Here is a 444,287-nt window from a genome sequence, read left to right as displayed (position 1 = left end):
GCGCGGCCCGCTTGCATCGGGCAGTCTGGTCGAGGTTCTGGCCGACAGCGCCCTTTCCGAAGAGGACGAGATCCACGCGGTGTTTCGCGGTTCGGCGCATATGCCGGCCCGCCTTCGGGCCTTTCTCGACTTCTTCGTGCCGCGTCTGCAGCAGTTTCTGCACAGCTGACGCAACCGCCCCCGCAGCGGTCTGCTGGGACGGAAAGGCTTAAGCACAAGGGCTTAGCGGTCGATCGGCAGGGGCGCGTCGGCATTGACCAACCCGGCCTGCCGCAGGTCGTGCCAGAAGGCATCCGGGATGGCCTCGTCAAAGGCGGCCTGATCCTCGGCGATCCGCTCGGGCTTGCTGGCACCGGGGATGACCGCCACCACCGCAGGATGCGCCAGCGCGAATTGCTGACCCGCCGCCTTCATCGACACACCATGCCGGTCGGCGATGGACTTGATCCATTGCACCTTGCCGCGAATGGCCGGGGTGATCGGCGCATATTCGAAGTTCGGCCCGCCGACCAGCGCGCCAGAACTGTAGGGCCCGCCCACCACGATCCCGAGGCCCGCCTCGGCGACCTGCGGCATGACGCGCTGCAAGGCGCGGTCGTGGTCCAGAAGCGTATAGCGCCCTGCCAGAAGGAACAGATCCGGACGCGGCTCCTGCAGATCCAGCAGCAGTTCGATCGGCTCGACCCGGTTCACGCCAAGTCCCCAGGCCTTGATCACACCCTCGTCCCTCAGCCGGTCCAGCGCCCGGAACGCACCTTTGCGGGCCGTCTCGAAGACCGAAAGCCAGTCGTCACCGTAAAAGTCCTGCGCCACGTCATGGACGAAGGCGATGTCGATATGGTCGGTGTTCAACCGCTTCAGACTGTCCTCGATCGACCGCAGGGTCGCGTCGTGGGAATAGTCGTTCACGATCCGGTTCGGGCGGCCGTATTTGAAAACCTCGCCCTTCTCGCCCAGATCGCGCGCCGAGACATCCTCGACCTCGTCAAGGATCAGCCGGCCGACCTTGGTGCTGATCGCATAGTCCTTGCGGTTGTGGCCGGCCAGGGCCTGGCCCAGACGGATTTCTGCCAGACCCGCGCCGTAGAAGGGGGCGGTGTCGTAGTAGCGGATGCCGCTTTGCCAGGCGGCGGCGACAGTGGCCTGCGCCTCGGCCTCGGGAATGTCGCGGAACATGTTGCCGAGCGGGGCCGAGCCAAAGCCGATGCGGCCGGGGATGACGTCTTGAACTGCCATGATGGTCTCCTGTGATCTGATGCCGGCCGGTCTGGCCGTGGCGACTGCGCCCAGATAGACCCGAAGCGCGCCGCCGATTAGCCGGGCAGCGGTCGCACCAGTTTGGAAGCAAATTCACAGGGGCGGGTGGGTCAGCTGTTTTGGAGGAAGGGCGGGCACCGCGGGTCCTCCGCCGGGGCCTGGGTCAGCCAGCCCTCATATCGCACGATCAAGGCGCCGGTCAGCGGCGCAAAGAGCGCGACGTCGAAGTGAAAGCGCCCCTCCACGACGCCTTCGCTGGCGAGGGAGCGGGGCAGCAGCCAGGAGGGCAGCGGCACCGGGCCGATCCGGGCGCTGCGGACCGGAAACCAGAGCGCGCCTTCCGCCAGGTGCAGGTCCAGAAGGAAGGTGAAAGGGCCGAAGCGTTCGGTCAGGCCTTGCGGCGTTGCGGCCAGGTGCGAGCGAAAGCTGCGCTGCCCAAAGCGGCGCATCCAGGTCTCGCCCCGGTCCGTCGCCACCTTGGTCACGGTGACGGGGACCGCCTCGGCGGCCGGGGGGAAGCCGAACAGCGCCGCGATCAGCCGGGGCCAGAGCCCGCGCCCCCGCGTGACCCGTGCCGCACCCTGCCAGCGGCTGCAATCGGCGGTGTCATGCGTCGTGCGAACCTCGGGCGGCAGATCGTGGAAGGCGGGGCCAAGCACCTTTGCAAAGATCGGGACATGCGCCTCGGTCTGGCGGGTGCAGCGCACCTTGAGGTCGGCCATCGCCGCCTCGGCCTCGGCCAGGGTGATCACGCCCAAGGCCGCGCTTGCGCCGGGTGGCAGCGTCGGGCGGCGCAACAGGGCGCGGGCGGCGACGGCCGGGATGAAGGGCCCGTCGCCCGCCTCGGCCAGAAGGCGCCACCAGCGCCGCTCGCCCCCGGCGATGACGAGGACCGACATGCCGCCGCGGTCGGTGCCGAAGGGCGCCAGCGCCTTGGCCGCCGCTTGGAACAGCCGCACCAGCCGCGGGGTGACGGGCAGATGCAGCCCGCGCTGCAAAAGGCCAAACACCGCAAGGCCATAGCGCATCAGGCCCAGCTCCAGCCCGGCGCTGAAGCGCACCGTCTCGGCCCCGAAACGGGCGGGGAAGAGGCGGCTGTCGGGCACCTCGATCCGCCAGCCCTGACGGGTCAGCCCGCCGGGAAGCGCGTAGGGCCGGGGGTCCGACCAGCCCGTGAAATGCTCCCACCTTTCGCCGCGCCAGACCGGCATCTGCTGCCCGGCCTGCGCCAGAATCGACTGCATCACCGAAAAGCCGCGCGGGCTGCGGTTGCCGGGCAGGATGGCGGTGTCGATGAGGCGTGGCCTGTCACCCGCCGCCAGCGCCACCACGGCCGCCGAAGACAGGGCGGGCACCGAGGACAGGCCGGAAATGACGCAGACCCCCGCCGTCCGCGCCGCCCCATCCAGCGCCGCAATGCCCTGGCAGAAGGCGGCATTGTCGGAGAGGTCCAGGTAATGCACCCCCGCCGCGATGGCCTGCCGCGCCAGCCGGTAGGGGTCGGCGCCATAGGCGTGAAACGGGCCCGCCGCATCCACCACCGCGTCAAAGCCGCCAAGGGCATCCAAGTCCCCGGTCCGGTCGAGCTGCAGGGCAGCGGCGCCGATCTCGTCCGCAAGGCGGCGCGCGGCCTCGCCGTCGCGGCCGGCCACGCAGACGGCGTGGCCATCGCGGACCAGAAGCCGGGCCAGGCGCGCGCCGAAGACGCCGTAGCCGCCCAGCACCAGCACCCTCATCGCAGAAGGCGGCGCTGAAAGGCCGGGTCCGGCAGGGCGCAAAGGTCGGCCCGCCCGAAGAGCGCATAGCGGTTGCGCGCCAGCCGCCGATAAAGCCAATCCCGCAGCGGCTTGGGCAAGATCCACAGCACGGCGGTCAGCCTGCCCCAGCCGCCGAAGCGCTGGCCGGCATGGATCACCGCGTCGAAATCGACATGGGCATGGCCTTCGTCGATGAAGAGCCAGGTCGAGGGGTCTTCCGCCTTCAGCTCATAGTGGCGCAGCAAGGCCGCCCCGAGCGGCGACTGGATCGGGCAGATCCGCACCCGGCCAGAGCGGTCCAGCCGATGGATCATCCGCGCGCCCCAGCTGCAAATGGCGCATTCCGCGTCCATCACCGCCACGGGGGCGGCATCATCGAACCTCGGAACGCTCGGATCGTCGCGAAAGGAATAGGGCGCAGCCATGGCGCCGATACTGCGGGCCGCCCTTGCGGAGTGCAAGAGGCCAGCGGCTAGAGGGGCGGGAAGCGGATCAGAAAGGCGGTGCGGCAGCCCTCCTCCAGCGCGATCTCGGCGCCATTGACCCGCAGAAGGCTGGCCACGATGGTCAGGCCCATGCCGGTGCCGCCCTCGGTCCTGCGCGTGGTGAAGAACGGGTCGAAGATGCGGGCGCGGTTGCCCTCGGTGATGCCGGCGCCATTGTCGGCCACCCGCAGCAGCGTGGCCCCCGGCGCATCGGAGGCCGCCAGAAGCACCTCGGTCGCGCCATGGGCGGCGGCATTGCCCAGAAGATGGCCAAGAACCACCCGCAGCCCCGCCGCCGAAAGCGGCAGGGGCAGCGCGCCACCCTCGATCCGGATCGCCAGCCCGAAGCTGTCGAGTTCGGCCGCGAGCTCCTCCAGCCGTGTCACCCCGCGGTGGTCGCTTTCCCGCGCCCGGGCCACGCGCTGCAAGGCCTCCAGCTGGACCTGCATCTGGGCCGCGGCAGAGGCGATCTGCCCCAGCAGGTGGCGGTCTTCGGCGCCAAGGGCGGGGCTGTCCTCCAGAAGCTCGGTCGCGGCACGCAGGGTGGAGACCGGGGTCTTCAGCTCATGCGTGACATGGTCGATGAAGGTCAGGGTCGCCGCCTCGCGCCGCTGCAGGCTGGCGGCCATCGCCACCACGCTGCCCGCCATGTCGAAAAGCTCCACAGTGCCGAAACGAGCGGGCGGCGGGCCGGGGTCCTTCGGGCTGAGGCGCACGCGGTGGGCGTAATCGGCCAGGGCCGCGACCGGGCGCAGCAAAAGCCGCAAAAGCAGGACCCCCAGCGCCAAAGTCACAAAGCCAATGGCGGCGGCGATCAGCGTCGCGGCCCGGGCATAGCCGAGCGTCGGCCCGACCCATCGGAACACGATCAGGCCCGCCACCGAAAGCGCCAGCGTCCCGGCCAGCGCGCCGCCCAGAACCAGCCAGAGCGAGGGGCGCCATTTCCGCATCATGCCGTGCAGGCGCCCAACCGCAGACCGATGCCATGCACCGTCTCCACCGCGTCGCGGCATCCGGCCTGCCCGAGCTTCTGGCGCAGGTTGCGCAGATGGCTGTCGAGGGTGCGGTCGGCCACCGCACTCCCCGCCCCCCAGATCGCATCGACGATCTGGCGCCGGGTCAGGATCCGCCCGCCGCCCTGCATCAGCCTGTCGAGGAGGGCAAGCTCGGTCGCGGTCAGCGCCACCTCGGCCCCGGCAAAGCGGCAGGCATGGCCGTCCGGGTCCAGCTCAAGCCCGCCATGGCTGAGCCCCGCCCTGCCCTTGGCGGGCTGGGCGCGTTTCAGGATAGCGCGGATGCGGGCGACCAGTTCGCGCGGGCTGAAAGGCTTGGTCACATAGTCATCCGCCCCGAGTTCCAGCCCGACGATGCGGTCCACCTCGTCATCCTGCGCGGTCAGAAACAGGATCGGCACCTCCGAGCTTCGGCGCAGCCTGCGGCAGACCTCGAACCCGTCCAGCTCGGGCAGGCCCACGTCCAGCACGACGAGGTCGGGCGCCTCGCGCGCGGCATGGGTCAGCGCCTGCTGGCCGTCCGAGGCCGCAACCACGGCAAAGCCCGCCCGCTCCAGCGCCAGGGTGACCAGACCGCGCAGGCCGGGGTCGTCGTCCACGACAAGGATCTTCATTCCAACGCTCCGCCCGGGCCCGCCTCCAGATAACGGCGCACCAGCCAGTTGCGAAAGCCCCAATCGCGCCAGCCCTCGATTTGCGGCCAGATCGGCGTGCAGGGCAGATCGGGCCTTTGTGCCCGCTGCAGGGGAACCGCGGCCGAGGGGCCGAGGGCGCAGAGATAGTCCAGGTCGGTGCCCTGCGGGCGAGAGAGGTTGTAGCTGGCAATCAGGCTGGCAAAATTGACGAAGGCGCAGAGGTAAAGCATGCCAAGACCCAGCGCCGCGCTGCGCAGCAAAAGCCAGCGGTTGGGCAGGGCCCGCAGGATCTGCCAGCCGGTCAGCGCCAGCCCCAAAGCGACCAGCGCCATCCAGATCCCGGCATGGACCCGCAGATAGGTCAGCCCATAGGCCGCGACATAAAGCTTCAGCCGCAGCGCCGCCGACAGGGTCAGCGCGACATTCTGCCCAAGCCAGAGCAGGACCAGCCCCCGCAGGGACCGGCTTTCGGCGACGAAGGGCCTTGTGGCCAGGGCAAAGGCCCCCGCCAGCAGCGCGGTGATCAGCAGGGGATAGGCGCCGCGCTGCGCATAGGTGCCAAAGCTCATGCCCTGCGGCAAGGAAGCCCCGGTCCAGAGATAGACGGCATCCATCAGGGTCTGCAGGCCCAGCATCAAGTTGAACAGCACCAGCGCATTGGCCACCGAGGCCGGGTTGAGGCCAAGCCGCACGCCGCCCGCCTGCGCTTTGCCCTGCGCTTTGGCCTGACCCGCAGCAGGGGGCGCCACTGTCCCAGCCGCCTCCAGAAAAGGCCAGACCAGGAGCCCGAGGCCGCACCACAAGGCGAGCCGGCGGACCACCAGCGCCAGGTCAAGGTTGAAGCGCAGCAGACCGTCAAGCCAGCCGCTGAACACCGGGTTGGCATCGGTCAGAAGGGCCGCCAGCACCAAGGCACCGCCAAGCGGAAAGCCCCAGTTGTGCAAGGACTGGCGCGGGCTGGCCCGGCCCCGCAGCGCGGAGGGCGCCCGCGCCAGGGTGGCAAACAGCGCCTGCACCCCGGCGACCGGCAGGCGGCGCAGGATGCCCCTCGACGCAAGCCAAAGATGCGCCTTGTCCGCCCGCAGATCCGGCGCCCGCAACCAGGCCACCGAAGCGACCAGCCCGGCCAGCAGAAACCCCACCGACAGAAGTTGCAGATCGTCGACCACCGGCAGGGCCGCCAGACCGAACAGCAGCGCCGGCCGCACCACCTGCCGGCTTTCATGCACCAGCACGCAGCCGCCAAAGACCGCCGCCGCAAAAAGGCCGAGCGACAGTCCCGGCGCATGGCCGAAAAACAGGAAATCCCCAAGGACCAGAAGGGCCAGAAGGACCAGGCCCAGCCTGCGCCGCGCCGCATCCCATCCGCGCGGCGCGCCGCCAAGGCCCGCCGCCCCTCCCCCGCCGGGCAGCCCGGCATCGCTGTCCATCCACCAGGCATCCTTTGCCAAAGACCCCGGCACGCCCCGAATGATCCACTCCTGCTCCACGTCCATCTCCTGGTTGTTGTTTGCGATGGAATGCCACGGCCCCGTGCACCCCTTGCGCATCAGTTGTGCAGATCCTGTGCAGAGCGATCCCGCCGAGGGCGCCCTTTGCCCGCAGGCGCGGGTCCGCGATCTTGAACTGGATTGTGGCGACCCGCGCCGTTAGGGAGGGGTGTGCCCGCGAAAGGTCTGCGCCGATGCTGTCCAACCTGCTTGTCGTCCTGCCGATCTTTGCCCTGGTCCTGACCGGATGGGTGGCAAGACGCTCCGGCGCGCTCGGGCCACATGCGACGCGCGAGGTCAACCGCCTCGTCGTCTACCTGGCCCTGCCGGCCCTGCTGTTCGAGATCATGGCCAAGGCCGACCCGGCAGAGATCTGGCAACCCGGCTTCATCGCAGCCTTCAGCGCCGGGTCGGCTGCGGTCTTCGCGCTGACGCTCTGGCTGCGGCGGCGGCAGGGGCGGCCTCTCGCCGATGCCGCGATCGACGGGCTGAACGCGGGCTATGCCAATACCGGCTTCATGGGCTTTCCGCTGATGATGGCGGCGGTCGGCCCCGCGGCGATGGGCGCCACGCTCTGTGCGACGATCCTCACCGTCTGCGTCCTTTTCGCCGGAGCCATCGTGCTGATCGAAAGCAGCCTGCAGACGGCGGCGCGGCGGCGCGACATCGCCCGCAAGACCGCCCTGTCGCTGTCGCGCAACCCCTTGCTGGTGGCGCCCCAGCTGGGCTTTGCCTTCATGCTGTCCGGCCTGCCGCTGCCCGCCGTGGCGGATACGTACCTGAGGCTTCTGGGGGCCGCGGCCTCGCCCTGCGCCCTGATTGCGCTGGGTTTGTTCCTGGCAGAAAGCGCCGGGCGCAGCCCCTCGGCCACGGCGGGGGTGCAGATCACCCTCGTGGCCCTGAAACTGATCGCGCAACCCGCCGTGACCTGGATCGTCGCCGTGCCGATCCTGGGGCTGAGCCCGAGCCTCGCCCATACCGCCGTGCTTCTGGCAGCACTTCCCACAGGGACCGGCCCCTTCATGCTGGCCGAGTTCTACCAGCGCGAAGCCCTCCTGACCGCCCGCATCGTCCTGATCACCACGATCCTGTCGGTCGGCACCCTGTCCGCCTACCTCGCCCTCGCCCACTGAACAGACCAGCCGGGAGGCGCCGCTTTCCCTGCCCCCGGTGGCGGCTGCACCGCTTTCCTCTCAATCTCGGCCCGATTCCGCCGCAAAACGCCGAAATGCGGGCCTCGCATCGGCCCGATTGACAGATCGCGACTCGTCGTTCTAATCTGTAAAAACGTGTTTTGCAGAGTGAAACACGATGGGAGGAGAAACCATGAAGACGTTCAGGATGGCAGCGCTCGTCGCTGCGCTGGCAGCTGGGTTGTTGCCTATTGCCGGGCAAGCGCAGGAGATGGTGATCAAGATGGGGCATGCCGCCTCGTCCAAGCACGTCTTCCAGCGCGGGCTCGAGATCTTCGCCAGGAAGGTCGCCGAAAAGACCGACGGCAAGGTGAAGATCGAAGTCTACGGCGACCGCCAGCTTGGCGATGACAAACAACTGCTGGAGGGGTTGCAGATCGGTCTTGTCGATGGCGCGCTGGTGTCGTCGCCGACCGTGCCGCTGGCGATCGGCCTCAAGGGTTTTGACGCGCTGCAGCTGCCCTTCGCGGTCCAGAGCTATCAGCAACTGTCCGATGTGCTGACCTCGGATCTGGGCGATCAGCTGCTGGCGACCCTGGATACCAAGTCGATCAAGGGCCTGGGCTATATCGAGGCCGGGCAACGGAACTTCCTGTCGGCCAAGAAGGTCGTCGCCACGACCGCCGACTTTGCCGGTCTGAAGACGCGGATCGTGCCGATTCCCTTGCACAAGGCGATCTGGGAGGCGATCGGCGTCAACCCGGTCGGCATGGCTTACGGCGAGGTCTATTCGGCGCTCGAGACCGGCACCATCGACGCGGTCGAGATCAATCTGTCCTCCATTCGCAGCGAAAGCCTCTATGACGCGGCCAAGAACGTCACGATGACCGGCCACTATTTCTGGCCCGGGGTGATCATGCTTTCCGACACGGTCTGGAACAAGCTGAGCGATGTCGAAAAGGCCGCGCTCGTCGAAGCGGGCAGGGAGACGACCAAGGAGGCCTATGCCCTGGCCGCGACCGAACAGAACAGCGACCGCGCCTTCCTCGAGGCCAATGGCGTGACGTTCCATGACCTGCAGGACCTCGACGCGCTGAAGGCCCGGACCGCGCCCGTCGTTGCCGAATGGGCCGCGAAGGACCCGCTGATCGCCGCCTTCGCCAAGCGCTTTTCAGAGGGAAACTGAACGATGACGACGAGGGTCTATCGCTGGACGGACCTGCCACGCGAGACGGTGCGCGACGGGGTTTCGCGCACCGCCTTCCGGGGCGAGGGCGCTTTGATGGTGATGAACTGGCTTGAACCGGGGATGGAGAAGAGGCCGCATTCCCACCCCTTCGAACAGCTGGCCTACATCCTGTCCGGCCGTGTCCGCTTCGAGATCGGCGACGAGGTGGTCGAGGTCGGCGCGGGAGAGGTCGTGCGCATCCCCCCCGATGTCGTGCATTGTGGCGAGGCGCTGGGGGAGGAGACCGCCGTCAACCTCGATGTCTTCGCCCCGCCCCGCGCCGATTACAGCCATCTGACAGCCTATCAGGAGGGCGATTTCGCCTGACGACCGCGCCTTGTCCCGCAGGGCATGAGGGCAAAGGCCCGCGCGCCCGGATTTCCCCTTCACCATCCGCCCCTTCGCCGCCGTGCAAGAGGGTCGCCGGCGCCGCACTCGCGCCCGGAAAGGAGACCAGTGCCATGAAACCAGAATCGCTAGCGCGATGGACACGCAACGGCCTGCGTTGGACGCTCGTCACCTGCGTCGCCGCGCTCTTGCTGCTGATGACGGTGCAGATCGTGCTGCGCTACGGGTTCAACATGTCCCTGCTCTGGGCAGCGGAGACCTGCAGCTATCTGCTGATCTGGATGACCTTCCTCGGCGTCGTGCTCGCCTTCGAGCGGGGAGAGGTGGCCTCGCTGTCCTTTCTCAGCCAGCTGCTGCCACGGGTGGCGGGGCTGATTGCCGCGGCATCTGCCGCACTTCTGTCGGCGATCCTGTGCCTGTTGCTGGTCTATTACGGCTATCTCTATGCCGGAATGGCGGGCAAGGAGCCGATCCCGGCCATGCAGTTCCTGCTGCAGGACATGTTCGGGGAGGCTGCGCCCGCCGCGCCCGCCATGTTCTGGATCTATCTTTCGGTGCCCGTCGGGATGGCGCTGCTCGCCCTGCGGCTGCTGGCCGATGCCATCCTTTACCTGCGGGCCATCCCGACCCGGAAGGGTGTTTTCGAGGTGATCAACCGGACCGGTGTGGAGTTGAGCCAATGACCCTCTATCTCGTCGTTTTCGTGCTCTGCATCATCCTGGGCATCCCGATCGCCTTCGCCCTTGGCCTGTCGTCGGTCGCCTATCTTCTGGTCTTCGACAATTGGCGGCTGATGATCGGCTTTCCGCAGAAGATGCTGTCCGGGGTGGACAATTTCGTCCTGCTGACGATCCCCTTCTTCATCCTGGCCGGCAACCTGATGAATTCGGCCCAGCTGACCAAGGAAATCGTGCGCTTTGCCCAGATGCTGGTCGGGCGGGTGCGGGGCGGGCTGGCGGTGGTCAATGTCATCGCCTCGATGATGTTCTCGGGCGTTTCCGGGGCCGCCACGGCCGAGGCTTCGGCCATCGGCTCGGTGATGATCCCGTCGATGGAGCGCGACGGCTACCATCCGGCCTATGCCGCGGCGCTGACGGCGACCGGTTCCATCCTCGGGCCGATGGTGCCGCCCTCGCTGTCGCTGATCCTTTACGGCGTGCTGACCAGCACCTCGATCGGCGATCTGTTCCTTGCCGGCATCCTGCCCGCCTTCGTGCTTTGCGCGCTTCTGGTCTGCTATGCGCTCTGGAAGGCGCGGGTGGAGGACCATCCCCTGCCCGACCGCGTGCTGCCGCAAGAGCGTCTGGGCCTGACCATCAAGGCCGCGCCGGCCCTGTTTTTGCCGCTGATCATCGTGGGCGGCATCAGGGCGGGCATTTTCACCCCGACCGAGGCCGCCGCCGTCGCAGCGCTTTATGCCCTGCTGATCGGCGGGGTCCTTTACCGCACCCTGTCGCCCGCCAAGATCTTCACCGCTTTCTACGAGACCGCGACCATGACCGCCGGGGTGATGATGATCGTGGCGGTGGCTTCGATGACCGCGTTCATCCTCGGCATCGAGAACATCCCGCAGAGCGTGGCGCAGCATCTGCGCGACCTGACCGAAGTGCCCTGGGTCATGACCGTGCTTCTGAACATCGTGCTTCTGGTGCTGGGGCTGTTCCTCGAGCCGCTGGCGGCGCTGATCCTCGTCATGCCGATCCTGAACGAGATCGCGCCGATCATCGGCATGGACCCTGTGCAATTCGGGATCATGGTCGTGCTGAACCTGATGATCGGCATGATCACCCCCCCGGTGGGCCTGTGCCTCTTCATCGTCTCCACCATCGCACGCCAACCTCTCGAACGGGTGGCGCTGGCCGTACTGCCGATGATCGGCCTGTGCCTCGTGGTGCTGACGCTGACCGCCGCGGTACCGGCCCTGACCCTGACCCTTCCCAAATTGTTTGGAGGCTGAGATGACCACATCCGAACGTTCTAACCTGAGCAATCAGTCCACGATTGCCGCCTTCACCATCCTCGAACACATGGCGACACTCAGCGAGCCGGCCCGGCTGACCGATATCGCGACCGAGGTGGGCATGCCGCGTTCGCGGGTCTACCGCTATCTGCAGACCCTGCAATTCCTCGGCTATGTCGTGCAGGACCCCACCACCGAGCGGTATCGCCTGACGCTCAAGATGTTCCACCTTGGCCAGGCCATTGCCGATGGCACCCAGTTGATGACGGTGGCCCGCCCGGTCATGGTGGCACTGCGCAACGAGGTCCGGCAGACCGTCACCCTGTCGATCCCGGAAGATGCCGGCATGCGGGTGATCGACATCGTACGGGTCGAGACACCGGTGCAGATCGTCACCAAGCCGGGCGCGGTGCTGTCGCTGCACAATTCGGCACAGGGCAAGATTGCCCTGGCCTTCGGCCCGGCCAGCTACCGCGCGGCAATCGAAAAAGCCCGGGCCGGGGCCGATCCCGCCTTCGCCGGCGTGGATTTCGACCGGCTGGAGGCGCAGATCGCCCATGCCCGCAAGACCTGCTGGGCCGTGGCCCCCGAGGAAATCCTTCCCGGCGTCAATGCCGTCTCTTCCCCGATCTTCGACAACGAAAACCGCTTCGTGGCGACCATCAACGTGGTCGGCTCGGTGCACGACATCAAACCCGAACCGGCGGAGCTTTACGTCACCGCCGTCGTCCGCACGGCCCGCATGATCTCGGCCGAGCTGGGCTGCAAGGAGTACCCCGTATGACAAGATATTCCCTCGCCATCGACATCGGTGGCACCTTCACCGATGCCGTCCTGCTGGATTCCACCGGAGGCGCCTTTGTCGACAAGACGCTGACCACCCATAACGACCTGCTGGAAGGATTCTTCCGCGGCGTCGACCTGGTGACGGCCCGGGCCGGCATCGCGCCGGCTCAGATCGACGATGTCGTCGTCCACGCCACCACCGTCGTCACCAATGCGCTGATCGAACGCAAGGGGCCGCCGGTCGCGCTGATCCTGACCGAGGGCTTCCGCGACATCCTCTATATCCGGGACGAGCACCGCTACGACATGTACGACCCGCAGATCGAGTTCGCCGAGCCGCTGATCCCCTCCGAGCGGACCTTCACCCTGCGCGAACGCACCTTCGCCGATGGCAGCCTCGGCACCCCCGTCGATGCCGAGGAGGTGCGCGACGTGATCCGGCAATGCCGCGCGAAGGGCGTCGTCTCGGTCGCCGTCTGCCTGTTGAATTCCTACCGCAACGGCGCGAACGAGGCCGAGGTGCGCCGGGTCTTCAGCGAAGAGGCGCCGGAGATCTATGTCTCGCTGTCCTCTGTCATCGCGCCGCAGATGCGCGAATACCTGCGCGCCTCCACGGTGGCGATCAATGCCTATACGGTGCCGATCACCCGGCCCTACCTGACCGCCCTGATCCAGGAGCTCAAGGCACGCGGCTTTGACCAGCAGCCACTCATCATGCTGTCGAACGGCGGCGTCATCGGCGCCGAGCGGGCCTCGACCATGCCGGTCCGGATGATCGAAAGCGGGCCGGCGGCGGGGGCTCTTGTGGCCTGCTACTTCAGCCGCATCTTCGGGATTCCCGACCTGATCTCCTTCGACATGGGCGGCACGACGGCCAAGGCCTGCATGGTGCAGAACCACGAACCGCTGGTGACCGGCAATTTCGAGGTCGACCGCCGTTATCGGTTCAAGCCGGGATCGGGCATGCCGATCACCGTGCCTTCGATCGACATGATCGAGATCGGCGCCGGCGGTGGATCGATCGCCTGGGTCGATGATCTGGGGCTGCTGCGGGTCGGGCCGGAATCGGCCGGCTCGATGCCCGGCCCGGTCTGCTATGGCCGTGGCGGGGCCAATCCCTGCGTCACCGACGCCGACCTCGTGCTTGGCATCCTGTCGGCCGAGCGTTTTCTGGGCGGCGACATGAAGCTTGACCTTGCCGGGGCGCAGGGCGCGCTGGAAAGGCTTGGCACCACGCTCGGCCTGTCGCGCGAACGCGCCGCCTGGGGGGTGTTCGAGGTGGTCTGCGAACAGATGGCGGCCGCCACCCGGACCCATGCCACCGAACGCGGGATCGACTATCGCGGATTGCCGATGCTGGCCTTCGGCGGGGCCGGACCGGTCCATGCCTGCATGGTCGCCGAACTGACCGAAAGCAGCAAGGTGATCTACCCACCCCTGGCCTCGGTCCTCTCGGCCTTCGGCACCCTCGTCACCCCGGCGCAGATCGACCTGGTCCGCAGCCACGTCTCCAGCCTCGACACGCTGGACTGGGCCGGGGTCGAAACCGTGCTGGAGGCGATGATCGCCGAAGGCACCACCGCCCTGGGCGAGGCGGGCATCCGCCCCGAAGATCACGGGTTCAGCTTCGCGCTCGAGATGCGCTATGTCGGCCAGCAATCCGAGATCCGCATCCACCTCAAGGAAGACCCCCGCCTGACCCGCGACACCGAAGCGATCCGGGCGGCGTTCGCGGCCGAGTACCAGCATCAATACGGGCTCAAGCTCGACGGGATGCGGATCGAAGTGGTCAACTGGCTGGTCACCGCCTCGGGGCGCACGCCCGACCGCGGCGCCTTCGTCGCCAAGTCCGGCTCCGGGCGCGGCGAAGAGACCCGGCCCGTCCATATCCGCGGCGAAGCGACCGAAGTGCCGGTCTGGCAGCGCAACGCGATCTGCCGGGGGGACCGCATCGCGGGGCCGGTGATCATCGAGGAACGGGAAACCACGATCTTCGTCCTGCGGGACTGGGTTGTCACTTGGGATGAGAGCGGCAGCCTCATCGCCGAACGCAGGGGAGCGCAATGATGGACGGCGTCGAACTTCAGATCCTTTGGAGCAACCTGATCGGGATCGTCAGCGAACAGGCCCGCGCCTTGCAACGCATCGCCTTCAGCCCGATCGTGCGCGAGGCGGGCGACCTGGCCAACGGCCTTTTCGATGAAAAGGCGCGGATGGTGGCCCAGGCCGTGACCGGCACGCCCGGCCACATCAACTCGCTCGCCGCGGCGGCGCGCAACCTTCTGGACCATTGCGACAGCGCCACCCTGCGACCCGGCGACGTGCTGATCACCAATGATCCCTGGATGTCGGCGGGGCATTTCTTCGACATCACCGTGCTGTCGCCGATCTTCCGCGGTTCGCGCATCATCGGCTATGCCGGTTCGACCATCCACCATTCCGACATCGGCGGCTATGGCATCGGCTCGGGCGCGCGCGACATCCATGAAGAGGGCCTGTGGATCCCGGTAATGAAGCTGTACGAAGCCGGCAAGCCCAACGAAACCCTGTTCCAGATCATCCGGCGCAACGTGCGCACGCCCGACGCGCTTCTCGGCGATCTGGGCGCGCAGGTCTCGTCCGGGATCATCGCGACCGAAAGGCTGAACGCGCTTTGTGACCGCTACGGGCTCGACGATATTTCCGAACTGTCGGAGGAAATTATCACAAGGTCCGAAAGTGCGACACGGGAAGCGATCCGCAAGCTGCCGGGCGGCACCTATCATGGCGCTTCGACCTTCGACGTGCCCGGCGGTCAGGAGATCACGCTGAAGACCGCCGTCATCATCGACAGCGAAAAGGGCGAGATCCTGGTTGATTTCGAGGGCTCTTCCGGCCCGTCGAACATGGGGATCAACGTGGTGCCCGCCTATACCCATGCCTATGCGACCTTTGCCGTCCGATCGACCCTCAATCCCGACCTGCCCAACAACGCGGGTTCGCTGGCGCCGATCCGTCTGAAGCTGCCGGAAAGCTGCGTGGTGAATGCGAAATACCCCTCTCCGGTCAACGCCCGCCACGTCGTGGGCATGTATGTGCCCTTCCCGATCCTGAAGGCCCTGGCGCAGGTGGTGCCCGATCAGGTGATCGCGGAAGGCTCGGGGGCGGTCTGGACCATCCAGGTCCAGGGAACCGACAAGGACGGGCGCCCCTTCACCTCGTCGATGTTCAACTATTCTGGCGGCATGGGGGCGCGGGCCACCAAACCCGGCATCTCGGCGGTCTGTTATCCGACCGGCGTCTCGGCGGTGCCGGTCGAGGTGCTGGAAGCCTCCTATCCCATCGCCTTCACCTGCAAGGAGCTGGCGCATGGCACCGGCGGGGCCGGCAGACAGGCCGGAGGCGATGGCCAGCGCATCGGATACCGGATGCGCACCACGCGGCCCTGGCTTCTCAACACCATTCCCTCGCGGCTGAAGCACGGCCCCGAGGGCCTTGCGGGGGGGCAGGACGGGGCGGCCGGGCTGTTCCAGATCAACGGGGTTTCGGTCGAGGATACCCGCAAGCGCGAGATGCAGCCGGACGACGAGGTCTTCATGATCACCCCGGGTGGTGGCGGTTACGGCGCGCCATGACCGACTTGCGCGGCGCCTTTGCCCGCCGGCTGCGCGCCGGGGAAGAACTGGCGGGGGTTTTCGTCAAGTCGCAGGATCCGGCGGTGGTCGAGATCCTGGCCCTTGCCGGCTTCGATTTCGTGGTGATCGATGCCGAACACGCCGCCTTCGACCGCGCCGGGATTGCCGCGTTCTGCAGGGCGGCGCGGGCGGGCGGGATTGCCGCCCTCGTGCGGGTGCCGCCCGATGCGCCCGATTGGATCGGCAGCAGCCTCGATGCCGGGGCTGCGGGCATCGTGGCGCCCCAGGTTCCCGATGCGGCGACCGCCGCGGGCATCCTCCGCCAGATGCGCTATGGCCCGGGAGGAGCCGGGTTCTCGCCCTCCACCCCCGGCGCGCTTTACGGCCAGCGCAGCATCGCGGCGCATCTGGCGGCGCGCCCGGCGGAAACCGTGCTGATCTGCCAGATCGAGACCCCGGAAGCCGTCGACGCCTGCGCAGAGATCGCGGCACTCGACGGGGTCGATGCCCTTCTGGTCGGGCCGGTGGACCTTGCCGTCTCGGCCGGGCTTGCCGATCCGAAGGCAGAGGTCGTGGTGGCGATGACCCGCCGCGTTCTGCAGGCGGCGCGGCAGGCGCGGGCCGCGGGCGGGCTTTTCCTGGCGGACCCCGCACTGGCGCCGGATTGGCGCGCTGCCGGGGCGCGGTTGTTCGTGATCGGAACCGATCAGGGATTTCTCGCCGCGGCCGCCGCTAGGGCGCTTGCGGCTTTCGCACCCTGATCCCGCCCCGTGGCGCGCGGGGCGGCTGCGCCTACAAGGGCAGGCCGGTCAGCCGCGCGACCAGTTCCGCCGTGTTGCGCGCGCCCAGTTTGGCGAGCAGGCGGGCGCGGTGGGCCTCGGCGGTGCGGGGTGAGAGGCCGAGCAGGCGGGCGATTTCCTTGTTGGTCCGGCCCTCGGCCAGATGGGCGGCCACCTGGCGTTCGCGCGCGGTCAGGTCGGTGACGGGCCTGGTGTCCGAGATATCGGCAAAGCTCCAGACCGCCCGGGCGAAAGGGTCGTCCGGCGTCAGCGACTGGCCGCGCACCCGGCACCAGAACATCGTCCCGTCGCGGCGCTGCATGATCCGCTCGTCCGCATAGCGCCCGGTCTGGCGCATCCGTTCCAGCCAGATCTCGCCAATGCGGCGGAATTCTTCGGTCGAGGGATAAAGCTGCGCGAGGGACTGCCCCTCCAGCGCGCCGGGCGGATAATCGAAGGTCTCGCGCATCCGGGCATTGCAGCCGACAACGACGCGGTGGCGGGTCAGGGCCAGCCCCACCGGCGCATGTTCGAAGGCCTCCGTCTCGTCCATCCCCGTCCCCCTCCATAGCGTAGTTCTACGAATAGAGGAGCCGTGGCGCGACTGCTAGACTGGGCCGGCAAGGGGGAGGCGATCATGGATGCACGTATTGTCGGTTGGGGTCACACCCGTTTCGGGCGCCACGAGGGCCGCACGCTCGAGGATCTGATCCTCGAGGCGGCGGCGGGGGCGCTGGCGCATGCCGGCATCGAAGCCGGTGCGGTCGATGCCGTCTGGCTGGGTCATTTCAACGCGGGCCTGGTGCCGGATGGCTTTGCCGCGTCGCTGGTCCTGGGCCTTGACCCGGCGATGCGCTTCATTCCGGCCACGAGGGTCGAGAATGCCTGCGCCTCCGGTTCGGCCGCGGTCTATGCCGCGCGCGATGCGATCCGCGCGGGCCGGGTGCGCACCGCGCTGGTGATCGGGGCCGAGAAGATGACCGCGAAGGACACCGCCGGCGTCACCGCCGCGCTGTCGGGCGCCTCCTATCAGGCGGAAGAGGGCGGCCAGTCCTTCCCGCAGATCTTCGCGCACTTTGCCAAGGCCTATTTCCAGGCCCATGGCGACCAGTCGGCCGCCCTCGCCCGGATCGCGGCCAAGAACCACCACAATGCGCTGGCCAATCCCCTGGCGCAGATCCGCAAGGACGTCGGCTTCGACTTCTGCAACACGGTGAGCGAGAAGAACCCCCTGATCGCCGCGCCCCTGCGGATGACCGACTGCTCGCTGATCTCGGACGGGGCGGCGGCGCTGATCCTGGTGGCCGAGGACATGGCCGCCGACTTCCCGCGCGCCGTGGGTTTCCGGGCGGCGGTGCAGGTGAACGATGTCCTGCCGATGTCGCGCCGCGACCTTCTGGCCTTCGAGGGCCCGGCCACGGCCTTCGCCCGTGCCTATGCCGAGGCGGGGATCGGCGTGGCCGATCTGTCCTTCGCCGAGGTCCATGACTGTTTCACCATCGCCGAACTGCTGGTCTACGAGGCGATGGGCCTCGTGCCGCGCGGCGCCGGGGCGCGGGCGATCGACGAGGGCCTGGTGACGCGGGAGGGAATGCTGCCGGTGAACCTGTCAGGCGGGCTCAAGGCCAAGGGCCATCCGGTCGGCGCGACCGGCGTGTCGATGCATGCGCTTGCGGCGGCCCAGGTGACGGGCGAGGCCGGCGAGATGCAGCTGCCGGGGGCCACGCTTGGCTGCGTCTTCAACATGGGCGGCTCGGGGGTCGCCAACTACTGCTCGATCCTTCAGGCGGAGCGTGCGGCATGAACCCCGCCGAGTGGCTGATCCGCAGCGCGCAGCGCAATCCCGGCGCGCCGGCCCTTCTGCAGGGTGAGGTGCTGGTGGCCGATTACGCCCGCTTCGCCGAACGGGCAGCGCGCCTTGGCGCCGGGCTGACCCGGCGGTTCGGGGTGGGCCCGGGCGACCGCGTCGCGATCTTCATGAAGAATCGCACCGAATATCTCGAGGCGCTTTATGGCGCCTGGTTTGCCGGGGCCGCGGTGGTGCCGATCAACATGAAGCTGCACCCGCGCGAGGCCGAATGGATCATCGCCGATGCCGGCGCGCGGGTGACCCTCGTCTCGGGCGACCCCGGCAGCGGGCTTGACCCCTTGGCCTGCGGCGGGCCGGTGCTGGACGTGGACGGCGCCGCCTATGCCGCCCTCCTGGCCGAGGACCCGATGCCCGCGCCCGCGGCGCTGGGGGCCAGCGACATGGTCTGGCTTTTCTACACCTCGGGCACCACCGGGCAGCCCAAGGGGGTGATGCTGACCTCGGTCAATATCCAGGCGATGTGCCTGGGTTATTTCACCGATGTCGATCCTGTCGCCGCAACGGACGCGGTCCTTTACGCGGCCCCGATGTCGCATGGCGCCGGGCTTTACAATTTCATGCATGTGATGCGCGGGGCGCGCCATGTCGTGCCCCCCTCCGGCGGGTTCGACGCGGAAGAGATCCTGACGCTTGCGCCGCGCCTGCAGAACGTCTCGATCTTTGCCGCGCCGACCATGGTGCGGCGCCTGGTCGACCGCGCCAAGGCCACCGGTCGCAGTGGCGATGGGCTGCGCACCATCGTCTATGGTGGCGGGCCGATGTATCTGGCCGACATCATCGAGGCGGTGGCGGTGATGGGTCCGCGCTTCGTACAGATCTACGGCCAGGGCGAAAGCCCGATGGCGATCACCGCGCTGCCGCGCGATCTGGTCGCAGACCGTGCGCATCCGCGCTGGCGCGACAGGCTCGCCTCGGTCGGGCAGGCCCAGTCGCCGGTGCGGGTCCGCATCGCCGATGCCGAGGGGCGCGACCTGCCGCAGGGGACGACGGGCGAGATCCTCGTCGCGGGCACGCCGGTGATGGCCGGCTACTGGAAGAACCCCGCAGCCAGCGCCAGGACGCTGCGTGACGGCTGGCTCTGGACCGGGGACCTCGGGGCGATGGATGCGGAGGGGTTTGTCACCCTGCAGGACCGGTCGAAGGATGTGATCATCTCGGGCGGCACCAACATCTACCCGCGCGAGGTCGAGGAGGCCCTGCTGCTGCACGAAACGGTACACGAGGCCGCCGTCATCGGCCGGCCCGATCCGGAATGGGGCGAAAGCGTCGTGGCCTTCGTGACCCCGGTGCCCGGCGGCCAGATCGAAGCGGAAGTGCTCGATCGCCATTGCCTCGACCGGATCGCGCGCTTCAAACGGCCCAAGGAGTACCGCATCGTCGCCGCGCTGCCGAAGAACAACTACGGCAAGGTCCTGAAAACCGACCTGCGCCGGATGCTGGCAGAGGAGACGCCCTGACCCGCCGCCCCTGTCCCGCCGCCAACGCGCCGCAGGCAGGACATGCGGCCCTGGCGGCGCGCGGGCCATGCCGTTCAGACGCCGCACAGGATGACAGGCTGACCCGCCCCCGCATGTCGCCGACGGGTGTCCTGCCATCAATGGCCTGACCCGTCAGAGCCGCCCTTCCCCGACCAGCGCCCGCGTGCGTTTCAGCGTCGACAAAAGCGCCGCCCGGTAGCCCTGCTCACTGTCGAAGATCGCCTGCTCGGCCTGTTCTTCCGGGCCGCCCGGCACCGCATCGCGCAGACCGAGATAGCAGTAGAACCGCAGTTGCAGCGCGCCAGTCGCGTCCGTGACGATCTCGTTGACGATGGCGCCTTCACGCGGGCCCGTGGCCTGAAAGAAGGTCACCTTGCGCTGCGGTTCCAGCACGATGATCTCGCGCAGCTCCTTGCCGCCGATGGTGGAGTCGCGCAGGAAATGGGTCGCGCTGTTCTCTGTCACCTCGCAGCGGGTGCAAAGCCCGGCCGGCAGGAAGGCCCGCGCATCGCGCGCCTTCAGCTCCAGCCCCGCCCAAAGCTGGTCACGGGTCAGCGGCGTTTCGCCCTCGGGGTTCACGGGCAGGGTGGCGGTCGAGTAGATCATGATCTTGTCCTTTGGTCGGGGGCCTTTGCCCCGGGTTGAGGGGAAGGCGGATGTCATCCGGCGATCTGCGCGACAAAGGCGTCGCGACGGCCGCTTTGTGCGGCAACTGGGAATGTATCGATCCAGCAGAATGCGAACAGCCGCCAGATCTGGACAGATCGTCTCATGGATGAGACAGTCGCCCCGATCCGCACCCCGACGGAAGAAGAAAGATGGACCTGCTCGCCCTTGCCGATTTCACCCTCGTCTCCCGCCATGAAGGCTTTGGCCGCGCGGCGCGAGCCTCGGGGCGGCCCAAGGCCACGCTGTCGCGCCGGGTTGCCGAACTGGAAGCCGCCCTTGACCTGCGGCTGTTCGAACGGGGCGGCCGGCTCTTGAAACTGACGGAGGGGGGGCGCGCGCTTTACGCCCGCACCAGCCGCCTGCTGCAAGAGATGGAGGAGGCGACCCTTGCCATCGCCTCGGGGGGCGAGACGCCGCGCGGCACCTTGCGCCTCAGCGCGCCGCTGCTGTTTTCGCAGACCGCCATGGGCAAGATCGCCGCCGATTTCGCGCTGTCCTGTCCCGAGGTGCGGCTGGAGGTGACGACCGAGGATCGCCCGGTCGACATGATCGAGGAAGGCTTCGACCTGGTGATCCGCGTCGACCCGGCCCCGGATGAAAGCCTGGTCGGGCGCGCCTTCCTGCATGACCATCTGGTCGTCGTGGCCCGCCCCGACCTGCCCCGCCCCGGGCCGGGTGGGCGCGCTCCGGCGGTGGTGCGCTCGGCCGCCGAGCGGTCCGGCTGGACGCTGCGGACCAGCGACGGGCCGGCCAAGGTCGAGATCGACCCGATCCTGAGCCTGTCCTCGATGATCATGGTGCGGGATGCCGTGCGCGCCGGTGTCGGTGCCGGGCGGCTGCCGATCTCGCTGGTCAGCCGGGATCTGGCGGACGGCACGCTGGCGCTTTGGGGAGAGGTCGATGCGCCCGCCATCGCGCTCTGGGCGCTTTACCCCTCGCGCCGCCTGCTCAGCGCCCGGGTCTCGGCCTTTCTCGACACGCTGAAACGCGCCTTCCCGAAAGGCACGGCGGACGAACTCGCAGCCTTTCTCGGGCGATAGCCTGCCGCATCACCCGCCGGACAAAGGCGCCCCCTGCACCTAGCCTGCCAGATAGGTCCATGCCGCGGCGCAAGCCATGCCAGCGCCCATCGCCCAGATCGACCGTCGCGCCAGCGCCATGACCGCGACGGCCACCGCGACCGATGCCGCCTCGCGCAGGCCGCCGCGCACCAGCATCGAGGCGACCAGCGCGGCCAGAACCGCCAGCGAGAGGTTCTGCAAGAACCGTTCGACCCGCGGGGACATCGGTAGGAAGGTCATCACGATGGGCCCGGCCAGGCGCGTGGCCAGGGTCAGGGCCGCGGCGAGCAGGATGGCCGCCCAGGCGGTGAAGGCGTCAGGCATCGCAAAAGCTCCCCGCGATGGCCCCGGCGAAGGCGCCCGCGATCACATTCCAACCCGGCGGCAGGTGGTGCAGGCCCAGCACCGCCACCGCCGCCCCGACCAGAACCGGCACCAGCTTTAGCGGCCGCTTCACCATCCCGGTGACCATCGCCGTCAGGAAACACAGCATCACCACATCGAAGCCAAGCGCCGCCGGGCTGCCGAAGGCGGGCCCCGCCACGGCGCCGATCGCCGCACCAAGACCCCAGGCCAGCCAAAGCACCAGCCCGCTGCCCAGAAGCAGCCCCATATCCCGCGACCCGCCCCGGAAAGCCGCCTGGCAGACTGCGAAATTGGCATCGTTGAGCAAAGCCATGGTCGGCAGCCGCTGGCCCAGTGACATCCGGTTGACCCAGGGCGCCAGCGCCGCCCCCATCACCACATTGCGCGCATTGATCGCCAGAACCGCAAAGGCCAGCGACCCCCAGGCCACCCGCGCGTGCCAGAACTCCAGCGTCGAGAACTGGGCGGAACTGGAAAAGGCCAGCATGCTGAAGCCGATGGACTGCAACGCGGTCAGGCCCCGGGTTGCGGCCACCACGCCGAAGGCGATGCCAAAGGGGATGAAGAACACCGCGACCGGCAGCAACAGCACGGCCCCCTGACGGATGCCGTCAAGGGTCAGGAGGATCGGAGGGGGAGGCTGTCTAACCATATCTCCGGTTAGAGCCATTCGCTACTTGCCTGTCAACCCCTGTTCTGGTTAGAATGGCGCATGACCTACAGCACCGGCACCCCATTGAAAGCTGTCGCAGGCCGATTGGCGCTGGATTTCGTCAACACCGCCGATTGGACTGGCCTCGACACGGTCCTGAAGGACCGCATCGCCGACCTCGCCGATCTGTCGGCCTGGACGGCGCAGATGGGCCTCGCCGGGGCGGCGTGGGACGGAACGCTCGAAACCCTGCGCGACTTTCGCGCCGGGCTGCGCCGGGCGATCCTGGGGCAAGGCCTCCTCGACCTAGGCCTGCCCCTGCCCCCGCCCGAGGCGCCCTTCGTCGCCTGGCTGCGCCGGCAACCGCTGCGCGATCTCTTCACGGCCTCGGCGTTGGCGATCCTCGCCGACCCGCGCGAGTTGGACAGGGTCAAGCTTTGCCCCGGCCAGGGCTGCGGCTGGCTGTTCCTTGACGAGACGAAGAACGCCCGGCGCAAATGGTGCCTGATGGAGGTCTGCGGCAACCGTGCCAAATCCAGCCGCCACTATGCGCGCAGCCTCGGCCTGCCGGAGGGCGGCGCAGGCTGATCCCGCCCAAGGGCGCGCGAAGACAAGGTTTTCACCGGGGGCTGAACCTGTGTAGAGTTGCCCTCGCAGCGCAGCAAGCGGAAGGGCGATGGCAGTAACCCTGAGAGAGGTGGCGATCAAGGCCGGGGTATCGCGGTCGGCGGTGTCGCGGGCCTTCACCGATGGCGCCTCGGTCTCGGCCAAGACCCGCGCCAAGGTCGAGGCGGCGGCGCAGGAACTGGGCTATGCGCCCAACGCCCTGGCCTCGAGCCTGACGACGGGGCGGACCAAGCTGATCGGGCTGATCGCGAACAACTTCCACAACCCGCTGATCCTGGAGGTTTTCGACCTGTTCACCAAGGGGTTGCAGGAGCGCGGGCTGCGGCCTCTTCTGGTCAATCTTGGCGGGGCCAGCGACACCGGCGCCGCGCTGCGCATGTTGCGGCAATATTCGGTGGATGGGGTGATCGTGGCCTCCTCCACCCTGCCGCCGAGCTTTGCACTCGCCTGCAAGGCGGCGCAGCTGCCGGTGGTCCATGCCTTCGGACGCGCCTCCGCCGTGCCGCAGGTCCATGTGGTGGGGATCGACAACGTGGCCTGCGGGCGCATGGCGGCAGAGGCGCTGTTGTCGCGCGGGTACCGCAGCCTCGGCTTCCTCGGCGGGCCGGAAAGCGCCACCTCGACCCAGGATCGCGCCGCGGGCTTCCTTCAGGGCTTGCAGGGGTGGCCGGTGACCCTGTCCTATGCCAGCGATTACACCTTCGACGCGGGCCGCGCGGCGATGCAAGCCCTGCTGGATTCGCCGGCCGAGGCCTATTTCTGCGGCGACGACCTTCTGGCGGTCGGCGCGCTCAGTGCCATTCAGGAGGCCGGGCTGAAGGTGCCCGGCGACATCGGCCTGATCGGGTTGAACGACATGGAAATGTCGCGCTGGCAGAACATCGGCCTGACGACGATCCGCCAGCCGATCGCCCGGATCATCGATGCGGCGATCGAACTGGTTGTGGCGACGATAGAAGCGCCCGACATGGCACCTGAAACCCGGCTCTTCCCCTGCGAGGTGATTGCGCGCCAGAGCCTGCGCGAGGTGTGACCTCTCGGGACGGTCCGCGATGGCCGACGAAGCTGGCTTGGCCCTGCGTCAAAAGGGAAGAACCCCCCGCGCGAACTTAACCCCGGCCGCGGGACAGGAATGCCTGTGCGGCGGCCAGACCCTCGGCGGTGATCGTATGGGGCACGCCTTGCAGCACCACGACCTCGGCCGCGACACCGGCGGCCTGCAGTCGGTCAGCGGCCTCCAGACTCAGGGCGTGTGGCATCACCGCGTCTGCCGTACCGCCCACCAGAAGCGCGCGCGCCCCGGCTTGCGGGGTGGGCACGCCGTCGAAGGCCAGACGCCCGGCAAAGGCCACGACCTTGGCCACCTTACCCCGCGCCACGGCATCCAGCGCCATGATGGCACCTTGCGAAAAGCCCAGCAGGATCACCCGGTCCGCCCCGCTGTCTTCCACCGCCCTGTCAATCAGCGCATCCAGCGCCGGGCGCGCCGCCACGACCCGTGCCGGACGGTTCGCCTCGGTCACGCCCGCGATAGAAAACCACTGCCGCGCGCGACCGCCGCCAACGAAGGGCTCGGTCCCGTCGGGCGACAGGAAGGTGGCCCCCGGCAGGCTCGCCGCGAGATGCGGTGCCAGCGGGGCCAGATCGGCCCCGGTGGAACCGACCCCATGTAGCATCAGGACCAGCGTGCTCATGCCAGCGCCCGCGCCCAGGGCAGATCCGGGCCCAGCGGCACGATCCCGTTGGGATTCAAGGTCTTGATCGAGTAATAGCCCTGCTTGATATGGTCGATGCTGACCGTCTCCGCCACACCGGGCAGCGCCAGAATGCGCTCCAGATAGGCCTGCAGGCCCGGGTAATCCTTGATCCGGCGCAGGTTGCATTTGAAGATGCCGTGATAGGCCGCGTCAAAGCGGACAAGGGTCACGAAGGCGCGGATATCGGTCTCGGTCAGGCGGGACCCGTGCAGGAAGGGGCGGCCATCGGCCAGGCGCGCCTCCAGGTCATCCAGCGTCGCAAAGACGGTGGCAAAGGCCTCGTCATAGGCCACTTGCGTGGTGGCAAAGCCGGTCCGGTAGACGCCGTTGTTCAGGCCCGGATAGATCACGTCGTTCAGCGCGTCGATCTCGGCCGCCAGATCGGCGGGGTAAAGATCGGGGCCGGAGGCCAGGGCACCGAAGCCCGCATTGAACATCCGCAGGATATCGGCGGATTCGTTCGACACCATCGTGTCCCGCTCCTTGTCCCACAGGACCGGCACCGTCGCCCGCCCCGTGTAATGCGGGTCGGCCTTCGTGTAGATCTGGTGCATGTAGGTCGCCCCGTTCAGCGTATCGAGGTTCGAACCGGGGTAGTTTCCAAAACGCCAGCCCTCGTCGGTCAGCACGGGTTCGACGACCGAAACGGAGATGACCTCCTCCAGCCCCTTGAGCTTGCGGGCGATCAGGGTGCGGCTGGCCCAGGGGCAGATGAGCGCGACGTAAAGGTGATAGCGCCCGGCCTCGGCCTTGAACCCTCCGCTGCCGGTGGGGCCTGCGGAGCCATCCACCGTCACCCAGTTGCGGAAGCTGGAGATCTGGCGGACGAAGCCGCCCTTTTCATCCTTGGCCTGGACCGGTTGCCAGGCCTCCTGCCATTTGCCGTCTACCAGCATCTTACGCGGCCTTCTTCTGAAGGGTGATGGGCGTGCCCCAGGGATCGGTCAGCTGATCCGAACCGCCGCGCGCCACGATGGCGGCATGTTCGGCGGCATCGGCCATCAGGACCACTTCGGCCAGCCCGGTCGAGGGGAAGCTGCGCGCCTTGGCGCCGCGGCTGTTCCAGATATTGGTGGCGATGTGGTGGTGATAGCCACCCGAGCCATAAAAGGCCGCGCCGGGGTAATGCGAGGTCACCGGCATCCCGATGATGTCACGGTAGAATTTCTCGGCCTCGGGCACATTGCCGACCTGCAGGTGGACGTGGCCCACCACCAGCCCCTCGGGCGCGCCGGCATAGGAAGCCTTGGCCGAACGGGCCACGTCGTTCAGATCCAGCCCCTCGGTCGCCATCTTGATGCTGCCATCGGCATTGTACCAGGCCGGGCGCGGCCGGTCGGCATAGACCTCGATCCCGTTGCCCTCCGGGTCGGCCAGATAGATCGCTTCGGAGACGAGGTGATCGGAGGCGCCCTGCAGGGGCACCCGTGTCTCGGCGGAATGGATCAGCCAGGCCCCCAGCGCCGCCCGCGAGGGCATCAGGAACGCGGTGTGAAACAGCCCCGCCTCGCGCGGCGAGCCGTGGCGGGCGGCTTTGTCGCCGCGCAGTTCCACCAGCACCTTCTGCCCCGCGCCCAGCCGCACCGTGGCGCCGTCGCTCGACAGACGGTTCAGGCCCAGAAGCCCCTCGTAAAAGGCGGCCATCCCGGGCAGGTCGTTCACGGTCAGCGCGACCGAGCCGATTTCAACAGGGGCAGAGGCGGTGGACATGGGCTTCTCCTGAAAAGGTCAGACAAGAAAAAGGGGTGGCCGAAGCCACCCCGTCACGGATCAACGCTTGTCGGCGGAATAGGCACCGCCACCGATCAGCGCCTGGGCAGCCATCGCGACGGCCCAGAACACCGGGTATTCCCAACCGCCATTCGGGTTGGAGAAGGTGAAGCCATTGCCGCCATGGCCGAAGTAAGCCGCACCCAGCAGCACCGGGATCATGATGAGCGAGACGATCCGGGTCTTGAAGCCGGCGATCAAAAGCAGGCCGCCCCCGATTTCGATGAGGATGGTCAGATAGGCGAGGAAGCTCGGCAGCCCGATCGAGTTGAAATAGCCCACGGTGCCAGCGGGGGTGAAGATGAACAGCTTGATGGCGCCATGGATGAAGAAATAGAGGCCGCTGGTGGCACGGAGCAGCGCAATGCCAAGATCAGCGGAACGGTCAGAGGCGAAGGGAACAGACGCGGTGGTCATGATGGAGATCCTTGTGGGGTTCTTGATGGACCAGAGATGCACCCTTCCAGCCTTACTAACAATCCCACCCAACGGAAGGTCATTACTTCCAAAACGGAAGGGATAGCCACAGCGCCGCCTTCAGCGCAATGCCTTGGCCATGAAATCCACCATGACCCGCAGCTTCGCCGGCAGATGCCGCCCCGAGGGGTAAAGCGCATGCACGCCCAGCGGCGGCAGTTCATGGTCCTGCAACAGCGGCACCACGCGTCCGGTGGCCACGGCGGTTTCGGCGATGAAATCGGGGATGCGGGCGATGCCGAGCCCCGCCTCGGTCGCGGCAAGGCAGGCGGTGGCGTTGGAAAAGGCCAGCCGTCCGCTGACCGTGACCTTGCCGCCGCGGAAGGGCCAGCGGTAGGGCTCGCGCAGGTTGAGGTCGATGATGCAGCTGTGCTGGACCAGATCCTCGGGCACCTTCGGCCAGGGATGGGCGGCCAGATAGGCCGGCGAGGCCACGACCAGCAGCTGCGCCGAACCCAGCTTGCGCCCGGTCAGGGTCGCATCGGTCGGGTTGCCGACGCGGATCGCGGCATCGTAGCCCTCTTCCACCAGGTTGACGATGCGGTCGGCGAAATGCACCTCCAGCGCGATCTCGGGATATTCGACGGCAAAGCGCGCCAGAAGCGGCGCCAGCCGTGTCGTCCCGAAACTGAGCGGCACCGCCAGGCGGATCAGGCCGCGCGGGCTGATCGCGGCGTTCTGCACCTCGGTCTGCAGGTCATCCAGCCCCTCGACCAGCATTCGCAGCCGTTCGGCATAGGCCTGCCCGGCCTCGGTCAGCGAAAGCGCCCGCGTGGTGCGGTTCAGAAGCTTGACCCCCAGATCCGCCTCCAGCCGGGCCACCAGTTTCGAGGCCTGCCCCGACCCCGTGCCCAGCCGTGTGGCGGCGGCGGCAAAGCTGCCGGTCTCCACCACCGTCAAAAACATGCGTTCCGGGCCGAGCCTGTCCATCCGGACCTCCGTTTTGGCCAGTATCGCGATTTTCGGGCGCAGCGGAAGGCTTGCGGGCAGAGGCGCGCTCTGCTTCTGTAAGACATGGAACAGACATATCGCATCGCCCTGTGGCAGGGCCAATCTCCCGCAGGCGCGATGGAGGCGGCCTTTGCCAGCCTCGACCAGGCCCTGCGTGCCGCCGCCGCGGTGGGGGCCCGGGTGCTGGTGGCGCCCGAGCTTTACCTGCCGGGCTATAATCAGGACACCCTGCCCGCGATTGCGCAGGAACGTGGCGGCGCTTGGCACCAGCGCCTTGCCGCGATGGCCAGGGCGGCGGGCTGCGGCGTTGTCGTGGGCTATGCCGAGCGTGAAGGGGAGCGGCTCTTCAACTCCGCCGTGGCCTTCGGGCCGCGGGGGGAGGAACTCGCCCATTACCGCAAGGTGCAGCTTTACGGGCCGCGCGAACAGGCGCTGTTCACCCCGGGCGAGGCCTATGCGACCTTCGACCTTGGCGGCGTGAAGGCGGCCCTGCTCATCTGCTATGACATCGAATTTGCGCCCCATATCGCGGCGCTGGCGGCGAAGGGGGTCGAGGTGATCCTCTGCCCTACCGCCAATATGGCGCCCTTCACCCATGTGGCGAAGGCGACCGTGCCGGCGATGGCCGCCAACCACGGGCTGACCATCGCCTATGCCAATTATTGCGGCAGCGAGGGCGATCTGGACTATGTCGGCCTGTCGCTGATCGCCGATCCCTATGGCGAGGCTCTGGCGCAAGCCGGCATGGGCCCGGCGCTGCTGGTCGCCGATGTGCCCAAAAGCTTCGAGGCCACACGCCTGTCGACCCAGGCGCGTGACCTCAGGCTGATCTGATCAACTCTGGAAGGCGGGCTTGCGGCTCCACACCAGGGCATCGCCGATCATCTGGGTCAGGGTCGACCGGCTCGGCGTCCAGCCCAGTTCGTTGACCGCCCGGGTCGATCCGCAGACCAGCGAGGTCGCATCGCCGGCCCGGCGGCTGCCCTCGATGATCGGCACTTCGCGGTTGGTCACGACGCGGGAGGCCTCGATCACCTCGCGCACCGAGAAGCCCTTGCCGGAGCCGAGGCAGAAGACCCGGCTGCCCTTGCCATCCATCAGCCAGCGCAGCCCGAGGATATGGGCATCGACCAGATCCATCACATGGACGTAATCGCGGATGCAGGTGCCGTCGGGCGTGTTGTAATCCGACCCGAAGACCGTCAGCGCCGGGCGCTTGCCCTCGATCGCGTCCAGCATCAGCGGGATCAGGTGGGTTTCCGGGATATGCTGTTCGCCGATCTCACCCTCAGGGTCCGCACCCGCCACGTTGAAATAGCGGTAGATCACCGAATTGAGGCCGGAGCTTTTCTCGAAATCGCGCAGCATCATCTCGATGGCGCGCTTTGACCCGCCATAGGCGTTGATCGGGGTCTGGGGCGTTTCCTCGTCCAAAGCCACGCCGTCGAGCTCGCCATAGGTCGCGCAGGTCGAGGAGAAGACGAAATTCTTCACCCCGGCAGCCAAAGTCGCCTCGATCAGGTTGAGCGAGCCGTTGACGTTGGTGCGCCAGTATTTGCCGGGGTTGGTCATGGATTCACCCACCAGCGACAGGGCGGCGAAGTGCATCACGGCCACCGGCTTGTACTGGGCAAAGCAGGCGTCGAGGGCGGCGCGGTCCATCAGGTCGCCCTTGTAGAGCGGGCCGAACTTGACCGCCTCGCCCCAGCCGGTCGAAAGGTTGTCAAATGTCACCGGGATGAAGCCCGCCCGCTTCAGCGCCTTGCAGGCATGTGCCCCGATATAACCCGCACCACCGGTTACGATTACATGCATTTTCTCACCTCATTCCTGCCCGTCAAAAGTCATTGCGCGTGGTAGTGCCGCAGCCTTTCGGGGTTGTCGAGTCCTCGGGCCGGACTAGCGGGCCGGAGCGGGCTATTGCGCCAAAGCCGTGGAGTTTTGCCCACAGATTGATCGCCGGATCGGCGCCGCTTGGGGCTGCGGCGGGCTGCGGTGCTATTCCAGCAGCTCGTCCGACAGGCTGTGCACCCCATCGCTCAGCATGTTGCGCGCATGCACTTCCAGCGCCTCTTCGATGTCTTCGTAGAAGGTCAGGACGCCATGTTCCAGAACCGCGCCGGATTTGCACAGCGACCGCATCAGCCCGTTGGAATGCGAGACCATCACCAGGCCCGCATCGGCCAGCCGGTCGTCGAAGACCTTCTTGCTCTTGGCCTTGAAATTGGAATCGCCGACGGCATGGACCTCGTCGATCAGGAAGGTGTCAAAGCGGATTCCCATCGACATGCCGAAGTTCAGCTTGGCGCGCATCCCCGAGGAATAGGTCCTCACCGGCTCGTAGAAGTTCATCCCCAGTTCGGCGAACTCGGCCACGAATTCGGTCAGCTCGTCGGTGTCCACGCCATAGACCCGGGCGATGAACTTGACGTTCTGCGCCCCGGTCAGCTCGCCCTGGATGCAGCCGACCAGACCAATCGGCCAGGACAGCGAGCCGGTCACCCGCACCCTTCCCCGGTCGGGGTTGAGGCTGCCCGCGATCATGCTGAGCAGGGTCGACTTGCCCGCGCCATTGCGCCCCATCAGCGCCACCTTCACCCCGCTCGGGATGACGGCGTTGATGTTGCGCGCCACATATTTCGGATGGCCGCGGTACCAATAGGCCTTGGTCAGGTTTTCCAGCTGGATCATGATGCCAGCGCCTTCAGCGACGATCACGCAGCGCGTAGTAGATCATGGTCAGGGTCGCCCAGGCGAGGAAGCCGGCCAGCGCCATCAGGAAGATCCGCAGGGGACGGTTCGGCGCGGTGGAGGATTCGGCCAGCGTCGGCGCAAGATAGGTCGCCAGATACCGCGTGTTGTGCTGGGCATCGTTGACCGCCTGGTCATAGGCGCCAAGCGCCTGCAGATAGGCTTTGGACGCGAAATCCTGTTCCATCTGCAGGTTCTGGTAGTCCGAGACCAGCGAGGCATAGCCCGCCGCATTCGGGTCCGACAGGCCGCCGACTTTGGAGGTTTCCTCGGTGATCCGGTTCTGGATCACCTCGATGCGGCGGTTGAGCTGGCCGATCCGCGGGTCGGAATTGGGAACCGTGCCCAGAAGCATGTCGAGATCGATCTCGGCCGCGCCCAGTTGCTGGACCAGCGTGGTGATGACCTGGGTCGCCCCGGCAAGCTGGGTCGAGGGGTCCACGATGTGGTTCTTGATCCGGAACTCGGTGAGGGCCTTTTGCGCCTCCGTCATCTGCTTTTGCGCCTTTTCCAGCGCTTCCTTGCTGTAGCGGGTCGAATCTTCCTGCGCGGTCTTGGACAGCTCGTTGATGATCGAGGTCGACTCGTTCAGCACTTCGCGCGCGATGTTCTGGGCGTCCTGCGGGTCGAAGGCGAAGACCTGGATGTTCATCAGGCCGGTGGAGCCGTCAAAGCTCGGCACGACCATGCTTTTCCAGTATTCGACCAGATCCTCGATCTTGCCGTCCGCCGGGAAGGAGAACAGCGGGTCGTTCTTCGGCTTGGAGAAGAGCTTACGCAGGTCCAGCTTGGCATCGACCCGCGAAACCAGTTCCTGGCTGACGATGAATTGGTTGAGGATATCCATGTCCGAGGAGGAGGAGGCCCCGACCCCGCCGAGGGCGCCAAGGAAGTCGAAGGTCGACGGCGCGCTTTCGGTCCGGCTGCCAAAGCCGATGTCGCTTTCGTATTGGTCGGCGGCGCGGGCATAGAGATACCAGCTGTAACCCGCCGTCGGCAGGATCACCAGCAGGGCGAAGAGGATGACAAGGCCCCAATGCCGGCGCTGCATCGTCGCCCCCTGCACGGCAGGCGCGACCACATAGGTGGAGCGGACGGCCTCGCGGCCCTGTCTGCCGGGCCGGCCGAGCGGTTTGCCGCCGGGGCGGCGCGCCGGAACCGGCAGGTCGTCCTCGTCATCCTCGTCATCCAGCGCGACCGCAGTCCGCTGCGGCGTGGCAACCTGCGAGGCGGCGGCGGCGGCGGTCAGCTGACCTGCCGGCGCGGCATGGGGGACTTGCGCGGCGGCCACATCCTCTTCGACCTCGGTCAGATCGTCGCTGTCATGGGCCTCGTCATGTTCGGCCGCATGATCCTGTGCAAAGCGGTTTTCCGCCGCAGCCCGGCGGTTGCGCGACGCCATGCCGGGACGCCCGCCGCCCAGACCACCGCCGCCACCGCCCGCAAGTCCCCGGCCACGACCGCGCAGGCCGACCGGCTCTTCGCCCTCGGCCCCGGCCTCGGCCAGACCCCGGCGCACACCGCCGCGCAGGCCCAGACCCGCGCCCTTGCGCCCGCCACCGGGGCGCAGACGGGTGACGCCGGCGCCAATCTCTTCGGCTTCGACCTCGCTCTCGTCCGGGGCTCCGGCCTCGGCGGAATCCTGCGCGAAGGCCTCTTCGGACTCGGGGGTCTGCGCCCCGCCAGGACCCGCAGGATCGCTGGAAGATGCAGAAGAAGGCGCCACGTCTTCGGAGGCCGAATCTTTGGGCAGATCGCTGTCAGGCTTTGCTGAAGGGGGGGTCACGGGCTTTCTTCCATATTTGCGCAAGGGTTTGCGCCGGCCACCTGTTGCGGCTAATGTTACCGCAAATCGGCGATATGCCACAAGCGCCGACTGTCACTTCGGGGGTTCCCCGCCGGGCGGATTCAGAAAAAGCAGCCAAAATGCAGCAAATGACGACGAATTTCGATGATTCCGCGCTGGACAGGCCCCCGCAGGAGCCGCGCACTCGCCGCTTCCGCACCCTGCGTGTCGTGGCCGCCCTGATCCTGCGCGAGACCGGCTCGCGTGAGACGCGGACCTCGCTGGGCTTTCTCTGGCAGCTGATCGACCCGATCGCCACGGTGGCGCTTTTGTCGCTCGCCTTCGGCATCATCAGCCGGACCCCGCGGCTGGGCACCAACTTTCCGCTCTATTACATCACCGGCGTGGCGCCGTTTCAGCTTTACACCCAGATCTCCGGCAAGGTCTCCAGCTCGCCCCGGTTTTCCCGGGCGCTGCTGGGCTTTCCCTCGGTCACCGTGCTGGATTCGCTGATCGCGCGCTTCGTGCTGAACGCCTTCACCAATGTGGTGGTCTTCGTCGTGCTGGTCGTCGCGATCATCCTGTACTACGGGTTGCGGCTGACGCCCGACCCCGAGGCGGTGATGCTGAGCCTGACCATGGCCGCGGCCCTCGGCCTCGGGATCGGCACGCTCAATTCGGTGCTGTTCCTCGCCTCGCCGACCTATGAAAGCCTGTTCAGCATCCTGAACCGGCCCCTGTTCCTGATGTCGGGGGTCATGTTTCTGATCAACGACCTGCCGGAATACATGTTCAAATATCTGAAATGGAACCCGATCGCCCAGGTCGTGGGCGAGATGCGTCACGCCTTCTATCCCGGCTATGACGCCTCCTATGTGGTGCCGGCCTATGTCTTCATGATCTCGGCCGTGTCCTTCATGCTGGGGCTGATCGGCCTGCAGCGCTATGTCTTCGACGCGCTGGACCGCTAAGCGCAGCGACGCCGGGCGAAGGGGGGCTCAGCGCCCCACGCCGACATATTTCTCGAAGCCCGCTTCCAGCACCTCGGCCGCGGCGTAGATGTTGCGCAGGTCGGCCATGCGGGGCGAGGCCATCTTGCGGGCGATCTTCTGCAGGTCCAGCGCGCGGAACTCGTTCCATTCGGTCAGGATCACCACGACATCGGCGCCCTGGGTCGCCTGGTAGGCGTTTTCGACCCAGCGCACGCCGGGCAGCAGGGCCTCGCCCTCGCGCTTGCCCTGCGGGTCCGAGACGCGGATCTTGGCCCCCGCCCCCACCAGCGCGGGCACGATGGTCAGGCTCGGCGCCTCGCGCATGTCGTCGGTGTTGGGCTTGAAGGTCACGCCCAGCACGGCGACCGTCTTGCCATTCACCACGCCGTCGCAGAGGTCGATGATCTTGTCGAGCATCCGGCGCTTGATCTCTTCATTGACCTTGATCACCGTTTCGGTGATCTGCATCGGCATCGCATGGTCCTGCCCGATCCGGGCCAGCGCCATGGTGTCCTTGGGGAAGCAGCTGCCGCCATAGCCCGGCCCGGCGTGGAGGAACTTGTTGCCGATCCGCCCGTCCAGCCCCATGCCCTTGGCAACATCCTTGATATCGGCGCCGACGCGTTCGCAGAGGCCCGCGATCTCGTTGATGAAGGTGATCTTGGTGGCCAGGAACGCATTGGCCGCGTATTTAATCATCTCGGCGCTTTCGAGGCCGGTGAAGACGACCGGGAATTCGCGCAGGAACAAGGGGCGGTAGACATCCGCCATCACCTTGCGCGCCTTGCCCGATTCCACGCCAACGACCACGCGGTCGGGCCGCATGAAATCGTCGATCGCGGCGCCCTCGCGCAGGAATTCCGGGTTGGAGGCCACGTCGAACTGCGCGTCCGGATTGGCCTGGCGCACGGCCCTGGCCACCTTGCGGTTGGTGCCGACCGGCACCGTGGATTTGGTCACCACCACGGTATAGCCGGTCAGGGCCGCGCCGATCTCCTCCGCGGCGGCCATCACATAGGTCAGGTCGGCATGGCCGTCGCCGCGCCGGGTCGGCGTGCCCACCGCGATGAAGACCGCATCGGCCCCGGCCACCGCCGCGGCCAGGTCCAGCGTGAAGGACAGACGCCCCGCCGCCACGTTCTTGGCCATCAAGGTCTCGAGGCCCGGTTCGAAGATCGGCACTTCGCCCGCCTGCAGGAGGGCGATCTTTTCGGGGTTCTTGTCGACGCACACGACCTCGTGACCGAAGTCCGAGAAACACACGCCAGAGACAAGGCCCACATAGCCCGTCCCGATCATTGCAATCTTCATGATACCGCCCGCTTCAGGTCACAGCCTGCTTGGTTGCCTTGCCGCCTGTCTAGGAAGCGCGGGCCGGGCTGTCAAATGCGAAAGGGCGGCCCAAAGCCGCCCCCCGCGCCGGTTCTCGCCCGTGCTCCGCCTGCGGTCAGAGTTTCAGCGCCATCGCCCGGCGGAAGAGATCGTCCATCGCCGCAGCATCGAGGTCGACCGCATAGGCCAGAAGATCGGCCAGCTCGGAACACCGGGTGACCCGGTCGAAACCGGCCACCGCCTGCTGCATGGCCCAGGTGCCCTGGCTGCCGGCGCAGAAGTCCTGCAGGCTCTGCCAGCCCTCCGGCCCAAGCGCCACGATCATCTGCCAGCGCGCGCATTCCATGGCCTGCCGCGCCTCGGCCAGCGCCAGGGCCTCCGTGTCAGGGCCGGGCGCGCCGCCCTCGGGTACGGGGTCCGGCCTGCACTTTTGATCCTCGGGCACCGGGATGATGCGCAGATCATGCGCCTCGCCGATCTGCCGCGTCGCCAGCGCGCCATCCCGGGCATAGGAGAGGTAGACAACCCCCTCCTCCAGCCGCACCGGGCCATAGCCGGGAAGGTGGTCCAGGTCATAGCATGTGCCGTTGAGCACCATCTCCTGCCCCTCGATCTGCAGCAGGGTCGGCGCGGTTCCGGCTTCGGGTATCATCACGATCTGCATGTCATTTGCCCGTTTCAAGATAAAGCTGCAGGAAAGCAAAGGTCACGGCCAGGGCCGTCGCGTTGTTGCCGCGCCAGAGTTGCGGCGCAATCGTCGTGCCAGAGGCGGGAAGGACGGCAGAACTGCCCGACAGGGTTCCCGTCGCCACATGCCCGGTGTTCAGGCGCTCCACCTGGTAATGCACCGTCCCGGAGGCATCCGAGGGCGCATGAAGGGTCAGGGCATAGCTGTCGGTCGACAGGGTATTGGCCGGGAAATTCGCGCCCAGGTCGATCGGCGTCTGCGCCGTCGAGCCGCCGTAGTAAAGCTTGAGGTTGGTATCCGCCGCGCCATGTCCCACCCCGATCGAGTTGGTCAGCGTCGCAGGCTCGACCCCCGCCGCGACGGAATTGGTGCTGCCAAGCCCCACGAACATCTGCGCGCCCGCGACCGTGGCCGCATCGGCGATGCCGAAACGGACGCTGTAAAGGAAGCCGCCCAGCCCCGCCCCGTCCGAGGTCGAGACGATGCCATTCGCCCGGAACCCGGCCATCGACCCCGCCGCCGCCGCCGAATTCGAGTTGACGCGCCTCTGGCGGGAAAAATGGTTGGTCGTGGCAAAGCTCGCCGCCGCGACCGTGCCATAGTTCGCCATGCCGTTCAGACCGACATAGTTGATGGAGGTGCCGGGGAAGGACGGCGAGGCGAGGTAGACCTGCGCATCCCACAGCGCGGCCTGCATCGTCCGCGCCAGACCATTGGGCCCGCGAAAGGCCGGAACCGCGGCCTCCGCCACCTTCTTGGAATAAAGCCGCAGGTTCCCGGCCGCGGCCACCGCCGGGTCAGAGGCCTGCAGCGCCAGCTGGGCCGGGGCGGTAAAGCTCTTGACCCCGGCCAGGCTTTGATCCGAGGTCAGATCGACCCCCATCACCGCATTGCCCGTGCCGCCGGTGATCAGGGGCGTGCCGCCGATCTGGGTGTTGTTGGCAACCACGTTGTCGGTGCAACCCGCATCGATCCAGACCGCGCCGAACTGGGCAATGCCGGTGCCGGCGGCCGTGCCCATGTTCTCGAAGACATTGGCGTCGATCACATGCCGGAAGTTGCCCCCCGCCGCCCCCGACCCGGTGCCCTTCAGCCAGACGCCGGCCTTGGCATCGGCGATGTAGTTGCCCTCGATCTGGCAGCCGCTCGCCGCCTGGATGTTGTTGACGAAATTGATCGCGGCACGCGAGCGGTTGTTGCGGGTGGCCGTGTTGGACTGCACGCCGATGATCGTGTTCTTGACCACCCGCGCCGCATTGGACCCGTCGATCCCGATGCCGCCCACCCCGCCACCGCCCGCCGACAGAAAACCGGTGCCGGCGTCGAGGTCGGGAAACTGCGACGTGTCGATGAGCGAGATGTTGAGGAGCGTGTTGCTCATCACCACCGAATAATCGCAGCGGTCGACGGTGATGCCCTCGGAATAGCTGTTCTGCGCCGTGCAACGCTGGATCCGCGAATGCGGCATCTGCTTCTGGCTGAAGGCGGTGTTGCCCGAACGGTTGGTGCGGCAGTTCTCGATATAGCAGCCGATCGGGAAGATCGTGGCGGTGGTGAAGCCGGAATCGTCCGAGGTCCGCCCCGCGCTGTCCAGACCATAGGTCGTGTTGCCGCCGCCCTGCAGGCCAAAGGGCCGGTCGGGGCAGTTGTTGCACTCCACGTCCTCGATGCCCGAGAACTGGTCCTGCAGATGGATGCCGCGCCCGGCATAGCCCGCACATTCGATGAACAGCTTGCGGATGCGGTTGTTGGCCCCGCCCCAGAAGCGGAAGATCGGCGCGGTCCGGTTGCCCGAGCGCAGGATCTTGGTCACATTGCCCTCGCCCTCGAGGCAGACCTTGTTGAGGCCCTGCCGCACCAGCGATCCCGGCCAGAGATAGGTGCCCGCCGGCATCAGGGCGACGCCGCCGCCGATGCTGTTGACATAGTCGATCATCGCCCCGACCGGCGTGATGGCCGAGGTGGCGCCGGTGATGTCGGCCCCCCAATGCAGCGCCGTGGCGATCCCGAAGGGCACCCAGCCCGGCAGATCGGAAATCGCCGTGCCGCTGCCGAGATAGCGATAGGCCCGCCCATCGGCCCGCATCACCAGCCCCACCGTCGGCGTGCGCCCGGTGGCCCAGGTGACGAAGGCCGCCCGCGTGGCGAAATCCTGCCGCTCCAGCGTGGTGCGCGCCGTATTGGCATCGGCATCGTCGATCAGGCTGCGGCCATAGCTCGTCAGCGTCGACAAGGCCGCCGCGGCCGAGGCGGTGAAATAGGGGATCGTGTCGGGGCTGGGCGACAGCGCGTCCAGCGCGTCGATCGCCGCCGGCACCCCGGTCAGCAGGGAATAGGCCGAACTGGCGCTGCCCCCCGGAGGCGCAGCCCAGGTGCCATCTGCGCGCAGGAAATTGGTCGAGCCGCCACCGCTCGCCGGAACCAGACCGGGCGCCAGCGCGCCAAAGGCGGTGTTGAGCGCCAGCGTGCCGCTGGCATTGGGCAGGGCCAGGCTGCGCGTGGTGCCGGTGCTGAGCGCCGTCAGGTCGAACTTGACCTGCTTGGTCGCATCCGCCGCCGCCTGCAGGGTCAGTGCCGCGTCGGGCATGGTGATCGCGGTGACCGAGCTGGCAAAGCTGACCGTCGGGCTCGCAATGGTCAGCGTGCCGAGGGCCCCGCTGACACCCGAGCCGAGCGCGATATTGGTCGTCGACCCCGCCAGACCCGCGGTGCCGATGTTGATGGCCTTGCTCTGCCCCGAGGCCGCCGCCGCCGTGGCGAGGTTGACCGTCACCGGGCTGCCGGTGACATTGCCGATCGTGGTGACCGGGGTCGCATCCACCACCACGTTGCCCGAGGCGTCTGGCAGGCCATAGCTCCGCGTCACCCCCGTGCTCAGCCCCGAAAGCTGGAAGCCCGCCCGCTTGGTCGCATCCGCGTCATCCTGCAGCGTCAGGCCGGAATCCACGATGACATGCGGCCCGGTGAAACTGACCGAACCGGTGAAGGTCTTGGCTCCGCTGATCGTCTGGCTGCCGGTCAGGTCCACCGCATCGGTGATGCCAAAGCCGGACAGGCTCGTCGGCCGGCCGGTCACATCGCTCCAGGCCGGGGCGGTGTTCGAGATCTCGACATAGGCCGAGCCGGACCAGCGCCAGGTCTTGTTGGTGTCGAGCGTGACATAGATCTTGCCGGTCTCGCCCGTGCCGGGCAGGCCGGCGAGATTGGCGAATTCCAAGACGTCATCGACGTAAGAGGGCAGCTGCCCCGCCGGCACCTTGCCCGTGCCGTCCAGCCCGGCATAGCCGTTCGCGACGCCCTTGTTGGCGGCGGCCTCCACCCCCAGCGCCGCACGCTGCGCCGTGGCATCCGCCGCCGTCAGCAGGGTCCGCCCCACAGCTGTGCTGTCCGAGATCTGCGCCGCGGCCACATTGCACAGATCGAGCGACACGCCACCCTGCCGCGCGCGCAGCCGGCCCGAGGTGGAGTTGTACCAGATGTCGCCGTCCTGCGGGCTGGCCGGGTCCGCGAGCCCCGGCACGACATTGATCCCATGCGAGGCGAGAACCCGCCCCGTCGCGGCCTCGATCGTCAGGCCGGTCAGGAAGGTCGTGCCATCCGGGCTGACCTTCAGGACGAAATTGTCGTTGCCGACATTGCCCATCTCGGCCCGGCCAGAGAAATTGGTCTGGAACAGCAGGCTCGCGGTGTCGCCGGTATGGGCCTTGTTGATCTTCAGCTGATGGCCGGCCCCGGCATTGGTCAGCAGCGTCGCCGCGGAAGAGACGGTCAGGCGGTTGAAATCATCCGCCGTGGCCGAAATGCCCAGCGCCGCCACCCGCTCCGGCCGGTCCGCCGAGGTGGTCCAGTCGCCGCCGTCATAGACCGCCTCAGTCTGCTCGGCATCGAGCCAAACCCGCCAGCCGGTCTTGGGCAGGTAGAAATCCCAGAAACCGCCGGTGAAGACCGCCACCGCCTGCTCTTGCCCCAGCCAGTCGCCCGTGGCGCCGCTGGCCACGATGTAACTGTCCCCCGCCACCGCACCCACCGGCGGCGCGGTCAGCGTGCGGCTGATCGCGGTGGTCTGGACCAGAACGTCCAGCACCGTCATGGCAGCATTCACCGTCACATGTTTTTGCGCCTGCGAGGGCTGGATCAGGGGCAAGAGCTGCAGGGCCGTTTTGTTCGTCATGAAAACCTCCGCGGGGATCGCTTTGACCCGCGAAGCTAGGGAAAGGGACTGAATTCCCGGTAACCCATGCGCGCGCTGCCCCCCGGCCGCGCGCAACACCTAAGGCCCAAGCGCCCGCGCCCGGCGGCGCAGGGGGGCCGTCTGCCCCCCTCACCCCCCGAGAGTATTGCGGCAAAGCGCAAGACAGGGCGGGGCAAGGGCTTTCATCCGTTGGGAAATATCCGCGCCGGGGTGGCGCGGGATCAGCCGAGCACCAGCGTCAGGGCGATGCACCACATGGTCAGACCGACGAGGATCTCCAGCACGACCCAGGCTTTCGGCGCGGCGAAAAGCGGCGCCACCAGCCGGGCGCCAAAGCCGAGTGCGGCGAAATAGCTTAACGACGCCAGCGCCGCCGCGGTCCCGAAGGCCACCTCATGCGGTATGTAATGCGTCGAGATCGAGCCGAGCAGCACCATCGTGTCGAGATAGACATGCGGATTGGCCCAGGTCAGCAGGGCGCAGGTCATCAGAACCTTTCCGAGCGGCGCTGGCGCATCCCGCGCCGGCATCAGCGCCTCGCCCCCCTTGCGGGCCGCCAGGAACCGCTGAGCACCGTACCAGACCAGAAACGCCGCCCCGAACCAGCGCATCACCGGCACGATCGTCGGCACCACCGCCGTCACCGCGCCGAACCCCGCCACCCCGGCGGCAATCAACAGCGCATCCGAAAAACCGCAAAGCAGCACCACCGCCGCCACATGCTCACGCCGGATGCCCTGCCGCAGCACGAAGGCGTTCTGCGCGCCTATGGCAAGGATCAGGCTCAGCGACGTGAAGTAACCATGTATAACCGCATTCAACATTCACACTCTCCCCAGTCAACGCACTGGTAGAGGGCAATTCGCGCCGGCTCAATCCCCGTTCAATCAGAAGGTGATACGATCTGGAAAGATGAAGACCTCGGACGCCTGCGGCCCGCCCGGCTCGGCCATGGCAAAACACCGTGCGCGCAGCCAGGCCACCACATCGCCTTTGCCCATGTCTGCACAGTCCACCGGCTCTGCCACCCGCACCGTCACGGGCCTGTGCAGCCTGCGCCGCGTCTCGAAGAAGATCAGCGCGACGCGCAGCGGATAGGACAGATGGCTGACCACCTGAAACAGCCGGGAGTTGCGCCCGGCCACATAAAGCGCCAGCGTCTTCACCCCCGACCGCCGCGCCAGCCGGGCCACGAAGGGATGCCATTCGAAATCCCCCGCTGTCGGCGCAAAGGGCGTGACCGAGGTCGCAACCCCGCCCGCCGGGAAGATGATCAGCACATGACCCTGGTCCAACCACTCCACCGCGCGCCGCCGCGTCTCTGCCGAGACCCGCCGCGCCTCGGGGCCGGGGCCGAAGTCGATCGGCAAGAGGATATCCTGCGCTTCCCTCGGCTGGCAGAGGAGCGAATGGCAGATCAGCTTCACATCCTGGCGCACCGTGGCGATCAGATGCCCGATGAACAGCCCGTCCACGATGCCGAACGGATGGTTGGAGACGACGAGCAAGGGCCCCTCGGCCGGGATCTTCGCCAGATCCTCCGCCGTCACATCGGCCTTCAGGCCCAGCGCGGTGATGGCCTGGGTGAAGACCGAAACCGCGGGGTCGCGCGGTTTCTTCTGCCAGTCGCGGTAGAGCCGCTCGAACCCGGCCCGCCCGCTCAAGCGTTCCACGGCGCGGATCAGCGTCCGGCGCGGCCAGGCCATGCCGGGCGTCGAATAGGTGAACATCGGTCCGGTTTGCGAGCCAGATTGGGGTCCGGATTGCGCCGCAGGTTCCGCGACATCGAACATCTCGGCAAAATCGACCCGGTCATCCGTCAGCATCTCGCAGCCCCGCGCTCAGAAGGCCCGAAGGCCGGGCAAGGGCCCGGCCTTCGGCGCAATTGCGTATCCATGCCGCAATTGCATGACAAAGCGGTGACAGATTTCAAAAGACCCGGCTCAGAGCTGGGCGGCCACATCCTCGGGGATGTCGAAGTTATGGGTGACCGACTGCACGTCGTCATCCTCTTCCAGCATGTCGACCAGGCGCATCAGCTTCTGCGCGGTCTCCAGATCCACCTCGGTCAGGGTCTGCGGCTTCCAGATCAGCTTGGATTCGGTCGATTCGCCCAGCGCCTTTTCCAAGGCATCCGAGACGGCCGACAGGTCTTCCATCTTGCAATAGACCCAGTGACCCTCTTCATCCGATTCCACGTCATCGGCGCCCGCATCCAGGGCCGCCATCAGCACGTCATCGGCCGAACCTGCGCTGGCCGGGTAGGAGATCTCGCCCACCCGGTCGAAGCTGTGGCTGACCGAGCCGGTCTGGCCAAGGTTGCCGCCGCATTTGGTGAAGTAGCTGCGCACGTTCGAGGCGGTGCGGTTCATGTTGTCGGTCAGGGCCTCGACGATGATCGCGATGCCGTTAACCCCATAGCCCTCATAGCGGATTTCGGTGTAATCCGCCGCGTCGCCCATCTGCGATTTCTTGATGGCGCGGTCGATCACGTCCTTGGGCATCGACTGCGCCTTGGCCGCCTTGACCGCCAGACGCAGACGCGGGTTCATGTCCGGGTCGGGCATGCCCATCTTGGCCGCAACGGTGATTTCCTTGCTCAGCTTGGAAAACATCTTGGAGCGGATCGCATCAGTCCTGCCCTTCTTGTGCTTGATGGTCGACCATTTGGAATGCCCTGACATGACCCGTAATCCTTGACCCTTTGGTGCTGGCGTCCTCTACACCAGTGCCCGACCCAACCGCAAGCCCGGCAGGGGATTGGGGGGAGGGGCGCAAGTTGACGGCTCTCTGTGCGGCTGGCACTCTCGCCCGCAGGACCCTGGAGGATTGCGCGTGAAAGAAACCGTCCTGCCCGCAGAGCCTGATGCCAAATCCCCGGCCGGGGCGGATATCCGTTTCATCATGGCGGGCACGACCGGCAACATGATCCATGCCACGGTGCCGCCCGGTCAGATCAACCGCGCCACCCTTCACGCGACGGTCAGCGAGTTCTGGCATGTGCTGGAAGGGAACGGGGAAATCTGGCGCAAGGACGCAAGCGAGGAACGCATCACATCCCTCGCGCCCGGGGTCTCCATCGACATCCCGGTCGGCACGGCCTTCCAATACCGCTGCCTCGGCGACCGGCCCTTGAAATTCATCTGCATCTCCATGCCGCCCTGGCCCGGAGATCACGAGGCGTCCCACCTCACAGGCGCATGGGACCCGACGGTCTGAAGCTGGCCCGCGCTTTTCCCCTTCATTGGTCTCCAAATATCCCGCAGGGGGCCCGGGGGACGCGAAGTCCCCCGGCGCTTTCAGCCCGCGCGCGCCTCACAAGCCATACAGCAACGGCACCGCGATCGTCGTCACCACGGCGGAGAGGATGTTCAGCGGCACGCCGAACCAGAAGAAGTCGCTGAACTTGTAGCCGCCCGGACCATAGACCAGCGTGTTGGTCTGATAGCCGATCGGCGTGGCAAAGGAGGCCGAGGCGCCGATCATCACCACCATGACCAGGGGCCTCGGGTCCACGCCCAGCGTGTTGGCCAGCGCAATGACGATCGGCGTGCAGATCACCGCCACCGCGTTGTTCGAGACGATCTCGGTCAGGAAAGAGGTCAGCGCATAGACGATGAAGACCAGAAGATAAGGCGACTGCCCCTGCAGGAATGGCGCGACCCAGCCCACGACCAGCTCGACCGCACCGGAATGCTCCAGCCCGGCGCCGACGCCCAGCATCCCGAACAACAGCGCCATCAGGCGCCCATCGACCGAGGCCAGCGCCTCGTCGCTGTCGATCGCCCGGGTCAAGAGCACGATGCCGACACCGATGAAGGCGAGGTACTGGATCGGCGGCGCGCCCGGTATGGCGGCACAGCCGATCACCGCCAGCAGGATCGCCACCACCAGCGGCGCATGGCCGCGCCGGTAGGGCCGTTCGGTCGGATGGGTCACATCGACCATGTCCATATCCACCGCCAGCCGCTGGATATCGGCCTGCGCGCCTTCCAGCAGCAGCGTGTCGCCGATCTGCACCTCAATCCCATCGAGGCTCATCCCGAGGTTTTTGTCGCGCCGGTGCACGGCCAAGGGATAGACGCCATAGCGCCGCCGCAACCGCATCTCGCCCAGGGTGCGCCCGATCATCCGGCAGCCCGGGGTGACCAGCACTTCCACCGTCGTGGTCTGGACCGAGGACAGCTTGTCGACGTCCTTCAGATCCTTGTGGTCCTTCAGCCCCAGCACCTCGGCCATGGGCGAGCGCAGCACCACCCGGTCGCCGGGCTCCAGCACCACATCCGCCATCTGGCGCCTGAGGCTGGCATCGCCGCGCAGCACGTCGATCACCCGCACCCCGCCGCGGGTGAAGAGATCGACCTCCCCCGGCTTCTTGCCGATCAGGGCGGAATCCTCGGGCACCGCCATCTCGGTGAAAAAGCGCATGCCCTTGCGGTCGGTCAAGAGGGTCGACATCGACTCCCGCGTCGGCAGAAGGCGCGGGCCGACGATGGCGATGTAGATGAGGCCGGTCACCGCGACCACGATGCCAAGGGGCGTGATCTCGAAAATGCCGAAAGGGGCCAACCCCGCCTTGCGCGCCACCCCGTCCACCACCAGGTTGGTCGAGGTGCCGACCAGCGTCATCGTCCCGCCCAAGATGGTGAAATAGCTTAGGGGAATCATAAGCTTGGACGGCGCCATCTTCAGCTGCTTGGCCAGCTGCATGAAGATCGGCAGCATGACCACGACCAGCGGCGTGTTGTTCACGAAGGCCGAAACCACGGTGACCCCGGCCGCAAGGGCGACCATCGTCCGCCCCGGATGGGTTGCGGCATTGCGCGCCGCCATCTGGCTGATCGCCTCCAGGGCGCCGGTCCGCACCAGGGCGCCCACGATCATGAACATCGCCGCAATCGTCCAGGGCGCGTTGTTGGACAGAACGTCCGGCACCGCCTTCATCGGCAGTATGCCCAGAACCAGCATCACCACCGCGCCGCCCACGGCCACCACCTCGACCGGATAGGTCTCGCGCACGAACATCACCAGCATCGTGGCGAGGATGGCCAGCGCCACCACCGCCTGCATGGATTGGCTCAGGTCCAGTCCGATCATGCATCACCCTCTGCTTTTTGGCGTAGTTAGGGGGGTAGCCGGGTCAGAGGCAAGGAATATCCGGCAAAAGCCTCAGTCCGGGGCCACAACCCGGGGCCTTGGCCGCACAAGTGCCATTCCCGTCAGCATCACCGCCATGGCGACGAAAACCAGCAGGGAAAACCGCTCGCCCAGCAAAAGCATGGCCCAGCACAGGCCCGCGGCGGTCACGATGTAAGAGGTCTGGCTGGCGAAAACCGCGCCCAACCGTGCCGCAATTGCCACATAGCCCGCATAAAGCAGCGCATGCAGCGCCGAGGACCCCAGCAGCGCCGCCTCGGGCGCACCCCAGGGCGGCATCGGGCTGACCCAAGCGCCGGTCAGCAGAACCAGCGGCACGCAAAGCACCAGCCCGGCCAGCGAGGCGCCGAACATCGCCTGCAAAGGGTCCATCCCCGCCATGCCATAACGGGCGACGAAAGTGCCCTCCATCGCGTAGAACAGGGGCCCGATCAGGGCCAGCGGCAGGTAAGCCACCATGCCGGGCGCAAGGCTCGCCCCCGGTGCCGCGATGATCGCCACGCCGGCCAGGCCGAGGAGAAGGCCGATCAGCCGCTTGACCTCGAACCGGTCTGTGCGCAGCAGCATCGACAGGGGAAAGGCCATCAGCGGCACGGTGGAGATCAGGATCGACATGATCCCCGCCGGCAAGCGGTGGACCGAGATATAGAAGGTCAGGTTCGGCACCAGCGTGCCCAGCACCGCCACCACGACATAGAACACCAGCGCCCGCCGCGTCAGCACCAGTCCCTTGCCCCGCGCCAGCGTCAGCGCGCCCAGTACCAGAACGCAGATCACCAGCTGCCAGAAGATCAGCCCGAAGGGCGGATGGCCCGAAGAGGCCGCGATCTTGCCCAGGGGCTGGGTCGAGCCCCAGCCGATCCCGAGGACCAGCAAGGCCGCGATCGACCGCCAGTCCTTCACGGCGCGGCCTGCTGCAAACGCCCGCCCTGGCGGATCATCGCAACCTTGGTGGCCTTGCCGGTCTTGTCATCGGTCTCGACATAGACGCCCGACAGCGTCGCCTCGCCGCTCGCCGGCTCGAACCGGCTGGAGGACATGCCGGTGATGAAGCGCCGCAAAGGCTCCAGCTTCTCCATCCCGATGACCGAGTCGTAGTCACCGCACATCCCGGCATCGGTGAGGTAAGCCGTGCCCTTGTTCAGGATCATCGCATCGCCGGTCGGCACATGGGTATGCGTGCCCACGACCAGGCTCGCCTGCCCGTCGCACCAATGGCCCATGGCCATCTTCTCGGATGTGGCCTCGGCATGGATATCCACCACCACCGCCTGCACCATCCCGCCCAAGGGATGCGTCTTCAACACCGCATCCAGCGCCGAGAAAGGGTCATCGAACGGCCGTTTCATGAAGACCTGGCCCAAAGCCTGCGTCACCAGAACCTTGCGCCCTTGGGTCGCCTCGAACACCTTCGCCCCGCGCCCGGGTGCTATCTTGGAGAAGTTGAGCGGCCGGATGATCCGCGGCTCCTGCTCGATGAAGGACAGCATGTCCTTCTGGTCAAAGGCATGGTCGCCCAGCGTCACACAATCCGCGCCCGCGTTCAGGATCAGCCTGGCATGTTCCGGGGTAAGCCCCGCCCCCGCACTCGCGTTCTCGCCATTGACGACAACGAAATCCAGGCCCCAGGCCGCACGCAGCCCGGGCAACCGTTCCGCAATCCCGGTCCGCCCGGTCTTGCCCATCACATCGCCAAGAAAGAGTATTTTCATGCAAGCGGGATAGCCGCGCCACCAAGGCCCCGCAACCTCAAAGGCGACACCTTTGGCGGTAGGATGGGCAATTTGCCCATCGTCCCGAAGATGGGCAGATTGCCCATCCTACCGGACAGGTGGCCGCGTGATGCCCGCCGCCCAGGTTTCCCAAACGGCCGCACCTGTGATAGGCTGGTGCCGTCCCCACCGAGGTGCGCCATGCAGATCCTGATCGTCTATGCGCATCCCGAACCGACCTCCTTCAACGCGGCCATGAAAGACCTTGCGGTCCAGACCCTCACCGCGCAGGGCCATGCGGTCGAAGTCTCCGACCTTTACGCGATGGGGTGGAACGCGGTCGCAGGCCCCGCCGATATCGTCGGCCCGCCTTCGGACCCCTCCCGGTTCAGCCTGGCGCGCGAGCAGACCCTCGCGATGGAGCACGGCACGATCGCCGCAGAGATCGCCGCCGAACAGGCCAAACTCACCCGGGCCGACATGCTGATCCTGCAGTTTCCGGTCTGGTGGTTCGGCATGCCCGCGATCCTGAAAGGCTGGGCCGACCGCGTCTTTGCCCGCGGTTACGCCTATCTTCCGGGCCGCAAATACGACACCGGCATGTTCAAGGGCAAGCTCGCCATGGTGGCGGCGACCACGGGTACCTCGGCGGACACTTACGCGCCCGACGGCATCGACGGCGACATCCTCACCGTCTTCTGGCCCATCCATAACGGGCTGCTCAGATACACCGGCTTCGACGTGCTGCCCCCCTATGTCGCCTATATGCCCGCCCGCGAGGATGACGCCACCCGCGCCCGGCAGCTAGAAGCCTATCGGCACAGGCTGCAAAGCATCGCGACCACCCCCCGCCTCTTCTTCCACCCCGCCGAGGATTACGGCCCGAACGAAAGACTGAAACCCGGAATCCTCGCCCGCTCCGGCCAACAGCGCAACACCTGAAACCCGATCGGGACTGCGCCCGGCCTTGGGGCGCAGCAGGCCCAAAGGCGAGACCTTTGGCAGTAGGATGGGCAATCTGCCCATCTTCGGGACGTTGGGCAGATTGCCCATCCTACCGCCCATCGGAACGCAAGCTTCTTATCGGCGCACTTCCTGCACGGCGAGGCTCGCAACGGGCCGTGGCACCGCCTATCTTCCCCCCCATGCAACTCCCCGCCCCCCTCATCGCATGGTTCCAATCTCAAGGCTGGACCCTGCACCCCCACCAGCTCGCCATGCTGGACCGGGCCGAAGACCCCTCCACCCTCCTCATCGCCCCCACCGGTGGCGGCAAGACCCTCGCAGGCTTCCTGCCCACGCTGGCCGAGCTGGCCCAAGGTTACGAGGGCCTCCATACCCTCTACATCTCCCCCCTCAAGGCCCTGACCGCCGACATCCGCCGCAACCTGCGCCGCCCGGTCGAGGGCGCGAACCTGCCGATCCGGATCGAGGACCGCACCGGTGACACGACCTATACCCAGCGCCGCCGCCAGCGCGCCGACCCGCCGCATATCCTGCTGACCACGCCGGAAAGCCTCGCCCTCCTGCTCACCTATGAAGATTCCCCGAAGATCTTCGCCAATCTGCAACGGGTGATCGTCGACGAAATCCACGCCTTGGCCGAATCCAAGCGTGGTGACCAGCTGATGCTGCAACTCGCCCGCCTCGAAACCCTCTCCCCCGGCCTGCGCCGCGTCGGCCTTTCCGCCACGGTCGAGGACCCGCCCGCCCTCGCCCGCTTCTTCGGGCCCGCGACCCGGGTCCTGCAAGCCGACCCCGGCCCCGACCCCGACATCAGGATGCTGACCACCGACACGAGCCCGCCGTGGAGCGGCGGCGGCGGCAAATATGCCATCCCGGCGATCCTCGAACAGGTCAAGCAACACAACATCACGCTGATCTTCCACAACACCCGCGCCCAGGCCGAAATCTTCTTTCATAACCTGTGGTTGGCCAACGAGGACAGCCTCCCCATCGGCATCCACCACGGCTCCCTCTCCCGCGAACAGCGCGAAAGGGTGGAGGCCGCGATGGTCGCAGGCAGCCTGCGCGCCGTGGTCTGCACCGGTTCGCTCGACCTTGGCATCGACTGGGGCGATGTCGACCTCGTCATCCAGGTCGGCGCGCCCAAGAACGTCAAGCGCCTGGTGCAACGCATCGGCCGCGCCAACCACCGCTACAACGCCCCCTCCAAGGCGCTGCTGGTGCCTGCCAACCGCTTTGAGGTGGTGGAATGCCAGGCAGCCCTCGAGGCCGTCAAAGCCCATACCCTCGACGGCGAGCCGCGCGGCCCCGGCCCCCGCGATGTCCTCTGCCAGCATATCCTCGCCACTGCCTGCGCCGGTCCCTTCGACGGCGACGCCCTCTACCGGGAGGTCATCACCGCCGGCCCCTATGCGCTTCTGACCAAAGCAGAATTTGACGCCTGCCTCGATTTCGTGGCCACCGGCGGGTATGCGCTGAAGGCCTATGACCGCTGGCAACGCCTGATGATCCGCGGCGACAAATGGACCCTGCGCGACCCCCGCGCCGCCGCCCTGATCCGCCAGAACCTCGGCACGATCATCGACATCGAGACGATGAAAGTCGCCCTCAAAGGCCGCGGCGCCCCCCTGGGCGAGATCGAGGAATACTTCGCAGCCTCCCTCTCCCCCGGCGACACTTTCCTGATCGGCGGCGAGGTCGTCCGCTTCTCCAACCTCCGCGAACTGACGGTCGAAGTCACCCGCGACCCCGGCCGCCCGCCCAAGGTCGCGGTATTTTCCGGCACCAAATTCGCCACCTCAACCCAGCTTTCCGACCGCATCCTGCAGATCTTCCAGCAGGACAGCTGGCCCGAGCTGCCCGCCCACACCGCCCAATGGCTCGCCCACCAGCGCGAGGTCTCCCGCCTGCCCGAACCCGACCGCCTGCTGCTCGAATCCTTCCCGCATGACGGGCGCGAACATCTCTGCATCTATGGTTTTGCCGGGAGAAACGCCCAGCAAACCCTCGGCCTCCTCGTCACGAAGGAGATGGAGGCGGCTGGCCTCGCCCCCCTTGGCTTTGTCGCCACCGACTACGCCACGCTGATCTGGGGCCTCGAACCCCTTGAAAACACGGACCTGTTCGACAAGACCCGCCTGCGCGACGGGCTGGAAACCTGGCTCGCCGGCAATGCCGTGATGAAACGCACCTTCCGCAACACCGCCATCATCGCCGGCCTGATCGAACGGTCGAACCAGGGCCGCCGCAAATCCGGACGGCAGGCCACCTTTTCCTCCGACATCCTCTACGACACCTTGCGGCGCTTCGACCCGCACCACCTCCTCCTCGACATCACCCGGGAAGAGGCGCTGCGCGGCCTCGTCGACTTCGGCCGGATCGAAGCCCTGCTCGACCGGGTCGGCCCTCGCATCGACCTGATCCGCCTGCCGCGCATCACCCCGCTCGCAGCCCCCCTGATGCTGGAACCCGGCGTGGTCCCGATTCATGGCGCCGGTCGCGACCGCCTCGCCTCCGACGCCGCCCGCGAACTTCTGCGCAATGCGGGTCTGGACTGACCGCCCCCGAACCCCCTAATTGCTCCTTGCCAAATACTCCCGCCGGAGGCGCCATGCCCTATGCCTTCCCCCTCGGCCCAGCCGCCCTGCACGCCCTCCCCTCCGGCGCCCTGTTCTGGCCGGATCAAGGCCTACTCACGGTGTCCGACCTGCATTTCGGCAAATCCGAGCGCCTGGCCCGGCGCGGCGGCAGCCTGCTTCCGCCCTACGAGACCCGCGCCACCCTGACCCGCCTCGACGCGGATCTGGAGGCGACCCAGGCCCGGCGCGTCATCTGCCTCGGCGACAGTTTCGATGATCTGATGGCCGCCGAGGAGATGGAGGAAAGCGACCGCCTCTGGCTCACCCGCCTGATGGCTGGGCGCGACTGGACCTGGATCGAGGGCAACCATGACGCGGGGCCGGTCAACCTCGGCGGCACCCACCGGGCGGAACTGCGCGTGGCAGGCCTGACCTTCCGCCACATCGCCACGGCGGAACGTTTCGAGGTTTCAGGCCATTACCACCCAAAAGCCCGCCTGCCCGGCCGCACCGCGCCTTGTTTCCTGATCGATGCGGCGCGGGTGATCCTGCCCGCCTATGGCGCCTATACCGGCGGGCTGTTCAGCGACCACCCCGACCTGCAAGCGCTGATGCAGCCGCGCGCGCTGGCGGTGCTGACCGGGGCCAGATGCCTGCCCCGGCCGATGCGATAGGCGCAGCAGGGATTGGTAGGATGGGCAATCTGCCCATCTTCCAGGGCTAGCCTAGGCGGTCAGACCCTTCGGCTCGGCCAGACCATTGGCGCGGCAGCAGGCGGTCAGGGTATTGGCCAGAAGGCAGGCAATCGTCATCGGCCCGACGCCACCCGGCACCGGGGTGATCGCCCCGGCCACGGCGGCAGCACTTTCGTAATGCACATCGCCCACCAGCTTGCCCTTGCCGTCACGCTCGATCCGGTTGATGCCGACATCGATCACGGTGGCACCCGGCTTGACGAAATCGCCGGTGATTATCTCGGGCCTTCCCACCGCCGCCACCAGGATATCCGCCCCGCGGCAGACCGCCGCCAGATCCTTGGTCCGCGAATGCGCAATCGTCACGGTGCAGCTGTCGCCGAGCAGCAGCTGCGCCATCGGCTTGCCCACGATGTTCGACCGCCCGACCACCACCGCATTCAACCCCGAAAGCGAGCCGAGGTGATCGCGCAGCATCATCAGGCAGCCGAGCGGCGTGCAGGGCACCATGCTCTTCTGCCCGGTGCCCAGAAGCCCGACGTTGGAGATGTGGAACCCGTCGACGTCCTTGGCCGGATCGATCGCATTGATCACGAGGTCGGAGTTCAGATGCCCCGGCAGCGGCAGTTGCACGAGGATGCCATGCACCGCAGGATCGGCATTCAGCTTGGCGATCAGCGCCAGAAGATCCGCCTCAGACGTTGCGGCATCCAGCCGATGCTCGAAGGAGTTCATCCCGACTTCGATCGTCGAGGCATGCTTGTTCTTCACATAGACCTTCGAGGCCGGGTCTTCCCCCACCAGCACAACGGCCAGACCCGGCGTGATGCCGTTCTGCTCTTTCAGCCGCGCCACCGCCTCGGCCACCTGGGCGCGCACGCCTGCCGCGAAAGCCTTGCCGTCGATCACCTTTGCCGTCATCTTCTTCTCCTCAAGCGACCGCAAAGGCGGCGCGGTAATGGTCCATTTGCATGCGGGTGGCGAGCACCGCGTTCTTCATCAGGATGGCGACCGTCACCGGGCCCACACCGCCCGGCACCGGGGTGATCCAGCCGGCCACCTCGGCGCAGCTGGCGAAATCGGCGTCGCCCACGGTCTTGCCCTCCACCCGGTTGATGCCGATGTCGATCAGCGCGGCCCCCGGCTTCAGCATGGCCCCGGTCACCAGGCCCGGCTTGCCCACCGCCACGAAGACCGCATCGGCGGCGCGCGAATGCACCGCGACCTGCCGCGTCATGTGGTGGCACACCGTCACCGTGGCGCCGAGGCCCATCATCAGGAAGGCAATCGGCTTGCCGACAATCTCGGAATGGCCGATCACGCAGACATCCAGACCCTCGACCTTCAAGGGCAGGGTCTTCAGGATCTCCACCGCCGCCACCGCCGTGCAGGGGCCCAGCGCCAGATCGTTGTAGACGATATTGCCGATCGAGGAGGGATGCATCCCCTCGACATCCTTCAGGGGATGTACGGCTTTCTGCAGGGTCTTCACCGGGATATGGCCGGGCAGGGGGCGCTGGATGATGATGCCATTGACCCTGGGATCGGCATTCAGCCCGGCCAGAACGCCGGTCAGCTGTTCCAGGCTGATCTCGGCGGGATAGTTGCGCGCCTCGAAGGCGACACCGGCGGCCTCGGCCTGGCGCTGCTGGTTGCGGACATAAAGCTCCGCCGCCGCCACATCGCCGACCGAGATCGAGATCAGGCGCGGCTGCCAGCCCGCCGCGGCCAGCTCCTGCGCTGCGACCCGGGTCTCAGCCGTCATGCGGGCGGCAATCGCCTTGCCGTCGATCAGGGTCGCGCTCATCTCATCCTTTCGTCGGGTCTGCGGGCGGGGTGTCCGGCCCGGACTCCTTGTTCAACACGTCTTCCTCGCGGGCAATCGACCAGTCGATCAGCTTGCGCCACAACTTCTCCAGCTTGTCGGGCGGCAGGCCGTGCAGCACCGCCTCGGCCCGGACATTGGCCACCACCTCTTCGACCCGCGAGCCGATGCGGGCCGGCCAGCCGATGCCGGTCTTGATCTCGGCCGCGCGGTCGATATAGGTCGTCCGCTCGGCAAACAGCGCCACCAGTTCGCGGTCCACCCGGTCGATCTCGACCCGGATATCCGTCATCGTCTTGCAGTCGGCAGCTTTCATCTCGGTCACCTCGATCCTTGCGCCGCCCTTCTAGCGAAAGGCGGCGCAGGGAACAACTTCACCTTGGCCAGAGTTCCGGACCAGAACTCCGGACCAGACCCTTAGAACAGGCCTTCGACGAAGCCCTGGTCGTTCAGCCGGATCACCTCGGCCGAGGGGACCTTGGGCAGGCCCGGCATGGTCATGATCTCACCGCAGATCACCACGATGAACCCCGCCCCTGCCGAGAGCCGCACTTCGCGCACCGGCACCGAATGGCCGGTGGGGGCGCCGCGCAGGTTCGGGTCGGTCGAGAAGGAGTATTGCGTCTTGGCCATGCAGATCGGCAGATGGCCATAGCCCGCCGCCTCCCAGGCCTTCAGCTGATCGCGGATCGACTTGTCGGCCAGCACCGCATCGGCATGGTAGATCCGCTTGGCGATGGTCTCGATCTTCTGGAACAGCGGCATGTCGTCGGGGTAGATCGGCGCGAAATTGGCCGAACCGCTTTCGGCAAGGCTGACGACCTTGTGCGCCAGATCCTCGATCCCGGCAGAGCCCTTGGCCCAGTGCTGGCAAAGGATCGCCTCGGCGCCCTGGGCTGCCACATAATCCTTCACCGCCTGAATCTCGGCATCGGTGTCAGAGTAGAAGTGGTTGATCGCGACCACGACCGGCACGCCAAAGCCCTTCACGTTGCCGATGTGGCGGCCGAGGTTCGGGCAGCCTTTCTTGACGGCTTCGACGTTCTCGGCCCCCAGATCGGCCTTGGCGACACCACCGTTCATCTTCATCGCGCGCACGGTGGCGACGATGACGGCAGCCGAAGGCTTCAGCCCCGCCTTGCGGCACTTGATGTCGAAGAACTTCTCCGCCCCGAGGTCGGCGCCAAAGCCCGCTTCGGTGACGACATATTCACCCAGACGCAGCGCCGTCTTGGTCGCGATGACCGAGTTGCAGCCGTGGGCGATATTGGCAAACGGGCCGCCATGCACGAAGGCCGGGTTGTTTTCCAGCGTCTGCACCAGGTTCGGCTGCATCGCGTCTTTCAACAGCACGGTCATCGCGCCATCGGCCTTGATGTCGCGGCAATAGACCGGCTTCTTCTCACGCGTATAGGCCACGACGATATCGCCGAGGCGCTTTTGCAGGTCTTCCAGATCGTTCGACAGGCACAGGATCGCCATGACTTCCGAGGCGACCGTGATATCGAACCCGGTCTGGCGCGGGAAGCCGTTGGAGACGCCGCCAAGGCTCACCACGATGTCGCGCAGCGCGCGGTCGTTCATGTCCATCACCCGGCGCCAGACGATGCGGCGCTGGTCGATGTCCAGGCTGTTGCCCCAGTAGATGTGGTTGTCGATCATCGCCGACAGCAGGTTGTGGGCCGAGGTGATCGCGTGGAAGTCGCCGGTGAAGTGCAGGTTCATCTCTTCCATCGGCACGACCTGGGAATAGCCGCCACCAGCCGCGCCCCCCTTCATGCCGAAGTTCGGGCCAAGCGAGGCTTCGCGGATGCAGACGATGGCCTTCTTGCCGATCCGGTTCAGACCGTCGCCCAGACCCACGGTGGTGGTGGTCTTGCCCTCGCCCGCGGGGGTCGGGTTGATCGCCGTCACCAGGATCAGCTTGCCCATGGGCTTGCTTTCCAGCGACTTGATGAAGGCCTGCCCGACCTTGGCCTTGTCATGGCCATAGGGCAGCAGATGTTCGGCAGGAATGCCAAGCTTCGCGCCGATGTCCATGATCGGTTTCTTCGTCGCTTCGCGTGCAATCTCGATATCGGTCTTGAAGGCCATGTCTCTCTCCCGGTCGGCAAATGGCAACTCGACCCCTGATAGCGAAGAAAGCGACGGTGACGAGTCGCTTTTCCGACCAAGCCCGCATCAAATTCGCCAGTGGCGGTTTCCGATCGGAAAGAAGCGGCGGGCCGAGGAAAGCCCTAGCCCGGCATGCCCAATTCGTCCGAGCGGCGGCGCTCCAGCTCCTGGGCATAGCGTTTCAGGCAATAGGCCTCGGTCAGGTAGCCCACCACCTTGCGGCTGGTCGGATTGTCCAGCACGGGAAGCACCTCGGACTGGCGGTCCGAGAAGGTCTTGAGGATCTCGGAAATGTCGGCCTCGGGGAAAAGCCGCCCCTCCGGCGCCTGGGCCAGGTCGGCGGCGACGACCAGATCGGCCAGCTCGCCCAGGTCTGGGTCATGCAGGGCCACCACGTCGATCAGCCCGACATAGGAACCGGCCTCGTCCACGACGAAGAGGTATTTCGCTGCGCCAATCGGCGCGCGGCGGCGCAGGGCCTCCAGCGACAGGCGCTGGTCCACCACCTTGGCATCGGCCCGCATCAGCCGCCCGGCGCGCAGCGTGGCGATCCAGCCGATGTCCTGCCCGCCGCGCAACCGCAGCCCGCGCAGATGGAAGCGCCAGGTCGAGAAGCTGTAGCCGAAGGTCAGCCGCACCACGGTGGAGGCGACGATCACCCCGATGGCCACGCCCATCGTCACCGGAAAGTCGCCGGTCGCCTCCAGCACCAGAAAGATCATCGTGAAAGGCGCGCCGATGATCGCCGCCCCCACCGCCCCCATGCCGACCAGCATGAAGACATGGCGCTGCACGAAGATCGCCGGCAACAGATGGCCGGTGGCATCGACGAAAGCCGCCCCCAGAAGCGCGCCCAGAAACAGCGAGGAGGAAAACAACCCGCCGCGAAACCCCGCGCCGAGCGAGACCGCCGAGGCCGCCACCTTCGCCGCCAGCAGGGCGAGGATCAGCACCAGCGAAAGGGGCTGCATCAGATGCCATTCGATCGCGCCATGCCCGGCGCCCAGAACCTGCGGCGACCAGAGCGCGATCAGCGACAAAAGCCCGCCCCCCACCGCCGGCCGCAGCCAGACCGGGATGCGAAGGGACCGCAAGGCGCGTTCCACCCAGGTCGCCGATTGCATGGTCAGGATGCCAAGCCCCGCCGCCAGAAGGCCGAGCAACGCGAAGAGGATGTAAAAGCTGTTCGGGATGGCGAAGAACTCGCTCACGCTGAACAGGGGCGCGTCATTGCCCAGCAGGCGGATCACCATGGCCCCGGCCAGCGCGGCACTGGTCACCGGGGCCAGCCCGCGGGTGGAGTAGCTGCCATGCACCAGCTCGAACCCATAGAAAGCCCCGGCCAAGGGCGCATTGAAGGCCGCCGCAATCGCCGCCGCCGCGCCCGCCGTCACCATCAGCCGCTGATCCTCGCGCCGCAGCTGATACTGCCCGCCCACCAGCGAGAAGAGGCCGGCGCCAAGCTGGCTGTACCCCGCCTCCATCCCCACCGAGGCGCCGCTGGCGTTGGAGATCAGGGTCAGCCCGGTCAGCCGGGCCGAATCGCGCAGGGACATCTGCCCGCCGTAAAGCGCATTGGCCTCGACCGGGTCGACGATCTCCACCGGGCGCAGGCGGTTGAGGGCCAATGTGACCAGCCCCAGCACCAGCCCGCCCGCCGCCGGGATCAGCGCCAGCCGCCAGGGGGTCAGCGTCACCTGCGCGCTCAGAAGCGCACCCACCGCCAGGCCGAAGTCGAGGCTGTGCAAGAGGGCCACCGCCTCGCGCAGGCCATAGGTGATCAGCCCGACCACGGCGCCCAGCACGATGGCGCAGCAGATCAGCCAGGTTTCATGGTTGCGCGCGGCACGCTGGAAGTCGGCCAGACGCTGGCGGAGCGCCTGGTACCGGTGGCTCAGGGTCTGAAACGGCGCGCTGAACATCGAAGGGCCTGTGCAGGGGTCCCCTCCGGCCTTACGGCGCAGCGGCGCCGCTGGCAACCGGCTGGCCCTTCAATTTTCCGATGGCCACCTGCCTGCGGGCGTGAGGTCAGCCCTTGCGCGCCTCTTCCGCGAAGTTCCAGGCCCGCTGATCGGGGATATGCAGGCGCAAGCTGTCGCCAATGGCAAAGCTGCCCTCGCGCTCCACCCAGGCCACCACGCCGCGCCGGCCGGCGGCGGCGGGCTTGAAGGCCTTGCCATAGCCCGGATGCGCCGCCTCGATCGCGCGCGAGGGCACGGTACAGGGCCGGTTGTTGAGGTTGACCACCAGCGTCGCCCCGGACGAACCCTGCAGCCGCGATCCCGGCGGGACATGGCTGAAATCGGGGATGCCCTCGATCACCATGGTCGCGCCCAGAAGCCGCGGGTCGAGCGCCGCCAGCCCCATCCGCTCGGCGATCTCGCCCAGTTCCTCGGCCGACAGGATCGAGACCTGGCGCGTGTTGGCGACCATCGTGCCCTCGGGATACTGCGCCGTCATCCGGCTGCACGAGGGGGCAAGCACACCTTCATGCGCCTCGCCCGCGATGCCGGCGAAGGTGGCTGTCAGCCTCTCGCAAGGCTCGGCGTCCAAAAGGTCATAGGTGCCGATCATCCGCCCCAGAAAGATGATGCGGCCGGTGAATTGCGTCGGTTTCAGGATCGGCATGGCTCAGACCTTCAGCGTGAAGAACACCCGGCGGAACGGCATGAGACACGATCCGTCCGGCAGAAGCGGATAGGCGGAATGTACCGCCTGATCATAGGCGGCGGTAAAGGCGCGGGCCTCGGCCTCGGTCATCTTCTCGACGAAGGGGCGCATGGCGGTGGACTGGGTGAAGGCATGGACCGGGTGGATGCCCTCGGTCGGGTCCAGCTTCTGCATATACTCCGTCTCCCAGGTCTGCACGGTGCCCAAGGGGGACAGAAGCTGCCAATAGGCCTGCGCGGTCATCACCGGGGCCTCGAAATGGCAGGCATCGAAGAGGCTCGGGTAAAGCGCCGCCGCGATGTCGCGCAGAAAGCGGTGCGAGGGGGCGAAATACTGGCGCGGCATCTGCACCGCCAGCGTGCCGCCGGGGGCGAGCATGGCGGCCAGGCGCGGCATCAGCCCCTCATGGTCGGGCAACCAGTGCAGCGCCGCGTTGGAGAAGATCAGCGCGGGCGGCGCATCGGCCTGCCAGAGGGCGGCATCGGCCTCGATCAGCCTGTCATAGCCCTCGGCCTTTGCCAGCATGGTCGGCGAGTTGTCCACCCCGATCAGCGGGTGATCGGGATAGCGTTGCCGCACCGGCCCCACCGCCGCGCCATCGCCACAGCCGAGGTCGATCACCGCCCCCTCGGGCAGTTCCCCCACCTGCATCAGCAGGTCCACCAGGGGGCGCAAACGCAAACCCCGAAACCTTGCGTAGGTTTCGGGGTTCCAGTCGGTTTTGGCCTTCACGCTCACGCGAGCGGCTCCGGTTCGATCCCCGGCTTGGTGATCGGCGCCCGGGTCTTCGGGATCGACAGGACCGAGGTCGAGCCACCGCCCGAAGAGGTCTTGTCGTCGTCGTTGCCCAGAGGCTCGCCCGCCAGAACCTTGCGGATCTCGTCGCCGGTCAGGGTTTCATATTCCAGCAGGCCCTGCGCCAGCCGTTCGAACTCTTCCGCCTTTTCCGAGATGATCTTGAAGGCCAGCTCATAGGCCTCGTCGATCAGGCGCTTCACCTCGGCCTCGATCAGGGTCTTGGTCTCGGGCGAGACCGAGAAGCCGCCGGTGGCCCCCTCATAGCCCTGATGCGCCTCGGAATAGTCGATGTTGCCGACCAGATCCGACATGCCCCAGCGCATCACCATGGCGCGCGCCACGGCCGAGACGTTCTGGATGTCGCCGCTGGCCCCCGAGGAGACCGAATCCGCGCCCCATTTGAAGATTTCGGCGGCCTTGCCGGCCATGCCCATCGCCATGCGGCTCTTCATCTGGTCCTTGTGCCACGAGTTGCGGTCCATCTCGGGCAGGCTCATCACCATGCCCAGGGCACCGCCGCGCGGGATGATCGTGGCCTTGTATACCGGGTCACATTTCGGCAGCGTGATGCCGACGATGGCATGGCCAGCCTCGTGATAGGCGGTCATTTCCTTGTCGGAATCGCTCAGGACCATCGACCGGCGCTCGGCGCCCATCATGACCTTGTCCTTGGCCTGTTCGAAATCTTCCATCGTCACGAACCGGCGGCCGAAGCGGGCGGCCATCAGGGCGGCTTCGTTCACCAGGTTGGCAAGGTCCGCACCCGAGAAGCCGGGGCAGCCGCGCGCGATGATGCGCAGATCGACATCCGGGCCGACCGGCACCTTGCGGGCGTGGACGGTGAGGATCTTTTCGCGGCCCTTGATATCGGGATTGGGCACATGGATCTGGCGGTCGAAGCGGCCCGGACGCAGCAGGGCGGGGTCCAGCACGTCCTTGCGGTTGGTGGCGGCGACGATGATCACGCCTTCATTGGCCTCGAACCCGTCCATCTCGACCAGAAGCTGGTTGAGGGTCTGTTCGCGTTCGTCATTGCCACCGCCGATGCCCACGCCACGGGCACGGCCCACGGCGTCGATTTCGTCGATGAAGACGATGCAGGGCGCGTTCTTCTTGGCCTGTTCGAACATGTCGCGCACGCGGGAGGCGCCGACGCCCACGAACATCTCCACGAAGTCGGAACCCGAGATCGTGAAGAAAGGCACGCCAGCTTCCCCGGCGATGGCCCGCGCGAGGAGGGTCTTACCGGTACCGGGCGGGCCGACCAGCAGCGCGCCTTTCGGGATCTTGCCGCCGAGGCGCGAGAATTTCTGCGGGTTGCGCAGGAATTCGACGATCTCTTCCAGCTCTTCCTTGGCCTCGTCGATGCCGGCCACGTCGTCAAAGGTCACCCGGCCCTGCTTTTCGGTCAGAAGCTTGGCGCGTGACTTGCCAAAGCCCATCGCACCGCCACGGCCGCCGCCCTGCATCCGGTTCATGAAATAGATCCAGACCCCGATCAGCAGCACGAAGGGCAGCCAGGCGGTGATCACCGTCATCAGGCTGGATTGCTCCTGCGGATCGGCGCGGACTTCCACGCCCTTGTCGAGCAGCTTGTCCGTCACCTGTTCGCCGGTCGGGCGGATCGCGATGTAATGGCTGCCGTCCTTGGCCGTGACACGGATCTGTTCGCCGTCCAGCGTCACCGACTTCACGTCACCCGAGTTCACCCGTCCGATGAACTCCGAATAGGAAACCGTCTGGGCCGTGAAGTTATTGGAGCTGTTGAAGAGGTTGAACAGTGCCAGCACCAGCACCAACAGTACCACCCAGAATGCAATATTGCGTGCGTTTCCCACCTGGAACTCCTTCTGACGCAGCGAGCCTGACACAGGCCCACCGCTTTGGCTTACAAGATAGACATTCGTTTGGCCGGTTCAATGCGATAAAAAGGCAGAGTTGCGCCCAAGCAGCGTTTGTAGCGGTATCGCGCTATAGGCCCCCGATCCAAGCCCGGCAAGGGGGGCGGCGATCAGCCGATCCTCCAGCCAAAGCGCGGGGGAGGCCAGAAGCGCCGCCCGCGGCAGGCCGGTGGCACGCCAGTCGGGGCATTGCAGCAGGCCCTCGGCGGTCAGCGCGCCAATCTCGGCGCCCTCGGGCCGCGGGCCGGTGATCCGCCAGCGCCCATCCCAGGTTGCACCCCGGGTGCGCGGGGCGGCGGCCTTCGCCTCCCGCAGGGCGCGCAGGCCTTGCGCCGTCACGATGAACCGGCACCCGGCCAGCGTCGCCGCCTGACCGGAGGCGAGCCTTTGCGCCAGCTGGCCGATCTGGCCGCCGCGCGGGGCATAGGCGGCCGGCGCGATCCACAGGAGGATGCGGGTCAGAAGCCGGCGCTGCGTCTCGGCCGGGGCCTGCCAGAGCTGCGGCTGGATCAGGACGGTGCCGGCCTCGGGCGTCAGGCAGCTTCTGGCCCAGTCATCGGCCAAGGCATCCAGCGCCAGCCGCGCCTCGGCCAGATGGGCTGCGACCTCGGCCAGCCGTGCGGACGTTAGGCCCAGCGGTTCCAGCACAGGCAGGGTCTGGCGCGCCTTGACGCGCTCAAAGCGCAGGTTCTGGTTGGAGGGGTCCTCCGCCCAGCTCAGGCCCCGCCCGACCAGCCAGGCACGCAGTTCGGCGCGGGACATGTCCAGCATCGGCCGGGCCCAGGTCACGCCACCCTCGGCCCAAAGTGCCGACATCGCGGCGAGGCCATCGACCCCCGCCCCCCGCGCCAGACGCATCAGGAAGGTTTCGGCGACATCATCTTGAGTATGGGCCAGCGCAACCGCGCCGATCCCCGCTTCGCGCGCCCAGTCCGCGATCAGACGGCGGCGCGCCTTGCGGGCCTGGTCCTGCAGGTTGCCGCTGCGGTCCCAGTCCTGCCAAAGCAGCGTCTGATGCGTCAGCCCCAGCGATTGCGCGACGCGGGCGACCATCGCCGCCTCCTCCGCAGCACCCTGCCGCAAGCCATGATCGACGGTCACCACGGCGGGCTTCAGCCCGGCCTCCACCGCCAGATGCAGCATTGCCATCGAATCCCCGCCGCCCGAGACGGCAAGTGCGAAAGGGCCGGCCTTGGTCAGGCCGACCCTTTCAAACCCCGCCAGCAGGCGAGCGGGCAGATCCGTCAAGGACAGCCCTGCGCCGCCATGGCGTTTCTGGCATTGGCCTCGTCGGCCGAACCCGGGAAGCGCTTGCCGACTTCGGCCAGCGTCACGCAGGCTTCGGACGCCTGCCCCAGCTTGCCGAGCGCCAGGCCCAGCTTGGTCAGCGCCTGCCCGGCCAAAGGCCCGGTCTGGCTGGCCGAGAAACTGTCGAGATAGGCGCGCGCCGCATTGGCGGTGTCGCCGGTCTGGCTCAGCGCGTCGCCGCGCAGAAGGTCAGCCTGCGGGACTAGGGGGCCCCCGGGGTAGGCCTGGGCATAGGTCTTAAAGAGATCCGCGGCGCCAGGAAAGTCACCGGAATCGAGCACCCCCTTGGCCCGGTCGAAGTCTGCTTTTTCGTTGACGGTCATCTCGACGCCGGTATCGGCGGGGGCCGTGGTGGTGTCAGCGCCGGCCGCAGGCGCGGTGGTCGCATCGCCGGCCCCGGCCGCAGGTTTCGGCTTGGGTTTCGTCGCGGCGGTGCCGGCGGCCGCGGCGGCCGGCGCACCCTTGGCCATGGCGCCCAGATCGGGCGTGGCCGGCAGGCTCGCCGGATCGCAGCCCTCGGTCTGCTCGCAAAGGCGGAATTCGATATCCCCGATCCGATTGGTGCCATCGGCGACCACGGCGTTCAGCTTCTGCTCGACCTCTTCGGTCTTGGCGGTCAGCTTGGTCAGCTCGGCCTCGATGGAATCCATCCGTTGCAGGGCATCACCGCCGGCGCTGCCATTGGTGGCAGCCCCGGTGGTGATCAGCTCTTTCTTCAGCGAGAGGAACTGTGCGGCCAGCTGCGCCAGCTCGGCCTTCACATCCGCAAGCGACTTCGCATCCTGCGCCATGGCAGGCAGCGGCAGAAGCAATGTAGCAGCCAGAAGCCAGCGCATCATGGCCTCAGGACCCCGAACCCATCGACAGCACGGTCACGGCGCGGCGGTTCTGCGCGTAGCAGCTTTCTTCCGAGCAGATCGCGATCGGGCGTTCCTTGCCATAGGACACTGTCTGCATCCGGCTGCCGGAGATCCCTTGCGAGATCAGGTAGTTCTTGACCGCATCGGCGCGACGGGCGCCCAGCGCGATGTTGTATTCGCGCGTGCCCTGTTCGTCGGCATGGCCTTCGACGATGATCGCGTAATCCGGGTTGGTCTTCAGCCACTGGGCCTGACCGTTCAGCGTGCTGCGGGCGGTGTCCGACAGGGTGGACTGGTCGACGAGGAACAGCACGCGGTCGCCGACGGTCTGGTTGAAATAGGCCACCGACTTGGGGTTCGACGGATCGCCGAGGCCCGAGGTCGTCACCCCGTTGCCACCCACGCCATTGGCGCCATTGGCCCCGTTGGCACCCAGATCCCCACCGGCACCGCCAAAGCGGTCGGGGTTACGGCACGCCGACAAGGCAAGGGCTGAGACGATCAGCAACACCTTGACGGGAATAGCAAAGCGAAACGACATGGGGGGTTTTCCTTGTTCTTGGCGGCTCGATGGCCGGGAATATAACAGCTTTGCCGCAGTCTGTTAACAGGTTGGCTGTTAACAGGCTGCGGCGGCATATCAGGGCAGGAGCGGCGACCACGAGGGGTCAGAGGCGGAACCGGGCGTCGGCACCTGGTGCAGGTTGCGCCCCGTCACATCGATCGAATAGAGCGTCGCCGACCCCGCCGCCCCCGGACTTTCGCGCGTGAACATGATCACCCGTCCGTTCGGCGCCCAGGTCGGACCCTCGTCCAGGAAGGAGGCGGTCAGCAGGCGCTCTTCGCTGCCATCGGTGCGGACCACGCCGATGTAGAAGCGGCCATCCGCGATCTTGGTGAAGGCGATCAGGTCACCGCGCGGGCTCCAGACCGGGGTGCCATAGCGCCCCTTGCCCGAGGACAGCCGCGTGGCCTCGCCGCCGCCCGCCGGCATGATGTAGATCTGCTGCTGGCCCGAACGGTCGCTTTCGAAGACGATCTGGCTGCCATCCGGGCTGAAGGAGGGCGCGGTTTCGATCGACGGCGCATTGGTCAGCTGCCTGAGCGCGCCGCTGTCGATGTTCAGCATGTAAAGGTCCGAGTTGCCGTCCTTTTCCAGACTGAAGACCACGTTGTGCCCATCGGGCGCAAAGCGCGGCGCGAAGGTCATCGAGCCGGGCTGTTCATCCAGAACCTTGGTCGCGAGGTTGCCGGTGTTCATCACATAGATGCGCGGGAAGCCCGAGGCATAGGAGGTGTAGAGGATGCGGTCGCCGCTGGGCGAGAAGCGCGGCGCCAGCACGATCGACTTGCTGTCGGTCAGGTACTGCACATTGGCGCCATCGTAATCCATCACCGCCAGCCGCTTCTGCCGCGCATCCTTGGGCCCGCTCTCCGAAACGAAGATCACCCGGCTGTCGAAATAGGGGCCTTCGCCGGTGATCCGGCTATAGGCGGCATCGGCCACCTTGTGCGCCATCCGCCGCCAGCTCTTGGCCGAGCCGGCAAATTGCAGCCCGTCCCCGAGGGGCTGGCCCGAGGCCACATCGTACAGGCGGAACTTCACCACCAGCTTGCCGCCCGAGGATTGCACCGCCCCGGTGATCAGCACCTGGGCATTGATCGCCTGCCAGTCGTTATAGGCGATCGGCGCATCGAAGCTCGAATAGCCGCTGATATAGGCCGAGGCGGGAATTTCGCGGAACAGCCCGGTGCCGGACAGATCGTCCGCCACCACCCGCGCCAGATCATGCGCCGCCTGGGTGGCCTCGCCGTTCAATGCCTGAAAGTCGGGCACCGCATAGGGCATCGGCTCGATGACGGGATCGTTGAAGGTGATGTGAGGCTCCTCGGCCTGCACGGCGGCCGCACTCAGAAGGCCGAGGCAAAGCGCAATCGGCCCAAGAAGGCGGGATAGGGAATGGCGTTGTGTCATTCGGTCCTCGTGGCGTAAGGGCGGGGCAAGAAGGGGGCGGGCGCGGCAAGGGTCGGCATCAGCGCAACCTCCCCTGGCTCGCGTCGAAGGTGAAGAGCATGGACTTCCAAGTGTCGTATTTGTCGGCGGGCAGGCCAAGCCCGAGGGTCGCCCCGCGGTAGACGGCGCGTTTGGCGGCCTCGAAGGCCTGTTTGGCTGCGGCCTGGCTGCCGCCGCTGAAATCCACCATCTCGACCGACAGGACCTTTTGTTCCGGGCTCAGCTTGACCCGCATGGTCACGATGGTCTGGCTGGCCTCGGTCGACAGCGAACCGATGTTCCACAGCGGGCCGATGACATGGCGAAGGTTGTCGACCTCGCCGGAATTGAGCGCGGCGCCCAGGGTCTGGTCGCCCGAACCGCCGGTGCCGGATTTCGACGGGGCCGGCGCATCGGCCGTGGTGGAGGAATTGGCATCCGCCAGCGCCGCATCGATCGCCGCCTGATCCGCCTTGGCCTTGGCATCTGCCGCCGCCTTGGCGTCTGCCGCGGCCTTCGCCTTGGCATCGGCCTTGGCCTTGGCATCCGCGGCGGCCTTGGCGTCCGCCTTTGCCTTGGCGTCGGCAGCAGCCTTGGCATCGGCCTTGGCTTTCGCATCCGCCTTGGCCTTGGCATCGGCGGCAGCCTTGGCGTCTGCCGCGGCCTTTGCATCGGCCGCGGACTTGGCATCGGCTGCCGCGGTATCTGCCGCCGTCGTATCCGGCACGGTCGGATCGGCTGCCGCGGTATCGGTGGCGGTCGGGTCCGGCGCGTCAGGCGCGGGGCGCGACGGCGGGCGCGGGCTGGAGGTCGGGGCAAGCTGCGGCGCGTTGTCCGTCGTGGGCTTGGCATCCGGCACCACCGCCGTCACCGTGTCCGGCGGCGCTGCGGCGGGCTTGTCGGGAACCGGGGTCGCATCGGGCGCGGGCGTGTCGCTCTTTTCCGGCACCGGCGTGTCGGCGACCTTGGGCTGGTCGGGCGTCTCCACCGGGGTCGAGGCGACACGGTCCGCCGGGCGCGGCGCGGGCTTCACATTCGACGGCGGCACCGGCAAGGGCTGCGGCGTGTCGGAAGGCGGCGTCACCGGATCGGGCGGCGTGTCCACGGCGGGGGCGGGATCAGGTTGCGGCGCGGGCTTGGGCGTGGGCTTCGGCTTGGCGGCCGGTTTCGGGGCGGCAGGTTTCGGCGTGGCCGCTGGCGGCACGGCATCGGGCTTGGGCGCGTCCGGCTCTGGCGCATCGGGCTTCGGGGCATCAGGCTTGGCCGCATCCGCCTTGGCCGGATCGGACTTGGCCGGGGCCGCGGCTTTCGGCTGAGCCGCCGCCGCATCCGCCGCGGCGCTCGCCTTCGGGGCCGAGGCGAACTGGGCGTCGAACTGTTCCGAAGTCAGGATCGAGACATTCGCCACCTGAATCTCCGGCGTCTCGGAGTTCCAATGCAGGAAACCCCCGAGCAAAGCCCAGAGGATCAGGCCCAGATGCCCGATGCCCGAGATGATGAGACCCTTCTTCATCAACAGGTCCTAGTTGCTGCCGTCGAACTTGGGGCCACCGGGATCGGTCACCAGCCCGATGTTGTTGAACCCGCCGGCATTGAGCGCGCCCATCACCTGCGCCACCCGCATGTAGGTGACCGTGCCGTCCGCCCGCACGAAGACCTTGTCGGACTTGCGCTCGGACGCGATGGCCCGCAGCTTGGGGATCAGCTCGGCATCGGCGATCTCGGTGGTCTGCAGCATGATCAGGCCATCCGCCGTCAGCGTGATGGTCAAGGGCTCTTCCTGTTCGGTCGGCATCGCATTGGCGGCGGTTTCCGGCAGCTTGACCGGAACGCCCACCGTCAGAAGCGGGGCGGCGACCATGAAGATGATCATCAGGACCAGCATCACGTCGACGAAGGGCGTGACGTTGATCTCGCTCATCGCGGCGGCGCGGCCACGGTGGCGGCGGCGCCTGCCCCCACCCCCGCCTGCGGATTTGATAACCCCTGCACCCATGGCTCAGGCGTCCAGCTGGCGCGAAAGGATCGTGGCGAATTCGTCGGCAAAGGCCTCGTAGCCGCCGAGGATATGTTCGCTGTCCGAGTTCAGCTTGTTGTAGAACACCACCGCCGGGATGGCGGCGATCAGGCCGATGCCGGTGGCCAGAAGCGCCTCGGCGATGCCGGGCGCCACGACGGCGAGGTTGGTGTTCTGGCTGATGGCGATCTCTTCAAAGGCGTGCTTGATGCCCCAGATCGTGCCGAAAAGCCCGATGAAGGGCGCGGTCGAACCGGTGGTGGCAAGGAAGCTCAAGCCCTTGTTCAGCCGTTCGGATTCGCGGCTGATCGCCACATCCATCGCCCGGTCGATGCGGGCCTGGGCGCCGGCGATCAAGCCTCCGTCCTGCCGGTGGCTGCGCCGCCATTCCAGCATGCCGGCGGAGAAGATCTTCTCCGACGAGCCCTCGGGCTGGCTGCCGATCTTTTCGAACAATTCATCCAGCGGCTCGCCCGACCAGAAGGCGCGGTCGAAGATCGAGGCTTCCTTGCGCGCGGCGCGGAACAGGATGTGCTTTTGAATGATCACCGCCCATGACCAGAAGGACATGAGCATCAACCCCGTCATGACGATCTTCACCGTCAGGGTTGCGCGAAGGAAGAGGGCAAGCAAAGAAAAATCAATCGCCGGCGCTGCCGCCGCTGCCGCAAGTGCTGTCTGGTCCATTACGCCTGCTCGTTGTCTTGGGGTCTTTTGCCCCGTGTTAGCGGCGATTCTATATGGATTTAAGGGGGAATGCCAATAGAACAGCGACAGGCGGCGCATTGTTGCCGCCACAGTAACAAAATTTGCGCTGCTTTGTCGGGCAAAGGGCGGGTTTTGCCCGCCGGACCGGCCTCAGGGGCCGAGGGCCGCGATCAATTCAGGCGGCAGACGGGCGGCGGCGCCTGCGGCGTTCAGGCAGACCAGGGTCACCCGGGCGCTGAAAAGCAGGGACTCACCGCAAAGCACGCTCTGGTCCAGCACCAGCCGCGCCCCGGTTCGCGCCTGCAGGGTGGTCTGCACCTCCAGCATATCGTCAAAGCGCGCCGGCTTCAGGTAATCGGCCTCGACCCGGCGGACGGCGAAGACAAGGCCCTGTTCGGCCTGCATCCTTCCCTGATCCAGCCCCAGCCCGCGCACCCATTCGCTGCGGGCGCGTTCGATGAACTTCAGGTAATTGGCGTAATAGACGATGCCGGCGAGGTCGGTATCCTCGTAATAGACGCGCAGGGAAAAGCGGTGGGGCTGCATGGGGCCGAGGTTAGGCCCTCAACCCGCCTTCAGCAAGTCCTGCAGCTGGCCGGTCACGGTGGCGATGCGTTCGGCGAGGATCGAGGTCTCCTCGGCCAGGCGCGAGACCTCATGCGCCACGAAGCCGAAACTTGCCCCCGAGGGCCCGGCGCGCCCCGCCTCCAGCCGGGCATTGATCGCCAGGATGCGCAGGGTGCGCAGAACCTCGACGATGGGGACGGTATTGCCGAGCAATAGCCGGGCCTTGTCGGAAATCGCCTCCAGCATCTGGACGTTGCGCAATTCGTCGCGGCGGGTGGCGTCGCTGTTCATCACCGCCCCTTCGAGGTACAAAAGCGCGTCACCGTCAAACACGCCACCCCCCACCTCGCGCACCCAAAGCGCGCTGCCATCGGGGCGCAGGATGCGGTAATCGACATTCCAGTTGGTCCGCGCCGCCAGGGCCGCATCGACGGCGGCATAGACCGGCTCCAGATCGTCGGGATGGGTCATCGCGGCATAGGAGCGTTGCTCCGGCCCGGTGAAGGCCCGCGCCTCGCAACCGGTCAGCGCCAGCACATCGCCCGCCATGAACAGCATGGAATAGGCCTTGTCGTTGCGACAGCGGTAGAGAAAGCCATCCATCCGATCGATGATGCTGCGGATGATCAGGCTTTCGCTATTTTGGTCATCCAACATGACACAGCCCTGCTTCGGAGTCCGGATAGCAAGGTCCTACCGCAGCGGGGTTAATCAGATCTGAATATTCTGCGTCATCAACCGGCCATAAAGCCGCAAGGCATGCGAAGGATCGCGGGCGCAGGCGGGCAGGACCGGGTCGTAGCCGGCGCGGATAAGGCCGGCGATCTCGGGCCGTAGGACGACCTGGCCGCCAAGGCTCGCCAGCGGCGACGTTCCGGCAAAGGCCTTTTCGGACCACAGAAGGATGACCTGCGCCATCTGCGCCAGCGCCAGATCCTCGGCCGGCAGGTCCGACAGGGCCGCATCCATCCGCAGAAAGACGAAGCTCGCCCGGATCGCGCCCTGCGGGTCAAAACGGAACAGCCGGTACTGGTTGGCATCGGCCGCAGCCAGCCGCGCGCAGAGCGGCCCCAGTTCCGGCACGATGCCGTCGAGCCCGGGCACCTGCGGCAGTTCCGCCCAGTCGCGCAGGAAGAAGACCATCAGGTTGGCGCCCAGCTCGGCATCGGTCTCGGCCATCTTGTGACCGGCGAGGGTGACGACCGCCTCGATAGCACCTTTCACGATCGCCAGTGTCGCGTCATCGACGCCAAAGACCACCGGCACGATGGGCCGCCCCCAGCGGGCAAAGAGGTAGGCCCCGTCGGCGCGGGTGAAAAGGGCGGCGATCTCGTCAGGGGTCATGGGCAAACTCGTCAGGAAGCGATCTCGGCCAGCACCGTAGCGCTGTCGCTGATGCGGGCAAAGGAGGTGAGGTTGGCCAGCGACATCTCCAGCACCATCTGCGGCGCGGCAAGGCTGCCATCGCGCAGGGGGCGGGCGAAATTCACCAGGGCATCGGCCACGACCGTGGTGCGAAAGCCAAGGTTGCCCGCCATCCGCGTCGTGCTTTCGACGCACATGTTGGCCTCGCCGCCGACCACGACCAGCGACCTGGCCCCGGACTTGCGGAGCAGATCCTCCAGCCCGGTGCCGATGAACCCCGAAGAACCATGCTTGATCACCACCGGCTCGCCATTCAGGGGCGCCACTTCCGCCATCGGGCGCGACAGTGGGTTTTCGGGATGAAAGCCATCCGCCGGATCGTCGCCGTGGTGATGGACATGGACCACGCCCAGCCCTGCCGCCCGAAAGGCCGCAAGAAGCGCGCCTGCGACCGCGGGCGCCTGCGGGTTGGCCCAGGGCCCGGCCACGGCGCATTCGGCGCGCATCGCCTCCTGCAGGTCGATCACCAGAAGGAACGTGTCTTGCATTGCCTCATCCACCCCAGGCTGGGGGCCCGCCGGAAGTTCCCCTCCGCCAGGCCCGGTTCAGGTCAGGACAGAGCCTCAGGCGCCCAGAAAATCGCCCTTGCCGATCTCGACCCCATTGCTGCGCAGGATGTTATAGCCCGTCGTCATATGGAAGAAGAAGTTCGGCAGCGCGTAGGTCGCGTAATATTGCGGCGCCGGGAAGGTGATCTCGCGCGGGCCTGCCTTGATGGTGATCATCCGCGCCTCGGCGCCTTCATAGGCGCTGTCGGGGATCGAGGTGATGAAGGCGATGGTCTTGGCGATCCGCTCTTTCAGCTCGGCCAGGGTGGTTTCGGTATCGGCGAAGGCAGGCACCTCCATCCCGGCCAGACGGGCGCTGGCGCCCTTGGCGTGGTCGGTGGCGATGGTGACCTGGCGCCAGAGCGGCAGCATATCCGCGATCAGCCGCAGCTGGGGGATCACCTCGGGCTTGATCTTCTTGGCTTCGGCGAAGGCCTCGGCCTTGTCGAGGATCTTGGACAGCGCGGTCAGCGAATGGACAAAGGCGGGAACCGGGGATTGCATGTTTTCCTCCTGGGAAGGTCTTGCGGAACGGTGCGCTGACTGATGGCACCAAATGCGGCGCGGGGAAAGGGGGCCGCCCTCACATCCGCGCCATGCTGCGGGGTTCAGTGGCCGCGGAAGAAGGCCCAGGCATCGGCGGCCAGCGCCGGGCCCGCGGCATAGAACCAGTGGCTGTGGCCGGGGATCACCTCCAGCGTCACCGGGCTGCCCGAGGCCGCGATCTTCTGCGCCGAGGCGCGGACAGCCTCCAGCGGAAAGGTCGCATCCCGGTCGCCGATCTGGATCAGATAGGGATGCGGGATCGGGCGACCGAAGCCCGCACAGGGCGGCAGCGCTCCGGCGTGAACGGCCACGGCCCGGACGGCAAAGCCCGTGCACTGGCCGAGGCGGAGCGCCATGTTCGCCCCCGCCGAATGGCCGTAAAGATAGACGCGCTGCCGGTCGAAGGGCGCGATCCGTGCCGCCTCTGTCAAAAGGGCGGCCATGAAGTCGGGACCATCCTCTGCCGCGCTCCAGCCTCGCGGGTCCAAGGCATCGGGCGCCAGAAGGACGGCGCCCTGCCCCGCGATGGCCTGCCACATGTCGAGCATCGCCCTGCCGTCACGCCCCGACCCATGCAGCAGCAGGACCAGGGGCGGCAAAGCCTGCCCCGCTGTCAAGGCCCCAGGGGCCAGAACGTAAAACCGCCGCGCCTTGCCCGCGAAGGTAAAGCTCCGCGGCACAAAGCGGTTGGCCGGGGGCGCGTAAACGGCGCCCACCTGCTCTGCCGGGCTGGCCAGATCGGGGCGCGCCACCTCGACCATCGGGCCGGGCGTCACGGGCCAGAGCATGGCCTCGAGCCTGGTGGCAAGGGCGGGGTCCTTCAGGACCAGCGCCATGGCCAGCACGGCCACAAGACCAAGCGCCAGACCCCGGATCACCGCCGCCCCGCGCCGTTACGCGCCAAGGCACCAGCGCATGATGGCCTTTTGCGCGTGCAGACGGTTTTCCGCCTCGTCGAAGACCACGGAATGCGGGCCGTCCATCACGGCGGAGGTGACCTCGTCGTTGCGATGGGCGGGCAGGCAATGCATGAACAGGGCGTCGGGCTTGGCATGGGCCATCAGCGCCTCGTTGACCTGATAGCCGCGCAGCTGGTTGTGGCGACGCTCCTTGGCCGATTCCGGGTCGTGCATCGACACCCAGGTATCGGTCACCACGAGGTCGGCCCCCATGACGGCGCGGGCCGGGTCACGCTCGATCTGGATATCCGAGCCGCGGGCGCGGGCGAAATCGACGAACTTCGCCTCGGGGTCGAGGGTCTCCGGCCCGGTGAAGGTCAGATCAAAGCCGAACTGGCCGGCGGCATGGATGAAGCTGGCGCAGACATTGTTGCCGTCGCCGGCCCAGACCACCTTGCGCCCGGCGATCGGGCCGCGGTGTTCCTCATAGGTCATGATATCCGCCATGATCTGGCAGGGATGGGTGCGGTTGGTCAGGCCGTTGATCACCGGCACCGTCGCATATTCGGCCATCTCCAGGAGGGTGGCCTCCTCGAAGGTGCGGATCATGATGAGGTCGACATAGCGGCTCAGCACACGCGCCGTGTCGGCGATGGTCTCGCCATGGCCCAGCTGCATTTCCTTGCCCGACAGGACCATGGTCTGCCCGCCCATCTGGCGCACGCCGACGTCAAAGGACACCCGGGTCCGGGTCGAGGGCTTCTCGAAGATCAGCGCCACCATGCGCCCGGCCAGCGGCTGCTCGTCATCCGGGGCGCCTTTCGGGCGGTCGCGGCGGGCGGTCTTCATCGCATGGGCCGCGTCGATCATGTGCCGCAGGTCTGCCGCGTCGGTCTTGTGCAGGTCGAGGAAGTTTTTCATCTCAGTCTTTCTTGCAGGCCGCCGGAAGGGTCCGCCCCCCGGGCCTCTTGGAGTATTTGCTCAGGCCTTGGGCCGGAAACCCGGCCGTAAAGCGCAAGGCTAACGCCGTCTTGCGGCCAGCGCCACACGCATTCCTGAGGTTTTACGGCGAAGTTCGCGCCCTTTCGGTGGTTTTTCGCCCTCGCCGCCCGGGCCAGCCCCCGCGACAGAGGGCATGGCACGGGCCAAGACGCAGGGCGCGGCACTTCAGGTCAGCGCATTCTCCAGCGCCTGCGCCAGCAGTTTGGCGACATCGCGGTGCAGCTTCGGGCCCGGCAACCGATGCGCCGCCTTGCGCTCCTCCGGGGCGAAGACCATGCCCCCCAGATCGCGGCCCGGCGCGGTTTCGTCATGCCGCACCACGACCTCGACATAGGCCCGCGCCAGAGGGCGCACCGCGGCCAGCATCTCGGCGTCGATCAGCAGCGGGTCCTGCGCCATCCGCGCCCGCCGCCCGACCTTCGGCGGCGGCTGATCAGCCACCCAGAGCAGGACCGAGCGCTGCGGCAGACGGGCCATCAGCTCGGCCATCCGGGCGAGCCAGGTGCTGCGCAGCTCGTCCGCCAGCACCTCGAACCGGTCGGGCGAGCGTTCCTGCAGCGTGAAGAGCAGATGCCGCGTGAAGGTGAATTCGGTGAAGTCCACATCGCGGAACAGGGTCTTCAGCAAGGGCGTCGGCCCGAGAAAGCGGTCGTTGCGGCGCGGATGCACCTTGTAATAGCGGTTGGTCAGATTGCCCGCGCCCAGAACCTGCAGGACCGCGGCCTCTGCCCCGGCGGCCACTTCGGTCAGGCCGGGGTCAGAGAGGTAGAGGTCCAGCCCCGCATTGCAGCAGCCCAGATTGACCGCGCCATAGCCGACCTCTTCCTCGACCAGATCGGGGAAAGGGTCCGGGATGAACCTGCCATAGGTCTCGTTGCCGCCCAGAAAGGCGACATAGGGCCGGTCAAGCGACCGGCGTGGCCCGCGCGCCAGCAGGCCGGACGTGCCATAGCGGCACGGAAAATAGTCTAAAGCGCCCTCGCTTGCCAAAGCATAGGCCATTGTACCCACCCGATTTTTTACACACCCATCGGCAAGACTGCCCGATTCCTCTTTCCAAACGGCTAAAGCGCGGGTTTGCCGCAAATTGTCCTCGCTTTCGCTGCGCTGCAGCGGGCTTGCCGAGGTCGCGGGGCAGACGTAAGGTGACAGGGGTAGTGACGGGGGAAGACATGGCCATTCAGCATGTGGGAATCGTGGGCGCGGGGCAGATGGGCAACGGGATCGCCCATGTCTTTGCCCTGGCGGGCTATGATGTCCTGATGAACGACATCAGCGCCGAGGGTCTGACCAAGGCCATCGCCACCATCGACCGCAACATCGAACGCCAGGTCGCGCGCGGCAAGGTCACGGCAGAGGCCAAGGCCACGGCCATGGCCCGCATCAAGACGACCATGGCGATTGCCGATCTTGGCCCCTGCGATCTGATCATCGAGGCCGCGACCGAGAAGGAAAGCGTCAAGCAGGCGATCTTCGACAGCCTCGCACCGCATCTGGCGCCGCATACCATCCTGACCTCGAACACCTCCTCCATCTCGATCACCCGGCTGGCCAGCCGGACCGACCGTCCGGAAAAGTTCATGGGGTTCCACTTCATGAACCCGGTGCCGGTGATGCAGCTGGTCGAGCTGATCCGCGGCATCGCCACCGATCAGGCCACCTGGGACACCCTGCACGAGGTGGTGGACAAGCTGGGCAAGACCGCGGCCAGCGCCGAGGATTTCCCCGCCTTCATCGTCAACCGCATCCTGATGCCGATGATCAACGAGGCGGTCTATACGCTTTACGAAGGTGTCGGCAACGTGAAGTCGATCGACGAGAGCATGAAGCTCGGCGCCAATCACCCGATGGGCCCGCTGGAGCTGGCCGATTTCATCGGTCTCGACACCTGCCTTGCCATCATGAACGTGCTGCACGACGGGCTGGCCGACACCAAGTACCGGCCCTGCCCGCTTTTGACCAAATATGTCGAGGCCGGCTGGCTGGGCCGCAAGACCCAGCGCGGCTTTTACGACTACCGCGGCGAAGTGCCGGTGCCGACCCGCTAGTCCGCTTGCCAGACTCCCCGCGATGGATTAATTTCGTCCTGCATTTTAACGGAATTCATCGCAATCAGGCATTCAGGCGGGGGGTCTTTCATGCCTATCGGTCAATATATCATCTCGCGCGTCGATGGCGGTCTGACCCATGAGCAGGCGGCCACCTTGGCCTCGGCCCATGGCGGCACCCTGGCGGTCGTCACCTCGGCCGAGGAAAACAGCCTCATTCTCGGGTTTCTGGCGCAGGATCAGCTGCTTTGGGGCGGCGAGCCGCGCGACAACGCCCGCAACGGCCCCTGGATCGGGCTGACCCAGGCCGCCGGCAGCGCCGAGCCGGGCGGCGGCTGGGGCTGGGCCACCGGCGAGACCTATTCCTACACCGCCTGGCACGCCGGGCAGCCCGACAATTTCATCAACGATTCCTATGCGATCTACTGGGACGACAACGGGTCGATCGGCTGGGCCGACCATGTCAACGATCCGATCGGCGCCGGCTACGGCCCGGTGATTTCGGCCGCCATCGAGGTGACCTCCTCTGTCGCGGCGCTGAACGGCACCGCGGGGCATGATTTCATCTGGGGCGGCGCCATCGGCAATGTGATCAAGGGCCTGACCGGCAACGACATCCTCGAAGGCAACGGCGGCCGGGACCGGCTTCTGGGCGGCAATGGCGCCGACGAGCTGGACGGAGGCGCGGGGAACGACACGCTCACCGGTGGCAATGGCGGCGATACCCTGACCGGCGGCATCGGCGCGGACCGCTTCGTCTTTCTCACCAGTGCGGAATCCCGCCTTGCCCTGGCCGCGCGCGACCATATCACCGATTTCGACCCGAGCCTCGGCGACCGCATCGTGCTTTCCGCCTTTGACGCGGTGCCGGGCGGGGCGCATGACCCGCTCACCTTCATGGGCAACCATGTCTTCACCGGCACCGGCCAGATCCGCGCCACGATCCACGGCAGCGAGACCTGGATCGACGTGAACCTGTCCGGCGACAACGTGCCGGAAATGCGCATCGTGCTGGACAGCGCGATGGTGCTGGATCAGACGGCCTTCATCCTTTAGGGCCGCGCCGGATCACCTGCAGACGGTCGGCGAGGATCACTTCGCCGTCCTCCTCGACCGCGCAAAGGATGCCGCGCAGCCGCAGCTCGGGATGGCCGGGCGCCTCGATGAAGGCGCGGGCATCGGCGCCGTAGCGGACCTTCCACTTCACGCAAGCCTCGTTGAACCGGTCCGAGACGCGCAGCACCGCGCTGCCGGCCCGGATCAGCGAGTCCACCGGCAAGTTGGCCAGCGAACAGTCCAGATCGGCGACGATCGGGTCACCGGGATGCGGCGTCGCCTCCCGGTCGCGCCAGACCAGGTCCATCACCCGTGTCGGCAGGATCGAGACCTGGATGCGCGGATCGGGCGAGCCATCCGCCAGCTTCAGCCAGGGCGCCGTGGCCCAACGCTCGCCCGGGATGCCCCCGGCGCGGGTCATGGTGATCCGGTCCGGAAAGCTGCGCTCGCCATAGCCGGGGCGCAGGCACAGCGAATGGATCGGCGCATCGGTCTTGGGCGCCGCCGCGATCCCGGGCAGGGCCGCCATCAGTTCCGCCATCGTCACCTGCATCAAAGCGCCCCCAGAAGGGCCGCCGTCGGCCAGCCATCGGCGGGCATGCCCAGACGCTCCTGCTCTTTCTGCACGGCGGCGCGGGTGGCGGCGCCCAGCACACCGTCGATCTTGCCGACATCATGGCCGCGCTGCGACAGCTTCTTCTGCAGGCTGGCCATCTGGTCGGGCGACAGCGCCGGATCGGGCGAACCGGCGCTATAGCCCGAGGCGCCCTCGATCCTTGTCGCGAAATAGGCGGCGGTCGTCACATAGACGAAGCTTTTGTTCCAGTTGAACAGGACCTTGTAGTTTGGATAGACCAGAAAGGCCGGCCCCTTGCGCCCCTGCGGCAACAGAAGCGAGGCTTGAAGATTGGCAAGCCGGCCCTCCTTGGCCTGCACCCCCATCGCGGCCCATTGGCTGGTGGGCAGCGAAGTATCCAGCCCCGATTGCGCCCAGTCGAGGTTCGCGGGCACCTTGACCTCCTGCAGCCAGGGTTGCCCCGCGGCCCAGCCGTAGAACTGCAGCATATGCGCCGCCGACAGGATCGAATCGGCTGCCGAGGTCTTCAGCGTGATCTTGCCATCGCCGTCGCCATCCTCGCCCCGCTCCAGAATGTCGCGCGGCAGCATCTGCACCATGCCGATCTCGCCCGCCCAGGCGCCCTTGGTCACGCCGGGCGAAAAATCGCCCTTCGCGGTCAGGGCGATGGCGGCCAGAACCTGCGGCTGGAAGATATCGGGGCGGCGGCAGTCATGCGCCAGGGTCACCAGGGCGTTGCGCGTGTCGAAATTGCCCTGCACCTGGCCAAAATCGGTCTCGAAAGCCCAGAAGGCCAGGATCACCCCGCGCGAGACGCCGAACTTCTTTTCCGCCGCGCGGAAAGCCGCGTCGTATTTCTTCGAATAGATCGCGGCATTCGAAATCCGGCTCTTGCTGATCAGGGCCTGGCTGAACTCCAGAAATGTCTTGCGGAAGAAGCTTTGCCCGCGGTCCGACTTGATCACGGCGGGGTCAAGCCGCGCCCCGTCCAGAAAGGCGTGAATGGCGCTGTCGGGCAGGCCCTGGGCCTTGGCCTCGGCGCCCATGGTGGTCAGAAATTCCTGAAAATTGCCGCCGCAGGGCGCGGCTTCGGCCTGCGAAAGGCCGAGGGCGGCGAGGCTCAAAAAGGCAAAGACGGGCAGACGCATGAAATATCCTCCGGTTACCCCCCGAAGGCTAGCGGATTGCCGGGGCAGAGGAAACCATCAAGGCTGCCCTTGCGCTGTTGCAGGCCCGCCACGCAATCATCGCAAAAATGATACGCCTTTTTGACACCTTGTTTTTAACACTCTGCGCGCCAGACTGTGGATGAGGGAGAAGATCATGTTGGAATATCTGTCAAAAGAGTTGAGTGACGGTCTGGATCTGGCCCGCAAATCGAAGGAGCGGCGCAAATCCCGCCTGCGGATTCAGGTGGGGGAAGCGGTTTTTCCGGTGCTGCGGTTCTGGCATGACGGCTTCGTGCTGGACGGCGCCCTGGCCCCGCATCTGCGCGGGCTGGTCGATGTCTATGACGGCGACCGCCACGCCTTTCAATGCCTCATCGTTGCCTCGATCAGCGAGGGCGATGAAATCACCTGCGAATTCAAACGCTTGACTCCGGTGACCGACAAGGCACCGCTGGATTTCTGGCTGGATCCCACGCTGCCTGTCGGTCTTTTGCCGAAGAACTGACCGGCCCTATTGCAGGTCTTTGAAGGCCTCGGTCAGGCGGGACACCGCCTCGACCACGTGATCATGCGGCATCGCCAGGTTGAAGCGCAGATGGCTCTCGCCGCCCGCACCGAAGGGCGCCCCGGCGTTGGTGGCGATTCGCGCGCCCTTGGCAACCCGGGCGCAATATTCCTCGGTCGTCATGCCGGTGCCCGAGAAATCGACCCAGGCGAGGTAGGTCGCCTGCAGCGGCGAGGATTTGAGCCCCGGAATCGCCGCAATCCCCGCATCGAAGGTCCGGCGGTTGCGGTCAAGATAGACATTCAGCGCATCGACCCAGGCCGCCCCTTCGGGCGAATAGGCGGCGGGCACCATGTGCATGCCGAAGGAATTGGGCGAGATGCCCATCTTCATCACCACATTGGCGAACCGCGCCCGCAAGGCCTCGTCCGCGATGATGACATTGCCGATATGGGCGCCCGCGATGTTGAAGGTCTTGGTCGTCGCCGTCATCATCACCAGGCGGTCGGAGACGCCGGGAATATTGGCCATTACGTGATGCTTGTGGCCCGGCATCACGATGTCATGGTGGATCTCGTCCGAGACGAGGATCAGGTCATGCCGCTTGCAGAAATCGGCAACGCCCTTCAGCTCCTCCAACGTCCAGACCCGGCCACCGGGGTTGTGGGGCGAGCAGAGGATCATCATCGTCTCTGCCCCGGTCATCTGCGCATCCCAGGCCGCGAAATCCGGCACCTGCAGCCCGTCTTCCAGCTTCAGCTTGCATTCCACCACCTTGCGGTCGGCGGCTTTGATCACGCGGGCGAAGGCGTGATAGACCGGCGTCATCAGCACCACGCCGTCGCCCGGCTTGGTGAAGGCGTCGATGCAAAGTGCTGTGCCGTTCACCAGGCCATGCGTGGTGAAGATGTGGCTCTTGTCCAGGCTCCAGCCGTGCCGCGTCTCCATCCACCAGCGGATCGATTCCAGATAGGCCGCGTCGTCGCCGAAATAGCCATAGACGCCATGCGCCACCATGTTCTCCAGCGCGCGCTGCACCGAGGCCGGCGGGCGGAAGTCCATGTCGGCCACCCACATGGCCAGACCATCCTCGGCGGGCACGCCATAAAGCTGCTCCATGCTGTCCCATTTGACAGAATGGGTGCCAAGGCGGTTGATGATCGTGTCAAAGTCGGGCGCGGCTTTCATTTCATGGTCCTTCTTGCGGTATTTTATTCCAAGTACATCATCGCAATCGGGAAGTCTTCCCGATATTTGATCACATTTTGGAACCTGTTTCCAATTCACGGTATAGGGCAGAATTTTCTTCCTGCCCGTCGAGCCTCTTGCGCCAAGCCCGGCCAAACCGTAAATCCAGCAGCATGATCCGCCCCATCCTGATCCACCCCGATCCGCGCCTCAAGAAGCTTTGCGACCCCGTGGCGCAAGTCACCGAGGATTTGGCGAAATTGGCCCGCGACATGCTCGATACCATGTATGACGCGCCCGGAATTGGCCTTGCGGCACCGCAGGTCGGCGTCAACAAGCGCCTGATCGTGATGGATTGCATGAAGCCGCCGGAAACCCCGCGCCCGCTGATCCTGTTCAACCCCGAGGTGACCTGGTCCTCCTCCGAGCTTTCCACCTACGAGGAAGGCTGCCTGTCGATCCCCGACCAATATGCCGATGTCGAACGGCCCAATGCGGTGACCGTGACCTGGATGGACGAAAAGGGCGCCGCCCAGGAAGAGACCTTCACCGGCCTCTGGGCGACCTGCGTCCAGCACGAGATCGACCATCTGAACGGCAAGCTCTTCATCGACTACCTCGGCCTGATGAAGCGGCAGATGATCACCCGCAAGATGGAAAAGCTGAAGCGCGAGATTGCGCGTGGCGAAGGCCGCGGCGACCACAAGGCCGATCATCGCGGCGACCATGGCGGCCCCGCGCGTGGCCCGCGATGATTCGTGCCATCCTGCGCTGGCCGGATGCGCGCCTTTCGACCGTGGCGGCCGTGGCCTCGGTCGATGACGCGACCCTGACGCTGGCCCGCGACATGCTGGAGACGATGTATGACGCCGAGGGTCGCGGCCTTGCCGCGCCGCAGGTGGGTGTGCTGTCGCGGGTCTTCGTGATGGATGCCAGCTGGAAATCCGGCGACACCGCGCCCGAGACCTTCATCAATCCGGAGATTCTCTGGCGCTCCGACGAACAGGTGCCGAGCACCGAGGGCTGCCTCTCGATCCCCGGCATTCTGGCCGAAGTCAGCCGCGCCAAAGAGATCATCCTGCGCTGGCTGACCCCGGAAGGCGCCATCGCCGCGCAGAAACTGACCGGCTTCCGCGCCATCTGCGCCCAGCACGAAATCGACCACCTCGACGGGATCGTGACCCTCGATCACCTCTCGCCCGAGGCCCGCGCCCGGGCCGAGGCGGTGCTGCAATGATCCGGCCCTGCGTGCCCTGGCCAGCGCAGATCCTGCGGACCCCGGCCGCCGATGTGACCGAGATCACCCCCGAGATCCGGGCGATCTGGGCCGACATGGTCGACACGATGGAGGCAATGCCGGGCTATGGCCTCGCCGCCGTGCAGATCGGGGTGCCCTTGCGCCTCGCCGTGGTCGACAGTTCCGAGGAACGCGGCAAGGCGGTGCTGATGGCCAACCCGATAGTCCTTCATGCCTCCGGCCAGATGCGGACGCATGAGGAGGCCAGCCCCAACCTGCCCGGCGTCTCCGCCGTGATCAGCCGTCCGCGTGCGGTGACCGTCCGCTTCCTCAACGCGGATGGCGCGATGGAGGACCGCGACTTCGTCCACCTCTGGGCGACCTCGGTCCAGCACCAGATCGACCATCTGGCCGGCAAGATGTATTTCGACCGCCTGTCGGGCCTGAAACGCGCCATGCTGATCTCCAAGGCCGAGAAATTGCGGAGGCGGGCATGAGGATCACCTTCATGGGCACGCCGGATTTCTCGGTGCCCGCGCTGAAGGCCCTCGCTGCGCAGCATGAAATTGCTGCGGTCTATACCCAGCCGCCCCGGCCCGCCGGACGCGGCAAGGCGGACCGGAAAAGCCCGGTACAGCTCTGCGCCGAAAGCCTTGGGATTCCGGTGCGTTACCCCGCTTCGCTGCGCAGCGAAGAGGCGCAGCAAGACTTCACGTCGCTGCGCAGCGAAATCGCCGTCGTCGTGGCCTATGGGCTGATCCTGCCGCCCGCCATTCTCGCTGCACCTGCGCTTGGTTGCCTCAACATCCACGCCTCCCTGCTGCCGCGCTGGCGCGGCGCGGCCCCCATCCACCGCGCCATCATGGCCGGCGATACCGAGACCGGCGTCTGCATCATGCAGATGGAGGCGGGCCTCGATACAGGCCCGGTCCTTAAGCGCGAGGCGACGCCGATCAGCGCGGAGGAGACCACCGCCGACCTGCACGACCGCCTCTCCGCCATGGGCGCGCGGCTGATCCTGCAAACCCTCGCCACCCTGCCGCTGCAAGCCGAGGTCCAACCCGCCGAAGGCGTCACCTACGCCGCCAAGATCGACAAGGCCGAGGCCCGCATCGACTGGACCCGCCCCGCGGTGGAGGTCGACCGCCAGATCCGCGGCCTCTCCCCCTTCCCCGGCGCCTGGTGCGAGGTGGCGGGCGAGCGCCTGAAACTCCTGCGCTCCCGCCTCGCCGCGGGTGAGGGCGCCCCCGGTCAGGTCCTCCACGGCCTGACCATAGCCTGCGGCAGTGGCTCGGTGGAGATCACCCTGGCCCAGCGCGAGGGCAAGAAGCCCAGCCCCGCCGCAGACCTCCTCCGCGGCCTGACCCTGCCCGCACTCCTCGGCTGACAAGCCCGCCGCCCCGTACCAAGGCCGGGGGTTTCACACCCCCGGACCCCCGTGGGATATTTGCCTCTGAATGAAGGAGCGCCGCAATTTCATCCAGATCCAAATATCCCCGCCGGAGGCTCTGAGGCCGGGCCGAGGCGCTACTTCCGGCGCTTGTGCTCTTCCAGCCGGGGCATGATCTCGACAAAGTTGCAGGGACGGTGGCGATAGTCGAGCTGGGCTTTCAGGATCTCGTCCCAGGCATCGCGGCAGGCCCCGGGCGAGCCCGGCAGCGCGAAGAGATATTTGCCCCCCGCCACCCCGCCCGTCGCCCGCGACTGCACCGCCGAGGTGCCGATCTTCTGCATCGAGACGATGGTGAAGACGGTGCCGAAGGCCTCGATCTCTTTTTCGTAGACGTCGCGGTGCGCCTCGACCGTCACGTCGCGCCCGGTCAGGCCAGTGCCGCCGGTGGACAGGATCACATCGACCTCCGGATCGGCGATCCAGGCGCGAAGCTGCGCCGCAATCGTGGCGCGGTCATCGGGCACGATCCCCCGCGCCGCAAGCAGATGCCCCGCCGCCGTCAGCCGTTCGACCAGCGTATCGCCCGAGCGATCCTCCGCCGCCGTCCGCGTGTCCGACACGGTCAGCACCGCGATACGGACCGGGATGAAATCCTTCGTCTCGTCAATCCGGCTCATCTCTCATCCCCTTTGCAGCAGCGCCAACCTCAGCGCCAACCCGGCGAAGATGGCAGCAGACAGCCGCGAGAGCCAGAGCGAGACCCTGCGGCTTTCCGCCATCCAGCGCCCGATCGACCCCGCCATCAGCCCAACCACCCCATTCACCCCCAGCCCGCCAAGCGTGAAAACCGCGCCCAGCGTCAGGAACTGCGGCAGAACCGGGCGTAGTGGGTCCACGAACTGCGGCAGGAAGGCGAGGATGAAGAGCACGACCTTGGGGTTCAGCAGGTTCACCATCAGGGCCTGGCGGAACACCTTGGCCGGCCGCGCCGGCGCGGCCTTGGCAACATGCGCCGGCCCCGCGCGCAGGGTCTGCACCGCCAGCACCAGAAGGTAAGCCACCCCGGCCCAACGGATCGCGTCAAAGGCCAGCGGATGGGCATGGACCAGCGCCCCAAGCCCAAGGCCTGCCAGCGTCACCTGCACCAGCCCGCCCGCCGCGATGCCAAGGTTCGCCGCCATCGCGGCCTTCGGCCCCGCGCGCAAACCTTGGCCCAAGCAGAACATCATGTCCGCCCCCGGCGTCAGGTTCAGCGCCAGGGCCGCGGGAATGAAGGAGAGAAGCGTCAGGGGCTCAACAGGGATCATCTCAACCGCGCCTTCAACGACAGCAAATCCGCCCAGGCCTCGCGCTTGGCCGCCGGGTTGCGCAGCAGATAGGCCGGGTGGGTCATCGGCAGCACGGGCTTGCCCAAAGCCTGAGCCCAGGTGCCGCGCAGGCGCAGGATGCCCTTCTGGTTCAAGAGGCAAAGGCAGGGCGTGTTGCCCATGGTCACGATCACATCCGGGTCGATCAGCGCGATATGGCGGGCGACGAAGGGGCGCATCATCGCGATCTCCTCCGGCTCGGGGTCGCGGTTCTGCGGCGGGCGCCAGGGCATGACATTGGTGATGTAAAGCGCCGCCCCCGGGTCGGGCGACTGCCGCGACAGGCCGATGGCCTCGAACATCCGGTCCAGAAGCTGGCCGGCGCGGCCGACGAAGGGCAGGCCCTCCTGATCCTCCTCGCGCCCCGGCGCCTCGCCCAGGATCAGCACCCGCGCCGCCGGGTTGCCATCGGCAAAGACGGTGTTGCGGGCGCCCTTCTTCAGCTCGCAATGCGGATAGGCGGTCAGGGCCGCGCGCAGATCCTCCAGCGTGTGCGCGCCACGGGCGGCGGCTTCGGCCTCGGCCACCGGGTCAAGCTTGGGCATCTCGACCGGCGGCGCGGCCTTGGCCGGCATCGCAACCGGACGCTCCAGCCGCTCGGGCAGGTCATAGCGGTTGACCGGGTCTTCCTGCACCCAATCGCCCACCCCCATCTCGGCCTGCCAGTCCAGCGCCGCCAGCGCCGCCTGCCAGTGCTCCGGCGCCATGATGTCGTGATTGATTCCCATGCCCGCAGGGTAGGCCGCGGCCCCGGCCAGAACAACCCGCCACGCGACGGGTTCGCTTGCCCCCTGCCCCCATGTTTGGCATAAGCCGGAAAACCGAAGGAGAGCCCCATGACCTTCCGCGCCCGCCATCTGCTTGGCATCGAGCAGCTTGACCCTTCCGAGATCATGGATGTGCTGGATCTGGCCGATCGCTATGTCGATCTGAACCGGCGCACGGTGAAATCTTCGGATGTGCTGGCGGGCCTGACCCAGATCAACATGTTCTTCGAGAACTCGACCCGGACCCAGGCGAGTTTCGAACTGGCGGGCAAGCGGCTCGGCGCCGATGTGATGAACATGTCGGTGGCGCAGTCGAGCGTGAAGAAGGGCGAGACGCTGATCGACACCGCCCTGACGCTGAACGCGATGCGGCCCGATCTTCTGGTGGTGCGGCATCCGTCCTCGGGAGCGGTCAACCTCTTGGCGTCGAAGGTCAATTGCGCCGTGCTGAACGCGGGCGACGGGCGGCATGAGCATCCGACGCAGGCGCTGCTCGATGCCCTGACGATCCGCCGCGCCAAGGGCCGCATCCAGCGGCTGACCGTCGCGATCTGCGGCGATATCGCCCATAGCCGCGTGGCGCGCAGCAACCTGATCCTGCTGGGGAAAATGGAAAACCGCCTGCGCCTGATCGCCCCGCCGACCCTGATGCCCCCCGGCGTGCTGGACTTCGGCTGCGAGCTTTACGACGACATGAAGAAGGGCCTCGAAGGCGCCGATGTGGTGATGATGCTGCGCCTGCAGAAGGAGCGGATGGACGGCGGCTTCATCCCCTCGGAACGCGAATACTACCACCGCTACGGTCTGGACGCCGAGAAGCTCTCCTACGCCAAACCCGACGCCATCGTGATGCACCCAGGTCCCATGAACCGCGGGGTCGAGATCGACGGCGAGATCGCCGACGACATCAACCGCAGCGTCATCCAGGAGCAGGTCGAGATGGGCGTCGCGGTACGGATGGCTTGCATGGATCTTCTGGCCCGCAACTTGCGGGCAGAGCGGGGCCGGGCGGCGGTCGGGGTGATGGTGTGAAAAAGCCGATGTCCGACGCAAGGATGAGCGGCATGGTCGCCACGGCGGCCTTGCTGGTGATCTTCGCGATCACCGGGCTGGTGGTCTGGTGGGGGAGCTGAGGGTGGGGACGGCAAAGTGACAGCGCTTGGAAAACTTACCCGAATTACCAACCTGAGAAGTGTCTGGACTGATGAGGCCCGCGACTTCACGCCTTGGCTCGCGCGGCGGGAAAATCTCGCAATCCTATCGGATCATCTGGGCCTCGGTGCAGAAGGTCTGGAGCTGGAAGCCGTCGAGAAATTTGTCGGTCCATATAAAGCTGACATTCTTTGTAGGGACACCACATCGAACAGCTGGGTCCTCATTGAAAACCAGCTCGAGAAAACCGATCATTCACATCTTGGACAGATCCTGGTTTATGCGGCGGGGCTGGATTGCAAGACAGTAATTTGGATTTCGAAATCAGTTACTCCGGAACACAAGATCGCTGTGGAATGGCTTAACCGTATGGCGTCCGATGGAACATCCTTTTACGCCTTGGAAATAGAACTGTGGCGCATTGATGAATCCCCGGTGGCGCCTAGTTTCAACACTGTCGTACGACCGAGCGATCCCGCCCGGCAAGCAGAATCAGCAAAAACTGGACTCGTCGAAGGCGAACTTACGGAAGCACGTCAAATGCTTTTCGAATATTGGCAGGGATTTGAATCCTTGCTGGCGAGGCGACATTCACCTGTTCGACCGGTCTCAGCTGCAACGCAAAACTGGCTGACACACAGTATCGGCAAATCAGGCGTGAATCTCAATACGCTGCTCAATAGAAAGCACAACTGGGTGCGAACGGGACTATACTTGCAGGGCGCAAAGGCGCACGGATTCTTTTTGCAATTGCAAGAACTGCGACCGCAAGTGGAAGCTTCGCTGGGCTATGCGCTGGAATGGAATGATGCTGCGAATATTGAGCGGCAGATTTTCATTACCAAGGAATATCCCGACGTAAGCGATCGTCAGAGCTGGCCGGATCAGCACGAATGGTTAGCCAAGCACATCGAAGATTTTCATCGTACTTTCCACGATGTTGTGCGTGGCTTGAAATAGGTGGGGCGGACAACAAATTGACCCTCCACATCTCCATTATCCGCCTGATCGACGCTGAGGCGGGCCGGGTTCTGTCGGGGCGACTGCACCTTTGCTGGCAAGGACACCCCGCATGACCCTCGCGCGACCGAACACCGACTGGAGCGGCCTTCTGGACCCGGGCGAGACCCTGCTTTGGCAGGGGCGGCCCGATGCCGGGCTGGCCTTCGGGCTTGGTCATCTGCTGCGAATCCTGCGCTCCCTCGTCATGCTGCGCCTGTTCCTCTATCTGCTGGCGCGCTTGCAGACCAGCATCGCCAGCTACTGGGATGTCCGGCTGATCGTGCTTTTCGTCTTCTTCCTGCCGGTGCCGCTGGATCTGGTGGCGTCGATGATCCGGCGGTCGCAGCAAAGCTATGCGCTGACCACATCGCGCGCGCTGATCCGCACCCGGCTTGGCCCCTTTGGCCAGAGCCTGCGGTCCTACCCGATGACGCCCGACATGCCCCTGACGCTGCTGCAGGGCCCGCGCCATGCCAGCCTGCTCTTCGCCCCTGCGCCGAAATGGTACAGCGGCCTGATCACCACGCCCGCCGCCCCGGGGTTCGAGCGCATCGGGGATGCGACCTCGGTCTACGCCCTGATGCGGCAGGTTCAGAAGGACACCAGATGACCCTCCACCTCACCAATGCCCGCCTGATCGACCCCGAGGCGGAGAGGCAGTCGTCAGGCGGAATGGTTGCAACAGCGGCCTTGCGGGTGACGTTCGCGATCACCGGGCGTGTGGTCTGGTGGGGGCATTGAGGGTGGCAGTCGAGGTGCTGAACTCTGATACGCATTCCCTCTGGGCGCCCTATCTTGAATCCGGCGAGAGCCTGCGCTGGACAAGCAGACCCAGTGCTGCGCCTGCGCTTCCGATTGGCAACGAGGTGATTGGGCTTGCGGGCGCTTTTGCTGCGACCGGCACCGGGATTTTGTTGTTAACTCTGGGCGTCAGGACGACCGGTGCAAGCGGGGAGCATCAGCCGCTGCCGTCGTGGTTTGGCTGGGCCTTCTTACTATACGGCCTGATGTATGGCATTGTTCCCGTGATCTGGTCCTCTTGGCGACGTTGGAACACGCGTTATGCCTTGACAGATACACGCGCCCTGATCCTTGAACGCAGCCTCGGCATTCTCTCCCTGAAGAGTTGGAAAATATCCGCCCTCCGCGCGATGGAGCTGAACTTGGGCTGGCGACGCTCGCTCTGGTTTGAAAGATCGAGAGGTGGAATCATGTCACGCAGCCAAGGCAGAAACATCGGCTTCGACATGATCCCCGACGCCGAAGCCGTTTACCGCCTGATCCTAAATATCCAAAGGGATGCCAAATGACCCTCCACCTCACCAATGCCCGCCTGATCGACCCCGAGGCGGGGACGGATACGATTGGCACCCTGACCCTGCAGGACGGGCTGATCGTGGCGCGCAATGGACCTGAGCCTGCGGGGGCGGAGGTGTTTGATTGTGGCGGCCTGTGTCTGGCGCCCGGCATCGTCGATTGGGGCGTTAAGATCGGCGAGCCGGGGGAGCGGCACAAGGAAAGCTTCCGCTCGGCAGGGATGGCGGCGGCGGCGGGCGGGGTGACGACGATCATCGCCCGGCCCGATACCGCCCCTGCGATCGACACGCCCGAAACGCTGGAATTCGTCACCCGGCGCGCGGCGGAATCTGTCGTGCGGATCAGGCATATGGCGGCGCTGACCAAAGGTCGCGGCGGCGATGAGATGACCGAGATCGGCTTTCTTCTGGATGCCGGGGCGGTGGCCTTCACGGATGTCTTCCATGTCTCGACCAACACCAAGGCGCTGGGCCGGGCGCTGACCTATGCGCGCGCGCTCGGCGCCCTCGTGGTGGGCCACCCGCAGGAGCCGGGGCTTTCGGCCGGGGCTGCCGCGACCAATTCGAAATTCGCCTCGCTGCGCGGCCTGCCCGGCGTGCATCCGATGGCGGAGCGGATCGGGCTGGACCGTGACCTCGGCCTCGTCGAGATGACCGGGGTCAGGTATCACGCCGATCAGATCACCACGGCGCGGGCGCTGCCCTCGCTTGCCCGGGCCAAGGCCAATGGGCTGGATGTGACGGCGGGTGTCTCGATCCACCACCTGACGCTGAACGATTATGACGTGGGCGATTACCGGACCTTCTTCAAGCTGACCCCGCCCTTGCGGAGCGAGGAGGACCGGCTTGCCATGGTGCAGGCGGTGGCCGAGGGGGCGATCGACGTCATCGCCTCGTTCCACACCCCCGCCGACGAAGAAAGCAAACGCCTGCCCTTCGAGGAGGCGGCTTCCGGCGCCGTGGGCCTGCAGACCCTGCTGCCTGCCGCGCTGCGCCTGGTGCATTCGGGCGACATGGACCTGCCGACGCTGTGGCGCGCCTTGTCGCTGAACCCGGCCAACCGGCTGGGCCTGCCGCAGGGCCGGCTGGCCGAGGGGGCGCCGGCGGATCTGGTGCTGTTCGACCCCGATGCGCCCTTCGTGCTGGACCGGGCGAAGCTGCTGTCCAAGTCAAAGAACACGCCCTTTGACCTGATGCGGATGGAAGGTAAAGTGCTGGCCACCTGGGTGGCGGGCGTTCAGGTTTTTGGGGGCTGAGGATGCCGTTATTCGTGACACCGCCGCTGGTTCTGGTTCTGGTGGCTTTGGGGGCCTATCTTCTGGGCTCGGTGCCCTTCGGCATCGTCATCACAAGAGCGCTGGGGCTTGGCGATCTGCGCAAGATCGGCTCGGGCAATATCGGTGCCACCAATGTGCTGCGCACCGGCAACAAGGGGGCGGCGCTCGCGACCCTGCTGCTGGACGCGGGCAAGGGCGGCATCGCGGTGGCGCTGGCCCGTCTGGTGGCGGGCGAGGATGCCGCACAGGTCGCGGCCCTTTGCAGCTTTCTCGGCCATCTGTTCCCGGTCTGGCTGGGCTTCAAGGGCGGCAAGGGGGTGGCGACCTTCCTTGGCACCATGATCGTGCTGGACTGGCGCGTGGGGCTTGCCGCCTGCGCGACCTGGGCGGTGACCGCCGCCATCTCGCGCATCTCCTCGCTGTCGGCCTTGGTCGCGGCGGCGCTGTCGACCCTGTGGCTGATGGTGTTCCGCGACGGGCAGATGCTGCTGCTGACCGTGGCGCTGACCGTGCTGATCTACTGGAAACACTGGCCCAACCTGGAGCGGATCAAGGCCGGGACAGAGCCGAAGATCGGCCAGAAGAAGTAAACCGGTCGCCTGTCGCCGCGGCGGGGGACTGTCTGCCCCCCGCGCCCCCCGAGGATATTTCCATCGGGTGAATGGAAAGAGACGGTCAGAGGCTGGAGGCGGCGTAGATCGGGGCGAGCGAGCCTTTCCAGTCGCCGTTGTAGAGGTCAAGCCAGCGGTCGGCCTGGGTCTTTTCGGTGGCAAGCGACTGCACCAGCGGGGCGAGGAAGCGTTCTTCGTCAAGCTTCCTTGCCGCGAGGCCGGCGTGGCTCAGCCCCACGGCGGCGCGGGCGAGGTCGAGGATCTTCACGCCGTTCGCCTCGCCCTGCAGGGCCGAGACCGAGGCCGCGACGCGCAGGCCCTCGCGGGTTTCAGCATCGAAGCCCTTGACCAGATCCCAGGCGGCATCCAGCGCCGCATCGTCATACATCAACCCGATCCAGAAGGCGGGCAGCGCGTTGATATGGGCCTGATCACCACAATCGGCGCCGCGCATCTCGATGTATTTCTTGACGCGGGCCTCGGGGAAGACGGTGGTCATATGGTCGGCCCAGTCCGACAGGGTCGGCTTTTCGCCGGGCAGCGCGGGAAGCTTCCCAGCGAGGAAATCGCGGAAGCTCTGGCCCAAGGCGTTGATATATTTGCCGTCGCGGTAGACGAAATACATCGGCACATCCAGAACCCAGTCGACATAGGCCTGAAAGCCGAAATCGCCCTCGAAGGCGAAGGGCAGCATGCCGGTGCGCGAATTGTCCAGACCGCGCCAGATGCGCGAGCGCCAGGATTTGTGGCCGTTCAGCTTGCCGTCAAAGAAGGGCGAGGAGGCGAAAAGCGCCGTCGCCACCGGCTGCAGGGCCAGCGCCACGCGCAGTTTCTTGACCATGTCGGCCTCGGAGGCGTAGTCGAGGTTCACCTGAACCGTGCAGGTCCGGTACATCATCTGGGTGCCATGGGTGCCGACGCGCCCCATGTAGTCGGTCATCAGCCGGTAGCGACCCTTGGGCATCACCGGCATCTCGGTGGCGCTCCACTCCGGTGCGGCGCCGATGCCCATGAAGCCCACGCCCATCGGCTCGGCCAGGGCGCGCACCTCGTCGAGGTGGTTCTGCAGCTCGGCCGCCGTCTCGTTCAGGTTGGCCACGGCCGCGCCCGACAGTTCGAACTGGCCGCCCGGCTCCAGCGATATATTGGCGCCATTGCGGGTCATGCCGATGATGTTGTCGGCCTCGCGCACCGGGGTCCAGCCGAAGCGCTGTTCCAGCCCGGCGAAGAGGGCCGAGATCGACCGATCACCTGCATAGGGCAGCGGCGCATGGCTGTCCTTGAGGTAGCCGAATTTCTCATGCTCGGTGCCAATGCGCCATTCCGCCTTGGGCTTGTTGCCCGAGGCGAGGAGTTCGGCCAGTTGATCGAAGCTTTCGATGGTCCCGCCACCGGATTGGGGTATCGACATCAGGCAGCACCTTTCGCAGCGGCATGTTCAGAGCGCCAAGACCTGTCGTGACTGGCGCGGCAAGTCAAGGGAGGGCAGAGTGGCAGGGCGCATCCATCATGAAACTTCATGGACAAATTTCAACGCGCAACGCGATCCGCCCCCGCTCTCACGGGCGCGTCAGTCTGGAGCCCGATTGTTTCCGCCATATGACACGGGTTTCCGCCGCCAGCGCCAGGGCGGTTTCCTGCAGGCCGGTCGGTTGCAAGGCCTCGACAAGGGCGGCGGTGTCCATGCCGGGCAGGCCGGCGAAGGCGTCGAAGAGCCGGTCCGAGCCTGCCGCATCGACCGGGATCAGCAGGGCCTGGCCATCGGCCTGCTTCAGCCGCCACATCCTCTTGCCGCGCAGGGCCAGAAGCCGAATCTCGACCAGTTCGTCAAGGCTGAGGTAGCCGCCCAGCTCGGGCCCAAGGTAGCCGACCTGCGCCTCGTCCAGCTCCACCAGCCCCGGCGCGCCGACCTTCTGGGCAAAGCGGGCCCGGCGCAGGGCGCCCACGGTCAGGGCCACGCCAAGCGCGGCGACGATCAGGCCCAGCGGCAGCAGAAGATAGCCGCCCAGCGCCGCGATCCACAGCCCCAGCGCCACGACGGCGGCCGCCGCCAGCGCCTCGCGGTAGCGGCGCAGAAGATCGGTGATTTCGGGGCGGATCAGCCAGCGGGGTTCAGACATGGATCACCTGTGGAGACTCCAGAAGCAAAAGCGCCCAGTCGCCGATCTGGCGAAAGCCCAGCGCCTGATAGGCGCGGCTGGCCGCCGGATTGGCCGCGAAGAGGATGGCGGCACTGGCCCCTGCGGCGCGGGCCTCCTGCAGGTGCAGGGCGAGGGCGCGGCGGGCATGGCCCCGCCCGCGCAGCGCCGGCGGGGTATAGACGCCGCCAACCTGCACCATGTCCGGCAGACGGGCGTTGAAGCCCGACATGGCCAGCGGCACATCGCCCTCGATCAGGCAGATATGGCTGTCGGCCTGCAGATAGCGGCGATAGCGTTCTTCCACCTCGACCTCGGCGCGGGCGGGCGGGGTGGCCAAAGCCTCGACCATGTAGTCGCGGATCCAGGTCCGGATCACCTCTGCCGGCGCCTGAGCGAGGGGCACGATCCGCCCCGGCCCCTCGGGCATGTGCAACGCGGCCAGATCGAGCCGGTAATGCGGCTCGTCGCGGTCCAGGGTGGCGGGGGCTTCGGCAAGGTTGGCCGCCTGCGACAGGCCGCGCACCCAGGCCCGCGGGCCGATGAGGCCGATCACCTTGCGCCCGGCCAGCGCCCCGGCGGCGGCGGCATAGTCCTGCGAGGGCAGGACCGGCATCACCATGCCGGCCTCGCTCTGGCAGAGCAGATCGCTGATCTGCCCGCCCTGCCGGGAAATCCAGAAGCGCACCGCCAGGTCATGCCCACCCGCCATGCCGTAATGCCGCAGGTTGCTGAGCGGGAACATCGCCACCGCGGCGCGGGGTGCCAGGAAGGCCTCGATCTCGGCACGGTCGGCGCTTGTGGCGGGGATCACAGCCAATCTCCCAGCGTGGTCTGCCAGATCGTCAGGGCCGCCACCGCCGCCGTATCGGCGCGCAGGATGCGCGGGCCGAGGCTGACCGGCGTCACGAAGGGCAAAGCGGCGAGTTTCGCCCGCTCTTCGGGGGAAAAGCCGCCCTCGGGGCCGATCAGGATGGCCCAGGGTCCGGGGTCCGCGCCGGATGCCGCCTGCAAAAGCGCGGCGCGTCCCGCCAGCCCCTCATCCGCCCAGAGGATGCGGCGGCTGGCATCCCAGCCCGCCAGAAGCTTGTCGAGCGGGATCAGATCCGCCACCGGCGGCACATAGGTCGCCTCGCATTGCTCGGCCGCCTCGATGGCATGGGCGCGGAGTTTATCCTCGCGCACCCTTTCGTTGGTGTAGCGGGTCTGCACCGGGATCACCCGGGCCGCCCCCATCTCCACCGCCTTTTCCACGATGAAATCGGTGCGCGCCTTCTTGATCGGGGCAAAGAGCAGCCAGAGGTCGGGGGGTGCCACCAAGGGCGCCGAGGGCGCGGTGCAGCGCAGGATGCCGTTCCGCTTGGCCGCATGTTCCACCGCCGCCAGCCATTCGCCATCGCGCCCGTTGAACAGCCGCACCCGCGACCCCACCGCCAGACGCATCACGTTGAACAGGTAATTGGCCTCAGCCTCGCCCAAGGCCACGGGTTGCCCTGAAGCCAGCGCCTGATCTACATAGAGCCTGATTTTTGCCTCTTCCATGAAAGCGAACCTATGTCCGCGATGCCGCAAATGCCAGAGGGCCAGAGGGTCGCCGATGCGCCCAAGGACAATTGGGTCGATCTTTATGCACCGCTCTGGACCAGGCCCTATCTGCGGCTCAGCCGGGCCGACCGGCCGATCGGCACCTGGCTTTTGCTGATCCCCTGCTACTGGGGGATCGCGCTGGCCGCGCTGGAGACCGGGTTTCGCGCCTGGGACATCTGGCTGGTGATCGGCTGCGCGCTCGGGGCGTTCCTGATGCGCGGGGCGGGCTGCACCTGGAACGACATCACCGACCGCCATATCGACGGCGCGGTGGCGCGGACCCGCAGCCGGCCCCTGCCCTCGGGTGCTGTGACGGTGAAGGGCGCGCTGGTCTGGATGGTGCTGCAGGCGCTGCTGGCGGCGCTGATCCTTTTGACCTTCAACGGGCTTGCAATCGGGCTCGGGGTCGCCTCGCTTGCGCTCGTTGCGATCTATCCCTTTGCCAAGCGCTTCACCTGGTGGCCGCAGGTCTTTCTGGGCCTGGCCTTCAACTGGGGCGCGATCCTGGTCTTTGCCGCCCATGCCGGCCGGGTCGATGCCGCCTCGGTGGCGCTTTACGCGGCGGGGATCGTCTGGACGCTCTATTACGACACGATCTATGCCCATCAGGACCGCGAGGATGATGCCCTGATCGGGGTCAAATCCACCGCGCGGCTCTTTGGCGAGAACAGCCGGGCCTGGCTCTGGGGCTTTGTCGTGGCCACCGTCGGCCTGATGACGCTGGCGGTGATCCTCGCCCTGCGGTCCGGGGGCAGCGTGATCAGCCTCGGTCTGGCGCTTCTCGGCCTCTGGGCCTTTGGCTGGCACATGACGCTGCAGATGCGGCGGCTCGACATCGACGATCCGGCCTCTTGCCTGAAAACCTTCCGCGCCAACCGCGACGCCGGCCTTCTGGTTGCGCTGTTTCTTGCCGTGGCGGCGGCTGTTTGATTGAACCACCCCGGCCAAGCGTCTAAGCATCGCGGACTGAGTTTGGAGTCGTTTATTGGCCGATCTTCCCTCCCCCGACCTGAAGCCTGCTGCCGCCAAGCCCCCGATTTCGGCCGGGCTTGTGGCGGCATTGGCCTTTGCGGGGGCCACGGCGCTGGCGCTTCTGGCGGGCTGGACCCTGGCGCAGGTGGTCGAGGACCGCACCGCCGAGGTGATCCGGACCAAGATGCTGACGGCGGGTTACGAATGGGCGCAGGTGCAGACCGATGGGCTGATCGTCTCCCTCTCCGGCACCGCCCCGACCGAAGCGCTGCGCTTTGCCGCGATGAATGTCGCGGGCAGCGTCGTCGATTCCGGCCGCCTGCAGGACGGGTTCGAGGTCGAGCCCGCCAAGGTCGTGGCCCCACCGCGCTTTTCGGTCGAGATGCTGCGCAATGACGATGGCGTGCAGCTGATCGGCCTTCTGCCCGACGGCTCCGACCGCGGCACCCTGACCGATGCGGCAGAGGCGCTCAAATCCGCCCATGCGCCGATGGACATGCTGGAAACCGCGAGCTACCCCGCCCCCGATGGCTGGGAGGAGGCCCTGGCCTTCGGCGTCACCGCGCTGGAGCTTTTGCCGCGGTCCAAGATCTCGGTCTCGGCCGAGGGGGTGACCATCGTCGCCATCGCCGCCTCGGACACCGAAAAGCGCCGGTTCGAGGCCGCCCTGTCGCGGGCCGCGCCGAAGGGGTTGAAGGTTACAACCGAAATCTCCGCGCCGCGCCCGGTGCTGACGCCCTTCACCCTGCGCTTCGTGATCGACGGGCGCGGCGCGCGGTTCGATGCCTGCTCGGCCGATACCGAGGCGGCGCAGGCCCGGATCATTGCCGCGGCAGAGGCGGCCGGTGCCAAGGGCACCCTGTCCTGCACCATCGGCATGGGCGTGCCCAGCCCCTCCTGGTCCGAGGCGACGACGCGGGCGATTGCGGCGGTGGCTGCGATGGGCACCGGCACGGTGACCTTTTCGGATGCCGATATCACCCTGCTCGCCGGGGATGAGGTGACCCAGGCCGCCTTCGACCGCGCGGTGGGCGAATTGCGCGCCGGCCTGCCGGATGTCTTCTCGCTGGATGCGCGGATGCCGGAAAAGGCCCAGGTCGCGGCGGGGCCGGTGGAATTCACCGCAAGCCTCGATGCCAAGACCCATAGGGCCGAACTGCGCGGGCGTCTGGGCGACGACCGGATGCAGGCCGCCGTGGCGAGCTTTGCCAAGGCGCGCTTCGGGGTGGACAAGGTCTATGTCGCCACGGTGCTGGACCCTGCCCTGCCCGATGGCTGGACCGAAAGGGTGCTGGCCGGGGTGCAGGCGCTGTCCAGCCTCGACAGCGGCAAGGTCCTGGTGCGCACCGACACGGTCGAGGTCTCGGGCGTCTCGGGGCAGAAGACCGCGACGGACACGATCTCGCAGCTCTTGGCCGACAAGCTGGGCCAAGGCCAGACCTACAAGGTCGATGTCAGCTACGACAAGGTGCTGGACCCGATGGCGGGCCTGCCGACGCCGCAGGAATGCCTGGAGCGGGTGCAGGCGGTGCAGGCCAGGCAGAAGATCGCCTTCGACCCCGGCTCGGCCGAGCTTGACGCCGCCTCGGGTGCGGTGATGGACGGGCTGGCGCTGGCCTTCAAGAACTGCGGCCCGATCCGGATCGAGATCGGCGGCCATACCGATGCGCAGGGTTCGGCCCAGGGCAACCTCGCGCTCAGCCAGGCGCGGGCCGAGGCGGTCCTCGTGGCCCTTCAGGGCCGCCAGGTCGATGTCTCGGGGATGCGGGCCGACGGCTATGGCGAGGGCGTGCCGATCGCCGACAATGGCACCGAAGCCGGGCGCGAGGCGAACCGGCGGATCGAATTTACCCTGATCGACCAGGCCAGTGGCGCCGCACCGGGGCAAGGCGCGGAAGAGGCCAAGGGCCTGGCCTCGCTCTTCCCGAAATCGACCCCGCCCGCCGGCCCCGTGGTGCAATTCCCCGGGATCAAGCCCGCCGATGCCGCAGGCAAGACCGGCGCCACGGCGGGGGATGCGGGGGGCGAAACCTCGGCCGATGGCAAGCCCCTCGCCCCCGACCAGCCGACCATTCACCCCAAGCCCCGACCCTCCAAATGAATCCGGTGCTTGACGCGGCAACCTGCTCTGCGCAGACGTGTTGAAACCTTCAGACAGGCCCAAGTCATGAACCGCATGCAACTGACCATCGCCACCGCCGTGATCCTGCTTCTGGCCTTTGCCTTCGGCTGGTTCGCCTATTGGCTGTTGCACCGCTTCACCCGCGTCGCCGGCGGTGACGTGGCCGAGATGGACCGCCTCGCCCAGGCCCTGCACGAGGCCGAAGAGGCCCGCGACCAAGCGATCATGTACCTGGAACAGCGCGAGGCCGAGCTGATGGGCCAGATCGCCCAGACCGAGGCGGAGCTGAAGGCGACGATGGAGGGCCTGCGCGAGGCCCGGGCCGAAACCGACGAGATGCGCAATTACATCGAGCGGATCCAGGCCAAGGGCTGAACCGCGCCTTGCGGCTTGTCAGCCCGTTGGCGGAAGCGGGGGCCAGCCCCCGCACCCCCGGGATATTTTTGCCAAAATGAAAGGGGCAGAAAGCGGGCTCAGCGCTTGTCGTGCTGACCCAGTTTCGGCGCGGTGTGGTCCAGCGCGAGGCTGGCGCCCGAGAAACTCATCGGGCTGCGCACGCCGGGGATGCCGCCGGGATTGATCTGCAGGCCGCGTGAGATGACCTGCGGATCGGCGAAGACCTCGTCGAGGCTGTTGATCGGGCCTGCGGGCACGCCCTCGGCCTCGCAGGCGGCGAGGAGGTCAGTCTTCTTGAAGCGCAGGGTGGCCTCGGTCAGGCGGCGGGTCATCTCTGCCCGGTTGGCGATGCGCATTGCATTGGTGGCGAACTCCGCCGCCTCGGCCATCTCGGGCAGGCCGAGGAGTCCGCAAAGCCTGCGGTACTGGCCGTCATTGCCGGTGGCGAGGATGATCCAGCCATCGGCGCAATCGAAGACCGCATAGGGCGCGAGGTTGGGATGGGCATTGCCCATCTTCTGCGGCGCCGTCCCCGTGGCAAGGTAGTTCATCGCCTGATTGGCCATGATCGAGGTCGCCACGTCCATCAGCGCCATGTCGATGTGCTGGCCCTGGCCGGTGCGCCCGCGCTGCACCAGCGCCGCGAGGATCGCCGTGGCGGCATAGACGCCGGTGAAGACATCCGTCACCGCGACGCCGACCTTCTGCGGCTGGCCCTCCGGCTCTCCTGTCACCGACATGAGGCCCGCCATGCCCTGGATGATGAAGTCATAGCCGGCGCGATGGGCATAGGGCCCGGTCTGGCCGAAACCGGTGATCGAGCAATAGATGAGCTTCGGGTTCACCTTGCGCAGGCTTTCATAGTCGAGCCCGTATTTCGCCAGGCCCCCGACCTTGAAATTCTCGATCAGCACATCGGCATCGGCCACCATCTCGCGGACCATCGCCTGGCCCTCCGCCGTGCGAAAATCGCAGGTGACCGAGGATTTGCCCCGGTTGGTGGCGTAGAAATAGGCCGCCGAGACATCCTCGCCCTGCGTGATGAAAGGCGGGCCCCAGCGGCGGGTGTCGTCGCCCTCCGGTGCCTCGACCTTCACCACCTCGGCCCCCAGATCGGCGAGGGTCTGGCCCGCCCAGGGGCCTGCCAGAATCCGCGCCAGTTCGACGACCTTCACCCCCTCCAGCGGCGTCATCATTTACTTGGCAAGCTCGGCGTCGATGATCTTCTTCAGATCCTCGTAAGACATGTTGGGGTGCGTCGCGCCGTTGATGATGAAGGAGGGCGTGCCCTGGAAGCTGTCATTGGGGAAGGCCGTGGCCACGCTGGACTGGTAATGCGCCACCAGCGCCTCGGCCACCTTCTGGTCATGCAGGCAGGCGTCCACCGCAGCGCCATCCATCCCGGCGGTCAGGGCGATCTTCTTCAGGGCGGCCACCGCCTCGTTGATGTCCGAAGTGCCGGCCCAGTCGCGCTGCTTGTCATAAAGCATGTCGACCACGCCGATATAGCGCATCTCGCCGCCGCAACGCGCGACCATGGCACCGAGCAGGCCGTATTGGTCGAAATAGACCTCGTGATAGGTCAGCCGCACCTTGCCGGTGTCGATGTATTCGGCCTTGAGCTTGGGATAGACCTCGGCATGGAAATGCTCGCAATGCGGGCAGGTGAAGGAGAGGTATTCGGCGATCTGCACCTTGGCGTTCACATCACCGATGCCGTAATCCTGGATGGCCGCCGGGTCAGCCGCAGGCGCGGGCGTGGCGGGGGTCGTCGCATCGGGAGCCGGTGTCGTGGCTGCGGGCGCGGTCGTGTCTGCCCAGGCGCCGGACGTGGCAAGGGCGGCCACGCAGGAGGTCAGGGTCAGCAGGCTGCGGCGGGTCAGGGTCATCGTTTTTGGCCTTCCGTGGATGTGCGGCGAGTTAAAATGTTCTGCCCCAGCGTTTCAAGGGCGCTGCGCAGGGTTTCGTCATGAATCGGTTTGGCAAGGGTGGCGGCCTTTTCGGTCAGGACCGGGTCGGGCGCCTTGGCGGCGGGGGCGGCGCTGAAGGGCGTCTGCCCCTCGGCAAAGCCGGTGGCCGCCGTCTGGGTCAGGGTGATGCGCGAGATGGCGGCATAGCCGTAGGCCGCATTCACCCGCTCGATCAAGCGCGGCAGGCTCATCTGAACCATCGGCGCCTGGGCGGAGGAGACGAGCAGCGTCAGCGTCGCGCCAAAGCCTTCGCGGCCGTATTGCACCTTGACCGGGCGGGTGGCGCTGGCCATCTCGGGCCCGGCGATCTCGTCCCAATGGGTCAGCAGGCGGGCAACCGCAAAGCCGCGCGATTCGCCGGCGGCGCGGATGCGCTGGGTCAGAAGCTGCGCAGCCGGTTCGAACCCGCGCATCCGGCGGGTCGGGGTCGCATCCGGCGTCTGGGTCGTCTTTCGGGCCATCTGGTCCTGCTTTGCTCTTGCATCCATCTAAGCCTTGGGGCGGGGTGGCTGCCAGCATATTGCGGCAAGCGCGGGGATAAAGATTGCGTGACGTGAGGGTGAATGGCGGGGCGAATGGGGGTGTGAGCGCGGCGGATCTTCTGGCCTGGTACGACGCCCATGGCCGCGATCTGCCCTGGCGCGTGCGCCCCGAGGCCGCCGCCAGGGGGGAGCGGGCCGATCCCTACCGCGTCTGGCTTTCCGAGGTGATGCTGCAGCAGACCACCGTGGCGGCGGTGAAGGCCTATTACGCCCGCTTCACCACGCTCTGGCCCGATGTGGCGTCCCTGGCCGCGGCCGAGGATGGCGCGGTCATGGCCGAATGGGCGGGGCTTGGCTATTACGCCCGGGCGCGCAACCTTCTGGCCTGTGCCCGGGCCGTGGTGGAACGCCACGGCGGGGCGTTTCCCGCCGACCTCGCCGCCTTGCGCGCCCTGCCCGGCGTGGGCCCCTATACGGCGGCGGCGGTGGCTTCGATCGCGCATGGCCTCTCCGAGGTCGTGGTCGATGGCAATGTCGAGCGTGTCATGGCGCGGGTCTTTGCGATCGAAACCCCGCTGCCCGCCGCCAAGCCCCTTCTGGTGGCGGCAGCGGCGCGGATGACGCCCGCGCTGCGCGCCGGGGACTATGCCCAGGCGGTGATGGACCTCGGAGCGACGATCTGCACCCCGCGCTCGCCCGCCTGCGGCATCTGCCCCTGGATGGCGGGCTGTCAGGCGCGCGCGCTTGGGATCGCCGCCGAACTGCCGCGCAAGACGCCCAAGGCCGCCAAGCCGACGCGGCAGGGCAAGGTCTGGGTCGGCCGCCGTGCCGATGGCGCGATCCTTTTGGAGCGGCGGGAGGGGCGCGGGCTTCTGGGCGGCACGCTCGGCTTTCCCGGCACCGGCTGGGACGGGTCCGAGGCCGGGGCCCCGGTGCCCGGCAACTGGGCCGAGGCGGGCGTCGTGCAGCACACTTTCACCCATTTCCATCTGGAACTGACCGTGATGCGCGCCGACCTGCCGCAGGACGCCTCCCCCACGCGCGGCGAATTCCTTGGTGCCAACGCATTTTCGCCGCAAGACCTGCCCAGTCTGATGCGCAAGGCCCATGCTGCGGCCTTCTGATCCTTGAGACCGCGCCGCAAGCCGCTACACTGCGGAAAACCGAGGTTGCCATGCCGCTGATCCCGCCCGAACAGGTCCGCAAGCTGGAAAGCGCCCTGCCCTTCTTCCTGTCGCTGGGCACGGTGCCGCTGGCGCTGATCGCCGTCGCCCATGGCGGCTGGACGGTGGTCCTGATGCCGCTTTACACATGGGGCCTCTACACCCTGCTCGACGCGATCCTCGGCCGCAACGAGGCCAATGCCGACCCCGAGACGCCCGAGGATGACCTCTTCTGGTACCGTCTGATCACCCTGGTCTGGTTCCCGGTGCAATTCGTGATGCTGCTGCTCCTGCTCTGGTATGTGCCGCAGGCGGGCAATCTGAACTGGGCCGAGAAGCTGGCGATCTTCTTCGGGCAAGGGGTGATGTCGGGCACCATCGGCATCGTCTATGCCCATGAGTTGATGCACCAATCCGACCGGCTGGAGCGTTGGCTGGCCGATCTTTTGCTGGCCTCGGTCCTCTACGGCCATTTCCGCTCCGAACATCTGAAGGTGCATCACCTCTACGTCGGCACCCCGCGCGACCCGGTGACGGCCCGCTATGGCGAGGGGTTTCACCACTATTTCTTCCGCGTGCTGCGGCAATGCCCGGTGTCGGCCTGGAAGGCCGAGGCCGCGATGCTGAAACGCCGCGGCAAGGCGCCGGTTTCGGCCGGCAACCCCTTCCTGCGCTACGCCCTGCTGCAGGCGCTGATGCTGGCGCTGGCCTTGGGCCTTGGCGGCTGGCAGGGGCTGGTGCTGTTCCTGTTTCAGGCCTTCATCGCCATCTGGCAGCTGGAGCTGACCAACTACGTCGAACACTATGGCCTGACCCGGCGCCATCTGGGCGAGGGCCGCTATGAACATGTCCGGCCCTGCCATTCGTGGAACGCAAGCCACAAGGCCTCGAACTGGCTGCTAATCAACCTGCAGCGCCATTCCGACCACCATTACAAACCCGACCGCCGCTTTCCCCTGCTGCAGACCCATGGCGAGGCCGAGGCGCCGCAGCTGCCCTATGGCTATCCGGTCATGGCCGGGCTGGCGCTGGCGCCGAAATACTGGCGCCGGGTGATGAACCGCCGGGTGCGCGCCTGGAGGAAGCAGTTCTACCCCGATATCGAGGACTGGACGCCCTATGTCACCGGCGAGACCCCGATGCCCAAGGGCGCCCCCTGAGGCCGAAGGGCGGGCGGGCTGCAAGGCCGGAGCCTCCGGCGGGGATATTTGGATCTGGATGAAGGACAAGGAAAAGCCCCGCCACGCGCAGGGCATGGCGGGGAAGTGGCTCTGCAGGCGGACCGCAGAGCAGGCGTTCGAATGCTGTTGAGGCGTGTAGGATGGGCAATCTGCCCATCTAACCGGAAGGGTCAGTGCTTGCGGGCATCGTCCGGCTGGGCGTCGGCTTCCATCTCGGCGCGGATCTGCTGGCGCAGGATGTCGATCGGGATCATCTTGCCGTCGCGCTTGAAGTGCCAATAGGTCCAGCCGTTGCAGGAGGGCGCGCCTTCGAGATGCGCCCCGACCTGGTGGATCGAGCCCTTGACGTCATTGCCGACCAGCGTGCCATCCGGGCGCACCTTGGCGATGTGGCGCGAGCCGACCGAGAACAGCTCTTCCCCCGGGCGCAGCATGCCGCGTTCGACGACCTGGCCGAAGGGCACCCGCGGCTCGGCGCGTTTCGATCCGGTGGTCTCCAGGCTTGAGGCATCCAGACGGCGCACCCGGTCGATGCGGTCCTGTGCTGCGCGGCGGTAGGCCTCTTCCCGCTCCAGCCCGATGAAATCGCGGCCGAGCATCTTGGCCACGGCGCCGGTGGTGCCGGTGCCGAAGAAGGGGTCGAGGATCACATCGCCCGGATTGGTCGTGGCCACGATGATCCGGTGCAGCAGGCTTTCCGGCTTCTGCGTCGGATGCGCCTTGTCGCCGTTTTCGTCCTTCAGCCTTTCGTGCCCGGTGCAGATCGGCAGCACCCAGTCCGACCGCATCTGCACGCCGTCGTTGAGGGCCTTCAGCGCCTCGTAATTGAAGGTGTATTTGCTGGCCTCATCCCGGCCGGCCCAGATCAGCGTCTCATGCGCATTGGTCAGGCGCTTGCCGCGGAAGTTCGGCATCGGGTTCGACTTGCGCCAGACCACGTCGTTCAGCATCCAGAAACCCTGGTTCTGCAACTCGGCGCCGACGCGGAAGATGTTGTGATAGGAGCCGATCACCCAGATCGCCCCGTTCGGCTTCAAAAGCCGGCGCGCGGCGGCCAGCCAGTCGCGGGTGAAGGCGTCATAGCTCGCAAAGCTGGAGAACTGGTCCCAATGGTCATCGACCGCATCCACCAGGCTGTTGTCGGGCCGGTGCAGATCGCCCTTCAGCTGCAGGTTATAAGGCGGGTCGGCAAAAATCAGGTCGATCGACCCGGCCGGAAGCGACCGCATCAGCTCGATGCAATCGCCAGCCAAAATCTGGTTGCGCGGAAGCGCCACCGTTTCCGGTGGTTTTGTCTTGGTCGCCATGTCTGCCCTCAATTCCTGCGGCGTTGATCACCGCTAGTTGATGACAGTGTGAGTCATCGGCGATTCGTCGTCAAACTCTTTTTGAATCAAGCACTTAGAGAAATATCTTGATACAAGATGTTGTGGACGGGCTTGAACGAACGCCTATGCCAAGGGGTGACCCCCAAATCTAGAAGCGCCTTTTTATGGGCCGGTGAAGGGTATCCGGCGTTGGTTTCCCAGCCATATCCGGGGTGCTGTTGCGCCAAATCCACCATGATCCGATCCCGCGCCACCTTGGCCACGATCGAGGCCGCCGCGATCGACAGCGACCGCGCATCGCCCTTCACGATCGCCTCCGCCCGGCCCTTCAGCCCGCGCGGAATCTTGTTGCCGTCGATCAGGCAATGGTCGGGCGCAAGGGCCAGTCCGGCCACCGCGCGCTCCATCGCCAGAAGGCTTGCCTGCAGGATGTTGAGGGAGTCGATCTCCTCCACCGTGGCATGGGCGATGGAAACCTCGGCCACCTCGGCCAGTTCCGCGGCGAGGGCCTCGCGCCGGGCCAGGCTGAGCGTCTTGCTGTCGCGCAGGCCCTGCGGGATGCGGTCGGGGTCCAGCACCACGGCCGCGGCGGTGACCGGGCCGGCAAGCGGGCCGCGGCCCACCTCGTCGATGCCGCAGATGCGGATCAGCCCGCGCGCCCGGGCTGCGGATTCGAAAGCGTCATCAGGCAGATACACCGGCACGGCAAACCCCAGATCCGGGCCCGGCGGTAGGGTTTCCCGGCCAAACCGGCCCCCATCCTGCCTTTCGGGCGTTGAAACCCCCGTTGGAGAGGCCATGTCACACGGCTGATATTGAATAGCAGCGCGCTTGCACGCAAGGTGATGCGAAGAAGCGGAGAACGCCAATGAGCAGATTTTATCCGAGTCGCGTCCTGATCGGGGCCATCCTGGCCCTTCTCCTTGCCTGTCCGGCAAGCGCGGAATGCTATGTCGACTACAAGGCCAAACAGGACAATCCCCTGCGCCTCGCCTATGGGGTCAGCCAAGTCAGCGACGGGGCCTGCGGCAAGCCGAGGGAGGCGCATAACGAACTGGCGCCGCGCCTGGCCGCCGATGGCTGGACTTTGCTGAAGATTCTGTCGAGTTTCGGCCCCGAGGGCCTGCAAGAAAGGAAAGCGAGTGCCGGAGACTTCTTCCTCCGTTACTGACAGCCTGCGCGCGGGAAACCGCGTCGTGGCCTTCGGAATCGCGGCGATTGTTCTGATCCTTCTGGCGGCGGCGGTCTTCCTGTTTGTCAGCCTGCCCGATGCCGATGCCTTCAACCGCCAGGTTGAACAGCTGTTCGTCGACAACAACGACCTGACCTCGGGCGCCGAGATCAAACTGCTGGAGATCCTGGCCCAGTCCGGCACCAGCTTTGCCGAGGTGCTGAAAAGCTACCGTTTCGTCATCTTCGTGCTTCTGGCCTTTTCCACCGCGCTGCTGATCGCGACGCTGGTGTTTCTGGTCACCATCATCAGCCTCAACCGCCGCATCTCGGCGATCCAGAAATCCGGCATCCAGGTCGCCACCATGACGATCAGCCGCGAGGCGCGGGCGGTCTATATCAACGATCTGGAGTTTCACCTGACCGAGGCGGCGCTGGAAACCCTGGCCGTCCTCGCCGAGGCGCGGCTGGATGACGAGGTGCTGACCGGCGCCCAGATCGAGGCGGTGATCTCCGGCCGCAACGAGGCCGATTGCGACGAGGCCGCCGGCGCCACCCGCATCAAGCGCCTGCGCGACACCCTGGGCAACCAGCTGGTCTCAGAGCTTCTGGTCAAGACCGTGGCCCGGCGCGGCTATATGCTGGCCGTGGGCAAGGACGTCATCAAGATGGTCTGAGGCCCGCCCGCACGCTGTGGCGGGATGAAAGGTGCTATGCTGGCCTCCGGCGGAAGGTGCGGCGCGCCGTTATCCCGATTCGGGCCGTCCCGGACCTGTCCGCCCAAACTCGGGGAGGAGTTCGGACATGGAAACACACAAGGGCACCTGCTTTTGCGGGGCGGTCGAGGTGACGGTCACCGGCGCGCCGGTCGGCATGGGCTATTGCCACTGCGCCTCGTGCCGGTCGTGGTCGGCGGGGCCGGTCAATGCCTTCACCCTCTGGCCCAAGGGCGCGGTCAGCGTGACCAAGGGGCAGGAGCTGCTCGGCAGCTTTGCCAAGTCGCCTAATTCGGTGCGGCAGTTCTGCACCCGATGCGGCGGGCACCTGATGACCGATCACCCGCAATGGGAGGTGACCGATGTCTATGCCGCGACCCTGCCCAGCCTGACCTTCGTGCCCGGGGTGCATGTGAACTATGCCGAGGCGGTCCTGCGCATCAAGGACGGCCTGCCCAAGATGCGCGACTTCCCCGCCGAGCTGGGCGGCAGCGGCGCGGTCATGGCGGAATAGGCCGCTCTTCAGGCCTTGTCGCGCACCTTCAGGGCCGAGCCGACCGAGAAGACCTCGAACCGGCTGATCTTGCGCAGAAGGTCGGACAGGCGCGAGGAGCCATAGGTGCGCGGGTCGAAATCGGGGTGCAGCTGGGTGATGGCCTGGCCCAGGTGGCCCAGCGAGTAATCGTCCTGATCGGGGTCGATCTTCTTCATCGCATCGAGGATGAAGGGGATCGCCTTGATCGGGGCCTCCTTGGTCGGGCTCGGCTCGGCGGCGGGTTCCGACCGGCCGGGGCGGCTCGGCTGCGGGGCGGCGTCCGAGCCGCTGACGATATTCTCGATCAGCACGAAGCGGTTGCAGACCTTGCGCAGGGATTCGGGCGTCTTGGCCTCGCCGATGCCAATGACCTGCAAGCCGTCCTCGCGGATGCGGGAGGCGAGCCGGGTGAAATCGCTGTCCGAGGAGACGAGGACAAAGCCATCGACCTTGCCGGCATGGAGGATATCCATGGCGTCGATGACAAGGCCGATGTCGGAGGCGTTCTTGCCCTTGGTATTGGCCGATTGCTGGTGCATGACCAGCCCGAGGTCGCGGGCCTGTTCCTTCCACTGGGTCAGGGCCTGTGACGACCAGTCGCCATAGACGCGCCGGACCGAGGGTTCGCCGAAGCTCGCGATCTCGTCCAGGATGGCGGAGGCATTGCGCGCAGTGACATTGTCCGCGTCGATCAGCACGGCCAGACGCGGCGCACGGCCCGCGATGGGGGAAAAGTCGCTCATGGGGAACTCCGGTTTTGTCCTTGATGCCTGAAAGAGGCTCCGGGGGAAAGGGAAGATGGGCAGATTGCCCATCCTACCGGCCAAGGGCGCGCCTGTGGCCGGCCTGCGCCTCCGGCGGGAGTATTTGGGCAAGGAGCAAATCGGTGGTTGGTAGGATGGGCAATCTGCCCATCTAACCGGCGATCAGCGCGGCCAGTCGGGCCTGAACTGCGCTCAGCGCCTGATCGGGCGCGATGCCCAGCAAGAGGCCGCGCTGACCGGCGTTGATCCAGACCTTCGCGGCCCCGGTCACCGAAGCCTCGATCGCGGTGGGCACCAGCTTTTTCTGGCCAAAGGGCGAGATGCCGCCGACCTTGTAGCCGGTCAGCTTCTCGGCCTTGGGCGGTGGCATCATCGCCGCCGCCTTGCCGCCGAAGGCCGCGGCCACCTTCTTCATCGACAGCTGGCGGTCCGAGGGGATGACGCAGCAGCAGGGCTTGCCATCGACCTCGACCATCAGGGTTTTCAGCGTCAGTCCGGGATCGAGGCCCAGCGCCTCGGCCGCGGCCAGCCCGACCGCCTCGGCGTTCGGGTCATAGTCATAAGGATGCAGCGTCACCGCCACGCCCGCCTGTTCAAGGGCCTTCAGCCCCGGTGTCGCAGCCATTGCCGCCTCGCCCGTTCAACCGGGGCCAGACTGGCGCGGCCCGGCGCGCGGCGCAAGGTCAGATCAGCTTGACCTGGGTTCCGACCTTGGCCATGCCGAAGAGCTCCTGGATATGTTCGTTGTAAAGCCCGATGCAGCCCGAAGAGGCCTGGCGCCCGATCTTGCGGGTGTCATGCGTGCCATGCACCCGGTAAGCCGGCCAGGAGAGATACAGCGCATGGGTGCCCAGGGGGTTGCCCGGCCCCGGCCCCACCACCGCCGGCAGGGTCGGGTCGCGGCGCAGCATGTCCTTGGTCGGCCGCCAGGTCGGGCCCACCACCTTCTCCACCACTTCCGTCATGCCGCGCCGGGTCAGATCCTCGGACAGGGGCACCGAGCAGGGGTAAAGCTTGTAGGTCACCCCATCCTCGCCCCAGTAATGCACCGCGCGCGAGGTCATGTCGGCCAGGATCACCCCATGCTGCAGGCTCGGGAAATGGTCCTGCCATTCCAGCGTCCGGAAGGAGGAGATATTGGCCCGCACATCCGCCTTCGCCCGCATCAGCCCCGGCGTGGCAAGGCCGGTGACGACGATCGCCCCCAGTCCGGTCAAGAGGCGGCGGCGATAGGGGTTTTGCGCGGTCATCGGTCTCTCCAGAAAAATCCGGGGATAAAAGACCCCGGATGGAGCGGCCCTGCAAATCACAATATTATGGGATATCCGGGGCTTGAAGATCGGCGCGGCAGGCCCCACGTCAGCAAATGCCCTCAGCGTTTGGCCCGCTTCGAGGCGCCGGGGTCCGGGATGCCGGGGCGGGTTAACGAACCCCTAACAGATTTTCCGAAACACATCGAAATCAATGGCATGCCGGGGCTTGCACGCGTGCAAACCCCGGCTTTTCACGCTTCAGTAGACCACGACGGCGCGGATGCTCTTGCCTTCATGCATCAGGTCGAAGCCCTTGTTGATGTCATCGAGCGACAGGATATGGGTGATCATCGGGTCGATCTCGATCTTGCCGTCCATGTACCAGTCGACGATCTTGGGCACATCGGTCCGGCCGCGGGCGCCGCCGAAGGCCGTGCCTTTCCAGACCCGGCCGGTGACCAGCTGGAAGGGACGGGTCTCGATCACGGCGCCGGCGGGCGCCACGCCGATGATGATCGACTGGCCCCAGCCGCGGTGGGTGCATTCCAAAGCGTCGCGCATCACCTTCACATTGCCGGTGCAATCGAAGGAGTAATCCGCCCCGCCGATCTTGTCGAAGGGGGTCTTGGTCAGATCGACGATGGCCTGGACGACCGAGGTCCCCTCGGGCAGTTTCCTGGGATTGACGAAATGGGTCATCCCGAAGCGGCGGCCCCATTCCTCCTTGTCGTCGTTCAGATCGACGCCGATGATCTTGTCGGCCCCGGCCATCCGCAGGCCCTGAATGACGTTGAGGCCGATGCCGCCCAGGCCGAAGACAACTGCCGTCGCCCCCGCCTCGACATTGGCGGTGTTCAGGACCGCGCCGACCCCGGTGGTGACCCCGCAGCCGATGTAGCAGATCTTGTCGAAGGGCGCGTCCTCGCGGACCTTGGCCAGCGCGATCTCCGGCATCACCGTATGGTTGGCGAAGGTCGAGCAGCCCATGTAGTGATAGATCGGCGTGCCATCCAGCATCGAGAAGCGGGTGGTGCCGTCGGGCATCAGGCCCTGGCCTTGCGTCGCACGGATCGCGGTGCAGAGGTTGGTCTTGCGCGACAGGCACGAGGGGCACTCGCGGCATTCGGGCGTGTAAAGCGGGATGACGTGGTCGCCGGGCTTGAGCGATTTCACCCCGGGGCCGACGGCGATGACGACGCCCGCGCCCTCATGGCCGAGGATGGCCGGGAACAGCCCCTCGGGATCGGCGCCCGAGAGGGTGAATTCATCGGTATGGCAGATGCCGGTGGCCTTGATCTCGACCAGGACCTCGCCCTCCTTGGGGTCGGCAAGGTTCACCTCCATGACCTGCAGGGGCTGGCCGGGGGCAAGGGCAACGGCGGCACGGGTGCGCATGGGAGATCCTTTCTGACTGGTTCGGCGCGCAAGCTGAGGCAGAGCGGCAAAAATTGCAACGCCGTTCGCGGCGGGTCATGTGGGTTTTCCGCCCATGGGTCCTGGGTTTATGGACGGACCGGGGCGCGGCTGCCAGATTGGACGGGACATCCCTTGTGAACGGAGATTGCCATGCGCCCCCTGATCCTCTTGCCCGCCCTCTGCCTCGCCCTCGCCGGATGCGTGCCGCAAGGCGGCCCCCTGCCACCCGAGCCCGGCCCGGTGGCGAGCCTTGCCACCTGCGGCGGCGATGTGCTGCAGACCCTGGTGGGCGAGCATGTCTCTGTCCTGCCGGCGCGCGGCGCCTATAGCACCCTGCGCATCATCCGGCCCGGCATGATGGTGACGATGGACTATTCCGCCACGCGGCTGAACGCGCGGGTGGATGGCGCGGGCCGGATCCTGTCGCTGTCCTGCGGCTGATCGCCCTGTCATGGCAAAAGCAAAGGCCCCGGACTTCTCCGGGGCCTTCGACATTCTGACCGAAGCCTTACGAGGCTTTGTAGGCCGTGTGGCAGGCCTTGCAGGCCGCGCCGACGGCCCCCATGCCGGCCTTGACGCCATCGAGGCTCGACGCGTCCATCGCCTCGGCCGCCTTGCCAAGGTCTTCGGCCTTGGCGGCGAAATCGTCCCAGCTGGTCCAGATATCCGGCTTGGCCTTGGAGGCGGGATCGGTGGCCTGGTTCTTGAAGACCTCCGGGATCTTCTTGGCATCGGCGATCAGAGCCTCCTTGGCGGCCTGTGCGGCGGCGGCGTCGAAGGCGACCTTGCCGCTGGCCATGCCGCCCAGCGTCTTGGCCGCGGCGCCATTGGCATCCATCACGTCCTGACGCGCTTTGACATCAGGATCGGTGGCCCCTTCGGCCAGGGCAACGCCACCCGCCATCAGCAGGCCAAGTACAAGGATCTTTGCGGTGAATTTCATTTTCCGGGCTCCGGTCAGGAATGATCAGGGCACTATGACCCGGCTTTGTGACGCAGGGATACGGACTTTGGTCTGAAAACGCGCGTTTCACGCGATTGTCATTGGGAAAATCAGCCACTTGCAGGCGGGACACCGCGCAAACCATCGCCACCCCCGCCCCGGCGGGGCTTGGAGGAGCGGGAACAATGTGCGAACATGGCACCCATGCCGAACCGCCGAATCCTCTCGCTCTGGTTTCCCCGCCTCGCCGCCGAACGCGCGCTGCGCCTGCGGCGCGATGCCTTGCCCCTGCCCTTCGCCATGGTCGGCGACGAGAAGGGCGCGCAGGTTCTGACCTCGCTCAACGCCGAGGCCGAGGCGGCGGGCCTGCGTCAGGGCCAGCCTTTGCGCGATGCCAGCGCCATGTGCCCCGGCCTTGTGACCCGGGCGGCGGACCCTTTGGGCGAGGCGGCCTTTCTGACCGTGCTGCGACGCTGGGCGGGCAAGTTCAGCCCCTGGGTGGCCGAGGAGCCGCCGGCGGCGCTGGTCATCGACCTGACCGGTTGCGCGCATCTCTTCGGCGGCGAGGCGGCCCTTCTGGCGCAGGTCGAGGAGGATTGCGCCGATCTGGGCCTGACCCTGCGCGCCGGGATCGCCGATACGCGGGGGGCGGCCTGGGCGCTCGCCCGCTATGCCGGGCGGCAGGCGCGGCCCCTGCGCAACGGCGATGCGATCGATCAGGAGGCGCGGGCCACCCGCTCGCGCGCGGTGAAACGCCCGGGCTGGGCGCGGGGCGGGGATATGGCCTCAGGTGGCGGCGCCAGCCTGCCGCAGGGCGTGATTGCCGCCCCCGGCCAGACGCGCCAGGCCCTGGACGATCTGCCGCTGCCGGCGCTGCGCCTGTCGGCGGATGCGGTGGCGGGGCTGAACCGCCTGGGGCTGAACCGGGTGCGCGACCTGCTGGACCTGCCGCGCGCCGGCCTTGCCCGCCGCTTTGGCGCCGACACGATGCGCCGCCTGGACCAGGCCCTGGGGATGGAGCCGGAACCCGTGGCCCCGGCCCGCGCGCCCCTGCATTTCGCCACCCGCCTGACCTTTCCCGACCCGATCGGCCTGACCGAGGATATCACCGCCGGCCTCGACCGCCTGCTGGACCCCCTGTGCGAGAAGCTGCGCGCCAATGCCCGGGGCGCCCGCCGGGTCAGGCTGGAGGCCTGGCGCAGCGATGGACGGGTGGAGCGGGTGGAGATCGGCCTCGCCCGCCCCGCCGACCGGCCCGAGGCGATCCGGCCGCTGATCCTGCTGAAGCTCGACAGCATCGACCCCGGCTTCGGCATCGATTGCCTGCGGCTGGCGGCGGTGGAGACCGAGCCCTTGCACGCCGTCCAGCACCGCGGCCACGGTGACGCCTCTGCCGCGGCGGCGGCGCGCCAGACCGCCGACCATGCGCTGGCCGATCTGATCGGCAAGCTTGGCGCGCGGCTGGGCTCCGAGGCGGTCACCCGCCTGCACCCCGGCGAAAGCCATATCCCGGAGAAGGCCGCGCAGACCCTGGCCGCGGCCTGGTCCGCCCCGCATCCCGCGCCCTGGCCGCAGCCGCGCGCGCCGCGGCCGCTGACGCTCTTCCGCCCCGAACCCGTCACCGCCCCGCAAGAGCCGACCCCGCCCGCCCGCTTCCGCTGGCGCCGGCGCGACCTTGCGACGCGGATGGCCTCCGGCCCGGAACGGATCACCCCGGAATGGTGGCTTGACGACCCCGACTGGCGCAGCGGTCCGCGCGACTACTGGCGGGTCGAGGTGGAGGGGGGCGAGCGGCTCTGGCTCTTCTACGCCCATGGCGGGGAGATGTCGGGCGGCTGGTTCTGCCAGGGGCTTTTCGCCTGAGACCTGCGCCGGTTGCGGCGTGGAAGCCTCCGGCGGGGATATTTGGGGACCGATGAAACGGCTGGGACGTGCTGCCCGGCCGTGGGGCAAAAGCCTAGGGCAGGCGGTTCAGCACGTCGAGGCTGGCATAGCCATCGGGCGTGATGCCGACCGAGGTTTGGAAGGCGCGGATGGCGGATTGGGTCAGGGGGCCGATGCGGCCATCCGCCCCGCCCGCGTCAAAGCCGGCGAGGGTCAGGCGGTGTTGCAGGGCGATCCGCTCCTCCAGCGTCAGGGCGCGCAGATCGCGGGGCCAGGGGGAAAGGATCGGCCCGCCGCCGATGATCCGGTCACCGAGGTGACCCACGGCGATGACATAGGCGTCGGCGGGGTTGTAATGTTCGATCACATGGAAGTTCGGGCAGATCAGGAAAGCCGCCCCGCGCGCGCCGCCGGGCAGAAGCACCGAAGCCGGGCCGCAGTCGGGCAAGGCGCCGCCACCGGCGCGCGCCACGCCCATGGCCTGCCATTCGGCGGCGGTGTGGTGGATCTTCTCTCCCGCCAGAAGCGTGTCGAAGCCATTGGGCAGCGTGACCTCCACCCCCCAAGGCTGGCCCTTCTGCCAGCCATAGCGCGCAAGGTAGGCCGCGGTGGAGGCCAGCGCATCGCCGGGGCTGTCGTCCCAGATGTCGCGCCGCCCGTCGCCGTCGAAATCCACCGCGAGGGCAAGGTAGCTTGAGGGCATGAACTGCGTATGCCCCATCGCCCCGGCCCAGCTGCCCAGCATCGCCGCACGCGTCACATCGCCCTCTTGCAGGATGCGCAGCGCCGCAAGAAGCTCGCGTTCGAAATAGGCGCCGCGCCGGGTGGACGAGGCCAGGGTCACCAGCGCCGCCACGGTCGGAATATCGCCACGGTTCACGCCATAGCTGCTTTCCAAGCCCCAGATCGCCAGCAGAACCTGCCGGTCCACCCCGTATTTCGCCTCGATCCTGTCCAGCAGGGCATTGCGCGTCTTCAGCGCCTTTTGCCCGGCGGCGATCCGGTCATCAGAGACCGCGCGGTCGAGGTAATCCCAGATGGTGCGGGTGAATTCGGTCTGGTTGCGGTCCTTCTCGACCACATCTTCGCGCAAGGTGACCCCGGTCAAAGCCATATCCAGCGTCGCCTCGGAAATCCCCGCCGCCAGCGCGCGGGGCCGGAAGGCCGCGATCCATGCCGTCACATCGCCTGTCGCCACCGAAATCTCCTGCCTTGCGTGCAACGCCGGGCGCGTCGGCGGTTCGGCCAGCGCCGGGCTGCCCATCAAGATGAGCCATCCCAGCGCCAGACCTTTCGCAAACCCTTGCCCCATGGGGCCTTTGTGGCAAAGGCCCGGGGCCTGCACAAGGCCGCGTCACGCCACCCGGCGCAGCTCTGCCGGGGTGTCGCGCAGCAGCGACAGGATTTCGGCATTCTGCCGCTCCAGCCGGTGCAGGTGGTCCTGCAGTTCCGAAATCGTCCGGTTGCCGGTGTTCTGCAGCAGGAACACCATCAGGAAGGTGGTGATCGTGGTGCCGGTGTTGATCACCAGCTGCCAGGTGTCGGAATAGCCGAAGAGCGGCCCGCTGATGGCCCAAAGCATCACGACCGCCAGCGCGCCCAGAAAGGCGGCGGGCCGGCCGAGTGCCACCGAAATCCACTCGGACAGCAGTTCGAAGCGGCTTTTGAAGAAAGCTTTCATTTCATCGTCTCCTTGCGACCGGCCACCAGAAGCGGCCAGGCAAGGATCACAAGCGAACCCTGTCTAGCGCCCTGACGGCACGGTCAATCGACTGAGGGTTGGCATGAGGATAAGATCCATGTGATACGGAATCAGGTTCCGCCCGGCTGAGATAATCCCCGCCGGCCGATCAGGCAAGTCACGATTTCATCAAGTCTCAGCGCGGCTTGCGGGTCACCTTGCGCTTGATCGCGTCGCGCTTGGCCTTGAAGCCGACCGGCTTGCGCGGGCTGTAGCGCCCGGGCCTGGCGCTCGCCGTCTTGATCGCCCCGCCCTCGATCGAGAGAAGCTCCAGCGTCAGGCCACCAGTGACCGGCGTCGCCTCGGTCAGCCGCACCAGCACGCGCTGGCCCAGGCCGATGACCTGGCCGGAATCCGACCCGGTCAGGGTCTGGCTCGTCTCGTCGTAATGGTAGAACTCGCGCCCGATGGAGCGGATCGGCACCAGACCATCGGCCTGGGTCTCGTCCAGCTTGACGAACAGGCCGAACTTCTGCACGCCGGAAATCCGCCCCGAAAACTCGGCCCCCACCCGGTCGGACAGATAGGCCGCAAGGTAGCGGTCGGTCGTATCCCGCTCTGCCGCCATCGACCGCCGCTCGGTGTCGGAGATCAGCTTGGCCGTCTCTTCCAGGTTCTCGATATCCCAGGGCGAAAGCCCGTCCTTGCCCCAGCCATGGGCCGAGATCAGCGCCCGATGCACGATCAGGTCGGAATAGCGCCGGATCGGCGAGGTGAAATGCGCGTAGTTGCGCAAGGCCAGGCCGAAGTGGCCGAAGTTGTCAGGTGAATAATAGGCCTGGGTCATCGACCGCAGGGTCGAGATGTTCATCAGCTCGTCAAACTCGGTATCCTCGGCCTGCGACAGCAGCCGGTTCAGATGTGCTGTCTTCAGGACCTGGCCCTTGGCCAGCGTGAAGCCCGAAGCCTCGGCCACCTCGCGCAGCGCGTCCAGTTTCTGCGGGCTGGGCTCCTCGTGAACGCGGAAGAGAAGCGGGCGCTTCAGGCGGATCAGCTCTTCGGCGGCGGCGACATTGGCCAGCACCATGAACTCCTCGATCAGCTTGTGGGCGTCGAAGCGTTCGGCGAAGGAGACGGAGGTGACCTTGCCATCCTCGCCCAGCACGATCTTGCGTTCGGGCAGGTCCAGCTCCAGCGGCTGGCGGGCGGCGCGGGCGCGCTTGAGCGCCTCGTAGGCGCCGTAGAGCGGATGGATCACATCCAGCAGGGCGGCGGTGGCTTCGTCAGGCTGGCCATCCTGCGCCGCCTGCACCTGGGCATAGGACAGGGCCCCCTTGGACCGCATCAACCCGCGGGTGAAGGCATGGCGCAGCTTGTGGCCCTCGGCGTCGATCACCATGCGGACGGCAAGGCAGGCACGGTCGACATGTTCGTGCAGCGAGCAGAGGTCGCCCGACAGCACGTCGGGTAGCATCGGCACCACCCGGTCGGGGAAGTAGCTGGAATTGCCACGCTTCCGCGCCTCGCGATCAAGCGCCGAATTGGGCGTGACGTAATGCGCCACGTCGGCAATCGCGACCCAAAGGACAAAGCCACCCGGATTGGCCGGGTCGGTGTCCGGCTCGGCACAGACCGCGTCGTCCCGGTCGCGGGCATCGGGCGGGTCGATGGTCAGAAGGTTCAGATCGCGCAGATCCTCGCGCGCACCCATGGGAGCTGCCACCATCGCATCGGCCTCGGCGATCACGGCATCGGGGAAGGCGTCGGGGATGCCGTGCTGGTGAATGGCGATCAGCGAGACGGCCCGCGGCCCGGAGGGATCGCCCAGCCTTGCGGTGATGCGGGCATGCGGCAGGCCGATCTGGCGCTTGCCGACCAGCTCCGCCTCGACCAGCTCGCCGTCGCGCGCCTCCAGCGTGGCGTCGCGCGCCACCCGCCATTCCTTGTCGGCGCCCTTGTCGATGGGAACGATGCGGCCGCCCTCGGCGCCTTGCCGGAAGATGCCCAGCACCCTGGCCGGATTGCCGCCCAAAGCGCGGATCAGCCGCGCCTCATAGCCGTGATCCTCGGCCGCGACCTTGGTCAGCCGCGCCAGGATCTTGTTGCCCGCCCCCAGCGCCGGATCGCCCTTCTGCGCCACGATCAGGATGCGCGGCCCATCGGTCGGCACCCCGGCCTCCAGCGGCCGCGCAAACAGATCGCCGTTGCTGTCAGGCGCCAGCACCTCCAGCACGGCCACCGGCGGCAGGGCATCCGCCTCGTGATAGCGCCTTGCGGTGCGGGTGACGGTGCCCTCCGCCTCCAGCTCCTTCAACAGGCGCTTGAGGTCGATGCGGGCATCGCCCTTGATCCCGAAGGCCTTGGCGATGTCGCGCTTGGCCACGAGGGTGGGGTTGTCGAGGATCCACTGGCGGATCTGGTCTTTGGTGGGAATGGGGTTCATGTCCCAGCCCCTAACACGATGCGCGCCGCGCGAAAAGCCGGAAGGCGGCGCGCGCCCCCACCCTGCGCCTCCGGCGGGAGTATTTGGCAAGGAGCAAGTGCAAGACCCGCGCCTCCCCCTGCCACCGTGCCCCCTTCCCCTTTGCCCCCTTTCACACTGGCACAAATATCCCACGGGAGGTCCGGAGGGTGTGAAACCCTCCGGGGCCGGGCCGGGGCACCACCGCCCCGAAGCGGCGCACCCAAAACGACTCATTGGCGGCACCGGCCCGGATGCTTTAGGATGTTCTCTTATTGTTCACGGTACCCCATGCCCTTCATCGAGCTCAGCGCCACCTCCAACTTCACCTTCCTCACCGGGGCCTCCCACCCCGAGGAATATATCCTGCGCGCCGCCGAACTGGGGTTTGCCGCCCTGGCGATCGCCGATCTGAACTCGGTCGCGGGGATCGTGCGGGCGCATACCAAGGCGCGCGAACTGGCGCGGGACGACGGGCCGCAGGTGCGGCTGATCCCGGCGGCGCGGATCGTGCTGCAGGACGGCTTCACCCTGACCGCCCTGCCCCGCGACCGCACCGGCTGGGGCCGGCTCTGCCGCCTCTTGACCGAGGGGCGCAGGCGGGCACCCAAGGGCGAATGCCACCTGACCCTGCAGGATATGCTGGACTGGGGCGAGGGCCTGGCGCTCCTCCTCCATCCCGAGACAGCACAATCTGAAACGGGGCAACCCGAGACGGCGAAACCCGAGACCCCGGTGCGGGGCGGCGCGGGCGCCTGGGTGACACAGGCGCAAAGGCTGACGCGCCGCTTTCCCGCGGCCTGTCACCTGATGCTGGCCCCCGGGTACGATGGTCAGGACGGTGCGCGCTTTGCCCGGCTGACCGCCCTGGCCCGGCGGCTGAAGATACCCACCGTCGCCTCGGCCCAGCCCCTCATGCACCACGGCGCGCGGCGCAAGCTGGCCGATGTGCTCTCGGCCATCCGCCTCGGCCGGCGGATCGACGCGCTCGGCCTCGACGCCGTCCCCCATGGCGAAAACCGCCTGCGCTCGGAGGCCGAGATGCTCCGCCTCTTCCGCGGCTTCGAGGATGCCGTCCACCGCGCCGGCGCCCTCGCCGCCAGCCTCACCTTCTCGCTGGACGAACTGCGCTACGAATACCCGTCCGAGGTGGCCAATGGCGAAAGCCCCGCCGCCCGCCTGACCCGCCTGGCCGAGGCGGGGCTGCGCTGGCGCTATCCGGCCGGGGTGCCCGACAGGGCCCGCGCCCAGATGTCGCATGAACTCGCCCTGATCGCCAAGCTGCGCTACGAGCCCTATTTCCTGACCGTCCACGACATCGTGGCCTTCGCCCGCAGCCGCGGCATCCTCTGCCAGGGCCGCGGCTCGGCGGCCAATTCGATCACCTGCTATGCCCTCGGCGTCACCTCGGTCTCGCCGGAAATCGGCACCATGGTCTTCGAACGCTTCGTCTCCGAGGCGCGCAACGAGCCGCCCGACATCGACGTCGATTTCGAACACGAACGGCGCGAAGAGGTGATCCAGCACATCTACCAGCGCTACGGCCGCCACCGCGCGGGCCTCTGCGCCACCGTCATCCACTACCGCGGCAAACGCGCCATCCGCGAGGTCGGCCGCGCCATGGGCCTGACCGAAGACACGCTGTCCGCCATGTCCTCCCAGATCTGGGGCTTCGGCTCGGCCAAGACCATGAACGACCAGCGCCTGGCCGAGATCGGGCTCGACCCCACCGACCGCCGCCTGCAACTGACCCTGCAGCTGATCGAGGAGATCCAGGGCTTCCCCCGTCACCTCTCCCAACATGTCGGCGGCTTCATCATCACCGAGGGCCGGCTGGACGAACTGGTCCCGATCGAGAATGCCACGATGGAGGACCGCACTGTCATTTGCTGGGACAAGGACGATATCGACACGCTCGGCATCCTGAAGGTGGATATCCTGGCGCTCGGCATGCTCAGCTGCATCCGCAAGGCCTTTGGTCTGTTGGAAAAACACCACGGCACCGCCTATAGCCTCGCCACCCTGCCGCCCGAGGATCCGGCGGTCTATGACATGCTCTGCAAGGCCGACAGCTTAGGCATCTTCCAGGTCGAAAGCCGGGCGCAGATGAACTTCCTGCCCCGGATGCGGCCGCGCAGCTTCTACGATCTGGTGATCCAGGTCGCCATCATACGCCCCGGGCCGATCCAGGGCGACATGGTCCATCCCTATCTGCGCCGCCGCAACGGGCAAGAGGTGGTGACCTTCCCCTCCGACGCCCTGGGCCGGGTGCTGGGCAAGACCCTCGGCGTGCCGCTGTTCCAGGAACAGGCGATGCAGATCGCGATCATCGGCGCGGGCTTCACCCCGACCGAGGCCGACCGGCTGCGCCGCTCGCTCGCCACCTTCAAGAAGCATGGATCGGTCAGCGAGTTCCACGACCGCTTCCTCTCCGGCATGGCGGCCAATGGCTATGACGCCGATTTCGCCAGCCGCTGCTTTGCCCAGATCGAGGGCTTCGGCTCTTACGGGTTTCCCGAAAGCCATGCGGCGAGCTTCGCCCTCCTCGTCTATGCCAGCGCCTGGGTCAAATATCACCACCCGGGCATCTTTGCCTGCGCGCTGCTGAACGCCCAGCCGATGGGGTTTTACGCCCCGGCGCAGATCGTGCGCGATGCCCGCGAACATGGGGTGCGGGTGCTGCCGCCCTCGATCAACGCCAGCCAATGGGACAATGTGATGGAGGAGACCGACGAGCCCAGCACCGGCGGCCTCGCCCTGCGGCTCGGCTTTCGCCAGATCAACGGGATGGGCGAGGAGGAATCGCTCTGGATCACCGCCGCCCGCGGCAATGGCTACCGCGCGGTCGAGGATGTCTGGCGCCGGGCGGGGGTCACGCCGGCCACCATCACCCGGCTGGCCGAGGCGGATGTCTTCGCCGAACTGGGCCTGCCGCGCCGCGACGCGCTCTGGGCCGCGCGGGCGCTGGCGGGCAACAGGCCCCTGCCGCTCTTTGCCGGCGACATGGATGGCGAAGGCATCGTCGAACCGGAGGTCCACTTTCGCACGATGGGCGAGGGCGAGGCCGTGGTGGAAGATTACCTCGCGATGCGCCTGACCCTGCGGCGTCACCCGATGGACCTGTTGCGCGCCTTCTTCTCCCCACAAGGTGCCGGCCCCGGGGCCATCGAGGCCCCGCGTCCGGCATTGCCATGGACGGCGGAGAAGACGGCGCAACCGGCCGAGGCCCGGACCCGCGACACGGTCGGCATGGATATTTAGATCTGGATGAAGCCGCTTTGCGCTTTGCCCAAATACTCCCGCCGGAGGCTTGCCCGAGCCGGTTGGCCGCAGGCCAGAGGCGAGATCAAGGCACTGCGCCGCAGGCGCGCCTTTGGATCACAGCCGGGGCAGGCGCGCCGGGCGGGAGGCTTCAGCCTTCGGTGCAGCTCCAGCCCGCCGCAGCGCGTTTCAGCTCGGTCAGGAAGCTTTGCACCTTCAAGGTGCGGTGCAGATCGACATGGGTGACGATCCACAGGGCCGAGCCCCAGTCGGGCGACGGCGGCAGGATCTCGACCAGATCGGCATCGCCCTGCGCCTCGCGCCAGGACAGGAACCCCATCCCGAGACCCGCCCGCACCGCAACGCCATTGGCCTCGGGCTCGCTGATCCGGTAGGTGATCGCCTCCGCCGGGACATTCTCACGCAGCCAGCGGTTGAAGGGGGCGCGGTTGTCGGGGTCCACCGGGCCGATGAAGCGGTGGCGGGCGAAATCCTGCGGGCCTTCCGGCCGGCCATGGGCCGCGACATAGGCCTGCGAGGCGTAAAGCGCCGTCTGGATCTGCACCAGCGGCTGGACGACATAATCGGGGTCCTCCGGCGCCGCCCCGGCGCGGATCGCCACATGCGCCTCGCCGTAATCCAGCCGGAACAGCCGCATGTCGGAATAGAACCGGATCGAGACGCCGGGGTAATCCTGCTGGAACCGGGCAAAGACCGGGGTCAGGATATGCGCGATGCCGGAGATCGAGGTGACGACCAGCTCGCCCGTCACCGTCTCGCCCTGGCCCTTGATCCGGCTGACCAGTTGGCCGAACTGTTCCTCGGTCCGCTGCGCCGTGGTCAGCAGATCACGCCCCGCCTCGGTCGCCGCATAGCCGCGCGCGTGACGCTGGAACAGCTTGGTGCCAAGCCGCTTTTCCAGCGCGTCGATATGGCGGATCACCGTGGCGTGGTGCACGCCCAGCACCTCTGCCGCCCCCGACACCGTGCCCAGACGGGCCACCTGATAGGCGGTGCGAATCTCATCCCAGGTATCAACCATCATTTCTGTGCATTCCTGAACAGCTGCCCTGCCATTTGGCCCAACAGCGCGCAGGGGAGCAAGGGGCTTTGTCCAGGCCACCCGCGCCTTGCAACCCGGTTCCGGCATTGCGAAACGCAGGGCCTCTGTCCTAGATGGCGGCAATCGGGAGGCTCAATGCGCAAAGTCGGAAGTTCAAGAGTGGTCCGGGTGGCAATGGCGCTGGTGATGCTTGCCGCCGGGCTTGCGGTGCTGACCGGCTTTGACCGGATGGGTCACCGCTTTGTCGTGCTGGGCGTCTCACCCTGGATGCGCTATCCGGCGGGACTTGTGCAGATCGCTGCCGCTGTCTTGCTGGTGGTGCCGGGGCGCATCGGCTACGGCGCGGCGCTGAGTCTGCTTGCCGGGCTTGCCGCCACGCTGGCCCATCTTTCGGTGCTGGGCTGGGACAGCGCCCCGCCTGCGATGGCCGTGGCAGGGCTGGCCGGGCTGATCCTGTGGCAGAACAAGGCCGATCTGACGCGCTGACCCCTTGCCTTCTTGACTCCGCGCCCGGCTGCGCCTATCAGCCGCTCTAATTCCCCGGAGGCCCATGCTTCCGGTCCCTTGGCTTTTGCCGGGATCGCCATCCGTCAGCGCGTTGCGCCCACGGGTGCCGTACCCTATTTTGCCAAAGGAACCCCGTCGCCGCCCCGTCAAGGGCATTGTCTTAGGAGAGCGCCATGTTTGAAAGCCTGTCAGAACGCCTTGGTGGCGTCTTCGACCGTCTGACCAAGGCGGGCGCCCTGACCGAGGCGGATGTCGACGCCGCCCTGCGCGAGGTGCGCACCGCCCTCCTGGAGGCCGACGTCTCGCTCGCCGTGGCGCGCGACTTCATCAAGGCCGTCCGCGTCCGTGCCACGGGCCAGGCCGTCACCAAGTCGGTCACCCCGGGCCAGCAGGTCGTCAAGATCGTCCATGACGAGCTGATCGCGGTTCTGGCCGGCGACGGTGCCGCCGATGCCCTGAAGATCGACAACCCGCCTTCGACCATCCTGATGGTCGGTCTGCAAGGCTCGGGGAAAACCACCACCACGGCGAAGCTCGCCAAGCGGCTGAAAGAGCGCAACAACAAGCGCATCCTGCTCGCCTCGCTCGACACCAACCGACCGGCGGCGATGGAGCAGCTGGCGATCCTGGCCGGACAGATCGGCGTCGACAGCCTGCCGATCGTGAAGGGCGAGGCCGCGGTGCAGATCGCCAAGCGCGCCAAGACGCAAGCCGCGATGGGCGGCTATGACGTGCTGTTCCTCGATACCGCCGGCCGTCTGCACATCGACGAAGTGCTGATGGACGAAATCCAGGCCGTCCGCGACATCGCCGACCCGCGCGAGACGCTGCTGGTCGTCGATGGTCTGACCGGGCAGGACGCGGTCAACGTGGCCACCGAGTTCAACGACAAGGTCGGGATCTCTGGCGTCGTTCTGACCCGGATGGACGGCGACGGGCGCGGCGGTGCGGCCTTGTCGATGCGGGCCGTCACCGGCAAGCCGATCCGCTTTGTCGGTCTGGGCGAGAAGATGGATGCGCTCGAAACCTTCGACCCCGAACGGGTCGCGGGCCGCATCCTCGGCATGGGCGACATCGTGGCCCTGGTCGAGAAAGCGCGCGAGACCTTCGAGGCCGAGCAATCCGAACGCATGGCCCGCCGCTTCCAGAAGGGTCTGTTCAACATGAACGACCTCAGGATGCAGCTGGAACAGATGCTGAAGATGGGCGGCATGCAGTCAATCATGGGGATGCTGCCTGGCATGGGCGGCATGGCCAAGGCGGCCGAGAAGGCCGGGTTCGACGACAAGATGCTCAAACGCCAGATCGCGCTGATCCAGTCGATGACGAAGAAAGAGCGCGCCAATCCCGACATGCTGCAGGCCAGCCGCAAGAAGCGCATCGCCGCGGGCGCCGGCCTCGAGGTTTCAGAGCTGAACAAGCTTCTGAAGCAGCACAAGCAGATGGCCGAGATGATGAAGAAGATGGGCAAGGGCGGCATGATGAAGCAGGCCATCGCCCAGATGATGGGCAAGGGTGGCGGCGCCGCTGCCGGCATGCCGGACCTCAAGAACATGGACCCCGCCCAGCTGGAAGCCGCCGCCAAGGCGATGAAATCCGGCATGGGTGGCCTCGGCGGCCTGCCGCGCGGGCTTGGCGGCATGTCCGGCCTGCCCTCTGGGCTTTCGGGGATGTTCAAGAAGAAATGATCACCCGCCCGCAGCATATTGCCTATGCCTCAGCGCCTGTCCTTCGGACAGAGCGTCTGACGCTGCGCATGCCGCGGTTCGAGGATTTCGCCTATCGTCTTGCCTTCTACGCCACCGCGCGGTCCGAGTTCGAGGATGGCCCCTTTGACGAAGCCACCGCCTGGCGCATCTTCGCCTCCGAGGTCGGGCAATGGCCGTTGATGGGCTTTGGCCCCTTCTCGATGGATGACACTGCCACCGGCGCCTATCTGGGCGAGGTCGGCATTTACCAGCCCGCAGGCTACCCCGAACCCGAGCTTGGCTGGTTTGTCACCGAGGCGGCCGAGGGCAAGGGCTTCGCTGCAGAAGGCGCGCGCGCCGTCATGGTCTGGGCGCAACGGACTTTCGGCTGGGACCACCTCGACAATTACATCGACCCGCGCAACACGCGCTCCATCGCCCTTGGCCTGCGTCTGGGCGGGGTGCAGGTTGACGCGCCGGGCGCGGACCCGACCGATGTGGTGATCCGCCACGACCTGAGGGTTCTGGCATGACCGGCGCCTCCCCCAGACTCGAGACCGAACGTCTGGTCCTGCGCCTGCCACAGGACAGCGACCGTGCCGCCTGCGCGCAGTTCTGGGCCTCGGATCGTTCGCACATGATGGGCGGGCCCCTGACGGCGGAACAAACCGCAGCCGAATTCGACGATCTGCTGGCGCAATGGCGCAAACATGGTTTCAGCCTGTTCGTCGTCACGCTGAAAGGCAGCGATGAGGCGGTAGGCCTCGTCGGCCCCTTCTTCCCCGACGATTATTTCGAACCCGAACTGGGCTGGAGCCTGTGGGACGCCAGCCTGGAAGGCAAGGGCATCGCTTACGAGGCCGCAGTGGCGGCGCGCGACTGGTTCTTCGCCAATTCGGGCTACAGAACGGCGGTCAGCTATACCGATGTCGCAAACCACCGCTCGCACCGCCTGTGCGAAAGGCTGGGCGCGGTCGTCGACCCCGAGGCCCGCTCGCCCTATCCGCCGCCCGAACGCATCTACCGCCACCATGCCGTGCAGGAGCAACCGATGACCGACGCCACACTCCGCGCCGCCGAGGTGCTGAAAGACCACCGCGCCTCGATCGACCGGCTCGATGCGATCCTGGTCTATACCCTGGCCGAAAGGTTCAAGCACACGCAAGCCGTGGGTCGGCTCAAGGCCGAACACGCGCTGCCGCCGTCCGACCCCAAGCGCGAGGCGCGCCAGATCGAACGGCTGGAGCGTCTGTCCGCCGAGGCCGACCTCGACCCCGAATTTGCCAAGAAATTCCTGACCTTCATCATTTCCGAAGTCATCAGGCATCACGAGAAGTTCCAGAAATAACCCAACCCGTAGGATGGGCAATCTGCCCATCTTCGCCCACGACATCCCAAGGAGAAACACGATGTCCATGAAAATCCGTCTCGCCCGTGGCGGTTCCAAGAAGCGCCCGCACTATTCGATCGTCGCCTCCGACTCGCGCATGCCGCGCGACGGTCGCTTCCTCGAAAAGCTCGGCACCTATGACCCGATGCTGGCGAAAGACAACGAAAACCGCATCAAGATGGACCTCGACAAGATCAAGGCCTGGCTCGCCAAGGGCGCCCAGCCGACCGACCGCGTCGCCCGCTTCCTCGAAGCTGCCGGCGTCCTGCCGAAGACCGTCCGCAATAACCCCAAGTCGGCCGTCCCCGGCAAGGCCATGGCCGAGCGCGCCAAGAAGAAGGCCGCTGCTGCCGAAGCTCCGGCTGCCGAGTAATCCTTGCGATGCAAGGCACATACACCGCCGAGTTTCGTGCGGAGTTGCAGGACCTGATGCTGTGGCGGCGCGACGTGCGCCGCTTCCGCACCGATCCGGTGGAGGCAGCGGTCCTGGATCGCTGCCTTCACGCCTTTTGTCTGGCCCCTTCGGTGGGCCTCTCCGAACCCTGGCGCATCCTGCGGGTCGAAAGCCCCGAGGCGCGCGCCGCGGCCACGATGAATTTCGCTGCAGCCAATGCTGCGGCCCTGTCCGGCTATGGCGGCGAAAAGGCCAGGCTTTACGCCGGGCTGAAACTGTCGGGCATGCGCGAGGCCCCGGTGCATCTGGCGGTCTTTTGCGATGACAGTTCCGACAAGGGCTCGGGCCTTGGCGCTGGAACCATGCCGGAAACCCGCGCCTATTCGGTGGTGGGGGCGATCACGCTGATGTGGCTCGCCGCCCGGGCCGAGGGGCTTGGCCTCGGCTGGGTCTCGATCCTCGATCCCGATCAGCTGGCGCGCGATCTTGCGGTGCCCAGGGGCTGGTCGCTGATCGGCTACCTCTGCCTCGGCTGGCCCGAGACCATTGACACGACGCCCGAACTGGAAAAGCTCGGCTGGGAAACCCGCGCCTCACATCTGATCATGGAAAGCCGTTGAGATGACCGAACCTGCCCCTGACCGCGTCTGTGTCGGTGCGATTGCCGGTGCTTTCGGTGTGCAAGGCGAGGTGCGGCTGAAAAGCTTCTGCACCGATCCCGAAGACATCGCGTCCTATGGCCCGCTCTGGTCCGAGGATGGCACCCGCCAGTTCAAGCTGAAGCTGACCCGCCCGGTGGCGGGCGGTCTGGGCGCGCGCCTGTCCGGCATCACCACCAAGGAAGAGGCCGATGCGCTAAAGGGCGTCACCCTCTATGTCGACCGCAAGCGCCTGCCGCGCCTGCCCGATGACGAGTTCTACCATGCCGACCTGATCGGGCTCGAGGTCCGCGACCCCGGCGGCAAGCTGCTGGGCAAGGTCCGCGCCGTCCACAACCACGGCGCCGGCGACCTGCTGGAGATTTCGGGCGCGGGCTCGGACCTGCTGTTGCCCTTCACCCTCGCCGTGATCCCGACCGTGGATCTTGCCGCCGGCCGCATCGTCGCCGACCCGCCGGAAGGGCTGGACTAAGCCCGGCCTCATGCCGCAGACTCCCAAGCGTGGCACAAGCCGCGTGGGAGGCGCCCCGTGACCGACCGTTTCCGCCTGTTCCAGGCCACGATGGCCCTTCTCTACCTTGGCCCCCTGCTGTCCGGCCTCTCGCTGCAGGGATGGGACAAGGTGCCGCTCTTCACCGCGATCTTCGTGCTGTGGAGCGTGATCCTGCGCCCGCATCTCTGGCCATCCCGGCCCGGCGACATCGCCCGCCCCGAGGCCGTGGTCGCGCTGCTGGCGCTGGTCGCCACGCAGATCCTGCTGGTGTCCTTGGGCTTCACGCTCGGCCGTGGCATCGGCCGCCTGCTGGGACTGGAGGGGCTGCTGCCCGAATACCTGCCCGCCGCCCTGTCCTTCCTCTCGGTGCCCCTGGCCCGCATGGTCTGGAACCCCGACCAGACCGAGACGGTGACCGGCCTTGAGGCGCAACCGCTGGGCCCCGCCGAAGCCCAGATCCCCGCCCCGCAGGATCCGGCGCAAAAGCGGCTGGCCCAGCTTCTCGCCCTGCCCGACGATGCGCGCGAGGCCGAGGTTCAGGCCCGGCTCGCCGCCATCGGGCAAGACCCCCTGACCCTCCGCCGCGCGCTGGAGGCGATCCCCCATCCCTCGCGCGCCGGGCTGATGGCGCTGATCCTCCATGCCACCGACCCCGATGTGGCCGAGCCCCTGTCGGGCAGCGCCTATCCCGCGCAGGTCTTTGCCCGGCTCGGCCAGGATGCCGGGCTTCTCGCCCTTTTCGCCGCCCGCTGCGCCCGCCTGCTGCAGGCGGCGCCACAGCTCGCCGCCGACTGTCCCCCTGCCGCAGCACTCACCGAGGCCGCCGCCACAGCACAGGAGGCTGGCGCTGCCCTGACCCAACTGGCCGCCCTCTTGCCCGAAACCGCGCCAGCCCCACAGGAGCCCGACGCCTGATCCACGCCCGGCGCTTGCCAATCCGCCCCCGATCGGCCAATCAGGTCGCAATCCATCGGAGGGTCTCATGCGCAAGGTTCTGGTCACCGGCACCGCAGGTTTCATCGGCTTCCACCTCGCCCGCCTGCTGCTGGCCGAAGGCTTCCAGGTCCACGGCTATGACGGTATGTCGGATTACTACGACGTCCGCCTGAAACAGCGCCGCCACCAGATCCTGCTGCAGAACCCCCACTTCTCCGCCACCGAGGCGCTGCTCGAGGACCGCGACACGCTCGATGCCGTCTCCGACGCCTTCCAGCCCCAGGTCATCGTCCACCTCGCCGCCCAGGCCGGGGTGCGCTACTCGCTCGACAACCCGCGCGCCTATCTCGATGCCAATGTGATCGGCACCTTCAACGTGATGGAGGTGGCGCGGCGGCTGAAGGTCGAACATCTGATGATGGCCTCGACCTCCTCGGTCTATGGCGCCAACGAGGCGATGCCGTTTTCCGAGAATGACAAGGCCGATACCCAGCTGACCATCTATGCCGCGACCAAGAAGGCGACGGAGTCGATGGGCCATGCCTATGCGCATCTCTGGCATATCCCGACCACGATGTTCCGTTTCTTCACCGTCTATGGCCCCTGGGGCCGCCCGGACATGGCGCTCTACAAGTTCGTCGACGCGATCCTGCACGACCGCCCGATCGACATCTACAACCACGGCGAGATGTACCGCGATTTCACCTATGTCACCGACCTCGTGCGCGGCATCCGCCTGCTGATCGACGCAGCCCCACCGATGCCCGGCACCGCTGAGCCGATCCAAGGCGACAGCCTTTCGCTCGCCGCCCCCTGGCGCGTGGTCAACATCGGCAATTCCGACAAGGTCAAGCTGCTGGATTTCGTCGATGCGATCGAGGAGGCCACCGGCCGCAAGGCCCAGCGCAATTACATGGACATGCAGAAAGGCGACGTCCACGCCACCTGGGCCGACGCGAGCCTCTTGCGCAGCCTCACAGGCTATGCCCCGCAAACCGACGTGAAAGACGGAATCGCCGCCTTCGTGGCCTGGTACCGCGAATACTACGGCGTCTGACCGCGTCACCCCGCGCTCCAGAGGGCCGCGCCCGACCTCGGAGGGCGCACCAAGGCCGCCCTGAATTGCCCTATACCCAACCGGCACACCAGAGGGCCGCACCCGACCCCGTGTGGGCACGCCAAGGCCACCCTGAAGTGCCCTTTACCCAACCAGCACAGCGGAGGGCCGCACCCGACCTCGGGTGGGCGCGCCAAGGCTGGTTCTAGGCACTTTATGGTTCAAACACTTCCCCCGAAGTTCTGCTGGCAACCGTTGCAAACGCGCCCTCCCGGGGGGAGGTCGGGCGCGGCCCGGCGGCGCTTCGCGCCTTGATTCCGGGCAAGGGGAAAATCACGGCAGTGGATTGGGTGGCTGGTGGTAACTGGGCACCGGTGCAACTCAGATACCCTGAAGCGAGGCATAAACCGTCTCCCGACTGGCAAAATCAGGCGACCGCCGTGCATCTCGCGATCATTGCGCGCCGTCGCTCGCAGCGGCGAATGGCGCATGTCCGCGCACCCGCCGTATGCCCTCCGAGGAAATCCGGCAAAGCCACCTGACATGGCCGCTCCAATCCGCGTAGAGATTGGGCTCCACCTTCCCCTCAGCAGTCAGAAACTCCGGTTCTCCCCCCGGCGAGGGATCGTCCATGAAAATCCGCACGCTCATGCCCTCACGGAACGTCACGACCTCCCCGTCCGAACTTTTGCGTTCGTCGGATTGGGATAGCAGGACCAAGTCCGCCTCAACCATTTCGTTGAAATCCACGTAAAAGGCGGGCGTCGCGTCCATATGTTTAGCATCTTCCAACGGCCCCCTACTCCTCCCGCCCCTCCCCCAACCGATCCCGCTCATACCCCTTCACCCCCGCAAACACCGGCAACCAGCCCTCGCGCCTTACGGTCCACAGCTCATAAGTCGGCTTGAACCGGTCCACCTCGTCCAGCGCCCCCAGATTCACCCCGATCTCGTCCCCGAACTGCCCATAGACCGGCGAGCCGCAGGTGGGGCAGAAGTAGCGGCCGTGGTACTCGCGCACCTCGCCCGTCACCGTCACCGCCGTCTCGGGAAAGATCGCCGAGGCGTGGAACAGGGCGCCGTGGTTCTTGCGGCAGTCCAGACAATGGCAGATCCCCACACGGTAGGGTCGCCCCTCCGCCACGAAGCGCACCCCGCCGCAGAGACAGCCTCCCGTCACCTGATCCGGCACCTGATCCATCGCCGCCTCCCTCACATCTTGCGGAACCGCCCGCCATAGCCGAGGCCCTTGACCCCTGACGGGAAGGCCCCCTCGTCCAGAAAGCGCTGATGGCAGCGCGCCAGCGCCCTGGGGTCCAGCGTCACCCCTAGGCCCGGCCCTTCCGGCACCCGCAGCATACCCGATTTCGGCACCATTGGCCCGCCTTCGATCACATCATCGGCGTACCAGCGCAGCAGGGTCTGGCTCGCCCCCCGCAAGGCCTCCACCGCGGCAGAGACCTGAAGATAGGCGGCCGAGGCCACCCCCGTCTCGCCCGAATGAAAGCGGAAACCGACGCCGAAGGCCTCCGCCGCCTTGATGAACGCCACGGTGGCAGCGATCCCGCCCAACTCGTTGAGGTTGGTGACAATCGCATCCGGGCTGCCGAGTTCCACCGCCTTGCGCAAATCGATCCGATGGCTGGAAAAGCTGATATCGGTCAGCGGGCGCAGCGCCGCCATTTCCTCATAGCTTTCGCAGGGCTCCTCGAACCAGCTGATCCCGAAGGGCGAAAAGGCGCGCAGGGCAAGGCGGGCGGTGGGCAGGGTATAGCCGCCATTGGCATCGATCCGGATCTCGCGCGCGCCGATCGCCGCGCGGATCTCGCGCAGCATCTCGACCTCTTCGGCCATGCCGACGGTGGCGACCTTGCCCTCGAAAATCTCGGCGCCATGCGCCTCGACCATCGCGGCGCAGTAGCGGGCGATCTCGACCGGGGTCGCCTCGCCAGGGTCGATCCCCGGCAGGCGGTAGCTGAAATATTCGGTCAGGGCGATGTCATCGCGCACCGCACCGCCCAGAAGCAGGCTGAGCGGCACGCCCTCGGTCTTGCCGCGGGCATCCCACATCGCCATCTCGATCCCGCCAAAGACCCGGCGGGCACCCGCGACATTGCCCCAGGGCGTATAGGCCATGCCCGGCACCAGCAGCCCCTCGGCGGTGGAGATGGCGCGGATATCCAGCCCGATCAGCCTTTCGCCCGCCGCCATCACTTCGGCGGCACGGTTGCCATCGGCGCATTCGCCAAGACCCACCACGCCATCCGAGGTTTCAAGCTCGATCACCGTCTTGGTGACCTGCGCGGTCGATCCATAGGAAAAGCGATAGGGCGCCCGGAACGGGATATTGACCGGCGTGGCCTTGATCGAACGGATCTTCACGGCGCCACCATGAAGTCCTGCAGCTTGGCCCGCATCTCCCCGGGCCAGGGTTGCGCGCCGAAGACGCCCGCCACCTCCTGCGCCCAGACCAGCGTCGCCGTGGCGGTCAACCGGTGCTGGCCCGCGCAAGCCGCCACAATCTCGACCGTCAGCGAGGAGGAGCCCAGCCGCAGCACCTCCAGCGTCACCTCCAGCACATCGCCGAGGCGTGAGGGCGCGCGGAAGTCGGTCTCGATCCGCACCGTCGGCACCCCGGCCTTTTCGGCCATCATCGCGGCATAGGGCCGGCCCACCACCTCGCGGAAGAAGTTTTCGCAGATGTGGTTGGTCATCTCGAAATAGCGCGGGTAAAAGACGATGCCCGCCGGGTCGCAATGGTTGAACTCGATCGGAAAGCGGCGATGGTACAGCATGGCGGAACTCCTTCGGACCAAGAAGAACGCCCGAAAGCGACAGACGCAAGGGGATTAAGGGGTTGAGGGCGCGGGCTGGCGGCGTTACCGATCGGCAAACGCAGGGGGGCGCCATGTCGGCCGAAAGCTATTTTCTCTACCACTCGATCGGTCAATACCCCGGCAAGGCCGCGGATCTGACGGCGGCGATGGCGGAGTTCGCCCAAAGCTGGGGCGCGCCGGACGACGGGCAATGGGCCTATGCCCTGGGCAAGCGGCAAAGGTTCATCGACCGCTGGCGCGCGATCATCGGCGCGGCGGAGGGCACGCTGACCACCTTCGAAAGCGTGACGCAAGCCTTTCACGCTCTCCTGACCGCCCTGCCGCCCGAACACCTCAAGGGCCGCAAGGTCCTGGTCGGCGCCGATTGCTTCCCCTCCAACCATTTCCTGTTGCAGGGCATGGCCGCCCGCTTCGGATTCGATCTCAAGACCGTTCCGCTGCGCCAGGGCGCCGCCCATGTCGAGGATGAGGATTTCCTGAAGGACTGGACGCCGGATGTCGGCCTCGCCCTGCTGACCTGGGTCTCTTCGACCACCTCGCACCGGATCGACCTTGCCACGATGGTGGCGCATGGTCGCCGGATGGGCAGCCTGATCGGGGTGGATATCACCCAGGGCGCGGGCCTTCTGCCCTTCGACGTGACGACGCCCGAGGTCGATTTCGCCGTCTCGACCTCGCTCAAATGGATGTGCGGCACGCCGGGCGCCGGAATCCTCTACCTTGCCCCGGGCCTGATCCCGCACTGCCAGCCCGAACTGCGCGGCTGGTTCTCTCAGGACAATCCCTTCAACTGGGACATCACCGCCTTCGCCTATGCCCCCGACATCCGCCGCTTCGACAATGGCACACCGGGCACCATGGCGGCGCTGGCCTCGCTCCCCGCGCTCGACTGGCACGCGGGCCAGGACCAGGCCGCGATCCTCGCCCACAACCGCCGGATCACCGCGCGCCTGATCGCAGCCGCCGACGAGATGGCGCTGCCCCTCCTCACCCCAAGGGCCGAAGACAAACGCGGCGGCTCGATCATGCTGCGCCTGCCCGACAGCCACCCCGCCCCGCAATTGGTCAGCGCCCTGCGCGCCATGGGCATCACCACCGACGCCCGCAGCCAGACCCTGCGCCTCTCGCCCGGCATCATGACCAGCGACGCCGGCACCGACCGCCTGATCGCCGCCCTGAGAACCCTGCTGCGCTGAACGATTTGCTCTTTGCCCAAATACTCCCGCCGGAGGCAGGCCTGAGCCGGTTGGCCGCAGGCCAGAGGCGAGAAAAAAGACGTGCGCCGCAGGCGCGCCTTTAACTCACCGCTTCCATTTGCCCGGACCCTTGCGCGCCCCGGCCGCCCGCTCGGCCGAGATCTGCATCGTGTCGCTGTTGCTCTGATCTTCCGCCAGTAGCTTCTGCCAGCGCTGCAGGCGGGCGGGGTCCAGATCGCCCGCCGCAATCGCGGCCTGGATGGCGCAGCCCGGCTCGCCCTCGTGCTTGCAGTTGCGGAACTTGCAGGTCAGCGCCAGTTCGGTCAGGTCATCGAAGAAGAGGCCGATCCCGTCGAAAGCATCGGTCAACTGCACCTCGCGCATGCCGGGCGTGTCGATCAGCCAGCCGCCGCCCGCCATCGCCACCAGATAGCGGCCCGTCGTGGTGTGGCGGCCCTTGGCGTCATCGTCGCGGATGTCCTGCACCGGGGCATTGCCGCCGGTCAGCGCATTGGCGATCGTCGTCTTGCCGACACCGGAGGAGCCGAGCAGCGCCAGCGTCTTGCCCGGCCCGCACCAGTCCGCCAAAGCCGCCCGCACGTCATCGCGCTTGGCATCCATCAGCACGACCTGCAGCCCGCGCTTGAGGCGGCGCGCCTCGGCGGCATAGCTTTCGGGGTCGGGTGCGGTATCGGCCTTGGTCAGCACCACGACCGGATCGACCCCGGCGCTGGCGGCCAGAACCAGAAACCGCTCCATCCGCGCCGCGTTGAAATCATTGTTGCAGGAGGAGACGATCAGGAGCGTGTCGAGATTGGCCGCGATCACCTGCCGCGCCACGCCACTCCCCGCCGCCTTGCGCGCGACAAGCGAATGACGGTCGAGCACCCGGAGCGCCACGCCCTCCCGCGCCAGAAGCCAGTCGCCCACCGCGACATTGGCGGTGGAAAGGCTGGTGGCGGGGATCAGGTCCAGCGCGCCAGCGGTCGTCAAAGCCTCGATCCGGGCGCGGTGGACGGCGGTGACACGGGCCGGTGTGGCATCGGCCTCTTCACCCGTCACCTGCGACTGGAACCTGTCGTTCCAGCCAAGTTCGGCCAGAAAATCAGAACTCACGGCTTTGCTTCCCGCCCTGCAACGCCCAAAGCGCGCGCGGCACCGCGGGTTCACCGCTGTCACATGTCGGGGGAGAGCGCCTGACGCTCAGATCCGTTCCGCCGCGAGGGATGCCACATCTGCCATGAGATAGATCCTCGAACAGGGGGAAGAGGGGTGAGAGGCTGACAACGACCCAAGTGGGGCTCGTTACGGCTGCTTCCTTCCGGACCTGACCGGGTTGGCGAGGCACCTGCCCGCGCCAACCTCTCATCCGGTGATATAGGGCAGATGCGGGCGGGGTGCAAGACGGCTGCGGGGGGTTCTTGTCGCGGGCCGGGGCCTCCGGCGGGGATATTTGCAGACCGATGAAGGGGGGTGCGGGGGGAGGAAAGGGAAGGCGGCGGCGCCTAGAACAGCCCGGCGAGGCGGGCGCCGCTCAGAAGATCGCCCGCGACATGATGCGCCCAGCGCCGGGTCGAGGGAATCACATCCGGCACCTGGACCACGACGCAGCCGGCGCGGTGGGCGGCCTCGGCCCCGGTCTCGCTGTCTTCGAAGACGAGGCAGCGGGCGGGGTCGACGCCCAGGAGGCGGGCGGCCAGAAGATAGGGCTCGGGGTCGGGCTTGGGGCGGGTCACGTCATCCACGGTGACCACGGTGGCGAAAGACGGGGTGAGACCCGCAATCTCGATCTTGCGCAGCGCCTCGCTGCGGCCGGAGGAGGTGACGACGGCGCGGTGCAGATGATCGGGCGCGGTGGCGAGCAGTTCCAGCGTGCCGGGCTTCAGGGGCAGGCCGTTTTCGACACCCGCGTTGAAGCCCGCGCCCCAGTGACGGTGCAGGGCGGGCAGGTCGATGTCGGGCAGGTGGCGGCGGATGATCTGCGCGGCGGTCGGCTGATCCACCCCGATCAGACGGTGCATGAAATCATCCTCGACCGGAAAGCCCACCGCGGCAAAGGCGGCAAGGCCCGAGGCCAGCGCGAGGCTTTCGGTGTCAATCAGCGTGCCGTCGAGGTCAAAAAGCAAGGCGTCGTACATCGGGGGCTCCCCTTGGGTCGCCAGAGCCATATCCCATTCCAGATGCAGACGAAAGCGGTGCCATCCCGTGGGCGCGACGGCAGGCGGATCGGCCGGCAGCGCGGCGCCCGCCCGCACACCGGATTTTGATGGCGATGCGGCCGTCTTGCCCGCCAAGGGGCCAAATCCCGCGCAAGCGCCATTTGCCCTTTGCCCCGGCGCATGGCATCAAGAGCCAAAATCGGGGGCGTCATGCAGCTTGCGGAGACGGTGACTTTCGGCGGTTCAGGGCTGGACCGGGCGGCGCATTTGCGTGGCGATGTGACGGCACAGGCCGAGCTTTGGCAGCGGGCCAAGGTCCTGGCGCTGTGGCGCGGCCGCCCGCTGATCGCGGCGGGCCAAAGGATCGTCTGGCTCGACCCCGACACGCCCCTCGCCGGGCACCGCGCCACGGCGATCTTCCTTGGCCTTTCCGACGGCGAGCCGGTCTTTGCGCAGGATGTCTCCGCCTGGGAGCCGAAGGCGGTGATCGACGGGGCGAAAAACTCATTCGACACCCAGGTCCAGCACCATCCCGACCTGCCACCCGACCAGGGCTTTCACGAATTGCGCGCCGTCATGGCGCAACTGTCGCCCCGCGATGCCGAGCTTTGCGCCACCGCCCGCGCGCTGATCGAATGGCACCTGAGCCACGGCTTCTGTTCCAACTGCGGCGCGCGGTCCGACATGAGCGAGGCCGGCTGGCAGCGCCGCTGTCCGACCTGCGGCCGCTCGCATTTCCCGCGCACCGACCCGGTGGTGATCATGCTGATCACCCATGGCAACCGCCTGCTTCTGGGCCGCAGCCCGGCCTGGCCCGAGGGGATGTATTCCCTCCTCGCCGGTTTCATCGAGCCGGGCGAGACGATCGAGGCCGCCGTCCGCCGCGAGGTCTTTGAAGAATCGGGCATCCGGGTCGGGCAGGTCGATTACCTTGCCAGCCAACCCTGGCCCTTCCCCGCCTCGCTGATGATGGGCTGCCGCGGCGTGGCGCTGAGCGAGGAGATCACGCTCGACCCCGTTGAATTGCAGGATGCCCGCTGGGTCAGCCGCGAGGAGCTTTTGACCGCTTTCGCCGGAAGCCATCCGCTGATCAAACCGGCGCGCAAGGGTTCGATCGCGCAGTTCATCATGTCGCACTGGCTGGCCGATACGCTGGCGTGACGCCCGCCGCCCCATGCCGGAAGCCGCCGCAGACTTCACCAGTTTGCCCACCACTCCGGCACAGGGTGGCGCCCGCGCAATTCCGGCTGCTTTTTCCGCAGCTTCCGTCTTGCGAAAGCCATTTTTTGCAGAGAAAGTCCCGGCCTGCGGCAGGTTGAGGGAGACGGCATGAAACTGGCGGCGAAATATGATGTCGATGCCCCGGTGGATTTTGTCTTCCGCGAGCTGATGGATTTCGACGCCTGGGAACGCATGGCCATTCGCCGCGGCGCCGAGGTGGTGCGCAGCGACACGCTGGCGACGCCCGGGGCCGGGATGGAATGGCTGGCCAATTTCACCTACCGCGGCAAACCGCGCAGCGCGAAGATCCGGCTGGAGACTTTGACCAAAGACTCGCTTCTGGGCCTGAAACTGCGCTCCAGCCTCGTCGATGTCGACATGGCGATCGAGCTTCTGGACCTTGCCGTCGCCCGCACCCGCATCACCGTGCGGTCGGAGGTCAAGCCCAAGACCATCGCGGCGCGAATCTATCTGCAGACCCTGCGGCTGGCCCGCAAGAAGGTCGATGCGGCCTATGCCCAGCGCATCGCCCAGCTGGCGGTCGAGATGGAAGACCGCTACCGCCGCCCGGCCCTGCGCTAGGCCTCAGTCGCGGCGGCGGTCGGCCGGGTAGACGCCCAGAATCTGCAGATGCGTGGTGAAATATTCCAACTCTTCCAGCGCGCGCTTCACCGGCGCGTCCTCGGGGTGGCCCTCGATATCGGCGTAGAACTCGGTCGCGGTGAAGCTGCCGCCGATCATGTAGCTTTCCAGCTTGGTCATGTTGATGCCATTGGTGGCAAAGCCGCCCATCGCCTTGTAGAGCGCCGCCGGAATGTTGCGGACCCGGAAGATGAAGGAGGTGATCATGTGATCGGCCCGGCGGCTTTGATCGGGCTCGCGCGCCATCAGAAGGAAGCGGGTCGTGTTGTTGGCATTGTCCTCGATATGGCGGGCCAGAACCTCCAGCCCGTAGATCTGCGCGGCAAGCTCGCTGGCCAGCGCGGCGCGGGTCTTGTCACCGGCCTCGGCCACCTCACGCGCGGCGCGGGCATTGTCGGAACTGACCTTGCCCTTGATCTTGTGGTTGCGCAGGAAAGTCGCGCATTGCGGCAGGATCACCACATGGCCATGCGCCTCGGTCACGTCTTCCACCTTTGCGCCCGGCACGCCCAGCAGGTTGACATGGACCCGCACGAAAGCCTCGTCCACGATATGCAGGCCCGAACGCGGCAGGAGCGAATGCACATCGGCCACCCGCCCATAGGTCGAGTTCTCGACCGCCAGCATGCCCATGTCGACCTCGCCATTGCGAGTCATCTCCACGACATCCTCGAAGGTGGTGCAGGGCACCGGAATGCAGCCGGGCCGGGCCTGCTCGCAGGCCTGGTGCGAATAGGCGCCAAGTTCGCCCTGAAAGGCGATCCGCGGGGGCATGCCCGAAGGGGTGCTCGCATACGCGCTCGGATTCTGGGGCATTTTGGGCAACTCCGGCAAAAAACGCGCCGCTCGCGGCACTTCGCGGCGCTACTACACCTTGCACCCTGCGGGGGGAAGCGGGTAGATAACGCGCAAAGCCAAGGGCCAGCGGAAGGTGCTGCATGTTCGACACGATGACCACGACCAAGATTGTTGGCGGCGTTTGCGGAACGCTGCTGTTCTTCCTGTTCGGGAATTGGGCGGCTGAATCGCTCTATGGCTTCGGCGAAGAGCCGCATGGCGAAGAGCGCACCTACGCCTATGCCATCGCGGTGGACGGTGCAGCGGAAGCGGCCACGACTGAAGCGGCGGCCGATCCGGCCTATGCCGATGTCGCCAAGACCGCCGATGCCGCCGCGGGCGAGAAGATCTTCGGCAAGTGCAAATCCTGCCACTCGGTCGAGGGCAAGAACATGACCGGCCCGCATCTGAACGGTGTGGTCGGCCGCAACCACGCCTCGGTGCCGGATTTCAAGTATTCCGACGCGATGGCCGCCAAATCGGCCGAGGTCTGGACCCCGGAACTGATCTACGAATTCATCAAGAACCCGAAGAACGCGATGCCCGGCACCAAGATGGGCTTTGCCGGCCTGCCCAGCCCGCAAGACCGCGCCAACGTGATCGCCTATCTTGAGACGATGAAGTAATCGGACCTTCAAGCTTTACGAAAAGGCCGCCCCTTCCGGGCGGCCTTTTTGTTTGCCGGGCTTTTTGCGACCTCACGCAAGCTTTTGGCGCCTCACGCAGAGCCTCACGCATTCGCAACTTGTGAAGCGGCGCTTTTCCGTTTTAGCTAAAGCCGGTAGTGGCCAGAGGGGTCGCAAAGCAGGAGGATCGCGCATGGTCAGAAGATCAGCCGTCGCAGCAAAGGCGCTGGACCGCACCACGGCAGACCGCAGCTTGCGGACCGCGGGTGCCCTGGGCCTCGCCATTCTGGCGCTGGCGGCCTTTTCCCATGTCGCGCGCGCCGAGGACCAGAAGGTCATCTCCAGCCACGGCATCTCGACCTTCGGCGATCTGAAATACGGGCCGAATTTCACGCCTGATTATGTCAACGTCAATGCGCCCAAGGGCGGCGAGATTTCGGAATGGGCCCCGGGCTCTTTCGATTCGATGAACCCCTATACCGTCAAGGGCAGCTCTGCCGCCGGGGCCTCGATGCTGTATGAAAGCATCCTGACCGGCACCGCGGACGAGATCGGCGCCGCTTACTGCCTGATGTGCACCACGATGGACTACCCCGAGGACCGCTCCTGGGTGACCTTCCATCTGCGCGATGACATCAAATTCTCGGACGGCACGCCGCTGACCGCCGATGATGTCGTCTTCAGCTATGACATCTTCTCGACCAAGGGCCTGTCCGACTTCCGCACCATCTTCAACACCGAGATCGAGAAGGTCGAGGCGCTGGCCCCCCATACCGTCAAATTCACCTTCAAGACCGGCATCACCACCCGCGACCTGCCCGCCAAGGTCGGCGGCTTGCCGATCTTCTCCAAGGCCGATTACGAGGCCAACAAGCGCGATCTGGAAGACAGCAGCCTGAAACCCTTTGTCGGCTCCGCCCCCTATGTGCTGGACCATTTCGTGGCGGGCCAGACCGTGGTCTACAAGCGCAACCCGGATTATTGGGGTGAAAAGCTGCCGATCAACCTTGGCCAGAACAATTTCGACAAGATCCGGATCGAGTATTTCGCCGATCCCAATGCGGCTTTTGAGGGCTTCAAAGGCGGAGCCTATACCTTCCGCTCCGAGAATTCCTCGAAATCCTGGGCCACCTCTTATGACTTCCCGCTGGTCAAAAACGGTCAGATCGTGAAGGTCGAATTGCCCAATGGCACCAAGGCCCCGGGGCAAGGTTTCATCTTCAACCTGCGCCGCGACAAGTTCCAAGACCCCCGCGTGCGCGAGGCGATTGGCCTGATGTTCAACTTTGAATGGTCGAACAAGACGCTGTTCTACGGGCTTTACACGCGGATCAACTCGATCTGGGAAAACTCTTACCTCGCAGCCTCTGGCCCGCCCTCGCCCGAAGAGGTGGCCCTGCTGCAGCCCCTCGTCGATGCCGGGTTGGAGCCCGCCTCGATCCTGACCGACCCGCCGATCGCGGCCCCGGTATCGGGTGACACGCAGCTGGACCGCAAGAACCTGCGCAAGGCCTCGAAGCTTCTGGACGACGCCGGCTGGAAGGTCGGCGACGACGGTATGCGCCGCAATGACAAGGGCGAGGTGCTGAAGGTCGAATTCCTTAACTCCGATCAGTCTTTTGACCGGGTGATCACGCCCTATGTCGAAAACCTGAAGGCGCTTGGCATCGACGCCTCGATGACCACGCCGGATTCCGCGCAATATGACCAGCGGATCAACCCGCCCAGTTTCGACTTTGACATCATCACCGGCCATGCCACCGCCGATATGGAACTGGGCGACGACCTCAAGCAGACCTATTCCTCGTCGACGGCTGACAATTCCAGCTACAACATCATGGGCCTGAAATCTCCCGCCGTGGACAAGCTTCTGGAGGTCGCCACCGCCTCCAAGACCAAGGCGCAGATGATCGTCGATGCCAAGGCCTTGGACCGGGTTCTTCTGGCCGAAAGGTTCTGGGTTCCGCAGTGGTACAAGAACACCTATACGCTGGCCTACTACGACATGTTCGGCCACCCGGACGCACTGCCGCCCTATGCTTTGGGCGAGACGAGTTTCTGGTGGTATGACGCGGACAAGGCGGCCAAGCTGAAGGCCGCAGGCGTCCTGCACTGAAAGGCGCGTGCCCCCGATGGGAGCCTATATCTTACGACGACTGTTGCTGGTGATCCCGACCCTTCTGGGGATCATGATCGTCAACTTCACCCTGACCCAATTCGTCCCCGGCGGCCCGATCGAACAGATCGCGGCCAAGGTGCAGGACGACCAGACCGCCACCGACAAGCTGGGCGGCACCGGCGCCGATGCCGGGCAAAGCAACGGCGGCAAGAAGATCGGCCAGTCCCAGGCGAGCGATGGCAGCTATATCGGCGCCCGCGGCCTGCCGCCCGAGTTCGTGGCCCAGCTGGAGGTCGAGTTCGGCTTTTCCCGCATCGTCTGCGATCCCGGCTTCACCGGCACGCCCAGCCTGAAAGACCCCGCCTGCCACAAGGAGAAGATCCCCGGCTGGCAGCGGTTCTTCATCATGATGGGCAAATACCTGCGCTTCGATTTCGGCGACAGCTACTTCCGCTCGACCTCGGTCGTGGGGCTGATCGCCGAAAAGCTGCCGGTCTCGATCACGCTCGGTCTGTGGAGCACGCTTCTGGCCTATCTGATCTCGATCCCGCTCGGCATCCGCAAGGCGGTGCGCGACGGGTCGAGCTTCGATGTCTGGACCTCCTCCGTCATCATCGGGGCCTATTCGATCCCGACGCTTCTGTTCGCGCTGCTGCTGCTTGAACTGTTCGCGGGCGGCAGTTTCCTCAGGATCTTTCCCTTGCGCGGCCTGCATTCCGACAATTGGGAAAGCTTGAGCCTCTGGGGCAAGACGGTGGATTACCTCTGGCACATCACCCTGCCGGTGACGGCGCAGCTTCTGTCCAGTTTCACCACGCTGACCCTGCTGACCAAGAACAGCTTCCTTGACGAGATCCGCAAGCAATATGTCATCACCGCCCGCGCCAAGGGCCTGTCGGAAACCCGGGTGCTTTACGGCCATGTCTTCCGCAACGCGATGCTGATCGTGATCTCGGGCTTTCCGGCCCTGCTGATCGGGATTTTCTTCGGGTCCTCGCTCTTCATCGAGCGGGTGTTTACACTGGACGGCCTCGGCCAGCTGATGTTCAACGCCGCGGTGGCGCGGGATTATCCGATCGTCTTCGGGACGCTTTACGCCTTTGGCCTGGTCGGGCTGGTCATCGGCATCATCTCGGACCTGACCTATATGCTGATCGACCCCCGGATCGACTTCTCGAGGCGCGACTAGCATGGAAACCACCGATAAACCGGTCAAAAAACCGGCCGAAATGCCGCGCGCCGCGCAGTCGCTGAACCGGCGGCGCTGGAACAATTTCCGCGCCAACAAGCGGGCCTATTGGTCGCTGGTGATCTTCGTCATCCTCTATGGCCTGTCGCTCGGGGCCGAGCTTCTGGCCAATGACCACCCGCTTCTGGTCCGCTACAAGGGCGAGATCCGCGCCCCCTTCCTGCATTTCTACTCCGAGGCCGATTTCGGCGGCGACTTCCGCACCGAGGCGAATTACCAGGACCCGACCGTGCAATGCCTGATCCGCAGCGGCGGGGTCGATACCTGTTTCGACACGCCCGAGGAGGTGCTGACCCAGATCGACGCCGGCACCTTCCAGGCGGAGGGGTTCGACAAGGGTTGGATCCTCTGGCCGCCGATCCCCTACAGCTACAACACGATCAACAATGTCGGCGGCACGGCGCCTTCCAAACCCGATGCCAAACACTGGCTTGGCACCGATGACACGGCGCGCGATGTGCTGGCGCGGGTGATCTACGGCTTCCGGCTTTCGGTCAGCTTCGGCCTCATCGTCTCGGCGCTCTCCTCCATCGTCGGCATCGCGGCGGGGGCGGTGCAGGGCTATTTCGGCGGCATGATCGACCTGATCTTCCAGCGCGTGATCGAGATCTGGTCGGCGATCCCGATGCTTTACGTCATCATCATCATCGGCGCGATGTTCAAGATGGACTTCATCCTGCTTCTGATCCTGATGGTGGCCTTCGGCTGGATGGGGCTGGTGGGTCTGGTCCGGGCCGAGTTCCTGCGCGTGCGCAATTTCGAATATGTCCGCGCCGCCAAGGCGCTTGGCGTGTCGGATGCGAAGATCATGGTCCGCCATCTTCTGCCCAATGCCACCATATCGACCACTACGATGATGCCCTTCGTCGTCACCGGCGCCATCGGCTCGCTCACCGGGCTCGACTACCTCGGCTTCGGCCTGCCGCCGTCCTACCCCTCGCTGGGCGAGATGGCCCGGCAGGCGCAGCAGAACCTCGATTCCTATCACCTGACCTTCACGGCCTTCTTCGCCTCGGCGCTGATGCTGTGTCTGTTGATCTTCATCTTCGAAGGCGTCCGCGATGCCTTCGACCCGCGAAAGACCTTCCGATGAGCCTTTTGCAGGTCAAGGACCTGAACATCCGCTTCCGACAGGACGGCAGCCTGCTTCATGCCGTCAAGAACGTCTCCTTCACGCTGGAAAAGGGCGAGACCTTGGCGCTGGTGGGCGAAAGCGGCTCGGGCAAGTCGGTGACGGCGCTGTCGACGGTGGGGCTTTTGGGCGACAACGCCGAGGTTTCGGGTTCGGTCCTGTACAAGGACGGCCAGATGATCGGCGCGTCGGATGCCGCCCTGCGCAAGGTGCGCGGCAACGACATCAGCTTCATCTTTCAGGAGCCGATGACCTCGCTCAACCCGCTCCACACGATCGAGGATCAAATCACCGAGAGCCTCTCTCTCCATCAGGGCCTGTCCGGCGCCCCGGCCCGCGCCCGGGTGCTGGAACTGCTGGAAAAGGTCGGCATCCGCGATGCGGCGACAAGGATGATCTCTTATCCGCACCAGCTCTCGGGCGGGCAGCGCCAGCGCGTGATGATCGCGATGGCGCTGGCCAATGGCCCCGACCTGCTGATCGCCGATGAACCGACAACCGCACTGGATGTGACCATTCAGGCCCAGATCCTCGACCTTCTGGCCGATCTGAAACGGACCGAAGGCCTCAGCCTTCTCTTCATCACTCACGACCTCAACATCGTGCGGCGCATCGCCGACCGGGTCTGCGTCATGCAGGGCGGCGCGATTGTCGAACAGGGCCGGACGGCCGAGATCTTCGCCAATCCGCAGCATCCCTATACCCAGAAACTGCTGGCCGCCCATGCCACGGGCCAGCCCGACCCGGTGCCGCAAGGCGCGGCCGAGGTGCTGCGGACGCAAGACCTGCGCGTCTGGTTCCCGATCACCAAGGGCCTGATGCGCCGCGTCGTGGGCCATGTGCAGGCGGTCAACGCCGCCAGCATCTCGGTCCGCGCCGGGGAGACGCTGGGCATCGTCGGCGAAAGCGGCTCCGGCAAGACCACGCTGGCGCTGGCGATCCTGCGGCTGATCGCCTCCAAGGGCAGCATCCAGCTCGACGGCAAGGAGATCTCGCACCTTTCCACCCACGCGATGCGGCCCCTGCGCCGTGACATGCAGGTGGTGTTCCAGGACCCTTTCGGCAGCCTGTCGCCCCGGATGACCGCCGAGGCGATCATCGCCGAGGGCCTGGGCGTCCACGGGCTGGAACCGGGCCGCAACCGCCGCGACATGGTGGGCGAGATCATGGCCGAAGTGGGCCTCGACCCGGCCACGATGCACCGCTATCCGCATGAATTCTCCGGCGGGCAGAAACAGCGCATCGCCATCGCCCGCGCGATGATCCTGCGGCCAAGGCTGGTGGTGCTGGACGAGCCGACCTCGGCCCTGGACATGACGGTGCAGGTGCAGATCGTCGATCTGTTGCGCGAGCTGCAGCGACGGCACGGGCTGGCCTATGTCTTCATCTCCCACGACCTGCGCGTCGTGCGCGCCCTGTCCCACAAGGTCATGGTGATGCGCGCCGGCGACGTGGTCGAGGCGGGACCCTCGGAAAGTCTCTTCGCAAACCCGCAGCAAGACTATACCAAGGCGCTGCTCGCAGCCGCTTTTGGTAGTTCCTGATGAAGATCCTGTTCGTCCACCAGAATTTCCCCGGCCAGTTCCTTTACCTCGCCCCCGAGCTGCGCAAGCGCGGCCATGATTGCCTGGCGCTGACCGATCTCGCCAATACCCGCGAAACCACGATCCCGGTGCTGAAATACAAGCACGAGGCGCAACCGATCGACCCGCCCGCCGCCCGGCTGGGCCGCAACTACATCCAGATGAGCGACCGTGGCGTCACCGTCGCCCGCGCCTGCCTGCAACTGCGCCAGCAGCGCGGCTATATCCCGGATGTGATCTTCGGCCATTCCGGCTGGGGCGAGACGCTGTTCCTCAAAGAGGTCTGGCCCGAGGCGAAACTGCTGACCTATGCCGAGTTCTACTACAAGGGCCGCGGCGCCGATGTCGGCTTTGACACCGAATTTGCCCAGCCCAACTTCGACCAGGTGATGATCGCGCAGGGCCGCGCCAGCCACCTGGGCCAGGCGCTTCTGCATTCCGATGCGGGCCTTTCCCCCACCGAATGGCAGGCCTCGACCTATCCGCCCGCGCTGCGCCGGATGATCGAGGTCATCCATGACGGCGTGAACACCGATGTCATGCGCCCCAACCCCGAGGCCCGCTTTGCCCTGCCCGATGGCCGCAGCCTCAAACCGGGGGACGAGGTGCTGACCTTCGTCAACCGCAACCTCGAACCCTATCGCGGCTACCACATCTTCATGCGCGCCCTGCCCGCGGTCCTGAAAGCCCGGCCCGAGGCGCAGGTCGTCATCGTCGGCGGCGATGAGGTCAGCTACGGCGCCGCCCCCAAGGATGCCAAGGGCTGGAAGGAAAAGATCCTGTCAGAGGTCCGCGACCAGCTCGACCTCTCCCGCGTGCATTTCATGGGCAAGGTGCCCTATGACCAGTTCGTGGCGCTGATGCAGGTCTCCCGCGCGCATGCCTACCTGACCTACCCTTTCGTCCTGTCCTGGTCGATGATCGAGGCGATGAGCGCCGGCGCCCATGTGATCGGCTCTGCCACCGCCCCGGTGCAGGACGTGCTGGTGGACGGCGTCAACGGCTCGCTGGTGGATTTCTTCGATGTGCCGGGGTGGAGCGCCAAGCTGACCGAGGCCTTGGCCCAGCCTGAAAAGTTCCTGCCCCATCGCGCCGCCGCCCGCCAGACCGCGCTCGACCGCTACGACCAGCGCATCCTCCTGCCGCGGATGATCGACTTTGTGGAGCGTCACGGCCCGAAAGCCTGACCTCGCCCTTGCCCTCTGCCCAAATACTCCCGCCGGAGGCCCCGGGCTGGCGTGGGCGTGCCGCTCAGATCGCCGCCGAATGCTGCGCCTTGCCCTGCGGGTCATAGGCGTCAAAACCGCGCGCGATCATCCGCGTCAGGGGCCGTCCCTGCGGCAGGATGGTCAGATGATCGGCATCCAGCGTCACCACCCCGTCGAAATCCTGCGCCACCCGTTCCAGCATCGCGGCCACGATGACGCTGTCGATGCCAAAGCCCGCCAGTTCCGCCCGGCTGACCCGGAAATCGCACATCAAGGCCTCGATGATCCGGGCGCGCAACCGGTCCTCGCCGGTGAAGACATGGCCGCGGTGGGTCGAGAAATGCCCGCCGCGGATCGCTTGCGTATGATCCGAGGTGCCCGAGGCATTCTGCGCATAGCCCTGCGGAAACCGCGAGATCGAGGAGGCGCCCAGCCCCACCAGCGTCGGCGCGGTGTCGTCGGTATAGCCCTGGAAATTCCGCCGCAGATGCCCGCTGCGCGCCGCGACCGCCAAGCCGTCCGCCGGCCGGGCGAAATGGTCGATGCCGATCTCGTCATAACCATCGGCCACGAACAATTCGCGCGCGACCTCGTAAAGGTCCAGCCGCTCTGCCGGGGTCGGCATCGCATCCGAGGGGATCATCTGCTGCCGCCGACTCATCCACGGCACATGGGCATAGCCGTACAAGGCCACCCGGTCGGGCGAGAAGCTGAGGAGCTTCTGCACCGAATCCGCAATCCGCGCCGCGTTCTGATGCGGCAGGCCGAAGAGGATGTCGGCGTTCAGGCTCTGGATGCCGCGGGCGCGGATCATCGCCACCACGTCGCGGGTCAGCTCGAAGCTTTGCTCGCGCCCGATGGTCTTCTGGATCAAGGGGTCAAAGTCCTGCACCCCGATAGAGGCGCGGTTCATCCCCGCCGCGGTCAGCGCGTCCAGCCGGGCCTCATCCACCTCGTTCGGGTCGATCTCGACCGAGAACTCCGCCCCCGGCGCCAGCGGCGCCACCGCCAGGATTGCATGCGCCAGATCGCGAATCATCTCTGGCGCGAGCAGGGTCGGCGTCCCGCCCCCCCAGTGCAGACGCGACAAAGTGACACCTTCGGGCAGATGCCGCGCCAGAAGCGCGATCTCGGCCCGCAACATTTTCGCATAGGCCACCACCGGCCCGTCCGAGGTGGTGCCCTGGGTGCGACAGGCGCAAAACCAGCACAATCTTCGGCAAAACGGCACATGGAGGTACAAGGAAATCGAAGAACCGGGCGCAATTGACGCGATCCACTGCGCGAAAAGCTCGGGCCCGACCCCTCCGGCGAACTGCGGCGCGGTGGGGTAGGACGTGTAGCGCGGCACACGTGCGTCGAAAAGCCCGAAGCGGGCGAGTTGCGAATGAGTGTTCATGGCGCTACGCTGCGGCATGGTTCCGACAATTTCCTTGATCAGGATCAAATGAAAGGCCCCGCATGTCGCTTCACGCTCTGAAACTTGCGCCGGAGGATTGCGGAGATTGCCCGATCCGCCACCGCGCCGTCTGCGCCCGTTGTGACGCGGAGGAACTGTCGAAGCTGGAAGAGATGAAGTACTACCGCAGCTTCGAGGCGGGGCAGAACGTGGTCTGGTCCGGCGACCGGATGGATTTCGTGGCCTCGGTCGTCTCTGGCATCGCCTCTCTGTCGCAGACGATGGAGGATGGCCGCCGTCAGATGGTGGGCCTGCTGCTGCCGTCCGATTTCGTCGGCCGCCCGGGCCGCGCCGTGGCCCCCTATGACGTGACCGCCACCACTGACCTCGTGATGTGCTGCTTCCGCCGCAAACCCTTTGAAGAGATGATGTCGCAGACCCCGCATGTCGCGCATCGCCTTCTGGAGATGACGCTGGACGAGCTCGACGCCGCCCGCGAATGGATGCTGCTTCTGGGCCGCAAGACCGCGCGGGAAAAGATCGCCTCGCTTTTGTCGATCATCGCCCGCCGCGACGCCGGGCTGAAGGCCAAATCGTCCAAGGGCCCGATCTCCTTCGACCTGCCCCTGACGCGCGAGGAGATGGCGGATTATCTCGGCCTGACGCTGGAAACCGTCTCGCGCCAGATGAACGCGCTGAAGCGGGATGGCGTGGTGGAACTGGGCGACAAGCGCCGCATCCTGGTGCCGAACTTCGACCGTCTGGCCGAGGAAACCGGCGACGATGCCGATGGCGGCTTCCTGTCCTGAGGCTTTGGCCTTAAGTTGCGCCCCGAAACGAGGGGCCAGATGCAAGACGAAGACGCCGAACCGAAAAGCCTGAAATCCCGCTCGCATGGCAGGCTGAGCGTGCAGGTCAGCGCCAAGCCCCGCGACCTGATGGAGGAAGTCCAGGTCAAGGGCGCCTTCACCGTCAAGATCGTCACCCTCTTCCCCGAGGCTTTTCCCGGCACGCTCGGCCTGTCGCTGACCGGCAAGGCGCTGGACCTCGGCCTCTGGCGCATCGTGCCGATCGCCCTGCGCCCCTTTGGCGAAGGCAAGCACCGCAATGTCGACGACACCCCCGCCGGCGGCGGCGCCGGCATGGTCTTGCGCGCCGATGTCCTCGACAAAGCCCTGACCGAGGCCGCCTCCGGCGCCAACCCCGACCGCCTGAAATGGCCGCTGATCTACCTGTCGCCGCGTGGCAAACCCTTCGACCAGGCGATGGCGCGCCGCTTCGCCGCCTGCGACGGCCTCACCATGATCTGCGGCCGCTTCGAAGGCATCGACCAGCGCATCATCGACCACCACCAGATCGAGGAAGTCTCCCTGGGCGATTTCGTCCTGACCGGGGGCGAGATCGCAGCGCAAGCCATGCTCGACGCCACGGTCCGCCTGCTGCCCCGCGTTCTGGGCAACCAGGCCTCGACCGAGGAGGAAAGCTTCTCCGACGGCCTGCTCGAACACCCGCAATACACCAAACCCGCCCAATGGCAGGGCATGCCGATCCCCGAGGTCCTGCAATCCGGCCACCACGGCGAAATCGCCAAATGGCGCAAGGCCCAGGCCGAGGAGTTGACGAAGGTCCGCAGGCCGGATTTGTGGCAGGCTTATGTGCGGCGCAAAGGGCCGGGGAAGTAGGACGGGTCGCGGCGTAGCAGCGTTTGTTTCGTGCGATGTACTGTCATTGCCATTCACGGTCGCGCATGGCAGTTTTGCAACTATGACTGAAGAAGAAGAAAACGCCAAAGCTCTGAATAATGTTGACACCTACGGCTGCCACGTTCTTGGGATCATGGCCGAAGGGGACTTACCACCCTTCACCTATTCAATCGGTATCGAGGCCACCTCGCACCAACCCGACTTGCTGATCATCGGACTGAATAACAAGCTCGGGCACTGGATTATCAACGAATACAATCGGTTGGTTCGTGACGGAGCGGTCTTCGTCCCAAACAAGCTTTACGAAGGATTTCTTGAGGGCTTCCCGGTCCTGTTCAGCCCAATGTTGAAAGAGCATTACCGCGAATATCTTGGCTGGGGCAGATGGTTCTATCAAGGCGACAACTTCCGGGTCTTTCAGCTTATCTATCCTGACACTACCGGAAAGTGGCCATGGAATCCGATTGCAGCCAGCGATTTTGGGCGATGGCAGCCGCTGGTGTCCGAATTGCCTTTGATTGCCACGCACTAAGCCGTTACAACCCTCCCTTGACCCATCCACCGCTTCCCCCTATACGCCCCCTGTCCGGGGCTATCCGCCCATCGGACGCGATTCCTTTTGGCCTTTGCGCTGGCCTTCTTCGATCAGCGTGGACAGAGGGAGCCGACAGATAAAGCAGGCCCCATCTCTGGCGGGCTCCGGCAACGGGGGACCCGGTTGAAGACCAAGAGCTCTGGTGCGGCATCACCTCTGCGGAACACCGCAGGTCAATCGGAGACAGGTATGAACCTGATCGCACAACTCGAAGCCGAGCAGATCGCTGCTCTCGGCAAGACGATCCCGGACTTCAAGGCCGGCGACACCGTCAAGGTCGGTTACAAGGTGACCGAAGGCACCCGTTCGCGCGTGCAGAACTACGAAGGCGTCGTGATCGGCCGCAAGGGCGGCGCCACGATCTCCGCCTCCTTCACCGTTCGCAAGATCTCGTTCGGCGAAGGCGTGGAACGCGTGTTCCCGCTCTATTCGACCAACATCGACTCGATCGAAGTGGTCCGCCGTGGCCGCGTCCGTCGCGCCAAGCTGTACTACCTGCGCGATCGTCGCGGCAAGTCGGCCCGGATCGTCGAAGACACCAATTACAAACCCAAGTCGGAATAAGGAGCGAAGGCATGAAAAAGGGCATTCACCCCGACTATCACACCATCACCGTCAAGATGACCGATGGCACGCTCTTCACCACCAAGTCGACCTGGGGCAAAGAGGGCGACCAGATGGCGCTCGACATCGACCCGCTGGCGCACCCGGCCTGGACCGGCCAGTCGGCCCGTCTGATGGACACCGGCGGCCGCGTGTCGAAGTTCAAGAACAAATACGCCGGCCTCACGCTCTGAACGAGGTCAAGGTTTGGAAAGGCGCTCCTTCGGGGGCGCCTTTTGTCTTTGGGGGGGCAAGATGGTTCGGTTCTGTCTTTTCATTCTGCTGCTTTTGCCCTCCGCCGCGCGGGCCGATATCTTCCCCCATCTGACCGGAAGCTTCGGCTACACCGAGGCACCTTGGGAGTCCTGCGCGACCAACCCGGCCTTCTTCGCCTTCAGCCCTGATCACAAGAAGCTGGTGGTGACCTGGGCCAGCCCGGTCCTCAGCTTCACGGGCGACAGGATCAGTTCTTTCACCGGGACCGTGACCGAGGTTCACGCCGACAGCGTCACCGTCCTGCGCGACGATGAAAGCCGGTTTGCACCCGATGGCAGCAAGGTTCTGTGGACCATGCTCGCCACACCGGTGGGCATGTGCTGGACCCGCGCGGATTTGCCGGCGGATGCCTGCCTCTTGCTTGAGCATTGCGATGAGGCGGAACCCAATGGCTGAGACCTCACGGCCTTGTGAGGGCTGGTTTCCCGCGTCCTCGGGCATCATGGCGCGATGATCCGCCTCTGCATCCTGTTTCATCTGGCCAGCCTGCACCCTGCCGCGGCGCAGGACATCTATGACGCTTTGCGCGGCGATTATGGCAGCGCGGCCGATCCTGCGACCTCCTGCGCCGCCAATCCCCACACCCTCGATTTCATGGCCCAGCCGCCGCATGCGCTGTTTGACTGGACCAAGCCCTGGACGGACAAGGACGGCTTGCCGGTCAGCCACCGGCGCTATGACATTCTGGACCAGTCGGACAGCACCCTGACCCTGCGGCGCGAGGGCGATACGTCGCGCACCGCCGACGGCGGGCGCCCGGTCTGGATCCTGCGGCGGACCATGACGCCCGAAGGCTATTGCTGGGGCCGCGCCGACTGGCCCGCGGTCCATTGCGAGGACCAGCAGCTGCGCTGCGACAAGCCCACCTCCTGAGCCCCGATTTTTCTGCGAAAAATCCCGCCCTGCCACAGTCGCGGGCCAAGGTGACGGCCGCCTGCTAAGCCGCCTTCCCTATCGGCCAAGCGCCGCTTATAGGATGGAAAAAGGCTTGGGAGTGCTGGCATGGCGCATATCATCGTGGTGGGCAACGAAAAGGGTGGTTCGGGCAAGTCGACGACGTCGATGCATGTCGCAACCGCCCTGTGCCGGATGGGGTTCAAGGTCGGCGCGCTGGATCTGGACCTGCGGCAGAAGAGCTTCGGCCGCTATGTCGAGAACCGTCTGGCCTATCTGGAGCGGGCCGGCCTCGACCTGCCCTCGCCCGATTACCGCGACCTGCCCGAGATCGACGCCGCCCTGCTGGCCCCCGGCGAGAATGCCTTTGACCGCCGCCTCTCGGAAGCGGTGGCCGAACTGGAGGCGACCTGCGATTTCATCGTCATCGACTGCCCCGGCAGCCATACCCGCCTGAGCCAGGTCGCCCATTCGCTGGCCGATACGCTGATCACGCCGATGAACGACAGTTTCGTCGATTTCGACCTTCTGGCCCATATCGACCCGGAGACCAGCAAGGTCACCGGCCCCTCGATCTATTCCGAAATGGTGTGGAACGCGCGCCAGCTGCGCGCTCAGGCTGGTCTCAGGCCGATCGACTGGATCGTGCTCCGCAACCGGCTTGGCGCGCAGCAGATGATCAACAAGAAGAAGGTGGGCGCGGCATTGGAGGAACTGTCACGGCGGATCGGCTTTCGCGTCGCCCCCGGTTTTTCCGAACGTGTGATCTTCCGCGAGCTTTTCCCGCGCGGCCTGACGGTCATGGACCTCAAGGACACCGGGGTCGATCAGCTGAACCTCTCCAACATCGCCGCTCGGCAGGAGGTCCGCGATCTGATCCGCGAGCTCAGGCTCCCAGCGATTGAACAAGGCTCCGAAACAAGGCTTGCCTGACCTGCCGGCGGCTTTCGCGCATGCTGATCCGGTCCAGTCGCAGGGCGAAAGGGTCGGGCAGTTCCGTCTTGGGGGCGAACAGCCCGAACTTGGCAAGAAGAGATCTCACGTTACGCATGGCCGTCTCCTTGTCGTGCATTGAGGTTAATGTCCCGCCCAACCACGGCAGGAAAGTGGCAGCGGCTTGGTCGAAATTCGTTTCTACCGCAGGTGGTGGAAACGCAGGGTTTCCTCAGGCGCAACATTGCGGCGGAGAAGCTTGAACCGCGCCGCAGCGCGTGGCACCTCTGGCGGCGGAGGTGCCCCATGCCAAACCCGCTTTACGACGCGCTCTTCGCGCCCCTTGCCGCGCGCGACAGCCGGCTGATCACCCTGGCCGATGGCCGCGAGATCACCGGGCGCGGCTTTCTCGCCATGATCGGCAAGGCGGCCAATGCCTTGCGCGTCGCCGGCGTGCGGCCGGGCGACCGGGTTGCGGTGCAGATCGCCAAGTCGCCCGAGGCCTTGGCGGTCTATGGGGCGACCGTCTCGATCGGGGCGATCTTCCTGCCCTTGAACACCGCCTATACCGCGCCCGAGGTCAGCTATTTCCTGACCAATGCGACGCCGAGCCTTTTTCTCTGCGATCCCTCCCGCGCCGAGGGTCTGGCCGAGGTGGCGCAGGCCACGCGGCTGATGACGCTGGACGGCCAGGGCGGCGGCAGTTTCGGTCAAGCGATGGCCGGGGCGGAGGCCGGTTTTGTGCCCGAACCGCGCGGTCCGGGCGATCTGGCGGCGATCCTCTACACCTCGGGCACCACGGGGCGGTCGAAGGGCGCGATGCTGAGCCATGACAACCTTCTGTCCAACGCCGCGACGCTGGCAAAGCTCTGGCGCTTCACCGATCGGGATGTGCTGCTGCATGCCCTGCCGATCTTTCACACCCATGGGCTTTTCGTCGCCTCAAACATCAGCCTTCTGACCGGCGGGGCGATGATCTTCCTGCCGGGGTTCGAGCTGGACACCATGCTGCGGCTTCTGCCGCAGGCCACCGCGCTGATGGGGGTGCCGACCTTCTACACGCGGCTTCTGGACGATGCGCGCTTCACCCGCGATCTGGTGGCGGGGATGCGGCTTTTCATCTCTGGCTCGGCCCCGCTTCTGGCCGAGACCCACCGCAGTTTCGAGGCGCGGACCGGCCACCGCATCCTGGAACGCTACGGGATGACCGAGACCAACATGAACACCTCCAACCCCTATGACGGCGAACGGCGGGCCGGGACGGTGGGCTTCCCCCTGCCCGATGTCGAGTTGCGCATCATGGCCGAGGGGCGCGAGGTGCCGCAAGGCGAGGTCGGCGTGATCGAGGTGCGCGGCCCCAATGTCTTTCAGGGCTATTGGCAGATGCCGGAAAAGACCCGGGAAGAGCTGCGCGCGGATGGCTGGTTCATCACCGGCGACCTCGGCCAGATCGACCCGGATGGCTATGTCCAGATCGTCGGCCGCGCCAAGGACTTGGTCATCTCGGGCGGGTTCAACATCTATCCGATCGAGGTCGAGATGCTGCTGGACGAAGCCCCCGGCGTTCTGGAAAGCGCGGTGATCGGCCTGCCGCATCCCGATTTCGGCGAGGTGGTCTTTGCGGTTCTGGTGCCGCAGAAGGGAGTGACGCTGGAGGCCGAGGCGGTTCTGGCCAGCCTGCAGGACAAGCTGGCGCGCTTCAAGCAGCCCAAGGCCGCGGTGGTGGTGGCGGAACTGCCGAGGAACACGATGGGCAAGGTGCAGAAGGCGGAATTGCGCAAGGCTTACGCCGGGTGGTTTCAGCCCTGAGCGCGGAGCGGGGGCCAGCCCCCGCACCCCCGGGATATTTATGGACCAATGAAAAAGGTCAGGCGGAGTCGTCTGAGGCGGGCGCGTCGTCCTTGAGTTCGTCTTCGAGGAAGCGTTCGAAAGCGTCGAGGTCGACCGGGTCGAACTGGCCGAAACCCTGCATCCAGACTGAGGCCTCGCGCAATGCGTCGGGTTCGAGCTTGCACCATTTCACCCGGCCGCGCTTTTCCTGGCTGATCAGGCCGGCGTCGGCGAGGATGGAAAGATGCTTGGAGATCGCGGCCAGCGACATCTGGAACGGTTCGGCGACATCGGTCACCGCCATGTCATCCTCGAGCAGCATGGCGAGGATGGCGCGGCGGGTCGGGTCGGCGAGGGCGGCGAAAGCCATGTCGAGCGGATCTGTCATGGCGACAGTATCGGGGGCCGCGCCGGCAAGGTCAACCGGATGGTTGAATATGGAATGCGGGCAAAACCGGGGTTGCGCGGGGTTGGGGGCGGAATCCGCACTTGGATAATTTCGTTTTATATCCGCACATTAAACCAATCCGTTCTCCCATTATCCTTGCTTGACTCAGGCGCCCCCACTCCCTAGGTTCCGCTCGAACGTGAAGAGGGCCTTATGGCAGAAGATCCGGACCCCGAACGGCTGCGTGCGCTGGAAGAAAAGCTCGCGAAGCTGAAGGGCAAGGGTCCGGCCAAGAGGGCTGACACGGGCAAGAGTTTATCGCAGGGCGAAGTGGCCTGGAGGATGGTGCTGGAGCTGGTGACGGGCATGATGCTCGGGCTGGCGATCGGCTACGGGTTAGATGTTCTCTTCGGAACCCGGCCCTTCCTTCTGGTGATCTTCGCGCTGCTGGGCTTTGCGGCCGGCATCAAGACGATGATGGGCACCGCGAAGCAAATGGCGAAAGATGCGGACAGATCCGCGACAGACGAGAGGGATTGAACGTGGCTCAAGAAGGCGGTCTTGTCATTGACCCGATGCACCAGTTCCAGATCGTTCCCTTGTTCGGGGAAGGTCCGCTGACCTGGTATACGCCCACCAACCAGACCCTGTGGCTGGGCCTGACCGTGCTGGTCGTGTCGCTGTTCCTGCTCCTGGGCTCGGCCCGGCGCGCGATCATCCCGGGCCGGCTGCAGTCGATGGGCGAAGTGTTCTACAGCTTCATCCATGATATGGTCGAAGACGTGACCGGCCATGAGGGGGCCAAGTTCTTCCCCTATATCATGGTGCTGTTCACCTTCATCGTGACCTCGAACCTCCTGGGCCTGATCCCCGGCTCCTTCGCTGCGACCTCGCATATCGCGGTGACGGCGTCGCTGGCGCTGGCGGTCTTCCTGACCGTGACGCTGGTCGGCCTCTACAAGAAGGGCATCGGCTTCCTCGGCATGTTCTGGGTCTCTTCGGCGCCGCTGGTGCTGCGCCCGGTTCTGGCCTTGATCGAGGTCATCTCCTACTTCGTGCGCCCGGTCAGCCACTCCATTCGTCTGGGCGGCAACATCATGGCCGGTCACGCCGTGATGAAAGTGTTTGCGGGCTTTGCCGGCGTCATGGGTGTGGCTTCGGTCGTGCCGATCGCCGCCATCGCCGCGATCTACGGCCTCGAAATGCTGGTGGCCGTCGTCCAAGCCTATGTTTTCGCTATCCTGACCTGTGTGTACCTGCGCGACGCCGTTGGCGAAGCCCACCACTAAGTCAGCATCCTTCACCCTAATCGCAATCCTCAAGAATCCAATCCAAGGAGAATACCAATGACTGGCGATCTCGTTCAATTCGCACTGATGGGCAAATATATCGGTGCTGGTCTGGCCACCATGGGTCTCGGCGGCGCTGGCGTCGGCGTGGGTATCGTGGCCGGCAACTTCCTGTCGGGCGCTCTGCGCAACCCCTCGGCCGCTCCGGGCCAGACCGCCAACCTCTTCGTCGGCATCGCCTTCGCCGAAGCTCTGGGGATCTTCTCGTTCCTCATCGCTCTGCTGCTGATGTTCGCAGTCTGATCCCTTACCGGATCCGATCAACGGCCGGATTGGGGTTTCCCTGTCCGGCCGGGTTCCTTCCAAGCCCGTTCCGTCATCGGAGGACGCCATGTCTACAACGGAAACCGTGGCCGGCGCTGCGGGTGAGGCTGCCGAAAAGGGCATGCCGCAACTGAATTTTGCGACCTGGCCGAACCAGATCTTCTGGCTTCTGGTCGCTCTGGTCATTCTCTACGTCGTCGTGACCAAGATCGCGATGCCGCGGATCGCCTCGGTTCTGGCCGAGCGCAAGGGCACGATCGGCAACGATCTGGCCGCCGCGGAAGAGCTGAAGGCCAAGGCCAAGTCGGCCGAGAAGGCCTATAACCTGGCGCTGGAACAGGCCCGGGCCGAAGCCACCAAGATCATCGCCGCCACCAAGGCCGAGATCCAGAAAGACCTGGATGCCGCCATGGCCAAGGCCGATGCCGAAATCGGCGCCAAGGCCGCCGAAAGCGAAAAGCGCATTGCCGAGATCCGCGCCGGTGCCGTCGATGCCGTGGCCGAAGTGGCCCGCGACACCGCTGGCGCCCTGGTCACGGCTCTGGGTGGTCATGCGGATACGGGGGCCATCGAGGCCGCTGTCTCTGCCCGGTTGAAAGGGTGATCCGATGAAAAAGCTGTTGACCTCGGTCGCCTTTGCCCTGATCGCCGCCCCGGCCTTCGCCTCGGAAGAGGGCCCGTTCTTCTCGCTGCGCAATGCGGAATTCGTGGTCGGCGTCGCCTTCCTCGTCTTCATCGCCGTGCTGATCTATCTGGGCGTGCCCAAGAAGGTTGGCGCGATGCTGGACAAGCGCGCCGCCGACATCAAGTTCGAGCTGGAAGAAGCCAAGCTTCTGCGCGAAGAGGCCAAGACCCTGCTCGCCTCCTACGAGGCCAAGCAGCGTGAAGTGCAGGCCCAGTCGGAGCGGATCATCGCCACCGCCAAGGAAGAGGCCCAGGCCGCTGCCGCCCAGGCCAAGGCCGATCTGCAAAGCTCCATCGCGCGCCGGATGCAGGCCGCTGGCGAACAGATCGAATCCTCGGTTAAAGCCGCCGAACGCGCCGTGCGCGACCAGGCGATCACCGTGTCGGTCGCCGTCGCCGCCGAAGTGCTGAAGCGCCAGATGACCGCCGAGCAAGCCTCGATCGCCATCGACTCGTCGATCGCGCAGGTTGCGGCCAAGCTGCACTGAGCTGGCCAGAACACCAATGAAAAAGGCCCGGAGGAAACTCCGGGCCTTTTCATTTATGGGCTTCGCTCAGCGCGGACGGATGATGATCTCGACGCGGCGGTTCATCGCGCGACCCGAGGCGGTTGCGTTGGAGGCCACCGGGTTATCCTCGCCACGGCCATAGGTCGAGATGCGGCGCGAGGGGACGCCGGCGCCGACCAGCACATCGGCCACCGAGAAGGCACGGCGTTCCGACAGGTCCTGGTTCGACGCCGCCGAGCCGACATCGTCGGTATGGCCCACAACTTCGATGTTGCTGCTGGGATAGCTGACCAGGTTGGCCGCGATGGAGCGGATCTCGCGGTGCAGATCGGGGCGCAGCGCCGCGCTGCCGGTGGCGAACAGCACGTCATCGGGCAGGTTGACCAGAAGGTAGCCGCCCATATTGGTGACGGTCACGTTCGGGTTGCCCAGACGGTTGCGCATGTCGGCCGCCTGCTGATCCAGCGAGCCGCCGATCATGGTGCCGGCGATGCCGCCGATGATGGCGCCATGCAGGGCGCCGTTCTTGTCGTTGTGGAACGCGCTGCCGATGGCGGCACCGCCCAGGGCGCCCAGGAGGGCTCCGTTCTGGGCCCGATAGTTCGGGTCTTGAATACGGGTGGCCCGATCCTCACAGGCCGAAAGGCCCATTGCGGCGACGATCGCCAGTGTGATGGAAGGTTTCAACATGATGAATAGACTGCCTCTGCTGACTGAGCCGTGACGACGGCTACCCACTCGACTATACCACCCGCCGTGCGAGCGTTACATCCGGACCACTGCCTGCGCGGCATATTGCCCATCACAAGAGTGTCACCCGGAAAACGCGCCAGAGGCGGGCGGGTTCCCGCCGCCCGGTCGATTTTTTGCCGCCTCAGGCCGCGGCATCCTTCCGCGCCGCCTCCCAGGCGAGGATGGCGCGCTTGACCGGAAGGCCCCAGTGATAGCCGCCCAGCCCGCCCGACTTGCGCAGGGCGCGGTGGCAGGGGATCAGCAGGCTGATCGGGTTGCGCCCCACCGCGGTGCCGACGGCGCGCACGGCCTTGGGATGGCCGACCGCGCCCGCCAGTTCGGAATAGGTCGTCACCTGCCCCGAGGGGATGCGCAGCAAGGCCTCCCAGACCTTGATCTGGAACGGCGCCCCGATCAGATGCAGCGGCGCCGCCTGCCCACCCAACGCCGCCTCGACCCAGGGCCGAAGCCGCTCCGGATCTTCGACGAAACGGGCCTGCGGCCAGCGCCGCATCAGATCCTCCAGCGCCGCCGTGGCGCCCATGTCGGCGGCAAAGCCCATGCCGCAGATGCCGCGCGCCGTGGCCATCACCACCGCCGGGCCAAAGGGGCTGTCGAACCAGCCCCACCAGATCGTCAGCCCCGCCCCGCCCCTGGCGTAATCGCCGGGCGACATCGCCTCCCAGGTCAGGAACAGATCATGCAGCCGCGAAGGCCCCGACAGGCCGGTGCTTAGCGCCGTATCCAGCACGGTGAAGCGATCCTCCAGCAAGGACTTCGCATGGTCCAGCGTCAGATATTGCTGATAGCGCTTGGGCGAGACGCCAACCCAGGCCGAGAACACCCTCTGGAAATGCGCCGGGCTCATCCCCATCCGCGCCGCCAGCGCCTCCAGCGTCAGGGCCGGGCCCGCCGCGTCGATCTCTTCCAAAGCCCGGGCGATCACGCCGTAATGATAGGTCTCATCGTTCATGTCAGCCTCCATCCCGCCACCCTAAGGGGCCAAGCCCTCGCAAAACACCCGAATCCTGCGCAAATGCTTGCCCCAAAGCCGCCAAACAGGCATATCCCGGCCATGAGCGCACAACTCCCCTATGCCACGATCCGCCAGATCTTTCAGACCTTTCAGGCGCTGGACCCCGAACCCAAGGGCGAGCTGAACCACACCAATGCCTTCACCCTGCTGGTCGCCGTGGCGCTTTCGGCCCAAGCCACCGATATCGGCGTGAACAAGGCGACGAGGGCACTGTTCGAAGTGGCCGACACGCCGCAGAAGATGCTGGCCCTCGGCGAAGCGGCGCTGATCGAGCATATCAAGACCATCGGCCTTTTCCGCAACAAGGCGAAGAACGTGATCCGCCTCAGCCAGATGCTGATCGACGATTACGAGGGCGAGGTCCCCTCCTCCCGCGCCGCCCTGCAACGGCTGCCCGGCGTCGGGCGCAAGACGGCCAATGTGGTCTTGAACATCTGGTTCCACTACCCCGCCCAGGCCGTCGACACCCATCTCTTCCGCGTCGGCAACCGCACCGGCATCGCCCCGGGGAAGGACGAGCTCGCCGTCGAACGCGCCATCGAGGACAATATCCCGGTGGAGTTCCAGACCCATGCCCACCACTGGCTCATCCTGCATGGCCGCTACATCTGCACCGCGCGTAGCCCGAAATGCGGGCTCTGCCCGATCCGGTCCCATTGTCTCTACGAGGATAAAACATGAAGAAATACCAGGTCGTCGGCATCGGGAATGCCATCGTCGATGTCTTCTCCGCCGCCGATGACAGCTTTCTGGAGCTGATGGGGATTCAGAAGGGCATCATGCAGCTGGTCGAAAAGGACCGCGGCGAGATGCTGTATGGCGCGATGAAAGACCGGGTACAGGCGCCCGGCGGCTCGGTCGCGAACACCTTGGCGGGCCTCGGCAACCTTGGCCTTTCCACCGCCTTCATCGGCCGCGTGCATGATGATGCCCTGGGCCGCTTCTACGCCAGCCACATGGCCGAAAACGGCACCGATTTCGTCAACCCGCCCGTGCCGGGGGGCGAACTGCCCACCTCGCGCTCGATGATCTTCGTGGCCCCGGATGGCGAGCGCAGCATGAACACCTATCTCGGCATTTCCTCCGAACTTGGTCCGCAGGACGTGTCCGATGACGTGGCGGGCCAGGCCGGGCTTCTCTTCCTCGAAGGCTATCTCTACGACAAGCCCAAGGGCAAAGAGGCTTTCGAACGCGCTGCCAAGCTTTGCCAGGCCGCCGGCGGCAAGGCCGGCATCGCCCTGTCAGACCCGTTCTGCGTCGACCGCCACCGCGACGACTTCCGCCGCCTGGTCAAGGATCTGGACTATGTGATCGGCAACGAACACGAATGGTCCTCGCTCTACCAGACCGACCTCTCCTCGGCTCTCGAACAGGCCGCGCAAGACGCCGGCATGATCGCCTGCACCCGGTCCGGCCATGAGGTGATCATCTGCCGTGGCGAGGAGCAAGCCGTGGTCCCGGTCCACCGCATCGTGCCGGTCGATGCCACCGGCGCCGGCGACCAGTTCGCCGCGGGTTTCCTCTACGGCATCGCCACCGGCCAAAGCCTCGCCACCTGCGGCCGCATGGGCTGCGTCGCCGCCGCCGAGGTGATCTCCCACTACGGCGCCCGGCCAGAGACCGACCTCAAGGCCCTGTTCCGCAAGGAAGGCCTGATCTGACCAAGCCCCCCCTGCCCCATCTTCATTGGTCCATAAATATCCCGCAGGGGGGTCTGGGGGGACGCGAAGTCCCCCCAGCCGGGTCCGCAGAGCGCCCTACTCGCCCAGCTTGGCGTGCACCTCGTCCAGATCGACCTCGCCCTTGGGCATCTTGTTGGCCGGATCGTCGAAGTCGTATTTGAACAGCTGGAAATCGCGCTTGTAGATTTCCCACATCAGGTGTTTCGACAGATCGTCGAAATAATCCTCCACCGGATGCGCCCGCTTCGGCCCATGGCCTTCGCTTTCGTTGAAACGCGGAATCGCGGCGAGGTCGATCTTGTGCTTCGGCTTCATCTTCTTGACGACCTCGGCCATGCCCTCGTCGAATTTCTCGGTGAAGATGATCTTGTTGTAGCGCCCGCCATTGACGATGAAGGTCGAGATATGGCCCGACATCGCCGACCAGTGGATGTCCGGCTCCATCGGTTTCTTGAAGCGGATGGTGTCGCGGGCGAACAGAAGAAAGCGGCGGAAGCTGGCGATCTGGTCGAAGTCCTGTTTGCCGTCGTCGCCACCGACCTCGACCCCGTATTTCTGCACCAGCATCGGCACCAGGTTGCCGCGATAGCGTTTGCCATTGCGCTGGATGCCGCAGACCTTGTCGAAAAAGCTCGACAGGATGCGGGTATAGGGGTTCCTCACACAGGTGAAGGCATAGGTCTTGTGACCCTTCACCGCCTTTTCGATCACCGGCTGGCTCGCCTCCTGCGCCCATTTGTGCAGGCCTTGGGTCGAATCGTGGATATCGCCGTCGAAGAAGGCGCCATGGTCGGCGTAGAACATGATCTGCCCGATGGTCGAACAGGCGCATTTCGGCACCACGCGGTACACGACGCTTTCACTTTCGGTCATCCAGGTGCCGGGAAAACCCATATGCGCTTGCTCCTTGGCGATCTTGGCGGCGGTTTTGGCACGTTTGCCATGCAACCGAGGAAATTCTACGGCGAAAAGAGCAAAGAAACTCTGTCTTTTCAATGTCCAATGCAGGTAATTAAGGCAAGACCCCCGGGACAGCGGCACGGAATTGCTCTGATATGGCGAAAATCGCTTATATTCTTCTTTGCCACAAGGACCCGGACGGCATCATCGCCCAGGCCGAGAGGCTGACCTCGGCGGGCGATTTCATCGCCATCCACTTCGACGCCCGCGCCCGGCGCGAGGATTTCGAGAAGATCCGCGACGCCCTCGCCACCAATGCCGCCGTCACCTTCGCCGCCCGCCGGCTCAAATGCGGCTGGGGCGAATGGAGCCTGGTGGACGCCACCCTCGCCGCCGTCGAGGCCGCGGTGGAGGCCTTCCCCCGCGCCAGCCATTTCTACATGCTGTCGGGCGACTGCATGCCGACCAAGACGGCGGAATATGCCCATGATTTCCTCGATGCCAGGGATTGCGACTATATCGAAAGCTTCGATTTCTTCGCCTCGGACTGGATCAAGACCGGCATCAAGGAAGAGCGGCTGATCTACCGCCACTGGTTCAACGAACGCACCCAGAAATGGCTGTTCTACACCTCGATGGACTGGCAGAAGACCCTCGGCCTGACCCGCAAGGTGCCTTCCGATCTGCAGATGATGATCGGCAGCCAATGGTGGTGCCTGCGCCGCCGCACCATCGAGATGGTGCTGGCCTTCTGCGCCAAGCGTCGCGACGTGATGCGGTTCTTCCGGACCAGCTGGATTCCGGACGAGACCTTCTTTCAGACCATCGTGCGCCATCTGGTCCCGGAAAACGAGATCATGACCCGCACGCTGACCTTCCTGATGTTCACCGACTACGGCTTGCCGGTCAGCTTCTACAATGACCAGTATGACCTGCTGATCAGCCAGGACTATCTCTTCGCCCGCAAGATCAGCCCCGATGCGAAAGAGCTGAAACAGCGGCTGGGTAGCCTCTATTCGGCCACCGGGATCAGCTTCGGCATCTCGAACGAGGGGCGCAGCCTCTTTGCCTTTCTCGTCGGCCGCGGCAGGATCGGCCGCCGCTTCGCGCCGCGCTTCTGGGAGACGGAAAGCTCGCTCGGCCGCCAGCGCACGCTTCTGATGGTGACCTGCAAGAAATGGCATGTCGCCAAGCGCCTGGTCGAAAGGATCCGCCAGGTCACCCGGATTCCGGCGGTGGATTACCTCTTCAACGAGGCCTCGACCCCGTTGCCCGACCTGGGCGGCATCCAGACCACGCTGGAAAAACGCACGCGCCACCGCCGCGCCCTGGTGCGGATGCTGTTCGACTACTGGAAGACCGATGTGCTCGTGCTGTGCATCGATCCGGCCAACACCGACCTGATGCAGGATTTCTACAACGACAAGGCCAAGGTCCGTCTGCTGGAGATCGAATGCGACTTCACCGACGATTACCTGGTCGGCCATGCCAAGCGCGTCGGCCTCGCCGCCGACCGCACGCCGCAGGAGGTGATCGACCGGCTTTTGCCGACGATCCGCTATGACGTGCGCTTTGAAAGCGACCGGATCCGCGACGCGGGCTTTCCAGGCTTCTACCAGCTGCGCCAAAGCGCCTCGGTCGCGGAAAACACGGTGCCCCTGGCCGAGTTTCTTGATATCCCCGAGGCGCAGGCGCGCGAGATCGCCGCGACCCATTACCTATTCGTGGACTGACCCATGCAGAACTATGACCCGAGCAATATCTTCGCCCGCATCCTGCGCGGCGAAATCCCGAACAAGACCGTGCTGGAAAGCGCCCATAGCCTCGCCTTCCACGACATCCATCCCCAGGCCCCGATCCATGTGCTGGTGATCCCCAAGGGCGCCTATGTGAGCTTTGACCATTTCGCGGCCGAGGCCTCGCCCGAGGAGATCACCGATTTCCACCGCACCGCCGCCCAGGTCTGCGCGCTGCTCGACATCGCCCCCGGCCAGGGCTACCGCGCCATCACCAACACCGGCGCCCATGGCATGCAGGAAGTGCCGCACTACCACCTGCATATCCTCGGCGGGCGCCCGCTGGGGCGGCTGGTCGAAAGGGCCTGAGTCCGGTTCAAGCCCGGACCCGGGGGGCGCTCGGCGGACCCGGCTGGGGGGCTGTCCGCCCCCCAGACCCCCCGAGGATATTTGGGGACCGATGAAGGGTCAGGCCTCCCTGGTTTTCCACAGGCTGACGGCGATGCCCGTGGTCAGGATCAGGGCGGTGACGCCGAGGGACAGGCTGGCGGGGAATTTCTCCCAATCCAAGGCATCGGCGATGAAGAGTTTCGAGCCGATGAAGACCAGAAGTGCCGCCAGGGCGTATTTGAGGTAAGCGAAGCGGTGCAGGATCGCCGAGAGCGCGAAGTAGAGGGCGCGCAAGCCGAGGATCGCGAAGATGTTGGACGTGTAGACGAGGAAGGGGTCGGCGGTGATCGCGAAGACCGCAGGCACCGAATCCACCGCGAAGATCAGGTCGGCGGTTTCGACCATGATCAGGGCGAGGAAGAGCGGTGTGGCATACCAGAGACCGCCGCGCTTGACGAAGAAGCTTTCCCCCTCCAGCCCCTCGGTCAGGCGCAGCCGCGATTTGACCCAGCGCAGGGCGGCATTGTCGATCGGCGCGTGGTCGTCCTTGGCAAAGAGCATCTTGATGCCGGTCAGGATCAGGAAAGCGGCGAAGACGTAGAGCAGCCAGTGGTATTCGGCCACCAGCGTCGCGCCGACGCCGATCATCAGCCCGCGCAGCACGATCACCCCCAGGACGCCCCAGAACAGCACCCGGTGCTGCAGGGCCCTCGGGATGGCGAGGCTGGAGAAGATCAGCGCCATCACGAAGACATTGTCCATCGACAGCGATTTTTCGACGACAAAGGCGGTGAGATAGCTGGACGCCGCCCCCGCCCCCATCTGCCAGCCGACGAACAGCGCGAAGCACAGCCCCAGCGCGATATACATCGCCGACATCCGCAGGCTTTCGGCCACGCCGATCTCGTGGCTGCCCTTGTGGAAAAGCCCGAGGTCGGCGGCCAGCATCAGGCCCACGACACCCAGGAAACTGAGCCACATCCACAAGGGTGTGCCCATGAAATCGTTGATCAGGAATTCCATATCGACCTCTCTGTTGAGGCTCGACGGGGACGGCCCCACATCGAGCGCACTCGATGCGGTCCGACATCACGGTCACAGCCAGAAGGCAGCAAGCGTCAGAGGGGCCCGGTCCGCACCCCCAACATGGGGAGCGGTTCCGCGGCGTCAACCCTCGGCGGCGAGAATTCCGGCGAGGCCTTCGCGGTAGGTCGGATATTTCAGCGTGACCCCCAGCACCGACTTGATCCGGTCGTTCCGCACCCTCTTGTTTTCGGCATAGAAAGAGCGCGCCATCGGCGTCATCTCGGCCTCGTCATAGGGCACCATCGGCGGCGGCGGCAGGTGCAGCATCTCGGCCGCCAGCGTCAGCACGTCTTCGGGCGAGGCGGGGTCGTCGTCGCAGACGTTGTAGATGCCGGGATGCGGGCGGGTCAGGGCGGCGTGCAGCACGCGGGCGATATCCTCCACATGGATGCGGGAAAAGACCTGGCCGGGTTTCAGGATCCGCCGGGCCGAACCGTCGCGCACTTTCTGGAAAGGGCCGCGCCCCGGCCCGTAGATACCCGCCAGCCGAAAGATGTGCAGGGGATGGCCGAGGGCTGCCCAGGCCGCCTCGGCCCGCGCCCTGGCCTCGCCCCGCGCGGTGGAGGGGGCAAGCGGAGTCGTCTCGTCCACCCAGTCGCCGTTGTGGTGGCCATAGACCGCGGTGGTGGAGAGATAGCCGAGCCATTCCGGCTTTGCTGCGGCCAAGGCCGTGGCATATTCCGCCAGCACCGGGTCTCCCTCGCCGGGGGCGACCGAGGTCAGGATATGGCTGGCCTGCGCAATCGCGGGGCCAAGGTCGGTGCCGGGCCAGACCAGCGCCTCGACCCCGGTGGTGCGCAGGGCCTCGGCCTTCTCGGCGCTGCGGGTGGTTCCGATGATGCGCCAGCCCTCCGCCAGAAGCAGCGGGGCCAGCGCCTGGGCCGAATAGCCATGACCGAGGGAGAGAAGCGTTTTCATGGGCACCTTTATCCCCTTGGGCCGGGGGCTTCGCAAGCGGTTGATTGCGGCGCGCCCTTCCGCTTCATCAGAACTTCACTTGCCACGGTGCGGCCAAGCCTCTTAGATGCCCGATCAAAGTGATGGGACGCCCGCGATGAATGACGATATTTTCCTGACCCCTGCCGCCACCGAAGCCGCTGTCTTCACCGATGCCGCCGAGGCGGTGGAGGCCCTGCAGCAGCTTTACGCGAGGGCGACCGAATTTCTGGGCCAGGCCTTTTCCGATGCCGTCACCCATGGCCGGCCGGAGGCGCGGGTGCGGGCCTATTACCCGGAGGTCAGGCTCACCGTCTCCAGCCATGACAAGATCGACAGCCGTCTGTCCTTTGGCCATGTCTCGCAGCCGGGCACCTATGCCACGACGATCACCCGGCCCGACCTGTTCCGCAATTACCTGATCCAGCAGATCGGGCTTCTGATGGAAAACCACGGCGTCTCGGTCCAGATCGGGCTCAGCGACACGCCGATCCCCCTGCACTTTGCCGTGGCCAACAACCCCGGCATGACGGTGCCGCATCAGGGCGTGCTCGACTTCACCCTGCGCGATGTCTTCGACGTGCCGGATCTGTCGACCACCAATGACGACATCGTCAACGGCCAGCGCACCTACAATGCCGACGGCTCCTACCCCCTGGCGCCCTTCACCGCGCAGAGGGTGGACTACTCGCTGGCGCGGCTGAGCCATTATACCGCGACCGATGCGATCCATTTCCAGAACTACGTCCTCTTCACCAACTACCAGTTCTACGTCGATGAGTTCGAGTTCATGGCCCGCGCCGCCCTGTCGAACCCGGCGCTCGGCTATACCGAGTTCGTCGCGGGCGGCAATTCCAGCATCACCACCGGGGACGGCATCCTTGCGCCCTCCTCGAAGACGCCGCAGATGCCGACTTATCACCTCAAACGCGCCGACGGGAACGGGATCACCCTGGTCAACATCGGCGTCGGCCCCTCCAATGCCAAGACCGCCACCGACCATATCGCCGTCTTGCGCCCGCATGCCTGGCTGATGCTGGGCCATTGCGCGGGGCTCAGGAACAGCCAGAACCTCGGCGATTTCTGCCTGGCCCATGCCTATCTGCGCGAGGATCACGTTCTGGACGACGACCTGCCGATCTGGGTGCCGATCCCCGCCCTGGCCGAGATCCAGATCGCCCTGCAGGACGCCGTGGCCGAGGTGACCCAGCTTGACGGTTACGACCTGAAACGCATCATGCGGACCGGCACCGTCGCCACGATCGACAACCGCAATTGGGAGCTGCGCGACCAGTCCGGCCCGGTCCGCCGCCTTTCCCAGTCGCGTGCCATCGCGCTGGACATGGAAAGCGCCACCATCGCCGCCAACGGATTCCGCTTCCGGGTGCCCTATGGCACCTTGCTTTGCGTGTCCGACAAGCCGCTGCATGGCGAATTGAAGCTGCCCGGCATGGCCACCGATTTCTACAAGACTCAAGTCAGCCGCCATCTGCAGGTCGGCATCCGCGCGATGGAGCGTCTGCGCGAGATGCCTTTGGGCCGCATCCACAGCCGCAAACTGCGCAGTTTTGACGAAACGGCCTTCCTCTGAGGCCAGATTTCGCTGAAAGCGCGCAAAAATGCTTGCCTTGCCCGCCAAAAACCTGTGTAGCCAGCGCCACAGCCTTTCGCAGGCCAAGCAATACCCCCGGACTCCGGGAAATGACCAAGGGACAAGTCCATGAACAAGCCGATGACCAAGACCCAACTGCTCGCCGCTCTGGCCGATGCCATGGGCACCGACAAGAAGATCGCAGGCACCGCACTTGACGCGATCGCCGCCGTCGTGGCGCGCGAAGTGGCCGCCGGTGGCGCCGTGACCCTGCCGGGTCTGGGCAAGATCGTCTGCCGCGCCCGTCCGGAGCGTCAGGTCCGCAACCCCGCCACCGGCGAGACCGTGACCAAGGCCGCCGACAAGCAGGTGAAATTCACCATCGCCAAAGCCCTGAAAGACAGCGTCAACGCTTGATCTTTCCGAAACTATGGCAAAGGGTCGCCCCGTCGGGGCGGCCCTTTTGCATTGAGGAGGTCTCATGGACCTGATCGCCCTTCTGATGGGCCTGTGCTTCTCGTTGATGTGGTCCTCGGCCTTTGCCACCGGGCGGATCATCGTTGTGGATGCCTCGCCGCTGCTGGTGCTCGCCCTGCGATTCCTGATCTCGGGCGCCATCGCCGTCACCATCGCCCGCCTGCGCGGCCAAAGCTGGCGGCTGAGCCGGCCGGTGGCGCGCTCGGTGCTGATCTTCGGCCTCTGCCAGAACGCGCTCTACCTCGGGCTGAACTTCATTTCGTTGCAATGGATCGAAGGCTCGCTCGCCTCGGTCATCGCCTCGGCGATGCCGCTCCTGGTGGCGCTGATCGGCTTTGTCATGGGCGAGCGTCTGCCGAAGCTCGGCCTCGCCGGACTGGCGGCGGGCTTTGCCGGGGTGGCCCTGATCATGGGCAGCCGGATCACCCATGGCGCCGATCCGACCGGCGTGGCGCTTTGCGTGCTGGGGGCGACGGCCTTGGCCTTTGCGACCCGGCTGGTCAAATCGGTCAGCGCGGGGGGCAACCTGCTGATGGTGGTGGGATTGCAGATGCTGGTCGGTTCGGCGATCCTCGCCCTGGCCGCCATGGCCTTCGAGACGCCGCGCCTGAACCTCACGCCGCATCTGATCCTGGCGCTCAGCTATCAGATTCTGGTGCCCGGCCTTTGCGCCACGCTATTGTGGTTCTCGCTGGTTGGGCGGATCGGGGCGATCCGCGCCTCGACCTTCCATTTCCTCAACCCCTTCTTCGGCGTGGCCGTGGCGGCGGCGCTGCTGGGTGAGAAGATCACGCCCAGCGATGTGCTGGGCGTGATCATCGCTATGGCGGGGATTCTCGCCGTGCAGATCTCGCGTCAGGCGGCGGCCAAGGCCGCGTCGTAATCCTTGGCCACCTGCAGCGAGGGGCGCGCGGCATAGCGCGCGACCCAGTCGGCGATCACCGGCTCGTCGCCCAGAAGCTGCGGCGCGAAGGTGAAGGCCGAGGCGCAGAGCATGTCCGCCGCCGAGAAGTCGCCGCAGAGCCATTTGCCCGCCTCCAGCGCCTTGCGCAGCCGCGCCTTGGCCTCGGCCATGCCGCGGAAATTCCGCGCCAGCCCGGGGTGGGAAATCCCCATCATCTCGGTCATCAGGACCGGCTCCAGCACGCCCTGATACCAGAAAAGCCAGGTCAGATACGCCCCCCGCCGCGCATCGCCGGGCTTGGGCGCCAGCCCCGCCTCGGGGAAAAGCGCGGTGAGGTAGAGCATGATCGCCCCGCTTTCGGTGATCAGCGTGCCGTCATGCAGCAGCGCGGGGGCCTTGCCCTCGGGATGGGGATTGCCCGGGTCGATCCGGCCCGAACCGTCGCGATAGATGATGTCCACCTTGCGGATCTCGACCTTGTCCCAGATCTGCATCTCGTCGATCAGCATCACGATCCGGGTGGAGCGGGAATTGGGGGCGTGAAACAGCGTCAGCATCTTTATCTCCTTTGCGCTTTTCTCTGCCGCCTTTATGCTCCAGCTCTCCTGCCAGAACCTGTCAGCATGCCATGCCCCGCCCCGACCGGATGTTCCGCCTCCTGACCGCCCTGCGCAGCCTGCCGCAGCCGGTGACCGCCGCCCGCCTGGCGGAGGAGACCGAGGTCTCCGCCCGCACGCTTTACCGCGATATCGAGACGCTGCGCGCCGGCGGCGCCCTGATCGACGGCGCGCCGGGCCTTGGCTATACCCTGACCGAGGACCCCGCCCTGCCGCCGCAGATGTTCACAAGGCTGGAGGTGGAGGCGCTTGTCCTCGGCCTGGCCGAGGTGCGCCATGCCGGCGACCCCGCACTCGCCAAGGCGGCAGAGGCGGCCCAGGCCAAGATCATCGCCACCCTGCCCGAACGCGTCCAGCGTCAGGCCAGCCACGCCGTCCTGCAGATCCGCCGCTTCGACAGCCGCCCGCCGGCGCCACCCCACCTCGCCCTGATCCGCGAGGCCTGCTGGGAGGAGCGCGCCCTCGACCTCACCTACACCGACCGCGACGGCCAGCAATCCCAGCGCCGGATCTGGCCGCTGTCGGTGGTCTTCATGGACCGCACCCTGATGCTTCTGGCCTGGTGCACCCTGCGCCAGGGCTTCCGCCGCTTTCATCTGGCCTCGATGAGCGAGGTCCGCCCGACCGACACCTCCTTCCGCCCGCGCCGCGTCGCCCTCTTGCGCGACTTTCTGGCCGAGCTGAAATCCGGCCGCAGGCCCACCCCCGGTTAACCCGGTTGAAACTTCGCTGCGCCACAAACGTATCACCCATGGCGCAGCAAAGGATCACCGTCCATGACCAGCATCATCACCGATTGGCGCGTGAAGGGCAGCCTGTCCGATGCGGTCGAACTGCTGACCCGGATGCAGGACTGGCCGCGCTGGTGGGGTTCGGCGCACAGATCGGCCGAGGTTCTGGGCGCGGGGGAGTTCGTCATGCGCTCGCGCGGGGTCCTACCCCTGCGCTGGACCGCCCGTATCACCGAGGCCCGCCTGCCCTACCGCTGGGAGGTTGAGGCGACCGGCGACCTGCACGGCCGCGGCATATGGCGCCTGCGTCAGGCCGGCTCCGTGGTCGAGGTCGAATATGCCTGGCATCCCGCCCGCCTGTCGCTTGTGGCAGGCGCCAGCCACCGCTGGGCCATGGCTCAGGGCCGCAGCGCCCTTGCGGAAGAGATGGAGCGCCTGGCCAGCCTGCGGGGTCCTTCGCCCTTAGCCGATCAGACCGCGCAGCCCGCCCGTCTGGGCGCGGTCCAATAGCAGGTGGTCGGCCAGAACCAGCGCCATCATCGCCTCGCCCACCGGCACGGCGCGGATGCCGACGCAGGGGTCATGCCGCCCCTTGGTGATGAGCTCCACCTCTTCACCGCGCTGGTTGATCGTCCGCCGCGGCGTCAGGATGCTGGAGGTCGGCTTGACCGCAAAGCGGCAGACCACCGGCTGACCCGAGCTGATCCCGCCGAGGATGCCGCCCGCATGGTTCGACAGGAACACCGGCCCGTCATTGCCCATCCGGATCTCGTCGGCATTCTCCACCCCGGTCAGGCTGGCCGCCGCCATGCCATCGCCGATCTCCACCGCCTTGACCGCGTTGATCGACATCATCGCCGAGGCGAGGTCGCTGTCGAGCTTGCCATACAAGGGCGCGCCGAGGCCCGCCGGAACCCCCTCCGCCACGACCTCGATCACCGCCCCGACCGAGTTGTGCGACAGCCGCAGCCCATCGAGATACTCCGCCCAGTCGTCCACGGCACCCGGATCGGGGCACCAGAACGGGTTCTGCCCGATCTGACCCGCGTCAAACCGGCTCCGGTCGATCCCCTTGACCCCCATCTGCACCATGTAGCCGGTGATCTTCAGCCCCGGCACCAGCGCCTTCAGCACCGCCCGCGCGACACCGCCCGCCGCCACCCGGCTCGCCGTCTCGCGTGCCGAGGACCGGCCGCCGCCGCGATAATCCCTGAGGCCATATTTCTGGTGATAGGTGATGTCGGCATGACCGGGCCGGAAGCTCTGCGCGATATCGCCGTAATCCTTCGACCGCTGGTCGGTGTTCTCGATCATCAGCTGGATCGGCGTGCCGGTCGTGCGCCCCTCGAAGACGCCCGACAGGATGCGCACCGCGTCATCCTCCTTGCGCTGGGTGGTGAACTTCGAGGTGCCGGGCTTCCTGGCATCCAGCCAGGGCTGCAGATCGGCCTCGCTCAAGCTGATGCCGGGCGGGCAGCCATCCACCGTGGCCCCGATGGCCGGGCCGTGGCTTTCCCCCCAGGTGGTGAAACGAAACACATGACCAAAGGTGTTGAGGCTCATCGGCGATCTCCTGTCTGCCGCACCCCCTTAAGACAATCCGGACGGCTGCAACAGAATTTTCGTCGAAAATTCGGGGCCCGGGCTCAGTCGGCCTTCATCGAGACGATCGCCGCCTTCTTCACCGTATCGGTCGGATAGGTGATCCTTGTCTGGATGCCAAAGCGCAGGTCGGGGAAATAGGTGAAATGCTGCACCGTCGGATAGGGCCCGCCGATATGCCCGACATCCAGCCCCATCGCCGCATAGCGGCAGGACCCGATCTTCACCGTGGCCACAGTGCCCGCCGTCACATGCACCTTCTCGCGCCAGGCATCGGCCTTGTTGTCGCCGATCTTCGTCGTCGTGGCCCTTACGGCTGAGGTCCAGTCCATCGCCGGCTTCGGCTCGGGCACCCGGCGGATATAGGTATATTCCGACACCGTCGCAGAGCCGTTGCGCGTGCTTTCGGTCTGATAGATGCCATAGGTCGCCTCGACATAGCGGGCATAATTGCCGCCAGCATTGGTCTGCTCCAGCCTTATCACCTCATGCGCCTGGCGCCGCACCGTCCAGACCGAGCCATCGGTCAGCTTGACCGTGACACCCTTGGCGAAGCTCAGGAGGTTCACACATTCCGCCTGCGCCGCCCCGGCAGCGGTTCCGATCATCAGGCAAAACGCCGCCATACGCAGGACCATGTTCATTTTCTCCGACCTCCGACCCGATTCGCAAAACAAGGTTAACATCCGCCGACCCCACCGCGCGTAGAGACGGAAGGAAGACGGAAAGAAGACGCGGGCAAGACCCGGTCCAGCCCGGGGTTCTGGCAGCTTAACTCTGCGTTCTCAAGCCCTTGGCATTTGTCCTTGCGCTTGCCCGCCGATGCCCTATTTTCACGCATACCTCGGGGTGGCCTCTGGCCTGAGATGCAGTTTGCGGACCCGTTGAACCTGACCCGGATCATACCGGCGGAGGGAAGGTAACGGCGATGCTCGCCCGCTCCATTCCCGCCCGTCGCAAATGGAGAGACCATGAAAAGCTTCCATCTTGCACTGGCGTTCCTGTCCCTTGGCCATATGGCCATGGCCGACACGCCCGTTCTGAACGTCCTGACCTATGACAGCTTCGCCGCCGACTGGGGCCCCGGCCCCGCCATCGCCAAGGGGTTCGAGGCGACCTGCGGCTGCACCGTCCATTACACCACCGCCGGCGACGGCGCCGCCGTCCTGTCGCGGCTGAAGATGGAGGGCGCCAAGTCCGAGGCCGACATCGTCCTCGGCCTCGACACCACCCTGACCGAATCCGCCCGCGCCACCGGCCTCTTCGCGCCCTTGGCCGCTCAGGCCCCGAATGACCTGCCGGTGCCCTATGCCGACGCCAATTTCGAGCCCTTCGACTGGGGCTGGTTCGCCTTTGTCTATGACAAGACCAAAGTCGCCAACCCGCCGAAATCCTTGAAGGATCTCGCCGCGTCGAACCTCAAGATCGTGATCGAGGACCCGCGCTCTTCCACCCCCGGCCTCGGTCTGGTGATGTGGGTCAAGGCGGCTTACGGCGATCAGGCGGCGCAAGTCTGGAAGGATCTGGCCGACAATATCGTCACCGTCACCCCCGGCTGGGACGAGGCTTACGGCCTGTTCCTGAAGGGCGAGGCCGACATGGTCCTGTCCTACACCACCTCCCCCGCCTATCACCTGATCGCCGAGAAGGACGCCAGCAAGGCCGCCGCTGCCTTTGACGAGGGCCATTACATGCAGGTCGAAGTGGCCGGCAAACTCGCCTCCTCCAAGCAGCAGGATCTGGCGGACAAGTTCCTCGCCTATCTCGCCGCCGACGAGGCGCAGGCCGTGATCCCCACCACCAACTGGATGTACCCGGCCAAGACCCCCGCCGCGGGCCTGCCCGCAGGCTATGAGACGCTGATCAAGCCCGCGAAATCGCTGCTCTTTTCCCCGGCCGAGGCGGAAGGCCTGCGGCAGGCGGCGGTGGAGGAATGGCAGACCGCCCTGTCCAAATAAGCGCAGCGGCGCTGTCGGGCCTGATTGCCACGCTGGTGCTGGGAACGGCACTGGCGCTGGCAAGCCAGTCCACCGGCGCCAGCCTGCGGCCCGCCGATTGGTCCGCGATCCGCTTCACATTGCTGCAAGCCGTTCTTTCCACACTGTTTTCCTGCCTCCTCGCCGTGCCCGTCGCCCGCGCCCTGATGCGGCGCAGGTTCCCGGGCCGCAAGCTTCTGATCCTGCTGATGGGCGCGCCCTTCCTGCTGCCCGTGGTGGTGGCGGTTCTGGGCCTCCTCAGCATCTATGGCCGCAGCGGCGTCTTGAACCAGCTTCTGCAGGCATTGGGCCTGCCGGTCCTGTCGATCTATGGCCTCAAAGGCGTGGTTCTGGCCCATGTCTTCTTCAACCTGCCGATCGCCACACGGATGCTGCTGAACGGCTGGCAGTCGATCCCGGCCGAGCGGTTTCGCCTGGCCGAAACCCTGGGCCTCCCCTCCCCCTTCCGCCACATCGAGCTTCCCATGCTGCGCGCCGTCCTGCCGGGCGCGGCTTTGGCGATCTTTCTGGTCTGCCTCACCTCTTTCGTCGTGGCGCTGACGCTTGGCGGCGGCCCGAAGGCCACGACGCTGGAGCTTGCAATCTACCAGGCCCTCCGCTTTGACTTCGACCCCGGCAAGGCAGCCTTGCTCGCGGCGGTGCAATTCGCGCTCTGCGCCGGGGCCGTACTTCTGGCCGCGCGCTTCACCTTGCCCCTGGCGCTCGGGGCCGGGCAGGACCGCCCCCTTGTGATCCGCGCGCCAAAGGGCCGGGCAAGCGATTGTTTCGCCATCGCTTTTGCAGCCCTTCTGCTGGTCCTCCCCCTCGCCGCGATCGTGGTGGAGGGGGTGCCGGCGCTGGCGCATCTGGGCCCGCTGGTCTGGCAGGCGGCGCTGCGCTCGATCCTGATGGCGCTGGCTTCGGCGACGCTCTGCACCACCGCGGCGCTGACCCTGACGCTGGCGGTGGCGCGCCATGCCCAAGGCGCGCGGTGGATCGAGATGGCGGCGATGCTGCCGATGGCGGCCTCTGGCCTTGTCCTTGGCACCGGGCTTTTCCTGGTGATCCGCCCCTTCTTCCGCCCCGAGGATCTGGCCCTGCCGGTCACCATCCTGAGCAATGCCCTGATGGCGCTGCCCTTCCTTTACCGCCTGCTGTTGCCCGAGGTGCGGGTGCTGCAGGCCGATTACAGCCGCCTGGCGGAGGCGATGGGCCTGCGCGGCTGGGCGGCGCTGCGCTGGCTGGTGCTGCCGCGTCTGGCCCGCCCCCTTGGCCTTGGCAGCGGGCTGGCGGCGGCGCTGGCGATGGGCGATCTCGGCGTGATCGCGCTCTTTGCCGGCGAGGGGCAGGCCACGCTGCCCCTCGTCGTTCAGCGCCTCGCCGGGGCCTACCGGATGGCGGAGGCCTCGGGCGCGGCGCTCCTCCTCGTCGCCCTCAGCTTCGGCCTTTTCGCCCTGTGTGACCTCGGAGGCCGCCGTGCTGCAGCTTGACCATCTGACCCTGACCCAGGGCAGCTTTCACCTCTCCGCCGACTGGAGCCTGCAGGCCGGCAAAAGGCTGGCCCTGCTCGGCGCCTCGGGGGCGGGGAAATCGACGCTGCTGATGGGGCTTGCGGGTTTTGTCACGCCAACCGCTGGGCGCATTCTGTGGCGGGGTCAGGATCTGGCCCCCCTGCCCCCGGCAGAGCGGCCGGTTTCGATCCTGTTTCAGGACCAGAACCTGTTCCCGCATCTGACACTGGCGCAAAACCTCGGCCTCGCGCTGAACCCGCGGATGAGGCTCAGCGCCGCCGACCATAGCCGGATCGCGCAGGTTCTGGCCCGCCTTGGCCTCGCCGGGCTGGAGGGGCGCCGGCCTGCCGATCTGTCGGGCGGGCAACAGGGCCGCGCGGCCCTTGCCCGCGTTCTGTTGCAGGCGCGGCCGATCCTCTTGCTGGACGAACCCTTTGCCGCCCTTGGCCCGGCGCTGAAGGCTGATCTTCTGGCGCTGGTCGCCGATCTTGCCGCCGAGGCCGGGACCACGGTGATCATGGTCACCCACGACCCCGCCGATGCCCGCCGCTTTGCCGATCAGGTGGTGCTGGTCCATGACGGAGTGGCCGATGCCCCGGTGGCGACCGAGGCGCTTTTCGCCGCCCCGCCCCCGGCCTTGCGCGCCTATCTCGGCACATGAAAAAGGCCCCGTCCTGCGACGGGGCCCTTTTCATTCAATGCGTTGAAGATCAGTGCGCGATCTTCTTGCCCTTGACCTTGGACCACAGGCGCTTGTTGGTCAGGTAGAGGAGCACCGACAACAGACCCAGGATCAGCACGGCCTTGAAGCCGGATTCCTTGCGGACCATCATCTTCGGCTCGGCGGCCCACATCAGGAAGGCCGCGACGTCCTGCGCCTCCTGGCTCAGGCTCGCTTCGGTGCCGTCGGCGTATTTGACCTGACCGGCCGCCAGGGCGGTGTCGGGCATGCCCATGTAGCCACCCGGGAAGGCCTTGTTGCCGTAGAAGGTCACGCCGGCGATGTCCTTCGACTCGCCGGTGAAGCCGGTGAGGATCGAGTAGATATGCTCCGGTCCGCCCATGCCCTTGAAGAGCTGGTTGGTGCCGAGGCCGTAGGGGCCCGAGAAGCCCTTGCGCGCCTTGGCCATGACCGAAAGGTCAGGGGCCCCAGCGCCGGTGTTCTCCGGGAAGTGGTCGGCCGGGGTCGCCGGACGATCCTCGCCGGTGACGGCGTCCTTGACGGTGATGGTCTTGGCATAGGCCTTGACCTGATCTTCCGGCAGGGTCGGGCCGCCCGGTTCGGACAGGGCGCCGATGCGGACGAACTTCAGACCGTGGCAGGTCGAGCAGACCTCGGTATAGACCTGGAGCCCGCGCTGCAGCTGGTGTGCGTCGAAGGTGCCGAAGGGGCCTTCGAAGGAGAAGGCGATATCGGTCGTCTCGGCCCCCTCTTCGGCCCAGGCGGCTCCGGTCAGCAGGGTCAGAGCAGAAACGGCGCTGATTGCGATTTTGCGAAACATCTCAGTCAGTTCCTTTCTCTCACTCGGCCGGGCCAGAAACGGGGTCGGCGTAGTGCGACTTGAAGTCTTCCTCGATGGTCGCCGGCGGCAGCAGCGGCTTTTCAAGCACGCCAAGCAGCGGCAGGATCACGAGGAAATAGGCGAACCAGTAGGTGGAGGCGATCAGGCCGACCCAGCCGGTGAAGGTCGAGGGGACCTGAGAGCCGCACCACATCAGCACGACGAAGTCGATCACCAGAACGGCGAACCAGGCCTTGAACATCGGGCGGTAGCGGCCCGAACGCACCGAGGAGGTGTCGAGCCAGGGCGCCAGCGCCATGGCCAGGATCGCACCGGCCATCGCGATGACCCCGAAGAGCTTGGAATCGACGATGCCGAAGGTCAGGAAGTGGACGAGCTGCACCACCCAGACCGTGTTATCGAAGGTCCGCAGGATGGCGTAGAAGGGCAGCAGGTACCATTCCGGCACGATATGCGCCGGGGTGGCGAGCGGGTTGGCCTGGATGTAGTTGTCCGGGTCGCCTAGGTAGTTCGGCATGAAGCCGACCACGGCGAAGAACAGCATCAGGATCACGGCCAGCGCGAAGAGGTCCTTGATGACGTAATAGGGCCAGAAGGGAACGGTGTCGCGCTCGGCCTCTTCCTTCGATCCACGGCGCACTTCAACCCCGGTCGGGTTGTTGTTGCCGGTGGTGTGGAAGGCCCAGATGTGGACGCCCACCAGGGCGGCAATCACGAAGGGCAGCAGGTAGTGGAGCGAGAAGAAGCGGTTCAGCGTGGCGTTGCTGACGGCAAAGCCGCCGAGCAGCCATTCCTGAAGGGCCGTGCCGACACCCGGGATCGCGCCGAACAGGCCGGTGATCACGGTGGCGCCCCAGAAGCTCATCTGACCCCAGGGCAGAACATAGCCCATGAAGGCGGTGGCGATCATCAGGAAGTAGATGATCATGCCGATGACCCAGGTCACCTCGCGCGGGGATTTGTAGCTGCCGTAGTAGAGGCCGCGGAAGATGTGGCAATAGACGGCGAAGAAGAACAGCGAGGCGCCGTTGGCATGCAGATAGCGCAGCATCACGCCGCCGTTCACGTCGCGCATGATATGCTCGACCGAACCGAAGGCCAGATCGACGTTCGGCGTGTAATGCATGGCCAGCACGATGCCGGTCACGATCTGCAGCGCCAGACAGAAGGTCAGGACGATGCCCCAGATCCACATCCAGTTGAGGTTCTTCGGCGTCGGAAGCATCAGCGTGTCGTAAAGGATGCTGACAATCGGCAGGCGGCTGTGGAGCCATTTTTCAAAGCCCGATTTGGGCTCGTAGTGGTCGTGCGGGATACCGGCCATCGATTGTGTTCCTTACCCGAGCTTGATCGTGGTGTCGTTGATGAAAGCGGCGACCGGCACCTGCAGGTTGCGCGGGGCCGGCCCTTTGCGGATGCGGCCTGCCGTGTCGTATTGCGACCCGTGGCAGGGGCAGAACCAACCGCCGAACTCGCCCGCGCCATTGCCCAGCGGCACGCAGCCGAGGTGGGTGCAGACGCCCATCATCACCAGCCACTTGCCGTCCTTGTCGAGCGCGCGGTTCGCGTCGCTTGCATCGGTGCCGGCGGGCAGGTTGTCGTTTTCGGCATTCGTGTCGACCAGATCGGAGAGTTTGACCTCTTGCCCGGCCTTGATCTCGTCGGCGGTGCGGTGACGCACGAAGACCGGCTTGCCGCGCCACAGCACGGTCAGCTGGGTGCCTTCGGCCACGCCGGAAATGTCAACTTCGATCGAGGCGAGCGCCTTGACGTCAGCAGAAGGGTTCATCTGGTTGACCAGCGGCCAAACCGCCGCACCAGTTGCCACGACGCCAGCCCCGGCGGTCGCGTAATACAGGAAATCCCGCCGATCGGCGTTGTGGGATCCTGCGCTGTCGTCAGCATGGGACACGAATATTTCTCCCTTCCGCTGGCCGCCGTTGTCAGCAGCCCCTGAACCTCAACAGACCGTGATACGCTCACAGCCTTGCCCGGCGGGTTTTAGCCAAGGATTGCCGGGCCGTCCAGCGGTCAAAGGCGCGCAGGGCTTTGCGAAACCCGATTTCCTTGAGGAGCGACCTTGAAGTCGCAACCCGCGCCCCCATATTGCCCGCCCCGCGTCATGGCCCGGCGCTTTGGGGTCTGGTCACGCCCGGGGAACGGTCGCCTGCATCGCCGGCCTCTGGGCGAATCCCGCCTCCCAGGCGGCAAGCGCGGGATGCCCGGCCCGCCAGTCGCGCGCGGCGTGGCGGAAGTCGAGGTAACCGAGGCCGCAGGCCAGGGCGATCTGCCCTATATCCACCGGCCCCGACAGCTGCGCCATGCCGGTGCTTTCCAGCATGTCGAGCGTGCGGGCGACCTTGGCCCATTGCCCCTCGACCCAGGGCGCAAAGCAGATCTCGGCCGGGCGGATGCGCGCTTCGTAGACCATGAGCAACGCCGCCTCCAGCAGCCCGTCGGCCGTGGCTTCCAGCGTCAGAACCTCCCAGATCCGCGCTTCAGGATAGAATCCCCCCGAGAAGCGGCTGTCGAGATAGCGGCAGATCACCCGGCTGTCATAGATCGCCTTGCCGTCCTCGGTGATCAGCGTCGGCAGCTTGCCCAGCGGGTTCTTGTCGATCGGCATGGTCCCCGGCGCCACGGCCGTACCGGCGGCGGGCAAGAGTTCGATCTGGTCGGTGATGCCCAGCTCATGCGCCAAAGCCATGACCTTGCGGACAAAGGGGGATGCGGGCGAATGGTAAAGCTGCATGGGCGGACCTCTCTCTGGGGTGCCCTTTGCTAACCCGTGCTTCGGGCGCTGTACAGAAGCCGCTCAGATGTCCTGCATCGCGCGGGCCAGTGCGGTCGAGGCACCGCCCAAGTTGTCCAGCGCGCGGATCACCCCGGCGCGGGCCTCCTCGGTCTTGTTCTGGTTCAGCTTCCAGGTGCCGTCGACCTGGGTGATCTGCAGCCGGAAGGGCCGAATCATCCGCATCATCCGCGCCATGACTCCCTCGGTCATCTTGGTGCTTTTCCAGACCGGCTTCGGCGCCAGCCGCGCCTCGAACATGTCGGACAGCGCGTTGACATGAGGCTCCAGCGCCTCGGGCGGCAGTTCGGTCAGGGTGCCGCGCAGGTGGACGGCGATGTAGTTCCAGGTCGGGACCTGATCCTCGACGCCATACCAATCGGGCGAGACATAGCCATCCGCCCCCGAGACCGCCAGCACGGCGGCGGCCGGCAGCCCGGCCACGATCACCCCGTTCGACCGCGCCAGATGCAGGTCGGCATGGCTGCCATCCGCGGACATCAGGAAGGGCACATGCGCCAGAACCGGGCCGGAAGCGCCATTGACCGCGAGCACGCCAAAGCCGCGCGACCGCGCGAAATCGAGGTTGCGTTCAAGCGGGGTCTGACGGAAGGCGGGATTGGGATGCATGGCGAACCTGAGAAGCGAAACATCTGGGAACAAATGAAAAAGCCGCCGAGTTTCCCCTGGCGGCCCATCATCCGTGCTGAAAGCTCACACTCAACCCTGACGGGCCTTGTAGCGCTTTTGCGTCTTGTTGATCACATAGACGCGGCCCTTACGGCGCACGACCTGGCAATCGCGATGACGCGTCTTCAGCGAGCGGAGCGAGTTTGCAACCTTCATGGCTGTCTCCTTCTGTTCGCGGCGCGTCCTCGCGCCAATTGAAAACCGTGCCGGTCTTGCGACCGGCGGTGAATGGTGGGCGGTACTGGGATCGAACCAGTGGCCACTACGATGTCAACGTAGTGCTCTACCGCTGAGCTAACCGCCCTCCGTTCCGTCGCATCCCGCCTTCACAGCCAAACTGGCGTCGGGCAAAACCGCGTCGGTGCCGGGTCTATAAAGAGAGTCGCCGGGCTGTTCAAGGGCTTTCTCCACACCGAATTTACCCGCTATACCTAGGCGATGGAGGAACGCATGACCGAGTATTCCGAGGGCCTTTCCTTTCGCCTTGCCAGACCCGAGCGGCAAGTGACCAGCGTGATTTTCTCTTCTCCGCATTCCGGGCGCGAATATCCGCCTGAATTTCTTGCCTCCAGCCCGCTGTCGCCGACCCAGCTGCGCTCCTCCGAGGATGCCTATGTCGACAAGCTTTTCGCCCGTGCGCCGCTGAACGGCGCGCCGCTTCTGTGCGCCCGCGCGCCCCGGGCCTTCATCGACCTCAACCGCGGCTGCGACGAGCTGGACCCCGCCGTGATCGAGGGGGTGACGCGCCCGGCGCATAATCCGCGAATCTCCTCCGGGCTGGGCGTGATCCCCCGCGTCGTGGCGGGCGGGCGGGCGATCTATTCCGGCAAGATGGGCCGCGCCGAGGCCGAGGCGAGAATCGACAGCCACTGGCGGCCCTGGCATGCCACGCTGCGCGACCTCGTGGCCGAGACCCATGCGACCTTCGGCGAGGCGATCCTGATCGATTGCCATTCGATGCCGCATGAGGCGATCGAGGCCCATGCCCGCCCGGGCCATGCCCTGCCCGAGGTGGTGCTGGGCGACCGCTTCGGCGCCGCCGCCTCCCGCGAGGTGGTGGAGCAGATCGAGGGGATCTTTGCCGCCGCAGGCTTCCGCGTCGCCCGCAACTCGCCCTTCGCGGGGGCCTACATCACCCAGGCCTATGGCCACCCGGTCAGCCGCAAACATGTGGTCCAGGTCGAGATCGACCGCTCGCTCTACCTCGACGAGCGCAGGGTCGAGCCGCTGCCCTGCTTTTCCGCCTTCTGCCTGCGCATGTCGCGCGTCGTGGCCGATATTGCCAGCATCGGGCGCCGCGCCCTGCCGATCGCGGCCGAATGAGAGACGTCTAGAAAGGAGAGGCCCATGCGCCTGTTTGCCGCCAAAGGATTTGCCGTGACCGGACTGGCTGTCACCCTGGCCCTTCCCGCCGGGGCCGAGGACCGCTGGGCCACGATCCCGATGCCGCCACCGATGCCGACCCCGGTCGCCAGCGGCATGGCCGCCGTCAACGGGATCGAGATGTATTACGCCACCTTCGGTGCCGGCGAGCCGGTGCTGCTGATCCATGGCGGGCTGGGCAATTCGGACCTCTGGGCCAATCAGGTGATCGACCTGATGCAGGACCACCTGGTCATCGTGGCCGACAGCCGGGGCCACGGCCGCTCCACCCGGACGGAAGAGCCCTTCGGCTATGACCTGATGGCCTCGGACTACCTGGCGCTGATGGATTATCTGAAGGTCGATACCGTCGATCTGGTCGGATGGTCGGATGGAGGGATCATCGGGCTCGACATCGCGATGCACCACCCCGAGCGGTTGAAGCACCTCTTCGCCCAGGCCGCGAATATCACGACCGATGGCGTGGACCCGAAGGTGGGTGAGGACAAGCAGTTCGGGGAGTACATCGACTGGATGGGCAAGGATTACGCCCGGCTTTCGCCGACGCCGGACCAGTACGAGGCCTTCGTCACCCAGATCTCGGCCATGTGGGCCAGCCAGCCGAACTGGACCGATGCCGAAGTTTCCGCGATCAAGGTGCCGACCGTGGTGGCGGCAGGCGATCATGACCAGGCGATCCTGCCCGCCCATACCGAGAAGATCGCGAGCCTGATTCCGGGGGCCAAGCTGGTGATCCTGCCCGATACCAGCCATTTCGCCCTGCTGCAGGCGCCTCAGGATTATACAAAGGCGGTGCGCGCGCTGATCGACAACTGAGCTTGGTCCCGGCCGAGGACGCGGGGGTTTTCCACCCCCGCACCCCCGGAGGATATTTGTGCAAGAATGAAAGGGATCAGCGCGGGGTTTTGAGCCCTCAGCGGAGTGCGCGGCCCTTGATGATGGCTTCCTGGCCAAAGCGGGCGCGTATCGCGTCGGCGGCGCGTTCGGCCTTGGCGCGTTTGGGGGCATCCGGGTCGAGGAGGTCGGGGGAGAGGTCGGCCTGATCCTCGGGCGCGAGGTCGGAGATGCCGACGCCGATCAGCCGGAACGGGCCCTTGGTGCCGGCATTGACGAAAAGCGCCTTGGCGGCGCGGTAGATCCGGTCGGTCAGCTGGGTCGGATCGGACAGGGCATGGCGACGGGTGACGATCTGGAAATCACCGCGCCTGAGTTTGAGCGTGACGGTGCGGCCCGAAAGCTGCTTGGCCTTGGCGCGGTCGGCGACCTGTTCGGAGAGGCGCCAGATATGGCCGTCCAGCAGGTCGGCATCCGACGTATCCTCGAAGAACGTGGTCTCTTTCGAGATGGATTTGAGCTTTTCATCCCTCGTGACGCGCCGCGCATCCTCGCCCCGGGCGAGTTGATAAAGCCGCTCGCCGGTCTGGCCGAAACGGGCCTGCAGATCGCCGCGGTCCCAGCGCAGAAGGTCGGCGATGGTGCGGATGCCCGCGGCCTCGAGCTGGGCCTGGGTCGCCACCCCGACACCCCAGATGATCCGCACCGGCTTGCTGCGCAGGAAATCCGCCGTCTCGGCCTTGCCCACCACCGAAAACCCGCGCGGCTTGTCGAGGTCGGAGGCGATCTTGGCCAGGAACTTGTTGTGCGACAGGCCGATCGAGCCGGTGACGCCAATCTGCGTCTCCATCTCGCGGGTCAGGCGGGCGAGCATCACGGCGGGCGGCGCGCCATGCAGGCGGGCGGTGCCGGTCAGGTCGAGGAAGGCCTCGTCCAGCGACAGGGGCTGGATCGCGGGGGTCAGCACCTCCATCAAGGCGCGGATCTGGCGCGAGACCTCGACATAGACCGACATCCGCGGCTTGACCACCGTGGCCTGCGGGCAGAGCTTCAGCGCCTGGAACATCGGCATCGCCGAGCGCACGCCATGGATGCGGGCGAGGTAGCAGCAGGTCGAAACCACCCCCCTTGTGCCGCCGCCCACGATCAGGGGCACATCGCGCAGGGCCGGATTGTCGCGCTTTTCGACCGAGGCATAGAAGGCGTCGCAGTCCATATGGGCGATCGAAAGGCTCTCCAGCTCGGCATGGGAGACGACGCGCGGGCTGCGGCAGGCCGGGCAGCGGGCACCGGCAGCAAAAAGGGTCAGACAGTCGCGACACAGCGTGGACATGATCGCCCTCTCCTACCACGCAGGACCTGCCTTCGGAAAGCGGCGACAGCGCCGGGGCAGGCAAAAGCAGGGGCGGCCAAAATTCGCCACCGCTCCGCGAAACTGCAAAAAAATGATGCAACGCCATAAAAATAGTGCAAAAAGTGCCCTACAGATGCGGATATGGAGCGACACGCGATTGCATTACCTGGGGTTCAATCAGTCGTTAATGCCGCCCGCGTAGTATTCTCTGCGCGACCGATCCCAGCGGCAGCATGGACAGGACCTCATGCCAAGATTGACGTGTATCACGACCACCTACAACGAAGGACGCGCCCTGCTGACCAGCGTCAATTCGATCCTCGCGCAGAGCTTTACGGATTTTCAGTATATCCTGGTCGACGACGGCTCCACCCATGCCACGACCGACATTCTGGCCGGCCTTGACGATCCGCGCATCCTGGTGATCCGGCAGGCCAATGACGGGCTGTCCAGCGCCCGCAACCGCGCGATCGAACGGGCGACCGGGGATTACATCTGCTTCCTCGATGCCGACGATTCCCGGCCGAACTGGTCTTTCGCGGCGATCGCAAACGTCCTGGCGGCGCATGAGCCTGACCTTCTGATCTGCCCCGGCATCCTGCAGGATCTGCGCAACGACATCGGGGCCTTCTACGACGACCGCCTGTTCAAGGCGATCGCCGCGATCAGCCCGGGCAATTTCACCGAACGCGGTCAGGCGGATTTCACCCGGATCTCCTGCCTTGCCCAGCGGATCGAGCCGCAATCGGCCAACAAGGTGGTCCGGCGCGGCTTTCTGCAGCAGACCGGCGTCGGCTTTCCCAACACCCATTTCTTCGAGGACATCTATTTCCACACCGGCCTGATCGCCGCGGCGGACAAGATCGCCTTCCTCGACACGCCCGCCTTCACCTATTTCCGCCGCTACAACCGGCCCCAGATCACCGCGACCTCCGGCGACATGCGCTTTGGCATCATCGCCGTGACCAAGCTGACGCTGGAAGCCTTCGCCCAGCGGCCCGAATTCCACAATGCCGCGCATCGTGCCGCCGTGCTCGCCTCCTGCATGCGGATCGTGGAATGGTGCGGCGACACGATTTCGCTGCAGCACCGGGCCAGCTATCGGCAAAGCATGCAGATCATGCTGGCGATGATCGACCCGCTCTATCTGCATCTGCCGGCCGGCATTCCCGGCGAGGCGGGCGATCTTGAACATCTGCGGCGCTACATCGGAACCTTGTCCGATGCCGCGTGACGAAAAGAATACACATGAAGCGTTGATGGAGGTGGGTTCCGTGACTGCCCCAGTGTCCGAATTTTCGGAAGTCGATCTGATCGAAGCCCTGCTGGACGGCCAAGCCCTGGTCCCCGAGACGGTGACGGTCAAGGCCTTCGGTCAAAGCTGCGACCTGCACGCGCCCCAGTTCAACTTCCTGCAGGTCGACTCGCTTTGGCGGCTGGAGATGATCTATCAGGCGGCGCTGGCGACGCAGACCCTGGCGCAGACCGGCCTCGCGCTGGATATCGGCGCTGGCTTCGGCGCCTTCGCCATTCCCTTTGCCGCGGCCTTTCCGGGCTGGCAGGTCTTCTGCTTTGAACCCGACCCGCAGACTTTCGCGGCGCTGCGCCAGAACATCGCAACCCAGGGCCTGACCAATGTGATTGCCCTGCCCTTCGCCATCGGCTCCGCGGCCGAGGATGCGCCCGCAGACCCCGAACGCGCCCGCCAGATCCTCGCCGACATGGCCTCTGGCCAGATGGACGGGATGGAGGAGCTTGCCGCCCTGCTGCCGATCCGCGGCTTCAACCGGCATGACCAGAACCTCGGCTATATGGAACGTGGCACCGAACCGGCGGAGGATTTCACCGAAGTTGCGGTTCCAACGCTTTCGGCGCGGGAGCTGGCGGTGCTGAAGCCGCGGCTTCTGAAACTCCTCGCCCCCAAGTCCGAGGCGCAGATCCTCGAAGACCTCAAGACCTGCCCGCTGGATCACATCATCGGCGAAACCTGGTCGCATGTGCCTTCGGCGCTGGTCTTTGCCGGGGCGGCGGGGCTGCGGCAGACCTGGCTGCCGCTGGCCGGCACCGCCCTTCTGGGCCTGCGCCGCACCCGGGAAACGCTGGAGCCGCGGCTCGATGTGGTCGTGGCGATGTACAATTCCCGTGATTTCATCGTCGACTGCGTCGAGGGCATCCTGAACGGCGACAGCGGCGAGGTGCGGGCGCTGGTGGTCGACGACGGCTCGACCGACGATTGCGCCGCGGTGGTTCGGGCGCATTTCGCCGATGACCCGCGGGTCGTCCTCTTGCAAAAGCCCAACGGCGGCTGCGCCTCGGCGCGCAATTACGGGCGGATGCATTCGACCGCCTCGCATATCGCCTTCGTCGATGCCGATGACATTCCGGGGCCGGGGCTTTTTGCCGGTCTCCTCGAACTTGCGCGCCACACCGGGGCAGAGATCGTGCAGGGCGGCTTCGAACTTCTGTTCGCCGATGACGCGGGCGGCTTGCGCAGCGAACCCTCCTACGAGGCGGCGGATGACATCGTGAAACACGCCCGCCGGCACGATTTTGGCACGGGCACCTGCCACCTGCTGGAATCGCGGTTTCTGAGCCAGGGCCAGCCCTCGATCTGGCGAAGGGTCTATCGGCGCGACTTTCTCGACAATCGCAAGATCTGGTTCCCCGAACATATCCGCGCCTTCGACGATCAGATCTTCCAAATGCTGACCCTGCAGGCGGTGCATAACGTGCCGGTGCTGGACGGCGTCTCTTATGGCTACCGGCAGCATCCGGGCCAGGACATCCGCCGCGATGACGAGCGCAATTTCTACTCGCTGGAAATGTTCCGCCTTCTGCTGAAACGCGGCGCTTCCGACGGGTGGAGCGATTTTGCCCCGATGCTGCGCAGCTTCATCAACACGGTGAACTGGATCTACCCGAACCTGCGCCCCGATCTGCGGCCCGCCTTCATCAAGGGCGCGGCAGAGCTTTGGGTCTATGCCCGCAAGACCCTGGGCGAGGTGGTTTTTGCCGCCCTGCCGACCTCGGCCTTCCTGCCCCTCGACTTCGGCTTCCACGTCGCGGTGCTGGAAGAGCGGCTGAAGGGTTTCGGCCCCTCCTACGGCTGGGCCTATCTCGATTCCTTCGAGATGCATGTGCCGATGATGAAATCGCTGCGCAAATAGGCTTAAGAAGGTTTGAGCGCGGCGGCGCGCAGGGTCGACAGCCTTTGGCGCGGCGCAATCGCCTCGGGCGCGATGGCGAGGTTGAGGACAGCGCCCTGGCCCGCCTCTGCCGCCGCAACGGCACGGGCGAAGGCGGCGGCAAAATCCTCGGTGCGTTCGACCCTTTCGGCGAAAAGCCCATAGGCGCGGGCGACCTCGGCGAAGTCGGGGTTGACCATCGTGGTGCCAAAGACCCGTGCCGGAAACTGGCGTTCCTGATGGGCGCGGATCGTGCCGTAGATCCCGTTGTCGAGGATCAGGACAATCGGCGTCGCGCCATGCTGGGCGAGCGTCGCCAGCTCCTGACAATTCATCTGGAAATCGCCATCGCCGGCAAAGCAGACCACGCGGCGCCCCGGATGGGCGATGCTGGCCGCGATGGCCGCGGGCAGACCGTAGCCCATCGCCCCCGATTGCGGCGCCAGAAGCCTCGTCTGCGCGCCAAAGCGGAAATGCCGGCTGGGCCAGGTCGCGAAATTCCCCGCGCCATTGGTCAGGATCACATCCTCGGGCAGAACCTGCGCCAGCACCGTCATCACCGCCGCCATATCGACCGGCGAGGGCTGGGCGGGCGCGGCGAAAGCCGTCTCGTAAAGGCCGCGCGCCTTGGCCCGCCAATCGGCCCAATCCCCCGCAACCGGGCTCAGCGCCGCGGAAAAGGCGTTCGGCCCCGCCTGGATCGGCTCTGCCGCCACATAGATCTTGCCCAACTCCTCTGACGCGGGGTGAACATGGATCAGCCTTTGCTTGGGCAGCGGCACCGACAGAAGCGTATAGGCCCCCGTCGTCATCTCATCCATCCGCAGGTTCAGGGCGAGGATCACATCGGCGTTCCGGATCATCTCGGCCAGATGCGGCCACATGCCGACCCCGGCCTCGCCGACAAAGACCCGCGCATTGTGGTCGATCACGTCCTGGCACCGAAAGGCCGCGGCGACCGGAATGTCCGAAGCCTCGGCAAAGGCCCGCAAGGCTGCACGCCCCGCCTCTGTCCAGCCGGTGCCGCCGGCCAGGATCAGCGGGCGCGCGGCCCCGGCCAGAAGCGCAAGGGCGCGGGTCAGCGCTTGGGCATCCGGGGCGGGTTCGGCGATCTGCGGCAGGGGGGCGGCAAGGGGAGGCACATCGCTCAGCTCGGCCAGCATATCCTCGGGCAGGGCCACGACGACCGGGCCGGGGCGGCCAGAGATGGCCGTGGTCCAGGCGCGGGCGAGAAGCTCGGAGATGCGGGCGGTCTCGTCGATCTCGACCACATATTTCGCCATCGTGCCAAAGACGGCGCGGTAGTTCACCTCCTGAAAGCTTTCGCGCTCGCGGTCGGAACGGGCGATCTGGCCCACGAACAGCAGCATCGGCGTCGAATCCTGCCGCGCGGTGTGAAGACCGATCATCGCGTTGGAGGCGCCGGGCCCGCGCGTGACCATGCAGATGCCGGGCTGGCCGGTCAGCTTGCCCCAGGCGGCCGCCATGAAACTGGCACCGCCCTCGTTGCGGCACAGCACATAGTCGAACCGCCCCGCCGTGTCATGCATCGCGTCCAGCACCGCAAGGTAGCTTTCGCCCGGCACGCCAAAGGCTTTGACCGCGCCCAAAGCCACCAGGCTTTCCACCAGAATTTGCCCGCCGTTCCGCATCACATGCCTCCAGTTTTGCCGCGATCATGGGCGAGCCGCACGGGCGTGTCGAGCGTCAGATCACCGGGGTCAGCAGCGGTTGGCCCGCGAAATGCGCCGTCAGGTTGTCGCGCATCAGCTGGCCCATCGCCTTGCGCGTCTCGACCGTGGCCGAGGCGTGGTGCGGCTGCAGCAGCACATTGGTCAGGGGCAGAAAGCGCGGGTTGATCCGCGGCTCGCCCTCGAAGACGTCGAGCGCCGCCCCGCCCAGCCGCCCGGATTCCAGCGCATCCAGCAGCGCCTCCTCGTCGATGTTGGAGGCGCGCGAGATGTTGATGAGCAGACCCTCCGGCCCCAGCGCCTCGATCACGCTGGCGCTGACGATGTGGCGGGTTTCGGCATTGGCGAGGGCGGTGACGATCAGCACATCCGACCTTGCGGCCAAGGCCACCGGGTCGGGGATGAAGTCGTAGGGCAGATCCTTGGCGCTGCGGGCGGAATAGGCGATCCTGGTGCCGAAGCCCTGCAGCCTGTCGGCCACCGCCTGCCCGATCCGCCCGAGGCCGAGGATGCCGACCTTCATCCCCGTCACCCGGCGTTGCAGCGGGAAGGCGGCCTTCTCCCAGGCGCCCGAACGCGCCCAATCCTCGGCCCGCACCATGCCGCGCGCCAGGGCCAGCATCATTCCCACCGCCAGATCGGCGCAATCGTCGTTCAGCACATCGGGCGTGTTGGTCACCCGGATGCCGCGGGCCCGGCAGGAGTCCAGATCGACGGCATCATAGCCCACGCCGTAAATGCTGATGATCTCCAGCTTCGGGCAGGCCGCGATCAGCGCGGCGGGCGTGGCCACGCCACCGCTTGTCGCAATCGCCCGGATCTCTGGCCCGACCTTGGCCAGAAAGGCCGCCTTGTCCTGCGCCGCGTGATAGGGGTGAAGCGTGAAGGCTTCTTCCAGCGGGTGCTGATCCCAGGCGGGATAGCTGCTCAGTTGCAAGACATCGGGTTTCATCGTCGCGCCTTTGGTCCTTGGGGTTGCGGCAGAGTAGAAAACCCCACCCGCCGCGTCGAGCGCCAAGTGTCCTGCGGCTGGCGATGGAGGGCGCGCCGCACTATGCTCGACGTGCAGCAGGGGGGTGTTGGCATGAACCGGATGGATGGCAAGATCTGCGTGGTGACCGGGGCGACCCAGGGCCTTGGCGCGGCCATCGCGCGGCGGTTGGCGGCGGCGGGGGCGGCGGGCCTGGTGATCACCGGGCGCAACCTGCGCCGGGGCGAGGCGACGGCCCGCGACATCGAGGCCACTTTCGGGCTTGAGACCCATTTCCTGCGTGCCGATTTCGCCCGGGTCGATGACTGCCGCCATGCCATTGCCGAGACCGACCGCCTCTTCGGCCGCATCGACGTTCTGGTCAACGCCGGCGCCGCGACCGACCGCGGCACCATTCTCGACACCTCGCCCGAGCTTTTCGACCGCATCTTCGCCACCAATGTCCGCGGCCCCTATTTCCTGATGCAGGAGGCGATCAGGCTGATGATCCGCGATGGCATCGAAGGGGCGATCTGCAACATCGGCTCGATCTCGGCGCTGGCCGGGCAGCCCTTCATCAACGCCTATTGCGCCTCCAAGGGCGCGCTGACCACGCTGACCGCCAACACGGCCTTTTCGGTCATGGCCAACCGGATCAGGGTCAATCAGTTGAACGTCGGCTGGATGGCCTCGGACCACGAACGCGAATTGCAGGCGAAGCAAGACCCCGACTGGGAGGCGAAGGCCGCCGCCAACCTGCCCTTCGGCCGGCTGGTGGACCCCGAAGAGGCGGCCCGCGCGGTCAATTTCCTCGTCTCCGCCGATGCCGGGCTGATGACCGGGTCCATCGTGAACTTCGACCAGTCGGTCTGGGGTGCTGTGGCGGGCGGCATGCCGGTGCCCGAAGGTCCGCTGCAGCTGGGCTGAGACATATTTACTTTCGGGAATATGATACTATCTTGACCCCGAACCATCGGGACCGATGCCATGCCTTCCACCGCCCCCTCCCGCTTTGACCCGCGCGGCCACCATGAGGCCCTGCCCCGCGCCGTGGCCTTCCTCAAGGTCCTCGGCCACGAGGGTCGGCTGGAGATCCTGTGCCAGCTGATCGACGGTCCGCGCAATGTGAGCGAGCTGACCCAGGCGATCGGCGCCTCGCAGCCGGCCGTGTCGCAGCAGCTGATGCGCCTGCGGGCCGAGGGGCTGGTCAAGACCGACCGGCAGGGCAAGAGCGTCTTCTACACCATCGCCCAGCCCGAAATCGCCAAGATCGTCGCGGCACTGCGCGACGCCTTCTGCACGCCGGACTGACCCCGCCTAAAGCTTGGCCGCATAACCCTGATAATCGCTTTTCGAGAACATTAGCCGGATCCGGTCCAGCTGGCGGTCGACATTGGCCAGCGGGGTTTCGCATTGCTCAACGCTCATCTCGGCGGCATGGAGGCGGTCCTTGATCAGCCCGCCGAACTTCTTCTCATCATAGGCCGGCAGCCCCTTCACCGCCTTCAGCCCCTTGGCCAGCGCGCCCGAGTCCTTCTGGAAGCCGTCGCTCAGCGTCTTGACCGCCTTGCGGGTGGCCGCGAGGTTGTCCTTGAGGATCAACGCCACATCCGCCACCTTCTTGGACAGAGCCTGGTTGTCCGGCTTGGTCACCTCGGCCTTGGCCTTTTCGGCGGTGATCTTGGCCGAGTTCGACAGGTTCAGGCTGGAGGCGATCTGCACCTTCATCTTGGTTTCCAGATCCTGGAACTCCTTGAACAGGGCCTTCAGCTGCTTTTCGACCTCTTTCTTGTCGTCCAGCGCATCGGCATCGGTCTGGGTCTTCTTCTTGGCCGCCTCGGCGAACAGCGTGCACCAGTCGGTCAGCGATTTGACCATGACCTTGCTGTCCTTGAGGTTGGCGGGCAGGGCCACATCCTCGACCTTGACGATCTTCTTGATCTCGCGCGCGGCGGTCGGGATATAGGTCTTGGAGAATTTCACCGCGCAGTCCTGCGCCAGCTTGACCCATTTCACCACATCTTCCTTGGGCGGCAGGAAGCCACGGGATTCGACCTCCTTCGCGGCCTTGGCGGCGGCCATGAATTCCTTCTTCAGCTCGGTCACCGCGGCGTCGAAGATTTCCTTGTACTTGGCCGAGACGAGGTCCACGTCGATCGTGTACTTGCGCTTGGTCAGCCCCTCGCGCGCCTTGTCGAGCTCTTTCTCCCAGAGCTTGATCTTGTCCTGGGTCGCCGTGGCCTCCTTCGACTTCAGCGGTTTCATCTTCGAGACGGCCTTGGTGAAGGCGGTGGACAGCAGATCCATCTTCTGCGCCGCGGTGTCACATTCGGCCACCGTCATCGTCGTTTCGCTTTTGGTGAAGGCGGCGAGCACGCCCTTGATGGCCTCGCCGACGCCCAGATCCTTGGCCTCCGAGGGCCGCGTGGCCTGCCAGAGCTTCACCGTGAATGTAAACGTCGCCATCGCTTCCCCCCTGAAACCGCAGCAAAGCCCTGCAATCCGACCAGTACTGACAGAGGCAAGCAACCAAGCAAGCCTTTTGCGGAAGCGGGTCGCAGAATTGTCGGGCGGCCTTGGGGGAAATCGGTCAAAGTGGCGATGCTGTCGCGCAGGCCCGCCAGACGGTTTCGCAAAAGGCCAAGGCTTCTTAAGCAGGGGACCCAATGGAGACGAAAAAATCCAGACTCATGTTGGCAAACAAAGCCGACAGGCCGGTCTTACTGTTCGTTGAACCCTGGCCGGAGCTTCATACCCTCCAGCCCGGTCAGGATATCGAAATCGAGGCCGAATATGCGAGCGACACCCGGAGCGATGCATTCTCCGTTGTCTGGTCTGACGAAGGGCTTGTCATCTACCCGCCCGGCACCATGGACGAGTTTGTCGACTGCACGGCCCGCAGGGACGGCATCACGTTGCAAACGGAAGAGTAGCGCGCAACGCTTTGCCCTTGTCCGCCGTGCAGCGCAGGTTGCGCATCTTCTCAGGGAGATCCCGCTTCAATCCGACCGCCAGGGGGACAAGCCACCGGTGTCCCCGCGGAATTGGACTCGGTACAGGTGCGTGCAGAACAAGGCGCTGAATCCTCGCTGGACAGGACGCCGCCCAATTCCCGGGCGGGATCAGCGCTGCAGGATTTTACAAGGACAGCTTCCGACCCGGCGCCGCCACCTTAGGGTTGACAAACTCCGCCACATCAAAAAAATGTGATTTGCACCCCGAACCAGGCAAGGAGTTGACAGCAGCAATGCTCATTTCTGTCAAAAACAGGTTTGTTTTTGTATCCAATACAAAGAACGCGTCGACATCCATTGAAAGCCTCCTGCTTCCGTTTTGCGAAATTGCGCGCGGCGGCACGCCCGCCCGAAAACACATCGGGATGTCGCAAGTGCTTCGGGACTACGCCTTCCTCTTCGAAAGACCGGGGTTCGAGGCCGGGACCTTCTTCAAATTCGGCGTCATGCGCGACCCGATCGAGTGGATCGTCTCGTGGTATCGCTATCGCAAGGGCAATAACATCAAGCCCGGGCTGTCTGCCAACATGAGCTTTGAAGAGTTCTGGGAGCTGAACGACTGGAACAAGATCTTTGTCGCAACCGGGAAGAAACGTCTGCAAAGCCAGTTCTTCTGCGGACCCGATGGTGAAATTCTGGTCGATTATATCATCCCCTACGCGGAACTCTCGACCCATTTTTCGCCGATTGCCCGGAGCCTCGGGGTCAACAAGGCAATTCCCCGTGAAAACACGAGCAAGATCAAAAGGGATTCGGTCGAATTGAGCGACGACCTGAAAGCGCGCATGCGGGAGTTTTACGCCGAGGATTACGCCATGATGGACCGGATCGCAGCGATCAACGAAAGGGGCATGCGGCATCTGACCGACATTGCGGCCTGACCAATGCCCGGGGTGTAACGCCCGGTTTTTGCGACCCACGCCGCTTCATTGCGCCTGACCTCTCCGCGTCTCAAAGCACAACAGGCGAGGCGCGGGCGATAAGGCCAATCACGTTCCAAGTCCGCCCGACCTGCCAGCACCTGAGCCGCCCCTCACCCTCGCGCCCTCTTCTATGGAAACACCTCTGGCGGCACCAAGCCCGGCTTGATCGGCCAATCATCTTGCCCAAACCTCCGGCGCACCAACGCCGCGTTGGGAAAAACAGCGGCGGAAAAGAAAAAGCCGTGCAATCCAGAGGATTGCACGGCTTTTCGGGATATTGGTGCCCAGAAGAGGACTCGAACCTCCACGTCTTGCAACACTGGTACCTGAAACCAGCGCGTCTACCAATTCCGCCATCTGGGCGTATCGTGGAGCGGGGTTTAGCCGCGCCTGTCGGGGGTGTCAACGGGGGGAATCGGAAAAAACGCATCCGCCTTTGGTCTTGCTGGCAGAACGTCACGCCTGTATTCAGAACCCGTCCCGCGCCCCGAATTCCGGTTGGGCGCTACCTTGCGAGGGCCTCATGAGCAAACTGGTCACGATCTTTGGCGGTTCCGGTTTTGTCGGACGGTATATCGTCCGTCGGATGGCGCGTGAGGGCTGGCGGGTCCGCGTGGCCGTGCGGCGTCCGAACGAGGCGCTGTTCGTGCGCAGCTTCGGTGCGGTCGGTCAGGTTGAGCCGGTCTTCTGCAACATCCGCGACGATGCCTCGGTGGCCAATGCGCTTCTGGGGGCCGATGCGGCGGTCAATTGCGTGGGCACCTTCGACGCCAGCGGCGCCAACAATTTCGACGCGGTGCAGACCGCCGGTGCCGGGCGCATCGCGCGCCTTGCCGCAGAGGCCGGGCTTGCGACTCTGGTCCATCTGTCGGCCATCGGGGCCGATGCGGGTTCGACCTCCGCCTATGCCCGCTCCAAGGGCGAGGGCGAGGCTGCGGTTCTGGCTTCCTTCCCCAAGGCCTTGATTCTGCGGCCTTCGGTGATTTTCGGCAACGAGGACGGCTTCTTCAACCGCTTTGCCGCGATGGCGACCAAGGGCCCGATCCTGCCGCTGGTCGGCGGCAACACGAAATTCCAGCCGGTCTATGTCGAGGACGTGGCGCAGGCCGCCGTCAAGGGCGTGCTGGGCGAGGCTTCGGGCGTCTACGAGCTGGGCGGCCCGGATGCCGAAAGCCTGAAGGCGCTGATCCAGCGGATGCTTGGCGTCGTGCAGCGCCGCCGGATGGTGATCAACCTGCCGTTCTGGGTCGGCTCGGTCATGGCCGGGGCGCTTGGCCTGATCTCGGCGATCACGGTGGGCCTCTTCAAGAACCGCATCCTCACGCTGGACCAGGTGCGCCAGCTGCACCATGACAATGTCGTCACCCCCGGGGCCAAAACCCTGGCCGATCTGGGGATCGAGGCCACCAACCTTTCCGCCGTGATCCCGGAATATCTGTGGCGCTACCGCAATGCCGGCCAGTTCGCCGCCATTCGCGATTCGGCCAAAAATCTGCGCAAGGTCTGATCCGGCCGCACATTTCGTCAGCAGACCAAGGGGATAGACGTGAGTTATCTGAGCGATGTCCTCCTGGGTGTGATCGAAGGGATCACCGAGTTCCTGCCCATCTCCAGCACCGGCCACCTGCTTCTGGCCGAACACTGGCTGGGCGCGCGGTCGGAGATGTACAATATCGTCATCCAGGCGGGGGCGATCCTCGCCGTGACGCTGATCTACTGGCGGCGCATCGTCGCCCTGCTGACCGGCTGGCAGGATGCGAAGAACCAAAGCTACCTGATCAAGCTGATCCTCGCCTTCCTGATCACCGCCATCCTGGGCCTCGTGGTCAAGAAACTGGGGGTGGAGCTGCCCAGCACGATCCAGCCGATCGCCTGGGCTCTGGTCATCGGCGGGGTCTGGATGATCGTGGCCGAGCATTTCGCGGCCAAACAGCCCGACCGCACCACGATCACCCTGCGCGTTGCTATCGCCGTCGGTCTGGCGCAGGTGGTGGCGGGGGTGTTCCCCGGCACATCGCGCTCTGCCGCGACGATCTTTGTCGCCATGCTGATCGGCACTTCGAACCGGGCGGCCGCGACCGAGTTCGCCTTTCTGGTCGGCATCCCGACCATGTATGCCGCCAGCGGCTATGAGCTTCTCAAGAAGATGCACAGCGGCGGGTCCGAGGATTGGACCGGGCTGGCCATTGCCTTCGTCGTCTCCACCGTCACCGCCTTTGTCGCGGTGAAATGGCTGCTCACCTATATCCGCAGCCACCGCTTCACCGCTTTCGCGGTCTACCGCATCCTGTTCGGCGGCCTGCTTCTGATCCTCTCGGCGGTGGGCGTCGTCGCTTAAGCCTGCGAATCACCTGCGGAAATTGGGGGTTTTGACACTCTCATGACAGTTGGGTAACCTTTACTGACCCATTTTTCGCCTAAAATTGTGGCTTAGGGTGAAAATCTTCCGGGAAATGCTTTTATAGGTCAGCATTACTGACTTTTATTTCTGTTCGGCACGGGGTATCAACCCGGACCCGGGCGAGAATATGGGAGCTTTGCCGATGGCCGTTCAACGCATGCTGAAATTCGTGTCCCTGGGCAAGGAGACACCCGAGAAGCGCCCCGCCAATTTGCGCGCCGAGGATTTCCACGAGATCTACCGCCAGTTCGCCGCTTCCAAGGCCGCCGAGCAGGCCAGCCGGTGCAGCCAGTGCGGCGTGCCCTATTGCCAGTCGCATTGCCCCTTGCACAACAACATCCCCGACTGGCTGCGCCTGACCGCCGAGGGCCGGTTGCAAGAGGCCTACGAGCTGTCCCAGGCCACCAACACCTTCCCCGAGATCTGCGGCCGCATCTGCCCGCAGGACCGGCTGTGCGAAGGCAACTGCGTCATCGAACAATCGGGCCATGGCACCGTGACCATCGGCTCGGTCGAGAAATACCTCACCGACCTCGCCTGGGAAAACGGCTGGGTCGCGCCGATCAAGCCGGGTGCCGAGCGTCCGGAAACCGTGGGCATCATCGGTGCCGGTCCGGGCGGCCTTGCGGCTGCCGATGTGCTGCGCCGCGCCGGCGTGCAGGTCACGGTCTATGACCGCTATGACCGCGCGGGCGGCCTTCTGACCTATGGCATCCCCGGCTTCAAGCTGGAAAAGCCGGTGGTCATGCAGCGCATCGAACAGCTGGAGGCGGCGGGCGTCACCTTCGTTCTGAACTGCAAGGTCGGCGAGGATCTGTCCTTCGACGCGATCCGCGGCCGCCATGACGCGATGCTGATCGCGACCGGCGTCTACAAGTCGCGCGACATCTCGGCCCCCGGCGTCGGCGCCAAGGGCATCGTCAAGGCGCTGGATTACCTGACCGTTTCGAACCGCAAGAGCTTTGGCGATGACGTGGCCGAATTCGACTCGGGCGAGTTGAACGCCGAGGGCAAGCGCGTCGTCGTCATCGGCGGCGGCGATACGGCGATGGACTGCGTGCGCACGGCTATCCGGCAGGGGGCAACCTCGGTCAAGTGCCTCTACCGCCGCGACAAGGCCAACATGCCGGGCAGCCAGCGCGAAGTGCAGAATGCCGAGGAGGAAGGCGTCGAATTCGTCTGGCTTTCGGCGCCGAAGGGCTTCACCGGCGGCGTTTCCGTCGATGGCGTCATGGTGCAGAAGATGCGCCTTGGCGCCCCCGATGCCAGCGGCCGGCAGATGCCCGAGCTGATCGAAGGCGCGGATTACATCGAACCCGCCGATCTGGTGGTGCAGGCCCTGGGTTTCGAGCCGGAAGAGCTGCCCAAGCTCTGGGGCGTGCCGGAACTGGCCGTGACCCGCTGGGGCACGATCAAGGCCGATTTCCGCAGCCATGCGACCAGCCTGCCCGGCGTCTATGCCGCGGGCGACATCGTGCGCGGGGCGAGCCTGGTGGTCTGGGCGATCCGCGATGGGCGTGAAGCAGCCGATGCGATCCTGACCTACCTGTCGCAAGCGGCCTCGGTTGCGGCAGAGTAAGGCGGCACGCGGGGCGAGTCTGGCTTCCGTCTTCCTTCCGTCTTCCTTCGGTGAAGACAAAGGGAAGACGCGGCGCCGGGGTGATGAATGGCTTGGTCAGGCGATCTGACGTGATCGGGGAAAGACGGCAATGCGCAAGACAGTTCTGCCCGGCCTTCTGATGGCCCTGGCCGTGACGGGCCTTCCCGGCGCGGCCGCGGCGGGCGCGCCCTATTACAGCCAGCGCGACGCCTCCTGCCATAGGGTCGCCACGGTGCAATACCTCGATTGCGAAGTAACGGCGGTCTTTGCCTGCGATGCGATCGGCGGCATTGCGGCCCCGGTCTACCGCGAGGAAAACTATGACGCCGACGGATTGCATCTTTACGGGTTGAACACGCCGAACGGCACGCCGGTCTTTCAGGCGGATCAGGAGGGGCGGCTGGTGATCCGCAACAACCTCGCCTCCCTGTCCGAGACCCCCTTTGCCAAGGTCGAAAAGACCGGCCAGGGCAAGTTCAGCGCCAAGGGCAAGATGCAGCTGATGGGGATCGAAAAGCCGATCCGCCTGTCGGTCGCGCTCAAATCCACCGGCACCACGGTGACGATGGCGGGGCAAAGCGCCACGGTGCTCGACTCGACGATCAAGCTGACCATGCCCGCGCCGATGGGCGATATCGTCAGCATCGAGAAGACCTATCTGCTGCCAGAGCTTGGCATCTATATCTCGGGCGAGGCCACCGGCGGCACGATGTTCAAGCCCGAGGATACCCCGCACCGGCCGATGATCGTCCAGCTTCCCGGCCAGCCCGGCTTTGACACGATCAAACCGGCCTATTGTGGCGGCAGCCTGAGCCTGGCTACCCCAATCACGTCCTTCGATGGAGTTCCTGCATGAAGCGCCTTGCCCTTCTGTTCATCGTTCTGGCTGCTCCGGCGGCGGCGGGCACCTTCACCCCGCCCAAGGGCTGCACCGCCAAGCTGACCGTGCAGTCGCGCGGCTGCATCGTCTCGCAGTTCTACACCTGCGAGGCCGACAAGCCCGGCGACCAGTGGCGCGCCGATTACGACGCGAACGGCCCCTATTTCCTGTCCAAGATCGACCGCGAGGCGCAGTGGCTGGAAAGCTACGAGATCGACCCGCCGACCAAGGAAACCATGGACGCCAACCCCAAGGACCCGGCCTCCTTCTCGGATCTTCTGGACAAGGGGCTTGATACCTTCGACTTCAACCTGTCCAAAAGCGACGGCAGCCACACCACGATCAAGGGCTTCGACAAGCTGACCGGCAAGACGGCGACGATCGACGGCGTGAAGCTGAAGCAGACCGAATACGAATATACCCAGACCGACGACAAGGGCACCGTGCTGCGCCATTCCAAGGGCAACGAGTTCATCTCGCCCGAATGGCGGACCTTCTTCTCCGGCCATTCGGAGTGGGAGGCCGAGGACGGCACCTGGACCCCGTCCGACAATGCGCCGGTCAAATTCATCGCCCCGGGCAAGCCCGGTTTCGCATCCACCCTGCCGCTGTTCGAATGCGACGATCAGATGTCGTCGCTTTCCCTGCCCCACTCATCTCTCGGAGGTTCCTGATCATGACGCAATATGACGAAGCATGGGTTGCCGCCGAGGAAGCCAAGCGCCAGTGGATGGACGAGAACAGCCTCTACAAGACCGAGGATGAACATTCGTCCTGCGGCGTGGGTCTGGTCGTCTCGATCTCCGGCAAGCCCTCGCGCAAGGTGGTGGAAAACGGCATCAACGCGCTGAAGGCGATCTGGCACCGTGGTGCCGTGGACGCCGATGGCAAGACCGGCGACGGCGCGGGCATCCATGTGCAGATCCCGGTGCCCTTCTTCTACGACCAGGTGCGCCGCACGGGCCACGAGCCCGACATGTCCAAGCTGATCGCCGTGGGCCAGGTCTTCCTGCCCCGCACCGATTTCGGCGCGCAGGAGCGCTGCCGGACCATCGTGGAGACGGAAGTCCTGCGCATGGGCCATTACATCTATGGCTGGCGGCACGTGCCCTCCGACATCTCGGTTCTGGGCGAGAAGGCCCTCGCGACCCGACCGGAAATCGAACAGATCCTGATCCGCTGCGAAAACGGCGCCGATGCCGAACAGTTCGAGCGTGAGCTTTACATCATCCGCCGCCGGATCGAGAAGGCCGCGACCAATGCCGGCATCCAGGGCATGTATGTCTGCTCGCTGTCCTGCCGCAGCATCATCTACAAGGGGATGATGCTGGCCGAACAGGTCTCGACCTTCTACCCCGACCTCTTGGACGAGCGGTTTGAATCCGCCTTCGCGATCTATCACCAGCGTTATTCCACCAACACCTTCCCGCAGTGGTGGCTGGCCCAGCCCTTCCGCATGCTCGCCCACAACGGCGAGATCAACACGCTGAAGGGCAACGTCAACTGGATGAAGAGCCACGAGATCCGCATGGCCTCTGCCGCCTTTGGCGACATGGCCGAGGATATCAAGCCGATCATCCCGGGCGGCACCTCGGATTCCGGGGCGCTGGATGCGGTGTTCGAAGTGCTGGTCCGGTCGGGCCGCAATGCGCCGATGGCCAAGACCATGCTGGTCCCGGAAGCCTGGAGCAAGCAGACCGCCAACATGCCGAAGGCCTGGGCGGACATGTATTCCTATTGCAACTCGGTCATCGAGCCCTGGGATGGCCCGGCGGCGCTGGCCATGACCGATGGCCGCTGGGTCTGCGGCGGGCTGGACCGCAACGGGTTGCGCCCGATGCGCTATGTCGTCACCGGTGACGGGCTGCTGATCGCGGGGTCCGAAGCCGGCATGGTGCCGGTCGACGAATCCACCGTGCGCGAAAAGGGCGCGCTCGGGCCGGGGCAGATGATCGCCGTCGACATGAAGGAAGGCCGCCTCTACCACGACGTCGAGATGAAGGACAAACTCGCCGCCGCCCAGCCCTATGGCGACTGGATCGAGAAGATCATCGACCTGAACGAAATGCTGCGCGACGTGCCGGAAGCCCCGCTTTTCACCGGGACGGAGCTGCGCAAGCGCCAGATCGCCGCCGGCTACACGCTGGAGGAGCTGGAACAGGTCCTGGTGCCGATGGCCGAGGACGGCAAGGAAATGATCGCCTCGATGGGCGATGACACGCCGGCTGCGGTCCTGTCCCAGGTTTACCGCCCGCTGAGCCATTTCTTCCGGCAGAACTTCTCCCAGGTCACCAACCCGCCGATCGACAGCCTGCGCGAAGGCCGGGTGATGAGCCTCAAGACCCGCTTCGGCAACCTGCGCAACGTGCTGGACGAAAACTCCAGCCAGACCGAGATCCTGGTTCTGGAAAGCCCCTTCATCGCCAATGGCGAGTTCAAGGCGCTGGTCAACCGATTTGGCGAGCAGGTCGCCTTCATCGACTGCACCTTCCCGGCAGGCGCCAGCCACGACTCGCTGCGTCTGGGTCTGGAACGCATCCGGGCCGAGGCGGAGGATGCCGTGCGTTCCGGCGCGGGTCAGCTGGTGCTGACGGATGAGCATCAGGACGAGGGCAAGGTCGCGATGCCGATGATCCTTGCGACCTCGGCGGTGCATTCCTGGCTGACGCGCAAGGGTCTGCGGACCTTCTGCTCGATCATCGTGCGGTCGGCGGAATGTATCGACCCGCATTACTTCGCCGTGCTGATCGGTTCGGGGGCCACCACAGTGAACCCCTATGTCGCCGAGGATTCGGTGGCCGACCGGGTGGCGCGTGGCCTTCTGGAAGGCAGCCTGATCGACGCGATGCGCCGGTATCGTGACGCGATTGACGCAGGGCTTCTGAAGATCATGTCGAAGATGGGGATTTCGGTGATCTCCTCCTATCGCGGCGGTCTGAACTTCGAAGCCGTGGGTCTGTCCCGCGCCATGGTGGCCGAGTATTTCCCCGGCATGCAGAGCCGCATCTCCGGCATCGGCCTCAACGGCATCCAGCTGAAGTGCGAAGAGGTCCATGCCAAGGGCTGGCTCAGCCAGCAGAACGTGCTGCCGGTCGGCGGCTTCTACAAGGCGCGCCGCTCGGGTGAGAAGCACGCCTGGGAAGCCCAGACCATGCACATGCTGCAATCGGCCTGCGACCGGGCGTCCTATGACATCTGGAAGCAATACTCCGCCGCGATGCGGGCCAACCCGCCGATCCATGTGCGGGATTTGCTGGACATCAAGTCCTTGGGCAAGCCGGTCCCGATTGAAGAGGTCGAAAGCATCACCTCGATCCGCAAGCGGTTCGTGACGCCGGGCATGTCGCTGGGGGCCCTGTCGCCCGAGGCGCACAAGACGCTCAACGTCGCGATGAACCGGATTGGCGCCAAGTCCGACAGCGGCGAGGGCGGTGAAGACCCCGCCCACTTCCTGCCCGAGGCGAATGGCGACAACCCCTCGGCCAAGATCAAGCAGGTGGCTTCGGGGCGCTTCGGTGTCACCGCCGAATACCTCAACGCCTGCGAGGAGCTTGAGATCAAGGTCGCGCAGGGCGCCAAGCCCGGCGAGGGTGGCCAGCTGCCCGGCATGAAGGTGACGGCGCTGATCGCGCGCCTGCGCCATTCGACGCCGGGGGTGACGCTGATCTCGCCGCCGCCGCACCATGACATCTACTCGATCGAAGACCTCGCGCAGCTGATCTATGACCTGAAGCAGATCAACCCGCGCGCCAAGGTGACGGTGAAGCTGGTGTCGTCTTCCGGCGTCGGCACCATCGCCGCCGGGGTGGCCAAGGCCAAGGCGGATATCATCCTGATCTCGGGCCACAATGGCGGCACCGGGGCCTCGCCCGGCACCTCGATCAAATACGCGGGCCTGCCCTGGGAGATGGGCCTGACCGAGGCGCATCAGGTCCTTGCGATGAACAACCTGCGCGAGCGGGTGACCCTGCGCACCGATGGCGGGTTGCGCACCGGGCGTGACGTGGTGATGGCCGCGATGATGGGGGCCGAGGAATATGGCATCGGCACCGCCGCCCTGATCGCGATGGGCTGCATCATGGTGCGCCAGTGCCAGTCCAACACTTGCCCGGTCGGCGTCTGCACCCAGAACGACGCGCTGCGCGCCAAGTTCACCGGGTCTGCCGACAAGGTGGTCAACCTGATCACCTTCTACGCGCAGGAAGTGCGGGAAATCCTCGCCTCCATCGGGGCGCGGAGCATGGACGAGATCATCGGCCGTGCGGATCTGCTTTCGCAGGTCTCGCGTGGTTCGGCCCACCTCGATGACCTGGACCTCAACCCCCTGCTCATCTCGGTCGATAGCGCCCAGAAGATCACCTACGACCGGTCCAAGCCGCGCAACCATGTGCCCGACACGCTGGATGCCGAGATCATCCGCGACGGCGCCCGCTTCTTCGAAGAGGGCGAGAAGATGCAGCTGTCCTATGCGGTCAGGAACACGCTGCGCACCATCGGCACGCGGGCATCCAGCCATATCGTCAAGAAGTTCGGCATGCGCAACACGCTGCAATCCGACCATCTGACGGTGAAGCTGAACGGGTCCTGCGGTCAAAGCCTTGGCGCCTTCTCGGTGCGCGGGCTGAAGATCGAGGTGCAGGGCGATGCCAACGACTATGTCGGCAAGGGCCTGTCGGGCGGCACCATCGTGGTCCGCCCCTCGATGACCTCGCCGCTGAAGGCCGAGGACAACACGATCATCGGCAACACCGTGCTCTATGGCGCGACGGATGGTTACCTCTACGCCTCGGGCCGCGCCGGTGAGCGGTTTGCGGTCAGGAACTCGGGCGCCAAGGTGGTGGTCGAGGGCTGCGGTTCCAACGGCTGTGAATACATGACCGGCGGGGTTGCGGTGATCCTGGGAAGGATCGGCGCCAACTTCGGTGCCGGGATGACCGGGGGCATGGCCTATATCTACGACCCCGACAGCGTGGCCGAAGACCAGATGAACCTGGAGACGATCCTGACCTGCGGTCTGGGCCACCCCTATTGGGAGGCGCAGCTGAAGGACCTGATCCAGACCCATGCCATCGAGACGGGCAGCCGCCATGCCGAACGGATCCTGGCCAACTGGGCCGAGGAGAAGAAGAACTTCCTCCAGGTCTGCCCGGTGGAAATGGTCGCCCGCCTGCCGCATCCGCTGAGCGACGAGGCGGTCAAGGTTCCCGCCGAATAGGCTAGAACCAGCCGATGACAGCGAAAACCCCCGCAGCGCCCGCCGCTGCGGGGGTTTTTGTCATCTGCCGCCCCTATCTATCAAGGATCAGCCCCGGCCCGGCAGGTCTTGCCCGGCGCGGGACAACCAAGGAGATTGCAATGTCTGATCTGATCGTCGTGTCCTTTGACAATGAAACCACCGCCTTCGAGATGCGGGCCGAACTGGTCAAGCTGCAGAAGGAATACCTTTTGGAGATGGAGGATGTCGTCGTCGTCACCCGCTCCACCGATGACAAGGTGCAGCTGCACCAGGCCGCCAACCTGACGGCGCTTGGCGCGGCCTCGGGCGGGTTCTGGGGGCTTCTGGTCGGGATGCTGTTCCTCAACCCCCTGGTCGGCGTCGTGCTGGGTGCCGGGGCCGGGGCGCTGTCGGGCAAGTTTTCCGACATCGGCATCAACGACGATTTCATGCGCGGTCTGGGGGAACGGCTGAAGCCTGGCACCGCCGCGGTCTTCATCCTGGCGCGCAAGTTCAACGCCGCCAAGGTGGTCGAGCGTCTGGGCGAGTTCCGCGCCCGCGGCACGATCCTGCAAACCTCGCTCAGCCATGACGACGAGGCCACCCTGCGCGCCGCGCTGGAGAAAGCCGCGGTCTGACCGGGCGCTTCTGGTATTGACCGGGCCTGCGGGCTGAGGCCTATGCTACCCCATGGCCGAAAAGAAGACCCGCACGAAGAAAACCCCTGTCGCCGCCAAAGCCCCGCGCCCTTTGTGGCGGCGGGGCTTGAAATGGCTGGGGCGGGGCGTGGCCGGAATCTTGGCCTTCTACCTGTTCCTGATCTTCCTCTTCTCCTTCCTGCCGCCTCCGGGCAACATCTACCAATGGCAGGAAAGCTGGCGCCTCGGCGGGATCGAGCGGGAATGGGTCAGCTGGGACCAAATCGCGCCCGAGATGGGCCGCTCTGCCGTGGCGGGCGAGGATGCCAATTTCTGCCTGCACTGGGGCTTTGACATGGCCCAGATCCGCGACGCCATCGCCCATGGCAACCAGCGCGGCGCCTCCACGATCAGCCAGCAGGTGGTCAAGAACGTCTTCCTCTGGCAGGGCCGCTCCTACGTCAGGAAGGCGCTGGAGGCGCTTTTGACCCCGGCGGTGGAGCTGATGTGGTCCAAGCAGCGCATCCTTGAGGTTTACCTCAACGAGGCGGAATTTGCCGAAGGCGTCTTCGGCGTGCAGGCCGCGGCACGGGCGCTGTTCAAGACCGATGCCGCCCATCTGACCCCGACCCAGGCCGCCCGCCTTGCCGCCGTGCTCCCGAACCCCAAGGAACGCCGCGCCGCCAAACCCTCGGCCTTCGTGCGCGCGCATGCCGCGGAGATCATGTCCGGCGCCGAAACCATCGAGGCCGACGGCCGCGCCGCCTGTTTCGAGACGGTGGATTGAGCGCCGCCGCGCCGGGCCGCGCCCCTTGCCGCAGGCGGGCGACCCTGCGCACCATTGATCCTTGACCCCCGGACCTGTATCAGGGCGCAAATGACTTACAGGCCAGACGCATGATCCGCCTTTACCACTTCCCGCTGTCGCCCTATTGCCGCAAGGTCCGTCTGACGCTGGCCGAGAAGAAGCTTGAGGTCGAGCTGGTCGAAGAACGGTACTGGGAACAGCAGCCTGAGTTCCTGCGCCGCAATCCGGCGGGCAAGGTGCCGGTCCTGAAGATCGACAACAAGCTTCTGTCGGAAAGCCAGGCGATCTGCGAATATCTCGACGAAAGCGTGCCGACCCCGGCGCTGATGCCGCGCGACGCCGACACGCGGTACGAGGTGCGCAGGCTTTGCGCCTGGTTCGACGACAAGTTCCACAGCGAAGTGACCTCGAAGCTTCTGTACGAGCGGGTCCACAAGAAGCTGATGGGTCAGGGCTACCCGGATTCCAAGAATGTCAAATATGGCGCGGGCCGGATCAAGTATCACATCGACTACATGGGCTGGCTTCTGGAACAGCGCCGCTGGCTGGCCGGTGATATGATGACCCTGGCCGATTTCTCGGCCGCGGCGCATCTGTCGGCGCTCGACTATATCTCGGATGTGGACTGGAACCGGAACCCGGCGGTCAAGGACTGGTACGCCAAGATCAAGTCGCGCCCCTCGTTCCGCCCGCTGCTGTCCGATCAGGTCCCGGGCTTCCCGCCGCCCGCGCATTACGCCGATCTGGATTTCTGACGCGCCCCGGGCGGGAACCCCCGCCCAAGGCGTCGCGGCCTTCCGTCAGCCGCCGACGACTTCGCCGCCGCCCTCTTTCCAGTCCTTCAACCCGCCGATGTTGAAGACCTTCTCATAGCCCATATCGACGAGCAATTTCCCCGCCAGGGCCGAGCGTCCGCCGCTGGCGCAATGCAGGATCACCGGGCGGTCCGGGCGCAGTTCCGGGTCACGCGAGGGCGAGGTCGGGTCGGCGCGAAACTCCAGCATGCCGCGCGGGATATGGTGCGAGCCTGCGGCCTTGCCCATGGCGGCAAGCTCCGGCGCGTCGCGCACATCCAGCAGCAGCGCGCCCTCGGCGATCATCTTCTCGGCCTCGGCGGTGGTGACGCGGGGGACGACTTCATTGGCGGCGGCGACAAGGTCCTTGGCGGAAACGGGCATGGAAACTCCTGGGATGAGTGCGGGGGGTTCAATCGGGTTGATAGCGGATATAGGCGAAGGCAGAGCTGTCGGGCGCCCAGCAGGGCACGTTGATGCTGCCCTGCCCGCCGATCATCTCCACCACGCGGCGGCGGTTCTGGCCATCGGGGTCGGCAAGACAAAGGGCAACGTTCAGGTTGGCGGGATGGTTCCGGGTGCCGGGCGGATAGGCGAGGTAAAGAAGATGCCGCCCATCCGGCGAGGGATGCGGGAACCAGTTCACATGGTCATCGGCAAACAGCTTGCGTTGGTCGCTGCCATCGGCCTGCATGACCCAGATCTGCGCAGGACCGTCGCGGTCGCAGTTGTAATAGATCAAGGCGCCATCGGCGGAAAACTCCGGCCCGTCGCTGTGGCCGTCGCCGAAGGTCAGTCGGGTTTCCGCGCGGCTTTCCAGCTCCATCCGGCAGATGTCGACCACGCGGTCAGGCCCTCGCACCGCGGCATAGGCGATGGCCTTGCCGTCCTGCGACCAGCTGTGCCACCAGCTGGGGGCCTGAGGCGAGACCACCTCCGGCACGCCGCCGGTGGCGGGCATCAGGAAAATCTCCGCCCCGTTCTCGCGGTGGGAGGAGAGGATGATCTGGCTGCCATCCGGGCTGATCCCGTGGTCGTTGTTGCAGCGGGTGGCAAAGCCGGTTTCTACCAGGTCCAGCGCCGGGGCCACAAGGTCCACCCGGTAAAGCCGCCCGCCGCTGTTGACCAGAAGATATCCGCCCTTCGGGTCCCAGTTCGGCGCCTCGATCACGCCGTCATGCGCCAGAACCAGCCGCGACCTTGCGGCGGCCAGATCGTAGATCTCCAGAAAGCTTTTCATTCCCTGGCTTTGGGGGTCAGCAGCTTGGCCGGGCGCAAAGCCTCGGCCGCCTTGAAGAGGCCGAAGGTCTGGTTGACGTAATTCACCACGCCCGAGATCTGCTCCATGTATTTCGCCAGTTCCGGGGTGCGTTCGGCTTCGACCACCTGGATCGGGCGATCAGGGCCCTCGGCCTCGAACTGGCAGTAGAACAGGGGCTCGCCGCGGCGCAGGATGATGTCCTTTTCCGGTTCATGCCATTCGAAGGCCCACATCAAGGGGCGCGGCCAGGCGTTGAGCGGGAAGCGCCCGCCGAAGATCGTGCCGGGCAGGGGATTGGCCCGGTAATGCGCGAAGGTGCCGATCTGGCTGATATAGACCAGCTCGTCGGCGATGAAGCAGTAGGGCAAGGACAGCTGCACCGTGGGCCGGTCGGGATAGCGCCACTCGGTTTCGTTCACCAGGGTCAGCAGCTCGTTCAGCTTGTTGGCCCGCACCGGCGAGGCGGCGCCCTGCCGGTTGATCAGATGCGGCTTGCCCTTGTCGTCGCGGCCAAAGCCGATGTGCAGATCATAGGGGCATTTGATGATGAAATAACGGCTTTCCATCTGGATCACCGCCGGGCAGCGGCTGGCCGATTTGGCATGGGCCTTGTTGGTCTGGCGGAAGATCAGCCGCTCGGGCGGATCGAAAAGGACGGCGCCCTTGTCTGCGGTCAAAAACCAGCCGACCGAAACCGGGCCGGATTTCGGCCCCTCCTCCGGTCGGTCAAATGAAATGGTGATATCCATGAATGCCCCCTTGGGATGAGGTGACATTTGCCCCGCGGGCCGTCTCTGTCAACCAGCCACGGGGCGCGGGGCCTTGTGCTGCACCAGGGTTTCGCCCGCGCTGGGGGTCAGGCGCGAGAAGATCAGCGCCGAGCCGATCGACAAGAGGGTGATGATGCCGAAGACGAAGGGGAAGTTGCCAAGGTCGGTCGCCGCCGTCCCGCGCAGGGCGCCTGCCGCCTCCAGCGTCATGGCGGCCAGCGTGATGCCGATCGATCCTGACAGCTGTTGCAGCACCGCGGTGAAGGAGGTGGCCGAAGACAGACGCTCGCCCGTCACCTCGGCATAGGCGATGGCATTGACGGCAGTGAACTGCAGCGAGCGCGAGACGCCGCCCATGAGCAGCACCGCCAGCATGATCACCACCGGGGTGGCCGGGGTGAACAGCGCCGGCCCCGCCAGCAGCACGGAAGACACCAGCGCATTGCCCATCAAGACGCCGCGAAAGCCGAAGCGGCGCAGCAGCGGTTGGGCCGCAAACTTCATCAGCATCGCCCCCATGCCGGAGACGAAGGTCAGCGTGCCCGACTGGAACGCGCTGAGGCCGAAGCCAAGCTGGAACATCAGGGGCAGAAGGAACGGCAAGGCGCCGACGCCGACCCGGAACATCGTGCCGGCGGTGACCGAGATGCGGAAGGTCTGCAGGCTCAAGAGCCGCAAATCGACCAGCGGCCGCTCCACCCGCAGGGCGTGGAAAACAAAGGCCGCGGTCAGGGCAGCGCCACCGATCACCAGCAGCAGGGTCAGCCACAGCGGCGCCATGTTGACCCCGGCCAACGTCGCCCCGGTCAGAAAGGCCGCAAGCCCCGGCCCTGCCATCAGAAAACCCTTGAAGTCAAAGCGCGACACCGCCTCTTCCCGGATGTTGGGGATCAGAAGCGTGGCGAGGATCACCCCCAGCACCGCGAGCGGGATATTGATCCAGAAGATCCAGCGCCAATGCCAATAGGTGGTGATATAGCCCCCAAGCGGCGGCCCCATCACCGGCCCCAGCAGCGCCGGCACCGTCAGCCAGGCGAGCGCCCCCACCAGCCCATCCCTCGGCACCGTGCGCAAGACGATCAGCCGCCCCACCGGCACCATCATCGACCCGCCGATGCCCTGCAGGGTGCGGGCGATCACCAGCTCCCACAGGTTCTGCGACAGCCCGCAGGCGATGGAGCCGAGGGTGAAGACCACGATCGCCGCTCGGAACACCGTCCGCGCCCCGAACCGGTCCGCCGCCCAGCCCGAGGCCGGAATGAACACCGCCAGCGCCAGAAGGTAGGAGGTCAGCACCAGCTTCAGGTGGATCGGATCGGTCGCAAGGTCGCGCGCCATCGCAGGCAGCGAGGTGGACAGGACCGAGGAGTCGATATTCTCCATCAACAGCGCGACCGCGACGATCAGGGGCACGATGCGGGTCAAGCGCGGGGTGGGGAGGGAAATATATGCCATGCGCATATATCTCGCGCAGAGCCTGCCGAAGCGCAAGCCATTTGCCATCAGCTTTCCGTGAAAAATCTTGCGGGGTCGGGCGGGGTCATTTAGCAATATGGAACGATCCAAATCGTGGAAAGCCGGAGGGTTGCGGGTTTGGACAGCAGGGGGCAGGACATGGCAGAGCCGGATATCATCATCATCGGGTCGGGGATGGGCGGCGCCTCGCTTGCCGCCGCTTTGGCCCCCTCGGGCAAGGCGATCCTGATTCTGGAAAAGGGCGACTGGCTGGCCGACAGTCCGCAGGCGCGCGACGGGGCGGCGATCTTCGGCGGCTATTTCCGTTCCGACGAGGCCTGGCTCGATCAGGCGGGCAACAGCTTTCACCCCGGCAATTACTATTACCCCGGCGGCAATACGAAATTCTACGGCGCGGTGCTGCTGCGCTATCGGGCGGAAGACTTCGCACCGCTCAAACATGTCGAAGGCATCACCCCCGGCTGGCCGATCACCTATGACGATATGGAGCCGTGGTATTCCCGCGCCGAAGACCTGTACCAAGTGCGCGGCGCGCTGGGCCACGACCCGACCGAACCGCACCATTCGCAGCCCTATTCTTTCCCGCCGGTGCCGGATGAACCCGTGGTGGCCGACCTCGCCGCCCGTCTGCGGCGGCAGGGGCTGGCCGTCGGCCCCTCGCCCCTCGGCGTCGATATCGACAAATGGCTGGAGGGCGGGCCGCAGACCTTCGACGGCTTCCCCAACACCCGCGGCGGCAAGATGGATGCCGAAACCTGCGGCCTGGCCGAGGCGCTGAAATATCCCAACGTCACCCTGTTGCGGAATGCCGAGGTGGTGAAGTTGCATGCCGAGGGCCGCAGGGTGACGGCGGTTGAATATGTCTCCGGCGGCAAGACCGAGCGCGTCTCGGCCCCGGTGATCTGCCTTGCGATGGGCGCGGTGAAGTCAGCGGCGATGCTGCTCACCTCGGGCAATGCAGATCATCCGGCGGGTCTGGCCAATTCCTCCGATCAGGTCGGGCGGAATTTCATGAACCACAATATCTCGGCCGTGCTGGCCTATAGCCCTTTCCGCAAGAACACCTCGGTTTACGAGAAGACCATCCAGTTCAACGACTGGTATCTGGAGGGCGGGCCGGACAATCTGCCCTTGGGCAATGTGCAGATGCTGGGCCGGGTGACCGGGCCGATCATGGCGGCAGAGACCGGCTGGCCCTTGTTTCTCGCCACCCATGTCGCCGATTACTCGATGCACCTGATGACCATGTCCGAGGATCTGCCCAACCCCGACAGCCGGGTGATGGTCAAGGATGGCAGGATCGTGCTGCACTGGCAGCGCAGCAATTTCAAGGCTCACCAGATCCTGACCGAAAAGCTGAAGACCGCGCTGCGCCGGGCCGGCTGGCCGGTGGTCGTGTCGAAAACCTTCGAGAAGAAATCGCCGAGCCACCAGTGCGGCACGGCGCGGATGGGGACGGACCCCAAGGCCTCGGTCGTCGATCCGAACCTGAAGGCGCATGATCTGGACAATCTCTACATCGTCGATGCCTCGGTCCTGCCGACCTCGGCGGCGGTCAACCCCTCGCTGACCATCGCGGCGCTGGCGCTCAGGGCCGGGGATCATATCCTGAAGGCGGGGGGCTGAGGTCTCTGGCGGGAACCTGCCCGTGCGGTAGGGGTGGGGCGGGCGGGATTGGCATCGCCCCCCTGCGGGCGCGTAGAATGGGGCATCGGGCCGCGCCTGAAGCTGCGACCTGAAGCTGCGAAAGGATAAGCCATGATCACCCTTCCGACCGCCGCCCATACCCTGGAGCCCTATCACCTGACCGGCACCCCGCTGGCGCCCCGCGCGCCCAAGGTGCCCCTGACCCGCGCCGCCCTGACCGAGGCGCCGCTGGTCTGCGACCCCCTGCGCAGCCGCAATCCCTGGGACAGCCGCCCGGCGCTGGACTGGGACGCGACGATTGCGCTGCGCCAGGGCCTCTGGGACCAGGGCCTCGACCTGGCCGAGGCGCTGCACATCGCCCAACGCTTCGGCGCGCTGGATTGGACCACCGCGGCCGAGCTGGTCACGCAAACCCTCACCGCCGCCAAGGCGCATCCCCTGCAGCCCCGCGTCGTCTGCGGCATCTGCACCGATCACCGGGCGCTGGCGGAGCATGCCACGCTCGACGCCATCGCCTCGGCCTATGAGGATCAGGCCGAAGCGGTGGAATTTGCCGGCGGCCATCTGCTCATCATGCCCTCCCCCGCCTTCGCCGCGCTGGAGGCCGACGAGGCCGGCTATCGCAAGGTCTATCGCTGGCTGATCGACGGGGCCAAGGACCCGGTGATCCTGCACTGGCAGGGGGCGCAGTTCGACCCGGCGCTGGCGGGCTACTGGGGCACGACGAACCTCGCCCATGCGGCGGAGGTGCTTCTGGGCCTGATCGCCGAGAACCCGGCCAAGGTCGAGGGCGTCAAGATCTCGGCCATGGACCCGTTGCAGGAGGCGGCCTTCCGCGCCTTCCTGCCCAAGGGGGTGCGGCTTTACACCGGCGACGAGGCGAATTTCATTCCGCTGATCGAGGGCGATGGCAAGACCCATTCCCACGCGCTTCTGGGCCTTCTGGCCGCCATCGCCCCCGCCGCCGTCCAGGCGCTGGAGGCCTTGGCGCAGGGCGATCCGGCCACCTATCACCGCCTGCTGGCGCCGACCCTGCCGCTGAGCCACGAGCTGTTCCGTGCGCCCCTTGCCCATGGCGCGGCGGGGGTGAGCTTTCTGTCATGGCTCAACGGCAGCCAGAACCATTTCACCCTGCCCGGCGGGCTGCAGGCGGCGCGCGACATCACCCATTACGCGCAGATCTTCCGGCTGGCCGATCAGGCCGGGCTTCTGGCGCAGCCGGGGCTGGCGACGCGGCGGATGGGGCAGTTGCTGGCGCTCCACGGCATCGAGCAGAGATGACAAGACGCCCGACCATCCACGATGTCGCCCGCGCGGCAGGGGTCTCGAAATCCACGGTCAGCCTGGTGTTCCAGAAGAACCCGGTGGTCAAGGCCGAGACCCGGGCCCTGGTGCTGCGCGCGATCGAGGATCTGGGCTATGTCTACAACCGCAATGCCGCCATCCTGCGCCGAACCCGGCCGGCGCCGGTGGGGGCCGGATTGGTCGGGCTGGTGCTGCCCGACCAGCGCGAGGCCTTCGGCGCGGGCTTTGCCACCGCCCTGCAGCTGGCGCTGGCGCAGCGCGGCTATGCCATGCTGATCGGCAACACTTTGGGCGACCCGGCCCTGCAGGCGCAAAGCCTGGCCGCGATGCTGGATCATGGCGTGGTGGCGCTGGTCATCGACCCGCTGCCCGCGCCGCCGGAAGACCCTTTCACCGCCCTGCGCCGCGCCGGTCTGCCCGTGCTGCAGGTGCGGCACCGGGCGGCCACGGACCTGCCCTTCCTGGCACCAGAGGGCGACAGCGCGGCCTTTGGCCAGAAGCTGGCCGACTTGTTGCTGGCCTGGGTCGAGGAGGCGACGCCGCCCGAGGCGGGTATCTGACGGGGCTGGATGCCGCCCCGGGCCACGATTTTTCTGCGAAAAATCAGGCCGCCGCAAACCCGGTCAGGATCTCGGACCGGGCCTCGGTCAGGAAGATCGCCTCGATGCCACGTGCGCGGGCAAATTCCGGCCCGGCCTTGTCGCCCAGCACCATGAGGACCGTGGCCCAGGCATCGGCCTCCATGCAGCTGTCGTGCAGCACGCTGACCGAGGCGAGCGGGCTGACCGCCGGGCCACCGCGCCTTGGGTTCATCGTATGCGAGACGCGCAGCTTGCCCAAGGTGACGAAATGCCTATAGCTGCCCGAGGTGGCAATCGCCCGGTCGGACAGTTCGATCATGCTGCGCCCGGCGCGGCGGGCGGGGTCGGGGTCCTCTAGCGCCACGGCCCAGGGCTTGCCATCCGGCCGCCGGCCCATCGCCACAAGCTCGCCATCCAACCCGCAAAGCGCCGCACTCTCCCCCGCCTGCCGCAGGGTCGCGGCCAGCACATCCACGCCGTAGCCCTTGGCGATGCCCGAAAGGTCCACCGTGACCGCTGCGGTCTTGCGTACGAGGTCGCCCTCCACCTCCAGCCGCGCATAGCCGCGCAGCGGCTTGCCGAGATGGGCGGCAATCGCGCCCTCGTCGGCCTTGCCCTCGGCCGGGCCGAAACCCCAGGCCTGCACCAGACTGCCGATGCCGATGTCGAACAGCCCGTCCGAGGCATGGCCCACCGCGATGCCCTTGGCCAGAACCGCGTGCAGATGCGGTGGCACGTCGACCCATGCCCCGACCTCTGCCGCGTTCAGCCGCGCCAGATCGCTGTCGGCGCGCCAGTTGCTGGTCGCCTGTTCCACCGCCTCGACCGCGGCGGCACAAAGCGGGGTGAGCCGTGCGGCCTCGGCCTCCGAACACGCCAGCCGGGCGGTCCAGCGGCTGCCCATCGCGGGGCCGGAAAGGGTGCGCAGGGTCAATAGACATCCTCCAGATAGCGGCCCTCGGCGCGCAGCATCGCGACCGAGAGGCCCGCGGGGGCCAGGGCCGCCTCGATCTCTGCCGCGGCGGCGCGGGCCATGGCGATGGAGCCGCAGACCAGCACCTGCCCGCCGCGCAGGATCTGGTCGCGCAGATGGGCGGCATCGGCGCGCAAGCGGTCCTGCACATAGGCGCGGTCGCGGACCCGGCTGAAAGCCGTGGTCAGATGCGCCAGACGCCCTTGCCGCAGGCTCGCGGCAAGCTCCGCGCCGAAGAGGTAATCCGACCCCGGATCGCGCGCGCCGAAGTACAACTCCGCCCCGCGCCCCGGCTTCATGCCGCGCAGAAAGCCCACCATCGGCCCGATCCCGGTGCCCGCGGCAATCAGGATCACCGGCCCCCGCGCCTGCGGCCTAAAGGCCGGGTTGGGGCGGACAAAGGCGCGCACCCTTTCACCCGGCGCCAACTCGTTCAGCCAGCCGGAGCAGAGGCCGCCGGGCATCTTGCGCACCGCAATTTCGACAAAACCATCGCGGCGCGAGGAGGCGAGCGAGTAGAGCCTTGGCAGATCGCTGCCCGGCGCGATCACGCCCAGAAGATCGCCCGCCGCGAACTGCGGCCCGCGCGAGAGCCAGCCGCGCCAGCCCGCCTTGCGCAGCACGCGAAAGCGCAAGACAGCGGTCGGCGCCTGCACCTGCGCGCCGAAATCCTGGCGCGAGATCAGCTCCAGCTCCGTCACCGGGGGCAGGTTGGCATGGTGTTCGGGGGCAAGCTCCAGCCCCAGAAGCTTGCCCAGATCCTGCACCCAGGCGTTGAAATCGGCGTTGGACTGGCGATCGACCCGGGCAAAGGGCAGGAAGGCCTGAAAGCCCGCCGCGGTCAGCGCCTCGGCCACCTTGATGCCATAGCCGCAATAGCCGGGGAACATCCGGTCGCCAAAGGCCAGCACGGCCACCGGCAGCTTCTGGCTGGCCTGTCCCAGACGGTCGAGGAAGCGGCTGGCGCTGGCCGGCGCCTCGCCATCGCCATAGGTGGCTGCCATGACGATGATGCCGCCGGCCTGCGGATAGCTGGTCATGTCGTTCATCGCCGCGACATGGACCTTCAGCCCGTGCTGGTGCAGCGCATCGGAAAGCGAGCCCGCAAAGCCCCAGGTCGCCCCACCTTCGGAGCCGACGAGGATCACCAGATCCGCCACCGCGGCGCGGGCATTGTGGCGCAGGCGCGGGCGGGCCTGCCGGCGCGCCCACCAGATCAGCGTGCCGGTCACCGACAGAACCGGCACCATCAGCGCCGACAGTCCCAGCACCAGCCCGACCATCCACAGCCCCTGCCCGGTGTGGAGCATATAGACGAACTCCCAGACCCGCCGCGCCAGGCCATAGTCGATCCAGCCCGTCATCTGGCCGGTCACCTGATCGACATAGCCCTCGCCCGTGCCGGTCGAAATCAGGAAGGCATCGGTCGGATCACCCGCCGCCGGAAAGGTCAGATCGCGCAGATCGGCCAAGGGCACAGCCTGCAGCGCCGGCAGATCGGCCACCGGCAGGGCGGTGCCCGTCGCCACCTGGGCGGGGAAATTCGCCTCGGCCTGGCTGCCGTCATTGATGAAGCCGAAGGTGGCGAGCGACATGTAAGCCCCGGTCAGGGCCGAAACCAACAGCCCCGCCATGGCCAGCCGCGCCACCCGCCCATGCCAGCCGCGCGCCCCGCTGCTGCGCACCGGCCTGGCCAGCCGCCGCCAACCGCCCAGCGCCAGCGCCAAAAGGACAATCCCGCTCAATGCCAGGACCAGCATCATCCCGGCGCTGAGGCCAGAGATCGCATGGCCCGGCTGGTCCAGAAAGAACGAGCGGTGCAGCTCTTTCACCCAGTCCAGAAATCCGCCCGGCCCGGCGAGCCCTTCGGCCTTGCCACTGGCAGGGTCGATCACCAGGGTCTTGAACCCCAGCTTGGCCTTGACCGCGCCGCTGATCACCCCGTTCGGGCTGCGGTGCAGCCGCGACAGGCCGGGGTTTTCGGCCAGGGCCTTCGCCGCGACCTCTGCCACGTTCAGGCCCGCGACCGCTGGCGCCTGCACCCGCTCCATGACCGGGGCAAGCGACAGGATCGCCCCGGAGGCGGCCAGAACCATCAGGACCAGCCCGAAGACCAGGCCGGGAAGCGAATGCAGACGTCGCAGCATCGGGGCGCCCTTACATGCTGTACTGGAATTTGGCGATGAAACCGTCGCCCGTGACCGGCTTGCCGGCGCCCGCCTTGGTCAGCGGCACGGCAATCTCGTCCGGGCTTTCGGCGACATTCTCGGCCGCGGCGTCGATATGCAGCACATAGCCCGCATCAATCATCGCCGCCGAGATATCGGCATCCACCGTCAGCGTCCGGCCCGACCCGACGCTGGCCCCGGTCACGCCATCGGCCCCGGCACCGCCACTCGCCTGATACCAGGTCCGCAGGTGCCGCCAGTACCGGGTGCGGTCGCCCGCCACCCAGACCGTCTTCTGGAAGGCGCCCGAGGCATCGGTCAGATACAGCGCGAGGAAGGTCCCCGGGCCGCTGTAATCGGCGATCTTGACCTGCATCTTGACCGGCTGCGCCGCAGCGGCGAGCGGGGCCAGCGTCAGGGCAGCCAGAGACAGGGTAAGGGCGGTGGATGTGCTTTTCATGGAAACTCCGGGGATGGGGGCAGGCAAGGCTCAGTCAGAGCTGCCGTCTTTTTCTTGGCTTTCGTCATCGGCCTCATCGGAAGGACCCAGAAGCTTCAGGCTTTGCGGGTCGAACACGCCTTTAACGACATGGCCGCTGCGGTCCGTCGCAAGGACGTGGTAGCAGCCGTCATCGGCGCGGATCTTCTGCACGGTCCAGCCCATCTGTGCGACGACCGCGCGCAGTTTCGCCACCGGCTGCCAGGCCTCCATCGGGGTCGAGCATTCGATCTCGGCCCGCGCCGGCAGGCTGGACAGGCAGGCCAGAAGGCCGATGAGGATGATTCGCCGCATGAGGTGTTCCTTTGACGTCCGGGGTCATCAGCACTGTGAACCTGACGGCGACCTGAACGCCAGCTTGCCTAAGGGTTCAGCTTGGTGTCAGCTTCTTCACGCCTTGGTGCAGGTGATCGGAGGCGGAATGCGGATATTGCTGATAGAGGATGATCCCGGCCTAGGCTCGGCCGTGCGCGACCAGATCGCGGCCGAGGGCCATCTGCCCGACCTTGCGCCCTCACTGGCCTATGCGCGGGAACTGCTTTCGACGGTGGGCTATGACCTGATCCTGCTGGATCTTGGCCTGCCCGATGGGCGCGGGCTCGATTTCCTGAAAGCCCTGCGCGCCAGGGGTTCGGTGACGCCGGTGATGATCCTGACCGCGCATGACCGGATCACCGAGCGGATCGAGGGGCTGAATGCCGGGGCCGATGATTACATCGTCAAACCCTTCGACCTGGCCGAATTGTCCGCCCGCATCGCGGCGGTGGCCCGGCGCTACTCCGGCAATCCCAACCCGCTGATCACGCTGGGCAATCTTGAAATCGACCTCGCCGCCCATGCGATCCACGGGCCAGAAGGGCAGATCGACCTGTCACAACGCGAATGGATCATCTTCGAGGTCCTGTTGCAGCGCCCCGGCCAGATCGTCTCGAAAAGCCAGATCGAGGATCAGCTCTACTCCTTCGATGCCGAGGTCGAAAGCAACACGATCGAGGTCTATGTCAGCCGGTTACGCAAGAAGCTGGGCAAGGACGTGGTGCAGACGATCCGCGGCCTTGGTTACCGGCTGGGCGCACCATGAGGCTCTGGTCCCTTCTGACGCAAAGCCTGCGCGGGCAATTGGCGATCGGCGTTTCGGCCATCCTCGTGGTGCTCTGGGTCGGCGCGGTGATCGGCAGCGCCTATGTCGTGCGCACCGAGATCGACGAAAGCTTCGACGCCGCCCTGCAGGAAACCGGCGAGCGGATCTTGCCCCTGGCCGTGGTCGAGCTGATCGGCTCGGGCGATGCCGCCACCGCCCAGCGCATCCTGCCCCTCGCCCATCGGGACGAGAAGATCACCTATATCGTGCGCAATGCCGAGGGGAAGATCCTGCTCTACTCCCACGACGCCGACCCCAAGGTCTTTGCCCAGGTCGAGGGCGAGGGCTTCTTCACCACGCCCAACCACCGGGTCTACAGCCGCTCTGCCGTGTCCGGCCAATATGTGATCGAGGTGGCCGAACCCCTCTTGCACCGCCAGATGGCCCTGCGCGAGACGGTTCTGGCCATGCTGGTGCCGCTGGGCGTGCTTCTGCCGCTGTCGCTCTTCGGCGTGGCGCTCTGGGTCAGCCGGGGCCTGCGCCCGCTGTCGCACCTCTCGGTCGCTTTGCGGCTGAAAGGGGCGGATGACCTGACCCCCCTGCGCCTGCCCGGGTTGCGCAGCGAGCTGATCCCGATCGAGGCCGCCGCCAACCGCCTGATGGCCCGCCTGCAACGCGCCTTGGAGGCCGAGCGCAGCTTTGCCGCCAATGCAGCCCACGAACTCCGCACCCCGATCGCCGCCACCCTCGCCCAGACCCAGCGCCTTGTCGCCGAAAGCCCGGAAGGCGCGCTGCGAAACCGGGCCCTGCAAGTCGAGGCTGAACTGAAGCGCCTCGCCCGCCTGGCCGAGAAACTGATGCAACTGGCCCGCGCCGAGGGCGGCGCGATGCTCGGCACCGCGCCTTCCGACCTCGTGCCGATCCTGAAGGTGGTGCTGGGCGATTTCGCCCGCTCCGCCCCCGACCGGATCAACGCCGATCTGCCGAAAGGTGCGGTCCTGTCGCGGCTCGACCCAGACGCTTTCGCGGTCCTGGCCCGCAACCTGATCGAAAACGCGCTGCTGCATGGCACCCAAACCCCGGTCAGCGTCTCCCTCTCCCCCGCCGGGGTGTTCACCGTCACCAACGACTGCCCCGCTATCTCGCCCGAGGTGCTGGCCACCCTGACCCTGCGCTTCGAACGGGCGGGGGCGCGCAGCAGCGGCTCGGGCCTCGGCCTCGCCATCGCCGCCGGCATCGCCCGCGGGCTGGGGCAGGAGTTGACCCTGCGCTCTCCCGTCGCGCGCGACCGCGGGTTTCAGGTGGCCTTGGCGCTGGTCTGATCGGCAAAGCTGCGGATCGTGGCAATGGCACCATCGAGCGCCTTGCCCGCCTCGTCCTTCAAGGCCGCCTCGCGCAGGCGGCGCAGCCAGTCTGCGCCATCCTCGCGGTCCTCCACCAACGCCAGCGCGCCCAACACCTTGTCGAACTTCGACAATCCCCGCGCATGGGTGTCGGAATAACCCTTGATGAGCCTGCGACAGCGGATCACCTCCACCGCCAGATCATAGCGCGGCAGACAGGCCATCGCGCGCGCCAGCCAAGCCTCCAGATGCGCCACCTCCTCGGCATGGCGCAGGGTCCGGGGCCGCCAGGCCTTCATCCCGCCCAGAAGGTAAAGCGTGACATAGGCCAAAAGCCCATCGGTCCGCAGATGCCGCCCCCGGCCGAACCACCGCTCCAGCCGCGCCATCCAGACCGGGTTCGCCTGCACCTTCCGCCCGAAGCCTGCGGGCAGCAGCCCGGCAATCTCCTCCGCCCGCGGGTGCATGTATTCGGTCAGATGCAGCAGGTTGCCCTCCTTCACCCGCATCTCCGCCGCGATCCGCGCAAACCGCGGCCCCCGGGTCTTCAGATCCGCCACCCGGATCACATCGTCATAACACATCGCATTGGCGAGGTATTTCGCCGCCTCCCGCCCAAGCTGAAACCCCTGCGCCGCAGTATCGCGCGCCAGAACCCCCTTCAGCCGGTCCAGATAGGCCGCGCCATAGGACAGGTCCTGAAAATCCACGACCTTGCGCAACCCGGGCAAAGCCATCTCCGCCACCGGAGCCGGCATGGCCGCCACCCGCGCCGCCAGTGCCTGCCACCGCACCATCAGCCGCGCCGGGCCGCGCACCTGCGTCTCAGCCTTCGCGACCCCCTCCGCCACCGGCGCCTCCGCCGCGAACCCGGCGGCAAAGGCGCGCAAGCTGCTCTCCACCCCCTTGCCGCCCTGCCTTATCGCCGCCTCGAAGGCCTCACGCGGGAAGGGCAGCGCGCCGGATGCCGCCAAGGCCCCGAACAAGGCCGCCGAAATCACCGAGCGGTTGGCCACCGCCACAGCCTCGTAATCCGCCGCGATGAAGCGCCTCGCGGTCAGCGAAGCCGCCGCCATCACCTCCTCGGCATGGGCGATGCCATTGCCCGGCTCGATCTTCTCCGACACCGCCAGCGCGCGATGGGTCGAGGCGATCAGCGTGGTCCGCTCTGGCGTCACGAACCCGCGCAGCATGGCGCGCCCGGCCTCCATCATCTCGGAGGCGATCAGGATATCGACATCCCCCGCCGCCGGCATGAGGGAGAAGATCGGCATGCCCCCCGAAGCCGGCGCCATCTCGATGTAATAGACCGTGGCGCCGGTCCGCTGCGAGACGCCCGCCACGCTCGTCGCCTGCGCGGCATAGCCTTGCGAGCGCGCCAAAGCCTCGATCCAGCCGGTCAGCACCCCGCCGCCTTGCCCCCCCACCGCCAGAATGGCCAGCTTGATGATCGACCCCAGCTTGGGGTCGATCGGCTGCGCTTTGAGGCCCGCGTTCATGGTGCGGCCTCGAAGGTCAGCCGCCGCGCCGCCCGCCGCGCCTGCAACCAGCCGATCACCCGCGCCCGCATCCCGGCCCACAGCACCTCGAACGCCGAGGGGTTATGCACCACATCCGCCCGATAGAAGCTCGGGCAGAGCACAGCCGCATCCGCCACTTCGCCGCAATTTCCACAGCCCACGCAGCTCTGGTCGATATGCGCCACCGGGTCATCGCGCAACGGATCGTCCAGCACCTTCAACCCGAGCGAGGGGCAGCCCGACAGCCGCATGCAAGCGTGATCCCCGGTGCAGATGTCTTCATCCACCCCAAAGCGCGGCGCCTCGACCCGCCGCCCCTCGGCAATCGCCTTCTGCGCCAGGGGCTTCTCGCGCCGCTGCTTGTTCAGCATGCATTCCGAGGAGGCGACGATCACCTTCGGCCCCGCCTCCTTGGTCGTCAGCGCCTCCATGAGCAGGTCGCGCATATGGCCCACGTCATAGGTCCGGTCGACCTGCCGCACCCAGGTGATCCCGATGCCCTTCAAAGCCTTCGCAATCGGGTTCCCCGTCGCCTTGCTGGCATTGGCGGCACGCGAGGACATCACATCCTGCCCCCCCGTCGCCGCCGAATAGTAGTTGTCCACGACGACAGCCACCGAATCCGCCTTGTTGAAGGCCATGTTGCCAAACGACGAACTGAGCCCGTTATGCCAGAACCCGCCATCCCCGATGACCGAGATCGGCCGCCTCTCCCCGCCGCCATCAAAGGCGCCATTGGCCGCAGGCCCAAGGCCAAAGCCCATCGTCGCCCCGCCAATCTCGAAAGGCGGCAAGGCGCCGAAGAGGTGACAGCCGATATCGGCGCTGATCTGCAGCTTGCCGGTCTGCTGCTGCACCAGCTTCATCGCGGCAAAGATCGGCCGCTCCGGGCAGCCGGTGCAAAAGCCGGGCGGGCGGATCGGCACGGTTTTCGACAGATCCGGCACCTTCGGCCTGTCCTGATTGGGCGCCAGCACGCGCGCCGGCAGCAGGTCCGGCGCGGATTTTCGTAGAAAATCCGTGATCCCGTCCAGCAGCACCTGCCCGGTATATTCCCCCGCCATCGGCAATATGCCCTTGCCGAGCAGCTTCACCGTAGACCCGGCCCGATAGAGATAGGTCGACAGGGTCTGCTCGATGAACTCCGGCTGGCCCTCCTCAATGACCAGAACCTGCTCCTTGCCCGCGCAAAACGCCAGAAACTCCGAGGAAATCAGCGGATAGGTCACATTCAGCACATAGATCGGCACCAGACTGGTGCCGTAAATATCCGCCAGCCCCAGCCGCTGCAGCGCCCTTATCACCCCGTTGTACATGCCGCCCTGAATGACGAGGCCGACCTTGGCCTCCGCCGGGCCGAAGACCTCGTTCAGCTTCTGCTCAAGAATGAACTTCTCAGCCGCGGGCCAGCGGTTCTTCACCTTGTCCTGCTCATGCACATAGGACATCGGCGGCAGGACGATGCGGGCGAAATCCGACTGCGGCGCGCTCAAGGCCGCCTTAACCGACAGCGCGGGTTTTCGGTTGTCCTTGGTGGCGAAACTCCCCGTCACATGGCACGACCGGATCCGCACCATCAGCATCACCGGAGAATTGCTCGCCTCCGACAGTTCGAACCCATCCTTCACCGCCTTGGTGATCGAGGGCAGGTTGGGCCGCGGGTCCAGCATCCAGAACTGCGATTTCATCGCGAAGGCATGGGAGCGTTCCTGCATGATGCTGGACCCCTCGCCATAATCCTCCCCCAGAATGATGAGCGCCCCCCCGGTGACGCCGGAAGACGACAGGTTCGCCAAGGCATCCGAGGCGACATTGACCCCCACCGGCCCCTTGAAGGTCACCGCGCCGCGAATGGGATAATGGACCGAGGCCGCCAGCATCGCCGCCGCCGCCGCCTCGTTGGCGCTGGCTTCGAAGCGCACGCCAAGTTCAGAGAGTAGCCCCTCGGCATCGGCCAGCACATCCATCAGATGGCTGACCGGCGCGCCCTGATAGCCGCCGACGTAACCCACGCCGTTTTCCAGCAAGGCCTTGGTGATGGCGAGGATGCCTTCGCCGGTGAAGGTCTCGCCCTCGCCAAGCCGCAGGTCCTGCACCTCTGCCGCAAATGACCGCTCCGCCACCCTCGCCCCCTTCCGTCGATTCCCAAAGTCCTGCGGGGTCCGGGGGGCGCAAAGCCCCCCGGCTCTTAGCGCGGCACCAAGGCCAAGGCGCGAATGGGCGAGCCGGTGCCGTTCTTGATCTTCAAGGGCGCCGCAATCAGGATCGCCCCCTTGGGCGGCAGCCGGTCGAGGTTGGCAAGGCTGGCGAGGCCGAAGCAGTTGTTCTTGTGCAGAAGGTTGTGCGCCGGGAACGGCGGCGTCATGCCACCCGCCTGGCCCGCATCGGTGCCGATGCACTGGCTGCCCCAGCCGGTGATGCCCTTCGCCACGAGGTATTCGATCACCTCCGCCGTTGGCCCCGGCGTATGCGGCCCGGTCGCATCGGCGTTCAGGAACAGATCCTCGTCATGCGCCCGCTTGTCCCAGTCGCTGCGCAGCACGACCCATTCATCCGCATTGATCGCGCCATATTTCTCCTCCCAGGATTTCACATGGTCGATGGTCAAGAGGAAATCCGGGTTGGCCGCGCATTCGGCGGCAAAGTCGAGCACATTGACCGGCGCCACCAGTCGCTGCACCGACAGCGTGTCGGTAAAGCCGTCGGCGTAATCCTTGCCGGTGATCCAATGGTGCGGCGCGTCGAAATGGGTGCCGGAATGCTCGCCCAGCTTCAGCCAGTTCCAGGCCCAGAACGGCCCGTTCTGATCATAGTTCGAGATGGCGTGGATCTCGATCTTCGGCGTGTCCTTGGCGAAGTCCGGCGGCAGCTTCAGAAGCGGCGTCTCCGGCCCCAGCACCCCGGTGCAATCCACCACCTCGATCCCGCCCGAGGCGAGAAACCCGGCGAGGTCGGCCAAAAGTCTTGTCGATGGCATTGTCGGTTCCCCCATGTCTTCTGCCTGCCGTGCGGATGCTAGTCAGATTGAAATGCCATTACAAATCCTGCTTGCGGCTATTTTCCGAAAGCGGCCGCTCCGGCGGCGGCGGCCCCGATCAACCCGGCATCGCTGCCCGCCTCGGCCACCACGACCAGGGGTTGTTCGACCCGCCGCAGCACCTTGGCCCGCACCGCGCGGTCGAGTGCGGCGATCAGCGCCCGGTCATTGGCCAGCCCGCCGCCCACCGGCACGATCGAGGCGCCCACCACGTTCAGCACCATCGCCAGCTGCCCGCTCACCAGATCCAGCCACAGCTTCACCGCGGGCGAGGCCTGGCCCGAGCGCCAGCGCCGGATCACCTCGACCGAGCCGATCACCTCGCCCGTCAGATGCTGGTGCAGCCTTTCGATGCCGCGGGCCGAACCGACCGTGTCCAGACAACCGACCTGCCCGCAGCCGCAGGCAAAGGCCGGCTCGCGGATCACCGGCCCATGGCCCCATTCCCCGGCAAACCCGCCCGCGCCCTGCACCAGGTGGCCGTCGATCACGAGGCCGCCGCCGACGCCAGAGCCGAGGATCACCGCAAAGACATTCCGATGCCCGCGCGCCGCCCCCATCGCCATCTCGGCCAGCGCAAAGCAATCGGCATCGTTGAGCACCAGCACCGGCAGACCAAAGGCCGCCTTCAACTCGCCCGACAGATCGCGCCCGTCGATGGCCGGGATATTCGCCACCTTGCCGCGCCCGGTCTCCGGATCGACCACCCCGGCGATCGAGATGGCTACTCCCGTCTCATCCCCGCGCCGAAAGCCGTTCAGCGCCGCGATGAAGCTGCGCAGATCCTGCACCGGGGTCGCCACCTCACCGAGGAAAACCCCGCCCCGCGCCGCCTTGATGCGCGAACCGCCAATGTCGAAAGCCAGGATCATGCCGATCTCCCTTTGCCTCTGGCTAGGATGGATCGGCGGGGAAGGGAAGTCTTGACAGCGGCCCCCCTGCCCTGCAACAGACCGCAACCCCAGGAGGCCGCCCATGTCCGATGCCGAAGCAACCCAAGATCGCCTGATCCTTGCGCTTGATGTGCCCAATATCATCCAGGGTCTGGCACTGGCCGACCAGCTTGGCGATGCGGTCAGCTTCTACAAGATCGGGCTTGGCATGCTGACCGGCGGCGGGCTGGCGCTCGCCAACGAGCTGAAGCAGGAACGCGGCAAGCGGATCTTTCTGGACATGAAGCTCTTCGACATCGGCGCCACGATCGAGGCGGCGGTGCGCGGCATCGCGCAATATGACCTCGATTTCCTCACGGTCCACGGCGACCCGCAGGTGGTGCGCGCCGCAAGCGAAGGCAAGGGCGACAGCGGGCTGAAGATCCTGGCCGTCACCGTGCTGACCTCGCTCGACCGCGCCGATCTGGATGCCAACATGATCCGCGCCGGCGATATCCACGAGATCACCCTCGAACGCGCCGCCCGCGCGCTGGAGGCCGGGGCCGATGGCGTCATCGCCTCCCCGCAGGAGGCCGCGATGATCCGCGCCCTGCCGCAGGCGGCAGGCAAGCTGATCGTCACCCCCGGCGTGCGGCCTCTTGGGTCGGAAACCGGCGACCAGAAGCGGATCGCCACCCCCTATCAGGCGATTGCCGACGGGGCCGACCATGTCGTCGTCGGCCGCCCGATCTGGCAATCCGCCGATCCGCGCCGCGCCGCCCTGACCATCCAGGCCGAGCTTGCGACGGCGAAATACCGTCCCAACCGCTAAAGCCAGCCGAGGTCGCCAAAGGCCAGCCGCGTGCGGTCCTGCAGGGCGGGCACGCCCCTGGGGTGGCTCAGAAACTCGGCCAGGGGCATCAGCTGCCAAAGCTGACCCTCCTCGCCAAAGCGGATCGCGGCAACCTCCGAAGGGGCAAGCACCCCGGCAAAGAACCAGGAGGTTCTTTGCGCATCCAGCATCCCCGGCAGCGCCCGCCGCCAGATCAGCCTGTCGGGCGGCAGGGTCAGGCCGAACTCTTCCATAAGCTCGCGCAGCACGCAGGTTTCCGGGCTTTCCGCGCCCTCGCGCCCGCCGCCGGGCAGATCCCACATCGCGGGCCAGGGGATATGGGCGAAATCGTCGCGCAGATAGGTCAGGATGCGCCCGCCCGCCAGAAGGGCCAGCTTGGCACCGCTGAAATCCGCAAGCCCCGCCTCAGCCAAAGTTGCGCTTGTAGGCATCGGCCACCTGCGGCATGTCCCAGACCGCGCTGGCGGCACGCCAGAGGCTGGGGGTTTCCTGTTTGAACCAGTCTTCCCGCGGCCGCCAATGCACCATGCAGGCCAGGAACATGTCGATCGCCGTCAGCCGCGGCCCCAGGAAATGCGGCCCGCCGCGCCGGGCGCATTCATGGTCCATCACCTTCCACATCGTCTTGCGGTGGTCGATCACCTTGGTCTGATAGGCCTCGCCGCCATTGCCGGGCACAAAGCGTTCCGGCGCGTCGGAATAGACGAAACTCGGGTAGATCGAGGCGACGAGGAAGATAAGCCAGCGAAAGAAGGCCGCCCGCTCCGCCGCACCCGGCCCCGGCACCAGCGCGTCGCTGCCCGCCAGATCGGCCAGCAGCAGCGTCATCGCGGCGCTTTCGGTCATCACCTCACCCCCTTCCAGCACCATGGTCGGCACCTGGATCAAGGGGTTGACCCGGCCCAGCGCCGCCCGCGCCACCGGGTCCTGATGCACATTGCCCGCGGTGATCAGCCGACAGGGCATCCCGTAGAACGCCAGTTGCAGTTCCACGATGGCAGAGCCCCAGCCGGGGTTTTCATAAAGCGTGATCATCGGCACCTCCTGCAGGGCGAGCCTAAGGGCGCGCAGTAAAGGCGAGGTTAAGGCCTAAAGGTCGTTGATGTCTTCCTTCCAGACCTTGACCTGGCTCCTTGTCACCCCGACCAGCCGCCTGAGCCCGATCCAGGCCGCCAGCGACAGGATGGCGAACATCAGCGCCAGCAGCGCCACATTGCCCGGCGCCGCCCCGATCAGCACCAGCACCCCGGTCAACCCGGCACCGACCGCAAAGCCGAGGAAGATGAACCCCGGCACCACGACCTCGAAGACGGCAAGCACGATGCCCGCCACCACCCAAACCCACCAGACCGTCCAGATCTCCATCTCAACGCCCCTTCAACATCCCGAAAGCATTGGCAAAAGCATCAAGCGCACTGGCCGGGACGATGACCATCTGCTTGCCATCGCCCTTGCCCACCGCGGTCAGCGCCTCGACCTGCTTCAGCGCCACCTGGTACTGCGCCGCCTCGATCCCGTTCTCCTTGATCGCCACGGCGATCACCTGGGTCGCATAGGCCTCGGCATCGGCCAGCACCCGCCGCGCCTTGGCGCCCTGTTCGGCGGCATAAAGCTCGGCATCGGCGTTCAGCTCGACCGAGCGTTTCTTGCCCTCGGCCTCGGTCACCTGCGCCCGCCGCGCCCGCTCGGCATTCAGCTGCTGCAGCATCGCATGCCGCGTCGCATCGTCCAGCGCCACGTCGAGGATCTCGGCCCGCGTCACCTCGATGCCCCATTCGTCGACCATGGCCTTCACATGTTCGCGGATATTGGCGGTCAGCGCATTGCGGTTGGACTGGACCTGGTCCAGCTCCATCTTGCCGATCTCGCTGCGCACGATCCCGGCCACGGTCGTCGCAATCGCCGCATCGACATCGCGGATGCGGTAAACGGTCTTCTCCGGCTCGGTCACCCGGTAGAAGACGCTCGTCTCCACCTTGACCAGCACGTTGTCGGTGGTGATCGCATCCTGCTGCGCGGTCGGCAGCTGGCGCTCCAGCACGCTGATCTTGTGCGCCACGCGGTCCACGAAGGGCACGGTGAAGTTGATCCCCGGCCCGAGCACGGTGCGCAGGCGGCCGAACCGCTCCACGACGTATTTCTGGCTCTGCGGCACCACGCGCACCGCCTTGAAAAGCGCAATGACGATCAGCGCCGCCAGCCCCAGGAACACAATACTTCCGCCGTTCATGAAAACCTCCCTGAAATCTCCCCCCAAAATGCGCCCTTAACGCCGCGCGCGCAACCGCCTCGCTGCGGCAACGCTGCCAAAGCCGGGGTTATCCTCGCGCCCAACCCCGGAGGCGCCCATGACCATCACCGAACTCTCCCTCGCCAGCATCGACGCCGAGGCCCTGCCCCGCGACCGCTTCGCCCTCGACCCGGAGGCGCTGGAGACGCTGCAGCGCTCCATCCTCTGCGACGGGTTGCGCCACCCGATCGAGGTCTTCCCCCTCGCCGGCTGCCCGCCCTGCGACTGGGGCCTGATCTCGGGCCTGCGCCGCCTCACCGCCTTCCGCAACCTCGCCCGGCTGCGCGGCAACGGCGACTTCGCCACGATCCCCGCCGTGATCCGCACGCCCGACAGCATCCCCGCCGCCATGGCCGCCATGGTCACCGAGAACGAGGTCCGCGCCGAGGTCACCCCGTGGGAGAAGGCGACCCTCATCCTCGAATCCGTCCGCCTCGATTATTTCCCCACCCCCGACGCCGCCCTCCTCACCCTCTACCCGCATGTCACCGCCAGCGCCCGCTCCCGCCTGCGCGCCGTGGCTGGGGTGGTGCAGGAGCTGGGCGACATCATCCTCCACGGCCCGACCTATTCGCTGCGCCAGCTGTTGCGCATCGCCGCCGCCCTCCGCCTCGGCTTCGGCCCGCTGATCGAGGTGGCCCTGCGTGAACACCACGAAAAGACCCCCGCCGCGCAATGGGCCCTGATGCTAAACATCCTGATCGAGGCGGAAGAGAGCCTGACCGAGCCGCAAATCCCCCAGGCCCCCGGCCGCCCCCGCCGCCTCTTGTACCCCCGCAGCAACCTGATCATCCGCCGCGAGCGCATCCCCGGCGGCTACCGCCTGATCTTCACCGGAGAGGAGGCCCGGGGGATGCTGATGGACTCGGTGCTGGACCAGATCGAGAGGCTTTATGCGCCGGTGTGAAGGGGGGGCTAGGCTCTTGCAATACCAGTGATGTGCCGCAGCCAAGATAGCACCTCGCCTGTTGGATCAACCTCGCCAAGGCGTTCTGGGGTCATAAGGGCAACCGCTTGGTTATTGAGAATTTTCTTGGCCGCGCTCACCTTCCTCTTTTTGTTCTCTTCAGTGAGAGAGTCCCATTCAGTGCCAGAACCCGCCAAGGCCACTGCCATCGCGACCCTAAGGGGTACGTCATCAAAGTCGTCAAAACTGGCAGGAACAGAAATCTCGACATTGTTGGCCCTGTAAGCTTCATAAATTGCTGCCGGATGAATAAAATTCTCCAGTTCACGCTTGCTGGTAACCTTCGCAACACAGTTGGGGCGTTCGTTTATCGCATTCACGTAGGCTTGATACTTTGCCGCCTTCGGCGGAGCCTCATCCCTATCGCAAAGATGAAATTCCGGACGTTGAAGCGGTTGAAGTCTACTTGTCCATTGAAAAAGCGTACTTCCCCCAAGTGGAATGAATATTAGAACCCCCTCGACCTCGAGCTTTCGAAGAGATTCAATTCCGTCATCTACAATAGACAGAATCGAAGAGATGGATTGCAGAAATGAAATGTCATGCGGCCCCTCCACGCCGACAAATACCTTCACTGCATTATCAGGCAGCACACCCAATGCGCTCGCGATTCCATCGTTAACTGTAGCGCCGCCAACCTGAACTGTCCGCCTTTGTGAATTCCCATCTATAAACCGAATCTGCCGATCAGGTACAGTTCGTGCTAGCATCGGGCTGTGGGAGGTCACGATTACCTGCCGCGAAGTATCGGTGGTGAGCTGCCGAAGAGTAGACATAAGGAGTCTCTGATTGTTGGGGTGTTGTCCAGTTTCGGGCTCCTCGACCGCATATATCACAGAAGAGATATCACTGTCGGTCTTCACTTCCACTTGAGCCCGAAAGAAATTCAGCAGAACGAGTCTCCGGATTCCACTTCCTCGCTTGTTCAAAGGGATTCCATCTTCACCAGTAATGCTCGCGCTGAACAAAGAATCCCATTTCTTCACTTTTATTACGGGACTCAGTGAGGCTGCCACGGAAGAATCCATCTCGGCGATCTTTGCGACAGTTAGTTCGGCCACTTTTTCAACTTTTTCCTTTACTGCCCCAATGATGGATTGGAATTCTAGCTCCAACGACTTCATCGCATCGGATATTGCCATATTCAACGGATCTTGAGCCTCGGCATCCTGATCCGTACTTGGCCGATCCGATTTGAACAACCAATAGGTCGGAAAGTACCTCTCAAGCTCTTCCCAAACAGCTTTACCACCATCCTGTGAAAGGTCGATCTTGGTGAGCTTGCAATCCAGATCGGCAGCTGATGCCCAAATCGCCCTGCGTATTTCCGAATTAACGCTTTTGTTTACTCCATCAAGATTAACCTGAAGCTCTCCAGCTCTTTTGATCAATTCTGCACGTTTTAATATAAGGAGATCTGAATATTTACTTAATGTAGGGTGTGCGGCCACTGCCTGTACCGAAGTTAGCTTTGGAGGTCCTGATAAGTTGTATGTTTTTTCGATTATCAATGTACCGGTACTGGATAGGAGATATTCTTGTTGCAGCGATGTGGGCGCTGAAGCATCTATAATTATCTGACTAGGCAAATCATCAAATTCGCAAGAAATGCGTACGTTTTTTGGATCACCACCAACACTCGCATCTCCCTGATCGATCTTTTTAAGTCCATTGAAGAAGACATCGAGCGCCTCAAGAATTGCGGACTTTCCGGCATCATTCTTTCCAATGATTGTCGTGAAAGTATCGAAAGTTATTAAAAACTCATCTCTATAGCAGCGAAAATTCTGTAGTGTCATAGATACAAGTTTCATTGGTTTCCTCTGATAGAAATTTTCCTCATGTTAGGGCGGGTTATGTTCGTGCTGCAAGGTGTCTCGTGAAAAGACATGCAAGTCGCGGTTGCGCAATCATTCCAAGCTAAGCGGGATGCCCCTTTCACGCCCCCCCCCCAAATCCTAACAAAACCTTAACAAATTTCCAAAAACCACACAAAATCAATCCCTTACCAAACCTTGCACGCGTGCAATCCTGCGGATTGCACGCCGGGAGTCGCCAGACTCCGCTCTCCTACTCGAAGGCGCAGCCCTTGCGGACCCCCAGCGCCTTGAAGACCTTCGCGGCGGGGCAGAAGCCGGTGAAGGCGGACTGGATCAGATTGGCCCCGATGAACAAGGTCAGCCAGACGAACCGGGGCGAGACCGCCTCGGTCAGGATCACGCTCACCAGCACCATGAGGCCGGCGAACAACAGGACGGAACGGTCGAGGGTCATCATCATCTCCTTGGTTGGGAAGGGTCAGGTCTTGAAGACCCGATAGATGGCCGGGATCACCAGCACGGTCAGCAGGGTCGAGGACAAAAGCCCGAAGAGCAGCGAGAGGGCGAGGCCCTGGAAGATCGGGTCCGACAGGATCACCCCCGCCCCGATCATCGCGGCAAGGGCGGTCAGAAGGATCGGCTTGAACCGCACCGACCCCGCCTCGACCAGCGCGTCGATCGTGACCTCCCGCCCGGCATGCCGGATGAAATCCACCAGCAGGATCGAATTCCGCACGATGATCCCGGCAAGCGCGATGAACCCGATCATCGAGGTGGCCGAGAAGGGCGCGGCAAAGATCCAGTGCCCCGCCATGATGCCGAGGAAGGTCAGCGGGATCGGCGTCAGGATCACCAGGGGCAGCCGGAACGACCCGAACTGCGCCACCACCAGGATATAGATCCCCAGCAGCGCCACCCCGAACGCCGCCCCCATGTCGCGGAAGGTGACGTAGGTGACCTCCCACTCGCCATCCCACAGCAGCGTGACCTTGCTTTCATCCAGCGGCTGGCCATGCAGCCGGATCTCCGGCCTGCCCCCCGGCCAGTCCTGCGCGTCGATCTGGTCCTGCACCGCAAGCATGCCGTAAAGCGGCGCCTCATAGGAACCGGCAAGCTCGCCCGTGACCATCTCCGCCGCGCGGCCATTGTGGCGGAAGATCGGGTAGGAGGCGGGTTCCTGCGCCACCGTCACCACATCGCCAAGCTCCACCACCCCCCTGGCGCCGGGGAGGAGATTGGCCGGGATCGGCGTGGTCAGGAAGCGTTGGTCCATCACCCGGTCGGATTTCGCCCGCGCCACCTGCAGCGGGATCGGCAGGCGACCGGCGCCGCGATGGGAATAGCCGACCGTTTGCCCGCCATTCAGCAGGGCGATCGTGTCGAAGACATCCTGTTCCTGCACGCCAAAGAAATCGAGGTTGTCGTTGGAGATCGTCGCCCGCAACCGCCGCGCCTGGGTGCCGAAGCTGTCGTCCACGTCGACGATGAAGGGCACCGCCTCAAACACCTCGCGAATCCTGGCAGCGGCGGCACGGCGGGTGGCGGCGTCGGGGCCATAGACCTCGGCCAGAAGGGTGGCGATGACCGGGGGGCCGGGCGGCGGCTCCACCACCTTCAAGCGGGTGCCGGGCGGCAGGGTCAGGCTGGCGAGGCTGGTGCGGATCGCCAGCGCAATCGCGTGGCTGGACCGGGCGCGGTCGGCCTTGGGCAGAAGGTTGACCGCCACCTCACCCAGCTGCGGTTCGTCGCGCAGGTAGTAATGCCGCACCAACCCATTGAAGTTGAAGGGCGCCGAAGTGCCGGCATGGGTCTGGACCGAGGTCACCTCGGGCATCTGCAACACCAGCCACGCCACATCCTGCGCCACGCGGTCGGTCGCCTCCACCGCGGCGCCCTCGGGCAGGTCGATCATCACCGAAAGCTCGGATTTGTTGTCGAAGGGCAGAAGCTTGACCGTGACATCGCGGGTATAGAGGAGGGCCAGCGAGCCGAAGGACAGCGCCGCCGTGACCAGAAGAAAGCCGAGGGCGCGCGCCTTGGTCTGCAGCAGGGGCCGGGCGATGCGGCGATAGGCACGGTCGAGCCAGCCGGGGTTGTGGCCCGCCCCCTCTGTCCCATTGCTGCGGCCGGCGATCCGGACCATCAGCCAAGGCGTGATGATCACCGCCACGAAGAAGGAAAAGATCATGGCGGCGCTGGCATTGGCCGGGATCGGGCTCATATAGGGCCCCATCAGGCCGGAGACGAACAGCATCGGCAGCAGGGCCGCGACCACGGTCAGGGTGGCGACGATGGTCGGGTTGCCGACCTCGGCCACCGCGTCGATGGCGGCGGCGGTGGGGCTGCGCCCATCGCGCAAGGCCCAGTGGCGGGCGATATTCTCGATCACCACGATGGCGTCATCGACCAGGATGCCGATCGAGAAGATCAGCGCAAAGAGGCTGACCCGGTTGAGCGTATAGCCCATGATCCAGGCAGCGAAGAGGGTCAGCAGGATGGTCACCGGGATCACGATGGCGACCACCACGGCCTCTCTCCTGCCGATGGCGAGCCAGACCAGCAGAATGATCGACACCGTGGCAAGGCCGAGGTGGAACAGCAGGTCGTTGGCCTTCTCGTTCGCCGTTTCGCCATAGTTGCGCGTCACGGTCAGGGCCACGCTGTCGGGCAGGACCTTGCCTTTCAGCGCGGCGATCCGGCTCAGCACCTGCTCTGACACCACCACCGCATTGGCCCCGGCACGCTTGGCCACGGCGAGGGTGACGGCGGGGCTGCGGGTCACGCTTCCGTCGGCGGCGCGGGTGAGGTTGGCCACGATATGGTCCGAGGTATCGGCGACATAGGCGACCTGCGCCACGTCCGCGACATAGACCGGCCGCCCGTCGCGCGTGGTCAGAAGCAGGCGAGCCACCTCGGCGGGCGCGATCAGGGTCTGACCGGCGACCAGCGCAATCTCCTGCCCGCCATCGCGCAGGGTGCCGGCGGCGAGCGTGCGGTTCGCCTGGCCGACCTTCTGCGCCAGTTGCTGCAGCGTGACGCCGTAGAGTGCCAGCTTGTCAGGGTCGGGCTGGATCTGGATCGCGTCCGGCGCGTCGCCAACCAGATAGGTCAGGCCAACGTTTTCGGTCTTGGCGACCTCGGTCTGCAAGGCGCGGGCGATGCGGGTCAGATCGCCCGCCGCAACCGCCTGCCCCGGGGCGGAGGAGAGGGTCAGCGACAGGATCGCCACATCGTCGATGCCGCGCCCGATGACCAGAGGCTCGGGGATACCCAAGGGGATGCGGTCCAGATTGGCGCGCAGCTTGTCATGGACGCGGAGCAGCGCCTCATCCTCGTTGGTCCCCACCGCAAAGCGCGCGGTGACCATCGCGGCATCGTCGCGGGTCGAGGAATAGACATGCTCCACCCCGCCGATGCCCTTGACGATCCCCTCCAAGGGCTCGGTGACCAGCTTGACCGCATCCTCGGCCTGCAGGCCCTGCGCCTGCACATGGATATCGACCATCGGGACCGAGATCTGCGGCTCTTCCTCGCGCGGCAGGGCGGTGAGGGCGAGGAGCCCCGCCGCCAGCGCCGCAAGGATGAAAAGCGGCGTCAGGGCCGAGGTGATGAAGGCCCGGGTCAGGCGCCCCGCGATGCCGAGTTGGCGCGTGCCATTGGGTTGGTCCTTGTCAGTCATCTGCAGCCTCGGGCGCCGGGTCGATCACATGGTCGCCGCTGGCAAGGCCTGAGAGGATCTCGACCATCTCCACCCCCGCCATCACCTGATGCTGACCGGGCACCACGGCGCGCAGCCGAGTCGCCCCGCCCTCTGCCACGCCGACGAAATCCAGCCCCGCGCTGTGGCGCAAGGAGGTGGCCGGTACCATCAGCGCCATGCGGGTGCCGACCGGCAGACGCACGAGGATACGGTAGTCGATGAAGGCGTCGGGCAGGCCGGCCATCTCGACATCGGCGAGGACGCGGCCGTTCTGGATCAGCGGATAGAGGCGCGACAGGGTGTCGGAGCGGGGACCATCGGGGCCCTCCACCTCGATCCGGTCGCCCTGGTGCAGGCTGGCGGCGTGACGCTCGGGGATCGACAGGCGCAGGAAGGTGCCACCGGCTGCGATGGTGGCAATCGTCTCGCCGGGCAGGACGACGCCGCCCTTGGCGGTCGGCACCTCCAGCACGCGGCCATCGGCGGGGGCGAGGACGGTGCCCTCCCTCTCCTGTTGTGTGATCACATCGGACTGGGCATCAAGTGCCGCGATCTGGCCTTTCAGCACATCGACCGCGGTGCGCAGGGCGTCCATGCCCTGGGCTGTGATCACACCGCGCTGCAACAGATCCTGACCGCGCTTGAGGTCGGTCTCTGCCGTGGCCAGCTGCGCCACCAGACCGCCGCGCTGCGCGGCAAGGGCGGAAAGCTGGAAGGCCAGCTTCTCATCCACGATCCGGGCAATCGGCTGGCCTGCGGTCACGGCATCGCCCTCGACCACGGCCAGATCGACCAGCGTACCGCCAAGCCGCGCCCGCGCCGGAATCCGGTCACGCGCCGCGATCTGGCCATAGACGCCCTTCCATTCGACGATCGGCACCGGTTGCAGACCCGGCCCCTCGGCCCGGACCGGCGCCCCGAGCCCGATGCAGATAAGCGTGAAAAGCAGGGTGGCGTGGCGGTTTCGCATGGGACGCTCCTTCGTTCCTTGCGCAATACATATTTGAATGTTTGAATTTGTAAATGACATTTCCGCCGCCGCTACAGGATGCCGCAGGACGAATAACGCCGGGGGTGAGGGCGTCCGGCAGCAATCGCGCCGGACCGCGCGAATCACCCCTCAGGCCGGGGCCGCGCCGGGGGCGGTAGATCGCGCACGATCAAAACCGGGCGGAACAAGGGACTGATTTGTCACGCGAATGTGACAAGATCTGGCAGGGACGCTCCCTGCCTTTTTTCGGGCAAAACGCCCAGAAAACAAACCGTTTGCATATAGTATTACTTTTGCTAGGCTTCTCTCATCGTCGGCGCAGCAGATGTCCGCGATAACATCCGTGGGAGGAAAAATGTCCATTATCAAGAAGCTCGCGCTGGCCGCGGGCACCGTTGCCCTCATGTCTTCGACCGCCATGGCGGGCGGGCTGGTGGTTGGTTTCTCGCAGATCGGCTCGGAATCGGGCTGGCGCGCCGCAGAGACCTCGGTCACCAAGCAGCAGGCTGAAAAGCACGGCATCGACCTGAAATTCGCCGATGCCCAGCAGAAGCAGGAAAACCAGATCAAGGCGATCCGCGGTTTCATCGCGCAAGGCGTTGACGCCATCCTGGTCGCCCCCGTCGTCGCCACCGGCTGGGATGCCGTGCTGGGCGAAGCCAAGGACGCCAATATTCCGGTCATCCTTCTGGACCGCGGCGTCGATGCCAGCCAGGACCTCTACCTGACCTCGATCGCCTCGGACCAGGTGCATGAAGGTGCTGTGGCCGGTCAGTTCCTGGTGGATACCGTCAAGGACAAGCCCTGCAAGGTGGTCGAGATCGAAGGCACCGTCGGTTCGACCCCGGCGATCAACCGCAAGAAGGGCTTTGACGAAACCGTCACCAAGCAGGCCAACATCACCATCGTCCGCAGCCAGACCGGGGAATTCACCCGTTCCAAGGGCAAGGAAGTGATGGAAGGCTTCATCAAGGCCGAAAACGGCGGCAAGGACATCTGCGCCGTCTATGCCCATAACGACGACATGATGGTCGGCGCGATCCAGGCGATGAAGGATGCAGGGCTCAACCCCGGCAAGGACATCATCACCATCTCGATCGACGGCGTGCCGGATATCTTCCAGGCCATGATGAACGGCGAGGCCAATGCGACGGTCGAACTGACCCCGAACATGGCCGGCCCGGCCTTCGACGCGCTCGAAGCTTACAAGAAGGACGGCACCATGCCGGCCAAGTTCATCATCACCGAAAGCAAGCTCTACACCCCGGCCGATGATCCGAAGGGTGAATACGAGGCACGCAAAGGCCTGGGCTACTAGTCCTCCTCGTCCGGGCTGACGCCGCCGGCCAGACCCTCTGGCCGGCGGATTTATATTGCCCCAGGCGCAGGAACGGGCAACTGATCATCAAGACAATGGGGGAGGAGCGGGGGATGGCGCAAAGCGCACCGCCGGTGTTGCAGGGGGTCGGTCTGGGCAAGGTCTTTGGCCAGCACCAGGCCCTGCAGGGCGTTGATATCGATCTGTGGGCCGGCGAGGTCCACGCGCTTCTGGGCGAGAACGGGGCCGGCAAATCGACCCTGATCAAGATCCTGACCGGGGCCTATAGCGTCGATCAGGGCGAGGTCCGGCAGGAGGGGTCGCCCGTCACCTTCCACGACCCGTTGCAGGCCCAGGGCCACGGCATCGGCACGGTCTATCAGGAAGTGAACCTGGTGCCAAACCTGACCGTCGCCGAAAACCTGTTCCTCGGCCACCAGCCCACCACTTTCGGCTTTGTCCGCAAGGCCGCCATCGCCACCCGCGCCCGCGAGGTCCTGGCGACCTATGGTCTTGATATCGACGTGAAGGCCGAACTGGGCAGCTATTCCGTCGCCGTGCAGCAGATCGTCGCCATCGCCCGCGCGGTGGAGCTTTCGGGCAAGGTCCTGGTGCTGGACGAACCCACCGCCAGCCTTGACCGCAACGAGGTGGACCGCCTCTTCGAGGTGATCCGCACGCTGAAGGCCCGCGGTCTGGCCATTCTCTTCATCACCCATTTCCTCGACCAGGTCTTCGCCATCTCCGACCGCGTGACCATCCTGCGCAACGGCAAGCTGGTGACGACCCAGCCGCTGACCGACCTCAGCCGGACCGATGTGGTGCGCCTGATGCTGGGCAAGGACGTCGTCTTCACCCATCCCGCCACCCTTCTGGAAGAGGCAGAGCCGGGCCCGGCGTTGGTCTCCTTCAAGGGCGTCGGCAAGGCGGGCAAGGTGGCGCCCTTCACCCTTGACCTCAGACGGGGCGAGGTGGTCGGCGTCGCAGGCCTTCTGGGGTCGGGACGAACCGAGATGGCGCGGCTGATGTTCGGCGTCGATGTGCCCGACGAAGGCTCGGTCACCATGGACAACCGCCCGCTGACCCTGCGCAATCCGGCGCAGGCGGTGGCGGCGGGCTTTGGTTTCTGCCCCGAGGACCGCAAGCTCGACGGCATCTTCGGCGATCTGTCGGTGCGGGAAAACATCATCATCGCCCTGCAGGCCAAGCTCGGCTGGTTCAAGGCCCTGTCGCGCGACGAACAGGACGAGATCGCCGGCCGTTTTGCCGAGGCTTTGGACATCCGCGCCGCCAACCATGACATGCCGGTGCGGCTTCTGTCGGGCGGCAACCAACAGAAGGTGATCCTCGCCCGCTGGCTGGCGATCGACCCGAGCCTGCTGATCCTGGACGAGCCGACCCGTGGCATCGACGTCGGCGCCCATGCCGAGATCGTCCGCACCATCAACCGCCTGCGCGAGGATGGGCTGGCGCTTCTGGTCATCTCTTCGGAGCTTGACGAGGTCGTGGCCTATTCCAGCCGCGTCGTGGTGATGCGCGACCGCGAGATGGTGGCGGAACTGACCGGCGCCGATATCTCGCCCGCCGTCATCGTGCAGGCGATTGCGGCGCAGGCCGACACGACCAAAGCCCATACTGCTACAGAAGGTGCCGCATGAAGCTGCAAGCCTCGCGTCTTGTCACCCCGCAAACCGTGGCGCTGGTGGCGGTTCTGGCCTTCAACTGGCTGCTTTTCCCCGGCTTCTTCACCGTGATCTGGCAGGATGGCCGGTTTTTCGGCAGCCTGATCGACGTGTTGAACCGCGGCGCGCCGGTGGCGATCCTTGCCGTCGGCATGACGGCGGTGATTGCGACCAAGGGGGTTGACCTGTCGGTCGGCGCCGTGATGGCGATTGCTGGTGCGGTGGCCGCCAGCACCGTGGTCGCGGGCTATTCGGTCTGGGTCGCGGTGCCCGCCGCACTGGCCACCGGCCTGCTCTGCGGCCTCTGGAACGGCATCCTGGTCACCGTGCTGGAGATCCAGCCGATCATCGCCACCCTGGTCATCATGGTGGCCGGGCGCGGCGTGGCGCAGCTGATCACCAAGGGTTCCATCGTCACCTTTTCCGACCCGCATCTGATTTTCCTCGGCACCGGCACCTTCCTTGGCTTTCCGATGCCGGTGGTGATCGCGCTTTGCCTGATGCTGCTGGCCACCCTTGCCGTGCGGCGCACCGCCCTTGGCCTGTTGATCGAGGCGGTGGGCGTCAACCGCTCTGCCGCGCGTTTTGCCGGGATCTCCTCCACCATCCTGTTGCTGATCGTCTATGCCTTCTCGGGGCTTTGCGCGTCGATCTCGGGGATCATCGTGGCCGCCGACATCCGCGGCGCGGATGCCAACAACGCCGGCCTCTGGCTGGAGCTGGACGCGATCCTGGCCGTGGTCATCGGCGGCACCTCGCTGCTGGGCGGGCGGTTTTCGATCGCGATGTCGGTGGTGGGCGCCCTGATCATTCAGGCGATGAACACCGGCATCCTCGTCTCGGGCTTCCGGCCCGAGTTCAACCTGATCGTCAAGGCGGGCGTCATCATCATCATCCTGATCCTGCAATCGCCCCTCGCCGCCGGCATGTTCGTCAAGAAAGGCGCAAAATGAACCGCTCCCTGCGCCCCCTGGCGGCCACCGCCGTCATCTTCCTCTTGGCCTATTTCGCCGCAGCCTTCCAGTTCCACGGCATCCTTTCGACACGGGTGCTGGGCAACTTCCTGACCGACAACGCCTTTCTGGGCATCACGGCGGTGGGGATGACCTTTGTCATCCTCTCCGGCGGGATCGACCTGTCGGTCGGCGCGGTGATCGGCTTTACCGGGGTCTTCGTGGCCGTGCTGATTTCTTGGTACGGCGTCCATCCGCTGGCGGCCTTTGCCTTGGCGCTGATCGTCTCGGCACTGTTCGGGGCGGCGATGGGGGCGGCGATCCATTACCTTGCGGTGCCAAGCTTCATCGTCACGCTGGCCGGCATGTTCCTCGCGCGAGGTGCTGCTTCCGTCATGTCGCCGGATTCCATCGCGATCAACCACGACTTCTACACCGCGATTTCCGAGACCTATTACAAGCTGCCCGGCGGCGGCCGGCTCAGCCTGATCGGCGGCATCATGGTGGCGATCTTCATCCTCGGCGCGCTGATCGCGCATCGGACGCGCTTTGGCTCCTATGTCTATGCACTCGGCGGCAATGCCACCTCGGCGGCGCTGATGGGGGTGCCGGTGGCGCGCACCACGATCCTGATCTACACGCTGTCTTCGACCTTGGCGGGCCTCGCCGGGATCATCTTCTCGCTTTACACCTCGGCCGGATACTCGCTGGCGGCGGTGGGGGTGGAGCTGGATGCCATCGGCGCGGTCGTCATCGGCGGCACGCTTCTGACCGGCGGCTACGGCTTTGTCGCGGGCACCTTCATCGGCGTCATGCTGATGGGGCTGGTGCAGACCTACATCATCTTCGACGGCACCCTGTCCAGCTGGTGGACAAAAATCGTCATCGGTGTGCTTCTCTTTATGTTCATCCTGCTGCAACGTCTGGTATTCCGGGCCTCGTCCAAGCGCAAATAAGGCCGAAGAACGAACATGAGTGAGCCCGGCCTTCTGATCCGTTCGCTATCCGGGCGGCAATCGGCCAGGAATTTCCATTCCTTTGTCATCAACGAGATCGGCCTCGGCGTCGCCTCGGGCAGCTTCGCGCTCGGCTCGATCCTGCCCAACGACGCCGAGATGATGGACCGCTACGGCGTCTCGCGCACCGTGCTGCGCGAGGCCCTGAAGACGCTGGAGGCCAAGGGTCTGGTCGAGGCCCGCGCCAAGGTCGGCACCCGCGTCCAGCCGCGCAGCCGCTGGAACCTGTTCGACCGTCAGGTGCTGTTCTGGATCTTTCACGCCACGCCAGAGCCGGGTTTCCTTGACGCGCTGATCGAACTGCGCGCGCCATTGGAGACCCAGGCCGCCGAGCTTGCCGCAAGGCGCCGCAATGCCGAACATGTCCGGATGATGCGCTACTGGCTGCAGCAATACGACATCTCCTCCACCATGGCGGAACCCAGCGGGCTTGCGGCTTACGAAATACACCGTCTGGTCTTCGAGGCCTCGCACAATCCCCTGTTGCGCAGCGCCACCGGCCTCGTCGAATTTGCCATCGCCAGCACCCTGCGCCGGATGATGGAGGCCGGCGCGACCGAGTTTGCCGCCCGCAACGCCGACCTTTACGCCGCCCTCGTCCATGCCATCGAGGACGGCAACCCGGCCGAGGCGGTGGCCGGGATGCACCGCCTGTTGCGGCTGGATGCCGAGACCCTGCGCGCGGTCTGACAGCAAAGTCTTGTGATCGCTCGCCTTCGCAAAACAATTTCTCTTTCGCCGCCCCGGCCTGTAACACTGCCCGCGATCAAACGAAGTGCAGAGGGACATGCAGCAGACCGAGGACCCCTGGGCCACGCTGCTTCTGGCGGCAAATGCAGGAGACGGGCAGGCCTATGCCCGGTTCCTGCACGCCGTCACACCCGTAATCCGGGGGATCGTCCGCGCACGCGGGCGCGCCCTTCCGCCTGATCAGCATGAGGATATTGTGCAGGACGTGCTCTTGGGACTTCACCTCAAACGCCAGACCTGGCGGCCGGATGCGCCGGTGCGGCCCTGGGTCTATGCCATTGCCCGCTACAAGGTGATCGACGCCTTCCGCCGCCGCGGTGCCGCGATCCATCTGCCGATCGAGGATTACAGCGACATCCTCCCCGCCGAGGCGGAGCCCGATCCGACCAGCGCCCGCGACGACCAGCGCGAGGTGGAACGGCTGATCAGCCAGCTCGACCCCCGTTCGGCCGAGGTGGTCCGCGCCGTCTCGCTGCGGGAGGAGGATCAGTCGGCGGTCAGCGAAAGGCTGCAGATGACCCCGGTGCATCTGCGCGTCACCCTGCACCGCGCGATGCGCAAACTGGCCGCTCTGGGGCGGAAGGACGAGCGATGAAGACCGAAGACCTGATTTCCCGCCTCGCCACCCAGACCCCTCCCGCCCCCCTGCGCGATGACCGCATGGCGCTGTGGATCGGCCTGTCGATCCTGGCCTCGGTCACGGTGTTCCTGACCGTCGCGGGCCTGCGCCCGCAACTGGCGCTTGCCTGGGAAAACCCGGTGGTGCCGGTCAAGACCTTCCTGCCGCTGGCGCTTTGCCTTTTGTCCGGCACGCTCCTGTTGCGGCTGGCCCGGCCCGAGGGCCGCCTGGGCTGGCTGCCCTGGCTTTATGTGCCGCTGGCAGTTCTGGTCGCGGTCATGTGGGGCACCACCTTCGCGATGCGCGCCCCCGCCGACCGCTTTGCCGAGGTGCATATGGCCTCGCTCGCCGAATGCCTTTGCCTGATCCCGCTGATCTCGATCCTGCCGACCTATGCCGGCCTGCGGATCATGCGGCAGGGCGCCAGCAGCCAGCCCCGGCTTTCGGCGCTTCTGGTCGGGCTGACCGCGGCCTCGGGGTCCGCAGCGGGCTATTCCCTGTTCTGCATCCGCGACAACCCCTTGTTTTTCCTGACCTGGTACGGGCTTGGCATCATCGTGGTCACCGCCGTGGCCACCCATTTCGGCAAGCGCATCCTGGTCTGGTAGGCTCAAGCCGCCGGGCTGATCTGGTCCAGAAAGCGGCTGATCCGGTCCGAGGCACCCAAAGGCTCGCTGCCCGCCATGACGCTGATGGCAAAGCCCAGGGCCGAGGAGGTGGGGTTATGGCTGCCCCCGGCCCGCAGGCTCATCACCAGCGTCGGGCAACAGAAGAGCGCGGCCCGCAAGGTCGCGCGCCAGTCGTCGGGCAGGAACCCAAGCTCCCGCAAGGTGGCGAGCATCGGGCGCCAGTAGCCCTCCGCCTTCACCTGCAACAGGGCGTCGCGGATGCGGCTGGGGTGGTAATCGGTCGTGATCTCCAAAACCCTGCCATCATGGCGCACCTCGGCATGGAACTTTTCCGCCGCCAGCGCCGGGTCATAAAGCCAGAACGGATGGGCAAGGATGTTGTGGAAGGTCGCCTTCACCTCGGCGAGCAGCGCCGGCACGTTCTCTCCGGCAAAGGCCGGATCGAAGAAGACCAGTTCCGGCCCCTTCTGATACCAGACATTGGCGTTATGGGCATCGCCATGCGCCACCACCCCGCCAAACCGCGCCAAAGCCTCGGGCTGCAAAAGCCGGGCCGAACGGTCGAACAGCGCGCCGATGCTGTCGGCATAATCCACCCCATTGACCCGCACCTGCGCGGTGGACAGCTGATCCCAGTCCAGACTGGCACCCGGGAAGTCAAAGCGCTGGCCGATGTAGAAGGACTTCAACCGCCCGCCCGGATAATGCCGCCCGGGCAAATCAACCAGACGTTCGGAAAACAGCCGGTGGATCGGTTCGGCGGCACTTTCCTGCGCGGTGATGGCATGCAGGCTGGCCCGGCTGACCTGCAAGAGCCTCGCATTCAGCCCCGCCTCCGCCTGCACCGCCAAAGCCTCCGCCGCCGCATCCGGGGCCAGATCGAGGCCCCGCAGCACATCCGAAAAGCGCGGGTCGCTGCGGCGGCGGTAGATCAGGATCTGCTCGCCCGGCTCGGTGGAACGATAAAGCGGCATGTCCACCGGCAATCCCGCCGCCTCCAGGATCTCGGCCCGGTAATATTCGCCGCTCATCGCCTCTTCGCCCTCTTCCTGATGGAATTTGAAGAAGAACTCCCCCTCATCGGTGGCAAAGAACCCGTTGAGCGAGTTGAGGCTGTATTGATCGCGGTTGATGGCCACACCCCGCGCCTGAAGCCCGAAGCTGGACTGCAAGAGCCGCCCCAGCATCGCCAGCGCTGCAGGTTCGTCGCGTTGCGCCAGGGCGCGGATTTCGGCGGTGCGGCTCATGGCTTGGCCCCCACGGCGGCGGGCTGATAGCGGCTGCCCAAAGAATAGCGCCGCCCGGCATAGGTGAAATTGTTGACCGTCGCCACCGCCGCCCCGCTCCACGTCCTGCGGTGGAGGAGGAGACACGGCTCCCCCAGATGCAGGTTCAGATGCTGCGCCATTTCCGGGTCGGCAGGGATGGCCGAGATGACATGCTCCACCTCCGACAAGGGCATCTGGGCCTGCAGATAGTCGAAGGTCGTCATCCTGGTGAAATCCTGCTGGTCATAGGCCGGGACCAAGGCGGCATTGACATAACGCTCCTCGATCTGCACCGGCACGTTGTTCTCAAAATGGAGGACGATGGAATGCCCCACCCGCTGCGGCCCGCGAAACTCGAAGGCGGCGGCGAGATCGGGCGCCGCGGTCAGCGTCTCCAGCCTGATCACCTCGGCCCGATGCGCGCTGCCCCGCGCCTTGATCTCGACCGAGATATCGTTGATCTCGATCAGCGCCGACAGGGGCTTGCGCGGGGCGACAAAGGTGCCAACCCCCTGAATCCGAAGAAGATACCCGGCCGAGGTCAGCTCGCGCAGCGCCCGGTTCACCGTCATCCGCGAAATGCCCAGATGCGCCACCAACTCGTTTTCCGAGGGCAGGCGATGGTCGGTCAGCCACTCGCCACTGGCGATGCGTTCCAGCACATAGGCCTTGACCTTCTCATAAAGCGGCCCGGCGAGGCCCGAGGTCAGGCTCATCCCGCAACCTCGGGCAGGATGATGGTCTTCAGCCCCGCGCTCTGGCCTTTCAGCAGCCGGTCATAGGCGGCAGGGACCTCTGCCAGCGTGATCCGCCGGTCGATGAAGCTTTCGAGTTGCGGGGCGAGGTCGGGCAACAGGCCCACCGCCTCGGGCAGTTCGGGGCCGAAGGCGTGGCAGCCGATCAGGGAAATCTCCCGCTCTACCAGACGGTTGGGGTCCAGCGCAAAGCTGCCGTGCGCGATGCCGACGAGGGCGATCCCGCCGCCGGGGTCCAGCCGGTTCAGCAAGGCCTCGACCACGGCAACCTGCCCCGTCGCCTCGATGGCATGGCGCAGATCGCGCGGTGCATCCTCCAGCGTCACCGCCTGCGCGCCGGTCACCTCGGCCACCTTGGCGGCGCGGGCCGGGTTGCGGTCGCTGACCAGAACCTCGCCCCGGTGCAGATGCGACAGAAGCAGCGCCGCCAGCCCGCCGATCGGGCCACAACCCATGACCAGAACCGGCGCCCCCTGCGGCGCGTTCAGCCGCCGCACCGCATGCAGGGCCACCGCCAAAGGCTCGGCAAAGGCGGCAATCGCCGGGTCCAGACCGGGCGCATGGCGGACCAGAAGCCGGGCGGGCAGCGTCGTCTCCTCGGCAAAGCCGCCGTCGCAGACCTCGCCCACAAAGCCCAGGCTCTCGCAGACCTGCGGCAGGCCCCTGCGGCAGGCGGTACAGGTGCCGCACCAGAACCGACTGTCGGCCACCACCCGGTCGCCCAAGGCCAGCCCGGTCACCCCCACCCCCAAGGCCGTGACCTCGGCGGCAAATTCATGCCCCGCGACCGAGGGGCTGCGCGTGATCCACTGCCCGGTGCGGAAGTTGTGCAGGTCCGACCCGCAGATCCCCGCCGCCGTCACCCTCAGGCCGACCCAGCCCGGTTGGGGCGCACCGGGGCGCGCAATGGCCTCCACCCGCAGATCGCCCGCCGCATGCAGCCGGACCGAGGTCATCGCCATCATCACGCCTCCGGCAGATACTGGTCGCGCAGCGGTCCCACCGCCAACTCGTGCGAGGAGAAGCCTTCGTACCGCGCCAGAATCCCGGCGTTCTTCGCAAACTCCGGATAGGCGCTGGCGGTGACATAGCCGATGGAGGAGCGCTTGACGAAATCATGCACCGACAGGGGCCCCCAGGTCCGCGCCCAGCGGCTGGTCGGCAGCACGGCATTGGGGCCAAGCCCGAAATTGCCGATCGACACCGGCGTATGCGGCCCCATCAGGATCTCTGCCGCTTCGGTGATCCGCCCCAGATGCGCGAAAGGATCGGTGGAGAGGATCTCCAGATGCTCGGGCGCATAGTCGTTCACGAAGTCGATGCTTTGCTGCAGGCTCTCGGTCAGGATCACCCCGCCATAAGGCCCGCTCAGAACCGCTTTCGAAAACTCCACCCGCTGCGGCGTCATCTGCGCCCAGTGCTGCGGCAAAGCCTCCAGCGCCTGTTCGGCCACCTTAGCGGAATGGGTGACGAGATAGGCCGAGGAATCCGGCCCATGCTCGGCCTCGATCAGCAGGTCGAGTGCGGCAAGACCGCCATGCACCGTGCCATCGGCGAAGATCAGCGATTCCGACGGCCCCGCCGGCAGGCCGGGGTCGATCACGCCCGACAGCAACCGTTTGGCCGCCACGACCCAGGGGCTGCCGGGGCCGACGATCTTCAGCGCCTTCTTCACCGTCTCGGTCCCGTAGGCCACCGCCGCCACCGCCTGCGCGCCACCGCATTTGTAAACCGTCTCTACACCGGCCAAACGCGCCGCCACGAGGGTTGCCGCATCGACGCTGCCATCCGGCGCAGGCGGGGTGATGATCGCCAGATCCGGCACCCCGGCCACCACCGCCGGCACCGCCGTCATCATGGTGACCGAGGGGAAGGCCCCCTTCCCGCGCGGCACATAAAGTGCCACCGAGCGGATCGGCGTATAGCGGTCACCGGCAAAGGCGCCGGGCCGCATCTCCTTCAGCCACATCGCCTCGGGCTTCTGTTCCTCGTGAAAGCGGCGGATGTTGTCGATGCCAAAGCGGATGGCGCCGATCACCTCCTCATCGACCAGCTTGAAGGCGGCATCGAACTCGGCCTCCGACACCTTGAGATTGCCCAGCGTCACCGCCGCCTTGTCCAGCGTCTGGCCAAAGCGGACCAGCGCCGCATCGCCTTCGCTGCGCACCGCCTCGATGATCGGGCCGACCTTTTCGATGAAGCCCGACAGGTCCGCCTCGGACCGGCGCAGCAGCGCCGCGCGCCCCGGGACATCCAGCGAACCGTAGCGGTGAAAAGAGACTGTCATGGCGTTTTCCTGTCGCGTCACTTGGATTTGAGAAAGATGTCGAGCCCGACCAGCCGGTCCAAAGCCAGGATCGCCACCGAGGCGCAGGCGATGAAGACGACCGAAATCGCGGCGAGGTCCGGCGTGATGATCGACCGGATCGAGTTGTAGATCTGCACCGGCAGCGTGACGATCCTGGCATCGACGAGCAGCAGGCTGACCAGGAACTCGTTCAGGGCGAGGATGAACATCAAAAGCGCCCCGGTGATGATGCCCGGCGTCACCGCCGGCAGCGTCACATAAAGGAAGGTCTGCACCGGCGGCGCCCCGCAATTGGCGGCGGCAAGCTCCAGATCGGGGTCAAGACTGCCGGCCGAGGAGGTCACCGCCCAGATCATGAAGGGCAGGTTGATGACGCAGCAGGCGAGGCCCACCGGCCAAAGCTGGCCCAATATCCCCACCTGCCCGAACAGCAGCATCAACCCGATGCCCGACCCGATCAGCGGGATGGTGAAGGGCAGCAAAAGGTAGATCTGCACCGCCGTCGCGAACCTGAGGCGATATTTCGACAGCGCAATCCCCGCCAGCGTGCCGACCGGAACCGCCACCAAAGTGCAGATCAGTGACACATAAAGCGAACGGTAGAAGGCCCCGCGCAGGTCGGTCGCGGTCGAAATCTTGGCATACCATTTCAGCGACAGCCCCTCGGGCGGGAAGGTGATGATATTGCCCGCCGTGAAGGAGGCGCCCAGCACCACCAGCGTCGGCGCCGACAGGATCACCAGCGCAAAGCCCACCAGCAGCCACAGCACCAGGGTCTTGGACCGTGCCGCACTCATTCCGTCCGCCCCATCGCCAGGGTCCCCGCGCCGAAGGCCGCAAAGACAACCCCCACCAGAACCGAGCCCGCCGCCACCAACAGCAAGGCCAAAGTCGCCCCCATGCCGGAATCGGAGGTGCGGAAGAACTGGTCATAGATCGCATTGGCGATGAAATCTTGCGACCCGCCGCCAAGCATCGCCGGAATCGCGAAATCGGTCAGCGACAGGGTCAGCACCACGATCCCCGCCCCCACGAACCCCGGCCGCGCCATCGGCAGCACCACATGCCAGAAGGTGCGCACCCAATTGGCGCCAAGCGAGCCTGCCGCAGCCTCGATCTCCTCCGGAATTGCTGTCAGCGCGGGGGCGAGCATCAGGACGGCGAAGGGCAGCATATATTGCACCAGCCCGAAGATCACCGCGTAGTAGTTGAACAACAGCCGGACCGGCGCGATACCGACCAGCCCCAAAGCCTCGTTCACCATGCCCTGATTGCCGAGGATGATCAGCCAACCATAGGCCCGCACCACCTGCCCGATGAAGAAGGGCAGGAACAGCGCGATCAACAGGAACTTCCGCAGGCCCGCACGCGGGGTGCGGACCATGAGGTATGCATAGGGAAAGGCGAGGATCAGGGTGAAAACCGTCACTATCACCGCCGCAATCAGGCTGCGGCTCGCCACGATGAAGAACAGCTTCTCGGTCAGCGCCCGCTTGTAATTGGCCAGCGTATGGCTTTCCGACATGAGAAAAGTGGTCGTATCAAGCGTGCGCAGGCTGGTGTCGCCCATCTGCACCAGACCGATGACCAGAAGCCCGATCAGCAGCACAGCGGGCAACAGCATCAGCCAAGGCAAGGCGGCACTGGCGCGGCGCGGCCACAGCGCTGCCGCTGCCGCCTCCACCGCGTCCATCACCCGCCACGAGATCGGGTATTCCCGCCCTGCCTTGCGCATCGCCTGCTCCAGATGCGGGCCTCAGCCCTGCATGATTTCCTTGAACTTCGCGAACCACTCGCTTTCATGTTCCGCCTGCGCCTTGGCCGAAACGCGGATCAGGTGTTTGAACTCCTCCGCCGTGGTCGGATAAGAGGGGTCGCCCACCAGATCGGCCGGCGGATTGACCCCCGGCACCACGCCCGGCAGCCCCAGCCCATCCAGCCAGACCTGCTGCGCGTCCTTGGTGATGGCGAAGTTCACGTACTGCTTGGCCCAGTAAAGCTCGTTCTCCGGCAGGCCCTTGGGCACCCAGAGGCCATCGGTGTCATAGGTGGCGCCTTCTTCCGGGATCACCCAGGCGAGGTTGATGCCGTTCTTCTTGGCCTCCCGCGCGTTGGTGGAGATGGTGCAGGCGGCGTCGATCTCGCCCTTCTGGAACCAGCTGGTGAAATCGGGGTCCTCGCCCAGAAGCGGCGCCTGACCCTTCAGCTTGGTCATGAAATCCCAAGCGGCGGCCATGTTGTCGGGAATATCCGACAGCTTGCCACCCCCCGCGACCTGCGCCGGGAAGTGCAGCCCGATCCCGTCGTTATAGAGACCAATCCGGCCTTTCAGCTTGGGGTCGAGCAGATCTTTCCACGACTTCGGCGCACCATCCGGGAAGGCCTCGGGCCGGTAGGCCAGCACATAGACATAGCCATAGGTGTTGACGATCGGGAAGCCGTCGAGGCCGACCGGCTTGGCCAGCTCATTGGTGCCGGCAAGGTTGGACAGGTCCGACAGATCCTCGGTCACGCCGCGCAGGGCGGATTTGGTGGCATTGACCGTGGTATCCCAGTTCACATGGATCGGCGGCACCCGCTTTTGCGCGACGGCGGCCCAAAGCTTCGGCTGGATCTCGTTATCCTCGGTCAGGTCATGGCGGATCGCGATGCCGGTGGCCGCGGTGAAGGGATCGGAGACCCCGGCCTTCAGCGCATCGACCCAGGACCCGCCCCAGGCCCGCACGATCAACTCGGCCGGTTTGGCCGGCTCATCGGCCAAAGCCATCCGCGGAAAGGCCGAAAGCCCGGCCAGCGCAGCCGAGCCCTGGATGAAACGACGACGATTGAATGGGGTCATGAACGCTCTCCTATGGGGGTTTCAGACGAAGATCATCACATCCCGGGCGTTCCAGCCCAGATGCACGGTTTGACCGGTCTCGAACTGCGTATGGTGCAGCGGGTCATGGTCAAAGACCCTTAGAGTATGCCCTTCCGGCCGGATCAGAGCCACATCATAGACGATCCGCTCGCCCTCGAAGATCACATCCAGCACGCGGCCTTCCAGTCGAGTATCAAGGGCCTGCAGCTGCGCCGCCTCCCCGGCAATCCGGATCTGTTCGGCCCGCAGCGCGCCGGTGACGGTCTGGCCGACCTGCGGCGCCGCGCGCATCGCCACCCCGGTCAGCGCCACGCCGTCGCAGTCATAGCCCACGACATCGCCGACCGACCGCACCACGCCGGGCAGGAAATTCGTCACACCAATGAAATTGGCCACGAAGGGGTTGCCGGGGTTGCGATAGGTCTCGGCAGGCCGCGCCTTCTGCTGGATCGCCCCGCCATCCATCACGATGATCTCGTCCGACACCACCAAAGCCTCGCGCTGGTCATGCGTCACGTTGATCGTCGTCACCCCCAGGGCGTGCTGGATGCGGCGAAACTCCAGCTGCATCTCCTCGCGCAGCTTGCGGTCCAGCGCGGCGAGGGGTTCGTCCAGCAAGAGAAGGTCGGGTTCAAAGACCAAAGCCCGCGCAATCGCCACGCGCTGCTGCTGGCCGCCCGACAGTTCATGAATCCGCCGTTTGCCATAGCCGCCCAGCCGCACCAGGTCGAGGAACTGATCGACCTTCGACGGGATCGTCCGCGCATCATGGCGGCGCATCCGCAGGGGGAAGGCCACGTTGTCCTCGGCGCTCAAATGCGGGAACAGAGCCAGTTTCTGGAACACCATCCCGATGGAGCGCTCATGTGGCGGCACCGCGCCAACTGCCTTGCCGGCGATGAAGATCTCGCCATGCGTCGGCTGCTGAAACCCCGCGATCATCCGCAGAAGCGTGGTCTTGCCGGAACCTGACGGCCCGAGGATCGTCAGGAACTTGCCCTTCTCCAGCGAGAAAGAGGCCGATTTCACCGCAGGCTTGCCCTGATAGACCATCGAGACATCGCGCACGTCCACCGCCGTCGGCTCAGATGCTGGCAAGATAGCCTCCGTCAATCGGCAGACACTGCCCGGTGATATAGGCGGCGGCCTCCGAGGCCAGGAAGACCACCGCCCCGCCGACATCCTCCGCCCGGCCAAAGCGGCCCTGCGGGATCTTGGCCAGCATCGCCTGCTGCCAGGCGGCATCCTGATAAAACCCCTCAGTCATCGCGGTGCGGAAATAGCCTGGCGCAATCGCATTCACCCGAATGCCACGCCCGGCCCATTCGGACGCCAAGGCCCTCGTCATCCCCAAAAGCCCGGATTTCGAGGCGCCATAGGCCACCGCCGTCGGCACGCCCACATAGCTGGTGAGCGAGCAGAGGTTGACGATCGCCCCGCCCGCCATATGCCCCGCCGCCGCCTGCGCGCAAAAGAAGGCACCTTTCAGGTTGGTGTCCACGATCCGGTCCCAAAGCGCCGCATCAACCGCAGAGGACTCGCGCACCTCTTCACAGCCCGCATTGTTGACGAGGATATCGAGGCCCCCCAAGGCCGCCCGCGCCTCGGCAAAAACAGGCTCTATTCTGGCGGTTTCGGTCACATCCAGACCTAGGCACAGGACCTTGCGGCCAAAGCGCTGCAGCAGGGCCTCGGTCTCGCCCAACCCCTCAACCTGCCGCGCGGTGATCACCAGATCGCAGCCCGCCTCGGCCAGATCCAGCGCAATCGCCTGCCCCAGCCCCCGGCTTGCCCCGGTCACCACGGCCCTTTTCCCCGACAGATCGAACTTTCCCGCCAAACCCCGCCCCCTTGCTTTGACCCAACAGAAACACGGAAAAAACAGGTTGTCTATACCACCATATACAAACAGCGACTCCCCGCGCGCGCCCTGCCCGATCTTCAGGCAATGGCCGGGCCCTGTCACCAAACATTCACCGGCCTGAGGCGGCAGCGTCACAAAGCGGCGCTACGCCCCGCCAGATGAAACCGGAGATATGCCCCGTGCTGCAGTTCAAGGATGTCACCCGCAAATTCGGCGACAAGGCCGCCGTCGACCGGGCGAGCTTTGTGATCGACAAGCCGGCCTTCGTCGGCGTCATCGGGCGGTCCGGCGCGGGGAAATCGACGCTCCTGCGGATGATGAACCGTCTGACCGATGCCACCTCGGGCGCGGTCATCTTTGAAGGGCGCGAGATTCTGACCCTGCAGGGCGCCGCCAAACGTGCCTGGCAAAGCCAATGCGCGATGATCTTCCAGCAGTTCAACCTGGTGCCGCGGATGGATGTGGCCTCCAACGTGCTGCACGGCATCCTGAACCGCCGCTCCACCCTCGCCACCCTATTCAACCTCTGGCCCGAGGCCGATATCCGCCGCGCCCTCTCGATCCTCGACCGGCTCGGCATTGCCGAACAGGCCCCGAAACGGGCCGAGGCGCTGTCGGGCGGCCAGCAGCAGCGCGTCGCCATCGCCCGCGCCCTGATGCAGGACCCGAGGATCATTCTCGCCGACGAGCCCATCGCCTCGCTCGACCCGATGAACGCCCAGCTCGTCATGGACAGCCTGCGCCGCATCCATGAAGAGGACGGCCGCACCGTCATCGCCAACCTCCACACGCTCGACACCGCGCGGCGCTATTGCGACCGGGTGATCGGCATGCGCGACGGCCGCGTCGTCTTTGACGGCACGCCCGAACAGCTGACCCAGGGGGTCGCGCGCGACATCTACGGCGCCGACGACAGCTTCAACGAAAGCGCCACTTCCACCGCCATTTCGGCCCCCGACCGCGATTATGCCGCGGCGATGCTGGCCTGAAATTCCTTTCCCCGGCCCCGAACGGGCCAAAAACCGGAGACGACCATGAAAAAGCTGCTCGCCCTTCTTACCGCCTCAACCCTGCTGGCCGGTGCCGCACAGGCGCAAGAGATTAAGCAATTCAACCTCGGCATCCTCGGCGGCGAGAATGCGCAGGACCGTCTGGCCTCGAACGAATGCTACCGCGCCGCGCTGGAGAAAGAGCTGGGCGTGCCGGTCAAGGTCTTCACCCCGGCCGATTATGACGGCGTGATCCAGGGCCTTCTGGGCGGGACGCTCGACATGGCCTGGATGGGCGCTTCGGGCTTTGCCAAGATCTACCTGACCGACCCGAAAGCCGTGGAAGTGCGCCTGACCACCCAGCATCTGGACGGTTCGACCGGCTATTACTCGATCGGCTTCACCCGCAAGGACACCGGCATCAAGACGATGGACGAGGCCAAGGGCCATTCCTTCGCCTTCGGCGAGCCGAACTCCACCTCGGGCTACCTGGTCCCCGGTTCCGAGCTGATCGCCAAATACGGCAAGCTGGAGGATTACTTCTCCTCGGTGAAATTCTCCGGCGGGCATGAGCAGACCATCGTCGGCGTCGCCAATGGCACCTTCGATGCGGGTGTGTCCTGGGCCGATGGCCAGGGCAACTGGGAAGACGGCTACAACTCCGGCGCCTTCCGCAAGGCCGTGGATTCGGGCCTGGTCGACATGAACAACCTGGTCGAGATCTGGCGTTCGAAGCTGATCCCGGAAGGCCCGATGGTGGTGCGTTCGGCCCTGCCGCAGGACGTGAAGGACAAGGTCACCGCCCTGACCGCAGCCCTGCCGCAGACCGACAAGACCTGCGCTTACGGCGTTGCCGCGGGTGAGGTCAAAGGCTTCGTCCCGGTCACCCTCGACGCCTATGAGGGCATCATCGCCGCCCGCAAGCTGCAAGACGCGAAGTAAGATCCCCCTTCCCATCGCCGGGCCCCTTCATCGGGGCCCGGCTCTTTCATTCGGGTTCCCCATGGTTGACCTCGCCTTCGGACCAGAGAAGGGCCCGCGCCCTGATCCCGCCGACAAAAGCCAAGCCTATCTGGAGATGGTCCGCAGAAAGCGGCTCTATGGTACCATTTTGCTGGTGCTGATGGTGGCTTTGCTCGCCTCGGGGTTCCGCATGGCCGAAAGCCGCAACGCCGGCGGCTTCCTCAACGGGTTGCCGATGCTGGGCGCCTTCCCCTCCGAGGTTCTGTCCGAGGGTTGGCGTGACCGCGCCAAGCTGCCCGGCCTGATGGCGCATTTCCTGCCCTCGCTGATCGAGACCTTGAACATCGCCGCCGTCTCCACCCTGATCGGCGGGCTGTTTGCGGCGCTCCTCGCCTGCCTTTCGACCCGCGGCCTCGCCCCCTGGCCGCGCCTGACCCCGGTCTTCCGCCGCACGATGGACGCCCTGCGTGCCCTGCCGGATGTGGTGATCGCCCTCGTGCTGATCTTCGTCCTTGGCGGCGGCCCGATCCCCGCCGTGGTCGCCATCGCACTTCATACCGCGGGCGCCTTGGGCAAACTCTTCTCTGAAGCCGCCGAAAACGCCGATCTGAAACCGGTGGAGGGGCTGACTTCCGTCGGCGCCACCTGGGGTCAGCGGATCTGGCTTGGCGTGATCCCGCAGGTCGCGCCGAACTGGATGTCCTATGGATTGATGCGGTTCGAGATCAACGTCCGCGCCTCGGCCATCCTCGGTTTCGTGGGGCAAGGCGGGATCGGCTATGACCTGAAACTCGCGATGCAATGGGGCCAGGGCCGCTACGATCAGGTCGTCGCCATCTTCATCATCCTCTTCCTGACCATCGTCGCCATCGACCGCTTTTCCGACGCCATGCGCCAGCAGCTGACCAAGGGAGCGCGCCATGGTTGACGCCAGCCTTTTCGCCGCCGTCGAGGGCAGCTTCACCCGCCGCCGCCGCTTTGCCCTCGCCGTGCCGGTGCTGATCCTCGCCTATCTCCTCTATGCCGCCATGGCCTTCGACCTGCTCGGCGTCGCCTCGCGGGCGCGGATGGACAATGCCGCCGTGCTTCTGTCGGATTTCGTCAGCTACAAGGTCCATGTCACCCGCGACAACCGGACCGGCGCTGTCACCTCCTCGATCGACGGCGACAACCGATATGCCTTTTCTCCCGATTGGGTCAAAACCGCAGGATCAGTGACACATATCGACCTCGGCCACGGCAATCTGGTGACCTATGACGCCACGGGCGCGCGCTTTGTCGTGCCGGGCTATGGCACCATCGTCATCACCCCCAGGGACGGCGGCTTGAGCCTTTCCGCCCCGCAGCCCCTGCCCAACTGGATCAGCGCCTCTGACACCCGCGTCGCCGTCACCACCCCCGCCGGTCGCTTCAACTACACCCGCTCCAAGGTCGAAACCTTCCGCTATTTCCCGGGGTGGGAGCTGTTCTTCTTCACCTTCGACAGCCCCTTCTACGGCAAATCCTGGGGCAGCCTGATCGCCTCCGCCCTGTGGGAGCCGCGGGTCGATCCGGCGCAATCCAACCTCGCCCATATGGCGTCGGACTTCTGGACCAACCGGATGTGGCACCATTCGGATGTGTTTTACGCCATGTTCGAGACGATTCTGATGGCCTTCCTCGGCACCTTCACCGCCGCGCTGATCGCCCTGCCCCTCAGTTTCCTCGCCGCGTCGAACATGATGCCTTTCCGCCTCATGCGCTTTGCCATGCGCCGGGTCTTCGACTTCATCCGCGGGGTGGATGCGCTGATCTGGACCATCATCCTGGCCCGTGCCTTCGGTCCCGGCCCGATGACCGGCGCCCTCGCCATCCTGATGACCGACACCGGCGCCTTCGGCAAAACTTTCTCCGAGGCGCTGGAGAACATCGACGAAAAGCAGGTCGAGGGCATCCGTTCCACCGGCGCCAATGCCGTGCAGCGCGCCCGTTTCGGCGTCATCCCGCAGGTGATGCCGGTCCTGATGAGCCAGGTGCTTTACGCCTTTGAATCCAACACCCGCAGCGCCACCGTCATCGGCGCCATCGTCGGCGGCGGCATCGGGCTTCTCCTCACCCAGGCGATCCAGACCCAGAAGGATTGGGAGGATGTCGCCTATTACCTCATCCTGATCGTGCTGATGGTGATGCTGATGGACTGGGCCTCGGGCCAGATCCGCCGCCGTCTGATCAAGGGCTGAACCATGCCGAAGCTTTCCGCCAGCGAACCGCTGATCCACCCCAATTGCACCCTGATCGAGGCCCATTTCGGCGCCTGGTGCGAGGTGGGCGAGGGCAGCCGTATCCTCCATTCCACCTTCGAGGATTATGCCTATTGCGACCGCCTGTCGGACATCGCCAATACGACCGTCGGCAAATTCGCCAATATCGCGGCGATGACCCGGATCGGCCCGACCGACCACCCCTATCAGAACGCCTCGCTGCACCATTTCCTCTACCGCTCGGCCGCCTACTGGGACGATGTGGCCGATGACGCGGATTTCTTCGCGCATCGCCAGTCGCGCCGCACGGTGATCGGGCCGGATACCTGGCTGGGGCATGGCGTGGTGGTGAAGCCCGAGGTGACGATCGGCGCCGGTGCCATCCTCGCCTCCGGCGCCGTGGTGACCAAGGACGTGCCGCCCTACATGATCTACGCCGGCGTGCCCGCCATGCCCCTGCGCCCGCGCTTTGCCCCGCAGGTGGCCGAGCGGATGCAGGCCCTCGCCTGGTGGGACTGGAGCCATGACGCCCTGCGCCAGGCCCTGCCCGACTTCCGCACCCTGCCCGCCGAGGCTTTCCTTGAGAAATACGAAGGTAATTCGCCCGCTCAAGTGGGTTAAGCGAAGGCTAACGGAATCTGTAAAACCGTTCCGCGTCAAGCCCTTGCACAGAATTTCACGCGTGCAATCCTACTCCGCCGCGATCATCTCATCTTCTGAAAGCGCCGAAATCACCCGCGGCTGCGCCATGAAGCGCCGCCCGGCCTCGCCCGCCAGATAGGTGAGCCGGCCATTGCAGATCGTCGCCTCGATCCGCCGCGAGGCGGCCTCGATCACCACCAGATCGGCCCGCCGGCCCGGGTCAAGCCTGCCCCGGTCGGTCATCCGCAAGATCTCCGCCGGGGTGGAGGAGATCAGGGCCCAGGCCTTGGGCAGGCTCAGAATGCCGCGATCCACCAGCGCCCAAACGGCCAGCGGCAGGGCAGGCAGGTGATAATCCGAGACCAAAGCATCACACAGCCCCGCTGCAATCAGATCCGAGGCCGAGGCATTGCCGGCCTGGCTCTGCCCCCGCACCACATTGGGCGCGCCCATGATCACCGGGCTGAACATCGCATGGGCAGCGGCGGCGGCGCGGTGGGTCAGCGGAAACTCCGCCACCTGGGCGCCGATCATGCGGAACTTCTCCCGCGTCTCGCCATCGGGGTCGTCATGGCTGCCATAGACGACGCCCATCGCATCGAAGGCCTCCGCCAGCCGACACAGGCTGCGCGCGACCTCACCCTTCGCGTCCCGGGCGACCTGGATCGCCTCGGCCAGCTCCTCGGGGGTCTTGCCGACCTTGCGCGCCCAATGGGCAAAGGCGGCGGGGGCGACGCGCGACATCTGGAAGCCTTCCTCCAGATGGTCGTTGAAGACGACATAGCCGACACCATGCCGCTTGACGACCTCGATCAGGCGCTGGGTCTCGCCGACCAGATGCGTCTCGGCCCGGATCTGCAGGCGCAGGTCGGTCATGGCCTGCGGCCGGTAGGATTTGAGCGCGCCCAGCACCGCCTCGGCATGATCCGGGCTGCGCGAGCCACCCTCCCAGCTCCAGCTTTGGGCGAGGTAGGCGGTCGTCACCCCATGGCTCGCCGCCTCGCGGTCAAAGGAGGCAAGCCCGGTTTCCAGCGGAAAGGGTGCCGAGGGGCGCGGCGCCATGTGGTGTTCGAAGCCGTCGCCATGCAGGTCGATGATGCCGGGCATGATGTAGAACCCGGTCAAATCGACCTCCGGCAGGGGCCCCGGCTCCAGCCGCCCAGCGGCAAGCCCGAGCGAGCGCAACTGCATCTCGCCGTCGCGCAGAACATGGGCACCGGTCAGGCGCAAAGGGGGCAGGAAATCGGTCATCACAGGATCCATCGGGCTGAATGGACAGGGAGATACCCGAACCGCGCAACGGGAACGTGACAGTTACTCGGGAATCACCGTCAAAGTGACGCGGTCGCCGACAAACCAGGTGGTGCCGAATTCCACCGGCTGGCCCGCGGCATCGACATTCACCGTGATCGAGCGCAACAACGGCGCTCCCTGCGAAACCTGAAGGTGCAGCGCCTGGACCGCATCGGCCTGCCGCGCGGTCATCCGGGTCAGCGCACGGGTATAGTCGGACAGGCCACCACGGGCCAAAGAGGCGGTGATAGAGCCTGTTTCTGCCATCGCCTCCAGAAAATCCGGAAAGCGTTCCGCCGGAAAGACCGAGCGGAACAGGGCCATCGGCAGACCATCGGCGAGAGAGATCCCCTCGATCAGATGCACCAGGCACCCCGGCGGCAAGGCCAGCGCCTCGGCCTCGGGCGGGCTCGCGGGCCTCGTCTCGCGCCGCAGGAACCGGCGCGACGGCGTGCGCCCCGAGGCGAGGACATTCTGATGAAAGCGCACCCTGCGCCCCAACGGGTAATCGGTCGGGGTCGAGGTCACGAAAACCCCTGCGCCGCGCCGCGACTGCACCAGCCCCTCTTCGGCCAACGCCGATAGCGCGTGGCGCACCGTGTGGCGGTTGACCCCGAAGCGCTGCGCCAATTGCGCCTCGGTCGGCAGTTTTGCGCCGGGGCCATAGCTGCCGCCGGCGATTTCCGCCTTCAAAGCCGCGTGGATCGAGGACCAGACCGGGCTGCGGGCCAATGTTACAGAACTTTCACGTGCATTCCCCGGACGGTGAGGGTAAGAGTTGTCTAGTTGTATAGTGTGTTAGACAACTTGGCAAGATGTCGGATGGGCGATGAAAGACACAACAGCAAACCCGCAGGCGCGTCAGGACTGGATGGGCCTTCTCGCCCGTGCGGTGCCGGAAAAACTGTCTCTATTACTGCCGGAAATGCCGCCGCATGACCTTTTGCGCGGCCCCGAGGTCGGCGCAGTCATGGTGCGTGGGCGGACCGGCGGCACGGGCCAGCCCTTCAATCTGGGCGAGATGACGGTGACGCGCTGCTCGGTCCGGCTCGCCTCGGGGGAGGTCGGCCATGCCCATGTGCAGGGGCGCGACAAGGCCCATGCCAGACAGGCCGCCGTGCTGGACGCGATGCTGCAGACCGATTCCGCCGAGGCGCTGCAAACCCGCATCCTCACCCCGCTGCGCCAGGCCGAAGCCGCCGCGCAACAGCTGCGGGCGGCGAAGGCGGCGGCGACACGGGTCGAATTCTTCACCCTGCAACGCGGAGAGGACAAATGACGCCAGACATGCTTTCCGGCGGCTTTGCCGAGACCTCCAGCCAATCCGCCCGCGCCTTCCGCGCCGCGATGGAGGCGATGGCCCGCCCCGGCACCCTGCACCAGGTCGCGGGCGCAGCACCACCGGCGCCTCTCTCCATGGCCGCGGGGGTGCTGATCCTGACTCTCTGCGACGGCACCACCCCGGTCCACCTCGCCCCGTCGCTGGACCATGCCGCCCTGCGCGCCTGGATCACTTTCCACACCGGCGCGCCGTTGGTTGCGGCCGAGGAGGCGAGCTTTGCCATCGGTGCATGGGAAGAGCTGCTGCCGGTCGACCGCTTTGCCATCGGCACGCCGGATTACCCCGACCGCTCCGCCACGCTGATCGTCGAAATGCCGGCGCTGAAGGCCACGGGCTACCGCCTGACCGGACCGGGGATTGCCGCACATGTGGCTCTATCCTTGCCGGAAATGGCCGCTTTCCGCGCCAACCGCGCGCTGTTCCCGCAAGGGTTCGACACTTACCTGACCTGCGGCGACCAGCTTGCCGCTGTGCCGCGCAGCACCATCGTGGAGGCGCTCTGATGTATGTCGCAGTCAAAGGCGGCGAGCGGGCCATCGATGCCGCGCATGAATGGCTGGCCGAGGAACGGCGCGGCGACCGCGACATTGCCGAACTTTCGGTGCCGCAGATCCGCGAACAAATGGCGCTGGCGGTCAACCGGGTGATGGCGGAAGGCTCGCTTTACGATCCCGACCTGGCCGCGCTGGCGATCAAGCAGGCGCGGGGCGATCTGATCGAGGCGATCTTCCTGATCCGCGCCTATCGCACCACCCTGCCGCGACTGGGCGCCTCGCTCCCCGTCGAAACCGCGAATATGGCCGTGTCGAGACGCATTTCCGCGACCTTCAAGGACCTGCCGGGCGGCCAGATCCTCGGCCCGACCTTCGATTACACCCACCGTCTGCTGGATTTCAAACTCGCCGCCGAGGGCGGGGCGCCCGAGGCCCCCACCGCCCCGGCAAGCCTTGACCCGGTGCCGCATGTCATGGGAATGCTCGACCGCGACGGGCTGATCCAGACCGAGGCCAAGGGTGATGCCACCCCGCCCGACCTGACCCGCGCGCCGATGGAGCTTCCGGCCAGCCGGCCTCTGCGGCTGCAGGCGCTGACCCGGGGGGACGAGGGCTTCATCCTCTCGCTCGCCTATTCCACCCAGCGTGGCTATGGCCGCACCCATGCCTTTGTCGGCGAACTCCGCATCGGGGAAGTGCCGGTGGAGATGGAGATCCCCGAGTTGGGCTTTGCCGTCCAGATCGGCACGGTCGAGCTGACCGAATGCGAGACGGTGAACCAGTTCAAGGGCTCGAAAACCGAGCCGCCCCAGTTCACCCGTGGCTATGGCCTGGTCTTCGGCCAGACCGAACGCAAGGCCATCGCGATGAGCCTGGTCGACCGTGCCCTGCGCTGGAAGGAGTTGGGCGAGGATTTCACCGGCGCCCCGGCGCAGGATGAGGAGTTTGTCCTGATGCACAGCGACAATATACAGGCGACCGGCTTTCTCGAACATATCAAGCTGCCGCACTACGTTGATTTTCAAGCGGAATTGGAACTGGTGCGCCGCCTGCGCACCGAGTCTAAGGCTGTGGCTACCGCTGCGGCTGCCGCCCGGCAGGAGGCTGCGGAATGAACGACTACAACTTTGCCTATCTCGACGAGCAGACCAAGCGGATGATCCGCCGCGCCATCCTCAAAGCCCTGGCGATCCCCGGCTATCAGGTGCCCTTCGCCAGCCGCGAGATGCCGATGCCCTATGGCTGGGGCACCGGCGGCGTGCAGGTGACGGCGGCTTGCCTTGTGCCGGAAGACCGGCTGAAGGTGATCGACCAGGGCGCCGATGACACGACCAATGCCGTCTCGATCCGCCGTTTCTTCCAGCGCACCGCGGGCGTTGCCGTGACCGAAGCCACGGTGGAGGCGACCGTGATCCAGACCCGTCACCGCATTCCGGAAACCCCGCTGACCGAGGGCCAGATCCTGGTCTATCAGGTGCCGATCCCCGAACCCCTGCGCTTTCTGGAACCGCGCGAGACCGAGACCCGCAAGATGCACGAGCTGGAGGATTACGGCCTGATGCATGTGAAGCTGTATGAGGATATCGCCCGGCATGGGCAGATCGCCACCTCCTACGACTATCCGGTCAAGGTCGAGGCGCGCTATGTCATGTCGCCCTCGCCGATCCCGAAATACGACAACCCCAAACTTGGCGGAAATCCCGCGATCCAGCTGTTCGGCGCCGGGCGTGAACAGCGGATCTATGCGCTGCCGCCCTATTGCCAAGCGGTCTCGCTCGATTTCGAGGATCATCCTTTCGTGGCCAGCAAGGCCGCGCATGACTGCGACCTGTGCGGTGCCGGGACAAGCTATCTGGACGAGGTGATCCTGAACGACGCGGGCGAGCGGATGTTCGTCTGTTCCGACACCGATTTTTGCCAGAGCCGTCGCAAGGCCGGGCATCTCGGGCGGCTTGGTGTGGCTGAGGGGGATCTGTGATGGCGCTGGACAGCATGGCACCGCTTCTGTCGGTGCGCGGCATATCGAAGTCTTACGGCGGCAGGATCGGCTGTGACAGGGTCGATTTCGACCTCTTCCCCGGCGAGGTTCTTGGGATTGTCGGCGAAAGCGGCTCGGGCAAGTCGACGCTGCTGTCTTGCCTCGCCGGGCATCTGGCGCCGGACCGCGGCGAGGTGATCTTTGCCACCGGCGAGGGCCCGCGCGACACGGTGCGCATGGGCGAGGCGGCGCGCCGCAGGCTAGCGCGGACCGATTGGGCCTATGTCCACCAGAACCCGCGTGACGGGCTGCGGATGGGGGTTTCGGCCGGGGGCAATGTCGGCGAAAGGCTGATGGCGGTCGGGGCGCGGAACTATGGTGACATCCGCGCGACGGCGCTGGACTGGCTCGGAAGGGTCGAGATTGCCGGCGACCGGATCGACGACCGGCCCTCGGGCTTTTCCGGCGGGATGCAGCAGCGCCTGCAGATCGCGCGCAATCTGGTGACCGGGCCACGGCTGGTCTTCATGGATGAGCCGACGGGTGGCCTCGATGTCTCGGTCCAGGCGCGGCTTCTGGATCTGTTGCGCGGGTTGGTGCGAGAAATGGGGCTTTCGGCCATCATCGTGACACATGATCTTGCGGTTGTCCGGCTTTTGGCCGATCGGTTGATGGTGATGAAGGGCGGCCATGTCGTCGAACAGGGCCTGACCGATCAGGTGCTGGACGACCCGCAACATGCCTATACGCAGCTTTTGGTCTCTTCGGTCTTGCAGGTGTAGAATGATCACGGTCCGCAATCTTTCCAAAAGCTTCACCCTGCACAACCAGGGCGCGGCGGTCATTCCGGTGATGGAAGGCGCCGATCTGCAGGTGGCGCCCGGCGAATGTCTCGGCCTCATCGGCGCCTCGGGCTCGGGGAAATCGACGCTGATGCGGATGATCTGGGGCAATTACCTCGCGGCGTCGGGTTCGATCCTGGTCGGTGACCTTGACGTGGCCAGGGCCCAACCACGCGAGATCATCGCGCTGCGGCGGGCGACGCTGGGCTATGTAAGCCAGTTCCTTCGCGTCGTGCCGCGGGTGCCGACGCTGGATGTGGTGGCCGAACCCCTGCTGGTGCTGGGCGTCGCCAAGGAAGAGGCACGCGGCCGCGCCGCAAGCCTACTGGCACAACTCAACATCCCCGAACGTCTGTGGTCGCTGTCGCCCACCACCTTTTCGGGCGGCGAGCAGCAGCGGGTCAACATCGCGCGCGGCTTCATCCATCCCTATCCCGCGCTTTTGCTGGATGAGCCGACGGCGAGCCTTGATGCGACCAACCGCGAGGTTGTCCTCGGTCTGGTCGAGGAAGCCAAGGCGCGCGGCGCCGCCATCATCGGCATCTTCCATGACGAGGGCGCGCGCGACCGGCTCTGCGACCGGCTGGTCGATGTGACCGGATTCACCCCCGGCCTGAGCGGAGCCGCCGCATGAAGGGCCGGGTCTATGCCGTGGTCGGGCCGTCGGGCGCGGGCAAGGATACACTTCTGGCAGGGGCCATCGCCGCCTCGCCCCAGCTGCACTGGGCGCGGCGCACCATCACAAGGCCCGAAACTGCCGGCGGCGAACCCTATGAAGGCGTCACTCCGGCCGAGTTCGACGCCCTGAGCGATGCTGGCGCTTTCGCGCTGCAATGGCCTGCGCATGGCCTGCGCTATGGCATCCGCAAGGCGGAGTTTGCCGGCCTTGCGCAGGGCATCGACGTGCTCTTCAACGGCTCGCGCGCCGCACTTCCCTTGGCTTTGGCGCAGTTTCCCGACCTGGTCGTGCTGCGGATCACCGCGCCGTCCAAGGTGCTGGCCGAACGCCTCGCCGCGCGGGGCCGCGAAACCGCCGCCGAGATCGAGGCCCGCCTCGCCCGCGCCTCTTACGAGGTGCCGGAGGGCCTGCCGGTCATCGACGTGGCCAATGACGCCAGCCCGCAAACCGGCGTGACCCGGCTTCTGGCAGCGCTTCAGGTCAGGGCATAGCGGTGGAGCAGATGGAACTGACCATCCCCCGCCTCACCGAACAGGCAGAGCGCCGCGATCCGGAAGGGGCGGGGCAGAAGCGGAGTGAAATACGTCTCTGCAAGCCCGGTCAGAGCCTGTTTTTCCTCCTCGGCCAGGGGGCCGGAGAGGGTCAGATGGAAGCGGAACTCCTCCATCACGAAGGGATAGCCGTAGCGGTCCAGCAGCGCGCGCTGGCGCAGGGTAAGCCGTTCCGGGCGACGGCGGGCAATCTCGGCCTCGGTCAGGGGCGCGCGCAGCAGGTCGAGGTCTTCGACCACACGGGCGGCCAGATCCTGCAGGGCGCTGGCGTCGCCCGTGGGGGTCAGGGCGAGGAACCGCTCCAAAAGATGCAGCGCAAGGCCCGGCATCTCGACCGGGCGCAGGCTTGCGGCAAGGCGTGTGACGGCAGCATCAAGGTCCGCAAGATCCACGCCCTCGGCCAGACGGAAGGGCGGCTTGATCGTGCCGTGAAAGCCGTATTTGCGCGGCTCTTCGGTCAGGCGGGCCAGATCCAGCCCCAGGTCGGGCTGGGCCAAGGCCTGCCCCAGAACCGGGTCCCAGCCGAGCCAGCGCGCCGCGGCATCGGCCAAAGCGCCGCCTTCGGGCGCGTAGTAAATGGCGTAGCGTTTCATCTCTTTCATAGCGTCCTGCCTAGCCCCGTTCTGTCACGCCTCTGTGACGCTTTGGCATCACGTTCCCTTCCAAACTTCAAGGCCCTCGCATGACCGATACATTCCTTGCCAATGCCACGCTTGTCCTGCCGGACGAGATTATCACCGGCGGCCTGCATCTGTCGGACGGCGCGATCCAGTCGATCGACCCTGGCGCTTCGGTGCCGCAGGGCGCTGTCGATTGCGGCGGCGATCTGGTCCTGCCCGGCTTGATCGAACTCCACACCGACAACCTCGAACGCCATATCGAGCCGCGCCCCAAGGTGCCCTTCCCCCATGCCGGCGCCATCCTCGCCCATGACGGCGAGCTGGCCTCGACCGGGATCACCACGGTTTTCGATGCCCTGCGCGTCGGCTCGATCGTCTCGAAGGACAAGGCGGCTTACGGCGAATATGCCCGCCTCTTGGCCGATGAGATCATGGCCCTGCGCGACCAGAAGGCGCTGCGGATCAACCATCTTCTGCACCTGCGCGCCGAGGTCTGCTCCGAGACGCTGATCGCCGAATTGGCGAAGTTCGGGCCTGAGGACGGCATCGGCATCGTCTCCCTGATGGACCACACGCCGGGCCAGCGCCAGTTCCGCGACCTGACCCAGCTGCGCAATTACGTCCGCGGCAAGCATGGCCTCAGCGAGGAGGATTTCCTGCTCCACGTCTCCAACCAGCAGGCGCTGTCCGAACGTCTGGGCGCCGCGCATGAGGCGGCGGCGGTGGCCGAGGCGCGGCGCTTTGGCGCGGCTTTGGCCAGCCATGACGACACCTCGGCCGAACAGGTCGCGACCTCGGCCCGCCACGGCGTCCGCTTTGCCGAGTTTCCCACCACGCTGGAGGCGGCGCGGGCCTGTCGCGCCCATGGCATCCATGTGATGATGGGGGCGCCCAATGTGATCCGGGGCGGCTCGCATTCCGGCAATATCGCGGCTTCGGCGCTGGCCGAGGCGGACCTGCTGGATATCCTCTCGTCGGATTATGTGCCCTCGGCCCTGCTGACCGCGGCCCTGATGCTGGGCGATGTCTGGGGCGACCTGCCGCGCGCGGTGGCCACCGTGACCGCCACGCCGGCGCGCGCCACCGGTCTGGCCGACCGTGGCAGGCTGGAACCCGGCCTGCGCGCCGATGTGATCCGGGTGGCACGCTTTGGCCGGACGGCGGCGGTGCGCGGCGTCTGGGTCGGGGGAAAGAGGGTCGGCTAGGCGTCTTCGCCGTAGTCGGGGCCAAGCTCCGCCGCCATCCGCTCGGCCAGCAGGTTGACCTTGCGGTAGCGCGCCTGACCGGTGACCTCCGCGCCCAGCCAGTCGGGCAGGGGCAGGTCGCTGGTCTCGTCAGGCAGTTCGACCTCGGCCAGGATGATGCCGCCCAGCGGGGCGTCATAGACATCGACCTCCCAGAGAAAGCCCTGGTGCGGCACCTCGTGACGGGTCTTGGACAGGACGCGCCCCTCGCAATGCACGGCGATCAGATGGCGGGCGTCTTCCAGCGGGATCGGATATTCGAACTCGTCCCGCGCGATGCCTTCCCGGGCGCCCTTGTAGGCGATGGTGGCCGCCCCATCCTGAATCCGGACCCGAACCTTGCGTTCCGCCGTGGCCAGAAGCAGCCCATCGGTGATCTGCGACCGGCCGCTTTCCAGCGCGCGCCAGGCATCGGTCCGTACCAGAAACTTGCGTTCGATCTCTCGGGCCAAGATGTCCTCGCTGGCGTATCCCCACCCTGAGTTCCGCAAGCGCCCGCGCCTGTCAAGCCCCTTGGCCGGCCACCTGCGCCGAACCTCGGCCGGTAGGATGGGCAATCTGCCCATCTTCGGGGGGCCGAAAGGTCAGATCTTCGCCAGGATCGTCAGGATCTGCGCCCGCTCGCGCTGGGTCATCGCCCGCGCCGTCTTGGCCGAAACCTCAAGCGCCAGCGGCAGGGTCGCGGCCACGAAGGCCTCGCCCTCGGGCGTCAGCGACACATCCAGCCGCCGCAGGTCCGAGGTCGAGGCTTCGGTCTTGACCAGCCCCTTCTTGCGCAGCCGGTCCACCACGCCATTGGTCGTCGCCGCATCCATCGCCACCAGCCGGCCCAGGTGGTTCTGCGACAAGACGCCGAATTCCTTCAGCTTGACCATCGTGGCGAACTGGGTCGGCGTCACATCCGGGATCGTGGCCGAGAAAATCTCCAGATGCCGCTGGTTGGCAAGGCGCAGCCGGAAGCCGATCTGATCTTCCAGCACATAGCCGTCAACTCCGGGTTGCTTCTCTGTCACCGCGCGCCTCCAAAACTTTCGCAATTCCTGTCACGGAATGCGGCGAAGGTCCATAACACTGCCGCGTCTATTCAAGCCTCGAATGCCGCGTCGAAGGCCGCCTGCATCTCGGCCTCGCTGAGGTTTTCGCCGATATACCAGCTGAGCGTGTCGTAAAGGCTGAGGAACGAACCCCGGCTTCGCGCGATCAGTGCCGCACTTTCCGTGCGCGATAGATTCAGCCTCTGTTCCAGCAGATCCTGCACCAGCGCCACCGCCTGCGGATCGGCCAAAGCATGGTTCGCCGCCGTGGTGGTGCGCAGGGCCTTGCGCGGCGGCGGGGTATGATGGCCCGCAAGCGGGGCCTGAAGCCGGATATCCCGGCTGGAGGCTGCGGCCTCGACCACAAAGCCCTGCCCGCGCAGGACGAAGCGGCGCTCCTCCGGGTCGAAATGGCTGAAGTCGCGCGGGGTCAGGCGGAAGGTCAGGCTGCCGCTCTCGCCCGGTTCCAGCGCGATCTTGCCAAAGGCCTTCAACTCGCGCAGCGGGCGGGCAAGACCGGGGGCGAGGGGGCGGATGTAGATCTGCACCACCTCCTGCCCGGCGCGGGGGCCGGTGTTGGTCACGGTCACCTCCGCCGTGATCCCGCCCTCGGGCGTGACCCTCTCGGCGGACAGGGTCAGCGCGTCATAGCGGAAGCTGGTGTAGCTGAGGCCATGGCCGAAGGGGAACAAGGGCGCCGTGCCGCGCCGGTCATAGCCGCGATAGCCGACATAGATCCCCTCGCTATAGACGTGGTGCAAGGCCTCGCCCGGGTAGCTGAGGAAGCCCGGGATATCGCCGATCTTCTGCGGAAAGGTCACCGTCAGCTTGCCCGAAGGGTTCACGTCACCAAAGAGGATCTGCGCCAGCGCCGCCCCGCCGCCCTGCCCCGGGAAAAAGCAGCACAGGATCGCTGGCACCTCCTCCGCCCAAGGCATTTCCACCGCATCGGGCGTTGTCAGGGTCACAATCACCCGATGCCCGCCCCGTGCCAGCGCGCCGATCAGCGCGTCCTGCCCGGGGGCGAGGCGCAGGCTGTCGCGGTCCGCCCCCTCGCCCTCACTGCCGCTTTGGTGGCTGGCAAAGACCAGCACGGCATCGGCCTCTTGCGCCGCGCGGTGCAGCTGCGCCTCTGCTGCCGCATCCGCCGGAAAGGGCAGATGCACGGTCGCGGAGTCCGGGGCCAAAAGGCGGGTGATCTCCTCCAACGGTACATCGACCCGCGTCGGATTGGTCGAGGCAGAGCCGGAGCCCTGGATCACCGGGCGCACAGCACCTGCGCCGATCACCAGAAGCTTCAGGCCGGTTTTCGGCAGGGGCAGGGTCGCTTCTGCGTTCTTCAAGAGCACGATCGAGGCGGCGGCGATCTTCTGGGCCAGGGCGTGGTGCGCCTCTGCATCAAGCTCTGGCGCGGGGGTGGCGGCACCGGCCTCGGCCCGGCGGACCAGATGCAGCATGCGGCGGCAGGCGAGGTCCAGCGCCGCCTCGGGCACCTGCCCGGCCTCGACCGCCGCGGCCAGGGCATCCCTGCGCCGCGCGCTGCCCGGCATGTCCAGATCGGTCCCCGCCAGCAGGGAAGCAGGCCGGTTCTTGACCGCGTGCCAGTCCGACACCACCAGCCCCTGATAGCCCCAGTCCTGCCGCAAAACCTCGGTCAGAAGCCAGGGATGTTCGGCCGCCTGAATGCCGTTGATCGGGTTATAGGCGCTCATCACCGTCCAGGGGTCGGACTGCGCAATCGCCCGTTCAAAACCGGCGAGGTAGATCTCGCGCAGGGCGCGTTCGCTGACATCGGAACTGACATTGGTCCGGTCGATCTCGGAATTGTTGCAGGCGAAGTGTTTCAGCGAGGCGCCGACCCCCTGCGCCTGCAAGCCGTTGATCATGGCACCGGCCATGTCGCCGCTGACCACCGGATCTTCAGAGTAATACTCGAAGGCCCGCCCGGCCAAAGGCGTGCGGCGGATGTTGATGCCGGGGCCAAGCAGCAGATGCACGCCGAAGGCCCGGCACTCCACCCCCAGAGCCGCGCCCATCTGCCGGGCCAGATCGACATCCCAACTGCAGGCCGACAGGTTGGCATTGGGAAAGCAGGTGGCGGGCCGGGTGGTGCCGAACATGCCCATTTCGTCGGCGCGGGCATTGGCCACGGCGAGGAACTGTTGCAGGCTTTCCCCGGCATCGACCCCGGCGTCGATCTGCGTGGTGGAATAGCGCACCCCATAAGCGCCATCCGTCATGACGAGCGAGGGGATGCCGAGCCGCGCCACCGCCGCGCTGCGCCACAGGCCGTGGCCGTTCAGGAAGGCGATCTTCTCCGCCGTGGTCATGGCGGCGATCAGGTCATCCGCGCCGCTCATGGCGCCCAGGCGCGCAGGATCTGGTCGGTCGAGGCCAGTTCCACCTGATCGGGCAGGCGGCGGGCGAGGATCGCGAGCATGGCCTCATGCGCCTCAAGGTCGCCCGAGGTCACGGCATCCTTGGCCACCACCACGCGCAGGCCCATGTCGACGGCGGCAATCAGGCTGGCATAGACACAGGCATCGGTCTCGGCACCCGAGAAGACGACCGTATCGGTTCCGGCCTGCGCCAGATGGTCCAGAAAGGCGGGCACGGCAAAAAGGGAATAGGTGGTCTTGTCGAACACCCTGGCCCTGGCGGCGAGGTCGGCAAGTTCCGGCACCAGATCCATCACCGCATCGGGCAATCCGGTCACTTGCGGAAACCGCTGGTACAGAGCCTGCCAGCGCCCGATGGCCGCCTCGGGCCGGGCCGGGGTCAGAAAGCGCGAAAAGACCGTCCGCGCGCCGCTGGTCTGGCAAAGCCGCAGCACATTGGGCAGGATCGCCCCGACCTGATCGACCTGCCAGCCATGCGGCTCGGCAAAGAGGCGCTGCATGTCGATGACAAGATGCAGGGTCTGCGGCGAAAGCGGCTGCAACAGCATGGCTCAGCCCGTCACGGGGATGGAATGTTCCGCCGCCCAGCCAAGGGTGATCGTCTCGCCCTCTTTCAGCACGGTGCCATCGCGGTTGGCCACGAAAAGCTTCAGCTTGGTGCCGTCGGCGGTTTCCAACAGGTAGGACAGCACCGGCCCGGCATAGATCACCGTCACGATGCGGGCCGAAAGGCGGTTGACCGCCCCCTCGGGCCCGAGAGGCGACATCTTTTCAGGACGCACGGCCAAGGTGACCGTCGTGCCCTCGGAGGGCAGGGGCATGGTGGTTTGCACCATGCTGCCATCGGCCAGACGGACCGCACCTTGCGCGACCGTGCCGGTCAGGAAATTGGAATCGCCAAGGAATTCGGCGGCAAAGCGGGTCTGCGGCCGCTCGTAAATCTCGGCCGGGGCGCCGGCTTGCACGATGCGGCCCTTGTCGAGGATGGCGATGCGGTCCGACAGGGTCAACGCCTCTTCCTGGTCATGCGTCACGAAGATCGTGGTCAGGCCCGTCTCGCGCTGGATGCGCAGAAGCTCGACCTGCATTTCCTGCCGCAGACGGCGGTCGAGCGCCGAAAGAGGCTCGTCCAGCAACAGGACCGAAGGCTTGATCACCATGGCCCGCGCCAAGGCCACACGCTGCTGCTGGCCGCCCGACAGGTTCTTCGGCATCCGGTCGCCAAAGCCGGTCAGATGGACCATCTCCAGCGCCTCGGCCACGGCTTTGGCGGCCTCGGCCCCCTTGATGCCGCGGCGTTCCAGGCCAAAGGCCACGTTGCGCGCCACGGTCATGTGGGGAAAGAGCGCGTAGGACTGGAACATCATGCCGATGTTGCGGCCCCAGACCGGGACGCCGGTCACATCGCGGTCGCCGATCATCACCACGCCCTCATCGGGTGCCACAAACCCCGCGACGATGCGCAGAAGCGTGGTCTTGCCCGAACCGGAGGGGCCCAGAAGGCTGGTGAAGGTGCCCTTCTCGAACGAGGTGGAAATGTCGCTCAGCACCGGGACGGGCCCGAACTTCTTGGCGACGGCTTGGACGGTGACTGTGGTCACTTGGGCGCTCCGGGTTTGGCGAAACGGGCGAAGATCAGGATGACACTCATCGAGCCGAGCAGAAGCAGGGTCGAAATCGCGTTGATCTCGGGCGTGAAGCCCTTGCGGATCGCGGAATAGATCTGCACCGGCAGCGTGGTGTAACCGGGCGAGGAGAGGAAGTAGCTGACCACGAACTGGTCCAGCGAGACGGCAAAGGCAAAAAGGGCCGCGCCCATGATGCTGGGGAACAGAAGCGGCAGGGTGATGGCGAAAAACGCGTGGATGGGGGTGGAACCAAGGCTCATCGCGGCCTCCTCCAGATCGCTCCGCACGGTTTTGAGGCCGGTGCCGACGACCAGCACGACATAAGGCACGGCGAGGGCGACGTGGCCGATGATCAGCGCATGCATGCCGCGGCCGATGCCGGTCCAGAAGAAGAAGATCAGCATGGCGGTGCCGGTGATCAGCCAGGGGATGGCGATCGGCGGCAGAAGCAGCAGCTGCAACAGGCTCCGCCCACGGAACTGCCGGCGCGACAGGGCCAGGGCGGCGATGGTGCCGATGGCGGTGGCCACGACGGCGGTGATCAGCGCCAGGACGAGCGAGTTGAGGGAGGAGGTCAAAAGCTCCTGATTCCCCATCAGGGCTTCGTACCAGCGGGTGGAGAAGTGAAAGGGCAGCTCATAGAGCGGCGATTCGTTGAACCCCATCGCCATCAGCACCAGGATCGGCGTGTAGAGGAAGATCAGGATCAGGGCGAGGAAGACGTGGCCAAGACGCATCATGCCGCACCTGCCGTGCCCCGGCGCAGGACACCGGAAAAGGTTGCAAAGATCGCCAGAACCACGGCGAGGAGGGTGAAGGACAGTGACGCGCCCAAAGGCCAGTTGAAGGCCTGGGTGAACTGATCCTCGATCACCGTGCCCAGCGTCACGCCGACCTTGCCGCCCAGAACCCGCGGCTCCATGAAGGACCCGATCACCGGCACGAAGGTCAGCACGGCGCCGGAGACGAGGCCGGGGGCAGCGAGCGGCACGAGAATCCGCGTCAGAACCACCCACCAGCGCGCGCCAAGGCTCTGCGCCGCTTCGATCACCGCGTCGTCGATGGTCACCAGCGCGATGTAGCAGGTCAGGATCATATAGGGCAGATAGCCGTGGACGAGGCCAAGCACGATGGCCTGGCGCGAGTAGAGGAAGGCGACAGATCCGGCCCCGGGGGCGATCATGTGCCAGATATTGTCAAGAAACCCGCCTTCGCGCAGCACCATGGTCCAGGAAAACACCCGCACCAGACCATTGGTCCAGAAGGGCAGCAGGATCAGCACCAGCAAGGTCTCCCGCGTGCGGCCGAAGGTGGTGCGCGACAGGGCGAGGGCGGCGAAAAAGCCAAGGACGGCACAGGCGAGCGTGGTCCAGAAGCCCATCAGCAGCGTGTTCCAGGCGATGCGCACCAGATAGGGCTGGTCGATGAAGGCGCGGTAGTGGCGCATGGTGAAGACGATGGGCGCCTTGCCCAACGGCGTCTTGTCCATGAAGCTGAAGACGAACATCGTCAGAAGCGGCAGGAAGACCGCCAGCGTCAGCCAGCCATAGGCCGGCAAAAGCAGGGCCGCCGTCGCCACCCAGGAGGGCAGGATGCGGCGCTTGCGCGGGCCCTCCGGCCCGCGCGCTGACCCGATGGTTTGGGCCTCATTCGGCATAGAAAGCCTTCACTTCTTCCCAGGCGTTGTTGAAGGCCTCGCGGCGGTCATCCGGCATCGCCGACATGACATTCGCGCTCTTCATGTATTCGACCTTGTGGACCTGCGCCGACAGGTCGTCGGCGGGCAGGGCCGCCAGCGCCTTCGAGTTGGACGAGGCCGGCGCGCCGACCTTGGTGGCCCATTCGACATAGAACTTCGGGTCGATCATCCAGTTGATGAAGGCGGCAGCGCCCTCGGGGTTCGGGGCCCCGGCAGCAATCGTCAGGCCATCGACCCAGACGATGGCGCCCTCTTCCGGCACAACGAATTCCACCGGCAGCTTGGCATTGCGCTTGGAACGCACGGCCCCGCCCGACCAGAACATCGATACGTCGAATTCATTGGCCGCAAAGGACTTGTTCCACTGATCCTCCGAAGACCACAGCATCTTGATATTCGGCTTGAGGGACTTCAGCGCCGCCTTCACGGCCTCCATGTCCTTGGGATCGTTCATGTCCTGCCCGGTCATCAGCGCGGCCATCGCAATCGCGATCATCGCGTCGTCGTCCATCGCGAAGCGGCCCTTGTAGTCGGCCGCGGCCAGATCCTTGTAGCTCGCCGGCTTCTTGGTGCCTTCGCGCATCGCGATCGAGGTCATGCCCCAGACCCACGGAACGGCATAGCCCTTGCCGTCGATGGTGAAGTTCGGATTGGCCAGCAGGTCGGGGTTCACATCCGCCGCATTGGCGATCTTCGACAGATCGGCCGGGACGATCAGCCCCTCGTTGGCCGCGGTCGAGACGCGGGCCGAGTTCAAAAGGACCACGTCATAAGCGCCCGGGTTGGTGCGCAGCTTGGTCAGCTCCTCAGCTTCGGAGGAGAAGTAGTCATGCACCACTTCGATGCCGGTCGCCGCCTGGAAGGCCTTCAGCGACCAGTCCTCGTCGGTGCCATAGCCTTTCCAGTTCAGCACCGTGATCTTGCCGCCGGCCGCACGGGCGGGCAGCGCGAAACCGGCCGTGCTGGCCGCCAGCGCCGCCGTCAGCATCCGCAGCGTATCGCGTCTAGAGAAATTCGACATGTCAGACCTCCTGTGAAACTTTGTTTTCATGAGCCGTCGATGGCTTACGGCATAACATAGCGGTCCGAGAATGCCATGACGACATGCTCGGGCATGGGGACGCCGGGCCGCGGGCGGCACCGGACTTTGCCGGTCTACCCAGCAAATCCTTTTACTTTCAGGCTGTTAGTTCCCTGCACCCTTGCAGGGGTCTTCCCCGTCACATCCGTGCCGAAGCACTTTTCCCTCTGCGGCACGCCGTTCTTCCGACAGCATTATTTGTTGGTGTACATACTATTATTTTCGGTTTGATTTCTGTCAAACCCTTTTTTCGCGCTCTTGATCCAGAGCGCGAAAATTCACGCAAACCGCACGTCCAGACGGCTTCCCGGCGCGGATTCCGCAAGATCGAAGGCGAATCCGCCCGAAACCGGCAGGGCGCGAATCGCCTGACCGTCCAGCATGGCGAGCATGGGCGCCTCCGCGCCCCTGCGGTGCAGGGTCAGGCGGGCCGGCGGCGTGGCAAGCCGGGCGCTGAAACGGTCGGGGCGGAGAATCACCTCCTCCAGCCGCGCGGCGCCGTCCAGCGTCAGGGCGGGCGCTGCGTCCAGCGTCAGATGCAGGGCGTCCCCCTTCCCCGTGACGGCCAGCGCGCCATGCGGCGACAGGATCGGCCCGACCTCTGCCGCAGCACCGGCGTTGGTCAGGGTCATCCCGCGCCAGGGGTCGAAATCCACCACTTCGGAGACGGCCATCAGGGGCAAGAGCCCGGCCCAGATGTAGAAGGGATCGGTGTCGCCCTGATCCATCGCCTCGCCCGTCGTGGCGTTGTAATTCTCTGCCGCGATACGGCTGCAGCGCCAGGATTTGAGGAAGAGATTCAGGCTCTGTTCGGCCAGATGGCTCGCTTCGGCGGCGAAACCGGCATGGCGCAGGCCAAGCCAGACGAGGTAATTCACATTGGGCCAGATCCGGCCGCGCCAATAGACATTGTCGGCAAAGGCCGGATCATCGCGGGTGGCGTTGGGCAGGACCCACTCCCCGGCGAAGGTCGCCGGATCGGCCAGATGGCGGAGGAGGTGGGCAGATTGCGCGGGCGTCGCCGCACCGCAAAGCCAGGGATAGAAACTGGTCGGCGACAGCGAACGGACAAAGCCGCCGCCGCGCTGGCGGTTGGCGAAAATCTTGCGCGCGTCATCCCAAAGCTCGGTCTGGATCAGCGCGCGGTGGCGGGCGGCATCGGCGGCGAAGGTGGCGGCCTCCTCGGCCCGGCCCAGCGCCCCGGCCATCAGCGAGAGCATCTCGGCATCCAGTGCCACGACGCAGTTCAGCCCCAGATCCCAGGTCGAAAGGCTGCGGGTCGCAGGGTCATAGACGGCCTCGTCATGGGTGGCGGAATTGTCCATCCCGGTCTCGTTGCGCGCGCCAAAGGCGGTGCCCTTGTACAGCGCCTCGCCCACGTCGGAACTGCCGCAGGAGATGAGGCCCGACCCGTCCGGATCGCGCATCTGCCGCCACCAGCGTTGGTTGCGCGCCATCGCGGGGTAGCAATCCTCCAGCACCGACCGCTCGCCGCTGCGCAGATAGATCTGCCAGGCGATCAGGCTGCCTAAGGGCGGTTGGCTCCGATCCACCCAGGTGTCGCGCGAGGTGGCGATGCAGGCAAAATTGCCCTGCGGCGTGGCGGCAGACAGCGCCACGGCAAGATTCTCCCGCGCCAGCGTGGCGTCGAAGACCCCGGCGAGCAGGGCCGCATAGGTCTGGTCATTGTGCCAGACCGCCCAGGTGCCAAGGTTCCAGATCCGCGTGACGGCGGTATAGGGGCGATGGTTGGTCGCATCCCAGATCGTGTTCCAGCCGACGATATCGCGCACGGCGGCCAAGGCCTCTGCCGTCCCACCCTCCGGTTCCGCCAGCGCGGCAGGTGCGGTCAGCGCCGCCTTGGCCCCGGCGATGGCCAAAGCCGCGCTGTCGGCCACGGCGGCGGCATAGGCGCCCTGGCGCATCATCTCCAGATTGAAGCGGAGCGCCAGAAGCGGAGCCTTGGTGGCCCGGCTGTCGCGGTAGAAATAACCATGTGTCTCGAAGTCGGCGCAAAGCGCATCCAGATCGGCATGGCCGGTCACCTGCACCGGGGCCTCGGCGGTCGCCACGGCCACGAAGCGGTCGCCGAGTTTCAGGAGGGCCACGCCTTGGGCGGCATCATAGGTGACCTCGGTGCCGTCTTCGCAGGAGATCGCCAGCGTGACCCAGAAGCGCAGGCCCCATTCGGCACTGGTCCTCGCCGCCCAACTGCCGCGAAAGGCGAAAGGGTCGGGCTTGGTGGTCGAAAACGACAGGGTCGTGCCAGCCAGATCGGCCTCGAAGTCGATCACCGACCCGTCCAGCGCATGGCGCCCCAGCCGCATCACGTCACTCCGCGGCTCCATCCGCGCACATTTCCTGAGGCGCGAGGAATAAAGCACCGGCGTCACCCGCACGCCCAAGGGCAGGAAGACCATCTCTCCCGGCCGGTCGGACCACGAATTCCAGGTGCGGGCGAGGGGGACGGTCGTGTGTTTCAGCATGGACGGGCCTTTCTGCTTTCGGCGCGAAGATTAGTGGCCGCCGCCCTCGACCGCCATGGGCTGCTTGAGGATCTTCGGGATGCGCCAGGCCGGCGGGGTGTTGCGGCTGCGCTGGCTGCGCACCACGCCGTCGATGATCGTCATGCCGACGCCGGGCAGGTTGCCCTGCTGCACCGATTCCAGGATGGTCTTGCCGGGCGAGTTCTGCGCCTGATCCATCAGCACGAAATCGGCGCAGAGGCCCTTTTCGATCATGCCCGTGTCCAGGTTGCGCTGCCGGGTCGTGTTGCCGGTGCCAAAGCAGAAGGCCAGTTCCGCCGGCATGTTCCCAAGGCTCGACAGGATCGCGATCATCCGCAGGATGCCAAGGGGCTGCACGCCCGACCCGGCCGGGCCATCGGTGCCGAGGATGATCTGGTCCATCTTCTTCAGCTCGCGCGCGGTGTTCAGCGTCAGCAAAGCAGCGCGTTCGTTGCCGTTGTGGACGATCTCCAGCCCCTTGGTGCAATTCTCGCATATGCAGACGATCTGGTCATCGGGCAAGGCGGTATGCCCGCCGTTGATGTGGCCGACGACATCGGTCCCCGCCTCCAGCACCATCGCCGCATCGATCAGGCCCGAACCGGGGATCGAGGGCCCGCCGGTGTGGATCGTGCTTTGAATGCCGTATTTGCGCGCCCAGTCCACCATCTGCTTCGCGGTCTTGCCATCCTTGACCGAACCGAGCCCGACCTCACCCAGAAGCTTCACCCCGGCATCGGCCAGATCCTTGAAGTCCTGTTCCACCATGCCGTGTTCGATGACCGGCGCGCCCGCCATGACCTTGACGCCCGAGGGGCGAAAGTTTTCGTACCAGCGCTGCGCCGCAATCGCCATCGCCTTGAGGCCGACGATATCCTTGGGACGGCCCGGCATATGGACCTCCCCCGCCGAGATCAGGGTGGTGACCCCGCCGTGCAGGGTGGAATCGATCCAGTTCAGCTGGCTCTGCCGCGGGGTATAGTCGCCCACCACCGGATGGATATGGCTGTCGATCAGCCCGGGCGCCAGGGTAGAGCCATTGGCGTCGATCTCGGTCGTGGCGCCCTCGGTGTCCAGATCGGCGGCGCGGCCCCAGGCGGTGATCTTGCCGTCGATCGCGATCAGGCAATCAGCCTCGAGGATCGGCTCTTCCATCTTGCCCGACAGCATCAGCCCGATGTTGCGGATCACCAGTTTCTTCACATCTTCGGCCATGCGGCACCTCCGGTTATTATTAGTAGGCTAACATGTTTCGAACTTCGATCAAGCCGCTTCGAGGGGCAAACTTCGCCAAAATTGCAGGCAGCATCCTGCCCGCGATACCGCCGCTTTGCCAGAGCGGAGGCGTCCCGCTACGATTGCATTTGACAGAAGGCCCGGTGCGGTTTCTTATTTGCATGCTAACAAGTTTTGGAGCCAGTGACTCGCCATGGCCTATCATGCACCCACCCATCTGGACGAGGCTTTCGCGGCGCTTTCGGGCGGCAATATCTCTGTGATTGCAGGGGGAACCGACTGGTTTCCGCAGGCGGGAGAGCGGTTGCCGACCGTCTCGCTCCTCGATGTGACGGGGCTGCCGGGCTTTCGCGGCATCACGCAAACGGCCGAGGGCTGGCGAATCGGGGCAGCGACGCGCTGGGCCGAGATCACCGCCGCCGACCTGCCGCCGGCCTTCGACGGGCTGAAGGCCGCGGCGCGCGAGGTCGGCTCGATCCAGATCCAGAACGCCGGGACGATCGCGGGCAACCTCTGCAACGCCTCGCCCGCCGCCGATGGCGTGCCGCCCCTGCTGACGCTGGGCGCCGTGGTGGAGCTGGTCTCTCAGGCGGGCAAGCGTCTGGTCCCGCTGGAGGATTTCATCACCGGGGTGCGCCGGACGACCCGTCTGCCGGGCGAGCTGGTCGCGGCCATCCATATCCCGCAGAGCGCGGCGGGCACGGTGGCGGGCTTTTCCAAGCTCGGCGCGCGGCGCTATCTGGTGATCAGCATTGCGATGGTGGCGGCTTCCTTGCGGGTTCACGCTGGCCGCATCACCGGGGCGCGGGTGGCCGTGGGCGCCTGCTCTCCCGTCGCCCGGCGCCTTCCCGTGCTGGAGGCGCGGCTGGAGGGGCTTTCGCCGGCAAGCCCGCTCCCCGTGGACGAAGCGGCGCTGGAGGGGCTGGCCCCGATCACCGATGTGCGCGCCTCGGGCGATTATCGGAGTGCCGCGGTCGCAGAACTTGTCACCCGGCTTTTGACGGATCTTGTTGCCAAGGGGGCGCGGGCGGATGGATAACCTTCGGATGCAATCGGACGTGGGCTTTGTTCTGAACGGAACCGCGGTGCGCACCTCTCCCGCCCCGGGCGAGCGGCTGTCGCAGACCCTGCGCGAAAGCCTGGGCGCGAAAGAGGTCAAGATCGGCTGCAACGCCGGCGATTGCGGCGCCTGTTCGGTGCTGGTCGATGGCGCGGTGGTCTGCGCCTGCCTGATGGCGACGCATCAGGCCGAGGGGAAAAGGGTCGAAACCCTGCGCGGGCTGGTGGCAGGCGACTCCGCCGCCAAGGCGCTGGTGCAAAGCTTTCAGGATCATCAGGCCGCGCAATGCGGGATCTGCACGCCGGGGATGATGGTCTCTGCCGTGGCCTTGCTGCGCGAAGTCCCCGCGCCCGATGCGGGGCAGGTGCAGGATGCCTTGGGTGGCGTGCTCTGCCGCTGCACCGGCTATCGCAAGATCATCGACGCCGTGGTTGCCGCCGGCACCACGGCCGCGCCGCTTCTGGCGCAGGGCGGCGTCGGCACCGCGATGCGCAGGCTCGACGGGCTGGATCGGGTCGAGGGACGCACCGCATTTGGCGACGACGTGGCCCCGCAAGGCGCTTTGGTGGTGAAGGTCATCCGCTCCCCCCACCCGCGCGCGGCCTTCCAGTTCGGCGATCTGGACGGCTGGCTTGCCGCCAGCCCCGACCTCGCCTGCGTGCTGACCGCGCGGGACGTGCCCGGCCGCAATGCCTTTGGCGTCATCCCGGCCTTCGTCGACCAACCCGTCTTTGCCGAGGCCGAGGCGCGCTTTCGCGGCGAGGCTGTGGCCGCGGTCGTGGGCTCTGCCGAGGCGATGGTCGCCTTCGACCCGGCCAGTTTTCCGGTGACCTGGACCCCCCTTTCCGCTGCCGAGACGGTTGCCGCCGCGCTGGCCGAAGGTGCGCCCCTCCTCCACCCCGACCGGGCGCAGAACATCATGTGCGGCGGCTTCGTGAAACATGGCGATGCCGCAGCCGCCTTGGAGCGCGCCGATGTTGTGGTGGAAGGTGATTTCGAATCCGGCTTCGTCGAACATGCCTATATCGAGCCTGAGGCGGGCTTTGCCCAGATCGTGGACGGCAGGCTGGAGATCCACGCCTGCACCCAGGCCCCGGTGATGGACCTTGATTCCATGGCCGAGGTTTTGGGCATGGACCGCAGCCGGATCCGCATCGTGCCCACCGCGGTTGGCGGCGGTTTCGGGTCGAAGCTGGACATCTCCTTGCAGCCCTATGTGGCTCTGGGTGCGCTGAAAACCGGCAAGCCGGTGCGGATGACCTATTCGCGGATGGAGTCGATGCAATCGACCACCAAGCGCCATCCTTCCGCCATCCATCTGCGTCTGGGGGCCTCGAAGGACGGCAAGCTGTCGGGCATGCACTTCACCGGCGATTTCAACACCGGGGCCTATGCCTCCTGGGGGCCGACGGTGGCGAACCGGGTGCCGGTCCATGCCTCGGGCCCCTATCTCGTGCCGGATTATCTGGCGCAGTCGCGGGCGATCCATACCAATTGCCCGTCCTCCGGCGCCTTCCGGGGCTTTGGCGTGCCGCAGTCGGCGATTGCGCAGGAAAGCCTGTTTGACGAACTGGCGGGCAAGCTCGGGATGGACGCGCTCGACTTCCGCCTGCTGAACGCCTTGGAAAACGGCCAGCCCACCGTCTGCGGCCAGGTCTTTGCGCAAGGCGTGGGCATCAAGGCCTGCCTGACCGCCCTGCGTCCGGCTTGGGAGGCCGCCAAGGCCGAGGTCGCCGCCTTCAACGCCTCCAACAGCGTTCTGAAGCGGGGCGTCGGGCTGGCGGGCGGCTGGTATGGCTGCGGCAATACCTCCTTGCCCAACCCCTCCACCATCAAATCCGGCCTGCGCGCCGATGGCACCGTGGTGCTGCATCAGGGCGCCACGGATATCGGGCAGGGGGCGAATACCGTCATCGCCCAGATCTTCGCCACGGCCCTCGGCGCCCCGGTCGAGGCGCTGCATCTGATCAGCCCCGATACCGATGTGACGCCGGATGCCGGCAAGACCTCCGCCTCGCGCCAGACCTTCGTGTCAGGCAATGCGGCGCGGCTCAGCGGTATGGCCCTGCGCCGGATGATCCTGTCGCGCTGCAATGCCGCGCCGGATGCCAGGCTGACCTTCACCAAAGGCGCGGTTCTGGTGACGGATGCGGCGGGCAGCCACCGGGTCGACCTGGCGCAGCTTGCGCCCGATGCCGAAGGCTATGTCCTGCGGGCCGAGGAAAGCTATGACCCGCCGACCCGGCCCCTGGACGCCAATGGCCAGGGCGAGCCCTATGCCCAGTTCGGCTATGCCGCCCATCTTGTCGTGGTCGAGGTCGATCTGAAGCTTGGCCTCGTCCGCCCGCTGCGCTTTACCGCCGCGCATGATGTTGGGAAGGCCATCAACCCCCTGCTCGTCGAAGGTCAGGTGCAGGGCGGCATTGCGCAAGGCCTCGGCATGGCGCTGCTGGAGGAATACCTGCCCGGAAGGACCGAGAACCTGCACGATTACCTGATCCCCACCATCGGGGACATCCCGCCGATCGAGACGCTGATCATCGAGGAAGCCGATGCCCATGGCCCCTACGGCGCCAAGGGTCTGGGCGAACATGTGCTGATCCCGACAGCCCCCGCCATTCTGAACGCGATCCGCCATGCGACCGGGGTCGCCATGCACCGCGTTCCCGTCACCCCTGCCCGGCTGCGTGCCGCATTGAAGGAAGCTGGCCATGAATGAAGCCTCCACGCCAGAGATGACCTCGGAAAAGATCCGCTGCGATGCCTGCCCGGTCATGTGCTATATCGCCGAGGGCCGCGCCGGGGCCTGTGACCGCTATGCCAACCACGCGGGCCTTCTTGTCCGGCTTGACCCGCTGACGGTGCTGCAATCGGGCGGCTCTGCGGTGCCCTTCCTCGATGATGCGCCCGAGGATTGGGACGGCGATCTGATCAAGGGCAACCGCACCTTCATCACCGCGGTCGGCGCTGGCACCACCTATCCCGATTACAAGCCCGCGCCCTTCATCGTCAGCCAGAAGGTCGAAGGCGTCGATATGGTCACCGTCGTGACCGAAGGGATTTTCAGCTATTGCGGCGTCAAGGTGAAGATCGACACCGACCGCCATCTGGGCGCCGAGCGCGCCTTGGTGCGGGTGGATGGCGAGGCGATTGGCCATGTGATGACCGGGGAATATGGCTCTGCCATGCTGTCTTTGGGCGGGGTTCTGCACCTGACCGGCGGGTCCAAGAAAGAGGGCCGTGTGACCTGCGACGCCCTGATGAAGCTCTGCAACCGCGAGGCGGTGGAGGTCACCATCGACGACGGCGCCACGGTCGTCATCCAGGCCGGCCAGCCGCCCATCGTCAACGGCGTGCCCGAAAAGCTGATGCGCGTCGGCTGCGGTTCGGCCACCATCGGCATGTTCGCCAAGCAATGGGTCGGCCATGTCGATGAGGTCGTGGTCGTCGATGACCATATCACCGGCGTCCTGTCGGAACATCAGGCCGGCAAGCTTCTGGACGTGCCGCCGACCGGGATCAGGATGAACGGCCGCCGCTCCACCCCCGGGCGCTATTTCCAGGTGGCGCATCCCGGCACCGGCTGGGGCGGCACCGATGTCGAAGACCCGCTGACCATCCTCAAGCCCTTTGACGCCAAGGTGGCCTGGCCGGGGCTGAAGATGCTGATGGTCTCCACCACGGGCGAGCAATGGGCCTATTACGAGCTGGACGCCGATCTGAAGCCCGTGCCGGTGGAGGCCCCGCCCGAGGTTCGCGCCTCGGCCGAAAGGATCGCCGAGAATTGCGAGCCTTCGGTCTGTTCGGTGATCTTCATGGGCGGGGCGGGCGGCTCCTTGCGGGCGGGCGTCACCTCCAACCCGGTGCGGCTGACGCAATCGGTCAAGGCGGCGCTGACCAAGGTGTCCTGCGGCGGCGCTTCGGCCTATGTCTGGCCGGGTGGCGGGATTACGGTGATGGCGGATGTGATGCAGATGCCGCTGAACTCCTTCGGCTATGTGCCGACGCCGGCCTTGGTGGCGCCGATCGAATTCACCCTGCGCCTGTCGGATTATGCCGATCTGGGCGGGCATATCGACCATGTGCAGCCGGTCTCCGCCGTCCTGACCCCTGCGATCCGGCGGGTGGAACATGGCGAGGACGGCGACCCGCAGGACAAGCGCAACTTCCCCTGGGGCCGGTCGTGATCGAGGCCCGGGCCCAGCTTTTGCCGGATGGCGAAAGGCTGCATCTGCAGCACGGGCCGATTGACCTGATTATTGGCGCAGAAGGCGACCGCAGCACCGCCTTCCGCGCCGCCTTCGCCCGGTTCCGGACGGTGCTGGAGGAACTGGTCAGCGAACTCCCCCTGCTGAGGCAGGAGGTGGGTGCGATGCCGCAAGGGTCCACCGCCCGGCGGATGACGCGCGCCGCCCTGCCCCATGCGCCGGTTTTTGTCACGCCGATGGCCGCGGTGGCGGGTGCGGTTGCCGAAGAGGTGCTGGCCGCGATGACCGCGGCCACCAGCCTCCGCCGCGCCTATGTCAACAACGGTGGCGATATCGCCTTTCACCTGGCCGAGGGCGAACGCTTCCGCATGGCCATTGCCGGGCTGGACGGTGCCGCTTTGGGCAGGGTCGATGTCGGCCATGCAGATGCGGCGCGCGGCATCGCCACCAGCGGTCAGGGCGGGCGCAGCCTGTCCTTCGGCATCGCCGATGCGGTGACGGTTCTGGCCCGCTCGGCCGCCGAGGCCGATGTGGCGGCGACCCTGATCGCCAATGCCGTCGACCTGCCCGGCCATCCCGCCATCACCCGCGCCCCCGCCAACAGCCTGCACCCCGACAGCGACCTTGGCGCACGCCTTGTGGTAACCCAAGTCGCCCACCTCTCCCCGTCTGAGACCGCCGCGGCGCTGGACCGGGGCGCGGAGGCCGCGCGTTCGATCCTCGACCGGGGTCTTGCCCTTTCTGCCGCCCTTTTCCTTCACGGCCAGTCGCGCCTTTGCGGCCAGCCCTCTACCATGTCCCTCGACAGGAGCCCTGCCCATGCCTGACGTCACCATCCGCAAGATCGCCACGGCGGTCGAGGAAATCTTCCACGAAGGCGGCCCGATTGCCGCCACCCCGCTGCGCCGGGGCGCCATCATGGCCGTCATCGCCAACCCCTTTGCCGGCCGCTATGTCGAGGATATCCAGCCCTTCATGGAGGACCTCAAACCCCTCGGCCTGATGATGGCCAAGCGGCTGCTCGCCGTCCTGGGCGGCGATCCCGCCGCGATCGAGGGCTATGGCAAGGGCATCATCGTCGGCGCCAATGGCGAGCTGGAACATGGCGCGCTTTGGCATGCCCCCGGCGGCTATGCGATGCGCGAGATCCTCGGCGATGCCAAGGCCATCGTGCCCTCGGCCAAGAAGGTCGGCGGCGTGGGGGCGCGGCTGGATGTGCCGATCACCCATGTCAACGCCTCTTACGTCCGCGGCCATTTCGATTCGATGGAAGTGGGCATGAACGATTCCCCCCGCGCGGGCGAGATGATGGTGGTCCTGGTGATGACCACCGGGCCAAGGGTACATTCGCGCTCGGGCGGGCTGGAAGCGAAAGATGTCAAAGGACTGGATGGGTTGAGATGAGCGCAAATATCCGCAAGATCGCCGTCTGGGTCGAAGAGACCCTGCAAGAGGCCGGGCGTCCGGTGACCCCGCCCACCCGCAAGGCCGTGGCGGTGGCGGTCATCGCCAACCCCTTCGCCGGCCAATATGTCGAGGATCTGACGCCGCTGATGGACATCGGCGAGGAGCTTGGCGCGCTTCTGGGCCAGCGCTGTGTGGCCGCGCTGGGGATCGAGCCTGCGCAGGCGCAAAGCTATGGCAAGGCCGCGATGGTGGGCGAGGCGGGCGAGCTGGAACATGCCGCAGCCATCCTGCACCCGAAGCTTGGCGCGCCTTTGCGGGCGGCGGTGGGCGGCGGGGCGGCGCTGGTCGCCTCGTCCAAGAAGATGGGCGGGCCGGGGCAGGTTCTGGACGTACCGCTCGGTCACAAGGATGCGGCTTACGTCCGCAGCCATTTCGACGGGATCGAGGTGCGCCTGAACGATTCCCCCCGCGCGGGTGAGATCATGGTTGCCGTCGCCGTCACCGACAGCGGCCGCCCCCTGCCCCGCGTCGGCGGGCTGACCCATGAGGCGGCGATCGGCAAGGACGGCTTGCGGTAGCACGGACCCCCTTGCCGCAACGGCGCTCTGGCCCCATGCTGACCGGCGTCCGCCCGAAAAGGCGGCTGTCGTTCAGCCCGGGGGGGAGACCGGAGGGGAGGGGCAATGCAGGACCGCGACCATCTGGCGGAGATCGACAAGGTCCTGAACGGGGCCTCGACCGGGCGTGACGGGCTGGTCCAGCAATCCTGGCGGCGCTGTGTTGAGGCTTATGGCCTCGACCCCTCGCGCCCCAGTCCCGCCCATATCGTGCCCGACACCCAGCTGCGCGAACACCGCGAGCAATCCGAACGCCTGATTGCCATTGCCCGCAGCGGGTTGGAGGGGCTGTTCCGCCAGGTTGCCGGGCAGAACTACGTCCTGCTCTTGGCCGATGCCAAGGGCATCACGGTGGATTTCTTCGGCGACATGCGCTTCGAGGATGAACTGCGCCGGGCGGGCCTGCATCTGGGGTCCGACTGGTCGGAACATCTGGCGGGCACCTGCGGCGTCGGCTCTTGTCTGGTGACGCAGGAACCGGTCACCATCCACCAGACCGACCATTTCGACCTGACCCATACGCCCTTGTCCTGCACCGCCGCGCCGATCTTCGACACCAGTGGCGTGCTGACCGCTGTCCTGGATATCTCGCTTCTGCGCTCCCCCACGCCAAAACTGTCGCAGACTCTCGCGCTCAACCTCGTCCGCGCCTCGGCCCGGCGGATCGAGATGGCGAACCTGATGGCGCTGAGCCGGGGCGACTGGGTGCTGCGCTTTTCCCCCCTGCCAGAGTTTCTGGATGTCGACCCCGAGGCCGCCGTGGCCTTGGATGGCGCGGGGCGGCTGGTGGGGATGACCCATGCGGCAGAACGGACCCTGCGGCAGGTCGGCGGAATCAAGGGCTCGCTTCTCGGCCAGCGGATCGACGCTTTCTTCGATCTGACCATCGACGACATGCCCGAACTGATGCGCGGCCGCCCGACCGAGGACCGGGTGATCCACCTGCGCGATGGCCGGGCGCTTTATGGCCATGCCATCGCCCCCCATACCGGGCCGGTGCTGCGCCCGGCACAGGCGCCAAGCCTGCCCGCCGTGTTGCAAAGCTTCAGCGGCAATGACCCGACCCTGCGCCGCCTGCTCAGCGATGCGGCCCGGCTGGCGCCGACCGGGGTGCCGCTGCTCATCCAGGGCGAGACGGGGACCGGCAAGGAAAGGCTGGCCCGGGCGATCCATACCGCCACGCCGGGCAGCCGGCCCTTCGTTTCGCTGACTTGTGCCGCCCTGTCCGAAGCCGGGCTGGACGAGGCGCTGCTGGGAAAAAGGGCCGAGGCGCTGGCCGAGGGCGGCACGCTGTTCCTCGACGAGGTCGGCGATCTGTCCCCGCCGGTGCAGGGCCACCTCCTGCGCCTTCTGACCGAGGGCGAGGGCCTGCCCACCGGGGCCGGGCGGCTGCGGCTGCGGCTGATCGCCTCCAGCCAGCAGGATCTGGCCGAAAGGGTGCGGCAGGGCCTGTTTCGCCGCGATCTGTTCTTCCGGCTGGCCGGGGCGACGCTGTCGCTGCCGCCCCTCCGGCTGCGGCAGGATTTCGACTGGCTTCTGGACCGCTTGCTCCGCCAGCGCACCCATGGCCGCGCCGAAAGCTACCGGATCAGCCCGGCCGCCAAGGCCGATCTGCAGGCGCGCAGCTGGCCCGGCAATATCCGCGAGCTGATGCACACGCTGGATGTGACCGTGGCCCTCGCCGAATCCCCCGTCATCGACCTGCCCGACCTGCCGCCGCCCTCCCTGCCCGAAAAGCCCGCCGCCGAGGATGAGGGCGCCGCATTGCAGGCGATTCTGGAGGCCTGCGGCTGGAACATGGCGCTGGCGGCGCGGCGGCTGGGGGTCGACCGTTCGACCATCCTGCGCCGGGTGCAGCGCCTGGGCCTGATGCGCCCCAACTGACCTGTTGCCGCCTGTTGCGCGCCGTTGCGCCGCGCAACACGCCCGCCGCCTTTCGCGGCACGCCCGGCGAAAACCCGCATTTTCCCTGCAACCCTGTAACGAAACGTTGCAGTCTCGGCTTTGGGAGAACTTGAGGGAGGAAACCCATGCTTGATGCAACGACGACCGATCAGGTCGCAGCGTTCCTGGAGGATTTCGGCGCCGCCTTGTCCGCCGGTGACATCGCCCGCGCCACCGAGATGTTCCAGGACGACTGCTATTGGCGCGATCTGGTCACCTTCACCTGGAATCTGAAAACCGTCGAAGGCAAGGCACAGGTGGCCGACATGCTGCGCCACCAGCTTGCCACGACCAAACCGTCGAACTGGCGCGTGGCCGAGGGCGAGACCGCCAGCGAGGAGGGCGGCATCACCACCGCCTGGATCAGCTTCGAGACCGAACTGGCGCGCGGCTATGGCCTGATCCGGCTGAAGGACGGCAAGATCTGGACCCTGCTCACCACGATGGTGGAGCTGAAGGGCTTCGAGGAACCGCTCGGCTATGACCGCCCGCTTGGCGCCAAACATGGCGCGGGCAAGCACCGGATGTCCTGGGCCGAAGAGCGCGAGGCCGAGGCGCGCGAGCTTGGCTATACCAAACAGCCCTATGTCCTCATCATCGGCGGCGGTCAGGGCGGCATCGCCCTTGGCGCCCGGCTGCGGCAGTTGGGCGTGCCGACGATCATCCTGGAAAAGAACCCCCGCGCTGGCGACAGCTGGCGCAACCGCTACAAATCGCTCTGCCTGCATGACCCGGTCTGGTACGACCATCTGCCCTACCTGCCCTTCCCGCCGAACTGGCCGGTCTTCGCCCCCAAGGACAAGATCGGCGACTGGCTGGAGATGTACACCAAGATCATGGAGCTGAATTACTGGTCGAGTTCCACCTGCAAATCGGCCAAGTTCGACGAGGCGACCAAGGAATGGACCGTGGTCGTTGACCGCAACGGGCAAGAGGTGACGCTGAAGCCGAAGCAACTGGTGCTGGCCACCGGCATGTCGGCCAAGGCGAACATGCCGAAATATCCGGGCATGGAGAAGTTCAAGGGCGACCAGCACCATTCGTCGAAACACCCGGGGCCGGATGCCTACAAGGGCAAGAAAGCCGTGGTGATCGGGTCGAACAACTCCGCCCATGATATCTGCGCGGCGCTGTGGGAAAACGATGTCGATGTGACGATGGTCCAGCGCTCCTCGACCCATATCGTCAAGTCGGACACGCTGATGGATATCGGCATGGGCGCGCTTTATTCCGAAAAGGCGGTGCAGGGCGGCATGACGACCAACAAGGCCGACATGATCTTTGCCAGCCTGCCCTACAAGATCCTGCATGAATTCCAGATCCCGCTTTATAACCAGATGCGCGAGCGGGATGCGGACTTCTATGCCGGGCTGGAAAAGGCGGGCTTCTGGCTGGATTGGGGCGATGACGGCTCGGGTCTCTTCATGAAATACCTGCGCCGCGGCTCGGGCTATTACATCGACGTGGGCGCCAGCCAGCTGATCATCGACGGCAAGATCAAGCTGGCGCATGGCAATGTGAAGGAGATCACCGAAGACGCCGTGGTGCTGGAGGATGGCACGGTGCTGCCCGCCGATGTGATCGTCTATGCCACGGGCTATGGCTCGATGAACGGCTGGGCGGCGGATCTGATCGGCAAGGATGTCGCCGACAAGGTGGGCAAATGCTGGGGCCTCGGCTCTGGCACCACCAAGGACCCGGGCCCCTGGGTCGGCGAACAGCGCAACATGTGGAAGCCGACCCAGCAGGAGGCCTTGTGGTTCCACGGCGGCAACCTGCACCAGTCGCGCCATTACTCGCAGTTCCTGTCCCTGCAGCTGAAGGCAAGGATGGAAGGGCTCGACACCCCGGTTTACGGCATGCCGGAGACCTATCTGCTCGGCTGACACCCTCCCCGCCCCGGCCGCATCAGGCCGGGGCGGACGCCTTTTATTTGGGCCAATGCTCGCGTCTTTGATTATATTTCAGGCATTATTCCGCGCTATCCCGGCTTCCCCGCATCCACCCCTTGCCGCAACGCAGCAATCGCGGTGGACAGGATCATGGCCAAGGGACTCTCCATCGTTGTGGTCGAAAAAGACCGGGAACGGGCGCTGATGATCGTCGAGGGCCTGCGCGAGGCGGGTGAGCTGGACGTTTTCGTCATCTCCGAAGACATCGGCCTTGCCCGCCGCATCGCCGAACGCAACCCCGACCTCGTGCTGATCGACGCTGGCAACCCCTCGCGCGATGTGCTGGAGGATCTCACCCTCGCCTCCGCGCCGATGGAGCGCCCGGTGGCGATGTTCGTCGACAATTCCGACAGCACCCTGACCAAGGCCGCGATCGAGGCCGGGGTGTCGGCCTATGTCGTCGACGGGCTGCGCGGTGAGCGGATCAAACCGATCCTCGACGCCGCCATCGCCCGCTTTCACATGGTGCAGAAGATGCGGGTCGAACTGGCCGAAACCCGCCGCGCCCTGGAGGAACGCAAGGTCATCGACCGCGCCAAGGGCATCCTGATGCGGGCGCGCGGCATCGGCGAGGAAGAGGCCTATGCCCTCTTGCGCAAGGGCGCGATGGATCAGGGCAAGAAGCTGGTCGACATGGCGCAGGCCCTCGTCATGGCGACGGAGCTTTTGAAATGAGCGTCACGCGCCTCTCCCTCGCCTATCTGCCGCTGGTCGATGCGGCCCCCCTCTTCGTGGCCGATGCGCTCGGCTTTGCCGCCGAAGAAGGGCTGGAGTTGGACCTCAAACCCGCGCCAAGCTGGGCCACCCTGCGCGACATGCTGGCTTTGGGTCAGGTCGAGGCGGCGCATATGCTTTCCCCCCTGCCGGTGGCCAGCGCCATCGGCCTTGGCGGCAGCGCGGCCAAGTTCGAGGCGCTGATGGTCCTGAACGTCAATGGCGATGCCATCGGGGTTTCGGCGAAACTGGCGGCGCGGATGCAGGCTTCGGGCTATGTCTTCGACTTCAAGGATGCGCGGGCCGCCGGGCTGGCCCTGCTGGCGTCGGCGGGAGAAAGGCTGCGGATCGGCGTGCCCTTCCCCTTCTCGATGCATGCCGAACTGATCCATTACTGGCTGGCCGGTCTGGGCCAGGCCCTGCCCGAGGGCCTGCACATCAGCACCGTCGCCCCGCCCCGCATGGCAGAGGCGCTGGCGGCGGGCGAGATCGACGCCTTCTGCGTCGGTGAACCGCGCGGCTCGGTCGCGGTGGACAGCGGCGCCGGGATGCTGCTGCTGCCGGGCTCGGCAATCTGGGCCTTTGCGCCGGAAAAGGTGCTGGCCACCCGCGCCGGTTGGGCCGAGGCCGAACCGGGGCTGGCCGGCGGCCTGATGCGGGCGATCTGGCGGGCCGGGCGCTGGCTGGGTCAGGCCGACAACCTCAGCGTGGCCTCCGACCTTCTGGCCGCCCCCGGCCGTCTGGCCCTGCCGCCCGAGGTGATCGAAAGGGTGCTGACCGGGCGGCTGCTGATCTCTGCCGACGGGCAGGAGCGCCGGGTGCCCGGCTTCATCGAGTTCCACGCCGGGGCCGCCAATTTCCCCTGGCGCAGTCAGGCCAGCTGGATCGGCGCGCGCCTCGCGTTGCGCCACGGCCTTGACCCCGAACCCGCCATCGCCGCCGCCCGCGCCGTCTTTCGCAGCGACCTTTACCGCCAGCATCTGCGCTTTGCCGGTGCCGCCCTCCCCAGCGCCTCGGACAAGCTGGAGGGGGCTTTGGCCGTCCCGACCGCCGCCCCCTCGGCCCAGGGCAGACTGATTCTGCCGCCGGATCGTTTCTTTGATGCCAAGGTTTTCGACCCGACCGAGCCGTTCCGCTGAAGATTTGTGCATGAGGGCTGAAGCATGAAACTTTACGACCCCGGACCCCACACAACCGTTGACGCCGCGCCGCGGCACATGCCAATTGAACGTAACGCTAGGGGCAACGATGTCCCACCGCGTTCCCCCAAAGCTGAGGGAAAGCCGAGCAACGCCGCTTGGAACCGTGCCTGTCAAGGCAGCGGCTCCATGCGGCTTTTTCCATTTCATCACCCCGCTTCGGGGTAAAACGGGAAGCTGATCCATGCGTCTTGCCCATATCCTCACCCTGACCACCTGCCTCGCCACCCCCGCTTTCGCCGAAACCGCCGGAATCGAGAAAGACCAGCTGACGCTCGGCTTCATCAAGCTGACCGACATGGCCCCCCTCGCCATCGCCAAGGAAAAGGGCTTCTTCGAGGATGAGGGCCTGTCCGTCACCCTGGAAGCGCAATCGAACTGGAAGGTCCTTCTGGACCGCGTGCTGGATGGCGAACTCGACGGCGCGCACATGCTGGCAGGCCAGCCCATCGCCTCGACCATCGGTTATGGCACCAAGGGCCACCTGGTCACCGCCTTTTCGATGGACATGAACGGCAACGCGATCACCGTGTCGAACGCCGTGTGGGAGGCGATGAAGCCCGCCCTCAAGATGGGCGCCGATGGCAAGCCGGAACACCCGATTTCCGCCGCAGCCCTGAAGCCGGTGCTCGACGAATATGCCGCAGCCGGCAAGCCCTTCAACATGGGCATGGTCTTCCCGGTCTCGACCCACAATTACGAACTGCGCTACTGGCTGGCTGCCGGCGGCATCAACCCCGGCTATTACCAGCCCGGCGACGTGGCCGGCCAGACCGAGGCGCAGGTCCTGATCTCGGTCACCCCGCCGCCGCAGATGCCCGCCACGATGGAAGCCGGCACGATCGACGGCTATGCCGTGGGCGAGCCGTGGAACCAGGCCGCCGTCGCCAAGGGCATCGGCGTGCCAGTGGTCACCGACAATGACATCTGGAAGAACAACCCCGAGAAGGTCTTCGGCGTCACCGCCGAGTTCGCCGAAGCCAACCCCCACACCATGATCGCCCTGACCAAGGCCCTGATCCGCGCCGGCATGTGGCTGGACGAGAACAACAACGCCAACCGCGCCGAAGCGGTCGAGATCCTCAGCCGCAAGGAATATGTCGGCGCCGACAAGGCCGTCATCGCCAATTCGATGACCGGCACTTTTGAATTTGAAAAGGGCGACAAGCGCGCCGAGCCCGATTTCAACGTCTTCTTCCGCTACAACGCGACCTTCCCTTATTACTCGGACGCCGTCTGGTACCTGACCCAGATGCGCCGCTGGGGCCAGATCGCCGAAGCGCACCCGGACGCCTGGTATGACGAGACCGCCAAGTCGGTCTACAAGCCCGCGATCTATGAAGAAGCCGCCAAGGAACTGATCGCCGAAGGCAAGGCGAAGGCCACCGACTTCGACTTCGACGCCGATGGCTACAAGGACCCGAGCAGCGATTTCATCGACCACATCACCTACGACGGCACCAAGCCCAACGCCTATATCGACAGCCTGACCATCGGGTTGAAGGACGGCCAGACCGTCGCCGATGGCGCCGTGCAGAACTGAGGGGCATGACATGACCGCTCTGGACCCCGCAGAAATGCCGAAAGACGGCGCCGCGAAAGTGGCAAGCACTCCCGAAAGGCTGCGGCGGTTCATCAATCGCTGCGACCCCTGGTTCAAGATCCTCGGTCTGGCCTGGATCACGCCGATCGGGCGGGTCCTGGCCGGCGACAACCCCCGCGGCCAGGTCAAGGAGATCTGGCGTCTGGCCGTGGTGCCGGTGCTGGCCATCGTGGCTTTCCTGATGCTCTGGGCGGCCCTGGCGCCCACGGTGCAAACCTCGCTCGGCGCCATTCCCGGGCCGGTGCAGGTCTGGGAACAGGTCGGCGTCTTGCGCGCCGATGCGGTGGTCGAGGCGCAGAAAGAGGCCGACTTCTACGCCAAACAGGCCGAGAAGAACGCCGCCCTGATCGCCGAGGGCAAGCCGGAAGAGGTCAAGAACCGCACCTATGCCGGCAAGCCGACCTTTCCGGGCCAGATCCTGACCTCGATCAAGACGGTCTTCCTCGGCTTCCTGATCGGCACGCTGATCGCGGTGCCCTTGGGCATCCTCTCGGGCCTTTCGCCCACCGCCAATGCGGCGCTGAACCCCCTGGTGCAGATCTTCAAGCCGGTCTCGCCGCTGGCCTGGCTGCCGATCGTCACCATGGTGATCTCGGCCACCTATGCCGGCACGCTGCCGAAAAGCTTCCTGGTTTCCGCGGTCACAGTGACGCTTTGTTCGATGTGGCCGACCCTGATCAACACCGCACTCGGCGTGGCCTCGATCGACAAGGATCTGGTCAACGTGGGCCGCGTCCTGAAGTTGAGCCTCTGGACCCGGATCACCAAGCTGGTGCTGCCCTCGGCGCTGCCCCTGATCTTCACCGGGCTGCGGCTGTCCTTGGGCGTTGGCTGGATGGTGCTGATCGCGGCGGAAATGCTGGCGCAGAACCCCGGCCTCGGCAAATTCGTCTGGGACGAGTTCCAGAACGGTTCCGCCGACAGCCTGGCCCGGATCATGGTGGCCGTTCTGACCATCGGCATCATCGGCTTTGCCTTGGACCGGGTGATGTTCGCGCTGCAATCCCTCTTCACCTTCACGAACAACCGGTGACATGATGGGCATTCTTGAATTCTCGCATGTCTCCAAGGGCTTCGGTGATACGCCCGTCCTGCGCGACCTGACCTTCTCGGTGGCGGAGGGTGAGTTCCTCGTCCTCCTCGGCTTCTCCGGCTCGGGCAAGACCACGCTGATGAACCTGATGGCCGGGCTGACCCTGCCCGACACGGGCGAGGTGCGCTTCAAGGGCGCGCCCGTCACCGGCCCGGGGCCGGAGCGTGGGCTGGTCTTCCAGTCCTATGCCCTGATGCCCTGGCTGACCGTCGCCGGGAATATCCAGCTGGCGGTGGACGCCACCCACAAGGGGACCAAGGCCGAACGCGCGGCGGAAGTTTCCCGCTATATCCAGATGGTCGGCCTGTCGCATGCGGCCGAGCGTCGCCCGGCGGAACTGTCCGGCGGGATGCGCCAGCGCGTCGCCGTGGCCCGCGCCCTGGCCATGCAGCCCGAAGTGCTGCTGATGGACGAACCGCTCTCCGCGCTCGATGCCCTGACGCGCGCCAATGTCGCCTCGGAGATCGAGGCGATCTGGCGGGCCGACCGGCGCACCGCCGTGATGATCACCAATGACGTGGACGAGGCGCTGATCCTCGCCGACCGGATCATCTGTCTGAACCCCGATGGCACGCTGGGTGAAAGCTTTGCCGTCGACCTGCCGCGCCCGCGCGACCGCACAGCACTCGACCACGGGCAGTTCAAGGAGCTGCGCTCTGCCGTCACCGCTTACCTCATGGATGTCGGCATCGCGTCCAAACTGCCCGAGACACGGCTTCTGCCCGCTGTCACGCCGCGCCACGCGATCCCCGGCGCCTACAAACGCGCCGCCGCCTCGCCGCTCGAGGCGCGCTATCTGCACTATTCCCAACTTCACAAGGTCTACGAGACGCCGAAAGGCCCCCTCACCGTGGTCGAGGATTTCAACCTGACCCTGAAGCGCGGCGAATTTGTGAGCCTGATCGGCCATTCGGGATGCGGCAAGTCCACCGTCCTGTCGATGACGGCGGGGCTGAACGCGATCAGCCAGGGCGCCATCACGCTCGACGGTTTCCACGTCGAAGGCGCCGATCCCGAACGCGCCGTGGTCTTCCAGTCGCCCAACCTCTTCCCCTGGCTCACCGCCAAGCAGAACGTCGCCATCGGGGTGGACAAGGTCTATCCCAAGGCCACGCAAGCCGAACGGCAGGAGGTAGTGGAATACTACCTGGAGCGTGTCGGCCTTGGCGATGCGATGGACCGTCAGGCCTCGGACATGTCTAACGGCATGCGCCAGCGCGTCGGCATCGCCCGCGCCTTTGCCCTGTCGCCGAAACTGCTGCTGCTGGATGAGCCCTTCGGCATGCTCGACAGCCTGACGCGGTGGGAATTGCAGGAGGTGCTGATGGAGGTGTGGAGCCGCACCAAGGTCACCGCCGTCTGCGTGACGCATGATGTGGACGAGGCGATCCTTCTGGCCGACCGCGTGGTGATGATGACCAACGGCCCGCGCGCCACCATCGGCAAGATCACCGAGGTCAACCTGCCCCGCCCGCGCACCCGCCGCGCCCTGCTGGATCACCCGGACTATTACACCTATCGCGCTGAAATCATGGGATTCCTTGAGGAATACGAACATGGCCGCGCCAAGAAGAAGGACGCGGCATGATGGACATGATGCAGGAAACCACCCCCACCTTCATCGAAGTGGCCGAGGTCTGGGTGCCCGAGGACGGCAAGCTGATCCTCCACGCCGGCAATTACGGCGCGCATGAGGGCTTTGCCGAAGCCTCGGGCCGCGAAAGCTTTGCCAAGGGCGAAGGTCTGCCCGGCAAGGCCTGGGCCGAGGCGCGGCCGGTGGTGCTCAAAGGCTTCGACGGCAGCTATTTCCGCCGGGCCGAGGCGGCCAAGGCCGCGGGCCTGACCGCCGCCGTCGCCATGCCGGTCTTTGCCGGCGAGGTGCTGAAAGCCGTTCTGGTGATCTTCTGCGCCGATGGCGGCGACAGGATCGGCGCGCTGGAGGTCTGGGTTGAAAAGGCGGGCAGCCTGACGCTGGACGATGGCTATTTCGGCGCGGCCAAGGAGTTCGAGTTCGTCACCCAGCACACCGCCTTTGCGCGGGGTCAGGGTCTGCCGGGCGGGGTCTGGGCGGCCAATATGCCGATGCTGATGCGCGATCTGGGGGCGGGTTACGGCTTTGTCCGTGCCGAAAGCGCGGGCAAAGCGGGGCTGTCCACCGGGCTTGGCCTGCCGGTTCCGGCGCCGGGCGGGGCGACCTATGTCCTCGCCCTTCTGTCCGCCAAGGGCACCCCCATCGCCCGCCGGTTCGAGATCTGGGACGCCCGCGCCGCCCGAGTCGGCAAGACCGGCGAGGCCGTGCTGATCGACGGCATCTGCGAACGCGAGGGCCCCCTGTGGGATGAAGACAACCCGCGCCGCGTCTCGGCCTGGAAGGGGCAGATCGGCCAGGTTCTGGCCACCGGCCTTCCGGTCATCGAGAGCAATTCTCCGGGTCTGGCTGCGGGTTACACCGCGATGCTGGCCCTTCCCCTTCACCGCGGCGCCGAACTTGCCTTCGTCGTCGCCTGGTATCTCTGAGAGGTCGCCGTGGAACAGAAATCGACGGAAAAACTGGTCGTCATCGGCGCTGGCATGGCCTCGGGCCGGATGCTGGAAAACCTGCTGGACCTTGCCAAGGGGTCCTATGAGATCACCCTCTTCGGCGCGGAACCGCGGGGCAATTACAACCGCATCATGCTGTCCCCGGTGCTGTCGGGCGAAAAGACCTATGAGGAGATCGTCACCCACGACGCCGCCTGGTATGCGGCGCAGGGCATCACCTGCCGCTTTGGCGAGCCTGTGACCGGCATCGACCGCGAAGCCAGGACCATCCACACCGCCAAGGGCGAGACGCCCTACGACAAGCTGGTGATCGCCACCGGCTCGGCCCCCTTCATCGTGCCGGTGCAGGGCAAGGATCTGCCGCAGGTCACCGCCTACCGCGATCTGGACGACACCAACAAGATGATCGCGGCCTGCGGCAAACCCGATGCCAAGGCCGTGGTGATCGGCGGCGGTCTTCTGGGGCTGGAAGCCGCCGCCGGCCTGCGCCTGCGTGGCATGGAGGTCACCGTCATCCACCTCTCCGGCCATCTGATGGAACGCCAGCTTGACCCGGCGGCGGGCTATCTCTTGCAGAAGGACCTCGAACGCCGCGGCATCAAGGTGCATTGCAAAGGCTCGACCAAGGCCATTCTGGGCCATGATTCGGTCGAGGCGGTGCTTCTGGAAGACGGCACGATCTATCCCGCCGATCTGGTCTGCATGGCCGTCGGCATCCGCCCCGAGGTGCGTCTGGCCAATGACGCGCATCTGGAGGTCGGGCGCGGCATCGTGGTCGATGACCAGATGCGCACCTCTGACCCCGCGATCTTTGCGGTCGGCGAATGTGTCGAGCATAACAAGCAACTCTTCGGCCTCGTCGCCCCGCTTTACGATCAGGCCAAGGTGCTGGCCCAGACCCTCGCGGGGGAGGCTGCGACCTTCCGACCGATCCAGACTGCGACCAAGCTGAAGGTGACCGGCGTCGACCTCTTCTCTGCCGGTGACTTCGCCGATGCACCGGGGCGCGAGGATATCGTCTTCCGCGATCCCGGCCGCGGTATCTACAAGCGCCTGGTGATCGAGGGCGACAAGCTTCTGGGCGCCGTCATGTATGGCGACACCGCCGATGGCAGCTGGTTCTTCGGCCTCATCAAGGATGGCACCGATATTTCCGCCATGCGCGACACGCTGATCTTTGGCCCGGCGTTCCAGGGGGGGGCCACCGCGGACCCTCTGGCGGCCGTTGCAGCCTTGCCGCCTGAGGCGGAGATTTGCGGCTGCAACGGCGTCTGCAAGGGCAAGATTGTAACGGCCATCCAAGGCGGCGCCACCACGCTGGACATGGTGCGCGCCCAGACCAAGGCAAGCTCCTCCTGCGGCACCTGCACCGGGCTGGTCGAACAGGTCATGGCGCTGACGCTGGGCGACGGTTTCAAGGCCAACACCAACCCGCCGATGTGCAAATGCACCGACCACACGCACGAGGATGTGCGGCGGCTGATCAAGTCCCAGGGCTTGAAATCCATTCCGGCGGTGATGCAGGAACTGGGCTGGAAAACCTCGGGCGGCTGCGCCTCCTGCCGGCCGGCGCTGAACTACTACCTTCTGTCCGACTGGCCGCTGGACTACCAGGACGACCGCCAGAGCCGTTTCGTGAACGAGCGCAACCACGCCAACATTCAAAAGGACGGCACCTATTCCGTCGTGCCGCGGATGTGGGGCGGGGTCACCACGCCCGACGAACTCCGCGCCATCGCCGACGCCGCCGACAAGTACAAGGTGCCGATGGTCAAGGTCACCGGTGGCCAGCGCATCGACCTTCTGGGCGTGAAGAAAGAGGATCTGCCGGCGATCTGGGCCGACCTCAACGATGCCGGCATGGTCTCGGGCCATGCCTATTCCAAGGGGCTGCGGACGGTGAAAACCTGCGTGGGCAGCGAGTTCTGCCGCTTTGGCACGCAGGACAGCACGGGTCTGGGGATCAAGCTGGAAAAGCTGCTCTGGGGGTCCTGGACGCCGGCCAAGGTGAAACTCGGCGTCTCGGGCTGTCCCCGCAACTGCGCCGAGGCGACCTGCAAGGATGTCGGCATCGTCTGCGTTGACTCAGGCTACGAGATCAGCGTCGCAGGCGCCGCCGGGATGGACGTGCGCGAGACCATCCCGCTTTGCAAGGCCACGACCGAGGCCGAGGTGATGGAGGTCGTCGCCGCCTTCGTCCAGCTGTACCGCGAAAACGCCCGCTACCTGCACCGCATCTACAAATGGGTCGACAAGGTCGGCCTGGACTGGTGCCAGGAACAGATCGCCGACACCGAGAACCGCAAGGCCTTGTACGACCGCTTCATGGTCTCGCAATCGGTCTACCAAGTCGATCCCTGGGCCGAACACGCCAAACCCGCCGAGCGGGCCAAATGGGCCCCTCTCACCGACCTGTCGCTGGAGGCTGCAGAATGAGCTGGCTGGACATTGGACATCTCGACGACATCCCGCGCCAGGGCGCACGGGTGGTGAAAACCGCGGCGGGTTGCGTGGCGGTGTTCCGCACCGCCTCGGATGAGGTCTTCGCCACCGCCGACCGCTGCCCCCACAAGGGCGGGCCTTTGTCGGAGGGCATCGTGCATGGCACTTCCGTCACCTGCCCGCTGCATTCCTGGGTCTTCTCGCTGGAAACCGGCCTCGCCCAGGGCGCCGACAAGGGCGAAATCGCGACCTATCCGGTGAAGGTCGAGGCGGGGCGCCTGATCCTCGACACCGCCCGCCTGGCAAAACGGGTGGCCGCATGACGCCCGGCACCCCGATCAAGACGACCTGCCCCTATTGCGGCGTCGGCTGCGGGGTGCTGGCAACCCCGGATGGCAAGGGCGGTCTCGCCATCAAGGGCGACCCCGACCATCCGGCCAACAAGGGCCGCCTCTGTTCCAAAGGCACGGCTTTGGGCGAGACTTTGGGGCTGGACGACCGCCTGCTGAGCCCGCGCATCCATGGGCGCGAAGCGGGTTGGGACGAGGCCCTGACCCTCGTGGCCGAGCGGTTCCGATCCGTGGTCGCCGAACACGGGCCGGATTCGGTGGCGCTTTACGTCTCGGGTCAGCTTCTGACCGAGGATTACTATGTCGCCAACAAGCTGATGAAGGGCTTCATCGGGGCGGCCAATATCGACACCAACTCTCGGCTTTGCATGGCCTCTTCGGTGGCGGGCCACAGGCGCGCCTTCGGCACCGATACCGTGCCGGGGCTTTACGAGGATCTGGAGCTGGCCGATCTGGTCGTGCTGACCGGATCGAACCTCGCCTGGTGCCATCCGGTTCTGTACCAGCGCCTCGCCGCCGCCAAGCTTGCCCGGCCCGAGATGAAAATCGTGGTGATCGACCCGCGCCGCACCGCGACCTGCGACATTGCCGACCTGCATCTGGCGCTCGCCCCCGGCTCTGATGCCGCCCTTTTTAACGCGCTTCTGCTGGCCATCGCCGATGCGGCCGCGGTCTGCCCCGATTTCCTGCCCCATGTCACCGGGCTGGAGGAGGCGATCACGGCCGCCCTTGCCACCGATCCTTCGATGACCGGGCTGGACCCGGCCGACCTCGCCCTGTTCTGCCAGATGTGGGTGCAGACCGAAAAGGTCGTCACCGTCTATTCGCAGGGCATCAACCAATCCTCCAGCGGCACCGACAAGGTGAACGCGATCCTGAACTGCCACCTCGCCACCGGGCGGATCGGCAAGCCCGGCATGGGGCCCTTCTCGGTCACCGGCCAGCCCAACGCGATGGGCGGGCGCGAGGTCGGCGGCATGGCCAACATGCTCGCCTGCCATCTGGAGATCGAGAACAAGGCCCACCGCGACGCCGTTCAGGGCTTCTGGGCCAGCCCCGCCATGGCCGACAAGCCCGGCCTGAAGGCGGTCGACATGTTCCGCGCCGTGGGGGAGGGCAGGATCAGGGCGATCTGGATCATCCACACCAATCCCGTCGTCTCGATGCCCGATGCCGATGCCGTGGCCGAGGCCCTGCGCGCCTGCCCCTTCGTCGTGGTGCAGGATGTGACCTCTGCCACCGATACCGCACGGCTGGCCCATGTGCTCTTGCCCGCCACCGCCTGGGGCGAGAAAGAGGGCACCGTCACCAACTCCGACCGCACGATCAGCCGCCAGCGCCGGACCCTGACCGCCCCCGGCCTGGCCCGCGACGACTGGCGCATCCTGGCCGAGGTCGGGCGGCGGATGGGGTGGAAAGCCGCCTTCCACTGGCCCGATGCCGCCGCCGTCTTTGCCGAATATGCCGCCCTGTCGGGTGTGGCAGGCGGGCTTGGCAGAGACTTCGACATCTCGGAACTCAAGGACGTGACCAGTGCCGATTATGCGGTGTTAGAGCCTTTTACCTGGCCGCAGAACGTAAGACAGAAGGGCGGGCGCTTCTTTGGTGCGGGGCGGTTCCACACTGCCGATCACCGCGCCCGCATGGTGCCGGTCACCCCGCGCCTGCCCGCGCCTTTGCAGGCCGAGGCGCCGTTCCGGCTCAACACCGGGCGGATCCGCGACCAATGGCACACCATGACCCGCACCGCGAAATCGCCGCGTCTGGGCCAGCACCTCGCCGAACCCTTCGTCGAGCTTCACCCGCACGATGCCGCCCATCTGGGGATCGCCCCCGCCGATCTGGTCCGGGTCGAGAATGCCCAGGGCCAGGCGATCCTGCGCGCCCTCATCACCGAAAAGGCCGCCCCGGGCGAGGTCTTCGCGCCGATGCACTGGACGGCCGAGCTTGCCTCGCAGGCGCGGATCGACGCCTTGGTGCCGGGTCTGGTCGATCCGATCTCGGGCCAGCCGGAAAGCAAGGCGGCGGCGGTGCGGCTCAGCCGGTTTCCGGCCGCCTGGTACGGCTTTGCCGTCAGCGCCGCCGCATTGGAGCCTCAGGCCGACTACTGGGCCAGAACGCGGATCAAGGGCGGCTGGCGGGTGGAATTGGCCGGTTTGCAGACGCCCGCGGATTGGGTGCGCTATGCCAAGGCCCTGTTCGACCTGCCCAGCATCGAACCCTCGATGGTCGAGGACCGCGCCAAGGGTCTGGTCCGGCTGGCCTTTCACGACGGCGACCGCCTGATCGCGGCGCTTTTCGCGGGGCCCGCGCCCGTCGCCCTGTCGCGCGACCACCTCGCCGCCCAGATCGCCGCCGAGGCGCCGAAACAGGTGCTCGCCGGGGCGCCGGGGGCCGATCAGCCCGATCCCGGCCCGATGGTCTGCGCCTGCCTCTCGGTCGGGCGGAACACGATTTTGGCGGCAATAGGCTCAGGTGCGGCCCGCTCCGTCGCCGAAATCGGCACGCTTTTGGGGGCGGGCACCTCCTGCGGGTCGTGCCGCCCGGAATTGAACGCCCTGCTCGCCAAATCCTGCCTGAAGGAGGCCGCCGAATGATCCGCACCGCCCAAGCCCCGCTGCTCGGACTCGTTTCGGCCTTCCGCCACTGGTGCGAGGAGGTGATCCTGCCCGCCCTCCCGCAGCGCCGCGCGCGGGCCGGGCGGGTGCTTGGCAAGGTGACCCTTCTGGGCGCCGGGCCGGGATCGGCCGATCTGATCACCCTGCGCGGCATGCGCGCCCTCGCCGCGGCGGATGTGATCTTCTACGACCGGCTCGCCGATCCGGAGCTGCTCAATCATGCCAAACATGGCGCAAAATGCATTTCGGTCGGCAAGGCGCCGGGCCATCACAGCGTGCCGCAGGACAAGATCAACGCGGCTCTGGTCGCGGCGGCCCTGCAGGGGCAAGAGGTCGTCCGCCTGAAATGCGGCGATCCCGGCATCTTCGGCCGAGGCGCCGAGGAGGCCGAGGCGTTGAGCGCCGCCGGCATCCCCTGGCAGATCGTGCCGGGCGTCACCGCGGCCTGTGCCGCCGCCGCCGCCGCCGACAGTTTCCTGACCGAACGCGGCGTGACCGAGCGCGTCGTCTTCGCCACCGGCCACCGGCGCGAGGGCGATGTGACCGACTGGAGCGCCTGCGCCGCGCCGGGCACGACGCTCGCCTGTTACATGGGTGTGGCGGGGGCTGCCGCGATGCAGGCGGGGATGATGGTCTCGGGCTGGCCCGCGGCCTGCGAGGTCGAGGTGATCTCCCACGCGCAGACGCCTCAGCAGCGTGTGTTGCGCGGCAGTTTGCAGGGTCTGGGTGCGCTTTGCGCCGGGCAGGCCAACCTGAACCCGGCCATATTGTTGATCCGCTGGCCGATGGAAACAGGCTCTGTCATGGCCAAAACCGAGGTTTTTGCCAGCGCCTAACGCCCGGCGAGCTTGGCCTTGACCGCATCGCAGGCCACCTCCCAGGCGTTCAGCGCGCCGGCCTCCTGCAGGGTGATCAGCCCGCGTTCGGTGATGCCGCCGGGGGTGACGAGTTCTTCCAGCAGCACCGCCATGCTGAGGGGGCTGTCGGCGACGTTGCGGCCTGCCGCGACCGTGGTCAGCGCGGCGAGTTGGCGGGCGGTTTCGGCCGGCAGGCCCTGCGCCGTGGACCATTCCGCCGTCAGCTGCACCAGCTTTTGCACCCAGCCATAGACGGCGGCAGAGACGGTGGCCGTCTCGAACTCCGCCTCCGAGGCCAAGGGCAGCACCGGGCCGAAGGCCTTAAGCAAAGTCGCCACCTCGGGATCGTCGGGGTAAAGCGTGGTCGGGCTGGCGGCTTGGGCTGCGGCGGTCAAGGGCATGACACGGTGGACGGAAACGCCCTGCGGCAGGACGGCGGCCAGTTGGCCGACCAGAACCCCGGCACAGACCGAGACCAGCTTTTGCCCCGCCCGCCAAGGCAGGCCGGTGACCGCCGCCACCGCATCCCGGGGCCGCACCGCCAGAAGCACCAGATCGGCCTGCGTCACCACCTGCGCATTGTCCACCGCCAGCCGCAGCCCATGCGTCCGCGCCAAACCCTCCGCCTTGCCGCGGGACGACAGAAGCAGGCTTTCGGGCGCATGGCCTGCCGCCAGCAGAGCCTCGACCATGATCTTGCCCAGATGACCCACGCCGATGATGCCGGTGACCATGGTAACCTCCTGATATGCTTGCGCAGCAAAGCCGGGCGGGGCTAGGCTGTCCAGAGGCTTTGCGAGCCCTCAAGGTGCGAAGATGTACGACCTACCCGATCTGCCCTCTCTCGTCCCGGCCCGGCTGCGCGCCGGGGCCGATCTTCTGGCCGAGGGGCGCGGGTTGGCGCGCGACTGGCGTCTGGGTCGCAGCGCCTTCATGGCCGCCAGCGGCTTTGCCTCGGAGGTGGCCTACAAGGCAAGCGTCACGGGGCGGGTGATGCAGCACGCCCACATCGGCTTTCGCAGCGTCGACCGGACGCTGGAGGCGATCCGCGAGGTGCATGGCACTTGTGCCGAACGCGGCGTGACGGTGGACCGCTTCGGCATCACGCTGGATTGGTCGATGGGCTATCCGCAAGCAATGCGCGCCACGGCGGCGCGGGCCACCGGGATCGTCCTCTCCGGCCCCGAGGATTTCGCCCGCATCACCGGGGCGGTGCCTTCAGCCATGCATTTTGGGGACTTCATGCTGGGCCTGCCCGGCGCTTTGGACAATGCCAAGGCGGCGATTGCCGCCGGGGCGACCTCGCTTGGCAATCTTGGGCAATATTTCACCTTCCGCCTGCCGGGCTGGGATGACGATGTCGCCACGACCGAGGCGACGGTGACCGCGCTTGGCCTGATCGCGGCGCAGGATGGCGCGGTTCTGGTGCATTCCAACCTGGACGACGGCTTTGCCGGGCTGTTCCAGGACATGTGCTGCAGCCTTGGCATGGTGCTGATCGAAAAGCACATAGTGGAGGGGTTGATCGGCGCGCCCTTGGCGCATTGCTATGGCCACCATTTCTCCGATCCCCTGTCACGGATGGCCTTTCATGCGGCGCTCGCCACGGTCAGCGACACGCCGGGGACGATGATCTTCGGCAATACCGTCAGCTACCAGTCGACCGAGGCCGGGAATTACGCGAGCCTGGCGAGCTATCTGCTGCCCGACATGATGGCGCTGGGGCGCTGGCCGACCGGCCATGCGGTCAACCCGGTGCCGGTGACCGAAAACCAGCGCATCCCCGATACCGACGAGATCATCGATGCGCAGACTTTCGCCCATCGTCTGGGCCAACATGCGCCGATGCATGCCGCCCTCGTCGATTGGCCGGTGGTGGAGGCTTTGGCCGCGCGGATGGTCGCGGGCGGGCGGCGCTTTGCGGCCGCGGTACTGGCGGGATTGGGCCGGCTTGGGGTCGATTGTGCCGATCCGGCGCAGCTGATGCTGGCGATCCGCCGGATGGGCCCGCGCCGGTTGGAGGCCGCTTTCGGCCCCGGCCCGATGCTGGATCTGCGGCGCAGGCCCGAGATCCTTGCCGAATGGGCGCGTGAGCTGGATCATATGGCGCGGGACTGGGTTACGGCCCAACCGCAAACCGCCGCGCGGATTGCACCAGCCGGGCTGAAGGTCTGCGTCGGCACTTCGGATGTGCATGAGCATGGCAAATATCTGGTGGAACGCGCGCTGACCGGGCTGGGGGTCACCGTGCTGGACGGCGGGGTTTCGGTCGATGCCGAGGTGCTGGTTGACCGCGCCCTGGCGCTGGGGGCCGATGCTTTGGCCATTTCAACCTATAACGGCGTGGCGCGCCGTTATGCGAGGGCGGTTCTGGCCGCGCTGGAAGCGCGGGGTGCCGCGATGCCGGTGCTGGTCGGCGGCAAGCTCAACGAGGTTCCGGCGGAGTCGAACACCGGCCTGCCGGTCGATGTCTCGGCCGAGATCGCGGCGCTTGGCGCAAGGCCCTGCGCCGGGCTGGATGACATGCTGGCGACGCTGGAGGATCTGGCAAACAGCAAAAGGGCCGCCAGCACAAGCTGACGGCCCTTGCAGGATGCTGGCAGGGAGACCCGCCGCAGCGCCTTATTTCAGCTCGTTCACCACGGTCTGGGCGAAGGCCGAGATCATCGACTTGTAATATTCGTCGCTGGAAGCCTTCAGCGTCGTCATGTCGATATCCGAAGGCAGGAAGGCCTTGGCCTGGTTCACGTCGACCTTGATGTTGTAGGTCTGCAGGTTGGCGCTGTCATTGGCATTGGCCACGTTGACGTTGCCTTCCAGATGCGTGTCGGCCATGCCGGTCGCCTCGGTGTAGGAATTGCTCAGCTCGGCCTCGTTCAGGTCGATCTTGATCTTCTCGCCGTCCTTGTCGATCCGGCCGGCCAGCAGCCCGGTGATCGCATTGGTCAGGTCATCGGCGATATGGGTGTAACGCTCGCCCGCGGCCTTGTTGGTGATGGCCTCCATGTCGATGGAGACTTCGACAGTCGACACCTTCGGCGCTTCGGCAAAAGCGGGAGCGGCAATCAGCATGCTGGCGAAAGCGGTGGTCAGAAGAAAACGGGACATGGAAAATCCTCCAGTTTGCCGGGTCCACTGTGGCCCGGATATGCCAAGACAACGTACGGCGGGGGCAAACGGTTCCGCCCGACTTTTGCGGTACAAAATCCGGCCCATGAAAAAAACCTGAGGCGGATCAGTACCCTTTCGGAAAAACCGCGCTAGCTGATGGGATGAGCCCCAGCTTGGGGGCCCTTCAGTCGGAGAACGATTATGGACAAGGACCGCGTCGCCGGTGCAGCAAAAGTCGCCGCCGGGAAGATAAAGGAAACCGTCGGGAAGGTCGTTGGCGATGCCAAGCTGACCACCGAGGGCAAGGCACAGCAGGTCGAGGGCAAAGTGCAGAATGCCATCGGCGGGCTGAAGGATTCGCTCAAAGAGAAATGATCCGGCGCGCCCCGTTGCGCGCCCCATGATACAGCCAATTTCGGCACGATCTCTGGCGGGGCAACCCGCCTCGCCAGGGGTCCCTAGACCAAGGCATCGCTGGGATGCCTTGTTTCATCAAGGAAATCCATACCATGTCGATCGGCACCATTCTGATTATTCTGCTTGTTATCTTTCTGGCGGGCGGCTTCAGCGGCCGGTTCGGCGGCTATGGCTACGGCTTTGGCCATGGCGGCATCGGTGTTCTGGGTGTGCTGCTGATCGTCATCGTCGTGTTGATGCTGACCGGGCGCATCTGACAGGCCGCTTTTTCCGGGGCACGCCCCCTTCAAGCCGGGCCCTCAAGGCCCGGCGCGCTTTCCATTTCAGGAGAAAACCCATGGACCATTCCAACAATGTCGTGATTGATGCGATTGATTTTGTTCCCGAAACCCTGACCGGCGCCAAGATCTACGGCGACGGCGACAGCCTGATCGGCACGGTCAGCCATGTGCATGGCTTGGGTCCCGACAGCAAGGTCGTGATCGAGGTCGGCGGCTTTCTCGGCCTTGGCGCGAAAGCGGTGATGATGCCGGTCACCGACATGGTCTTCATGCGCAATGACGACGGTTCGGTGCATGGCAAGACCCGTCTGACCAAGGATCAGGTCAAGGCCATGCCCGAACACGGCCACGAAGCGCATTGATCCCGGCCCGAAAGGGCAAGGCACAGGGTGATCGCCCCTCCTCCGCCAGCGGAGAATGGGCGATCACGCCCCCGCAGGCAGGCATCTTGCCCGGCTGGCGCGGGGCGAAAATTCGGCGTAAACCCCGGCTGCACCGCGAAGACCGTGTTTTCGCCTGACGTTGCAACGGACCGGGACCCTGACAATGCCGATCGTAACTTTACTGACCCATCCCGACCGTCCCATTCTGGAGCGTGTCACGGTGGAAAGCCTGCGCAATGCCTGGGGCGGCGGCGATGCGCGCTGGCTCGATCCCGGCGTGGCGGCGGAATTCGCCATCGAGTCCCTGCCGGAAAACCGTTGGGAGGTCTGGCAGGCCATGCAGGGTCTGGGCCTTGATCTGGTGATCCAGCCGGAAGAGGGCCGCCGCAAGCGGATGCTGATCGCCGACATGGATTCCACCATGATCGAACAGGAATGCATCGACGAGTTGGCGGACGAGGCCGGTGTCGGTGCCCATGTCGCCGCCATCACCGCCCGCGCGATGAATGGCGAGCTGGATTTCGAGGCGGCGCTGAAGGAACGCGTGGGCCTCCTGAAGGGTCTGTCGGCCAGCGTGATCGACCATGTGATCCGCGACCGGATCACCCTCATGCCCGGCGGCAAGGTGCTTCTGGCGACGATGAAGGCCCATGGCGCCTATTGCGCGCTGGTTTCGGGCGGCTTCACCGCCTTCACGGCCAAAATCGCCGGGGTTCTGGGCTTTGACGAGAACCGCGCCAATACCCTGCTGATCGAGGATGGGAAGCTGACCGGCGAGGTCGCTATGCCAATCCTTGGCAAACAGGCCAAGGTCGAGGCGCTGGAGCAGATCTCGGCCCGGCTTGGCATCTCGGTCGCCGATGCGATTGCGGTGGGGGATGGGGCCAATGATCTGGGGATGCTGGGGCTGGCGGGCACGGGCGTGGCGCTTCATGCCAAGCCCTCGGTCGCGGCGCAGTGCGAGGTGCGGGTCAACCACGGCGATCTGACGGCGCTGCTTTACCTGCAGGGCTATGCGCGGGAAGATTTTGCCGCATGATCATCCGCAAGGCCCTGCCGGCGGATGCAACCGCCATGACCGCGATCATGAACGAGATCATCGCCATCGGCGGCACCACGGCGCATGAGTGGCCAAAGACCGCGGCCAGCGTGCGGGAGCATTACATCGACGGCCCCGCAGTCATCACCTCGGTCGTGGCGGAGGAGGCGGGCCGGGTCATCGGCTGGCAATCCATCGGCGATTGGCAGGGCGAGGCGCATATCGGCACCTTCGTCCAACCCGGCATCCAGGCCAAGGGGGTCGGCAGCGACCTTTTCGCCCTGACCAAAGACCTCGCGAAACAGGCCGGCGTGGCGACGATCATCGCCAGCATCCGCGCCGACAATGTGCCTGGCCTCGCCTTTTACGCCCGGGCGGGCTTTGTCGATTGCGGCTATGAGCCTGACTTCGCGCTGCAGAACGGCCAGGTCGTCGGGCGCAGGCATCGCCGCTTCGACCTGGCTTAGGGGCTTTACGCCCGCAGGAAGGCGCCGATCGCGGCCAGTTCTTCCTGCCGGACATCATGGCCGCCCTCATGCAGCACCAGATCCACCTGGCTGCCCTGCGCCTTGAGGTAGCGCACCAGCGTTTCGGTCAGGGGCAGGGGGCAGATCGGGTCGCGCTTGCCGGCGGTGACCAGCACCTGCTTGTCCTTCAGGCCAGGATTGGCCGCGGGCGACCACGGCACCAGGGGATGCATCAGGACGGCGCGGTCAAACAGCTCCGGCGCTTCCAAGAGGACCGAGGCGAGGATATTGGCACCGTTGGAATAGCCCAAGGCATAGACCGGCGCGCCGGGATGGGCGGCCTTGTGGGCGCGAATGAAGTTCGCCATCTTTTCGGTGCGGACCGCCAGATCCTTCATGTCGTAAACGCCCTCGCCGGTGCGGCGGAAGAAGCGGTTGGCGCCATGTTCGGACACATCACCACGGGGCGAGACGATGCCGGCCTCGGGCAGGATCTGTTCGATCAGGCCGAAGAACTGGTGTTCATCGCCGCCCGTGCCGTGAAAGGCGAAGACCAGCGGCTGCCCCTTGGCGGGGTCTTTGGCAAGATGGGGATAAAGGGTCATGGACATCGGAAAAGCTCCTGTGCGGGGGCCTGCCGGTCGCACCGGCAGGCCTTGAGTTGGTTGGGTTCAGTCGACGATCGGCTGCAGGATGCTTTCCAGCTGGCTCCGCAGATGGGCGTGCTGGGTCGGCAGTTTCAGCGCCTGGCCGAGGTGGGCGGTATCCTCGTCACGGTCAAAGCCGGGCTCGTTGGTCGCCACTTCGAACAGAACCCCGCCCGGCGTGCGGAAATAGATCGCCCAGAAATAGTCGCGGTCGATCACCGGGGTGACATGATAGCCGGTATCCAGAAGCGCCTTGCGGACCTCCAGCTGGGCGGCGCGGTTTTCCACCGCAAAGGCGATGTGGTGGACCGAGCCTGCGCCCTGCCGGGCCGGGGCGGCACCGGGCAGCACCTCCAGGTCGATGAAATCCGCGCCATTGCCTTTGATGCCATAGCGGGTCACATCGCCCTGGGTGTCGATCTTGTCATAACCCATGAACTGCAACAGCTCGCCCGTGGCGCCGCCATCGCGCAGCCGCATCGTGGCCGAATGGAAGCCGTGAACGCCCTCGGCCGAAGGGACCGGGCCACCGGCATAGGCGGCGCGTGTGTCATCGGCGACCTCGGTCAGCTCGAAGCCATCGCCATCGGGGCCGAAGAAGCGCAGGCGCTTTTCACCGAAGCTTTCGCCCTCTTTCAGACCGGCGACGCCTTGTTGCACCAGGCGCTCTTTCCAGTAGCCAAGCGAACCTTTCGGCACCGAGAACACGGTCTCGGCCACCTCGCCCGCGCCACGACGGCCTTTGACGATATGGGGAAAGGGGAAATAGGTCATCACCGAACCGGGCGTGCCCACCTCGTCGCCATAATAGAGGTGATAGACATCCGGCGCGTCGAAGTTGACCGTCTTCTTCACCCGGCGCAACCCGAGGGTCTTGGTGAAGAAATCGTTGTTTTGCTGTGCATCCGCCGCCATCGAGGTGACATGGTGCAGGCCTTTGATCTGGGTCAGCATGGCTTGGTTCCTTTTGCTCTGTGGCGGGGCATCGGCCCGTCTTTCTCTGCCTCCGAAGATGGGGCAAAGCGGGGCCGAACAGAATGAGCATAATCTTGCATATATTATTGCCCTCTGTGTAATAATGCCGGGATGGGAGAGCTTGAATCCATCCGCACCTTTCTGGCCGTGGCCGAGCAGCGCAGCTTTTCCGGCGCGGCGCGGCAGTTGTCGATGACGCCTGCCGCCGTCACCCGCACCATCGCGGCGCTGGAGGATCGGCTGGGCGTCCAGCTTTTGTTGCGCACCACGCGGCAGGTTTCGCTGACCTCGGCCGGGGCGGTCTATGCGGCACGGGTGGCGCCGCTGGCGCGCGGGCTGGCCGATGCCGCGAGCGATACGCAGGAACAGCATGGCCTGACCTCGGGGCTGATCCGGATCTCGGCGCCGATGTCGCTGGGGATCAAGGTCCTGCCTGCCGTCCTGTCACAGTTCGCGGCGCTGCATCCGCAGACACGGGTGGCGCTGACCCTGTCGGACGGCTTTGTCGATATCGTGGAAGAGGATTACGACCTCGCCATCCGCATCTCGGGCCCGCCGTCCGACAAGTCCACCGTCTGGCGCAAGATCTGCAAGGTGCCGCGGATTCTGGTCGCCTCGCCCGCCTATCTGCTGCGCCACGGCACGCCCTCGAGCCCGGATGACCTGCCGGATTTCCCCTGCCTCTCCTACGGGTCCGAAGCGCGAGAGGAAACCTGGGAGCTGTCGAAAGGCTCAAGCCAGCGCCGCCACACCGCCAAGGGCGGTTTCAGTGCCAACAACGGCGACCTTTTGGCCCGTCTTGCCGTGCAGAGCGAGGGGATCACCCTCTTGCCGCGCTTCATCGTCGAGGATGCGCTGAACGCCGGCCAACTGGTGCAGATCCTGCCCGACTGGGCGGCGCCCGACATCTGGCTGACGCTGTATTACCCGCCCTATGACCACCTGCCGCTGCGCGTGGCGACCTTCTCGGATTTTTTCGAGATTCATGTCAAAGATACGCATCCGTTGTAGGCGAGCCCGAGTCTTCCGCCCGACGGTCGTTCAAGTCATATTGACAAAACTGTCATTATGGCTTCAAAGGCAAGAACTGCAGTCCTGTTGCGCATCTCAAAAGGGATTCCCCATGCGTCAGCCCATGCTTTCCTTTGCCGCAGGCCTTGCCCTGATGACCTCTGCCGCCATGGCCGAGCCCCTGCCGGTGCATATCGTCACCGCGCAGAAATCGGCCGTCAAAGCCGAGGCCGTCCTGACCGGCACCCTGCAGGCGATCGAGGAGTTTCCCGTCTCTTTCCCGCAAGGTGGCCGCATCCTGTCGGTCGAGGTGCGCGAGGGCGACCATATCACCAAGGGGCAGGAACTGGCCCGCGTCGACCCGACCCAGACCGAGGCTGGCTTGCGCGCCGCTCTGGCCGGGCTGGATGGCGCCGAGGCGGCCTTGCACGAGGCGCAACAGGCCAGCGACCGCGCCACCGGATTGCTGCAAAGCGGGGTGGGGACGCGGGCCGATCTGGACAATGCGACCAATGCCCTGCTCGCCGCGCAATCCAGCCGCGATCAGGCGCAGGCCCAGCTGAACAAGGCGCAGACCGCGCAGAACAACACCGTTCTGCGGGCGCCGCAGGACGGCATCGTCACCGCGCGCGGGGCCGAGCCTGGCCAGGTCGTCAACCCCGGGCAGAAGGTGGTCTCGATGGCGGCGGATGGCGGGCTGGAGGCGGTCTTCAATGCGCCCGATGGCGTCGATCTGGACCGGTTTCTGGGTGACCGGGTGGACCTGACGCCGATCGACCAGCCCAACATCAGCTTTGCCGCCACGATCTCGGAAATCTCGCCCCTGGTGGATGCCAGCACCGGCTCTGTCACCGTGAAGGCCAGGCTGAACACCGCGGCGCCGGCCTCTGTGGTCTTCGGCACGCCGGTGATCGGCCGCCTCGTCCTGCCGGAGCCCGATGCGATCAGCCTGCCCTGGACGGCGCTGACCGCCCTGGGCGGCGCGCCGGCGGTCTGGACGGTCGATCCCGCCACCATGGTCGCGCATCAGACCCCGGTCACCGTTTCGGCCTATGGCGCCGCGACCTTCCGCATCTCGGGCGGGATCGAGCCGGGCACGCTGGTGGTGACCGATGGCGCGCAGCTTCTCTATCCCGACCGTGCCGTGGTCCAAGTCAAGGAGGGCGAATGATGCGCCGCTTCGCCCTGCTTCTCGCGCTTCTGGCGCAGCCCCTTCACGCGGAAACCGCCGCAACAGAGACGAATGCGGCTGAAATCGCCCGCCCGGTCGTCTCCGAAATCGTCAGCCCCGGCCCGATCCAGGCCCGCGCCTTCACCGGCACGATCGAGGCCGAGGTGACCGCCGACCTCGCCTTTCAGACGCTTGGCCGGGTTGCCACGCTGAACGTTTCGGCGGGTGACCGGGTCAAGGCGGGGGAAGTCCTCGCCACGCTGGACCAGGTCACCCTGAACGAAGATCTCGCCGCAGCCGAGGCCGCCCTGCAGGGCGCGCAGGCCCGCGCCGCCTTTGCCCAGCAAAGCCTGGACCGGATGCAGCAGCTGGTGGCGCGCAATGTTGCCAGCAGCGCCCAGCTGGAAAGCGCGCAGGCGGCGCGCGACACCGCCAATTCCAGCGTCACCGCCGCCGAGGCCGACCTGGCCCAGGCCCGCGACGCCGCGGGCTACAGCGAGCTGCACGCCCCGCGCGACGGGATCGTCACCAAGACCGAAGTCGAAACCGGCACCGTGGTCGCCGTCGGCACCCCGATCCTGACGCTGGCCGACCTCAAGGGCCGCGAGGCGGTGCTGGATGTGCCCAGCGAGTTCCTCGCCCTCGTAAAAACCGGCGATGCCTTCATCGTCGAGGGGCGCGGCAGTCCGCCGGTGACCGGCACCCTGCGGATCATCGAACCCTCGGTCGGCACCGGCACCCGCAGCCGCCGCCTGCGCCTGACCCTGGTCGATGCGCCCTCCTCCTACCGGCTGGGCAGCCTGATCACGGCCCGGCTCGCCGGCACCACCGCCCCCGTCGTCACCCTGCCCCACAGCGCCATCGCCGGCACGCCCGAGGCGCCGCAGGTCTGGCGCGTCGGCGCCGGCCGCAAGGTCGCGCTGGTGCCGGTCACCCTCGGCCGCGACCTCGGCACCCGCGTGGTGGTCGAGGGGCTTCAGGCCGGGGACGAGATCATCGTCCGCGGCGTCCACTCCCTGACTGCAGACCAGACCGTTGGCGAAGGAATTCAATGATGCGCTTCAACCTCTCTGACTGGGCGCTGCACCACCGCTCCTTCGTCTGGTACCTGATCCTCGTCTCGCTTCTGGCCGGGGCCATCGGCTATTCCTCGCTGGGGCGCGAGGAAGACCCGGCCTTCACCATCAAGACCATGATCATCCAGGCCGCCCTGCCCGGCGCCACCGCCGAGGAGACCCTGACCCAGGTCACCGAACGCATCGAGAAAAAGCTGCAGGAGCTGGAGAACCTCAAGGACACCCGCTCGGAAACCCGTCCAGGCCGTGCCACCGTCTATGTCGAACTGACCGACAGCACCAAGGCCCCGGCCGTCGCCGCCACCTGGGCGCGCATCCGCAACATGATGACCGATATCCGCGGCGATTTCCCCAAGGAATTCGCGGGCTTCGGCTTCAACGACAGTTTCGGCGACGTCTATGGCAATATCTATGCCTTCACCTATGACGGCTATACCCCCGCCGAGGCGAAGAAATGGACCGAGACGATCGAAAACGCCGTCCGCCAGATGCCCGATGCCGGCAAGGTGGATCTGATCGGCACGCAGGACCCGGTCGTCTATATCGAGTTTTCCGCCCGCCGTCTGGCCGCTCTGGGTCTGGATGCGGCGACCGTGCTTGACACCCTGGCCAAGCAGAACGCCATCGTGCCTTCGGGTGTGATCCGCACGGCGGAGGAAAAGGTGATGGTCCGCGTCTCGGGCTCTTTCACCGGGGCGGATGAGCTGGCCGCCACCACCTTGCGCGTCGGCGACACCTTCTTTGCCCTGTCGGATGTGGCCACCGTGACCGGCGGCTATGCCGACCCGCCCTCCTCTCTCTTCCGCTACAATGGCAAGCCGGCGATCGGCCTGATCATCGGCCTGCGCACCGGCGCCAATATCCAGACCTTCGGCGCGGCGCTCGACAAGGAGATGGAGCGTCTGGCCCCCACCCTGCCCATCGGGATCGAGGTCCACCGCGTCGCCGACCAACCGCATGTGGTGGAGGAATCGGTCAACCACTTCCTGCGCGCCCTGGTCGAGGCGGTGGTGATCGTGCTGGGCGTTAGCTTCGTCTCGCTTGGCTTGCGCGCTGGTCTGGTGGTGACGCTGGCTATTCCGCTGGTTCTGGCCCTGACCTTCGTCGTCCTCGACATCATGGGGATCACGCTGCAACGCATCTCGCTCGGCGCGCTGATCATCGCGCTGGGGCTTCTGGTCGATGACGCGATGATCTCGATCGAGACGATGATCTCGCGGCTGGAGGTGGGGGAGAGCCTGGAAAAGGCGGCCTCGGCGGCCTGGTCTTCGATCGCTTTCCCGATGCTGACCGGCACGCTGATCACCATGGCGGGCTTCATCCCGATCGGGCTCAATTCCTCGGCGGCGGGGGAATACACGATCTCGCTGTTCTATGTGATCGTGATCTCGCTTCTGTTGTCCTGGGTCGTCGCGGTTCTCTTTGCGCCGATCCTCGGCATGGCCTTCCTGCCCAGGACGATGAAGCACCATTCGGCCGAACCCGGGCGGCTGCGGCGTGCGTTTCACGCGGTCTTGCGGGTGGTGATGCGGGCGAAATGGCTGACGGTGGGGGTGACGGTGGTGATCTTCGGCGTCTCGCTTTATGGGATGAAATTCGTCGAACAGCAGTTCTTCCCGACCTCGGACCGGCCCGAACTGGTGATCGACGTCAACCTGCGGCAGAACGCCTCCTTCAACGCCACGAACGAGGAGCTGTCGCGGCTGGACACCTGGCTGGCCGGGCGCAAGGAGCCGACCTTCTGGTCGACCTACGTCGGCCAATCCGCCCCGCGTTTCATCCTGGCCTATGACGCGCTGACGCCCTCGGACAACTTCGGCCAGATCGTGGTGATGACGCCGGATCTTGAGGCCCGCGATGCCCTGCGCAAGGCGGTGCAGGATTATGCCGCGACGGCGCCGGGGGTCGATATTTTCCCGAAATACCTGGAGCTTGGGCCGCCGGTCGGCAAGCCGGTGCAATACCGTCTGTCCGGGCCTGATGCCGACAAGGTCTCGGATCTGGGGCGGGCGCTGGCGGCGGTTCTGGCCACCGACAAGCGGTTGCAGACCATCACCGAGAATTTCAACGAACCGGCCCGCGTCGCCCGTGTGGTGCTGGACCAGAACAAGCTGCGCCAGCTGGGCCTGACCCAGACCGATGTGGCCAATGCGCTGTCCAGCCTGTTCGACGGCATGACGGTGACCGAACTGCGCGACGGCAAGACGCTGATCGACGTTGTGGCGCGCGGCAGCGATGCCGACCGGTCCAGCGTGCTGAGCCTGCAGAACCTGCAGCTGGGCAATACGGCCGGCCAGCCCATCCCGCTGAACTCTTTCGCGACGCTGGAATGGACCCTGGAACAGCCGATCATCCAGCAAAGGAACCGCGTGCCCACCGTGACCGTCAAGGCCGCCGTGGCGACCAAGGACCAGCCCGCCACCATCGTCACCGATCTTACCCCGGCGATTGCCGCCTTCGAGAAGACCCTGCCGCCGGGCTATCACATCGAGATCGGTGGTTCGGTCGAAAGCAGCGGCGAAAGCCAGTCGCCGATTGCCGCCGTGGTGCCGGTCATGCTGTTGATCATGGTCACCCTCGTCATGGTGCAGATGCAGGGCTTCCGCCGCGCCTTTGTCGTGCTGGCGGTGGCGCCTCTGGGCCTGATCGGGGTGGTGGCGGCGCTGCTCGCCTCGGGTGCGCCCTTGGGCTTCGTGGCGATCCTGGGCGTGCTGGCGCTGGTCGGCATCCTGATCCGCAACTCGATCATCCTGGTGCATGAGATCGAGGAGCTGCAGCATCGCGGGCTGGAACGCTGGCAGGCGGTCTTCGATGCCACCGACAGCCGCGCCCGCCCGATCCTTCTGACGGCGGCGGCGGCGAGCCTCGCGCTGATCCCGATCTCGCGCCAGGTGTTCTGGGGGCCGATGGCCTATGCGATGATGGGCGGCATCATCGTCGGCACGCTTCTGACGCTGCTCTTCGTGCCGGCCCTCTATTGCCTGGTGTTCCGCGTCCGCCCCCCGGCTGCGGCATGAGTGTGGGCAGGCCCGACCACCGCCCCGCCGTCGCCGCCCAGCGGCGCGAGAAGATGCGGGCGCGGCTGGTCGAGGCGGGGCTTCTGGTCATCGCCGCCAAGGGGCACGAACATACGGTGATCGAGGATGTGATCGCCCGGGCCGGTGTGGCGCGCGGCACCTTCTACAACCACTTCGCCTCGGTCGACGATCTGGCCGAGGCGGCGCGCGATGCCCTGGTGGACGAGCTGTTGCAACTGTCGCTCGACGCGGTGGCGACGATCGACGACCCGGCCGAGGCCTGCGCGAAAAGCCTGCGGCTGGCTTTGGGGCTTTCCAGCACCTATCCGCTGCTGGCACGGTTTTCCGTGCAGTTGAGCACCAACATGGTGCAATGCGACAATCTGGTGACCCATCTCGTGCCCCCGCTTCTGCTGAAAGGGATGGAGATGGGCCGCTTTTGCCGGATGCCCGCGGATCTGGCGGTGGACAATATCTCGGCCATGGCCATCGTCGCGCTGCAATGGCAGGCAGAGGGAAAGGCCCCCGACGTGGCCCAGATCATCGCCGCCGTCCTGCGGATGCTGGGCCTGCCCCGGGAAGAGGCGGAAGCCCTGGCCGTGATGGAGGTCCCAGCCGTGACGCCCGACCCGCAGGGCCTGATCGTGCAATCCGACGCCGCGATGCGGGGGCAGGTCTAGGCCGCCTCCACCTCGCGCAGAAACTCCGCCACCGTCGCCGCATAGGCCGCGGCCTCTTCGATATGGGCGACATGGGCGGAATGTTCGAAGACCACCATCCGCGCCCCCTTGATCGCGGCCAGCATCGGGGCGGCGCAGGCGATGCCCAGCTCGTCATGGCGCCCGCAGGTGATCAGCACCGGCAGGTCAAGGCTGGACAGGTCCGCCGTGCGGTCCCAGTAGCGCAGGTTGCCGATGACGGTAAACTCGTTCGGGCCGTTGATCGTCTCGTAGACCTGATTGCCGGTCAGGTTCTGGATCGTGCGCTGCATGCAGTCAGGCCATTCCGGCAAGCGGCAGACATGGGCCGCATAGAAGGCCTCCGCCGCGGCCTGGTAATCGGGGTGGTCATAGGCGCCCTGCATCCCATAGGTCGCCAGCGCCGCCTGATGTTCCGCGCTCATCTCGCCGATCAGCCTTGCGCATTCGGCCCGGAACAAGGGGATCGAGGCCGAGGTGGAGGCGAGTGTCATGCTGACCAGCCCCGCAGGCTTCTTCAGCATGTATTCGACGCCCAGCCAGCCGCCCCAGCTTTGCCCGAGGATGTGGCACTGCGTCAGGCCCAAGGCGGCGCGCACCTCGTCCACCTCTTCGGCGAAGCGTTCGATGGTCCAAAGTGCGGGCACATCGGGCTTGTCGGACCGCCCGCAGCCGAGCTGGTCATAGAAGATCACCGGGCGGTCAGCGGCAAGCGCCTGAAGCGGTTCAAGGTAGTCATGCCCGGCCCCCGGCCCGCCGTGGAGGAGAAGCAGGGGCAGGCCCGGCCCGCCCTCGATCCGGTTGGTCCAGAGCCTGTAGCCATTGGCCAGCGTCACCCAGCGTTCACTCATCGGCAGCCCTTTCGCGGCAGGAAGATGTCCCCCTGAAAGCAGCACCTTTCGGCCGCCCCGGCAAGGCCTCAGGCCGCCGAACGCGCGGGGTCCGCCGCAATCATCCGCAGGGCGGCTGCCACGATGTCATCGGCGCCCGGCATGGTCGCGGCATAGGCGGGGCCGGTGGCGATGAAACTGTCCTCGGCGGTCAACCGGGCGAGGGGCAGGTCGGTGCCCTCATGGAACAGCGCCATCAGCGCCTCGGCCACACCGCCGCTGCGGCGGGTCTCGTCGACGATCAGGATGCGTTTTGCCCTCGCCACCGCCTTGACCAAGGCCTCCGCCGGCAGGGGTGACAGCCAGCGCGTGTCGATCACCCTTGCAGCCACGCCCTGGGCCGCGAGCCGGCGCTGTGCCTGCAAGGACAGGTAAGTGCCATTGCCGAAGGTCACGATGGCCAGATCCTCGCCCGCGCCATGCACACCGACCTCTCCTTCAGCGATCACCTCGGAGGGTTCGGGATAAAGCCCCATCCAGCCGCCGTCCTTCTCCGCATGCAGATCGCGCATCGGATAGAGGGCGATCGGCTCCAGGAACACCACCACGCGCTGCTCCTCCCGCGCCAGACGCACGCAGGTCCGCAGCATCCGCACCGCATCAGGCCCGTTCGACGGACAGGCGAGGATCACACCCGGAATATCGCGCAGCACGGCGACCGAATTGTCATTGTGGAAATGCCCGCCGAAGCCCTTCTGATAGCCAAGCCCCGCGATCCGCAGCACCATCGGGTTGGAAAACTGCCCGTTGGAGAAGAAGGGCAAGGTCGCCGCCTCGCCCCGGATCTGATCCTCGGCGTTGTGAAGATAGGCGAGGAACTGGATCTCCGGCATCGGCAAAAACCCGTTCTGCCCCATGCCGATGGCAAGGCCAAGGATCGCCTGTTCGTCCAGAAGCGTGTCGATCATCCGGTCGGCGCCAAAGCGGGATTGCAGCTTTTGCGTGACGCCATAGACCCCGCCCTTGCGGCCGATATCCTCACCCATCATGACGATCTCGCCATGGGTCAGCATGAGGTCGGTCAAGGCCCAGTTGATCAGGCGCGACATGATCTGCGGCTCGGCCATCTGTTTGAGGTCGCCACCGAAAGCCTGTGCCCGCGCCTCGGGCGAGGGGCCGTTGCCGGGGCGGCAGGCGCGTTTCGGCGGGATGATCGCCGCCATCACATCGGCGGCCGTCTGCAGGCGCGGCCGGGTCACGGCCTTGGCGGCAAGGCGGGCGACCTCTTCGGCGGTGTCGGTATAGATCGCCAGCGCCTCGGCCGGGCGCATCACCCCGGCCTGATCCAGCAGGCGGACGCTGTGCAGCAGCGGGTCCTGCGCCTCCTCCGCCTCGACCTCTTCGCGGGGCAGGTAGGTGGTCGGCACATCGGCACCGGCATGGCCGTAAAGCCTTATGGTGCGGATATGCAGGAAGGCGGGCTTGCGGCGGGTGCGCACGAACTCCGCCGCTTCCACGGCCACGCGGTAGGTGTCGAAGAGGTCGAGCCCGTCGCAGGCGAAATAGGTCAGGCCCGGGCGGTTGGAAAAGCCCGCCGCGATCCAGCCCTTGGGGGTCTTGGTCGAAATGCCGATGCCGTTATCCTCGCAGACGAACAGCAGGGGCAGCGGCAGGCCCTGATAGGCGGTCCATTGCGCGGTGTTGAAGGCGCCCTGCGCGGTGGAATGGTTGGCCGAGGCATCGCCGAAGCTGCAACAGATCAGCGCATCCTCGGGCAGGATCGCATGTTCGGGCCGGTGGCGCCTCGCGGCGCCGATGGCATAGGCGGCGCCCACCGCCTTGGGCAAATGGCTCGCGATGGTCGAGGTTTGCGGCGGGATGTTGAGTGCCTTGGACCCCAGAACCTTGTGCCGCCCGCCGGAAATCGGGTCCTCGGACGAGGCGGCGAAGGACAAAAGCATGTCCCAGGCCGGGTCCTGCCCCGGCACTTGCATGGCCCTTGCGATCTGAAACGCCGCGTCACGGTAATGGAGGAAGGCCATATCCGTCGGGCGCAAGGCCATGGAAACCGCCGCCATCCCCTCATGCCCCGAAGAGCCGATGGTGTAGAACCCCTGCCCCGCCCGCTGCATCTCCCGGCTTTGTCGGTCGAGCGCGCGGGTCAGACAGGCGGCACGGTAGATCGCCACGGCCTGATCCGGCTTCAAGGGACCAGCGGGCGCCCGGCCCTGCGGCAGATCGCCCGCAGCGACCCGGCGCAGGACGTTTTCGTGGACGATGACGGAACGGCCCATGTCTCAGCCCTCGATATCGAAGCTGACGCCCTGGGCCAGCGGCAAAGCGGTGGAATAGTTGATCGTGTTGGTCGCCCGCCGCATATAGGCCCGCCAGGCGTCCGAGCCGCTTTCGCGCCCGCCGCCGGTTTCCTTCTCGCCGCCAAAGGCCCCGCCGATCTCGGCGCCGGAGGTGCCGATGTTCACATTGGCTATCCCACAATCCGACCCGGCGGAGGACAGGAACGTCTCCATCTCGCGCAGATCGGTGGTGAAGATGGCCGAGGAGAGACCGGCGCCCACGGCATTATGTGCCTCTATTGCCGCGGAAAGCTCGGTATAGCGCATGATGTAGAGGATCGGCGCGAAGGTTTCCTCCATGGCCGGGCCAGCTTGGGTCGGCATCTCGACCAGAGCGGGGCGGACGTAGAAGCCTTCGGTGCCGATCCGCTCGCCGCCCTGTACCTCGCCGCCAGCGGCACGGGCAGCCTCCAGCGCCTTGGTCATGCCATTATAGGCCTCGGCGTCGATCAGCGGGCCGACGAGGGCTTGCGTCTCCAAGGGGTTGCCGACCGCAACGCTGGCATAGGCCTTCTTCAGCCGCGGCACGAGCTGGTCATAGACCGCAGCATGGACGAAAAGCCGCCGCAGCGTGGTGCAGCGCTGGCCCGCCGTGCCCATCGCGCCAAAGGCGATGGCGCGCAGGGCCATGTCCAGATCGGCGGAGGGGCAGACGATCCCTGCGTTATTGCCGCCCAGTTCAAGGATCGTGCGGCCAAAGCGTGCTGCAACCTTGGGCCCGACGATCCGCCCCATCCGCGTCGACCCGGTGGCCGAGATCAGCGCCACATCCGGGCTATCGACCAAGACCGAACCGATGTCGCCCTTGCCGATCACCAGTTGCGCCAGACCCTCCGGCGCCTCGCCGAACCGGGCGATGGCCTTCTCAAGGATCGCCTGCGCCGCCAGCCCGCAGAGCGGGGTCTTCTCGGACGGTTTCCAGATCACCGCATCGCCGCAGACCAGGGCCAGCGCGGTGTTCCACGCCCAGACCGCCACCGGAAAGTTGAAGGCGGAAATGACACCAACCACGCCCAGCGGATGCCAGGTTTCCATCATCCGGTGGCCGGGGCGTTCGGTGGCGATGGTCAGACCATAAAGCTGCCGCGACAGGCCCAGGGCAAAGTCGCAGATGTCGATCATCTCCTGCACCTCGCCCTGGCCTTCGGACAGGCTCTTGCCAGCCTCGATCGAGACGAGACGGCCCAGATCGGCCTTATGGGCGCGCAACGCCTCGCCAAAAAGCCGGACCAGCTCGCCCCGGCGCGGCGCGGGGACGCTGCGCCAGGTCTTGAAGGCCGCCTTGGCGCGGGCGATGGCGGCGGCGGTCGTGGCGGCATCGTCCAGCACCACGCTGCCCGTCACCTCGCCGGTCAGGGGCGAATGGCAGGTCAGGCTGCCGCCGGTGAAGCGGGCAGGCGCCACGCCAAGCGATTGCAGGATGCGGGTGGCCTCGGCGGCATAGGTTGTCATGGCTGTGCTTTCTTCAGTTCGCGGTTTGGCGGGCATCGAGCAGGTGGCTGACCTGCGCGCCCAATTCGTAAGTGATCTCGCGCGCGCCGCGCAGGGTGACGGGTCGCGCAGGCGTCAGGGGCAGGGGCATGTCAGCCTCGCCCGCCTGGCCCATCACGAGGGCGGCAAGGCATTGGCCAAAGACCGTGCCGGGTGCTATGCCCCGGCCATTGTAGCCCGACATGCTGTAGGCCCGCGGCCCCAGCGCATGAAACCGCGGCAGGTTGTCTGCGGTCATGCCGATGCGGCCATACCAGGCATGTTCGAACCCCAGCCCTTTCAGCTGCGGGAAAAGCCGGGTCATGGCGCGCCGCGCCCAGGCCTCGTGCACCGCGCGCCCGGTGCCGCGCAGGGCACCGACCGAGCCGAAGACCAGCCGCCCCGCCGCATCGCGCCGGAAGGAGGTGAGGATCTGGGCCGTGTCCCAGGCCCCCTCCAGCCCCGGCAGGACGCTGGCCTGCTGGGCGGGGCTCATCGGAAGGGTGGCAAAGTTGAAATAGGGCAGCAGCACCTGTTCCTGGCGGATTTCGCGGTGGATATGGGCGGTATAGGCATCGGTGGCGACAATCAGCCAGCCGGCCCGGACCTGGCCCTGCGGCGTCTGCACCAACCAGTCGGCGGCGTGGCGCAGCGACAGCGCCGGGCTTTGGGTGAAGATCCTGACCCCCCGCGTCACCGCCGCCCGCGCCAGCCCCCGCGCGTAGGCCAAGGGCTGGATCGTCCCGGCGCGGTGGTCCATGAGGGACCCGGCATAGGCGGCGCTGCCGACGCGCCGCGCCGTCTCGCCCGCGTCGAGCAGTTCGACCGCCGCTCCCAGACGCTGCCACTGGCGAGCGCGCTCCTGCAACTCGGCCAGACCGGCAGGGCCGACGCCGAGGTGGAGGGTGCCCTTCGGGGTCGCCTCGCAGGCGATGCCAAGCCGGGCGACCAGATCGAAGACCTGCCGCGGCCCCTTGCCCAGAAGGTCGATCAGCCGGTGGCCGTGGTCGCCCAGCCGCGACACCAGCGCCTCGGGCTGGACCCACATGCCGGCATTGACGAGGCCCACATTGCGCCCCGCCCCGCCAAAGCCGATCTGATCCGCCTCCAGCACCACGACGGAACGCCCCGCCTCGGCCAGATGCAGCGCGGCGGAGAGGCCGGTATAGCCCGCGCCGACGATGACCACATCGGCCTGGACCGACACCTCCAGCGCGCCGGTGGCAGGGGCCGGGCCCGCCGTCCGACCCCAGAGGCCATGGGTCACTTCATTCATCTGCGGCATGGGGCTTTGCGTCATTCTCGCTCTCTTTGCACAAGACAGGCGATTATCGCTTGCCAAAGCCGGGAGGGATAACGAGGAATGGCAATGACTTCATTCCGAATGGTAATGACATGCGCACGCCACGACGCTTTCTGCCCGGCCTGCATCTGCTGGCGGCCTTCGAGACCGCCGCCCGCACCGAAAGTGTCACGGCCGCGGCGCAGGAGCTGGACCTGACCCAGGGCGCCGTCTCGCGCCAGATTCGCGCGCTGGAGGAGCTTTTGGGCGTCGAGCTTTTCCATCGCCAGCGCCAGACCATCAGGCTGAACCACGCCGGCAAGGCCTATGCGCGCGATATTCGTGACGCTTTGCAGAAGATCAGCACCGCCTCCTTGAACCTGCGGGCCAATCCGGCGGGCGGGTCGCTGACCCTGGCCATCCTGCCGACCTTCGGCACCCGCTGGCTGGCCCCGCGCCTGCCCGGGTTCCTCTCGGCCCACACCGGCATCACGCTGAACCTGGTGACCCGGCTGCGCCCCTTCGACTTTGCCGCCGAGACGATCGACGCCGCGATCCACTTTGGCGCGGCGGACTGGCCGGGCGGGCATTGCGCTTTTCTGATGGAGGAGGATGTGATCCCCGCCTGCGCCCCCGCCCTGCGCGCCAGTCTGTCTCTGACACGGCCCGAGGACATGCGCCGCGCGCCCCTGTTGCACCTGACCTCGCGGCCCGATGCCTGGGAACAATGGTTCGCCCATCAGAAGGTCGAGGCCAGCAACGTCCACGGCATGCTGTTCGACCAGTTCGCCACCCTGGCCCAAGCCGCGGTGGCCGGCCTTGGCGTCGCCCTGCTGCCGCGCTTTCTGTTCGAGGAGGAGCTGGCGCTCGGCAAGCTCGTCCTCGCGCTGGAGGCGCCGATGCGCAGCCCCTCGTGCTATTACCTCTGCTGGCCGGAGGAACGCGCCGATTACCCGCCGCTGCAGGCCTTCCGCAGCTGGCTGGAGGCCGAGGCGAAGGGCTGAGACCTCAGGCGATCTGCCGCAGGAAGGCCGCCAGCTCCTCTTCCTTCATCTTCACCACATGGCGGTCTTCGGGATAGGCACCCGAGGCGACATCGGCGATGAACTCGCGGTAGGCCGCGACGCGTTCGCGCTGCAGCCGGTCGAACTCGGCGGCGAAGTTGCGATAGACCTTGGCATGGCGCGGCATGTGGCCCCGGTTCATGCCGAGGATATCTTCCGAGAAAAGATACTGCACGTCACAGCCGGGACCGGAGCCCATCGACCACAACAGGATGTTCACCCTTTTGCTGATCTCGCTCGCCACTTCCACCGGCACCACCTCGATCTCCACGGCGAAGGCGCCGGCGGCCTCGTAGGCGCGGACCTCCTCCAGCATGGCGGCGGCGGTATCAGCGGTCTTGCCCACCGCCTTGAACCCGCCGGTGAAGGTGTTGCGCGAGGGGACGAGGCCGACATGCCCCACCACCGGGATATGTTCATCGGCCAGGAATTTCACCGTGGCGAGACTGCCCGAGCAATACATCGCATCGGCCCCCGCCATCAGCATCTTGCCGGAAAAGCGCAGGTAATCCTCGCGCGTGCCGGTGCTGCGGTGGTCATAGCCGGTCATCGAGAAGAGGCCGGGGGCGACCTTGCGGTATTCGGGATCTGTGACCAATTCCGGCGGAACAGAGACGATATCGATCCCGGCTTCCTCGGCAGCGGCGGCCTCTTCCAGCGTGAAGATGCGCAGCATGGTCAGCTGGCCCTTGCCCTTTTTCGCGCGCAGATCGGCGACCGTGGGTTTTTGCCGTGCCATCACGCCACCTCGATTTCGACAGCATCACCCGTCACCCGGGCCGGATAGGTCGCAAGGTTCACGCAGACCGGGGCGCGCAGGGCGGCGCCGGTCTTGTAGTTGAACCTGCCATTGTGCTTGGGACATTCGATCTGATCGCCCATCACCAGCCCGTCGCAAAGATGCACCCGCTCATGGCTGCACAGGCCATCGGTGGCAAAGAAGGCGCCCTTCGGATCGCGGTAGATCGCATAGGTTTTCCCGGCGTGGTCGAACCGCAGCACGTCCTCCGGGTCGATATCATCCACATCGCAGGCTTTGATCCAGGGCATCTTAAGACTCCATTCCCGAACGGTCGGGCACTTCTTGGTGAAACTCTTCGCGGTAGGGGCGCGCGGTGGCGGGCAGCACCTTGCGCAGGTAATAGCCCTTCTCGTGACGCTGGCGGATCACGGCAGGCACCATCTCGACATAGGCCGCCCAGATCGAGGGGCAGGGTTCGGGCAGGTCGTCCTTGATGAGCGCGTGCAGCCGCGGCAGGGCGTGATAGGGCACCATGGGGAACATGTGATGTTCGACATGGTAATTCATGTTCCAATAGATCCAGCGGCTGATCGGGTTCATGTAGCAGGTGCGCGAGTTCAGGCGGTGGTCAGTCACATCCTCGGCCAGACCGCCATGCTGGATGAGGCCCGTCATATACATATGCCAGCAGCCATAAAGCCGCGGCAGGCCGATCAGCATGAAGGGCAGGATCGACCGCATCCAGAGCGCGGTGAGCAGGGTCGCGAGATAGATCGCCATATGCACCCGGGCCCAGAAGATCGCCTTCGGGATCTCCGAGGCCGGGATATAGTCGCGCTCATCGGCGCTCATGTTGCCCATCGCGTTGCGGACAAGGATTTTGAGGGAGGCCCAGGCGTCGATCGGGCTGACGAAGGCCTGGATCTTCATCCAGATATTGGTCGGGTGCATGAAGCCGATCTCGGCATCGCGGCCGACGATGATCGTGTCGGTGTGGTGGCGGGCATGGCTCCAGCGCCAGTTGACCGGGTTGCGCATCACCATGAAGCTGGCGATGTGATAGACCACATCGTTCATCCAGGAGGTCTTGAAGGCCGTGCCATGCCCCGCCTCGTGCCAGCGGCTGTCGCAGCAGGACCCGTAAAGCACGCCATAGACGAAGAAGAAGGGCACGCATGCCCAAGTGCCCCAGAAATGCAGGCCGCCCCAGCCGGTCAGCAGCAGAAGCCCCAGCCAGATCACCGTGTCGCGGATCGCCGGCTGATCGCTGCGCGCCATCAGCTCTTTCATCACCTTGCGGGGAATTTCCGAGTGATACCACTCCGCCGAGGCCAGACCGAGGTCGATGGCGCGTTGGGCATTCGGCCCGGTCAGGGAATAATCGCGGGGTTCCACGAGGGTTTGGTCGTAGGGCATGGTCTTCCTCTATCTCTGCCCGCGCCCGGTCAAAGGCCGGAACTGGCCCGAGGGCGTGGGGTAATCCTCTTGCGGCTGGCGGGCGATGGCGGTGATCTTCGCCTCGGATTGCGCGATGGCCTCCGCCCCGTCCAGAATGCGGAATCTGCTATCGTAGAGCCGGTTTTCCTGCGGCCCGAGCCAGATCATCTCGCCCCGCTCGCGCGCTGCAAGGTCGCCCAGGACGTGATGGGTGGAGGGTTCGATGCCAAGCGCATAGCCCCCGGCCTGAAAATGCTGCCATTCGTAAAGGCAGGGCAGCTGGTCCTTGCGGGTCGTGACCTCGACCCCCAGGGCAAGCCGGTCGTTGATCAGGGCGACGGGCACCTCCTGGGCGACATCAGAGCCACATTCGTGCTGCCAGACCTGTTCGGCGAACTGGTCCTGCGGCGCGGGCAAGTGTTGATAGCCGACGCCTTGCGACTGGTAGCGGGCGGTATGGGCGGCCCAGACCACATCGGTGATCGGGGCAAGATAGCGCGCGCCCGCGGCCAGCAAGGGGGCGCCAATGTTGATGTGGTAGAAGAACATATGTGGCGTCGGCAGAAAGCCCGTGTTCTGCACGCGGTCGCTGAGGCGGATCTCGGTGCCGCCAAGATCGACCTCGATCCGCCGGAACAGGGTCAGATTTTCGCCAAAGGTCGCGGCCTGGCGGACCTGCCCCTCGGCCCAGAGGATACAGCGGTCGCCCTCCCACCGCTCGCCATAACCGGTCAGCTTGGCGGGAATGGTCGATATGCGGCCATGCAGCGCGTGCCGGATGGTCGCCACACCGGGGTAATTGTAATTGTCGGCCGGAACCTCTGCCGGGCCGAGGATATGATCCAGCCCGCAGGTCACCAGAAAGCCCGAAAAGCTGCGCCCCCAGGCAAAGCCGCCCTCGCCTTCGTATTCATGCAACCCGGGGTGGCGGATACCCGAGGGCCCGTGCCAGCCGACCGACTGGCCCTTGTATTCGACCTCGCAAATGTCGAAAGCCCGGTCGACCAGCACGGTAAAGCGCAGACCGGAGCCGGTGCGAAACTCCAGCATCCGGATGCCACGCTCCAGACCGTCGGACAATTCCATCAACCGCACACCGCCAAAGGCCCCGAGGCTGCCGGAGCGGCGGGCGATGTCGTGCGGGGTCAGGTCTTCGCCGAACAGTCTGGGCATGTCTCACCTTGAATTGGGGCGGCGGACATCGCCGCCCTTTGCATCACACGCCGTTGGCGACAAATTTGCCGTCAAGGAAGGCCTTGGAGCGCGGCACATCGGCCTCGTCCAGATGCTCGATAATCACCGGGATATTCGGGCATTTCTCGGCCAGGCGCTGCAGATAGAGGTCATAGTTCAGAACCCCCATCCCCGGCGCATCCAGCGCAATGGCCCCGACGCCGCGGAAGGTATGGCTGGCCAGGGCGTCGTCATCGCCGATATCGGCATGCTTTTCCGAAGTGTCCTTGGCGCGGGCCACGTCCTTGGCATGGGCGATCTTCACCTTGTCGGCCAAGGTGTCGAAGACCTGGTTCAGCACTTTGTCCATGCTGTCGATATTGTGGTCCTCGAAGTAATTGGTCGGGTCCATCAAGAGGCCAAGGCCCGGATGATCGACCTGGGCGAACATCTTGACGGTTTCCTCGACCGAGCCCACCACGTTGTTGACATAGGTTTCCAGCAGGAACTGTGCGCCGTGGTCGTAAGCCACCTGAGACAGTTCGGCGATGACCTTGCGGCACATCTCGAAGCCTTCCTCGGATTTGTTCTTCGGGTCCGACATCCATTCGCTCTCGGTATTGTAGGTGCCGGTTTCCGAGATGACATAGGGCGTGCCGAAGCTGCGGGCGTTGCGGAGCAATTCCTTCAGGCGGTCCACATTGGCTTTGCGGTGGTCCAGATCCGGATGGATGATGTTGGTATAGCCCGAGATGCAGCAGATCGGCAGGTTTTGGGCGCGGAAGGTGTCGCGCACCTGCTTGGCCTTGGCGCCGGTGATCTGGCCCGCGCTCAGGTCGATGTCCTTGAAATGCAGGTCAAGCTGGACGGTGTTGAAGCCGTGGCTGCGGATGCGCTTGGCGGTCTCCTCCAACCCGTAGGGGAAATAGCCGGTGAAAATCCCGGATTGCATCATGATGAGTTCCTCCCTCAGTTCGTTGATATTTCAGACAGTTTGACCGTGCGGCCCTCGGCGATGGAGCGATAGCCCGCCTCGATCAGCGCCACGGTTTTCACGTTGTCGGCCACCGACAGCGCCGGGGCGGTTCCGGTGGTGACGGCATGTTGCAGCTGTTCCATCACGCCGATGAAGGCCTGGGGGAACCACATCGTCTCCCATGTCGGGGTCACCCACTTGCCGCCGGTGGTTTTCTGGCTGGCATAGGTCAGGGTGCTTGCCGCCCCGGTCGGCCAGCCGATGGAGCCCTTGGCGACACCTTGGGTGCCTTCCACCCGGAAGGTGATCGACTGGTCGTTGTCATAGCCTTCGGCGCGCGGGCCGGACCAGACGTCTTCAAGGCTGACCGCCAACACCCCGCTTTCAAAGCGCAAAGTCGAAACGGTGATCCCGTCGGAATGGTCGAAGGTGGTCCGCGGGTCCGTTCGGGTCTGGGTCGTGATCTCCACCGGTTCGCCGAACAGGAACCGCAGCACGTCCAGGTGGTGGACCGACATGTTGGCGAGCGTCAGCCGGTCGTAACCTTCCAGAAAGCCCTGCCAATGCGGGATGGCGTGCATGTCGATCTGGGCGAAGACCACCTCGCCAAGCTCGCCCTTGTCGAGGATCTGCTTCAAGACCCGCATCGACTGGTCATAGCGCATGTTCTGGTTGACGCTGAGCACCTTGCCTGCCTTTTCCGCCGCATCACGCAGGGCAATCGCATCGGCCAGCGTCAGGGCCAGCGGCTTTTGCGCCAGGATCGCCTTGATATGCGGCTGTTTCAGCGCGGCATAGATCAGGGCGGGCTGCTGATCGGGCGGATAGGCGATGTCGAGGACCTCGATCGACGGGTCGGCGATCAGCGCCTCGGGTGTGTCATGCACCTTGGGGATGCCCCAGCGGGTGGCCACGGCCTCGGCCTTGGCCCTCGTGCGGCTGGCGATGGCGCCGACGGTGAAACCGGCCTCCTTATAGGCCGCCAGATGGCATTCGGCCATGATCATCCCGGCACCGATGCAGCCGATGGTCAGACCGCGACTCCGCACTGGCGGATCGGGTTGAAAGCCCAAAGCGTTGCTCATGTTCTCGCTCCTCCCAAGCGGGGGAGGGCTTTGCCGCCCGCCCCAAACCAGATCACCTTGGCCGCGTCGCAGGACAGGGCCACCTGCGCGCCGACCCGCATGTCAGGCTGACCGCGCAGCATGGCGCGCAACGGCTGATCGCCGGCCTTCAGCGTCACGACGGTATAACCGCCCAAGGGTTCCACCTCGGCCACTGTCGCGGGCGGGCCCGCGCCTGCATAGGGGGCGACGCGCAGATCCTCAGGCCGCAGGCCAAGTTCGGCCACCCCGGTCAACGCATCCGCCGCCGCCACCCGGATCGTGCCGGAGGCCGCCTCGAACCCATTGCCCATCCGCTGCGCCGGCAAGATGTTCATCACCGGCGAGCCGAGGAAGCGCGCCACATAGGTCGTGGCCGGATTGTCATAGATCTCCACCGGGCTGCCCACCTGCCGGATCGCGCCATGTTCCAGAATGGCCATGCGGTCGGCCACCGACATCGCCTCTTCCTGGTCGTGGGTGACATAGATCAGCGTCCGCCCGGCCTCGCGCTGGATGCGCTTCAGCTCGACCCGGGTCTCCTCACGCAGGCGGGCGTCGAGGGCGGAAATCGGGTCATCCATGAGGTAGGCCGCAGGGTCACGCACCAGGGCGCGGGCGATGGCGACACGCTGGCGTTCACCGCCCGACAGCTGGCCGGGCATCTTGTGCAGGATGTGGCCGATATGCAGCTTCTCCGCCGCATCCTTCAGCCGGGCTTCGATGCGGGTCGGGTCCTCGTGCCGTTCCGCCAGCGGAAAGCGGATGTTGTCGGCCGCCGTCATATGCGGGAACAGAGCCAGGTTCTGGAAGACCATCGCGATGTTGCGTTCGGCTGGCGAGATGGCGTTGACCACCTTGCCGTCGATCAGGATCTCGCCCGCGTCGGGCTTTTCCAGCCCGAGGATCAGCCGCAGGATCGTGCTTTTGCCCGACAGCGGCGGGCCGAAGAAGCAGAAGAACTCGTTATCGGCCACGGTGAAGCTCGCGTCATCGACGGCGACGGTGTCCTTGTAGCGCTTGGTCACGTTGCGGAAGGCGATTTCAGCCATGTCAGAGACCTTTCAGGGCTGCGCCAGAGGCGGCATCGAAGAGGCGGACCGAGGGGGCGAGCGGGGCGAAGTGCAAGGCCTGGCCTGTGGCAAAGCCCGCGTCATTCTCCAGCACCACCTTGGCGGCAGAGGCGCCCTGCCCCAGATGCAGGATCGTCCGCGCGCCGATGCGTTCGACGAAGGTGATCGGCAGGGCCATGCCCTGACCTTCGGGCACCAAGGCGACCTGTTCGGGGCGAAAGCCATAGACGACCTCGCCCTTCGCCTGCCGCAGGGCGGCGGCTTGGGGTGCGGCAAGCTGCGGCGTCATGCCAAGGGGACCGAGGTCAAGCGCCATGCCCGAGGGCGTTTCCACCGCGCGGCCCTGCAGCAGGTTCATCCCCGGCGAGCCGATGAAGCGGGCGACGAAGAGGTTGGCGGGGTTGTTGTAGATCTCCAACGGCGTTCCGACCTGTTGCAACACGCCGTGGTCCATCACGGCGATGCGGTCGGCCATGGTCATCGCCTCCAGCTGGTCATGGGTGACATAGACCATGGTCTGGCGGAAACTGCGTTGCAGCTGCTTCAACTCGGTCCGCATCACGGCGCGGAAGGCGGCATCGACGTTGGACAGGGGCTCGTCCAGAAGGAAGATCGCGGGCTCCATCACCGCACTCCGCCCGATCGCCACCCGTTGCAGGATGTTGACCGAAAGGCCCGCAGCAGGGCGGTCGAGCATCGGGGTCAGCTGCAGAAGCTCGGCCATGGCGCCGACACGGCGCGTCACCTCCTCCACCGGGCGTCGGGTGGCGCGCAGGCCATAGGCCAGGTTCTGCCGCACCGTCATATGGGTGAAGATCGCGTAGTTCTGGAAGACGAAGCCCACGCCACGCTGCCCCATCGGCACGCCGGCCATGTCACGCGCGCCAAAGAGGATGCGACCTTCCGAGGGCTGCTCCATCCCCGCGATCATGTTCATCGTGGTCGACTTGCCGCAACCCGAAGGCCCGAGCAGAGCCACAAACTCGCCATCGGCAATGGTCAGGTCCATCGTCTTCAGCGCCGTGAAGGGGCCGAAGCGTTTGACGAGGTGTTGCAGGTGAATAGCGCTCATCAGCGGGCCATCCGTTTCAGGGCCCAGACACAGGCGATGGAGAGGACAATCAGGATCGCCAGCGCAATCGCCGCGACATAGCCCCAGATCAGATCCTGGGTGGCGATCTTGTAGATATAGACGCTGATGGTTTCGGTCGCGACGCCGGGGCCGCCGCCGGTCATGATGAAGAGGGTGTCGAAGATCTTGAAACACTCGATGACGCGGATCGCCAGCGCGATGCCGATGATGGTCTTCATCCGCGGCAGGACGATGGTGCGGAACCGCTGCACCGGACCCGCGCCCAAAAGGGTTGCGGCGCGGATCTGATCCTCGGGGACACCGACCATGCCGGCCAGCAGGATCAGGAACATCAGCGGCGTCCATTGCCAGATATCGGCGCTCATCACCGCCAAAAGGGCAAGATTAGGGTCTGATAGCCAGGCGAGTGTCACCGGATGGCCGACGAAATGCGCGAGGATGTCGTTCACCGGCCCGCCCGACTGGAAGAGCATGAAGAACATGTAACCCGCCACCGCAGGCACCACCATCATCGGCATGATGAGGATGGAATAGGCGACTCGCTTGCCGGGGAAATCGTCCATGAAGAGGGTGGCAAGACCAAGGCCCAAGAGAAACTCCACCGGTACGCAGACGACCATGACCAGGGCGGTACGGCCCAAGGCGGCCCAGAGGCGGCTGTCGTGCAAGAGGTCGGTGTAATTGGCAAAGCCGTTCCACATCGACCAGGCCTGCGGCCAGGACAGGCCCGACAGCGGCGACCAGTCGGTCAGCGAGATGTAAAGCTGCATCAGCAGCGGAAAAACCGAGATGAACAGGACCAGCACCTGCGCCGGCAGGGTCAGGCGGAAGCCGAGCTTGGCGGATTCGTCTCTCATTGCCACGGGTTTCATTGCTTGAGCGCTCCAAAGGTCAGCCCGCGCACCAGATGTTTCTGGATCAGCACGCCCATCACCACCGGCGGCACCGCGGCGATCAGGCCAAGCGCGGCCTTGGCCCCGTAAAGCTGCCCCGTCATCGAGGAGGAAAGCGAGGCCATGTAGACCGGGATCGTCACCCATTCCCGCGTCGTCAGCAGAAGGGCGATCAGGTAATCAGACCAGTTCAGGATGAAGACGAACAGCGCGGCCGAGGCGAGCGGCGCCCGCATCATCGGCAGGGTGATGCGCCAGAACACCCTTGCGCGGGAGCAACCCTCGACCAGGGCGGCCTCCTCGATCTCTTTCGGCATGTCGTCGAAGAAGGTCTTCATCAGCCAGAAGGCGAAGGGCAAGGTCACGATGCCATAGACCAGCGCCAGTCCCCACCAGCTGTCGGTGAAGTTCAGGAAGGCCCACATGATCATCACCGGCGTCATCACCGCCATCGGCGGGAACAGCCGCAGCTGCACCAGGGCCAGCGGCAGGTTCGCGCCAGAGCCGAAGCGCGACAGCCCGTAAGCCGCCGCCGTCCCCGCCGTCATCGCAATAACAGTCCCTATTCCGGCGGAAAGGAACGAGGCGAGGATCGGTTTCAGTGCCGTCTTGTCCAGCGTGGCGATCAGGTCATTGGTGCTTTGACCGAAGATGTAGCGGAAGTTGTCCAGCGTCGGCGCGCGCGGGATCCAGGTCAGGTCGGCGCCGGTGGCCTGCCATTCCGGGATCGGCTTGAAGGCCATCGAGGCCATCCACAGGATCGGGATCAGCGCCACGGCAAGGGCCAGCAGAAGAACGGCATAGCGAAAGGCCGTGAAGGCCAGCGAGCGGGTCATGGGAATTCCGGGGCAATGAAGGATGGCCGGCGCGTGGTCCGCGCGCCGGCCCTTGGTCGGCCCGTCGTCCTGGGAACGACAACGGGCCGGCTTCTGTCACATCGGGTCAAGGACCGTGGGCCAGGCGGCCTTGTTGGCCTTGATCGCCTCGATGATCTTCTCTTGTCCGGTGCGGCGGGTGATCTTCTTCCACTCGGCCTCGGTATCGGCCATCGCCTGCGCCGCCGTCTTGGCCCCGGTGAGCGAGGCCATGAGGTTCTCGTCCAGCGCGTTGTGGAAGGCCGTGGCCCCAGGATAGTTGATGGTCGGCACCGTGCGCGCCACCGTCTCGCGCACCACATCCATGTGGTAGGCATGGTAGGTCTCGCGCACCAGCGGATCGGCAAAGTCGTTGAGGGAGAAGGGGTCGAAATAGCCGCCCGGATTGGCCGTCATCCAGCTGTAGATCCGCGCCGAGCCCAGCCATTGCAGCAGAAGATAGGCGACTTCCGGGTGTTGCGACTGGGCGGAAACCATGCCGGTGAGGCTGAACCACAGGACCGAGCGGCTGACGATCTTGCCGTCGATCTCGTTGCCCGGCGGCAGCATGGACCCGATCTTTCCGGTGACCTTCGACCCCGTGTTGCCGGCATTGTCCAGAAACTTCGGCAGGTTGGAAAAGGCGCAGGTCATCGCAGCGCCGCCATTGGCGAAGTTGCCGTATTGCTCGGGCCAACCCCAGCTGATCGCGTCGGGGGAATGGTGGGCCAGGCTGTCGATATAGGCCTGGGTCGCAGCCACACCTTGATCGGAGTTGATCAGCGGCGCGCCGTCATCGCCGAAGAGATACATGTTCGGCGCCGCGGTCGAGACATAGCGCTGATACCAGTTGGTATAGCCCCAGCCCTGATTGCGCAGGTCGGTCGAGCCGAACAGGCCCTTGTCCGGCCGTTGGAAGAAGGCCGCCACGTCGGAATGCTGCTTCCAGGTCTTCGGCGGGGCGAGGTCGTAACCGTATTTGTCCTTGAAGGCCTTTTGCTCGGCGGCATCGCCAAAGAGGTCGGTCCGGTAGACCCAGGTCTGGAAATCGCCATCCAGCGAGACGCCATAGGTGTTGCCGCGATACTGGTTCAGCAAGGCCACGCCCTGCGCGCCGTTGACATAGCCGGTCTTGGGGTCGTCCCATTGCGGCTTGTACTGGGCCACATAGTCGTCGAGCTTGGCAATCCCGCCCGATTCCGCCAGATCGCCCAGCCGGTTCCACTCGGTCGAGTAGATGTCATAGGCACCCCCCTTGGTGGAAATGTCCTGCATCGTCTTGGTGAACTCTTGCCCATTCGGCAGGCCGACGATCTCCAGCGGGATGCCGGTTTCCTTCTCCCACAGATCCTTGATCGAGGGGGCGCCTTCCGGGAAGGGCTTGGTCAGCTGGCCGATCGAGCCGTCCGACAGGCCGATCACGATCTTGGCCGGGGTCTTGCCCGCGCCTTTCAGAGTCTTGACCGCCTCGATCGCCCGGCCTTCCGGCGTGTCGGGCCCGTATTGGTAACGCTCCGCCCCGGCAAACCCGGTCGGTCCGCCGATCATGCCGGGGGCAAGCGCGTCACTGGCGCCAGCCCGGGCCGGGCGGATGAAACGCGGGGCAAGCCCAAGTGCGGCCCCATAGACGGCGAATTTCCCCCCGGTCGTCAACAAGCTGCGCCGCGATATGCGGGTCTGTTGGTCCATTGCTTTCCCTCCCAAGACAGCAGAGCGCATGCGTTGATGCCCTCAAGGTGATGATTAATGATGATTCAACACATCAAGTCAACATCATAAAATCGCACAATCCGCGCCTGACATGTCAGTTTTGGCCTAAATCACCTCAGGAATGGTCAAGTTTCCGTGGTTTTGCGGCCAGCTCGGTGGAATCCGCGCCGGCAAACACCTCATTTCCATGTCGATAACCTCAAAATACATCATTTACAGCATGGCGATTCGATGGCACTACCAAAGCAGGCCAAGCCCGGCCAAAGCGCTTCGATGTACGGCAGGATGACCAAAGCCCATATGCCCCCACCCCGTGTGACCCTTCAGGACGTGGCCCGCGCGGCTGGCGTCTCTCCTGCCACGGTGGACCGGGTGCTGAACGGCCGCGACGGGGTGCGCAGCCGCACGCGTGAGGTGGTGATCGATACGGCGCAGCGGATGGGCTATATCGCCGGCCCCGCCGAGGCGCCGGTGGTGGATGCGGCCCTGCGGCTGGTCTTTCTGTTGCCGGCGGGGACCAATGCCTTCATCAACACCCTGCACCGCCAGATCGACATGGCCGCCGCCACGCGGCCCGAGCTTGCCGTCACGGTGGAGCGGATCGAGGGGTTCAACCCGCTGACCCTCGCCGCGCGGCTTCTGGCCCTGCAGGGGGTGGCGCAGGGCGTCGGGTTGATCGCGCAGGATCATCCTCTGGTGCGCGAGGCGATCCGCAGTCTGGCGCAGGCCGGGGTTCCGGTGATCACCCTCGCCTCGGACATTCAAAGCGTGCCGCGCCTGGCCTATGTCGGCATCGACAACCGGCAGGCCGGGCGGCTCGCCGGGCTGTTGATGGGGCGGCTTCTGCCGAAGGAGCAGCGGTCGAAAGTGGCGCTCTTTGCCGGCTCGCTGTCCTACCGCGGGCATGAAGAGCGCGAGATGGGCTTTCGCCACATCCTGCGCGAGGAATTTCCCGAGGTGCAGATCCTGGAACTGCGCGAGATCATGGATGACCGCGAAAGGGCCATGTCAGAGACGTTTTCGCTGCTGGACCAGCACCCCGACCTCGCCGCGATCTACAACGTCGGCGGCGGCACCTCGGGCATTGCGGCGGCGTTGAAGGCGCGCGAGGCGGCGCATCGCGTGGTGCTGATCGGCCACGAGGCGACCGAAAGCACCAAGCGGCTGCTGCTGGATGGCACGGTCGATGCGGTGATCGACCAGAACCCCCGGGTCGAGGCGCGCGAGGCCCTGAACCTCTTGACCGCCGCCCTGCAGGGCAAGCCCTATACCTATATCCCGCCGCGCCTGCAGCTGATCCTGAAGGAAAACCTGCCGGACGAATAGGCCTTCAGCCGACCTTGACCACCAGCTTGCCGAAATTGGCGCCCTTGAGCATGCCGAAGAAGGCCTCGGGCGCGTTTTCCAGCCCTTCGACCAGGTGTTCGCGGTACTGGATCTGGCCCTTGCCGATCCATTCGGTCATCGCGGCGGCGAAGGTCGGGTAAAGCGGGCCGAAGTCGAGGAAGATGATGAAGCCGCGCAAGGTGAGCCTGCGGCGCAGCACCATGCTCATCAGCATCGGCACCCGGTCCGGGCCTTCGGGCAAGGCGCTGGCGTTGTATTGCGAGATCAGGCCGCAGACGGGAATCCGCCCGCCGGGGTTCATCAGGGGCAGGACCGCGTCCAGAACCGCGCCACCGACGCTTTCGAAATAGATGTCGATGCCCTTGGGTGCGGCCGCCTTCAGATGGGCGGCCATGTCGGGCGCCTTGTGGTCGATGCAGGCGTCAAAGCCGAGGTCCTGCACCGCATAGGCGCATTTCTCCGGCCCGCCCGCCACGCCGATCACCCGCAGGCCCATCAGCTTGCCGATCTGGCCAACCACGGCCCCCACCGCCCCGGTGGCAGCACCAACGCACAAAGTCTCGCCCGGTTTCGGCTGGCCGATCTGGGTCAGCCCGGCCCAGGCGGTGAAGCCCGGCATGCCGAGAATCCCCAAGGCCCAGGAAGGCGACTTCGGCTCACGCCCGAGGTTCACCACCTCGGCGCCATCCGACAGGGCATAATCCTGCCAGCCATTGGAACTGAGCACCAGATCGCCGGGCTGGAACGCGGGCAGGTCCGAACTCACCACCTCGGCCACCGTGCCGCCGACCATCGGCTGGCCAACCGCGACCGGCGCGGCATAGGAGGGCGCATCGCTCATCCGGCCGCGCATATAGGGGTCGAGCGACAGGTAAATCGTGCGCAGCAGCATCTGGCCCGGACCGGCCACCGGCACCGCCGCCTCTTCCATCCGGAGGGTCTGCGCATCCGGCTCGCCCTTTGGGCGCGCGGCAAGGATCAGGCGGCGGTTGACCGAGGGGCTTTGCGGCATGGGACGGGCTCCTGTCAGGAAAAGGTCACGGTTTTCGAAGGCAAGACGCGACAGCAGAAATTATTTTTTGCCTCACTGGCCGGTTTACGGCAATTCTGTTCCGGGAGCGACCTGCCATTTCGCCGGGCCCCGAAGCATGACTTGAAACGGCGCGAAATTGGCGCTTAACCTGTGGCTGCCGGTGCACAGCCCTGCTGTGCGCCCCCAAGTTTCAGCCGACGGACAGGTCAATCATGAAATATATGACAGCACAGACTGCAAGGGCGGCCGCGCAGGCGATCGCCGCAGAGCCGGGGTCTGCCCGGGTTCTGGCGGGCGGCACCGATCTTCTGGTGCAGATGAAGGCAGGCAACCTGCAGGTGGACCTTCTCGTCGACATCAAGAAAATCCCCGGCATCCGCGAGATCACGCCCGAAGCGGGCGGTTTCCGCGTCGGCGCCGCCGTGGCCAATTCCGAGCTGCGCGAACATCCCGAGGTTTGCGCGCTGTGGCCCGGCGTGGTCGAGGCGGCGGGCCTGATCGGCTCCACCCAGGTGCAGGGGCGTTGCACCATGGCGGGCAACCTCTGCAACGGCTCGCCCGCGGGCGATGCGGTGCCCGCCCTGGTTGCCGCCGATGCCAAGCTGCGGATCGAAGGCCCCGACGGGACCCGTGAGGCCAGCGTGCTGGAGATTCCGACCGGCCCCGGCAAGACCTCGCTGAAGAAGGGCGAGATCGTCACCTCGATCCTGCTGCCGGCCCGTCCGGCGCATTCGGGCGACGCCTATCTGCGCTTCATCCCGCGCACCGAGATGGATATCGCCGTGGCCTCTGCCGCCGTCAGCCTGACGCTGGACGCTTCGGGCACGATCACCGCCGCCCGCGTGGCGCTGGGGGCCGTGGCCGCGACCGTGCAGCTGGTCGAGGCGGGGGCCAAGGCCATCATCGGCACCAAGCTGGACGATGCGGCGCTGGCCGCCCTCGCCAGCGCCTGCGAAGCCGCCTGCAAACCGATCGACGACAAGCGCGGTACCATCGAATTCCGCACCAGCACGGCCGGCGTCCTTGCCCGCCGCGCTGCCAAAATCGCCTATGCCCGCGCCGGAGAGAGCAAATGAAATCCACCCATGTTTCCACCACGATCAACGGCGACCCGGTCGAGTTCATCTGCACGCCCGACGAACCCCTGCTGGACGTGCTGCGCAACCGCCTGCACCTGACCGGTGCCAAGGAAGGCTGCGGCACCGGTGACTGCGGCGCCTGCTCGGTCACGCTGAACGGCCGGCTGGTCTGTTCCTGCCTCGTCCTCGGCGTCGAGGTGCAGGATGCCGAGATCACCACCATCGAAGGCATGGCCAATGGCGACGAGCTGCACCCGCTGCAGCGCGCCTTCATCGACGGCGCGGCCCTGCAATGCGGCGTCTGCACGCCCGGCATCCTGGTCGCGGCCAAGGCGCTGCTGGCCAAGAACGCCAGCCCGACCGACGAGGAAGTGCGCTTCTGGCTGGCCGGCAACCTCTGCCGTTGCACCGGATATGACAAGATCATCGCCGCCGTTCAGGTGGCTGCTGCCGAAATGAGGGGGGCATAACATGGCGCTCGACCAACCCAAACGCGAATTCCGCTATGTCGGCACCCGTCCGAACCGCCCGGACGGTGTGGACAAGGTGACGGGCCGCGCCCAATACGGCGCCGACTTCACCGCCCCCGGCATGCTGACCGCCGCCATCCTGCGCTCGCCCCATGCCCATGCCCGGATCGTGTCGATCGACACCTCCGTCGCCGAGGCCATTCCCGGCGTGCGCGCCGTGGTCACCGGCGACGATTTTGCCCGGCCCGAGGATGATTTCCTGCGCGACGTGCAGGAAAACTGCATGGCGCGCGGCACCGCCCTTTACGATGGCCATGCCGTGGCCGCCGTCGCCGCGACCTCGCCCGCCATCGCCAAGGCCGCGCTGAAGGCGATCAAGGTGACCTATGAGGTTCTGCCCCATGTCACCGACGTGGACGAGGCGATGCTGCCCTCGGCCCCGGTCGTCCAATCGGGCCGCGCGATGGAAAACGTCCCCGCCGGCATGTCCGAGAATGTCACCCATACCTGCGAATTCGGCCACGGCGACGTGAACGCCGGCTTCGCCAAGGCCGATCTGGTGGTGGAGCGCAGCTTCAAGACCGCCGCCACCCACCAGGGCTATATCGAACCGCATGCCTGCCTCGCCTCGGTCACCGCCGATGGCAAGGCGGATCTGTGGTGCTGCACCCAGGGCCATTTCTTCGTCCGTACCCTCTGTTCCGCCATGCTGGGGATGGAGGCGAGCCAGCTGCGCGTCACCGCTTCGGAAATCGGCGGCGGCTTTGGCGGCAAGACCACCGTCTTCATCGAGCCGGTGGCGCTGGCCCTGTCGAAGAAGGCGGGCCGTCCGGTCAAGGCCGTGATGACGCGGGACGAGGTGTTCCGCGCCACCGGGCCGACCGTTTCGACCTCGATCGACATCAAGATCGGCATGACCAAGGATGGCCGCATCACCGCCGGCGAGGGTCGCCTGCGCTATTCCGGCGGGGCCTTCCCGAACACCACGGTCGACATGGGCGCCCAGGCCGGCTTTGCCGCTTATGACCTCGAGGCGGTCCATACCCTCGGCTGGAACGCGATGACCAACCGCCCGAAAGAGGCCGCCTATCGCGCGCCGGGCGCACCGCAGGCGATTTACGCGGTGGAAAGCGTCGTGGACGAGCTGTGCCAGAAGCTGGGTCTTGACCCGCTGGCCGTGCGCCTGAAGAACGCGGCCAAGAAGGGGACGCTGTCCTCCTACGGCCCGACCTTCAACGAAATCGGCCTGATCGCCACGCTGGAGGCCGCCAAGGCCCACCCGCATTATACTGCTCCCTTGGGGCCGAACCAGGGGCGCGGCCTGTCCTGCGGTTTCTGGTTCAACTTCGGCGGCAACACCTGCGTGTCGTTGAACGTGAACACCGATGGCACCGTGGGCGTGACCGAGGGCAACCCCGATATCGGCGGCTCGCGCGCCTCGATCAGCCTGATGGCGGCGGAGGAGCTCGGGATTCCCTACGACAACATCCGCACCATCGTCGCCGACACCAACTCGCTCGGCTATAACGACGTGACCGATGGCAGCCGGGTGACCTTTGCCGTGGGTCTGGCGACGATCAAGGCCGCCCGCGATGCGGTGGCCAAGATGAAGGCACGTGCCGCGAAGTTCTGGGGCATCGACGAAGATGCCGTGGATTGGGTCGATGGCGCCGCCGTGCCCGCAGGCCCGAACGCCGGCAAGTTCCCGCCCCTGACCCTGGCCGAGATCGCCGCCACCTCACCCCAGACCGGCGGCCCGATCGCCGGCCATTACGAGACCAACGTCGATGGCGCGGGCGTGTCCTTTGGCGTCCACCTCGTCGATGTCGAGGTTGACCCGGAGACCGGCTTCACCAAGATCCTGCGCTATACGATCTTCCAGGATGCCGGGAAGGCCGTGCACCCCGACTATGTCGAAGGCCAGATGCAGGGCGGCGCCGTGCAAGGCATCGGCTGGGCGCTGAACGAGGAATATATCTACGGCAAGGACGGGCGTCTGCAGAACCCGGGCTTCCTCGATTACCGCATCCCGGTCGCCTCGGACCTGCCCCGGATCGAGACGGTGATCCTGGAAATCCCGAACCCCGGCCACCCCTACGGCGTCCGCGGTGTGGGCGAAACCCCGATCGTCCCACCCCTGGCCGCCATCGCCAACGCGGTCTCCCGCGCGGCGGGCGTGCGCCTGACGGAACTGCCGATGTCGCCGCCGCGGATTTTGAAGGCGATCAAGGGCTGAAACGGGTCAGGCAAAGGGGGAAACCGCTTTTGCCTGACACGCGAAAGTAAAAGGGGCTGGCATGGTCAAGGTCAAGCTATGGGGGTCGCTGCGCCACTGGACCGACGGGCAATCCGTTGTCGAGGTGGAGGCCACGACCTTCAAGCAACTGCTTGACCGCCTGACCGAAACCTACCCCGGCCTCGCGCCGCAAATCCGGCGCGGGGTCTCGATGTCACTCGACGGGGTGATCTACCGCGAAGCCTGGTTTCAAGAGATCAAACCGGACTCCGAGGTCGTCCTCATGCCCTTCATGCAGGGCGGCTAGTCCCGCTCCCCCAAAAACCGGAGTTCCCCCGTGGCCCTTCGCTATGTCAGCTTGGCCGGTCGCGGCCAGACCGATGCCTGCCTGACCGCCGCCGTGCGGCTGATGCAGGCCGCGGGCCTGCGGCTTGCCGGGACTTTCGCGCTGGAATCCGATGACCCGGCCTGCGACATGCAGTTGCAGATCCTGCCCGATGGCCCGGTGATCCGGATCAACCAGAACCTCGGCCGCGCGGCACGGGGCTGCCGGTTGGACGGCGGCGCGCTGGAACAGGCGGTGATGGAGGTGGCGGCGCGGACCGAGGGCGCGCAGGTGCTGGTGGTCAACAAGTTCGGCAAGCTCGAATCCTCCGGTCGCGGCTATGTGCCGCTGATCTCGGACGCGCTGGAAAAGGGCGTGCCGGTGCTGATCGGCGTCAATACCCTGAACCTGCCGGAACTGCTGAGCTTTGCCGGCGATCTGGCCGAAGCACTCCCCGGCGATCCGCAAGCGATCGCCGATTGGGCCTTAGCCCACGCCTAATCAAGGCTGAGATTTTCTGTTCTTTCCTTTAAGCAAGCGCTGCGACATTCTGTCCGAAACGCGGGGTACGAGGACGGGACCAGGATATGGCTGTTGAAAAGGTGGAGGCGCTGGTGGTCGGCGCAGGTCAGGCCGGTGTGGCGATGAGCGAGCATCTCTCGCGCTGCGGCATCGGCCATCTTGTGCTGGAACGGAGCCGCATTGCCGAACGCTGGCGCTCGGAACGCTGGGATTCGCTGGTCGCCAATGGCCCGGCCTGGCATGACCGCTTTCCGGGCATGGACTATGCCGAAACCGCCCCCGATGCCTTTCCGGGCAAGGAACAGGTCGCCGATTATTTCGTGGCCTATGCCGAAAAGATCGCCGCCCCGATCCGCTGTGGCGTGGCGGTGAACCGGGTCACAAGGCTGCAAGGTCGCCCCGGCTTTCGCGTCGAAACCTCGGCAGGCGTGGTCGAGGCGGAATATGTCGTGGCCGCCACCGGCGCCTTTCAGCATCCGGTGATGCCCGATCTGGTGCCCGCCCAGGCCGGCCTGATGCAGCTGCATTCCAGCGCCTATCGCAACCCCGGCCAGTTGCCCGAGGGCGCGGTGCTGGTGGTCGGCGCGGGCTCCTCCGGCGCGCAGATCGCCGCCGAACTGCAGGAGGCCGGGCGCAAGGTCTATCTCTCGGTCGGCCCGCATGGCCGCCCGCCGCGCAGCTACCGCGGCCGCGATTTCGTCTGGTGGCTTGGCGTGCTGAACAAGTGGGATCTGGAATATGTCCCCGGATCGGATCATGTGACCATCGCGGTCAGCGGCGCCAATGGTGGTCGCACCGTCGATTTCCGCAAGCTTGCGGCGGGTGGAATGACCCTTTTGGGCCGTGCAGAGACATATAAGGACGGCACCCTGACCTTCGGCTCCGACCTTGCCGCCAATGTCGCCAAGGGCGATGCCGACTATCTTTCGGTACTGGACGAGGCCGATGCCTTCGCCACTCGCAACGGCCTTGACCTGCCGCTGGAGCCCGAGGCCCGCGTCATCGGGCCCGATCCGGAGTGTCTGACCCATCCGATCCGCGCGCTGGATCTGAAGCAGGCCGGGATCACCGCGATCATCTGGGCCACCGGCTTTACCCAGGATTTCAGCTGGCTCGAGGTCGATGCCTTCCACCCGAACGGCAAGCCCCGCCACCAGCGCGGCGTGTCGTCGGAGCCGGGGATCTACTTCCTCGGCCTGCCCTACCAGTCGCGGCGCGGGTCGTCCTTCATCTGGGGCGTCTGGCACGATGCCAAGCATGTCGCCGACCATATTGCCAAACAGCACGGCTATCTGGCCTATAAAGGCCCGGGCAAGCCCGTCACCGCCTAAAGCCCTTCGGAGAGAAACATGGCCCACCAGCGCATCCGCCCCTTCAACACCAAAGTCACCTATCCCGAACAGAACCTCGACAATGACCTCGCCCATGCCGTGGTCACCCGCGGCGGCCGCACCGTCTGGTTCCGCGGCGCCTGCCCGCAGGATCTGGACACCGCGGTCAACCTCGGCAGTCACGATCCGGCCGAACAGACCCACAAGGTGATGCAGAACATCAAGCAGGTGATCGAGGAAGCCGGCGGCAAGATGGAGCATCTGGTCAAGCTGGTCGTCTATCTGACCGATGTCCGCCACCGCGAGCCGGTCTATCGGACGATGGGCGAGTATATCAAAGGCGTCCACCCGGTCTGCACCGGCCTGACCGTCGTGGCGCTGGCCCGGCCCGATTGGCTGGTCGAGATCGACGCCACCGCTGTGATCCCGGATTGAGATGACCTTCTCCATCGTCGCGCATTGCGCTGAAACCGGGCTCTTCGGCATGGCCATCTCCTCCTCCTCTCCCGCGGTGGCGGCGCGCTGCGCCTATGCGCGCGCCGGGGTGGGCGCGGCGGCGAGCCAGAACATCACCAACCCCGCATTGGGGGATCTGATGCTGGACCTGCTCGCCTCCGGCCTTTCGGCACCGGAGGCGGTGGCCGAAGCTGTCCGGCAGGAGAAGTTCCCGGAATACCGCCAACTTCTCTGCGTCGATGCCGAGGGTCGCACCGCCACCTGGTCGGGCGACAAGGCTCTTGGCATCTGGGGCGCTGCCGAGGGTGCGGGCGTGGCGGCGGGGGGCAATCTTCTCGCCGACAAGGCGATTCCCGCCGAAATGGTGACTGTTTTTGCCGCCACCAAGGGCCATATCGGTGACCGGCTTCTGGCCGCGATGCAGGCCGCCCTTGCGCTCGGGGGTGAGGCTGGGCCGGTCCACTCCGCCGGCCTTCTGATCGTGGGCAAACACCCCTGGCCCCTCGCAGAACTGCGCTGCGATTGGGAGGAGGGTGATCCCATCGCCCATATCGCCCGCGCCTGGGCGGTCTACAAACCGCAGATGGAGGCCTACCAGACCCGCGCCCTCGACCCGCGCGCGGCCCCCTCCTACGGCGTGCCGGGCGAGACATAGTGGCCCTCCGCCTGACCCTGCGCCAGCTGGAATACCTCGTGGCCGTGGGTCAGGCGGGGTCGATCACCCTTGCGGCCGAAAGGCTCAGCGTCTCGGCCCCGTCGATCTCCACCGCCATCGCCCAGCTGGAGGCGGAGTTCGGCCTGCCCCTCTTCGTGCGCAAACATGCCCATGGCATGTCGCCCAGCCAGGCCGGGCGCGAGATGATCCGCGAGGCGGCAGCGACCCTCGCCGCCGCCGCCCGCCTGACCGAGCTTGCCGCGCAGTACCGCGGCACGGTGATGGGGCGGCTCAACGTCGGCTGCCTGCTGACCTTTGCCCAGATCCTGCTGCCGCAACTGCGCCGCAGCTTCATCGACCGCTATCCTGCCGTGGCGTTCCACCAGACTGAAACCCACCAGGCCGCCCTGATCGAAGGCCTGCGCGACGCGCGCCTTGACGTGGCCCTGACCTATGACCTCGCCCTACCCGCGGATCTGGAGTTCGTCTCCCTCGCCACCCTGCCGCCCTTCGTCATGCTGCCCGCCAGCCACCCTCTGGCTCAGGCGAAATCCCTCTCCGTCGCCGATCTGGCAGAGCTGCCCTTCGTCCTCCTCGACCTGCCGTTGTCGGGCGAATACTTCCTGTCCTTCTTCGAAAAAGCGTCTCTAAGACCGCGGATTGTGGAGCGGAGCCGCGACATGGCCGTGGTGCAATCGCTGGTCGCCAATGACTTCGGCTATTCGATCCTCAACTTCCGCCCGCTGACCAACCTCGCCCCCGATGGCAAGAAACTCGCCTTCGTGCCGTTGACCGGCAAGGTGCAGCCGATGCGGATGGGCCTTCTTTGCGCACCGGGCAGCCGCGCCTCGCTGACCATCCGCGCCTTCATCGACCATGCCGAAACCGCCTTGCAGAGCCTCCTGCCCGATCTGATCCTGCGTTAGGAAACCCCATGCGCGACCCTCGCTATGACATCCTGTTCCAGCCTTTGGCCATCGGCCCGCTGACCGCGCCGAACCGCTTTTACCAGGTGCCGCATTGCAACGGCGGCGGCTACCGCGACCCTTCCGCCGCCGCCGCCATGCGCGGCATCAAGGCCGAGGGTGGCTGGGGCGTGATCTTCACCGAACAGACCGAAATGCACCACACCTCGGAAATCACCCCCTTCATCGAACTGCGCCTGTGGGAGGACAAGGACATCCCCTCCATCGCCAAGATGGCTGCGGCGATGAAGACTCACGGGGCGCTGGCGGGCATCCAGCTGGCCTATTCCGGCATCAACGGCCCGAACATGTACACCAAGGAGGTGCCGCTCGCCCCCTCCGCCCTGCCGATCCGCACCTTCACCAATGACCCGGTGCAGGCCCGCGCGATGGACAAGACCGACATCAGGAACCTGCGCCGCTGGTTCGTGAACGCCGCCAAGCGCAGCAAGCTGGCCGGGTTCGACCTGATCTGCCTGTACGGCGCGCATGGTTTCGGCATCTTTCAGCATTTCCTCAGCCGCGCCACCAACCAGAGGTCGGACGAATACGGCGGCAGCCTGGAAAACCGCTCGCGTTTCGCGCGCGAGGTGATTGCCGACATGCGGGATGCGGTGGGGGATACCATGGCGCTGACCCTGCGCGTTTCGCTGGACGAGACGATTGGCCAGCTTGGATTCTCCAATGCCGAGGTGCGCGATTTCGTCTCTATGAACGCCGAATTGCCCGATCTTTGGGATCTGGCGATGGGGACATGGGAGGATTGCTCCGGCCCCTCCCGCTTCAAGGAAGAAGCCGCGCAAGAGGCCTGGGTGACCGGCATCCGCGACCTTTCCCCTCGCCCGGTGGTGGGGGTCGGCCGCTTCACCTCGCCCGATGTGATGGCGCGGATGATCAAATCGGGGCGGCTGGATTTCATCGGCTGCGCCCGCCCCTCGATCGCCGATCCCTTCATCCCGAAGAAGATCGACGAGGGCCGGGTCGAGGATATCCGCGAATGCATCGGCTGCAACATCTGTATCACCGGCGACATGACGCAAGGCATGGGGCGCTGCACGCAAAACCCGACCTGGATGGAGGAATGGCGCCGCGGCTGGCATCCGGAAAAGATCGCGACCAAAGGCGCCAGCGAGACGGTTCTGATCATCGGCTCCGGTCCCGCCGGGCTGGAGGCGGCGCGGGCGGCGGCGCTGCGCGGCTATGAGGTCGCGGTGGCCGAGGCGCGCGAGGATTTCGGCGGCAGGGTGGCGCGCGAGCGTCTGCTGCCGGGCCTGTCGGCCTGGGGGCGGGTGGCGGATTACCGGCTGTTTCAGCTGAAACAGAGACAGAATGTGCAGCTTTACCCCGGCTCGCGCCTCACCGCCGAAGAGGTGCTGGAGTTCGGATTCCAGCATGTCTGCGTCGCCACCGGGTCAACCTGGCGCGCCGATGGCGTGGCGCGCCAGCATGTCGTGCCGATGCCGATGGATGAAGCCATGCCGGTCTTCACCCCCGACGACCTGATGGCGGGCCGCCTGCCCAAGGGAAGGGTCGTGATCTTTGACGATGACCATTATTACATGGGCGGCGTGCTGGCCGAACTTTGCGCGCAGGCCGGCTGTCAGGTGACGCTGATCACGCCCTCGGCCTTTGTCTCGGACTGGACGGCCAACACGCTGGAGCAGGCCGCGATCCATCGGCGGCTGGCGGGGCTTGGCGTCAGGATCGTGCTCAACACCGGGGTGACGTCTCTGCAGGCGGGCGGGGTGGCGACGAATTGCACCTATACCGGCGCGCCCGGAACGGTGGACTGCGACGCGGTGGTGCTGGTGACCTCGCGCCTGTCCGAAGATGCGCTGTATCTGGCACTGAAGGCCCGCGAGTCGGATTGGGCTGATGCCGGCATCCGTTCCGTCAAGGTGATCGGCGACGCGGCGGCGCCGGCGCCCATCGCCTGGGCCACGTTCGCCGGCCACCGCTATGCCCGCGAGCTGGATGAGGCCGACATCGGCGACGCGATGCCCTTCCGTCGCGAAGTCACCAGATTGGAGGATTAGGCCATGTCAGAGCCACATATCCTGCGCGGCCTGCGCTTCTTCGGGCAGGAGGGCAGCCATGATCTGACCTTTCGGGACGGTCTGATCACCGCCGTCACCCCTGCCGAGGGCGCGGGCACCCTTGCCCTGCCCGCCTTCCGCGACGGCCACCTGCATCTCTTCCCTGGCGGCGTGACGCTGGAGCAGGTCAACCTCGCCCATATCCACGACGCCGAGGCGCTGCGGGCCGCCCTGCTGCCGCGGGCCAGTGCCACCCCGGCGGGCGAGCTGATCTGTGCCTATGCCGCCAACTACGACCTGCTCGGCGCCCAGCGCCCCGACCGTCACGCATTGGATGCGATCCTGCCCGACCAGCCGCTTTGCATCGCCGCGACCGATTTTCACTGCGCCTGGGCCAATACCGCCGCCCTGCGGCTGGCCGGCATCCTCGCGGGGGCCGATGCCGGGCCGGGGTCGGAGGTGGTGATGGGACCCGACGGGCTTGCCACCGGCGAGCTGCGCGAGTTTGCCGCGATGAACCTGGTGCGCAACCTCGGGCCCTCGGGCGGGCGGGAAAGCCTGGCCCTGTCGGGGTTGGAACCGGAGGCGGTCACCCAGGCGCAACGGGCGCGCGACAAGGAAACGCTGAGGCGCGCCATCGCGGAATGCCTGCGCCACGGCATCACCTCGGTCGTCAACATGGACGGCAACCTTTATCTTGCCGATCTGCTGAGCGAGATGGCGGACGAGGGTCTGCCGCTGGACATCAGCCTGCCGATGACTTTGGTGCCGGGGCAAAGCGACGAACGCCGTCGCGCGCTGCTGACCTGTGCCGGGCGTGCGCCGGTCGGACGGCTCAGCTTCGGCCGGGTCAAGATGTTCATGGACGGGGTTTTCGACACCTGGACCGCCTTTCGCACCGACGATTACCCCGACCGCCCCGGCTTCCGCTCTGCCCCGCTTTTCACGCCCGAGGAATTTGCCCGCAACTGCATCGAGGCTGATGCGCTTGGCCTCAGCATCGCCACCCATGCGGTGGGCGATGGTGCGGTGCGCGCGGCGCTGGATGGCTATGAGGCGGCGATCCGGACCAATCGCAGCCGCATCCGTCACCAGATCGAACATATCGACATGATCCACCCCGACGACCTGCCCCGGCTGGCGGCTCTGGGTGTCACCGCCTCGATGCAGCCGGTGCATCCGCCGGGGCTGGCCGGGCTGCCGCTGGAGCCGACCATTTCCATCATGTCGCCCGAGCGCTGGGGCGATACCTTCGCCTGGAAGGCGATCGCGGCGCAGGGGGTCAAGCTGGTCTTCGGCACCGATTGGCCGGTCTCGCCCCTGTCGCCCTTCCATGCTCTCCATTGCGCCCTGTCGCGCCAGCCCTGGTCCGCGGGCGTGCTGGACCAGCGCATACCGCTGAGCGCGGCGCTGGCTGCCTATACCGAAGGCCGAAACCTGGCCCCCGGCGCCCCCGCCGACCTGATTCTCGTCGAGGGCGACCCTGCCGCCCTCGCCCATGACCCGCAGGCCTGCCGGATACTGCGCGTGATCAGCCGGGGCCAGCAGGTCTGGCCGCCCGCAATTTGAGCGCGCCCGCGCCCCGCGTCTCCGCCGCGCCTTGGCATGTCGCAAATGATCTATCCGGTCCGCTTGCGACATGCTCTATAGGCCGGGTAAGGTGCCATCGGCGACGGTGGAGAATTGGGAAGCCGGTGAAAAGCCGGCGCTGCCCCCGCAACGGTGACGGAAAAAGCGGCGTGACGGGAGGCCACTGAAGCTCGCTTCGGGAAGGTGTCGCGCCGGGACTGCAAGGTCCTGATCCGCAGCCCGGAAACCAGCCTTGCACCAGACGTCACGCCCCGGGGCGATTGGCGACGCGGGAGGACGCGTTGCCGGTCGGTCCACTTCCACAATCGTTCCGCGCGGGGAGGCGCGGACCACATAGGTGCAACATGCTGAAGACCGCCGAAATCCGCGCCGAACTTGATGCGCGCCGCCCCAATTACTCGCTGACCCGCGCGCTTTACTGCGACGAGGGGGTTTATGAGGCCGATCTGGAGCAGATCTTTTACCGCGAATGGCTGTTCGCCGTGCCCTCTGCCGAAGTGGCCAAGACCGGCGCCTTTGCGACGCTGCAGGTCGGGGCCTATCCGGTGGTGATCACCCGGGGCAACGACGGCATGGTCCGCGCCTTTCACAACGTCTGCCGCCACCGTGGCCAGCGGCTCTGCGCCAAGGAAAACGGCAGCTCGCCGAAGCTGGTCTGCCCCTATCACCAATGGACCTATGACCTTGACGGCAAACTGCTTTACGCCCGCGACATGCAGGAAGGCTTCGACCCCGCTGCCCATGGCCTGAAGAAGGTGCATTGCGTCGATCTGGGCGGGATGATCTTCATTTGCCTCGCCCAGGTGCCGCCGCCGATCGCCGATCTGGCCAAGGTGATGATGACCTACCTTGCGCCCTCGGGGCTGAAGGATGCCAAGGTGGCCTATTCCTCGACCATCGTCGAAAAGGGCAACTGGAAACTGGTGCTGGAAAACAACCGCGAGTGCTATCACTGCGGCGGCTCGCACCCCTCGCTCTGCCGGACCTATTCCGACAATCCGCGGATGACGGCGATGGAAGGGCCGGATTCGGCCTCGCCCGACATCCTCGCCCACTGGACGCGCTGCGAGGCGGCGGGTCTGCCCTCGCGCTTCGTCAACCATCCCGACATGCAATGGCGCCTGGCGCGGATCCCGCTTCTGAACAACGCCGAAAGCTACACGATGGACACCAAGGCCGCCGTGTCGAAGAAAATGGGCAAGATGCCCTTCAACGACGCCGGCAGCCTGTTGTTCTTCCACTATCCCAACACCTGGAACCACTTCCTGGCCGATCACGCCATCACCTTCCGGGTGCTGCCGATCTCCGCCACCGAGACCCAGGTCACCACTTTCTGGCTGGTGCCCAAGGATGCGGAAGAAGGCGTGGATTACGACCTGAAGAACCTGACCGAGGTCTGGATCAACACCAATGACGAAGACCGCGTCGTGGTCGAGGAAAACCAGAAGGGCATCCTGTCGCCCGCCTACGAGCCCGGCCCCTATTCCGCCGTTCAGGAAGAAGGTGTCATCCAGTTCGTCGATTGGTATTGTGGCGTGATGGGCGACCGTCTGGCGCCGAAACCTGCCCTGGCTGCGGAGTAAATCATGGCCAAGTCGCGTCTGAACTGGTCCGTCGAACCCTGGAACGATTCCGAGCTTCTGGAATGCGCGATGATCGTGCCAGAGAATGACGACACCGCGTCCTTCACCTTCCGCGCGCCTTCGGGCGCGTGGTTCGACTATCAGCCGGGACAGTTCATCACGCTGGATCTGCCAGTGGACCCCAAGAAAGGGCCCGCTGGCAATGTGCAGCGGACCTATACGATCTCCTCCTCGCCCTCGCGGCCCCTGTCGATTTCGATCACGGTGAAGGCGCAAAGCACCTCGATCGGGACGCGCTGGATGCTGGACCATCTGAAGCCGGGGATGAAGATCCGCGCCTTTGGTCCGGCGGGGATTTTCAGCTTCCATCGCCATCCGGCGAAGAAGTACCTCTTCATCTCGGCCGGGTCGGGCATCACGCCGATGATGTCGATGACGACCTGGGCCTGGGATTCGGGCGAGATGCCGGACATCGTGTTCGTCCACGCCGCGCGCCGCCCGTCGGAGATCATCTTCCGCGAAAGGCTGGAGCAGTTCGCCAACCGCGTGCCCGGCTTGCAGCTGCGCTTCACGGTGGAAGAGCCCGATCCGTTCCGCGCCTGGCCCGGGTACAAGGGCCGTCTCAGCCAGATCATGCTGGGCCTGATGGCGCCGGATTATCTGGACCGCGAGGTCTTCTGCTGTGGACCCGAGCCCTTCATGCAGGCCGTGCGCGAGATGCTGCAGAGCATCGGCTATGACATGACGCGCTATCACCAGGAAAGTTTCGGCGTCGCCGTCGCCACCGAGGCCGATGCGCCGATCATGGATGACGTGGTCCCGGAAGAGGGCGCCACCGCCGAGATCACCTTTGCCTCGAGCGGCGTCGTCACCGCCTGCGGCGAGACCGATACCGTTCTGGCCGTGGCGAAGCGGTCCGGCCTCAACATCCCCTCGGGCTGCACTTTCGGGCTTTGCGGCACCTGCAAGGTCAAGAAACTGTCGGGCGAGGTCCATATGGTCCACAACGGCGGCATCTCGGACGAGGATATTGCCGATGGCTATATCCTGGCCTGCTGTTCCAACCCGATGGGCAAGATCTCGGTCGCGGTGTGACTCAAGGCGGGCGGGGGCCGACCCCGCCCGTGGTGCCCCCTGCGGGGTTCAGCGGAACTCGAACGTGTCCGCCTGTTCGAATTCGATCAGGAACTGCGCAATCTCCGGGCTGGCCTGCATGCCCCAGCCGACACCGACCATGCGGGCCATCGCCTCCAGCCCCTCTTGCATCGGGCGGCGCAGGATGTCTCGGATGACCGGGTCCTCGACCGCAAGCTGCAACAGGTGGCGCATGTCTTCCAGGCCCAGATCCGGTTTCGGCCGGTCGAAATAGCGGGAAAACTGGCGCGAAGTGTTGAGGGCGCCCAGAACCGCGCCGCGCAGGGATTGCGGCGAAATATCCGATTTCACGATGAAATCCTGAAACCCCTTCTTCATCGCCGAAACCGCCACCCGCTGGTCCGCCTGACCGGAGATCATGATGGCAACCGAATCCGCCTGGCCGCGGTGGTTGCGGATCATCTCCAGTGCGGCGAGACCATCCGCCTCCGGCAGCATGTAGTCGATCAGGAAAAGGTCGAAGCTTTGCCGGTCCAGACAGTCCCGCAGCATCGCGACCGAGCCCGCCTCCTCGAAGTTCAGCTTCAGGTCCAGCCCGTCGCCCATCCGCCGGATCCGCTTGCGGTCAAAGCTGCTGTCATCCAGCACCAAAGTCCGGATCGCCGGCAAGTTCGTGCTGACGCCCGAGGACCACTCGGTTGAATAATCATTCATCTCACCTGCTCCTACCTGGTCGTGCGGCATGGTTCAGCTTGCGACAAGGCACCTTCCAAATGGTAAACTTTCTGGCCGCCGCGACAGGGTCTTTACGCAAGAGACGTCACAAAATTCGCTTAAGTCTTAAGGGTTTCACCTAATCCGGAAACCGCAGATCGAAGGAGACGCCACGGCCATCGGCGCGGTCGACCCAGGTCAGGCTGCCGCCATAAAGCTGCAGGATCTTGCGCAGATGGGCGAGGCCCATGCCGCTGCCTTCCACCTCATCGCGCGAACGCAGGGTCGTCATCGCCTGAAAGATCCGCTCGCGGTAGATCGGGTCCACCCCCGGCCCGTCATCGCCGAAATGCAGAACCGTCGTGCCCGCCTCGCTGCGCGAGGTCACGGTGATGCGGCTGGTCCGCGCATCGCGGTGCCGGAACGCATTGGAAAAGAGCGCCGTCAGCAGGGTCAGCAGATCCCGCTCCCCCATCCAGAGCGAGGGGGCCTGCAGGTCGATGTCGATGCGGATGCCGGGCGGGATGGTCAGTTCCTGGCAGACCTGATCGATCGCCTCGGCCAGATCCAGCTTGCGGACATCCTGCATCCGCCCGATCCGCGAATGGATCAGCAGGTCGTTCAGCATCCGGTCCAGCCGCATCGTATGCGTGTTCATCAGGGCGATGTTTTCGGCCAGGTTGCCTTCGATCCTGTGCCCGCCCTCGACCAGATCCTCGGCAATCCATTGCGGCACCTCGATCAGGGCCCGCACCGAATTGCGCACATCGTGGCTGATCATATAGATGAAATTCTCGTAATCCCGCGAGGGCCCCTCCGGAAGGCTGGGCTGCGCGGGGATGCCCTGTTCTACATGAACGTTCACGGATCACCTCTTGCTTGGTTTCCCGCATCTAAGCCCAAAGGGTGCTACGAACCCCTTAACGCCGAAAATTCTTATCGTTTTCTGCCGCTTCCCCGCCGAAGTGGTCACGCATTTTAAGGAATGAACGCAGTTCCGCCCCAAATCCTTAACGAAAGCGAAAGCGCGTCCGGCCATACAGGACGGGTGGGCTGAACCTTTGGGAGGATTGAGATGCAAAGTGCAGCGTCAGCGATGGACCCGTCGAAGACCAGGGTGGCGGCGACCGGGCAACCGATCAACGCGTTGATTCTCGACGACAGCAAGTTCGACCGGCAGCGCATCCGCCGGATGACCCGCGATTCGGGGCTTCCGATCTATCTGGACGAGGTCACCTCGATCGAGGGGCTGCGCACCCTGCTGGATGCCGATGAATTCGATGTCATCCTGCTCGACTACCGGCTGAACTCCGGCGACGGGCTCGAGGCGCTGGAAATGGTGCGCACCCATCCCAAGAACGCGATGTGCCCGACGATCATGGTCTCGGGCGTGGCCGATCCGGATGTGGCCATTCGCGCGATGCGGCTGGGCTGTTCGGACTATCTCGCCAAAAGCCATATCGACGCCGGAAGCCTGAAAGAGGCCGTGGTGGGCGCCATCGAGAAGGCCGGCGTGATGCGCGGCAGCGAAAAGCGCAAGAGCGAGATGATGCAGGCCCTGGTCAAGGCGATCCTCGCCCAGGTCCGCGAAAGCCTGCAGCCCGAAATGGCCGCCATGTCCCGCGCCATCCGCGAGCTGCGCGCCCAGATGGACCACCCCGATTTCGACCTTGAACCGGGGCTGGACGCGCTGGAGGCGCGGGCCCTCGCCATGTGGTCGCTGCTGTCGCGGCTGGTGCAGAACCGACAGCACTAGACGCTATCCCGCCAGCTCGCGCAGAATTTCGGCGACCTCGACCAGATGCTCGCGCGTCAGCGGCTTGTTGATGAAACGCCGCACCACGGAATAAGAGGCGGCGCGGTCGCGATCGCTCCGCTCCAGCGAGGTCGTCAACATGACCACGACGATGCGGGCAAATTCCTCCCCCAGGCTGCGCGTCGCGGCCTCAAGAAATTCAAACCCGTTCATCCGCGGCATGTTGATGTCGAGGAAGATCACGTCGATCGGCTTGCTCTGGCCAGAGGTCAGATAGGCCAGCGCCTCGTCCGCATAGAGAAAGGAGATCACCTCGCCCACCAGGCCGGAGCGGGTGATCACCCTCTGGTACAGTTTCTGATCAAAGCTCTCGTCATCGATCAGCATGACGGTCTGGATCGGCGGAGTCTGGGTCATTCGGGATACCTGTTGAGCATGACGGTGAAGCTGCTGCCGACACCGGGTTGCGATTTCACACGGATGTCGCCGCCAAGATTGCCGGCGATGCGTTTGCACAGCGCCAGACCGATGCCGCTGCCGCGATAGGCGTTGTGGGTGTGCAGCCTTTGGAAGAGGCCGAAAATCCGGTCGAAATGTTCCGCCGCGATGCCGATGCCATTGTCCGACACGGTGATCAGCACGCGGTGACCGGCAATCGCCTTGCGCGCGACCACGACTTTCGGCGCGCGGTCGGGATGGCGGAACTTGAAGGCGTTGGAGATCAGGTTCTGGAACAGAAGCTTGACCTGCATCGGGTCGCCAAGAACCGGCGGCATTTCGGCCACCGTCAGATCCACGTTGGATTGCAGCATGTCATAGCGCAGATCGGCAATGATTTCGGAAATAAGGGCATTGATATCAACGCGTTGGAAAGGGTTCTGGTTGTCGAGGCAGCGCGAGTAGGACAGCACGTCATCGACCAGCCGCGCCATGCGGGCCGTGGTCTGGCGGGCCAGATCCAGAAGCTCCAGCCCGTCGGCATCCAGAACCGCGGAATGGCCGATCTGAAACTCCTGAATCAGCATCGCGATGGTGTTGGAGGGCGATTTCAGATCATGCGAGATGGCATAGGTGAATTCGGCCTGTTCGCGGTTGGTCTGGCGCAGCTGCTCCAGCGTCTTTTCCACATCCCGCGCCTTGGCCTGCAGCTCTTGCGTGCGGGCCATGACCTGGGCGTCGAGATTGTCACGCTCGGCGGCGAGTTCGGCGGATTTGACCCGCAACTCCTCTTCCATGCGCTTGCGGTCGGCGATCTCTTTTTGCAAGAGCGGTACGGCGTTCTGATAGCCCTGCAAGGCCATGTCATAGACCGAGATGAACTCCATCACGAAAGTCTCGACCCGGTGGCGGGCATCCGGCGATTGACGCAGGACGCTGGCGATGGTGGACACCGCGCCGAGGTGGAAGGCCAGGTATTCCGAAAGCTGCACCCCGCGCGCCAGCGCCTCGCGCGCCAGTTCATAGGCGAGCATCAGGTTGTTTTCGCTGCCGTCGCGGACGAAGGCGCGCAGCCCCGCGCGGTAGCGGGCGCGCAGGCGATCATGCCGGCGGTCGCGGGTGGACTTGCCCCGCACCGGCGCTTTGTCGGAGGCGTTGCGCGGTGGATCGGGGATGAAATTCACCAGCATCAGGCAGCCACCACTTCGATGGCCACCACTTCGATCGCCATGACGAGGCAATCGTCATGCGGGCTGCCATAGGTCTGCAGGGTGTGGGTGGCGACCTCCTCGGCGGATTGGTCAGGGGCGGTGCCGACCCTGTGGTTGCGCGAGACGCCATCCGTGGTCATCACCAGCATGTCGCCCGGCTGCAGGGCATGGGACTGCGGCACGATCCGGTCGAACCGGATGCCCAGGGTGCCGGCGATCTGCATGACGGCTGCGTGGCGCACCCGCTTGCCCGGGCCGCCGCGCATCAGGATACCATCGACATCACCGACCGCGGCCCAGGTCATGGTGCCGCTGTCCACCTCGACCGACAGGGCAGCGAGGGCGGCACCCCGCCCGCCGCGCAGCCTTTCGTGGCATTTCAGAAACTCGACCTCGAACGGGTCCGAGGCGGCCTCGAGGCTGGTGAGGCAACGGTTGACCGCCCGCGCGGCCTGATGGCCGCTGCCACTGCCATCGGCGACGGCGAACACCAAGCAACCTTCGCGCCGCAGGATCGTGTAACCGTCCCCGCTCGGCTGGCCATCGTGTTTGGCGCGGGCCTGCACCGACCATTGAAGCGCAAGACCGCATCGGCCCAGATCGATCCTGCCGCCTGCCTTCATCGCATCCATTTGATGATCGCCACTTTGACACCCTTGCCAGGCTCGGAGGCAATGTGGAATTCGTCGACCATCCGCCGCGTGCCGGGCAGGCCGAGGCCGAGCGACTTGCCGGTGGAAAACCCGTCGGTGAGGGCGGCTTCCAGATCGGCAATGCCGGGGCCTTCGTCGCTGGCGATGATCTGCAGCCCGTGCTTGCGACCGCGGGTCAGTTCGGAAATCTCGATCCGCCCGACCTTGGCGTAATTCACGATGTTGCGCGCCAGTTCAGAGATCGCGGTCGCGATCAGCGCCTGATCCGGCCGGCCAAAGCCCATGTCATCGGCGATCTGCCGGCCCAATTGTCGGGCGGCGACGACATCTGCATCCGACAGAACCTTGCAGCCCGCCGTTCTGGAGATGATCGGCAGGTTCAAATCGCACCTCTCCGGCTCAACAGCGCCAGGCCCGCGTCAAGGTCGAGCGCGGTGGCCACATTGTTCATGCTCAGCCCCAGAAGCACCATCGACAGGGCCACTTCGGGCTGGATGCCCACGATCACCGTCCTTGCGCCGCGCAACTGGATCGAGGAGGCGATGTCCGACAGGATCCGGGTGCCGAAACTGTCCAGCACATCCAGCGCGCTGACGTCGATGATGACGCCAGAGGCGCTTTTGGCGATCACCTCCGCCAGCAGCCGGCGCTGCAGGTCCAGAAGGTCGCTGTCGCTGAGCGCGTCCTGGATGGAGGCGATCAGCACCGTGCCCTGCTTCAGGATCGGGACCCTTATCGCCATAACTTACCGCTCCAACGTGGTTTCGGCTTCCTGGATCGCGCTTTCCAGATTGCCGGCGGTGTGCAGATCCGCCTTGCCGACGCCCAGCTTCACCAAAGACATCGCGACATCCGAGGACACCCCGGTCAGGACCGATTTCGCCCCCATCAGCCGGGCGGCCTGCATGGCCTGGATCAGGTGGTTGGCGACCGCGCTGTCGATGTCGGAGACGCCGGTGATGTCCAGCACGACCGCCCGGGCCTGATAGTGACGAATCCCCTCCAGCAGGGCCACGGTCAGATTGCGCGCCCGCACCGCATCCAGCGTGCCGACCACGGGAATCAGGATCAGCCCGGCCTTCAGCTTCAGCACCGGGGTGGGCAACTCGCTCATCTCGCGCTGTTGCTGTTCGATCGTGTGTTCGCGCGCCTCGACATAGGTTTCAAGCGCCAGCGCCATGTCGAAATGGGCGATCTTCTGCAAGGAGAGATAGAGGTTGAACGCCCGGTCCGGGTCATCCGCCATCTTTTCGCGGATGAGCTGGCCCAGCCGGTTGAGGTAATAGGCGTAAGAGCCGATATACAGCGTCGGCGTGATCCCCGCCGCCTCGTGGATGCGGCCGATCCGGCGCCTTTCGCTGATATAGCCTTCATCAAGCTTGGCGGCGATCAGTTCGGTGAAGTACTTCTTCTGCCCGGCCTTGACGCGGGCGATCTGCGCGCCGGACGAGAATTGCTGCGCCGCACTGTCAAAGCGCAGGATGTGATCGTAGAACATTTCGATGATCTCATCCGCAACCTGACCACTGATCGGGCCAAGCAGAGCCGCTTGTTCCCGGTCGATCGGTTGCAGATCAAACCATGCCAGAGAATCTTCCACGCCGGAGCTTTCGCTTGCCTGGTTCGCAAAGGAGCGAGAGAGGATTTCGTTCATGATATGGCCTGATTGTTGTTCGCTGGTTCGGTTCCAACCTCAGGATTAGGGATTCAAGTTTAATAGGTGATTACCGGGGCCGAGGTTTATGCCCGAAGCGGACCGATTTCCGACCGAACCCGCAGCCCCAGGCGCAAAAGCAAAAGCGGCGCCAGGTTTCCCCGGCGCCGCTTTGTCTTCTTCGCAGGTCAAATGCCCGCGGATCAGCCCTTCACGCGGGCATTCCGCGTCGCGATCAGCTTCAGGCGCAGGGCGTTGAGGCGGATGAAACCCTCGGCGTCCTTCTGGTCGTAGGCGCCGGCATCCTCTTCAAACGTCACATGTTTTTCCGAATAGAGCGAGGAGTCCGACCAGCGCGCCACGGTCCGCGCCGAGCCCTTGTAAAGCTTGACCCGCACGGTGCCCGAGACATGTTCCTGGCTCTTGTCGATCAAAGCCTGCAGCATCTCGCGCTCGGGCGAGAACCAGAAGCCGTTGTAGATCAGCTCGGCATAGCGCGGCATGATCGAATCCTTCAGGTGGCCCGCGCCGGCATCCAGCGTGATCTGTTCGATGCCGCGGTGCGCCTCCAGCAGGATGGTGCCGCCGGGGGTTTCGTAGAGGCCACGGCTCTTCATGCCGACGAAGCGGTTTTCCACCAGGTCCAGCAGGCCCACGCCGTGCTTGCCGCCGATCTCGTTCAACCGGGTCAGGATCGTGGCCGGGCTCAGCGCCTCGCCGTTGATCGACACGGCATCGCCACGCTCGAAGCCGATTTCGATGTATTCGGCCTGATCGGGCGCCTGTTCCACCGGAACGACGCGCTGATAGACGAACTCCGGCGCTTCCTCGGCCGGGTTTTCCAGAACCTTGCCCTCAGAGGAGGTGTGCAACAGGTTGGCATCGACCGAGAAGGGCGCCTCGCCGCGCTTGTCCTTGGCGATCGGAATCTGGTTTTTCTCGGCGAATTCCAAGAGCTTGGTGCGCGAGGTCAGATCCCAGAGCCGCCAGGGCGCGATGACCTTGATCGCCGGGTCCAGGGCCGCTGCGGACAGCTCGAAGCGGACCTGATCGTTGCCTTTGCCGGTCGCGCCATGCGCCACCGCATCGGCGCCGGTCTCATGCGCGATGCGCACCAGATGCTGGCTGATCAGCGGCCGGGCGATCGAGGTGCCAAGCAGGTAAAGCCCTTCATAAAGCGCATTTGCGCGGAACATCGGGAAGACGAAATCCTTCACGAATTCTTCGCGCACGTCGACGATATGGATGTTCTCCGGCTTGATCCCCATCAGGATCGCCTTCTTGCGCGCCGGTTCCAGCTCTTCGCCCTGGCCGAGGTCGGCGGTGAAGGTCACCACTTCGCAGCCATATTCTGTCTGCAGCCATTTGAGGATGATCGAGGTGTCCAGGCCGCCGGAATAGGCAAGGACGACTTTCTTGGGCTTGAAGGCAGGCATAGGGCGCTCCCGGGTCAAAAACTGACCGGGGTCTAGTCAGTTTTTCGGCCCGGAACAAGAACCATCGACATCGAAAGCCTCAAGCGGCAAAGGCCTGTGCGGCCCCGGCGGCGAAAGCGGCGCGACAAGCGGCATAGGCTTGGCCGACAGCCTCCAGATCCACCGCCAGATCGCCCGCATTGGCCCGGCGTTCGCCCTCCTGACACAGCGCCGAGAGCGTGGCAAAGCCGAGGTTCAAGGACGCGCCCTTCAGGTAATGCAGATCGGCGGCCAGCGCCTTGGCCCCCCTGGCGGGCGAAAGGCGGGCAATCGCCTCGTCCGCCTCTTCCAGAAACAGGCAGACGACCTCGTCAAAATCCTCCGCCCCGATTTCGGCACGCAATTCGCGCACCCTGTCCCAATCTATCATGGAGCCACCCTGATCTTTCCCTGGGGCCAGCTTGCAGGGACAAGTTTAACAACCGGTAATCCCGCCAAGTTTAGCGATGACAATTTTAGGCTTCATCCTCTTTTAAAGCCTCTGGCCCAGACAGGGGGCAGGCGGGCCTATTCCCATTTCAGTCTCACATGTCACCGCGTCGGGCGCGGTCCTCAGGTAATGATGTCACGATCCATGATTTCACCGCACGAAGCCCTACCCCTGCCGGCCCCCCTGGCCCGCGTGCGTGTGCTGGTGGTGGATGACAGCCGGGCGCAGCGGCGGATTCTGGCGGTGCAGCTGAAACGCTGGGGCTATGAGGTGACCGAGGCCGCCACCGGCGACGCGGCGCTGGACCTTTGCCGCGCCCGGACCTTCGACATCATCCTGTCAGACTGGGTGATGCCCGGCATGACCGGGCTGGAACTCTGTCAGGCCTTCCGCGCCCTGCCGCGTGAAGGCTATGGCTATTTCATCCTCCTCACCTCGAAATCCGAAAAGTCGGAAATTGCGAACGGGCTGGAAAACGGCGCCGACGATTTTCTGACCAAGCCGGTCAATGCCGACGAACTCCGCGCCCGCCTGCGCGCGGGGGAGCGGATCGTGTCGATGCAGCAGGAACTGGTCGAAAAGAACCGTCTGGTCGGCAGCACGCTGGACCAGCTGCAGAAGCTTTACGATTCGCTCGACCGCGACCTGATCGAGGCGAAAAAGCTGCAACAGTCCCTGATCCGCGACCGCCAACGCGATTTCGGCCAGGGCATGGCCTATCTGATGCTGAAACCTTCCGGCCATGTCGGCGGCGATCTGGTCGGCTCCTTCGTCATCGACGACAGGCGGATCGCGGTCTATTCGGTCGATGTCTCGGGCCATGGCGTGGCTTCGGCGATGATGACGGCACGGCTGGCGGGGCTTCTGTCGGGCGGCTCACCCGATCAGAACATCGCGCTGTGCCTGAATGCCGAAGGGGCCCGCGACGCCTATCCGCCGGAGGAGGTGGCGTTCCGGCTGAACCGGATGATGATCGAGGATGTGCAGGTCGAACAATATTTCACCCTCGCCTATGCCGAGATCGACCTGATGAGCGGCCTGGTCCGGATGGTGCAGGCCGGCCATCCGCATCCCATCGTGCTGCGGCGCGACGGGATCGAGACTTTGGGCGACGGCGGGCTGCCGATCGGGCTGATCCCCGGGGCAACCTATCAGGCCTGCTCAACCCGGCTTCTGCCCGGCGACCGGTTGTTCCTCGTCTCGGACGGGGTGACCGAATGCCCCGACATCCTGGGCCAGGAACTTGGCAGCGAGGGGCTGGTGGCACTTCTGCACCGCTCGGCCCATCTCGACAGCGCCCATCTGCTGGAGGCGATCATCTGGGACCTGTCGGTCTATGCCGGCGGGCGCGACTTTCCCGATGATGTCTCGGGCATCCTGTTTGACTATGCCGGCCCGGAATGACCCCGACTTAACGCCCGCGCAAGGCCTGCAACAAGAGGGCGCGGTCGCCGACATTGTCCAGAAGGTCCAGCGCCGCGCCGGCATCGGCCCAGACGGCGGTATGGCCCTTCTCGCTCGGCGGGCCGATTCGCAGGGTCGGGCGCGCCACATAGATCGCGCAGACCTTTTCGGCCCACATGTCATATTCCGGCATGAAGGTGAAACGCCGGTAGGTGCCAAGCCAGCGCGGGCTGTCGATATGCCAGCCGGTCTCCTCGAAAACCTCGCGGTGGAGGGCGGCAATCGGCGCCTCGCCCTTGTCGATCCCGCCGCCGGGCAGCTGATATTCCGGCAGGGGCGCCTCCTGGAAGGTCAGCAGAATCTCGCGCCCGCGCAACAGCACGGCGTAGATTCCCGGCCGCCGCCGATAGCGCTGACCCGTTTTTACCGCCTCGCCATAGCGTCTGATCATCTCTTGCCCCTTGGTGGCCCGGTTGCTCTGCCTATATAGGCGCGGTATGCCAAGCATGGCACCTTAAGGAAACCCCCCAAGGAAACCTCATGTCCTCCGGAAACCAGATCACCTGGGACGATACCGTCCTGCCCTTTCAGCTGGATACCAGCGACATCCGCGGCCGCGTGGTCCGTCTGGACGGCGCGCTGGACCGTGTGCTGCAACAACACAAATACCCGGCCCAGATCGAAGCCCTGGTCGCCGAGGCCGCCCTGCTGACCGCGCTGATCGGCCAGTCGATCAAGCTGCGCTGGAAACTGTCGCTGCAGATCCGCGGCAAGGGTCCGGCCCGGCTGATCGCCACCGATTACTATGGCCCGACCGATGATGGCCAGCCGGCCCGCATCCGCGCCTATGCCAGCTACGATGCCGAAAGGCTCGACCCGCTCGCCACGCCCTTCAGCCAGATCGGCGAGGGCTATTTCGCCGTCATGCTGGACCAGGGCGAGGGGATGACCCCCTATCAGGGCTTCACGCCCATCGCCGGCAACTCGCTGTCCGACTGTGCGCAGACCTATTTCGCCCAGTCCGAACAGCTGCCGACCCGCTTTGCGCTGACCTTCGGGAAAAGCCAGATGCCCGGCCATGCCTCGCATTGGCGCGGCGGCGGGGTCATGCTGCAGCACATGCCGCAGGTTGGCGGTTCGGTCGCCGAAGGTGTCGCGGCCGAGGGTGGTTCGGGCGAAGGCGGGTTGCTGAGCCATACCGACATCCTCGCCGGGGAACCGGCCGAGAACTGGAACCGCGTCAACGTGCTGCTGGATACCGTGGAAGAGATGGAGCTGATCGGCCCGACCGTGGCGCCGACCGACCTTCTGGTCCGCCTGTTCCATGAAGAACAGCCGCGCGTGTTCGATGCGACCTCGGTGCATTTCGGCTGCTCCTGCTCGGCCGACAAGGTGCGTCAGACCATGTCGATCTATTCCAAGAAAGACATCGCCCATATGACCACGGCAGAGGGCATCGTCACCGCCGACTGCCAGTTCTGCGGCGCGCATTACGAATTCGATCCCAAGACCCTGGGGTTCGATGCCGAAAAGGCGCCCGACAATGCCCAATGACCTGGCCCGCCTGACCGCCGCTCTGGCTCGGTCGGGCGGCGCTTCGTCGGATTTCGACCTGAACCCCGATCTGGCCCCGGTGGAGCGCAGCCTGCGCCCCGCCGCGGTGCTGGTGGGGATCATCGCGGGCAGGACCGGGGCCGAGGTCATCCTGACCAAGCGCGCCTCGCATCTCAAACACCACCCCGGCCAGATCGCCTTTCCCGGCGGCAAGACCGAAGACAGCGACCCCAGCCCCGAAGCCACCGCCCTGCGCGAGGCCGAGGAGGAGATCGGCCTGCCGCAAGCCCTGGTCCGCCCGATCGGTCGCCTGCCCGGCCACGAGACGGTGACCGGCTTTCAGGTGACGCCCATTCTTGCCGAAGTGGCGAATTTTTCACCCTGCCGCGACCCGAGTGAGGTGGAAGAGGTCTTTACCGTGCCTCTGGCGCATCTTCTTGACCCGGCGCGCTATGCCATCGAACGGCGGGAGTGGCGCGGCCAGTGGCGGTCCTATTACGCTGTGCCCTGGGGGCCCTACTACATCTGGGGCGCCACGGCCCGCATCCTGCGCGGCCTTGCGGAAAGGGCCGGCGGGTGAGGATCGGGGGAGCTTGGCTGAACCAGCACGGCACGCAGGCGCTGTGTGCGGCGATGGGACTGGCGGGGCATCGCATCCTCTTCGTCGGCGGCTGCGTGCGCAACGCGCTCTTGCACATGCCGGTGCAGGATCTGGACCTGGCCACCGATGCCACGCCGCAGATCGTCACCGAGATTGCCGAAAACGCCGGATTCAAGGTCATCCCCACCGGCATCGACCACGGCACCGTCACCGTCATTGCGGGCGGCGTGGTGCATGAGATCACCACCTTCCGCCGCGATGTCGCCACCGATGGCCGCCGGGCGACGGTGGCCTTTTCGACCGATCTCGCCGAGGATGCCGCCCGCCGCGACTTCACCATGAACGCGCTTTACGCCGAACCCTCGGGCGAGGTGGTGGACCCGCTCGGCGGCCTGCCCGACCTGATCGCCCGGCGCATCCGCTTTGTGGGCGACCCCGAACTGCGCATCCGCGAGGATTACCTGCGCATCCTGCGATTCTTCCGCTTTCACGCGGTCTATGGCGACCCGGCCGAGGGGATCGACCCCGAGGGCCTCGCCGCCTGCGCCGCGCTGGCCGAGGGCATCGCCGGCCTCAGCCGTGAGCGTCTTGGCGCCGAAATGCGCAAGCTTCTGGCCGCCCGCGACCCGGCCCCCGCCCTCGCCAGCATGGCCAGCGCCGGGGTTCTGGCCCAGGTCCTGCCCGGTGCCGACCCGAAGGCCCTTGCTCCGCTCATCCATCTGGAGGGCGCGATCCCGCCGCGCTGGCAGCGCCGGCTGGTCGTCCTCGGCGGTGCCGATCCGGGCGATCCCCTGCGCCTGTCGCGGCAGGAACAGGCCGAAATCGGCCGGATCAGAGACGAAATCGGCAGCAGCCTCAGCCCCGCCGCGCTCGGCTGGAAGCTGGGCGAGACGCCGGGCGGCGATGTGCTTCTGGCCCGCGCCGCCATGCTGGAAACGCCCCTGCCGCCCAACTGGCAGCAGGACCTGCACCGCGGCACCGAGGCGCAATTTCCGATCACCGCCGTCGATCTTATGCCCGATCTGCGCGGCCCGGCGCTTGGCACCCGGTTGAAGGAGCTTGAGGCGCTCTGGCTGGCCAGTGACCTGACGCTCGACCGCGCGGCGCTGCTTTCTGCGCCTTCGGGTTTCCCTCCGGCCTGAAAAGCCCTATATGCCTTTGGCAATCCAAAGGTCCGCCATGTTTCGTTTTTTCGAGGGTCTCATCGACCCTTACGCCCCCTATTCGCAAACCGATACGCCGCCCCGCAGGCTCTGGCCGTTTCTGGCCGATTACATCCATGCCTTCCGCAAGGTCTTCGTGGCGACCGGGGTTCTGTCCATGCTGAACGCCGGGGCCGAGGTCGGGATGATCTGGTACCTCGGGCGGATGGTCGATCTTCTGTCGCACGGCACCCCGGTGGAGGTCTGGGCCGCGCATGGGACCGAGGTCCTGTGGGTCGCCGCCGCCATCCTGATCCTGCGGCCTCTGGTCAGCGGCGGCAATGTCGCCCTGCTGCACAACACGATCCTGACCAATTTCGGCACCATGATGCGCTGGCGTGCCCATGCCCATGTGCTGCGCCAGCCGGTCGGCTGGTTTGAAAGCGATTTCGCCGGGCGGATCGCCAACCGGATCATGCAGGCGCCCCCGGCGGCGGGCGAGGCGGTGTTTCAGGTCTTCGACGCCGTGGCCTTCGCCTCGACCACGCTGATCGGCGCGGCGCTGATGCTGGCCCATTCCGATGCCCGCCTGCTGATCCCGCTGGTCCTGTGGTTCCTCGGCTACGTCGCCCTGATGCGCTGGACGATCCGCCGCGCCGGCCCCGCCTCTGCCGCCGCCTCCGAGGCGCGCTCGGCAGTCACCGGGCGCGTGGTGGACAGCTATACCAACATCCATTCGGTCAAGCTTTTCGCCCATGACACGCGCGAACTGGACTATGCCAAAGAAGCGATCGAGGCCTCGCGCACCACCTATCAGAAGGAAATGCGCATCGTCACGATGATGGATGTCATGCTGACCGTCATCAACGGGCTGATGATCCTTGGTGTGTCGGGCTGGGCGCTTTACCTGTGGTATCATAGCCTTGCCTCGGTCGGCATCGTGGCCGGGGCCGTGGCGCTGGTGCTGCGGCTGAACAGCATGACCTTCTGGATCATGTGGGCCACCACCAACCTGGTGCAGAACCTCGGCACGCTGATGGAGGGGATGCAGACCATCACCCAGCCCATCGAACTGGTCGATGACAAGGCGGCCAAACCCTTGGACTTCCGCGAGGGCCTGATCGAGATGCAGGGCGTCAGCCACCACTACGGCCGCGGCTCGGGCGGTTTGCGCGACCTGAGCCTGACCGTGCGCCCCGGTGAAAGGATCGGCCTCATCGGCCGTTCCGGCGCGGGCAAGACCACGCTCGTCAAGCTGATCCTGCGGTTTTACGATGCCGAAACCGGCCGCATCCTGATCGACGGTCAGGACATCGCACATGTGACGCAGGACAGCCTGCGCGCCCAGATCGGCATGGTTCAGCAGGATTCGAGCCTGATGCACCGTTCTGTCCGCGAGAATATCCTCTACGCCCGCCCCGATGCCGGCGACGCCGCGATGATTGCGGCGGCCAAGCGGGCCGAGGCGCATGACTTCATCCTGACCTTGGAGGACCCGCAAGGTCGCCGCGGCTATGACGCCCATGTGGGCGAGCGGGGCGTCAAGCTTTCGGGCGGGCAAAGGCAGCGCGTGGCGCTGGCCCGGGTGATCCTGAAGGACGCGCCGATTCTGATTCTGGACGAGGCGACCTCTGCCCTCGACAGCGAGGCCGAGGCCGCCATTCAAAAGGCCTTGTTCGGCGTGATGGAGGGCAAGACGGTGATTGCCATTGCCCACCGTCTGTCGACAATTGCCGCCATGGACCGGATCGTCGTGCTCGACGCCGGTCAGATCGCGGAACAGGGCAGCCATGCCGAGCTTCTGGCCAGGAACGGGCTTTACGCGCAGTTCTGGGCCCGGCAGTCCGGCGGCTTCCTGCGCGACGATTTAGAGGAGCAAGCACCATGATCCTTGGCCCGACCATCGCGCCCTTCCGGCCCACCGACATTCCGCCCCCGGCACGGACGGTGCAATTCTTCCTCTGGGCGCTGAAAGGCGCCTGGGCCGGGGTGATCTGGGCCACCTTCTGGTCCGCCGCCGCAGGCTCGCTGGAGGCGATTTCGGCCACGATCCTCGGCCGGGTGATCGACGCGGCCAATACCTCGACCCCGGCAGAGGTCTTTGCCCTGCACTGGCCGCTTTTTGCGGGCTTCGTGCTGTTTTACCTGGTGGCAAGACCCCTGGTCTTCGGCGTCAACACCTCTGCCCTGTCCCTGACCATTGAACCCAACCTCTTCCCGCTGATCCTGTCGCGGCTGCACCGCTGGACTTTGGGCCATTCGGTGACGTTTTTCGACAATGATTTCGCCGGCCGCATCGCGCAAAAGCAGATGCAGACGGCGCGGGCGGCGACGGATGTCGTCTCGGGTTCGGTCGAAACCATGGCCTTCGCCTTCGCCTCGGTCGTGGGTTCGGTCGCCCTGATGGTGGCGATCAATGGCGCCGTCTCTTTGCTGCTGGTGGGCTGGGTCGTGGCCTATGTCTTCTTCATCCGCCATTTCCTGCGCCGGGTGCGCGGGGCTTCGACCCGGCGGGCGGCGGCGCGGGCCAATGTCACCGGGCAGATCGTCGACACCGTCACCAACATGAAGACGGTCAAGCTTTTCGCCCATACCGAACACGAGGACCGCGTGGCGCTGGAGGCGATCGGCAGCTTCCGCGATGCGGCCATCGACTACGGCATGATCTCCTCCTGGTTCCGCTTCACCCTCATGGCCTTGGCAGGAGTGCTCCCGGTCCTGATGGTCGGCGGCACCGTCTGGCTGTGGAGCGTGGGCGGCGCCACCTCGGGCGATATCGCCGCCGCAGGTGCGGTCAGCTTCCGGCTGGCGCAGATGACGGGCTGGGTCTCCTTCAGCCTCATGACGATCTTCGGCAACCTGGGTGAGGTCGAAGACGGATTGCGCACCCTGACCCCGCCCTATTCCCTGACCGATGCCGCCAATGCGACCGAGATGCCCCGCGTCTCGGGCCGGATCGAGATGGACCATGTCTCCTTCGCCTATGGCCGCCGCAAGGGCGGGCTGCAGGAGGTCTCGCTGACCGTGCTGCCGGGGCAGAAGATCGGCATCGTCGGCGCCTCGGGCGCGGGGAAATCGACGCTGGTGGCCCTGCTTTTGCGGCTCTATGACACCGAAAGCGGCAAGATTCTGATCGACGGCATCGACATCCGCAGCGTCACGCAGGAAAGCCTGCGCCGCCAGATCGGCATGGTCACGCAGGAAACCGCGATGTTCAACCGCTCGGCGCGCGAGAACATCCTTTACGGTCGCCCCGACGCCACCGAGGAGGAGATGTACGCCGCCGCCCGCGCCGCCGAGGCGCATGACTTCATCCTGAACCTGCGCGACCATCAGGGCCGCAAGGGCTATGACGCCTTCCTCGGCGAACGCGGGGTGAAACTGTCGGGCGGCCAGCGTCAGCGCATCGCCCTGGCCCGCGCTTTCCTGAAGGACGCGCCGATCCTGGTGCTGGACGAGGCGACCTCGGCGCTTGATTCCGAGGTCGAGGCCTCGGTCCAAGGCGCCCTGACCCGGGTGATGGAGGGCAAGACCGTGCTCGCCATCGCGCACCGGCTGTCCACCATCGCCGAAATGGACCGGATCATCGTGCTCGACGCCGGCCAGATCGTCGAAGACGGCTCTCATGCCGAGCTTTTGGCCGCAGGGGGGCTTTACGCGCGCTACTGGAACCGTCAAAGCGGCGGCTTCATCGGCGTTGACGAAAAGGAAGCAGCAGAGTGACTTTCACCATAGCACGGCTCGGCCATCTGGGTGACGGGATCATTCAGGGGCCGGAAGGCACGATCTTTGCGCCGCAGACCCTGCCCGGCGAAGAGGTCGAGGGCACGGTCAAGGGCGATCAGCTGACCGATCTGCGCATCGTGACACCTTCCGTCTTCCGGGTGAAGGCGCCCTGCGCCCATGCCCGCACCTGTGGCGGCTGCATGATGCAGCACGCCGCCGATGGTTTCGTGGCCGACTGGAAGACCACCATCGTCCGCGCCGCCCTCGCCGCCCAGGGGCTGGAGGCTGACCTCAGGCCGATCATCACCTCGCCCCCCCGCTCGCGCCGTCGCGCCACCCTGGCCGCAAGGCGGACCAAGGGCGGGGTCCTGATGGGCTTTCACGCCCGCGCTTCGGATGTTCTGGTGCCGGTGCCCAATTGCCAGCTTCTGCACCCCGACCTGATGGCCGCCTTCCCCGCGCTGGAAGAGATCGTCAAGCTCGGCGGCTCGCGCACGACGGAGTTGGACTTGGCGGTCACCCGCACCTCCTCCGGCCCCGATGTCGCGGTGTCCGGCGGCAAACCGGCGGATGCGGCGCTGCAACTGGAACTGGCCCGCCTGACCGAGGCATACGGCCTCTCACGCCTGACCTGGAACGGCGAGATCGTGGCGCTGCGCGCCCAGCCGATGCTGCGCCTTGGCCGCGCCAATGTGCCCCTGCCCTTCGGCGCCTTCCTGCAAGCCACGGCCGAAGGCGAGGCCGCCCTTCTGGCTGCGGTTACCGAATCGGTCGGGTCTGCCAAGCGAATCACCGACCTCTTCTCTGGCATCGGCACCTTTGCCCTGCCGCTCGCCGAAAAGGCCGAGGTCCATGCCGTGGAAGGCGAGGCCAAGATGCTCGCCGCGCTCGACAAGGGCTTCCGGATGGGCGAGGGGCTGAAACGCGTGACGCATGAGGTGCGCGACCTGTTCCGCCGCCCGCTGGAACCCGACGAGTTCAAATACGTCGAAGCCGTCGTCATCGACCCGCCCCGCGCCGGGGCCGAGGCGCAAAGCCATACCCTTGCCCGGTCGAAAGTGCCGGTGATCGCGGCGGTCTCCTGCAACCCGGCCACTTTCGCGCGTGATGCGAAAATCCTCATCGCCGGCGGCTATCGCCTGAATTGGGTGCAGGTCGTCGACCAGTTCCGCTGGTCGCCCCATGTCGAGCTTGCCGCCCAGTTCACGCTTTGGTGACGGACCAGTTCGGTCTGGCCAGACCCGCCATCTTGCGCTAAAGCCGGGAAAAATACCTGAGGCAGGCACAGATGACAGCATTCTTCCGGGCGGTCTTGATGACCCTTGTTTTGTTTGGGCTGGTGGCCTGCACCCACTCGAAGTTCCGGACCTATCGCGGCCCGACCGTCACCCTGATCGAGGTGCACAAGGCCGACCGCAAGATGTACCTGATGCACGACACCAAACTGCTCAAGACCTACGACATCCAGTTGGGTGGCATTCCCTTCGGTCCCAAGCAGTTCGAAGGCGACCGCAAGACGCCGGAAGGCGCCTATTACATCACCCACCGCAACCCGAATTCGACCTATCATTTGTCGCTGGGCATCTCTTACCCCAATGATTCGGACCGCGCCTATGCCAAGTCGATGAACAAGGAGCCGGGCGGCGACATCTTCATCCACGGCCAGCCCGGCTGGACCAAGGTCAAGGGCGACTGGACCGCCGGCTGCCTCGCGCTGACCGACAAGCAGATGGAAGAGATCTATGCGATGGTGAACCCGGGCACGCCGATCAACATCTTCCCGTGACATGAAAAAGGGGGCCCGCAAGGCCCCCGCTTCCGATTTTCTTCAGGCTTGCCGTCAGGCGACGTTGGCGCCGCCCAGAAGCATTGTCCACCACAGCTTGCCGCTCGGCTCCTGGAACCAGGAAAAGCCCATTTCGGTGGCTTTCGGGTCCAGAACCAGGCTGCGGGTGTCGGACTGGTTCATCCAGTCGGACAGGGTCACCAGTTCGGTCTCATAGGTTTCCGAGATCAGCTCGCCCAGAAGCTTGCCGGTGTAGCCGACGCGCTGGACGCGGACCAGGGGCGAAGACCCGTCCGAGCCGAAGTGCCAGGGCCGGTTCTGCACCGCCATGTCGCGCGAATGGGCGGCGCAGGCGGCGATCAGGGCGGCGTTCAGCGTCAGCTGCGGCGCGCCCTTGCTTTGGCGCAGGGCGTTGACGGCATCCAGCATCCGGTAGGTGATGACTGATTCGTCCCCCGGCTTGATCCGGTAGACCTGGGGCAGCGGACGGCCATCCGAGCCGACCGGCGGCGGCGGCTGAGAGGGCGCACAGGCGGCAAGTGCCGCTGCGGCGCCAAGAAAAAGGGCAGAACGTCGTTGCATGGCAAAACACCTGTATCGGGCCCTGAACGGACCTCTGGGATCATATCCGGCCCTCTTATCGCAAGTTTCGCGCAAGAAAAACCCTTGGCAGCGGCTGGCCGAGTGACATGCGTGTGAATTGCGGCTGGCGGCTGCGCGCTGTATGGTGCGGCCAATCAAGCAGAACAAGAAACCGGAGATCAGAGAATGTCTGACGAAAGCAAAGGAAAGTTGGGGCGGCGTCTGTTCCTGAGTGCTGCGGCGGCTGGCCTCGGTGCCGCGGCCCTGCCGGCCCGGGCGGATGAATTCGCCAATTCCACCGAATTTGAGACCCCCACGACCGAGGCGACGCCGCGGGCCAACATCTCCAGCTTCCGCACCGTCGATTGGCGCGACCATTTCGCCAATACCAAGAACGGCGCCATTCTCGTGGACATCACCTCGCGCGCCCTGCATTTCTGGTCCGAGGATCAGACGATCTACAAGCTGTACCCGACCTCGGTGCCGCTGACCGAAGAGCTGACCAAGCGCGGCAATACCACCGTGATCCAGAAGGTCGTCAACCCGCGCTGGGTCGCCACCAAGGGCGAGCTGGAGCGCAACCCCGACTGGCCGCCCTTCGTCGAAGGCGGATCGCCGGAAAACCCGCTGGGGGTGCGCGCGCTCTATCTCGGCTGGCCGGCCTACCGGATCCACGGCACCCATGACACCCGCAAGATCGGGCGCCGCTCGTCGAACGGCTGCATCGGGCTTTACAACGAACAGATTCTCGAACTTTTCGGCCTGGCCAAGGTCGGCACCCAGGTTCTTCTGATCTAGGCCAAAAAACCGTCCCCGGATGGGAACGAAACCGGCTCAAGCGGCGTTGTGTCGCTCGGGCCGCGATCTGATATCAATCTTAAAAGCATTGCCCGGTCAAAGATGGCCGGAAGGTGTTGCTTATTTGACGATTCCGCAGCCACCTGTGGCACTGCAGCATAGTCCCTGTTGCAAAGCGTGTTTTGACCTGCTTTTTACGGCTTCATGAGGAACAATCTTGGGCGCGCCCGCCACCTCTGCGAATACTCGGCAGGGCGCATTAACTGGAGATAACTATGAAGAAAATCGCACTCGCCGCCGCTCTCTCGCTGGCCGCCTCGTCCGCTTTCGCTGGTGGCGTGGTTGAACCGACCGTTGTCCAGCCCACGGTCGTCGAAAAAACCACCTCGTCCTCCTCGGGCGGTGGCTACCTGATCCCGCTGCTGCTGCTGGTCGTCGTGGCCGCTGCTGTCGCCAGCAACTAAGTCCGGTTTTCGGATCTTTGGAAAAGACGGTGGGCTGCCCACCGTCTTTTTCTTTTGCTTTCGGTGGGTAATCTGGCAACAGTTGCGCAAACCCGTTGGCGAGCCGTTGCATTTGGGCCGTCAAAATGCTTTTATCCTGCCACGAGCAACAATTCCGCCGCGCTCCTAACCAACCAAGCGGCCGAAGAATCAAAACGGAGATCAAGATGAAAAAAATCGCTCTCGCCGCCGCGCTGTCGTTGGCCGCTTCCACCGCTTTCGCTGGTGGCATGGCTCAGCCGGTCGTCGAACCCGCACCGGTCGTCGCAGAAACCCACACCAACTCGTCCTCGGGCGGTGGTTACCTGGTTCCGCTGCTGCTCCTGATCGTTGTGGCTGCTGCTGTCGCCAGCAACTAAGATCGCGCTTTCGGCCGCGTATCGCGAATTTGTAAAAGGACGGCAGGTTTCTGCCGTCCTTTTCATTTGGAGCCGGGGCTTCAGACGATCCAGCCGGACAGATTCTCGCGAATCACCGTCGTCAATGCCGTGATATGGTCCGGCTCGGCGTTCAGGCAGGGGATGTAGGTGAAGCTTTCGCCGCCGGCATGCAGGAAGGCCTCGCGAATCTCGCCCTGAATCTCTTCCAGCGTTTCGATGCAATCGGCCGAAAAAGCCGGCGCCATGACCGCGATTCGCGTCTTGCCTGCCTTGGCCAGCGCCGCCACATGTTCGACGGTATAGGGCTTCAGCCACTCTTCCCGGCCAAAGACCGACTGGAAGCTGACGTCGATCGCCCCCTTCTCCCAGCCCAGTGATTCTCGCAACAGCCGTGTGGTTTTCATGCACTGGCAATGGTAGGGGTCGCCCTCCATCAGATAGCGCTTCGGCATGCCGTGATAGCTGGTCACCAGCACATCGGGCCGGTGGTCGAGCTTGGCATAGGCCGATGCGACCGACTGGGCCAGGGCCGAGATATACAGCGGATGGTCGAAATATTCCGCCACGGTGCGCACCGCGGGTTGGCGCTTCTCCCGGCCAAGCGCCTTGAAGAAGGCGTCATTGGCCGTGGCCGAGGTTGCCCCGGCATAATGCGGATAAAGCGGGAAAAACAGGATCTTCTCGCAGCCCGCCTCAACCATCGCCCGCACTTTCGACGCGGTGGAAGGGTTGCCGTAGCGCATGCAGAAATCCACCATGACCCTTTCGCCGTAATGCGCGGCTAGGCTGTCGCGGATGGCGGCGGTCTGCTGTTTCGTGATGGTCAACAGCGGGCTCTCGTTCAGCTCGTGGTTCCAGATCGACTTGTAATTCGCCCCCGAGCGCGAGGGCCGGATCGTCAGGATGATGCCCTGCAGGATCGGCTGCCACTTCCAGTTCGGGATATCGACCACCCGCTTGTCCGACAAAAACTCGTTCAGATAGCGCCGCATCGACCAGTAATCATAGCCGTCCGGCGTGCCCAGATTGGCCAGCAAGACCCCGATCCTGGCCGTTTTCACCGCAGGGTGATCTGATGGCGCATGGGCGAGGCGGCCGGTTCCGGGGCTGACGTCAGACATGCAGGTCTCCTTTATTTCTGCGGCACAGATAGAGGTTACGCGCCGTGAGTCAAAGCGGATCACGCGGCAGGCGCAACTCGGGCACCGCCAGAGCCTCGGCCAGCCGCGCCTTGGCCGAGCCGGGGCGCAGCGGTTTGGGCTGGCTTTCGTGCGGCGCCCAGCCGGTCAGCACCACGATTTCGAAGGTCGCGGGAATCCTTCCATCCGAGCCGGCGAAACTGTCCTGGTAGATCTTCGCCGCGCGTTCGAAGACCGCCGCACGGGTCGGCCGGCGCAGGCGGTCGGCCAGGGCATTCCCCTCCCCCATCGCGCGCAGATCGCGCATCAGGTGGTACGCATCGCGATAGCGCACCTCGGTCGAGAAGCTGTCGGCCACCGGCAGGGCGAAACCGGCGCGTTGCAACAGGGCGCCAAGGTCGCGAATCTCGCCCATCGGCAAGATGCGGGGCGACAGGCCGCCGGTCACCTCGGCCTCGGCCTGGGCCAGACAGGCGCGCAGCTCGTGCAGCGTTTGCCCCGCGAACATCAGCCCGATGAACCAGCCATCCGGCTGGAGCGCGCGGCGACATTGCACCAGCTGCCCCACGAGGTCATTCGCCCAATGCAGCGTCAGCGCGTTGATCACAAGATCGTGTGCGCCCGGCTCTGCCGCCAGCATCTCCTCATCGGGAATCGTGGGGAGATCCGGCCAGATTTGCGGAAATCCGGTCACGGCGAGCGGGCGCGTAAAGGTTCTGTTAACCTCCTTCAGCCTCTCCTGCACTTCATCACGGGCGAGGTCCTGCAGGAACAGGGCGGAGGCACGCTGGCGATGGCGCAAAAGCGTGCGGCGGTCGGTCAGGGGGGGCGGTGTCTGCATGGCCGGACCATAGGAGGGCGGGATGGGAATGCAAGCCTTGCTGCACATGATCTACCCGCCGCAGTGCATCAGCTGCGGGGCGCGGGTGACCAGCGATTTTGGCCTTTGCGGGCCGTGCTGGGCGCGGACGCCCTTCATCACCGGGCTGGTCTGCCATCACTGTGGCGTGCCGCTTCTCGGCGAGGATCGGCAGGAGGATGTCCGCTGCGACGATTGCCTGGCAATCGCGCGACCGTGGAGCGCGGGGCGTTCGGCGCTGATCTACCGCGACAATGCCAAGGATCTGGTGCTGGCGCTGAAACATGGCGACCGGCTGGATCTGGCACGACCGGCGGCTGCCTGGATGTACCGCGCCGTCCAGCCCATCCTGGTGCCGAACATGCTGGTGGCGCCGATCCCGCTGCACTGGCTGCGGTTGGTCAAGCGGCGCTACAACCAGGCGGCGCTGCTCTCGGCCCGGGTCGCCAAGCTCGCCGGGCTGCAGCATTGCCCCGACCTGATCCAGCGCCGGCAGAACACCGGCTCGCAGGACGGGCTGGGCCGCGAGGCGCGCTTTGCCAATATGTCGGGGGCGCTCTGCCTGCATCCGAAACGCGCCGCCCGGGTCGAGGGGCGGCATATCCTGCTGGTCGATGACGTGATGACCTCGGGCGCGACCCTGGCCGCCGGGGCCGAGGCCTGCATTGCAGCCGGCGCAATCGGGGTTTCCGTTCTGGTCATGGCACGCGTTGCGAAGGATGACTAGTTAGGTATAGTGCCACAGCGGCCAAGGAACCCTGTCATGAAACCCGTCGAAATCTACACCACGCCGACCTGCCCCTATTGCACCGCGGCCAAACGGCTGCTGACGAAAAAGGGCGCCGCCTATACCGAGATTGACGTCAGCCGTGACCCCGACCAGCGCGCCGCGATGATGCGCCGCGCCAATGGCGGTCGCACCGTGCCGCAGATCTTCATCGGCGGCACCCATGTCGGCGGCTGCGACGACCTGCACGAGCTGGACCACGAGGGGCGGCTCGACCCGCTTCTGGCCTGAGCCCTTGCGCGCCGGCCTTGTCCAGCTGACCGTGACCGACGACCCGGCGCAGAACCTCGCCGGGACCTTGGGTTTTGTGCGGCAGGCCAGGGCGGGCGGCGCTGAATTCGTGCTGACGCCGGAATGCACCAATGGCCTCTGGTCGAACCGCGCCGCGCAACGCGCCCTGCTGCGCCTGGAGGGCGAGGATGAAACCCTCGCCGCCCTGCGCGACGAGGCGGCGCGGCTGGGCATCTGGCTGCTGATCGGCTCGCTTGCGCTTCTGACCGAGGATGCGGATGGCCGTTTCGCCAACCGCTCTTTCCTGATCGCGCCGGATGGCAGCATCGCCGCGCGCTATGACAAGATCCACATGTTCGACGTGAACGTGTCCGAGACCGAGATCTACCGCGAATCGTCCGGTTTCCGCCCCGGCGCCAAGGCCATCCTGGCCGAAACCCCCTTCGCGCCCATCGGGATGACCGTCTGCTATGACGTGCGCTTCCCCCATCTCTACCGCCGTCTGGCCCAGGGCGGCGCCCGCATCCTGACCGTGCCCGCCGCCTTCAACCACCTGACCGGTGCCGCGCATTGGGAGGTTTTGCTGCGTGCCCGCGCGATCGAGAGCGGCGCCTTCGTCCTCGCCCCTGCCCAGACCGGCTTTCACGCCGAGGCGAATGGCAAGGGCCGCCGCACCCACGGCCACAGCCTCGCCATCGCGCCCTGGGGCGAGATCCTCGCCGATGCCGGCACCGAACCGGGCGTGACGCTGGTGGACCTCGACCTCGCCCGCGTCGATGAGGCGCGCCGCCGTGTGCCCTCGCTGACCCATGACCGGCCCTTTCACGGGCCCCTCGACGGGCCATGAGCGACAAGGCCGAGAACGAACGCACCGAGGATCTCGCGGTCTCGCTCTTTGGCGAGCTTCTGACGGCGGATCAGCTGGCGCGCAACCGCATCTCGAAGGTTCTGCCCAAGGGGATGGAACTGTCGCATTTCTCGGTCCTGAACCACCTCGCCCGCCTGCAAGAGGAACGGACCCCCGCCCAGCTGGCCAAGGCCTTTCACGTCACGCGCGGGGCGATGACCAACACGCTGTCCAAGCTGGAATGGGCCGGTCATATCCACATCCGCCCCGATTGGGACGATGCCCGCCAGAAGCTGGTGGCGATCAGCCCCGCGGGACGGGCGGCGCGCGACGCCGCCGTGCATGCCGTGGCGCCGCTGATTGCCGATGTGGTCAAGGCGCTTGGCGTCGACCGGGTCCGCGCCGTCCTGCCGGTGCTGCGCGAATTGCGCATCCGGCTGGAGGAGAACGACTAGCCTATTGCGTCAGCCGCGAGACCGAACGCGTCGTGCCCATCAGATCGCTGACGATGCCAAGGATGGTGCGGGTGTTGACCAGAGCGCTTTGCGTGACCAGAACCAGATCGCGGTCCTCGATCTTGAACTCACCCGCGCTGAACAACCCGTCGGCCGAGGTCATGTCGAAGGCAAAGATCATCCGGCTCTTCGGCGGCCCGCGCTGCACATCGCTGCGCACCATCGAATCCGGGTAGTTGCGCAGGATCAGCACACCCTTGGGGTTGGCCGTGTTGGCATTGAGGCCGCCGATGATCGACAGGGCATCCAGCGTGGTGATGTTGTCGCGCGGGAAGTTGAACAAAGCCTCCTTGCCCGCAGCCCCCAGCGACAGGAAATAGCGGTCCTCGGGCTGGATGAAGATCTTGTCGCCGCCGCGCAGGGTGGTGTCCAGCTCGGGATGGGTCAGCAGCGTGTCGGCCGCAATCCGGTAGACCCTGCCGCCGCGTGCCAGGCTCAGCTGCGGGTTGACCATGCCGACCGGCACGCCGCCGGCCTGCGCCAGGATCGAGGAGACCGTCGTGCTGCGGTCCAGCAGCGGGAAGCTGCCGTTGTTGGACAGGCCCGACAGAACCTCGACCGAGTTGTTGACGCCCGAGGCATAGTTCAACTGCACCTGGGCCGAGGGGATGATCGACAAAAGCTTGGTCTGGATCGCCTTGCGCGCCTGTTCCGGCGTCATGCGGGCCACATAGACCTCGTCGACATAGGGCAGGAAGATCGTCCCCGCGGTCGAGACCTTGAGGTCGGGCAGCTGGATGACCTTCTGCGCCGGCTGGCTCAGCAGCGAGGATTCGTCATTGTCCCAGACCGCAAGGCTCAGCTTGTCGCCCGGCTGGATCTGCGGATCGCTGCCCGAGCGTTGATGGCCGATCCAGCCCGGATTGGCGCGCGGGTGGCTGTCCGGCCAGGTGCGGAGCATCGACAGCGTGGCGCGCGAGACGATCTGCACGGCAAAGGTCGCATCGGCACGGTCCACACCCGCAGTCACTTGCTGCACATTGGCGACGTCCTGCGGCGGGGTACAGGCCGCCAGCAACAGGATCAGAGCCAGGAGGGGGCCGAAGGGCCTTGCGACAACAGTCATGCGGGACTCCTTGATCCGGCCCGCACGGGCTGGACTTGAATGAGCCGCAGTACATACTGTCCCTTCTCGGCGGGTCAACCGGAATGGATGCGGCACCGATAAACCTTTGGGGATAAGTTGGCAGCAGACCTTGAAAAATCGCAGCACTGCACCGTGGTGACCGGGGCGGCGGGGCGGGTCGGCCGGGCCCTGCGCGCCGTGCTGGGCGGGCGCATCGCGGGGCATCCCGTGCTCTGGTCGGCGCGCAGGCCCGGGCAAGGCATTGATCTGGCTTGGGATATTGGAAGCGATCCCGCGCCCGACCTGCCGCAGGGCTGCGTGATCCTGCATCTGGCCGGCCAGACCCGCGGCGAGGCGGCTGCATTGGCGGAAAATCGCCATAGTGCCGCGTTTTTGGGCAAAACGGCGCAAAAGGTGCAGGCCCGGCATGTGTTCCTGATGTCCTCCGTCGCGGTTTACCCGCCCGGCGCGGCCCCGATCGCCGAAGACTGCCCCCCCGATCCCGCCTCTGCCTATGGTCAGGCCAAGCTTGCCGCCGAGGTCGAGGCCCGCGCCCAGACCCCCGCCGGGCGGCTGACGATTCTCCGCCTGGGCAATCTTGCCGGGGCCGACGCGCTGTTGAGCGCGGCGCGGGCGGGTCCGGTTCTGCTTGACCCCATTGCGGGCCAGTCCCTCGGGCCGGAACGTTCTTATATCGGGCCGCAGACCCTGGCCCGCGTGCTCGAGGCGCTGATCGCCCGGGCCTTCCGCGGCGCCGATCTGCCCGAGGTCCTCAACCTCGCCCAGCCCCCCGCCCTCGCCATGGGCGACCTTCTGACCGCCGCCGGCGCCGCCTGGCAGTTCGGGCCGCCCCGCGCCGCGGCCATTCCGAAAGTCGCCGTCGCGACCGCCCGTCTTGCCGGATTGGTTGACTTGCCGCAGGCCACGGCCGAAGGCATGATCGCAGAACTGGACCGGCTGAAGCCGGTCTGGCCTTGAGATCTGGATTCCTATGACTTTCGGCAAACGCCTTGTGGATATCGTTCTGGCCCTCTGCCTGATGGCCGTGCTGGCGCTGCCCTTCGGTCTTCTGCTGCTGTGGCTGTGGTACAAGGAGGGGCGGCCGCTCTTCTACATATCGGAGCGGATGCGCGCGCCGGGCCGGCCCTTCCGCCTGTGGAAACTGCGCACGATGAGCGTGGTCCCGCCCGAACAGGGCGTCTCGGGCGGCAACAAGCGGTCGCGGATCACCCGGACCGGGGCCTTCCTGCGCCGTTGCCGTCTGGATGAGGTGCCGCAGCTCTGGAACGTGCTGAAGGGCGACATGAGCTTTGTCGGCCCCCGCCCGCCGCTGCGGCTTTACGTCGAACGCCACCCCGAGATCTATGCCAGGGTCCTGCAAAGCCGCCCGGGAATCACCGGCCTCGCGACGCTGGTCTATCACCGCCACGAAGAAAAACTGCTGGCGGCCTGTCATACGTCTGAAGAAACTGATAGAGTATACTCACGGCGCTGCGTCCCCCGCAAAGCCCGGATCGACTTGATTTACCAAGAGCATCGCACTTTGATCTATGACTTTCGCCTGATGGCGCAGACCCTCGTCCGCGCCTTAAATGTAAACAATTGAACGCAAATTGGCCTGCAGTTTATGGCGAAATGCTTGATTGCTAGGCGTCACGGCCGTACCGTGAGGCCATTGGCACAGGCCATGCTGCAGGGTTCCGCTCCAGTCCTGGCGTCCGATCGCCAATTTCATGAAGGCAAAGCCTAACCAGATGTCAGAATTGAGAACGCGCCTGTTCGCTACGGTGGACCGTTTGAACCGCGTCCATAAACGATTTGTTTTTCTCTTGATCGACGTGGTGATCGCACCCCTGGCGCTTCTGGCGACCTTGATGCTGCTGACCTCCGCATTGTTTCCCTATGGCGCGGTCATGCGCCTGTCAGAGGTGTTTTTCTGGCTGCCGATTGCGGCGGCGCTGATCTCGCTGATCCTCGGCATCCCGAACATGCGGCTCAAGGCTTACGAATCGCTGTCGGTGGTCCGCACGGCGGCGTTTTCAGGCCTTCTGGTGGTGGCGCTGTGGTTCATCTGCCGGGTCACGGGACAGGCCTTTGCCGCGGTGGGATACAGCCTTTTCGGGCTGTTGTTCTTCCTCGGCTCGGTCGGGGTCCGGCTGGCCATGCTCAACTTCTACCTTCTGGTGCTGCGCTGGGGGCAAAGGCGCTGGCGGGTGCTGATCTATGGCGCGGGGACCACCGGCACCCAGCTGGCGGCGGCGCTCAAGTCGCATGATTCCATCGTCGTCGTCGCCTTCATGGATGATGACGAAAGCCTGCATTCGATGACCATTGCCGGATTGCGGGTGCTGGCGCCCAGCCGGATCGAACAGATCGTCCGCGACCGCGAGATCGACCGCGTGCTGCTCGCCATGCCCTCGGCCTCGGCGCCCAAGCAGATGCAGATCGCCCGGCGCCTGCAATCGCTGGGCGTGGATGTGCTGGCGCTGCCGTCTTTCGCGCAGCTGGTCGGGGCAGAGGCGCTGGTCGACAACCTGGCCCCGGTGACGGCGGACCAGTTCCTCGGCCGCCAGTCGGTGGAAGAACAGGTGACGGATGGCGTGGCCGCCTATGCCGGCCGCTCGATCCTGGTGACGGGGGCCGGTGGCTCGATCGGGTCCGAGCTGTGTCGTCAGCTGCTGACCTTCGGGCCGAAGCGGCTTGTCCTCTTCGAGATGAGCGAGCTCGCGCTTTACGAGATCGACCGCGAGCTGCGCGCCCGGCAGAACCTGGGCGACACGGTGATCGTGCCGGTCCTCGGCTCGGTCACGGATTCGCGGGCGACCCGCTCGGCCATGTCCGACCACGAGGTCGAGGTCGTCATCCACGCCGCCGCCTACAAACATGTGCCGCTGGTCGAATCGAACCCGGTGGCGGGCATGTCCAACAACGTTTTGGGCACTAGGACGCTGGCCGATGCCGCCGAAGAGGCGGGGGTGGAACGGTTCATCCTGATCTCCACCGACAAGGCGGTGCGCCCGACCAATGTGATGGGCGCCTCCAAGCGTCTGGCGGAAATGGTGGTGCAGGATCTGGCGAAACGCTCGCGCAAGACGGTGTTTTCGATGGTCCGCTTCGGCAATGTGCTGGGCTCCTCCGGCTCGGTCGTGCCCCTGTTCAAGGAACAGATCCTGCGCGGCGGGCCGATCACCCTGACCCATGAAGACGTCACCCGCTATTTCATGACCATTTCCGAGGCGGTGCACCTGGTGCTTCTGGCCGGCAGCTTCTCTTCCTCTGGCGAGGCGTCGAACGGCGATGTCTTCGTGCTGGACATGGGCAAGCCGATGCGGATTCGCGATCTGGCCGAACAGATGGTGCAGGCCGCAGGCTACACCGTGCGCGACGAGACGCGGCCCGATGGCGATATCGAGATCAAGATGATCGGCCTGCGCCCCGGCGAGAAGATGCATGAGGAGCTGCTGATCGGCGCCGGGCTTTTGACCACGCCGCATGCCAAGATCCTGCGCGCCCATGAAAACAGCCTGTCCGAGCTTGACATGGCCAAGGCCCTGCAGGCCCTGCGGATCGCGATGGCGACCGGGGATGCTTTGGCCGCACGCAGCGTCGCCGCCGCCTATGTCGAGGGCTATGGCGACCTCGCCGGGCCCGCCGATCGGGGTCTGGCAGAGCCGGTCTTTGCCAAGGGCGCGCTGCCGAACGGGTGAGGGTCGAGCGGTGCCGCCCAGCGTTGCTGCACTGCCGCAACCCCGGAAAATCGCAAGATTGCGGTTTGTCTCCCGCCGGGCATGTCCTAGAGTGAACCCGCTCATGAAAGGCCATATCACGTGACTTACCCGATGAAACGGTTCGCCTCGCGCATCCTTGCGGCGGCAGCGTGTCTGACGCTCGCGCTGCCGGGCCATGCCGAATTTCGGCCTGGCCTGAACCTGTCCGGCCAGACCGGCATCATCGACATGCCCTCGGGCGAACAGCTGCCCGACGGCTATCTGACCATCGACCATTCCAAGTTCGGCCCGATCCTGCGCAACTCGCTGCGCTTCCAGATCACGCCGCGCCTGTCCGGCACCTTCCGGTATATCGGCATCCACCAGTGGAATGACAAGTTCTGCCCGCCCGATTGCGATGGCGCGAACGCCTTTTCCACCTATTACGACCGCAACTTCGACCTCAGCTACCAGATCCTGAAGGAGGGCCGCTATGTGCCCGCCCTCAGCATCGGCCTGCAGGATTTCGTCGGCACCGGCCTGTCCTCGGCCGAATATATCGCCGCGACCAAGAACGTCAGCCCGCGGCTCAAGGTCACCGGCGGCATCGGCTTTGGCCGGCTCGGCAGCTATGGCTCCTTCGGCAGCCCCTTCGGCTCTCGCGCCAAGATCGACATCGGCAAGGGCGGCAATTTCAACTTCAAGCAATGGTTCCGCGGCAAGGCTGCGGCCTTCGGCGGGCTGGAATACCAGCTCAGCGACAAGCTGGTCTTCAAGGCGGAATATTCCTCGGACGCCTATACCGAAGAGGCCAAGCGCCGCGGCGCCTTCGACCGCAAGAGCCCCTTCAACTTCGGTCTGGAATACCGGCCCAACCCGTCGTTCAGCGTCGGCGGCTATTACATGTACGGCAGCGAGGTGGGCATCAACCTCACCCTCTTCCTCAACCCCGGCCAGCGCCCGCAGGGTGGCATGGGCGGCCCGGCGCCCGAACCGCTGCTGGTGCGCCCGTCCCGGGCCAGCGACCCGATCGCCTGGTCCACCGACTGGACCCGGCAATCCGACGCCAAGGCCATCCTGATGGAGAACCTCACCGCCAACCTGGAACGGACCGGCATCACCATCGAATCGATCGGCGTGACCGCGACACGGGTGCAGGTGCGCTTCATCAACACCCAATACGATGCGACGGCCCAGGCCGTGGGCCGCGTCGCCCGCGCGATGAGCCAGGTGATGCCCGCCTCGGTCGAGATGTTCGAGATCGTCCCGGTGGACCACGGCGTGCCCGCCGCCAAGGTCGTCATCCGCCGCCTCGACATGGAAGAGCTGGAATTTGCCCCCGAGGCCGGCCCCGACCTGCGCGTGCGCACCGATATCCTCGACGCCACCGGGCAGATGGCCGATTCGCTGCGCAATTCCAAGGCCTACCCGCGGGTGGACTGGTCGATCCTGCCCTTCGTGCGCACCTATGTCTTCAACCCGCGCAACCCGCTGCAGGCCAGCTACGGCCTGCGCGCCACCGGGCAGATCGAAGTCTCGCCCGGCTTCATCCTTTCCGGTTCGGTCACCGAACTGTCGATCAAGGGCATCGACGAGAATGTCGGGAAAAGCTCCAGCCGCCTGCAGCATGTGCGCAGCGATTCGGTGCTTTACGCGACCAAGGGCAACCCCGACCTCGAGACTTTGACCGCCGCCTGGTACACCAACATCGCCCCGGCGGTTTATGGCCGGGTGACGGCGGGCTATCTGGAACAGATGTTCGGCGGCATCTCGGCCGAGGTGCTGTGGCGCCCCGAGGCCCGCAACTGGGCGCTGGGGGTCGAGGCGAACTATGTCGCACAGCGCAACACCGATGGCGGGCTTGGCTTTGACGAGTATGACTACCGGGTCGCGACCGGCCATGTCTCGGGCTATTACGACTTCCAGAACGGCTACCACATGCAGGTGGACGTCGGCCGCTACCTGGCCGGCGATTTCGGCGCCACGATCAAGCTGACCCGGGTCTTCGAGAACGGCTGGGAGGTTGGCGCCTTTGCCACCAAGACCAATGTCTCGGCCAAGGATTTCGGCGAAGGCTCCTTCGACAAGGGCATCGTCCTGTCGATCCCGCTGGCCTGGTTCACTGGCAAGCCGACCCGCACGGTCCGCAGCCTGGTCATCCGTCCGATCGGCCGCGACGGTGGCGCGCGTCTGAACGTGAACGACCGTCTTTACGATGTCTTGCACAGCTACGACACGACCAAGCTGGATGCACAATGGGCGCGGGTCTGGAAATGAAAATGCGGTCCTTCTCCCTTCTCGGCCTGTTGTCGCTGTGCCTGCCGCTGCTTGCCGCCTGCGGCAATGGCGGCGACGCCGTCGATGCCCGCAACTCGATCAACGCCGGCAAGAGCCTGTTCACCACCAACCTCTTCGGCCCGCGCAAGCCGGCCCCGGACCTCACCCGCCTCGACCCTGCCGCCGCCGCGCCGATCCGCACCGCGCTGGAGGCTGCGGGCCAGCCGGCCTATGCGGTCGGCATCCCGAGCCGTGGCTATCTCACCTTCATGGGCGTCTATGGCCAGAACGGCCCGGTCAAGACCTGGGTCAGCCAAAGCTACGAGACCGTCTCGCTGAACGACGGCATCCTGGTTGCGACCCGCGGCTTCGGTGCCGACCTGATGACCGCCGACGCACCTGATCTGTCCCAGGTCAGCCGCGCCTCGGGCAGCTTCCATCGGATCTACTACTATCTCGACGGCGCCGATCAGACCTACAGCACCGATTACGACTGCGATTTTGCCCCGGCCGGGTCCGAGACGGTGACCGTCTTGGCCAAGTCCTATGCGACGCGCAAGGTGACCGAATCGTGCCAGGCCCCCAACGACTCCTTCGTCAACACCTATTGGTTCGACGGGCGCGGAAGTTTGAGGCAGTCGGCCCAAAGAATGACCCCCGGCATTTCACCGGTGACGCTGCAACGTGTCATTGACTGAGTTTGCCAGAAAGGTCTTATCAACTGAACGGAATCGTGATACGAAAAATCAATCCCATATGCATTGGAGAGCAGTTATGAAGAAGATTGTCGTTTTGGCCACGAGCCTTGCCTTTGTCGCCTCGGTCGCTGCCGCGCAGACGACCCCGCCGGTGAAAAAGACCCCGCCGCCGACCGCGCAGGTTGTTGTGACCGGCGTCACCGCCACAACCGTTGGCCTGGCGCTGATCCCGCTGGCCCTGCTGGCCGCGCTCGGCAACAACGGCGGCAGCTCCTCGTCGTCCTCGTCGACCACGAACTGAGGCCGGCCGCACTGGCCTGTTGAATGACGGGCCTTTTGAATATTCGATTGCGGGCGCGCTTTGGCGTGCCCGTAGTGATTCGTGATGTGTCAGGACCGCCGGAGGATTGGGGTTTGCGACGACTGCCGCTTCCGCCCCAGTTCATCGCCGCCGCTTTGCGCCTGTACCGAAGGTCGGAACAGGCCGAGCTGGGGCTGATCTCGGCCGGCGTGGGCTTCTTCTGCTTCCTCGCCATCTTTCCGGCCGCCGCCGCGGTGATCGCGGTCTGGGGTGCCGTCTATGATCCTTCCGTGATCCAGACCCAGGTCGACCTCCTCCGCGGTTTTCTGCCGCCGGATGCGTTGAGCCTGGTTCATGCGCAGGTCAACGGCTTGCTCGCCGTGCGCGGGCCGCAGCTGGGCTGGGCCACGGTGCTGTCCACGCTCTTCGCGCTCTGGTCGGCGCGGGCCGGGGTGGCGGCGCTGATCCGCGGGTTGAACGCGATCCACCAGCTGCCCAACCGGCCCGGCGGCCACCACCAGTTGCGCGCCATGCTGCTGACGCTGGCACTGATGGGGCTGGCGCTGGCCGCGATGCTGGTCACCGTCGTGGCGCCGCTGATCATCGGCATGCTGCCCCTGCCCGTCGATGACGCGACCGCCCTGCACCGCGCCAACCTGGCGCTGGGGGTGATCCTCGTCGTCGTCTCGGTCGGGATCGCCTATCGCTATGGCCCGAACTACGGCCCGCGCCGCCCGCCCTTCTTCAGCTGGGGTCTGCTGGTGGCGGTGGTGCTCTGGGCGCTGGCGGCGCGGGGCTTCATGCTCTACCTCGCCAACTTTCCATCTTACAACCGGGTCTATGGCTCGATCGGGGCGGTCGTCGTCCTGCAGATCTGGCTCTACGTCAGCGCCTATACCGTGCTTCTGGGCGCGGCTTTCGACGCCGAACGGCACCGCAAGCGCTAGTAATCCTTCTGCAGGAAGACCCCCGCGCCCGTCGCCCCGTCCGAGGTGACATGCGCCTTCAGCGTCACGTTGCGGCCCACGTCGTAGTTCAGGCTGATCGTGCTTTTCCCGCTCTGGTCCACCGTGACCTCGCTATAGGTCTTGTCGCTGAAATACTTGCCCGCCGTGACCGAGGCATTGCCCGTTGCATCGGCCTGCACATCCAGATTGTCGAGCCCGCTCTCGCTGCGGATCTTGCCAAGGATGCCCTCGCCGCCGCCACCCGCCAGCGTCGCCACGGCGCTGGCCAGCTGTGCCGCCTGAAAGGCGCTGATGTTCTGCAGGCCACGGTTGAACAAGAGCCGCGCGATGACCTCTTCCTGCGGCAGCGAGGGGGTCGAGGTGAAGGTCACCGTCGGGTTGGTGGCATCGCCCTCGATCACCACCTGCGAGGTCACGCCATCGCTGTCGACCGAGGCCACGACGCGGACATAGGGCACCAAGGCGCCCTGCATCTGGATCTGCGCCTCGGACAGGACCAGCCGCCGGCCGAGGATATCCAGCCGGCCGCGGATCAGGTTGAAGGCGCCTGAGGGGATGATATTCGTCGTCGTGCCGCGCAGCACCAGACTGCCGCCCAGTTCGGCATCAAGTCCACGGCCGCGGATGAACACCTGATTGGGCGCCGAAATCCGGATGTCCAGCCCATAGCCCCGGCTTGGCTTTGCGGTCCCGACCGAGGTGCCGACCCCGGCACGCACCCGCGTCGCCTTGACGGCGGCGGGCTCGTGCAGATGCTTCAGCCCCGGCAGGTTGCCATCGGCCCCCGCCCCGGTGGAGGGGATGCGCAGCTCGGTCTTGCCCAGCGCGATCGACCCGGCAATCATCGCCCCGCCCATCGCCGGCCCTTTGAAGGTCACCGCGCCATTGACCGTGGTCTCGTAAAGCTCGGGGTTCTTCAGAACGACGCTGGCAAGCTGGATCGCCAGATCCGCCGTATAGGGCGCATCCAGCCCGATGCCGCCCTTCACCGTCAGCCTGCCGCCGGTCGAAACCGCGCTGGAGGAATCGATCTGCACCCGCCCGCCCGTCAGCCGGGCCGTGGCGGCAAGGTCCTGCAAGGCGAAGGCCAGCGACGGATCGGCCAGCCGCCCGCCCGACAGCGTGACCGGCCCGCTCAGCGAGGACAGCGCCAAGGGCCCGTTCAGCCGCAGATCAAAGCGCAGCGCCCCGTCGATCGAGCGCGGCGCGATCAGCGCATTGGCCAGCGAAGCCGAGGCGCTGCCGCTGATGCCCAGATCGGCGCGGGTGTAATCCGCCGCGACCGTGCCCTTGATCCGCGCATCCAGCTGCCCCGGCCCCTTGGCCTCGACATCCAGCACGGTGCCGGTGGCACCCTGCACCGCGGTGCCGGTCAGCGTCGCGGCCCCGGGGAATTGCGGGTAAAGCTGACCCAGATTGGCCAGCTTGGCCGACAGCGTCAGGTTGCGGTTGGCACCCTGCACCACACCGATGATGCTGGCGCGCAGCTGGGCATTGCTCAGCTCGGCCTTGTCGATCTGGATGCCCTGCGGCGTCAGCGCCAGCTTGACCGAAACGCTCGAACTGCCGCGCAGCAGCGTGTCGGCCTGCGCCTGACCCAGCGCCAGATCGCTCGCCTTCACGTCCAGCGTCGCGACCCCGGCACTCATCGTGCCGGTCAGCGTTGCATCGCCCTCGACCACACCGCGATAACCCGCGCCCAGCACCGAAAGATCGGGCAGCGACAGCGTGGCCTTGAGGTCGCTCTGCGCAGCCGAGGCGGTGCCTGTCGCCGCAATCACCCCATGCGCCGTGGTGGCCTGCGCCTTCTGGATGGTGGCCACGCCATTGGCAAAGGTCGTCTCCAGCGCCAGATCGCTGGTGCCTTTCAGCAGCGCATCGGCCTGCGGCTGGCCGATCGCCAGATCCTGGCCCTGCGCCAGCACCGAAAGCTTGCCCGCCTGCAAGGTGCCGGCAAAACTGCCCTTGGCACTGAGGCTGCCGTGATACTGCGGCCCGAGGGCGGCGAGATCGTTGAAATCCACCGTGCCCTTGAGGTCGCTGTTCTCGCCGGTCAGCGTGCCGGTCAGGTCGACGGCGAGGCTTTTCGCCTTCAGGCTCAGCGCGCGGATCAGCGTGCCGGTCTCGTCCCGCTTGCCCGAGAAGGCCAGCGCGCTCTGCCCCTCCAGCAGATGATCCAGCGGGGCGATACCGGCGGCAAGGCCGATGCCTTCCAGCGTGCCATCCACGTCGAAGGCGCCGCTCACCGGGCTGCCCTTGCCCGCAAGATCGAACTGCACCGCGCCTTTCAGGGGCCGCCCGGTCAGGCTTTCCAGCCGGGAAAGGTCGTCGTAATGGCCGGCAACCTTGCCCTCCAGCTCGGCCAGACCGCTGATATTGCCCTGGCTGGTGATCCGGTAGCCCGGCGCCGTCAGCGACAGGTCAGAGACTTGCAGCGCCGATTTGGCCTGATCCCAGCTGAAGCTTGCCGCCCCGGTCACGGTTGCGCCCAGCGCCTTGGCCAGCCCCGGATCGCGCGGCAGCAGCGACAGGGCGGAAAACCGCGCCGCACCGTTGAAAAGCGCGTCCTGCAACTGGCCCTCGGCCCTCAGCTGCAACAGGCCGATGGCGGTATTACCGCTGTCGAACTGGCTCGCCGTGACGCCAAAGCTCCAGAGGTTGCTGACCGCCTTGTCATATTCCAGCGTCAGATCGGCATGGCCCACCCGGATCGGCAGGGTCGAGACGACGGGCAGCGTCACCGGACCATTGGGCAGGCCCAGAACGCCGGACAGATGCAGGTTCTGCGGCTGCCCCTCGGTGTCGAGCGCCATGTTGCCCTGCAGTTTCAGGGCCTGCGACTGCACCGCGAAATTGTCGATGGCCAGCGCCCCATCCGCGCCGCGCCGGCCCTTCAGCTGCAGGGCGACATTGGGGCCGAAGAAGGCGGCGTAATCGGGCAGGAAAACCGGCGTCGGATCGCCCGCCAGATCGGCGGTAAAGCTGCGGTTGCCCTCGGCATCGTCCTTTTGCGTGAGCTTTCCGGCGAGCCGCGTCTGGCCATCGGTCGACAGGTTCACCTCGGCGCTGAAATCCGACAGGGGGCCTTTGCCCGCGATGGTCAGGCTGGCCGCCGGGGTGCCCGGCACATGCAAGAGGGTGCCCACGATGCCCCCCGCCCCTTCCGAGGCCTCCAGCGACAGGTCCAGCACCTGGGTCGCATTGGCAAAGGAGGAGGCCAGCGTCAGCTTGCCCTGCGGCCCGCCGCCCGTGCGTTCCAACGCCAGGTGCAGCGTGCCCTCGCCGCCGGCAAGGTTGGCATCCGCCGTCAGGCTCGCCTCGACCGGCTGGCCAAGGACGGTCGGCCCGAGGATGATCTTCTTGGCCAGAACGCTCTTGATCGCGATGGAGACCGGCAGATCCGGCAGCGCCCAGGGCTTGGCCTCGGCCGCGGGGATGGCGCTGTCGGTCGAACTGGCGGTGGGCAGGCGGTCGAGGTCGATCTCGCCCGCCGAAAGCTCGTTGACCGCGATCCGGCCCGAGAACAGCGCGGCGCGGCTCCAGTCCAGCGTCACATCCTTCAGCGTCAGCCAGACCCCGGCATCATCGGCGATGGTCAGCGTCTTCAGGCTCGCCTGCGAGGACAGGGCGCCCTGGAACCCCTCGATCGTGATGGTCCGCCCGGCGCCGGAGAGGTTGGTCTCCAGCCAGGTGGTGATGAAATCCTTGTCTGCCGCCTCGTCGGCAAAGGCCGTGGCGGGCAGAAGGAACAGAAGGAAGGCTGCCAGAAACCGCATCAGAACGCCTGCCCCAGACCCACATAAAGCTGCACACCCTTGCCGGTGTTGCCATGCACCGGCATCGCCACGTCCAGCCGGATCGGCCCGACCCCGGTGGCATAGCGCAGGCCCAGACCCGCGCCCGCCTGCCAGTTGTCGCCCGAAATCCCGCCGACGCCGACCGCGCCCGCATCAACAAAGCCCACCACGCCGATGCTGTCGGTCACCTTGACCCGCGCCTCCAGCGAGGTGGCAAGGAAGGTCGTCCCGCCGATGTCCAAAGGCGTGCCATTGTTGTCCACCGTCACGCCCAGCGACTGGTAGGGCTGGCCGCGCACCGTGCCGCCGCCGCCCGAATAGAACAGATCCGTCCGCGGTGCGCCGAGGACCGAGGCGCCAAGGATCGCCCCGCCCTGCAGCCGTGCCGCCAGGACCACGCCCTTCTTCGCCCCCACGCTTTTGTAGACCCTGCCGTCAAAGCCCAGCTTGATGCCATTGTCGGTCTGGCCAAAGCCGAAGAAGGGCTTGGCGCTGACATCGATGTAGAACAGCCGCGTCGCATCGGTCTTGCTGTCGCGCCGGTCCCAGGTCACGCCCATCGGCAGATCGAGGCTGCGGTACAGAAAATTCCCCGCCGCATCCGAACCGTTGGAATAGTTGTAGGTCAGCGCGATATGGCTGGTCAGCTCTTCCGAGAAGTAATGCGTGAAGCCACCCCCCGTGCTGAAGGTGTCGGCGGTGAAATCGTCCTCGCTTTGATGGCCGGCATTGGCCAGAAGGTTCAGCGTGGTATCCGCCCCCGGCGTCGCCGGCCGGTCCAGCGTGACGCCCAGCGAATAATCCAGCCCGCTGCCGGTGCTGCCGCCGATGTTGCTGACCGCGCCGGTGATCTCCAGCCGCTCGCCGCCGCCCAGAAGGTTGCGGTGCAGCCAGCTGCCGTTCAGGCTCAACCCGTCGTCGGTGGCGACCTCGGCGCCAAAGGTGTAGCGGCGCGGCTTGGCCTCGACCAGGTCGGCGGTCAGGCCCAGGTAATCCGGCGGGGTGATCCCCGCATCCTCGGTCACCGTGACCGAGGAGAACACGCCCGAGCGGCGCAGCCGCTCCACCACGCGCTTTTCCAGCACCGGGTCGAACCGTTCGCCCGTCGGCACGCCGGCGATCTTCTGCACCCGGTTCGGGCGGATCGTCTTTGCCCCGTTCACCTTCAGCGCGCCAAAGCGCAGCACCGGCCCCGGCGCCAGCGCGACCTTGGCCGACAGGGTCGAGGTCGCATGATCCGCCGTCAGATCCTGCCCCGCGACCTTGGCCTTGGCATTGCCCTGGTTGCGCCAGCCATCGACACCGGCCTGCACCGCGCCCTTGATCACCCCGGCCCCGGCGGGCTTGCCCACGGCAAAGGCCTCCGGCATCTCGGTCCGCGGCGCGAGGGGGGCGACCTGAGCCTGCGAAAAGGCGAAGACCGGGCCGGGATCGACCGTCACCGCGATGGTGCCGATGGCGGACGGCGCGTTCAGCGGCGCGATGCTCGAGGCCTCGCGCCCGTCGATCAGCACATGGATCACCGGGCCGTAATGCCCCGTCGCATAAAGCGCCGACAGAAGCCGGCCATATTCGGCCCGCGCATCGGCGAAAAGATCCTGCGCCGTCACATCCTTGGCCGGCGACGTCAGGCCCGAGGCGGCGCGCAGGCTTTTCTCCAGCGCCTTGTCGCCCCCGGTGACGGTGAATTGCACCGCATCGAAAGCCTGCCCCGGCAAGGCTGCGACCAGCCCCAGCGCAAGTGCCGCGGCACCGACCATGACCCTTGCTCTGACCGAAAGCGCCATCGAGACATGCAACCTTTCAATAACGTGAACGGACTATTGCAGCCGTCGCGACAAAGGGCAATGCGGCTGCACGCCCTGCGGTTCCCTCGGCAGGTTAGCGCTGGAAATTCCGGCACGGCTGTACGACAAGTCTGCAACACCCAAGGAGGCTGCCATGCCCTATATCCCCGCCGAAACCCGCTATGACCGGATGATCTACAACCGCTGTGGCCGCAGCGGGCTGAAACTCCCCGCCATCTCTCTCGGGCTCTGGCACAATTTCGGCCATGACACGCCGCACCAGACCAAGCAGGCGATCCTGCGCCAGGCCTTCGACCTTGGCATCACCCATTTCGACATCGCCAACAACTACGGCCCGCCCCCCGGTTCCGCCGAAGAGGCCTTTGGCGAGATCATGCGCAATGATTTCAAGGGCCTGCGGGATGAGATGATCATCTCCTCCAAGGCCGGGTACCTGATGTGGCAGGGCCCCTACGGCGAATGGGGAAGCCGCAAGAACCTGATCGCGTCGTGCGATCAAAGCCTGAAACGCACCGGGCTCGATTATTTCGACATCTTCTATTCGCACCGTTTCGACCCCGAAACGCCGCTGGAAGAGACGATGGGCGCGCTCGACCAGATCGTCCGCTCGGGCAAGGCTTTGTATGTCGGGATTTCCAGCTACGGCAGCCAGCGCACCCGCGAGGCGGCGGCGATCCTGAAAGACCTCGGCACGCCCTGCGTGATCCACCAGCCAAGCTACTCCATCCTCAACCGCTGGATCGAGACGGAGGGGCTGCAGGACACCCTGTCCGAACTTGGCATCGGCTCGATCGGTTTCGTGCCCCTGGCGCAGGGGATGTTGACCAACAAATACCTGAAAGGCATCCCCGAGGGCAGCCGTGCCGCGCAGGGCAAAAGCCTTGACCCCTCGGTCTTGAGCGATCAGGCCGTGGCCAGCCTGAACAAGCTGAACGATCTTGCGCGATCGCGCGGCCAGACGCTGGCGCAGATGGCCCTCGCCTGGGTGCTGCGCGATGGCAAGCTGACCTCGGCCCTGATCGGCGCCTCCAAACCCGAACAGGTGGTGGATTGCGTCGGCGCCCTGCAAAACCTCAGCTTCACGCCCGCGGAACTGGCCGAGATCGACCGGATTTCGCTGGAGCGGGACATCAACCTCTGGGCCAAATCCTCCTCGGACTAGGCCGAGGCGGGGTTAACGAAACCCTAACGAAATTTCGGAAACCCTGCGAAATCAGTGCATTAGGCGGGATTGCACGCGTGCAAACCCGCCCTTTTCACGCCGACTTCCGGCTGGTCGTCACATAATTGACCGACAGATCGCGCGGCGACAGGCTCCAGCTCCAGCTGACCGGGTTGAAGACCATGCCCTTGCGGTCCAAAGGCGAAAGGCCAGCGCGGCGGATCAGGTCGTAAAGCTCGTCCGGGGTGATGAACTTGGCCCAGTCATGCGTGCCCTTAGGCAACCACCGCATCACCCACTCCGCCCCGATGATCGCCATCAGGAAGCTTTTCGGGTTCCGGTTCAGGGTCGAACACAGCATGATCCCGCCCGGTTTCAACAGGGTCTGGCAGGCGGTCAGATAGGCGAGCGGGTCGCTGACATGCTCGACCACTTCCATGTTCAGAACCACGTCGAACCGCTCGCCCGCCGCCGCCAGATCCTCTGCCGTGGTGAAGCGGTAGTCGATGCTGAGGCCCGATTGCTCCGCATGAACCTGCGCCACCGGAATATTCCGCGGCGCCGCATCCGCCCCCACCACCTCGGCCCCGAGACGCGCCATCGGTTCGGACAAAAGCCCGCCGCCACAGCCGATGTCGAGGATCCGCAGGCCCGCAAAAGGCTTCGGCTGCGCAAGATCACGGCCATATTCGGCGGCAATCTGCCCGGTGATGTAATCCAGCCGGCAGGGGTTCATCAGGTGCAGCGGGCGGAATTTCCCGTTCGGATCCCACCATTCCGCCGCCATCGCCTCGAATTTCGCGACTTCACTCGGATCAATGGTGGTTTGCATGTCATTCTTCCTTCAAAAACCGTGTGTCACAGACCGCAGCACAGGCTATATAGGCCGAGATGGATCACAGATCAGGCCCAAAACGCGCAAGCGACTATCTTTACCCGCCGGTTGAGCCCTTCGACCAGCGCATGATGGACGTGGGCGACGGCCACCGGCTTTATGTCGAGCAATGCGGCAACCCGGATGGGGTGCCGGTCATCGTCCTCCACGGCGGTCCGGGCGGCGGCTGCAGCCCGGCGATGCGGCGCTATTTCGATCCGGCGCATTACCGCGTCATCCTCTTCGACCAGCGCGGCTGCGGCCGCTCGCGCCCGCATGCCAGCGTCGAACACAACACGACCTGGCACCTCGTCGCCGATATCGAGGCGATCCGCGAAGCGATGGGAGTCGAGAAGTTCATCGTCTTCGGCGGCTCCTGGGGTGCCGCCTTGGCGCTGATCTATGCCATCACCCACCCGACCCGCGTCGCCCATCTGACCCTGCGCGGCATCTTCCTGATGACCAAGGGCGAGCTTGACTGGTTCTATGGCGGCGGGGCGGGGATGTTCTTTCCTGACCTCTGGGCGCGTTTCATCGCCCCGATCCCGCCGGAAGAGCGTGGCGATCTGATCGGCGCCTATCACCGGCGGCTGTTCTCGGGCGATCTTTCCGAAGAGATCCGCCTTGGCCGGATCTGGTCGAACTGGGAGAACGCCCTCGCCTCGGTCAGCCATGACGGCTTCTGGGGCGAGGGCCCCGCCGATTACGCCCGCGCCTTCGCCCGGCTGGAGAATCACTATTTCCAGAACGGCGGCTTTCTGGATGGCGACGGCTGGATCCTGCGCGAAAGGCACCGGATTGAGGGGATCGGCGTCACCATGGTGCAGGGAAGGCTCGACATGATCTGCCCGCCCGCAGCGGCCTGGCGGCTGACCCAGGGCTGGCCCGGGGCCGAGCTGCGGCTGATCGCCCAGGCCGGACATGCCCTGTCGGAACCGGGCATTTCCGAGGCGCTCGTCTCGGTGATGAACGGTCTGCGCGGCAGGACCTTCTAGGCGCCCCGGCGCGACAGAAGCGTGGGCAGCGACAGGCTCAGCAGCACCACCGCCAGCGGCAGCGAGAAGAAGAAGCCGACATGCCCATAGCCCACCGCCCCGGTCACCCCGCCCAGAAGGAAGGCCGAGACGAGGGTCACCAGAATCCGCAGCTTGGCCCAGTCGGGCCGGACCCCCGGCATCCGCAAGACGCCGCTGAAGATCGCCCGGCCGAACTCGATCCCGATGTCGGTCACCATGCCCGAGGCATGGGTGGTGCGGATCCGCGCGTTGGAAATCTTGGTGATCGTCGCATTCTGCATCCCCATGATGAAACACAGACAGGCGAGCGAGAAGAGCCGCCCGGCCTCGCTGGAAAAGATCCCGCCCCAGGAAAAGCACAGCATGAAGACGCCCTGCAGCGCCAGAGGCAGGGCATATTGCTGGCGCAACAGATGCTGGCGCGCCCAGTTGATCAGGATGGTGCTGAAGGCCGCCCCGGTGACGAAGGCGCTGATCGCGAGCAGGCTGACAAAGGCCACCGCAAAATCCAGCACCGCCACCCCATCGGCCAGTTGCGAGATATAGCCCGTCATATGCGAGGTGTATTTGCCAAGCGCGAAGAAGCCACCCGCATTGGCCGCCCCGGCGATGGCCGCCAGCACCGTGGCCAGCACGAAGTCCCGCTTGCGCGACCGCCGGTGGCCCGCCAGCGTCCGGGCCATGCGATGGCTTCGCAGGAAGACTCCGTTCTTTGCAGAGGTCATGGGGTCCAACGGGGCTGAAATGGCTGGGGCCGCAAGGGTCTATGCGGCAATCCTTCCACCTTTCCCGCCCCCTCCGCAAGGCGGGGGCGCGGGAATGTCAGCCCTCCGGCCGGGTTTGCAACTGCACCACGGCCCCACCGGCCAGCGCCGCATCCTCGGCGTCATGCGTCACCAGCAAGGCCGGAATGGCCCTCTCCCGCACCAGGGCAAAGATGAAGCGGCGGATCTCGTCCCTGAGGCTCGCATCGAGGCGCGAGAAGGGTTCGTCCAGCAGCAGGGCCAGAGGCTCGGCCAGAAGCGTGCGCATCAGCGCGGCCCGCGCCTTCTGCCCGCCCGACAGGGTGGCGGGGTCGCGGGCATACAGGCCCGACAGGCCCGCCTGATCCAGCGCCGCCTCCACCGCTTCCCGGCGCGGGGCGCGGCCCTTCAGACCGTGGGGCAGGCCGAAGGCGAGGTTGTCGCCCACCGACAGATGCGGAAACAGAAGCGCGTCCTGGAACAGCACCCCGATCCGCCGCGCCTCGGCCGGCAGGCGGGTCATGTCGCGCCCATCCAGCGTGACGCGGCCCGACAGATGGAAGCCATGCGCCAGATGGCCGCCGATCCCGTCCAGCAGCGTCGATTTGCCGATGCCGGAGGGGCCCATGACGGTGGCGACCTCTCCCCGCGCGATCTGCAGGGTCAGGGGGGCAAAGAGCGGTTCGCCCGAAGCAGTGCGGATGCAGAGGTCCTGCAGATCAAGGCTCATGACAGGCGGGCTCCCGAAAGGGCGCGGCGGTGGCGGTGGATCAGGGCGGGCAAGAGGAAGGCCAGAAGATAGGCCGCGAAGGGCAGCGCGGCCTGCAGGCTGGCATAGACCCCGGTCACCCGCCGGTCGGAGCCTGAGGAAAGGGTCACCGCCTCGGTCGTCAGGGTCGCGATGCGGCCCGCCCCGGCAAACAGCGTCGGCAGATATTGCGCGACCGAGACCGCGATGCCGATGGCGGCGGCGGTCAGAAGCGGGCGCAGCAGGATCGGCAGTTTCACCGCCAGAAGCCTGCGCCACGGACCCGCGCCCAGGGCCGAGGCCGCCGCCTCCAGTCGCGGGTCGAGCGCCCGCCAGGGGTCGGAGAGGGCGATCATCACATAGGGAAAGACGAACAGGCTTTGCGCCCAGATCACCGCCACCATGCCGCCCGACACGCCCAGCTGCAGGAAGACCACGTTCAGCCCATACAGAAACCCGATCTGCGGAATCAGCAGCGGCAGATAGATCAGCGCCTCGGCCCAGGGGGCGCGGCTGCGGCGGGCGCGGTCCTCGCCCTCCAGCCAGGCGATGGCGAGGGCGAGCGACAGGCCGGTGGTCGCCGCGGCAAGGGTCAGCGTGTGCGACAGGGCCCGGCCCCAGTCGCCGGAATGGCTGGACCAGGGGGCGAGCGACCAGCTTTCCGGCAGAAGCTGCGGGAAGGACCAGCGCCAGGACAGGCTCCAGACCGCCAGCGCCAGCATCGCCACGGCGCCGAGGGTCAGAAGCGTCACCACCGCGGCGCTGGCCGCCCAAAGCCCCGGTTCCGCCGAAAGCCCGCGCCCGCCGCGCCGCAGCCACCAGAGGCCAAGGCGCCGCAGCAGCCCCTCGCCCGCCCAGAACAGGGCGATGGCCGCCAGGACCAGCCCCGCCTGCAGCAGCGCCCCGGCCGAGGCGGGCAGGATCATCGCGAGGTCCGCCGCCCCGTACCAGCGCATCACCGCCACGGCCAGCGTCGGCGGGTTGGACGGGCCAAGGATCAGCGCCATGTCCACCGTCGACATGGCATAGGCCAGCACGACCCAGACCGGCAGCCGGATCAGCGGCCAGACCTGCGGCATCACGATCTTGATCCAGACGATGCCCCGCCCATAGCCAAGCGCCCGCCCCGCCGCCATCTGCTTCCCCACCGCGATCTGCGACAGGGCAGACAGGATCACCAGAAGCAGGAAGGGCACCTCCTTGACCATCAGCCCCAGCATCAGCGCAAGGCCCCAGCCGTCGTTGACCGTGGCGAGATCCGGCGGCCGGCTCCACCCCGCCACCTCGGCCAGCGCGCGGGCGATCCAGCCCGAGGGCGCCAGCACGAAGGCCAGCCCCACCGCCATCGCCGCATGGGGCACCGCCAGAAACGGCGCCAGCATCCGCTCCCCCGCGCCCGAACCCATCCGGGCATGAACCGCGGCGCAGAACCCGGTGGCGAGCAGCAGCGACAGCAAGGTCGCGCCAAGCCCGGTGACAAGGGTCAGTCGCAGGCTGGCGGCAAAGCCCGGCAGGGCAATGAGCTGCCGCCAGGGCGCCAGCGTCGGCCCCTCGGCCCCCAGGGCTGGCAGGATGCCGAAGGCCGCCCGCCCGGTCTGCCACAGGCCAAGCGCGATCGGCGCGATCAGACCGAAGGTCACCACGGCCAGAACCAGCCCTCTGATCAGCCGCCCCTCGTCGCTCATTGCGCCGTACGCTTGGCCCATTCCTCGGTCAGCCGGGTCATCCAGCTGGCATGCGGCTCCAAGAGCGTCGGGCCCAGATCGGCCGAGGTCGGCAGGGCGGGCGCGGTCGGCAGCGCCGCAAAGGCTGCCTGCCCCGCCGCATCAAGCCTCGCCGGGTCCAGCACCGAGAAGGAGCCGAGCACGTCGATATTCTGCATCCGCGCCTGGGTTTCCGGCGCCAGAAGGAAATTCGCCACCACCTCGGCCCCGGCACCATGCGCGGCGTTATAGGGGATGGCGACAAAGCTCACATTGCCGATCGATCCCGCCGCGGGCACGAAAACCCGCGCGGTTTCGGGCAAAAGCCCCTGGCCGATGGCGGCGGCGGTCGAGGCCGGGTCGAAGGACATCGCGATATCGACCTCACCATCGTTCAGAAGCTGGGTCTGGACGGATTCGTTCTCCGGAAAGGTCTTGCCCTCGTGCCAAAGGTTCGGGCGCAAAGCCTCGTACCAGGCCCAGAGCGGGGCGGTCTGGGCGGCAAATTCCGCCTCGGTCACCGGCTTTTGCAGGGCCGCAGGATCGGGCGCCAGTTCGATCAGCGCCTGTTTCAGAAAGGTCGCCCCCATGAAGTTCGAAGGCTGCGGATGGGTCAGGCGCCCGGGATGCGCCTTGGCCCATGCCGCCAGCGCCACCATGCTGCGTGGCGGATCGGGCAGGCGGGCGCTGTCATAGCTGAAGACGAATTTCGCCAGCCGCCAGGGGCTTTCCATCCCCTCCACCGGCACGGTGAAATCGACCGAGGCCGGGGCGGCGGGTGACAGGTCGAGGTATTTCGCATTCGGCAGATCGGCCACGAAAGGCCCATGCAGCAGACCCTTTTCCTTCATCGCCAGAAAGTTCGGCCCGTTGATCCAGATGAGGTCGACGCTGCCCCCCTGATCCTGCCCCGCCGCCTTTTCCGACAGAACCCGCGTCACCGCCTCAGCCGTGTCGCTCAGCTTCACCTGGGTCACCTTGACGCCGTAAAGCGCCTCGGTCTGGCTACCCACCCAGGAGATGAAGTCATTGGTCCGCGCATCCCCGCCCCAGGCGTTGAAATAGACGGTCTGGCCCCGCGCCTCGGCCAGGGTCTGGGACCAGTCGGCGAAGGCGGGGCTGGCAAGGCCGAGCGTCAGGGCGGCAACGAGGGAAAACTTCATGGCATCTCCGGAGCGGGCTTGCGGCCCTGTTCTGAAAAACTCCGCCAGCCGTGGTGCCAGCGCAGCAGGGTGGTGACGGCACAGGCCGCCGCAAAGACATAGGCCAGGGCCGCAAAGCTGCAAGGGAAGAGGCACATGGCGGCGAAAACCACAATGGTCTCAAAGCCTTCGGTCAGGCCGCCGAGGTAGTGGATCCCCTTGGTCGGGAAAGCCGCCGCCGTGGTGCCGCGCTGTGCGGCCAGGGTGGCGAAGGCCAGAAAGGAGGACCCGGTGCCAACGAAAGAGGCGATCAGCACCGCAGCGGGCAGCGCATTGGCGCCCGGATCGGCCAGGGCAAAGCCCAGGGGAAACAACGCGTAAAAGACGAAATCCAGCGCGATATCCAGAAAGGCGCCACGGTCCGTCGGACCCGTCAGCCGCGCCACCGCGCCATCCAGCCCATCCGCCAGCCGGTTCGCGGCCAAAAGAGCCAAGCCCAGCCCGTAAAGCTGCCAGGCCAGCGCCGGCACCGCCAGCACCCCAAGGCCGAATCCCGTCAGCGAGATCTGGTCCGCCGCCACGCCACGCGCCACCAGCCCTCGGGCCAGCGGGGCCAGAAGCCGGGCTTGCAGCGGTGCCAGTCTTGCGTCGATCATCGGCGCCCTCCCTGTCGCGCAGCCTTGGGCCTCTTGCGACACGGGGTCAACTGACAATCCGGTGCGCGAATTGCCCTTGTCGGCGGCAGGCCTTGCCCTGATCCTCTGCCCCGGAACGGCGCGGGTGGCGATCAGCGAAGGCGGGCAAGGATGACGGATATTCTGGTGGAGATTGCGGCAGAGGTGGCGCTGGTCACCCTCAACCGGCCGGAGCAGCGCAACGCGCTGACCCTGGCGATGTGGCGCGGACTGGCCGGGATCTTTGCCGATCTCGGGCGCGATCCGGGCATCAAGGCCGTGGTCCTGACCGGTTCGGGGGCGGATTTCACCGCCGGCGCCGATATTGCCGAATTCGGCCAGATCCGCGACGACGCCGACCAGGCCCGCGCCTATGAGGCCGCGGTGGACGCGGGCTGCGATGCCATCGCCGCCTGCCCGAAGCCGGTGATCGCCGCCTGCAAGGGCTATACCCTCGGCGGCGGCATGCATGTCGCCATGGCCGCCGATTTCCGCCTGGCACCCGAAAGCGGCCAGTTCGGCATCCCGGCGGCGCGGCTTTCCATCGTCTATGGTGCGGGCGGCACGCGCAAATTGCTGGCGCTGGTCGGGCTGACCGAGGCCAAGCGCATCCTCTTTACCGGCGACCGCTTTGCCGCAGGGGAGGCGTTGCGGATCGGCCTGATCGACCGCATCACGCCGGACCCGGTGGCCGCAGCACTGGAGATGGCCCGCGGCCTTGCCGCCACCTCGGCGCCGCTGACCATCGCCGGGGCGAAATATATCCTGAACGGTCAGGCCTTTGGCAGTTTTGACCCCGAGGTCGCCGAGGCGCTGGCGGCGGCGGCCGCCACCAGCGAGGATTACCGCGAGGGGCGTGCCGCCTTTTCCGCCAAACGCGCCCCGGTGTTTCGCGGGCGTTAGGCTTCGCCTCTCAAAGATCGGGAGAGATCTTGAACTGGCGAAGCTTGTAGACGGTGCCGGGGCGCGGTTTGGGGGTGGCGTTCAGCTCGCGCATCCGGCGTTTGAAGGAGTGGATCGGCGTGGCGCGGTCGTCGATGCGGACCTCGACCACCGAGGGGCCATCGTGGGCAAAGGCGCGGTCGAGGGCCGGGCCGATCTCGTCCGGCTTGTCGCAATAGATGCCGAGGAGGCCGAGGCCCGCCGCCGCCGCCGCATAGCCCGGCGTCGAGGTCTGACTTTCCAGATTGGCGGATTGGACATTGCCGAAGTAGATCTCCTGCCAAAGCTGGATCCAGCCGAGTTTGCCGTTGTTGATCACCACATTGACCACGCGCTGGTTGTACTGCGCCATGGTCGCAAGCTCGCCGATCGTGTAGGAAAACGCGCCGTCGCCGGCGACGGTGACGATGCGGGCCTCGGGCCGCGTGGCCGCCGCGCCGATGGCGCCGGGCACCGCATAGCCAAGCCCGCCCTGGCCGCGCGCAAACAGGAACTGGCGTTCGGATTTCTTCGCCGGGATATAGCCGGAGATCCAGCCCGCCGAGAAGGACGCGTCGGAGACCACGACATCGGTCTCCCCCAGCCGCGCCGCAATCTCGCGCATCACGCGGGGCGGCAGAACCGGGATCTGTTCCGAGGCCATCTCGATCGCCTTGGCGGCATCGCCCTCGGCCTTCACCGCGGCGATCCGGGCGTCCCAGTCGGGGCGGGTGCCGGCGAGGCTGTCGCCTAAGGCCTTGTTCAGGCTGCGCAAAACCTCCCTCACGTCGCCGAACAAAGGCACGGTCGGGCGGAAGGTGCGGCCATGTTCCATCGGGTCGCAGTCGATGGTGATGGTGGCTTGGGTTGCCTTGGGCAGGGTCCAGTTCATGCCGGTATTCTGGCTGACCTTCGATCCGCACCAGATGATCAGGTCGGCCTCCTGCACCAGCTCGATCGCCGCCCAGGAGCCGAGCGGGTTCAGCACCCCCGCCGCATAGGCCCGCGTCTCGGGGACCGAGCCTTTGCCGGAAAGGCTTGTGACAACCAGCCCGCCGAGCCGGTCGGCAAAGGCCGTCGCCTCGATGGCCGCGACCGAACCATGCACGCCGCCGCCATAGACGATGGCCGGGCGCTTGGCCTTCTTGATCAAAGCGACCGCCCGTTCGATATCCGCCTCGGGCGCGGTGGAGCGGACGAAGGGGATCTGTCTGGCCCGGTCGTCGATGACGATGGGCAGCGCCTCCTCATCCCATTCGGCGTCGAAAATGTCATGCGGGATGATCAGGGCCACCGGGCCCGGGCGGGGTGAGGTGGCAATCCGGAAGGCGGCGCGAATGAGGTCGGGGAGGGCTGCGACCGAGGGGACCAGAAAGGCCTCCTTCGAGCAGGTCTTGAAGAAGGCGAGCTGGTCAAACCCCTGGCTCGCAATGCCTTTTTCCTTCAAGGACAGCCAATCCAGCGGCAGTTCCCCCACGATCGCGATCATCGGGATCGAGGCGTTCAAGGCCTCCAGAAACCCGGCAGGCAACAGGTTCGCCCCCGGCCCCACGGTCACATCGCAGACCCCGGGCTTGCCGGTCAGCCGTGCATAGGCATCCGCCGCATAGGCCGCGTTCCGCTCGTCCCGCATCAGGATATGCTTGATCCGGTCGTTCCGGCGCGAGATCCCGTCGTGCAGCGCCGTCGTCTGCCCGCCCGGCATCCCGAACACCAGTTCGACACCGTATTGCGCCAGCATCTCCGAGACGAGATCACCGATATGGGCCATGGTCTTTCCTTTCATGAACAATGCAAAGCCGTACCGCAAACCGCGTCTGCGGGAAGATTGAGGGCCTGAGATTGAGGCCGGAGTCTTGGGGGAAACGGGTCAGCCTTGCGGGCTGGCCCTGGTGCGGGCGGCCATGCGGTGCATCAGCGGGCTGAGTGCCGCATGGGTTTCGAGGTAGAATTCAAACACCTCGCGATAGGCGGCGTGGCGGGCGGCATCCGGCTCCACCGTGCGGTGATGGCGGACCATCCGGGATGCGGCCTCGGGGAGAGAGGCGAAACAGCCCGCGCCGACCGCGGCCACGATGGCGGCGCCCAGCGCCGTCGCCTCGGACACCTCGGGCACGTGGATCGGCAGGCCCGCCACATCGGCATGCATCTGCAACCAGAAGAGGGTGCGCACCGCCCCGCCCGCCACGGTCATCGACTGCACCCCAACACCCTGATCGGTCAGGCGTTTCAGGATATTCGCCGTGCCATAGGTCACCGATTCCATGAAGGCGCGCAGCATATGGGCGGGGGAGTGTTTCAGCGTCAGGCCCCAGATCGCGCCTTGCAGGTCATAGTCGATGTAAGGGTTGCGGTTGCCTTGCCAGAAATCCAGCGCCACCAGACCATCGGCACCGAGGGGCACCGCCTCGGCCGCGCGCATCAGGCTGGCATAATCCTCCGCCCCGCCAGGTGCCGCGATATTGTCGCGCCACCAGCGGATCACCGAGCCGCTGGAGACCTGGCCGCCCTCCATCACGAAAAGCCCCGGCACGACGCAATCGGGATGCGGGCCGAAGATCCCTTCGATCTGCGTTGCATTGTCGGTCATCGGCAGGACCAGATGCGACGATCCGGTGATGAAGGCGGTCTCGCCGGCGCGCAGGGTGTCGAGGCCGACCATCGCCACATAGGCATCGGTGCCGCCGCAGACGACGAGGGTTTGACGCGTCAGGCCCAGCGCCGCAGCGGCCTCGGCACTCAGCGGGCCGATCGGGGCGCCAAGCGGCAGCATGGTGGCGGGAAAGCGGGCGGTGATGCCGGGCAGGCCGACCTCGGCCAGCAGGGCCTCGGGCCAGCCGCCCTTGCTTGGGTCATGGAACCAGCGGTTGATCGTGTGGTTCAGGCCAAGCGTCAGCTCGCCCGACAGGCGCAGGGCCATGTAATCGGTCATCTCGACAAACCAGCGTGTGGCGTCGAAGAGGGCGGGCTCGTTCTCCTTGAACCAGAGGATCTTCGGCAGCATGAATTCGGCACTGACCCCGCCTTTCGAACGGCCAAGCGCCGGGTCCTTGCTGGCGCCGATCCGCCGGGCCTGGGGCGAGGCGCGGTTGTCCATCCAGAGGATCGCCGGCGCCACGGGGCGCAGATCCGCCCCAAGCGCCACAAAGGTGCTGGAGGTGCCATCGGCGCAGATCGCCAAAACATCCTCGGGGTTCACCACACCCTGCTGCATCGCGCGGCGCACGGCCTCCGTCCCCGCCTGCCACCAGTCCTGCGGCGATTGGGTGGCCCAGCCGGGGCGCGGGTAAAGGGTGGGATATTCGACACTGGCCGAGGCGATCACCTTGCCCGCCAGATCGCTGATCAAAGCCCGCGCGCCGCCGGTGCCGCAATCAAGGCCGATGACGACCGGGGTTCTGGAACCTGTCATCGCGCCCTCCCCTCGCCGGCGCCAAGGCGGCGGTTGGCGGTGGTCGCCACGATCAGGCCAAGCGCCAGCAGCACGCCCTGGATGATCTGGCGCTGATAATCCGGCAGGCCCAGCAGGGCCGCCCCGCTGAACAGGACGCCGATGAAGAGGGTGGCCGTGACGGTGCCAAGGATATTGGGCTTGCCGACATGGATCATCATGCCGCCCAGAAGAACCACGGTCAGCCCGTTGATAAGGTATGGCCCGCCGATCATCGGCTGCCCGGATTCGAGGTTCGCCGCCAGCAAAAGCCCCGCGACCGAGGCGCTGGCCCCCGACAGCACGAACAGCGTCAGCACCAGCCGCCGCACCGGCACGCCCACCGCCTGCACCGCCGCCTCGTTCTGGGCGATGGCATAGATGTAGCGGCCCAAGGCCAGCTTCTCCTGCATGTACCAGCCGAGCGCGCAGAGGATCAGCACGCCGAAGACCACCACCGGCACCGGGCCCACGCTCGTCTTCAGGACCGTGCCGAGGAACCCCGTCTCGCCGATCCGGATCACCGTGCCCTTGCCCAGCGCCGCCGCCGCCGAGGCGCAGATGCCCGCCGTCGCAATCGTCACGATCAGCGCGGGCAGCCGCAGGTAGCAGACGAGCCAGCCATTGATCAGCCCGGTCAGCACCCCCACCCCCAGACCCGCCGCCACCCCAAGGCCCAGGCCATAGCCATGTGACAGGCTCCAGGCGAAGGTCATGTTGGCCAGCGCCGCGATCTGCATGAAGCTCACGTCGATCTTGCCCGCCGCCATCACCCAGGTCAGGCCCAGCACCATGACCACCATGATCGAAAAGCTGCGCAAGACCGTGTTGATATTGCCGGGGTCCAGAAGCTGCGGGCTGATGTTCCAGATCCCGAGGATCAAGACCGCCAGCACCGCCAGAAGCCAGCCATTCATCACCACCCGTGCCAGACCGCCCTGCGCCAGCGGGCGCGCGCCTTCAAGGCTTTGCATCGTCATTGTCCCACCCTCCGCGCCGGACGTGCCAGCATCATCCGCCACCCGTCGCGCACCGCATCGCTGAACAGAAGCACCCCCATCAGCAGGATCAGGCTGACCACCCCGTCGCTGTAGTAATAGGGCACGCCCAGCAGCGAGAACCCGTCCAGCAGCATGGTGATCAGGAATATCCCGGCCAGCGAGGCGAGGACCGAGGTCCCCCCCATCAGCGCCGCGCCAAGGAAGACCCCCGCATAGGCCGGCATCATCAGATTGGCGCCCTTGTTCGTCTCGGCATTGCCGGATTCCGCCAGGATCAGCGTCACCGCCAGCACCGCACAAAGCCCGCAGATCACGAAGGCCAGCGTCGTATAGCGCCCGACGTTGACGCCCGAGTAATAGGCCGAAACCGGATTCTCCCCCGCCGCATAGAAGGCCGTGCCAGAGCGGGTGCGGTGCATCACGAACCAGGCCACCGCATAGGCGGCCAGCAGGAACCAGAGCGAGGCGCCGAAGCCGAGGAACCTTGCGTCATTCAGCCGGATGATCCCGCTGGTGAAGAAGTTCTGAAAGATCGACCGCCCGCCGGTGTAAAGAAACGCCATGCCAGAGACGATCGAGCCGGTGGCGATGGTGGTCACGATATCGGGCAGGCCAAAGCGGCTGACCGCGATGCCGTTGACGAGGCCAATGCCGCCGCCCACCATCAGCCCGGCCAGAACCGCCATCCACAGGGGAAACCCCGCCGCGATCGCAGCACCCATCGACATGGCCGAGAAAGAGGCGACCCCCGCCAGCGACAGATCGAAGCGCCGCACGATGACGACGAAGGTCAGGCCCAAGGCCGCCAGCCCATTGGCCGCCATATGCCGCGTGATGCCGGACAGGCTCGCCTGGCTGAGGAAGCGCGGCTCTGCGACGGCAAAGGCGCCGCCGATCAGCAGGACCAGGACCACGAAGGCCAGAAACCGCCCGGCGCCCTTGGGCAGGGTTGCGATCAGGGTCATGGCTGTGCTCCTCCCAGAATTCCGGCCATCAAGAGTTCGTCGCGGGAATAGGCTTCTGCGGGCGCTGGCACCTGGCGGCCTTTGTAGAGGGCGATGGAGCGGTCGGCGATCCCATGCACCTCGTCGCAATCCGAGGACATGACGATCACCGCCGCCGTCTGCGCCAGTTCGCGGATCAGCGCATAGATCTTGGCCCGCGCGCCGATATCGACGCCGATGGTCGGCTCGACAAAGACATAGACCTTGGCCTCGGCATAAAGCCCCTTGGCCAGCACGATCTTTTGCTGGTTGCCGCCGGAATAGCCACTGGCGGGCAGGTCCAGCACCGGGGGATGCAGGGCGACGCGCCGGGTCAGATCACCGGCATCGCGGCGGATGCGGCGGCGTTGCAGCATCCAGCGCCCCGCGGTGGCGCGGCCCAGATTGGCGAGCGGCACGTTGAAGATCGCATCCCGCGACAGGGTCAGCCCTTCGGCCCGCCGGTCGCCGGGGACCAGGAACATCCCGGCCTTCAGGGCCGCTGCCGGCGACTTCGGGCGCAACTCCTGCCCCTCCAGCTGCATCTGGCCGGCCGAGATGGCCTGCGCTCCGAACAGCGCCTTGGACAGCTCGTCCAGACCCGAACCGACCAGCCCGAAGATCCCCAGGATCTCGCCCCGGCGCAGATCGAAATTCACGCCCTGAAAGGCGCGTCCGGCGGCAAGGCCACGGGCCTCGAAGACCACGGGGCCGGTCGGCGCCGCCTCGGCCTTGGGCGGAAAGACCCCGCCCAGAGCCTCGCCCAGCATCATGGTGGCGAGCGAGACCCCCTCGCGCCGGGCCTGATCCGCGCTCATCCGCGCCACCGTGCGCCCACCGCGAAAGACCGAGAAGGTGTCAGCGATTTCAAACACTTCCTCCAAGTGGTGGGTAATGTAGATGATCGAGATCCCCTGCGCGCGCAGCACGTTCATCATCGCGAACAGATCGGCACGCTCCACCTCGGTCAGGGTCGAGGTCGGCTCGTCGAGGATCAGCACGCGGATGTCGTCCGAGGCGAGCGCCTGCAGGATCGCCACCGCCTCGCGCTGGACCGGCGACATCCGGGCCAGGGGCTGCGACAGGTCGATGTCGATGGGAAAGCGTTTGAGCAGTGCCGCCGCCCGCGCCTCCAGCGCCGCGCGGTCGATCCGGCCAAACAGACCGCCGCCCTTGGTCTCGCGGCCCAGGAAGATGTTATCAAAGCCGGTCATGTCGCCCACCAGCTCCGGGTGTTGCTGCACGGTGGCGACCCCGGCGCGGATGGCGTCCTCGGGGCTGCGGAAATGCACCTCCTGGCCAGCCACGGTGATCGTGCCGGCGTCCTTCTGGAAGATGCCCGACAGGATCTTGATGAAGGTGGATTTGCCCGCGCCATTGATGCCCAGAAGCGCGTGGATTTCGCCCGGCATCAGGGTGAAATCCACCTGCTCCAGCGCCACGACGGGGCCGAAGCGTTTGGCGATGCCGGTGGCCGTCAGGGTTGCAGCTTCCATCGGAAACCTCTCTCATGCCGCTGAAGAAGGAAGCGGGCCACGGGCACGGCGCCCATGGCCCGGAACGCAGGGCGCTCAGACGGCGCGGACCCAGCCCAGCTTTTGCGCATGGCCCGGCACGTCGAAATCATCCGGGATCGCGTCCTTCAGCATGTCTTGCGTCACCGCATAGGTCGGCGTCACCACAAGGCGCGGCGTGTTGCGACCGGCGAGCTTTTCATGGGCGTAAAAGACATCCAGGAAGGCCATCTCGTAGAAGCTTTGCGCCATCGACAGCTTCAGCGGCGAGTTCCCGGCGATGTAGTTGAAGGCCTGCGAGCCGCCGTCGATGCCGGTGATGATCAGATCGTTGCGCCCCGCCGCACCGGCAGCCAAAGTCCCCTCCACCGCGGCGCCATCCCAGGCGCACCAGATCGCGTTGATGTCGGGGTTGGAGGTGAGGATGTTGTCCACCGCCTGGCGCGGCGTGACATTGCCGGCCAAAGCGAACGCCCATTCGGCAACGATCTTCACATCGGGATACTGGCGCAGCGTCCATTCCATGCCGAGCGTCCGCTGATCCCAGCTTTCGTTCTGCGGCAGCATGACCCGGGCAATCTTGCCCTTGCCGTTCAGGGCCTTGCAGATGAACTCGCAGGAATATTGCCCCATGCCGAAGTTGTTCGACATGGCGGTGGTGTTGACCAGCACGCCGGGAATGGCGCTGTCGCCGCAGAAGACCGGGATGCCGGCGGCGACCGCGCGCTGAACGGCGGGGGCGATGGCCACGGCATCGGCCGGGGTGATGAACAGGGCGTCGGGCTTGGTGGCCACGAGCGAGTCGATCTGGTCGGATTGCACCCTGGCGTCAAAGCCCGCATCGGTGGTGGTCAGCGTGCCGCCCAGCTCCTTGACCGCGGCGGCAAAGCCGTCCTGCAGGTGGCGGCCGGAATCGTAGGTCGTCCAGCCCAGGGCCGCCGCGAACTTGCGGTCCGCCGCCTGGGCCAGCAGGGCCTTGGGCCAGCTTGCCATGGTTGCCGTGGCAGCGGCCACCGCGGCCGAGGTCATGAACGCCCGCCGGTTCAAGCCGGCCCGGGTGTTGTCTTCCGTCATCTCGCACTCCTCCTCTGTGTGCCGTCAGCTGCCTGTGGCGCGCCCTTGGCACTGGTTAAGACCACCCTCCCAGATGGCCCCTATGCGCCGGCTGTCGCCCCTCGCGCGGCAACCCTCCCGAGAACCGGCACAAGGCTTTGCCAGGCCTGATAGGCGCTGGCATAACTTTCGGCATGGGCGGGATGCGGGCGCACCACCCCCCGGAGTTTCGGCGCGCGCAGCACCGTTTCGGGGCGCGCATTGGTGGCGGCGACCATGGCGAGCCTTGCGGCACCAAAGGCCGCGCCAAGCTCACTCGCCTCGGGCAGGTCCAGATCGGCCTCCAGCACCGAAGCGATGATCGAAAGCCAGAGCGTGGACTGCGACCCGCCGCCCAGCGCCACCAGCCGGTCGAGCCGTGTGCCCGCGGCGCGGAAGGCATCGGCACTGTCGCCCAAGGCAAAGGCCACGCCCTGCAAGACGGCCTGCGTCATCGCCGCATCGTCATGCTGATGCGCGAGGCCAAAGAAGCCGCCGCGGATCTGCGGGTCGAAACGCGGCGACCAGCAGCCGTCGAGGTAGGGCACGAACAGAAGGTCGGTCGCCGGGCGCGGATCGCTGCCCAATCCGGTGACCAGATCGCGGGCCGAACGTTTCAGCCGCGCCGCGAGCCAGTTCAGCGTCGAGGTGGCCGACAGAACCACCGACATCTGATGCCACATTCCGGGCACGGCATGGCACAGCGTCTCGACCGAGATGCCCCGCGTCGGGCGCGGGGTGTCGGAGGCCACGAACAGCACGCCCGACGTCCCGAGCGAGACGGTTCCCGCCCCGTCGCCAACCGCGCCGACCCCGCAGGCGCCGCAGGCATTGTCACCACCCCCGCCAGCAAGGACCGGCTGGCCCGCCATGCCCCAGCGCGCGGCCAGATCGGCACGCAGGTGGCCCGTGGGTTCGGTGCCCTCGAAAAGCTCGGGCATCTGTGCGCGCTGCATGCCGGTGGCGCCGAGCAGATCGTCCGACCAGTCGCGCCGCGCCACATCCATCCAGTAGGTGCCGCTGGAATCCGCCCGGTCCGAGGCCTTGTCGCCGGTCATCAGAAGGCGGATGTAATCCTTGGGCAGCAGCACGCTGCGAACCTTGGCAAAAAGCTCCGGCTCGTGCCGGGCCAGCCAGGCCAGCTTGACCGCCGTCACCCCCGGCGTGGCGGAACGACCTGCCAACACCTCGCCATGCGGCAAGGCCTCGGCGAGATCGGCGCATTCGCGGGCGGTGCGCATGTCGTTCCACAGAATCGCCGGGCGGAGCGGCCTGTCCTGGGCATCAAGCACCGTGGCGCCATACATCTGCCCCGAAAGCCCGATGCCGCGCACCGCCGACAGGGCCTTGCCGTGCCGCGCCTGCAGCCCGTCCATCGCCTCGCAGACCGCCTGCCACCAGAGCGCGGGGTCCTGTTCGGACCAGCCGGGATGCGGCCGCGTCACCTCCAGCGGGCGCGAGGCGCTTTCGCCGACGAGGGTCTGGTTGTCGTCGATCAACAGGGCTTTCACGCCCGAGGTGCCAAGGTCTAGTCCCAGATACATTGATTTCCTCCCCGAAATCCGGCCCCTCCCAAGGCCGTTTGTGTTCTGCGCTTTCTGTCGTCCGTGGTCGTGGGCCTCGTCTTACTGCGCGGCGAGCGCCGGGCTGGTTTCAGTCCTTGCGGTCAGGTAAGCGTCGATGGCCGCGGCCTCTGCGGGCCTCAGGACCAGCCCCAGCTTGCTGCGGCGGAACAGGATATCCTCGGCGCGGCGCACCCATTCCTCGCGGCAGAGATAGTCGATCTCGCGCGCGGTCAGCCCGGCGCCGAAATCCTGCCCCAGATCGGCGCGGCAGGTGGCGGTGCCCAGAACCCGGCGGGCGCGGGTGCCGTAAAGGCGGATCAGGCGCTGCGCCTCGTCGCGGGTCAGGAAGCCATAGGATTTGATCAGGCCATTGACCTGCAGGTTCAGATCCTGCGGCTGGAACTCTCCGCCCGGCAGGGGGATACGCCCGGTCCAGCCCCTGGCCTCGCCCTTCATGCCGGCGCCTGCGGGCAGAAGCGGCTGGATCTTGTCCAGCGCGGCTTCGGCCAGCCTGCGATAGGTGGTGATCTTGCCGCCGAAGACCGACAGCATCGGCGCATCGGCCGCGGTATCCACCTCCAGCACATAATCCCTTGTCGCCTGCTGCGCCTTGGACTGGCCGTCGTCGTACAGCGGGCGGACGCCGGAATAGGTCCAGACCACATCCTTCGCCGTCACCGGTTTGCGAAAATAGCCGCTGACCGCCGCGCAAAGATAGCTGACCTCGGCCTCGGAGGCCGTCACCTTTGCCAGCTCGCCCGTGTAATCGCGGTCGGTGGTGCCGATCAGGGTGAACTTGCCCTCGTAGGGGATGGTGAAGACGATCCGCCCATCCGGGTTCTGGAAGATGAAGCAGCGGTCGTGGTCATAGAGCTTCGGCACGACGAGGTGCGAGCCCTGCACCAACCGCACCTTGCCCTTGGGCGGGCGACCCACCAGGTCATGCGCCACCTGATTGGCCCAGGGCCCGGCGGCATTGACCAGCACCCGCGCGCGCAGGCTACGCTCTTCCCCGGTGGTCAGGTCTTGCGTGACGACCCGCCAGCCGCCACCCGCCTCTGGCGTGGCGCTGATGCAGCGGGTGCCGACAGCAATCTCGGCCCCGCGCTCTTCGGCATCGCGGGCGTTGAGGATGACCAGCCGGTTATCCTCGACCCAGCAATCGGAATATTCATAGCCAAAGTCGATCCCGGCCTTAAGCCCCTGCCCGATGGGCGAGCGGGCGAAATCGACGCGGGCGGTGCCTGGCAGCAGCTTGCGGCCACCCAGATGATCGTAAAGGAACAGGCCAAGCCGCAAAAGCCAGGCAGAGCGCATCCCCTTGGCATGCGGAAGCACGAAGCGCAGCGGGCGCACGATATGCGGGGCGATGCCCCAAAGCACCTCACGCTCGATCAGCGCCTCGCGGACCAGGCGAAACTCGTAATGCTCCAGATAGCGCAAGCCGCCATGCAGAAGCTTGGTCGAGGCGGAGGAGGTCGCGCCGCCCAGATCGCCCTGCTCGCAGAGGTACACCTTCAGCCCGCGCCCCACCGCGTCCCGCGCGATGCCGCAACCGTTGATGCCGCCGCCGATGATCGCCAGATCGAAGACCTGCTCGCCCATCACCGCGCCTCCGCATGAAGGCTGGAAAGGATGCGCTCGGCGATCTCGACAAAGCCCGCGCCGCCCTTCTGGCTGGCGACAAAGGCGGGCAGGACGCAGCCGCTGCCCTCGAACTCGCGCACGTTGGCAACACCGCAGGAATTGGGGAAGAAGCCGAACATCGGCCCGTCATTCGGGCTGTCGCCGACAAAGATGATCCGGTCGCGGTCGGCGTCGATGTCCAGCGCCAGCACGTCCCGGGCAAAGATCCGCGTCATCGACAGTTTGTCATAGGCGCCGAACCAGCCGTTGACATGGATCGACGACAGTTTCGCCACCGCCCCCGCCTTTTCGAAATGCGCCAGGACCCTGGCCACATCTTCGGGCGACAGCGGGTCCACATCCTCGCAGATGTCGATCGCCAGATCCGCCTCGCGGTAGAGCTGGTCCGAGGCGATCCCCGCCCCTGGCACATCCGCGAGGATCTGGGTCCGCAACCCCTCCAGCTTCTGGCGGTTGCTGCGACGTTCGGCATCCGAGGCGAAGAACTTCTGCCGCATCTTGCGGGCTTCGCGGTCGTAGGAAAAGTAGAAGGCGCCGTTTTCCCCCACGATCCCGGCCACCGGCCAGAAGCGGGCGATCATATCGCACCAGCCCGCCGGACGCCCGGTGATCGGCACCACGGGCAGACCGGCCCGCGAGAGCCTCTCCAGCGCGGCATAGGCTTCGGCGGGAAGCTGGCCATCGGTGGTCAGCGTGTCGTCGATGTCGGTGAAGACGGCGATACAGCGGGACAGGGCGTCGCGCGAAAGCTCGGACAGGGGGCGCATCACAGGGTTTCCTCGATGAAATCTTCCAGAATCCCCATGTCTGCCGCCAGATCGAGGAAGGAATAACGGTCGCGCATCTCGCGGCTGTAGCGCAGCGCATCGGCGTAAAGCGCGGGGTCCAGGCAGATCTCCTCGGGGCTGGCCCCGCCACCTGCGGCGCGCAAGTGCCGGGCAAGCTCGGCCGAGGGGATCATCATCGCCTGCAAGGTCCGGCGCAGGTCCGGCCAGATGACCGCAAGGCTGGCGTTGAAATGGTTGGCCGCCGCCTGATCCATCACCTTGGCGCGGCTGGCTTTAAGGCAAGCCTCCACCGCCGCCGCAGGGTAACGGGCGCGGATCGCGGCTTCGTCGAACCAGGTCGGGCCGACGCGGGGCGCCTCTTCCATCGCCAGGATCCGCTCTTGCAGCCGCGCCATGGTGACCGAGGCGACGCCGACCTGCTGGCCATGCACGGTGCCCGGGTGGCGCGCGTCGGCAAAACTGTCGATCCAGTGCGAGATCTGGTGTTCGCCCATCGAGCCGGGATGGCTCATCCGCGTCACGGCGATGCCGAGGCCGCCGAGGGTCAGGATGCGGTGCAGATAGCCCACCGCCGCGTGATCCTTCCGGCCGAGGCCAGCCGAGCGGGCCAGCATCTCGGCCTCGTCGGCGTTTTGCAGGACGTAGGGCGCGGTCGCGTAATAGGTGCCCAGCATCCGGTGCGAGAAATACCAGTCGACCTGCGCCGTGGGCCGGCACAGGCTGTCGCCAAAGCCCGCCGCGATCAGGTATTGCGGGGCGCGGGCGGTCTCGGCCACGTCGATGAAGACGCCCTTGGCGGCATGGGCGTTCTGGGTGGATTTCAACCCCGAATCCAGCGTGATCGAGGCGGTGGACGAGGTATAGCCGTTCATCGACGGCGCGGTGCCAAAGACCGAATAGGACCGCCCGTCGCCGAAGGTCGCGAATTTGCACAGGTCGTTCAGCGTGCCGGAGCCGACCGCGACCAGCGCCTCGACCCCCCTGGTGCGGTCCTGCAGGTCGCGCACGGTCTGCACATCGGCATGCGGGTGATCGAGCACGATCAGCCGCGCCTTCGGGCCGATCTTCGCGGCAATCGCGGCGCCCATCACCTCCACCGTGTTCTCGTCGCAGACCACGCCATAGCTTTCGGCGGGCATGGTGCGCGCCAGAAGATCGGCCGCATCCCCGGCCAGCGTGTCGCGGATCACGATGGTCTTGAAGGGCACATCGGCGGGTTTTCCGGTGTCCGGGTCGATCCAGGCGCCCGAGGTGACCTCATCGATCAGAGCGGTCCAGTTGCCTTTGGAAGCGGCGCTCTGCGCCCTTGCCTCGTGGTCCATGCGCTCCTCCCAAAGCATCTCGACTCTCGATGTATGGCAAAATTCACCATACCTTGTCGTATGTCAATGGCGTTTTTCATGTTATGTTGAAATTTGCCAAACGGCAGAACGGCTGGATTTGTCCGCGGTTTCCTGCGATGACAGAACCACCCTGAGCCAAGGACCAAAGCCGCGATGCCCACTGCCCTGACCGAGCCGAAATCAGCCAGCGCCCGCCGCGTGCCGCCGATGCAATTCGGCACCGATCAGGTGCTGTGGGCGGCCTGGCTTTATTACGAGGAAGGCCTGAAGCAGGAGCAGATCGCCGAACAGCTCGGCATCTCGCGCGCCTCTGTTTTCAACCTGTTACAGAAGGCGCGGGATGAGGGCGTGGTGACGATCACCATCGACCCCTCGCGCATCGGGCGGGCCAATCTGGCCTTGGAACTGCGCGACAAGATCGGGCTGGAGGAGTGTTTCCTCCTGCCAACCGGGGCCTCATCCCAACCTCTGTCGCAGCAGATCGGCCATCTGGGGGCCCGGCTGCTGGAAAGCCGGATCAAGGAGGACGAGATCATCGGCGTCGCCTGGGGTCGCACCGTTCTCGCCCTGTCCGAGGCGCTGTCGCCGCTCCACCGCCCGCATGTCACGGTGGCGCAGCTGACCGGAAGCTCGGCCGCGACGATGGATTTTTCGCCGGTCTTCTGCACCTCGAACATCGCCGAAAAGCTCAATGCGCGCTGCGTCAACCTGCATGCGCCGGGGGTGGTTTCCAGCCCCGCGGTCAAGGATATCCTGATGGCCGAGCCCGCCATCCGCGAGCATTTCGACCTTCTTGGCCATTGCACGACGATCCTGTTCGGCGTGACGCAGCTGACCGGCGAGACGCTTCTGGTGACCGGCGGCTTCATGACCCCCGAACAGCTGGCGGTCTACCGCGATCTCGGGGCGGTCGGCTTCGCCTCGGGGCATTTCTTCGACATCTCGGGGCAGCTGGTGACCTCCGAATTCGACAGCCGCCACATCACCATGTCGGCCGAAACGATGATGCGGGTGCCGCAGCGGATCTGCGTCGGTGGCGGCCTGGGCAAGGTCGATGCCATCGCCGGCATGATTCGCGCCCGCCTGGCGACGGTCCTGGTGACCGACGAGGAAACTGCCCGCGCGCTTCTGGCCAAGATTTCCTGACCAAAAGCCGCCCCCGCCCGCCGCACAAACTTGCCTGTTGACGGCACAGCGCGCTTGGATATCCTTGCCTCACGTCGGGGGAGTCCCACCCAAGGGACTGAGAGGCTGATGGGGGGCAACCCCGGTGCAGCGACCCTTTGAACCTGACCCAGTTGACACTGGCGTAGGAAGACCGAAGGGCAAACCCTCCCCTATCGCATACGGGGTGGTCCTTTCGGGCCACTTGGGCCCTTTGCGCAGTCGCGTGCCGGGCCTGATGGCCCCTTTCTGCCTTCGTTTCACTTGGGTCTTTTCGCGAGAGGAGACCAGATGAACAAGACCATTTCCCAGACCGAAGCCCATCAGATCACGACCGGCGCCCTGCCCGCCTCGTCCAAGATCCATATCGCAGGCACGTTGCACGACATCCGCGTGCCGCTGCGCCAGATTGCCGTGACGGGGGAGGCGCCCCTGAATGTCTATGACAGTTCAGGCCCTTACACCGATGCCGCCGTTGCGGTGGAGATCGCCAAGGGCCTGGCGGACGTCCGCGGCCTTTGGCTGCAGCGGCGCGGCGATGTGGCGGCCTATCCGGCCCGCGCCGTCCAGCCCGCCGACAATGGCTTTGTGGATGGCGCCAGGCTGACCCCCGCCTTCCCGCACCAGCGCGAACCCCTGCGCGCCACCGAAGGTCGCGCCGTGACGCAACTCGCCTATGCCCGCGCCGGGATCATCACGCCGGAAATGGAATTCGTGGCGATCCGCGAGAACGAGGGCCGCTCCGCCGCCTATGCCCGCGACGGCGAGGCCTTCGGTGCCGAACTGCCCGACCTCGTCACCCCCGAATTCGTCCGCCGCGAAGTGGCCGAAGGCCGCGCCATCATCCCCGCCAACATCAACCACCGCGAGCTGGAGCCGATGGTCATCGGCCGCAATTTCCTGGTGAAGATCAACGCCAACATCGGCAATTCCGCCGTCACCTCCTCGATGGAGGAGGAGGTGGAAAAGATGGTCTGGGCGATCCGCTGGGGCGCCGACACGGTGATGGACCTGTCCACCGGGCGCAACATCCACAACATCCGCGACTGGATCATCCGCAACGCCCCGGTGCCGATCGGCACGGTGCCGCTCTATCAGGCGCTGGAAAAGGTCGGTGGCGTGGCCGAGGATCTGACCTGGGAAATCTACCGCGACACGCTGATCGAACAGGCCGAACAGGGGGTGGATTATTTCACCATCCACGCCGGGGTGCGCCTGCACATGATCCCGATGACGGCACGGCGGGTGACGGGGATCGTCAGCCGTGGCGGCTCGATCATGGCGAAGTGGTGCCTGCATCACCACCGCGAAAGCTTTCTCTATGAACGCTTTGACGAGATCTGCGACATCATGCGCGCCTATGACGTCAGCTTCTCGCTCGGCGATGGCCTGCGCCCCGGTTCGATCGCCGATGCGAACGACCAGGCGCAGTTTGCCGAGCTGGAGACGCTGGGTGAGCTGACCAAGATCGCTTGGGCCAAAGATTGCCAGGTGATGATCGAAGGGCCGGGCCATGTGCCGATGCACAAGATCAAGGCCAATATGGACAAGCAGCTGAAGCATTGCCACGAGGCGCCCTTCTACACGCTCGGGCCGCTGACGACCGACATTGCGCCCGGCTATGACCATATCACGAGCGCGATTGGCGCCGCGATGATCGGCTGGTTCGGCACGGCGATGCTTTGCTATGTCACGCCCAAGGAACACCTTGGCCTGCCCGACCGCAACGATGTGAAAACCGGGGTCATCACCTACAAGCTGGCCGCCCATGCCGCCGATCTGGCCAAGGGCCACCCCGGCGCGCAAGCCCGCGACGATGCGCTGTCCCGGGCCCGGTTCGAGTTCCGCTGGGAGGATCAGTTCAACCTCGGCCTCGACCCCGACACCGCCCGCGCCATGCATGACGAGACCATGCCGAAAGAGGCGCACAAGGTCGCGCATTTCTGTTCGATGTGCGGGCCGAAGTTCTGCTCGATGAAGATCAGCCATGACATCCGGGCCGAGGCGGAAAAGCAGGACGGCATGGCGCGGATGGCGGAAAAGTTCCGCGAGGGCGGTGCATTGTACCTGCCCACCGCGAGCGTGGAGGAACCGGCCGAATGATCTCGGTTCTGGGGCAAGGCGTGGCGGGGCTTTGCGCCGCCACCGCCCTGGCCGACCGGGGCCTTGCCGTGGAGGTCATCGCCCCGCCCGACGCGCCCGCCCCGGCCAGCCATCTGGCCGGGGGCATGCTCGCCCCCTTCTGCGAGGGGGAAAGCGCGCCGCCGGTCATCGTGGCCCGCGGGCAGGCGGCCTTGGCCTGGTGGCAGGCCCATGTCCCCGGCGTGGTGCAGCGCGGCACGTTGGTTCTGGCCAGCCCGCGCGATCAGGGCGAGCTGGACCGCTTCGCCCGCGCCACAAAGGGCCATGAACCCGTCACCCCCGACACGCTGGAGCCTGACCTCTCCGCCCGCTTCCAGCGCGGGCTTTTCTTTCGCAGCGAGGCGCATATGGACCCCATCGCGGCCCTCGCCCATCTGCGCCAGACCCTCATCGCGCGAGGGATTGGCTTTCGCAGCGGTCCTCCCCTCGGCCGCATCGTCGATTGCCGTGGCATCGCCGCAGCGGACCTGCTGCCCGACCTGCGCCCGGTGCGCGGCGAGATGGTGGAGGTTTCCGCCCCCGATGTGACCCTGACCCGCCCGATCCGCCTCATCCACCCGCGCTTTGCCTGCTACATCGTGCCGCGCGGACAGCACCGCTACATGATCGGCGCGACCATGGTGGAAAGCGGGCGCAAGGGCGGCATCACGGTGCGCGCCGTGGTCGAGCTTCTGTCGGCGGCCTTCACCGTCCACCCCGGCTTTGCCGAGGCCGAAGTGATCGCCACCGGCGCGGGCCTGCGCCCCGCCTTCCCCGACAATATCCCCGCCCTGCGTGCCCAAGGCGACCGCATCCACCTCAACGGCATGTATCGCCACGGCTTCCTGATGGCCCCCGTCCTCGCCGGCGATCTGGCCACCCTCATCTGCAAGGAGCGCGCCGATGCGCATTGACCTCAACGGCCAAAGCCTGACCACCACGGCCACGACCCTTTCCGCCTTGCTGGAGGAACAGGGGGTCGAGGCGACCTCGGTCGCGACCGCGCTGGACGGCACCTTCGTGCCCCGCACCCTGCGCGCCGCCACCCCGCTGCGCGACGGGGCCAAGGTCGAAATCCTCTCGCCGATGCAGGGGGGCTGAAATGTTCTACGGCATCCAACTCTCCTCGCGCCTGATGCTCGGCACCGCGGGCTACCCCTCGCCCGCCGTGCTGGGCCAGGCCATCGCGGCCTCAGGCGCCGAGGTGATCACCGTGTCGCTGCGGCGCGAGGGGCAGGCGGGCCAAGCCTTCCGCGAGATCCTGAAGGACAGCGGTCGCCGCATCCTGCCCAACACCGCCGGCTGCCATACCGCGCGCGAGGCGATCACCACGGCCCATATGGCGCGCGAGGTTTTCGGCACCGATTGGATCAAGCTGGAGGTGATCGGCCACGCCGACAGCCTGCAACCCGACCCTTTCGCCCTGGTCGAAGCCGCCCGCGTGCTGTGCGCCGAGGGCTTCGCCGTCTTCCCCTATACGACCGAGGACCTGATCGTCGGCGAAAAGCTGGTGGAGGCCGGGTGCCGCGTCCTGATGCCCTGGGGCGCGCCGATCGGCTCGGGCCAGGGTCTGCGCAATATCGAGGGGCTGCGGGCGATGCGCGCCCATTTCCGCGATATCCCCCTGGTGATCGACGCCGGAATCGGCGCGCCCTCACAGGCGATGCAGGCGATGGAGATGGGCTTTGACGCGGTGCTTCTGAACACCGCCGTCGCCAAGGCCCTGGACCCGGTGACGATGGCCGCAGCCTTCGGTCAGGCCGTGCAAGCGGGCCGGGCCGCCCATGACGCCGGCCTGATGCCGCGCCGCGACATGGCAGCGGCCTCGACCCCGATCCTCGGTCTGGCGGAGCTTGCGTGATGTTCCGGCCCGACCCCTTCTACCTGATCACCGGCCACGTCGCCCGTCTGGCCGCGCTGCTGCCTGTTGGCGTGCGTCTGGTCCAATTGCGCCTGAAGGACCTGCCCGAGGCCGAACTGCGCCGCCAGATCGCGCTGGCCCGCGACCTATGTACTGCCCATGGCGCGCAGCTTGTGGTCAACGATTACTGGCAGATCGCCCTCGACCTCGGCTGCGATTTCGTCCACCTCGGCCAAGAGGACATGGACAGCGCCGATTTTCCCGCCCTGCGCCGGGCCGGGGTGTCCTTCGGCCTGTCCACCCATGACGAGGCCGAACTGGACCGCGCCCTGGCGCAGTCGCCCGCCTATGTCGCCCTCGGCCCGGTCTGGCCGACCCTGTTGAAGAAGATGCCCTGGCGCCCCCAGGGCCTCGACCGGGTGCGGGACTGGAAGCGGCGTGTCGGCGCCGTGCCGCTGGTCGGCATCGGCGGCGTCACCCCGCAACGCCTGCCCGAACTTTTCGCCGCCGGGGCCGACAGCGCCGCCGTGGTGACCGATATTCAGCAGGCCGCCGACCCCGGCGCGCGCTGCAAGGAATGGCTCGCCGCCACCAGAGGATATGTGAAATGACCCGCTACGACCGTCAGATCTGCCTGCCCGAGGTCGGCGCCGAGGGGCAGGCCCGCCTCCACGCCGCGCGGGTTCTGGTGGTGGGGGCGGGCGGCCTCGGCTCCACCCTTCTGCCGCTTCTGGCCGGGGCCGGGGTTGGCCATCTGCGGGTGATCGACCCGGATCATGTGGACGAGACCAACCTGCACCGCCAGACACTCTACCGCATGACAGACCTCGGCCGCCCCAAGGCCGAGGTTGCCGCCGAAACGCTCGCCGCCCTGAACCCCGATTGCCGGATCAGCCCCTTGGTCCAGCGCCTCGACCCGGCCCTGGCCCGGGTGGAGCTTGCCGAGGCCGATCTGGTGGTCGATGCCGCCGATGCCTTCGCCGTGAGCTATGGATTGTCGGACCTGTGCCTGAAGCAGGGCAAGCCCATGATCAGCGCCTCGGTCCTCGGGCATTCCGGCTATGTCAGCGGCTTTTGCGGCGGCGCGCCGGGCTATCGCAGCGTCTTTCCCGACCTGCCGGCGCAGATGGCAAGCTGCGCCACAGCGGGGGTGATGGGGCCCGTGGTGGCCACACTTGCGGCCTTGCAAGCACAGATGGTGCTTGCGGTGCTGCTGGGTCAGAGCCCCTCGCCGCTGGGGCAGATGATCGCGGTCGATCTGAAAAGCTGGCGGATCTCCTCCTTCCGCTTTGACACGGCACCGGAACCTGATTTTCCCGGCCCCGAGGTGATTGCCGAGGCCGACTTGCGCCCCGACGACCTTGTGATCGAGCTCCGCCCGCCCGAAGAGGCCGCCGGACTGCCGCAGGCCCAGCGGATGGCGCCGGGGCTTCTGGACACGGCGCCCCCCGGCCGGCGTGTGGTCTTTTGCTGTGCAACCGGGCTGAGGGCCTGGCGGGCGGCGCGGGCCTTCGGCGTCAGATGCGAAAATCCCTCGGCCATCCTGGCCCTGCCATGAGCGGCGCTCCGGTACTGTTCATCGGTGGCCTGGATTCCAGCGGCGGCGCGGGCGTGTTGCGCGATGCGGCGACGGCGACACAACTGGGGGCAAGCCACAGGGTCGCGGTGACCGCCGTGACCGCACAAAGCGACAAGAGGGTCAGCGCGGTGCATCAGGTGCCGCCCGAGGTCGTGGCCGATCAGATCATGATTGCCGCTGAAGCTGGCCTGGCGGCGATCAAAATTGGCATGCTCGGCTGGGCGGATACGGTCATGGCGGTGGCGCGCCACTTGCCCGAAGTGCCTCTGGTTCTGGACCCGGTGATCTGCGCCTCTTCGGGCCGGACGCTGATCGACAGCGCCGGGCTTGCGGCGCTGCTGACGCTCTTGCTGCCACGCACCACCGTCCTGACGCCGAACTTGCCCGAACTCGCGGTGTTGGGTGCTGCGCTTGGACTTGGGCATGAGGCGGCTGAGGGCGAGGTCGTGGCGCAGCTTCTGGCGCGCGGCTGCGGGGCGGTTCTGGTCAAGGGCGGGCATGGGCCGGACCCGGCGATCTGCGAGGACCGGCTCTACCGCGCCTCTGAGCCGATGCGCGGCTTTGCGGCGCCGCGGCTGCCGGGATCAGCGCGCGGCACAGGCTGCACCTTGGCCAGCGCCCTTGTCGTCGGTCTGGCAGAATCCCGGCCATTGGACGAAGCGGTGCAGAGCGCGAAGACCCTCGTTCTCGCAAGAATCGCCCTGCAGCAGGTCTGAGCCTGCCGCAGGGTGGTTTTCACAGATCGGGGGAGATCTTGAACTGGCGGAGTTTGTAGACCGTGCCGGGGCGCGGTTTCGGCGTGGCGTTCAGCTCGCGCATCCGGCGTTTGAAGGAGTGGATCGGCGTGGCGCGGTCGTCGATGCGGACCTCGACCACCGAGGGGCCGTCATGGGCAAAGGCGCGGTCCAGGGCCGGGCCGATCTCGTCCGGTTTGTCGCAATAGATGCCGAGGAGGCCGAGGCCGGCGGCGGCGGCGGCATAGCCGGGCGTCGAGGTCTGGCTTTCGAGGTTGGCGGATTGGACATTGCCGAAGTAGATCTCCTGCCAGAGCTGGATCCAGCCGAGTTTTCCGTTGTTGATCACCACATTGACCACGCGCTGGTTGTACTGCGCCATGGTCGCAAGCTCGCCGATCGTATAGGAAAACGCGCCGTCGCCCGCCACGGTGACGATGCGGGCCTCGGGGCGCGTGGCCGCCGCGCCGATGGCGCCGGGCACGGCATAGCCAAGCCCGCCCTGGCCGCGCGCAAACAGGAACTGGCGTTCGGATTTCTTCGCCGGGATATAGCCGGAGATCCAGCCGGCCGAAAACGACGCGTCGGAGACCACGACATCGGTCTCGCCCAACCGCGCCGCAATCTCGCGCATCACGCGGGGCGGCAGGACGGGGATCTGTTCCGAGGCCATCTCGATCGCCTTGGCCGCATCGCCCTCGGCCTTCACCGCGGCGATCCGGGCGTCCCAGTCGGGGCGGGTGCCGGCGAGGCTTTCGCCCAAGGCCTTGTTCAGGCTGCGCAAAACCTCCCTCACGTCGCCGAAGAGCGGCACGGTCGGGCGGAAGGTGCGGCCATGTTCCATCGGGTCGCAGTCGATGGTGATCGTAGCCTGGTTCGCCTTGGGCAGGGTCCAGTTCATGCCGGTGTTCTGGCTGACCTTGGAGCCGCACCAGATGATCAGGTCGGCCTCCTGCACCAGCTCGATCGCCGCCCAGGAGCCGAGCGGGTTGAGCACGCCCGCCGCATAGGCCCGCGTCTCGGGGACCGAGCCTTTGCCGGACAGGCTTGTGACGACCAAGCCGCCGAGCCGGTCGGCAAATGCCGTCGCCTCCACCGCCGCGACCGAGCCGTGCACGCCGCCGCCATAGACGATGGCCGGGCGCTTGGCCTTCTTGATCAAAGCGACCGCCCGTTCGATATCCTCGTCGGGCGCGGTGGAGCGGACGAAGGGGATCTGTTTCGCCCGGTCATCGATGACGATGGGCAGCGCTTCTTCGTCCCATTCGGCGTCGAAAATGTCATGCGGGATGATCAGGGCCACCGGGCCGGGGCGGGGCGAGGTCGCAATCCGGAATGCGGCGCGGATCAGGTCGGGGAGGGCTGCGACCGAGGGGACCAGGAAAGCCTCCTTCGAGCAGGTCTTGAAGAAGGCGAGCTGGTCAAACCCCTGGCTCGCAATGCCTTTTTCCTTGAGCGACAGCCAATCCAGCGGCAGTTCCCCCACGATCGCGATCATCGGGATCGAGGCGTTCAAAGCCTCCAGAAACCCGGCAGGAAGCAGGTTCGCCCCCGGCCCCACGGTCACATCGCAGACCCCGGGCTTGCCGGTCAGCCGCGCATAGGCATCCGCCGCATAGGCCGCGTTCCGCTCGTCCCGCATCAGGATATGCTTGATCCGGTCGTTCCGGCGCGAGATCCCGTCGTGCAGCGCCGTCGTCTGCCCGCCCGGCATCCCGAACACCAGTTCGACACCGTATTGCGCCAGCATCTCCGAGACGAGATCACCTATGTGTTGTTTGGGGCCCATCTGTTGCTTGGGGGAGGTCATGATTTCTCCTGACGCCGCGAACGGCGTGGGTTGTGGCTTGAATTTTGGGGAGGTTTGGGGGAGGCCGACCGGCATTGCGGTCGGCCTCGGGTTCAGGGTCCGGGCTTACTTCTGCCAGGACTTGATCAGCTCGTCATAGGCGATGGTTTCGCCCTGCGGCTTCTCGTTCTCAAGCTTGGCCACCGGCGAGCCGGGGGCATCGAGCCATTCCTGCGGATCTTTTTCCTCGTTCATCTTCGGGCCGATATCGCCCTGAACGCCGGACTTCTCGATCCGCGCCATCACTTTTTCCTGCTCGGCGCAGAGGCTGTCGAGCGCCTGTTGCGGGGTCTTTTCACCCGACATGGCGTCGCCGATGTTCTGCCACCACAGCTGCGCCATCTTCGGGTAATCCGGGATGTTGGTGCCGGTGGGCGACCATGCAACACGGGCGGGCGAGCGGTAGAATTCGATCAGGCCGCCGAGTTTGGGGGCGCGATCGGTGAAGTGCTGGCTGTTGATCGTCGATTCCCGGATGAAGGTCAGGCCAACGTCCGATTTCTTCACGTCAACGGTCTTGGAGGTGACGAACTGGGCGTAGAGCCAGGCCGCCTGGGCGCGGTCCACCGGGGTGGACTTCATCAGGGTCCACGAACCCACGTCCTGGTAGCCGACCTTGGTGCCTTCCGACCAGTAGGCGCCATGCGGCGAGGGGGCCATGCGCCACTTCGGCGTGCCGTCCTCGTTCATCACCGGCAGGCCGGGCTTGACCATGTCGGCGGTGAAGGCGGTGTACCAGAACATCTGCTGGGCGATATCGCCCTGGGCCGGAACCGAACCCGCCTCGCCGAAGACCATGCCGGCGGCCGAGGGCGGCGAGTACTTCTGCAGCCATTCGATCGACTTGGTGATGGCATAGACCGCAGCCGCGTCGTTGGTGGCACCGCCACGCGCAACGCAAGAGCCGACGGGACGGGATTTCTCGTCCACGCGGACGCCCCATTCGTCAACCGGCAGGCCGTTCGGCTCGCCCTTGTCGCCCATGCCGGCCATCGACATCCACGCGTCGGTGTAGCGCCAGCCGAGCGAGGGGTCCTTCTTGCCGTAGTCCATGTTGCCGAAGGCCGACTTCGGCCCGCCGATATAGGACATGTCGCGGCCGGTGAAGAACTCTGCGATGTCTTCATAGGCCGACCAGTTGATCGGAACGCCAAGCTCATAGCCATACTTGGCCTTGAAATCGTCCTTGGTTTTCTGATCGTTGAACCAGTCGTAGCGGAACCAGTAGAGGTTCGCGAACTGCTGGTCGGGCAGCTGGTAGAGCTTGCCATCCGGGGCGGTCGTGAACTTGGTGCCGATGAAGTCCGGCAGGTCCAGCGTCGGCGAGGTGACAGCCTTGCCTTCGCCTGCCATCCAGTCGGTCAGGTTGCGGGCCTGCTGATAGCGCCAGTGGGTGCCGATCAGGTCAGAGTCGTTGATATAGGCGTCATAGATGTTCTCACCCGACTGCATCTGCGTTTGCAGCTTTTCGACCACATCGCCTTCGCCGATCAGGTCATGGGTGATCTTGATGCCGGTGATGGCGGTGAAGGCCGGAGCCAGCACCTGGGATTCATAGGTATGCGTGGCGATGGTTTCGGAAACCACCTTGATTTCCATGCCGGCATAGGGCTTTGCCGCATCGACGAACCATTGCATTTCCTTTTCCTGATCGGCGCGGCTCAGCGTCGACAGATCGCCGATTTCCTTGTCGAGGAAGGCCTTTGCGGCATCCATGTCGGCGAAAGCCGGCATCGCAAAGGCCATCAGCGCAAGGGCCATGGCGGTTGAAGTTGTACGCAGTCTCATTCGATTCCTCCCAGAATGTTGAGTTTGTCGCACCTGCGGGTTGAGCCCGCAGTTTGGTCTCCTGCGGGTTTTGTCCGCAGTGTCGTCTCCCGCGGGTTGGACCCGCAGTTTCGGTTCTGCCCTAGACCCAGCGAAACACCGCCGCGGCATAGATCAGACAGGCGATCAGGGCGCCCCAGAGGGAATCCCCGATGAGGGCGAGCCAGCCAAGGCAGATGAAGGCCGAGCCCAGAAGCGAGATGAAAAGCCTATCGCCGCGCGTGGTTTCGATATGCAGCACCCCGATGCGCGGCGTTTCGGGAAAGCGGATCGCCAGGATGGTGAAGATCACCAAGAGGCAGGCAATGAGGTAGAAGAACAGCGCCACCGGGAAGGTCCAGGCCATCCAGCCGCCCTTGATCATCGGGTCGAGCCAGGCAATGGCGCCATCCTTGCGCGGGGTCGCCCAGATCAGCGCGCCCAAGACCGCGAGCATGATCGCCCCCGTGGTGCCATAGATTGCGGGCCAGCGGTTCGAGGTCATCACACCCTCCCCAGGGCGAAGCCCTTGGCGATGTAGTTGCGGACAAAGTAGATCACCAGCGCGCCCGGGATGATGGTCAGCACCCCCGCCGCCGCCAGAAGGCCATAGTCAAAGCCCGTGGCCGAAGAGGTCCGCGTCATCGCCACCCCGATGGTCTTCACATTGACCGAGGTCAGGGTGCGCGACAACAGAAGGTCGACCCAGGAGAACATGAAGCAGAAGAAGGCGGCCACCCCGATGCCAGAGGCGATCAGCGGCAGGAAGATCCGGATGAAGAAGCGCCCGAAGGAATAGCCGTCGATATAGGCCGTCTCGTCGATCTCGCGCGGCACACCACGCATGAAACCTTCCAGGATCCAGACCGCCAGCGGGATGTTGAAGAGGCAATGCGCCAGCGCCACGGCGATATGGGTGTCGAAAAGCCCGATCGAGGAATAAAGCTGGAAGAAGGGCAGCGCGAAGACCGCGGGCGGCGCCATCCGGTTGGTCAGAAGCCAGAAGAACAGGTGCTTGTCGCCGACAAAGCTGTAGCGCGAGAAGGCATAGGCGGCAGGCAAGGCCACGGTGATCGAGATGACGGTGTTCATCACCACATAGATCAGCGAGTTCACATAGCCCATGTACCAGGTCGAGTCGCCGAAGATCTTCTGAAAGTTCACGAAGGTCAGATGCTTGGGCACGATGCCGATGCTGGTCAGGATCTCGGTGTTGGTCTTCAGGCTCATGTTGATGAGCCAGTAGATCGGGATGAACAGGAAGAGCAGGAAGACCGTCATGATCACGATCGAGACGGTCGGGCCCCAGTCCTTCTTCGGACGGCTGACCTCGGTCGTGGTGGCAAGAACTCCGGCGGAGGATTGCATGGTCATCTCAGCGCTCCTCTTGTTTGTCGAGCGTGGTCATCACGGTGTAGAACACCCAGCAGACCAGCAGGATCACCAGGAAATACATGATCGAGAAGGCGGCGGCGGGGCCAAGGTCGAATTGCCCGATCGCCATCTTCACCAGGTCGATCGACAGGAAGGTGGTGGCGCTGCCCGGCCCGCCCCCGGTCAGAACGAAGGGCTCGGTGTAGATCATGAAACTGTCCATGAAGCGCAGCAGGATCGCGATCAGCAAGACACCACCCATCTTCGGCAGCTCGATATAGCGGAACACGCTCCACCGGCTGGCCTGGTCGATGCGGGCGGCCTGATAATAGGCCTGCGGGATGGATTGCAGCCCGGCATAGCACAGGAGGGCGACGAGCGAGGTCCAGTGCCAGACATCCATCACCACGACCAGAACCCAGGCGGTAATCGAGTCCTTGCCCGGGTTGACCTCGATCCCCATCGCCAGAAGGGTGGAGCCGAGAAGCCCGATGTCCATCCGGCTGAACAGCTGCCAGATCGTGCCGACCACGTTCCACGGGATCAGAAGCGGCAGGGCGATCATCACCAGGCAAAAGCTGGACCAGCCGCCCTTTTTCGGCATGTTCAGCGCCACGATGATGCCAAGCGGCACCTCGATGATCAGGATCGTCGCCGAGAAGATGATCTGCCGGCCAAGCGCGCCCCAAAGCCGGTCGGAGCTCAGCATCTCCTGGAACCATTCCAGCCCGGCCCAGAAGAAAGCGTTGTCGCCGAAAGTGTCCTGGACCGAGTAGTTGACCACGGTCATCAGCGGGATCACCGCCGAGAAGGCGACCAGCAGGAACACCGGCAGAACCAGGAACCAAGCTTTTTGGTTGACTGTCTTTTCCATCACGCGGCCTTTCCAGAAACCAGCCCCAGCGGGCTTTGGCGCCAATCGTCGGCAAACACGCTGATGCGGGCGGGGTCGAAGTTCAGATGGGTCATCGCGGCCCCGACGCTGGCATCTTCATCCAGGATCGCACTGACCTCGCCCGCGTCGATCTCGGCGCGCAGGATGCGGTGGCGGCCGACATCCTCGATCCGGATGATCCGCATCGGGATACCGCCGCTGCTGCCATCGGTCAGGCTGACGAACTCGGGCCGGATACCGATCTGCACCCGGCCTTTCGGCGCGGCATAGGTGCCACCCAGGGGCACGCTGACATCGCCCAGCCGGGCCATGTTGCCCTCGACCTTGGCCTCCATCAGGTTCATCCCCGGCGAGCCGATGAAATAGCCGACGAAGGTGTGTTCCGGCGTCTCGAACAGCTCTTGCGGCGTGCCCATCTGGACCACGCGGCCCTCGTGCATCACCACCACCTTGTCGGCGAAGGTCAAAGCCTCGGTCTGGTCGTGGGTCACATAGATCATCGTATGGCCGAACTGGCGGTGCAGCTGTTTCAGCTGGGTGCGCAGCTCCCATTTCATATGGGGGTCGATCACGGTCAGCGGTTCGTCGAAAAGGATCGCGTTGACATCCTCGCGCACCATGCCGCGGCCAAGGCTGATCTTCTGCTTGGCATCGGCGGTCAGGCCCCGCGCCTTGCGGTTGAGGTTGCCCTCCATCCCGATCATCCGGGCGATCTGGTCGACGCGCCCGGCGATATAGCCCGCATCCATGCCGCGGTTGCGCAGCGGGAAGGCGAGGTTTTCCCGCACGGTCATCGTGTCGTAGACCACCGGGAACTGGAAGACCTGGGCGATGTTGCGCTCGGCCGTCGGCGCATTGGTCACGTCGCGGTCGCCGAACAGGACGCGGCCCTGGCTCGGCCGGATCAGGCCCGAGATGACGTTGAGAAGCGTGGTCTTGCCGCAGCCCGAGGCGCCCAGCAGCGCATAGGCGCCGCCGTCCTGCCAGACATGGTTCATCTCTTTCAGCGCGAAGTGCGAGTCGCGGTTGGGATTGCTGATGTAGCTGTGGGCAAGGTTGGAAAGGGTGATCTGTGCCATTGCGTTTTCCCTAACTGGCCAAGGCATAGGCGGCGGGTGCGGCCAGCGCCCCATCCGGCGAGAACAGATAGACATGCGACGGGTCGAGCCAGACCGAAACCGGCTGCCCCGAGGGAAGGTCATGCACCCCCTCGACCAGACCGACCCAGCGGTCAGGCCCGTGGTCCAGATGCAGGAAGCTTTCGGAACCGGTGATCTCGGTCACCGCCACCGTGCAGGGAAACTCCACCGAAGAGCCGCTTTGCCGGTGCAGCGCCAGGTGATTGCCGCGGAAGCCCGCGGTATAGCGGCCATCGGGCAGGGCTGCGAAAGCCCCCTCCGCCGGGGCCGAGGCCATGGTGCCGAAGCTCAGCCGCGCCCCGCGCTTTTCGACCGCGATGAAATTCATCGGCGGGTCGGAAAAGACCCGCGCCGTCGTCGCATCCACCGGCATCCGGTAGACCCGCGGCGTCGGCCCGAACTGGGTGATCCGCCCCTTGGAGAGCGTGGCGGTATTGCCGCCCAGAAGCAGCGCCTCTTCCGGTTCGGTCGTGGCATAGACAAAGATTGCGCCCGAAGCCTCGAAAATCTTCGGGATCTCGCTGCGGAGTTCCTCGCGCAGCTTGTAGTCGAGGTTGGCGAGCGGTTCGTCGAAGAGCACCAGCCCCGCATCCTTGACCAGCGCCCGCGCCAGGGCGCAGCGCTGTTGCTGGCCACCCGAAAGCTCCAAGGGCTTGCGGTCCAGCAAGGGCGTCAACTTCAGCATGTCGGAGGTTTCGCGCACGGCCCGGTCGATCTCGGCCGCCGATTTCCCCATCAGCTTCAGGGGCGAGGCGATGTTGTCATAGACGGTCATCGAAGGGTAATTGATGAACTGCTGATAGACCATCGCCACCCGGCGCTGCTGCACCGGCAGGCCGGTCACATCCTTGCCATCCCATTTCAGCGTGCCAGTGGTGGGCTTGTCCAACCCCGCCATCAGCCGCATGAGCGAGGTCTTGCCCGACAGCGTCGCCCCCAGAAGCACGTTCATCGTGGCGCGTTCAAGCACCAGCGAGGTGGGCTCGATCCAGGTCTGGCCCTTGACCACACGCGAGATGCCCTGAAGTTCAAACATGCTGCACGCCTGTCGTAGCTGAAGTGGACCAGGCCTGGGCGAAAGCCGCGCTGAGGCCGACATATCGGGGATATTTCGCGAGGTAAGGCTTGGCGCGGGTGGCATCGCCGTCATGGCGGCGGGCGATGCTGGTCATCGCGGCCACGGCGGCCCGCAAGGAGGGGTAGACGCCGATCCCGGTGGCGGCACAGATCGCAACGCCGAGGGCGCCCAGCTCGGACCCGTCCGGCACTTCGACCGGCAGGCCCAGCACATCGGCGAACATCTCGGACCAGAGCGGGCTGCGCGAGGCACCGCCGGCCAGCCGGATCACCTGCGGCCGCGCCGCATCATTGCCCGACAGCAGACGGTCCACATCGACCTTGTGGGCAAAGACGATGCCTTCGAAAACCGCCAGCATGATGTCGTCAAAGCTGTAATCGGCGGTCATGCCGACCAGACCCGCGGGCGCGCCGCTCGGCCCGCCGAAGAGGAAGGGGAAGAACAGGGCCTCACGCGGCTTGCCCAGTTTGCGCGCGACGGCGGTGTTGATCACGTCATAGATGCCCGCCGCCTGTTCCGGCGGCAGTGCGCCGCCCTGGGTCAGCAGGGTCTTGACCATCCATTCAAGATTGCTGGCCGAAGTCGCGGCCCCTTCGGTCGCAAGATACCCGCCCAAGGGATAGGGCGTCTGCAGGAAGGGCGCGAAGGACTGGCGCGGGGTGGCATGCAGCGTCGAATTGATGCTGAAGGTACCGGCGACGATGCTCATCTCCTCCGGCTGGGTCAGGCCCGAGGACAGCGCCGCCGCCGTCACATCGACCACGCCGCGCACCACGGGCGTGCCTTCCAGAAGGCCGGTCAGCCGCGCGGTTTCCGCCGTGATGCCGCCCACGACATCGCAGGACGGGCCGATCGGCGGCAAGAGGGGCAGCCAGCCCTCCAGCCCCAAAAGCTTCAGCGCCTCGGTCGAATAGGCCGAGGTGGTCACATCGATCAGCCCGGCAATGCCGCCATCCGACGGATCGGTGGAGAAGTCACCGCAAAGCTTGGCGCGCAGAAAATCCTTGCAGAACAGCACCCGGTTGCCCGGCGCCATCATCTGCGGCTCATGGCGCTGCATCCAGCCGAGCAGCACCAGCGTCTGGCCCGGCCAGATCCGCTGCTGGATCATCGGTTCAACGCGGGAGGCGAGCCCGGCCTGGGTCCATTCCTCAACCAGTCCGGCGGCGCGGCTGTCGGTCGACACGATCCCGGGGCGCTGCGGGTTGGCCTCGGCATCGACGACGTAAAGACCGCCGCCATAGCCGGCGACGCTGACCGCGGCGACATTCTCGGGCCCACGCCCCGACAGGCTCAACACCTCGCGGATGGCGCCGACGGCTGCATCCCACATCACGTTCGGATCACGTTCCGTCCAGCCCGGATGCGGAAACACCATGACATTCTTGCGCCTTGCACAAGCCAGCTCTTTTCCGGAAAAATCGAAAAGCGCAGCCTTTGTCATGGTGCCACCGGCATCGATGCCGATCACACAATTCTTCATGGATCCCCCCTGCCAGATCGCCCCGGCTCCTCTTCCGAAGCGGTCTGACTTGTTATAATAAGTTACCGTAGACGAGATTTTCGTTCTGTCAACAAATCAATTTTACTAAGCAGATTCCGCCATTTACGCCCATAAATCAGGCTTTCTGCGAAAAAATCGCAGAATCGGCTTCTCGGATCACCGCAAAGGTTGCATAACTTGTCATTAACAGTTGCCGGGTAGGACCCTTGTCAAAAGGGCAGCCTGGCCGGTCGGGAGGGGCCGCTATGCAAACAAGAGACGAGCTGCTTGCGCGGCTGCGGGCTGGGGAGAGTCCGCAGGTGCTGATCATCGGCGGCGGCATCAACGGTGTCGGCACATATCGCGATCTGGCAGCGCAGGGGCAGGCGTCACTTCTGGTCGAGGCGGGTGACTTCGCCTCGGGAACGAGTTCGGCGCCGTCACGTCTGATCCACGGGGGCCTGCGGTATCTGGAAACCGGCGAGGCGGCCCTGGTCCGGGAATCGCTGACGGAACGCAACCTTTTGTTGAAGAATGCCTGTCATGTCGTGCATCCGCAACCGGTTTGGGTGCCTTTGGACAGTTGGTTTCGCGGCAGCCTGATGGCGGTGGCGCGGTTTTTGCGTCTGACCCGCACGCCGGGGCCGAAAGGCGGGGTGCCGGTCAAGCTGGGGCTGATGCTCTACGACCGTTTCGGCGAGGCGCATCAGACCATGCCGAACCACAAGATGTATGGCGCCGCGGCCGCGTTGAAGGAAATGCCGGTGCTGGCCCCCAGCCTGCGCGCGGTGGCGGAATACTACGATGCCCGCATCAGCCACCCCGAACGTCTGGTGGCCGAACTGGTCGAGGATGCCGAACGCGATTGCCCGCAGTCCATGGCGATCCCCTATCTTGCCGCGGGGAAATTGGCCGATGGCGGCGTGACGCTGACCGATGTGCTGACCGGTGAGGTCTTCACCGTGCGCCCCAAGGTGGTCGTCAATGCCTCGGGCGCCTGGGTCGATGGGGTGCAGGAAGCGCTGGGGTTCCACGAGCGGATGATCGGCGGCACGCGCGGCTCGCATCTGGTGATCAAAAGCGCGGATCTGACCCGGGATCTGGCCGGCAAGATGCTGTATTTCGAAACCGGCGACCACCGCGCCTGCCTGATCTATCAGATTGGCGAGGATCGGCTGCTTCTGGGCACCACCGATCTGCGCAGCGACGATGCCAATGACAAGTTCTGCACCGATGCCGAGATCGACTATCTCTTCCGCGAGCTTCAGGTCGTGCTGCCCAAGGTCAGGCTGACCCGCGCCGACATCATCTTTGCCTATGCCGGGGTCCGCCCCCTGCCGCTGACCAAGCCCGGGGCCACCGGGGCGATCAGCCGCGACCACAAGCTGGTGCATTACCCGCCGACGGCGGAGCGGCCCTTCCCCCTCGTCACGCTGATCGGCGGCAAGTGGACGACCTACCGCGTCTGCGGCGAGCAGATCGCCGATGCGGTCCTGGCCCAGCTTGGCGCCAAGCGGCGCTGCAGCACGCAGGACATGGTGATCGGCGGCGCACGCGATTTCCCCTTCGATCCTTCCGAGCGCGCCGCCTTCTGCACCGATCTTGCGGTGCAAAGCGGGCTGTCGCGCGCCCGCTGCGAAACCCTCGCCACCCGCTATGGCAGCCGCGCCCGCGCCGTGGCCCTGGCCGAGGCGGCCGATACAGCGATGGTCGAGGGGATCGACGGCTACAGCCGGGCCGAGATCGGCCTTCTCTGCCGCGACGAGCGGGTCTGCAAGCTGGACGACATCGTGCTGCGCCGCACGCTGATGGGCTTTGAAGGCGTGGTCACGCAAAAGGGATTGCACAATCTCGCCCGTCTTGTTGCATCTTTGCTGCATTGGGATGATGTGCGTCTGGCCGCCGAGACGGCCGCGACGCTTAAACTCTTGCAAGCCCGGCATCGCATGACTATCGCCTGACCACCTTCATAAGGGGAAGAGCTTGGAATCCGCCCATTCGCAGGATCTTGCAGACCTTTTGCAGCCAACCAGCCGAAGCAAGACCGAACCTCTCTGGCTTCAGGTCAAATCCGCGCTGTGCCAGCTGATCCTGAAAGGCGAGTTGGCCGAGCATGCACAACTTCCGTCCGAGGCAGAGCTGTGCCAGCGATTCGCCGTGTCGCGCACCGTGGTGCGCGAGGCGCTGGCCCAGATGGTGAACGAGCGTCTGATCTACAAGCTGCAGGGCAAGGGCGCCTTTGTCGCCGGGCGGCGCGACGAGCAGGATTTCATCGGCACCACGATCAGCTTTTCCGGCGAGCTGGCCGACAAGAGCAAGACCGTCTCGCACCGCAACCTGAGGCAGGAGATCGCCCTGCCCACGACGCGGATGTGCAAGCTGCTCGGCGTCGAGGAGACGACCCGGATGGTGGTTCTGGACCGGCTCCTGTCGGTCGATGGTCACCCCCGCTTCATCGTCCGCTGCGCCCTGCCGGAACATTTCGTGCCCGGGCTGGACAAGATGCCGATGGAGAACCGCTCGCTCTATGACACGATCGGGCGGCAATATGGCATCAAGCTGGTGCGCGCCGAACGCTGGATCGAGGCGACCAAGGCCGGGGTGGAAGAGGCGAAACTGCTGCAGGTCCCGGTCGGCAGCCCGCTGCTGGGCATCGAATCGGTGGGCACCAATGACCGGGGCGAGAAGGTCGAATATTACACCTCGCTCTACCTGACAGACCGCTCGCGGCTGCACTTCTCGGTCGTCTCGCCCAACCTCTGACTTGCGCGGCGGCAAGGCAGACCGCCCCGCAGGTGAGGCTGCAGAGCCGGTCTGCGCTGAAAAACCTGCAAAATTTGGTTCAAACTGGTGGGACCCTATCCTTTGGGGTAGAGGATTTGTCCCTTTGACCGTTCACGCTTAACGGGTGTTCCGCGCTATTCAGGGTCCAGAGAAATTGACCCAACAGCGTAGGATGTGCGCCCGCAGCACCCCAAGCGGGCCCATCGTGAACAGGAATGCAGAATGTATAAGACCGAAAACGCCCCGCACAGCATCATGCTGATCGCCCCGCAGTTCTCCAAGCTGACGGCGGCCAATGCGCAGAATTTCAAGCAGCATCTTTTGGATCTGGTCGAGACCGGCCACAACCGCATGGTCATCGACCTCGGCGCCGTGGGTCTGGTGGATGCCTCGGGGATCACCGCCCTGGTCGCCCTGCTCAAGCGGATCGGCAACCGTGGCCAGGTCTCGCTCTGCGGGTTGAACGACTATGTGATGCAGCTGTTCCGCATCACCCGGATGGATGGTCTGTTCAAGATCCACACCACCAGCACCGACGCGCTCGAGGCTTTCGGCGCCTGAGGCGCCCGCCACGGCCCGGCGCCGCAGCGCGCCACCCCCAGATGCCCACCCCACCTTGTGACCGCCCCGGCCTGATGCGGGGGCGATCACTTTGACACGCGCCCTCCTGCGGCCCCGACACGGCCCAGCAACGGCCCGGCTTCGGCCCAGCAACGGATTGAAACGACATGACCCTCAAGATCAAAAGACTTCTGCTGGGTGCCGCTGCGGTGGTTGCAGGCCTCGCCTGGGTCGGCCCGCAGGCCAGCCGCGCCCTGGACCCCAAGGCCACCGCCGCCGCCGTCCCGGCCGGCAACCCCGACCTCGCCACGCCCTTCGGCCGCCATGGCGCCCTGACGCCGCGCGAAAGGGCGATGGCCGAGGTGGCCTGGTCCTATTTCGTCGCCTCCTACCAGGAGAAGACCGGCCTCGTGAACTCGGTCGGCGCCTTTGCCTCGACCACGATGTGGGACACGGCTTCCTATCTCAGCGGGTTGGTTTCGGCCTATGAGCTGGGGATCATCGACAAGCAGGAATTCGACCGCCGCGCCACGCTGGTCCTGGCCACCCTGCGCAACCTGCCGCTGTTTCGCGGCGAGCTGCCCAACAAGGTCTATGACACCGCCAATGCCCGGATGGTGAACTATGCCAACAAGCCCGGCGAGATCGGCTTTTCGGCGCTGGATATCGGCCGCCTGCTGGTCTGGCTGAAGATCATGAAAGAGCGTTATCCCTACCTCGGCGGCAGCATCGACAATGTCGTGCTGCGCTGGAACTTCTGCCATGTCATCGGCCCCGATGGTGAGCTGGACGGCGCGATGGTCGGCAAGGACGGCGCGCCGCGCTATGTGCAGGAAGGCCGCCTCGGCTATGAGGAATATGCCGCCAAGGGCTTTCAGCTCTGGGGATTCGACACCAGCCGCGCCTCTTCGGCCGATCCCTACAAGTTCCAGAAGATCAATGATGTCGAGGTTCCGGTCGATGGCCGCGACCCGCGCGTCTTCAGCACGCAGAACTATGTCGTGACCGAAGGCTACATGCTGGAGGGGCTGGAGCTGAACTGGGACCTCGCCTCGGATCGCAGCGGCAATCCGGGCCAGGCCTCGGACGGCTGGCGCGCCGATTTCGCCGACCGGATCTTTCAGGTGCAGGAACGCCGCTTCGCTGCGACCGGCATCCTGACCGCCCGGTCCGAGCACCAGGTCGAGGGCGCGCCCTACTTCGTCTATGACACGATCTTCGCCGATGGCTACGATTGGAACACGCTGGACCCGACCGGGGTCTACCAGCCCGACCGCGCGGCGATTTCCACCAAGGCGGCCATCGGCATGTGGGCGCTGTGGGACCGTCCCTACAGCCAGCTGCTGTTCGATGCCGTGGCCGACCAGAGCGTTGCCGGCAAGGGTTTTTACGAAGGCGTCTATGAAAACGGCAGCGGCGCCATCCCGCTGGAGACCGCCAACAACAACGGGATCATCCTCGCCGCCCTTCTGTACAAGGCCCAGGGCCCGATCCTGCAGTTCCACAACGACCTGCCGCAGGTCTGGGACAATGCCTTCGCCGGGACCGGCCTGCGCAAGAGCCGCTGCCTGCCCCCGGTCGCGGCAGAGCCTGTCACCCTGCCCGCCATCGAAAACGGCACCCCCTGCCCGCAAAGCGAGTCGACCCCGGGCAGCCCCGCCTACTGCCGGCCCGCCCAAAACTTGGCCGAAAGCGCCGCAAAGCTTCTCGCCACCCCTGCCTCTGCAACCCTTTCAACCCCGGACACGACCAGCAAATGAGCATGACCCAAAAACCCCGCATGATCTGGTTCGACGCCAATCGCGTTTGCGCGGCGATCGGCGTCACGATCATCCACTCCACCTGCGACGCCTCTGGCCGCGTCTTCGCCGATGCCGCCCCCTCTGACCGGATCATCCCCGTCCTGCTGCGCTCGATCGGCGAGATTTCCGGGTCGGAGATGTTCTTCACCTTCTCGCTGTTCCTGCTGGCGATGAAGCTGGACCGCAAGCGCATCGGCTACGGCGCGAACATCGCCGACCAGATGCGCCGGCTGCTGGTGCCCTTCGCGGTCTGGACGGTGTTCTATGCCTTCTTCCGCCTGATCAAGGCCGATGCCTTCCATTATGACGCGCAGATCTGGGCGCAGCTGGGCGACTGGCACAATTGGCTGGCCTATTTCGTGCTGGGCTCGGCCCAATACCACCTGCACTTCCTGCCGACGCTGTTCCTGCTGATGTTCTTCGTTCCGGTGATGAAACTGGGCCAGCGCTTCCCCCTCTTCGGCCTGGCGATCGTGGTTTGCCTCGGCGCGATGCAGACGGCGCAGGCCGCGGTCTGGAGCCTGCCCATCGACGGGCTGCCGCGCGACTACCTGCTGCGCGGCATCAAGGTCCTCGGCTATGTCGGCTATGGCCTGGCGGCTTTCTCGCTCTACGGCCTGTGGAAAGACGGGATTGCCCGCGGCGAATCGCGGCTGATCCGGCAGGGCGGTTTCTTCTTCGTCGCCATCGCCCTGCTGGCCTGCCTGCCCTTCTATGCCGCCGCCGCGAAGAACGGCTTTTACACCGCCCGCGAAGGCTGGGCCTTCTACGGCCACTTCCTGATGCCGATGGCGGTTTTCGCGATCTTCCTCGGGTCGCAGCATCTGAACTGGAACCCGAACTGGTCCAGGCTCAGCCAGTATACCTTCGGCGTCTACCTGCTGCACCCGGCCGTGATCGACCTGATCGACGTTGCGGTGAAATCGGCCGGCCTGACCCCGGCGCCCTGGGCAATCGTGACCGCCAAGAGCCTGATCGTCGCCCCCCTCACCCTGGCCCTTGCGGTGACGATCTCGCGCAGCCGGCTTCTGGCCTGGACCATCGGCCTGGGCGAGCTGCCCTGGAAGGCCGCGCGGCGTCCGGCGCCCCAGCTGCAGATGCAGGGGTAAGGTCAGATGGACGATTACTTCCGCGCCTTCGAGGACCGCAAACCGCCCGAACCGCTGCGCTACTGCGCCAAGCGCGAGGCCCTGTGGCAGGTGCTTGCGGTGGCAACCCTGGTGGTCGGCGCCCGCTACATCGCCTGGCGCTGGATGCACTCGCTCAACACCGAGGCGCTGTGGTTCGCCCTGCCGCTGATCCTTGCCGAAACCCTGGCCTTCATCGGCCTGATCCTCTTCATCTTCAACCTGTGGAAAGATGCCCCCGTGCCCGACGTCAAGCCGCCGATGACCCTGCGCGACGTCTCTGCCACCACGGCGGAGGAGGATCGCCCGATTGCGGTCGATATCTTCATCGCCACCTATAACGAGGACCCCGAACTGGTCCGGCTCAGCATCCAGGACGCCAAGGCCGTGACCTATCCGCATCCGATGACCATGCTGGTTCATGTGCTGGACGATGGCCGCCGCCCCTCGATGCGCGCGATCTGCGATCAGGAAGGCGTCAACTACATCACCCGCGCCACCAACGAAGGCTACAAGGCCGGCAACCTGCGCAACGGGATGGAACAGACCTCGGGCGATTTCCTGGTGATCTGCGACGCCGACACCCGGCTGTTCCCGACCTTCCTCGAACACACGATGGGCCATTTCCGCGACGAGAAGATGGCCTGGGTCCAGACGCCGCAGTGGTTCTATGACCTGCCCGAAGGCGAGGCCCTGCCGCAATGGCTGGGCAAGCGTCTGGGCCGGGTCGGCCGCTGGATCGGCCACGGGGTCGAGACGGTGATGGGCGAAGTGGTCATCGGCCGCGATCCCTTCGTCAACGATGCGCAGATGTTCTACGACGTGATCCTGCGCCGCCGGAACTGGGCCAATGCCGCCTTCTGCTGCGGTGCAGGTTCGGTCCACCGCCGCGAAGCCGTGATCGAAGGCGCGCTGCGCAGCTTTGCCCAGAAGGTCGAAACCCGCGTTCTGGCCGCCGAAGAGGAATATACCGTCACCAGCAAGGAGCGTGACGTGACGCCCGAGCTGCTGGACGCGCTGCGCAGCGAAGCCGTGCGCGCCGAGGAGCTGACGCCCTACCGTTTCCATGTCTCGGAAGACATCTACACCTCGATCTTCCTGCATTCGGACCGGACGCGCGGCTGGAAGTCGATGCTGCACCCGACCATCGAAAGCCGGATGCTCTCGCCCCAGGATCTGCTGTCCTGGTCGATCCAGCGTTTCAAATATGCCGGCGGCAGCCTCGACATCCTGTTCAACGACAACCCGCTGTTCCGCGCCGGCATGACCCTGCCGCAGAAGCTGATGTATGCGACGACCTTCTGGTCCTACCTCGGCTCGATCTGGAACCTGGTCTTTCTGGTGGGGCCGATCGTTTACCTTGCCAGCGGGATCTCTCCGGTGGCGGCCTATTCGACCGACTTCTTCCTGCATGCCATCCCGTTCCTGGTGCTTCTGGAACTCGCCATGATGGTCGGCACCTGGGGCGCGGGCAGCCATGCCTGCAAGGCCAGCTACATCGCCTTCTTCCCGCTGGGTCTGAAGGCGCTCGCCACCGTGCTGCGCGGCAAGAAGATCGCCTTCCCGGTGACGCCGAAAGACCGCCAGTCGGGCCGCTTCCTCCACCTCGTGCCGATGCAGATTGCCGTGGTGGTGCTGACGCTCGTGGCTGGGCTCTGGGCGCTGATCGCCCTGCGCCTCGGGACCGAGGGCTACAGCACCACCGGCGTCGTCACCAACCTCGCCTGGGGCCTCTTCAACTGCCTCGCCATGATGACCGTAATCCGGGCCGCGCTGTGGTCCCCCGCCGAACAGACAGGACAAGCTTGATCATGACCACCTTCACCCAAAACCTGACCCGGGCGCGCAGCCACATCTTCATGGTCGCAGGCCTGCTGGGCGGCCTTGGCATGGTCTTTGCGCTGGAAGGCCTGCCGAGCAACGGCGCGCCGATCGTCCAGCCGATGGACGCCCTGGCAGAGGTCAAGCCGCTGGAGCTTGCCGCCCCGCAAAAGCCCACCGCCGCCGAGATGGCCGCAGCCGCCACCGCCTGGCGCTATTTCACCAACAACACCTCGCCCGTCACCGGGCTGGTCGCCTCGGTCGACAAATATCCCTCGACCACGATGTGGGAGACCGGGTCCTTCGTCGTGGCGATCCTGTCGGCGCAGCGTCTGGGCCTGATCACTGCCGGCGAAGCCTCGGACCGGCTGGCCAAGGTCGTGGCAAGCCTGTCGGACCTGCCGATGGCCGAGGAAGGCCTGCCCAACAAGGCCTATGACATCACCTCGCTCGCCATGGTCGATTACACCAACAAGCCCAGCGCCACCGGGATCGGCTGGTCGGCACTGGACATCGGCCGGCTTCTGGCCGCCCTGATGGCCGCGGAAAAGGCGCATCCCGAGCTTGCGGGTGCGGTCCAGCGTTTGGCCGCCAAGTGGGACCTCGACCGCCTCGTGGAGGGGGGAGAGCTGGTCGGCGGCAATGTGAAGGATGGCAAGACGGTCGAAAACCAGGAAGGCCGGGTCGGCTATGAACAATATGCCGCCAAGGCACTGATGGGCTTCGGCCTCGATGCGACCCGGGCACTGGACCTGACCGGCAACCTGACCCTGCGCGATGTCGGCGGGATTGCCGTCCCCTCCGACACGAGGCTGAACGCCAAGGGCATCCCCGCCGTGACCACCAGCGAGCCCTATCTTCTGGACGGGCTGGAGTTCGGCTTCGACACCCGCTCGCAGCTGCTTGCCTCGCAGGTCTACCGCGCCCAGGAAGAGCGCTTTGCCCAGACCGGCAAGCTGACCGCGGTCAGCGAGGGGCATCTGGATGTGAAACCCTATTTTGCCTATGGCACCGTCTGGGGCGGCGGGCAGGACTGGGCCGTGCTGAGCTTTGACGGCCAGCGGATGGACAGCCGCCGCGTGCTGTCGGCCAAGGCCGCCTATGGCTGGAACGCCCTCTTCGACACCGCCTATACCGAAAAGCTGGTCGCCGCCGTGGCCCCGCTCGCCACCCCCGACCGGGGCTGGCAGGAGGGGATCTACGAGGCCACCGGCAAGCCCGACACCTCGATCACCGCAAACACCAATTCCATGATCCTGGCCGCCATCGCCTTTCGCAGCGCAGGCCCGCTTGTGAGGACCGCCAAATGAAGACCCTGCTCTGCACCCTTGGCCTGGCTCTTGGCCTTCTGTCCCCCGTCGCCGCGCTGAGCGGCCCGCTTTGCCCGCCCAAGGACATGCTGGCCCAGCTGCCCGGCACCGAGAATGTCACGATCGGCCAGGCCAATGTCTCCACCGCCGACTATCCCGGCATGTGGCAGGAGGGTAACCTCAAAGCCTCGGGCTTTACCTACCGGCTGTTCGTCAATGCCTCCGGTTCGGTGGGCGAGGATGGCAAGATGCGCGGCTGGCGGGTGGATTTCGAATGTGATCTGGCGGGCCATTCCTGCAAGGTCACGCCCCAGGGCGGCGCCCCGAAGAAGGCGATCGAGGCGGCAAAGGCCATTGGCGGCTGCCTGACCCATCAGTTCCCGAAATCCCTGGCTCATCCCGTCTCCAAACCCGCCGCGCGCAAGGCCCTGCCGCAGGCAGAGGTGGCTTCCGTGGTCCGGCCGAAGAAACTGGCACCGATGCCGCCCGTCGTGGCCAAGACCACGGCGACCATCTCCGGCCCCGCGACCAAGCCCGTTGCGGCGGCCGTGACCAAGGCGCCGGTCGTGGCAAAGCCCGCCCCGGCCCTTGCCGGCGTGGCGACCAAAGCCGCCCCCGCGGTGAAGGTCGCGTCTGGCGCGGCCGTGGCGACCCCCGTGGCGAAGACGACTGCGACGATCTCTGGCCCGGCGGTCGCCCGGACCTCGGCACAGGTCGCCGCCAAACCGGTCGCCAAACCTTCCGCCAAACCGTCCACCAAACCCGCAGCGCAACCGGCAACCGAGGTCGCGTTCAACCCCGCCCCGCAAGCGCCCGCCCCCTGCTGGGTCGAGGGTCTTCCCGACGAGGCGCCGGCGGCGCGCACCCAGCGGCTTTTGCTGCTGGCCGGGTTCGATGCCGGCCCGGTGGACGGCCATTTCGGCAAGCGGACGCTGACGGCGCTGGCGCAGGCCCTGGGGTCCTATCCGGCAAATGCCGACCCTTCGGTCACCAACGGCCGCCTGCGCGACCTGCTGTGCCAGAAAAAGCCCGGCCAATCGCGGCCTTGACCGGGCCAGTCGCTCTGCGGTTGCGGGGTGGACCTCCTTGCTGTTAGCCTGTCTTCAGGGCGGCGTCACACCCGACGCCGCCCTTTTGGCAGGACAAGATGCGCATATTGCTCGCAGACGATCAGGAACTGGTCAGAGAGACCATCGCCGCCTTTCTGCGGCAGGAGGCCGATATCACCGTCGAGGTCGCCTGTGATCTGCCCGCAGCCCTGGCCGCGGTGCGCAGCGCGGCACGCTATGACCTGATCCTGCTGGATTACATGATGCCGGGGATGAACCGGCTGGGCGGGCTTTCGGCGATGAAAGCCGCGGCCCCCGGCGTGCCCGTCGCCATCATCTCGGGTGCTGCCCCCCGTGTGGTGGCCGAACAGGCCGTGGCCGCCGGTGCTGCAGGCTTTCTGCCCAAGACCATCTCGACCCGGTCGCTCCTGGCCGCCGTCCGCTTCATGGCGGCGGGCGAGATCTATGCGCCCCTCGCGCTCAAGACCGAAAAGGACACGCCGCCCCCCGACCTCGTCAGCGCCAATCTGACCGCGCGCGAGCTGGATGTGCTCAACCGGCTGTGCCAGGGCATGGCCAACAAGGAAATCGCCCGCGAGCTTGGCCTGCAGGAGGTCACGGTCAAGCTGCATGTCAAGACGCTCTACCGCAAGATCGGCGCCAAGAACCGCACCCATGCCGCGATCCTGGCCCGCGAGGCGGGGCTGCTTTAAGCCAGGCTGCTTTAATCTGGGGCCGGGCCGCGTATAGTTCCTACCCCTTCCGGATAGGGTGGCTACTCCATCGCCTTCCGCAAAACGCCTGAGGCCATGATAGGACTGCGGGAAATACAGGAGAATCTGCATGTTCAAATCCGTCACCAGGTCCATCCTCGCGCTTGGACTTTCGCTTTGCATGACCACGCTGGCCTGGGCCGGCGATTTCGCGGCGCCCAAGGGCGATGTCCTCTTGACCGTCAAGGGCAGCATCGCCGCCAAGAACGTCGGCGACACGCTGCAGCTTGATCAGGACCAGCTCGCCGCCCTGCCGCAGACCGCCTTCACCACCTCGACCACCTGGACCAGCGGCACGCCGACCTTCAAAGGCGTGCTTCTGAAGGACCTGATCGCGGCCGTCGGCGCCACCGGCAAGACCATCACGCTGAAGGCGGCCAATGACTATGCCATCACGATCACCGCCGATGACGTGAAGCCCGATGCGCCGCTTCTGGCGTACCTCATGGACGACAAGACCATGAGCCTGCGCGAGAAGGGTCCGGTCTGGATGGTCTATCCCTATGACCAGAACCAGGATTACCGCACCGAAGAGACCTATGCCCGCTCGATCTGGCAGCTGACCGAAATCACCTTCAGCGAATAAGACCGGAACACCATGTCGCAGGGCTCTCTTCGTCTGGAACGTCTGGCCAGAACCCTTCGCCCGGTTCTGGTCGCGCTCTTGATCGTGGCCCTGGTCTTCGTGGCCTTTCTGGGCACCCGCATCCAGTCTGCCCTGACCGAGCTGGAAGAACAGCCCGCCGACAACCTGCACTGGAACCTGACCCAGCTGGAGGTCGATCTGGTCCGCTTCGACGAGGAGATGCGGATCGTTTCGCTTGACCCGAAGGAGCCGGTCCGCGAACTGCGCAAGCGCTTCGATCTGTTCTACAGCCGGGCGCAGAACGCGATCAGCGGCCAGGGCTTCACCTCGCCGGGGCTGGAGGATGTGGCAAGCCAGATGGGCGCGCTCCTCAGCAGCTATCTGGCAAGCGAAACGCCGAAGATCGACGTGTCGGACGACGCGCTGCGCCTCAACCTGCCGATGATGATCACCTCGGCCGATGGTCTGCGCGAAGATTTGCGCCAGACCTCGATCAAGATGATCGAGCGTCTGGCCAAGCTGAACGACATCCGCCGCGCCGCTTTCGGCGATCTGGTGCACCAGATGGCGCTGGCGCTGGCGGCCTCGGTCGGGACGCTGACCATTCTTCTGCTGCTTGTGATCTGGCTGAACGGCCAGGCCACCCGCGAAGCGCGCTACACCGCCCGCATCTCGCAGCGGCTTTCGGCGACGGTGAACACCTCGCTCGATGCGATCATCGTGGCCGACAGCGAAAGCCGGATCATCCAGTACAACCCCTCCGCCGAAAGCATCTTCGGCTTTGCCCAGACCGAGGTGCTTGGCCGCGAACTGGCCCAGCTGATCATCCCGCACCGGATGCGGTCGGCCCATGCCGAGGGCATGGCGCGGTTCATGAAGGACGGCAGCTTCAAGCTGGTCAACACTGGCCGGTTCGAGACCACCGCGCTGGACAAATCGGGCCGCGAATTTCCGGTCGAGCTGGCGATTTCCGATGCGCAGGGCGAGGATGGCACCATCTTCATCGCCTTCATCCGCGACATCTCGGCCCGCCGCGCCGCCCAGACCCAGCTGATGGCCGCCCGTGACGAGGCGCTGGCGGCCGAACGCGCCAAGACCAATTTCCTTGCGGTGATGAGCCACGAGATGCGCACGCCGCTGAACGGCGTTGCGGCCTCGCTGGAAATCGCCGCCGGCAAATGTACCAACCCGGATCAGGCGCGCTTCATCGCCCTGGCGCAGGATTCGGCGGCGCAGCTTTTGCGGCTGGCCAATGACGTGCTGGACATCAGCCGTGTCGAAAGCGGCGGGTTGAGCCTGAATGACGAGGATTTCGACCTTGGCCAGCACCTCACCGGGCTGGTCGAGGCGATCCGCCCGCTCTGCGAGGACAAGGGCATTTCGGTGGACCTCGACCTCCTCAGCCCGCTGCCGCCCCTGCATGGCGACCGCTTCCGCATCGGGCAGATCGTGCAGAACTTCCTGTCGAATGCGCTGAAATTCGTCGAAGAGGGCGGGATCACGGTCGAGGCCGAGGTCGCCGACAGCGCGGGCGATCTGCGAACCATCGAGGTGCGGGTGATCGACACCGGGCCGGGCATCGCAGAGGCCGATCAGGAACGCATCTTCGAGGAATTCGTGATGCTGGACCCCTCTTTCGGGCGTCCGGGCGGCGGCGCGGGGCTGGGGCTGGCGATCTCGCGCCGGCTGGCCAAGGCGATCGGCGGCGAGATCGGGGTCGAGGGCGAGCCGGGCGAAGGCAGCTGCTTCTGGCTGCGGGTGACCCTGCCGCTGGCGCATGAAGCGGTCGCACCGACCGCCAACACCGGCGCGGCGGATGCGATCCCGGCGCAGGATGTGCTGGTCGTCGAGGATAACGCGACCAACCGGGCCGTGCTGGAAGAGATGCTGTTGCATCTGGGCCAGCGCGTCGTGATGGCCAATGACGGACAAAGCGGCGCCGATGCCGCAAGGGCGCGGCGCTATGACGTGATTCTGATGGATATCTCGATGCCGGTGATGGATGGCCTCACCGCGACCGGGCTGATCCGGGCCGAAGGCGCCTCGCGCAACAGCCGGATCGTCGCGGTGACGGCGCATTCGATGCCGGCCGACCGCGACAGGTTCCGCGCCGCCGGCATGGACGAGGTGCTGGAAAAGCCGATCTCGCTGAGCCGGCTGCGCGCGATCCTCGCCCATCAGGAAGAGAGCGCCCGCCCCCAGGGCTCGGCGGTCCTGGACCCCGAACGCCTGGGCGACCTGCGGCAGGCGCTCGGCGCCGAAGGCGTGGCGCGCATCGTGGCGCGGTTCCGGGCAGATGGCGAAAGCCTGAAGACGCGGCTGATGGAGGCGGTGGAAAGCCAGGCCTCGCAGGAGATCACCCAGGCGCTTTGCCACGAAGCAGCCGGTCTGGCCGCGGTGGTGGGGGCACAACGCCTGCGCGGCCACCTCGCCCAGGCCGAGCTTCTGTGCCACAACGGCCACATGGCCGGCGCGCGTGCCCTCCTCGCCCGCGACACCGAAAGCCTCTGGCAAGAGGCGCTGGAGGCGGTGGCCCGGCAGGTGTGATCCGAGCGTTTGAGGCGTGAGACGGGGTGCTCAGGCCCGGCTCTCCCAGTGGCTGCCGGGGATGGCACTGACCAGCTGGCGGGTATAGGGCTGCTGCGGGTCGCGGAAGATGCGGGCGGGCGGGCCGGATTCGACCACCTCGCCGCGGTGCATCACCAGAACCTCATCGCAGATCTGGCTCGACACCCGCAGATCATGGGTGATGAAGACCAGCGCCAGGTGCCGCTCTTTCTGCACCCGGGCCAGAAGTTCCAGGATCTGCGCCTGAATGGACACGTCCAACGCCGAGACCGCCTCATCCGCCACGATCACATCGGGGTCGAACATCAAGGCCCGGGCGATGCCGATGCGCTGGCGCTGGCCGCCGGAAAACTCGTGCGGAAAGCGGTCATAGGCCGCACCGTCCAACCCGACCTGGGCCAGGATGTCCAAGGCCTTGGCCCGCGCCGCAGCCCGGTCCATCCCCTGCGCCACCGGCCCGACCGTCAGCGCCGCCCCCACTGTCTGGCGCGGGTTGAGCGAGGCATAGGGGTCCTGAAAGATCATCTGGATGCGCGGGCGCAAGGGCCGCATCGCGGCCTCGGTCAGGGGCAGGATGTCCTGACCGTCCAGCAGGATCCTTCCGGCATCCGCCGCGATCAGCTTCATCAGGATCCGCCCCATCGAGGATTTCCCCGACCCGCTTTCGCCCACCACGCCGAGGGTTTGGCCGCGGCGCAGGGTGAAGCTGACATTGCGCACGGCATGAACCACGCGCCTGCGGCCGAAGAAGCCGGTGGCGGTGTGGTAGGTCTTCTCCAGCCCCTCGGCCTGCAGGATGATGGCGGTCTCGGCCTCGGGCGCGCGGTCGGCCTCGCGCAGGCGGGGGACGGCGGCGATCAGGCGTTTCGTGTAGGGATGGACCGGCGCGTTCAGCACCTGCGCGGCCGGGCCCTGTTCGACGAGAAAGCCCTTCTCCATCACGATCACCCGGTCGGCGATATCGGCCACGACGCCGAAATCATGGGTGATGAACATGACACTCGTCCCCTTGCGGCGCTGGATGCTGCGGATGAGGTCGAGGATCTGCGCCTGTGTCGTCACGTCCAGCGCCGTGGTCGGCTCGTCGGCGATCAGCACCTCGGGGTCGAGTGCGAGGGCGATGGCGATCATCACCCGCTGCCTTTGCCCGCCCGACAGGCGGAAGGGGTATTGGTGCTGCAGCAGTGCGGGATCAGGCAGGCCGACCTCGCCCAGCAGGGACAGAACCTTGGCGGCGCGGGCGCTGCGGTCGCCCCAGCCATGCGCCACCAGAACCTCGTCGATCTGTGCGCCGATGGTCATCAGCGGGTTGAGCGCCGACAGCGGGTCCTGAAAGATCACCGACAGCGCCTTGCCGCGCAGCGACCGGCGGGATTTCTCGGGCATCGCCAGAAGGTCGGCGCCGTTGAACAGGATCTTGCCGCCGGTGACCCGCATCGCCGGCGACAACAGCCCCATGACCGTGCTGGCCGTCACCGACTTGCCCGAGCCGGACTCGCCGATGATGCAGAGGATCTCGCCCCGATGCAAATCGAAGGAGACTCCGCTGACCGCATGGGGGCGCTCCATCTCCTTGGGCAGGCTGATGGTCAGGCCTTGCACGGACAGGACGGGGTCGGGGCGCGGTTCGGTCATGGCGATCTCCGGGGCGGATCAGGGCTTCGGGACGACGGTGGCAAGCTTGCGGAAGGGCGTCAGCACCTCCAGCCAGGGGGCGATGCCCTTGGGCACCCGCACGATGGCGCCGGGGCCGATCCTGACCGGCTCGCCATCGCCAAGCCGGCAGATCGCCTCGCCCTCCAGCACGACGAAGGTCTCTTCCAAGGCGCGCGGCGGATAGTTGTAGATGCCCGGCTCGGCGATCCAGACCGCGACCTTGGTGGCGGTCTCGGGCGCGCCCGCATCCTCCCAGATCATGCGGCGGAAGGACTTGGCCTGACCGTCATCGGCCATCAGGCCGGGGGTCAGGTCGGTATCGGCGGTGATATGGGTGATCAGGCTCACGCGGGTTTTCCTTTCGCGGTCAATGATGGGGTGGCAGCGCGGCGCCGTGGCGCAGGGCGGCAAGACGGTCGGTGAACCGCATCTGGCGCAGTTTCAGCGCGGGGGCGTAAGCCATCCAGAGCGGTGATTGGTGCAGGGGTTCGACGCGCAGATCGAGGTCCGCCTCGGGCACGCCCAGCGCCCAGTCCGACAGGATGCCGCCCAGCATCGACCCAGTGGGCACCCCGCGCCCCGACAGCCCGGTCAGCGCCACAACCCCCGGCGCCAGCCCATAAAGCCGCGGCACGGTGCGCTGCTGCATGTCGAGCTCGCCGAACCAGAGATAGTCCCAGCGGATCTCCTCGCGCATCGCGGGGTGGAGCCAGCGCAGGCGGTCGGTCAGCACCTGTTTCGTATAGGCCAGATCGCGTCCGCGCCGCCCCATCGGGAACATCGAAGCGACGATGCGTCCCTCGGCATTGTATTTGTAGACGAAGATGTCGCCGCGCCCGTCGTGGATCGTGGTATTCCGCGGCAGGACATGGGCACGGGTTTCGGCAGACATCGGCTGGGTGGCGGCGACAAAGACGCGCTGGATGCGGAAGCTGCGGTCCAGCTTCGGCCAGCCGCCCACCGTATAGGCCCCGGTCGCAAAGATCACCTTGTCGGCCAGCACGCGGCCCCCGGCGGTGGAGACCTGCCAGCCGGTGCCTGTCTTCTCGCAAGCAGTGACGGCGGAACCGGTGTGGATCACCCCACCCTCCTGCATCACGGCGCGGGCGAGGCCGCGGGCATAGCCAAGGGGGTTCAGATGCCCCGCCTCCTCATGCAGCCAGCCGCCGTAAAAGCGCGGGCTGCCGGTGATCGCCTGCACCTCGGCACGGTCGAGGACGCGGGTATTGGCCCCCACCGCGTTGTAACTGCGGGTCTTCTCCTCCATCAGTTTCATCTGCCCGGGGTGGAGCGCGCCCATCACATAGCCGCGCTGCACCCATTCGCAGCTGATCTGATAGCTTTCGATCATCTGCCCGGCGCGGTCATTGGCCCTTGTCTGCCGCCGGATCAGCC

The 444,287-nt window shown here is 66.0% G+C and carries 430 protein-coding genes, 2 tRNA genes, 1 other RNA gene, 1 pseudogene and 3 riboswitches (2 of these 437 only partly in view); of the genes and pseudogenes, 224 read left to right on the top strand and 210 right to left on the bottom strand.

The genetic code is table 11. The features are described 5' to 3' along the window. A protein-coding gene (locus AC1DZT_RS02465; protein WP_478005000.1) for a LysR family transcriptional regulator crosses the window boundary here: on the top strand, positions 1-169 show its end. The gene continues 734 nt to the left of window position 1, outside the view; 169 of the gene's 903 nt are visible here — the last part of the coding sequence; its start codon lies beyond the left edge, outside the window; its stop codon occupies positions 167-169. Between the two features lie 53 nt (positions 170-222). Here AC1DZT_RS02465 and AC1DZT_RS02460 read toward each other — a convergent pair whose 3' ends face one another. From AC1DZT_RS02460 to AC1DZT_RS02435, 6 genes are all read right to left on the bottom strand, one after another. Beyond that, positions 223-1,236, bottom strand: coding sequence for an aldo/keto reductase (locus tag AC1DZT_RS02460; protein WP_478004999.1), 1,014 nt, complete (start codon positions 1,234-1,236; stop codon positions 223-225). A gap of 131 nt (positions 1,237-1,367) precedes the next feature. Continuing rightward, on the bottom strand, positions 1,368-2,981 hold the full coding sequence (locus AC1DZT_RS02455) for an SDR family oxidoreductase (RefSeq protein WP_478004998.1): 1,614 nt from the start codon (positions 2,979-2,981) through the stop codon (positions 1,368-1,370). 8 nt (positions 2,982-2,989) lie between these two features. Continuing rightward, positions 2,990-3,439, bottom strand: a complete 450-nt coding sequence (locus AC1DZT_RS02450; protein ID WP_478004997.1) for a thiol-disulfide oxidoreductase DCC family protein — start codon at positions 3,437-3,439, stop codon at positions 2,990-2,992. 47 nt (positions 3,440-3,486) lie between these two features. Continuing rightward, positions 3,487-4,452, bottom strand: a complete 966-nt coding sequence (locus tag AC1DZT_RS02445) for a sensor histidine kinase (protein WP_478004996.1) — start codon at positions 4,450-4,452, stop codon at positions 3,487-3,489. Further along, positions 4,449-5,126 carry a response regulator gene (locus AC1DZT_RS02440; RefSeq protein ID WP_478004995.1) on the bottom strand — a complete coding sequence of 226 codons (678 nt, stop codon included), beginning with the start codon at positions 5,124-5,126 and terminating at the stop codon, positions 4,449-4,451. The genes AC1DZT_RS02445 and AC1DZT_RS02440 overlap by 4 nt, the downstream gene beginning before the upstream one ends. Further along, positions 5,123-6,643, bottom strand: a complete 1,521-nt coding sequence (locus AC1DZT_RS02435) for a DUF4153 domain-containing protein (protein WP_478004994.1) — start codon at positions 6,641-6,643, stop codon at positions 5,123-5,125. Before AC1DZT_RS02435 ends, AC1DZT_RS02440 begins: the two co-directional genes overlap by 4 nt. Before the next feature lie 188 nt (positions 6,644-6,831). Between AC1DZT_RS02435 and AC1DZT_RS02430 the strand changes: the two genes are divergently transcribed. From AC1DZT_RS02430 to AC1DZT_RS02390, 9 genes are all read left to right on the top strand, one after another. After that, on the top strand, positions 6,832-7,770 hold the full coding sequence (locus tag AC1DZT_RS02430; protein ID WP_478004993.1) for an AEC family transporter: 939 nt from the start codon (positions 6,832-6,834) through the stop codon (positions 7,768-7,770). 193 nt (positions 7,771-7,963) lie between these two features. Further along, on the top strand, positions 7,964-8,956 hold the full coding sequence (locus AC1DZT_RS02425) for a TRAP transporter substrate-binding protein (RefSeq protein WP_478004992.1): 993 nt from the start codon (positions 7,964-7,966) through the stop codon (positions 8,954-8,956). Positions 8,957-8,959: 3 nt separating this feature from the next. Continuing rightward, positions 8,960-9,325: a cupin domain-containing protein gene (locus AC1DZT_RS02420; RefSeq protein ID WP_478004991.1), complete on the top strand. Its 366-nt coding sequence runs from the start codon at positions 8,960-8,962 to the stop codon at positions 9,323-9,325. 134 nt (positions 9,326-9,459) lie between these two features. Beyond that, a complete protein-coding gene (locus AC1DZT_RS02415) occupies positions 9,460-10,029 on the top strand; it encodes a TRAP transporter small permease (protein WP_478004990.1) in 570 nt (189 codons plus the stop codon). After that, a complete protein-coding gene (locus AC1DZT_RS02410; RefSeq protein WP_478004989.1) occupies positions 10,026-11,303 on the top strand; it encodes a TRAP transporter large permease in 1,278 nt (425 codons plus the stop codon). The genes AC1DZT_RS02415 and AC1DZT_RS02410 overlap by 4 nt, the downstream gene beginning before the upstream one ends. Before the next feature lies 1 nt (position 11,304). After that, positions 11,305-12,090 carry an IclR family transcriptional regulator gene (locus AC1DZT_RS02405; protein ID WP_478004988.1) on the top strand — a complete coding sequence of 262 codons (786 nt, stop codon included), beginning with the start codon at positions 11,305-11,307 and terminating at the stop codon, positions 12,088-12,090. Continuing rightward, a complete protein-coding gene (locus tag AC1DZT_RS02400; RefSeq protein ID WP_478004987.1) occupies positions 12,087-14,159 on the top strand; it encodes a hydantoinase/oxoprolinase family protein in 2,073 nt (690 codons plus the stop codon). The genes AC1DZT_RS02405 and AC1DZT_RS02400 overlap by 4 nt, the downstream gene beginning before the upstream one ends. Next, a complete protein-coding gene (locus AC1DZT_RS02395; protein WP_478004986.1) occupies positions 14,156-15,706 on the top strand; it encodes a hydantoinase B/oxoprolinase family protein in 1,551 nt (516 codons plus the stop codon). The genes AC1DZT_RS02400 and AC1DZT_RS02395 overlap by 4 nt, the downstream gene beginning before the upstream one ends. Next, on the top strand, positions 15,703-16,467 hold the full coding sequence (locus AC1DZT_RS02390; RefSeq protein ID WP_478004985.1) for an HpcH/HpaI aldolase family protein: 765 nt from the start codon (positions 15,703-15,705) through the stop codon (positions 16,465-16,467). The genes AC1DZT_RS02395 and AC1DZT_RS02390 overlap by 4 nt, the downstream gene beginning before the upstream one ends. A 31-nt stretch (positions 16,468-16,498) precedes the next feature. On the opposite strand, the gene AC1DZT_RS02385 is transcribed toward AC1DZT_RS02390, so the two are convergent. Beyond that, positions 16,499-17,038 carry a LuxR C-terminal-related transcriptional regulator gene (locus AC1DZT_RS02385; protein WP_478004984.1) on the bottom strand — a complete coding sequence of 180 codons (540 nt, stop codon included), beginning with the start codon at positions 17,036-17,038 and terminating at the stop codon, positions 16,499-16,501. A gap of 84 nt (positions 17,039-17,122) precedes the next feature. Between AC1DZT_RS02385 and AC1DZT_RS02380 the strand changes: the two genes are divergently transcribed. Together AC1DZT_RS02380 and AC1DZT_RS02375 are read left to right on the top strand one after the other, a co-directional pair. After that, positions 17,123-18,289 carry an acetyl-CoA acetyltransferase gene (locus tag AC1DZT_RS02380; RefSeq protein ID WP_478004983.1) on the top strand — a complete coding sequence of 389 codons (1,167 nt, stop codon included), beginning with the start codon at positions 17,123-17,125 and terminating at the stop codon, positions 18,287-18,289. Then, on the top strand, positions 18,286-19,812 hold the full coding sequence (locus tag AC1DZT_RS02375; RefSeq protein WP_478004982.1) for a class I adenylate-forming enzyme family protein: 1,527 nt from the start codon (positions 18,286-18,288) through the stop codon (positions 19,810-19,812). The genes AC1DZT_RS02380 and AC1DZT_RS02375 overlap by 4 nt, the downstream gene beginning before the upstream one ends. Before the next feature lie 153 nt (positions 19,813-19,965). Here AC1DZT_RS02375 and AC1DZT_RS02370 read toward each other — a convergent pair whose 3' ends face one another. Then, complete coding sequence (locus AC1DZT_RS02370) at positions 19,966-20,439, bottom strand: AtaL-like protein (protein ID WP_478004981.1); 474 nt, start codon at positions 20,437-20,439, stop codon at positions 19,966-19,968. Between the two features lie 212 nt (positions 20,440-20,651). Here AC1DZT_RS02370 and AC1DZT_RS02365 point away from each other — a divergent pair, with 212 nt between their 5' ends. Beyond that, positions 20,652-21,542, top strand: a complete 891-nt coding sequence (locus AC1DZT_RS02365) for a LysR family transcriptional regulator (RefSeq protein ID WP_478004980.1) — start codon at positions 20,652-20,654, stop codon at positions 21,540-21,542. Positions 21,543-21,581: 39 nt separating this feature from the next. Here the strand turns inward: AC1DZT_RS02365 and AC1DZT_RS02360 are convergent, their stop codons facing one another. Further along, entirely contained in the window at positions 21,582-21,887 is a 306-nt protein-coding gene (locus AC1DZT_RS02360; RefSeq protein ID WP_478004979.1) for an AzlD domain-containing protein, read from the bottom strand. Next, the gene (locus tag AC1DZT_RS02355) at positions 21,880-22,581 is read right to left on the bottom strand and encodes an AzlC family ABC transporter permease (protein WP_478004978.1); all 702 of its coding nucleotides are present in this window, start codon (positions 22,579-22,581) and stop codon (positions 21,880-21,882) included. Before AC1DZT_RS02355 ends, AC1DZT_RS02360 begins: the two co-directional genes overlap by 8 nt. A 60-nt stretch (positions 22,582-22,641) precedes the next feature. On the opposite strand from AC1DZT_RS02355, the gene AC1DZT_RS02350 reads away from it, so the two are divergent. Both AC1DZT_RS02350 and AC1DZT_RS02345 read left to right on the top strand, forming a co-directional pair. Beyond that, on the top strand, positions 22,642-23,169 hold the full coding sequence (locus AC1DZT_RS02350; RefSeq protein WP_478004977.1) for a CGNR zinc finger domain-containing protein: 528 nt from the start codon (positions 22,642-22,644) through the stop codon (positions 23,167-23,169). A gap of 88 nt (positions 23,170-23,257) precedes the next feature. Beyond that, positions 23,258-24,241 (top strand): LacI family DNA-binding transcriptional regulator, encoded by a 984-nt coding sequence (locus AC1DZT_RS02345; protein ID WP_478004976.1) that lies wholly within the window; start codon positions 23,258-23,260, stop codon positions 24,239-24,241. Between the two features lie 76 nt (positions 24,242-24,317). Here the strand turns inward: AC1DZT_RS02345 and AC1DZT_RS02340 are convergent, their stop codons facing one another. The 5 genes from AC1DZT_RS02340 to AC1DZT_RS02320 form a co-directional block, all read right to left on the bottom strand. Then, positions 24,318-24,902 (bottom strand): alpha/beta hydrolase, encoded by a 585-nt coding sequence (locus AC1DZT_RS02340; RefSeq protein ID WP_478004975.1) that lies wholly within the window; start codon positions 24,900-24,902, stop codon positions 24,318-24,320. After that, a complete protein-coding gene (locus AC1DZT_RS02335) occupies positions 24,899-25,861 on the bottom strand; it encodes a glutathione S-transferase family protein (protein WP_478004974.1) in 963 nt (320 codons plus the stop codon). Before AC1DZT_RS02335 ends, AC1DZT_RS02340 begins: the two co-directional genes overlap by 4 nt. A 1-nt stretch (position 25,862) precedes the next feature. Further along, complete coding sequence (locus tag AC1DZT_RS02330) at positions 25,863-26,675, bottom strand: VOC family protein (protein ID WP_478004973.1); 813 nt, start codon at positions 26,673-26,675, stop codon at positions 25,863-25,865. A 60-nt stretch (positions 26,676-26,735) separates the two neighbouring features. Further along, positions 26,736-27,152 carry a DoxX family protein gene (locus AC1DZT_RS02325; RefSeq protein ID WP_478004972.1) on the bottom strand — a complete coding sequence of 139 codons (417 nt, stop codon included), beginning with the start codon at positions 27,150-27,152 and terminating at the stop codon, positions 26,736-26,738. A gap of 120 nt (positions 27,153-27,272) precedes the next feature. Next, a complete protein-coding gene (locus AC1DZT_RS02320) occupies positions 27,273-28,142 on the bottom strand; it encodes a LysR family transcriptional regulator (protein ID WP_478004971.1) in 870 nt (289 codons plus the stop codon). 84 nt (positions 28,143-28,226) lie between these two features. Here AC1DZT_RS02320 and AC1DZT_RS02315 point away from each other — a divergent pair, with 84 nt between their 5' ends. Beyond that, positions 28,227-28,997 carry a nitrilase-related carbon-nitrogen hydrolase gene (locus AC1DZT_RS02315; protein ID WP_478004970.1) on the top strand — a complete coding sequence of 257 codons (771 nt, stop codon included), beginning with the start codon at positions 28,227-28,229 and terminating at the stop codon, positions 28,995-28,997. Here AC1DZT_RS02315 and galE read toward each other — a convergent pair whose 3' ends face one another. The 3 genes from galE to AC1DZT_RS02300 all read right to left on the bottom strand — a co-directional run bounded on the left by galE (position 28,998) and on the right by AC1DZT_RS02300 (position 32,700). Next, positions 28,998-29,978, bottom strand: coding sequence for a UDP-glucose 4-epimerase GalE (gene galE, locus AC1DZT_RS02310; RefSeq protein ID WP_478004969.1), 981 nt, complete (start codon positions 29,976-29,978; stop codon positions 28,998-29,000). It lies immediately after the preceding gene. A gap of 183 nt (positions 29,979-30,161) precedes the next feature. Further along, positions 30,162-30,854, bottom strand: coding sequence for an ABC transporter ATP-binding protein (locus AC1DZT_RS02305; protein ID WP_478004968.1), 693 nt, complete (start codon positions 30,852-30,854; stop codon positions 30,162-30,164). A gap of 13 nt (positions 30,855-30,867) precedes the next feature. Next, entirely contained in the window at positions 30,868-32,700 is a 1,833-nt protein-coding gene (locus AC1DZT_RS02300) for a KpsE/RkpR family capsule polysaccharide export protein (protein ID WP_478004967.1), read from the bottom strand. A 140-nt stretch (positions 32,701-32,840) separates the two neighbouring features. Between AC1DZT_RS02300 and AC1DZT_RS02295 the strand changes: the two genes are divergently transcribed. Then, positions 32,841-33,671 (top strand): ABC transporter permease, encoded by an 831-nt coding sequence (locus tag AC1DZT_RS02295; RefSeq protein ID WP_478004966.1) that lies wholly within the window; start codon positions 32,841-32,843, stop codon positions 33,669-33,671. A 27-nt stretch (positions 33,672-33,698) separates the two neighbouring features. Here the strand turns inward: AC1DZT_RS02295 and AC1DZT_RS02290 are convergent, their stop codons facing one another. From AC1DZT_RS02290 to AC1DZT_RS02265, 6 genes are all read right to left on the bottom strand, one after another. Then, on the bottom strand, positions 33,699-35,003 hold the full coding sequence (locus AC1DZT_RS02290) for a UDP-glucose dehydrogenase family protein (RefSeq protein WP_478004965.1): 1,305 nt from the start codon (positions 35,001-35,003) through the stop codon (positions 33,699-33,701). A gap of 136 nt (positions 35,004-35,139) precedes the next feature. After that, positions 35,140-35,688: a hypothetical protein gene (locus tag AC1DZT_RS02285; RefSeq protein ID WP_478004964.1), complete on the bottom strand. Its 549-nt coding sequence runs from the start codon at positions 35,686-35,688 to the stop codon at positions 35,140-35,142. Between the two features lies 1 nt (position 35,689). Continuing rightward, positions 35,690-39,883, bottom strand: a complete 4,194-nt coding sequence (locus tag AC1DZT_RS02280) for a DUF2793 domain-containing protein (protein ID WP_478004963.1) — start codon at positions 39,881-39,883, stop codon at positions 35,690-35,692. Positions 39,884-40,125: 242 nt separating this feature from the next. Beyond that, entirely contained in the window at positions 40,126-40,728 is a 603-nt protein-coding gene (locus AC1DZT_RS02275; protein WP_478004962.1) for a LysE/ArgO family amino acid transporter, read from the bottom strand. Between the two features lie 63 nt (positions 40,729-40,791). Further along, positions 40,792-41,730, bottom strand: coding sequence for a lysophospholipid acyltransferase family protein (locus AC1DZT_RS02270; RefSeq protein WP_478004961.1), 939 nt, complete (start codon positions 41,728-41,730; stop codon positions 40,792-40,794). A 117-nt stretch (positions 41,731-41,847) separates the two neighbouring features. Beyond that, positions 41,848-42,588 (bottom strand): YebC/PmpR family DNA-binding transcriptional regulator, encoded by a 741-nt coding sequence (locus tag AC1DZT_RS02265; RefSeq protein ID WP_478004960.1) that lies wholly within the window; start codon positions 42,586-42,588, stop codon positions 41,848-41,850. A gap of 151 nt (positions 42,589-42,739) precedes the next feature. On the opposite strand from AC1DZT_RS02265, the gene AC1DZT_RS02260 reads away from it, so the two are divergent. Continuing rightward, the gene (locus AC1DZT_RS02260) at positions 42,740-43,123 is read left to right on the top strand and encodes a cupin domain-containing protein (RefSeq protein WP_478004959.1); all 384 of its coding nucleotides are present in this window, start codon (positions 42,740-42,742) and stop codon (positions 43,121-43,123) included. Positions 43,124-43,219: 96 nt separating this feature from the next. On the opposite strand, the gene AC1DZT_RS02255 is transcribed toward AC1DZT_RS02260, so the two are convergent. The 3 genes from AC1DZT_RS02255 to AC1DZT_RS02245 all read right to left on the bottom strand — a co-directional run bounded on the left by AC1DZT_RS02255 (position 43,220) and on the right by AC1DZT_RS02245 (position 46,773). Then, positions 43,220-45,001: an SLC13 family permease gene (locus AC1DZT_RS02255; protein ID WP_478004958.1), complete on the bottom strand. Its 1,782-nt coding sequence runs from the start codon at positions 44,999-45,001 to the stop codon at positions 43,220-43,222. 72 nt (positions 45,002-45,073) lie between these two features. Then, a complete protein-coding gene (locus AC1DZT_RS02250) occupies positions 45,074-45,964 on the bottom strand; it encodes a DMT family transporter (RefSeq protein WP_478004957.1) in 891 nt (296 codons plus the stop codon). Next, positions 45,961-46,773, bottom strand: a complete 813-nt coding sequence (locus AC1DZT_RS02245) for a TIGR00282 family metallophosphoesterase (protein WP_478004956.1) — start codon at positions 46,771-46,773, stop codon at positions 45,961-45,963. The genes AC1DZT_RS02250 and AC1DZT_RS02245 overlap by 4 nt, the downstream gene beginning before the upstream one ends. 201 nt (positions 46,774-46,974) lie before the next feature. Here AC1DZT_RS02245 and AC1DZT_RS02240 point away from each other — a divergent pair, with 201 nt between their 5' ends. From AC1DZT_RS02240 to pdeM, 3 genes are all read left to right on the top strand, one after another. Continuing rightward, positions 46,975-47,715 (top strand): NAD(P)H-dependent oxidoreductase, encoded by a 741-nt coding sequence (locus AC1DZT_RS02240; protein WP_478004955.1) that lies wholly within the window; start codon positions 46,975-46,977, stop codon positions 47,713-47,715. A 203-nt stretch (positions 47,716-47,918) separates the two neighbouring features. After that, entirely contained in the window at positions 47,919-50,297 is a 2,379-nt protein-coding gene (locus AC1DZT_RS02235) for a ligase-associated DNA damage response DEXH box helicase (RefSeq protein WP_478004954.1), read from the top strand. Positions 50,298-50,350: 53 nt separating this feature from the next. Next, positions 50,351-50,992, top strand: a complete 642-nt coding sequence (gene pdeM, locus AC1DZT_RS02230; RefSeq protein ID WP_478004953.1) for a ligase-associated DNA damage response endonuclease PdeM — start codon at positions 50,351-50,353, stop codon at positions 50,990-50,992. A 51-nt stretch (positions 50,993-51,043) separates the two neighbouring features. Here pdeM and folD read toward each other — a convergent pair whose 3' ends face one another. From folD to AC1DZT_RS02115, 23 genes are all read right to left on the bottom strand, one after another. Then, positions 51,044-51,934 (bottom strand): bifunctional methylenetetrahydrofolate dehydrogenase/methenyltetrahydrofolate cyclohydrolase FolD, encoded by an 891-nt coding sequence (folD, locus tag AC1DZT_RS02225; RefSeq protein ID WP_478004952.1) that lies wholly within the window; start codon positions 51,932-51,934, stop codon positions 51,044-51,046. A 10-nt stretch (positions 51,935-51,944) separates the two neighbouring features. Then, positions 51,945-52,820, bottom strand: coding sequence for a bifunctional 5,10-methylenetetrahydrofolate dehydrogenase/5,10-methenyltetrahydrofolate cyclohydrolase (locus AC1DZT_RS02220; RefSeq protein ID WP_478004951.1), 876 nt, complete (start codon positions 52,818-52,820; stop codon positions 51,945-51,947). Between the two features lies 1 nt (position 52,821). Further along, on the bottom strand, positions 52,822-53,154 hold the full coding sequence (locus tag AC1DZT_RS02215; protein WP_478004950.1) for a chorismate mutase: 333 nt from the start codon (positions 53,152-53,154) through the stop codon (positions 52,822-52,824). Positions 53,155-53,255: 101 nt separating this feature from the next. Beyond that, entirely contained in the window at positions 53,256-54,932 is a 1,677-nt protein-coding gene (locus AC1DZT_RS02210) for a formate--tetrahydrofolate ligase (protein ID WP_478004949.1), read from the bottom strand. Positions 54,933-55,075: 143 nt separating this feature from the next. Beyond that, on the bottom strand, positions 55,076-56,875 hold the full coding sequence (locus AC1DZT_RS02205) for a chloride channel protein (protein WP_478004948.1): 1,800 nt from the start codon (positions 56,873-56,875) through the stop codon (positions 55,076-55,078). Positions 56,876-56,981: 106 nt separating this feature from the next. Further along, positions 56,982-57,581, bottom strand: coding sequence for an MOSC domain-containing protein (locus AC1DZT_RS02200; protein ID WP_478004947.1), 600 nt, complete (start codon positions 57,579-57,581; stop codon positions 56,982-56,984). A gap of 3 nt (positions 57,582-57,584) precedes the next feature. After that, positions 57,585-58,304 (bottom strand): methyltransferase domain-containing protein, encoded by a 720-nt coding sequence (locus AC1DZT_RS02195; protein ID WP_478004946.1) that lies wholly within the window; start codon positions 58,302-58,304, stop codon positions 57,585-57,587. Between the two features lie 53 nt (positions 58,305-58,357). After that, positions 58,358-60,259: an ATP-dependent zinc metalloprotease FtsH gene (gene ftsH / locus AC1DZT_RS02190; protein ID WP_478004945.1), complete on the bottom strand. Its 1,902-nt coding sequence runs from the start codon at positions 60,257-60,259 to the stop codon at positions 58,358-58,360. A gap of 78 nt (positions 60,260-60,337) precedes the next feature. Then, on the bottom strand, positions 60,338-61,570 hold the full coding sequence (gene tilS, locus AC1DZT_RS02185; protein WP_478004944.1) for a tRNA lysidine(34) synthetase TilS: 1,233 nt from the start codon (positions 61,568-61,570) through the stop codon (positions 60,338-60,340). Then, the gene (gene ybgF, locus AC1DZT_RS02180; RefSeq protein WP_478004943.1) at positions 61,567-62,466 is read right to left on the bottom strand and encodes a tol-pal system protein YbgF; all 900 of its coding nucleotides are present in this window, start codon (positions 62,464-62,466) and stop codon (positions 61,567-61,569) included. The genes tilS and ybgF overlap by 4 nt, the downstream gene beginning before the upstream one ends. Before the next feature lie 7 nt (positions 62,467-62,473). Beyond that, the gene (pal, locus tag AC1DZT_RS02175) at positions 62,474-63,031 is read right to left on the bottom strand and encodes a peptidoglycan-associated lipoprotein Pal (RefSeq protein WP_478004942.1); all 558 of its coding nucleotides are present in this window, start codon (positions 63,029-63,031) and stop codon (positions 62,474-62,476) included. Positions 63,032-63,130: 99 nt separating this feature from the next. Continuing rightward, the gene (gene tolB, locus AC1DZT_RS02170; RefSeq protein WP_478004941.1) at positions 63,131-64,465 is read right to left on the bottom strand and encodes a Tol-Pal system beta propeller repeat protein TolB; all 1,335 of its coding nucleotides are present in this window, start codon (positions 64,463-64,465) and stop codon (positions 63,131-63,133) included. Positions 64,466-64,523: 58 nt separating this feature from the next. Then, entirely contained in the window at positions 64,524-65,996 is a 1,473-nt protein-coding gene (locus AC1DZT_RS02165) for a hypothetical protein (RefSeq protein WP_478004940.1), read from the bottom strand. Between the two features lie 9 nt (positions 65,997-66,005). Continuing rightward, the gene (gene tolR, locus AC1DZT_RS02160) at positions 66,006-66,479 is read right to left on the bottom strand and encodes a protein TolR (RefSeq protein WP_478004939.1); all 474 of its coding nucleotides are present in this window, start codon (positions 66,477-66,479) and stop codon (positions 66,006-66,008) included. Between the two features lie 3 nt (positions 66,480-66,482). After that, positions 66,483-67,187, bottom strand: coding sequence for a protein TolQ (gene tolQ, locus AC1DZT_RS02155; RefSeq protein ID WP_478004938.1), 705 nt, complete (start codon positions 67,185-67,187; stop codon positions 66,483-66,485). Positions 67,188-67,358: 171 nt separating this feature from the next. Continuing rightward, a complete protein-coding gene (gene ybgC / locus AC1DZT_RS02150; protein WP_478004937.1) occupies positions 67,359-67,754 on the bottom strand; it encodes a tol-pal system-associated acyl-CoA thioesterase in 396 nt (131 codons plus the stop codon). A gap of 18 nt (positions 67,755-67,772) precedes the next feature. Next, complete coding sequence (locus tag AC1DZT_RS02145) at positions 67,773-68,432, bottom strand: PAS domain-containing protein (protein WP_478004936.1); 660 nt, start codon at positions 68,430-68,432, stop codon at positions 67,773-67,775. 54 nt (positions 68,433-68,486) lie between these two features. Then, complete coding sequence (locus AC1DZT_RS02140; RefSeq protein WP_478004935.1) at positions 68,487-69,119, bottom strand: hypothetical protein; 633 nt, start codon at positions 69,117-69,119, stop codon at positions 68,487-68,489. An 11-nt stretch (positions 69,120-69,130) separates the two neighbouring features. After that, entirely contained in the window at positions 69,131-69,688 is a 558-nt protein-coding gene (locus AC1DZT_RS02135; protein WP_478004934.1) for an isochorismatase family protein, read from the bottom strand. 75 nt (positions 69,689-69,763) lie between these two features. Then, entirely contained in the window at positions 69,764-70,252 is a 489-nt protein-coding gene (locus AC1DZT_RS02130) for a DUF1993 domain-containing protein (protein ID WP_478004933.1), read from the bottom strand. 104 nt (positions 70,253-70,356) lie between these two features. Beyond that, positions 70,357-71,172 (bottom strand): CE1 family esterase, encoded by an 816-nt coding sequence (locus tag AC1DZT_RS02125; RefSeq protein WP_478004932.1) that lies wholly within the window; start codon positions 71,170-71,172, stop codon positions 70,357-70,359. Between the two features lie 15 nt (positions 71,173-71,187). Beyond that, complete coding sequence (argF, locus tag AC1DZT_RS02120; protein WP_478004931.1) at positions 71,188-72,114, bottom strand: ornithine carbamoyltransferase; 927 nt, start codon at positions 72,112-72,114, stop codon at positions 71,188-71,190. A 246-nt stretch (positions 72,115-72,360) separates the two neighbouring features. After that, positions 72,361-73,197, bottom strand: coding sequence for a DUF6473 family protein (locus AC1DZT_RS02115; protein WP_478004930.1), 837 nt, complete (start codon positions 73,195-73,197; stop codon positions 72,361-72,363). A gap of 170 nt (positions 73,198-73,367) precedes the next feature. On the opposite strand from AC1DZT_RS02115, the gene AC1DZT_RS02110 reads away from it, so the two are divergent. Beyond that, the gene (locus tag AC1DZT_RS02110) at positions 73,368-74,243 is read left to right on the top strand and encodes a 3-hydroxybutyryl-CoA dehydrogenase (RefSeq protein WP_478004929.1); all 876 of its coding nucleotides are present in this window, start codon (positions 73,368-73,370) and stop codon (positions 74,241-74,243) included. A 90-nt stretch (positions 74,244-74,333) separates the two neighbouring features. Continuing rightward, on the top strand, positions 74,334-75,299 hold the full coding sequence (locus AC1DZT_RS02105; protein ID WP_478004928.1) for a M10 family metallopeptidase C-terminal domain-containing protein: 966 nt from the start codon (positions 74,334-74,336) through the stop codon (positions 75,297-75,299). Here AC1DZT_RS02105 and AC1DZT_RS02100 read toward each other — a convergent pair. Then, on the bottom strand, positions 75,289-75,852 hold the full coding sequence (locus AC1DZT_RS02100) for a hypothetical protein (protein WP_478004927.1): 564 nt from the start codon (positions 75,850-75,852) through the stop codon (positions 75,289-75,291). The two genes, AC1DZT_RS02105 and AC1DZT_RS02100, sit on opposite strands and share 11 nt — an antisense overlap. Further along, positions 75,852-77,024, bottom strand: coding sequence for a lytic murein transglycosylase (locus AC1DZT_RS02095; RefSeq protein ID WP_478004926.1), 1,173 nt, complete (start codon positions 77,022-77,024; stop codon positions 75,852-75,854). The genes AC1DZT_RS02100 and AC1DZT_RS02095 overlap by 1 nt, the downstream gene beginning before the upstream one ends. A 175-nt stretch (positions 77,025-77,199) precedes the next feature. On the opposite strand from AC1DZT_RS02095, the gene AC1DZT_RS02090 reads away from it, so the two are divergent. Continuing rightward, the gene (locus AC1DZT_RS02090; protein WP_478004925.1) at positions 77,200-77,550 is read left to right on the top strand and encodes a hypothetical protein; all 351 of its coding nucleotides are present in this window, start codon (positions 77,200-77,202) and stop codon (positions 77,548-77,550) included. A 6-nt stretch (positions 77,551-77,556) separates the two neighbouring features. Here the strand turns inward: AC1DZT_RS02090 and AC1DZT_RS02085 are convergent, their stop codons facing one another. Continuing rightward, positions 77,557-78,738, bottom strand: coding sequence for a MalY/PatB family protein (locus AC1DZT_RS02085; RefSeq protein ID WP_478004924.1), 1,182 nt, complete (start codon positions 78,736-78,738; stop codon positions 77,557-77,559). A gap of 173 nt (positions 78,739-78,911) precedes the next feature. Between AC1DZT_RS02085 and def (AC1DZT_RS02080) the strand changes: the two genes are divergently transcribed. The 4 genes from def (AC1DZT_RS02080) to fmt are packed head-to-tail and all read left to right on the top strand — an operon-like array spanning position 78,912 to position 81,362. Beyond that, on the top strand, positions 78,912-79,493 hold the full coding sequence (gene def, locus AC1DZT_RS02080) for a peptide deformylase (protein WP_478004923.1): 582 nt from the start codon (positions 78,912-78,914) through the stop codon (positions 79,491-79,493). Further along, on the top strand, positions 79,490-79,975 hold the full coding sequence (gene def / locus AC1DZT_RS02075; RefSeq protein ID WP_478004922.1) for a peptide deformylase: 486 nt from the start codon (positions 79,490-79,492) through the stop codon (positions 79,973-79,975). Before def (AC1DZT_RS02080) ends, def (AC1DZT_RS02075) begins: the two co-directional genes overlap by 4 nt. Beyond that, positions 79,972-80,472: a peptide deformylase gene (def, locus tag AC1DZT_RS02070; protein ID WP_478004921.1), complete on the top strand. Its 501-nt coding sequence runs from the start codon at positions 79,972-79,974 to the stop codon at positions 80,470-80,472. The genes def (AC1DZT_RS02075) and def (AC1DZT_RS02070) overlap by 4 nt, the downstream gene beginning before the upstream one ends. Continuing rightward, positions 80,469-81,362 carry a methionyl-tRNA formyltransferase gene (fmt, locus tag AC1DZT_RS02065; protein WP_478004920.1) on the top strand — a complete coding sequence of 298 codons (894 nt, stop codon included), beginning with the start codon at positions 80,469-80,471 and terminating at the stop codon, positions 81,360-81,362. Before def (AC1DZT_RS02070) ends, fmt begins: the two co-directional genes overlap by 4 nt. Before the next feature lie 140 nt (positions 81,363-81,502). Here fmt and moaB read toward each other — a convergent pair whose 3' ends face one another. The 3 genes from moaB to AC1DZT_RS02050 are packed head-to-tail and all read right to left on the bottom strand — an operon-like array spanning position 81,503 to position 83,463. After that, positions 81,503-82,045 carry a molybdenum cofactor biosynthesis protein B gene (gene moaB, locus AC1DZT_RS02060; RefSeq protein WP_478004919.1) on the bottom strand — a complete coding sequence of 181 codons (543 nt, stop codon included), beginning with the start codon at positions 82,043-82,045 and terminating at the stop codon, positions 81,503-81,505. Between the two features lie 3 nt (positions 82,046-82,048). Continuing rightward, on the bottom strand, positions 82,049-82,675 hold the full coding sequence (locus AC1DZT_RS02055; RefSeq protein ID WP_478004918.1) for a LysE family translocator: 627 nt from the start codon (positions 82,673-82,675) through the stop codon (positions 82,049-82,051). After that, complete coding sequence (locus AC1DZT_RS02050; RefSeq protein WP_478004917.1) at positions 82,672-83,463, bottom strand: uracil-DNA glycosylase; 792 nt, start codon at positions 83,461-83,463, stop codon at positions 82,672-82,674. The genes AC1DZT_RS02055 and AC1DZT_RS02050 overlap by 4 nt, the downstream gene beginning before the upstream one ends. 108 nt (positions 83,464-83,571) lie before the next feature. Here AC1DZT_RS02050 and AC1DZT_RS02045 point away from each other — a divergent pair, with 108 nt between their 5' ends. The 7 genes from AC1DZT_RS02045 to plsY all read left to right on the top strand — a co-directional run bounded on the left by AC1DZT_RS02045 (position 83,572) and on the right by plsY (position 88,839). After that, positions 83,572-84,534 (top strand): aspartate carbamoyltransferase catalytic subunit, encoded by a 963-nt coding sequence (locus AC1DZT_RS02045; protein WP_478004916.1) that lies wholly within the window; start codon positions 83,572-83,574, stop codon positions 84,532-84,534. Positions 84,535-84,651: 117 nt separating this feature from the next. Further along, positions 84,652-85,614 (top strand): DUF4268 domain-containing protein, encoded by a 963-nt coding sequence (locus tag AC1DZT_RS02040; RefSeq protein ID WP_478004915.1) that lies wholly within the window; start codon positions 84,652-84,654, stop codon positions 85,612-85,614. 112 nt (positions 85,615-85,726) lie between these two features. After that, positions 85,727-86,266, top strand: a complete 540-nt coding sequence (locus tag AC1DZT_RS02035; RefSeq protein ID WP_478004914.1) for a hypothetical protein — start codon at positions 85,727-85,729, stop codon at positions 86,264-86,266. Next, entirely contained in the window at positions 86,263-86,397 is a 135-nt protein-coding gene (locus AC1DZT_RS02030; protein ID WP_478004913.1) for a hypothetical protein, read from the top strand. The genes AC1DZT_RS02035 and AC1DZT_RS02030 overlap by 4 nt, the downstream gene beginning before the upstream one ends. A 2-nt stretch (positions 86,398-86,399) precedes the next feature. Next, the gene (locus AC1DZT_RS02025) at positions 86,400-86,966 is read left to right on the top strand and encodes a hypothetical protein (RefSeq protein ID WP_478004912.1); all 567 of its coding nucleotides are present in this window, start codon (positions 86,400-86,402) and stop codon (positions 86,964-86,966) included. After that, positions 86,963-88,228 carry a dihydroorotase gene (gene pyrC / locus AC1DZT_RS02020; RefSeq protein ID WP_478004911.1) on the top strand — a complete coding sequence of 422 codons (1,266 nt, stop codon included), beginning with the start codon at positions 86,963-86,965 and terminating at the stop codon, positions 88,226-88,228. The genes AC1DZT_RS02025 and pyrC overlap by 4 nt, the downstream gene beginning before the upstream one ends. Before the next feature lie 2 nt (positions 88,229-88,230). Further along, positions 88,231-88,839, top strand: a complete 609-nt coding sequence (plsY, locus tag AC1DZT_RS02015; RefSeq protein WP_478004910.1) for a glycerol-3-phosphate 1-O-acyltransferase PlsY — start codon at positions 88,231-88,233, stop codon at positions 88,837-88,839. 85 nt (positions 88,840-88,924) lie between these two features. On the opposite strand, the gene AC1DZT_RS02010 is transcribed toward plsY, so the two are convergent. The 4 genes from AC1DZT_RS02010 to AC1DZT_RS01995 form a co-directional block, all read right to left on the bottom strand. After that, positions 88,925-90,271 carry a glutamate--cysteine ligase gene (locus AC1DZT_RS02010; protein ID WP_478004909.1) on the bottom strand — a complete coding sequence of 449 codons (1,347 nt, stop codon included), beginning with the start codon at positions 90,269-90,271 and terminating at the stop codon, positions 88,925-88,927. Between the two features lie 148 nt (positions 90,272-90,419). Then, the gene (locus tag AC1DZT_RS02005; protein ID WP_478004908.1) at positions 90,420-90,980 is read right to left on the bottom strand and encodes a hypothetical protein; all 561 of its coding nucleotides are present in this window, start codon (positions 90,978-90,980) and stop codon (positions 90,420-90,422) included. Continuing rightward, the gene (locus AC1DZT_RS02000) at positions 90,973-91,812 is read right to left on the bottom strand and encodes a GNAT family N-acetyltransferase (RefSeq protein ID WP_478004907.1); all 840 of its coding nucleotides are present in this window, start codon (positions 91,810-91,812) and stop codon (positions 90,973-90,975) included. The genes AC1DZT_RS02005 and AC1DZT_RS02000 overlap by 8 nt, the downstream gene beginning before the upstream one ends. Beyond that, a complete protein-coding gene (locus AC1DZT_RS01995) occupies positions 91,809-92,540 on the bottom strand; it encodes a 16S rRNA (uracil(1498)-N(3))-methyltransferase (protein ID WP_478004906.1) in 732 nt (243 codons plus the stop codon). The genes AC1DZT_RS02000 and AC1DZT_RS01995 overlap by 4 nt, the downstream gene beginning before the upstream one ends. A gap of 12 nt (positions 92,541-92,552) precedes the next feature. On the opposite strand from AC1DZT_RS01995, the gene ubiA reads away from it, so the two are divergent. The 3 genes from ubiA to AC1DZT_RS01980 all read left to right on the top strand — a co-directional run bounded on the left by ubiA (position 92,553) and on the right by AC1DZT_RS01980 (position 96,054). Beyond that, a complete protein-coding gene (ubiA, locus tag AC1DZT_RS01990) occupies positions 92,553-93,515 on the top strand; it encodes a 4-hydroxybenzoate octaprenyltransferase (protein WP_478004905.1) in 963 nt (320 codons plus the stop codon). Between the two features lie 55 nt (positions 93,516-93,570). After that, a complete protein-coding gene (locus tag AC1DZT_RS01985; protein ID WP_478004904.1) occupies positions 93,571-95,658 on the top strand; it encodes an OmpA family protein in 2,088 nt (695 codons plus the stop codon). Positions 95,659-95,724: 66 nt separating this feature from the next. Next, complete coding sequence (locus AC1DZT_RS01980) at positions 95,725-96,054, top strand: hypothetical protein (protein ID WP_478004903.1); 330 nt, start codon at positions 95,725-95,727, stop codon at positions 96,052-96,054. A 98-nt stretch (positions 96,055-96,152) separates the two neighbouring features. Here the strand turns inward: AC1DZT_RS01980 and AC1DZT_RS01975 are convergent, their stop codons facing one another. From AC1DZT_RS01975 to AC1DZT_RS01965, 3 genes are read right to left on the bottom strand one after another with little or no spacing between them, the layout of a single operon-like run. Then, positions 96,153-97,271: a CaiB/BaiF CoA transferase family protein gene (locus AC1DZT_RS01975; RefSeq protein WP_478004902.1), complete on the bottom strand. Its 1,119-nt coding sequence runs from the start codon at positions 97,269-97,271 to the stop codon at positions 96,153-96,155. Continuing rightward, positions 97,272-97,964 carry a DsbA family protein gene (locus tag AC1DZT_RS01970; protein ID WP_478004901.1) on the bottom strand — a complete coding sequence of 231 codons (693 nt, stop codon included), beginning with the start codon at positions 97,962-97,964 and terminating at the stop codon, positions 97,272-97,274. Next, positions 97,961-98,506, bottom strand: coding sequence for a DUF721 domain-containing protein (locus AC1DZT_RS01965; RefSeq protein WP_478004900.1), 546 nt, complete (start codon positions 98,504-98,506; stop codon positions 97,961-97,963). The genes AC1DZT_RS01970 and AC1DZT_RS01965 overlap by 4 nt, the downstream gene beginning before the upstream one ends. An 83-nt stretch (positions 98,507-98,589) precedes the next feature. On the opposite strand from AC1DZT_RS01965, the gene AC1DZT_RS01960 reads away from it, so the two are divergent. Both AC1DZT_RS01960 and AC1DZT_RS01955 read left to right on the top strand, forming a co-directional pair. Continuing rightward, positions 98,590-99,651, top strand: a complete 1,062-nt coding sequence (locus tag AC1DZT_RS01960) for an A/G-specific adenine glycosylase (protein ID WP_478004899.1) — start codon at positions 98,590-98,592, stop codon at positions 99,649-99,651. A gap of 50 nt (positions 99,652-99,701) precedes the next feature. Continuing rightward, a complete protein-coding gene (locus AC1DZT_RS01955) occupies positions 99,702-100,850 on the top strand; it encodes an alkane 1-monooxygenase (protein ID WP_478004898.1) in 1,149 nt (382 codons plus the stop codon). A 191-nt stretch (positions 100,851-101,041) separates the two neighbouring features. Here AC1DZT_RS01955 and AC1DZT_RS01950 read toward each other — a convergent pair whose 3' ends face one another. Further along, a complete protein-coding gene (locus tag AC1DZT_RS01950; RefSeq protein WP_478004897.1) occupies positions 101,042-102,178 on the bottom strand; it encodes a DNA methyltransferase in 1,137 nt (378 codons plus the stop codon). An 86-nt stretch (positions 102,179-102,264) separates the two neighbouring features. Further along, positions 102,265-102,897, bottom strand: a complete 633-nt coding sequence (locus tag AC1DZT_RS01945) for a ribonuclease HII (protein ID WP_478005081.1) — start codon at positions 102,895-102,897, stop codon at positions 102,265-102,267. Between the two features lie 170 nt (positions 102,898-103,067). On the opposite strand from AC1DZT_RS01945, the gene AC1DZT_RS01940 reads away from it, so the two are divergent. The 3 genes from AC1DZT_RS01940 to AC1DZT_RS01930 all read left to right on the top strand — a co-directional run bounded on the left by AC1DZT_RS01940 (position 103,068) and on the right by AC1DZT_RS01930 (position 104,599). Further along, complete coding sequence (locus AC1DZT_RS01940) at positions 103,068-103,370, top strand: hypothetical protein (protein WP_478004896.1); 303 nt, start codon at positions 103,068-103,070, stop codon at positions 103,368-103,370. Next, a complete protein-coding gene (locus AC1DZT_RS01935) occupies positions 103,342-104,046 on the top strand; it encodes a winged helix-turn-helix domain-containing protein (protein ID WP_478004895.1) in 705 nt (234 codons plus the stop codon). Before AC1DZT_RS01940 ends, AC1DZT_RS01935 begins: the two co-directional genes overlap by 29 nt. Positions 104,047-104,173: 127 nt before the next feature. Further along, a complete protein-coding gene (locus AC1DZT_RS01930) occupies positions 104,174-104,599 on the top strand; it encodes a GFA family protein (RefSeq protein ID WP_478004894.1) in 426 nt (141 codons plus the stop codon). Positions 104,600-104,607: 8 nt separating this feature from the next. Here the strand turns inward: AC1DZT_RS01930 and AC1DZT_RS01925 are convergent, their stop codons facing one another. The 4 genes from AC1DZT_RS01925 to AC1DZT_RS01910 all read right to left on the bottom strand — a co-directional run bounded on the left by AC1DZT_RS01925 (position 104,608) and on the right by AC1DZT_RS01910 (position 108,032). Further along, complete coding sequence (locus AC1DZT_RS01925) at positions 104,608-105,363, bottom strand: NYN domain-containing protein (protein ID WP_478004893.1); 756 nt, start codon at positions 105,361-105,363, stop codon at positions 104,608-104,610. 172 nt (positions 105,364-105,535) lie between these two features. Beyond that, positions 105,536-106,009, bottom strand: coding sequence for a Cys-tRNA(Pro) deacylase (gene ybaK / locus AC1DZT_RS01920; RefSeq protein WP_478004892.1), 474 nt, complete (start codon positions 106,007-106,009; stop codon positions 105,536-105,538). Positions 106,010-106,067: 58 nt separating this feature from the next. Then, the gene (locus AC1DZT_RS01915) at positions 106,068-106,634 is read right to left on the bottom strand and encodes a L,D-transpeptidase (RefSeq protein WP_478004891.1); all 567 of its coding nucleotides are present in this window, start codon (positions 106,632-106,634) and stop codon (positions 106,068-106,070) included. 261 nt (positions 106,635-106,895) lie between these two features. After that, complete coding sequence (locus AC1DZT_RS01910) at positions 106,896-108,032, bottom strand: S-(hydroxymethyl)glutathione dehydrogenase/class III alcohol dehydrogenase (protein WP_478004890.1); 1,137 nt, start codon at positions 108,030-108,032, stop codon at positions 106,896-106,898. 171 nt (positions 108,033-108,203) lie between these two features. Between AC1DZT_RS01910 and AC1DZT_RS01905 the strand changes: the two genes are divergently transcribed. Next, complete coding sequence (locus AC1DZT_RS01905) at positions 108,204-108,494, top strand: I78 family peptidase inhibitor (protein WP_478004889.1); 291 nt, start codon at positions 108,204-108,206, stop codon at positions 108,492-108,494. 67 nt (positions 108,495-108,561) lie between these two features. On the opposite strand, the gene AC1DZT_RS01900 is transcribed toward AC1DZT_RS01905, so the two are convergent. After that, positions 108,562-108,996, bottom strand: coding sequence for a c-type cytochrome (locus AC1DZT_RS01900; RefSeq protein ID WP_478004888.1), 435 nt, complete (start codon positions 108,994-108,996; stop codon positions 108,562-108,564). 204 nt (positions 108,997-109,200) lie between these two features. Here AC1DZT_RS01900 and AC1DZT_RS01895 point away from each other — a divergent pair, with 204 nt between their 5' ends. Next, complete coding sequence (locus AC1DZT_RS01895; RefSeq protein ID WP_478005080.1) at positions 109,201-110,859, top strand: Y-family DNA polymerase; 1,659 nt, start codon at positions 109,201-109,203, stop codon at positions 110,857-110,859. A gap of 94 nt (positions 110,860-110,953) precedes the next feature. Here AC1DZT_RS01895 and AC1DZT_RS01890 read toward each other — a convergent pair whose 3' ends face one another. The 3 genes from AC1DZT_RS01890 to rnr all read right to left on the bottom strand — a co-directional run bounded on the left by AC1DZT_RS01890 (position 110,954) and on the right by rnr (position 115,004). Continuing rightward, entirely contained in the window at positions 110,954-112,144 is a 1,191-nt protein-coding gene (locus tag AC1DZT_RS01890) for a lytic murein transglycosylase (protein WP_478005079.1), read from the bottom strand. Positions 112,145-112,234: 90 nt separating this feature from the next. Then, positions 112,235-112,561 (bottom strand): low affinity iron permease family protein, encoded by a 327-nt coding sequence (locus AC1DZT_RS01885; protein WP_478004887.1) that lies wholly within the window; start codon positions 112,559-112,561, stop codon positions 112,235-112,237. Positions 112,562-112,757: 196 nt separating this feature from the next. Further along, on the bottom strand, positions 112,758-115,004 hold the full coding sequence (gene rnr / locus AC1DZT_RS01880; RefSeq protein ID WP_478004886.1) for a ribonuclease R: 2,247 nt from the start codon (positions 115,002-115,004) through the stop codon (positions 112,758-112,760). A gap of 309 nt (positions 115,005-115,313) precedes the next feature. On the opposite strand from rnr, the gene AC1DZT_RS01875 reads away from it, so the two are divergent. Then, positions 115,314-118,283 (top strand): error-prone DNA polymerase, encoded by a 2,970-nt coding sequence (locus AC1DZT_RS01875; protein WP_478004885.1) that lies wholly within the window; start codon positions 115,314-115,316, stop codon positions 118,281-118,283. 151 nt (positions 118,284-118,434) lie between these two features. Here AC1DZT_RS01875 and AC1DZT_RS01870 read toward each other — a convergent pair whose 3' ends face one another. After that, positions 118,435-119,328 (bottom strand): LysR family transcriptional regulator, encoded by an 894-nt coding sequence (locus AC1DZT_RS01870; protein WP_478004884.1) that lies wholly within the window; start codon positions 119,326-119,328, stop codon positions 118,435-118,437. Between the two features lie 153 nt (positions 119,329-119,481). Between AC1DZT_RS01870 and AC1DZT_RS01865 the strand changes: the two genes are divergently transcribed. The 10 genes and pseudogenes from AC1DZT_RS01865 to AC1DZT_RS01820 all read left to right on the top strand — a co-directional run bounded on the left by AC1DZT_RS01865 (position 119,482) and on the right by AC1DZT_RS01820 (position 126,470). Beyond that, positions 119,482-119,832, top strand: coding sequence for a DoxX family protein (locus AC1DZT_RS01865; RefSeq protein WP_478004883.1), 351 nt, complete (start codon positions 119,482-119,484; stop codon positions 119,830-119,832). Between the two features lie 194 nt (positions 119,833-120,026). Continuing rightward, on the top strand, positions 120,027-121,541 hold the full coding sequence (ffh, locus tag AC1DZT_RS01860) for a signal recognition particle protein (protein ID WP_478004882.1): 1,515 nt from the start codon (positions 120,027-120,029) through the stop codon (positions 121,539-121,541). Next, complete coding sequence (locus AC1DZT_RS01855) at positions 121,538-122,074, top strand: GNAT family N-acetyltransferase (RefSeq protein ID WP_478004881.1); 537 nt, start codon at positions 121,538-121,540, stop codon at positions 122,072-122,074. The genes ffh and AC1DZT_RS01855 overlap by 4 nt, the downstream gene beginning before the upstream one ends. Then, positions 122,071-122,502 (top strand): annotated as a pseudogene (locus AC1DZT_RS01850) (GNAT family N-acetyltransferase); the annotation flags it as partial. The gene AC1DZT_RS01855 and the pseudogene AC1DZT_RS01850, both read left to right, overlap by 4 nt. Positions 122,503-122,592: 90 nt before the next feature. Then, a complete protein-coding gene (locus AC1DZT_RS01845) occupies positions 122,593-122,889 on the top strand; it encodes a chorismate mutase (protein ID WP_478005078.1) in 297 nt (98 codons plus the stop codon). Positions 122,890-122,950: 61 nt separating this feature from the next. Beyond that, entirely contained in the window at positions 122,951-123,304 is a 354-nt protein-coding gene (gene rpsP / locus AC1DZT_RS01840; RefSeq protein WP_478004880.1) for a 30S ribosomal protein S16, read from the top strand. Between the two features lie 8 nt (positions 123,305-123,312). Then, positions 123,313-123,945 carry a 5,6-dimethylbenzimidazole synthase gene (bluB, locus tag AC1DZT_RS01835; RefSeq protein WP_478004879.1) on the top strand — a complete coding sequence of 211 codons (633 nt, stop codon included), beginning with the start codon at positions 123,313-123,315 and terminating at the stop codon, positions 123,943-123,945. 1 nt (position 123,946) lies between these two features. Beyond that, positions 123,947-124,456 (top strand): ribosome maturation factor RimM, encoded by a 510-nt coding sequence (gene rimM / locus AC1DZT_RS01830; protein ID WP_478004878.1) that lies wholly within the window; start codon positions 123,947-123,949, stop codon positions 124,454-124,456. Positions 124,457-124,513: 57 nt separating this feature from the next. Then, complete coding sequence (locus tag AC1DZT_RS01825) at positions 124,514-125,392, top strand: hypothetical protein (RefSeq protein WP_478004877.1); 879 nt, start codon at positions 124,514-124,516, stop codon at positions 125,390-125,392. A gap of 67 nt (positions 125,393-125,459) precedes the next feature. Further along, positions 125,460-126,470: a GDP-mannose 4,6-dehydratase gene (locus AC1DZT_RS01820; protein ID WP_478004876.1), complete on the top strand. Its 1,011-nt coding sequence runs from the start codon at positions 125,460-125,462 to the stop codon at positions 126,468-126,470. Between the two features lie 453 nt (positions 126,471-126,923). On the opposite strand, the gene AC1DZT_RS01815 is transcribed toward AC1DZT_RS01820, so the two are convergent. From AC1DZT_RS01815 to AC1DZT_RS01800, 4 genes are read right to left on the bottom strand one after another with little or no spacing between them, the layout of a single operon-like run. Continuing rightward, complete coding sequence (locus AC1DZT_RS01815) at positions 126,924-127,244, bottom strand: hypothetical protein (RefSeq protein WP_478004875.1); 321 nt, start codon at positions 127,242-127,244, stop codon at positions 126,924-126,926. A gap of 25 nt (positions 127,245-127,269) precedes the next feature. Then, positions 127,270-127,671 carry a GFA family protein gene (locus tag AC1DZT_RS01810; RefSeq protein ID WP_478004874.1) on the bottom strand — a complete coding sequence of 134 codons (402 nt, stop codon included), beginning with the start codon at positions 127,669-127,671 and terminating at the stop codon, positions 127,270-127,272. Positions 127,672-127,682: 11 nt separating this feature from the next. Further along, positions 127,683-128,852: a mandelate racemase/muconate lactonizing enzyme family protein gene (locus tag AC1DZT_RS01805; RefSeq protein ID WP_478004873.1), complete on the bottom strand. Its 1,170-nt coding sequence runs from the start codon at positions 128,850-128,852 to the stop codon at positions 127,683-127,685. Further along, positions 128,849-129,265 (bottom strand): acyl-CoA thioesterase, encoded by a 417-nt coding sequence (locus AC1DZT_RS01800; RefSeq protein ID WP_478004872.1) that lies wholly within the window; start codon positions 129,263-129,265, stop codon positions 128,849-128,851. Before AC1DZT_RS01800 ends, AC1DZT_RS01805 begins: the two co-directional genes overlap by 4 nt. 113 nt (positions 129,266-129,378) lie before the next feature. On the opposite strand from AC1DZT_RS01800, the gene AC1DZT_RS01795 reads away from it, so the two are divergent. Then, complete coding sequence (locus tag AC1DZT_RS01795) at positions 129,379-130,503, top strand: aminotransferase class V-fold PLP-dependent enzyme (RefSeq protein WP_478004871.1); 1,125 nt, start codon at positions 129,379-129,381, stop codon at positions 130,501-130,503. A gap of 105 nt (positions 130,504-130,608) precedes the next feature. Here AC1DZT_RS01795 and rsgA read toward each other — a convergent pair whose 3' ends face one another. The 3 genes from rsgA to AC1DZT_RS01780 all read right to left on the bottom strand — a co-directional run bounded on the left by rsgA (position 130,609) and on the right by AC1DZT_RS01780 (position 132,641). Continuing rightward, on the bottom strand, positions 130,609-131,619 hold the full coding sequence (gene rsgA, locus AC1DZT_RS01790) for a ribosome small subunit-dependent GTPase A (protein WP_478004870.1): 1,011 nt from the start codon (positions 131,617-131,619) through the stop codon (positions 130,609-130,611). Positions 131,620-131,773: 154 nt separating this feature from the next. After that, positions 131,774-131,871, bottom strand: an RNA gene (gene ffs / locus AC1DZT_RS01785) — signal recognition particle sRNA small type. 137 nt (positions 131,872-132,008) lie between these two features. Beyond that, the gene (locus AC1DZT_RS01780) at positions 132,009-132,641 is read right to left on the bottom strand and encodes an HAD family hydrolase (RefSeq protein WP_478004869.1); all 633 of its coding nucleotides are present in this window, start codon (positions 132,639-132,641) and stop codon (positions 132,009-132,011) included. 231 nt (positions 132,642-132,872) lie between these two features. Between AC1DZT_RS01780 and nudC the strand changes: the two genes are divergently transcribed. Both nudC and AC1DZT_RS01770 read left to right on the top strand, forming a co-directional pair. Further along, a complete protein-coding gene (gene nudC / locus AC1DZT_RS01775; RefSeq protein ID WP_478004868.1) occupies positions 132,873-133,823 on the top strand; it encodes an NAD(+) diphosphatase in 951 nt (316 codons plus the stop codon). A 168-nt stretch (positions 133,824-133,991) separates the two neighbouring features. Next, positions 133,992-134,465, top strand: coding sequence for an SRPBCC family protein (locus AC1DZT_RS01770; protein ID WP_478004867.1), 474 nt, complete (start codon positions 133,992-133,994; stop codon positions 134,463-134,465). A gap of 3 nt (positions 134,466-134,468) precedes the next feature. Here the strand turns inward: AC1DZT_RS01770 and AC1DZT_RS01765 are convergent, their stop codons facing one another. Next, positions 134,469-135,299, bottom strand: coding sequence for a prephenate dehydratase (locus tag AC1DZT_RS01765; protein ID WP_478004866.1), 831 nt, complete (start codon positions 135,297-135,299; stop codon positions 134,469-134,471). Between the two features lie 164 nt (positions 135,300-135,463). Between AC1DZT_RS01765 and AC1DZT_RS01760 the strand changes: the two genes are divergently transcribed. The 6 genes from AC1DZT_RS01760 to AC1DZT_RS01735 all read left to right on the top strand — a co-directional run bounded on the left by AC1DZT_RS01760 (position 135,464) and on the right by AC1DZT_RS01735 (position 143,258). Continuing rightward, on the top strand, positions 135,464-135,988 hold the full coding sequence (locus AC1DZT_RS01760) for a c-type cytochrome (RefSeq protein ID WP_478004865.1): 525 nt from the start codon (positions 135,464-135,466) through the stop codon (positions 135,986-135,988). 193 nt (positions 135,989-136,181) lie between these two features. Continuing rightward, complete coding sequence (locus AC1DZT_RS01755; protein ID WP_478004864.1) at positions 136,182-138,104, top strand: extracellular solute-binding protein; 1,923 nt, start codon at positions 136,182-136,184, stop codon at positions 138,102-138,104. A gap of 16 nt (positions 138,105-138,120) precedes the next feature. Further along, positions 138,121-139,296, top strand: coding sequence for a microcin C ABC transporter permease YejB (locus AC1DZT_RS01750; RefSeq protein ID WP_478004863.1), 1,176 nt, complete (start codon positions 138,121-138,123; stop codon positions 139,294-139,296). Position 139,297: 1 nt separating this feature from the next. Further along, the gene (locus AC1DZT_RS01745) at positions 139,298-140,449 is read left to right on the top strand and encodes an ABC transporter permease (RefSeq protein WP_478004862.1); all 1,152 of its coding nucleotides are present in this window, start codon (positions 139,298-139,300) and stop codon (positions 140,447-140,449) included. Then, positions 140,446-142,032, top strand: coding sequence for an ABC transporter ATP-binding protein (locus tag AC1DZT_RS01740; RefSeq protein WP_478004861.1), 1,587 nt, complete (start codon positions 140,446-140,448; stop codon positions 142,030-142,032). The genes AC1DZT_RS01745 and AC1DZT_RS01740 overlap by 4 nt, the downstream gene beginning before the upstream one ends. Continuing rightward, positions 142,032-143,258: a glycosyltransferase gene (locus tag AC1DZT_RS01735; protein ID WP_478004860.1), complete on the top strand. Its 1,227-nt coding sequence runs from the start codon at positions 142,032-142,034 to the stop codon at positions 143,256-143,258. The genes AC1DZT_RS01740 and AC1DZT_RS01735 overlap by 1 nt, the downstream gene beginning before the upstream one ends. 64 nt (positions 143,259-143,322) lie before the next feature. On the opposite strand, the gene hemN is transcribed toward AC1DZT_RS01735, so the two are convergent. Continuing rightward, a complete protein-coding gene (hemN, locus tag AC1DZT_RS01730) occupies positions 143,323-144,678 on the bottom strand; it encodes an oxygen-independent coproporphyrinogen III oxidase (protein WP_478005077.1) in 1,356 nt (451 codons plus the stop codon). Positions 144,679-144,740: 62 nt separating this feature from the next. Between hemN and fnrL the strand changes: the two genes are divergently transcribed. The 9 genes from fnrL to AC1DZT_RS01685 all read left to right on the top strand — a co-directional run bounded on the left by fnrL (position 144,741) and on the right by AC1DZT_RS01685 (position 151,491). Beyond that, positions 144,741-145,487 (top strand): transcriptional regulator FnrL, encoded by a 747-nt coding sequence (gene fnrL / locus AC1DZT_RS01725; protein WP_478004859.1) that lies wholly within the window; start codon positions 144,741-144,743, stop codon positions 145,485-145,487. Between the two features lie 39 nt (positions 145,488-145,526). Next, the gene (gene trmD, locus AC1DZT_RS01720; protein WP_478004858.1) at positions 145,527-146,360 is read left to right on the top strand and encodes a tRNA (guanosine(37)-N1)-methyltransferase TrmD; all 834 of its coding nucleotides are present in this window, start codon (positions 145,527-145,529) and stop codon (positions 146,358-146,360) included. Positions 146,361-146,442: 82 nt separating this feature from the next. Then, positions 146,443-146,913, top strand: a complete 471-nt coding sequence (locus AC1DZT_RS01715; protein WP_478004857.1) for a DUF4262 domain-containing protein — start codon at positions 146,443-146,445, stop codon at positions 146,911-146,913. Positions 146,914-147,165: 252 nt separating this feature from the next. Further along, positions 147,166-147,540, top strand: coding sequence for a 50S ribosomal protein L19 (gene rplS / locus AC1DZT_RS01710; protein ID WP_478002065.1), 375 nt, complete (start codon positions 147,166-147,168; stop codon positions 147,538-147,540). Positions 147,541-147,551: 11 nt separating this feature from the next. Then, positions 147,552-147,773 (top strand): 50S ribosomal protein L31, encoded by a 222-nt coding sequence (gene rpmE / locus AC1DZT_RS01705; protein ID WP_478004856.1) that lies wholly within the window; start codon positions 147,552-147,554, stop codon positions 147,771-147,773. 61 nt (positions 147,774-147,834) lie between these two features. Then, positions 147,835-148,251 carry a hypothetical protein gene (locus AC1DZT_RS01700; RefSeq protein WP_478004855.1) on the top strand — a complete coding sequence of 139 codons (417 nt, stop codon included), beginning with the start codon at positions 147,835-147,837 and terminating at the stop codon, positions 148,249-148,251. A 54-nt stretch (positions 148,252-148,305) separates the two neighbouring features. Continuing rightward, entirely contained in the window at positions 148,306-148,728 is a 423-nt protein-coding gene (locus AC1DZT_RS01695; RefSeq protein WP_478004854.1) for a hypothetical protein, read from the top strand. Positions 148,729-148,857: 129 nt separating this feature from the next. Next, the gene (locus AC1DZT_RS01690; protein ID WP_478004853.1) at positions 148,858-149,682 is read left to right on the top strand and encodes a division plane positioning ATPase MipZ; all 825 of its coding nucleotides are present in this window, start codon (positions 148,858-148,860) and stop codon (positions 149,680-149,682) included. Between the two features lie 306 nt (positions 149,683-149,988). Continuing rightward, on the top strand, positions 149,989-151,491 hold the full coding sequence (locus tag AC1DZT_RS01685; protein ID WP_478004852.1) for a malonate--CoA ligase: 1,503 nt from the start codon (positions 149,989-149,991) through the stop codon (positions 151,489-151,491). Positions 151,492-151,549: 58 nt separating this feature from the next. On the opposite strand, the gene AC1DZT_RS01680 is transcribed toward AC1DZT_RS01685, so the two are convergent. Next, entirely contained in the window at positions 151,550-151,900 is a 351-nt protein-coding gene (locus AC1DZT_RS01680) for an ArsR/SmtB family transcription factor (protein WP_478004851.1), read from the bottom strand. Between the two features lie 213 nt (positions 151,901-152,113). On the opposite strand from AC1DZT_RS01680, the gene AC1DZT_RS01675 reads away from it, so the two are divergent. From AC1DZT_RS01675 to AC1DZT_RS01655, 5 genes are all read left to right on the top strand, one after another. After that, the gene (locus AC1DZT_RS01675) at positions 152,114-152,440 is read left to right on the top strand and encodes an AtpZ/AtpI family protein (RefSeq protein ID WP_478004850.1); all 327 of its coding nucleotides are present in this window, start codon (positions 152,114-152,116) and stop codon (positions 152,438-152,440) included. A gap of 35 nt (positions 152,441-152,475) precedes the next feature. Beyond that, entirely contained in the window at positions 152,476-153,189 is a 714-nt protein-coding gene (locus AC1DZT_RS01670; RefSeq protein WP_478005076.1) for a F0F1 ATP synthase subunit A, read from the top strand. 57 nt (positions 153,190-153,246) lie between these two features. After that, positions 153,247-153,492: a F0F1 ATP synthase subunit C gene (locus AC1DZT_RS01665; protein ID WP_478002058.1), complete on the top strand. Its 246-nt coding sequence runs from the start codon at positions 153,247-153,249 to the stop codon at positions 153,490-153,492. Between the two features lie 88 nt (positions 153,493-153,580). Beyond that, positions 153,581-154,117: a F0F1 ATP synthase subunit B' gene (locus AC1DZT_RS01660; protein WP_478004849.1), complete on the top strand. Its 537-nt coding sequence runs from the start codon at positions 153,581-153,583 to the stop codon at positions 154,115-154,117. Between the two features lie 4 nt (positions 154,118-154,121). Beyond that, positions 154,122-154,685, top strand: a complete 564-nt coding sequence (locus tag AC1DZT_RS01655) for a F0F1 ATP synthase subunit B family protein (protein WP_478004848.1) — start codon at positions 154,122-154,124, stop codon at positions 154,683-154,685. A gap of 66 nt (positions 154,686-154,751) precedes the next feature. Here the strand turns inward: AC1DZT_RS01655 and AC1DZT_RS01650 are convergent, their stop codons facing one another. Then, positions 154,752-155,396 carry a YiaD family glycine zipper/OmpA-like lipoprotein gene (locus AC1DZT_RS01650; protein WP_478004847.1) on the bottom strand — a complete coding sequence of 215 codons (645 nt, stop codon included), beginning with the start codon at positions 155,394-155,396 and terminating at the stop codon, positions 154,752-154,754. A gap of 184 nt (positions 155,397-155,580) precedes the next feature. Continuing rightward, positions 155,581-156,411 (bottom strand): methylated-DNA--[protein]-cysteine S-methyltransferase, encoded by an 831-nt coding sequence (locus tag AC1DZT_RS01645; protein ID WP_478004846.1) that lies wholly within the window; start codon positions 156,409-156,411, stop codon positions 155,581-155,583. Positions 156,412-156,513: 102 nt separating this feature from the next. Between AC1DZT_RS01645 and nth the strand changes: the two genes are divergently transcribed. Continuing rightward, complete coding sequence (nth, locus tag AC1DZT_RS01640) at positions 156,514-157,155, top strand: endonuclease III (RefSeq protein WP_478004845.1); 642 nt, start codon at positions 156,514-156,516, stop codon at positions 157,153-157,155. Beyond that, on the top strand, positions 157,152-158,135 hold the full coding sequence (locus tag AC1DZT_RS01635) for an adenosine kinase (protein WP_478004844.1): 984 nt from the start codon (positions 157,152-157,154) through the stop codon (positions 158,133-158,135). Before nth ends, AC1DZT_RS01635 begins: the two co-directional genes overlap by 4 nt. 96 nt (positions 158,136-158,231) lie before the next feature. On the opposite strand, the gene AC1DZT_RS01630 is transcribed toward AC1DZT_RS01635, so the two are convergent. Next, a complete protein-coding gene (locus AC1DZT_RS01630; protein ID WP_478004843.1) occupies positions 158,232-159,050 on the bottom strand; it encodes a sulfotransferase family protein in 819 nt (272 codons plus the stop codon). Positions 159,051-159,211: 161 nt separating this feature from the next. Between AC1DZT_RS01630 and AC1DZT_RS01625 the strand changes: the two genes are divergently transcribed. Together AC1DZT_RS01625 and AC1DZT_RS01620 are read left to right on the top strand one after the other, a co-directional pair. Beyond that, complete coding sequence (locus tag AC1DZT_RS01625) at positions 159,212-160,789, top strand: DUF5928 domain-containing protein (protein ID WP_478004842.1); 1,578 nt, start codon at positions 159,212-159,214, stop codon at positions 160,787-160,789. Between the two features lie 3 nt (positions 160,790-160,792). Then, positions 160,793-161,161: an HIT domain-containing protein gene (locus AC1DZT_RS01620; RefSeq protein WP_478004841.1), complete on the top strand. Its 369-nt coding sequence runs from the start codon at positions 160,793-160,795 to the stop codon at positions 161,159-161,161. A gap of 99 nt (positions 161,162-161,260) precedes the next feature. On the opposite strand, the gene AC1DZT_RS01615 is transcribed toward AC1DZT_RS01620, so the two are convergent. Beyond that, complete coding sequence (locus AC1DZT_RS01615) at positions 161,261-162,205, bottom strand: TerC family protein (protein ID WP_478004840.1); 945 nt, start codon at positions 162,203-162,205, stop codon at positions 161,261-161,263. A gap of 144 nt (positions 162,206-162,349) precedes the next feature. Beyond that, positions 162,350-163,186 carry an SDR family oxidoreductase gene (locus AC1DZT_RS01610; protein WP_478004839.1) on the bottom strand — a complete coding sequence of 279 codons (837 nt, stop codon included), beginning with the start codon at positions 163,184-163,186 and terminating at the stop codon, positions 162,350-162,352. A 136-nt stretch (positions 163,187-163,322) separates the two neighbouring features. Between AC1DZT_RS01610 and AC1DZT_RS01605 the strand changes: the two genes are divergently transcribed. The 3 genes from AC1DZT_RS01605 to AC1DZT_RS01595 all read left to right on the top strand — a co-directional run bounded on the left by AC1DZT_RS01605 (position 163,323) and on the right by AC1DZT_RS01595 (position 166,155). After that, complete coding sequence (locus AC1DZT_RS01605) at positions 163,323-164,795, top strand: AMP nucleosidase (protein WP_478004838.1); 1,473 nt, start codon at positions 163,323-163,325, stop codon at positions 164,793-164,795. A 129-nt stretch (positions 164,796-164,924) separates the two neighbouring features. Further along, positions 164,925-165,212 (top strand): HU family DNA-binding protein, encoded by a 288-nt coding sequence (locus AC1DZT_RS01600; RefSeq protein ID WP_478004837.1) that lies wholly within the window; start codon positions 164,925-164,927, stop codon positions 165,210-165,212. A gap of 64 nt (positions 165,213-165,276) precedes the next feature. Next, complete coding sequence (locus AC1DZT_RS01595) at positions 165,277-166,155, top strand: DMT family transporter (RefSeq protein WP_478004836.1); 879 nt, start codon at positions 165,277-165,279, stop codon at positions 166,153-166,155. On the opposite strand, the gene AC1DZT_RS01590 is transcribed toward AC1DZT_RS01595, so the two are convergent. Then, positions 166,128-166,733 (bottom strand): glutathione S-transferase family protein, encoded by a 606-nt coding sequence (locus AC1DZT_RS01590; RefSeq protein WP_478004835.1) that lies wholly within the window; start codon positions 166,731-166,733, stop codon positions 166,128-166,130. The genes AC1DZT_RS01595 and AC1DZT_RS01590 overlap by 28 nt on opposite strands. 71 nt (positions 166,734-166,804) lie before the next feature. On the opposite strand from AC1DZT_RS01590, the gene AC1DZT_RS01585 reads away from it, so the two are divergent. Next, on the top strand, positions 166,805-167,506 hold the full coding sequence (locus AC1DZT_RS01585; protein ID WP_478004834.1) for a helix-turn-helix transcriptional regulator: 702 nt from the start codon (positions 166,805-166,807) through the stop codon (positions 167,504-167,506). Positions 167,507-167,569: 63 nt separating this feature from the next. After that, positions 167,570-168,034 (top strand): SRPBCC family protein, encoded by a 465-nt coding sequence (locus AC1DZT_RS01580; protein WP_478004833.1) that lies wholly within the window; start codon positions 167,570-167,572, stop codon positions 168,032-168,034. On the opposite strand, the gene aroC is transcribed toward AC1DZT_RS01580, so the two are convergent. Then, positions 167,987-169,087 carry a chorismate synthase gene (gene aroC / locus AC1DZT_RS01575; protein WP_478004832.1) on the bottom strand — a complete coding sequence of 367 codons (1,101 nt, stop codon included), beginning with the start codon at positions 169,085-169,087 and terminating at the stop codon, positions 167,987-167,989. The genes AC1DZT_RS01580 and aroC overlap by 48 nt on opposite strands. A gap of 83 nt (positions 169,088-169,170) precedes the next feature. Beyond that, the gene (locus AC1DZT_RS01570) at positions 169,171-169,764 is read right to left on the bottom strand and encodes a hypothetical protein (RefSeq protein ID WP_478004831.1); all 594 of its coding nucleotides are present in this window, start codon (positions 169,762-169,764) and stop codon (positions 169,171-169,173) included. 197 nt (positions 169,765-169,961) lie between these two features. Then, positions 169,962-170,060: riboswitch (TPP riboswitch) on the top strand. 37 nt (positions 170,061-170,097) lie between these two features. Between AC1DZT_RS01570 and thiB the strand changes: the two genes are divergently transcribed. The 3 genes from thiB to AC1DZT_RS01555 are packed head-to-tail and all read left to right on the top strand — an operon-like array spanning position 170,098 to position 173,274. Further along, positions 170,098-171,084, top strand: a complete 987-nt coding sequence (thiB, locus tag AC1DZT_RS01565; RefSeq protein WP_478004830.1) for a thiamine ABC transporter substrate binding subunit — start codon at positions 170,098-170,100, stop codon at positions 171,082-171,084. Further along, positions 171,060-172,592 carry a thiamine/thiamine pyrophosphate ABC transporter permease ThiP gene (locus AC1DZT_RS01560; protein ID WP_478004829.1) on the top strand — a complete coding sequence of 511 codons (1,533 nt, stop codon included), beginning with the start codon at positions 171,060-171,062 and terminating at the stop codon, positions 172,590-172,592. The genes thiB and AC1DZT_RS01560 overlap by 25 nt, the downstream gene beginning before the upstream one ends. Continuing rightward, positions 172,579-173,274 carry a thiamine ABC transporter ATP-binding protein gene (locus tag AC1DZT_RS01555; RefSeq protein ID WP_478004828.1) on the top strand — a complete coding sequence of 232 codons (696 nt, stop codon included), beginning with the start codon at positions 172,579-172,581 and terminating at the stop codon, positions 173,272-173,274. Before AC1DZT_RS01560 ends, AC1DZT_RS01555 begins: the two co-directional genes overlap by 14 nt. Positions 173,275-173,323: 49 nt before the next feature. Here the strand turns inward: AC1DZT_RS01555 and AC1DZT_RS01550 are convergent, their stop codons facing one another. The 7 genes from AC1DZT_RS01550 to AC1DZT_RS01520 all read right to left on the bottom strand — a co-directional run bounded on the left by AC1DZT_RS01550 (position 173,324) and on the right by AC1DZT_RS01520 (position 177,921). Continuing rightward, positions 173,324-174,115, bottom strand: a complete 792-nt coding sequence (locus AC1DZT_RS01550) for a cytochrome c1 (RefSeq protein ID WP_478004827.1) — start codon at positions 174,113-174,115, stop codon at positions 173,324-173,326. Between the two features lie 19 nt (positions 174,116-174,134). Continuing rightward, positions 174,135-175,460: a cytochrome b gene (locus AC1DZT_RS01545; RefSeq protein WP_478004826.1), complete on the bottom strand. Its 1,326-nt coding sequence runs from the start codon at positions 175,458-175,460 to the stop codon at positions 174,135-174,137. A gap of 12 nt (positions 175,461-175,472) precedes the next feature. Next, entirely contained in the window at positions 175,473-176,048 is a 576-nt protein-coding gene (gene petA / locus AC1DZT_RS01540; RefSeq protein ID WP_478004825.1) for a ubiquinol-cytochrome c reductase iron-sulfur subunit, read from the bottom strand. 234 nt (positions 176,049-176,282) lie between these two features. Continuing rightward, positions 176,283-176,888: a glutathione S-transferase gene (locus tag AC1DZT_RS01535; protein WP_478004824.1), complete on the bottom strand. Its 606-nt coding sequence runs from the start codon at positions 176,886-176,888 to the stop codon at positions 176,283-176,285. Positions 176,889-176,951: 63 nt separating this feature from the next. After that, the gene (locus tag AC1DZT_RS01530) at positions 176,952-177,557 is read right to left on the bottom strand and encodes an FMN-binding negative transcriptional regulator (RefSeq protein ID WP_478004823.1); all 606 of its coding nucleotides are present in this window, start codon (positions 177,555-177,557) and stop codon (positions 176,952-176,954) included. 90 nt (positions 177,558-177,647) lie between these two features. Beyond that, entirely contained in the window at positions 177,648-177,773 is a 126-nt protein-coding gene (ykgO, locus tag AC1DZT_RS01525; protein WP_023666132.1) for a type B 50S ribosomal protein L36, read from the bottom strand. A gap of 73 nt (positions 177,774-177,846) precedes the next feature. Then, positions 177,847-177,921 (bottom strand) — tRNA-Val (locus AC1DZT_RS01520). Positions 177,922-178,067: 146 nt separating this feature from the next. Between AC1DZT_RS01520 and AC1DZT_RS01515 the strand changes: the two genes are divergently transcribed. Beyond that, entirely contained in the window at positions 178,068-178,940 is an 873-nt protein-coding gene (locus tag AC1DZT_RS01515) for an N-formylglutamate amidohydrolase (protein WP_478004822.1), read from the top strand. Positions 178,941-178,964: 24 nt separating this feature from the next. Next, positions 178,965-179,816 (top strand): alpha/beta fold hydrolase, encoded by an 852-nt coding sequence (locus tag AC1DZT_RS01510; protein WP_478004821.1) that lies wholly within the window; start codon positions 178,965-178,967, stop codon positions 179,814-179,816. A gap of 97 nt (positions 179,817-179,913) precedes the next feature. On the opposite strand, the gene AC1DZT_RS01505 is transcribed toward AC1DZT_RS01510, so the two are convergent. Next, on the bottom strand, positions 179,914-181,167 hold the full coding sequence (locus AC1DZT_RS01505) for a DNA polymerase IV (protein ID WP_478004820.1): 1,254 nt from the start codon (positions 181,165-181,167) through the stop codon (positions 179,914-179,916). 268 nt (positions 181,168-181,435) lie between these two features. Here AC1DZT_RS01505 and AC1DZT_RS01500 point away from each other — a divergent pair, with 268 nt between their 5' ends. After that, positions 181,436-182,422: a glycosyltransferase family 2 protein gene (locus AC1DZT_RS01500; protein ID WP_478004819.1), complete on the top strand. Its 987-nt coding sequence runs from the start codon at positions 181,436-181,438 to the stop codon at positions 182,420-182,422. A 40-nt stretch (positions 182,423-182,462) separates the two neighbouring features. Continuing rightward, positions 182,463-184,355, top strand: a complete 1,893-nt coding sequence (locus AC1DZT_RS01495; protein WP_478004818.1) for an FkbM family methyltransferase — start codon at positions 182,463-182,465, stop codon at positions 184,353-184,355. 2 nt (positions 184,356-184,357) lie between these two features. Here the strand turns inward: AC1DZT_RS01495 and AC1DZT_RS01490 are convergent, their stop codons facing one another. Together AC1DZT_RS01490 and AC1DZT_RS01485 are read right to left on the bottom strand one after the other, a co-directional pair. Beyond that, entirely contained in the window at positions 184,358-186,025 is a 1,668-nt protein-coding gene (locus AC1DZT_RS01490) for a thiamine pyrophosphate-dependent enzyme (protein WP_478004817.1), read from the bottom strand. Positions 186,026-186,080: 55 nt separating this feature from the next. Beyond that, positions 186,081-187,016 carry a 2-hydroxyacid dehydrogenase gene (locus AC1DZT_RS01485; protein WP_478004816.1) on the bottom strand — a complete coding sequence of 312 codons (936 nt, stop codon included), beginning with the start codon at positions 187,014-187,016 and terminating at the stop codon, positions 186,081-186,083. Between the two features lie 132 nt (positions 187,017-187,148). Between AC1DZT_RS01485 and AC1DZT_RS01480 the strand changes: the two genes are divergently transcribed. After that, positions 187,149-187,961: an SDR family oxidoreductase gene (locus AC1DZT_RS01480; RefSeq protein ID WP_478004815.1), complete on the top strand. Its 813-nt coding sequence runs from the start codon at positions 187,149-187,151 to the stop codon at positions 187,959-187,961. A 60-nt stretch (positions 187,962-188,021) separates the two neighbouring features. Next, positions 188,022-188,345 carry an ArsR/SmtB family transcription factor gene (locus AC1DZT_RS01475; protein ID WP_478004814.1) on the top strand — a complete coding sequence of 108 codons (324 nt, stop codon included), beginning with the start codon at positions 188,022-188,024 and terminating at the stop codon, positions 188,343-188,345. Positions 188,346-188,351: 6 nt separating this feature from the next. On the opposite strand, the gene AC1DZT_RS01470 is transcribed toward AC1DZT_RS01475, so the two are convergent. Then, the gene (locus AC1DZT_RS01470) at positions 188,352-189,500 is read right to left on the bottom strand and encodes a hypothetical protein (RefSeq protein WP_478004813.1); all 1,149 of its coding nucleotides are present in this window, start codon (positions 189,498-189,500) and stop codon (positions 188,352-188,354) included. 200 nt (positions 189,501-189,700) lie between these two features. Between AC1DZT_RS01470 and AC1DZT_RS01465 the strand changes: the two genes are divergently transcribed. After that, on the top strand, positions 189,701-189,967 hold the full coding sequence (locus AC1DZT_RS01465; RefSeq protein ID WP_478004812.1) for a hypothetical protein: 267 nt from the start codon (positions 189,701-189,703) through the stop codon (positions 189,965-189,967). A 314-nt stretch (positions 189,968-190,281) separates the two neighbouring features. Beyond that, the gene (locus AC1DZT_RS01460; protein WP_478004811.1) at positions 190,282-190,929 is read left to right on the top strand and encodes a sulfotransferase family 2 domain-containing protein; all 648 of its coding nucleotides are present in this window, start codon (positions 190,282-190,284) and stop codon (positions 190,927-190,929) included. A gap of 320 nt (positions 190,930-191,249) precedes the next feature. On the opposite strand, the gene AC1DZT_RS01455 is transcribed toward AC1DZT_RS01460, so the two are convergent. Beyond that, a tRNA-Leu gene (locus AC1DZT_RS01455) sits at positions 191,250-191,334 on the bottom strand. Between the two features lie 160 nt (positions 191,335-191,494). Between AC1DZT_RS01455 and AC1DZT_RS01450 the strand changes: the two genes are divergently transcribed. From AC1DZT_RS01450 to fzlA, 9 genes are all read left to right on the top strand, one after another. Beyond that, positions 191,495-192,478 carry a complex I NDUFA9 subunit family protein gene (locus AC1DZT_RS01450; protein ID WP_478004810.1) on the top strand — a complete coding sequence of 328 codons (984 nt, stop codon included), beginning with the start codon at positions 191,495-191,497 and terminating at the stop codon, positions 192,476-192,478. A 39-nt stretch (positions 192,479-192,517) separates the two neighbouring features. Continuing rightward, positions 192,518-193,309: an undecaprenyl-diphosphate phosphatase gene (locus AC1DZT_RS01445; RefSeq protein ID WP_478004809.1), complete on the top strand. Its 792-nt coding sequence runs from the start codon at positions 192,518-192,520 to the stop codon at positions 193,307-193,309. 205 nt (positions 193,310-193,514) lie between these two features. Then, the gene (locus AC1DZT_RS01440; protein ID WP_478004808.1) at positions 193,515-194,951 is read left to right on the top strand and encodes an NAD(P)-dependent oxidoreductase; all 1,437 of its coding nucleotides are present in this window, start codon (positions 193,515-193,517) and stop codon (positions 194,949-194,951) included. A gap of 130 nt (positions 194,952-195,081) precedes the next feature. Then, positions 195,082-195,828: a hypothetical protein gene (locus tag AC1DZT_RS01435; RefSeq protein ID WP_478004807.1), complete on the top strand. Its 747-nt coding sequence runs from the start codon at positions 195,082-195,084 to the stop codon at positions 195,826-195,828. Then, entirely contained in the window at positions 195,825-196,526 is a 702-nt protein-coding gene (locus AC1DZT_RS01430; protein WP_478004806.1) for a hypothetical protein, read from the top strand. The genes AC1DZT_RS01435 and AC1DZT_RS01430 overlap by 4 nt, the downstream gene beginning before the upstream one ends. Positions 196,527-196,528: 2 nt before the next feature. After that, positions 196,529-201,067 (top strand): glutamate synthase large subunit, encoded by a 4,539-nt coding sequence (gene gltB, locus AC1DZT_RS01425; protein WP_478004805.1) that lies wholly within the window; start codon positions 196,529-196,531, stop codon positions 201,065-201,067. A gap of 140 nt (positions 201,068-201,207) precedes the next feature. Continuing rightward, on the top strand, positions 201,208-201,705 hold the full coding sequence (locus AC1DZT_RS01420; protein ID WP_478004804.1) for a DUF1269 domain-containing protein: 498 nt from the start codon (positions 201,208-201,210) through the stop codon (positions 201,703-201,705). A 52-nt stretch (positions 201,706-201,757) separates the two neighbouring features. Further along, entirely contained in the window at positions 201,758-202,492 is a 735-nt protein-coding gene (gene mtgA, locus AC1DZT_RS01415) for a monofunctional biosynthetic peptidoglycan transglycosylase (RefSeq protein WP_478004803.1), read from the top strand. Between the two features lie 110 nt (positions 202,493-202,602). Next, a complete protein-coding gene (gene fzlA / locus AC1DZT_RS01410; RefSeq protein ID WP_478004802.1) occupies positions 202,603-203,268 on the top strand; it encodes an FtsZ-binding protein FzlA in 666 nt (221 codons plus the stop codon). A 45-nt stretch (positions 203,269-203,313) separates the two neighbouring features. On the opposite strand, the gene AC1DZT_RS01405 is transcribed toward fzlA, so the two are convergent. Genes AC1DZT_RS01405 through AC1DZT_RS01390 form a run of 4 tightly spaced genes read right to left on the bottom strand, consistent with a single transcriptional unit; the run spans position 203,314 to position 206,793 of the window. Further along, positions 203,314-203,691 carry a rhodanese-like domain-containing protein gene (locus AC1DZT_RS01405; protein WP_478004801.1) on the bottom strand — a complete coding sequence of 126 codons (378 nt, stop codon included), beginning with the start codon at positions 203,689-203,691 and terminating at the stop codon, positions 203,314-203,316. A 28-nt stretch (positions 203,692-203,719) separates the two neighbouring features. After that, on the bottom strand, positions 203,720-204,547 hold the full coding sequence (locus AC1DZT_RS01400) for a TolB family protein (protein ID WP_478004800.1): 828 nt from the start codon (positions 204,545-204,547) through the stop codon (positions 203,720-203,722). Beyond that, on the bottom strand, positions 204,544-205,317 hold the full coding sequence (locus AC1DZT_RS01395) for a hypothetical protein (RefSeq protein ID WP_478004799.1): 774 nt from the start codon (positions 205,315-205,317) through the stop codon (positions 204,544-204,546). Before AC1DZT_RS01395 ends, AC1DZT_RS01400 begins: the two co-directional genes overlap by 4 nt. A gap of 48 nt (positions 205,318-205,365) precedes the next feature. Continuing rightward, the gene (locus AC1DZT_RS01390; protein ID WP_478004798.1) at positions 205,366-206,793 is read right to left on the bottom strand and encodes a DHA2 family efflux MFS transporter permease subunit; all 1,428 of its coding nucleotides are present in this window, start codon (positions 206,791-206,793) and stop codon (positions 205,366-205,368) included. 159 nt (positions 206,794-206,952) lie between these two features. On the opposite strand from AC1DZT_RS01390, the gene AC1DZT_RS01385 reads away from it, so the two are divergent. The 3 genes from AC1DZT_RS01385 (at position 206,953) to AC1DZT_RS01375 (ending at position 210,326) form a co-directional block, all read left to right on the top strand. Further along, entirely contained in the window at positions 206,953-208,440 is a 1,488-nt protein-coding gene (locus AC1DZT_RS01385; protein ID WP_478004797.1) for an FAD-dependent oxidoreductase, read from the top strand. A 132-nt stretch (positions 208,441-208,572) separates the two neighbouring features. Continuing rightward, complete coding sequence (locus AC1DZT_RS01380; protein WP_478004796.1) at positions 208,573-209,742, top strand: DUF993 family protein; 1,170 nt, start codon at positions 208,573-208,575, stop codon at positions 209,740-209,742. After that, complete coding sequence (locus AC1DZT_RS01375; RefSeq protein WP_478004795.1) at positions 209,739-210,326, top strand: LacI family DNA-binding transcriptional regulator; 588 nt, start codon at positions 209,739-209,741, stop codon at positions 210,324-210,326. Before AC1DZT_RS01380 ends, AC1DZT_RS01375 begins: the two co-directional genes overlap by 4 nt. A gap of 43 nt (positions 210,327-210,369) precedes the next feature. Here the strand turns inward: AC1DZT_RS01375 and AC1DZT_RS01370 are convergent, their stop codons facing one another. The 4 genes from AC1DZT_RS01370 to AC1DZT_RS01355 are packed head-to-tail and all read right to left on the bottom strand — an operon-like array spanning position 210,370 to position 214,281. Continuing rightward, complete coding sequence (locus AC1DZT_RS01370) at positions 210,370-211,281, bottom strand: FAD:protein FMN transferase (protein ID WP_478004794.1); 912 nt, start codon at positions 211,279-211,281, stop codon at positions 210,370-210,372. Beyond that, the gene (locus AC1DZT_RS01365) at positions 211,278-213,467 is read right to left on the bottom strand and encodes a PepSY domain-containing protein (protein ID WP_478004793.1); all 2,190 of its coding nucleotides are present in this window, start codon (positions 213,465-213,467) and stop codon (positions 211,278-211,280) included. Before AC1DZT_RS01365 ends, AC1DZT_RS01370 begins: the two co-directional genes overlap by 4 nt. A gap of 10 nt (positions 213,468-213,477) precedes the next feature. Continuing rightward, positions 213,478-213,948 carry a DUF2271 domain-containing protein gene (locus tag AC1DZT_RS01360; protein ID WP_478004792.1) on the bottom strand — a complete coding sequence of 157 codons (471 nt, stop codon included), beginning with the start codon at positions 213,946-213,948 and terminating at the stop codon, positions 213,478-213,480. Positions 213,949-213,978: 30 nt separating this feature from the next. Next, positions 213,979-214,281 (bottom strand): PepSY domain-containing protein, encoded by a 303-nt coding sequence (locus tag AC1DZT_RS01355; protein ID WP_478004791.1) that lies wholly within the window; start codon positions 214,279-214,281, stop codon positions 213,979-213,981. 127 nt (positions 214,282-214,408) lie between these two features. Between AC1DZT_RS01355 and AC1DZT_RS01350 the strand changes: the two genes are divergently transcribed. Together AC1DZT_RS01350 and AC1DZT_RS01345 are read left to right on the top strand one after the other, a co-directional pair. Then, entirely contained in the window at positions 214,409-215,068 is a 660-nt protein-coding gene (locus AC1DZT_RS01350) for a response regulator (RefSeq protein ID WP_478004790.1), read from the top strand. After that, on the top strand, positions 215,065-216,390 hold the full coding sequence (locus tag AC1DZT_RS01345) for an ATP-binding protein (RefSeq protein ID WP_478004789.1): 1,326 nt from the start codon (positions 215,065-215,067) through the stop codon (positions 216,388-216,390). Before AC1DZT_RS01350 ends, AC1DZT_RS01345 begins: the two co-directional genes overlap by 4 nt. Here AC1DZT_RS01345 and AC1DZT_RS01340 read toward each other — a convergent pair. The 4 genes from AC1DZT_RS01340 to AC1DZT_RS01325 all read right to left on the bottom strand — a co-directional run bounded on the left by AC1DZT_RS01340 (position 216,366) and on the right by AC1DZT_RS01325 (position 221,840). Then, positions 216,366-217,910: an indolepyruvate oxidoreductase subunit beta family protein gene (locus AC1DZT_RS01340; RefSeq protein ID WP_478004788.1), complete on the bottom strand. Its 1,545-nt coding sequence runs from the start codon at positions 217,908-217,910 to the stop codon at positions 216,366-216,368. The two genes, AC1DZT_RS01345 and AC1DZT_RS01340, sit on opposite strands and share 25 nt — an antisense overlap. Continuing rightward, entirely contained in the window at positions 217,907-220,054 is a 2,148-nt protein-coding gene (locus tag AC1DZT_RS01335; protein ID WP_478004787.1) for a thiamine pyrophosphate-dependent enzyme, read from the bottom strand. The genes AC1DZT_RS01340 and AC1DZT_RS01335 overlap by 4 nt, the downstream gene beginning before the upstream one ends. A gap of 65 nt (positions 220,055-220,119) precedes the next feature. Then, positions 220,120-220,908: a cyclase family protein gene (locus AC1DZT_RS01330; protein WP_478004786.1), complete on the bottom strand. Its 789-nt coding sequence runs from the start codon at positions 220,906-220,908 to the stop codon at positions 220,120-220,122. Between the two features lie 77 nt (positions 220,909-220,985). After that, positions 220,986-221,840 carry an ROK family protein gene (locus AC1DZT_RS01325; protein ID WP_478004785.1) on the bottom strand — a complete coding sequence of 285 codons (855 nt, stop codon included), beginning with the start codon at positions 221,838-221,840 and terminating at the stop codon, positions 220,986-220,988. A 103-nt stretch (positions 221,841-221,943) separates the two neighbouring features. On the opposite strand from AC1DZT_RS01325, the gene pyrF reads away from it, so the two are divergent. Continuing rightward, a complete protein-coding gene (gene pyrF, locus AC1DZT_RS01320) occupies positions 221,944-222,672 on the top strand; it encodes an orotidine-5'-phosphate decarboxylase (RefSeq protein ID WP_478004784.1) in 729 nt (242 codons plus the stop codon). Here the strand turns inward: pyrF and AC1DZT_RS01315 are convergent. From AC1DZT_RS01315 to AC1DZT_RS01300, 4 genes are read right to left on the bottom strand one after another with little or no spacing between them, the layout of a single operon-like run. After that, a complete protein-coding gene (locus tag AC1DZT_RS01315) occupies positions 222,669-223,124 on the bottom strand; it encodes an NUDIX hydrolase (RefSeq protein ID WP_478004783.1) in 456 nt (151 codons plus the stop codon). The genes pyrF and AC1DZT_RS01315 overlap by 4 nt on opposite strands. Further along, entirely contained in the window at positions 223,099-223,728 is a 630-nt protein-coding gene (locus AC1DZT_RS01310; RefSeq protein ID WP_478004782.1) for a glutathione S-transferase family protein, read from the bottom strand. The genes AC1DZT_RS01315 and AC1DZT_RS01310 overlap by 26 nt, the downstream gene beginning before the upstream one ends. 54 nt (positions 223,729-223,782) lie before the next feature. Continuing rightward, positions 223,783-224,058 (bottom strand): NfeD family protein, encoded by a 276-nt coding sequence (locus AC1DZT_RS01305; RefSeq protein ID WP_478004781.1) that lies wholly within the window; start codon positions 224,056-224,058, stop codon positions 223,783-223,785. A 1-nt stretch (position 224,059) separates the two neighbouring features. Further along, a complete protein-coding gene (locus AC1DZT_RS01300; RefSeq protein WP_478004780.1) occupies positions 224,060-224,923 on the bottom strand; it encodes an SPFH domain-containing protein in 864 nt (287 codons plus the stop codon). Between the two features lie 118 nt (positions 224,924-225,041). On the opposite strand from AC1DZT_RS01300, the gene AC1DZT_RS01295 reads away from it, so the two are divergent. Beyond that, positions 225,042-225,890: a ParB/RepB/Spo0J family partition protein gene (locus tag AC1DZT_RS01295; protein WP_478004779.1), complete on the top strand. Its 849-nt coding sequence runs from the start codon at positions 225,042-225,044 to the stop codon at positions 225,888-225,890. An 8-nt stretch (positions 225,891-225,898) separates the two neighbouring features. Here AC1DZT_RS01295 and AC1DZT_RS01290 read toward each other — a convergent pair whose 3' ends face one another. From AC1DZT_RS01290 to AC1DZT_RS01275, 4 genes are all read right to left on the bottom strand, one after another. After that, the gene (locus tag AC1DZT_RS01290; RefSeq protein WP_478004778.1) at positions 225,899-227,764 is read right to left on the bottom strand and encodes an ATP-binding protein; all 1,866 of its coding nucleotides are present in this window, start codon (positions 227,762-227,764) and stop codon (positions 225,899-225,901) included. A gap of 256 nt (positions 227,765-228,020) precedes the next feature. Beyond that, a complete protein-coding gene (locus AC1DZT_RS01285) occupies positions 228,021-228,224 on the bottom strand; it encodes a YgaP family membrane protein (protein ID WP_478004777.1) in 204 nt (67 codons plus the stop codon). A 24-nt stretch (positions 228,225-228,248) separates the two neighbouring features. Next, positions 228,249-231,449 carry an efflux RND transporter permease subunit gene (locus AC1DZT_RS01280; protein WP_478004776.1) on the bottom strand — a complete coding sequence of 1,067 codons (3,201 nt, stop codon included), beginning with the start codon at positions 231,447-231,449 and terminating at the stop codon, positions 228,249-228,251. After that, the gene (locus tag AC1DZT_RS01275; RefSeq protein WP_478004775.1) at positions 231,442-232,440 is read right to left on the bottom strand and encodes an efflux RND transporter periplasmic adaptor subunit; all 999 of its coding nucleotides are present in this window, start codon (positions 232,438-232,440) and stop codon (positions 231,442-231,444) included. Before AC1DZT_RS01275 ends, AC1DZT_RS01280 begins: the two co-directional genes overlap by 8 nt. Positions 232,441-232,816: 376 nt before the next feature. Here AC1DZT_RS01275 and ytfQ point away from each other — a divergent pair, with 376 nt between their 5' ends. The 7 genes from ytfQ (at position 232,817) to AC1DZT_RS01240 (ending at position 239,407) form a co-directional block, all read left to right on the top strand. After that, positions 232,817-233,779 (top strand): galactofuranose ABC transporter, galactofuranose-binding protein YtfQ, encoded by a 963-nt coding sequence (gene ytfQ / locus AC1DZT_RS01270; RefSeq protein ID WP_478004774.1) that lies wholly within the window; start codon positions 232,817-232,819, stop codon positions 233,777-233,779. Positions 233,780-233,892: 113 nt separating this feature from the next. Next, on the top strand, positions 233,893-235,437 hold the full coding sequence (locus AC1DZT_RS01265) for a sugar ABC transporter ATP-binding protein (protein WP_478004773.1): 1,545 nt from the start codon (positions 233,893-233,895) through the stop codon (positions 235,435-235,437). Further along, positions 235,434-236,414, top strand: a complete 981-nt coding sequence (locus AC1DZT_RS01260; RefSeq protein ID WP_478004772.1) for an ABC transporter permease — start codon at positions 235,434-235,436, stop codon at positions 236,412-236,414. Before AC1DZT_RS01265 ends, AC1DZT_RS01260 begins: the two co-directional genes overlap by 4 nt. Then, positions 236,411-237,370, top strand: coding sequence for a galactofuranose ABC transporter, permease protein YjfF (gene yjfF, locus AC1DZT_RS01255; protein ID WP_478004771.1), 960 nt, complete (start codon positions 236,411-236,413; stop codon positions 237,368-237,370). Before AC1DZT_RS01260 ends, yjfF begins: the two co-directional genes overlap by 4 nt. Positions 237,371-237,385: 15 nt before the next feature. Next, positions 237,386-238,120, top strand: a complete 735-nt coding sequence (locus AC1DZT_RS01250; RefSeq protein ID WP_478004770.1) for a FadR/GntR family transcriptional regulator — start codon at positions 237,386-237,388, stop codon at positions 238,118-238,120. 97 nt (positions 238,121-238,217) lie between these two features. Beyond that, the gene (locus AC1DZT_RS01245; protein WP_478004769.1) at positions 238,218-238,775 is read left to right on the top strand and encodes a sigma-70 family RNA polymerase sigma factor; all 558 of its coding nucleotides are present in this window, start codon (positions 238,218-238,220) and stop codon (positions 238,773-238,775) included. Beyond that, the gene (locus tag AC1DZT_RS01240) at positions 238,772-239,407 is read left to right on the top strand and encodes an NrsF family protein (RefSeq protein WP_478004768.1); all 636 of its coding nucleotides are present in this window, start codon (positions 238,772-238,774) and stop codon (positions 239,405-239,407) included. The genes AC1DZT_RS01245 and AC1DZT_RS01240 overlap by 4 nt, the downstream gene beginning before the upstream one ends. A gap of 2 nt (positions 239,408-239,409) precedes the next feature. Here AC1DZT_RS01240 and AC1DZT_RS01235 read toward each other — a convergent pair whose 3' ends face one another. The 9 genes from AC1DZT_RS01235 to AC1DZT_RS01195 are packed head-to-tail and all read right to left on the bottom strand — an operon-like array spanning position 239,410 to position 248,459. Next, on the bottom strand, positions 239,410-240,675 hold the full coding sequence (locus AC1DZT_RS01235) for a hypothetical protein (protein WP_478004767.1): 1,266 nt from the start codon (positions 240,673-240,675) through the stop codon (positions 239,410-239,412). Then, entirely contained in the window at positions 240,672-241,412 is a 741-nt protein-coding gene (hutC, locus tag AC1DZT_RS01230) for a histidine utilization repressor (protein WP_478004766.1), read from the bottom strand. Before hutC ends, AC1DZT_RS01235 begins: the two co-directional genes overlap by 4 nt. Continuing rightward, a complete protein-coding gene (locus AC1DZT_RS01225; protein ID WP_478004765.1) occupies positions 241,409-242,416 on the bottom strand; it encodes a zinc-dependent alcohol dehydrogenase in 1,008 nt (335 codons plus the stop codon). Before AC1DZT_RS01225 ends, hutC begins: the two co-directional genes overlap by 4 nt. After that, the gene (gene hisD, locus AC1DZT_RS01220) at positions 242,416-243,738 is read right to left on the bottom strand and encodes a histidinol dehydrogenase (protein WP_478004764.1); all 1,323 of its coding nucleotides are present in this window, start codon (positions 243,736-243,738) and stop codon (positions 242,416-242,418) included. Before hisD ends, AC1DZT_RS01225 begins: the two co-directional genes overlap by 1 nt. A 17-nt stretch (positions 243,739-243,755) precedes the next feature. Further along, positions 243,756-244,556 carry an ABC transporter permease gene (locus AC1DZT_RS01215; RefSeq protein ID WP_478004763.1) on the bottom strand — a complete coding sequence of 267 codons (801 nt, stop codon included), beginning with the start codon at positions 244,554-244,556 and terminating at the stop codon, positions 243,756-243,758. After that, the gene (locus AC1DZT_RS01210; protein ID WP_478004762.1) at positions 244,553-245,494 is read right to left on the bottom strand and encodes an ABC transporter permease; all 942 of its coding nucleotides are present in this window, start codon (positions 245,492-245,494) and stop codon (positions 244,553-244,555) included. Before AC1DZT_RS01210 ends, AC1DZT_RS01215 begins: the two co-directional genes overlap by 4 nt. 21 nt (positions 245,495-245,515) lie before the next feature. Continuing rightward, positions 245,516-246,598 (bottom strand): ABC transporter substrate-binding protein, encoded by a 1,083-nt coding sequence (locus AC1DZT_RS01205; RefSeq protein ID WP_478004761.1) that lies wholly within the window; start codon positions 246,596-246,598, stop codon positions 245,516-245,518. A 21-nt stretch (positions 246,599-246,619) separates the two neighbouring features. Beyond that, on the bottom strand, positions 246,620-247,717 hold the full coding sequence (locus AC1DZT_RS01200) for an ABC transporter ATP-binding protein (protein ID WP_478004760.1): 1,098 nt from the start codon (positions 247,715-247,717) through the stop codon (positions 246,620-246,622). Beyond that, positions 247,704-248,459, bottom strand: a complete 756-nt coding sequence (locus AC1DZT_RS01195; RefSeq protein ID WP_478004759.1) for an SDR family NAD(P)-dependent oxidoreductase — start codon at positions 248,457-248,459, stop codon at positions 247,704-247,706. The genes AC1DZT_RS01200 and AC1DZT_RS01195 overlap by 14 nt, the downstream gene beginning before the upstream one ends. 182 nt (positions 248,460-248,641) lie before the next feature. On the opposite strand from AC1DZT_RS01195, the gene phnC reads away from it, so the two are divergent. The 5 genes from phnC (at position 248,642) to AC1DZT_RS01170 (ending at position 253,296) form a co-directional block, all read left to right on the top strand. Next, the gene (gene phnC, locus AC1DZT_RS01190; RefSeq protein ID WP_478004758.1) at positions 248,642-249,472 is read left to right on the top strand and encodes a phosphonate ABC transporter ATP-binding protein; all 831 of its coding nucleotides are present in this window, start codon (positions 248,642-248,644) and stop codon (positions 249,470-249,472) included. A gap of 45 nt (positions 249,473-249,517) precedes the next feature. Beyond that, the gene (phnD, locus tag AC1DZT_RS01185; RefSeq protein WP_478004757.1) at positions 249,518-250,414 is read left to right on the top strand and encodes a phosphonate ABC transporter substrate-binding protein; all 897 of its coding nucleotides are present in this window, start codon (positions 249,518-249,520) and stop codon (positions 250,412-250,414) included. A gap of 136 nt (positions 250,415-250,550) precedes the next feature. Beyond that, positions 250,551-251,363 (top strand): phosphonate ABC transporter, permease protein PhnE, encoded by an 813-nt coding sequence (gene phnE, locus AC1DZT_RS01180; protein WP_478004756.1) that lies wholly within the window; start codon positions 250,551-250,553, stop codon positions 251,361-251,363. Then, a complete protein-coding gene (phnE, locus tag AC1DZT_RS01175; RefSeq protein WP_478004755.1) occupies positions 251,356-252,654 on the top strand; it encodes a phosphonate ABC transporter, permease protein PhnE in 1,299 nt (432 codons plus the stop codon). Before phnE (AC1DZT_RS01180) ends, phnE (AC1DZT_RS01175) begins: the two co-directional genes overlap by 8 nt. A 3-nt stretch (positions 252,655-252,657) precedes the next feature. Further along, entirely contained in the window at positions 252,658-253,296 is a 639-nt protein-coding gene (locus tag AC1DZT_RS01170; protein ID WP_478004754.1) for an LbetaH domain-containing protein, read from the top strand. A 69-nt stretch (positions 253,297-253,365) separates the two neighbouring features. Here the strand turns inward: AC1DZT_RS01170 and AC1DZT_RS01165 are convergent, their stop codons facing one another. Continuing rightward, positions 253,366-254,568, bottom strand: a complete 1,203-nt coding sequence (locus AC1DZT_RS01165; RefSeq protein WP_478004753.1) for an alpha-D-ribose 1-methylphosphonate 5-triphosphate diphosphatase — start codon at positions 254,566-254,568, stop codon at positions 253,366-253,368. Positions 254,569-254,631: 63 nt separating this feature from the next. Continuing rightward, positions 254,632-255,342, bottom strand: coding sequence for a phosphonate metabolism transcriptional regulator PhnF (gene phnF / locus AC1DZT_RS01160; RefSeq protein ID WP_478004752.1), 711 nt, complete (start codon positions 255,340-255,342; stop codon positions 254,632-254,634). Between the two features lie 97 nt (positions 255,343-255,439). Here phnF and phnG point away from each other — a divergent pair, with 97 nt between their 5' ends. From phnG to phnN, 7 genes are read left to right on the top strand one after another with little or no spacing between them, the layout of a single operon-like run. Then, a complete protein-coding gene (gene phnG, locus AC1DZT_RS01155) occupies positions 255,440-255,889 on the top strand; it encodes a phosphonate C-P lyase system protein PhnG (RefSeq protein ID WP_478004751.1) in 450 nt (149 codons plus the stop codon). After that, the gene (gene phnH, locus AC1DZT_RS01150; protein WP_478004750.1) at positions 255,886-256,455 is read left to right on the top strand and encodes a phosphonate C-P lyase system protein PhnH; all 570 of its coding nucleotides are present in this window, start codon (positions 255,886-255,888) and stop codon (positions 256,453-256,455) included. Before phnG ends, phnH begins: the two co-directional genes overlap by 4 nt. Continuing rightward, positions 256,455-257,561, top strand: a complete 1,107-nt coding sequence (locus AC1DZT_RS01145) for a carbon-phosphorus lyase complex subunit (protein ID WP_478004749.1) — start codon at positions 256,455-256,457, stop codon at positions 257,559-257,561. The genes phnH and AC1DZT_RS01145 overlap by 1 nt, the downstream gene beginning before the upstream one ends. After that, a complete protein-coding gene (locus AC1DZT_RS01140) occupies positions 257,558-258,424 on the top strand; it encodes an alpha-D-ribose 1-methylphosphonate 5-phosphate C-P-lyase PhnJ (protein WP_478004748.1) in 867 nt (288 codons plus the stop codon). The genes AC1DZT_RS01145 and AC1DZT_RS01140 overlap by 4 nt, the downstream gene beginning before the upstream one ends. 14 nt (positions 258,425-258,438) lie before the next feature. Continuing rightward, complete coding sequence (gene phnK, locus AC1DZT_RS01135; RefSeq protein WP_478005075.1) at positions 258,439-259,206, top strand: phosphonate C-P lyase system protein PhnK; 768 nt, start codon at positions 258,439-258,441, stop codon at positions 259,204-259,206. Between the two features lies 1 nt (position 259,207). Beyond that, positions 259,208-259,900 carry a phosphonate C-P lyase system protein PhnL gene (phnL, locus tag AC1DZT_RS01130; RefSeq protein ID WP_478004747.1) on the top strand — a complete coding sequence of 231 codons (693 nt, stop codon included), beginning with the start codon at positions 259,208-259,210 and terminating at the stop codon, positions 259,898-259,900. Beyond that, positions 259,897-260,436, top strand: coding sequence for a phosphonate metabolism protein/1,5-bisphosphokinase (PRPP-forming) PhnN (phnN, locus tag AC1DZT_RS01125; protein WP_478004746.1), 540 nt, complete (start codon positions 259,897-259,899; stop codon positions 260,434-260,436). Before phnL ends, phnN begins: the two co-directional genes overlap by 4 nt. Here the strand turns inward: phnN and AC1DZT_RS01120 are convergent. Continuing rightward, positions 260,421-261,098 (bottom strand): DUF1045 domain-containing protein, encoded by a 678-nt coding sequence (locus tag AC1DZT_RS01120; protein ID WP_478004745.1) that lies wholly within the window; start codon positions 261,096-261,098, stop codon positions 260,421-260,423. The two genes, phnN and AC1DZT_RS01120, sit on opposite strands and share 16 nt — an antisense overlap. 80 nt (positions 261,099-261,178) lie before the next feature. On the opposite strand from AC1DZT_RS01120, the gene AC1DZT_RS01115 reads away from it, so the two are divergent. Then, positions 261,179-262,321, top strand: a complete 1,143-nt coding sequence (locus AC1DZT_RS01115) for an alpha-D-ribose 1-methylphosphonate 5-triphosphate diphosphatase (RefSeq protein ID WP_478004744.1) — start codon at positions 261,179-261,181, stop codon at positions 262,319-262,321. Here AC1DZT_RS01115 and AC1DZT_RS01110 read toward each other — a convergent pair. The 10 genes from AC1DZT_RS01110 to AC1DZT_RS01065 all read right to left on the bottom strand — a co-directional run bounded on the left by AC1DZT_RS01110 (position 262,318) and on the right by AC1DZT_RS01065 (position 273,923). Then, positions 262,318-262,812 (bottom strand): CYTH domain-containing protein, encoded by a 495-nt coding sequence (locus AC1DZT_RS01110; RefSeq protein ID WP_478004743.1) that lies wholly within the window; start codon positions 262,810-262,812, stop codon positions 262,318-262,320. The genes AC1DZT_RS01115 and AC1DZT_RS01110 overlap by 4 nt on opposite strands. Before the next feature lie 132 nt (positions 262,813-262,944). Continuing rightward, on the bottom strand, positions 262,945-263,373 hold the full coding sequence (locus tag AC1DZT_RS01105; protein WP_478004742.1) for a MarR family winged helix-turn-helix transcriptional regulator: 429 nt from the start codon (positions 263,371-263,373) through the stop codon (positions 262,945-262,947). 71 nt (positions 263,374-263,444) lie between these two features. Beyond that, complete coding sequence (locus tag AC1DZT_RS01100) at positions 263,445-265,754, bottom strand: beta-glucosidase (protein WP_478004741.1); 2,310 nt, start codon at positions 265,752-265,754, stop codon at positions 263,445-263,447. Next, a complete protein-coding gene (locus AC1DZT_RS01095) occupies positions 265,751-266,341 on the bottom strand; it encodes a cysteine hydrolase family protein (protein WP_478004740.1) in 591 nt (196 codons plus the stop codon). The genes AC1DZT_RS01100 and AC1DZT_RS01095 overlap by 4 nt, the downstream gene beginning before the upstream one ends. A gap of 3 nt (positions 266,342-266,344) precedes the next feature. Continuing rightward, positions 266,345-267,394, bottom strand: coding sequence for an ABC transporter ATP-binding protein (locus AC1DZT_RS01090; RefSeq protein ID WP_478004739.1), 1,050 nt, complete (start codon positions 267,392-267,394; stop codon positions 266,345-266,347). Continuing rightward, entirely contained in the window at positions 267,391-268,161 is a 771-nt protein-coding gene (locus AC1DZT_RS01085) for an ABC transporter permease (protein WP_478004738.1), read from the bottom strand. Before AC1DZT_RS01085 ends, AC1DZT_RS01090 begins: the two co-directional genes overlap by 4 nt. Next, positions 268,158-269,078 carry an ABC transporter permease gene (locus tag AC1DZT_RS01080; RefSeq protein ID WP_478004737.1) on the bottom strand — a complete coding sequence of 307 codons (921 nt, stop codon included), beginning with the start codon at positions 269,076-269,078 and terminating at the stop codon, positions 268,158-268,160. The genes AC1DZT_RS01085 and AC1DZT_RS01080 overlap by 4 nt, the downstream gene beginning before the upstream one ends. Further along, positions 269,068-270,141 (bottom strand): ABC transporter substrate-binding protein, encoded by a 1,074-nt coding sequence (locus tag AC1DZT_RS01075; RefSeq protein WP_478004736.1) that lies wholly within the window; start codon positions 270,139-270,141, stop codon positions 269,068-269,070. The genes AC1DZT_RS01080 and AC1DZT_RS01075 overlap by 11 nt, the downstream gene beginning before the upstream one ends. A gap of 338 nt (positions 270,142-270,479) precedes the next feature. After that, the gene (locus AC1DZT_RS01070; RefSeq protein ID WP_478004735.1) at positions 270,480-272,687 is read right to left on the bottom strand and encodes an MGH1-like glycoside hydrolase domain-containing protein; all 2,208 of its coding nucleotides are present in this window, start codon (positions 272,685-272,687) and stop codon (positions 270,480-270,482) included. A gap of 30 nt (positions 272,688-272,717) precedes the next feature. Continuing rightward, positions 272,718-273,923, bottom strand: coding sequence for an amidohydrolase family protein (locus tag AC1DZT_RS01065; RefSeq protein WP_478004734.1), 1,206 nt, complete (start codon positions 273,921-273,923; stop codon positions 272,718-272,720). Positions 273,924-274,137: 214 nt separating this feature from the next. Here AC1DZT_RS01065 and AC1DZT_RS01060 point away from each other — a divergent pair, with 214 nt between their 5' ends. The 18 genes from AC1DZT_RS01060 to cobA all read left to right on the top strand — a co-directional run bounded on the left by AC1DZT_RS01060 (position 274,138) and on the right by cobA (position 298,528). Further along, the gene (locus AC1DZT_RS01060) at positions 274,138-274,983 is read left to right on the top strand and encodes an FAD binding domain-containing protein (protein WP_478004733.1); all 846 of its coding nucleotides are present in this window, start codon (positions 274,138-274,140) and stop codon (positions 274,981-274,983) included. Further along, on the top strand, positions 274,976-277,723 hold the full coding sequence (locus AC1DZT_RS01055) for a molybdopterin-dependent oxidoreductase (RefSeq protein ID WP_478004732.1): 2,748 nt from the start codon (positions 274,976-274,978) through the stop codon (positions 277,721-277,723). Before AC1DZT_RS01060 ends, AC1DZT_RS01055 begins: the two co-directional genes overlap by 8 nt. Further along, positions 277,716-279,191 carry a 6-hydroxynicotinate reductase gene (locus AC1DZT_RS01050; RefSeq protein ID WP_478004731.1) on the top strand — a complete coding sequence of 492 codons (1,476 nt, stop codon included), beginning with the start codon at positions 277,716-277,718 and terminating at the stop codon, positions 279,189-279,191. Before AC1DZT_RS01055 ends, AC1DZT_RS01050 begins: the two co-directional genes overlap by 8 nt. Then, positions 279,188-280,039, top strand: coding sequence for a UPF0280 family protein (locus AC1DZT_RS01045; RefSeq protein ID WP_478004730.1), 852 nt, complete (start codon positions 279,188-279,190; stop codon positions 280,037-280,039). Before AC1DZT_RS01050 ends, AC1DZT_RS01045 begins: the two co-directional genes overlap by 4 nt. Next, the gene (locus AC1DZT_RS01040) at positions 280,032-280,616 is read left to right on the top strand and encodes an amino acid synthesis family protein (RefSeq protein WP_478004729.1); all 585 of its coding nucleotides are present in this window, start codon (positions 280,032-280,034) and stop codon (positions 280,614-280,616) included. Before AC1DZT_RS01045 ends, AC1DZT_RS01040 begins: the two co-directional genes overlap by 8 nt. Then, on the top strand, positions 280,613-281,197 hold the full coding sequence (locus tag AC1DZT_RS01035; protein WP_478004728.1) for an amino acid synthesis family protein: 585 nt from the start codon (positions 280,613-280,615) through the stop codon (positions 281,195-281,197). Before AC1DZT_RS01040 ends, AC1DZT_RS01035 begins: the two co-directional genes overlap by 4 nt. 105 nt (positions 281,198-281,302) lie before the next feature. After that, positions 281,303-283,120 carry a sigma-54-dependent Fis family transcriptional regulator gene (locus AC1DZT_RS01030; RefSeq protein ID WP_478004727.1) on the top strand — a complete coding sequence of 606 codons (1,818 nt, stop codon included), beginning with the start codon at positions 281,303-281,305 and terminating at the stop codon, positions 283,118-283,120. Positions 283,121-283,266: 146 nt separating this feature from the next. Beyond that, a complete protein-coding gene (locus tag AC1DZT_RS01025) occupies positions 283,267-285,066 on the top strand; it encodes an NAD(P)-binding domain-containing protein (protein WP_478004726.1) in 1,800 nt (599 codons plus the stop codon). Between the two features lie 156 nt (positions 285,067-285,222). Continuing rightward, the gene (locus AC1DZT_RS01020; protein ID WP_478000589.1) at positions 285,223-285,807 is read left to right on the top strand and encodes an ANTAR domain-containing response regulator; all 585 of its coding nucleotides are present in this window, start codon (positions 285,223-285,225) and stop codon (positions 285,805-285,807) included. Next, positions 285,804-286,985 (top strand): CmpA/NrtA family ABC transporter substrate-binding protein, encoded by a 1,182-nt coding sequence (locus tag AC1DZT_RS01015; protein WP_478004725.1) that lies wholly within the window; start codon positions 285,804-285,806, stop codon positions 286,983-286,985. The genes AC1DZT_RS01020 and AC1DZT_RS01015 overlap by 4 nt, the downstream gene beginning before the upstream one ends. A gap of 244 nt (positions 286,986-287,229) precedes the next feature. After that, the gene (locus AC1DZT_RS01010; RefSeq protein ID WP_478004724.1) at positions 287,230-288,588 is read left to right on the top strand and encodes a CmpA/NrtA family ABC transporter substrate-binding protein; all 1,359 of its coding nucleotides are present in this window, start codon (positions 287,230-287,232) and stop codon (positions 288,586-288,588) included. A gap of 10 nt (positions 288,589-288,598) precedes the next feature. Continuing rightward, complete coding sequence (locus tag AC1DZT_RS01005) at positions 288,599-289,681, top strand: ABC transporter permease (RefSeq protein WP_478004723.1); 1,083 nt, start codon at positions 288,599-288,601, stop codon at positions 289,679-289,681. A gap of 4 nt (positions 289,682-289,685) precedes the next feature. Then, entirely contained in the window at positions 289,686-291,329 is a 1,644-nt protein-coding gene (locus AC1DZT_RS01000) for an ABC transporter ATP-binding protein (protein ID WP_478005074.1), read from the top strand. Continuing rightward, on the top strand, positions 291,326-292,258 hold the full coding sequence (locus AC1DZT_RS00995; RefSeq protein ID WP_478004722.1) for a GAF domain-containing protein: 933 nt from the start codon (positions 291,326-291,328) through the stop codon (positions 292,256-292,258). Before AC1DZT_RS01000 ends, AC1DZT_RS00995 begins: the two co-directional genes overlap by 4 nt. Before the next feature lie 9 nt (positions 292,259-292,267). Continuing rightward, the gene (gene nirB, locus AC1DZT_RS00990; RefSeq protein ID WP_478004721.1) at positions 292,268-294,718 is read left to right on the top strand and encodes a nitrite reductase large subunit NirB; all 2,451 of its coding nucleotides are present in this window, start codon (positions 292,268-292,270) and stop codon (positions 294,716-294,718) included. Further along, positions 294,715-295,047, top strand: a complete 333-nt coding sequence (nirD, locus tag AC1DZT_RS00985; protein ID WP_478004720.1) for a nitrite reductase small subunit NirD — start codon at positions 294,715-294,717, stop codon at positions 295,045-295,047. The genes nirB and nirD overlap by 4 nt, the downstream gene beginning before the upstream one ends. Continuing rightward, positions 295,044-297,671, top strand: coding sequence for a molybdopterin-dependent oxidoreductase (locus tag AC1DZT_RS00980; protein ID WP_478004719.1), 2,628 nt, complete (start codon positions 295,044-295,046; stop codon positions 297,669-297,671). The genes nirD and AC1DZT_RS00980 overlap by 4 nt, the downstream gene beginning before the upstream one ends. Beyond that, a complete protein-coding gene (cobA, locus tag AC1DZT_RS00975; RefSeq protein WP_478004718.1) occupies positions 297,668-298,528 on the top strand; it encodes a uroporphyrinogen-III C-methyltransferase in 861 nt (286 codons plus the stop codon). The genes AC1DZT_RS00980 and cobA overlap by 4 nt, the downstream gene beginning before the upstream one ends. Here cobA and AC1DZT_RS00970 read toward each other — a convergent pair. Further along, a complete protein-coding gene (locus tag AC1DZT_RS00970; RefSeq protein WP_478004717.1) occupies positions 298,525-299,283 on the bottom strand; it encodes a pyrroline-5-carboxylate reductase family protein in 759 nt (252 codons plus the stop codon). The two genes, cobA and AC1DZT_RS00970, sit on opposite strands and share 4 nt — an antisense overlap. A gap of 82 nt (positions 299,284-299,365) precedes the next feature. Between AC1DZT_RS00970 and AC1DZT_RS00965 the strand changes: the two genes are divergently transcribed. Further along, the gene (locus AC1DZT_RS00965; protein ID WP_478004716.1) at positions 299,366-301,129 is read left to right on the top strand and encodes a cobalamin-dependent protein; all 1,764 of its coding nucleotides are present in this window, start codon (positions 299,366-299,368) and stop codon (positions 301,127-301,129) included. A gap of 42 nt (positions 301,130-301,171) precedes the next feature. Here the strand turns inward: AC1DZT_RS00965 and AC1DZT_RS00960 are convergent, their stop codons facing one another. Continuing rightward, positions 301,172-301,657: a hypothetical protein gene (locus AC1DZT_RS00960; protein WP_478004715.1), complete on the bottom strand. Its 486-nt coding sequence runs from the start codon at positions 301,655-301,657 to the stop codon at positions 301,172-301,174. 204 nt (positions 301,658-301,861) lie between these two features. Between AC1DZT_RS00960 and AC1DZT_RS00955 the strand changes: the two genes are divergently transcribed. From AC1DZT_RS00955 to AC1DZT_RS00935, 5 genes are all read left to right on the top strand, one after another. Then, on the top strand, positions 301,862-302,035 hold the full coding sequence (locus AC1DZT_RS00955) for a CsbD family protein (protein WP_478004714.1): 174 nt from the start codon (positions 301,862-301,864) through the stop codon (positions 302,033-302,035). A 134-nt stretch (positions 302,036-302,169) separates the two neighbouring features. Beyond that, positions 302,170-302,334, top strand: coding sequence for a DUF3309 family protein (locus tag AC1DZT_RS00950; RefSeq protein WP_478004713.1), 165 nt, complete (start codon positions 302,170-302,172; stop codon positions 302,332-302,334). Positions 302,335-302,414: 80 nt separating this feature from the next. Next, on the top strand, positions 302,415-302,720 hold the full coding sequence (locus tag AC1DZT_RS00945; RefSeq protein WP_478004712.1) for a PRC-barrel domain containing protein: 306 nt from the start codon (positions 302,415-302,417) through the stop codon (positions 302,718-302,720). Positions 302,721-302,904: 184 nt separating this feature from the next. Further along, positions 302,905-303,780: a phosphoserine phosphatase SerB gene (serB, locus tag AC1DZT_RS00940; RefSeq protein ID WP_478004711.1), complete on the top strand. Its 876-nt coding sequence runs from the start codon at positions 302,905-302,907 to the stop codon at positions 303,778-303,780. Next, entirely contained in the window at positions 303,777-304,247 is a 471-nt protein-coding gene (locus AC1DZT_RS00935) for an N-acetyltransferase family protein (RefSeq protein WP_478004710.1), read from the top strand. Before serB ends, AC1DZT_RS00935 begins: the two co-directional genes overlap by 4 nt. 5 nt (positions 304,248-304,252) lie before the next feature. On the opposite strand, the gene AC1DZT_RS00930 is transcribed toward AC1DZT_RS00935, so the two are convergent. Next, positions 304,253-304,858: an alpha/beta hydrolase gene (locus AC1DZT_RS00930; protein ID WP_478004709.1), complete on the bottom strand. Its 606-nt coding sequence runs from the start codon at positions 304,856-304,858 to the stop codon at positions 304,253-304,255. Between the two features lie 60 nt (positions 304,859-304,918). Next, positions 304,919-305,848 (bottom strand): VOC family protein, encoded by a 930-nt coding sequence (locus AC1DZT_RS00925; protein ID WP_478004708.1) that lies wholly within the window; start codon positions 305,846-305,848, stop codon positions 304,919-304,921. A 132-nt stretch (positions 305,849-305,980) separates the two neighbouring features. On the opposite strand from AC1DZT_RS00925, the gene AC1DZT_RS00920 reads away from it, so the two are divergent. From AC1DZT_RS00920 to AC1DZT_RS00900, 5 genes are all read left to right on the top strand, one after another. Further along, positions 305,981-306,880 (top strand): LysR family transcriptional regulator, encoded by a 900-nt coding sequence (locus AC1DZT_RS00920; protein WP_478004707.1) that lies wholly within the window; start codon positions 305,981-305,983, stop codon positions 306,878-306,880. A gap of 112 nt (positions 306,881-306,992) precedes the next feature. Continuing rightward, the gene (locus AC1DZT_RS00915; RefSeq protein WP_478004706.1) at positions 306,993-308,051 is read left to right on the top strand and encodes an efflux RND transporter periplasmic adaptor subunit; all 1,059 of its coding nucleotides are present in this window, start codon (positions 306,993-306,995) and stop codon (positions 308,049-308,051) included. Then, complete coding sequence (locus AC1DZT_RS00910; RefSeq protein ID WP_478004705.1) at positions 308,048-309,106, top strand: efflux RND transporter periplasmic adaptor subunit; 1,059 nt, start codon at positions 308,048-308,050, stop codon at positions 309,104-309,106. Before AC1DZT_RS00915 ends, AC1DZT_RS00910 begins: the two co-directional genes overlap by 4 nt. Then, entirely contained in the window at positions 309,103-312,144 is a 3,042-nt protein-coding gene (locus AC1DZT_RS00905) for an efflux RND transporter permease subunit (protein ID WP_478004704.1), read from the top strand. Before AC1DZT_RS00910 ends, AC1DZT_RS00905 begins: the two co-directional genes overlap by 4 nt. Next, entirely contained in the window at positions 312,141-312,824 is a 684-nt protein-coding gene (locus AC1DZT_RS00900) for a TetR/AcrR family transcriptional regulator (RefSeq protein WP_478004703.1), read from the top strand. The genes AC1DZT_RS00905 and AC1DZT_RS00900 overlap by 4 nt, the downstream gene beginning before the upstream one ends. Here AC1DZT_RS00900 and AC1DZT_RS00895 read toward each other — a convergent pair. The 4 genes from AC1DZT_RS00895 to AC1DZT_RS00880 all read right to left on the bottom strand — a co-directional run bounded on the left by AC1DZT_RS00895 (position 312,821) and on the right by AC1DZT_RS00880 (position 318,796). Beyond that, a complete protein-coding gene (locus AC1DZT_RS00895; RefSeq protein WP_478004702.1) occupies positions 312,821-313,693 on the bottom strand; it encodes a proline iminopeptidase-family hydrolase in 873 nt (290 codons plus the stop codon). The two genes, AC1DZT_RS00900 and AC1DZT_RS00895, sit on opposite strands and share 4 nt — an antisense overlap. A gap of 68 nt (positions 313,694-313,761) precedes the next feature. Next, entirely contained in the window at positions 313,762-315,966 is a 2,205-nt protein-coding gene (locus tag AC1DZT_RS00890) for a dehydrogenase E1 component subunit alpha/beta (protein WP_478004701.1), read from the bottom strand. A gap of 3 nt (positions 315,967-315,969) precedes the next feature. After that, positions 315,970-317,478: an L-piperidine-6-carboxylate dehydrogenase gene (amaB, locus tag AC1DZT_RS00885; protein ID WP_478004700.1), complete on the bottom strand. Its 1,509-nt coding sequence runs from the start codon at positions 317,476-317,478 to the stop codon at positions 315,970-315,972. 13 nt (positions 317,479-317,491) lie between these two features. Then, positions 317,492-318,796, bottom strand: coding sequence for an NAD(P)/FAD-dependent oxidoreductase (locus AC1DZT_RS00880; RefSeq protein ID WP_478004699.1), 1,305 nt, complete (start codon positions 318,794-318,796; stop codon positions 317,492-317,494). A 95-nt stretch (positions 318,797-318,891) separates the two neighbouring features. Between AC1DZT_RS00880 and AC1DZT_RS00875 the strand changes: the two genes are divergently transcribed. Further along, positions 318,892-319,782: a LysR family transcriptional regulator gene (locus tag AC1DZT_RS00875; protein ID WP_478004698.1), complete on the top strand. Its 891-nt coding sequence runs from the start codon at positions 318,892-318,894 to the stop codon at positions 319,780-319,782. Positions 319,783-319,786: 4 nt separating this feature from the next. Here AC1DZT_RS00875 and AC1DZT_RS00870 read toward each other — a convergent pair whose 3' ends face one another. The 11 genes from AC1DZT_RS00870 to AC1DZT_RS00820 form a co-directional block, all read right to left on the bottom strand. Continuing rightward, complete coding sequence (locus AC1DZT_RS00870; RefSeq protein WP_478004697.1) at positions 319,787-320,581, bottom strand: 3-methyl-2-oxobutanoate hydroxymethyltransferase; 795 nt, start codon at positions 320,579-320,581, stop codon at positions 319,787-319,789. Beyond that, the gene (locus AC1DZT_RS00865) at positions 320,581-320,892 is read right to left on the bottom strand and encodes a MocE family 2Fe-2S type ferredoxin (protein WP_478004696.1); all 312 of its coding nucleotides are present in this window, start codon (positions 320,890-320,892) and stop codon (positions 320,581-320,583) included. The genes AC1DZT_RS00870 and AC1DZT_RS00865 overlap by 1 nt, the downstream gene beginning before the upstream one ends. A 1-nt stretch (position 320,893) precedes the next feature. Continuing rightward, on the bottom strand, positions 320,894-322,000 hold the full coding sequence (locus AC1DZT_RS00860; protein WP_478004695.1) for a fatty acid desaturase family protein: 1,107 nt from the start codon (positions 321,998-322,000) through the stop codon (positions 320,894-320,896). A 9-nt stretch (positions 322,001-322,009) separates the two neighbouring features. After that, positions 322,010-323,194: an aldose 1-epimerase family protein gene (locus tag AC1DZT_RS00855; protein WP_478004694.1), complete on the bottom strand. Its 1,185-nt coding sequence runs from the start codon at positions 323,192-323,194 to the stop codon at positions 322,010-322,012. A gap of 43 nt (positions 323,195-323,237) precedes the next feature. Continuing rightward, positions 323,238-324,149 (bottom strand): sugar phosphate isomerase/epimerase family protein, encoded by a 912-nt coding sequence (locus AC1DZT_RS00850; RefSeq protein ID WP_478004693.1) that lies wholly within the window; start codon positions 324,147-324,149, stop codon positions 323,238-323,240. Between the two features lie 14 nt (positions 324,150-324,163). Then, positions 324,164-325,255, bottom strand: coding sequence for a Gfo/Idh/MocA family protein (locus tag AC1DZT_RS00845; protein ID WP_478004692.1), 1,092 nt, complete (start codon positions 325,253-325,255; stop codon positions 324,164-324,166). Beyond that, the gene (locus tag AC1DZT_RS00840) at positions 325,252-326,325 is read right to left on the bottom strand and encodes an ABC transporter ATP-binding protein (protein WP_478004691.1); all 1,074 of its coding nucleotides are present in this window, start codon (positions 326,323-326,325) and stop codon (positions 325,252-325,254) included. Before AC1DZT_RS00840 ends, AC1DZT_RS00845 begins: the two co-directional genes overlap by 4 nt. Before the next feature lies 1 nt (position 326,326). Then, the gene (locus tag AC1DZT_RS00835) at positions 326,327-327,418 is read right to left on the bottom strand and encodes an ABC transporter ATP-binding protein (protein WP_478004690.1); all 1,092 of its coding nucleotides are present in this window, start codon (positions 327,416-327,418) and stop codon (positions 326,327-326,329) included. Then, the gene (locus tag AC1DZT_RS00830; protein WP_478004689.1) at positions 327,418-328,296 is read right to left on the bottom strand and encodes a carbohydrate ABC transporter permease; all 879 of its coding nucleotides are present in this window, start codon (positions 328,294-328,296) and stop codon (positions 327,418-327,420) included. Before AC1DZT_RS00830 ends, AC1DZT_RS00835 begins: the two co-directional genes overlap by 1 nt. 11 nt (positions 328,297-328,307) lie before the next feature. After that, on the bottom strand, positions 328,308-329,168 hold the full coding sequence (locus AC1DZT_RS00825; RefSeq protein ID WP_478004688.1) for a carbohydrate ABC transporter permease: 861 nt from the start codon (positions 329,166-329,168) through the stop codon (positions 328,308-328,310). A 96-nt stretch (positions 329,169-329,264) separates the two neighbouring features. Continuing rightward, a complete protein-coding gene (locus AC1DZT_RS00820) occupies positions 329,265-330,875 on the bottom strand; it encodes an extracellular solute-binding protein (RefSeq protein WP_478004687.1) in 1,611 nt (536 codons plus the stop codon). Positions 330,876-331,127: 252 nt separating this feature from the next. On the opposite strand from AC1DZT_RS00820, the gene AC1DZT_RS00815 reads away from it, so the two are divergent. Further along, positions 331,128-332,222 carry a LacI family DNA-binding transcriptional regulator gene (locus AC1DZT_RS00815; protein ID WP_478004686.1) on the top strand — a complete coding sequence of 365 codons (1,095 nt, stop codon included), beginning with the start codon at positions 331,128-331,130 and terminating at the stop codon, positions 332,220-332,222. Between the two features lie 4 nt (positions 332,223-332,226). On the opposite strand, the gene AC1DZT_RS00810 is transcribed toward AC1DZT_RS00815, so the two are convergent. Further along, positions 332,227-333,255, bottom strand: coding sequence for an NADP-dependent oxidoreductase (locus AC1DZT_RS00810; protein ID WP_478004685.1), 1,029 nt, complete (start codon positions 333,253-333,255; stop codon positions 332,227-332,229). Positions 333,256-333,488: 233 nt separating this feature from the next. On the opposite strand from AC1DZT_RS00810, the gene AC1DZT_RS00805 reads away from it, so the two are divergent. The 13 genes from AC1DZT_RS00805 (at position 333,489) to AC1DZT_RS00745 (ending at position 347,619) form a co-directional block, all read left to right on the top strand. Further along, on the top strand, positions 333,489-334,352 hold the full coding sequence (locus AC1DZT_RS00805; RefSeq protein ID WP_478004684.1) for an FAD binding domain-containing protein: 864 nt from the start codon (positions 333,489-333,491) through the stop codon (positions 334,350-334,352). Continuing rightward, complete coding sequence (locus AC1DZT_RS00800) at positions 334,349-334,825, top strand: (2Fe-2S)-binding protein (RefSeq protein WP_478004683.1); 477 nt, start codon at positions 334,349-334,351, stop codon at positions 334,823-334,825. Before AC1DZT_RS00805 ends, AC1DZT_RS00800 begins: the two co-directional genes overlap by 4 nt. Position 334,826: 1 nt before the next feature. After that, positions 334,827-337,061 carry a xanthine dehydrogenase family protein molybdopterin-binding subunit gene (locus AC1DZT_RS00795; RefSeq protein WP_478004682.1) on the top strand — a complete coding sequence of 745 codons (2,235 nt, stop codon included), beginning with the start codon at positions 334,827-334,829 and terminating at the stop codon, positions 337,059-337,061. Between the two features lie 61 nt (positions 337,062-337,122). Further along, entirely contained in the window at positions 337,123-337,368 is a 246-nt protein-coding gene (locus AC1DZT_RS00790) for a MoaD/ThiS family protein (protein WP_478004681.1), read from the top strand. 30 nt (positions 337,369-337,398) lie between these two features. Next, positions 337,399-337,887 (top strand): DUF2478 domain-containing protein, encoded by a 489-nt coding sequence (locus AC1DZT_RS00785; protein ID WP_478004680.1) that lies wholly within the window; start codon positions 337,399-337,401, stop codon positions 337,885-337,887. 86 nt (positions 337,888-337,973) lie between these two features. After that, a complete protein-coding gene (locus AC1DZT_RS00780; RefSeq protein ID WP_478004679.1) occupies positions 337,974-339,239 on the top strand; it encodes a flavin-containing monooxygenase in 1,266 nt (421 codons plus the stop codon). Between the two features lie 18 nt (positions 339,240-339,257). Then, entirely contained in the window at positions 339,258-339,674 is a 417-nt protein-coding gene (locus tag AC1DZT_RS00775) for a RidA family protein (protein ID WP_478000538.1), read from the top strand. 1 nt (position 339,675) lies between these two features. Further along, on the top strand, positions 339,676-340,350 hold the full coding sequence (locus tag AC1DZT_RS00770; RefSeq protein WP_478004678.1) for a DUF1028 domain-containing protein: 675 nt from the start codon (positions 339,676-339,678) through the stop codon (positions 340,348-340,350). Next, positions 340,350-341,276, top strand: a complete 927-nt coding sequence (locus tag AC1DZT_RS00765) for a LysR family transcriptional regulator (protein WP_478004677.1) — start codon at positions 340,350-340,352, stop codon at positions 341,274-341,276. Before AC1DZT_RS00770 ends, AC1DZT_RS00765 begins: the two co-directional genes overlap by 1 nt. A gap of 8 nt (positions 341,277-341,284) precedes the next feature. Continuing rightward, positions 341,285-343,351 (top strand): oxidoreductase, encoded by a 2,067-nt coding sequence (locus AC1DZT_RS00760; protein ID WP_478004676.1) that lies wholly within the window; start codon positions 341,285-341,287, stop codon positions 343,349-343,351. 3 nt (positions 343,352-343,354) lie between these two features. Then, the gene (locus tag AC1DZT_RS00755) at positions 343,355-344,920 is read left to right on the top strand and encodes an amidohydrolase (RefSeq protein WP_478004675.1); all 1,566 of its coding nucleotides are present in this window, start codon (positions 343,355-343,357) and stop codon (positions 344,918-344,920) included. 72 nt (positions 344,921-344,992) lie between these two features. After that, a riboswitch (cobalamin riboswitch) is annotated at positions 344,993-345,190 on the top strand. A gap of 95 nt (positions 345,191-345,285) precedes the next feature. After that, complete coding sequence (locus AC1DZT_RS00750; RefSeq protein WP_478004674.1) at positions 345,286-346,524, top strand: aromatic ring-hydroxylating oxygenase subunit alpha; 1,239 nt, start codon at positions 345,286-345,288, stop codon at positions 346,522-346,524. A gap of 3 nt (positions 346,525-346,527) precedes the next feature. Beyond that, positions 346,528-347,619 carry an FAD-binding oxidoreductase gene (locus AC1DZT_RS00745; protein ID WP_478004673.1) on the top strand — a complete coding sequence of 364 codons (1,092 nt, stop codon included), beginning with the start codon at positions 346,528-346,530 and terminating at the stop codon, positions 347,617-347,619. Between the two features lie 48 nt (positions 347,620-347,667). Here AC1DZT_RS00745 and AC1DZT_RS00740 read toward each other — a convergent pair whose 3' ends face one another. Further along, positions 347,668-348,333: a response regulator gene (locus tag AC1DZT_RS00740; RefSeq protein WP_478004672.1), complete on the bottom strand. Its 666-nt coding sequence runs from the start codon at positions 348,331-348,333 to the stop codon at positions 347,668-347,670. A 139-nt stretch (positions 348,334-348,472) separates the two neighbouring features. Beyond that, the gene (locus AC1DZT_RS00735; protein ID WP_478004671.1) at positions 348,473-349,198 is read right to left on the bottom strand and encodes a sensor histidine kinase; all 726 of its coding nucleotides are present in this window, start codon (positions 349,196-349,198) and stop codon (positions 348,473-348,475) included. Positions 349,199-349,408: 210 nt separating this feature from the next. On the opposite strand from AC1DZT_RS00735, the gene AC1DZT_RS00730 reads away from it, so the two are divergent. Continuing rightward, positions 349,409-350,089, top strand: coding sequence for a response regulator (locus AC1DZT_RS00730; protein ID WP_478004670.1), 681 nt, complete (start codon positions 349,409-349,411; stop codon positions 350,087-350,089). Positions 350,090-350,092: 3 nt separating this feature from the next. Here AC1DZT_RS00730 and AC1DZT_RS00725 read toward each other — a convergent pair whose 3' ends face one another. From AC1DZT_RS00725 to AC1DZT_RS00690, 8 genes are all read right to left on the bottom strand, one after another. After that, positions 350,093-350,506 (bottom strand): response regulator, encoded by a 414-nt coding sequence (locus AC1DZT_RS00725; protein ID WP_478004669.1) that lies wholly within the window; start codon positions 350,504-350,506, stop codon positions 350,093-350,095. Further along, positions 350,503-351,717 carry a sensor histidine kinase gene (locus AC1DZT_RS00720; RefSeq protein ID WP_478004668.1) on the bottom strand — a complete coding sequence of 405 codons (1,215 nt, stop codon included), beginning with the start codon at positions 351,715-351,717 and terminating at the stop codon, positions 350,503-350,505. Before AC1DZT_RS00720 ends, AC1DZT_RS00725 begins: the two co-directional genes overlap by 4 nt. Further along, positions 351,717-352,370: a SpoIIE family protein phosphatase gene (locus tag AC1DZT_RS00715; RefSeq protein ID WP_478004667.1), complete on the bottom strand. Its 654-nt coding sequence runs from the start codon at positions 352,368-352,370 to the stop codon at positions 351,717-351,719. The genes AC1DZT_RS00720 and AC1DZT_RS00715 overlap by 1 nt, the downstream gene beginning before the upstream one ends. Beyond that, positions 352,358-352,774, bottom strand: a complete 417-nt coding sequence (locus AC1DZT_RS00710) for an anti-sigma regulatory factor (RefSeq protein ID WP_478004666.1) — start codon at positions 352,772-352,774, stop codon at positions 352,358-352,360. Before AC1DZT_RS00710 ends, AC1DZT_RS00715 begins: the two co-directional genes overlap by 13 nt. Then, positions 352,771-353,133 (bottom strand): STAS domain-containing protein, encoded by a 363-nt coding sequence (locus tag AC1DZT_RS00705; RefSeq protein ID WP_478004665.1) that lies wholly within the window; start codon positions 353,131-353,133, stop codon positions 352,771-352,773. The genes AC1DZT_RS00710 and AC1DZT_RS00705 overlap by 4 nt, the downstream gene beginning before the upstream one ends. Before the next feature lie 3 nt (positions 353,134-353,136). After that, positions 353,137-354,045 carry a protoglobin domain-containing protein gene (locus AC1DZT_RS00700; protein ID WP_478004664.1) on the bottom strand — a complete coding sequence of 303 codons (909 nt, stop codon included), beginning with the start codon at positions 354,043-354,045 and terminating at the stop codon, positions 353,137-353,139. 203 nt (positions 354,046-354,248) lie between these two features. Then, positions 354,249-355,481: an argininosuccinate synthase gene (locus AC1DZT_RS00695; RefSeq protein WP_478004663.1), complete on the bottom strand. Its 1,233-nt coding sequence runs from the start codon at positions 355,479-355,481 to the stop codon at positions 354,249-354,251. Between the two features lie 79 nt (positions 355,482-355,560). Then, positions 355,561-355,890 (bottom strand): Hpt domain-containing protein, encoded by a 330-nt coding sequence (locus tag AC1DZT_RS00690; RefSeq protein WP_478004662.1) that lies wholly within the window; start codon positions 355,888-355,890, stop codon positions 355,561-355,563. Between the two features lie 204 nt (positions 355,891-356,094). Here AC1DZT_RS00690 and AC1DZT_RS00685 point away from each other — a divergent pair, with 204 nt between their 5' ends. Next, positions 356,095-357,354 (top strand): PP2C family protein-serine/threonine phosphatase, encoded by a 1,260-nt coding sequence (locus AC1DZT_RS00685; RefSeq protein ID WP_478004661.1) that lies wholly within the window; start codon positions 356,095-356,097, stop codon positions 357,352-357,354. A 7-nt stretch (positions 357,355-357,361) separates the two neighbouring features. On the opposite strand, the gene AC1DZT_RS00680 is transcribed toward AC1DZT_RS00685, so the two are convergent. After that, positions 357,362-357,805, bottom strand: coding sequence for an NUDIX domain-containing protein (locus tag AC1DZT_RS00680; protein ID WP_478004660.1), 444 nt, complete (start codon positions 357,803-357,805; stop codon positions 357,362-357,364). An 89-nt stretch (positions 357,806-357,894) separates the two neighbouring features. Here AC1DZT_RS00680 and hslO point away from each other — a divergent pair, with 89 nt between their 5' ends. From hslO to AC1DZT_RS00645, 7 genes are all read left to right on the top strand, one after another. Next, positions 357,895-358,908 carry an Hsp33 family molecular chaperone HslO gene (gene hslO, locus AC1DZT_RS00675; protein ID WP_478004659.1) on the top strand — a complete coding sequence of 338 codons (1,014 nt, stop codon included), beginning with the start codon at positions 357,895-357,897 and terminating at the stop codon, positions 358,906-358,908. After that, positions 358,898-359,488, top strand: coding sequence for a CoA pyrophosphatase (locus AC1DZT_RS00670; protein ID WP_478004658.1), 591 nt, complete (start codon positions 358,898-358,900; stop codon positions 359,486-359,488). Before hslO ends, AC1DZT_RS00670 begins: the two co-directional genes overlap by 11 nt. Then, a complete protein-coding gene (locus tag AC1DZT_RS00665; RefSeq protein ID WP_478004657.1) occupies positions 359,485-360,651 on the top strand; it encodes a CCA tRNA nucleotidyltransferase in 1,167 nt (388 codons plus the stop codon). The genes AC1DZT_RS00670 and AC1DZT_RS00665 overlap by 4 nt, the downstream gene beginning before the upstream one ends. 37 nt (positions 360,652-360,688) lie before the next feature. Then, entirely contained in the window at positions 360,689-362,539 is a 1,851-nt protein-coding gene (locus AC1DZT_RS00660; RefSeq protein ID WP_478004656.1) for an ABC transporter ATP-binding protein, read from the top strand. Continuing rightward, positions 362,536-364,374, top strand: coding sequence for an ABC transporter ATP-binding protein (locus AC1DZT_RS00655; RefSeq protein WP_478004655.1), 1,839 nt, complete (start codon positions 362,536-362,538; stop codon positions 364,372-364,374). Before AC1DZT_RS00660 ends, AC1DZT_RS00655 begins: the two co-directional genes overlap by 4 nt. Beyond that, a complete protein-coding gene (locus AC1DZT_RS00650; protein ID WP_478004654.1) occupies positions 364,371-365,594 on the top strand; it encodes a class I SAM-dependent RNA methyltransferase in 1,224 nt (407 codons plus the stop codon). The genes AC1DZT_RS00655 and AC1DZT_RS00650 overlap by 4 nt, the downstream gene beginning before the upstream one ends. A gap of 98 nt (positions 365,595-365,692) precedes the next feature. After that, a complete protein-coding gene (locus AC1DZT_RS00645) occupies positions 365,693-366,163 on the top strand; it encodes a L,D-transpeptidase family protein (protein ID WP_478004653.1) in 471 nt (156 codons plus the stop codon). 54 nt (positions 366,164-366,217) lie between these two features. Here the strand turns inward: AC1DZT_RS00645 and dalA are convergent, their stop codons facing one another. Continuing rightward, positions 366,218-366,745 (bottom strand): divisome-associated lipoprotein DalA, encoded by a 528-nt coding sequence (dalA, locus tag AC1DZT_RS00640; protein ID WP_478004652.1) that lies wholly within the window; start codon positions 366,743-366,745, stop codon positions 366,218-366,220. Positions 366,746-366,931: 186 nt separating this feature from the next. On the opposite strand from dalA, the gene AC1DZT_RS00635 reads away from it, so the two are divergent. The 3 genes from AC1DZT_RS00635 to AC1DZT_RS00625 all read left to right on the top strand — a co-directional run bounded on the left by AC1DZT_RS00635 (position 366,932) and on the right by AC1DZT_RS00625 (position 368,405). After that, positions 366,932-367,543: a L,D-transpeptidase gene (locus AC1DZT_RS00635; protein ID WP_478004651.1), complete on the top strand. Its 612-nt coding sequence runs from the start codon at positions 366,932-366,934 to the stop codon at positions 367,541-367,543. Positions 367,544-367,818: 275 nt separating this feature from the next. Beyond that, positions 367,819-368,007, top strand: coding sequence for a hypothetical protein (locus AC1DZT_RS00630; protein ID WP_478004650.1), 189 nt, complete (start codon positions 367,819-367,821; stop codon positions 368,005-368,007). 206 nt (positions 368,008-368,213) lie between these two features. Continuing rightward, positions 368,214-368,405 (top strand): hypothetical protein, encoded by a 192-nt coding sequence (locus AC1DZT_RS00625; protein ID WP_478000508.1) that lies wholly within the window; start codon positions 368,214-368,216, stop codon positions 368,403-368,405. A gap of 80 nt (positions 368,406-368,485) precedes the next feature. Here AC1DZT_RS00625 and hemH read toward each other — a convergent pair whose 3' ends face one another. Together hemH and AC1DZT_RS00615 are read right to left on the bottom strand one after the other, a co-directional pair. Further along, a complete protein-coding gene (gene hemH / locus AC1DZT_RS00620) occupies positions 368,486-369,547 on the bottom strand; it encodes a ferrochelatase (RefSeq protein WP_478004649.1) in 1,062 nt (353 codons plus the stop codon). Positions 369,548-369,596: 49 nt separating this feature from the next. Continuing rightward, positions 369,597-370,406: a methyltransferase domain-containing protein gene (locus tag AC1DZT_RS00615; RefSeq protein ID WP_478004648.1), complete on the bottom strand. Its 810-nt coding sequence runs from the start codon at positions 370,404-370,406 to the stop codon at positions 369,597-369,599. A gap of 22 nt (positions 370,407-370,428) precedes the next feature. On the opposite strand from AC1DZT_RS00615, the gene AC1DZT_RS00610 reads away from it, so the two are divergent. The 4 genes from AC1DZT_RS00610 to AC1DZT_RS00595 are packed head-to-tail and all read left to right on the top strand — an operon-like array spanning position 370,429 to position 372,744. Further along, complete coding sequence (locus AC1DZT_RS00610; RefSeq protein WP_478004647.1) at positions 370,429-371,151, top strand: ComF family protein; 723 nt, start codon at positions 370,429-370,431, stop codon at positions 371,149-371,151. Between the two features lie 36 nt (positions 371,152-371,187). Further along, a complete protein-coding gene (grxC, locus tag AC1DZT_RS00605; RefSeq protein ID WP_478004646.1) occupies positions 371,188-371,442 on the top strand; it encodes a glutaredoxin 3 in 255 nt (84 codons plus the stop codon). Positions 371,443-371,446: 4 nt separating this feature from the next. After that, the gene (locus AC1DZT_RS00600) at positions 371,447-372,289 is read left to right on the top strand and encodes a carbon-nitrogen hydrolase family protein (RefSeq protein ID WP_478005073.1); all 843 of its coding nucleotides are present in this window, start codon (positions 371,447-371,449) and stop codon (positions 372,287-372,289) included. Then, positions 372,286-372,744, top strand: coding sequence for a MarR family winged helix-turn-helix transcriptional regulator (locus AC1DZT_RS00595; protein ID WP_478004645.1), 459 nt, complete (start codon positions 372,286-372,288; stop codon positions 372,742-372,744). Before AC1DZT_RS00600 ends, AC1DZT_RS00595 begins: the two co-directional genes overlap by 4 nt. 1 nt (position 372,745) lies before the next feature. Here the strand turns inward: AC1DZT_RS00595 and AC1DZT_RS00590 are convergent, their stop codons facing one another. Continuing rightward, positions 372,746-373,870 carry a polysaccharide biosynthesis/export family protein gene (locus AC1DZT_RS00590; protein ID WP_478004644.1) on the bottom strand — a complete coding sequence of 375 codons (1,125 nt, stop codon included), beginning with the start codon at positions 373,868-373,870 and terminating at the stop codon, positions 372,746-372,748. Positions 373,871-373,987: 117 nt separating this feature from the next. Between AC1DZT_RS00590 and AC1DZT_RS00585 the strand changes: the two genes are divergently transcribed. The 7 genes from AC1DZT_RS00585 (at position 373,988) to AC1DZT_RS00555 (ending at position 381,800) form a co-directional block, all read left to right on the top strand. After that, positions 373,988-374,848, top strand: coding sequence for an NAD-dependent epimerase/dehydratase family protein (locus AC1DZT_RS00585; protein ID WP_478004643.1), 861 nt, complete (start codon positions 373,988-373,990; stop codon positions 374,846-374,848). 13 nt (positions 374,849-374,861) lie between these two features. Further along, entirely contained in the window at positions 374,862-375,476 is a 615-nt protein-coding gene (locus AC1DZT_RS00580; protein ID WP_478004642.1) for a sugar transferase, read from the top strand. A gap of 157 nt (positions 375,477-375,633) precedes the next feature. Then, a complete protein-coding gene (locus tag AC1DZT_RS00575) occupies positions 375,634-377,577 on the top strand; it encodes a polysaccharide biosynthesis protein (protein WP_478005072.1) in 1,944 nt (647 codons plus the stop codon). 132 nt (positions 377,578-377,709) lie between these two features. Continuing rightward, positions 377,710-379,854 carry a YjbH domain-containing protein gene (locus AC1DZT_RS00570; RefSeq protein ID WP_478004641.1) on the top strand — a complete coding sequence of 715 codons (2,145 nt, stop codon included), beginning with the start codon at positions 377,710-377,712 and terminating at the stop codon, positions 379,852-379,854. A gap of 2 nt (positions 379,855-379,856) precedes the next feature. Beyond that, positions 379,857-380,552: a YjbF family lipoprotein gene (locus tag AC1DZT_RS00565; protein ID WP_478004640.1), complete on the top strand. Its 696-nt coding sequence runs from the start codon at positions 379,857-379,859 to the stop codon at positions 380,550-380,552. 76 nt (positions 380,553-380,628) lie between these two features. Then, a complete protein-coding gene (locus AC1DZT_RS00560; protein WP_478004639.1) occupies positions 380,629-380,853 on the top strand; it encodes a hypothetical protein in 225 nt (74 codons plus the stop codon). A gap of 113 nt (positions 380,854-380,966) precedes the next feature. Beyond that, positions 380,967-381,800, top strand: coding sequence for a YihY/virulence factor BrkB family protein (locus tag AC1DZT_RS00555; protein ID WP_478004638.1), 834 nt, complete (start codon positions 380,967-380,969; stop codon positions 381,798-381,800). On the opposite strand, the gene AC1DZT_RS00550 is transcribed toward AC1DZT_RS00555, so the two are convergent. Next, positions 381,797-385,597, bottom strand: coding sequence for a translocation/assembly module TamB domain-containing protein (locus AC1DZT_RS00550; RefSeq protein WP_478004637.1), 3,801 nt, complete (start codon positions 385,595-385,597; stop codon positions 381,797-381,799). The two genes, AC1DZT_RS00555 and AC1DZT_RS00550, sit on opposite strands and share 4 nt — an antisense overlap. Continuing rightward, positions 385,597-387,405, bottom strand: a complete 1,809-nt coding sequence (locus tag AC1DZT_RS00545) for an autotransporter assembly complex protein TamA (protein WP_478004636.1) — start codon at positions 387,403-387,405, stop codon at positions 385,597-385,599. Before AC1DZT_RS00545 ends, AC1DZT_RS00550 begins: the two co-directional genes overlap by 1 nt. Positions 387,406-387,559: 154 nt before the next feature. Between AC1DZT_RS00545 and mgrA the strand changes: the two genes are divergently transcribed. Beyond that, the gene (mgrA, locus tag AC1DZT_RS00540) at positions 387,560-388,588 is read left to right on the top strand and encodes an L-glyceraldehyde 3-phosphate reductase (protein WP_478004635.1); all 1,029 of its coding nucleotides are present in this window, start codon (positions 387,560-387,562) and stop codon (positions 388,586-388,588) included. A gap of 94 nt (positions 388,589-388,682) precedes the next feature. Here mgrA and ubiG read toward each other — a convergent pair whose 3' ends face one another. Further along, complete coding sequence (ubiG, locus tag AC1DZT_RS00535) at positions 388,683-389,420, bottom strand: bifunctional 2-polyprenyl-6-hydroxyphenol methylase/3-demethylubiquinol 3-O-methyltransferase UbiG (RefSeq protein ID WP_478004634.1); 738 nt, start codon at positions 389,418-389,420, stop codon at positions 388,683-388,685. Between the two features lie 59 nt (positions 389,421-389,479). Here ubiG and pip point away from each other — a divergent pair, with 59 nt between their 5' ends. Further along, positions 389,480-390,457 (top strand): prolyl aminopeptidase, encoded by a 978-nt coding sequence (pip, locus tag AC1DZT_RS00530; protein WP_478004633.1) that lies wholly within the window; start codon positions 389,480-389,482, stop codon positions 390,455-390,457. On the opposite strand, the gene AC1DZT_RS00525 is transcribed toward pip, so the two are convergent. From AC1DZT_RS00525 to AC1DZT_RS00505, 5 genes are all read right to left on the bottom strand, one after another. After that, complete coding sequence (locus AC1DZT_RS00525) at positions 390,454-391,161, bottom strand: YoaK family protein (protein ID WP_478004632.1); 708 nt, start codon at positions 391,159-391,161, stop codon at positions 390,454-390,456. The genes pip and AC1DZT_RS00525 overlap by 4 nt on opposite strands. Positions 391,162-391,300: 139 nt before the next feature. Continuing rightward, positions 391,301-391,951 carry an ATP-binding cassette domain-containing protein gene (locus AC1DZT_RS00520; RefSeq protein ID WP_478004631.1) on the bottom strand — a complete coding sequence of 217 codons (651 nt, stop codon included), beginning with the start codon at positions 391,949-391,951 and terminating at the stop codon, positions 391,301-391,303. Beyond that, the gene (locus tag AC1DZT_RS00515; RefSeq protein WP_478004630.1) at positions 391,948-393,675 is read right to left on the bottom strand and encodes an ABC transporter permease; all 1,728 of its coding nucleotides are present in this window, start codon (positions 393,673-393,675) and stop codon (positions 391,948-391,950) included. The genes AC1DZT_RS00520 and AC1DZT_RS00515 overlap by 4 nt, the downstream gene beginning before the upstream one ends. After that, the gene (locus AC1DZT_RS00510) at positions 393,651-394,835 is read right to left on the bottom strand and encodes an ABC transporter substrate-binding protein (protein WP_478004629.1); all 1,185 of its coding nucleotides are present in this window, start codon (positions 394,833-394,835) and stop codon (positions 393,651-393,653) included. The genes AC1DZT_RS00515 and AC1DZT_RS00510 overlap by 25 nt, the downstream gene beginning before the upstream one ends. After that, a complete protein-coding gene (locus AC1DZT_RS00505; protein WP_478004628.1) occupies positions 394,832-395,470 on the bottom strand; it encodes a CDP-alcohol phosphatidyltransferase family protein in 639 nt (212 codons plus the stop codon). The genes AC1DZT_RS00510 and AC1DZT_RS00505 overlap by 4 nt, the downstream gene beginning before the upstream one ends. Positions 395,471-395,620: 150 nt before the next feature. Between AC1DZT_RS00505 and AC1DZT_RS00500 the strand changes: the two genes are divergently transcribed. Further along, positions 395,621-396,391, top strand: a complete 771-nt coding sequence (locus tag AC1DZT_RS00500; RefSeq protein WP_478004627.1) for an enoyl-CoA hydratase-related protein — start codon at positions 395,621-395,623, stop codon at positions 396,389-396,391. 10 nt (positions 396,392-396,401) lie between these two features. Here the strand turns inward: AC1DZT_RS00500 and AC1DZT_RS00495 are convergent, their stop codons facing one another. The 10 genes from AC1DZT_RS00495 to AC1DZT_RS00450 form a co-directional block, all read right to left on the bottom strand. Continuing rightward, a complete protein-coding gene (locus AC1DZT_RS00495; RefSeq protein ID WP_478004626.1) occupies positions 396,402-398,180 on the bottom strand; it encodes a thiamine pyrophosphate-binding protein in 1,779 nt (592 codons plus the stop codon). 99 nt (positions 398,181-398,279) lie between these two features. Continuing rightward, the gene (locus AC1DZT_RS00490) at positions 398,280-399,821 is read right to left on the bottom strand and encodes an FGGY-family carbohydrate kinase (RefSeq protein WP_478004625.1); all 1,542 of its coding nucleotides are present in this window, start codon (positions 399,819-399,821) and stop codon (positions 398,280-398,282) included. Continuing rightward, positions 399,818-400,819 (bottom strand): ABC transporter permease, encoded by a 1,002-nt coding sequence (locus AC1DZT_RS00485; protein ID WP_478004624.1) that lies wholly within the window; start codon positions 400,817-400,819, stop codon positions 399,818-399,820. The genes AC1DZT_RS00490 and AC1DZT_RS00485 overlap by 4 nt, the downstream gene beginning before the upstream one ends. Then, positions 400,816-401,805, bottom strand: a complete 990-nt coding sequence (locus tag AC1DZT_RS00480) for an ABC transporter permease (protein WP_478004623.1) — start codon at positions 401,803-401,805, stop codon at positions 400,816-400,818. The genes AC1DZT_RS00485 and AC1DZT_RS00480 overlap by 4 nt, the downstream gene beginning before the upstream one ends. Beyond that, positions 401,802-403,319: a sugar ABC transporter ATP-binding protein gene (locus AC1DZT_RS00475; RefSeq protein ID WP_478004622.1), complete on the bottom strand. Its 1,518-nt coding sequence runs from the start codon at positions 403,317-403,319 to the stop codon at positions 401,802-401,804. The genes AC1DZT_RS00480 and AC1DZT_RS00475 overlap by 4 nt, the downstream gene beginning before the upstream one ends. A 75-nt stretch (positions 403,320-403,394) precedes the next feature. Beyond that, entirely contained in the window at positions 403,395-404,411 is a 1,017-nt protein-coding gene (locus AC1DZT_RS00470) for a sugar ABC transporter substrate-binding protein (protein ID WP_478004621.1), read from the bottom strand. 80 nt (positions 404,412-404,491) lie between these two features. Next, complete coding sequence (xylB, locus tag AC1DZT_RS00465) at positions 404,492-405,973, bottom strand: xylulokinase (RefSeq protein ID WP_478004620.1); 1,482 nt, start codon at positions 405,971-405,973, stop codon at positions 404,492-404,494. 81 nt (positions 405,974-406,054) lie between these two features. After that, complete coding sequence (glpD, locus tag AC1DZT_RS00460; RefSeq protein WP_478004619.1) at positions 406,055-407,599, bottom strand: glycerol-3-phosphate dehydrogenase; 1,545 nt, start codon at positions 407,597-407,599, stop codon at positions 406,055-406,057. Then, positions 407,599-408,408, bottom strand: a complete 810-nt coding sequence (locus tag AC1DZT_RS00455; RefSeq protein WP_478004618.1) for an HAD-IIB family hydrolase — start codon at positions 408,406-408,408, stop codon at positions 407,599-407,601. The genes glpD and AC1DZT_RS00455 overlap by 1 nt, the downstream gene beginning before the upstream one ends. Then, entirely contained in the window at positions 408,408-409,751 is a 1,344-nt protein-coding gene (locus AC1DZT_RS00450; protein ID WP_478004617.1) for an iron-containing alcohol dehydrogenase, read from the bottom strand. Before AC1DZT_RS00450 ends, AC1DZT_RS00455 begins: the two co-directional genes overlap by 1 nt. Positions 409,752-409,925: 174 nt before the next feature. On the opposite strand from AC1DZT_RS00450, the gene AC1DZT_RS00445 reads away from it, so the two are divergent. The 8 genes from AC1DZT_RS00445 (at position 409,926) to AC1DZT_RS00410 (ending at position 417,213) form a co-directional block, all read left to right on the top strand. Continuing rightward, a complete protein-coding gene (locus AC1DZT_RS00445) occupies positions 409,926-410,918 on the top strand; it encodes a sugar-binding transcriptional regulator (RefSeq protein ID WP_478004616.1) in 993 nt (330 codons plus the stop codon). 66 nt (positions 410,919-410,984) lie between these two features. Further along, a riboswitch (TPP riboswitch) is annotated at positions 410,985-411,105 on the top strand. Positions 411,106-411,227: 122 nt separating this feature from the next. Further along, positions 411,228-413,039, top strand: a complete 1,812-nt coding sequence (gene thiC / locus AC1DZT_RS00440) for a phosphomethylpyrimidine synthase ThiC (protein WP_478004615.1) — start codon at positions 411,228-411,230, stop codon at positions 413,037-413,039. Next, positions 413,036-413,971, top strand: coding sequence for an FAD-dependent oxidoreductase (locus AC1DZT_RS00435; protein WP_478004614.1), 936 nt, complete (start codon positions 413,036-413,038; stop codon positions 413,969-413,971). Before thiC ends, AC1DZT_RS00435 begins: the two co-directional genes overlap by 4 nt. Then, complete coding sequence (gene thiS / locus AC1DZT_RS00430) at positions 413,961-414,158, top strand: sulfur carrier protein ThiS (protein ID WP_478004613.1); 198 nt, start codon at positions 413,961-413,963, stop codon at positions 414,156-414,158. Before AC1DZT_RS00435 ends, thiS begins: the two co-directional genes overlap by 11 nt. Before the next feature lies 1 nt (position 414,159). Continuing rightward, the gene (locus AC1DZT_RS00425) at positions 414,160-414,918 is read left to right on the top strand and encodes a thiazole synthase (RefSeq protein ID WP_478004612.1); all 759 of its coding nucleotides are present in this window, start codon (positions 414,160-414,162) and stop codon (positions 414,916-414,918) included. Beyond that, positions 414,918-415,529: a thiamine phosphate synthase gene (locus AC1DZT_RS00420; protein ID WP_478004611.1), complete on the top strand. Its 612-nt coding sequence runs from the start codon at positions 414,918-414,920 to the stop codon at positions 415,527-415,529. The genes AC1DZT_RS00425 and AC1DZT_RS00420 overlap by 1 nt, the downstream gene beginning before the upstream one ends. Continuing rightward, positions 415,526-416,476 (top strand): ThiF family adenylyltransferase, encoded by a 951-nt coding sequence (locus AC1DZT_RS00415; protein ID WP_478004610.1) that lies wholly within the window; start codon positions 415,526-415,528, stop codon positions 416,474-416,476. The genes AC1DZT_RS00420 and AC1DZT_RS00415 overlap by 4 nt, the downstream gene beginning before the upstream one ends. After that, positions 416,473-417,213 (top strand): hydroxymethylpyrimidine/phosphomethylpyrimidine kinase, encoded by a 741-nt coding sequence (locus AC1DZT_RS00410; RefSeq protein WP_478004609.1) that lies wholly within the window; start codon positions 416,473-416,475, stop codon positions 417,211-417,213. Before AC1DZT_RS00415 ends, AC1DZT_RS00410 begins: the two co-directional genes overlap by 4 nt. Before the next feature lie 19 nt (positions 417,214-417,232). Here the strand turns inward: AC1DZT_RS00410 and AC1DZT_RS00405 are convergent, their stop codons facing one another. The 8 genes from AC1DZT_RS00405 to AC1DZT_RS00370 all read right to left on the bottom strand — a co-directional run bounded on the left by AC1DZT_RS00405 (position 417,233) and on the right by AC1DZT_RS00370 (position 426,855). Next, positions 417,233-419,041, bottom strand: coding sequence for a thiamine pyrophosphate-binding protein (locus tag AC1DZT_RS00405; protein WP_478004608.1), 1,809 nt, complete (start codon positions 419,039-419,041; stop codon positions 417,233-417,235). Between the two features lie 105 nt (positions 419,042-419,146). After that, the gene (locus tag AC1DZT_RS00400) at positions 419,147-420,868 is read right to left on the bottom strand and encodes an ABC transporter substrate-binding protein (protein WP_478004607.1); all 1,722 of its coding nucleotides are present in this window, start codon (positions 420,866-420,868) and stop codon (positions 419,147-419,149) included. 121 nt (positions 420,869-420,989) lie between these two features. Further along, the gene (locus AC1DZT_RS00395; protein ID WP_478004606.1) at positions 420,990-421,391 is read right to left on the bottom strand and encodes a DUF2160 domain-containing protein; all 402 of its coding nucleotides are present in this window, start codon (positions 421,389-421,391) and stop codon (positions 420,990-420,992) included. Continuing rightward, positions 421,391-422,167, bottom strand: a complete 777-nt coding sequence (locus AC1DZT_RS00390; RefSeq protein WP_478005071.1) for a carbohydrate ABC transporter permease — start codon at positions 422,165-422,167, stop codon at positions 421,391-421,393. The genes AC1DZT_RS00395 and AC1DZT_RS00390 overlap by 1 nt, the downstream gene beginning before the upstream one ends. Before the next feature lie 94 nt (positions 422,168-422,261). After that, the gene (locus AC1DZT_RS00385) at positions 422,262-423,134 is read right to left on the bottom strand and encodes a carbohydrate ABC transporter permease (protein ID WP_478004605.1); all 873 of its coding nucleotides are present in this window, start codon (positions 423,132-423,134) and stop codon (positions 422,262-422,264) included. Then, complete coding sequence (locus AC1DZT_RS00380; RefSeq protein ID WP_478004604.1) at positions 423,134-424,234, bottom strand: ABC transporter ATP-binding protein; 1,101 nt, start codon at positions 424,232-424,234, stop codon at positions 423,134-423,136. The genes AC1DZT_RS00385 and AC1DZT_RS00380 overlap by 1 nt, the downstream gene beginning before the upstream one ends. A 10-nt stretch (positions 424,235-424,244) precedes the next feature. Further along, entirely contained in the window at positions 424,245-425,330 is a 1,086-nt protein-coding gene (locus AC1DZT_RS00375; RefSeq protein WP_478004603.1) for an ABC transporter ATP-binding protein, read from the bottom strand. Next, positions 425,323-426,855 carry an FGGY-family carbohydrate kinase gene (locus AC1DZT_RS00370; protein ID WP_478004602.1) on the bottom strand — a complete coding sequence of 511 codons (1,533 nt, stop codon included), beginning with the start codon at positions 426,853-426,855 and terminating at the stop codon, positions 425,323-425,325. The genes AC1DZT_RS00375 and AC1DZT_RS00370 overlap by 8 nt, the downstream gene beginning before the upstream one ends. Positions 426,856-427,121: 266 nt before the next feature. Here AC1DZT_RS00370 and AC1DZT_RS00365 point away from each other — a divergent pair, with 266 nt between their 5' ends. The 11 genes from AC1DZT_RS00365 to AC1DZT_RS00315 all read left to right on the top strand — a co-directional run bounded on the left by AC1DZT_RS00365 (position 427,122) and on the right by AC1DZT_RS00315 (position 441,215). Beyond that, the gene (locus tag AC1DZT_RS00365; RefSeq protein ID WP_478004601.1) at positions 427,122-428,816 is read left to right on the top strand and encodes a glycerol-3-phosphate dehydrogenase/oxidase; all 1,695 of its coding nucleotides are present in this window, start codon (positions 427,122-427,124) and stop codon (positions 428,814-428,816) included. A 22-nt stretch (positions 428,817-428,838) separates the two neighbouring features. Beyond that, positions 428,839-429,618, top strand: coding sequence for a GntR family transcriptional regulator (locus AC1DZT_RS00360; RefSeq protein WP_478004600.1), 780 nt, complete (start codon positions 428,839-428,841; stop codon positions 429,616-429,618). Between the two features lie 243 nt (positions 429,619-429,861). Continuing rightward, positions 429,862-430,200: an STAS domain-containing protein gene (locus AC1DZT_RS00355; RefSeq protein ID WP_478004599.1), complete on the top strand. Its 339-nt coding sequence runs from the start codon at positions 429,862-429,864 to the stop codon at positions 430,198-430,200. A 167-nt stretch (positions 430,201-430,367) separates the two neighbouring features. Beyond that, positions 430,368-431,960: a DUF3131 domain-containing protein gene (locus AC1DZT_RS00350; RefSeq protein WP_478004598.1), complete on the top strand. Its 1,593-nt coding sequence runs from the start codon at positions 430,368-430,370 to the stop codon at positions 431,958-431,960. Between the two features lie 2 nt (positions 431,961-431,962). After that, a complete protein-coding gene (locus tag AC1DZT_RS00345; RefSeq protein WP_478004597.1) occupies positions 431,963-433,111 on the top strand; it encodes an acyltransferase in 1,149 nt (382 codons plus the stop codon). Between the two features lie 6 nt (positions 433,112-433,117). After that, a complete protein-coding gene (locus AC1DZT_RS00340; protein ID WP_478004596.1) occupies positions 433,118-434,938 on the top strand; it encodes a glycosyltransferase in 1,821 nt (606 codons plus the stop codon). 2 nt (positions 434,939-434,940) lie between these two features. Next, positions 434,941-436,260, top strand: coding sequence for a DUF3131 domain-containing protein (locus tag AC1DZT_RS00335; RefSeq protein ID WP_478004595.1), 1,320 nt, complete (start codon positions 434,941-434,943; stop codon positions 436,258-436,260). Then, positions 436,257-437,309, top strand: a complete 1,053-nt coding sequence (locus AC1DZT_RS00330; RefSeq protein ID WP_478004594.1) for a hypothetical protein — start codon at positions 436,257-436,259, stop codon at positions 437,307-437,309. Before AC1DZT_RS00335 ends, AC1DZT_RS00330 begins: the two co-directional genes overlap by 4 nt. Before the next feature lie 98 nt (positions 437,310-437,407). Continuing rightward, positions 437,408-438,022 carry a response regulator transcription factor gene (locus AC1DZT_RS00325; RefSeq protein WP_478004593.1) on the top strand — a complete coding sequence of 205 codons (615 nt, stop codon included), beginning with the start codon at positions 437,408-437,410 and terminating at the stop codon, positions 438,020-438,022. Positions 438,023-438,152: 130 nt separating this feature from the next. Continuing rightward, complete coding sequence (locus AC1DZT_RS00320) at positions 438,153-438,668, top strand: putative pterin-binding protein (RefSeq protein ID WP_478004592.1); 516 nt, start codon at positions 438,153-438,155, stop codon at positions 438,666-438,668. A 12-nt stretch (positions 438,669-438,680) separates the two neighbouring features. After that, complete coding sequence (locus AC1DZT_RS00315) at positions 438,681-441,215, top strand: ATP-binding protein (RefSeq protein WP_478004591.1); 2,535 nt, start codon at positions 438,681-438,683, stop codon at positions 441,213-441,215. 30 nt (positions 441,216-441,245) lie between these two features. Here the strand turns inward: AC1DZT_RS00315 and AC1DZT_RS00310 are convergent, their stop codons facing one another. The 3 genes in view from AC1DZT_RS00310 to AC1DZT_RS00300 are tightly spaced (at most 19 nt apart) and all read right to left on the bottom strand, a layout consistent with a single transcriptional unit that may run on beyond the window. Next, positions 441,246-442,871: an ABC transporter ATP-binding protein gene (locus AC1DZT_RS00310; protein WP_478004590.1), complete on the bottom strand. Its 1,626-nt coding sequence runs from the start codon at positions 442,869-442,871 to the stop codon at positions 441,246-441,248. Between the two features lie 18 nt (positions 442,872-442,889). After that, positions 442,890-443,240 carry a cupin domain-containing protein gene (locus AC1DZT_RS00305; protein WP_478004589.1) on the bottom strand — a complete coding sequence of 117 codons (351 nt, stop codon included), beginning with the start codon at positions 443,238-443,240 and terminating at the stop codon, positions 442,890-442,892. Between the two features lie 19 nt (positions 443,241-443,259). Beyond that, positions 443,260-444,287, bottom strand: the 3' portion of a protein-coding gene (locus AC1DZT_RS00300) for an NAD(P)/FAD-dependent oxidoreductase (protein WP_478004588.1). Its footprint extends 295 nt past the window's final position; only the last 1,028 of its 1,323 coding nucleotides appear in the window; the start codon falls outside the window, past its right edge; it ends in the stop codon at positions 443,260-443,262.

Source organism: Rhodobacter sp. P1_C2 (genome assembly GCF_056406375.1).
This window is presented reverse-complemented; position numbering and strand designations above follow the sequence as displayed.

What these genes read in the sequence shown, in the direction of transcription:
- AC1DZT_RS02460 (WP_478004999.1), bottom strand. Translation starts at nt 1,236, where the DNA reads ATGGCAGTTCAAGACGTCATCCCCGGCCGCATCGGCTTTGGCTCGGCC.
- AC1DZT_RS02450 (WP_478004997.1), bottom strand. Translation starts at nt 3,439, where the DNA reads ATGGCTGCGCCCTATTCCTTTCGCGACGATCCGAGCGTTCCGAGGTTC.
- AC1DZT_RS02445 (WP_478004996.1), bottom strand. Translation starts at nt 4,452, where the DNA reads ATGATGCGGAAATGGCGCCCCTCGCTCTGGCTGGTTCTGGGCGGCGCG.
- AC1DZT_RS02440 (WP_478004995.1), bottom strand. Translation starts at nt 5,126, where the DNA reads ATGAAGATCCTTGTCGTGGACGACGACCCCGGCCTGCGCGGTCTGGTC.
- AC1DZT_RS02435 (WP_478004994.1), bottom strand. Translation starts at nt 6,643, where the DNA reads ATGGACGTGGAGCAGGAGTGGATCATTCGGGGCGTGCCGGGGTCTTTG.
- AC1DZT_RS02430 (WP_478004993.1), top strand. Translation starts at nt 6,832, where the DNA reads ATGCTGTCCAACCTGCTTGTCGTCCTGCCGATCTTTGCCCTGGTCCTG.
- AC1DZT_RS02425 (WP_478004992.1), top strand. Translation starts at nt 7,964, where the DNA reads ATGAAGACGTTCAGGATGGCAGCGCTCGTCGCTGCGCTGGCAGCTGGG.
- AC1DZT_RS02420 (WP_478004991.1), top strand. Translation starts at nt 8,960, where the DNA reads ATGACGACGAGGGTCTATCGCTGGACGGACCTGCCACGCGAGACGGTG.
- AC1DZT_RS02415 (WP_478004990.1), top strand. Translation starts at nt 9,460, where the DNA reads ATGAAACCAGAATCGCTAGCGCGATGGACACGCAACGGCCTGCGTTGG.
- AC1DZT_RS02410 (WP_478004989.1), top strand. Translation starts at nt 10,026, where the DNA reads ATGACCCTCTATCTCGTCGTTTTCGTGCTCTGCATCATCCTGGGCATC.
- AC1DZT_RS02405 (WP_478004988.1), top strand. Translation starts at nt 11,305, where the DNA reads ATGACCACATCCGAACGTTCTAACCTGAGCAATCAGTCCACGATTGCC.
- AC1DZT_RS02400 (WP_478004987.1), top strand. Translation starts at nt 12,087, where the DNA reads ATGACAAGATATTCCCTCGCCATCGACATCGGTGGCACCTTCACCGAT.
- AC1DZT_RS02395 (WP_478004986.1), top strand. Translation starts at nt 14,156, where the DNA reads ATGATGGACGGCGTCGAACTTCAGATCCTTTGGAGCAACCTGATCGGG.
- AC1DZT_RS02390 (WP_478004985.1), top strand. Translation starts at nt 15,703, where the DNA reads ATGACCGACTTGCGCGGCGCCTTTGCCCGCCGGCTGCGCGCCGGGGAA.
- AC1DZT_RS02385 (WP_478004984.1), bottom strand. Translation starts at nt 17,038, where the DNA reads ATGGACGAGACGGAGGCCTTCGAACATGCGCCGGTGGGGCTGGCCCTG.
- AC1DZT_RS02380 (WP_478004983.1), top strand. Translation starts at nt 17,123, where the DNA reads ATGGATGCACGTATTGTCGGTTGGGGTCACACCCGTTTCGGGCGCCAC.
- AC1DZT_RS02375 (WP_478004982.1), top strand. Translation starts at nt 18,286, where the DNA reads ATGAACCCCGCCGAGTGGCTGATCCGCAGCGCGCAGCGCAATCCCGGC.
- AC1DZT_RS02370 (WP_478004981.1), bottom strand. Translation starts at nt 20,439, where the DNA reads ATGATCTACTCGACCGCCACCCTGCCCGTGAACCCCGAGGGCGAAACG.
- AC1DZT_RS02365 (WP_478004980.1), top strand. Translation starts at nt 20,652, where the DNA reads ATGGACCTGCTCGCCCTTGCCGATTTCACCCTCGTCTCCCGCCATGAA.
- AC1DZT_RS02360 (WP_478004979.1), bottom strand. Translation starts at nt 21,887, where the DNA reads ATGCCTGACGCCTTCACCGCCTGGGCGGCCATCCTGCTCGCCGCGGCC.
- AC1DZT_RS02355 (WP_478004978.1), bottom strand. Translation starts at nt 22,581, where the DNA reads ATGGTTAGACAGCCTCCCCCTCCGATCCTCCTGACCCTTGACGGCATC.
- AC1DZT_RS02350 (WP_478004977.1), top strand. Translation starts at nt 22,642, where the DNA reads ATGACCTACAGCACCGGCACCCCATTGAAAGCTGTCGCAGGCCGATTG.
- AC1DZT_RS02345 (WP_478004976.1), top strand. Translation starts at nt 23,258, where the DNA reads ATGGCAGTAACCCTGAGAGAGGTGGCGATCAAGGCCGGGGTATCGCGG.
- AC1DZT_RS02340 (WP_478004975.1), bottom strand. Translation starts at nt 24,902, where the DNA reads ATGAGCACGCTGGTCCTGATGCTACATGGGGTCGGTTCCACCGGGGCC.
- AC1DZT_RS02335 (WP_478004974.1), bottom strand. Translation starts at nt 25,861, where the DNA reads ATGCTGGTAGACGGCAAATGGCAGGAGGCCTGGCAACCGGTCCAGGCC.
- AC1DZT_RS02330 (WP_478004973.1), bottom strand. Translation starts at nt 26,675, where the DNA reads ATGTCCACCGCCTCTGCCCCTGTTGAAATCGGCTCGGTCGCGCTGACC.
- AC1DZT_RS02325 (WP_478004972.1), bottom strand. Translation starts at nt 27,152, where the DNA reads ATGACCACCGCGTCTGTTCCCTTCGCCTCTGACCGTTCCGCTGATCTT.
- AC1DZT_RS02320 (WP_478004971.1), bottom strand. Translation starts at nt 28,142, where the DNA reads ATGGACAGGCTCGGCCCGGAACGCATGTTTTTGACGGTGGTGGAGACC.
- AC1DZT_RS02315 (WP_478004970.1), top strand. Translation starts at nt 28,227, where the DNA reads ATGGAACAGACATATCGCATCGCCCTGTGGCAGGGCCAATCTCCCGCA.
- galE (WP_478004969.1), bottom strand. Translation starts at nt 29,978, where the DNA reads ATGCATGTAATCGTAACCGGTGGTGCGGGTTATATCGGGGCACATGCC.
- AC1DZT_RS02305 (WP_478004968.1), bottom strand. Translation starts at nt 30,854, where the DNA reads ATGATCCAGCTGGAAAACCTGACCAAGGCCTATTGGTACCGCGGCCAT.
- AC1DZT_RS02295 (WP_478004966.1), top strand. Translation starts at nt 32,841, where the DNA reads ATGCAGCAAATGACGACGAATTTCGATGATTCCGCGCTGGACAGGCCC.
- AC1DZT_RS02290 (WP_478004965.1), bottom strand. Translation starts at nt 35,003, where the DNA reads ATGAAGATTGCAATGATCGGGACGGGCTATGTGGGCCTTGTCTCTGGC.
- AC1DZT_RS02285 (WP_478004964.1), bottom strand. Translation starts at nt 35,688, where the DNA reads ATGCAGATCGTGATGATACCCGAAGCCGGAACCGCGCCGACCCTGCTG.
- AC1DZT_RS02280 (WP_478004963.1), bottom strand. Translation starts at nt 39,883, where the DNA reads ATGACGAACAAAACGGCCCTGCAGCTCTTGCCCCTGATCCAGCCCTCG.
- AC1DZT_RS02275 (WP_478004962.1), bottom strand. Translation starts at nt 40,728, where the DNA reads ATGTTGAATGCGGTTATACATGGTTACTTCACGTCGCTGAGCCTGATC.
- AC1DZT_RS02270 (WP_478004961.1), bottom strand. Translation starts at nt 41,730, where the DNA reads ATGCTGACGGATGACCGGGTCGATTTTGCCGAGATGTTCGATGTCGCG.
- AC1DZT_RS02265 (WP_478004960.1), bottom strand. Translation starts at nt 42,588, where the DNA reads ATGTCAGGGCATTCCAAATGGTCGACCATCAAGCACAAGAAGGGCAGG.
- AC1DZT_RS02255 (WP_478004958.1), bottom strand. Translation starts at nt 45,001, where the DNA reads ATGATCGGACTGGACCTGAGCCAATCCATGCAGGCGGTGGTGGCGCTG.
- AC1DZT_RS02245 (WP_478004956.1), bottom strand. Translation starts at nt 46,773, where the DNA reads ATGAAAATACTCTTTCTTGGCGATGTGATGGGCAAGACCGGGCGGACC.
- AC1DZT_RS02240 (WP_478004955.1), top strand. Translation starts at nt 46,975, where the DNA reads ATGCAGATCCTGATCGTCTATGCGCATCCCGAACCGACCTCCTTCAAC.
- AC1DZT_RS02235 (WP_478004954.1), top strand. Translation starts at nt 47,919, where the DNA reads ATGCAACTCCCCGCCCCCCTCATCGCATGGTTCCAATCTCAAGGCTGG.
- pdeM (WP_478004953.1), top strand. Translation starts at nt 50,351, where the DNA reads ATGCCCTATGCCTTCCCCCTCGGCCCAGCCGCCCTGCACGCCCTCCCC.
- folD (WP_478004952.1), bottom strand. Translation starts at nt 51,934, where the DNA reads ATGACGGCAAAGGTGATCGACGGCAAGGCTTTCGCGGCAGGCGTGCGC.
- AC1DZT_RS02220 (WP_478004951.1), bottom strand. Translation starts at nt 52,820, where the DNA reads ATGAGCGCGACCCTGATCGACGGCAAGGCGATTGCCGCCCGCATGACG.
- AC1DZT_RS02215 (WP_478004950.1), bottom strand. Translation starts at nt 53,154, where the DNA reads ATGAAAGCTGCCGACTGCAAGACGATGACGGATATCCGGGTCGAGATC.
- AC1DZT_RS02210 (WP_478004949.1), bottom strand. Translation starts at nt 54,932, where the DNA reads ATGGCCTTCAAGACCGATATCGAGATTGCACGCGAAGCGACGAAGAAA.
- AC1DZT_RS02205 (WP_478004948.1), bottom strand. Translation starts at nt 56,875, where the DNA reads ATGTTCAGCGCGCCGTTTCAGACCCTGAGCCACCGGTACCAGGCGCTC.
- AC1DZT_RS02200 (WP_478004947.1), bottom strand. Translation starts at nt 57,581, where the DNA reads ATGCCGATCCTGAAACCGACGCAATTCACCGGCCGCATCATCTTTCTG.
- ybgF (WP_478004943.1), bottom strand. Translation starts at nt 62,466, where the DNA reads ATGCGCTGGCTTCTGGCTGCTACATTGCTTCTGCCGCTGCCTGCCATG.
- pal (WP_478004942.1), bottom strand. Translation starts at nt 63,031, where the DNA reads ATGTCGTTTCGCTTTGCTATTCCCGTCAAGGTGTTGCTGATCGTCTCA.
- tolB (WP_478004941.1), bottom strand. Translation starts at nt 64,465, where the DNA reads ATGACACAACGCCATTCCCTATCCCGCCTTCTTGGGCCGATTGCGCTT.
- AC1DZT_RS02165 (WP_478004940.1), bottom strand. Translation starts at nt 65,996, where the DNA reads ATGAAGAAGGGTCTCATCATCTCGGGCATCGGGCATCTGGGCCTGATC.
- tolR (WP_478004939.1), bottom strand. Translation starts at nt 66,479, where the DNA reads ATGGGTGCAGGGGTTATCAAATCCGCAGGCGGGGGTGGGGGCAGGCGC.
- tolQ (WP_478004938.1), bottom strand. Translation starts at nt 67,187, where the DNA reads ATGGACCAGACAGCACTTGCGGCAGCGGCGGCAGCGCCGGCGATTGAT.
- ybgC (WP_478004937.1), bottom strand. Translation starts at nt 67,754, where the DNA reads ATGCAGCCCCACCGCTTTTCCCTGCGCGTCTATTACGAGGATACCGAC.
- AC1DZT_RS02145 (WP_478004936.1), bottom strand. Translation starts at nt 68,432, where the DNA reads ATGTTGGATGACCAAAATAGCGAAAGCCTGATCATCCGCAGCATCATC.
- AC1DZT_RS02140 (WP_478004935.1), bottom strand. Translation starts at nt 69,119, where the DNA reads ATGACCCCTGACGAGATCGCCGCCCTTTTCACCCGCGCCGACGGGGCC.
- AC1DZT_RS02135 (WP_478004934.1), bottom strand. Translation starts at nt 69,688, where the DNA reads ATGCAAGACACGTTCCTTCTGGTGATCGACCTGCAGGAGGCGATGCGC.
- AC1DZT_RS02130 (WP_478004933.1), bottom strand. Translation starts at nt 70,252, where the DNA reads ATGCAATCCCCGGTTCCCGCCTTTGTCCATTCGCTGACCGCGCTGTCC.
- argF (WP_478004931.1), bottom strand. Translation starts at nt 72,114, where the DNA reads ATGAAAAACTTCCTCGACCTGCACAAGACCGACGCGGCAGACCTGCGG.
- AC1DZT_RS02115 (WP_478004930.1), bottom strand. Translation starts at nt 73,197, where the DNA reads ATGGCCTATGCTTTGGCAAGCGAGGGCGCTTTAGACTATTTTCCGTGC.
- AC1DZT_RS02110 (WP_478004929.1), top strand. Translation starts at nt 73,368, where the DNA reads ATGGCCATTCAGCATGTGGGAATCGTGGGCGCGGGGCAGATGGGCAAC.
- AC1DZT_RS02105 (WP_478004928.1), top strand. Translation starts at nt 74,334, where the DNA reads ATGCCTATCGGTCAATATATCATCTCGCGCGTCGATGGCGGTCTGACC.
- AC1DZT_RS02100 (WP_478004927.1), bottom strand. Translation starts at nt 75,852, where the DNA reads ATGCAGGTGACGATGGCGGAACTGATGGCGGCCCTGCCCGGGATCGCG.
- AC1DZT_RS02095 (WP_478004926.1), bottom strand. Translation starts at nt 77,024, where the DNA reads ATGCGTCTGCCCGTCTTTGCCTTTTTGAGCCTCGCCGCCCTCGGCCTT.
- AC1DZT_RS02090 (WP_478004925.1), top strand. Translation starts at nt 77,200, where the DNA reads ATGTTGGAATATCTGTCAAAAGAGTTGAGTGACGGTCTGGATCTGGCC.
- AC1DZT_RS02085 (WP_478004924.1), bottom strand. Translation starts at nt 78,738, where the DNA reads ATGAAAGCCGCGCCCGACTTTGACACGATCATCAACCGCCTTGGCACC.
- def (WP_478004923.1), top strand. Translation starts at nt 78,912, where the DNA reads ATGATCCGCCCCATCCTGATCCACCCCGATCCGCGCCTCAAGAAGCTT.
- def (WP_478004922.1), top strand. Translation starts at nt 79,490, where the DNA reads ATGATTCGTGCCATCCTGCGCTGGCCGGATGCGCGCCTTTCGACCGTG.
- def (WP_478004921.1), top strand. Translation starts at nt 79,972, where the DNA reads ATGATCCGGCCCTGCGTGCCCTGGCCAGCGCAGATCCTGCGGACCCCG.
- fmt (WP_478004920.1), top strand. Translation starts at nt 80,469, where the DNA reads ATGAGGATCACCTTCATGGGCACGCCGGATTTCTCGGTGCCCGCGCTG.
- moaB (WP_478004919.1), bottom strand. Translation starts at nt 82,045, where the DNA reads ATGAGCCGGATTGACGAGACGAAGGATTTCATCCCGGTCCGTATCGCG.
- AC1DZT_RS02055 (WP_478004918.1), bottom strand. Translation starts at nt 82,675, where the DNA reads ATGATCCCTGTTGAGCCCCTGACGCTTCTCTCCTTCATTCCCGCGGCC.
- AC1DZT_RS02050 (WP_478004917.1), bottom strand. Translation starts at nt 83,463, where the DNA reads ATGGGAATCAATCACGACATCATGGCGCCGGAGCACTGGCAGGCGGCG.
- AC1DZT_RS02045 (WP_478004916.1), top strand. Translation starts at nt 83,572, where the DNA reads ATGACCTTCCGCGCCCGCCATCTGCTTGGCATCGAGCAGCTTGACCCT.
- AC1DZT_RS02035 (WP_478004914.1), top strand. Translation starts at nt 85,727, where the DNA reads ATGACCCTCGCGCGACCGAACACCGACTGGAGCGGCCTTCTGGACCCG.
- AC1DZT_RS02030 (WP_478004913.1), top strand. Translation starts at nt 86,263, where the DNA reads ATGACCCTCCACCTCACCAATGCCCGCCTGATCGACCCCGAGGCGGAG.
- pyrC (WP_478004911.1), top strand. Translation starts at nt 86,963, where the DNA reads ATGACCCTCCACCTCACCAATGCCCGCCTGATCGACCCCGAGGCGGGG.
- plsY (WP_478004910.1), top strand. Translation starts at nt 88,231, where the DNA reads ATGCCGTTATTCGTGACACCGCCGCTGGTTCTGGTTCTGGTGGCTTTG.
- AC1DZT_RS02010 (WP_478004909.1), bottom strand. Translation starts at nt 90,271, where the DNA reads ATGTCGATACCCCAATCCGGTGGCGGGACCATCGAAAGCTTCGATCAA.
- AC1DZT_RS02005 (WP_478004908.1), bottom strand. Translation starts at nt 90,980, where the DNA reads ATGTCTGAACCCCGCTGGCTGATCCGCCCCGAAATCACCGATCTTCTG.
- AC1DZT_RS01995 (WP_478004906.1), bottom strand. Translation starts at nt 92,540, where the DNA reads ATGGAAGAGGCAAAAATCAGGCTCTATGTAGATCAGGCGCTGGCTTCA.
- ubiA (WP_478004905.1), top strand. Translation starts at nt 92,553, where the DNA reads ATGTCCGCGATGCCGCAAATGCCAGAGGGCCAGAGGGTCGCCGATGCG.
- AC1DZT_RS01980 (WP_478004903.1), top strand. Translation starts at nt 95,725, where the DNA reads ATGAACCGCATGCAACTGACCATCGCCACCGCCGTGATCCTGCTTCTG.
- AC1DZT_RS01975 (WP_478004902.1), bottom strand. Translation starts at nt 97,271, where the DNA reads ATGATGACGCCGCTGGAGGGGGTGAAGGTCGTCGAACTGGCGCGGATT.
- AC1DZT_RS01970 (WP_478004901.1), bottom strand. Translation starts at nt 97,964, where the DNA reads ATGACCCTGACCCGCCGCAGCCTGCTGACCCTGACCTCCTGCGTGGCC.
- AC1DZT_RS01965 (WP_478004900.1), bottom strand. Translation starts at nt 98,506, where the DNA reads ATGGCCCGAAAGACGACCCAGACGCCGGATGCGACCCCGACCCGCCGG.
- AC1DZT_RS01955 (WP_478004898.1), top strand. Translation starts at nt 99,702, where the DNA reads ATGCCGCTGATCCCGCCCGAACAGGTCCGCAAGCTGGAAAGCGCCCTG.
- AC1DZT_RS01950 (WP_478004897.1), bottom strand. Translation starts at nt 102,178, where the DNA reads ATGGCGACCAAGACAAAACCACCGGAAACGGTGGCGCTTCCGCGCAAC.
- AC1DZT_RS01940 (WP_478004896.1), top strand. Translation starts at nt 103,068, where the DNA reads ATGAGCAGATTTTATCCGAGTCGCGTCCTGATCGGGGCCATCCTGGCC.
- AC1DZT_RS01930 (WP_478004894.1), top strand. Translation starts at nt 104,174, where the DNA reads ATGGAAACACACAAGGGCACCTGCTTTTGCGGGGCGGTCGAGGTGACG.
- AC1DZT_RS01925 (WP_478004893.1), bottom strand. Translation starts at nt 105,363, where the DNA reads ATGAGCGACTTTTCCCCCATCGCGGGCCGTGCGCCGCGTCTGGCCGTG.
- ybaK (WP_478004892.1), bottom strand. Translation starts at nt 106,009, where the DNA reads ATGGCTGCGACACCGGGGCTGAAGGCCCTTGAACAGGCGGGCGTGGCG.
- AC1DZT_RS01915 (WP_478004891.1), bottom strand. Translation starts at nt 106,634, where the DNA reads ATGACCGCGCAAAACCCCTATCGCCGCCGCCTCTTGACCGGACTGGGG.
- AC1DZT_RS01910 (WP_478004890.1), bottom strand. Translation starts at nt 108,032, where the DNA reads ATGCGCACCCGTGCCGCCGTTGCCCTTGCCCCCGGCCAGCCCCTGCAG.
- AC1DZT_RS01905 (WP_478004889.1), top strand. Translation starts at nt 108,204, where the DNA reads ATGCGCCCCCTGATCCTCTTGCCCGCCCTCTGCCTCGCCCTCGCCGGA.
- AC1DZT_RS01900 (WP_478004888.1), bottom strand. Translation starts at nt 108,996, where the DNA reads ATGAAATTCACCGCAAAGATCCTTGTACTTGGCCTGCTGATGGCGGGT.
- AC1DZT_RS01895 (WP_478005080.1), top strand. Translation starts at nt 109,201, where the DNA reads ATGCCGAACCGCCGAATCCTCTCGCTCTGGTTTCCCCGCCTCGCCGCC.
- AC1DZT_RS01890 (WP_478005079.1), bottom strand. Translation starts at nt 112,144, where the DNA reads ATGGGCAGCCCGGCGCTGGCCGAACCGCCGACGCGCCCGGCGTTGCAC.
- AC1DZT_RS01885 (WP_478004887.1), bottom strand. Translation starts at nt 112,561, where the DNA reads ATGAAAGCTTTCTTCAAAAGCCGCTTCGAACTGCTGTCCGAGTGGATT.
- rnr (WP_478004886.1), bottom strand. Translation starts at nt 115,004, where the DNA reads ATGAACCCCATTCCCACCAAAGACCAGATCCGCCAGTGGATCCTCGAC.
- AC1DZT_RS01875 (WP_478004885.1), top strand. Translation starts at nt 115,314, where the DNA reads ATGCCCTTCATCGAGCTCAGCGCCACCTCCAACTTCACCTTCCTCACC.
- AC1DZT_RS01870 (WP_478004884.1), bottom strand. Translation starts at nt 119,328, where the DNA reads ATGATGGTTGATACCTGGGATGAGATTCGCACCGCCTATCAGGTGGCC.
- AC1DZT_RS01865 (WP_478004883.1), top strand. Translation starts at nt 119,482, where the DNA reads ATGCGCAAAGTCGGAAGTTCAAGAGTGGTCCGGGTGGCAATGGCGCTG.
- ffh (WP_478004882.1), top strand. Translation starts at nt 120,027, where the DNA reads ATGTTTGAAAGCCTGTCAGAACGCCTTGGTGGCGTCTTCGACCGTCTG.
- AC1DZT_RS01855 (WP_478004881.1), top strand. Translation starts at nt 121,538, where the DNA reads ATGATCACCCGCCCGCAGCATATTGCCTATGCCTCAGCGCCTGTCCTT.
- AC1DZT_RS01845 (WP_478005078.1), top strand. Translation starts at nt 122,593, where the DNA reads ATGACCGACGCCACACTCCGCGCCGCCGAGGTGCTGAAAGACCACCGC.
- rpsP (WP_478004880.1), top strand. Translation starts at nt 122,951, where the DNA reads ATGTCCATGAAAATCCGTCTCGCCCGTGGCGGTTCCAAGAAGCGCCCG.
- bluB (WP_478004879.1), top strand. Translation starts at nt 123,313, where the DNA reads ATGCAAGGCACATACACCGCCGAGTTTCGTGCGGAGTTGCAGGACCTG.
- rimM (WP_478004878.1), top strand. Translation starts at nt 123,947, where the DNA reads ATGACCGAACCTGCCCCTGACCGCGTCTGTGTCGGTGCGATTGCCGGT.
- AC1DZT_RS01820 (WP_478004876.1), top strand. Translation starts at nt 125,460, where the DNA reads ATGCGCAAGGTTCTGGTCACCGGCACCGCAGGTTTCATCGGCTTCCAC.
- AC1DZT_RS01815 (WP_478004875.1), bottom strand. Translation starts at nt 127,244, where the DNA reads ATGGACGCGACGCCCGCCTTTTACGTGGATTTCAACGAAATGGTTGAG.
- AC1DZT_RS01810 (WP_478004874.1), bottom strand. Translation starts at nt 127,671, where the DNA reads ATGGATCAGGTGCCGGATCAGGTGACGGGAGGCTGTCTCTGCGGCGGG.
- AC1DZT_RS01800 (WP_478004872.1), bottom strand. Translation starts at nt 129,265, where the DNA reads ATGCTGTACCATCGCCGCTTTCCGATCGAGTTCAACCATTGCGACCCG.
- AC1DZT_RS01795 (WP_478004871.1), top strand. Translation starts at nt 129,379, where the DNA reads ATGTCGGCCGAAAGCTATTTTCTCTACCACTCGATCGGTCAATACCCC.
- AC1DZT_RS01780 (WP_478004869.1), bottom strand. Translation starts at nt 132,641, where the DNA reads ATGTACGACGCCTTGCTTTTTGACCTCGACGGCACGCTGATTGACACC.
- nudC (WP_478004868.1), top strand. Translation starts at nt 132,873, where the DNA reads ATGCAGCTTGCGGAGACGGTGACTTTCGGCGGTTCAGGGCTGGACCGG.
- AC1DZT_RS01770 (WP_478004867.1), top strand. Translation starts at nt 133,992, where the DNA reads ATGAAACTGGCGGCGAAATATGATGTCGATGCCCCGGTGGATTTTGTC.
- AC1DZT_RS01765 (WP_478004866.1), bottom strand. Translation starts at nt 135,299, where the DNA reads ATGCCCCCGCGGATCGCCTTTCAGGGCGAACTTGGCGCCTATTCGCAC.
- AC1DZT_RS01760 (WP_478004865.1), top strand. Translation starts at nt 135,464, where the DNA reads ATGTTCGACACGATGACCACGACCAAGATTGTTGGCGGCGTTTGCGGA.
- AC1DZT_RS01755 (WP_478004864.1), top strand. Translation starts at nt 136,182, where the DNA reads ATGGTCAGAAGATCAGCCGTCGCAGCAAAGGCGCTGGACCGCACCACG.
- AC1DZT_RS01750 (WP_478004863.1), top strand. Translation starts at nt 138,121, where the DNA reads ATGGGAGCCTATATCTTACGACGACTGTTGCTGGTGATCCCGACCCTT.
- AC1DZT_RS01745 (WP_478004862.1), top strand. Translation starts at nt 139,298, where the DNA reads ATGGAAACCACCGATAAACCGGTCAAAAAACCGGCCGAAATGCCGCGC.
- AC1DZT_RS01740 (WP_478004861.1), top strand. Translation starts at nt 140,446, where the DNA reads ATGAGCCTTTTGCAGGTCAAGGACCTGAACATCCGCTTCCGACAGGAC.
- AC1DZT_RS01735 (WP_478004860.1), top strand. Translation starts at nt 142,032, where the DNA reads ATGAAGATCCTGTTCGTCCACCAGAATTTCCCCGGCCAGTTCCTTTAC.
- hemN (WP_478005077.1), bottom strand. Translation starts at nt 144,678, where the DNA reads ATGAACACTCATTCGCAACTCGCCCGCTTCGGGCTTTTCGACGCACGT.
- fnrL (WP_478004859.1), top strand. Translation starts at nt 144,741, where the DNA reads ATGTCGCTTCACGCTCTGAAACTTGCGCCGGAGGATTGCGGAGATTGC.
- trmD (WP_478004858.1), top strand. Translation starts at nt 145,527, where the DNA reads ATGCAAGACGAAGACGCCGAACCGAAAAGCCTGAAATCCCGCTCGCAT.
- AC1DZT_RS01715 (WP_478004857.1), top strand. Translation starts at nt 146,443, where the DNA reads ATGACTGAAGAAGAAGAAAACGCCAAAGCTCTGAATAATGTTGACACC.
- rplS (WP_478002065.1), top strand. Translation starts at nt 147,166, where the DNA reads ATGAACCTGATCGCACAACTCGAAGCCGAGCAGATCGCTGCTCTCGGC.
- rpmE (WP_478004856.1), top strand. Translation starts at nt 147,552, where the DNA reads ATGAAAAAGGGCATTCACCCCGACTATCACACCATCACCGTCAAGATG.
- AC1DZT_RS01700 (WP_478004855.1), top strand. Translation starts at nt 147,835, where the DNA reads ATGGTTCGGTTCTGTCTTTTCATTCTGCTGCTTTTGCCCTCCGCCGCG.
- AC1DZT_RS01695 (WP_478004854.1), top strand. Translation starts at nt 148,306, where the DNA reads ATGATCCGCCTCTGCATCCTGTTTCATCTGGCCAGCCTGCACCCTGCC.
- AC1DZT_RS01690 (WP_478004853.1), top strand. Translation starts at nt 148,858, where the DNA reads ATGGCGCATATCATCGTGGTGGGCAACGAAAAGGGTGGTTCGGGCAAG.
- AC1DZT_RS01685 (WP_478004852.1), top strand. Translation starts at nt 149,989, where the DNA reads ATGCCAAACCCGCTTTACGACGCGCTCTTCGCGCCCCTTGCCGCGCGC.
- AC1DZT_RS01680 (WP_478004851.1), bottom strand. Translation starts at nt 151,900, where the DNA reads ATGACAGATCCGCTCGACATGGCTTTCGCCGCCCTCGCCGACCCGACC.
- AC1DZT_RS01675 (WP_478004850.1), top strand. Translation starts at nt 152,114, where the DNA reads ATGGCAGAAGATCCGGACCCCGAACGGCTGCGTGCGCTGGAAGAAAAG.
- AC1DZT_RS01670 (WP_478005076.1), top strand. Translation starts at nt 152,476, where the DNA reads ATGCACCAGTTCCAGATCGTTCCCTTGTTCGGGGAAGGTCCGCTGACC.
- AC1DZT_RS01665 (WP_478002058.1), top strand. Translation starts at nt 153,247, where the DNA reads ATGACTGGCGATCTCGTTCAATTCGCACTGATGGGCAAATATATCGGT.
- AC1DZT_RS01660 (WP_478004849.1), top strand. Translation starts at nt 153,581, where the DNA reads ATGTCTACAACGGAAACCGTGGCCGGCGCTGCGGGTGAGGCTGCCGAA.
- AC1DZT_RS01655 (WP_478004848.1), top strand. Translation starts at nt 154,122, where the DNA reads ATGAAAAAGCTGTTGACCTCGGTCGCCTTTGCCCTGATCGCCGCCCCG.
- AC1DZT_RS01650 (WP_478004847.1), bottom strand. Translation starts at nt 155,396, where the DNA reads ATGTTGAAACCTTCCATCACACTGGCGATCGTCGCCGCAATGGGCCTT.
- AC1DZT_RS01645 (WP_478004846.1), bottom strand. Translation starts at nt 156,411, where the DNA reads ATGAACGATGAGACCTATCATTACGGCGTGATCGCCCGGGCTTTGGAA.
- nth (WP_478004845.1), top strand. Translation starts at nt 156,514, where the DNA reads ATGAGCGCACAACTCCCCTATGCCACGATCCGCCAGATCTTTCAGACC.
- AC1DZT_RS01635 (WP_478004844.1), top strand. Translation starts at nt 157,152, where the DNA reads ATGAAGAAATACCAGGTCGTCGGCATCGGGAATGCCATCGTCGATGTC.
- AC1DZT_RS01630 (WP_478004843.1), bottom strand. Translation starts at nt 159,050, where the DNA reads ATGGGTTTTCCCGGCACCTGGATGACCGAAAGTGAAAGCGTCGTGTAC.
- AC1DZT_RS01625 (WP_478004842.1), top strand. Translation starts at nt 159,212, where the DNA reads ATGGCGAAAATCGCTTATATTCTTCTTTGCCACAAGGACCCGGACGGC.
- AC1DZT_RS01620 (WP_478004841.1), top strand. Translation starts at nt 160,793, where the DNA reads ATGCAGAACTATGACCCGAGCAATATCTTCGCCCGCATCCTGCGCGGC.
- AC1DZT_RS01615 (WP_478004840.1), bottom strand. Translation starts at nt 162,205, where the DNA reads ATGGAATTCCTGATCAACGATTTCATGGGCACACCCTTGTGGATGTGG.
- AC1DZT_RS01610 (WP_478004839.1), bottom strand. Translation starts at nt 163,186, where the DNA reads ATGAAAACGCTTCTCTCCCTCGGTCATGGCTATTCGGCCCAGGCGCTG.
- AC1DZT_RS01605 (WP_478004838.1), top strand. Translation starts at nt 163,323, where the DNA reads ATGAATGACGATATTTTCCTGACCCCTGCCGCCACCGAAGCCGCTGTC.
- AC1DZT_RS01600 (WP_478004837.1), top strand. Translation starts at nt 164,925, where the DNA reads ATGAACAAGCCGATGACCAAGACCCAACTGCTCGCCGCTCTGGCCGAT.
- AC1DZT_RS01595 (WP_478004836.1), top strand. Translation starts at nt 165,277, where the DNA reads ATGGACCTGATCGCCCTTCTGATGGGCCTGTGCTTCTCGTTGATGTGG.
- AC1DZT_RS01590 (WP_478004835.1), bottom strand. Translation starts at nt 166,733, where the DNA reads ATGCTGACGCTGTTTCACGCCCCCAATTCCCGCTCCACCCGGATCGTG.
- AC1DZT_RS01585 (WP_478004834.1), top strand. Translation starts at nt 166,805, where the DNA reads ATGCCCCGCCCCGACCGGATGTTCCGCCTCCTGACCGCCCTGCGCAGC.
- AC1DZT_RS01580 (WP_478004833.1), top strand. Translation starts at nt 167,570, where the DNA reads ATGACCAGCATCATCACCGATTGGCGCGTGAAGGGCAGCCTGTCCGAT.
- aroC (WP_478004832.1), bottom strand. Translation starts at nt 169,087, where the DNA reads ATGAGCCTCAACACCTTTGGTCATGTGTTTCGTTTCACCACCTGGGGG.
- AC1DZT_RS01570 (WP_478004831.1), bottom strand. Translation starts at nt 169,764, where the DNA reads ATGGTCCTGCGTATGGCGGCGTTTTGCCTGATGATCGGAACCGCTGCC.
- thiB (WP_478004830.1), top strand. Translation starts at nt 170,098, where the DNA reads ATGAAAAGCTTCCATCTTGCACTGGCGTTCCTGTCCCTTGGCCATATG.
- AC1DZT_RS01560 (WP_478004829.1), top strand. Translation starts at nt 171,060, where the DNA reads ATGGCAGACCGCCCTGTCCAAATAAGCGCAGCGGCGCTGTCGGGCCTG.
- AC1DZT_RS01550 (WP_478004827.1), bottom strand. Translation starts at nt 174,115, where the DNA reads ATGTTTCGCAAAATCGCAATCAGCGCCGTTTCTGCTCTGACCCTGCTG.
- AC1DZT_RS01545 (WP_478004826.1), bottom strand. Translation starts at nt 175,460, where the DNA reads ATGGCCGGTATCCCGCACGACCACTACGAGCCCAAATCGGGCTTTGAA.
- AC1DZT_RS01535 (WP_478004824.1), bottom strand. Translation starts at nt 176,888, where the DNA reads ATGCAGCTTTACCATTCGCCCGCATCCCCCTTTGTCCGCAAGGTCATG.
- AC1DZT_RS01530 (WP_478004823.1), bottom strand. Translation starts at nt 177,557, where the DNA reads ATGCATCCCAATCCCGCCTTCCGTCAGACCCCGCTTGAACGCAACCTC.
- ykgO (WP_023666132.1), bottom strand. Translation starts at nt 177,773, where the DNA reads ATGAAGGTTGCAAACTCGCTCCGCTCGCTGAAGACGCGTCATCGCGAT.
- AC1DZT_RS01515 (WP_478004822.1), top strand. Translation starts at nt 178,068, where the DNA reads ATGACCGAGTATTCCGAGGGCCTTTCCTTTCGCCTTGCCAGACCCGAG.
- AC1DZT_RS01510 (WP_478004821.1), top strand. Translation starts at nt 178,965, where the DNA reads ATGCGCCTGTTTGCCGCCAAAGGATTTGCCGTGACCGGACTGGCTGTC.
- AC1DZT_RS01505 (WP_478004820.1), bottom strand. Translation starts at nt 181,167, where the DNA reads ATGTCCACGCTGTGTCGCGACTGTCTGACCCTTTTTGCTGCCGGTGCC.
- AC1DZT_RS01500 (WP_478004819.1), top strand. Translation starts at nt 181,436, where the DNA reads ATGCCAAGATTGACGTGTATCACGACCACCTACAACGAAGGACGCGCC.
- AC1DZT_RS01490 (WP_478004817.1), bottom strand. Translation starts at nt 186,025, where the DNA reads ATGCGGAACGGCGGGCAAATTCTGGTGGAAAGCCTGGTGGCTTTGGGC.
- AC1DZT_RS01485 (WP_478004816.1), bottom strand. Translation starts at nt 187,016, where the DNA reads ATGAAACCCGATGTCTTGCAACTGAGCAGCTATCCCGCCTGGGATCAG.
- AC1DZT_RS01480 (WP_478004815.1), top strand. Translation starts at nt 187,149, where the DNA reads ATGAACCGGATGGATGGCAAGATCTGCGTGGTGACCGGGGCGACCCAG.
- AC1DZT_RS01475 (WP_478004814.1), top strand. Translation starts at nt 188,022, where the DNA reads ATGCCTTCCACCGCCCCCTCCCGCTTTGACCCGCGCGGCCACCATGAG.
- AC1DZT_RS01470 (WP_478004813.1), bottom strand. Translation starts at nt 189,500, where the DNA reads ATGGCGACGTTTACATTCACGGTGAAGCTCTGGCAGGCCACGCGGCCC.
- AC1DZT_RS01465 (WP_478004812.1), top strand. Translation starts at nt 189,701, where the DNA reads ATGGAGACGAAAAAATCCAGACTCATGTTGGCAAACAAAGCCGACAGG.
- AC1DZT_RS01460 (WP_478004811.1), top strand. Translation starts at nt 190,282, where the DNA reads ATGCTCATTTCTGTCAAAAACAGGTTTGTTTTTGTATCCAATACAAAG.
- AC1DZT_RS01450 (WP_478004810.1), top strand. Translation starts at nt 191,495, where the DNA reads ATGAGCAAACTGGTCACGATCTTTGGCGGTTCCGGTTTTGTCGGACGG.
- AC1DZT_RS01440 (WP_478004808.1), top strand. Translation starts at nt 193,515, where the DNA reads ATGGCCGTTCAACGCATGCTGAAATTCGTGTCCCTGGGCAAGGAGACA.
- AC1DZT_RS01435 (WP_478004807.1), top strand. Translation starts at nt 195,082, where the DNA reads ATGCGCAAGACAGTTCTGCCCGGCCTTCTGATGGCCCTGGCCGTGACG.
- AC1DZT_RS01430 (WP_478004806.1), top strand. Translation starts at nt 195,825, where the DNA reads ATGAAGCGCCTTGCCCTTCTGTTCATCGTTCTGGCTGCTCCGGCGGCG.
- gltB (WP_478004805.1), top strand. Translation starts at nt 196,529, where the DNA reads ATGACGCAATATGACGAAGCATGGGTTGCCGCCGAGGAAGCCAAGCGC.
- AC1DZT_RS01420 (WP_478004804.1), top strand. Translation starts at nt 201,208, where the DNA reads ATGTCTGATCTGATCGTCGTGTCCTTTGACAATGAAACCACCGCCTTC.
- mtgA (WP_478004803.1), top strand. Translation starts at nt 201,758, where the DNA reads ATGGCCGAAAAGAAGACCCGCACGAAGAAAACCCCTGTCGCCGCCAAA.
- fzlA (WP_478004802.1), top strand. Translation starts at nt 202,603, where the DNA reads ATGATCCGCCTTTACCACTTCCCGCTGTCGCCCTATTGCCGCAAGGTC.
- AC1DZT_RS01405 (WP_478004801.1), bottom strand. Translation starts at nt 203,691, where the DNA reads ATGCCCGTTTCCGCCAAGGACCTTGTCGCCGCCGCCAATGAAGTCGTC.
- AC1DZT_RS01400 (WP_478004800.1), bottom strand. Translation starts at nt 204,547, where the DNA reads ATGAAAAGCTTTCTGGAGATCTACGATCTGGCCGCCGCAAGGTCGCGG.
- AC1DZT_RS01395 (WP_478004799.1), bottom strand. Translation starts at nt 205,317, where the DNA reads ATGGATATCACCATTTCATTTGACCGACCGGAGGAGGGGCCGAAATCC.
- AC1DZT_RS01390 (WP_478004798.1), bottom strand. Translation starts at nt 206,793, where the DNA reads ATGGCATATATTTCCCTCCCCACCCCGCGCTTGACCCGCATCGTGCCC.
- AC1DZT_RS01385 (WP_478004797.1), top strand. Translation starts at nt 206,953, where the DNA reads ATGGCAGAGCCGGATATCATCATCATCGGGTCGGGGATGGGCGGCGCC.
- AC1DZT_RS01380 (WP_478004796.1), top strand. Translation starts at nt 208,573, where the DNA reads ATGATCACCCTTCCGACCGCCGCCCATACCCTGGAGCCCTATCACCTG.
- AC1DZT_RS01375 (WP_478004795.1), top strand. Translation starts at nt 209,739, where the DNA reads ATGACAAGACGCCCGACCATCCACGATGTCGCCCGCGCGGCAGGGGTC.
- AC1DZT_RS01365 (WP_478004793.1), bottom strand. Translation starts at nt 213,467, where the DNA reads ATGCTGCGACGTCTGCATTCGCTTCCCGGCCTGGTCTTCGGGCTGGTC.
- AC1DZT_RS01360 (WP_478004792.1), bottom strand. Translation starts at nt 213,948, where the DNA reads ATGAAAAGCACATCCACCGCCCTTACCCTGTCTCTGGCTGCCCTGACG.
- AC1DZT_RS01355 (WP_478004791.1), bottom strand. Translation starts at nt 214,281, where the DNA reads ATGCGGCGAATCATCCTCATCGGCCTTCTGGCCTGCCTGTCCAGCCTG.
- AC1DZT_RS01350 (WP_478004790.1), top strand. Translation starts at nt 214,409, where the DNA reads ATGCGGATATTGCTGATAGAGGATGATCCCGGCCTAGGCTCGGCCGTG.
- AC1DZT_RS01345 (WP_478004789.1), top strand. Translation starts at nt 215,065, where the DNA reads ATGAGGCTCTGGTCCCTTCTGACGCAAAGCCTGCGCGGGCAATTGGCG.
- AC1DZT_RS01340 (WP_478004788.1), bottom strand. Translation starts at nt 217,910, where the DNA reads ATGAACGCGGGCCTCAAAGCGCAGCCGATCGACCCCAAGCTGGGGTCG.
- AC1DZT_RS01330 (WP_478004786.1), bottom strand. Translation starts at nt 220,908, where the DNA reads ATGCCATCGACAAGACTTTTGGCCGACCTCGCCGGGTTTCTCGCCTCG.
- AC1DZT_RS01325 (WP_478004785.1), bottom strand. Translation starts at nt 221,840, where the DNA reads ATGATCCTGGCTTTCGACATTGGCGGTTCGCGCATCAAGGCGGCGCGG.
- pyrF (WP_478004784.1), top strand. Translation starts at nt 221,944, where the DNA reads ATGTCCGATGCCGAAGCAACCCAAGATCGCCTGATCCTTGCGCTTGAT.
- AC1DZT_RS01315 (WP_478004783.1), bottom strand. Translation starts at nt 223,124, where the DNA reads ATGCCTACAAGCGCAACTTTGGCTGAGGCGGGGCTTGCGGATTTCAGC.
- AC1DZT_RS01310 (WP_478004782.1), bottom strand. Translation starts at nt 223,728, where the DNA reads ATGATCACGCTTTATGAAAACCCCGGCTGGGGCTCTGCCATCGTGGAA.
- AC1DZT_RS01305 (WP_478004781.1), bottom strand. Translation starts at nt 224,058, where the DNA reads ATGGAGATCTGGACGGTCTGGTGGGTTTGGGTGGTGGCGGGCATCGTG.
- AC1DZT_RS01300 (WP_478004780.1), bottom strand. Translation starts at nt 224,923, where the DNA reads ATGAACGGCGGAAGTATTGTGTTCCTGGGGCTGGCGGCGCTGATCGTC.
- AC1DZT_RS01295 (WP_478004779.1), top strand. Translation starts at nt 225,042, where the DNA reads ATGACCATCACCGAACTCTCCCTCGCCAGCATCGACGCCGAGGCCCTG.
- AC1DZT_RS01290 (WP_478004778.1), bottom strand. Translation starts at nt 227,764, where the DNA reads ATGAAACTTGTATCTATGACACTACAGAATTTTCGCTGCTATAGAGAT.
- AC1DZT_RS01285 (WP_478004777.1), bottom strand. Translation starts at nt 228,224, where the DNA reads ATGACCCTCGACCGTTCCGTCCTGTTGTTCGCCGGCCTCATGGTGCTG.
- AC1DZT_RS01280 (WP_478004776.1), bottom strand. Translation starts at nt 231,449, where the DNA reads ATGACTGACAAGGACCAACCCAATGGCACGCGCCAACTCGGCATCGCG.
- AC1DZT_RS01275 (WP_478004775.1), bottom strand. Translation starts at nt 232,440, where the DNA reads ATGCGAAACCGCCACGCCACCCTGCTTTTCACGCTTATCTGCATCGGG.
- ytfQ (WP_478004774.1), top strand. Translation starts at nt 232,817, where the DNA reads ATGTCCATTATCAAGAAGCTCGCGCTGGCCGCGGGCACCGTTGCCCTC.
- AC1DZT_RS01265 (WP_478004773.1), top strand. Translation starts at nt 233,893, where the DNA reads ATGGCGCAAAGCGCACCGCCGGTGTTGCAGGGGGTCGGTCTGGGCAAG.
- AC1DZT_RS01260 (WP_478004772.1), top strand. Translation starts at nt 235,434, where the DNA reads ATGAAGCTGCAAGCCTCGCGTCTTGTCACCCCGCAAACCGTGGCGCTG.
- yjfF (WP_478004771.1), top strand. Translation starts at nt 236,411, where the DNA reads ATGAACCGCTCCCTGCGCCCCCTGGCGGCCACCGCCGTCATCTTCCTC.
- AC1DZT_RS01250 (WP_478004770.1), top strand. Translation starts at nt 237,386, where the DNA reads ATGAGTGAGCCCGGCCTTCTGATCCGTTCGCTATCCGGGCGGCAATCG.
- AC1DZT_RS01245 (WP_478004769.1), top strand. Translation starts at nt 238,218, where the DNA reads ATGCAGCAGACCGAGGACCCCTGGGCCACGCTGCTTCTGGCGGCAAAT.
- AC1DZT_RS01240 (WP_478004768.1), top strand. Translation starts at nt 238,772, where the DNA reads ATGAAGACCGAAGACCTGATTTCCCGCCTCGCCACCCAGACCCCTCCC.
- AC1DZT_RS01235 (WP_478004767.1), bottom strand. Translation starts at nt 240,675, where the DNA reads ATGAGCCGCACCGCCGAAATCCGCGCCCTGGCGCAACGCGACGAACCT.
- hutC (WP_478004766.1), bottom strand. Translation starts at nt 241,412, where the DNA reads ATGAGCCTGACCTCGGGCCTCGCCGGGCCGCTTTATGAGAAGGTCAAG.
- AC1DZT_RS01225 (WP_478004765.1), bottom strand. Translation starts at nt 242,416, where the DNA reads ATGATGGCGATGACCTCGGTCCGGCTGCATGCGGCGGGCGATCTGCGG.
- hisD (WP_478004764.1), bottom strand. Translation starts at nt 243,738, where the DNA reads ATGACAGTCTCTTTTCACCGCTACGGTTCGCTGGATGTCCCGGGGCGC.
- AC1DZT_RS01215 (WP_478004763.1), bottom strand. Translation starts at nt 244,556, where the DNA reads ATGAGTGCGGCACGGTCCAAGACCCTGGTGCTGTGGCTGCTGGTGGGC.
- AC1DZT_RS01210 (WP_478004762.1), bottom strand. Translation starts at nt 245,494, where the DNA reads ATGCGCAAGGCAGGGCGGGAATACCCGATCTCGTGGCGGGTGATGGAC.
- AC1DZT_RS01205 (WP_478004761.1), bottom strand. Translation starts at nt 246,598, where the DNA reads ATGACCCCATTCAATCGTCGTCGTTTCATCCAGGGCTCGGCTGCGCTG.
- phnC (WP_478004758.1), top strand. Translation starts at nt 248,642, where the DNA reads ATGAAACCGGAGATATGCCCCGTGCTGCAGTTCAAGGATGTCACCCGC.
- phnD (WP_478004757.1), top strand. Translation starts at nt 249,518, where the DNA reads ATGAAAAAGCTGCTCGCCCTTCTTACCGCCTCAACCCTGCTGGCCGGT.
- phnE (WP_478004756.1), top strand. Translation starts at nt 250,551, where the DNA reads ATGGTCCGCAGAAAGCGGCTCTATGGTACCATTTTGCTGGTGCTGATG.
- phnE (WP_478004755.1), top strand. Translation starts at nt 251,356, where the DNA reads ATGGTTGACGCCAGCCTTTTCGCCGCCGTCGAGGGCAGCTTCACCCGC.
- AC1DZT_RS01170 (WP_478004754.1), top strand. Translation starts at nt 252,658, where the DNA reads ATGCCGAAGCTTTCCGCCAGCGAACCGCTGATCCACCCCAATTGCACC.
- AC1DZT_RS01165 (WP_478004753.1), bottom strand. Translation starts at nt 254,568, where the DNA reads ATGACCGATTTCCTGCCCCCTTTGCGCCTGACCGGTGCCCATGTTCTG.
- phnG (WP_478004751.1), top strand. Translation starts at nt 255,440, where the DNA reads ATGAAAGACACAACAGCAAACCCGCAGGCGCGTCAGGACTGGATGGGC.
- phnH (WP_478004750.1), top strand. Translation starts at nt 255,886, where the DNA reads ATGACGCCAGACATGCTTTCCGGCGGCTTTGCCGAGACCTCCAGCCAA.
- AC1DZT_RS01145 (WP_478004749.1), top strand. Translation starts at nt 256,455, where the DNA reads ATGTATGTCGCAGTCAAAGGCGGCGAGCGGGCCATCGATGCCGCGCAT.
- AC1DZT_RS01140 (WP_478004748.1), top strand. Translation starts at nt 257,558, where the DNA reads ATGAACGACTACAACTTTGCCTATCTCGACGAGCAGACCAAGCGGATG.
- phnK (WP_478005075.1), top strand. Translation starts at nt 258,439, where the DNA reads ATGGCACCGCTTCTGTCGGTGCGCGGCATATCGAAGTCTTACGGCGGC.
- phnL (WP_478004747.1), top strand. Translation starts at nt 259,208, where the DNA reads ATGATCACGGTCCGCAATCTTTCCAAAAGCTTCACCCTGCACAACCAG.
- phnN (WP_478004746.1), top strand. Translation starts at nt 259,897, where the DNA reads ATGAAGGGCCGGGTCTATGCCGTGGTCGGGCCGTCGGGCGCGGGCAAG.
- AC1DZT_RS01120 (WP_478004745.1), bottom strand. Translation starts at nt 261,098, where the DNA reads ATGAAAGAGATGAAACGCTACGCCATTTACTACGCGCCCGAAGGCGGC.
- AC1DZT_RS01115 (WP_478004744.1), top strand. Translation starts at nt 261,179, where the DNA reads ATGACCGATACATTCCTTGCCAATGCCACGCTTGTCCTGCCGGACGAG.
- AC1DZT_RS01100 (WP_478004741.1), bottom strand. Translation starts at nt 265,754, where the DNA reads ATGAGCGGCGCGGATGACCTGATCGCCGCCATGACCACGGCGGAGAAG.
- AC1DZT_RS01095 (WP_478004740.1), bottom strand. Translation starts at nt 266,341, where the DNA reads ATGCTGTTGCAGCCGCTTTCGCCGCAGACCCTGCATCTTGTCATCGAC.
- AC1DZT_RS01085 (WP_478004738.1), bottom strand. Translation starts at nt 268,161, where the DNA reads ATGATGCGTCTTGGCCACGTCTTCCTCGCCCTGATCCTGATCTTCCTC.
- AC1DZT_RS01080 (WP_478004737.1), bottom strand. Translation starts at nt 269,078, where the DNA reads ATGCCGAATGAGGCCCAAACCATCGGGTCAGCGCGCGGGCCGGAGGGC.
- AC1DZT_RS01075 (WP_478004736.1), bottom strand. Translation starts at nt 270,141, where the DNA reads ATGTCGAATTTCTCTAGACGCGATACGCTGCGGATGCTGACGGCGGCG.
- AC1DZT_RS01070 (WP_478004735.1), bottom strand. Translation starts at nt 272,687, where the DNA reads ATGCTGAAACACACGACCGTCCCCCTCGCCCGCACCTGGAATTCGTGG.
- AC1DZT_RS01065 (WP_478004734.1), bottom strand. Translation starts at nt 273,923, where the DNA reads ATGGCCGAAGATGTGAAGAAACTGGTGATCCGCAACATCGGGCTGATG.
- AC1DZT_RS01060 (WP_478004733.1), top strand. Translation starts at nt 274,138, where the DNA reads ATGGCCTATCATGCACCCACCCATCTGGACGAGGCTTTCGCGGCGCTT.
- AC1DZT_RS01055 (WP_478004732.1), top strand. Translation starts at nt 274,976, where the DNA reads ATGGATAACCTTCGGATGCAATCGGACGTGGGCTTTGTTCTGAACGGA.
- AC1DZT_RS01050 (WP_478004731.1), top strand. Translation starts at nt 277,716, where the DNA reads ATGAATGAAGCCTCCACGCCAGAGATGACCTCGGAAAAGATCCGCTGC.
- AC1DZT_RS01040 (WP_478004729.1), top strand. Translation starts at nt 280,032, where the DNA reads ATGCCTGACGTCACCATCCGCAAGATCGCCACGGCGGTCGAGGAAATC.
- AC1DZT_RS01035 (WP_478004728.1), top strand. Translation starts at nt 280,613, where the DNA reads ATGAGCGCAAATATCCGCAAGATCGCCGTCTGGGTCGAAGAGACCCTG.
- AC1DZT_RS01030 (WP_478004727.1), top strand. Translation starts at nt 281,303, where the DNA reads ATGCAGGACCGCGACCATCTGGCGGAGATCGACAAGGTCCTGAACGGG.
- AC1DZT_RS01025 (WP_478004726.1), top strand. Translation starts at nt 283,267, where the DNA reads ATGCTTGATGCAACGACGACCGATCAGGTCGCAGCGTTCCTGGAGGAT.
- AC1DZT_RS01020 (WP_478000589.1), top strand. Translation starts at nt 285,223, where the DNA reads ATGGCCAAGGGACTCTCCATCGTTGTGGTCGAAAAAGACCGGGAACGG.
- AC1DZT_RS01015 (WP_478004725.1), top strand. Translation starts at nt 285,804, where the DNA reads ATGAGCGTCACGCGCCTCTCCCTCGCCTATCTGCCGCTGGTCGATGCG.
- AC1DZT_RS01010 (WP_478004724.1), top strand. Translation starts at nt 287,230, where the DNA reads ATGCGTCTTGCCCATATCCTCACCCTGACCACCTGCCTCGCCACCCCC.
- AC1DZT_RS01005 (WP_478004723.1), top strand. Translation starts at nt 288,599, where the DNA reads ATGACCGCTCTGGACCCCGCAGAAATGCCGAAAGACGGCGCCGCGAAA.
- AC1DZT_RS01000 (WP_478005074.1), top strand. Translation starts at nt 289,686, where the DNA reads ATGGGCATTCTTGAATTCTCGCATGTCTCCAAGGGCTTCGGTGATACG.
- AC1DZT_RS00995 (WP_478004722.1), top strand. Translation starts at nt 291,326, where the DNA reads ATGATGGACATGATGCAGGAAACCACCCCCACCTTCATCGAAGTGGCC.
- nirD (WP_478004720.1), top strand. Translation starts at nt 294,715, where the DNA reads ATGAGCTGGCTGGACATTGGACATCTCGACGACATCCCGCGCCAGGGC.
- AC1DZT_RS00980 (WP_478004719.1), top strand. Translation starts at nt 295,044, where the DNA reads ATGACGCCCGGCACCCCGATCAAGACGACCTGCCCCTATTGCGGCGTC.
- cobA (WP_478004718.1), top strand. Translation starts at nt 297,668, where the DNA reads ATGATCCGCACCGCCCAAGCCCCGCTGCTCGGACTCGTTTCGGCCTTC.
- AC1DZT_RS00970 (WP_478004717.1), bottom strand. Translation starts at nt 299,283, where the DNA reads ATGGTCACCGGCATCATCGGCGTGGGTCATCTGGGCAAGATCATGGTC.
- AC1DZT_RS00965 (WP_478004716.1), top strand. Translation starts at nt 299,366, where the DNA reads ATGTACGACCTACCCGATCTGCCCTCTCTCGTCCCGGCCCGGCTGCGC.
- AC1DZT_RS00960 (WP_478004715.1), bottom strand. Translation starts at nt 301,657, where the DNA reads ATGTCCCGTTTTCTTCTGACCACCGCTTTCGCCAGCATGCTGATTGCC.
- AC1DZT_RS00955 (WP_478004714.1), top strand. Translation starts at nt 301,862, where the DNA reads ATGGACAAGGACCGCGTCGCCGGTGCAGCAAAAGTCGCCGCCGGGAAG.
- AC1DZT_RS00950 (WP_478004713.1), top strand. Translation starts at nt 302,170, where the DNA reads ATGTCGATCGGCACCATTCTGATTATTCTGCTTGTTATCTTTCTGGCG.
- AC1DZT_RS00945 (WP_478004712.1), top strand. Translation starts at nt 302,415, where the DNA reads ATGGACCATTCCAACAATGTCGTGATTGATGCGATTGATTTTGTTCCC.
- serB (WP_478004711.1), top strand. Translation starts at nt 302,905, where the DNA reads ATGCCGATCGTAACTTTACTGACCCATCCCGACCGTCCCATTCTGGAG.
- AC1DZT_RS00935 (WP_478004710.1), top strand. Translation starts at nt 303,777, where the DNA reads ATGATCATCCGCAAGGCCCTGCCGGCGGATGCAACCGCCATGACCGCG.
- AC1DZT_RS00930 (WP_478004709.1), bottom strand. Translation starts at nt 304,858, where the DNA reads ATGTCCATGACCCTTTATCCCCATCTTGCCAAAGACCCCGCCAAGGGG.
- AC1DZT_RS00925 (WP_478004708.1), bottom strand. Translation starts at nt 305,848, where the DNA reads ATGCTGACCCAGATCAAAGGCCTGCACCATGTCACCTCGATGGCGGCG.
- AC1DZT_RS00920 (WP_478004707.1), top strand. Translation starts at nt 305,981, where the DNA reads ATGGGAGAGCTTGAATCCATCCGCACCTTTCTGGCCGTGGCCGAGCAG.
- AC1DZT_RS00915 (WP_478004706.1), top strand. Translation starts at nt 306,993, where the DNA reads ATGCGTCAGCCCATGCTTTCCTTTGCCGCAGGCCTTGCCCTGATGACC.
- AC1DZT_RS00910 (WP_478004705.1), top strand. Translation starts at nt 308,048, where the DNA reads ATGATGCGCCGCTTCGCCCTGCTTCTCGCGCTTCTGGCGCAGCCCCTT.
- AC1DZT_RS00905 (WP_478004704.1), top strand. Translation starts at nt 309,103, where the DNA reads ATGATGCGCTTCAACCTCTCTGACTGGGCGCTGCACCACCGCTCCTTC.
- AC1DZT_RS00900 (WP_478004703.1), top strand. Translation starts at nt 312,141, where the DNA reads ATGAGTGTGGGCAGGCCCGACCACCGCCCCGCCGTCGCCGCCCAGCGG.
- AC1DZT_RS00895 (WP_478004702.1), bottom strand. Translation starts at nt 313,693, where the DNA reads ATGAGTGAACGCTGGGTGACGCTGGCCAATGGCTACAGGCTCTGGACC.
- AC1DZT_RS00890 (WP_478004701.1), bottom strand. Translation starts at nt 315,966, where the DNA reads ATGGGCCGTTCCGTCATCGTCCACGAAAACGTCCTGCGCCGGGTCGCT.
- amaB (WP_478004700.1), bottom strand. Translation starts at nt 317,478, where the DNA reads ATGACAACCTATGCCGCCGAGGCCACCCGCATCCTGCAATCGCTTGGC.
- AC1DZT_RS00880 (WP_478004699.1), bottom strand. Translation starts at nt 318,796, where the DNA reads ATGACGCAAAGCCCCATGCCGCAGATGAATGAAGTGACCCATGGCCTC.
- AC1DZT_RS00875 (WP_478004698.1), top strand. Translation starts at nt 318,892, where the DNA reads ATGCGCACGCCACGACGCTTTCTGCCCGGCCTGCATCTGCTGGCGGCC.
- AC1DZT_RS00870 (WP_478004697.1), bottom strand. Translation starts at nt 320,581, where the DNA reads ATGGCACGGCAAAAACCCACGGTCGCCGATCTGCGCGCGAAAAAGGGC.
- AC1DZT_RS00865 (WP_478004696.1), bottom strand. Translation starts at nt 320,892, where the DNA reads ATGCCCTGGATCAAAGCCTGCGATGTGGATGATATCGACCCGGAGGAC.
- AC1DZT_RS00860 (WP_478004695.1), bottom strand. Translation starts at nt 322,000, where the DNA reads ATGCCCTACGACCAAACCCTCGTGGAACCCCGCGATTATTCCCTGACC.
- AC1DZT_RS00855 (WP_478004694.1), bottom strand. Translation starts at nt 323,194, where the DNA reads ATGCCCAGACTGTTCGGCGAAGACCTGACCCCGCACGACATCGCCCGC.
- AC1DZT_RS00850 (WP_478004693.1), bottom strand. Translation starts at nt 324,149, where the DNA reads ATGATGCAATCCGGGATTTTCACCGGCTATTTCCCCTACGGGTTGGAG.
- AC1DZT_RS00845 (WP_478004692.1), bottom strand. Translation starts at nt 325,255, where the DNA reads ATGAGCAACGCTTTGGGCTTTCAACCCGATCCGCCAGTGCGGAGTCGC.
- AC1DZT_RS00840 (WP_478004691.1), bottom strand. Translation starts at nt 326,325, where the DNA reads ATGGCTGAAATCGCCTTCCGCAACGTGACCAAGCGCTACAAGGACACC.
- AC1DZT_RS00835 (WP_478004690.1), bottom strand. Translation starts at nt 327,418, where the DNA reads ATGAGCGCTATTCACCTGCAACACCTCGTCAAACGCTTCGGCCCCTTC.
- AC1DZT_RS00830 (WP_478004689.1), bottom strand. Translation starts at nt 328,296, where the DNA reads ATGAGAGACGAATCCGCCAAGCTCGGCTTCCGCCTGACCCTGCCGGCG.
- AC1DZT_RS00825 (WP_478004688.1), bottom strand. Translation starts at nt 329,168, where the DNA reads ATGACCCGCTCGCTGGCCTTCACGGCCTTTCGCTATGCCGTTCTTCTG.
- AC1DZT_RS00820 (WP_478004687.1), bottom strand. Translation starts at nt 330,875, where the DNA reads ATGGACCAACAGACCCGCATATCGCGGCGCAGCTTGTTGACGACCGGG.
- AC1DZT_RS00815 (WP_478004686.1), top strand. Translation starts at nt 331,128, where the DNA reads ATGGCACTACCAAAGCAGGCCAAGCCCGGCCAAAGCGCTTCGATGTAC.
- AC1DZT_RS00810 (WP_478004685.1), bottom strand. Translation starts at nt 333,255, where the DNA reads ATGCCGCAAAGCCCCTCGGTCAACCGCCGCCTGATCCTTGCCGCGCGC.
- AC1DZT_RS00805 (WP_478004684.1), top strand. Translation starts at nt 333,489, where the DNA reads ATGAAATATATGACAGCACAGACTGCAAGGGCGGCCGCGCAGGCGATC.
- AC1DZT_RS00800 (WP_478004683.1), top strand. Translation starts at nt 334,349, where the DNA reads ATGAAATCCACCCATGTTTCCACCACGATCAACGGCGACCCGGTCGAG.
- AC1DZT_RS00795 (WP_478004682.1), top strand. Translation starts at nt 334,827, where the DNA reads ATGGCGCTCGACCAACCCAAACGCGAATTCCGCTATGTCGGCACCCGT.
- AC1DZT_RS00790 (WP_478004681.1), top strand. Translation starts at nt 337,123, where the DNA reads ATGGTCAAGGTCAAGCTATGGGGGTCGCTGCGCCACTGGACCGACGGG.
- AC1DZT_RS00780 (WP_478004679.1), top strand. Translation starts at nt 337,974, where the DNA reads ATGGCTGTTGAAAAGGTGGAGGCGCTGGTGGTCGGCGCAGGTCAGGCC.
- AC1DZT_RS00775 (WP_478000538.1), top strand. Translation starts at nt 339,258, where the DNA reads ATGGCCCACCAGCGCATCCGCCCCTTCAACACCAAAGTCACCTATCCC.
- AC1DZT_RS00770 (WP_478004678.1), top strand. Translation starts at nt 339,676, where the DNA reads ATGACCTTCTCCATCGTCGCGCATTGCGCTGAAACCGGGCTCTTCGGC.
- AC1DZT_RS00760 (WP_478004676.1), top strand. Translation starts at nt 341,285, where the DNA reads ATGCGCGACCCTCGCTATGACATCCTGTTCCAGCCTTTGGCCATCGGC.
- AC1DZT_RS00755 (WP_478004675.1), top strand. Translation starts at nt 343,355, where the DNA reads ATGTCAGAGCCACATATCCTGCGCGGCCTGCGCTTCTTCGGGCAGGAG.
- AC1DZT_RS00750 (WP_478004674.1), top strand. Translation starts at nt 345,286, where the DNA reads ATGCTGAAGACCGCCGAAATCCGCGCCGAACTTGATGCGCGCCGCCCC.
- AC1DZT_RS00745 (WP_478004673.1), top strand. Translation starts at nt 346,528, where the DNA reads ATGGCCAAGTCGCGTCTGAACTGGTCCGTCGAACCCTGGAACGATTCC.
- AC1DZT_RS00740 (WP_478004672.1), bottom strand. Translation starts at nt 348,333, where the DNA reads ATGAATGATTATTCAACCGAGTGGTCCTCGGGCGTCAGCACGAACTTG.
- AC1DZT_RS00730 (WP_478004670.1), top strand. Translation starts at nt 349,409, where the DNA reads ATGCAAAGTGCAGCGTCAGCGATGGACCCGTCGAAGACCAGGGTGGCG.
- AC1DZT_RS00725 (WP_478004669.1), bottom strand. Translation starts at nt 350,506, where the DNA reads ATGACCCAGACTCCGCCGATCCAGACCGTCATGCTGATCGATGACGAG.
- AC1DZT_RS00720 (WP_478004668.1), bottom strand. Translation starts at nt 351,717, where the DNA reads ATGCTGGTGAATTTCATCCCCGATCCACCGCGCAACGCCTCCGACAAA.
- AC1DZT_RS00715 (WP_478004667.1), bottom strand. Translation starts at nt 352,370, where the DNA reads ATGGATGCGATGAAGGCAGGCGGCAGGATCGATCTGGGCCGATGCGGT.
- AC1DZT_RS00705 (WP_478004665.1), bottom strand. Translation starts at nt 353,133, where the DNA reads ATGGCGATAAGGGTCCCGATCCTGAAGCAGGGCACGGTGCTGATCGCC.
- AC1DZT_RS00700 (WP_478004664.1), bottom strand. Translation starts at nt 354,045, where the DNA reads ATGAACGAAATCCTCTCTCGCTCCTTTGCGAACCAGGCAAGCGAAAGC.
- AC1DZT_RS00695 (WP_478004663.1), bottom strand. Translation starts at nt 355,481, where the DNA reads ATGCCTGCCTTCAAGCCCAAGAAAGTCGTCCTTGCCTATTCCGGCGGC.
- AC1DZT_RS00690 (WP_478004662.1), bottom strand. Translation starts at nt 355,890, where the DNA reads ATGATAGATTGGGACAGGGTGCGCGAATTGCGTGCCGAAATCGGGGCG.
- AC1DZT_RS00685 (WP_478004661.1), top strand. Translation starts at nt 356,095, where the DNA reads ATGATTTCACCGCACGAAGCCCTACCCCTGCCGGCCCCCCTGGCCCGC.
- AC1DZT_RS00680 (WP_478004660.1), bottom strand. Translation starts at nt 357,805, where the DNA reads ATGATCAGACGCTATGGCGAGGCGGTAAAAACGGGTCAGCGCTATCGG.
- hslO (WP_478004659.1), top strand. Translation starts at nt 357,895, where the DNA reads ATGTCCTCCGGAAACCAGATCACCTGGGACGATACCGTCCTGCCCTTT.
- AC1DZT_RS00670 (WP_478004658.1), top strand. Translation starts at nt 358,898, where the DNA reads ATGCCCAATGACCTGGCCCGCCTGACCGCCGCTCTGGCTCGGTCGGGC.
- AC1DZT_RS00660 (WP_478004656.1), top strand. Translation starts at nt 360,689, where the DNA reads ATGTTTCGTTTTTTCGAGGGTCTCATCGACCCTTACGCCCCCTATTCG.
- AC1DZT_RS00655 (WP_478004655.1), top strand. Translation starts at nt 362,536, where the DNA reads ATGATCCTTGGCCCGACCATCGCGCCCTTCCGGCCCACCGACATTCCG.
- AC1DZT_RS00645 (WP_478004653.1), top strand. Translation starts at nt 365,693, where the DNA reads ATGACCCTTGTTTTGTTTGGGCTGGTGGCCTGCACCCACTCGAAGTTC.
- dalA (WP_478004652.1), bottom strand. Translation starts at nt 366,745, where the DNA reads ATGCAACGACGTTCTGCCCTTTTTCTTGGCGCCGCAGCGGCACTTGCC.
- AC1DZT_RS00635 (WP_478004651.1), top strand. Translation starts at nt 366,932, where the DNA reads ATGTCTGACGAAAGCAAAGGAAAGTTGGGGCGGCGTCTGTTCCTGAGT.
- AC1DZT_RS00630 (WP_478004650.1), top strand. Translation starts at nt 367,819, where the DNA reads ATGAAGAAAATCGCACTCGCCGCCGCTCTCTCGCTGGCCGCCTCGTCC.
- AC1DZT_RS00625 (WP_478000508.1), top strand. Translation starts at nt 368,214, where the DNA reads ATGAAAAAAATCGCTCTCGCCGCCGCGCTGTCGTTGGCCGCTTCCACC.
- hemH (WP_478004649.1), bottom strand. Translation starts at nt 369,547, where the DNA reads ATGTCTGACGTCAGCCCCGGAACCGGCCGCCTCGCCCATGCGCCATCA.
- AC1DZT_RS00615 (WP_478004648.1), bottom strand. Translation starts at nt 370,406, where the DNA reads ATGCAGACACCGCCCCCCCTGACCGACCGCCGCACGCTTTTGCGCCAT.
- AC1DZT_RS00610 (WP_478004647.1), top strand. Translation starts at nt 370,429, where the DNA reads ATGGGAATGCAAGCCTTGCTGCACATGATCTACCCGCCGCAGTGCATC.
- grxC (WP_478004646.1), top strand. Translation starts at nt 371,188, where the DNA reads ATGAAACCCGTCGAAATCTACACCACGCCGACCTGCCCCTATTGCACC.
- AC1DZT_RS00595 (WP_478004645.1), top strand. Translation starts at nt 372,286, where the DNA reads ATGAGCGACAAGGCCGAGAACGAACGCACCGAGGATCTCGCGGTCTCG.
- AC1DZT_RS00590 (WP_478004644.1), bottom strand. Translation starts at nt 373,870, where the DNA reads ATGACTGTTGTCGCAAGGCCCTTCGGCCCCCTCCTGGCTCTGATCCTG.
- AC1DZT_RS00580 (WP_478004642.1), top strand. Translation starts at nt 374,862, where the DNA reads ATGACTTTCGGCAAACGCCTTGTGGATATCGTTCTGGCCCTCTGCCTG.
- AC1DZT_RS00570 (WP_478004641.1), top strand. Translation starts at nt 377,710, where the DNA reads ATGAAACGGTTCGCCTCGCGCATCCTTGCGGCGGCAGCGTGTCTGACG.
- AC1DZT_RS00565 (WP_478004640.1), top strand. Translation starts at nt 379,857, where the DNA reads ATGCGGTCCTTCTCCCTTCTCGGCCTGTTGTCGCTGTGCCTGCCGCTG.
- AC1DZT_RS00560 (WP_478004639.1), top strand. Translation starts at nt 380,629, where the DNA reads ATGAAGAAGATTGTCGTTTTGGCCACGAGCCTTGCCTTTGTCGCCTCG.
- AC1DZT_RS00550 (WP_478004637.1), bottom strand. Translation starts at nt 385,597, where the DNA reads ATGCGGTTTCTGGCAGCCTTCCTTCTGTTCCTTCTGCCCGCCACGGCC.
- AC1DZT_RS00545 (WP_478004636.1), bottom strand. Translation starts at nt 387,405, where the DNA reads ATGGCGCTTTCGGTCAGAGCAAGGGTCATGGTCGGTGCCGCGGCACTT.
- mgrA (WP_478004635.1), top strand. Translation starts at nt 387,560, where the DNA reads ATGCCCTATATCCCCGCCGAAACCCGCTATGACCGGATGATCTACAAC.
- ubiG (WP_478004634.1), bottom strand. Translation starts at nt 389,420, where the DNA reads ATGCAAACCACCATTGATCCGAGTGAAGTCGCGAAATTCGAGGCGATG.
- pip (WP_478004633.1), top strand. Translation starts at nt 389,480, where the DNA reads ATGGATCACAGATCAGGCCCAAAACGCGCAAGCGACTATCTTTACCCG.
- AC1DZT_RS00525 (WP_478004632.1), bottom strand. Translation starts at nt 391,161, where the DNA reads ATGGCCCGGACGCTGGCGGGCCACCGGCGGTCGCGCAAGCGGGACTTC.
- AC1DZT_RS00520 (WP_478004631.1), bottom strand. Translation starts at nt 391,951, where the DNA reads ATGAGCCTTGATCTGCAGGACCTCTGCATCCGCACTGCTTCGGGCGAA.
- AC1DZT_RS00515 (WP_478004630.1), bottom strand. Translation starts at nt 393,675, where the DNA reads ATGGGCCAAGCGTACGGCGCAATGAGCGACGAGGGGCGGCTGATCAGA.
- AC1DZT_RS00510 (WP_478004629.1), bottom strand. Translation starts at nt 394,835, where the DNA reads ATGAAGTTTTCCCTCGTTGCCGCCCTGACGCTCGGCCTTGCCAGCCCC.
- AC1DZT_RS00505 (WP_478004628.1), bottom strand. Translation starts at nt 395,470, where the DNA reads ATGATCGACGCAAGACTGGCACCGCTGCAAGCCCGGCTTCTGGCCCCG.
- AC1DZT_RS00500 (WP_478004627.1), top strand. Translation starts at nt 395,621, where the DNA reads ATGACGGATATTCTGGTGGAGATTGCGGCAGAGGTGGCGCTGGTCACC.
- AC1DZT_RS00495 (WP_478004626.1), bottom strand. Translation starts at nt 398,180, where the DNA reads ATGGCCCATATCGGTGATCTCGTCTCGGAGATGCTGGCGCAATACGGT.
- AC1DZT_RS00490 (WP_478004625.1), bottom strand. Translation starts at nt 399,821, where the DNA reads ATGACAGGTTCCAGAACCCCGGTCGTCATCGGCCTTGATTGCGGCACC.
- AC1DZT_RS00485 (WP_478004624.1), bottom strand. Translation starts at nt 400,819, where the DNA reads ATGACGATGCAAAGCCTTGAAGGCGCGCGCCCGCTGGCGCAGGGCGGT.
- AC1DZT_RS00480 (WP_478004623.1), bottom strand. Translation starts at nt 401,805, where the DNA reads ATGACCCTGATCGCAACCCTGCCCAAGGGCGCCGGGCGGTTTCTGGCC.
- AC1DZT_RS00475 (WP_478004622.1), bottom strand. Translation starts at nt 403,319, where the DNA reads ATGGAAGCTGCAACCCTGACGGCCACCGGCATCGCCAAACGCTTCGGC.
- AC1DZT_RS00470 (WP_478004621.1), bottom strand. Translation starts at nt 404,411, where the DNA reads ATGACGGAAGACAACACCCGGGCCGGCTTGAACCGGCGGGCGTTCATG.
- xylB (WP_478004620.1), bottom strand. Translation starts at nt 405,973, where the DNA reads ATGTATCTGGGACTAGACCTTGGCACCTCGGGCGTGAAAGCCCTGTTG.
- glpD (WP_478004619.1), bottom strand. Translation starts at nt 407,599, where the DNA reads ATGGGCGAGCAGGTCTTCGATCTGGCGATCATCGGCGGCGGCATCAAC.
- AC1DZT_RS00455 (WP_478004618.1), bottom strand. Translation starts at nt 408,408, where the DNA reads ATGCGCCCCCTGTCCGAGCTTTCGCGCGACGCCCTGTCCCGCTGTATC.
- AC1DZT_RS00450 (WP_478004617.1), bottom strand. Translation starts at nt 409,751, where the DNA reads ATGGACCACGAGGCAAGGGCGCAGAGCGCCGCTTCCAAAGGCAACTGG.
- AC1DZT_RS00445 (WP_478004616.1), top strand. Translation starts at nt 409,926, where the DNA reads ATGCCCACTGCCCTGACCGAGCCGAAATCAGCCAGCGCCCGCCGCGTG.
- thiC (WP_478004615.1), top strand. Translation starts at nt 411,228, where the DNA reads ATGAACAAGACCATTTCCCAGACCGAAGCCCATCAGATCACGACCGGC.
- AC1DZT_RS00435 (WP_478004614.1), top strand. Translation starts at nt 413,036, where the DNA reads ATGATCTCGGTTCTGGGGCAAGGCGTGGCGGGGCTTTGCGCCGCCACC.
- thiS (WP_478004613.1), top strand. Translation starts at nt 413,961, where the DNA reads ATGCGCATTGACCTCAACGGCCAAAGCCTGACCACCACGGCCACGACC.
- AC1DZT_RS00425 (WP_478004612.1), top strand. Translation starts at nt 414,160, where the DNA reads ATGTTCTACGGCATCCAACTCTCCTCGCGCCTGATGCTCGGCACCGCG.
- AC1DZT_RS00420 (WP_478004611.1), top strand. Translation starts at nt 414,918, where the DNA reads ATGTTCCGGCCCGACCCCTTCTACCTGATCACCGGCCACGTCGCCCGT.
- AC1DZT_RS00415 (WP_478004610.1), top strand. Translation starts at nt 415,526, where the DNA reads ATGACCCGCTACGACCGTCAGATCTGCCTGCCCGAGGTCGGCGCCGAG.
- AC1DZT_RS00410 (WP_478004609.1), top strand. Translation starts at nt 416,473, where the DNA reads ATGAGCGGCGCTCCGGTACTGTTCATCGGTGGCCTGGATTCCAGCGGC.
- AC1DZT_RS00405 (WP_478004608.1), bottom strand. Translation starts at nt 419,041, where the DNA reads ATGACCTCCCCCAAGCAACAGATGGGCCCCAAACAACACATAGGTGAT.
- AC1DZT_RS00400 (WP_478004607.1), bottom strand. Translation starts at nt 420,868, where the DNA reads ATGAGACTGCGTACAACTTCAACCGCCATGGCCCTTGCGCTGATGGCC.
- AC1DZT_RS00395 (WP_478004606.1), bottom strand. Translation starts at nt 421,391, where the DNA reads ATGACCTCGAACCGCTGGCCCGCAATCTATGGCACCACGGGGGCGATC.
- AC1DZT_RS00390 (WP_478005071.1), bottom strand. Translation starts at nt 422,167, where the DNA reads ATGACGGTCTTCCTGCTCTTCCTGTTCATCCCGATCTACTGGCTCATC.
- AC1DZT_RS00385 (WP_478004605.1), bottom strand. Translation starts at nt 423,134, where the DNA reads ATGGAAAAGACAGTCAACCAAAAAGCTTGGTTCCTGGTTCTGCCGGTG.
- AC1DZT_RS00380 (WP_478004604.1), bottom strand. Translation starts at nt 424,234, where the DNA reads ATGGCACAGATCACCCTTTCCAACCTTGCCCACAGCTACATCAGCAAT.
- AC1DZT_RS00375 (WP_478004603.1), bottom strand. Translation starts at nt 425,330, where the DNA reads ATGTTTGAACTTCAGGGCATCTCGCGTGTGGTCAAGGGCCAGACCTGG.
- AC1DZT_RS00370 (WP_478004602.1), bottom strand. Translation starts at nt 426,855, where the DNA reads ATGAAGAATTGTGTGATCGGCATCGATGCCGGTGGCACCATGACAAAG.
- AC1DZT_RS00365 (WP_478004601.1), top strand. Translation starts at nt 427,122, where the DNA reads ATGCAAACAAGAGACGAGCTGCTTGCGCGGCTGCGGGCTGGGGAGAGT.
- AC1DZT_RS00355 (WP_478004599.1), top strand. Translation starts at nt 429,862, where the DNA reads ATGTATAAGACCGAAAACGCCCCGCACAGCATCATGCTGATCGCCCCG.
- AC1DZT_RS00350 (WP_478004598.1), top strand. Translation starts at nt 430,368, where the DNA reads ATGACCCTCAAGATCAAAAGACTTCTGCTGGGTGCCGCTGCGGTGGTT.
- AC1DZT_RS00345 (WP_478004597.1), top strand. Translation starts at nt 431,963, where the DNA reads ATGACCCAAAAACCCCGCATGATCTGGTTCGACGCCAATCGCGTTTGC.
- AC1DZT_RS00340 (WP_478004596.1), top strand. Translation starts at nt 433,118, where the DNA reads ATGGACGATTACTTCCGCGCCTTCGAGGACCGCAAACCGCCCGAACCG.
- AC1DZT_RS00335 (WP_478004595.1), top strand. Translation starts at nt 434,941, where the DNA reads ATGACCACCTTCACCCAAAACCTGACCCGGGCGCGCAGCCACATCTTC.
- AC1DZT_RS00330 (WP_478004594.1), top strand. Translation starts at nt 436,257, where the DNA reads ATGAAGACCCTGCTCTGCACCCTTGGCCTGGCTCTTGGCCTTCTGTCC.
- AC1DZT_RS00325 (WP_478004593.1), top strand. Translation starts at nt 437,408, where the DNA reads ATGCGCATATTGCTCGCAGACGATCAGGAACTGGTCAGAGAGACCATC.
- AC1DZT_RS00320 (WP_478004592.1), top strand. Translation starts at nt 438,153, where the DNA reads ATGTTCAAATCCGTCACCAGGTCCATCCTCGCGCTTGGACTTTCGCTT.
- AC1DZT_RS00315 (WP_478004591.1), top strand. Translation starts at nt 438,681, where the DNA reads ATGTCGCAGGGCTCTCTTCGTCTGGAACGTCTGGCCAGAACCCTTCGC.
- AC1DZT_RS00310 (WP_478004590.1), bottom strand. Translation starts at nt 442,871, where the DNA reads ATGACCGAACCGCGCCCCGACCCCGTCCTGTCCGTGCAAGGCCTGACC.